The organism is Bacillus sp. CH140a_4T (assembly GCF_008923725.1).
Classification (GTDB): Bacteria; Bacillota; Bacilli; order Bacillales; family Bacillaceae_G; genus Bacillus_A.
The window spans coordinates 457,924-871,015 of record NZ_WBPF01000021.1; the positions used below are offsets into that span (position 1 = coordinate 457,924).

Annotated in this window: 408 protein-coding genes, 14 pseudogenes, 2 riboswitches and 5 other annotated features; of the genes and pseudogenes, 109 read left to right on the forward strand and 313 right to left on the reverse strand. The window is 34.4% G+C overall.

Annotated features, from left to right (window positions below; all coding sequences use genetic code 11):
- A partial coding sequence (locus F8162_RS24080; RefSeq protein WP_225990180.1) for an RNA-guided endonuclease TnpB family protein occupies positions 1-1,051 on the reverse strand: 1,051 nt, incomplete at its 3' end.
- A gap of 461 nt (positions 1,052-1,512) precedes the next feature.
- Here F8162_RS24080 and ric point away from each other — a divergent pair.
- The 6 genes from ric (at position 1,513) to F8162_RS24115 (ending at position 7,818) form a co-directional block, all read left to right on the forward strand.
- Positions 1,513-2,220 carry an iron-sulfur cluster repair di-iron protein gene (ric, locus tag F8162_RS24090; RefSeq protein WP_151630628.1) on the forward strand — a complete coding sequence of 236 codons (708 nt, stop codon included), beginning with the start codon at positions 1,513-1,515 and terminating at the stop codon, positions 2,218-2,220.
- A 206-nt stretch (positions 2,221-2,426) separates the two neighbouring features.
- A complete protein-coding gene (gene nirB / locus F8162_RS24095) occupies positions 2,427-4,832 on the forward strand; it encodes an NADPH-nitrite reductase large subunit (RefSeq protein WP_151630629.1) in 2,406 nt (801 codons plus the stop codon).
- Positions 4,833-4,847: 15 nt separating this feature from the next.
- Entirely contained in the window at positions 4,848-5,165 is a 318-nt protein-coding gene (gene nirD / locus F8162_RS24100; protein ID WP_151630630.1) for a nitrite reductase small subunit NirD, read from the forward strand.
- A gap of 58 nt (positions 5,166-5,223) precedes the next feature.
- Positions 5,224-6,648 (forward strand): uroporphyrin-III C-methyltransferase, encoded by a 1,425-nt coding sequence (locus F8162_RS24105; RefSeq protein WP_151630631.1) that lies wholly within the window; start codon positions 5,224-5,226, stop codon positions 6,646-6,648.
- Complete coding sequence (locus F8162_RS24110; protein ID WP_151630632.1) at positions 6,645-7,355, forward strand: sirohydrochlorin chelatase; 711 nt, start codon at positions 6,645-6,647, stop codon at positions 7,353-7,355. The genes F8162_RS24105 and F8162_RS24110 overlap by 4 nt, the downstream gene beginning before the upstream one ends.
- Complete coding sequence (locus F8162_RS24115) at positions 7,348-7,818, forward strand: precorrin-2 dehydrogenase (protein ID WP_151630633.1); 471 nt, start codon at positions 7,348-7,350, stop codon at positions 7,816-7,818. The genes F8162_RS24110 and F8162_RS24115 overlap by 8 nt, the downstream gene beginning before the upstream one ends.
- Positions 7,819-8,041: 223 nt before the next feature.
- Here F8162_RS24115 and F8162_RS24120 read toward each other — a convergent pair whose 3' ends face one another.
- From F8162_RS24120 to moaA, 8 genes and pseudogenes are all read right to left on the reverse strand, one after another.
- Positions 8,042-8,959: an AEC family transporter gene (locus F8162_RS24120; protein ID WP_151630634.1), complete on the reverse strand. Its 918-nt coding sequence runs from the start codon at positions 8,957-8,959 to the stop codon at positions 8,042-8,044.
- A 479-nt stretch (positions 8,960-9,438) separates the two neighbouring features.
- The gene (locus F8162_RS24125) at positions 9,439-9,636 is read right to left on the reverse strand and encodes a PspC domain-containing protein (protein ID WP_064473971.1); all 198 of its coding nucleotides are present in this window, start codon (positions 9,634-9,636) and stop codon (positions 9,439-9,441) included.
- A 271-nt stretch (positions 9,637-9,907) separates the two neighbouring features.
- Complete coding sequence (gene narK / locus F8162_RS24130; RefSeq protein ID WP_151630635.1) at positions 9,908-11,077, reverse strand: nitrate transporter NarK; 1,170 nt, start codon at positions 11,075-11,077, stop codon at positions 9,908-9,910.
- An 80-nt stretch (positions 11,078-11,157) separates the two neighbouring features.
- Positions 11,158-11,391 (reverse strand): molybdopterin converting factor subunit 1, encoded by a 234-nt coding sequence (gene moaD, locus F8162_RS24135; RefSeq protein WP_151630636.1) that lies wholly within the window; start codon positions 11,389-11,391, stop codon positions 11,158-11,160.
- Positions 11,388-11,858 carry a molybdenum cofactor biosynthesis protein MoaE gene (locus F8162_RS24140; RefSeq protein WP_151630637.1) on the reverse strand — a complete coding sequence of 157 codons (471 nt, stop codon included), beginning with the start codon at positions 11,856-11,858 and terminating at the stop codon, positions 11,388-11,390. Before F8162_RS24140 ends, moaD begins: the two co-directional genes overlap by 4 nt.
- A 44-nt stretch (positions 11,859-11,902) precedes the next feature.
- On the reverse strand, positions 11,903-13,192 hold the full coding sequence (gene glp, locus F8162_RS24145) for a gephyrin-like molybdotransferase Glp (RefSeq protein WP_151630638.1): 1,290 nt from the start codon (positions 13,190-13,192) through the stop codon (positions 11,903-11,905).
- A 44-nt stretch (positions 13,193-13,236) separates the two neighbouring features.
- Positions 13,237-14,250, reverse strand: a pseudogene (locus F8162_RS24150) (molybdopterin-synthase adenylyltransferase MoeB).
- Between the two features lie 17 nt (positions 14,251-14,267).
- Entirely contained in the window at positions 14,268-15,281 is a 1,014-nt protein-coding gene (moaA, locus tag F8162_RS24155; RefSeq protein WP_151630639.1) for a GTP 3',8-cyclase MoaA, read from the reverse strand.
- A 278-nt stretch (positions 15,282-15,559) separates the two neighbouring features.
- Between moaA and F8162_RS24160 the strand changes: the two genes are divergently transcribed.
- Complete coding sequence (locus F8162_RS24160; RefSeq protein ID WP_151630640.1) at positions 15,560-16,252, forward strand: Crp/Fnr family transcriptional regulator; 693 nt, start codon at positions 15,560-15,562, stop codon at positions 16,250-16,252.
- A gap of 93 nt (positions 16,253-16,345) precedes the next feature.
- Here the strand turns inward: F8162_RS24160 and narI are convergent, their stop codons facing one another.
- The 4 genes from narI to F8162_RS24180 are packed head-to-tail and all read right to left on the reverse strand — an operon-like array spanning position 16,346 to position 22,751.
- Entirely contained in the window at positions 16,346-17,035 is a 690-nt protein-coding gene (gene narI, locus F8162_RS24165; protein ID WP_151630641.1) for a respiratory nitrate reductase subunit gamma, read from the reverse strand.
- 17 nt (positions 17,036-17,052) lie between these two features.
- Positions 17,053-17,583 (reverse strand): nitrate reductase molybdenum cofactor assembly chaperone, encoded by a 531-nt coding sequence (narJ, locus tag F8162_RS24170; protein ID WP_151630642.1) that lies wholly within the window; start codon positions 17,581-17,583, stop codon positions 17,053-17,055.
- Between the two features lie 19 nt (positions 17,584-17,602).
- A complete protein-coding gene (gene narH / locus F8162_RS24175; protein WP_151630643.1) occupies positions 17,603-19,078 on the reverse strand; it encodes a nitrate reductase subunit beta in 1,476 nt (491 codons plus the stop codon).
- Entirely contained in the window at positions 19,068-22,751 is a 3,684-nt protein-coding gene (locus F8162_RS24180) for a nitrate reductase subunit alpha (protein WP_151630644.1), read from the reverse strand. The genes narH and F8162_RS24180 overlap by 11 nt, the downstream gene beginning before the upstream one ends.
- A gap of 555 nt (positions 22,752-23,306) precedes the next feature.
- Between F8162_RS24180 and F8162_RS24185 the strand changes: the two genes are divergently transcribed.
- From F8162_RS24185 to F8162_RS24195, 3 genes are read left to right on the forward strand one after another with little or no spacing between them, the layout of a single operon-like run.
- Positions 23,307-24,269 (forward strand): AAA family ATPase, encoded by a 963-nt coding sequence (locus F8162_RS24185; RefSeq protein ID WP_151630645.1) that lies wholly within the window; start codon positions 23,307-23,309, stop codon positions 24,267-24,269.
- Entirely contained in the window at positions 24,269-25,483 is a 1,215-nt protein-coding gene (locus F8162_RS24190) for a DUF58 domain-containing protein (RefSeq protein ID WP_151631739.1), read from the forward strand. The genes F8162_RS24185 and F8162_RS24190 overlap by 1 nt, the downstream gene beginning before the upstream one ends.
- A complete protein-coding gene (locus tag F8162_RS24195; RefSeq protein WP_151630646.1) occupies positions 25,480-27,708 on the forward strand; it encodes a DUF3488 and DUF4129 domain-containing transglutaminase family protein in 2,229 nt (742 codons plus the stop codon). The genes F8162_RS24190 and F8162_RS24195 overlap by 4 nt, the downstream gene beginning before the upstream one ends.
- 83 nt (positions 27,709-27,791) lie before the next feature.
- On the opposite strand, the gene bsaA is transcribed toward F8162_RS24195, so the two are convergent.
- Complete coding sequence (gene bsaA, locus F8162_RS24200; protein WP_151630647.1) at positions 27,792-28,274, reverse strand: glutathione peroxidase; 483 nt, start codon at positions 28,272-28,274, stop codon at positions 27,792-27,794.
- A 224-nt stretch (positions 28,275-28,498) separates the two neighbouring features.
- Between bsaA and F8162_RS24205 the strand changes: the two genes are divergently transcribed.
- The 3 genes from F8162_RS24205 (at position 28,499) to F8162_RS24215 (ending at position 30,295) form a co-directional block, all read left to right on the forward strand.
- Positions 28,499-28,708: a DUF3925 family protein gene (locus tag F8162_RS24205; RefSeq protein ID WP_000844974.1), complete on the forward strand. Its 210-nt coding sequence runs from the start codon at positions 28,499-28,501 to the stop codon at positions 28,706-28,708.
- A 95-nt stretch (positions 28,709-28,803) separates the two neighbouring features.
- Positions 28,804-29,775 (forward strand): MBL fold metallo-hydrolase, encoded by a 972-nt coding sequence (locus F8162_RS24210; RefSeq protein WP_151630648.1) that lies wholly within the window; start codon positions 28,804-28,806, stop codon positions 29,773-29,775.
- Positions 29,776-29,860: 85 nt separating this feature from the next.
- Complete coding sequence (locus tag F8162_RS24215; RefSeq protein ID WP_151630649.1) at positions 29,861-30,295, forward strand: hypothetical protein; 435 nt, start codon at positions 29,861-29,863, stop codon at positions 30,293-30,295.
- 57 nt (positions 30,296-30,352) lie between these two features.
- On the opposite strand, the gene F8162_RS24220 is transcribed toward F8162_RS24215, so the two are convergent.
- Positions 30,353-31,033, reverse strand: coding sequence for a DUF3600 domain-containing protein (locus F8162_RS24220; RefSeq protein WP_151630650.1), 681 nt, complete (start codon positions 31,031-31,033; stop codon positions 30,353-30,355).
- The gene (locus F8162_RS24225) at positions 31,030-31,608 is read right to left on the reverse strand and encodes a sigma-70 family RNA polymerase sigma factor (RefSeq protein ID WP_151630651.1); all 579 of its coding nucleotides are present in this window, start codon (positions 31,606-31,608) and stop codon (positions 31,030-31,032) included. Before F8162_RS24225 ends, F8162_RS24220 begins: the two co-directional genes overlap by 4 nt.
- A 206-nt stretch (positions 31,609-31,814) precedes the next feature.
- Between F8162_RS24225 and F8162_RS24230 the strand changes: the two genes are divergently transcribed.
- Together F8162_RS24230 and F8162_RS24235 are read left to right on the forward strand one after the other, a co-directional pair.
- On the forward strand, positions 31,815-32,801 hold the full coding sequence (locus tag F8162_RS24230) for a quinone oxidoreductase family protein (RefSeq protein ID WP_151630652.1): 987 nt from the start codon (positions 31,815-31,817) through the stop codon (positions 32,799-32,801).
- 29 nt (positions 32,802-32,830) lie between these two features.
- Positions 32,831-33,469, forward strand: a complete 639-nt coding sequence (locus tag F8162_RS24235; RefSeq protein WP_151630653.1) for a zinc dependent phospholipase C family protein — start codon at positions 32,831-32,833, stop codon at positions 33,467-33,469.
- Positions 33,470-33,510: 41 nt separating this feature from the next.
- On the opposite strand, the gene F8162_RS24240 is transcribed toward F8162_RS24235, so the two are convergent.
- From F8162_RS24240 to F8162_RS24265, 6 genes are all read right to left on the reverse strand, one after another.
- Positions 33,511-33,894 carry a VOC family protein gene (locus tag F8162_RS24240; RefSeq protein ID WP_151630654.1) on the reverse strand — a complete coding sequence of 128 codons (384 nt, stop codon included), beginning with the start codon at positions 33,892-33,894 and terminating at the stop codon, positions 33,511-33,513.
- 235 nt (positions 33,895-34,129) lie between these two features.
- On the reverse strand, positions 34,130-34,699 hold the full coding sequence (locus F8162_RS24245) for a hypothetical protein (protein WP_151630655.1): 570 nt from the start codon (positions 34,697-34,699) through the stop codon (positions 34,130-34,132).
- A gap of 436 nt (positions 34,700-35,135) precedes the next feature.
- Positions 35,136-36,305 (reverse strand): DEAD/DEAH box helicase, encoded by a 1,170-nt coding sequence (locus F8162_RS24250; RefSeq protein ID WP_000588609.1) that lies wholly within the window; start codon positions 36,303-36,305, stop codon positions 35,136-35,138.
- Between the two features lie 19 nt (positions 36,306-36,324).
- The gene (locus F8162_RS24255; protein WP_151630656.1) at positions 36,325-36,852 is read right to left on the reverse strand and encodes a hypothetical protein; all 528 of its coding nucleotides are present in this window, start codon (positions 36,850-36,852) and stop codon (positions 36,325-36,327) included.
- Between the two features lie 90 nt (positions 36,853-36,942).
- The gene (locus F8162_RS24260) at positions 36,943-38,631 is read right to left on the reverse strand and encodes a formate--tetrahydrofolate ligase (RefSeq protein ID WP_151631740.1); all 1,689 of its coding nucleotides are present in this window, start codon (positions 38,629-38,631) and stop codon (positions 36,943-36,945) included.
- A gap of 94 nt (positions 38,632-38,725) precedes the next feature.
- Positions 38,726-39,406, reverse strand: coding sequence for a class I SAM-dependent methyltransferase (locus F8162_RS24265; RefSeq protein ID WP_151630657.1), 681 nt, complete (start codon positions 39,404-39,406; stop codon positions 38,726-38,728).
- Between the two features lie 204 nt (positions 39,407-39,610).
- Between F8162_RS24265 and F8162_RS24270 the strand changes: the two genes are divergently transcribed.
- Positions 39,611-39,949 (forward strand): hypothetical protein, encoded by a 339-nt coding sequence (locus tag F8162_RS24270; protein ID WP_001253205.1) that lies wholly within the window; start codon positions 39,611-39,613, stop codon positions 39,947-39,949.
- Between the two features lie 30 nt (positions 39,950-39,979).
- Here F8162_RS24270 and F8162_RS24275 read toward each other — a convergent pair whose 3' ends face one another.
- From F8162_RS24275 to F8162_RS24315, 9 genes are all read right to left on the reverse strand, one after another.
- Complete coding sequence (locus F8162_RS24275; RefSeq protein ID WP_151630658.1) at positions 39,980-40,192, reverse strand: hypothetical protein; 213 nt, start codon at positions 40,190-40,192, stop codon at positions 39,980-39,982.
- Positions 40,193-40,261: 69 nt separating this feature from the next.
- Positions 40,262-40,582 carry a hypothetical protein gene (locus tag F8162_RS24280; protein WP_151630659.1) on the reverse strand — a complete coding sequence of 107 codons (321 nt, stop codon included), beginning with the start codon at positions 40,580-40,582 and terminating at the stop codon, positions 40,262-40,264.
- Positions 40,583-40,633: 51 nt separating this feature from the next.
- Entirely contained in the window at positions 40,634-41,410 is a 777-nt protein-coding gene (locus F8162_RS24285) for an oxalate:formate antiporter (protein WP_141438473.1), read from the reverse strand.
- A 160-nt stretch (positions 41,411-41,570) separates the two neighbouring features.
- On the reverse strand, positions 41,571-41,996 hold the full coding sequence (ytfJ, locus tag F8162_RS24290; RefSeq protein ID WP_000349987.1) for a GerW family sporulation protein: 426 nt from the start codon (positions 41,994-41,996) through the stop codon (positions 41,571-41,573).
- A 203-nt stretch (positions 41,997-42,199) separates the two neighbouring features.
- Positions 42,200-42,628 (reverse strand): GNAT family N-acetyltransferase, encoded by a 429-nt coding sequence (locus F8162_RS24295; protein ID WP_151630660.1) that lies wholly within the window; start codon positions 42,626-42,628, stop codon positions 42,200-42,202.
- Entirely contained in the window at positions 42,625-42,996 is a 372-nt protein-coding gene (locus F8162_RS24300; protein ID WP_151630661.1) for a cupin domain-containing protein, read from the reverse strand. Before F8162_RS24300 ends, F8162_RS24295 begins: the two co-directional genes overlap by 4 nt.
- A gap of 12 nt (positions 42,997-43,008) precedes the next feature.
- Positions 43,009-43,494, reverse strand: a complete 486-nt coding sequence (locus F8162_RS24305) for a GNAT family N-acetyltransferase (protein ID WP_151630662.1) — start codon at positions 43,492-43,494, stop codon at positions 43,009-43,011.
- On the reverse strand, positions 43,491-44,033 hold the full coding sequence (locus tag F8162_RS24310) for a 2'-5' RNA ligase family protein (protein WP_151630663.1): 543 nt from the start codon (positions 44,031-44,033) through the stop codon (positions 43,491-43,493). Before F8162_RS24310 ends, F8162_RS24305 begins: the two co-directional genes overlap by 4 nt.
- Before the next feature lie 6 nt (positions 44,034-44,039).
- A complete protein-coding gene (locus F8162_RS24315; RefSeq protein ID WP_151630664.1) occupies positions 44,040-44,606 on the reverse strand; it encodes a GNAT family N-acetyltransferase in 567 nt (188 codons plus the stop codon).
- 137 nt (positions 44,607-44,743) lie between these two features.
- Here F8162_RS24315 and F8162_RS24320 point away from each other — a divergent pair, with 137 nt between their 5' ends.
- Positions 44,744-45,370: a DUF1648 domain-containing protein gene (locus tag F8162_RS24320; protein WP_151630665.1), complete on the forward strand. Its 627-nt coding sequence runs from the start codon at positions 44,744-44,746 to the stop codon at positions 45,368-45,370.
- Between the two features lie 26 nt (positions 45,371-45,396).
- On the opposite strand, the gene F8162_RS24325 is transcribed toward F8162_RS24320, so the two are convergent.
- Both F8162_RS24325 and F8162_RS24330 read right to left on the reverse strand, forming a co-directional pair.
- Positions 45,397-46,509, reverse strand: coding sequence for a metallophosphoesterase (locus tag F8162_RS24325; RefSeq protein ID WP_151630666.1), 1,113 nt, complete (start codon positions 46,507-46,509; stop codon positions 45,397-45,399).
- A 120-nt stretch (positions 46,510-46,629) separates the two neighbouring features.
- A complete protein-coding gene (locus F8162_RS24330) occupies positions 46,630-47,052 on the reverse strand; it encodes a GNAT family N-acetyltransferase (RefSeq protein WP_151630667.1) in 423 nt (140 codons plus the stop codon).
- A 130-nt stretch (positions 47,053-47,182) separates the two neighbouring features.
- Here F8162_RS24330 and F8162_RS24335 point away from each other — a divergent pair, with 130 nt between their 5' ends.
- Positions 47,183-48,583 (forward strand): PLP-dependent aminotransferase family protein, encoded by a 1,401-nt coding sequence (locus F8162_RS24335; RefSeq protein WP_151630668.1) that lies wholly within the window; start codon positions 47,183-47,185, stop codon positions 48,581-48,583.
- Positions 48,584-48,629: 46 nt separating this feature from the next.
- Here F8162_RS24335 and F8162_RS24340 read toward each other — a convergent pair whose 3' ends face one another.
- Positions 48,630-49,475, reverse strand: a complete 846-nt coding sequence (locus F8162_RS24340; RefSeq protein WP_151630669.1) for a YitT family protein — start codon at positions 49,473-49,475, stop codon at positions 48,630-48,632.
- Between the two features lie 169 nt (positions 49,476-49,644).
- On the reverse strand, positions 49,645-50,853 hold the full coding sequence (locus F8162_RS24345) for a macrolide family glycosyltransferase (protein ID WP_151630670.1): 1,209 nt from the start codon (positions 50,851-50,853) through the stop codon (positions 49,645-49,647).
- Between the two features lie 387 nt (positions 50,854-51,240).
- On the opposite strand from F8162_RS24345, the gene F8162_RS24350 reads away from it, so the two are divergent.
- The 3 genes from F8162_RS24350 to F8162_RS24360 are packed head-to-tail and all read left to right on the forward strand — an operon-like array spanning position 51,241 to position 53,736.
- Positions 51,241-52,119, forward strand: a complete 879-nt coding sequence (locus F8162_RS24350) for a phosphotransferase (RefSeq protein WP_151630671.1) — start codon at positions 51,241-51,243, stop codon at positions 52,117-52,119.
- A 23-nt stretch (positions 52,120-52,142) separates the two neighbouring features.
- Positions 52,143-53,030 carry a GNAT family N-acetyltransferase gene (locus tag F8162_RS24355; protein ID WP_151630672.1) on the forward strand — a complete coding sequence of 296 codons (888 nt, stop codon included), beginning with the start codon at positions 52,143-52,145 and terminating at the stop codon, positions 53,028-53,030.
- The gene (locus F8162_RS24360) at positions 53,023-53,736 is read left to right on the forward strand and encodes a class I SAM-dependent methyltransferase (RefSeq protein ID WP_151630673.1); all 714 of its coding nucleotides are present in this window, start codon (positions 53,023-53,025) and stop codon (positions 53,734-53,736) included. Before F8162_RS24355 ends, F8162_RS24360 begins: the two co-directional genes overlap by 8 nt.
- 20 nt (positions 53,737-53,756) lie before the next feature.
- Here F8162_RS24360 and alr read toward each other — a convergent pair whose 3' ends face one another.
- Positions 53,757-54,932, reverse strand: coding sequence for an alanine racemase (gene alr, locus F8162_RS24365; RefSeq protein WP_151631741.1), 1,176 nt, complete (start codon positions 54,930-54,932; stop codon positions 53,757-53,759).
- Between the two features lie 171 nt (positions 54,933-55,103).
- Here alr and F8162_RS24370 point away from each other — a divergent pair, with 171 nt between their 5' ends.
- Positions 55,104-55,565 (forward strand): DinB family protein, encoded by a 462-nt coding sequence (locus tag F8162_RS24370; protein ID WP_151630674.1) that lies wholly within the window; start codon positions 55,104-55,106, stop codon positions 55,563-55,565.
- An 8-nt stretch (positions 55,566-55,573) separates the two neighbouring features.
- On the opposite strand, the gene F8162_RS24375 is transcribed toward F8162_RS24370, so the two are convergent.
- The 6 genes and pseudogenes from F8162_RS24375 to F8162_RS24400 form a co-directional block, all read right to left on the reverse strand.
- On the reverse strand, positions 55,574-56,773 hold the full coding sequence (locus tag F8162_RS24375) for an MFS transporter (protein ID WP_151631742.1): 1,200 nt from the start codon (positions 56,771-56,773) through the stop codon (positions 55,574-55,576).
- Between the two features lie 174 nt (positions 56,774-56,947).
- The gene (locus tag F8162_RS24380) at positions 56,948-57,493 is read right to left on the reverse strand and encodes a MarR family winged helix-turn-helix transcriptional regulator (protein ID WP_151630675.1); all 546 of its coding nucleotides are present in this window, start codon (positions 57,491-57,493) and stop codon (positions 56,948-56,950) included.
- A gap of 147 nt (positions 57,494-57,640) precedes the next feature.
- A pseudogene (locus F8162_RS24385) lies at positions 57,641-58,418 on the reverse strand (Cof-type HAD-IIB family hydrolase).
- Positions 58,419-58,424: 6 nt separating this feature from the next.
- Positions 58,425-59,015 carry a histidine phosphatase family protein gene (locus F8162_RS24390; protein ID WP_151630677.1) on the reverse strand — a complete coding sequence of 197 codons (591 nt, stop codon included), beginning with the start codon at positions 59,013-59,015 and terminating at the stop codon, positions 58,425-58,427.
- Positions 59,016-59,279: 264 nt separating this feature from the next.
- On the reverse strand, positions 59,280-60,251 hold the full coding sequence (locus F8162_RS24395) for an SPFH domain-containing protein (RefSeq protein WP_000257391.1): 972 nt from the start codon (positions 60,249-60,251) through the stop codon (positions 59,280-59,282).
- Positions 60,252-60,253: 2 nt separating this feature from the next.
- Positions 60,254-60,682 (reverse strand): NfeD family protein, encoded by a 429-nt coding sequence (locus tag F8162_RS24400; RefSeq protein ID WP_151630678.1) that lies wholly within the window; start codon positions 60,680-60,682, stop codon positions 60,254-60,256.
- 276 nt (positions 60,683-60,958) lie between these two features.
- Between F8162_RS24400 and F8162_RS24405 the strand changes: the two genes are divergently transcribed.
- Complete coding sequence (locus F8162_RS24405) at positions 60,959-62,176, forward strand: MFS transporter (RefSeq protein ID WP_151630679.1); 1,218 nt, start codon at positions 60,959-60,961, stop codon at positions 62,174-62,176.
- 49 nt (positions 62,177-62,225) lie between these two features.
- On the opposite strand, the gene F8162_RS24410 is transcribed toward F8162_RS24405, so the two are convergent.
- The 5 genes from F8162_RS24410 to spoIIP all read right to left on the reverse strand — a co-directional run bounded on the left by F8162_RS24410 (position 62,226) and on the right by spoIIP (position 66,988).
- Complete coding sequence (locus tag F8162_RS24410) at positions 62,226-63,701, reverse strand: amidase family protein (RefSeq protein WP_151630680.1); 1,476 nt, start codon at positions 63,699-63,701, stop codon at positions 62,226-62,228.
- 186 nt (positions 63,702-63,887) lie between these two features.
- Entirely contained in the window at positions 63,888-64,334 is a 447-nt protein-coding gene (locus tag F8162_RS24415) for an NUDIX hydrolase (protein WP_076537077.1), read from the reverse strand.
- Positions 64,335-64,357: 23 nt separating this feature from the next.
- Positions 64,358-65,098, reverse strand: coding sequence for a D-alanyl-D-alanine carboxypeptidase family protein (locus F8162_RS24420; RefSeq protein ID WP_098095457.1), 741 nt, complete (start codon positions 65,096-65,098; stop codon positions 64,358-64,360).
- 11 nt (positions 65,099-65,109) lie between these two features.
- Positions 65,110-65,607, reverse strand: a complete 498-nt coding sequence (locus F8162_RS24425; protein WP_151630681.1) for a GNAT family N-acetyltransferase — start codon at positions 65,605-65,607, stop codon at positions 65,110-65,112.
- A 226-nt stretch (positions 65,608-65,833) separates the two neighbouring features.
- Complete coding sequence (spoIIP, locus tag F8162_RS24430) at positions 65,834-66,988, reverse strand: stage II sporulation protein SpoIIP (protein WP_151630682.1); 1,155 nt, start codon at positions 66,986-66,988, stop codon at positions 65,834-65,836.
- Between the two features lie 89 nt (positions 66,989-67,077).
- Here spoIIP and F8162_RS24435 point away from each other — a divergent pair, with 89 nt between their 5' ends.
- Both F8162_RS24435 and F8162_RS24440 read left to right on the forward strand, forming a co-directional pair.
- Positions 67,078-67,374, forward strand: a complete 297-nt coding sequence (locus tag F8162_RS24435; protein ID WP_151630683.1) for a hypothetical protein — start codon at positions 67,078-67,080, stop codon at positions 67,372-67,374.
- 4 nt (positions 67,375-67,378) lie between these two features.
- The gene (locus tag F8162_RS24440; RefSeq protein ID WP_151630684.1) at positions 67,379-67,684 is read left to right on the forward strand and encodes a permease; all 306 of its coding nucleotides are present in this window, start codon (positions 67,379-67,381) and stop codon (positions 67,682-67,684) included.
- On the opposite strand, the gene F8162_RS24445 is transcribed toward F8162_RS24440, so the two are convergent.
- The 4 genes from F8162_RS24445 to cbpA all read right to left on the reverse strand — a co-directional run bounded on the left by F8162_RS24445 (position 67,657) and on the right by cbpA (position 70,982).
- Positions 67,657-68,184, reverse strand: a complete 528-nt coding sequence (locus F8162_RS24445; protein ID WP_151630685.1) for a DUF1572 domain-containing protein — start codon at positions 68,182-68,184, stop codon at positions 67,657-67,659. The genes F8162_RS24440 and F8162_RS24445 overlap by 28 nt on opposite strands.
- A 17-nt stretch (positions 68,185-68,201) precedes the next feature.
- On the reverse strand, positions 68,202-68,531 hold the full coding sequence (csaA, locus tag F8162_RS24450; RefSeq protein ID WP_151630686.1) for a chaperone CsaA: 330 nt from the start codon (positions 68,529-68,531) through the stop codon (positions 68,202-68,204).
- 66 nt (positions 68,532-68,597) lie between these two features.
- The gene (gene brnQ4, locus F8162_RS24455; protein WP_413226537.1) at positions 68,598-69,935 is read right to left on the reverse strand and encodes a branched-chain amino acid transport system II carrier protein BrnQ4; all 1,338 of its coding nucleotides are present in this window, start codon (positions 69,933-69,935) and stop codon (positions 68,598-68,600) included.
- A gap of 399 nt (positions 69,936-70,334) precedes the next feature.
- Positions 70,335-70,982, reverse strand: a complete 648-nt coding sequence (gene cbpA, locus F8162_RS24460; RefSeq protein ID WP_151630688.1) for a cyclic di-AMP binding protein CbpA — start codon at positions 70,980-70,982, stop codon at positions 70,335-70,337.
- Positions 70,983-71,226: 244 nt separating this feature from the next.
- Here cbpA and F8162_RS24465 point away from each other — a divergent pair, with 244 nt between their 5' ends.
- The 3 genes from F8162_RS24465 (at position 71,227) to F8162_RS24475 (ending at position 74,096) form a co-directional block, all read left to right on the forward strand.
- Positions 71,227-72,096: a hypothetical protein gene (locus F8162_RS24465; protein ID WP_151630689.1), complete on the forward strand. Its 870-nt coding sequence runs from the start codon at positions 71,227-71,229 to the stop codon at positions 72,094-72,096.
- A gap of 208 nt (positions 72,097-72,304) precedes the next feature.
- Entirely contained in the window at positions 72,305-73,612 is a 1,308-nt protein-coding gene (locus F8162_RS24470) for a hemolysin family protein (RefSeq protein WP_151630690.1), read from the forward strand.
- A gap of 1 nt (position 73,613) precedes the next feature.
- Positions 73,614-74,096 (forward strand): DUF456 domain-containing protein, encoded by a 483-nt coding sequence (locus F8162_RS24475; protein ID WP_151630691.1) that lies wholly within the window; start codon positions 73,614-73,616, stop codon positions 74,094-74,096.
- Between the two features lie 25 nt (positions 74,097-74,121).
- On the opposite strand, the gene F8162_RS24480 is transcribed toward F8162_RS24475, so the two are convergent.
- From F8162_RS24480 to cls (F8162_RS24495), 4 genes are all read right to left on the reverse strand, one after another.
- Positions 74,122-74,742, reverse strand: a complete 621-nt coding sequence (locus F8162_RS24480; RefSeq protein WP_151630692.1) for an NAD(P)-dependent oxidoreductase — start codon at positions 74,740-74,742, stop codon at positions 74,122-74,124.
- A 101-nt stretch (positions 74,743-74,843) separates the two neighbouring features.
- Positions 74,844-75,023, reverse strand: coding sequence for a hypothetical protein (locus tag F8162_RS24485; RefSeq protein ID WP_151630693.1), 180 nt, complete (start codon positions 75,021-75,023; stop codon positions 74,844-74,846).
- A gap of 185 nt (positions 75,024-75,208) precedes the next feature.
- Complete coding sequence (locus F8162_RS24490) at positions 75,209-75,667, reverse strand: spore coat protein (RefSeq protein ID WP_151630694.1); 459 nt, start codon at positions 75,665-75,667, stop codon at positions 75,209-75,211.
- A gap of 30 nt (positions 75,668-75,697) precedes the next feature.
- Positions 75,698-76,882 carry a cardiolipin synthase gene (gene cls, locus F8162_RS24495; protein ID WP_151630695.1) on the reverse strand — a complete coding sequence of 395 codons (1,185 nt, stop codon included), beginning with the start codon at positions 76,880-76,882 and terminating at the stop codon, positions 75,698-75,700.
- Between the two features lie 160 nt (positions 76,883-77,042).
- Here cls (F8162_RS24495) and F8162_RS24500 point away from each other — a divergent pair, with 160 nt between their 5' ends.
- Positions 77,043-77,129, forward strand: coding sequence for a YjcZ family sporulation protein (locus F8162_RS24500; RefSeq protein ID WP_071721689.1), 87 nt, complete (start codon positions 77,043-77,045; stop codon positions 77,127-77,129).
- 125 nt (positions 77,130-77,254) lie between these two features.
- On the opposite strand, the gene F8162_RS24505 is transcribed toward F8162_RS24500, so the two are convergent.
- From F8162_RS24505 to cotH, 8 genes are all read right to left on the reverse strand, one after another.
- Positions 77,255-77,761, reverse strand: coding sequence for an acyl-CoA thioesterase (locus F8162_RS24505; RefSeq protein ID WP_151630696.1), 507 nt, complete (start codon positions 77,759-77,761; stop codon positions 77,255-77,257).
- A 195-nt stretch (positions 77,762-77,956) separates the two neighbouring features.
- Positions 77,957-78,826: a TIGR03943 family putative permease subunit gene (locus F8162_RS24510; RefSeq protein ID WP_151630697.1), complete on the reverse strand. Its 870-nt coding sequence runs from the start codon at positions 78,824-78,826 to the stop codon at positions 77,957-77,959.
- A gap of 3 nt (positions 78,827-78,829) precedes the next feature.
- Positions 78,830-79,726 carry a permease gene (locus tag F8162_RS24515; protein ID WP_151630698.1) on the reverse strand — a complete coding sequence of 299 codons (897 nt, stop codon included), beginning with the start codon at positions 79,724-79,726 and terminating at the stop codon, positions 78,830-78,832.
- Positions 79,727-79,924: 198 nt separating this feature from the next.
- A complete protein-coding gene (locus F8162_RS24520; RefSeq protein WP_000932394.1) occupies positions 79,925-80,866 on the reverse strand; it encodes a magnesium transporter CorA family protein in 942 nt (313 codons plus the stop codon).
- Between the two features lie 184 nt (positions 80,867-81,050).
- Positions 81,051-82,430, reverse strand: coding sequence for a polysaccharide biosynthesis protein (locus F8162_RS24525; RefSeq protein WP_151630699.1), 1,380 nt, complete (start codon positions 82,428-82,430; stop codon positions 81,051-81,053).
- Positions 82,431-82,532: 102 nt separating this feature from the next.
- Positions 82,533-83,135, reverse strand: coding sequence for a DedA family protein (locus F8162_RS24530; RefSeq protein WP_098227872.1), 603 nt, complete (start codon positions 83,133-83,135; stop codon positions 82,533-82,535).
- Positions 83,136-83,238: 103 nt separating this feature from the next.
- Complete coding sequence (locus F8162_RS24535) at positions 83,239-83,856, reverse strand: NUDIX hydrolase N-terminal domain-containing protein (RefSeq protein ID WP_151630700.1); 618 nt, start codon at positions 83,854-83,856, stop codon at positions 83,239-83,241.
- A gap of 105 nt (positions 83,857-83,961) precedes the next feature.
- Complete coding sequence (gene cotH / locus F8162_RS24540) at positions 83,962-85,038, reverse strand: spore coat protein CotH (protein ID WP_151630701.1); 1,077 nt, start codon at positions 85,036-85,038, stop codon at positions 83,962-83,964.
- Positions 85,039-85,219: 181 nt separating this feature from the next.
- On the opposite strand from cotH, the gene exsB reads away from it, so the two are divergent.
- A complete protein-coding gene (gene exsB / locus F8162_RS24545; protein ID WP_151630702.1) occupies positions 85,220-85,780 on the forward strand; it encodes an exosporium protein ExsB in 561 nt (186 codons plus the stop codon).
- A gap of 43 nt (positions 85,781-85,823) precedes the next feature.
- Here the strand turns inward: exsB and F8162_RS24550 are convergent, their stop codons facing one another.
- The 6 genes from F8162_RS24550 to F8162_RS24575 all read right to left on the reverse strand — a co-directional run bounded on the left by F8162_RS24550 (position 85,824) and on the right by F8162_RS24575 (position 90,696).
- The gene (locus F8162_RS24550) at positions 85,824-86,435 is read right to left on the reverse strand and encodes a phosphoserine phosphatase 1 (RefSeq protein ID WP_151630703.1); all 612 of its coding nucleotides are present in this window, start codon (positions 86,433-86,435) and stop codon (positions 85,824-85,826) included.
- A gap of 13 nt (positions 86,436-86,448) precedes the next feature.
- Complete coding sequence (locus F8162_RS24555) at positions 86,449-86,994, reverse strand: short-chain dehydrogenase (protein ID WP_151630704.1); 546 nt, start codon at positions 86,992-86,994, stop codon at positions 86,449-86,451.
- 12 nt (positions 86,995-87,006) lie between these two features.
- Complete coding sequence (fosB, locus tag F8162_RS24560; protein WP_151630705.1) at positions 87,007-87,423, reverse strand: FosBx1 family fosfomycin resistance bacillithiol transferase; 417 nt, start codon at positions 87,421-87,423, stop codon at positions 87,007-87,009.
- A gap of 60 nt (positions 87,424-87,483) precedes the next feature.
- Positions 87,484-89,145 (reverse strand): peptide ABC transporter substrate-binding protein, encoded by a 1,662-nt coding sequence (locus F8162_RS24565; protein WP_071757932.1) that lies wholly within the window; start codon positions 89,143-89,145, stop codon positions 87,484-87,486.
- An 83-nt stretch (positions 89,146-89,228) separates the two neighbouring features.
- Positions 89,229-90,218, reverse strand: coding sequence for a DUF2628 domain-containing protein (locus tag F8162_RS24570; RefSeq protein WP_151630706.1), 990 nt, complete (start codon positions 90,216-90,218; stop codon positions 89,229-89,231).
- A gap of 25 nt (positions 90,219-90,243) precedes the next feature.
- Positions 90,244-90,696, reverse strand: coding sequence for a methylated-DNA--[protein]-cysteine S-methyltransferase (locus tag F8162_RS24575; protein ID WP_151630707.1), 453 nt, complete (start codon positions 90,694-90,696; stop codon positions 90,244-90,246).
- Between the two features lie 133 nt (positions 90,697-90,829).
- Here F8162_RS24575 and namA point away from each other — a divergent pair, with 133 nt between their 5' ends.
- Positions 90,830-91,867: an NADPH dehydrogenase NamA gene (gene namA, locus F8162_RS24580; protein WP_151630708.1), complete on the forward strand. Its 1,038-nt coding sequence runs from the start codon at positions 90,830-90,832 to the stop codon at positions 91,865-91,867.
- A gap of 383 nt (positions 91,868-92,250) precedes the next feature.
- On the opposite strand, the gene F8162_RS24585 is transcribed toward namA, so the two are convergent.
- The 3 genes from F8162_RS24585 to F8162_RS28920 all read right to left on the reverse strand — a co-directional run bounded on the left by F8162_RS24585 (position 92,251) and on the right by F8162_RS28920 (position 93,732).
- Positions 92,251-92,742, reverse strand: coding sequence for a DinB family protein (locus tag F8162_RS24585; RefSeq protein WP_151630709.1), 492 nt, complete (start codon positions 92,740-92,742; stop codon positions 92,251-92,253).
- A gap of 65 nt (positions 92,743-92,807) precedes the next feature.
- Positions 92,808-93,467: an oxidoreductase gene (locus F8162_RS24590; RefSeq protein ID WP_151630710.1), complete on the reverse strand. Its 660-nt coding sequence runs from the start codon at positions 93,465-93,467 to the stop codon at positions 92,808-92,810.
- Between the two features lie 115 nt (positions 93,468-93,582).
- Complete coding sequence (locus tag F8162_RS28920) at positions 93,583-93,732, reverse strand: hypothetical protein (RefSeq protein ID WP_192797664.1); 150 nt, start codon at positions 93,730-93,732, stop codon at positions 93,583-93,585.
- Positions 93,733-93,999: 267 nt separating this feature from the next.
- Here F8162_RS28920 and F8162_RS24595 point away from each other — a divergent pair, with 267 nt between their 5' ends.
- Positions 94,000-94,950 carry a metal ABC transporter substrate-binding protein gene (locus tag F8162_RS24595; protein ID WP_151630711.1) on the forward strand — a complete coding sequence of 317 codons (951 nt, stop codon included), beginning with the start codon at positions 94,000-94,002 and terminating at the stop codon, positions 94,948-94,950.
- Between the two features lie 135 nt (positions 94,951-95,085).
- Entirely contained in the window at positions 95,086-95,556 is a 471-nt protein-coding gene (locus F8162_RS24600; RefSeq protein ID WP_151630712.1) for a GNAT family N-acetyltransferase, read from the forward strand.
- A gap of 97 nt (positions 95,557-95,653) precedes the next feature.
- Here F8162_RS24600 and F8162_RS24605 read toward each other — a convergent pair whose 3' ends face one another.
- The gene (locus F8162_RS24605) at positions 95,654-96,604 is read right to left on the reverse strand and encodes a CobW family GTP-binding protein (RefSeq protein ID WP_151630713.1); all 951 of its coding nucleotides are present in this window, start codon (positions 96,602-96,604) and stop codon (positions 95,654-95,656) included.
- Positions 96,605-96,769: 165 nt separating this feature from the next.
- Between F8162_RS24605 and F8162_RS24610 the strand changes: the two genes are divergently transcribed.
- The gene (locus tag F8162_RS24610; protein WP_151630714.1) at positions 96,770-97,672 is read left to right on the forward strand and encodes an aldo/keto reductase; all 903 of its coding nucleotides are present in this window, start codon (positions 96,770-96,772) and stop codon (positions 97,670-97,672) included.
- A gap of 24 nt (positions 97,673-97,696) precedes the next feature.
- Here F8162_RS24610 and F8162_RS24615 read toward each other — a convergent pair whose 3' ends face one another.
- Both F8162_RS24615 and F8162_RS24620 read right to left on the reverse strand, forming a co-directional pair.
- Positions 97,697-98,281, reverse strand: coding sequence for a GNAT family N-acetyltransferase (locus tag F8162_RS24615; RefSeq protein WP_151630715.1), 585 nt, complete (start codon positions 98,279-98,281; stop codon positions 97,697-97,699).
- Between the two features lie 84 nt (positions 98,282-98,365).
- Positions 98,366-99,829 carry a flavin monoamine oxidase family protein gene (locus tag F8162_RS24620; protein ID WP_151630716.1) on the reverse strand — a complete coding sequence of 488 codons (1,464 nt, stop codon included), beginning with the start codon at positions 99,827-99,829 and terminating at the stop codon, positions 98,366-98,368.
- Between the two features lie 264 nt (positions 99,830-100,093).
- Here F8162_RS24620 and F8162_RS24625 point away from each other — a divergent pair, with 264 nt between their 5' ends.
- Complete coding sequence (locus tag F8162_RS24625) at positions 100,094-100,285, forward strand: DUF3896 family protein (RefSeq protein WP_151630717.1); 192 nt, start codon at positions 100,094-100,096, stop codon at positions 100,283-100,285.
- A 105-nt stretch (positions 100,286-100,390) separates the two neighbouring features.
- Positions 100,391-101,392: an LLM class flavin-dependent oxidoreductase gene (locus F8162_RS24630; RefSeq protein ID WP_151630718.1), complete on the forward strand. Its 1,002-nt coding sequence runs from the start codon at positions 100,391-100,393 to the stop codon at positions 101,390-101,392.
- A gap of 45 nt (positions 101,393-101,437) precedes the next feature.
- Here the strand turns inward: F8162_RS24630 and F8162_RS24635 are convergent, their stop codons facing one another.
- The 3 genes from F8162_RS24635 to F8162_RS24645 all read right to left on the reverse strand — a co-directional run bounded on the left by F8162_RS24635 (position 101,438) and on the right by F8162_RS24645 (position 103,595).
- The gene (locus F8162_RS24635) at positions 101,438-102,382 is read right to left on the reverse strand and encodes an alpha/beta hydrolase (protein ID WP_151630719.1); all 945 of its coding nucleotides are present in this window, start codon (positions 102,380-102,382) and stop codon (positions 101,438-101,440) included.
- Between the two features lie 206 nt (positions 102,383-102,588).
- A complete protein-coding gene (locus F8162_RS24640; RefSeq protein ID WP_151630720.1) occupies positions 102,589-103,044 on the reverse strand; it encodes a DUF3939 domain-containing protein in 456 nt (151 codons plus the stop codon).
- A gap of 107 nt (positions 103,045-103,151) precedes the next feature.
- Complete coding sequence (locus F8162_RS24645) at positions 103,152-103,595, reverse strand: Dps family protein (RefSeq protein WP_000105199.1); 444 nt, start codon at positions 103,593-103,595, stop codon at positions 103,152-103,154.
- A gap of 241 nt (positions 103,596-103,836) precedes the next feature.
- On the opposite strand from F8162_RS24645, the gene F8162_RS24650 reads away from it, so the two are divergent.
- Positions 103,837-104,877 (forward strand): GerAB/ArcD/ProY family transporter, encoded by a 1,041-nt coding sequence (locus tag F8162_RS24650; RefSeq protein WP_151630721.1) that lies wholly within the window; start codon positions 103,837-103,839, stop codon positions 104,875-104,877.
- Between the two features lie 37 nt (positions 104,878-104,914).
- Here F8162_RS24650 and F8162_RS24655 read toward each other — a convergent pair whose 3' ends face one another.
- The 6 genes and pseudogenes from F8162_RS24655 to F8162_RS24675 form a co-directional block, all read right to left on the reverse strand.
- Positions 104,915-105,283 carry a DUF3979 family protein gene (locus F8162_RS24655; RefSeq protein ID WP_151630722.1) on the reverse strand — a complete coding sequence of 123 codons (369 nt, stop codon included), beginning with the start codon at positions 105,281-105,283 and terminating at the stop codon, positions 104,915-104,917.
- A gap of 296 nt (positions 105,284-105,579) precedes the next feature.
- Positions 105,580-105,885 carry a hypothetical protein gene (locus F8162_RS24660; protein ID WP_151630723.1) on the reverse strand — a complete coding sequence of 102 codons (306 nt, stop codon included), beginning with the start codon at positions 105,883-105,885 and terminating at the stop codon, positions 105,580-105,582.
- A gap of 194 nt (positions 105,886-106,079) precedes the next feature.
- The gene (locus F8162_RS29510; RefSeq protein ID WP_413226582.1) at positions 106,080-107,027 is read right to left on the reverse strand and encodes a methyl-accepting chemotaxis protein; all 948 of its coding nucleotides are present in this window, start codon (positions 107,025-107,027) and stop codon (positions 106,080-106,082) included.
- A pseudogene (locus F8162_RS29515) lies at positions 107,022-108,062 on the reverse strand (cache domain-containing protein); the annotation flags it as partial. The pseudogene F8162_RS29515 and the gene F8162_RS29510, both read right to left, overlap by 6 nt.
- Positions 108,063-108,266: 204 nt before the next feature.
- A complete protein-coding gene (gene rsgA / locus F8162_RS24670) occupies positions 108,267-109,316 on the reverse strand; it encodes a ribosome small subunit-dependent GTPase A (protein ID WP_151630725.1) in 1,050 nt (349 codons plus the stop codon).
- Between the two features lie 182 nt (positions 109,317-109,498).
- On the reverse strand, positions 109,499-110,026 hold the full coding sequence (locus F8162_RS24675; RefSeq protein WP_151630726.1) for a DinB family protein: 528 nt from the start codon (positions 110,024-110,026) through the stop codon (positions 109,499-109,501).
- A gap of 196 nt (positions 110,027-110,222) precedes the next feature.
- Here F8162_RS24675 and F8162_RS24680 point away from each other — a divergent pair, with 196 nt between their 5' ends.
- Together F8162_RS24680 and F8162_RS24685 are read left to right on the forward strand one after the other, a co-directional pair.
- Positions 110,223-110,570 carry a DUF4257 domain-containing protein gene (locus F8162_RS24680; RefSeq protein WP_151630727.1) on the forward strand — a complete coding sequence of 116 codons (348 nt, stop codon included), beginning with the start codon at positions 110,223-110,225 and terminating at the stop codon, positions 110,568-110,570.
- Between the two features lie 85 nt (positions 110,571-110,655).
- Positions 110,656-110,880, forward strand: a complete 225-nt coding sequence (locus F8162_RS24685) for a hypothetical protein (protein WP_142286529.1) — start codon at positions 110,656-110,658, stop codon at positions 110,878-110,880.
- A gap of 387 nt (positions 110,881-111,267) precedes the next feature.
- Here the strand turns inward: F8162_RS24685 and F8162_RS24690 are convergent, their stop codons facing one another.
- The gene (locus F8162_RS24690) at positions 111,268-112,443 is read right to left on the reverse strand and encodes an MFS transporter (protein WP_151630728.1); all 1,176 of its coding nucleotides are present in this window, start codon (positions 112,441-112,443) and stop codon (positions 111,268-111,270) included.
- A 49-nt stretch (positions 112,444-112,492) separates the two neighbouring features.
- The gene (locus F8162_RS24695; protein WP_151630729.1) at positions 112,493-113,428 is read right to left on the reverse strand and encodes an aldo/keto reductase; all 936 of its coding nucleotides are present in this window, start codon (positions 113,426-113,428) and stop codon (positions 112,493-112,495) included.
- Between the two features lie 108 nt (positions 113,429-113,536).
- Between F8162_RS24695 and F8162_RS24700 the strand changes: the two genes are divergently transcribed.
- On the forward strand, positions 113,537-113,845 hold the full coding sequence (locus F8162_RS24700; protein ID WP_001259913.1) for an ArsR/SmtB family transcription factor: 309 nt from the start codon (positions 113,537-113,539) through the stop codon (positions 113,843-113,845).
- 311 nt (positions 113,846-114,156) lie between these two features.
- Here the strand turns inward: F8162_RS24700 and galT are convergent, their stop codons facing one another.
- From galT to F8162_RS24730, 6 genes are all read right to left on the reverse strand, one after another.
- On the reverse strand, positions 114,157-115,647 hold the full coding sequence (gene galT, locus F8162_RS24705) for a UDP-glucose--hexose-1-phosphate uridylyltransferase (protein ID WP_151630730.1): 1,491 nt from the start codon (positions 115,645-115,647) through the stop codon (positions 114,157-114,159).
- Between the two features lie 210 nt (positions 115,648-115,857).
- Positions 115,858-116,808 carry a serine protease gene (locus F8162_RS24710; protein WP_151630731.1) on the reverse strand — a complete coding sequence of 317 codons (951 nt, stop codon included), beginning with the start codon at positions 116,806-116,808 and terminating at the stop codon, positions 115,858-115,860.
- Between the two features lie 278 nt (positions 116,809-117,086).
- Positions 117,087-117,374, reverse strand: coding sequence for an AbrB/MazE/SpoVT family DNA-binding domain-containing protein (locus F8162_RS24715; protein WP_151630732.1), 288 nt, complete (start codon positions 117,372-117,374; stop codon positions 117,087-117,089).
- 115 nt (positions 117,375-117,489) lie between these two features.
- The gene (locus F8162_RS24720; RefSeq protein WP_151630733.1) at positions 117,490-119,370 is read right to left on the reverse strand and encodes an FtsX-like permease family protein; all 1,881 of its coding nucleotides are present in this window, start codon (positions 119,368-119,370) and stop codon (positions 117,490-117,492) included.
- Positions 119,371-119,528: 158 nt separating this feature from the next.
- Positions 119,529-121,034: a recombinase family protein gene (locus F8162_RS24725; RefSeq protein WP_151630734.1), complete on the reverse strand. Its 1,506-nt coding sequence runs from the start codon at positions 121,032-121,034 to the stop codon at positions 119,529-119,531.
- Positions 121,035-121,126: 92 nt separating this feature from the next.
- On the reverse strand, positions 121,127-121,348 hold the full coding sequence (locus F8162_RS24730; RefSeq protein ID WP_044783439.1) for a hypothetical protein: 222 nt from the start codon (positions 121,346-121,348) through the stop codon (positions 121,127-121,129).
- Between the two features lie 229 nt (positions 121,349-121,577).
- Here F8162_RS24730 and F8162_RS24735 point away from each other — a divergent pair, with 229 nt between their 5' ends.
- Both F8162_RS24735 and F8162_RS24740 read left to right on the forward strand, forming a co-directional pair.
- Positions 121,578-121,880, forward strand: coding sequence for a hypothetical protein (locus F8162_RS24735; RefSeq protein WP_044783440.1), 303 nt, complete (start codon positions 121,578-121,580; stop codon positions 121,878-121,880).
- A 60-nt stretch (positions 121,881-121,940) separates the two neighbouring features.
- On the forward strand, positions 121,941-122,570 hold the full coding sequence (locus F8162_RS24740; protein ID WP_151630735.1) for a hypothetical protein: 630 nt from the start codon (positions 121,941-121,943) through the stop codon (positions 122,568-122,570).
- 96 nt (positions 122,571-122,666) lie between these two features.
- Here the strand turns inward: F8162_RS24740 and F8162_RS24745 are convergent, their stop codons facing one another.
- The 10 genes from F8162_RS24745 to F8162_RS28925 all read right to left on the reverse strand — a co-directional run bounded on the left by F8162_RS24745 (position 122,667) and on the right by F8162_RS28925 (position 130,104).
- The gene (locus F8162_RS24745) at positions 122,667-124,352 is read right to left on the reverse strand and encodes a phage major capsid protein (protein WP_151630736.1); all 1,686 of its coding nucleotides are present in this window, start codon (positions 124,350-124,352) and stop codon (positions 122,667-122,669) included.
- Positions 124,330-125,631, reverse strand: a complete 1,302-nt coding sequence (locus F8162_RS24750) for a phage portal protein (protein WP_151630737.1) — start codon at positions 125,629-125,631, stop codon at positions 124,330-124,332. Before F8162_RS24750 ends, F8162_RS24745 begins: the two co-directional genes overlap by 23 nt.
- A 23-nt stretch (positions 125,632-125,654) precedes the next feature.
- Positions 125,655-125,912 carry a hypothetical protein gene (locus tag F8162_RS24755; RefSeq protein ID WP_063217750.1) on the reverse strand — a complete coding sequence of 86 codons (258 nt, stop codon included), beginning with the start codon at positions 125,910-125,912 and terminating at the stop codon, positions 125,655-125,657.
- Position 125,913: 1 nt separating this feature from the next.
- Positions 125,914-126,456, reverse strand: a complete 543-nt coding sequence (locus F8162_RS24760; RefSeq protein WP_151630738.1) for a P27 family phage terminase small subunit — start codon at positions 126,454-126,456, stop codon at positions 125,914-125,916.
- A gap of 130 nt (positions 126,457-126,586) precedes the next feature.
- Positions 126,587-126,877: a peptidase M23 gene (locus F8162_RS24765; RefSeq protein WP_151630739.1), complete on the reverse strand. Its 291-nt coding sequence runs from the start codon at positions 126,875-126,877 to the stop codon at positions 126,587-126,589.
- Between the two features lie 359 nt (positions 126,878-127,236).
- Complete coding sequence (locus tag F8162_RS24770) at positions 127,237-128,223, reverse strand: short-chain dehydrogenase (protein ID WP_151630740.1); 987 nt, start codon at positions 128,221-128,223, stop codon at positions 127,237-127,239.
- A 47-nt stretch (positions 128,224-128,270) separates the two neighbouring features.
- Positions 128,271-128,450: a hypothetical protein gene (locus F8162_RS24775; protein WP_044783446.1), complete on the reverse strand. Its 180-nt coding sequence runs from the start codon at positions 128,448-128,450 to the stop codon at positions 128,271-128,273.
- Between the two features lie 149 nt (positions 128,451-128,599).
- Entirely contained in the window at positions 128,600-128,803 is a 204-nt protein-coding gene (locus F8162_RS24780) for a hypothetical protein (protein ID WP_044783447.1), read from the reverse strand.
- A gap of 153 nt (positions 128,804-128,956) precedes the next feature.
- Positions 128,957-129,877: a helix-turn-helix domain-containing protein gene (locus F8162_RS24785; RefSeq protein WP_151630741.1), complete on the reverse strand. Its 921-nt coding sequence runs from the start codon at positions 129,875-129,877 to the stop codon at positions 128,957-128,959.
- 47 nt (positions 129,878-129,924) lie between these two features.
- Entirely contained in the window at positions 129,925-130,104 is a 180-nt protein-coding gene (locus F8162_RS28925; protein WP_044783449.1) for a hypothetical protein, read from the reverse strand.
- A gap of 415 nt (positions 130,105-130,519) precedes the next feature.
- Here F8162_RS28925 and F8162_RS24790 point away from each other — a divergent pair, with 415 nt between their 5' ends.
- Positions 130,520-130,909, forward strand: a complete 390-nt coding sequence (locus F8162_RS24790; RefSeq protein WP_151630742.1) for a PH domain-containing protein — start codon at positions 130,520-130,522, stop codon at positions 130,907-130,909.
- A 48-nt stretch (positions 130,910-130,957) separates the two neighbouring features.
- Here F8162_RS24790 and F8162_RS24795 read toward each other — a convergent pair whose 3' ends face one another.
- From F8162_RS24795 to F8162_RS24815, 5 genes are all read right to left on the reverse strand, one after another.
- On the reverse strand, positions 130,958-131,236 hold the full coding sequence (locus F8162_RS24795) for a hypothetical protein (RefSeq protein ID WP_044783451.1): 279 nt from the start codon (positions 131,234-131,236) through the stop codon (positions 130,958-130,960).
- A 78-nt stretch (positions 131,237-131,314) separates the two neighbouring features.
- Positions 131,315-131,671 carry a hypothetical protein gene (locus F8162_RS24800; protein WP_151630743.1) on the reverse strand — a complete coding sequence of 119 codons (357 nt, stop codon included), beginning with the start codon at positions 131,669-131,671 and terminating at the stop codon, positions 131,315-131,317.
- A gap of 154 nt (positions 131,672-131,825) precedes the next feature.
- Positions 131,826-133,718 (reverse strand): hypothetical protein, encoded by a 1,893-nt coding sequence (locus F8162_RS24805; RefSeq protein WP_044783453.1) that lies wholly within the window; start codon positions 133,716-133,718, stop codon positions 131,826-131,828.
- Positions 133,715-134,209, reverse strand: coding sequence for a hypothetical protein (locus tag F8162_RS24810; protein WP_044783454.1), 495 nt, complete (start codon positions 134,207-134,209; stop codon positions 133,715-133,717). The genes F8162_RS24805 and F8162_RS24810 overlap by 4 nt, the downstream gene beginning before the upstream one ends.
- Positions 134,202-135,509, reverse strand: a complete 1,308-nt coding sequence (locus tag F8162_RS24815; RefSeq protein WP_044783455.1) for an ABC-three component system protein — start codon at positions 135,507-135,509, stop codon at positions 134,202-134,204. Before F8162_RS24815 ends, F8162_RS24810 begins: the two co-directional genes overlap by 8 nt.
- 329 nt (positions 135,510-135,838) lie before the next feature.
- On the opposite strand from F8162_RS24815, the gene nadE reads away from it, so the two are divergent.
- Complete coding sequence (gene nadE / locus F8162_RS24820) at positions 135,839-136,657, forward strand: ammonia-dependent NAD(+) synthetase (protein WP_151630744.1); 819 nt, start codon at positions 135,839-135,841, stop codon at positions 136,655-136,657.
- A gap of 43 nt (positions 136,658-136,700) precedes the next feature.
- Here nadE and F8162_RS24825 read toward each other — a convergent pair whose 3' ends face one another.
- The 4 genes from F8162_RS24825 to F8162_RS24840 all read right to left on the reverse strand — a co-directional run bounded on the left by F8162_RS24825 (position 136,701) and on the right by F8162_RS24840 (position 139,553).
- On the reverse strand, positions 136,701-137,162 hold the full coding sequence (locus tag F8162_RS24825) for an NUDIX hydrolase (RefSeq protein ID WP_151630745.1): 462 nt from the start codon (positions 137,160-137,162) through the stop codon (positions 136,701-136,703).
- A 30-nt stretch (positions 137,163-137,192) separates the two neighbouring features.
- Positions 137,193-137,390: a DUF4083 domain-containing protein gene (locus F8162_RS24830; RefSeq protein WP_151630746.1), complete on the reverse strand. Its 198-nt coding sequence runs from the start codon at positions 137,388-137,390 to the stop codon at positions 137,193-137,195.
- A 103-nt stretch (positions 137,391-137,493) separates the two neighbouring features.
- The gene (locus tag F8162_RS24835) at positions 137,494-138,654 is read right to left on the reverse strand and encodes a transglutaminase domain-containing protein (RefSeq protein WP_151630747.1); all 1,161 of its coding nucleotides are present in this window, start codon (positions 138,652-138,654) and stop codon (positions 137,494-137,496) included.
- Positions 138,655-138,800: 146 nt separating this feature from the next.
- A complete protein-coding gene (locus F8162_RS24840; protein WP_151630748.1) occupies positions 138,801-139,553 on the reverse strand; it encodes a YwqG family protein in 753 nt (250 codons plus the stop codon).
- Between the two features lie 224 nt (positions 139,554-139,777).
- On the opposite strand from F8162_RS24840, the gene F8162_RS24845 reads away from it, so the two are divergent.
- Together F8162_RS24845 and F8162_RS24850 are read left to right on the forward strand one after the other, a co-directional pair.
- Positions 139,778-139,927, forward strand: a complete 150-nt coding sequence (locus F8162_RS24845; protein WP_133963893.1) for a YjcZ family sporulation protein — start codon at positions 139,778-139,780, stop codon at positions 139,925-139,927.
- Positions 139,928-140,014: 87 nt separating this feature from the next.
- The gene (locus F8162_RS24850) at positions 140,015-140,980 is read left to right on the forward strand and encodes a patatin-like phospholipase family protein (protein ID WP_151630749.1); all 966 of its coding nucleotides are present in this window, start codon (positions 140,015-140,017) and stop codon (positions 140,978-140,980) included.
- A 96-nt stretch (positions 140,981-141,076) separates the two neighbouring features.
- On the opposite strand, the gene F8162_RS24855 is transcribed toward F8162_RS24850, so the two are convergent.
- On the reverse strand, positions 141,077-141,244 hold the full coding sequence (locus F8162_RS24855) for a DUF3933 family protein (protein ID WP_151630750.1): 168 nt from the start codon (positions 141,242-141,244) through the stop codon (positions 141,077-141,079).
- Positions 141,245-141,256: 12 nt separating this feature from the next.
- Entirely contained in the window at positions 141,257-142,699 is a 1,443-nt protein-coding gene (locus tag F8162_RS24860) for a PLP-dependent aminotransferase family protein (protein WP_151630751.1), read from the reverse strand.
- A gap of 119 nt (positions 142,700-142,818) precedes the next feature.
- On the opposite strand from F8162_RS24860, the gene F8162_RS24865 reads away from it, so the two are divergent.
- Positions 142,819-143,433 (forward strand): LysE/ArgO family amino acid transporter, encoded by a 615-nt coding sequence (locus F8162_RS24865; protein WP_151630752.1) that lies wholly within the window; start codon positions 142,819-142,821, stop codon positions 143,431-143,433.
- A 53-nt stretch (positions 143,434-143,486) separates the two neighbouring features.
- Here F8162_RS24865 and F8162_RS24870 read toward each other — a convergent pair whose 3' ends face one another.
- The 20 genes and pseudogenes from F8162_RS24870 to F8162_RS24965 all read right to left on the reverse strand — a co-directional run bounded on the left by F8162_RS24870 (position 143,487) and on the right by F8162_RS24965 (position 164,860).
- Entirely contained in the window at positions 143,487-144,716 is a 1,230-nt protein-coding gene (locus tag F8162_RS24870) for an MFS transporter (RefSeq protein ID WP_151630753.1), read from the reverse strand.
- A 237-nt stretch (positions 144,717-144,953) separates the two neighbouring features.
- Positions 144,954-145,160 (reverse strand): alpha/beta-type small acid-soluble spore protein, encoded by a 207-nt coding sequence (locus F8162_RS24875; RefSeq protein WP_000113546.1) that lies wholly within the window; start codon positions 145,158-145,160, stop codon positions 144,954-144,956.
- A gap of 126 nt (positions 145,161-145,286) precedes the next feature.
- On the reverse strand, positions 145,287-146,129 hold the full coding sequence (locus F8162_RS24880; RefSeq protein WP_151630754.1) for a sugar phosphate isomerase/epimerase family protein: 843 nt from the start codon (positions 146,127-146,129) through the stop codon (positions 145,287-145,289).
- Positions 146,130-146,166: 37 nt separating this feature from the next.
- Positions 146,167-147,150 (reverse strand): petrobactin biosynthesis protein AsbE, encoded by a 984-nt coding sequence (asbE, locus tag F8162_RS24885; RefSeq protein ID WP_151630755.1) that lies wholly within the window; start codon positions 147,148-147,150, stop codon positions 146,167-146,169.
- Between the two features lie 23 nt (positions 147,151-147,173).
- Positions 147,174-147,449: a petrobactin biosynthesis protein AsbD gene (asbD, locus tag F8162_RS24890; RefSeq protein ID WP_151630756.1), complete on the reverse strand. Its 276-nt coding sequence runs from the start codon at positions 147,447-147,449 to the stop codon at positions 147,174-147,176.
- Positions 147,446-148,684 (reverse strand): 3,4-dihydroxybenzoic acid-AMP ligase AsbC, encoded by a 1,239-nt coding sequence (asbC, locus tag F8162_RS24895; protein ID WP_151630757.1) that lies wholly within the window; start codon positions 148,682-148,684, stop codon positions 147,446-147,448. The genes asbD and asbC overlap by 4 nt, the downstream gene beginning before the upstream one ends.
- The gene (locus F8162_RS24900; protein WP_151630758.1) at positions 148,671-150,509 is read right to left on the reverse strand and encodes an IucA/IucC family protein; all 1,839 of its coding nucleotides are present in this window, start codon (positions 150,507-150,509) and stop codon (positions 148,671-148,673) included. The genes asbC and F8162_RS24900 overlap by 14 nt, the downstream gene beginning before the upstream one ends.
- Before the next feature lie 58 nt (positions 150,510-150,567).
- On the reverse strand, positions 150,568-152,376 hold the full coding sequence (locus F8162_RS24905) for an IucA/IucC family protein (protein WP_151630759.1): 1,809 nt from the start codon (positions 152,374-152,376) through the stop codon (positions 150,568-150,570).
- A 297-nt stretch (positions 152,377-152,673) separates the two neighbouring features.
- Positions 152,674-153,195 carry a GNAT family N-acetyltransferase gene (locus F8162_RS24910; RefSeq protein ID WP_151631743.1) on the reverse strand — a complete coding sequence of 174 codons (522 nt, stop codon included), beginning with the start codon at positions 153,193-153,195 and terminating at the stop codon, positions 152,674-152,676.
- Between the two features lie 96 nt (positions 153,196-153,291).
- Positions 153,292-153,972 carry an MgtC/SapB family protein gene (locus tag F8162_RS24915; protein WP_000119503.1) on the reverse strand — a complete coding sequence of 227 codons (681 nt, stop codon included), beginning with the start codon at positions 153,970-153,972 and terminating at the stop codon, positions 153,292-153,294.
- A gap of 159 nt (positions 153,973-154,131) precedes the next feature.
- Entirely contained in the window at positions 154,132-154,788 is a 657-nt protein-coding gene (locus F8162_RS24920) for a YkyA family protein (protein ID WP_151630760.1), read from the reverse strand.
- A gap of 14 nt (positions 154,789-154,802) precedes the next feature.
- The gene (locus F8162_RS24925; RefSeq protein WP_151630761.1) at positions 154,803-155,621 is read right to left on the reverse strand and encodes a peptidoglycan-N-acetylglucosamine deacetylase; all 819 of its coding nucleotides are present in this window, start codon (positions 155,619-155,621) and stop codon (positions 154,803-154,805) included.
- A 71-nt stretch (positions 155,622-155,692) separates the two neighbouring features.
- Positions 155,693-156,138 (reverse strand): annotated as a pseudogene (locus F8162_RS24930) (ATP-binding protein); the annotation flags it as partial.
- A 78-nt stretch (positions 156,139-156,216) separates the two neighbouring features.
- A complete protein-coding gene (locus tag F8162_RS24935; protein WP_192797665.1) occupies positions 156,217-157,224 on the reverse strand; it encodes an LCP family protein in 1,008 nt (335 codons plus the stop codon).
- A 299-nt stretch (positions 157,225-157,523) separates the two neighbouring features.
- On the reverse strand, positions 157,524-159,827 hold the full coding sequence (locus tag F8162_RS24940) for a glycoside hydrolase (protein WP_225990182.1): 2,304 nt from the start codon (positions 159,825-159,827) through the stop codon (positions 157,524-157,526).
- 213 nt (positions 159,828-160,040) lie between these two features.
- On the reverse strand, positions 160,041-160,250 hold the full coding sequence (locus F8162_RS24945; protein WP_151630764.1) for a DUF6366 family protein: 210 nt from the start codon (positions 160,248-160,250) through the stop codon (positions 160,041-160,043).
- 112 nt (positions 160,251-160,362) lie between these two features.
- Positions 160,363-161,256 (reverse strand): homoserine kinase, encoded by an 894-nt coding sequence (thrB, locus tag F8162_RS24950; protein ID WP_151630765.1) that lies wholly within the window; start codon positions 161,254-161,256, stop codon positions 160,363-160,365.
- Positions 161,253-162,311, reverse strand: coding sequence for a threonine synthase (gene thrC, locus F8162_RS24955; RefSeq protein ID WP_151630766.1), 1,059 nt, complete (start codon positions 162,309-162,311; stop codon positions 161,253-161,255). The genes thrB and thrC overlap by 4 nt, the downstream gene beginning before the upstream one ends.
- Positions 162,304-163,599: a homoserine dehydrogenase gene (locus tag F8162_RS24960; protein WP_151630767.1), complete on the reverse strand. Its 1,296-nt coding sequence runs from the start codon at positions 163,597-163,599 to the stop codon at positions 162,304-162,306. The genes thrC and F8162_RS24960 overlap by 8 nt, the downstream gene beginning before the upstream one ends.
- 154 nt (positions 163,600-163,753) lie before the next feature.
- Positions 163,754-163,985, reverse strand: a binding site (T-box leader).
- 236 nt (positions 163,986-164,221) lie between these two features.
- Positions 164,222-164,860 carry a pyridoxamine 5'-phosphate oxidase family protein gene (locus F8162_RS24965; RefSeq protein ID WP_151630768.1) on the reverse strand — a complete coding sequence of 213 codons (639 nt, stop codon included), beginning with the start codon at positions 164,858-164,860 and terminating at the stop codon, positions 164,222-164,224.
- An 81-nt stretch (positions 164,861-164,941) separates the two neighbouring features.
- Between F8162_RS24965 and F8162_RS24970 the strand changes: the two genes are divergently transcribed.
- A complete protein-coding gene (locus F8162_RS24970) occupies positions 164,942-165,550 on the forward strand; it encodes an NUDIX hydrolase (RefSeq protein ID WP_151630769.1) in 609 nt (202 codons plus the stop codon).
- Between the two features lie 88 nt (positions 165,551-165,638).
- Here F8162_RS24970 and F8162_RS24975 read toward each other — a convergent pair whose 3' ends face one another.
- The 6 genes from F8162_RS24975 to F8162_RS25000 form a co-directional block, all read right to left on the reverse strand.
- Complete coding sequence (locus F8162_RS24975) at positions 165,639-166,466, reverse strand: peptidoglycan-N-acetylglucosamine deacetylase (RefSeq protein ID WP_151630770.1); 828 nt, start codon at positions 166,464-166,466, stop codon at positions 165,639-165,641.
- 117 nt (positions 166,467-166,583) lie between these two features.
- Positions 166,584-167,456, reverse strand: a complete 873-nt coding sequence (locus F8162_RS24980) for an aminoglycoside 6-adenylyltransferase (RefSeq protein ID WP_151630771.1) — start codon at positions 167,454-167,456, stop codon at positions 166,584-166,586.
- A 361-nt stretch (positions 167,457-167,817) separates the two neighbouring features.
- Positions 167,818-168,537: a 3-ketoacyl-ACP reductase gene (locus tag F8162_RS24985; protein WP_002012353.1), complete on the reverse strand. Its 720-nt coding sequence runs from the start codon at positions 168,535-168,537 to the stop codon at positions 167,818-167,820.
- A 179-nt stretch (positions 168,538-168,716) separates the two neighbouring features.
- Positions 168,717-169,778 carry an envelope stress sensor histidine kinase HitS gene (gene hitS / locus F8162_RS24990; RefSeq protein WP_151630772.1) on the reverse strand — a complete coding sequence of 354 codons (1,062 nt, stop codon included), beginning with the start codon at positions 169,776-169,778 and terminating at the stop codon, positions 168,717-168,719.
- The gene (gene hitR, locus F8162_RS24995; protein ID WP_225990183.1) at positions 169,775-170,452 is read right to left on the reverse strand and encodes an envelope stress response regulator transcription factor HitR; all 678 of its coding nucleotides are present in this window, start codon (positions 170,450-170,452) and stop codon (positions 169,775-169,777) included. The genes hitS and hitR overlap by 4 nt, the downstream gene beginning before the upstream one ends.
- A gap of 88 nt (positions 170,453-170,540) precedes the next feature.
- Positions 170,541-172,301: an ABC transporter ATP-binding protein gene (locus F8162_RS25000; protein ID WP_151630774.1), complete on the reverse strand. Its 1,761-nt coding sequence runs from the start codon at positions 172,299-172,301 to the stop codon at positions 170,541-170,543.
- A 240-nt stretch (positions 172,302-172,541) separates the two neighbouring features.
- Here F8162_RS25000 and F8162_RS25005 point away from each other — a divergent pair, with 240 nt between their 5' ends.
- Positions 172,542-173,306, forward strand: a complete 765-nt coding sequence (locus tag F8162_RS25005) for an alpha/beta fold hydrolase (RefSeq protein ID WP_087959529.1) — start codon at positions 172,542-172,544, stop codon at positions 173,304-173,306.
- Between the two features lie 98 nt (positions 173,307-173,404).
- Here F8162_RS25005 and entFM read toward each other — a convergent pair whose 3' ends face one another.
- Positions 173,405-174,682 carry an enterotoxin EntFM gene (gene entFM / locus F8162_RS25010; protein ID WP_151630775.1) on the reverse strand — a complete coding sequence of 426 codons (1,278 nt, stop codon included), beginning with the start codon at positions 174,680-174,682 and terminating at the stop codon, positions 173,405-173,407.
- 699 nt (positions 174,683-175,381) lie between these two features.
- Between entFM and F8162_RS25015 the strand changes: the two genes are divergently transcribed.
- Positions 175,382-175,552 (forward strand): hypothetical protein, encoded by a 171-nt coding sequence (locus F8162_RS25015; protein WP_011040231.1) that lies wholly within the window; start codon positions 175,382-175,384, stop codon positions 175,550-175,552.
- A gap of 45 nt (positions 175,553-175,597) precedes the next feature.
- Here F8162_RS25015 and F8162_RS25020 read toward each other — a convergent pair whose 3' ends face one another.
- Positions 175,598-176,200 (reverse strand): nitroreductase family protein, encoded by a 603-nt coding sequence (locus F8162_RS25020; protein WP_192797667.1) that lies wholly within the window; start codon positions 176,198-176,200, stop codon positions 175,598-175,600.
- 245 nt (positions 176,201-176,445) lie between these two features.
- Complete coding sequence (locus F8162_RS25025) at positions 176,446-177,399, reverse strand: D-alanyl-D-alanine carboxypeptidase family protein (protein ID WP_151630776.1); 954 nt, start codon at positions 177,397-177,399, stop codon at positions 176,446-176,448.
- Positions 177,400-177,586: 187 nt separating this feature from the next.
- Here F8162_RS25025 and F8162_RS25030 point away from each other — a divergent pair, with 187 nt between their 5' ends.
- Positions 177,587-178,588, forward strand: a complete 1,002-nt coding sequence (locus F8162_RS25030; protein WP_151630777.1) for a S66 peptidase family protein — start codon at positions 177,587-177,589, stop codon at positions 178,586-178,588.
- Positions 178,589-178,676: 88 nt separating this feature from the next.
- On the opposite strand, the gene F8162_RS25035 is transcribed toward F8162_RS25030, so the two are convergent.
- From F8162_RS25035 to F8162_RS25090, 12 genes are all read right to left on the reverse strand, one after another.
- Entirely contained in the window at positions 178,677-179,123 is a 447-nt protein-coding gene (locus F8162_RS25035) for a DUF6376 family protein (RefSeq protein ID WP_151630778.1), read from the reverse strand.
- An 88-nt stretch (positions 179,124-179,211) separates the two neighbouring features.
- Positions 179,212-179,433, reverse strand: coding sequence for a hypothetical protein (locus F8162_RS25040; RefSeq protein ID WP_151630779.1), 222 nt, complete (start codon positions 179,431-179,433; stop codon positions 179,212-179,214).
- 178 nt (positions 179,434-179,611) lie between these two features.
- On the reverse strand, positions 179,612-182,173 hold the full coding sequence (locus tag F8162_RS25045) for a glycosyltransferase (RefSeq protein ID WP_151630780.1): 2,562 nt from the start codon (positions 182,171-182,173) through the stop codon (positions 179,612-179,614).
- Positions 182,174-182,624: 451 nt separating this feature from the next.
- Positions 182,625-184,349 (reverse strand): thiol reductant ABC exporter subunit CydC, encoded by a 1,725-nt coding sequence (gene cydC / locus F8162_RS25050; RefSeq protein ID WP_151630781.1) that lies wholly within the window; start codon positions 184,347-184,349, stop codon positions 182,625-182,627.
- A gap of 2 nt (positions 184,350-184,351) precedes the next feature.
- Entirely contained in the window at positions 184,352-186,067 is a 1,716-nt protein-coding gene (gene cydD / locus F8162_RS25055) for a thiol reductant ABC exporter subunit CydD (protein WP_151630782.1), read from the reverse strand.
- Positions 186,067-187,083 carry a cytochrome d ubiquinol oxidase subunit II gene (cydB, locus tag F8162_RS25060; RefSeq protein WP_151630783.1) on the reverse strand — a complete coding sequence of 339 codons (1,017 nt, stop codon included), beginning with the start codon at positions 187,081-187,083 and terminating at the stop codon, positions 186,067-186,069. The genes cydD and cydB overlap by 1 nt, the downstream gene beginning before the upstream one ends.
- Positions 187,070-188,473, reverse strand: coding sequence for a cytochrome ubiquinol oxidase subunit I (gene cydA / locus F8162_RS25065; protein WP_151630784.1), 1,404 nt, complete (start codon positions 188,471-188,473; stop codon positions 187,070-187,072). The genes cydB and cydA overlap by 14 nt, the downstream gene beginning before the upstream one ends.
- A 616-nt stretch (positions 188,474-189,089) precedes the next feature.
- Positions 189,090-190,145 (reverse strand): LLM class flavin-dependent oxidoreductase, encoded by a 1,056-nt coding sequence (locus tag F8162_RS25070; RefSeq protein WP_151630785.1) that lies wholly within the window; start codon positions 190,143-190,145, stop codon positions 189,090-189,092.
- 119 nt (positions 190,146-190,264) lie between these two features.
- Positions 190,265-190,708, reverse strand: coding sequence for a MarR family winged helix-turn-helix transcriptional regulator (locus F8162_RS25075; RefSeq protein WP_151630786.1), 444 nt, complete (start codon positions 190,706-190,708; stop codon positions 190,265-190,267).
- Between the two features lie 153 nt (positions 190,709-190,861).
- Entirely contained in the window at positions 190,862-191,185 is a 324-nt protein-coding gene (locus F8162_RS25080) for a carboxymuconolactone decarboxylase family protein (RefSeq protein WP_151630787.1), read from the reverse strand.
- 1 nt (position 191,186) lies between these two features.
- Complete coding sequence (locus F8162_RS25085; protein WP_151630788.1) at positions 191,187-191,594, reverse strand: tautomerase family protein; 408 nt, start codon at positions 191,592-191,594, stop codon at positions 191,187-191,189.
- Positions 191,595-191,635: 41 nt separating this feature from the next.
- Entirely contained in the window at positions 191,636-192,184 is a 549-nt protein-coding gene (locus tag F8162_RS25090; protein WP_076536858.1) for a DUF4865 family protein, read from the reverse strand.
- 120 nt (positions 192,185-192,304) lie between these two features.
- On the opposite strand from F8162_RS25090, the gene F8162_RS25095 reads away from it, so the two are divergent.
- The gene (locus F8162_RS25095; RefSeq protein WP_151630789.1) at positions 192,305-193,093 is read left to right on the forward strand and encodes a LysR family transcriptional regulator; all 789 of its coding nucleotides are present in this window, start codon (positions 192,305-192,307) and stop codon (positions 193,091-193,093) included.
- A 92-nt stretch (positions 193,094-193,185) separates the two neighbouring features.
- Here the strand turns inward: F8162_RS25095 and F8162_RS25100 are convergent, their stop codons facing one another.
- From F8162_RS25100 to F8162_RS25130, 7 genes and pseudogenes are all read right to left on the reverse strand, one after another.
- Positions 193,186-194,139: a branched-chain amino acid ABC transporter permease gene (locus tag F8162_RS25100; protein ID WP_151631747.1), complete on the reverse strand. Its 954-nt coding sequence runs from the start codon at positions 194,137-194,139 to the stop codon at positions 193,186-193,188.
- A gap of 49 nt (positions 194,140-194,188) precedes the next feature.
- Positions 194,189-195,049: a branched-chain amino acid ABC transporter permease gene (locus tag F8162_RS25105; protein WP_151630790.1), complete on the reverse strand. Its 861-nt coding sequence runs from the start codon at positions 195,047-195,049 to the stop codon at positions 194,189-194,191.
- A 21-nt stretch (positions 195,050-195,070) separates the two neighbouring features.
- On the reverse strand, positions 195,071-195,772 hold the full coding sequence (locus F8162_RS25110; RefSeq protein WP_151630791.1) for an ABC transporter ATP-binding protein: 702 nt from the start codon (positions 195,770-195,772) through the stop codon (positions 195,071-195,073).
- Positions 195,750-196,523 (reverse strand): ABC transporter ATP-binding protein, encoded by a 774-nt coding sequence (locus F8162_RS25115; RefSeq protein ID WP_151630792.1) that lies wholly within the window; start codon positions 196,521-196,523, stop codon positions 195,750-195,752. Before F8162_RS25115 ends, F8162_RS25110 begins: the two co-directional genes overlap by 23 nt.
- A 92-nt stretch (positions 196,524-196,615) precedes the next feature.
- Positions 196,616-197,833 carry a substrate-binding domain-containing protein gene (locus tag F8162_RS25120; protein ID WP_151630793.1) on the reverse strand — a complete coding sequence of 406 codons (1,218 nt, stop codon included), beginning with the start codon at positions 197,831-197,833 and terminating at the stop codon, positions 196,616-196,618.
- Between the two features lie 211 nt (positions 197,834-198,044).
- A pseudogene (locus tag F8162_RS25125) lies at positions 198,045-198,353 on the reverse strand (3-oxoacyl-[acyl-carrier-protein] synthase III C-terminal domain-containing protein); the annotation flags it as partial.
- A gap of 122 nt (positions 198,354-198,475) precedes the next feature.
- Positions 198,476-198,931 (reverse strand): annotated as a pseudogene (locus F8162_RS25130) (exosporium protein D).
- Between the two features lie 351 nt (positions 198,932-199,282).
- Here F8162_RS25130 and F8162_RS25135 point away from each other — a divergent pair.
- Positions 199,283-199,954 carry a DUF6944 family repetitive protein gene (locus F8162_RS25135; protein WP_064449342.1) on the forward strand — a complete coding sequence of 224 codons (672 nt, stop codon included), beginning with the start codon at positions 199,283-199,285 and terminating at the stop codon, positions 199,952-199,954.
- A 461-nt stretch (positions 199,955-200,415) separates the two neighbouring features.
- On the opposite strand, the gene F8162_RS25140 is transcribed toward F8162_RS25135, so the two are convergent.
- Together F8162_RS25140 and F8162_RS25145 are read right to left on the reverse strand one after the other, a co-directional pair.
- A complete protein-coding gene (locus tag F8162_RS25140; RefSeq protein WP_192797668.1) occupies positions 200,416-201,339 on the reverse strand; it encodes a CobW family GTP-binding protein in 924 nt (307 codons plus the stop codon).
- Positions 201,340-201,442: 103 nt separating this feature from the next.
- Positions 201,443-202,879, reverse strand: a complete 1,437-nt coding sequence (locus F8162_RS25145; RefSeq protein ID WP_151630795.1) for a flavin monoamine oxidase family protein — start codon at positions 202,877-202,879, stop codon at positions 201,443-201,445.
- A 201-nt stretch (positions 202,880-203,080) separates the two neighbouring features.
- On the opposite strand from F8162_RS25145, the gene F8162_RS25150 reads away from it, so the two are divergent.
- Positions 203,081-204,025 carry an L-lactate dehydrogenase gene (locus tag F8162_RS25150; protein ID WP_016088332.1) on the forward strand — a complete coding sequence of 315 codons (945 nt, stop codon included), beginning with the start codon at positions 203,081-203,083 and terminating at the stop codon, positions 204,023-204,025.
- 109 nt (positions 204,026-204,134) lie between these two features.
- Positions 204,135-204,422, forward strand: coding sequence for a YesK family protein (locus tag F8162_RS25155; RefSeq protein WP_151630796.1), 288 nt, complete (start codon positions 204,135-204,137; stop codon positions 204,420-204,422).
- A 124-nt stretch (positions 204,423-204,546) separates the two neighbouring features.
- Here the strand turns inward: F8162_RS25155 and F8162_RS25160 are convergent, their stop codons facing one another.
- The 3 genes from F8162_RS25160 to F8162_RS29280 all read right to left on the reverse strand — a co-directional run bounded on the left by F8162_RS25160 (position 204,547) and on the right by F8162_RS29280 (position 207,588).
- Positions 204,547-205,560, reverse strand: coding sequence for an AI-2E family transporter (locus tag F8162_RS25160; protein WP_151630797.1), 1,014 nt, complete (start codon positions 205,558-205,560; stop codon positions 204,547-204,549).
- Positions 205,561-205,736: 176 nt separating this feature from the next.
- Positions 205,737-207,347, reverse strand: coding sequence for an amidase family protein (locus F8162_RS25165; RefSeq protein WP_151630798.1), 1,611 nt, complete (start codon positions 207,345-207,347; stop codon positions 205,737-205,739).
- A gap of 109 nt (positions 207,348-207,456) precedes the next feature.
- A complete protein-coding gene (locus tag F8162_RS29280; RefSeq protein ID WP_048527332.1) occupies positions 207,457-207,588 on the reverse strand; it encodes a hypothetical protein in 132 nt (43 codons plus the stop codon).
- A 178-nt stretch (positions 207,589-207,766) separates the two neighbouring features.
- Between F8162_RS29280 and F8162_RS25170 the strand changes: the two genes are divergently transcribed.
- Positions 207,767-208,183, forward strand: coding sequence for a GNAT family N-acetyltransferase (locus tag F8162_RS25170; RefSeq protein WP_151630799.1), 417 nt, complete (start codon positions 207,767-207,769; stop codon positions 208,181-208,183).
- A 156-nt stretch (positions 208,184-208,339) separates the two neighbouring features.
- Here the strand turns inward: F8162_RS25170 and F8162_RS25175 are convergent, their stop codons facing one another.
- The 4 genes from F8162_RS25175 to F8162_RS25190 all read right to left on the reverse strand — a co-directional run bounded on the left by F8162_RS25175 (position 208,340) and on the right by F8162_RS25190 (position 211,142).
- Positions 208,340-208,942 carry a nitroreductase family protein gene (locus F8162_RS25175; protein WP_076536822.1) on the reverse strand — a complete coding sequence of 201 codons (603 nt, stop codon included), beginning with the start codon at positions 208,940-208,942 and terminating at the stop codon, positions 208,340-208,342.
- Between the two features lie 57 nt (positions 208,943-208,999).
- Complete coding sequence (locus tag F8162_RS25180) at positions 209,000-209,650, reverse strand: DsbA family oxidoreductase (protein ID WP_000216675.1); 651 nt, start codon at positions 209,648-209,650, stop codon at positions 209,000-209,002.
- A gap of 70 nt (positions 209,651-209,720) precedes the next feature.
- Positions 209,721-210,152: an Rrf2 family transcriptional regulator gene (locus tag F8162_RS25185; protein WP_151630800.1), complete on the reverse strand. Its 432-nt coding sequence runs from the start codon at positions 210,150-210,152 to the stop codon at positions 209,721-209,723.
- 120 nt (positions 210,153-210,272) lie between these two features.
- A complete protein-coding gene (locus F8162_RS25190; RefSeq protein ID WP_151630801.1) occupies positions 210,273-211,142 on the reverse strand; it encodes a LysR family transcriptional regulator in 870 nt (289 codons plus the stop codon).
- Positions 211,143-211,239: 97 nt separating this feature from the next.
- On the opposite strand from F8162_RS25190, the gene F8162_RS25195 reads away from it, so the two are divergent.
- Positions 211,240-212,145, forward strand: a complete 906-nt coding sequence (locus F8162_RS25195) for a DMT family transporter (protein WP_000192802.1) — start codon at positions 211,240-211,242, stop codon at positions 212,143-212,145.
- Between the two features lie 122 nt (positions 212,146-212,267).
- Complete coding sequence (locus F8162_RS25200; protein WP_151630802.1) at positions 212,268-213,071, forward strand: alpha/beta fold hydrolase; 804 nt, start codon at positions 212,268-212,270, stop codon at positions 213,069-213,071.
- Between the two features lie 56 nt (positions 213,072-213,127).
- Here F8162_RS25200 and F8162_RS25205 read toward each other — a convergent pair whose 3' ends face one another.
- The 5 genes from F8162_RS25205 to F8162_RS25225 form a co-directional block, all read right to left on the reverse strand.
- A complete protein-coding gene (locus F8162_RS25205) occupies positions 213,128-213,748 on the reverse strand; it encodes a YcnI family protein (protein ID WP_151630803.1) in 621 nt (206 codons plus the stop codon).
- Between the two features lie 34 nt (positions 213,749-213,782).
- Entirely contained in the window at positions 213,783-215,432 is a 1,650-nt protein-coding gene (locus tag F8162_RS25210; RefSeq protein ID WP_151630804.1) for a copper resistance CopC/CopD family protein, read from the reverse strand.
- Between the two features lie 485 nt (positions 215,433-215,917).
- A complete protein-coding gene (locus F8162_RS25215; RefSeq protein WP_000750833.1) occupies positions 215,918-216,337 on the reverse strand; it encodes a VOC family protein in 420 nt (139 codons plus the stop codon).
- Positions 216,338-216,420: 83 nt separating this feature from the next.
- On the reverse strand, positions 216,421-217,779 hold the full coding sequence (gene brnQ / locus F8162_RS25220; protein WP_151630805.1) for a branched-chain amino acid transport system II carrier protein: 1,359 nt from the start codon (positions 217,777-217,779) through the stop codon (positions 216,421-216,423).
- A gap of 234 nt (positions 217,780-218,013) precedes the next feature.
- Positions 218,014-218,706: an FMN-dependent NADH-azoreductase gene (locus F8162_RS25225; protein ID WP_151630806.1), complete on the reverse strand. Its 693-nt coding sequence runs from the start codon at positions 218,704-218,706 to the stop codon at positions 218,014-218,016.
- Positions 218,707-219,001: 295 nt separating this feature from the next.
- Here F8162_RS25225 and F8162_RS25230 point away from each other — a divergent pair, with 295 nt between their 5' ends.
- Positions 219,002-219,967 carry an arsenic resistance protein gene (locus F8162_RS25230; RefSeq protein ID WP_151630807.1) on the forward strand — a complete coding sequence of 322 codons (966 nt, stop codon included), beginning with the start codon at positions 219,002-219,004 and terminating at the stop codon, positions 219,965-219,967.
- A 130-nt stretch (positions 219,968-220,097) separates the two neighbouring features.
- Here the strand turns inward: F8162_RS25230 and F8162_RS25235 are convergent, their stop codons facing one another.
- Complete coding sequence (locus F8162_RS25235) at positions 220,098-221,342, reverse strand: DUF4153 domain-containing protein (protein ID WP_151630808.1); 1,245 nt, start codon at positions 221,340-221,342, stop codon at positions 220,098-220,100.
- 269 nt (positions 221,343-221,611) lie between these two features.
- The gene (topB, locus tag F8162_RS25240; protein WP_151630809.1) at positions 221,612-223,756 is read right to left on the reverse strand and encodes a DNA topoisomerase III; all 2,145 of its coding nucleotides are present in this window, start codon (positions 223,754-223,756) and stop codon (positions 221,612-221,614) included.
- 332 nt (positions 223,757-224,088) lie between these two features.
- Between topB and F8162_RS25250 the strand changes: the two genes are divergently transcribed.
- Complete coding sequence (locus F8162_RS25250) at positions 224,089-224,631, forward strand: hypothetical protein (RefSeq protein WP_151630810.1); 543 nt, start codon at positions 224,089-224,091, stop codon at positions 224,629-224,631.
- Between the two features lie 175 nt (positions 224,632-224,806).
- Here F8162_RS25250 and F8162_RS25255 read toward each other — a convergent pair whose 3' ends face one another.
- The 6 genes and pseudogenes from F8162_RS25255 to F8162_RS25280 form a co-directional block, all read right to left on the reverse strand.
- A complete protein-coding gene (locus tag F8162_RS25255; RefSeq protein ID WP_151630811.1) occupies positions 224,807-226,516 on the reverse strand; it encodes an SH3 domain-containing protein in 1,710 nt (569 codons plus the stop codon).
- Between the two features lie 639 nt (positions 226,517-227,155).
- Positions 227,156-228,262, reverse strand: a pseudogene (locus tag F8162_RS25260) (multicopper oxidase family protein); the annotation flags it as partial.
- Positions 228,263-228,419: 157 nt separating this feature from the next.
- A complete protein-coding gene (locus tag F8162_RS25265; RefSeq protein ID WP_151630812.1) occupies positions 228,420-229,499 on the reverse strand; it encodes an RNA-guided endonuclease InsQ/TnpB family protein in 1,080 nt (359 codons plus the stop codon).
- A 23-nt stretch (positions 229,500-229,522) separates the two neighbouring features.
- A pseudogene (locus F8162_RS29520) lies at positions 229,523-229,603 on the reverse strand (transposase); the annotation flags it as partial.
- A gap of 243 nt (positions 229,604-229,846) precedes the next feature.
- Positions 229,847-230,383: pseudogene (locus F8162_RS25275) on the reverse strand (multicopper oxidase domain-containing protein); the annotation flags it as partial.
- Positions 230,384-230,501: 118 nt separating this feature from the next.
- A complete protein-coding gene (locus F8162_RS25280) occupies positions 230,502-231,785 on the reverse strand; it encodes an aminopeptidase P family protein (RefSeq protein WP_151630813.1) in 1,284 nt (427 codons plus the stop codon).
- A gap of 221 nt (positions 231,786-232,006) precedes the next feature.
- Here F8162_RS25280 and F8162_RS25285 point away from each other — a divergent pair.
- The 3 genes and pseudogenes from F8162_RS25285 to F8162_RS25295 all read left to right on the forward strand — a co-directional run bounded on the left by F8162_RS25285 (position 232,007) and on the right by F8162_RS25295 (position 234,134).
- Positions 232,007-232,990 (forward strand): annotated as a pseudogene (locus F8162_RS25285) (F510_1955 family glycosylhydrolase).
- 15 nt (positions 232,991-233,005) lie between these two features.
- Positions 233,006-233,725: a sulfite exporter TauE/SafE family protein gene (locus tag F8162_RS25290; RefSeq protein ID WP_225990184.1), complete on the forward strand. Its 720-nt coding sequence runs from the start codon at positions 233,006-233,008 to the stop codon at positions 233,723-233,725.
- A 178-nt stretch (positions 233,726-233,903) separates the two neighbouring features.
- On the forward strand, positions 233,904-234,134 hold the full coding sequence (locus tag F8162_RS25295) for a DUF896 domain-containing protein (protein ID WP_000789775.1): 231 nt from the start codon (positions 233,904-233,906) through the stop codon (positions 234,132-234,134).
- A gap of 237 nt (positions 234,135-234,371) precedes the next feature.
- On the opposite strand, the gene F8162_RS25300 is transcribed toward F8162_RS25295, so the two are convergent.
- The 10 genes from F8162_RS25300 to F8162_RS25345 form a co-directional block, all read right to left on the reverse strand.
- Entirely contained in the window at positions 234,372-234,767 is a 396-nt protein-coding gene (locus F8162_RS25300; RefSeq protein ID WP_000358539.1) for a cytidine deaminase, read from the reverse strand.
- A gap of 33 nt (positions 234,768-234,800) precedes the next feature.
- A complete protein-coding gene (locus tag F8162_RS25305) occupies positions 234,801-236,102 on the reverse strand; it encodes a pyrimidine-nucleoside phosphorylase (protein WP_001983022.1) in 1,302 nt (433 codons plus the stop codon).
- A gap of 36 nt (positions 236,103-236,138) precedes the next feature.
- A complete protein-coding gene (locus tag F8162_RS25310; protein ID WP_098221743.1) occupies positions 236,139-237,320 on the reverse strand; it encodes a NupC/NupG family nucleoside CNT transporter in 1,182 nt (393 codons plus the stop codon).
- Positions 237,321-237,422: 102 nt separating this feature from the next.
- Positions 237,423-238,094, reverse strand: a complete 672-nt coding sequence (gene deoC, locus F8162_RS25315; protein ID WP_098088518.1) for a deoxyribose-phosphate aldolase — start codon at positions 238,092-238,094, stop codon at positions 237,423-237,425.
- A gap of 306 nt (positions 238,095-238,400) precedes the next feature.
- On the reverse strand, positions 238,401-239,348 hold the full coding sequence (locus F8162_RS25320) for a sugar-binding transcriptional regulator (RefSeq protein ID WP_151630814.1): 948 nt from the start codon (positions 239,346-239,348) through the stop codon (positions 238,401-238,403).
- A 352-nt stretch (positions 239,349-239,700) separates the two neighbouring features.
- Positions 239,701-240,327, reverse strand: coding sequence for a LysE family translocator (locus F8162_RS25325; protein ID WP_151630815.1), 627 nt, complete (start codon positions 240,325-240,327; stop codon positions 239,701-239,703).
- Between the two features lie 232 nt (positions 240,328-240,559).
- Positions 240,560-241,639 carry a non-hemolytic enterotoxin NHE subunit C gene (nheC, locus tag F8162_RS25330; RefSeq protein ID WP_151630816.1) on the reverse strand — a complete coding sequence of 360 codons (1,080 nt, stop codon included), beginning with the start codon at positions 241,637-241,639 and terminating at the stop codon, positions 240,560-240,562.
- A gap of 107 nt (positions 241,640-241,746) precedes the next feature.
- Positions 241,747-242,955 (reverse strand): non-hemolytic enterotoxin NHE subunit B, encoded by a 1,209-nt coding sequence (nheB, locus tag F8162_RS25335; RefSeq protein ID WP_151630817.1) that lies wholly within the window; start codon positions 242,953-242,955, stop codon positions 241,747-241,749.
- 30 nt (positions 242,956-242,985) lie between these two features.
- Positions 242,986-244,146 (reverse strand): non-hemolytic enterotoxin NHE subunit A, encoded by a 1,161-nt coding sequence (gene nheA, locus F8162_RS25340; protein WP_151630818.1) that lies wholly within the window; start codon positions 244,144-244,146, stop codon positions 242,986-242,988.
- Positions 244,147-244,749: 603 nt separating this feature from the next.
- The gene (locus tag F8162_RS25345) at positions 244,750-246,576 is read right to left on the reverse strand and encodes an APC family permease (protein ID WP_151630819.1); all 1,827 of its coding nucleotides are present in this window, start codon (positions 246,574-246,576) and stop codon (positions 244,750-244,752) included.
- A gap of 144 nt (positions 246,577-246,720) precedes the next feature.
- Positions 246,721-246,867, reverse strand: a riboswitch (cyclic di-AMP (ydaO/yuaA leader).
- A gap of 140 nt (positions 246,868-247,007) precedes the next feature.
- Here F8162_RS25345 and F8162_RS29285 point away from each other — a divergent pair.
- Positions 247,008-247,136, forward strand: a complete 129-nt coding sequence (locus F8162_RS29285; protein WP_264158327.1) for a hypothetical protein — start codon at positions 247,008-247,010, stop codon at positions 247,134-247,136.
- Between the two features lie 56 nt (positions 247,137-247,192).
- On the opposite strand, the gene panE is transcribed toward F8162_RS29285, so the two are convergent.
- Complete coding sequence (gene panE / locus F8162_RS25350; RefSeq protein WP_151630820.1) at positions 247,193-248,125, reverse strand: 2-dehydropantoate 2-reductase; 933 nt, start codon at positions 248,123-248,125, stop codon at positions 247,193-247,195.
- A gap of 175 nt (positions 248,126-248,300) precedes the next feature.
- On the opposite strand from panE, the gene F8162_RS25355 reads away from it, so the two are divergent.
- The gene (locus F8162_RS25355) at positions 248,301-249,776 is read left to right on the forward strand and encodes a hypothetical protein (RefSeq protein ID WP_151630821.1); all 1,476 of its coding nucleotides are present in this window, start codon (positions 248,301-248,303) and stop codon (positions 249,774-249,776) included.
- Between the two features lie 225 nt (positions 249,777-250,001).
- Here F8162_RS25355 and F8162_RS25360 read toward each other — a convergent pair whose 3' ends face one another.
- Positions 250,002-250,961, reverse strand: a complete 960-nt coding sequence (locus tag F8162_RS25360) for a rhodanese-related sulfurtransferase (protein ID WP_151630822.1) — start codon at positions 250,959-250,961, stop codon at positions 250,002-250,004.
- Positions 250,962-251,436: 475 nt separating this feature from the next.
- Here F8162_RS25360 and F8162_RS25365 point away from each other — a divergent pair, with 475 nt between their 5' ends.
- Positions 251,437-252,732 (forward strand): Nramp family divalent metal transporter, encoded by a 1,296-nt coding sequence (locus F8162_RS25365; RefSeq protein ID WP_048527295.1) that lies wholly within the window; start codon positions 251,437-251,439, stop codon positions 252,730-252,732.
- 142 nt (positions 252,733-252,874) lie between these two features.
- Positions 252,875-253,399, forward strand: a complete 525-nt coding sequence (locus tag F8162_RS25370) for a GNAT family N-acetyltransferase (RefSeq protein ID WP_151630823.1) — start codon at positions 252,875-252,877, stop codon at positions 253,397-253,399.
- Between the two features lie 267 nt (positions 253,400-253,666).
- Here the strand turns inward: F8162_RS25370 and F8162_RS25375 are convergent, their stop codons facing one another.
- The 10 genes and pseudogenes from F8162_RS25375 to F8162_RS25420 form a co-directional block, all read right to left on the reverse strand.
- The gene (locus F8162_RS25375) at positions 253,667-255,697 is read right to left on the reverse strand and encodes a class I SAM-dependent methyltransferase (protein WP_151630824.1); all 2,031 of its coding nucleotides are present in this window, start codon (positions 255,695-255,697) and stop codon (positions 253,667-253,669) included.
- Between the two features lie 324 nt (positions 255,698-256,021).
- Positions 256,022-256,402, reverse strand: a complete 381-nt coding sequence (locus F8162_RS25380; protein ID WP_151630825.1) for a hypothetical protein — start codon at positions 256,400-256,402, stop codon at positions 256,022-256,024.
- Positions 256,403-256,480: 78 nt separating this feature from the next.
- Positions 256,481-256,734, reverse strand: a pseudogene (locus tag F8162_RS29170) (DUF4176 domain-containing protein).
- A gap of 34 nt (positions 256,735-256,768) precedes the next feature.
- The gene (locus F8162_RS25390; RefSeq protein WP_048561144.1) at positions 256,769-256,978 is read right to left on the reverse strand and encodes a hypothetical protein; all 210 of its coding nucleotides are present in this window, start codon (positions 256,976-256,978) and stop codon (positions 256,769-256,771) included.
- 440 nt (positions 256,979-257,418) lie between these two features.
- Complete coding sequence (locus tag F8162_RS25395; protein ID WP_151630827.1) at positions 257,419-259,047, reverse strand: peptide ABC transporter substrate-binding protein; 1,629 nt, start codon at positions 259,045-259,047, stop codon at positions 257,419-257,421.
- Between the two features lie 143 nt (positions 259,048-259,190).
- Entirely contained in the window at positions 259,191-260,516 is a 1,326-nt protein-coding gene (locus F8162_RS25400; RefSeq protein ID WP_151630828.1) for a bifunctional S-methyl-5'-thioadenosine deaminase/S-adenosylhomocysteine deaminase, read from the reverse strand.
- 53 nt (positions 260,517-260,569) lie between these two features.
- Positions 260,570-260,929 (reverse strand): hypothetical protein, encoded by a 360-nt coding sequence (locus tag F8162_RS25405; protein WP_151630829.1) that lies wholly within the window; start codon positions 260,927-260,929, stop codon positions 260,570-260,572.
- 27 nt (positions 260,930-260,956) lie between these two features.
- Entirely contained in the window at positions 260,957-261,400 is a 444-nt protein-coding gene (locus tag F8162_RS25410) for a GNAT family N-acetyltransferase (RefSeq protein ID WP_151630830.1), read from the reverse strand.
- Positions 261,401-261,613: 213 nt separating this feature from the next.
- Complete coding sequence (locus tag F8162_RS25415) at positions 261,614-263,128, reverse strand: acetyl-CoA hydrolase/transferase family protein (RefSeq protein ID WP_151630831.1); 1,515 nt, start codon at positions 263,126-263,128, stop codon at positions 261,614-261,616.
- Positions 263,129-263,255: 127 nt separating this feature from the next.
- Positions 263,256-263,900 (reverse strand): LytTR family DNA-binding domain-containing protein, encoded by a 645-nt coding sequence (locus F8162_RS25420; protein WP_151630832.1) that lies wholly within the window; start codon positions 263,898-263,900, stop codon positions 263,256-263,258.
- Positions 263,901-264,234: 334 nt separating this feature from the next.
- Here F8162_RS25420 and F8162_RS25425 point away from each other — a divergent pair, with 334 nt between their 5' ends.
- The gene (locus tag F8162_RS25425) at positions 264,235-265,215 is read left to right on the forward strand and encodes a serine hydrolase domain-containing protein (RefSeq protein WP_151630833.1); all 981 of its coding nucleotides are present in this window, start codon (positions 264,235-264,237) and stop codon (positions 265,213-265,215) included.
- Between the two features lie 53 nt (positions 265,216-265,268).
- On the opposite strand, the gene F8162_RS25430 is transcribed toward F8162_RS25425, so the two are convergent.
- Both F8162_RS25430 and F8162_RS25435 read right to left on the reverse strand, forming a co-directional pair.
- On the reverse strand, positions 265,269-265,874 hold the full coding sequence (locus tag F8162_RS25430; protein WP_151630834.1) for a pentapeptide repeat-containing protein: 606 nt from the start codon (positions 265,872-265,874) through the stop codon (positions 265,269-265,271).
- A gap of 55 nt (positions 265,875-265,929) precedes the next feature.
- Positions 265,930-266,853 carry an alpha/beta hydrolase gene (locus F8162_RS25435; protein ID WP_151630835.1) on the reverse strand — a complete coding sequence of 308 codons (924 nt, stop codon included), beginning with the start codon at positions 266,851-266,853 and terminating at the stop codon, positions 265,930-265,932.
- Positions 266,854-267,057: 204 nt separating this feature from the next.
- Here F8162_RS25435 and F8162_RS25440 point away from each other — a divergent pair, with 204 nt between their 5' ends.
- Positions 267,058-267,819, forward strand: coding sequence for a DODA-type extradiol aromatic ring-opening family dioxygenase (locus F8162_RS25440; RefSeq protein WP_151630836.1), 762 nt, complete (start codon positions 267,058-267,060; stop codon positions 267,817-267,819).
- Between the two features lie 52 nt (positions 267,820-267,871).
- Here F8162_RS25440 and F8162_RS25445 read toward each other — a convergent pair whose 3' ends face one another.
- The 3 genes from F8162_RS25445 to F8162_RS25455 all read right to left on the reverse strand — a co-directional run bounded on the left by F8162_RS25445 (position 267,872) and on the right by F8162_RS25455 (position 270,840).
- Positions 267,872-269,086, reverse strand: a complete 1,215-nt coding sequence (locus F8162_RS25445; protein ID WP_151630837.1) for a multidrug efflux MFS transporter — start codon at positions 269,084-269,086, stop codon at positions 267,872-267,874.
- A gap of 167 nt (positions 269,087-269,253) precedes the next feature.
- Positions 269,254-270,105 (reverse strand): GNAT family N-acetyltransferase, encoded by an 852-nt coding sequence (locus tag F8162_RS25450; protein ID WP_151630838.1) that lies wholly within the window; start codon positions 270,103-270,105, stop codon positions 269,254-269,256.
- Between the two features lie 18 nt (positions 270,106-270,123).
- Positions 270,124-270,840 carry a DUF554 domain-containing protein gene (locus F8162_RS25455; protein ID WP_151630839.1) on the reverse strand — a complete coding sequence of 239 codons (717 nt, stop codon included), beginning with the start codon at positions 270,838-270,840 and terminating at the stop codon, positions 270,124-270,126.
- Positions 270,841-271,055: 215 nt separating this feature from the next.
- On the opposite strand from F8162_RS25455, the gene F8162_RS25460 reads away from it, so the two are divergent.
- Positions 271,056-272,159, forward strand: coding sequence for a CapA family protein (locus F8162_RS25460; RefSeq protein ID WP_151630840.1), 1,104 nt, complete (start codon positions 271,056-271,058; stop codon positions 272,157-272,159).
- A gap of 52 nt (positions 272,160-272,211) precedes the next feature.
- Positions 272,212-272,439: a hypothetical protein gene (locus F8162_RS25465; protein ID WP_151630841.1), complete on the forward strand. Its 228-nt coding sequence runs from the start codon at positions 272,212-272,214 to the stop codon at positions 272,437-272,439.
- A 91-nt stretch (positions 272,440-272,530) separates the two neighbouring features.
- Here the strand turns inward: F8162_RS25465 and ilvA are convergent, their stop codons facing one another.
- The 6 genes from ilvA to ilvE form a co-directional block, all read right to left on the reverse strand.
- Positions 272,531-273,793 (reverse strand): threonine ammonia-lyase IlvA, encoded by a 1,263-nt coding sequence (ilvA, locus tag F8162_RS25470; protein ID WP_151630842.1) that lies wholly within the window; start codon positions 273,791-273,793, stop codon positions 272,531-272,533.
- A gap of 31 nt (positions 273,794-273,824) precedes the next feature.
- Complete coding sequence (gene ilvD, locus F8162_RS25475) at positions 273,825-275,498, reverse strand: dihydroxy-acid dehydratase (protein WP_151630843.1); 1,674 nt, start codon at positions 275,496-275,498, stop codon at positions 273,825-273,827.
- Between the two features lie 46 nt (positions 275,499-275,544).
- Positions 275,545-276,552, reverse strand: a complete 1,008-nt coding sequence (gene ilvC / locus F8162_RS25480) for a ketol-acid reductoisomerase (protein WP_151630844.1) — start codon at positions 276,550-276,552, stop codon at positions 275,545-275,547.
- A gap of 160 nt (positions 276,553-276,712) precedes the next feature.
- Positions 276,713-276,949 (reverse strand): ACT domain-containing protein, encoded by a 237-nt coding sequence (locus F8162_RS25485; protein ID WP_151630845.1) that lies wholly within the window; start codon positions 276,947-276,949, stop codon positions 276,713-276,715.
- A complete protein-coding gene (gene ilvB, locus F8162_RS25490; protein ID WP_151630846.1) occupies positions 276,946-278,661 on the reverse strand; it encodes an acetolactate synthase large subunit in 1,716 nt (571 codons plus the stop codon). Before ilvB ends, F8162_RS25485 begins: the two co-directional genes overlap by 4 nt.
- Positions 278,662-278,683: 22 nt before the next feature.
- The gene (gene ilvE, locus F8162_RS25495; protein ID WP_151630847.1) at positions 278,684-279,583 is read right to left on the reverse strand and encodes a branched-chain-amino-acid transaminase; all 900 of its coding nucleotides are present in this window, start codon (positions 279,581-279,583) and stop codon (positions 278,684-278,686) included.
- Between the two features lie 151 nt (positions 279,584-279,734).
- Positions 279,735-279,974 (reverse strand) — a binding site (T-box leader).
- Between the two features lie 67 nt (positions 279,975-280,041).
- Positions 280,042-280,287 (reverse strand) — a binding site (T-box leader).
- Positions 280,288-280,546: 259 nt separating this feature from the next.
- Here ilvE and F8162_RS25500 point away from each other — a divergent pair.
- Positions 280,547-281,305 carry an SDR family oxidoreductase gene (locus tag F8162_RS25500; protein ID WP_151630848.1) on the forward strand — a complete coding sequence of 253 codons (759 nt, stop codon included), beginning with the start codon at positions 280,547-280,549 and terminating at the stop codon, positions 281,303-281,305.
- A gap of 49 nt (positions 281,306-281,354) precedes the next feature.
- Here the strand turns inward: F8162_RS25500 and F8162_RS25505 are convergent, their stop codons facing one another.
- Genes F8162_RS25505 through F8162_RS25520 form a run of 4 tightly spaced genes read right to left on the reverse strand, consistent with a single transcriptional unit; the run spans position 281,355 to position 286,467 of the window.
- Positions 281,355-282,044 carry a response regulator transcription factor gene (locus F8162_RS25505; protein ID WP_151630849.1) on the reverse strand — a complete coding sequence of 230 codons (690 nt, stop codon included), beginning with the start codon at positions 282,042-282,044 and terminating at the stop codon, positions 281,355-281,357.
- Between the two features lie 15 nt (positions 282,045-282,059).
- Positions 282,060-283,550: a sensor histidine kinase gene (locus F8162_RS25510; RefSeq protein ID WP_151630850.1), complete on the reverse strand. Its 1,491-nt coding sequence runs from the start codon at positions 283,548-283,550 to the stop codon at positions 282,060-282,062.
- 27 nt (positions 283,551-283,577) lie between these two features.
- Positions 283,578-284,822, reverse strand: coding sequence for a copper resistance CopC/CopD family protein (locus F8162_RS25515; RefSeq protein WP_151630851.1), 1,245 nt, complete (start codon positions 284,820-284,822; stop codon positions 283,578-283,580).
- 16 nt (positions 284,823-284,838) lie between these two features.
- On the reverse strand, positions 284,839-286,467 hold the full coding sequence (locus F8162_RS25520; RefSeq protein WP_151630852.1) for a multicopper oxidase family protein: 1,629 nt from the start codon (positions 286,465-286,467) through the stop codon (positions 284,839-284,841).
- 247 nt (positions 286,468-286,714) lie between these two features.
- Between F8162_RS25520 and msrA the strand changes: the two genes are divergently transcribed.
- On the forward strand, positions 286,715-287,251 hold the full coding sequence (gene msrA, locus F8162_RS25525) for a peptide-methionine (S)-S-oxide reductase MsrA (protein WP_151630853.1): 537 nt from the start codon (positions 286,715-286,717) through the stop codon (positions 287,249-287,251).
- 219 nt (positions 287,252-287,470) lie between these two features.
- Here msrA and ahpC read toward each other — a convergent pair whose 3' ends face one another.
- The 5 genes from ahpC to F8162_RS25550 form a co-directional block, all read right to left on the reverse strand.
- A complete protein-coding gene (gene ahpC / locus F8162_RS25530) occupies positions 287,471-288,034 on the reverse strand; it encodes an alkyl hydroperoxide reductase subunit C (protein WP_151630854.1) in 564 nt (187 codons plus the stop codon).
- Positions 288,035-288,099: 65 nt separating this feature from the next.
- Positions 288,100-289,593, reverse strand: a complete 1,494-nt coding sequence (locus tag F8162_RS25535; protein WP_225990185.1) for an amino acid permease — start codon at positions 289,591-289,593, stop codon at positions 288,100-288,102.
- 138 nt (positions 289,594-289,731) lie between these two features.
- Complete coding sequence (locus F8162_RS25540) at positions 289,732-290,502, reverse strand: hypothetical protein (protein ID WP_151630856.1); 771 nt, start codon at positions 290,500-290,502, stop codon at positions 289,732-289,734.
- Positions 290,503-290,536: 34 nt separating this feature from the next.
- Positions 290,537-292,054 carry an aminotransferase class I/II-fold pyridoxal phosphate-dependent enzyme gene (locus tag F8162_RS25545; RefSeq protein WP_225990186.1) on the reverse strand — a complete coding sequence of 506 codons (1,518 nt, stop codon included), beginning with the start codon at positions 292,052-292,054 and terminating at the stop codon, positions 290,537-290,539.
- 390 nt (positions 292,055-292,444) lie between these two features.
- The gene (locus F8162_RS25550; RefSeq protein ID WP_151630857.1) at positions 292,445-292,996 is read right to left on the reverse strand and encodes an NAD(P)H-dependent oxidoreductase; all 552 of its coding nucleotides are present in this window, start codon (positions 292,994-292,996) and stop codon (positions 292,445-292,447) included.
- Between the two features lie 283 nt (positions 292,997-293,279).
- On the opposite strand from F8162_RS25550, the gene F8162_RS25555 reads away from it, so the two are divergent.
- On the forward strand, positions 293,280-293,618 hold the full coding sequence (locus tag F8162_RS25555; protein WP_078184304.1) for a winged helix-turn-helix transcriptional regulator: 339 nt from the start codon (positions 293,280-293,282) through the stop codon (positions 293,616-293,618).
- Positions 293,619-293,956: 338 nt separating this feature from the next.
- A complete protein-coding gene (locus F8162_RS25560) occupies positions 293,957-294,517 on the forward strand; it encodes a sugar O-acetyltransferase (RefSeq protein ID WP_078184303.1) in 561 nt (186 codons plus the stop codon).
- Positions 294,518-294,644: 127 nt separating this feature from the next.
- On the opposite strand, the gene F8162_RS25565 is transcribed toward F8162_RS25560, so the two are convergent.
- The 5 genes and pseudogenes from F8162_RS25565 to F8162_RS25585 form a co-directional block, all read right to left on the reverse strand.
- Positions 294,645-294,947, reverse strand: a complete 303-nt coding sequence (locus tag F8162_RS25565) for a winged helix-turn-helix transcriptional regulator (protein ID WP_078184321.1) — start codon at positions 294,945-294,947, stop codon at positions 294,645-294,647.
- A gap of 530 nt (positions 294,948-295,477) precedes the next feature.
- A pseudogene (locus F8162_RS29180) lies at positions 295,478-295,703 on the reverse strand (vancomycin resistance protein); the annotation flags it as partial.
- A gap of 251 nt (positions 295,704-295,954) precedes the next feature.
- Positions 295,955-296,596 (reverse strand): FusB/FusC family EF-G-binding protein, encoded by a 642-nt coding sequence (locus F8162_RS25575; protein ID WP_151630858.1) that lies wholly within the window; start codon positions 296,594-296,596, stop codon positions 295,955-295,957.
- A 110-nt stretch (positions 296,597-296,706) separates the two neighbouring features.
- Positions 296,707-297,393, reverse strand: coding sequence for a DUF421 domain-containing protein (locus tag F8162_RS25580; RefSeq protein WP_151630859.1), 687 nt, complete (start codon positions 297,391-297,393; stop codon positions 296,707-296,709).
- A gap of 177 nt (positions 297,394-297,570) precedes the next feature.
- Complete coding sequence (locus F8162_RS25585; protein WP_151630860.1) at positions 297,571-297,834, reverse strand: CD3324 family protein; 264 nt, start codon at positions 297,832-297,834, stop codon at positions 297,571-297,573.
- A gap of 326 nt (positions 297,835-298,160) precedes the next feature.
- Between F8162_RS25585 and F8162_RS25590 the strand changes: the two genes are divergently transcribed.
- On the forward strand, positions 298,161-298,865 hold the full coding sequence (locus tag F8162_RS25590; protein ID WP_151630861.1) for a polysaccharide deacetylase family protein: 705 nt from the start codon (positions 298,161-298,163) through the stop codon (positions 298,863-298,865).
- A 39-nt stretch (positions 298,866-298,904) separates the two neighbouring features.
- Here F8162_RS25590 and F8162_RS25595 read toward each other — a convergent pair whose 3' ends face one another.
- A complete protein-coding gene (locus tag F8162_RS25595; RefSeq protein ID WP_151630862.1) occupies positions 298,905-300,242 on the reverse strand; it encodes a sodium-dependent transporter in 1,338 nt (445 codons plus the stop codon).
- A gap of 302 nt (positions 300,243-300,544) precedes the next feature.
- Positions 300,545-300,767 (reverse strand) — a binding site (T-box leader).
- 220 nt (positions 300,768-300,987) lie between these two features.
- Here F8162_RS25595 and F8162_RS25600 point away from each other — a divergent pair.
- Positions 300,988-302,622: a polysaccharide biosynthesis protein gene (locus F8162_RS25600; protein ID WP_151630863.1), complete on the forward strand. Its 1,635-nt coding sequence runs from the start codon at positions 300,988-300,990 to the stop codon at positions 302,620-302,622.
- A gap of 193 nt (positions 302,623-302,815) precedes the next feature.
- On the opposite strand, the gene F8162_RS25610 is transcribed toward F8162_RS25600, so the two are convergent.
- The 4 genes from F8162_RS25610 to F8162_RS25625 all read right to left on the reverse strand — a co-directional run bounded on the left by F8162_RS25610 (position 302,816) and on the right by F8162_RS25625 (position 306,465).
- Positions 302,816-303,640 carry a DUF4037 domain-containing protein gene (locus F8162_RS25610; RefSeq protein WP_151630864.1) on the reverse strand — a complete coding sequence of 275 codons (825 nt, stop codon included), beginning with the start codon at positions 303,638-303,640 and terminating at the stop codon, positions 302,816-302,818.
- 93 nt (positions 303,641-303,733) lie between these two features.
- Positions 303,734-304,246 (reverse strand): GNAT family N-acetyltransferase, encoded by a 513-nt coding sequence (locus tag F8162_RS25615; protein WP_151630865.1) that lies wholly within the window; start codon positions 304,244-304,246, stop codon positions 303,734-303,736.
- A gap of 79 nt (positions 304,247-304,325) precedes the next feature.
- Entirely contained in the window at positions 304,326-305,243 is a 918-nt protein-coding gene (cysK, locus tag F8162_RS25620; RefSeq protein ID WP_151630866.1) for a cysteine synthase A, read from the reverse strand.
- Positions 305,244-305,253: 10 nt separating this feature from the next.
- Positions 305,254-306,465 carry an MFS transporter gene (locus tag F8162_RS25625; protein ID WP_151630867.1) on the reverse strand — a complete coding sequence of 404 codons (1,212 nt, stop codon included), beginning with the start codon at positions 306,463-306,465 and terminating at the stop codon, positions 305,254-305,256.
- Between the two features lie 222 nt (positions 306,466-306,687).
- Here F8162_RS25625 and F8162_RS25630 point away from each other — a divergent pair, with 222 nt between their 5' ends.
- Entirely contained in the window at positions 306,688-308,328 is a 1,641-nt protein-coding gene (locus tag F8162_RS25630) for a peptide ABC transporter substrate-binding protein (RefSeq protein WP_151630868.1), read from the forward strand.
- A 41-nt stretch (positions 308,329-308,369) separates the two neighbouring features.
- On the opposite strand, the gene hflX is transcribed toward F8162_RS25630, so the two are convergent.
- The 5 genes from hflX to F8162_RS25655 form a co-directional block, all read right to left on the reverse strand.
- On the reverse strand, positions 308,370-309,629 hold the full coding sequence (gene hflX / locus F8162_RS25635) for a GTPase HflX (RefSeq protein ID WP_061673188.1): 1,260 nt from the start codon (positions 309,627-309,629) through the stop codon (positions 308,370-308,372).
- Between the two features lie 483 nt (positions 309,630-310,112).
- Complete coding sequence (locus tag F8162_RS25640; protein ID WP_151630869.1) at positions 310,113-310,514, reverse strand: cobalamin biosynthesis protein CbiN; 402 nt, start codon at positions 310,512-310,514, stop codon at positions 310,113-310,115.
- Between the two features lie 17 nt (positions 310,515-310,531).
- Positions 310,532-311,800: an MFS transporter gene (locus tag F8162_RS25645; protein ID WP_151630870.1), complete on the reverse strand. Its 1,269-nt coding sequence runs from the start codon at positions 311,798-311,800 to the stop codon at positions 310,532-310,534.
- 188 nt (positions 311,801-311,988) lie between these two features.
- Positions 311,989-312,801 (reverse strand): polyphosphate kinase 2 family protein, encoded by an 813-nt coding sequence (locus F8162_RS25650; RefSeq protein WP_151630871.1) that lies wholly within the window; start codon positions 312,799-312,801, stop codon positions 311,989-311,991.
- An 89-nt stretch (positions 312,802-312,890) separates the two neighbouring features.
- The gene (locus F8162_RS25655) at positions 312,891-314,333 is read right to left on the reverse strand and encodes a carbon starvation protein A (protein ID WP_151630872.1); all 1,443 of its coding nucleotides are present in this window, start codon (positions 314,331-314,333) and stop codon (positions 312,891-312,893) included.
- A gap of 420 nt (positions 314,334-314,753) precedes the next feature.
- Between F8162_RS25655 and F8162_RS25660 the strand changes: the two genes are divergently transcribed.
- Positions 314,754-315,218, forward strand: coding sequence for a hypothetical protein (locus tag F8162_RS25660; RefSeq protein ID WP_151630873.1), 465 nt, complete (start codon positions 314,754-314,756; stop codon positions 315,216-315,218).
- Between the two features lie 19 nt (positions 315,219-315,237).
- On the opposite strand, the gene F8162_RS25665 is transcribed toward F8162_RS25660, so the two are convergent.
- Together F8162_RS25665 and F8162_RS29185 are read right to left on the reverse strand one after the other, a co-directional pair.
- A complete protein-coding gene (locus F8162_RS25665) occupies positions 315,238-315,516 on the reverse strand; it encodes a hypothetical protein (RefSeq protein WP_151630874.1) in 279 nt (92 codons plus the stop codon).
- A 28-nt stretch (positions 315,517-315,544) separates the two neighbouring features.
- Positions 315,545-315,682, reverse strand: a pseudogene (locus F8162_RS29185) (MFS transporter); the annotation flags it as partial.
- 160 nt (positions 315,683-315,842) lie between these two features.
- Between F8162_RS29185 and F8162_RS25675 the strand changes: the two are divergent.
- A complete protein-coding gene (locus F8162_RS25675) occupies positions 315,843-316,376 on the forward strand; it encodes a GNAT family N-acetyltransferase (protein WP_151630876.1) in 534 nt (177 codons plus the stop codon).
- A gap of 36 nt (positions 316,377-316,412) precedes the next feature.
- Here F8162_RS25675 and F8162_RS25680 read toward each other — a convergent pair whose 3' ends face one another.
- Together F8162_RS25680 and F8162_RS25685 are read right to left on the reverse strand one after the other, a co-directional pair.
- Positions 316,413-317,792 carry an S-layer homology domain-containing protein gene (locus F8162_RS25680; RefSeq protein ID WP_151630877.1) on the reverse strand — a complete coding sequence of 460 codons (1,380 nt, stop codon included), beginning with the start codon at positions 317,790-317,792 and terminating at the stop codon, positions 316,413-316,415.
- Positions 317,793-318,050: 258 nt separating this feature from the next.
- Entirely contained in the window at positions 318,051-319,295 is a 1,245-nt protein-coding gene (locus F8162_RS25685; protein WP_151630878.1) for an N-acetylmuramoyl-L-alanine amidase, read from the reverse strand.
- 168 nt (positions 319,296-319,463) lie between these two features.
- Between F8162_RS25685 and F8162_RS25690 the strand changes: the two genes are divergently transcribed.
- Positions 319,464-319,949 carry an 8-oxo-dGTP diphosphatase gene (locus F8162_RS25690; protein ID WP_151630879.1) on the forward strand — a complete coding sequence of 162 codons (486 nt, stop codon included), beginning with the start codon at positions 319,464-319,466 and terminating at the stop codon, positions 319,947-319,949.
- A 29-nt stretch (positions 319,950-319,978) separates the two neighbouring features.
- Here F8162_RS25690 and F8162_RS25695 read toward each other — a convergent pair whose 3' ends face one another.
- Genes F8162_RS25695 through F8162_RS25705 form a run of 3 tightly spaced genes read right to left on the reverse strand, consistent with a single transcriptional unit; the run spans position 319,979 to position 323,133 of the window.
- Positions 319,979-321,604: a YndJ family protein gene (locus F8162_RS25695; protein ID WP_151630880.1), complete on the reverse strand. Its 1,626-nt coding sequence runs from the start codon at positions 321,602-321,604 to the stop codon at positions 319,979-319,981.
- Between the two features lie 5 nt (positions 321,605-321,609).
- Positions 321,610-322,221, reverse strand: a complete 612-nt coding sequence (locus tag F8162_RS25700; protein WP_151630881.1) for a DUF4166 domain-containing protein — start codon at positions 322,219-322,221, stop codon at positions 321,610-321,612.
- Between the two features lie 3 nt (positions 322,222-322,224).
- Positions 322,225-323,133 carry a DoxX-like family protein gene (locus tag F8162_RS25705; protein ID WP_151630882.1) on the reverse strand — a complete coding sequence of 303 codons (909 nt, stop codon included), beginning with the start codon at positions 323,131-323,133 and terminating at the stop codon, positions 322,225-322,227.
- Between the two features lie 192 nt (positions 323,134-323,325).
- A riboswitch (Lysine riboswitch) is annotated at positions 323,326-323,512 on the forward strand.
- Positions 323,513-323,711: 199 nt separating this feature from the next.
- Between F8162_RS25705 and F8162_RS25715 the strand changes: the two genes are divergently transcribed.
- Positions 323,712-324,941, forward strand: a complete 1,230-nt coding sequence (locus F8162_RS25715; protein WP_151630883.1) for an aspartate kinase — start codon at positions 323,712-323,714, stop codon at positions 324,939-324,941.
- 346 nt (positions 324,942-325,287) lie between these two features.
- Complete coding sequence (locus F8162_RS25720) at positions 325,288-325,740, forward strand: VOC family protein (protein WP_151630884.1); 453 nt, start codon at positions 325,288-325,290, stop codon at positions 325,738-325,740.
- Between the two features lie 194 nt (positions 325,741-325,934).
- Here F8162_RS25720 and F8162_RS25725 read toward each other — a convergent pair whose 3' ends face one another.
- The gene (locus F8162_RS25725; protein ID WP_151630885.1) at positions 325,935-326,375 is read right to left on the reverse strand and encodes a helix-turn-helix domain-containing protein; all 441 of its coding nucleotides are present in this window, start codon (positions 326,373-326,375) and stop codon (positions 325,935-325,937) included.
- Between the two features lie 138 nt (positions 326,376-326,513).
- Positions 326,514-327,497: an aspartate--ammonia ligase gene (asnA, locus tag F8162_RS25730; RefSeq protein WP_000284900.1), complete on the reverse strand. Its 984-nt coding sequence runs from the start codon at positions 327,495-327,497 to the stop codon at positions 326,514-326,516.
- Positions 327,498-327,567: 70 nt separating this feature from the next.
- Positions 327,568-327,826, reverse strand: a binding site (T-box leader).
- Positions 327,827-328,231: 405 nt separating this feature from the next.
- On the opposite strand from asnA, the gene F8162_RS25735 reads away from it, so the two are divergent.
- A complete protein-coding gene (locus F8162_RS25735) occupies positions 328,232-328,366 on the forward strand; it encodes a DUF3934 domain-containing protein (protein ID WP_000047588.1) in 135 nt (44 codons plus the stop codon).
- A gap of 95 nt (positions 328,367-328,461) precedes the next feature.
- Here F8162_RS25735 and F8162_RS25740 read toward each other — a convergent pair whose 3' ends face one another.
- The 6 genes from F8162_RS25740 to F8162_RS25765 all read right to left on the reverse strand — a co-directional run bounded on the left by F8162_RS25740 (position 328,462) and on the right by F8162_RS25765 (position 338,605).
- Positions 328,462-331,668 carry a DEAD/DEAH box helicase gene (locus tag F8162_RS25740; RefSeq protein ID WP_151630886.1) on the reverse strand — a complete coding sequence of 1,069 codons (3,207 nt, stop codon included), beginning with the start codon at positions 331,666-331,668 and terminating at the stop codon, positions 328,462-328,464.
- Between the two features lie 117 nt (positions 331,669-331,785).
- Positions 331,786-332,718: a response regulator gene (locus F8162_RS25745; protein WP_151630887.1), complete on the reverse strand. Its 933-nt coding sequence runs from the start codon at positions 332,716-332,718 to the stop codon at positions 331,786-331,788.
- A 2-nt stretch (positions 332,719-332,720) separates the two neighbouring features.
- Entirely contained in the window at positions 332,721-334,019 is a 1,299-nt protein-coding gene (locus F8162_RS25750) for a sensor histidine kinase (protein WP_192797669.1), read from the reverse strand.
- Between the two features lie 63 nt (positions 334,020-334,082).
- On the reverse strand, positions 334,083-335,795 hold the full coding sequence (malS, locus tag F8162_RS25755; protein WP_151630889.1) for an oxaloacetate-decarboxylating malate dehydrogenase: 1,713 nt from the start codon (positions 335,793-335,795) through the stop codon (positions 334,083-334,085).
- Between the two features lie 74 nt (positions 335,796-335,869).
- Complete coding sequence (gene aspA / locus F8162_RS25760; RefSeq protein ID WP_151630890.1) at positions 335,870-337,309, reverse strand: aspartate ammonia-lyase; 1,440 nt, start codon at positions 337,307-337,309, stop codon at positions 335,870-335,872.
- Between the two features lie 24 nt (positions 337,310-337,333).
- The gene (locus F8162_RS25765; RefSeq protein WP_000713281.1) at positions 337,334-338,605 is read right to left on the reverse strand and encodes a cation:dicarboxylate symporter family transporter; all 1,272 of its coding nucleotides are present in this window, start codon (positions 338,603-338,605) and stop codon (positions 337,334-337,336) included.
- 380 nt (positions 338,606-338,985) lie between these two features.
- Here F8162_RS25765 and pyrH point away from each other — a divergent pair, with 380 nt between their 5' ends.
- Positions 338,986-339,729 carry a UMP kinase gene (pyrH, locus tag F8162_RS25770; RefSeq protein WP_151630891.1) on the forward strand — a complete coding sequence of 248 codons (744 nt, stop codon included), beginning with the start codon at positions 338,986-338,988 and terminating at the stop codon, positions 339,727-339,729.
- 52 nt (positions 339,730-339,781) lie between these two features.
- Here the strand turns inward: pyrH and cls (F8162_RS25775) are convergent, their stop codons facing one another.
- The 6 genes from cls (F8162_RS25775) to F8162_RS25800 form a co-directional block, all read right to left on the reverse strand.
- A complete protein-coding gene (gene cls / locus F8162_RS25775) occupies positions 339,782-340,993 on the reverse strand; it encodes a cardiolipin synthase (RefSeq protein ID WP_151630892.1) in 1,212 nt (403 codons plus the stop codon).
- Between the two features lie 110 nt (positions 340,994-341,103).
- Entirely contained in the window at positions 341,104-342,249 is a 1,146-nt protein-coding gene (locus F8162_RS25780) for an ABC transporter permease (protein ID WP_151630893.1), read from the reverse strand.
- Between the two features lies 1 nt (position 342,250).
- On the reverse strand, positions 342,251-343,360 hold the full coding sequence (locus F8162_RS25785; RefSeq protein WP_151630894.1) for an ABC transporter permease: 1,110 nt from the start codon (positions 343,358-343,360) through the stop codon (positions 342,251-342,253).
- Between the two features lie 37 nt (positions 343,361-343,397).
- Positions 343,398-344,336, reverse strand: a complete 939-nt coding sequence (locus tag F8162_RS25790; protein WP_144610894.1) for an ATP-binding cassette domain-containing protein — start codon at positions 344,334-344,336, stop codon at positions 343,398-343,400.
- Positions 344,337-344,472: 136 nt separating this feature from the next.
- A complete protein-coding gene (locus F8162_RS25795; RefSeq protein ID WP_151630895.1) occupies positions 344,473-345,573 on the reverse strand; it encodes a sensor histidine kinase in 1,101 nt (366 codons plus the stop codon).
- A gap of 4 nt (positions 345,574-345,577) precedes the next feature.
- The gene (locus tag F8162_RS25800) at positions 345,578-346,216 is read right to left on the reverse strand and encodes a response regulator transcription factor (protein ID WP_151630896.1); all 639 of its coding nucleotides are present in this window, start codon (positions 346,214-346,216) and stop codon (positions 345,578-345,580) included.
- Positions 346,217-346,499: 283 nt separating this feature from the next.
- Here F8162_RS25800 and F8162_RS25810 point away from each other — a divergent pair, with 283 nt between their 5' ends.
- The 4 genes from F8162_RS25810 to exsE are packed head-to-tail and all read left to right on the forward strand — an operon-like array spanning position 346,500 to position 349,438.
- Complete coding sequence (locus F8162_RS25810) at positions 346,500-346,982, forward strand: RNA polymerase sigma factor (protein WP_242673320.1); 483 nt, start codon at positions 346,500-346,502, stop codon at positions 346,980-346,982.
- Entirely contained in the window at positions 346,979-347,422 is a 444-nt protein-coding gene (locus F8162_RS25815) for a hypothetical protein (RefSeq protein ID WP_151630897.1), read from the forward strand. The genes F8162_RS25810 and F8162_RS25815 overlap by 4 nt, the downstream gene beginning before the upstream one ends.
- Positions 347,415-348,485 carry a hypothetical protein gene (locus F8162_RS25820; RefSeq protein ID WP_151630898.1) on the forward strand — a complete coding sequence of 357 codons (1,071 nt, stop codon included), beginning with the start codon at positions 347,415-347,417 and terminating at the stop codon, positions 348,483-348,485. The genes F8162_RS25815 and F8162_RS25820 overlap by 8 nt, the downstream gene beginning before the upstream one ends.
- Complete coding sequence (exsE, locus tag F8162_RS25825) at positions 348,482-349,438, forward strand: exosporium protein ExsE (protein ID WP_151630899.1); 957 nt, start codon at positions 348,482-348,484, stop codon at positions 349,436-349,438. The genes F8162_RS25820 and exsE overlap by 4 nt, the downstream gene beginning before the upstream one ends.
- Positions 349,439-349,468: 30 nt before the next feature.
- On the opposite strand, the gene F8162_RS25830 is transcribed toward exsE, so the two are convergent.
- Both F8162_RS25830 and dsdA read right to left on the reverse strand, forming a co-directional pair.
- Positions 349,469-350,716 (reverse strand): DUF445 domain-containing protein, encoded by a 1,248-nt coding sequence (locus F8162_RS25830; RefSeq protein ID WP_151630900.1) that lies wholly within the window; start codon positions 350,714-350,716, stop codon positions 349,469-349,471.
- 158 nt (positions 350,717-350,874) lie between these two features.
- Positions 350,875-352,215: a D-serine ammonia-lyase gene (dsdA, locus tag F8162_RS25835; RefSeq protein ID WP_151630901.1), complete on the reverse strand. Its 1,341-nt coding sequence runs from the start codon at positions 352,213-352,215 to the stop codon at positions 350,875-350,877.
- A 149-nt stretch (positions 352,216-352,364) separates the two neighbouring features.
- On the opposite strand from dsdA, the gene F8162_RS25840 reads away from it, so the two are divergent.
- Positions 352,365-352,910 (forward strand): helix-turn-helix domain-containing protein, encoded by a 546-nt coding sequence (locus F8162_RS25840; protein ID WP_151630902.1) that lies wholly within the window; start codon positions 352,365-352,367, stop codon positions 352,908-352,910.
- 53 nt (positions 352,911-352,963) lie between these two features.
- Here the strand turns inward: F8162_RS25840 and F8162_RS25845 are convergent, their stop codons facing one another.
- The 6 genes from F8162_RS25845 to F8162_RS25870 all read right to left on the reverse strand — a co-directional run bounded on the left by F8162_RS25845 (position 352,964) and on the right by F8162_RS25870 (position 356,739).
- On the reverse strand, positions 352,964-353,644 hold the full coding sequence (locus tag F8162_RS25845) for a prolipoprotein diacylglyceryl transferase family protein (RefSeq protein ID WP_151630903.1): 681 nt from the start codon (positions 353,642-353,644) through the stop codon (positions 352,964-352,966).
- 18 nt (positions 353,645-353,662) lie between these two features.
- Positions 353,663-354,217 (reverse strand): TlpA family protein disulfide reductase, encoded by a 555-nt coding sequence (locus F8162_RS25850; RefSeq protein WP_151630904.1) that lies wholly within the window; start codon positions 354,215-354,217, stop codon positions 353,663-353,665.
- Positions 354,218-354,235: 18 nt separating this feature from the next.
- Positions 354,236-354,949 (reverse strand): cytochrome c-type biogenesis protein CcdA, encoded by a 714-nt coding sequence (ccdA, locus tag F8162_RS25855; RefSeq protein ID WP_151630905.1) that lies wholly within the window; start codon positions 354,947-354,949, stop codon positions 354,236-354,238.
- Between the two features lie 53 nt (positions 354,950-355,002).
- Positions 355,003-355,815: a M56 family metallopeptidase gene (locus tag F8162_RS25860; protein ID WP_151630906.1), complete on the reverse strand. Its 813-nt coding sequence runs from the start codon at positions 355,813-355,815 to the stop codon at positions 355,003-355,005.
- Position 355,816: 1 nt separating this feature from the next.
- Entirely contained in the window at positions 355,817-356,233 is a 417-nt protein-coding gene (locus F8162_RS25865; RefSeq protein ID WP_151630907.1) for a BlaI/MecI/CopY family transcriptional regulator, read from the reverse strand.
- Between the two features lie 107 nt (positions 356,234-356,340).
- Entirely contained in the window at positions 356,341-356,739 is a 399-nt protein-coding gene (locus tag F8162_RS25870) for a DUF3942 family protein (RefSeq protein ID WP_151630908.1), read from the reverse strand.
- A gap of 376 nt (positions 356,740-357,115) precedes the next feature.
- Here F8162_RS25870 and F8162_RS25875 point away from each other — a divergent pair, with 376 nt between their 5' ends.
- Positions 357,116-357,814, forward strand: a complete 699-nt coding sequence (locus F8162_RS25875) for a peptidase E (protein ID WP_151630909.1) — start codon at positions 357,116-357,118, stop codon at positions 357,812-357,814.
- A 58-nt stretch (positions 357,815-357,872) separates the two neighbouring features.
- Here the strand turns inward: F8162_RS25875 and F8162_RS25880 are convergent, their stop codons facing one another.
- Both F8162_RS25880 and F8162_RS25885 read right to left on the reverse strand, forming a co-directional pair.
- Entirely contained in the window at positions 357,873-359,282 is a 1,410-nt protein-coding gene (locus tag F8162_RS25880; RefSeq protein WP_151630910.1) for an MATE family efflux transporter, read from the reverse strand.
- An 85-nt stretch (positions 359,283-359,367) separates the two neighbouring features.
- Entirely contained in the window at positions 359,368-360,132 is a 765-nt protein-coding gene (locus F8162_RS25885; protein WP_151630911.1) for a DUF2087 domain-containing protein, read from the reverse strand.
- Between the two features lie 499 nt (positions 360,133-360,631).
- On the opposite strand from F8162_RS25885, the gene F8162_RS25890 reads away from it, so the two are divergent.
- Together F8162_RS25890 and F8162_RS25895 are read left to right on the forward strand one after the other, a co-directional pair.
- Positions 360,632-361,066: a PH domain-containing protein gene (locus F8162_RS25890; RefSeq protein ID WP_151630912.1), complete on the forward strand. Its 435-nt coding sequence runs from the start codon at positions 360,632-360,634 to the stop codon at positions 361,064-361,066.
- A gap of 124 nt (positions 361,067-361,190) precedes the next feature.
- Positions 361,191-361,811 carry a hypothetical protein gene (locus F8162_RS25895; RefSeq protein WP_151630913.1) on the forward strand — a complete coding sequence of 207 codons (621 nt, stop codon included), beginning with the start codon at positions 361,191-361,193 and terminating at the stop codon, positions 361,809-361,811.
- Positions 361,812-361,989: 178 nt separating this feature from the next.
- Here the strand turns inward: F8162_RS25895 and fumC are convergent, their stop codons facing one another.
- The 5 genes from fumC to F8162_RS25920 form a co-directional block, all read right to left on the reverse strand.
- Positions 361,990-363,378, reverse strand: coding sequence for a class II fumarate hydratase (gene fumC / locus F8162_RS25900; protein WP_151630914.1), 1,389 nt, complete (start codon positions 363,376-363,378; stop codon positions 361,990-361,992).
- 123 nt (positions 363,379-363,501) lie between these two features.
- On the reverse strand, positions 363,502-364,905 hold the full coding sequence (nhaC, locus tag F8162_RS25905) for a Na+/H+ antiporter NhaC (RefSeq protein WP_000843982.1): 1,404 nt from the start codon (positions 364,903-364,905) through the stop codon (positions 363,502-363,504).
- A gap of 323 nt (positions 364,906-365,228) precedes the next feature.
- Positions 365,229-365,888 carry a class I SAM-dependent methyltransferase gene (locus F8162_RS25910; protein ID WP_073517896.1) on the reverse strand — a complete coding sequence of 220 codons (660 nt, stop codon included), beginning with the start codon at positions 365,886-365,888 and terminating at the stop codon, positions 365,229-365,231.
- 111 nt (positions 365,889-365,999) lie between these two features.
- Positions 366,000-366,872: a TIGR03943 family putative permease subunit gene (locus F8162_RS25915; RefSeq protein ID WP_151630915.1), complete on the reverse strand. Its 873-nt coding sequence runs from the start codon at positions 366,870-366,872 to the stop codon at positions 366,000-366,002.
- Between the two features lie 13 nt (positions 366,873-366,885).
- The gene (locus F8162_RS25920) at positions 366,886-367,863 is read right to left on the reverse strand and encodes a permease (RefSeq protein ID WP_151630916.1); all 978 of its coding nucleotides are present in this window, start codon (positions 367,861-367,863) and stop codon (positions 366,886-366,888) included.
- A gap of 185 nt (positions 367,864-368,048) precedes the next feature.
- Here F8162_RS25920 and F8162_RS25930 point away from each other — a divergent pair, with 185 nt between their 5' ends.
- The 3 genes from F8162_RS25930 (at position 368,049) to F8162_RS25940 (ending at position 371,076) form a co-directional block, all read left to right on the forward strand.
- Positions 368,049-369,236 (forward strand): GTP-binding protein, encoded by a 1,188-nt coding sequence (locus tag F8162_RS25930; RefSeq protein WP_151630917.1) that lies wholly within the window; start codon positions 368,049-368,051, stop codon positions 369,234-369,236.
- A gap of 186 nt (positions 369,237-369,422) precedes the next feature.
- Positions 369,423-370,388, forward strand: coding sequence for a DMT family transporter (locus F8162_RS25935; protein ID WP_151630918.1), 966 nt, complete (start codon positions 369,423-369,425; stop codon positions 370,386-370,388).
- Positions 370,389-370,404: 16 nt separating this feature from the next.
- A complete protein-coding gene (locus tag F8162_RS25940) occupies positions 370,405-371,076 on the forward strand; it encodes a GntR family transcriptional regulator (protein ID WP_151630919.1) in 672 nt (223 codons plus the stop codon).
- Between the two features lie 56 nt (positions 371,077-371,132).
- Here the strand turns inward: F8162_RS25940 and fbpA are convergent, their stop codons facing one another.
- Complete coding sequence (fbpA, locus tag F8162_RS25945; protein WP_151630920.1) at positions 371,133-371,303, reverse strand: Fur-regulated basic protein FbpA; 171 nt, start codon at positions 371,301-371,303, stop codon at positions 371,133-371,135.
- Between the two features lie 192 nt (positions 371,304-371,495).
- Positions 371,496-372,395 (reverse strand): cation diffusion facilitator family transporter, encoded by a 900-nt coding sequence (locus F8162_RS25950; protein ID WP_151630921.1) that lies wholly within the window; start codon positions 372,393-372,395, stop codon positions 371,496-371,498.
- Between the two features lie 266 nt (positions 372,396-372,661).
- On the opposite strand from F8162_RS25950, the gene F8162_RS25955 reads away from it, so the two are divergent.
- Entirely contained in the window at positions 372,662-373,735 is a 1,074-nt protein-coding gene (locus tag F8162_RS25955; protein ID WP_151630922.1) for a WD40/YVTN/BNR-like repeat-containing protein, read from the forward strand.
- Between the two features lie 39 nt (positions 373,736-373,774).
- On the opposite strand, the gene F8162_RS25960 is transcribed toward F8162_RS25955, so the two are convergent.
- Both F8162_RS25960 and F8162_RS25965 read right to left on the reverse strand, forming a co-directional pair.
- Entirely contained in the window at positions 373,775-374,920 is a 1,146-nt protein-coding gene (locus F8162_RS25960) for a DUF4179 domain-containing protein (RefSeq protein WP_151630923.1), read from the reverse strand.
- Positions 374,917-375,483, reverse strand: a complete 567-nt coding sequence (locus tag F8162_RS25965) for a sigma-70 family RNA polymerase sigma factor (protein WP_151630924.1) — start codon at positions 375,481-375,483, stop codon at positions 374,917-374,919. The genes F8162_RS25960 and F8162_RS25965 overlap by 4 nt, the downstream gene beginning before the upstream one ends.
- 262 nt (positions 375,484-375,745) lie before the next feature.
- Here F8162_RS25965 and asnB point away from each other — a divergent pair, with 262 nt between their 5' ends.
- Complete coding sequence (asnB, locus tag F8162_RS25970) at positions 375,746-377,569, forward strand: asparagine synthase (glutamine-hydrolyzing) (protein WP_151630925.1); 1,824 nt, start codon at positions 375,746-375,748, stop codon at positions 377,567-377,569.
- 42 nt (positions 377,570-377,611) lie between these two features.
- Here asnB and F8162_RS25975 read toward each other — a convergent pair whose 3' ends face one another.
- A complete protein-coding gene (locus F8162_RS25975; protein ID WP_151630926.1) occupies positions 377,612-378,439 on the reverse strand; it encodes a protein phosphatase 2C domain-containing protein in 828 nt (275 codons plus the stop codon).
- Between the two features lie 124 nt (positions 378,440-378,563).
- Here F8162_RS25975 and F8162_RS25980 point away from each other — a divergent pair, with 124 nt between their 5' ends.
- The 3 genes from F8162_RS25980 to F8162_RS25990 are packed head-to-tail and all read left to right on the forward strand — an operon-like array spanning position 378,564 to position 380,163.
- On the forward strand, positions 378,564-378,974 hold the full coding sequence (locus F8162_RS25980; RefSeq protein WP_098130822.1) for a MarR family winged helix-turn-helix transcriptional regulator: 411 nt from the start codon (positions 378,564-378,566) through the stop codon (positions 378,972-378,974).
- Positions 378,958-379,287 carry a DUF3147 family protein gene (locus tag F8162_RS25985; protein ID WP_151630927.1) on the forward strand — a complete coding sequence of 110 codons (330 nt, stop codon included), beginning with the start codon at positions 378,958-378,960 and terminating at the stop codon, positions 379,285-379,287. The genes F8162_RS25980 and F8162_RS25985 overlap by 17 nt, the downstream gene beginning before the upstream one ends.
- A 60-nt stretch (positions 379,288-379,347) precedes the next feature.
- The gene (locus F8162_RS25990; protein ID WP_264158330.1) at positions 379,348-380,163 is read left to right on the forward strand and encodes an alpha/beta fold hydrolase; all 816 of its coding nucleotides are present in this window, start codon (positions 379,348-379,350) and stop codon (positions 380,161-380,163) included.
- Positions 380,164-380,202: 39 nt separating this feature from the next.
- Here the strand turns inward: F8162_RS25990 and F8162_RS25995 are convergent, their stop codons facing one another.
- From F8162_RS25995 to F8162_RS26025, 7 genes are all read right to left on the reverse strand, one after another.
- On the reverse strand, positions 380,203-380,574 hold the full coding sequence (locus F8162_RS25995) for a hypothetical protein (protein WP_000461766.1): 372 nt from the start codon (positions 380,572-380,574) through the stop codon (positions 380,203-380,205).
- A gap of 89 nt (positions 380,575-380,663) precedes the next feature.
- Positions 380,664-381,239, reverse strand: a complete 576-nt coding sequence (locus F8162_RS26000; protein WP_151630928.1) for a histidine phosphatase family protein — start codon at positions 381,237-381,239, stop codon at positions 380,664-380,666.
- 160 nt (positions 381,240-381,399) lie between these two features.
- Positions 381,400-382,041 (reverse strand): DUF3885 domain-containing protein, encoded by a 642-nt coding sequence (locus tag F8162_RS26005; protein ID WP_151630929.1) that lies wholly within the window; start codon positions 382,039-382,041, stop codon positions 381,400-381,402.
- A 50-nt stretch (positions 382,042-382,091) separates the two neighbouring features.
- On the reverse strand, positions 382,092-383,183 hold the full coding sequence (locus F8162_RS26010) for a serine hydrolase (RefSeq protein ID WP_151630930.1): 1,092 nt from the start codon (positions 383,181-383,183) through the stop codon (positions 382,092-382,094).
- Between the two features lie 96 nt (positions 383,184-383,279).
- Positions 383,280-383,915, reverse strand: coding sequence for a cupin domain-containing protein (locus F8162_RS26015; RefSeq protein WP_151630931.1), 636 nt, complete (start codon positions 383,913-383,915; stop codon positions 383,280-383,282).
- Positions 383,916-384,077: 162 nt separating this feature from the next.
- Positions 384,078-384,239 (reverse strand): hypothetical protein, encoded by a 162-nt coding sequence (locus F8162_RS26020; protein WP_000109008.1) that lies wholly within the window; start codon positions 384,237-384,239, stop codon positions 384,078-384,080.
- Between the two features lie 65 nt (positions 384,240-384,304).
- Entirely contained in the window at positions 384,305-384,421 is a 117-nt protein-coding gene (locus F8162_RS26025; RefSeq protein WP_002075341.1) for a hypothetical protein, read from the reverse strand.
- 41 nt (positions 384,422-384,462) lie between these two features.
- Here F8162_RS26025 and F8162_RS26030 point away from each other — a divergent pair, with 41 nt between their 5' ends.
- Positions 384,463-384,885 carry a YfmQ family protein gene (locus tag F8162_RS26030; RefSeq protein ID WP_151630932.1) on the forward strand — a complete coding sequence of 141 codons (423 nt, stop codon included), beginning with the start codon at positions 384,463-384,465 and terminating at the stop codon, positions 384,883-384,885.
- 53 nt (positions 384,886-384,938) lie between these two features.
- On the opposite strand, the gene F8162_RS26035 is transcribed toward F8162_RS26030, so the two are convergent.
- The 5 genes from F8162_RS26035 to F8162_RS26055 are packed head-to-tail and all read right to left on the reverse strand — an operon-like array spanning position 384,939 to position 390,730.
- On the reverse strand, positions 384,939-385,772 hold the full coding sequence (locus tag F8162_RS26035; RefSeq protein WP_151630933.1) for a hypothetical protein: 834 nt from the start codon (positions 385,770-385,772) through the stop codon (positions 384,939-384,941).
- 20 nt (positions 385,773-385,792) lie between these two features.
- The gene (locus F8162_RS26040; RefSeq protein WP_151630934.1) at positions 385,793-387,055 is read right to left on the reverse strand and encodes an MBL fold metallo-hydrolase; all 1,263 of its coding nucleotides are present in this window, start codon (positions 387,053-387,055) and stop codon (positions 385,793-385,795) included.
- Positions 387,052-388,722, reverse strand: a complete 1,671-nt coding sequence (locus F8162_RS26045; protein WP_151630935.1) for an ABC transporter permease — start codon at positions 388,720-388,722, stop codon at positions 387,052-387,054. The genes F8162_RS26040 and F8162_RS26045 overlap by 4 nt, the downstream gene beginning before the upstream one ends.
- A gap of 12 nt (positions 388,723-388,734) precedes the next feature.
- Positions 388,735-389,760: an ABC transporter substrate-binding protein gene (locus tag F8162_RS26050; protein ID WP_151630936.1), complete on the reverse strand. Its 1,026-nt coding sequence runs from the start codon at positions 389,758-389,760 to the stop codon at positions 388,735-388,737.
- Complete coding sequence (locus F8162_RS26055) at positions 389,738-390,730, reverse strand: ABC transporter ATP-binding protein (protein ID WP_151630937.1); 993 nt, start codon at positions 390,728-390,730, stop codon at positions 389,738-389,740. The genes F8162_RS26050 and F8162_RS26055 overlap by 23 nt, the downstream gene beginning before the upstream one ends.
- Before the next feature lie 162 nt (positions 390,731-390,892).
- On the opposite strand from F8162_RS26055, the gene F8162_RS26060 reads away from it, so the two are divergent.
- Entirely contained in the window at positions 390,893-391,786 is an 894-nt protein-coding gene (locus tag F8162_RS26060; protein WP_151630938.1) for a LysR family transcriptional regulator, read from the forward strand.
- 40 nt (positions 391,787-391,826) lie between these two features.
- Here the strand turns inward: F8162_RS26060 and F8162_RS26065 are convergent, their stop codons facing one another.
- Together F8162_RS26065 and F8162_RS26070 are read right to left on the reverse strand one after the other, a co-directional pair.
- Positions 391,827-392,351 (reverse strand): DUF4398 domain-containing protein, encoded by a 525-nt coding sequence (locus F8162_RS26065; protein WP_151630939.1) that lies wholly within the window; start codon positions 392,349-392,351, stop codon positions 391,827-391,829.
- Positions 392,352-392,477: 126 nt separating this feature from the next.
- A complete protein-coding gene (locus F8162_RS26070; protein ID WP_151630940.1) occupies positions 392,478-393,746 on the reverse strand; it encodes an MFS transporter in 1,269 nt (422 codons plus the stop codon).
- Between the two features lie 118 nt (positions 393,747-393,864).
- Between F8162_RS26070 and F8162_RS26075 the strand changes: the two genes are divergently transcribed.
- From F8162_RS26075 to F8162_RS26095, 5 genes are all read left to right on the forward strand, one after another.
- On the forward strand, positions 393,865-395,079 hold the full coding sequence (locus F8162_RS26075) for a helix-turn-helix domain-containing protein (protein WP_151630941.1): 1,215 nt from the start codon (positions 393,865-393,867) through the stop codon (positions 395,077-395,079).
- Between the two features lie 66 nt (positions 395,080-395,145).
- Entirely contained in the window at positions 395,146-395,325 is a 180-nt protein-coding gene (locus tag F8162_RS26080; protein ID WP_016088502.1) for an H-type small acid-soluble spore protein, read from the forward strand.
- Positions 395,326-395,509: 184 nt separating this feature from the next.
- Positions 395,510-395,845 (forward strand): antibiotic biosynthesis monooxygenase family protein, encoded by a 336-nt coding sequence (locus F8162_RS26085; protein WP_151630942.1) that lies wholly within the window; start codon positions 395,510-395,512, stop codon positions 395,843-395,845.
- A 2-nt stretch (positions 395,846-395,847) separates the two neighbouring features.
- Entirely contained in the window at positions 395,848-396,441 is a 594-nt protein-coding gene (locus F8162_RS26090) for a dienelactone hydrolase family protein (protein WP_151630943.1), read from the forward strand.
- Between the two features lie 22 nt (positions 396,442-396,463).
- On the forward strand, positions 396,464-396,808 hold the full coding sequence (locus tag F8162_RS26095; RefSeq protein WP_151631753.1) for a hypothetical protein: 345 nt from the start codon (positions 396,464-396,466) through the stop codon (positions 396,806-396,808).
- A gap of 24 nt (positions 396,809-396,832) precedes the next feature.
- Here the strand turns inward: F8162_RS26095 and F8162_RS26100 are convergent, their stop codons facing one another.
- The 17 genes from F8162_RS26100 to F8162_RS26180 all read right to left on the reverse strand — a co-directional run bounded on the left by F8162_RS26100 (position 396,833) and on the right by F8162_RS26180 (position 410,474).
- Positions 396,833-397,003 (reverse strand): DUF3951 domain-containing protein, encoded by a 171-nt coding sequence (locus tag F8162_RS26100; RefSeq protein ID WP_000602236.1) that lies wholly within the window; start codon positions 397,001-397,003, stop codon positions 396,833-396,835.
- Positions 397,004-397,065: 62 nt separating this feature from the next.
- Positions 397,066-397,377: an AzlD domain-containing protein gene (locus F8162_RS26105; RefSeq protein WP_151630944.1), complete on the reverse strand. Its 312-nt coding sequence runs from the start codon at positions 397,375-397,377 to the stop codon at positions 397,066-397,068.
- Positions 397,368-398,093 (reverse strand): AzlC family ABC transporter permease, encoded by a 726-nt coding sequence (locus F8162_RS26110; RefSeq protein ID WP_151630945.1) that lies wholly within the window; start codon positions 398,091-398,093, stop codon positions 397,368-397,370. The genes F8162_RS26105 and F8162_RS26110 overlap by 10 nt, the downstream gene beginning before the upstream one ends.
- Entirely contained in the window at positions 398,086-398,922 is an 837-nt protein-coding gene (locus F8162_RS26115) for a TrmB family transcriptional regulator (protein ID WP_151630946.1), read from the reverse strand. The genes F8162_RS26110 and F8162_RS26115 overlap by 8 nt, the downstream gene beginning before the upstream one ends.
- Positions 398,923-399,099: 177 nt before the next feature.
- Complete coding sequence (locus F8162_RS26120; RefSeq protein ID WP_151630947.1) at positions 399,100-400,398, reverse strand: NtaA/DmoA family FMN-dependent monooxygenase; 1,299 nt, start codon at positions 400,396-400,398, stop codon at positions 399,100-399,102.
- A gap of 169 nt (positions 400,399-400,567) precedes the next feature.
- Positions 400,568-401,341 carry a flagellar basal-body rod protein FlgG gene (locus tag F8162_RS26125; RefSeq protein ID WP_151630948.1) on the reverse strand — a complete coding sequence of 258 codons (774 nt, stop codon included), beginning with the start codon at positions 401,339-401,341 and terminating at the stop codon, positions 400,568-400,570.
- Between the two features lie 42 nt (positions 401,342-401,383).
- A complete protein-coding gene (gene flhF / locus F8162_RS26130) occupies positions 401,384-402,694 on the reverse strand; it encodes a flagellar biosynthesis protein FlhF (RefSeq protein ID WP_151630949.1) in 1,311 nt (436 codons plus the stop codon).
- Positions 402,695-402,708: 14 nt separating this feature from the next.
- Complete coding sequence (gene flhA, locus F8162_RS26135) at positions 402,709-404,775, reverse strand: flagellar biosynthesis protein FlhA (RefSeq protein WP_151630950.1); 2,067 nt, start codon at positions 404,773-404,775, stop codon at positions 402,709-402,711.
- 24 nt (positions 404,776-404,799) lie between these two features.
- Positions 404,800-405,846 (reverse strand): flagellar type III secretion system protein FlhB, encoded by a 1,047-nt coding sequence (gene flhB, locus F8162_RS26140; protein ID WP_151630951.1) that lies wholly within the window; start codon positions 405,844-405,846, stop codon positions 404,800-404,802.
- A 10-nt stretch (positions 405,847-405,856) separates the two neighbouring features.
- Positions 405,857-406,618 carry a flagellar biosynthetic protein FliR gene (locus F8162_RS26145; RefSeq protein WP_001055715.1) on the reverse strand — a complete coding sequence of 254 codons (762 nt, stop codon included), beginning with the start codon at positions 406,616-406,618 and terminating at the stop codon, positions 405,857-405,859.
- Between the two features lie 15 nt (positions 406,619-406,633).
- Positions 406,634-406,909: a flagellar biosynthetic protein FliQ gene (locus F8162_RS26150; protein ID WP_001098085.1), complete on the reverse strand. Its 276-nt coding sequence runs from the start codon at positions 406,907-406,909 to the stop codon at positions 406,634-406,636.
- Between the two features lie 33 nt (positions 406,910-406,942).
- The gene (locus F8162_RS26155; protein ID WP_001220586.1) at positions 406,943-407,701 is read right to left on the reverse strand and encodes a flagellar type III secretion system pore protein FliP; all 759 of its coding nucleotides are present in this window, start codon (positions 407,699-407,701) and stop codon (positions 406,943-406,945) included.
- Positions 407,698-408,018, reverse strand: a complete 321-nt coding sequence (locus F8162_RS26160) for a hypothetical protein (protein WP_000121176.1) — start codon at positions 408,016-408,018, stop codon at positions 407,698-407,700. The genes F8162_RS26155 and F8162_RS26160 overlap by 4 nt, the downstream gene beginning before the upstream one ends.
- Positions 408,019-408,030: 12 nt before the next feature.
- Positions 408,031-408,390, reverse strand: coding sequence for a flagellar motor switch protein FliN (locus F8162_RS26165; protein ID WP_151630952.1), 360 nt, complete (start codon positions 408,388-408,390; stop codon positions 408,031-408,033).
- 10 nt (positions 408,391-408,400) lie between these two features.
- On the reverse strand, positions 408,401-409,387 hold the full coding sequence (fliM, locus tag F8162_RS26170) for a flagellar motor switch protein FliM (RefSeq protein WP_098273535.1): 987 nt from the start codon (positions 409,385-409,387) through the stop codon (positions 408,401-408,403).
- Between the two features lie 14 nt (positions 409,388-409,401).
- Positions 409,402-409,626, reverse strand: a complete 225-nt coding sequence (locus F8162_RS26175) for a flagellar motor switch protein FliN (protein WP_000775712.1) — start codon at positions 409,624-409,626, stop codon at positions 409,402-409,404.
- Positions 409,627-409,688: 62 nt separating this feature from the next.
- Positions 409,689-410,474: a lytic transglycosylase domain-containing protein gene (locus tag F8162_RS26180; protein WP_151630953.1), complete on the reverse strand. Its 786-nt coding sequence runs from the start codon at positions 410,472-410,474 to the stop codon at positions 409,689-409,691.
- Between the two features lie 256 nt (positions 410,475-410,730).
- On the opposite strand from F8162_RS26180, the gene F8162_RS26185 reads away from it, so the two are divergent.
- Positions 410,731-411,540 (forward strand): flagellin, encoded by an 810-nt coding sequence (locus F8162_RS26185; RefSeq protein ID WP_151630954.1) that lies wholly within the window; start codon positions 410,731-410,733, stop codon positions 411,538-411,540.
- Positions 411,541-412,684: 1,144 nt separating this feature from the next.
- On the opposite strand, the pseudogene F8162_RS26190 reads toward F8162_RS26185, so the two are convergent.
- Positions 412,685-413,092, reverse strand: a pseudogene (locus tag F8162_RS26190) (IMP dehydrogenase); the annotation flags it as partial.

Here is a 413,092-nt window from a genome sequence, read left to right on the forward strand (position 1 = left end):
CACATTTATTCTCAATCGCTGCAATCAGTTTATGAAATGGAATTTGAACAAACTTTTGATTATTCTTTTTTCCCATATCAGATTTTTGTTTCCAACCCGTGTTATACCCTACGACAATCGTATCTATATCGAATGCTTTCACTTTTTTGAACAACAAGCCTACAGTTTGTGAAATGTAACCACTTATTTGTCTTTCCCGTTTATGCCAAAGTGCAGCCATTTCATTCGTTACAACCCGTTTCGAAAGTCCATTTTCTATATTTTCCAGTTGCAGATTACGTATCATTTTGTTGAAGTACTGGTTAATAGATTTTAATTTTTTCCCATCAATTAAGAATGCATCGCCTGTATTTGTTACACAACTTAATAATCTATCGACACCTAAATCGCAACTCAAAGCGTTACTCGTCGTCGTGAATTGCTTCTTCATTTGAGAAACGTGCATCTCATATGTATAATGCACCTCAAAGAACCGACCTTTTTGCTTCGGTACAATCTCAATGTAGGAGATTTTTTTATTTCTTATGTTTCTAGGCATACGTATTTTAATGGAACCGTATTTTTTTCTGAATGCCACATTCATCGGAATCATCCAATACCCGTTATCATCTACTTTTGGAACTTGATAGATTTCAATAATTCGTTTGTCAGTTGAACGAGAATAATTCGGAAACCTAGGACGACCTGTGAATGCTTCAGGTTTTTTCTTCCACTGTTCTAACGCTTTAAAAAAGCTTTTTACTTCTGCATACAAGGCTCTACGGATTGCTTGAACAGAGTTTGATTGCATGCCCGAGTAATTCATATCGGCTTGCATGGCAGTATCGACTTCTTTTACAGTAGCCATTTTACTATGGTTCAAATAACTTTGTTTCATCGTGTACAATCCAACATTTCGCAACGCTTTTGAACTATGTGACATGCGCTGAAGTAAACGAAATTCTTTTGCAGTCAGGCAAGCTCGTCCGATATTTTGTTTCTGCGTGAATCGTTGTATATTTTCTCGTTTCTTTTGTTTACGTAATACCTTCACTGCTTTCTTTCTAGCCATTGTTTTCACCACCTTTCTTAGAGAGTTCATTAAAATTATTTCTTTTTGGGCAAGTAACCGCATGATGATTATTATTATCCAATTTCGTTATCTTAAGATATATTCCCTCCTTATCTAAGGGCAGATTGTATCGTAAGACAAAAAACAATAGAGTTCAGACTACCTTCTGACGGCAATTCATCTCCACCTGAATTGTTGGGTTTCACCCGCAACACAAATCAGATGGAGTCTTCTTGCTTAAAAGGATAAATTTGCAAATCATCTATATCATAATAATGCCCTTTGAATAATTTCCTAATTCAAAAATTCTTCGCTATCGGTTCTATAATGTCCTCTGTTAAATGTCACTCCTATTATTCTCAAAACTGACACATTATAAGTGATTTCAATCACCACATCGTTTTTCATTTATCGCTATTCTTAATTTAGATATTACATTTAAACTTTATGGAGGCATTCATATGAAACATACATTTACTGAAACTTCAATTGTTGGTGAGATTGTTACGCAATTTCCGAAAGCTAGTGATCTTTTTAAATCATATAGAATAGATTTTTGTTGTGGTGGTAATAAGCCACTTATTGATGCAATTCATGAAAGAAATTTGTCAGCTACTGAAGTAATTACAGAGTTAAATACGCTTTATCATAATACGAAACGATTAAATGAATCTGAAATTGATTGGAAAAATGCTTCTTATCTTGAATTGATTGATTATGTAATTAATAAGCATCATCGTTATTTAAATGAAGAGTTACCACAGCTAAGTCCGTATGTGACGAAAGTATTACGCGTTCATGGAGCAAATCAGCCTCATTTAGCTCAAATTCATAAGCTATTTCATGAACTTAAAATGGAGTTAGAACAGCATTTAATTAAAGAAGAAACGGAAGACTTCCCATTAATTTTAGAATTTGAACAAAATCCAACTGATGAAAACTATGCAAAGTTACGTAAAGTAGTAGATGAACTAGAAAATGAGCACAATCATGCTGGAAATATTATAAAAGAACTTCGTAAAGTGACAAATGACTTTACTCCTCCAGAAGGCGCTTGCGGTACTTATCGACTTGTCTACCAACGTCTTGAAGCTCTAGAGTCTGATTTATTTGAGCATATTCATTTAGAAAATAATATTTTATTTCCACGTGCCATTACAAAAGCATAAATCAATTGCAGGACATGAGTGTAAATACTTATGTCCTGCTTTTTCATTTTGTAAAATTATCCACATCCCCCTCACACAAACTCGAATTTTAACAATTTGTGAATCATTATAGAAATGTGATAAATATCACATCTCCCCCTTTTTTGATTTTCTATAATAGAAATATAATCCTTTGTTCAACATTTCACATAAAAGGGGAAATGAAAATGAAAAAACGTTTAGTTATGATCGGAAATGGTATGGCGGGCATACGTTGTATGGAAGAAATATTAAAACATAATAGTGGTTCATATGAGATTACTATTTTTGGAGATGAACCGCATCCAAACTACAACCGCATTATGCTCTCTCATGTTTTACAAGGCAAAACAAATATGCAAGATATCATTATGAACGAATACAGTTGGTATGAAGAAAACGAAATAACTTTGTATACAAATGAAAGAGTTCAAAGTATTAAACGAGAAGAAAAAATTATTATTACAGAAAAGAATCGTACTCTTACATATGACAAGCTCATTATAGCAACAGGTTCTAGTGCTTTTATTTTACCTGTTGAAGGTTCCACTCTTCCTGGTGTAACAGGATTTCGAACTATTGAAGATACACAATTTATGATTGATACCGCTAAAGAAAAGAAAAAGGCCGTTGTCATTGGTGGCGGGTTACTTGGTTTAGAGGCCGCAAGAGGTCTAATTGACTTAGGAATGGACGTACATGTTGTTCATTTAATGCCTAGCTTAATGGAGCAACAACTAGATACGAAAGCAGCTTCTCTTCTTCGTGAAGATTTAGAAGCGCAAGGCATGAAGTTTCTCATGGAAAAGAAAACGGTAAAAATTCTTGGTACAGACCATGTTGAGGGCATTCAATTTGAAGATGGTGAAGTTGTAGATTGTGATTTAATCGTCATGGCTGTCGGAATACGCCCAAATACGCAAATAGCAAAAGATGCTGGTTTACTTGTAAATCGAGGTATTGTAGTCAATGACTATATGCTAACAAATGATAAATCCATTTATGCAGTTGGCGAATGTGCGGAACATGATGGTATCGCATATGGACTTGTTGCTCCTCTTTATGAACAAGGTGCAATATTAGCGAAACATATAACAAATTTACAAACGAATGGATATACAGGCAGTATCGTTGGTACGCAATTAAAAGTTGCTGGTTGTAATTTATTCTCTGCTGGCCAAATTTATGAAGATGAACAGACGAAAGCAATATCAATCTTTGATGAATGTAAACGTTCCTATAAAAAAGTATTAATTCGCGACAATAAAGTCGTCGGTATCGTTTTATATGGTGACACAGCTGATGGTACACGCCTCTTTAGCATGTTAAAGAAAGAAGAAGATATAAAAGAATATACAGCCGCTTCCCTTCTTCACAAAGCTGGTGAAGAAAGTGAACTTGACGTTGCTACAATGAGTGCGGATGACACGATTTGTGGATGTAATGGTGTTACGAAAGGTACAATCGTTCATGCCATTTTAGAACAAGAATTAACTACTTTTGAAGAAGTAAAAGGCTGCACGAAAGCCGCAGGATCTTGTGGTAAATGTCGTCCGCTTGTGGAACAAGTTTTATCTCATACACTCGGAGATGCTTTTGATGCTTCTGCGCAGTCTGCTGGTATGTGTGGATGTACAACTTTATCACGTGATGAAGTCGTAGCTGCCATTCACGAGAAAGGTTTAAAATCTCCAAAAGAAGTACGAAATGTTCTTGGTTTTGTACATGAAGACGGCTGTTCAAAATGTCGTCCTGCTTTGAACTATTATTTACGAATGGCAATTCCAGAAGAATATGCAGACGATAAATCATCTCGTTTCGTTAATGAAAGGATGAACGGTAACATCCAGCACGATGGTACATTCTCTGTTATTCCACGTATGTACGGTGGTGTTACAACAGCAGATGATTTAATGAAAATCGCTGAAGTTGCGAAAAAGTACGAAGTACCTCTTGTAAAAATTACAGGTGCGAGCCGAATCGGCTTATATGGTGTTAAGAAACAAGATTTACCTAACGTATGGGCTGACTTAAACATGACTTCGGGATATGCGTATTCAAAATCGCTTCGTAATGTAAAATCATGTGTTGGTTCTCGCTTCTGCCGTTTCGGTACGAAAGATTCATTAGGACTTGGTATGTTACTTGAACAATCATTAGAAATGGTAGATACACCACATAAAATGAAGATGGGTGTAACAGGGTGTCCGCGTAACTGTGCGGAAGTATTAACGAAAGATTTTGGCGTTGTTTGTGTCGAAAATGGATACCAACTTTATATTGGCGGAAATGGTGGTACGGAAGTACGCGAAGCTGATTTTGTAATGATCGTCCCTACTGAAGATGATGTCCTTCGCATCGCTACAGCTTACATGCAATATTATCGTGAAACTGGTATTTACGGAGAGCGTACTGCCTACTGGACAGAACGTTTAGGCTTCGATCACATAAAAGAAATACTACAAGATGCAAGTATGGTTACTAAGCTAAATGAAAGTTTCCAAACAGCTCGTAGCACATATACGGAAGCTTGGGGACAAGCACTAGAAACGAAGTCATTAAAAGCGATGTATGAAGTAGAAACTGTGAACTAAGGAGCTGTGATCTATATGATACAAACGAAAGAAAAAATAAAAGTTATGTGTGCAGAAGACCTTCCTATTCAAATCGGTAAAGAGGTAAAAATGAAAGGTATGTCTATCGCCCTATTTCGCCTTTCAAATGGTGATATTCGAGCTGTAGAAAATCGTTGTCCTCATAAAAACGGACCATTAGCAGAAGGAATTGTATCTGGGGAATTCGTCTTTTGTCCACTGCATGATTGGAAAATCTCATTAATTACAGGTGAAGTTCAAAAACCTGATGACGGCTGTATCCAAACATACGAAGTAGAAGTTATTGATGGTGACATTTATTTATACATGTAATTTTCGAAAGGAAGCCTCCTCTGGCTTCCTTTTAAATAAAAATAGATGAGGTGCGATTATGAACGGATTTGTATATTTAGTTGGTGCAGGACCAGGTGATGAAGGGCTTATTACAAAGAAAGCGATAGATTGTTTAAAGCGTGCAAATATCGTTTTATATGACCGTTTATTAAACCCTTTCTTTCTTAGTTATACAAAAGAAACATGTGAACTTATTTATTGCGGAAAAATGCCAAAGAATCATATTATGCGACAAGAAATGATTCACGCCCACCTCGTTCAATTTGCGAAAGAAGGAAAAATCGTTGTCCGATTAAAAGGCGGAGATCCATCTATTTTTGGCCGTGTTGGTGAAGAAGCAGAAACTTTAGCAGCAGCGAACATTCCATATGAAATTGTACCAGGTATTACATCTAGCATCGCCGCTAGTAGTTATGCAGGTATCCCCCTCACCCACCGTAACTACAGTAATAGCGTCACTTTACTAACTGGGCATGCAAAAGGTCCTTTAACCGATCATGGAACATATAATGCATCCCACAATAGTGACACAATCGCCTACTACATGGGTATAAAAAACTTACCTACAATTTGTGAAAACTTACTACAAGCAGGAAAAAAAGACGATACGCCAGTAGCAATCATTGAATGGGGTACAACTGGAAAACAGCGCGTTGTCACAGGAACTCTTTCAACCATTGTTCCTATCGTCAAAAACGAGAATATTTCAAATCCATCTATGACAATTGTTGGTGATGTCGTTTCATTACGAGATCAAATAGCTTGGAAAGAGCGTAAACCATTACATGGTAAAAAAGTTTTATTTGCATCCGCAACGAATAAAACGAGTTTAATGAAGCAAAAGTTACAAGAAGCCGGTGCAGAAATATATCAAATTCCAACTTTCAAAAAGGTAGAATACACATTAACATTTGAACAAATCAATGAAATTTTTAATGTTGATCGCCTTGTTTTTTGTTCAGCTGAAAGTGTAGAAATATTGATGCGATCATGTAGTAAACACCAAAAAGATATTCGTTCTTTACAGGCGCAACTACAACATATGAACGTTGCTACTCAAGAAAAAATTATGCAATATGGGCTACTAAGTAAACAAGCAGAGTACTCTTCCGATACTACTGTTTATTTAGGAAGAAATATTAATCGAATTGCTTTTATACAAGAGAAAATTGGTGCCGGATCATACATGATGACTCATGCGTATACAATTGACCATCGTTTCGATGAAGTGCATTCTCGTATGCTTTCTGAATTCTCATGGGATAGTATTGTGTTTGAAGGGCGTGCCTCAATTGATACGTTTCTATCAGAAATAAAACGACTTGGCTTTAGTGATATTCTTACTCTTCCCTTCTCGTATACCGAGGCTGCAACTTTACACTATGCGAATAAAATCGGATTTCATCATGTAGATGAGCAATTACAGGACATAATTATGAAGAAAGATTTGGTGCTGCGATGAAAGCAATTGTATATGTTGGACACGGGAGTCGCCTGCAAGAAGGTAATGAACAATTCATTCACTTTATTCAATCTGTTATGAAAGAACGTAACGAAAGAATTCAAAAAATAGCTTTTCTAGAACTAACAACACCTACCATTTCAGATGCAGTTACAGAAACGATACTAGAGGGCGCAACTGAAATAATGATTGTACCTGTTTTATTATTTGCAGCAGCTCACTATAAACGTGATATTCCTTTTGAAATAGAGCAACTACAAAAGGAATATCCACAAATCACATTTGCAGTTGTACCACCCTTTAGTACACATCCACATATGGTGGAACTTGTAGTAAAAAGAATACGTGAAACGATGCCAATGCAAGGTAGTAGTATTTTACTCGTAGGACGAGGTAGCAGTGATCCACAGCCGGTACATGAGTTACAACAAATCGGAGCAGCTGTCGAACGAAAACTAGGTATGCCTGTATCGTGCTCCTTTTTAACGAAAGGAACGCCCTCTTTTACGGCTGAGCTCAAGAAGATAACATCGACTGCGTCCTATGTATACGTCATGCCGTATCTTCTCTTTACCGGATTGTTGCTTCAAAAAATTAAATTGCATACGAGAAAATATGATCACGTTACGACTTGTAACTGCCTTCAGTTTGATACATATATGAAGTTAACATTATTAGAACGAATGGAGGCATGTGTGTATGTATAACATGTACCCTCTTATGCTTAATTTAAATAAAAAAGTGGTCGTTATCATTGGTGGAGGTAAAATCGCATATCGAAAAGCGTCTGGATTAAAAGATACAGGCGCTTTCGTCACCATTATTAGCCCAGAAATTTGCGAGGAAATCAAGGAACTTCCTTTTATTACTTGGAAGCAAAAAACTTTTTCTAATGATGATATTAAAGATGCTCACCTTATTTATGCAGCTACTAATCAACATGCAATAAATATGATGATCAAACAAGCTGCCCATGATTTTCAATGGGTTAATGTTGTAAGTGATGGTACAAAATCATCGTTTCACACACCTGGTGTCATCCGACATGATGAATATGTTGTCACTATTTCAACCTCAGGTAAAGATCCATCGTTTACAAAGCGTTTGAAGCAGGAACTAATATCTATATTTCCTAAACTTATAAAAAAGCTTTCTCGTACTCACAAATAATAATCTATTTCTTAGCTAAAATAGTAATTACCTTTGGACAAACGTTTTTTAGAAGCGTTTGTTCTTTTTGTTTTGGTTCCTTTTTTGAATTAAGCCGCTTAATTATCAGGCATGGTACAATTGTAAACGACACCTAATATATCAAAGACTGTTTTCTTCTCATATCGATGAGATTTCTGTCCATCATTTATCGCCTCAAACCTATTCGTTTTTGCACGTATATTCAAAACAAAATATATGACAAATAAATAACGACAGTTACTGTAATAATGCTGAAAAGTGTTGAAAATAAAACGATTTGTGCATGTAATTCAGGCTCTATTTGATACTCCATAGCAATGGTTGATGTATTTCTTGAAGTAGGAAAAGAACTTGCAATAAATAATGATTGTGCAACAATACCATCAATGTTTAGTAGGTATATCATGGCAAGTGCTAACAATGGTCCCATCAATAATCTTCCAATTAAAGCCCATGTTATGACTCGATGGAAAAAATTAAGCTTAATGTTGGATAATTGCGCTCCTAGCAATATGAGTGCTATTGCAACAAAACTATTCGCAAGCTGATTAAGAGGTAGAAAGATAGAATTAGGTATTTGAATTGTAAACGATTGAAAGAGAATCCCTAGTACGAGCGCATGAAATACAGGCAGTCTTAGAAATGATTGAATAATACCTCCGATTGTTTTTGTTGCTGATAGTAAGTTATATATCCCATATGAATAAGTTAAAAGATTCTGGAAAATTACAATGAAAATCTGAATGGAAACCCCCACTGGATTGTGACTGAAAATCAATTGACTTACTGGTAATCCATAATTACCGGAATTCATTAACGAAATGCTATTTTTTAGAGCTGCACTTTCTCCTTTTTCTAACTTTAATGTTTTTGAAATGAAATGACTTACTAGCATTAGACTCAAACTATAAAGCATTAAATAGTACATGATCTGGAGCAACAAGCCTGTTTCTATACTAATATCATATATATTCACAAATACAGCCGCTGGCATCAAGCAATAATTAATAAGTGTAGATAGCTGCTTTAAGTTAAATTGGAACTTTCTTTGTAAGATTGCACCAATTAACATCAATATTAATATTGGTAATATTACGTCTAATATAATAAAAATAAACATTTAAAACCTCATTCTACATATATTTTAGTTGGATTAAACGCTCTCTTTTCTTTAACATATCAAATATGATTCACAAAGAAAATTATGGATTATTTATACAAATTCATAATTTTATCTTATCAACCTAAACTGTATTCTTTATTTTAAGTGTACTTTTTCACAATATCCATTAGCCTTACCCAAAAATCTGGGCCTAAAAAAATATGTAGTTTTTCTTGTTATAGATACCTCCATGCGCTATTTAATTTCAGAATCTTTGAATATATTAATATATAACTTTTAGAAAGGAGCGACTATTAATCGATTCATTAGCAATCAATAGTCATCGTTTAATTCAAAAGTTATTATTTTCATTCTCGATATATTCCGACAAAGGCAAAGTCCCTTTCTCTTACACTAGACGTGTAAGAGGCGAAGTACCTTTATCTACTCGTTCCTTTAAAGTTCCCCATTGTGGAATTCGATTTAATTTTATACATTTATCGCTTAATTTCTTTATCTGTAGGTAAAACAATTGCAGCAATTATATAAAGTAACACTGTAAATCCACTAGTAAAAAAAGCTGATAATGCAGTTACTATGCGAAGAATACTTACATCAATTCCATACTTGTCGCTTAAGCCACCTAACACACCTGAAACTTGTTTATCTTGAGTGGACTTATATAATTTTTTCATCTAAACACCCCGATCCAATTAAATATTTGTATGTTAAAAATTAGTTCGATCTTTGGAAGAAATTTAAACTTTCTTTAACTAACCTGCCCTTTAATTGAATAACATCTGATATTTATATTTTAACATAAAATTCCATTCTCCTTCTGTTTTTCATTTTAAAACCACATTATTTTAGAAAACAAACATTTGTTAAGATATCAATAAAAAACAAGTTGAAGCCTATTACTAAAAGAACCATCCCAAAATACTTCGGGACGGCTCTTTTTCTTTTTTAATGATTCTTTAACATCACTAACAGTTTTTCTTGACTATACATCCACACTGTAATGATTAAACAAGCAAGTGCGACTTCTGATAATGCCATAAATCCAATTGCATAATGACCTGTTAGTTGGAATAGTAAAGTTAAAATTAATGGCGGGAAGAACCCTCCTAGTCCGCCTAAAGCTGAAACGAGTCCATTTACAATACCAGCTTGTTCTGAGAAGTACATTGGAACGAGTTTGAAGATTGTACCATTACCAATACCTGCACAAAATGCGACTAGTAAGCAACCAAATGTATACACGTTCATACTAGGCATAAATGATAAAATAATACCAGAAAGTGTTAAACCGATAAATACGAAGATTAATATTTTAAATGGGTTAAATTTATCACCAAGCCAACCGCCAATCGGACGCATCATTGTTGCGAGTACAATGAATCCAGCAGTCCGCATACCTGCATCCACTTTCTCTAATCCGAAGTGAGATACTAAGAAGTTTGGTAAGTATACTGTAAATGCGACAAACGATCCGAATGTTAAAAAGTAAAAGATACATAGAAACCAAAGTTTTTCATTTTTATATACACCTTTTATTTGTTCCATTAATGGTGTATTCACCTTTTTCTCCTTACGATCGCCTAATAAAAAGTTCATAAGTGCAAACGCTGCAAGTAAAACTAAATAACACTGTACTGTCGTTCTCCAGCCAACTGAAGTTGCAATGACAGGTGCTAAAAACGAAGTAATTGCTGTTCCGGCGTTACCGACACCGTAAATACCATTTACAAAACCGTGACTCTCTTTAGGAAAATATTTCGGTAAAGAAGTTACGCCTACTGAGAATACGGCCCCACCGATTCCGACAAATAAACCACCAATAATTAAATCCGTCATTGAATTAGCAACACTTATATAAAAGACAGGAAATAATAATAGAATAAAACTAATAAAGAATAATTTTCTTGCTCCGAAACGATTTGTCCAATAACCAATCGGAATGCGAAGAACAGAACCTAAAATAACCGGTACTGCTGTTACCATTGAAATTTGTCCCGCAGTTAATGGAATATCCGCTTTAATATAAGGCATTAATGATGATAAAATGACCCATACCATAAAACCGATAACTAGATTAGAAGTTTGTAAACTTAATTGAAAATTTGAACTTTTCATTCTATTCCCTCCTATGTATGCATAGTTATATTCATTCCCTCCAGCCTAATCACGTCCTAACATGATTAGGCTGAAAAGAATCAACCACCACTTACTGGCGGAATCATTGCTACGACATCGCCAGTTTGAATGATGTCATCCTCATTTGCATACTCTTCATTTATAGCAACCATAATCTCACTTGAAATCGCTACGTTGTATTTCTTAATGAGTACTTCCTTTAGCTTCGCAACCGTAATATTTTCACAATCTATGTGTAATGCTGGCTTACTTACTTCTTCTTGTAAATGTGCGAATAATAGTACTTCAATCATATTCTCATCTCCTTTTCAGGCTCACCATTCTCATATGCTACATTCTCTAACTGATCACCAATCCATGATTCACCATCTTCCCAAAACTCTTTCTTCCAAATGGGAACAATTTGTTTTATACGCTCCATAATATATTCGTTCGCCTCATAGGCAGCTTTCCGGTGTGGTGTAGAAACAGCAACGACAACAGCAAGATCAGAAATCTGCAATATACCAATGCGATGTGTAATGGCGACATATGTCCTAGGCCACTTCTCTCCTACTTCGGTACCAATTTTCTCAAGCTGTTTTTCTGCCATTGTTTTATATGCTTCATACTCTAAATAAAGCGTACGACGTCCTTTCGTAAATTCTCTAACAGTACCAATGAAAGTAGTAACTGCGCCGCACTCACGACGAATTACTTTGTTTGTAACTTCCTCAATTGAAATAGGTGTATCAATCACTTCATAATACGTTTGTATCATCTTGCACCTCTTATCTTCATTTAAATTAGCAATCTATTTTTCTATTATTTGTACGATCGAAGCGCTTCTTCCCACGGCCACTCACTTCCAGCGTTTGATTCTAATAACAGTACCGAAACCGTTATTCCTGCTTCAAATCCCCTTGTTCCTCCCGGCAGAACAATAAATGCGTTCGCCTCTGCAAGTGAAGAAATTGCACTAGATTTATCTAAACCAACTGGTGTCGCTTGCAATTTTCCATCTACAATTTCCACTTTTCCTCTTACAAAACGAGTGAATGGGTTTGCTTTTGGAAAGTCTTTTTGTAAAATCGCCTCTGCACGAAATACGTGTGAATCTTTTCTATGCAAGTATGTTCGAATGACTGGCCGAACATATAATTCACAACCGATATAACAAGCAGAAGGATTACCAGATAAACCAAATAGTAGTTTTCCTTCTACCTCAGCTACAGTTGTCACACTTCCTGGTCGCATCGCTATTTTGTTAAAAAGTACATTAGCTTGCAACCTCTCATAAATGGAAGGTAAATAGTCATAGTCTCCTACCGAAACGCCACCAGTTGTAATTAAAATATCGACTTCTTTCATCGCTTTTTTTACAGTGTTATAACACGTATCTAAATCATCAGCGAATTGCCCATAATATTGCACAACTCCCCCCGCTCGTTTAATTTGAGCAGCAATCATATAGGAATTACTATTTCGAATCTTTCCTGGTTTTAATTGTTCATGTACTTCAAGCAGTTCACTCCCTGTCGTCACAATTCCAATAACCGGCTGTTTTACAACATGTACGGAACTATAACCAAACGTAGCAAGAAGCGCTGCTGCTCCAGGATTAATAACGGTCCCTTTTTTCACAAGAATGCTATTTTGTTTTACATCTTCTCCTTTAAAAGAAATGTTATCACCGGCGACGAAGGAGCGTTTTAATTTCATATAAGTCTTTTCGTTTTCTTCAAATCCTTCTGTTAGCTCTAACATAACAACTGCATCACACCCCGCTGGAATTGCCGCACCTGTCATAATACGGACAGCTTGAAATGGTTTCACTTCTTCTGCAAAAACAAAGCCTGCTCCGATTTCGCCAATCACTTCAAACCGAATTTGGTTACTGCTACTTGCTTCTTTTGTATCTTCTGCTCGAAGCGCAAATCCGTCGTACGGAGAGCGATCAAAATGCGGGACATCATGATCTGCAATAACATCTTCTCCAAGCGTTCTACCGTAGCTATCTAAAAGAGAAACCTTTTCTATTTCACCCTGGTAAGCATATTTCATTACACGCGCAACTGCTTCTGCCACTGGAATTGGTATACGTTTTTCTAACATTCTTTTTTCACCTCTTTTTAAGTAAGGAGAAACTCACTTTCTGTTCACCCTATATATTTTGCGTATAATCGTTTTGCTATTTTCACATCATTTGTCCCATGAATAAATGCCCTACCGTCTGTAAATAAAACGAAACGATATTCATCAATTAGAAATGATAGTAAGTACGGCGTTTTTTTGACATGTACGCTCTTTTGTAATCGTTTTTGAATTTCGTTTAGATTAAGAACTCTCTTTATTCCTGAACGGATTTAAACTGTATTTCGTCCGCATAACACTTCCGTTTTCATCTGCGCTTCAAATGTTAAACTTGGATACGTCCGTAAATTCCCGCAAGATGGACATGTACTTTTTTTCTGTCTATTTACTTTTAATGAGAGATATTGATTGTTCCAAATATCAAATGATAACATCGTCCCTCTTAACGACTCATAGTCATCCACCAATATTTTCATCGCATCTGTTACTTGGTGAACAACGACCATCTGTACAGCTGGCTGAATAATTCCGGCTGTATCGCATGTTGCACCGCCCATAGGATGATCCATCAGACAGCGAAAACATGGTGTTTTCCCAGGAAGAATTGTATACGTTACGCCGTAGCTTCCAATGCATCCACCGTATATCCAAGGTATATTTTCTTTTTGTGAAATGTCATTTATAAGTAGGCGCGTATCGAAATTGTCAGTCGCATCTAATATGAGACCCACATCTTTTGTTAACTCTTCTATTTCTTGTACTGTGACATCTGTTACAACTGGTACAATTTCCACTTCAGAATTAATCTTTCTTAAATGTTCTGCCGCTGCAATTGCTTTCGGTTTACACTGCTGTGCATCTTCTTCTGTATATAACTGTTGCCGCTGTAAATTACTCCATTCGACGTAGTCACGATCGGCAATTGTCAATTTCCCAATTCCCATCCTAACGAGCGCTTCCGCATTTGCAGCTCCTAGTGCACCCGCTCCGATCAGGAGCACATGCCTTTCTCTTATTTTTCTTTGTCCCATTTCACCAATTCCTGAAAACAATACTTGCCTTGCATATCGCTCTTGCATTGGGAATCCTCCTTTCGCTATCCGCCAATGTATGACATTTCAACTTTTGGACGTTTATTTGTACTTTCCGCCGTTCTTTCATCTGAATATCGATCTGTTCTAAATCTCCATGTATGTTGTAAAATTTTTAATAGTGATGCATCAGAAATATTTTCTCGAAGAAGCGTTCGCAAATCCGTTCCTTTCGTTCCAAATAGACACGTGAAAAACTTACCGTCTGCCGAAATACGCGCTCTCGTACAAGAAGAACAAAATGACTCAGATACTGAAGTAATAAACCCAACTTCTGCATCGCTCCCTACATAACGATACAATTTCGCAACTTCTCCAAAGTAACGAGGTGAAACAGGCTCAATCGGATACACGCGATTAATCTTCTCTATTAATTGTTCCTTCGTAATCACTTGTTCAAAATTCCATCCGTTTGTACTGCCTACATCCATAAATTCAATGAAACGGAGCTGAATTTCTTGTTCTTTAAAATAACGAGCCATATGAAGGATTTGACTATCATTCATTCCTTTTTTTACGACCATATTTATCTTTACTTCTAATCCAGCAGCCTTTGCTGCTTCAATTCCTTTCAGTACAGGTTTTGTATTTACATTTCTTCCGTTGATTTTTTGGAAGACGTGATCCTCTATCGCATCTAAACTAATATTTACACGCTTTAATCCTGCGTCTTTTAACGCCTTAGCTTGTTTTGCTAAATGAATTCCGTTTGTTGTGAGTCCAATATCTTTTAAGCCTTCTAGCTTTGTAAGTCTTGCGATTAATTGCGGTAAGTCTTTACGCAATAACGGTTCACCGCCAGTAAGCCTAATTTTATTGACTCCCATACTTATAAATAATCTTGCTAATCTTTCTATTTCATCGAACGTTAATAAAAACTCTTCTTGTAAAAAAGCGTAATCAGGTCCGAACACTTCAGCAGGCATACAGTACGTGCACCTGAAATTACAACGATCAATAACTGAAATACGTAAATCTTGAAGCGGTCGTTCTAATGAATCTCTCATTTTCTCGTGCATCTATATCCCTTCTTTTCTGCTGCAATCCTTAGTAAGCTTTCAATTTTTTATTTGCCTTTATTATAAAAAATAAGCTACAAATTCAATGTGACTTTTCTCACATCACTTTCCCCATTCAAAAATTCTTCACAAATCTGTTCGCATTTTGTTCACATCTTCATTCTCTCCTCCTTACGGTCATTGAAATTTCACTTTATTTTTAAAATAGCTCTTGCATTTCCAGCATATTTACACTCAAAATAGGAAATGTATTGCTTATAAGAAGAAAGGTGATTGCTGTGGCAAACAGTATGACATTATCTCAAGATTTAAAGGAATTACTTGCATCTGTTGAATATAAAATGCAGATTAAAAAGGGGAGTTTTATTTTTCAAGAAGGTATGGAAGCAACAGAACTCTATATCATCCACTCAGGAAAAGTACAAATTAGTAAACTAAGTGCTGACGGGCAAGAATTAACACTCCGTATTTGTTCGGCATACGACATTATTGGAGAATTAACATTATTCACGGACAATGCGAAGTATTTATTAAATTCAAAATGCCTTGAAGATGTTGAAGTAGGAGTAATAAAGCGTGAAACCTTAGAAAAAGCATTACTCCAAAAACCCGCACTTGTATTTGAATTTATGAAATGGATTAGTGAACATTTAAGAAGAATGCAAACGAAGTTCCGAGATTTAGTATTACACGGCAAAAAAGGTGCCCTGTATTCTACTCTCATTCGAATGACAAATAGTTATGGTGTGTTAAAAGAAAATGGGATTCTTATCGATTTACCTTTAACGAATCAAGAACTTGCTAATTTCTGTGCGACTTCACGTGAAAGCGTAAATCGAATGTTAAATGAATTAAAAAAGCAAGGTACACTTTCTATCCATAAAGGAAAGATTACAATCCACGATTTACAATTTTTAAAACGTGAAATTGCTTGTGAAGATTGCTCTGCTTCTGTTTGTAGCATTGATTAGCATCTTATTTAGGTACTTATACTTATAAAGAGAGCCGAGGTCTCCAATTAGATCTCAGCTTTCTTTATAAGTTACTAAACATATAAAACAAAATTATTTTTTCAATTCATTTGGAATACGTCTTCTGTAAATCACATAACTACGGCTTAAGTATTTAATTGGGGCACTAAAAACATGTACTAGTCTAGTAAATGGCCATACTGCGAATAGACCCATACCTGCAATTATATGAATTTTAAACCATACCGGTACTTCCGTCATATACTCAACTTTCGGTTGGAAAATAAAGAGACTTCGGAACCAAGGACCGATCGTTGTACGGTAATCAAACCCTTTTGAGTCGATGTTTAAAAATGTTGAAGAAAGTCCTGCCAGCATTACGATCAGTAATAAAATAAGCGCAATATAATCTCCCTTTGTACTCGTTGCAATGATACGTTTTACTGTTACGCGGCGGTACGTTAATATAATTAAACCGATGATAGAAGCAATACCTGCCGGAAGTCCGAAACTAATTGCCATTGTGTGATACATATGCTCAGAAATACCTATTGAACGATATACAGCTTCTGGAATTAAAACCCCCATAACATGACCGCCAATTACGAACATGATCCCAAAGTGGAATAATAGACTTCCGATCCGGAGCATTTTCTTTTCTAATAGTTCACTAGATTTTGATGTCCATCCAAATTGATCATAGTTGTATCTGAAAATATGTCCACCGATAAAGATTGCAAAAATGATATAGGGAAACAATACCCATAGAAATTGATCCATCATTTTGACAACTCTCCTTTCTAATTTGTCTGTACACCCCATGTATCGATAGCAAGTAGAACAGCCGCAAGAATTGGTTCATACATACTACCTGCTTCTTTTAACTGAACGTGTAATGCTTGTATGTTCTCCTTGTATTTACTCATAATTGCTTCACTGTCTTGTTGATTTGCATTTGCAAAAAACTCTAGTAAAAGTGGTAAATAATCAGGTAGTTCTTTATCTGTTACTTCAAAACCAGATTTTTTATAATGCTGCTTTAACTCTAGTAATTCAATACCTCTTTCTCTTTGTTCACCGGTGTTCATATACGTTAAATACATATTAGTCTTTTTACCAAAATCAAATGTATATACGTAACTATCAATGAGTTGATCGTTCGTTTTATTTAGTACTTGTTCTATAAATGTTGTAAGTGAAGCTTTAACTTCGTCCTGTTCAATCGCTTCAACCTCTTCTTGTAATTCAGTTAAAGCTTCTCTCCACCCGATTTCTGGGTAGGAGAGAAGGAATGAAGAACATGAAAAAGCAGTTTGTAAACTTTGTTTCATATTTTTCCGCCCCCATTATTTAAGAAATTGTCATACAAGAACCTGGGCCACCTGCGAAGGATAAACCACAGCTTCCTTGTTCGTTATATAAATCTGCAACTTGTTCGCGGTGAGACGTTGGGATTACGAAGCGATCTTTATATTTGGCAATCGCAAGAAGACGATACATATCTTCTACATCCTGTTTCGTTAAACCGAGTTCTTTTAATACAGCTTCATTTGGTTCTTTATTAATTTGAAGTGCTCTCATATGCGTTCGCATTACAGCCATTTTTTTCAATGTAAGACGAATATGTGACTCATCTCCTGCAGTAAGTAAATTCGCTAAATATTGAATTGGAATACGCATATTATCAATAGCAGGGAAAACCTCTTCTGCTTGCCAGTTACTACCTTTCCCCTCCACCATATTCATAATTGGGCTAAGCGGCGGGATATACCAAACCATTGGCATCGTGCGATACTCTGGATGAAGAGGTAGAGCGATTTTCCAATCGATAATCATTTTATAGATTGGTGACTGTTGTGCCGCTTTTATCCATTCTTCAGGAATCCCTTGTTTTTTCGCTTCAGCTGCTACTTCTGGATCATTTGGATTTAGGAAAACAGTAAGCTGAGATTCATATAAATCTTTTTCATCTTCAACAGACGCCGCTTCTTTTACTTTGTCAGCGTCATATAGCATTACCCCAATATATCGAATACGTCCTACACATGTTTCCGAACAAATTGTTGGCATCCCCGCTTCAATACGTGGGAAGCACATTGTGCATTTTTCAGCTTTATTTGTTTGCCAGTTAAAATACACTTTTTTATACGGACAAGAAGATACGCAAAATCTCCAAGCACGACATGCATTTTGATCCACAAGAACAATCCCGTCTTCTTCACGTTTATACATCGCACCAGATGGACAAGAAGATACGCAAGATGGATTCATACAATGTTCGCATATGCGTGGTAAATACATCATAAAGACATTTTCAAAATCCGTTTTAATTTCTTCTTCCATTTTCTTTACGTTCGGGTCTTGCAATCCTGTTATATGTCCGCCTGCTAAATCATCTTCCCAGTTTGGACCCCATTCAATTTTGTCGATAAATTCACCTGTAATTGCTGATTTCGGACGAGCAACTGGTTGATGCTTACGCTGCGGGCTATTTGTTAACGTTTCATAATCATAGTTCCAAGGTTCAAAGTAATCATCAATGGTTGGTTGATCTGGATTGTGGAAAATATTCATAAGGCGCTTCATTTTCGAACCGGATTTCAGCTGAATTTCACCATTTTTCAATTCCCAGCCGCCTTTATATTTCTCTTGATCTTCCCATTGCTTTGGATAACCAATTCCCGGTTTCGTTTCTACATTATTGAAATACATATATTCAGCACCTGGACGATTTGTCCAGGTGTTTTTGCACGTTACACTACAAGTATGGCAGCCGATGCATTTATCTAGGTTCATTACCATTCCGACTTGTGCTTTAATCTTCAAGCCAATCTACCTCCTTCAGTTTGCGAATTACAACGTTTAAGTCACGCTGGTTACCAGTCGGACCATAGTAGTTAAATCCATAGCTTAATTGGCCATATCCACCAATCATATGCGTTGGTTTCACATGAATACGGGTTGGACTATTATGCGTTCCTCCGCGGGTGCTTGTTAATTTCGTACCAGGCACGTTAATGTGACGATCTTGTGCATGGTGCATAAATGCCATCCCCCTCGGTATACGGTGCGTTACAACAGCACGCGCTACAACAACTCCGTTACGGTTAAAGCACTCGATCCAATCATTATCTGCAACACCAGCTTCTTCAGCGTCCTCTTTATTCATCCAAACAGTTGGACCACCTCTAAACAGCGTTAACATCGGTAATGAATCGAAATACATACTATGAATTGACCACTTATTATGCGGTGTTAAATAGTTTAATGTAATCTCTTTCCCTTCTACTTCCGGCCGTGATTTACGGAACGGTTTATGTTGCAGAATTGGCTTAAATGTTGCCATCGTTTCACCAAATTCTTTCATCATGTCATGATCTAAGTAGAACGATTGTCGACCGGTTATCGTTCTCCAAGGTATGAGACGTTCCACATTTGTTGTAAATGGCGAGTAACGGCGTCCACCTTTTTCTGAACCTGTAAAGGCTGGAGAAGTAATTACTGTTTTTGGCTGCGCTGTAATTTGTTCAAATGTGAAGCATTCTTCTTCACGTTCTTCTGCTAAATCACGTAGTTTTAAATCCGTTTGTTTTTCAAGTGCTTCCCATGCTTTTACAGCCATATGACCGTTTGTTGTAGAAGAAAGTGTTAATACCGCTTCAGCAGCATTGATTGCTTCTTTTATGTCTGGACAACCTTTCGCAATAGAATCCGTTCGAACGACTCCTAATCGGCTCTTTAATTGCTCATATTCTTTTTCTGCAGACCAAGAAATCCCTTTCGTACCAATCGGTTGTTTTCCGGTATTCGGTCCTAGCGCAGTCATTTTGTCATAAATCGTTTTATAATCCCTTTCGACAACATGAATTTGTGGCATCGTTTTACCTGGGATCGGTTCACACTCACCTTTGCTCCAATCTTTAATCTTGCCAAGTGGTTGCGCTAATTCTTGTGGTGTATCGTGAAGAAGTGGTGTTGCAACAACTTCTTTCATTGGTTCAAGATCGATTTTCTTCGCTAAATCAGACACAGCTTTAGAAAGAGAAGTGAAAATGTCCCAGTCAGAGCGTGCTTCCCACGGTGAACCGATTGCTGGATTAAATGGATGTACAAATGGATGCATATCTGTACTACTTAAATCATGCTTTTCATACCAAGTTGAAGCAGGTAAGACGATATCAGAATAAAGCGCTGTTCCAGCCATACGGAAATCTAAATTAATAAGTAAATCTAACTTCCCTTCTGGTGCTTCTTCATGCCACTTAATTTCTTCTGGTCGTAACGAATCACTATCGTCATTCATTAATCCGTTCGTTGTACCTAATAAATGTTTTAAGAAATATTCATGTCCTTTACCAGAACTTGAAATTAAGTTTGCACGCCATACGAATAAGTTGCGCGGGAAGTTATTTTTATTATCAGGATCTTCAATCGCAAATTTCAGTTCTTTATCTTTTAATTTTTGTGCAACGTATTTTCCGATTTCTTCTTGCGTTGTTGCACCAGAAGCAACAGCTTCTTTATATAATTCAACCCCATTTTTCTCGAATGTCGGATACGAAGGTAACCAGCCAAGTCGCGCTGCTAATACGTTGTAATCACCGTGATGTTGATAACGAGAGTTGCCTTCCACTGGTGATGCTAAATGTCCAACTGGTGTATCTTCATAGCGCCATTGATCTGTTACGAAATAGAAGAAAGATGTACCGTTTTGTAATTTTGGTGGCCCTTGCCAATCTTTTGCCATCGCGATTGTTTGCCATCCTTCTGCTGGTCGTAATTTTTCTTGACCAACATAATGCGCCCAACCACCGCCGTTTACACCTTGTGCCCCAACGAGAAGAACAAGATTTAAAACGGCGCGATAAATCGTATCAGAGTTAAACCAATGGTTAATACCCGCTCCGACAATAATCATTGAGCGACCATTCGTATCAACAGCATTTTGTGCGAACTCACGAGCGATTTGAATAATAAGCTCACGTTTTACTCCTGTCATTTTCTCTTGCCATGCAGGTGTAAACGGTACGTCATCATTGAAGTCTTTCGGCTCTTGCCCGCCAAGCCCTCGGTTCACGCCGTAATTTGCTAACGTTAAGTCATATACAGTCGTAACGAACACTTCGCCTTCTTCTGTCATAACTTTTTTCACTGGAATTGTACGTTCTAATATTGTATTTCCATCATCAGAGAAGTACGGAATTTGCACCGTTTCAACAGCATCTTCCATTCCAAGTAAAGAAAGACGTGGATCAATCTTTTCACCTGTTTCTTCATCTTCTAAACGTAAGTTCCATTTCTTTTCGTTATCCCAACGTAACCCCATTGTGCCGTGAGGTGTTGCAAAATCATTCGTATTCTCGTTCCAAAGTACAGGTTTCCATTCTCCTAACTTCGTTTCGCGTCCAATATCAGAAGCATTTAAGAAACGATCAGCAACGTATTGATCTCCTTTTTGTTTCAATGTGACAAAGAAAGGAAAATCAGTATATTGCTTCGCATACTTTGTGAAGTATTCCACTTGATTATCTACATAAAATTCTTGTAAGATTACGTGCCCCATTGCCATCGCAAGTGCACCATCTGTACCTTGTTTCACACTAATCCAATCATCCGCAAACTTTGTAGATTCAGCGAAGTCAGGACTGACAGAAACGACTTTCGTTCCTTTATATCGAACCTCTGCTAAAAAGTGTGCATCTGGTGTTCTCGTCATCGGTACATTTGAACCCCATGTCATAATGTAACCAGAGTTATACCAGTCACTACTTTCTGGTACATCTGTTTGATCGCCCCAAATTTGCGGAGAAGCTGGTGGTAAATCTGCATACCAATCATAGAAGCTAAGCATCGGTCCACCCATAAGTTGCATAAAGCGGCTACCAGCTGCATGACTTAACATCGACATTGCTGGAATTGGTGAGAAACCGACATTTCGGTCTGGACCGTATTTCATTACTGTGTATAGTAATGACGCTGAAACGAGTTGTAACACTTCATCCCAATTCGCACGAATGAATCCCCCTTTACCACGCGCCTGCTTATACGTACGTGCTTTTTCAGGGTTTTCCACAATGCTTTTCCAAGCATCTAATGGTGACTCGTTATTTTGTAACTCCTCTTGCCACATACTCCAAAGAACACCACGTACATACGGATATTTCACACGAAGTGGACTGTAAATATACCAAGAAAAACTTGCTCCACGTGGACATCCTCGCGGTTCAAAATCAGGCATATCAGGACCTGTAGTCGGATAATTAAGCTCTTGCCCTTCCCAAGTTACAATTCCATCTTTCACATATATATTCCAACTACATGAACCAGTACAGTTTACGCCGTGTGTAGAACGTATTACTTTATCATGCTGCCAACGCTTTCTGTACACATTCTCCCATTCGCGATCTTCATATGTTTCTTGTGTATAGTTATCGTTATAACGATCTATTGGTGAAAAATATTTTAAACGTCTCATTAGTGCTGAAGGTTTCTTCTTCATACTGTTCACTCCTTTAATACGTCTCTCTTACATACCCTTACTATAAAAGAGGTTGTAAAATACAGATGTGACATTTCGCACAGTTCAAGAGATTGTCAAAAATTCAGTAGAAAATAAGTTTGTGAGAAAATCTTTTATTCCCTTGTAAAAGTTTATGGTTTATCTAAATTATTAGGAGAATAGTATTTTGAGGTATCGACTATTTTGCAAAAGAAAAAACGCAGGAGAAATTCCTACGTTTTTCTTTATAAATATATGAAAAAGAGTTTTGATATTATTTCAAAACTGCCATAAGGGAAATATCCTAAATTGAATGCAAGGAATTTTTTCTTCACGATATTATTTTATATCAAGACATATTTCACATAAAACTAGAAATCATTATTTACCGTATTGCCCTTAGTTATGGAAACAATTATACTAGATATAATCAGAATAAATAATCTGAATATTCTCAGAATTTAAGATAGGAGTTTTACTACTCGCAAATAGAGAGATAAATTCTATTTTCCACTAAATAGATTAGAAAACGATAATAACATTAGGAGGATTACGATGCACCAGCTTGATTCATTACATCCCATTATAGAAAAAATAATTAACAATATTGAAAAGTTAATGGTCGGAAAGCGAAAAGAAACGATCTTAGCTTTGACAGCTCTCTTAGCTGATGGTCATGTACTATTAGAAGATGTTCCTGGCGTTGGGAAAACAATGGTAGTACGTGCACTTTCTAAATCAATTGATGCTGATTACAAGCGCATTCAATTTACACCTGATTTACTGCCGTCAGATGTAACAGGTGTTTCTATTTATAATCCGAAAGAGCTCCAATTTGAGTTCAAGCCTGGACCAATCATGGGGAATTTTATACTTGCTGATGAAATTAATCGTACATCTCCAAAAACACAGTCTGCCTTACTTGAAAGTATGGAAGAAGGCAATATTACAATAGATGGCATGACAAGACCGTTACCAAAACCGTTCTTTGTAATGGCTACACAAAATCCGGTCGAATATGAGGGAACATATCCTTTACCAGAAGCCCAGCTCGATCGTTTCTTGTTGAAACTAAAAATGGGATATCCAACACCAGAAGAAGAATTTGAAATTTTAAACCGGATGGAAAAAACGAATCCTCTCTCCCATTTACAAGCTATTACTACAATAGAAGAATTACTTTATTTACAACAAAGCGTACGGGAAGTAAGTATGGACAAAGCAATCAAGCATTACATTGTAAAGCTTGTTAGTCAGACGCGTTCTTATAGTTCTATACAACTAGGTGCAAGTCCACGTGGCTCGATCGCTTTAATGAAAGCTTCACAAGCTTATGCATTCATCCATGGCAGAAATTATGTTATTCCTGACGATGTTAAATTTTTAGCCCCCTACGTGTTAGCTCACAGACTCATTCTAAAAATGGAGGCAAAATTTGAAGGAATTACAGGAGAACAAGTTATCGCAAAAATAGTTGCGCGAACTACCGTACCTACTCAAAGGAAGATGAACCTTTGATGAAACGGATACTACGAGCACTCTATCATTTTACTAAGTTATCACTCATTCCGTTATGCCTAGTCTTAACATTTGTATACGCTATGCTTCAAGGAGGATTTGTAAGTTGGTTTTTGTTTTACAGTATGATTCCTATTGGCCTTTATTCACTACTGCTTCCCTTCTATGCTTTACGGAACGCCGAGGTAAAACGAACAACAAATCAAGACGAATATGTAGCAGGAGAACCCTTTTTAAGTACGATTACACTAAAAAGAAGTTTTCCTTTTCCCTTACTGTATTTAATTATAGAAGATGTGCTGCCATCACAATTTACAAATTGTAAACAAACGAAGATGAATAAAGTAATACTCTTTCCAGGATTGAAACGAAATATTTCGTTTCAATATGCAATTGACATAATACCTAGAGGTGAGCACTCTTTTTCAAGCGTACGTGTCAAAACTGGCGATTTATTCGGTATGATGGAGAAAGAAGTAACTTTTTCAGTTCCAGATACATTTTTAGTCTACCCTCAGTATGTAGATATAACATATCGACAAATGGAAAATCATTTCGAACAAGGAGCACTTTCAGCAAATATAAATTTAGTAAAAGACTCTACCATTTCTGTCGGTGTGAGAGACTATAAACCTGGTGACCGCTTTTCATGGATTGATTGGAAAGCAACTGCACGAACAAACAACATTATGACGAAAGAGTTTGAACAACAGCGCAGTCATAATATTATGATATTCATGGACAGAACCCCATCCCCTCTATTCGAATCAGTCGTCACATTTACTGCCTCTATTGTCAGGTCTGTCTTGAAGCAAAATTCACCGGCGTCATTCATATCTGTCGGAAAAGAACGAACTTTTTTCCCTTTAGACAATGGAGATAGTCAGTTACATCAAATCTTTTGTCATTTAGCGAAGGTACAAGCAGATAGTGTATTCCCACTCTCCCGGAGTGTAGAAATGGAATTAAGAAAAATTTATGAGCCCGTCACGATTATACTCGTGACAAGCGACCTTTCTCCCGATATTCAAAAGGCGGCTGACTTTGCTGCTATAAAAAATAGAAGATTAATGGTGTTTGTCGTAAAAGAAAAAGCAAATCAACTCTCACACCGAGAACTCAGTATTCTAGAAACTCTACAAAAACGAAAAATATTTGTAAATGTGGTTTATGGAAACCAGTATACAAACGTGGTTTTTGAGGTGAGCAAATGATAACATTACAGGCAAAAAAACAATTGGATATGACTAGATTTTTCATGCATGCATGCGCATTTCTACTTTTACTAGAATGGCTAAGGCCTCTTATAGGTATTACAAACGTAGGTAGATTAGATATTTTTGTAATATTTATAGGGATTTGTTTCACTCTCTCTTTTTTTCAAACAAAATGGCAGATTCCTATAAAGATTGTCACAATTTTATTCATCATTCATTTCCTTTATTATAAAAATGCTTTTATAAATCCATCTTGGTTAACGAAATTTTTTACTGATATTTCTCGTAATTCCTCCTTGTTATTCCAGGGGAATTTGCTGGATATCTCTCCAGTTTTTCCAACACTTTTATTTTTTTTATCATTTTGGTTTTTGAGTGCTTGCATCTCTTTTTGGATGATTCATAAAAAACGTGGGTTGTTATTTCTTATGTTGACTATTATTTATATCACTGTTTTTCATAACCTGCATTTATATAATGCTAACTACGCTATTATTCGTACTGTTGTTATCGGCTTTTTTATGCTTAGTCTTCTTCGCATAGAACGAATAAAAGAGTTGGAACACTTACAAAATTATGCTAGAGAAATCTCAAAATTGCTTAGACCTCTTACAGTATTTATTGTATTGTCAGCAACCATCGCATACTTTGCTCCAAAATTTGGCCCTCAATGGCCAAACCCAATGGATTTTTTAAAATTCAATACATCCGAAGCAAGTAAAAATCAAGAAGTTTCTAAAATTGGGTATGGTTTAGATGACTCAAGATTGGGTGGTCCTTTTAAGGCTGATCCTACAATTGTATTCACAGCACAAACACAAAACAAACAATATTGGAGAGTCGAAACGAAAGATTTTTATACAGGAAAAGGCTGGGAAGTTTCTGAAAATCAAAAAAAGGTTTCTTTTAAAAATAAAAATGACGTCGTGAGCTGGTACGAACAAAATACAAAAACAGAGGCAACTGAGGCGACAATTACCATGCAAAAAAGTTATCCACACCTTACCTATCCAGCAGGGTTAGTATCAGTTGAAGCTTCTTCTGATGTAGAATACAGTGTTGACCCATTTTCAGAAAAAATCTATACGATGGACGGAGATTATTCTACTACTTTACATTCATATAAAGTAACATATGAGGTCCCGGAGTTTTCCATAGAAAACTTAAAAGCTATAAAAATGAATGAAGGTCAAGAAACAAATCCTTATTTCATGACAAAGTACACGCAACTTCCCGAATCATTACCGCAGCGAGTAAGAGACTTAGCTGTTAATCTAACAAACGATAAAGACAACCGATACGATAAAGTATTAGCTATTGAAAATTACTTCACGGACCATTCTTTCGTATATGAAACAATGAATGTGTTGTTCCCTGCCAAAAACCAAGATTATGTTGATCAATTTCTTTTCGATACAAAAAGCGGCTACTGTAATAATTTCTCGACCTCTATGATCGTGTTACTTCGTTCCGCTGGGATTCCTGCTCGCTGGGTAAAAGGTTATACAGAAGGAACACTTGATAATACGCTTGTGGGTGCTGAAGGTGAGGATGTTTATAAAATCGTGAACGATAACGCACACTCTTGGGTCGAAGTATATTTCCCTGGATACGGATGGATTCCATTCGAACCAACAAAAGGATTTACGAATCCCTATACTTTTACAAATAATACGCCTGCTTCTACGATACAAAATAGCGAAGAAACTAATTCTCAAAATGCGCAAATGCACCAAAGAAACAATGAAGCAAAGCTTAAAAGTTTAATAGAAGATACAGAAGAAACTCCTACTAAAAAGATTACAAATGTTAAAAATAAATTTTCTTGGTGGTACGTGTTCCTTTCTACGATACCAATTAGTATCATCGGCTACACTCTCTTCGCTACTAGAATGAAATGGATTACATTTTTTATTATTCTTTTCTATAAATATCGAAAAGATGATGCTGTTTATAGTAAAGCTTACAGTGCACTTTTGAAACAATTTGCGAGAACTGGTATACCACGAGAGGAAAGTCAAACATTCCGAGAATATGCACTCCATATCGATACACTTTACAACTCGAATGATATGCAACAGCTTACTTTCAGTTATGAAAACGCTATGTATCAAAAGGGACAGACCGCAGCAGAATGGGAAAAATCCGTACACTTATGGGAAATCCTTATGAAAAAAGCAGCTTCTCCGCCTAAATCAAATGACTTCTATTCAGCGATTTAATCTTGCTAATGTGAGTTGAACGAAAACGCCTCAAAGAACTACATTGTTCTTTGAGGCGTTTTTTAATAATGTGAAACTCCTAGTTATTCCCCAAGTATCTTCTCAATCTCAACCTCTAAATCTACCGGCTTTGTCTGCGGCGCAAAACGTCCTACTACTTTCCCGTCTTTTCCGATTAGAAACTTAGTAAAGTTCCATTTCACTGCCTTCATACCGAGTAAACCTGGTGCTTGTTCTGTCATGTATGTATATAGAGGATGTGCCTTATCGCCTTTCACATCAATCTTTGCAAACATCGGGAAGTTTACACCGAAGTTTAATTCACAAAAACTAGTAATATCTGCTTCTGTACCTGGTTCTTGTCCGCCAAATTGGTTACAAGGGAAACCGAGTATTTCAAGTCCTTCGTCTTTATATTTATCATATACTTCTTGTAATCCTTTATATTGCGGTGTAAAACCACATTTGCTAGCTACATTTACAATAAGAAGTGCTTTTCCTTCGTAATCTTTTAATGATTTATCTTCTCCTGTTATCGTTTTAGCCGAAAAATCATAAACTGTCATTTTCCTTGCCCCTCTCTTCACTATCATTCTATGTTTATACTATACTACATTCGTGAATATACAGCTCTTATTACGTACTTATAAGATCAAATGATAGCGCTTTATTTTTGTTCGAAAATTCGACACAGACTACTAGACTTTTATGATGGAAAGTTTTACAATTGAATTGTGAACAAAATGTGACAGTTTATATTCCATTATTAAAGAAAAGGATGGTGTTCATTATGAAAACTGCACAACATGAAACGATTTCAAATCGCGAGTTTTATTTCGTACTATATATGATGTTATTGTATGTGATTGGCTGGGTAATCGATGTAAATGGTTTATTCTTAAGCTCCTACTTTAATTTAGCAGGAGAGATTATGCTTCCAATCGTTGGTGGCATAGTTGGATTGTTCGTTATGTCTATCAATAAAGAACAAACGCGATAAGAATAATACAAAAGGCAGAAGACGAGTTTTCGTTTTCTGCCTTTTTTCTATTTTAGCGTATAATAGAAACATACAGTAAATAAGGAGTGGTAAATATGAAAAAAGTAGAGCAATTATCTTCTCACCTATATCTTATTGATGATTTCGATTTACAGCATAATGAACGAACTGGTACGTATGTTTTATTAGGTGACGATATTACTTTAATTGAAACTTGTGCAGCCCCTTCTCTTCCCTATATTTTAGACGGCTTACAACAATTACATATTGATTTAAACGATGTTAAAAACATTATCGTTACACACGTTCATTTAGATCACGCCGGGGCTGCTGGTTTAATGATGGAAAAGTGCCCAAATGCTACTTTATATGTGCATTCTCGCGGTGCTCGTCATATGATTGATCCAACAAAGCTCATTTTAGGTGCAAAAGCTGTGTACAAAGAAGATTTCGATAAACTTTTTGATCCAATTCTTCCTATAGAAGAAAAGCGTGTTCATATTGTACAACATGGTGATACGTTACAAATTTCAGAAGACCGCATCCTTACATTTTATGATACACCGGGACATGCTAAGCACCATATTAGCATTCACGATTCATTAACAAATGGCATTTTTACTGGCGATACAATTGGCATTTATTATAGAGAACTCGCAGACCTTGGTGTAGAACTATATTTACCATCAACGTCCCCTTCCCAATTCCAACCAGATGCGATGATTGCTTCTAAAAATCACATTCAAAGTATGAATGTAGATAGTATTTATTTCGGCCATTACGGCGCATCATCCAATGTTACAGAAGTATATAACCAACTTGAACATTGGTTACCTATTTTCGTTCATACCGGTACAGAGGCCTTTGAACAGTATAATGATTTCGATGAAGCAACTAAAGCTTTACAAACTGTATTAATGGATAAGATTTCTTCTCACCTTACAAAGTTAAACGTTCCATCAGATCATTCCGTTTATAACATTTTACATTTAGATATAGAAATTAGTGCGATGGGCATTATAGATTATTTGACGCAGCAAGAAAAAGCAAACTCCACTATTAACTAACCGTAAAGGAAGAGATATACAACAGTAGTTATTGTATATCTCTTTTTTCTTTGAATATATTTTTAATAAAGGATGGTGGAATGCAATGCAAAAAGTGATGCTATACCTCTGCTTCACATTGTTTATCGTCTTATTATTATTTGTCGGAGTGAAAATTCAATTTTATTTAGATACAGATGCGCAGGTGAATTTTAACGTTTATCCAAGATTATTCTACTTTACACTCTTCCCTCTTATAGTTGGTATTTTATTACGATTCCTTCAATCCATTAATCGCGAAACAAGTAAACAAAACTGGCGCTTTCAACCGGATAAATTTATTGCTATTACTGTGCCTACGCTATTCATCTCCTTTTCTCCAGCTCTACTCTTTTCACCAGTTGGTGCATACCTACCTTATTTAGCTAATATTATTCTTATAAACACAACTTTTGTTACGATAATTAGTTTAATAGCTGGTTATTCACTTTTAGATTGTTTTATACAAAAAGATACTGTAAATATGAAAAAATATAATTGAATACTGTATTTTGTTTTAATAAAGAAAGCTCAAAGCTAAAGCTTTGAGCTTTTCTACTTATCTCACCTTTTCATCTACATACTCCATAAACTGCTCCGCTTTAATAAATCTTTCTTTGTACGCCTCAGGTATTTCTTCTACTTTCATTCCACCAGTTGATTTTGTCTTCACTCGTACTATTTCATGTGTCATTAATGCTTCCATATAACGATCAAATTCGTCTTGTGTTAATACTTCTTTACTAGATTTATGACCATTTAATTTATCAAAGTATGGTTGAAGGCCCATACTTACCTTTTTCATTTCCTCTCTTTTTTCTGGTGATAATTGATCATAATCAATATTACCGTTCGAATCTCCGTACGCAAGCTTTGCATTTGTTAATTTTTTTAGTTCTTTTGTAAACTCTTCATATTCCTTTGCACCCATTTCATCTTTCGCTTCTGATAATTTTGCATTAAAACGCATATATGCTTCTAATGTCATCGCTCCGGCATGTTTTTTTAAATTCTCAAAAGATCCGTATATACCATCTGCCATAATAGATTGATAAGCAAAACCGGTCGTAGGGATTAAAAATGCTGCTGCAAGCACTCCTGCGATAAGGCGTTTCTTCACCTTACTTCCCCCGCGCTTCATTTTTATTTGAACAATTACTTTTTCTTTTAACTCCGGCGGGGCTACAACCCCTTTCGCCTCTTCTTGTATAGATTCTCTAACTCTACAATCTAAACTCATTTTACATTCCCTACCTCTCCTAAAAAGATTTCTTCTACTTGCTCTTTTTGACGTAGTTTTTTTAATGCCGCGTGAATTCTAGATTTCACAGTACCAATTGGAATATGTAATATTTGTGCTACTTCTTCTTGTGAATAATCGTGTAAGTATCTTAAGATAATAACTTGTTTCAATTTATACGGTAATTTATGAATGAGTTCGATTAGTTTTTGATTTGATATTTTACTTACAACATCGTTAGAAAAATCAATTTGTACTGGTTTTCTTTGCTCTTCTGCTTTTTTTACAATTCGTAGTCGCATCCACCTCTTTCTTCTATAAGAGTGAATTTGTTTAATCGCAAGTCCAATTAGCCAAGGACGAAATGGCTTCTCGCTATCATACTTACGAAGCGATTCATATAGTTGTATGTAGATTTCTTGAACGACATCGTCTACATCTGTTTTATCATCGATTAAAAAATGCGCTGTTTTATATACTTCTTGAATCGTTTTATCATACAACTCACTATACGCCTCTTTTTTTCCAGATAAAGTTAATTGAATCAAATCTGTATACACTGTTTCATCCTTCATGTACCTTCCCTCCTTTGTCTTACACTATATATTGGCAAGTAATTGAGATTTCGTTCGATTTTCCCAAAAAGTTTTTATATAAATTAATATAATTATCGAATGAGTTCATAAGCTTCACTTATAAAGTCGTATAACTATTATATAATTTTCCAATTTTTAATGACGCTTTAAAATGATTTATATAGTCAAATTTAGGAGGACATATAATGAAAGCTATAGTTGTAACGTCGTTCGGTGGTCCTGAAGTGATGACATATAAAGATGTGAATATGCCGACGATTTCAGACAATCAGATTTTAATTCGCGTTGTTGCTACTAGTGTAAATTTCGCTGATATTAAATCGCGTTATGGCAAAAAAGAAAATAAAGCACTACCTTTTATACCAGGGTTAGATGCCGCGGGTATTGTAGAACGTGTCGGTTCTCAAGTTAAAAATATTCATCCTGGACAGCGAGTCATTGCTTTTCCTCAAAATGGATCTTACGCACAATACGTTGTTGCAAACGAAAGCCTTACTTTTGCTTTACCCCATGAAGTCGATTTTCAAACTGCAGGGGCATGCCCTATCGTATCTTTTACAAGTTATAATTTACTCGCAAATGTTGCAAGGCTTCAACAAGGTGAATCTATACTCATTCACGCAGCGGCTGGTGGAATTGGCACGACAGCAATTCAACTTGCAAAACTATTAGGGGCTAGAAAAGTAATCGGTACTGTCGGAAGTGAAGTAAAAAGAAAAGTCGCTTTAGATGCTGGAGCTGATTATGTTATTTGTCATCAAAATGAGGATTTTGTAGAGAAGGTCAATGAGCTGACAAACGGAGAAGGAGTTAATATAATTTTGGACTCTATTTCTGGAACTATTTCTGAAAGAAGTTTAAACTGTCTTGCTTATTACGGTCGTCTCGTTCATTTCGGTAATGCTAGCGGTGAAATTGGAAATTTCCAAACGAAAGATTTACATGCCAGTTGCCGCTCTATAGTCGGTTTTAGCTTTGGCACTACACGAAAAAAACGTCCTGAATTACTCCAAGAAACTGCCAATGAAGTTTTCCGTTATTTACGTAATGGCAGTCTGAAAATGAAAGCTGCGAAATCTTTTCCACTTCAAGATGCAGGGAAAGCACATGAATGGGTCGAAAGTAGAAAAAGTACAGGGAAAGCCATACTAACTGTTCAGTCCCCTTCCTGAAATGAATACTTGAAACCGAGGTGTCATTCATGGGATCACGAATTATGCATGCTATTATCGCCAACAAGATTGCCGAAAAATTATGTATTCAAGATAAAACTTCTTTCATACTTGGAGGAGTAGCCCCTGATGCGGTTCATTCAGCAGAAGAAAAAGGAGCTTCACACTTTTACGCTGGCACAACGAAAAACTATACGAGAAGGATAGATTTCAATTCTTTTTTTCAAAAATATAGAGCTCATATGGATTCCCCTTTTCTCTTAGGCTATTACACCCATCTCATTGCCGATGATAATTGGCTAAGCGGCTTTTTTCTACCGTGGCTAAAAAATAGAATAGAACATGACGAAACTATCGCACCTATGTACTATAACGATTTCAAATTGTTAAATGCAAAGTTGCTTCATCATTACGATAAAGAACAACAGCTCTCCTCTCTTCTCAATCAAGAGGCTCACATTGCGGATATTGAAGAGGTTTCTAAAGAAAACGTTTTAGAATTTCGAAAGTATCTTTTTGAAGATATGTTGTATCCCGAGCAACATTTGCATGAAGACTTACAGGTGTTTACGTTCAATCAAATTGTCGGTTACATTGAAACTGCTATTGAAAAAGGAGCATTTTTTATTAAACAACTCTCTAATGAAAAATTCATTTCAAAGATTTAATCCCCCTCAATATATATGAGGGGGATTTTCACATAGCAATATTATTGGTCCTTTTCCATAACCGCAAAATAATTCCCTTCGCTATCAGCAAAGTTAAACACTTTACCAGAAGGCATTGTTACCATTTCACCAACAGTAACATTTTTATTTTTTAAACCTATATAGAATTGATCAAGATTTTTTGAGAAGAACATTAAAGATGGTGTACCAAGATTTAATTCTGGGCTCATCTTAGAAATAACTTCTTTATTATGTAATATAATGCTCGTTTCTGCACCGCTAGTCGGAGCAATTTCAATCCATCTCATTCCTTGCTTATTATCTTCCTCTGCTACTACATGAAACCCTACCTTTTCTGTCCAAAAATTTACTGCCTCATCTTGATTATTTACATACAGCATAATTTGTCCAACTTTATGAATCATTTCATTTCCCCCTAATGTTTTTTATATTCTATGTAGGTTTCTACAGGTTCTTTTATGAACCCTTTTTCATTCAGTTGAATGTTTATAAATCGCTATTCATATAAAAGCTATAGGGAACTTAAGAACCTTTGCTTAGTAGCGATGTTGCTTATATCCCTTGCCAATCAAGCTAAGATTTTAAAGTACCCACTAAACGTTCAAAAAAAATCTGGACCTGAAGATCCAGATTTTTTCTTTAATCGCGTTTTTTACATTTTTTTCTGTGTTTTTTGCATTTTTGTAATTTTTCTATTTGGTCTCCTTCTTCACCTTCGTTTTTTGCTAAACTATCCGTTCCGCCTCCCACTGCATGTTGCTGTTTCGTATTAGAACTTTCGATGGCAGCGTTGGTTCCTGCTGCACTGTCATCTCCACCACCGCTTGCCACTTGAGTAGTACTAGCCTGTTCCTCACTAGTTTCATTAATTTGATTATTGATGATAAGAACAAATTCTACCTCTTCATTCGAAGTTTCTTTTTTCATTTCATGCGACTCAATCTGATCCCCACTAATCCCTTTATTTATCGCTTCGCCTCCAGCGCCCACCGCTTGTTGCTGTTCGGTATTCGATGAATCGAGTGCTGCATTATTTCCTGCTGCACTGTTTTTCCCGGCTCCACTGGCAATTTGTGTTGTATTCGGTGCAAATGTAATCTGATTATTAATGACAATGACAATTTTTCGTTTATCAGCAAGATTTCCCAAATTAATTTCTTCGCCATCATTTTTTACAAATCGAAACATGATGTTTTCCTTGTTTTTCATGTTCTCACCCCCTTTTAATATTAAATGGCTAGATAATAATAATGGATTGGACAAGAGTATTTTTTTTATAAATATGTGAAACCCTATCCTTGTCCTACCTTTATCCAAGCATCTTGAAATCCCGCATTAGTAAAATTCCCGTATGTTGGTGTGCCGGGTCCGTCAGCATTTGAAGTTAGATCCCTTAGAAGAATTAGTGGCAGCTTTGTATTAGCTGGACCTGCCACTAATTCGTTCCCTTCGGCGAATGGAATGCAAAATTAATTATCCCAATAAATCCCTGTATTTACTTAGAAAGAATTTAAATTAGTGAATAAGCTTTTTGGATATTTTTAAGAGTAAATATTTAGTTACCTGAAAAGAACACAAGAAATCATACAAATGATTTAACTCAAAAAAAAGACGTAACTACGCATAGTTACGTCTTTTCCTTCATTTATCTAGGCTTTTTCTTCCCAGTAAACGCCGGTTTCTTTTTCTTTGGTGCTTTCGGTTTCGTTTCTACAAATGATCCGTTGAACATTTCTTGCTTCGTAAATACGATGCCTAGTTTTTTTGCAAATTGAAGTAATTTACGCTCTTCTTGTTGTGTTACAAGAGAAACGACTGTTCCTTCTTTACCCATACGTCCTGTACGTCCTGAGCGGTGAATATATTGGTCTACTGTGTCTGGTAACTCTAAGTGAATTACATGTGTTAAATCATCGATATCTATTCCACGTGCTGCAATATCAGTAGCAAGTAGAATTTCTAATTTCCCGCTGCGGAAAGCACGCATCGTTGCTTCACGCTCTTGCTTACTTGCCTCTGAATGAAGAGCTGCTGCTTTCATTTTACGGAATTGCAATTTCTGAGTAATTTCATCTAAACGGAATGGGTCATTTAAGAAAGCAACTGCTTTTACATCGCCCATATGCATAATTCTTCTTACGTAATCATTTTTTTCGCGTCGCTCACAAATGATATACGTATGCTCAACTAAGCTTTTTGACTCTGCACGTGTTATACGTACTAATTGTGGTTCAACTGCTAAATCACGTGCAGCATCTTCTGCCGCTTTTGTAATTGTCGCCGAGAAGAATACTAATTGACGATCTCGCATTGTAGATTTAATTACATCTTGTACTGCGCCCATCATCTTTTGTTTTACAATTTGATCAAACTCATCAAATACAATCGTTTTTACTTCATGCATCTTTAGCTTTTTCATTCGAATTAATTCTAAAATACGTCCTGGTGAACCGACAATTACTCTCGGGTGTTTCTTTAATTTTTCAACTTGGCGCTTAATATCTGCACCACCAATTAAAGATGCCCCTGAAATTTCAGTCCCTGCTGTAAACTTTTGAACCTCTTCGTGAATTTGCATGACAAGCTCACGTGTTGGCGCTAAAACAACAACTTGTGGTTGTTTTACTTCAGGATTAATTTTATGTAAAAGGGGTAATAAGTACGCTAATGTTTTTCCTGTTCCAGTTGGAGATTCAGCTATAACGTCTTGTCCTTCTAAAATAGTTGGAATCGCTTGTTTTTGAATTTCAGTTAATTCTTTAAAACCAGCCTTCTCCCAAGCTTGTTGTAAAAATGGTTGCATATCTTTTATCATTTGTTTTTCTCCTTTATCTCTATTTTTGAAGAAAATGTTGTATTGTTCGCACCGTTTCTATCATGTGTGAAATAACAGCTATTAAATCATCAACATGGTCTTCTGTAATCGCTTTTTGAAATAGAACCTCTACCTTATTATGATATGAAATCGCTCGCTTATTATATTCGTATGAAATTTTCTGCGTAATCATTCTTTCTTTTCCCCATATAGAATGCATGAAAGTTTCAATTTCTTCACACACTACCTCTGGCTTTTCTATCGGGAATGAAAATGCTAACTTCATTTCACAACCTGGTGTAAATTGTGGTACTTCCAATATTTCACCAGACAAGTTCTTTGCATCTACAGATAGTGAAAATGTTGCTTTTACTACCGGTTCGAACGGTTCTGACAATTGAAATGAAATATGGTATATACGACTTAATGAGGCAAGGTCCATCATATCTTTTCGATCTGTTACAAGAATATCTCCATGTAAATCAAAATCATAAACAGCACCTTCTACGATTACTTTTAAATTATCAAAAGCAGTTGGATCAAACATAATTTCCTCCAAAAAACAGGCGCCTTTCGATGGAAAGGCGCCACTTGATGTATATATAGTTTACAGATAAACGAGATGAATTACAACCTTTTAGAATAAACCTACTGCTTTTCCATCTTCATTTACATCCATTTGTAGTGCTGCTGGCTGTTTTGGAAGGCCTGGCATTGTTAACATTGTTCCTGTTAACGCAACGATAAACCCTGCACCAATTGATGGTTTTAACTCACGAATTGTAACGATAAAGTCAGATGGACGACCTAATTTTGTTGCATCGTCAGAAAGAGAATACTGTGTTTTCGCCATACAAATTGGTAGGTTACTCCATCCTTCTCCTTCATATTGAGCTAATTGCTTACGTGCTTTCGGAGCAAATTCAATATCCTTTGCGCCGTACACTTTTTGAGCAATTGTACGAATTTTTTCTTCTAATGGTAATTCTAATTCATAAAGTGGTGCGTAGTTGTTTTCACCTTTTTCAATTTCTTTTAACACTTTCTCAGCAAGGTCAACTCCGCCTTGGCCACCTTTCTCCCAAACTTCAGTTAAGGATACTGCATAGCCACGCTCATTGCACCACTCTTGTAAGTAAGTAACTTCTGCATCTGTATCTGTAATGAATTTATTAATTGCAATTACGAAAGGCATACCGAAACTTTGAATTGTTTCAACATGCTTCTGTAAGTTTTCCATACCTTTTGCTAATGCGTCTACATTTTCTTCTTTTAATTGATCTTTTGCCACGCCGCCATGCATTTTAAGCGCACGAATAGTCGCAACAATAACAACTGCTTCTGGTTTAATTCCAGCTGCACGAGCTTTTATATCTAAAAACTTCTCTGCACCTAAATCAGCACCGAATCCAGCTTCTGTAATAACATAATCACCTAATTTTGCTGCCATTGTTGTAGCGATAACACTGTTACAACCGTGAGCGATATTCGCAAATGGTCCACCGTGAATGATAGCTGGTGTATTTTCTAACGTTTGTACTAAGTTTGGTTTTAATGCGTCTTTTAATAATAATGTTAACGCACCTTCTACACCTAAATCTTTAACCGTTACAGGTTGATTCGTAAAGTTATAAGCAACTACGATGCGAGAAAGACGCGCTTTTAAATCTTGAATATCCGTTGCAAGGCAGAATACGGCCATAATTTCAGATGCTACTGTAATATCGAAACCGTCTTCACGTGGTACACCTTGAACTGGTCCACCAAGACCAATTACTACGTTACGTAGGGCACGATCATTTAAGTCAATACAGCGTTTCCAAACGATTTTACGCGTATCAATTCCAAGTGTGTTTCCTTGTTGGATATGATTATCAATAAACGCAGCTAACGCGTTATTAGCAGTTGTGATCGCATGGATATCTCCAGTAAAGTGAAGGTTAATGTCTTCCATTGGTACAACCTGTGAAAAACCACCACCTGCTGCCCCGCCTTTTAGTCCCATCGTTGGTCCAAGAGATGGTTCGCGAAGTGCAATTACTGTTTTCCTACCAATTTTATTAAAAGCTTGACCTAAACCAACTGTTACTGTTGATTTACCTTCTCCAGCTGGAGTTGGGTTAATCGCTGTTACTAAAACAACTTTACCGTCTTCCTCGTTCTGTAAGCGCTTAAAAATATCAAGAGATAACTTACCTTTATAATGCCCGTATGGCTCTAATTCATCTTCTAAAATATTTAATTCAGCTGCAATTTCTTGAATCTTCTTCATACTCGCTTCTTGCGCGATTTCAATATCGGATTTAACTGTTGTAGTAGTTGTCATATACCCTAGTCCCCCTTTAATTGGTTCTGATGATATTGTATCAGTTTTTTGTATTTTCTGCACTTATTTACCTCCTAAAAATTCTTTCATTTCTTTATATGTTTTTTAACATAAATACCCATAAGAATGTTAACGATTGTTGTAACTCTGTAGGTAGTTGACCTAACATCTTCTCATTTACTCCGCGCTTATACACACCGATGCCATCTACAACTTCAAAACCTTGTTCTTTCGCTAACTGTTCAAACTCCCAAGGCATCATCGTATTACAAACAACGTCTTTGCCGTATAAACGAGGATAACTGTTCTCTCGAGGCTTTGCTGTCGGTCCTAAAATTGCAATACATGCATACCCATCTCTTTTTAAAACGCGCTTTATCTCATTTAATGCTCGTAATGGCTCCTCGGTCCATTCTAAAGAATTAATTGCCATAATTGATTCAAATTGCTCATTTTCAAATGGTAAAGAAGAAAGATCCCCTTTTATAAAAGATAAATTCGGTTCTTCTCCGCGCTCCTTCCCTTTTTGAATCATCACTTCTGATAAATCTACTCCAACTGCTTTATAGCCCGCGTGACTTAATTTATATGTACCGTATCCATCTCCACAACCAACATCGAGCACTTGAGCTTCTTTCTTCACGTATTGTTCAAAAAATGGAATAATTGTACTCCTACTCCCGCTGTCCCACATCTCTTGACTATTTTGAGTCCAAAATTCTGCACTACTATCCCATTTTTTCTCTGCTGATTCATGCCAATTAAATTTCGTCATACATTCCCCTGCCTTCACGTTTTATCACTCATTTCATTCTACATCATTTTCCAAAATTCCTGTTTATCTTCATTAGGAGATGTACTAGCTAATAACAGAATCTTTATTCTCCAATTTTTGCTTTACTTGGGTTTAACTCATACTCATGTTCTTCTCTTTATGTAAGATACTATAGGTACACCCAATTGGAAGAGAGGGATGTACATGCGAAGAAAGAGAAATCATCATTTTAAAAGTGGTGAAAAAAACGAAGAGTATGCAGCTGAAATATCACCAGCTGGCATTCCAATTAGACATAACCGTAAAGAAATTGCAAATGAAATAGAAGGTACAAATACCGGTGCAATGGTAGGCTATGTCGCTTTATTTCTTTCGCTTTTCTCAATTGCATTTTATCCGGTTACACTCGGCTCTCTTGCGATTTTAGTCGGCTTATTAGCTGTCAATTTCGGAGCACGAACACTTGGATATACTGCAATTGGTTTTGGTAGTTTTTCTGTTTTATTTACTTTACTCTATCCGCTTGCTTTGTCAGCGTTTTAAAAAAAACACACCAAGTTATACTTGGTGTGTTCATTCGTGATACAACATAATATGACCGCATCCACAGCAATGTTTCGCTGTAATTTCTTGAAACACTGGATAATTCTCTTCATCTCGATGCTCAATAAACACCTTTTCAAATCGATACATATTTTGTGCATATGCCCAATCTTGTTTCGTACGTGCATACAAAGTTGAGGAAAAAAACTCCTCACCACCGCAAACGATACATGTCTTCTTCATCACTACCCCTCCTATGCTTGTCTTACTTCATCTATATGAACATAAGCATAAGAAAAAGACCTTCTATTACTAGAAAGTCTTCTCTGAAACAAAAAGAAATGTACCAAACATTCCTACTCCGCTATATTCTTTCGTAACACCAGCTTCTGTTTTAAATGTTTGCTTTACAGTCATAAAGAATACACTATTTCGTGCATCTGTACTTTCAAATTGTAGCTTTTCTTTTTTACCATCTACATTTTGTGTGCATTCAAAACTACTCTCATCACATTTTAATGCATACTTGTCCTCTACATACACTTTAAAATCTGATTCTTTCGGACAAGTAATAAGTAAAATCGCCACGAGAATAATACTTATCATACCCACAATTGTATAATATTTCTTCATTTGTACTCCTTTCAAATGACAAGAAAACTTGACTTCATGCGCCAAGTTTTCTTAGTCCACAACCCATTGCCATTCTTGTTCTTTCTTATCAAAAATGAGCCAACCTGTCTCTGTTGCTTCTTCTTTCAATTCATCGATATTATCTAGTACCTCATCCGTACTTTCATACGAACCAACTACATATACCGGAATTTCTAGACCCCTTCTTGACTCAATTTTTCCTGATAGATCAATATAAAGACCATCTTCCATTAATGGAATAAGCCCCATGATCACTTCTTTCGAAATTGCTGGGAAAATTTTTGATTTTTGGAACAAAGAAAAACGTTTCTTACCGAAAGCACCGAGTTTATAAGGAATGACTTTACTTAACATGCCTACAAAGTCAGCAATTCTACGATAATACACTTTGTTGTACCATCCATCATCATGTGAAAAATAAACAAATCTATTTTTCAGTAGCGGAAAGAATGTTCTTGCAAGTGGTTCTTTTTTGTGAGCCAAATATAAAAGCTCTGCAATTTCTTTTGGCTCTAATTCATCTAAATCGCTTGCATCATCAAAATCTACCCAACAAAATTCATCAAATTCATCAATCTCTGCTTGAATTAGCTTATGTATATTTTCTTCCTCAACATATTCAAATAAAGTATGATAATGAAAATCTGTCCATTCAAAGTTATGCTTCAAAAGCAACACTTGATGAAGCGGTGAAGGGATGTTACTTGCAAACTCTTTAAACGTAATTCCTGATGTAATAAAACAATGACCCCGACGATTACCATTAATATATATCATATTCTTTACTTGGTCAGATCCTCCAGACAAAGCACCTAGCCACCTTCGTTTTATATGTTTCAATTCTATAGCATATTTTAACATGAAAAATTTTAGAAACATAGAAAAAAATTCAAAAACTATTTACAATTTCATGTGTTTTATTACATACTGATTACAAGAAAAAACACCTGCTCATGAGCAGGCGTTTTTAAAGGATTTCATCTGGGTTTTGAGGATGATGATTTCCCTCTTTCTTTTCATCTTTTTGGAACATCGATTGAATTTTATCAATTGTTTGTGGAGCTAATTCAATCATTTTTTCTGCTAAATGTGTCGCATTTTGTAGATGCAGAATATTTACTCCATCCTTATTCACTACAAGAAATGCTACTGGTGTAATAGAAACACCACCCGCGCTACCGCCACCAAATGCAGGGTTACCGTTCGCTCTTTGTCCATCATTCGTTTGGAAATCAGAACCTCCTGCTCCAAACCCGAACGCTACTTTAGAAACCGTTAACACCACACCACCGTCAGCCGTTTGAACAGGCTCTCCAACAATCGTATTTACATCGACCATTTCTTTTAAATTTTCCATTGCCGCTTTCATTAACCCTTGAATTGGATGATCCACCGTTCATAACCTCCTTTGTCATATCTTTCCTAGTTTTTCCGAAAGTTGGTGAACTAAACATAAAATTTTATATTGATTTCAAAAATATTTTTATAATCTCCGCAGAAACAAAAAAATGCCGTTGAATTGTATGGATGTCTCTAACAATTCAACGGCACTTCACATTAAATGACCTTTTTTATTTTTTCTCCTACTTAATGTTCTCACTTTAAAGTCATAATTACCTGTCTTTCAACAAAACCAAACTCTTCATACATCTCTTTCGCAAAATTTCCAGCAAATACATTCAAACGAATTTCTGAATAATGCTTTTGTAATTCCTTAATACCAGCCCCCATTAACTTTCTTGACAACCCTTTCCCGCGGTACTCTGGAAAAACATATAATTCGTATATAAACCCTAGTTTTTTATGAGAAAAATAGTCCGTATTTTCCCCGATTAATATCCATCCCATTACATTGTTTTCTTCTTTAAAGACTAAATAATATGCTCCCTTTTCTACAATCGGCCTGGTAATTTCAATTGCTTTCTCTGTACTTAACTGACAATTTCCCTTCGTGCCTTCAAAAAGCGATTGAGCTGCATATTGTATTATTTCGTCCGTTTCTTCCCGATTTGCCTTTTCTATCATTTTTCACAACTCTCCTCTTTAATAGGCATTAATATTGCTCGTTCAAGTTCCTCCGATTCAATTACAATTGCCATCAATCCCTTTTCCGTACTCGTCTCATGAAATTCGCCCTTCTCCCAAAACACAGCTTGTCCCGCTTCCACCTTCACTTTTTCTTTATCTGCTCCACATACATATCCTTCTCCGTCCACAATAAGAAGCAGTTGCGATACAACTGCTTCATGATATCCAATTATTCCATTCTCTTGTAAATGCATAGCACCGATATGTACATTTCCTCTATAATTTAATATTTTCGACATTATGAAATTAGATTGAAATGCTGATATGTGTTTTCCTACTTTTTCACTAAAATCAAATATCTTCATTCCTAGTCCTCCTTATACGTATAAAACCATTCTTACTGTCTGCATCATATGTCCTTCAAAATCTTCTTCAAATTCCTCTAATTGTGCAAAACCTTTCGCTTCATAAAAATGTTTTCCTTTTTCATTCGCTGCTTCTACATGAATGTATAATTTCCGAATTCCTTTTAATGCAGTTAACCCTTTTTGTAATAAAGCACTTCCTATCCCTTTCCCTTGCTGATCTGGTAACAAATAAATCGCACCTAATTCTGCTTCATTTTGCAGTCTAACAGGTGAAAAATTCGCAAAGCCAATTACTTCTCTCTCTTCTTCCGCAACGAATAAATGTGTATTTTCGAGACGATATTTCATTTTTTCATCAGAATAAGCCTCGTCTAAAAAACTGTCTTGAATCTCTCTCGGAATAATACCTTCGTACGTATCATGCCAAGCTATTTTCGCTACTGATTGTACAGCGTGAATATCTTCTTGCTTCATTTCTCTAATTACATATGTCATCTCGATGTCTCCATTCTCTTAAAATTATATTCTGCTAATATACTAGAAGAAATGGCAGAACCATTTTCATAATTCACCTTAATTAATTTTAATTTTTCAATTGAAGCTATTGCGTAATCAAATTTTTCATATATATATTCCATTACACTTAAAAACTGATTTGCATGTAACTTAATTGCAATTGTACAATGCGGAACCCATTTTCCAGGCACATAATATGAATTTAAATTATCATGAAAAGTTTTAAAATAATCATGGTAAGAATGATGAAGTCTTAACAATTCATCTGTAATGGCCGGTGCTAAAAAGATCGTTCCGTTAGTAGGAAAAGTTACCTCAGCCATATTCTCTTGAACTGCTACAAACTCCTCTAATTTCTCCTTATATAAATGAACGTCCAACTCATGGTAATCAGCTAATGTAATATGAGGTTCTACTCCTACTAATTGATTTGTGCCAATGATATTTGTTATTTCATTTTGCAATTCTATAATTTTATTAGTAAACACACGATCAAATGTCGCAATAATAGCGTACATACTTCCTCACCCCTCCGTTACATATAGCGCTTCCCATTCTTCACGAATCATACCCATTCGAATAGAATCATAGTATGTTCCGTTATAATAACGGCATTTGCGCATTCTACCTTCTAAAGTCATTCCTATTTTCTCCGCTACTTTCATCATTCGTTCATTACCAGACCAAGTCGTGATTCCTACCCTACCAATTTCCATCTTTTCAAATAGTAAATCTCGATATAACGTTAACGCTTCTGTACCGTAGCCACCATTCCAGTAATTTGGATTATAAATAACAAGCCCCATCTCCAACCAACGCGTCGGTTTATGCTCCCAATAAAACCCGATTGTTCCTATAATTTGGCCGTTATGTTCTATAATTAATTTAGATAGAGGTTCTTCTTTTAAACGTGTTTGCATCCCCTCTTTATAAGATGGGTATTCTTGCATTGAAAACGGAAAATACGGTGCATCCCATTTTTTCCATTCTGGATTTTTTTCTTTAAATACGAGATTCCATAATGGGTTTATATCTGATTCTTCAATTGTACGAATTGTAACTTTATCCCCTTTTACTATTACGTTTTGCATAATTTTCCTCCTACAACTCTCTTTATTTCATATATAATTATAATATTTTTTCAGAAAAATCAAAACAAATATCATTTATTATATTGTATAATTTTGTTATAAGATACCAATTATTCATGTAGAAAGCTGGTGATTCAATGAATAATCGATTTAGTATTGCTTTACTTCTCACTATTATTACGACAAATAGTATTCTCTATTTTTTCTTACCTTCAAGTATTGTTACGAAATGGGACTTCAATGGAACGCCTACATCAACAATGGATAAAAGCACTTTTGTTATCGTAAATATAATTATATGTTCCTTCTTATTCTTTTTATTTTTAGCTTTATCTAAAGCAGCCAGTAACCAGAAATCTCACCTTTGGATCGGCAACACAATTTTACTTTTTTTATTTTTTGTCGATATTGTCATCGCCCTCATCGCTCTTGGCTATGCACTCCCTCTTGATCATTTCATATTTATAGCATTAGGGATTTTATTTATATTGATAGGCTATTTCAGTTCCAAAATTGATACGACTAAATCAACAGTTTCATTGGAATGGAATGATAAGCACCTTGAAAAAAGAGCTTCAAATATTTGTAGTATTTCAATGATAATAGCAGGTATTTTCCTAGCTGGACTTCCATTTATCGTTTCTACTCCCTATAGAGGTTATGCTATACTCACAATTATTTTAGGGATGACGATTGTCATTTTACCGAGTACGATTTATTTACTTATGAAAGACAGCAAGCAATCTACTCATATAAAAAGATAATAAAAAAATAGGAGGCTCCATACCTCCTATTTCATCTTTTCTATCTCAACTAAAATACCTTTCTCTATCCAGCCTTCTATTCCATCTCTTTTAACTAAATCATATCCTGAACAACTGCCATCAATGAGAGAAACAATGTCCCCTTTTCTTACGCTTATTTGTGCACAAGAAATATCGGTTTTCACTGTGTATTCACCTGAATCAAGTTGCCTAATATATTCATTTTTCACAGAAAGTAATTTATTCATTTCTCTTTGCTTACATACCGTATAATCTTGCATCTTCTCCATCGGCTCTATGCAATAATACGGATATGTTACCCCGCCCTGCATTTCTGAATTCGCATTAAAATCTGCTATTACTTCATAATTTGGAAAATAGTCTACATATGTACAAGAAAACGTATCCCCTGTTGGTTTCCTCTGAATGATAAATGCGTTTAATTGCCCTGCCTCTTTAATCGCATTTCCCCCGTCAATTGCAATAATCTTTTTCTCCTTATCAATAACAGGATTATTAGACGATGCTTCATCAGAATAGTTCACAACAGGCCAATGTCCTACAACTACATACTTATTTGCTCTATGTGATTTATTATAAAACTCCGGCATTGCTATCGCATTTTTTCGTTCCGTCTCTTTCCAATCTTCTCTATCTTCAAGACCCGCATGTACAAAGATATAATCCTCAGTTTCAATCGCTGTTGGCAATTCTGTTAGCCACTTTATTTCTTTTGAAAAATGGCTCATTAATACTTCCCTTACTTTTTGAATAGACATATCTTCATGAATAGAGAAATGCACACATTCTAACCATTCATTAAAAATCGAATGCTTTCTCGTACATAAATAATTGATAAGACCAGGATTTTCATTTAAAAGCGCATCAACTAAAACTTCACAATTCCCTTCAACAACGTGAACATTTGAATTATTCTTTACAAGATTCATTACGTAGTTTACTACACCGATGCTATCTTTTCCTTTCTCACAAAGATCACCATTAATAATTAAATAATCTTCATCTTTAAAATTAACTTTATGTAGTAATTCTTTTAAAAGTGGTAATTCTCCATGAATATCAGATATTACGATTACTCTAACATCATTAGGGATTGATAGTTTCTTTATTTTTTCCAAGTATAAGCGCTCCAATCATTCTCTGTATTATTTATAAAAAAATAATTCAACAACATAAATTATAAACCTTTCTAAAAGAAATAGGTTCTATATATTATGTCATATAGAACCTACCCTTCTTTATAATTCTTTATGAAAAGAATAGCTTACCTTATCATAGCCTTCTCTTTCATAAAAGCGGTGAGCGTCTAATCTAGGAAACGCTGATGTAAGAGCGATGGACTCACATTCATTTTCTTTTCCCCAGTTCTCTATATACGAGAGTAATACTTTCCCATACCCTTTTGAACGATGTGCTTCCGCAGTTACAAGGTCATACACGAAAAGATGTTTCTCATTATAAAAGTTCGTACAAATCGCTACACCAGCTAGACTCACAACTTCTCCCTCTTCATTAAGTAGCGCAAATAATTTATAGTTTTCTTCTTTCATTTTTTGAAATAAAGAACTTGCTTCTTCTCTTGAAAGTTTAGTTCGCAATTGCTGTAATACGGGAAATACATCATGTAAATCCGCTTCTGTTACTACTTCTCTAATATTCATTATGATTCTCCCCTTACTATTTATAAAATTTTCTAAATGTTATATCATCATTATAGAAAGCCACTGCCCTTAGCTTAAGTGACAGTTTTATTCTTTTTTATAAGGCCAGTATGAAAAGGAGCGTCTACGAATGGATCTGACTATCCCATTAGTATTACAAAGTAAAACACCCCTTTACTTACAAATTTATAAATATATGAAACGAGAAATCTCTCATGGATCACTACGTGCCGGTACACGCCTTCCTTCTCACAGAAATTTAGCTATGCAACTTAATGTGAGCCGTATTACAGTTGAATCCGCTTATCAACAATTACTAGCTGAAGGGTATGTAGAAAGCAAACCGAAACGTGGGATTTTTGTTGCAGAAGTTGATATTGATGTCATTCAAAAGAAACAGCAAATTGCGTCAAACAGTGCAAATAATAAAGAAAACGAACAATATGATTATGATTGTAGTCAAGGGCTTATTGATCAAAAAGCTTTTCCTATAACAAACTGGAAAAGAGCATTACACGAAACTTTATTTCAGTATGAAAATGAATTATTTGCTAAAGAGGATCCACAAGGTGAGCTCGTTCTACGAGAACATATTTCAAAGTATTTATATCATGCTCGCGGGGTACATTCTTCACCTGATCAAATTATTATTGGAGCAGGTACGCAGCCTCTTCTTTGGCTACTACTTCAACTGCTTGGTTCAAAAAAAGAATACGGAATCGAAAATCCTGGATTTCACCGTATACCTGCTATGATTCAAAGTTCTGGCCTTCCCGTCCACCCTATCCCTTTAGATGATAAAGGGATTCATATTTCCGCTTTACGTGAATCGGGTTCTAATGTAGCGTATGTGACTCCCTCTCACCAATTTCCACTTGGAATCATTATGCCGTTATCTAGAAGACTCGAGTTATTAAAATGGGCGAATGATTGTAAGGGATATATTATTGAAGATGATTACGATGGGGAATTTCGTTATATAGGAAAACCCATTCCTTCTTTACAAGGACTAGATTCAAATGAACGTGTTATTTATATGGGAACTTTCTCGAAATCTTTTTTACCTTCTTTACGAATGGGATATATCGTTTTACCACCTCATCTTTTTAGAGCCTATCAAGGACTGGGTGGTATGTTTAAACAAACAGTTTCTACGTTGCAACAACTTACCTTTGCCACCTTTATACAAAATGGTGATTGGGAACGTCATATTAACCGAAGTCGTACGTTATATAAAAGAAAACATATTTCTTTAATTAAATCTATTACAAACGAAATGGGAAATAACGTTCATATACTCGGTGAACAATCAGGACTTCATATCGTACTTCACGTTCATAACGGGATGAATGAACAAGAACTTATTCATGCAGCTGCAAAAGAACGTATTAAATTATATCCTATCTCCACATACGATTCTGTTCATAATGTAAGGGAGAAGTCGTATGTATTGCTCGGTTTTGGCAGTATTCCAGAGAATTGTATCGAAACTGTTGTCAAATTACTAAAAAAAGCCTGGTTCCCTAAATAAGAATAGCTCCACGTAAGTTATACTTACGTGGAGCTATTTTCATTCACTATTTTTGTGATCTCATTGCCCTTCCCGGACGTTTGACACCAGTTGTTTCTGTTGAATAAGACGCTTCAATTATAGCGGTTGGATCTACAGAGAGAACGAGATCTTTCATTTTCGGATAAATGAAACGGTTTGTAATACAATAAATGATTCTCTTATGTTCCCCTAAAAAACCACCTTCTCCATGTAGATACGTAACAGATAATTGTAATTCTTTCATGAGTAGATCGCCTATTTCCTTATTTTTGCCAGAAATAATCATAACGCTCTTTCCTTGATTAATACCATCTAATATGAAATCAATCATCTTCGTAACAATATAGAAAATTGCTAATGAGAACATCGCCTGTTCGATTGAAAATAAAATTGCTACAAATGTGAAAATAACTGCATTTACAGCAAGTAAAAATGTACTAATCGGTACTTTAAAATGTTTGTTCATCCAAACTGCTAACATTTCTGATCCATCTATTGCTCCGCCCATTTTCACTACAATCCCCACACCAACACCAAATAGGACTCCTCCATAAAGAACAATTAACAATTCAGAAGTTGTAATTGCTGGAAATGGTTTTAAATAGATTAATCCGAGTGTTGTAACAACGTTTGCATAGGATGTACGGATAAAGAACTTCTTTCCCATTACTTTTGCAGTAAATAATAAAATCGGGATATTAATTCCTAAGAACACCCCGTAAAGCGGCAATCCAGCAACTTTATTCGCCATAATAGCAATGGCCGTTACCCCGCCATCTACTAATCCATTAGGAGCTAAAATAAGCTCTAATGAACCCGCTACAATAATCGATCCAATTGTTAATAATATGTATTCAAATACTCTTTTCATTCATTACCCCCAAAACTTATATATTTTCTTAGTATTATTTTAACGTAATTTTACTACTAATTCAAAGATATGAGTTTATATACACAAAAGTTTCACCTTTACAGTGATTTTTTATGTAATTTATTTATGGAAACACACTTACATATTTCAGTAAGTGTGCTCCAAACATTTATTTAAGTTTTGAGTATGAATTCATTTTCATTTTCAATATTTCATCAACTGCCCTATTATACCCACCAGCATTTCGAAGTGACTCTCCAACTTTACGACTATTTTCCTTAAACGTTACATCATACATCACTTTCTCTACAGCTCCACGTAACAATTCAGAAGTTAACTCTTTACGATTAAGCCTTATTCCAGCCCCTACTTCATTCACTCGTTTCGCAACTAAAGGCTGATCACCTGTTACCGGAATTACAACTAACGGGACACCGTAATATAGCGCTTCACTTGAACTATTCATACCACCGTGTGTCACGAATACATTAGCATACTGTAATACCTCTAATTGCGGCACATAGTTAAACAACTTAAAGTTATTCGGAATGTTTTTAAATTGACTTATATTTATCTTCTTACCAACAACTAATATGACTGTCGCTTCTACATCTTTAAACGCTTCAAAGCATTTTTCATATAGCTCAGGTTGTTCATTAAAAACTGTTCCCATAGAAATGAAAATCAATTTTTTATCTTTTAAATCTTCCATAGGAAAGCTTCCTACTTCTTTACGCGTAGCAATGGATGGGCCAACAAACTTATACGATTCATCGAATACATCTGAACGCGGTTGATATTCCTTTGAAGTATATACAATCGTAATATCACCAGGATGATTCATAATATCATACATACTATTACATTTCATTCCATACTGTCTGTTCCATTTTTCCATTTCCGCTAAACAAGATTGATACAATGGATTCGTTTCATCTGCTTTTCTTGATTCATGTTCATCGTTAAAAGTAATGTACTGATTAAAAGCAAACGTTGTACAAGAAGAAACGCTAGGTAATTTTAAAACATTGGCTATAATACGTCCTACTGGAAAATGATTATCGTATATTAAGTAATCATACTTTTCCCCTTTTGTTTCTTCTACAATTTGAGTAACAATACGCTCTGATGCTTCCATCATATGAGACAGCATCGTCAAAGGACTCCCACCTTCATTTACTCGTTCCATAATATTAATTTGAGAGAGAAAATTCTCAAACACTCGGAATTCTGCACCTGTTGCTTCAATCTTCTTTCTATAATCTTCAATACAATACGAAACAACTGTCTCCCCTCGCCGAATTAACTCATTTACAATAGCTAAAGTCGGATTTATATGACCTTCTCCAGGGAAATTTATTACGAGTACGTTTGCCATCATATTCTCTCCTATCTAATATTATTAATAATTAATTATATTAATTAATTTAAAACTATTATAAAGGAATCTATTCTATTTCTTCACATTTTTCTCTTCATTTTATTATTGAGAAATATTTTTCATAACCTACATTATAACTCTCATAAAAGAACACTTAACTGTTCATTTACTGAAAAATAAGAGATTTAAATTTGGTATTTTTACAGATTTATCATCAGAAACATTATTTTGATAATTCATACAAAACTAGAAAAATATAATTTTCACACTGATTTCTCACCATGAATGTATTTAAGTTCTATGTTGTTCCTATCATTATCCACTTGGTACATATTCTGTTATATAATGAATTTATAGAATTTACAGAAAAAAAGGAGTGTCTTTATGCTACAACAATTATTCACTTCACCTATTTTATCTGTTCAAACTTTACACCCAGGTTATGAAGACCATGCAAGCAATGTGTTTCTCGTCCGAACTGAAGATGCAGAAGTCATCGTTCGTTCTTCTAAAATGATTGAAGAACCAAATAATGATTTTTGGTGGGGATGTAAAAACCTATTTGGAATCGATCCGAGGAACGTACATCCTTTAGAAGCTGTACATGCATTGCTGCAAGAACATACTAATCTTCCTATCCCAGCAATATTAGAAAAACATATTTTAAATGGTCGTGAATTCGTTATAGCTGAAAAGTTAGTAGGCAACACAGTTCATTCTTTTATCGGGCAACCAGATTCTATTTTATTCAGTCTAGGAAAAGGGCTTGCAGAAATACATAAATTTAAAGCCGATTACATAGGAAATGTGTCAGGTTCCTTCCAAACTACACTAGATGAATTCCAATCACACATTTTAAATGTGAGTAAAGAGCTTGTGAATATGTTTTATTCCGATAATGAAAGTATACAAAATGCATTTCCGACTTTTGAATCACAGCTTTCTTCCTTACCAGCACCAAAGGAATCCACACTCGTTTTAATTGATATGGATCCTACTCAGTTTTTATCAGATGGTACAACTATTACGGGCTTAGTAGATACAGAAGCCTACGCAATTGCTCCTCGGGAGTTTGATTTTATCGGCTTAGAATATATATTTACAGAAAAAGAGGCTCATGCTTTTAAACAAGGTTACGAAACCATTATGCCCATTCCCCGTCTTGAAGAATGTAGACATCCCTATCGATATTTGTACCGGTTATTGTCTGTTCAGGGCAGTGTAGAGTTAAAAAAGTGGCTAAGTCATCCATCCTATTTTTAAATATGAATGCGAGGGATTGTGAAATGAATATTGAACAAAAGAAATCTTTAACAGCGAACGAAATTCAGCAAATGAAAGATTTAGCTCATATTTGCGGACAACAAGATGAAATTGATTACTCGTCAAATTTACATGTAAACTTTTTAACTGCTCGAAATAATGAAGAGATATATGATTTTCTATTTTATGACGATATTCAATTAATTGGTGCATTAAGTATGTATGACTTTGAAAGGCCGACAAAACTGGAGTTAATAGGATTTGTTCATCCGAACTATAGGAAACAACATATAGGCACTACTCTTTTACAAACCGCAATGAAAGAAGTACGAAGAAGAGAGGCAGATGAAGCACTTCTTATTATGAATGGGGATTCTGCTTCTGGGAAAGAATTTGCAAAGCATTTGAAGTTACCTTATTTATATAGTGAATATAGTATGGAATTCAGAGCAAGCGAAGTGCCAAAAACAACAAAAAATACGATACAGCTTACTCTTGCATCTTCAGAATCACTTCTTGACCTCATTGAAATTTCCAGTAAAGCCTTTGGAGATTCAGCAGAAAATACCGCTACATGGTTACAAAAAATGATGTATTCACCTTCCCATCAAGTTTACAGTGCTCTTATCGATGAAAAAGTGATAGGAACGATTACAGTTTCTGAGCAAGAGCAATCTACTACACTATCAGGATTCTCGGTTCATCCTTCATATCAACGTAAAGGATACGGAAAAGATATCCTTAGTTATATGGTACATATCCTTATTGCAGAAGGAGTTTCAACAATTGAATTAGACGTCGAAACGAAAAATAACAATGCTTTAAAACTATATACACAATGTGGTTTTGAAATAAAAACGAAGCATGACTATTATAATGTAATGAATCTTGAGGTGAATACATATGTGTAAAAAACTAATTTATTCTGATTATGATATTTTCGCATCCATTTATAATAAACATTGGGGGCATTATGCTGAACACTCCTATCTACTTTTGGAAAAACTCGTTTTACAATATGCACCACCACATTCTCATATTTTAGATCTTTGCTGCGGGACTGGTCACCTTACTAAGAAATTAATTGATAATACTTTTGTAGTAACTGGTATAGATGGTTCTGCTCAAATGATTGAATACGCACGTCAAAACGCGCCAGACGCAACCTTTATCGTCGATGATGCTCGTTATTTCAATGTAAATGAGCAATTTCACTATGTTATCTCTACTGGCGATAGCTTAAACCATATTTTAAAATTAGATGAATTAATAAATGTTTTTCGTAATGTTTACTCCGTATTACATAGCGAAGGTACATTTGTATTTGATATGAATATGGAGAAAGGTTTTCTTGAAAATTGGATTGCTTCATTTCATATTTCAGCGGAAGAATATGTATGTACGATTGATTCTACCTATGATAACGAAAATAAAAAAGCAGAAATGAACTTTATACTATTTCAACATGACATAGATAATACTTGGACAAGAAGTGACTTTTCTTTTGAGGAAGCTTGTTATTCCGATGAAGAAATAATTTCTTCGTTGGAATCTGTAGGTTTTAAGAACATTCAATTACATGGTACAAATAGAGCATTTTTCATTTGTCAAAAATAAAAAAACTGAATCATAACGATTCAGTTTTTTCTTAGTATATTTACGACAGCAGCCGTTTCATTATTTTCTTTATAAACACGCGGGATTCTTCTGTCTAACATACATGTAACTTCATAGTTAATTGTACCTAACATATCCGCTACTTCTTCTACCGCAATTTCTTCTTCGCCTTGTTTACCGTAGAATACTACTTCGTCCCCAACTTGTACTGGCATTGCTTTTGAAACGTCTAACATGAGCTGGTCCATACAAACACGACCAATAACAGGTACTCGAACTCCATTTATTAATGCATGCCCTTTATTAGATAACTGACGATTATAACCATCAGCATAACCAATCGGTACAGTTGCAATCCATTCCTCACCAGTCGTTACATACGTATTCCCATAACTTACACCGCGATTCTTCTTCGCATGTTTAATATGAGCAACTTTTGATTTTAACGACAACGCAGGCTGTAAAGAAACGACTGCATGATCTACCTCTTTTGAAGGATACATTCCATATATTCCAATACCTACACGGACCATATTTTGAAATGTATTGCTAAGTTCCATTGAACCTGCACTATTTGAACTATGAATATATGGAATATGAATTCCTAATTCTTTTGCTGCATTGACAGCTTTCTCAAATAAACTTGTTTGCATATTCGTATATGATTTATCAATTTCATCTGCCGTAGAGTAATGTGTAAACATTCCTACTAACTCTACATACTCCATACGGTTTAATTCTTCTAAAAATGGTTTAACCTCTTCTTCTTGTAAACCGATACGACTCATTCCAGTATCAATTTTCACCTGAATTTGCGCTTTCTTTTGAAGACGGTTTGCGATTTCATTTATACCTTGTAAGTCTTCACTTCTATAAACAGTCATCATAACGTCATATTGAATTGCCTCTTCCGCAGCTGCTACTGATGTATAGCCTAAAATTAAAATTGGCACGTTAATTCCAGCTTCTCTTAACTCTATCGCTTCATCTACAAATGCAACTGCAAGCTGATTTATTCCTGCTTCAATAGCAGCTTTCGCAACTTCAACTGCCCCGTGGCCATACCCATTTGCTTTTACAGCAGCCATCATTGCAATATTTTCATCATTCACTCGTTTTTTAAATTCTTTTACATTATGTTTTACTGCATTTAAGTCAACTTCAACAATTGTATCTCTTCCATATTTCAAACTCATTGGTCTAACTCCTAACTCAATAATTGCATTCCATTCTATTTCACGTTTCATATGACCTTTTACAATATAATACTTTTCGATATGCTAGTCAAACTACTAGAATTTTCAGAATTTTGAGTATGATATAATACCCTTAAGAAACTATTATATACGGAGAAGAGGAGAATTACAATGTTTGTTCAATCTGCATTGCATCAACTACAAGTTGCTGTTGATACTTCTATTCAAATGCTTAACCAATATAAAGAAGAAGAATTAAAAATGCAACCAATTCACTCGAAGCGGTCATTATTTGAAATGTGTACACATCTTTCTCTAATTTGCCATGCAGATCTACTCATTTTAAATGGTATTACGGAAAAACAACTATATACTTTCTATAAAGAACGAAGACCCGAAACAATTACGCAAATGCAACTAACGATGATACAGGGCTACGATTTACTTTCTAAAACTTTTTTATCCTATTCCAATGAACAATTAGCGGAAATCAAGACTGCTTATTGGGTTATTTCTTATTCACGTTTTGAATGGTTGCTTGAAATTGTTGCACACTTTTATCATCATCGTGGGCAAATTCATATTATATTATGTGAGCATACGAAAGATCCTCACATTCCTTTATTTGAGTGATTTTTCACTCATTCATTATCCAATACACGTTCATCATTTATAAATAGAGAAGCAATAAATCCAATAAAAAGTAACATTCCTAATAAAATAAACGTTAGAGCATAACTTCCTATATTCATAAGATAAATAGAAATGAGTGGTCCTATACTAGTACCTAAAAATAAAATAAAAGTATAAATAGAAACTGCTATTCCCCTCGCTTTCCCTCCCAATTGGCCGACAAGAGCAACTAAAGACGGAACGGATATAGCAATACCAATTACAAAACAGACACTCATTATGACAAGAAGAGGCAGATACGACACATAGCCCATTGCACTTAGACTAAAAATAGCAACCAGCAATCCACCTTGAAGAACTTTCCTTACTTCAAACCTTTTTGTTAAACGACCCGCAATTGGTGACAGCATCATACCAAATATCCCCGCTAAGCGAAAATAAAGGACTTGTTCTGCAGTTAAATTATAAGTAGGAGAGCTCAAATAATTTCCTAAAACAGTATACATATTAACAAAAGCCATTAATAAAACAAACGCAATCATATAGCTCAAAACTAAACTTTTATGTGTAAAGACTTTACCCATCTGTTTAATCGGTCCCAAAATATCAGTATAAGATTGAGATATCTCCCCTTTCGGAAGAGAATACTGAATCCATACAGCAGTAATCATATAGACAACGCTAAGAAGAAAGAACACCATATGCCATCCAAAATGTTGACTAACAACCGTACTTATTACCTGACCTACAATTCCAGCTACTAAAAAACCGGTACTAACAAATCCTATTGTTGTAACCTTTTTTTCTACTGGAAATATTTCTACAACGTAAGCTAACGCTACCGGAGAAAATGTAGCTGCTGCTATCCCCTGTAATCCTCTAAAAATAACAAGCCACAATATACTATCTACAAACCCTAAGGAAAACGAAATAATCGACAGAGCAAGTAATCCAATGAAAATCACTTTTTTTCGCCCATATTTATCAGAGATTGCCCCAAATAACAAGCAACCTATAGCAAATCCAACAGAAAATATACTGCCTGTAGCTGCAGATTGTGCTAGTGAAACATTAAAAAGATCTGAAAATAGTGCAATTAAAGGGATTGTTACATATAAGCTAGACATAACGACCATACCCGACCAACATAATACAACGGTCATTATTGTGTAATTCTTTTCACGATTTATTTCCTTTCCTATTTCCATCATAATATCTCTCCCTTATTACATTTTTTTATCAATTTAAAACCTTTAAAGTACGCTTACTTATTTTAATTACATCGTAAAAAGTATGACTGATCACTAAAGTTAGACAAACTTATAATAAGGTAACCTAATTATATTCCCAAATAAATAAGTTGACCCTCATAATCAACTTATTTACCTACCTTCTCCTAATTTCACCTGCATATTTACTTGCATTTTATTTAATAGCTTCTCTAAAACTTGACGCTCTTCTTGATTAAAGTCATCAACTAACGAAGCGCAAGATAACCAAAAGGTTGGTAAAGAGTGCGTAACTAGCTCTTTTCCTTTCGGAGTAATTTTCACTTTTAGTCTTCTTCGATCTTCAGAATGATGGAATCTTACGATTAACTCTCGTTTCTCCATCCAATCTAATAAGCCAGTGACAGAAGCACGTGTTATCCCTAATCGACTCGCAATATCCGAAGGACTCATGTTCACTTCTTCCCCATTTGATTCCATTTCACGCAAAATAAACAACAGTAAAAAATCTAATTTACTTTCCGATATACCAAGCGGAGCTAAATCTACATCAACAGCATCAAGAACATTATCAGACGTCCATAACATTAACAAACCAAGTTTTGCTGCGATTGGATCCGTATCTGCTGATGCTGTCTTTTTTATTAACTCTGCATACGGCCCAATCCCTAAAGGAAGAGAATCTTTTCTTGAATTCATCCGTCTTCAGTCTCCTTTCTTTCCAACTAATTAGCTTACCTAATTACTTTTCATTATACTCATATTTTTCCTTTTATTGCAAGAATATTGTTAAACAAAAAATCCTGTCATTAGAACAGGATTTTTTACACTGCCTAGCTATTATTCTTAAATAATACGAAACTTCTTTAAGGGAAAAGAAATACCACCTTCACTTGATTTCATTGTAACGAAATCAGCTCTTGCTTTTAACTCTTCTCCGCCATTCCCCATCGCAATTCCTAATCCTACATACTGCAACATCTCAATATCATTTCCACCATCGCCAAAAGCTATCGCTTCGGATTTACAAATGTTTAAATGCTCCAATACTTTTTGAATTACAGTTAGCTTCGATACTTTATTATCTTCCAATACATTTATGACATAACCATGAAAACGGTCAAATGTAAGCATTGGGTATTTTTCAATAAATTTTTGAGATTCTATTTCATCCGCATACAGACATAAACAATAGATCTCTTCAGACAAATCCTTGCTTTTTTCAGGGTACTCCCCTAAATTTAACGTCTCGCTAAGTGCTTGCATTACACGCTCATTATCTGAGGCTATTCCGTTCATTGTAAAACCCTCAGTAAAATAAGAAACGCCGTGACCATGTAATTCTGCAAACTCTGAGATATCATGAACGATTTCACTGGAAAGTACTGATTTATGTATAACTGATTCCTCACACTTAATATGTGCACCATTTGCAGAAATAAACGTATTTATGCCTAGTTTCTTAAATTGCGAACATAAGCTATATGGTCTCCCTGTTGTAACAACTACGTGAATTCCTTTATCTATTAACCTTTGTATCGCTTCTTTTGTACTTTCGTGCATACTTCTATCAATCTCACTTAAAAGCGTACCGTCAACATCAAAAAAACACTACTTTGTACATAGGTCTTTATATCCCGTCCAAATGATTCGTATCATTAATGAAATGCACCGTTTTTTGTTCGCCATCAATTTCAATTAAGCTTATTCCCGTATCTCCCATTTTAAAATAATAATCCATTGAAATGGGCATTTTGAAAAACGCACGTAATAGACTATTGATTACACCACCGTGTGCAACGATTGCTATCCGGTCATATGTATTTTCTGTTACAATTTTAGAAAAAACCCCCTCTATTCTCATTCTAAATTCAATAAATGATTCCCCGTTTTCAAAACGATCATGAAGAAACTTTGGCTCTGGATATTTCTTTGCTTCTTCAAAAGATAAGCCTGCTTGCACTCCATTATTGAACTCCATTAATTCCTCTTCTAATTGAATTGGGCATCCAATTCCTTCAGCTAACGTTTCACCAGTTTCACGAGCACGTTTTAATGTACTTGCCCAAATGAAATCTGGCGGAAAATCTGCTTTCAATTTCTGTACAAGCCTTTGCACTTGCTGCCTTCCTTTTTCTGTTAATTCAAAGTCAGCTCGTCCTTCATGTACCTGTAAAATGTCCGCTTCGGATTCACCGTGACGTATTAATAATATTTGCACTTGTTTCCCACTCCCTCGTTTAATATCCACAAAATTCCATTATATCATATTTTAAATTTTCTTTAACAAAAATATATTACTTTGACAGTTTTTTAACGCATCTAGTAAACGTGTTACTCCACTTAACAATTCCAAACACTCTAAACTTATTATTCTTTCAAAAGTGACAAACAAAAAGCCCTATCCCTAATGGCAAAGGACTAATATTTTTTATCCTACTCAAAAATAAAAAGAGAAATGGCATCCCATTTCTCTTTTTCACTCTTATTGTTCTTTTGGTGTATCTGAAGAAGGCAATTTCTTCGCTTGTTTTTCTTTAAAGATTTCTCCAATTGCCCCGAGAGTACCAAGTGTTTCAATTGCATTAGACGGAATAAAGACTTTATTTGCTGGTCCTTTCGCAACCTCAATCAATGATTCAAATGATTTATAAGCAAGTACGCGTTCATCTAAATCTGCTGCACGAAGTAATTCAATTCGATTTTGTTCTGCTTTTGCAATTTCCTCAATCGCTCTTGCTTCCCCTTGCGCTTCTAGTTCCTTTGCTTCTTTTATACCTTCAGCTTCTCGAATACGTGCTTCTTTATCCCCTTCAGCCATTAATATTTTACTTTGCTTTTCTCCTTCAGCACGAAGGACTTTATCTTGTTTTGCAGCCTCAGCTTCTAAAATGATCGCACGTTTATTACGTTCTGCTTTCATTTGCTTTTCCATTGATGCTTGCACATCTTTCGGCGGATTAATATCGACAACTTCTACACGCTCAATACGAACGCCCCATTTTTCTGTTGCTTCATCAAGTGCTAAGCGAATTTCTGTTGAAATTTTTTCACGACCTGATAACGTTTCATCCAGTTCCATTTTACCAATGATTTGACGCATCGTTGCAGAAGTAATGTTACGAACACCATATTCATAGTTCGAAATACCATATGTCGCAAGTTCTGGTTCCACAATTTGATAGAAAATGATTGTATCAATTTCTACTTGTACATTATCTTTCGTAATTACCTTCTGTGGTGGTACATTCGTTTGTTGAATACGTAAGTCATGATATACACGAACACGGTCTACAATTGGTATTAATAAATTTAATCCCGGCTCCATAATACGCTGAAACTTACCAAATCTTTCAACGACTCCAACTTTTTGCTGTGGAATAATTTTAATTGTTAATGCGATAAATGTAACAACAATTAGTGCGAAAATAATCGTTAATGTTAATGCTACTGCCATATTTATTCACTCTCCTTCTTTACTTGTAATATAGTACTATGCCTCTTTATAACAATAACTTTTTCTCCAGCATCAATTGGATCATCTGCAATAGCTGTCCAAATATCTCCATCCACCTTCACAATACCATTCGCTCCTTTTGTAATCGCTTGCATAACAATACCTTTTTTACCGACAAGCATATCTACTGTATCAGTAAAACCTTTTGCTTCTCGAAAGTTTTTTGAAATTCTTTTCGTAAAGAAAGTCAATGTTAAACTTACAATCGCACCAGCAACAACTTGTAACAGTAGTGCTTCAGGAGCAAACAAAGCAATTAGACCTCCGACAACAGCTCCAATTCCAAGCCAAAGCATGTAAAACGTAATCGACAACATTTCCGCAATAAATAAAATACCAGCTATTATAAACCAAATTACCCAAGCAGCCATATGCACCCCTCACTTTCTTTCTCATTTTCTATATGTATATGAAGAAAAGAATGGTTTATCCGCCCTTTCTTATACCGGGGCATTTACTACAAGCTATTGTACATATTCACTGTTATAAAAAGTATTAATAAAATACTATATTAATATATTCTTCATTATACATGAAAATCCCTTTCAAAAAGCGACAAAAAAATGAAATTCTTTCGAAAATTTAATTTTCAATTTATAATTATTTTAACTACTAAAATATTATTTTTTAGGAAGGTGGTGTGCTTGTTGCAAAATCGTTCACTAATTTACTATTTAGGCTCTAAAATATGCATTACTCTCGCTGACATCGTATACATCATGATTATTACAATTCATATGTATATCACAACGAAATCAGCTACATTAACCGCTCTTTTTCCATTAGTACAAGTGATAACTAATCTTATAGCAAATACATCTGCACCACTTATAATGAATCGTTTTTCATCTTATTCATTACTTTTCACACTACAATGGACAAAAACTGTTCTATTATTTTTATTAATGATATTATTCCCGGCCCTTTCCTCAAACGTTGTAACACTATTCATTTTCATTTTTTTCATTTCTTTATGTAGCGGCTGGAGCGCACCGTTATTATACGGTATCCTTCCTCGCCTTACACGAAAAGAACAATTAGTAAAAGTAAATAGTATTTTTTCCTTTTCCACACAAATTGCGCAAGCCGCTGCTTATTCATTTACAAGTGTTATAGTTCTTCTTATCGGTGCTACTTCTACACTCATGATGAATAACATTTTGATGATTTTTGGATGTATTGCACTACACCTTTCATTACGTTCCATACATAATGAACGAGTAATAGAGCCTTCTTCTTCAAAAGGCGCTGCTTTATTGGAAGGTTGGAGACTCTTATTTCAAAACCCTTCTCTTCGTATCGTTACATGTATGGACTTAATTGAAACTTTCGCAGGGACAATATGGATCGGTGCTATTACAATGGCTTATGTAACGACTGTTCTTCATAAAGGAGAAGAATGGTGGGGATATATTAATACAAGTTATTATGTAGGGACGTTAATTGGCGGGATATTAGCATGGAAAATGAGTACATACATTCAAAACAATTTAATACGCTCCATGGCGATAGGCTCTCTTATGTTTAGTATTCTTACATTTTTATATGGTATGACAAGTAGCGGGTTTATTGCGCTTTTTCTATGCGTTCTAATGGGGCCATGTTATCAAATTAGAGATATTTCTCAAACGACAGTACTACAATCTAGTGTAGCCCCTACTTTATTATCAAAAATGTATACAGCTCATGGCGCACTCCTCTCGACAGCTTCTGGTCTTTCTATGCTTAGTATTGGAATTATTACCGATTTGTTCGGTGTTCGTACGATTTATATCATCGCTGCTTTTCTTATTTTATGTTCTGCTTGTTTATCTTTTAGCCTATTAAAATATCATAAGACAGATCAGAAAGATATTTCAATGTAATCAATAAATTAAAAAGGACAGGAACTCCTGTCCTTTTTGTATATTCTATTTATGACAAACCCGGAATTTTTCTATGTTCTGTCGCTTGTTCAAAAGCGTATGCTAGTTTAATCAAGGTCCCCTCAGAAAAAGCAGTGCTTGCCAGAGTAATTCCAAACGGTCTCCCGTTATCCATATATCCCGCAGGTATTGCTATAGACGGATAACCTGCTTTCGCACATATAGTAGAACCTATATAAGAAGGAAACAGAATCGCATCAAGATTATATTTTTCCAGTGCAAAATCAATACCTTGTTCTTGCGAAAAATATATATCTTCTAATCTTGCATTTAAATATTCTGGATTTCTTAACGGATTAGGAAAATCTTTTTTTCTTTCTAACTTTGTTTGTCCATATTTCAAAGCTCTTTCGGCTATATTTTCGTTAAACTCCATTAACTCTGAAATAGAATGTACTGGAATAGTAGAAGGTAATTTTGAAAGATAGTTATCTAAGCTATGCTTCAATTCATAAAGCGGAACTCCCCAGCTCCATTCTCTATGAAAAGAAGAAATATCAATATTTTCTACTACTGTTGCTCCCTCACTACGCAATACTTCAATCGTCTCCTTAAACAAATTTTCATAATACTCACCAGTTTCATAATAATCTTTTGGTGCATTGCTAAATACACCAATCTTCGCTCCATGTAAGCCATTAACATCAAGATATTTTGTATAATCATGTTCTGCTATACCTTCACTTTTATGAGTAGCTGCATCCTTCTCGTCTACCCCAGTTAAACTCCCTAGCAAAATAGTAGCGTCTGTAACCGTTCTAGCAAATGGACCAGCTGTATCTTGCGAATACGTGAACGGAATAATGCCTCTACGACTAATTAGACCAACAGTCGGTTTAATACCGACTACAGAATTTTGAACAGCCGGGCTTAAAATAGAAGCATCCGTTTCCGTTCCAACAGATACTACTGTAAAGTTAGCAGCAACTGCAATCGCAGAACCCGTACTAGAGCCACCAACAAACATATCATCCTCGCCCGTCCCATATGGATTGATTGTTTGTCCACCTCTTGCACTATATCCAGCCCACATGTCAAAAGACATTGCATTTGCTAATTCTGTCATATTTGTTTTTCCTATTATTACTGCTCCTGCTTCTCGAAGTTTCGTAACGAGAAATGCATCTTCACTACTTATATTTTGTTCCAGGGCAATCGTACCTGCACTGGTATGCATAGAGTCATTCGTTTCAATATTGTCCTTAAGTAAAACAGGTATACCATGTAATGGTCCCCGTCCACCTTTTGTCTTTCTTTCATAATCTAACGCTTCTGCAATAAAGATAGCGTCTGGATTGATTTCTAAAATAGAATTGATTTTTGGTCCTTCTTGATCATATTTCGCGATTCTATGAAGATAATACATAACTAATTCTTTTGAAGTTAATTGCCCAGCTTCCATCGCTACTTGTATATCATGAATTGTTAATTCTTTTTGTAATCGTGCATTGAACTGAATCTCCATCTTCATTCTCCTTCTTTAAAAGCTTTTATTGATAACGTGTATCTATTACTTTTTCATTTTCTCCGCCCCTCGCATATACAACTACAATCCCTTTCAAAGAATTCAACTTACCAATGTAAAAACCTTTTATTTCCTGAAAAATAAAAAAAGTCTGAAACGAATGAATTTCCGCTTCAGACTCTTTTATTACTTTACATATACCTCATCTAACAAATGTAAAAACTCACCTTGTTTCCCGGCTAATGCAGGGCATTTTGCAATATCAATCCATTCGTAGCAAAATACTAATCCTTGATCTTCCTCACCGGCACTTACAATATGTTCCCAATCATCTTTTACATCTGTTAGTAACGTTACGTGGAAAAAATGCCGCTTTTGATATTCCTTTTTCTCTTTCACAAGTATGATGTAATCGGCTAGGAATCTTTCTATGCATAAATGACGTAATCCAGACTCTTCTTGTACTTCACGTAAAATTGCTGCTTCTAACGTTTCCCCTTCGTCAACTGTTCCCCCTGGTACTTGTATACCAGCTTCAGGTATATCACGATGTTTAAAAACAAGCAGTTGCATAACTCCTTCTTTTTCTCTTGTCACATATGCGTGTACTTTTTTCTTATATAACACCGTCATAATCCTTCTCTCCCCTCAATTGCTCACTGCGTTACTTCTTCAAGCGTCAGTTGATTTTCATATAAATATGTAGCTTGTGGGTTACCCACATACCTTACGTGCCATGGTTCATATCGATAGCCCGTAAGCGATTCTTTCTCTTTTGAATATCGAATTACAAAGCCAAATTTATGGGCATTTTCAGACAGCCACTGCCCTTCTTTCGTTTCACCAAAAATTGTCTCTAACTGAAACTTAGCAGCTTGAGATGTAATATCCATAGCAAGCCCTGTTTGATGTTCACTCGTACCAGGAACCGCGCTAGACATCGCTGTTTTTGCTTCCCCGTCTTGCTTTTTATACATCGTATTTAATGCTTTTTGTCGATCAAAAGATCTAAATCCAGAGACTGCAAACAAGAAAATACGCTCCTGATCAGCTTGCTGAAACATTTCCTCTAGCGCCCCTGCTGCTTCTTTCCTCATTTTTTTCTTTTCTTGATCACCTTCACTTGAGTAGCGCACTTTCGGAATAACTAAATCTGGCGGTCTGTACCCATCTGGTAAACGTCTACTTTTATTCACAAGCACAAGCATCGAATTCGGATTACTAATTACCGCAATATCACCATCCATATTGGCAATCGTTTCTTTCGCTTTCGGAAATATGTTATTCACATTTACCTCGCGCGCCTGCTTATCCTTATACATTTTATAATTGATTCCTGCTACTCCAACAATGAGTATCATCGCTACGATACCAAGTAGTGTCCATCTTTTTTTCATATAACGACCTCTTATTTTAATAATTTGGCCATTTCATACTCATCGATGTTCTCTCCATCGATAATAAGAGCAGCTCTTTTGACACCTTCTTTCTCAAATCCAGCTTTTTTATATAGTGCCTGAGCTCTTGTATTGTGGGCCATTACCGTTAATTCTAAACGCCATACATCATGTAATTTTGCCCACTTCTCAACCTCTTTAAACAATCTGGTCCCAATACCTCGCCCGCTATACTCTTGCAAAATACCAATTACAATGCCTGCTACATGTCTCTTTCTTTGAATATGATTTCCATTCACTAAAATAAACCCTACTATACTTCCTTTTTCAACTGCTACGAATATTGTTGTATATTCATTTTCTATAAAGCGATGAATCATTTGTTCTTGTTGCTCGGCTGTAAATTTTCTTTCTCCTGGTTCATATAGCATAAATTTCGTTTCTTCATCTAGTTGCTTACTTAATTGCAAAAATGGTGCTGCATCTTCTATTTTGATCTCCCTAATCACTTCTATCACCCAATCAGTTTCATAATAAAAAGTTTTCCTTGTAAAAAGATTTTCTCTACTTTCCCGAAAATCCCTTTGTAAATCTCCCAGTATAATTTGACAAATTTCGATATTACTATAACATCGACAAATTATGTCTATTCTGTGACGCCTCTTCTTTACACAAAAAAAGCGCAAGCTTAACACTCACGTTTTTTCAGACTCTCCCACTCATTTATGTTTCACTTTATCCATTCACCTTTTCCGCCTGCCAGAAATATTCACCAAACGCTTTAGCAAGTACATCAATCGATCGATTTAATTCTTCCTCTGTATTATCTACGCCACCAACTTCTATTAATATCGCTTGTCCTGATAAGTCTTGATTGTAGACACCATTTCCTGTTTGGAATCCTTTTTGAATGACACCACGACTCACTCCTGGATATTTCTTATTAATTTCTTCATGAAGAGCTGTTGCTAATTGTAAGTTCTTTTCATAATTTTTATTGCCTTTCCCTATTACGAAAGCAAGCTTCGCATATGATTTATCTCCAATTGCTTTTGTCGTGACATTTTTCCGAGCACTATCACGATGTAAGTCAAAGAAGTATTGCAGCTCTTTATTACCAGTCATTACTTCTTGTACAATTTCCCGTGACACTTTGTAAGAACTATTACTATTTAACCCTTTACTAATCAACTTTTGACCGACATCAGTCTTGTCGTTAGTAGCTCCAATCCCTTCACTTGCTAATTGTTCACGAAATCGGTCGCCGACTATTGAAATATTCGTGACGGAGCTTGTCGCTTTATTCGGATTTGGATCATTTGCTAAATTCAGTAACGGCAAATAAGATTCCCAGCTATGCGAATGATAAATAAACGCAACTTGTCGTTTCCCTGTCGTTTGAGCCGGTTTCTTTTTCTCTTTGTTCGTATCCGGCTTTGGAGCCTGTCCACCTTCACCAGTCCGTTCTTTTACTACTTCTTCAAGTGGCACGCTCGATTCTATCGGTAAGTTAGAATAATTTGTCCCTTCACCCGCAATAACAATTTCTGTATCGTACTTTCCAAAACCAGGTAGCTCTTTACCGACAAAACTGCGTACATCGTTAAAACGAATATTCGTAGCCATAGAAAAGAGAAACGAGGAAATTGAAAAGTTTTGATTTAAATTTCGATACTCCTGTGTAAAATAATGATTCTCTTTCCCAAGAACGTACATGTAACCATTCATCGATAGCTCATTTAACCAATTATATAAATACGTTGACTTTGTCTCTTTCATAGAGGTTACCATCATACTAATAAGAAAAAAAGTCGCTAGTACTGTAGCAATAATAAATAAAACTAACTTACGTACACTTGTGAACTTCAAATAAAAAAAGCCTCGATTCATACTATCACCCTCTCTATTTCAAGTTATGTACAAGCTCTAGAGAATAGACCGTCTAAATTCCGGCTATATTGTTAATGAGGTGAAATGAATTGAAGCTACTAATAGGAACATTACCCATTGTACTATCATTTATTTTTTATTGGCTTGCTAAGCATCCTACAATCCGTGTTGCGTTACATATTTCAGCATACTTAGCACTTTATGTACTCGGTACAATTATTTCTATTAATATATATGATGTTTTAATGCAAGATTTAGTTTTCATGACAAGCATTCATGGAATTTTACTAAATCCGTTTTTTCTTATATCAGGAGCGTATATAGGGATATACACTTTATACCTACTATTGTCTTACATTATTACAAATATAAAAAATGGAGCGTAATGAAATGCGACCACCGTTCATCTGTCATACATGCAAAAAAAGAATTGTGCGAAAGAAAGATCTCATTACTGCCACATCGTACTTCCGCTTTTATTTATTTCACAGTGATTGCTTTAAACGACAGCAAGTGTTCATCTCACGATTTATCCCTGTGAATACACTATTTCATTTCTTTCTTATTATATATGGACTTATTTTTGGCAGCATTCTTATGATTACAGAACCATCTGTCATTTGGCTAATTTTCTTATTTCCCATTTTATATCGATTTCTTTCCTATTATTATGTTGAGCGTTTTTTCTCTACGTAACGTGCAGACTGTCCTTTAGGAATGCTTAAACATTCCCACTCATTTTCTTTTAACATTTTACCGATGAAAATAATTTGTCCAATATGCAAAGCATAATGAGAAATTTGTCTTTCAATTGCTTGCATGACAGTATGTGCTTCACCGCGAATATATACCGTCTGTAATAAATGCTCCGGCGTTAACATATACATCATTTTAAAAAGATATTCCCATCCTTTATTCCATGATGCGATAACCTCTTCCTTAGAAGAATAACCACCTTCAAATTCAGCATCTCGGTTACGATCTATTTTTTCACCATCAGCTGTTAAAAAATCCGTCCATCTAGAACGCATATTGCCGTGCAGATGCTTAATTATGATTGCTATGCTATTTGTTTCTTCATGAGAAGACCATTCAATCTGTTCATATGATAATTGAGAAAGTACCCTTTCTCCTTGCTTCTTTGTTGCTTTAAAATTCGAAATGGCACATTGTAAATATTCTCGTCCAATATCCATGTTCCTCCGCCTTTACACTAACTAATTTTTGTTCCATTTGGTAATTCCATATTAGGCTGAAGTAATACAACATCACCCGCTTCAGGTACTCCTCCTAAAACAAGCACTTCTGATTTATATCCAGCTACACGTTTTGACGGAAAATTTACAACAGCAACGATTTGCTGACCGACTAAATCTTCCGGATTGTATCTTTTCGTAATTTGAGCACTTGACTGCTTTATTCCAAGCTCTCCAAAATCAATTTCTAGTTTAATCGCTGGAACTCTCGCTTCCTTGAATTCCTCTGCATGTGTTACAGTTCCAATTCTTACATCCAAAGTTAAAAAATCTTCAAAATTAGCCATTTTATCATTCCTCCCAATTATTACTTAGACAAAATACAAAAATCCCCTTTAAAAAAAGAAAGGCGCCTAAGCACCTTTCTTTTGTAGTTCACTTGATTCATTTGATTTATAGAAGAAGGAACCCAGAATCCCGCCAATACATGATGGGATTAACCACCCTATTCCTTCATTATATAATGGTAACATTTGTAACACGTTAGAAACCGCATCAACTTTAATGTTTGCACTTTCTAAACCGTTAAAGAAACTAATTAACAATGCGCCTAAAATAGCTCCAATATAAATGGTATTACGCTTCCCTATCCATTTATGGAAGTAAGAAAGTACGATTAATACGATTGCAACTGGATATATGATCATTAACACTGGTAAAGTGACTGCGATTAATTGTGTTAAACCTAGGTTAGATACAATTAAACTAAACACACATACCATTGTTACAATCGCTTTATGCGAAAGTTTAGGGAATAAGTTTGTAAAGAAGCCAGCACAAGCTGATGTTAATCCAACAGAAGTTGTTAAACAAGCTAGTATAATAACAAGTCCTAATAAAATTTTACCACTTGTTCCATATAACTCATTTACAACATTCGTTAAAATAAGTCCACCATTCTCTGATACACCAAGTGATGTACTTGTTGAACCAAGATAAGCAAGTGATAAATAGATTAACGTTAAACCAAGTACGGCAATAATACCTGATACTACTGTTATTTTTGCAACTTGACTACTCTCTTTTATCCCTTTAGAACGGATAACTTGTACAACGACAATTCCAAATACAAGCGCACTAATTGCATCCATCGTTAAATATCCTTGTATAAATCCACCAAAGAAAGCATTTTCTTGATATGCAGCTAGCGGCGCAGCTGGTTCTCCAATTGGATCAATAATTGCCTTTCCGACAATTACAGCAACAATTAATACTAACAATGGTGTAAGAAATTTCCCGAACCAATCCACTAATTTAGATGGATTTAATGATAAATACCAAGTTATTCCGAAGAAAATTATAGTGAAAAGAAATAGCGTGTACCATTCAGAAACCATTGCCTCTGATAAAAATGGCTTCACACCCATTTCAAATGAAACGGCTCCCGTACGCGGAATCGCGAAAAATGGTCCAATTGCTAAATAACTAATCAATGGGAAAATAAACGCAAATATAGGGTGAACTCTAGAAGATAGCGCTTTCAAGTCCCCCTCTACAAACGCAACAGCTGTTACAGCTAATAGGGGTAATCCGACTCCCGTTACTAGGAATCCAATTGTAGCAATCCAAACATTCTCTCCAGCTTGTTGCCCTAAAACTGGTGGAAAAATTAAATTTCCTGCTCCTAAAAATAGTGCAAATAACATTAAACCAATTGCTATCGTATCACCTGGCCTTAAACGTCCCTTCATACTTTTCATTTGCATAGCACTTTTTCATTGTTTATCTCTATTTTCACAATATGCTATGCATCCTCCTCTCTGCTCAAGATGATAAAATATGCCCTTACAAAGCAGTGTCTTTCTCCATAATTTCTCCATTCCCCTTATTCTTACTCTAACTATTAATTTTTGATTTTTTTGAATTTTTAACTCATTAGAGTGGTATTGCGTGGAGTATAGTTGTCAGACCTCTTTGTTTTTATCACACATATAGTAACATATTTAGTTGAAAAATAAAAACATATTTTCAAATTGATTTTTTTGAAAATCAAAATTATCTACATTTTTTCACCTTAACATTATTTCCAAATAACTTTATACACGTGACATAACTAAAGCCATCCAACATAATTAGATGGCTTTTGCATGTTACTCTATCGTTTCAACTTTACGTGGATTTTTCATCTCTTCCACATACACAACTCTAAATCCGTGATCTTCTAAATCCTTCAATAACGTCTCTAATTCACCGTCGTTAAACTCTTCTCCTAATGTAAACATAATTCTACGAACTAATAAGGCATCATTATCAAAAGTCATTAAACTTTGAATACCTGTATATTTTTTTAATACTGTCGATAATTTTTGAATGGCCCCATTATAATCTTGCGTCCCAATCATGACAGAATATTTACTAGAATGAACGCCCCAAGCATCTTCTAATAACTCAAAAACTTTTTTATGCGTTAAAATTCCAAGAAAGACTCCTTTTTCATCAACTACTGATAAATAAGGTAATTTTTTTATTGTAAAAAATACTTTAAAGAACGAAGAATCTTCTCTGACATATCCTTCTTTATCGTTTAATAATTGTACTACACTCTCTTCCAGTGAACCTTTATATTCTAATATATCTACTTTGTATACATTCCCTAAATATTTCTCTTTTTTTTCATCTAAAACTGGTACACAACGATAGCCAGTATTATTTAAATGCTCCAGTGCTTCCCCTATTGTAATTGAACATGAGCAAAATAAAACTTCCCTTTTCGGCACATAATTCCCTTTAATCCTCATAAACAGCCTCCTTATGTTAAAATACTTTCTGTGCCATAACTATATTATATTTTCAGAAAAAAATAAATAATTTATTTCATTTTTCTGAAAATTATTCATTTTCTTGTCATAATTTATTCACGTTTCATTCACTTATATCCCGTACAATACTAAACTTCTTTAAGAAAAATATATTGTAACTTACGCCGAAAGAAGCTAAAATAAGAATAAGAATTTTCTGAATATTCTAAGAGTAGGTGATTACATGTCTTTATTTCGCTCACATATATATAAATTTATCGTTGGTGTTCTCATTATATTTATCATTAGTCCTATTCCCGCATTATTCATTACACATAAATACTCTTACATAACTGGCTTTATAAGCATTTTTCATAACTTCGCACAACTTTCTTCTATGACAGTTCCAAAGATTGATTGGATGCATGAATCTATCTTTTTCTCAGCAAATCAAATGGTACATACTTCGAATCATTCAACACCGTTATTCCCTTACATATGGGAAATATATTTTTTATCGATTGTTCGTTTTACCTTTACTCTTACGATCGGATTCTTCATCAGTTTAGGGATCGGCCATTTATTTTTTAAAGCACCTCATTCGGTTAAAAAGCTCACTTTCTTATTAAGATGGATACCTTACTCTTTTTGTACTGTATTATTGCAATGCTCAGTCTTATTACTACTCCTATACATCGCAAAATTTATAAAACTTCCTTACTACTCATCTTTTATCATCGTTTGTAGTACTTCCATGATTATCGTTATGCAAGCAATAAAAAAATGGATTCCGTTCTTAAGTAACACAAATGAATATGAAATAAAACAATCTTCTTTCCTTATGGATACATTGTTTTGGGCACTTACTTCGAATCATAAATCCATTTTAGGTTCCATTATTCTTTCATTCGTTTTTATGGAATGCGTTTTTCATGCAAGCGGACTATTGCAATTTATCATTCAATTCGGCGGAAATGCACCTATCATTGTTACAATTAGCTTATTACTTTTGTATATCCCGTATTGCATACTCTCGTTCCTTCAAACACTATGGACGACAAACCACGTTAAACAACAATCATACGCTTTAACTAGAAGTATCCCAAAACCTTAATTTAAAATAACCCTCTATAATCTGAAAGTAGGGGGTTATTCCTTTTGTATCGCGGACAAAATAACAGCACATTCAAAAACTATTGCAGAAACATACCAATATTTACCCTTTTTCTTTGACTATTCTTTTCGTTTGGATTTATTATAAAAGTATAACATAATCGCAGGAGGTGACATCTTTATTCCAAACTACGGAATAGAGAACACACTTGGACATATTAAATATTTTTCTCATCTTTGTACTCATCCTTATTTCCGGCTTTTTCGTTGCATCAGAATTCGCTGTTGTAAAAGTACGAAAAAGTCGAATTGACCAACTTGCAAATGAAGGCAATAAACAAGCTTTAGCTGCAAGAAGTGTCCTATCTAATTTAGATGTTTATTTATCAGCTTGTCAGCTCGGGATCACGATTACTTCTTTAGGGCTTGGTTGGCTTGGTGAACCGACTGTGGAACATTTACTACGACCGCTCTTTGAAAAGATTAATATTACTGGAACAATGGCGAATACTTTGTCCTTTATTATTGCTTTTAGTTTTATTACATTTTTCCATGTTGTATTAGGTGAATTAGTTCCAAAATCTTTCGCCATTCAAAAAGCAGAAGCAATCACACTTAAGTTTGCACGACCACTTATTTTATTTGATAAAATTATGTATCCATTCATTTGGTTACTTAATAGTACGGCAATCTTTTTCACAAAACTACTCGGTTTAGAGCCTGCAAAAGAAAATGAACTTGCCCATTCTGAAGAGGAATTACGACTCATTTTAGGTGAAAGTTTCAAAAGTGGAGAAATAAATCAAACCGAATATAAATATGTAAATAATATTTTTGAATTTGACGACCGAGTTGCAAAAGAAATTATGGTCCCTCGTACAGAAATGATTTGCTTATCTACTGAAAATACGTTAGAAGAGAATATGGATATCGTCGCAACTGAAAAGTTTACACGCTATCCTATCATCGAAAAAGATAAAGATGATATTATCGGTATGATCAATACGAAAGAAGTTTTTCATGATCAAACGAAAGGCATTCATAAGCCACTTGAATCTTACATACATCCAGTACTAACTGTATTTGAAACTGTTCCAATTCGCAAAACATTAGTACATCTACAAAAAAATCGTGTTCAGATGGCAATCGTTATGGATGAATATGGTGGTACTGCTGGACTTTTAACAATGGAAGATATTCTTGAAGAAATCATTGGAGAAATTCAAGATGAGTTTGATGCGGATGAATCACCTATGATTGAAAAACGTACGCCGAAGCTTACTGTTTTAGATGGGAAAGTACTCATTTCTGAGGTGAATGATATATTCGGCCTACATATTGATGATAGTGATTTAGATACAATTGGAGGCTGGCTCCTCTCCCAAGCAGTAGACTTAAATATTGAGGCTGGTTATTCCATCGAATTTGCCGGTTTTCAATTTAAAGCACTAGAACTTGATGGACATCAAGTGAAAAAAATTGCAGTACATAAATTAGACACGAAAAAGGAGTTATAAAGTGACAGTATTATTAACAATCTGTATCATTGCCTGTTTCATTGTTTCATTTCTCGCCTTTATTTATCCTATCATTCCAGGCATCCTTGCTGTATGGGCTGGATATTTCATTTACCATTTTGGTATAAATGGCGGAGAACTAACAACTTCCTTTTGGATTATTCAATTCATTTTCACACTATTTATTTTCGTTGCTGATTTTATTGCAAATGGATATTTCTTAAAGAAATATGGGAGTTCTAAATGGGGAGAGCGTGTCGGTATGATTTCTATCATTGTCGGATCTTTCTTCTTCCCACCATTCGGTTTAATTATCATACCGTTCTTATCGGTATTTATTACAGAACTCATGCATAAAAAAGCGCCAAAAGACGCCTTTCTAGTAGGAGTTGCTACTGTAGTTGGTTTTTTAAGCAGTACAGTAGCGAAAGCTATTCTCCAAATCATTATGATTCTCATATTTGTATGTTATATCATCTTTTAACCATCCCAATTTCGGGATGGTTTTTTTAATATGAAATACCTACTCGACTATTCTCATATTTGTTTTCACTACACAGATTCCACGTAAATTGCGCTGTATCACCAACTGTTATTTTCGCTCCCCCTTCTGGTAATACATCTTTTTCAGTTCGATACACTCCTGTCACATCACCGTCTATTAAATGCGTCGGACAAACGACCGTCCAACATACATTACTACTACTAAGTATCTTATATGCAGCTAAATGATCTTCTGCTGCTGTTGTCGTTTTCCTTTTTGATTCAGTTGATTGAAAACGATATAAATTTAGATTTGTTCTTGCTTGTAAAATACCAGCTGTTCCTATTGTAATGATCTTATGAACCCCTACTTCTTCCATTTGCTTTATAATTCGTGGCATACTCTTCGCTAATGTCCCATTTTGATCCGTTCCAAGTGCACTAATTACTATATCGCTTCCTTCTATCGCTTTCTTTATATCATTTTCATTTAGTACATTACCTTCTATAACTCGTAACCTTTCATGGTGTATTTCTATTCTATTTACATCACGTGCTAACGCAGTCACTTCAGCTGAATCCTTTAATGCTAATTTTATTATACTTGAACCTACTCGACCTGTTGCTCCTAATATACATACTTTCATTTGTTTTCCCCCTCTTTCATTCTTTCTCTATTTTTCAATAATCTCAATTAATTTACAACAAAAAAGCTTCCTCATATGTAAGAGGAAGCTCTATTATTATTTTATTTCTTTTCTTTAGAATCCGTAGACGTCTCAGTTCCACTTGTTTCTTTATCCTTTTTGTCCTCTTGTTGTGTTGTTGTATCGTCTTCTTTCTTCTCATCCTCACCTTTACTACAACCTACCATTAATAAAGAACTTGCAAGTGCCATAGCAGTTAATGATTTAACCCATTTGTTCATTTGCGTTTCCTCCTTTTGATAGAATATGTACAATCCCATATTACTCTCTATTTTTAAAGGAAAGATTGAAAAATAGTAAATAAACGGTAAATATTTGTAAATTTTCTGATAATATATGTAGATTTAGTCATTTCTTCTCCATGAAAAATAAAAAACTAAGGCGCCTGTCTTTCCGCCTTAGTTTCTTATGCAAACTTCTCATTTTCATATACATGTTGAATCTTATACTCTTTCTTCACAACATATTGCCATACACTATAGGCATAACGGTTCATTTTCAGGAAGCAATTTTCTAAAAACGAGCGGAATTCTGGATTTGCAACTTCAACTGCCACTTGAGCAAAATTTAGTGCTAATTGTTTTAAATACGCAATATAAGAAGTTGCAATATAAATATCCCCTGTATATTTACTATCAGTTTCCTTTTCCATTTCCTGAAAATGAAATGAAATTGGTTCACAAGTTATATGCTGTACATTCTCTCCTTCTTGAAAATTCACTTGTTCATTATATGCTTGCAACATATATGGTAAATGATGCTGTAATAGCTCCTTTAATTCTTCGTCTCTTACCTTTCCTGTATACTCCCCAACCTTATATATAAGCATATAACTATACCTCATTAATTCTTTCATACAATCCATGAAAGTGCCTCCCTTCCTTTTGTCTATATGCTATAAATATGATGCTATTACATTTGCTATTCTTGCTAAAAACCAATCCCATTTACTAATTTTCTCAAAATCTTCTTCCGAAAATTTTTTTGATTTATGAAAGTCTTCTTTTAATCGGTTCCATACATCCGCTGTTACTCCCTTATCATAGATAATACAATTTGACTCCGTATTTAAATAAAAACTTCTATTATCAAAGTTTGCGGTACCAATATCAACAATTTCCCCATCAATGATTGTTACTTTCCCATGAAAAAAACCATTCTGATATTGATAAATCTCCGCTCCAGCATGTAACATGTCTTTCAAATACGGATAGGCAGCTTGTTTTAACAATACTGCATCACTTTTAAATGGTACGAGAATTTTCACATTGACACCGCGGTTTAATGCATCTTTTAACTCTTTCATCATTTCTTTACTTGGTACAAAATATGGCGTAGCAATAACTAAAGACTTTTTAGCCTGTTTTAAAAGCGCTCCATATTTTTTCCATAAACCTTTTCCATCTGAAAATAAATATTGATATTTTACATTCCCTATCGCAGGTGAACTTTCATGTACAGGCATTTTTTCTCCCGTATCTTCTTTCCAGTCAGTAGCAAATTTTCTTTCCATATCCGTGGCACCATTCCCCTTAACTCGTACATGATAATCACGCCACGGGCCAAATTTTGGATCTTGTCCAAGGTACTCCTTCCCAATATTAAAGCCGCCGATATATGATACTTTTCCGTCAATCGTAACAATGCGTCTATGGTTTCGTTGGTGCAACGAATAGAATACATGTTTCAATTTAAGTTTTTTACTAAACGTAAACTGGACACCATTGCTTTTTAATTGACGAATTATCTTTTTCTTCAGCTTATATCCACCTATTCGATCAACGGACAATTTTACTTCTACTCCACTCGATGCCTTTTTCTCGAGCAACTGCAAAAACTCTTTACTTATTTCATCTTTACCTACAATATAAAAATGGATATATACGTACTTTTCTGCATTACGTATATCCTCAAATAATTTCTTATATAACTTTTCACCGTTCGTATATAGTTGAAATTCACCTAATCGAACTTGTCCTAATTCAGATTCACTAGCCATTTTCTTCCCCATTTCCACATCGATGTTCATCCAAATGAATACACCTATTAAACAAAGGATTACAACGAAAAAGTGTTTCATGGATATTTTCCTTTCTCCACTTACTGTTATTTCTATATCTTCCCTTTTTTAATACAATATCATTCAAGAAAATATGTCATTACATGATATATGTCCATATCAAACGATGGCTCATTTGCATATTGTATGTTGTATCTTAAAATAAAAGGAGGAAATAACAATGGGCTTCGCACAAGGTAATGGATTCGCGCTATTAGTCGTATTATTTATCCTCTTAATCATCGTCGGTGCTGCTTGCTTCTGCTAAGTAGTTATCGTCATATGATATGTGGATGAAAAAACTATAAAAGCGGACACCTAGTTTTAGGTGTCCGCTTTTCATATGAAAAACATTTCGATTTGTTAAGATATCTTAACGACTAAATATTCAACTTAAAAAGTTAGTAATGTAGCTACTTTCTTACTCTCTGCTTTGCGTATATGACGTTGTTCTGCACGTAATACTGCAATGCGGTATAATTCTTTCTCTTCTTCTGTTTCAGGGATTACTCGCGGCACTGGAACTGGATTATTCTCCTTACTAAGCGCAACAAAAGTAACAAATGATGTTGCTGCTATACGCTTCTCACCTGAAATTAAATCTTCTGCTACTACCTTCACAAATACTTCCATCGATGTTCTACCCGTCCAAATTACAAAGGATTCATAACTAACACAATCTGAAGAGCGAACAGGATGTAAGAAATCTACCCAATCCATAGATGCTGTGACACATTCTTTCCTTGCATGCCTCGTTGCTGAAATAGAAGCAACCATATCCATCTCCGCTAATATCTTTCCACCAAATAGCGTATTGTGATCATTTAAATCTGTTGGAAATACTCGGCTCGTTTTAAACACTCTAGACTCATTAGCTGTTTTACCCTTTACTTCAGTCATTGTTATCACCTCTTTGATTATTTAACCCGCTATTTGCAGACAGTAAGACTCCCACCATAAAATTCGGCTGGAGCAAAGAAGTTCGGTAAGAGTTCCATTTCCCATTAACACTAGAACGGTATGAGCTTAGTATCACTTCAAGCTTAATATTAACAACATTCAGAACTCTTAGTCCACAAAAAAGAACCGATGTTATCAATCGGCTCCTCTAAATACATATTGTTCTTTTGGCGGTTCAACTTTATTCCATTTTGTTACTTCTAATACAGGGATATTCGCATGGAACGGTTGATAAAATTCAGTAGAAATTTCTCCCTCTATTTGAATCCAATCATCGTTTTTCCATTCTACACCTTCTGGCTTTTTCACTAACATACCATATACACCAGAATCCGCTACACAATGTATAATACCGAAACGGAATAAGAAATATTGTTCTTTTTTAGAAGAATCATCTTTGAAAACAAACCCTTTATAAGATAATTTTTTTCCAGTAAACTCGCCAGGGTAATTATAAATTGTTTCCATACCCTTTAAGAAATTTTCATCGTTTAAAGTTACACTATCTTTCGTTACAAACTCTTTCTTCCCTTTTTCCATTACCCCACGGTATCCTTCTTTTCCGTAATAAATACTCGTATCCGGTCTTAAAAATTGCCTTCTCATAAATGGATCTGTACTTTCTGCTTGTGCAACAGGGAAGTGAAATCCTTTCGCCTTAACGATATCTGAATCTAATGTTGCAATCGGGAAAAACAACCCTGATACAATGGGAAAACAGAACAATGAGTACGAAAATACTTTTTTCCACCATGTATTCTCATCTTTTGAATGATCATGCCCGCAATGGCTATGATCACAGCTACAATCTTGTTTTCCTAGTTCTTTCTCATGTTCTTTTTGGAAAACGATAATAATTTGAACGACCGTTAAAAAACCTAAAATAATAGCTGCTGTAGTTGATAAATAGGCATACTTCATATTGATATACTTCGTAATATTACCAGAAATATGAAGCTGCGCGATTAAGATTGTAAAACCTAATAATATATATGCTCGAAACATAACCTACCACCCCATCGCATAAATGAGTAGTGAGCTTGCATAAACAACAAGTGTAACTGTAACTGTAACGACAATTACAAATTTCGTTTTAAATGTCGCAAGCATCATAAACATGTTTTTAATATCCACCATCGGTCCATATACGAGGAACGCGACAAGTGATGCTGTTGAAAATGTACTTTGGAATGAAGAAGCAATAAACGCATCTGCTTCCGAACAAAGTGATAAAATATATGCAAGTCCCATCATAACAGCTGGTGAAGAAAATGGACCTTGTCCAATAGCAAGAAGTGTAGAAGTTTGTACGAACGTTTGAACTGCAGCTGCAATTAACGCACCTAATACTAAATATTTTCCCATCGAGAAAAATTCCTCAACAGCATGCGTACATACATCCCACATTTTTTTACGTAATGGACGCTTATGATTCACTTCTGGGAAATGATCATCTCTTAATTGATGTTCTTTAAACATAAATGATAATATAATTCCGACGATAATTGCTACGACAATCGCTACAATAGAACGATACCATACCATGTGCATACTACTCCCAAAGGCAACGTATGTTGCAAATAATACGACTGGATTAATAATTGGCCCAGTTAGCATAAATGCAATCCCTGCATATGGCGGAACTCCTTTTCCGATTAATCGCCTAACAATCGGAACGATTCCACATTCACAACCTGGAAACATCATCCCTAAAAAAGTAGCCATTAAAACAGACAGAAATCGGTTTTTCGGCATCCATTTTGCTACCATATCTTCTGTCACAAACATTTGAATGAATCCTGAAATAAATACACCAATGAGCACAAAAGGAAGTGCTTCGATCAATATAGAGATAAAGATTGTATTCATTTGCAGGAATGCTTTCGGTAATTGAAACAATTCCATGATGTATTTCCTCCAACTTTTCATTAACAATATGTAATTTTAACCCCATTTTATGAATTGGACAAGACTTATACGGAATTCACCTCTTTCATATACATTACATTTTATAAGTTATATTCTATTCAAAATTTGGGATTTCATAGCAAAAAAGCTGCTCTAGCGCAGTTACACAACTATGCTAGAGCAGCTTTTTTATCGTTAAAAGTAACGTTTCTTCCAAAATACAAATGCTAAAGCGCAAGATAATGTTGCACATATTATGAGTACAATTACAAAACCTTGAGCCTCACCTTCAAACGGAACCTTTACGTTCATTCCAAAGAAACTAGAGACCATTGTTGGTAATGATAAAATGATTGTAATAGACGTTAACAGTTTCATAACACTGTTTAAATTATTCGATATAACAGAGCTAAAAGTATTCATCATTCCACTTAGAATATGACTATATATTTCCGCCATTTCAATAGCCTGTTTATTTTCAATTAATACATCTTCTAATAAATCTTGATCGTCTTCATACATTTTTAAAAATGTACTGTTACGCATTAATTTTTGAATTACAATTTTATTCGCCTTTAATGATGTTGTAAAGTAAACTAAACTTTTTTCAAGGCCTAGCAATGTGAAAATCTCTTTATTTTTCATCGACTTATTTAATTGATGCTCTAAATCGATTGTTTTTCTGTTAATTTGCTTTAAGTATCTTAAATAATAAGTAGAAATCGTATATAAGAGCTGAAGTGCAAAGCGTGTCTTTTTAAACGTATAAAATTCTTTAATACGTTGATTAATAAAACGTTCAAAAATTGGGTTTTCTTCTAAACAAATTGTCACAAAGCAATCTGGCATTACAATCATACCTATTGGAATCGTGTCATAAATCGAATTTCCTTCTTCATCATGTCTAACTGTTGGAATATCCACGATTATTAAAGTATTATTGTCTTCCTTTTCAATACGAGAGCGTTCTTCATCATCTAAAGGGTCTTTAATGAAATCTAAGTCTACATTTAAAGTTTGTACTAGATATTGAATTTCTTCTTCTGTTGGATGAAGTACATTAATCCAGCACCCCTTCTGCATTTCCTCAACCTCTTGTAGTTTTCCGTTTCGGTCTGTTAAATAAATATTTAACATACTATCACCCCGATTCTTTTTACATGTAGGAATCTACCTCTCTTAAACAACAGTTTTTGAACCGCCATTCTCAGCATATGAAACATACGTTTAAATTTCAATAGAAAAATTATTTTGAAAACGTTTTTATAAGAAAAATATTCTAAACAAAGAAAAAGGCAGAGTGCTCTCTGCCTTAAAAAGCTTATGTTGCCTTTATAACATATTTAGAAAGCATCCACAAGTTAAAGCCAACTGAAATCGTATAACCAGCGTATGTTGAAATAATAAAACTTACATAATCGAAATACGGAAGCAATACAATATTTAAAACTATCTTCACAATAATGCCAATTATTAATCCTAGCACTGTCTTCTGTTGTTGATTAATTCCCTGTAACATCGCAGCTGTTACTGTAAAAAGTGAAAATAGTATACAAGCAGGAGCATAATACTGTAAAATAACGCTCCCCATCTCCGGATCATTTCCAGCGCCAAATAAAAGAGTATATACTGGTTTTGCTAACACCATCATTCCAATTGCCGCGGGTACCGTAATACCTACTACTAATACATTCGTCCTCGTAAAATGTTTGTACAGTAACTTCACATTTCCTGCTGTATAAGCTTTTGTCATCTCAGGTACGAGAGACATACTAAAAGCAGTCGCAACAGAAACAGGAATAAGAACAACCATCTGAACAAGGCCAATTATCGCATTAATCTTCTCCGCTTCCCCTTGCATATATCCTATTTGTATAAGTAGTTTATTTATTGTAAATGTATCAATCGTCTGATACAACGGAATTGCTAAACCTACCACAACAAACGGTATTGAGTATGTAAAGAGCTCCTTATACAGCGAGAAAAAAGATTTCGTTGTTTGCGGTATACTTACCATTTCTTTTTTCTTTAAGTGCTTTCTCCTTCTTACGTAATACGCACTTAAAACTGTTAATCCGCCTATCGCTCCCATAAAGGCACCAAACGTTGAAATACCAACAGCCAGCGAGACTGAAGCTTTTAAAACATATAAAACGACAAAGCTTCCTATCAAAATGGTTAAGACCCGAAAAAATTGTTCTACAACCACACTTAATGCAGAAGGTCCCATCGACTGAAACCCTTGAAAAAAACCTCTTAATAAGCTCATTACCGGCACAAGTATTAATGCACAACTTACAATTCGAATATTATTTGTGACCGCTGTTACACTATTCCCTGTTTGATCATTCCCATCAATCACTAGTTCAGCTAAATGCGGTGCTAACAAATATAATATAAAACATGAGATTATTCCCATTAAAAGCATAAAAACGATACCACTCTTAAGCACTCTTTTAACCGTATGATAGTCATTCAGTTGATCATATTTTGATACCATTTTTGAAACGGCGAGTGGTAGTCCCATTGTTGCAATACTAAGCATAATCGTATATGGACGATATGCATACGTATATAAAACGTACCCACTCGTACCGACCATTGCTGTAAATGGTATAACATATATAAACCCTAACATTTTAGATATCATCGTTGCCATCGTTAAAAATATCGTTCCACGTATAAACGGTGACCCTTTCATCACATTCCTCCGCTACGCTTTATTATTATACATTATGGACAACTCCTTTTTTTTAGAACCGAACCGAAACAAATAAAAAAAGCCAATGAAAAATCATTGACTTTAACGCGTTGCTTTTTTCTTTTTGAAATACTTTAATCCGAAGTATAAAGCAACAAAGAGAACAGCTCCTATAATTATGTAATGTGTGTAATCAGATGCATACTCTTTAATGTGTCGCCAATTCCCGCCAAGCTTTTCACCTAAGTATATAAACAGTATTGACCATGGAATAATCGCAACTACTGTATACAGTGTAAATAGCTTTAATGGCATTTTAGCTAATCCTGCTGGAATAGAGATTGCATGACGTACGACTGGAATAAAGCGTGCAGAAAAGATTACTCCTGCTCCGTAACGCTTAAACCAATTTTCCGCTATGTCTAAATGGTGTTTATTAATAAGTAGATATTTCCCATATTTCTCTACAACTGGACGTCCTCCATAATATCCAAGCCAATATAAAAAGATTTGAGCTAAAGTACCACCGATTGTTCCAGCAATAACTGCACCGACAAAGCTAATTTTTCCATCTGCAACTAAAAATCCCGCATACGAAAGTACAATTTCACTCGGAATAATTTCAATCATTAAAGCTAGCGCTACTCCAAAGTAACCTAAGCTTGCAAAAAATTGCAATAACTGATCTATTATGCTTGCTAACATTTTATTTTCTATCTCCTTTTTCTTCACATACCATCCCATTATTACATAAAGGTTTCAATCTGCCAATATCTTCATTTCAACAATATGATTGGCATAAGCATGATTAATCTATTAATATTTCTTTCTGAGGTTCTTTCATAAAGGCAAACATTTCTTTAATTTGTTCTTCGGTATTTCTAGCAATCGATAAATTAGGCAATTCATTTTCACCAAAGAACTCCACATCTTCTGTTTCAATACTCGTTTTCTTTTCGCCACCAATAATCTTACAGCCAATAAAAATTTTATATACGTGTGTTGCTGAAGGCGATGGTTGATGTTTTTCTTTATCAAATATAGCGAATAGTTTAAAATCATCCACTTCATAACCCGTCTCCTCTATAACTTCTTTTGCTGCTACTTCTGTTGGCGTATAGCCGATATCAGCCCACCCACCTGGCAATGCCCATTTCCCATCACTTTTTTCTTTCACAAATAATAACTTTTCATTTTGAAAAACGACTGCTCTAATATCAACTTTTGGTGTTTGATAGCCTGTCTCATTTGCAAATAACTTCTCTACAACTTCCCAATCTGTCTTCGTGTAATGTGACATCATCGAAATGGAAATATCCCGTAATTGTTGGAAACGTTCTATATCATACACATCCTTAGAATACATTAAACCCGCTTGAGCTATAGATTGTATTTGTTTTGCCCAACCAATCCATTTTATCGTCATGTTTCCACATCCCTATTTTTTATTGAATGAATATTACATCAATTCTATTTATACATCTTTATTATACAAAAAAAGAGATTGATAATGTTCCAATCTCTTTCAAAATTAATCCAATTCACGTAAATGATCTTGTATATATTTTTTTCTTTTATTTATATATTCCTCAATCATATCAGCTTCTTGATCAAATATTTCTAATTTTTCTTTCATATATGGATCTTGTAGTAAATATGGACGAATCGATTCACACAAACCTTCTACTTTCGGCATCATAAACGAAACGGTAAATTGTTCTTCTAATATTTCTTCCAAAATACTTCGATATTGTTTTCTAAATACAGGTATATCTAACAACCTTGCACTTAATGTGTTATAACCTTGAATACGAATGTATTCATGATCAAGTGGTCTCCCTTGTACATCTCGCCCCCAAGTCGCATCATAATCCCACGGTATCACTTCAAATAAATTCGTTGCATCGTTATGATATAGTGCATAGTTATGAACAAAACCATCAAAGTTTTGAGTAAAAATGACGCCAGCTAACCACCTTAAATATTTGTCTACATGCAAAAACTTTCCAATTCCTTTTTCATAAGCTTCCCTTGACAAAGTATTTGCTTGAAATACAAATTCACTCAGTTGTTCTTCACTATTTTCATTCGAATATTTAAATTCATAACCCGCAAAAAGCTCGGTCTTAACATCTTTATCTCTCTCACTCATTAAAGAGAAATTTGCATCATCATCTATCGCATAATAAATAGACCCACTCGGTAATCCTCTATTTTTCAAAAAGTTTTCATCTACTGATTCTAACTGTAAATATACGCCTTGAATTTGACCGTTAATTTTTATAAATACATGTTGTGATTTAGGTGAAAGTACACCAATATCGTGAAAAAAGTCTAAAGATAATTTATTTCGTATGAGAGACGGATCCATAAACTCAGAGTTTAGATGAAACTCTTTCGCACCTTGAAATTTTTTCGGTTTATAGAACATAACATGATAAGATTTTTTCTCAAATTCACGAATATGAGCACCCCGATATACGATATCAATGTCATACTTCTTTTTTTCATAAGTTAATTTTGCTGGCACTGGACTGTCTGACCAAATTTCTCTTTTCAATTCCACTAGGTTCATTGGATGAATAAAAAAATCATATGAAGGTAGCATATTTCCCCATCCCTTCTCAGTTCTCTTCATTCAATGTATGCACTTTGCCTTGTCCATACATCCGCTATCAACCATTTATATAAAATTACACTCTTGTCCTGTTCAGAAAGATGCCTATATACATATCCTGTTAATGAAAAAGAATACCTTTTGACTTTAATACACGATAAGGAGGATTTCTATGAAACGTGATATTAGAAAAGCTGTTGAGGAAATCAAAAGTGCGGGGATGGAAGATTTCTTACATCAAGATCCAAGTACATTTGATTGCGATGATGATTGTACTACAAAAATAGAATGTAGCGACGATTGTAACTGCCCAAGAACAAGATGTACTCACGTGAAACATTGTACGTTCGTTACAAAATGTACTCATGTAAAAAAATGGACATTTGTTACAAAATGTACTCGTGTTCGCGTTCAAAAATGGACATTCGTTACGAAAGTAACACGTAGAAAAGAATGCGTTTTAGTTACAAGACGCACTCGTAGAAAACATTGTACGTTCGTTACAAAATGTGTACGCTTTGAAAAGAAATTTTACTGGACAAAACGATGTTACTGTAAAAAATGCGAGTTCTTCCCGAATGGACACGGTGGCTCTTGTGATGATTCATGGGATCATGGTAAAGACTGTCACGATTATGGACACAAATGGAATGATTGCAAAGGCGGAACTAAATTCCCATCTTGCAACAACAAGAAATTCGATCACTTCTGGTATAAAAAACGTAATCGCTAGTTTTTATGCCTATAAAAAAGGCCGTTTTGCGGCCTTTTTTCGTTTATTGAAAATGACTTATATCTGCAAATTGCTTCACTTCACATTTTCCTTCTTCAAATTCTATTATACTTAGACTAGCACTATGCATAAATGGATCATCCCATACATTTTCTATTTCAACACCTGCAAAATGTCCTACAAGTAATTTGGCCGCTGCCGCATGGGAAACAATTAATATACTTTCTCCTTTATGCTTCTCTAAAAGATGATGTATTCCATCAATTACCCTGTTATGAACAGTCTCAAAATTTTCTCCTGATGTTGACTGAAAAAGATGTGGCTCATACCAAAACAATTCTATATCGTCTGGGTATTGCCTTTCTATATCATCGATTGTTTGTCCTTCCCATATGCCCATGTTAATTTCATAGAAATGCTCGTCCGCGATTATCGGTATATCACGTTCGCCCTTTATTAACTCTGCAGTATGAAGTGTCCTTTCACTCGGACTACTATAAATCGCATGGATAGATAAATCTTTCATTCGATCTCCTAATTTCTTAGCTTGTAGCATCCCATTTTCAGTTAAAGCAGAATTTTTCCGACCTTGCATTCGTTTCGCTACATTCCATTCTGTTTCACCGTGCCTTGTTACGTATACAGTTGTTTTCATTTTGCATTCCCCCTTACCATGTTGGCCTCAATTCCCACGGCTCTACCCGTCCTACAATCCATTCACCACATTTACTCTCAATTCCTTTTATTACACCATCCGATATTTCTTCATGAGTAAGCCATCTGCCGTATGTACCGTCTAATATAAAACCTAATATTATTCTATGATAGCTACATCGCGTACCTCCTATTTTTTGTGCGGTCATGCGCGATGCTTTACTACCTAAAATATGAAAAGTGCTGTATGTTTCAGACGACAAGTCTAATTCTCTACAAATGAGCGATAACGTATCCTTCGCACTGGAATGTATCCATGCGACAACTAATGTTATTGGGCCATTCCGCTCAATTGTGCTCTTAATTGCTAACTTTACATCGTCTTCATTATGATAATCTAACGATAGACATGAGATACTTTCTGGTATAGCACTCTCTCGCTTAACATTTTCTAATTTCACTTCATCTCTACCAATAATAGAAACATGAAACTCTTGCTCACAAAGCCACATACACACCCTCTTTAGCATTCCTGTTCCACCAATTACTAGCGCATGCAACTTCTTCCCCCCTTAGTAAAATGTCATATGAGGTTTATCTTCCCTATAATAATTAAGTCGGTCTTGCAATGTCCCTGAATGAAACTCAAATTTGTGGCCATCAGGATCAACAAAATAGATAGACTCACAATCCCTTACATCTCGTTCTCTTCCTTGTAAAATATGAACATCGTTTTCTTCTAATCGCTGCAATAGACGTTCAAAGTCTTTCTGTTCAACTGAAAACGCAATATGCGTATAAGATTGATGAATCTCATTTCTCGGAATATGTGCTTCTTCATTAAGTGCTATCCATACCCCGCATACATAAAAATATGCAAGTTTTCTCCCTTTAACTAATAATTCTCCTTCTAACACTTTTTCGTAAAATGTAATAGAGTTTTCTAAATTAGACACTGAAAAACAAAGATGATTAATTCCTTTTAACAAAATTAGCTCCTCCTTAAACAAACGAAAAGATGAGCGAAAATTCACTCATCTTTTATTATACTATTTCTTTGTAATATATGCCCATTTATAGCTGAAGTCCCCACCAAACGTATGATTTGCAATACCTTTTACATACGGTTTCTCTAAATATGCCGTACTTTGTTGGTACGCAGGAGAAATGGCAGCATCTTCACCAATTAAGATTTTTTCAGCTTCTGCAAGTGCATTCCAACGTGCTTTATCATCTTTTAATAGCTCTCCTTTTGATTTCGCTACTAAATCATCATACTTCGGATTAGAATAATCCATTTCATTAAATGAACTTCCCGTAACGAACATATCAATATAAGTCATTGGATCTGGATAATCCGGACTCCATGCAGATAATGAGAATTCATATTCAAATTTCTTTTCTAACTCTAGCTTCTGCTTATATGGTTGTTGTTTCAAATTCACTTTAATACCAGGTAAGTTTTTCTCTAACTCCTCTTTAATAAAGTCGCCCACTTTTTTACGGCTACCATTATCATCATTTAAAAATTCTACTGTAATTGTATCTTGGCCAAGTTCTTTCTTTGCTTCTTCCCATAATTTTTTTGCTTTTGCTGCATTGTCTTTACTGTCACGGAAATTTTTATTTACAGAACGGAAATCTTTCCCATCTGGTCCTGTTGTAAATTTTTCAGGTACTAAGAAATATGCTGGTAATGATCCGTCATTTAAAATAACATTTGCAATTCCTTTTTTATCATATGCTAGATCAATCGCTTCACGAACTTTTTGGTTTTTAAACGTTGCATTTTTCTGGTTAAAACGCAAGAAATACATACGTGGATCTAACTTCGTTTTAAATTCATCTGGCTTATTCTTTTTATATTTATCAACAAATTCAGAACTTAAAATAACACGGTCTGCTTGATCACTATCATATAAATTTACTCCCGTGCTAGTTTCCTTCACTATATTTACATTAATTTCTTCTAATTTTACTGTATCTTTATCCCAATAATTAGGATTTTTCTTCAATTGATAACTTCGTTCATGTTTCCATTCACTCATCGTAAATGGCCCATTGTATAATAGTTTATCTGCTTCTAATGCATATTTATCCCCTTGTTCTTTCACATATTTTTCATTTAATGGGAAAAATGTCGGGAACGAAGTAAGCTCAAGGAAATATGGTGCTGGTTGTTCTAATTCTACTACTAACGTTTTATCATCCTTTGCTTTTACTCCTAATTGATCTAACGGTAATTCTCCCTTATTTACTTTCTGTGCATTTTTCACATCAAATAAAATAAATGCATACTCAGCTGCTGTTGCTTTATCTAATGCACGTTGCCATGCAAATACAAAATCTTGCGCTCGAACCGGATCGCCATTAGACCACTTTGCGTCTCGTAATTCAAATGTATATGTCGTTTTATCTTCACTAATCTTCACATCTTTTGCCATACCTGGAGTTGGTTTATTATCCTTATCTAAACGATATAACCCTTCCATTGCATTGACAAAGGCACGGAATGATACAGAGTCTGTCGATTTTGATGTATCCATTGAAGGAATTTCTGCTGCTTCTAGTAAGTTTAATACTTGCTTATCTGCTGCCCCCTTACTTGCCTCTTTCTTCGTTGTAGATGCCTTCTCCCCATTTCCGCAACCTGCAACTAATACACTAGTTGATAATGCTACTGCAGCAATCGTTGTTACCTTTCTCTTCATTCTTCCTTCCCCCAATCTATATGTATAAATGAAATCCAGTATAATACATATTATTATACAAAAGATTCAGATTATTTCAAATATTATTTTCGTACATTAAAAAAAAGAAGCGGATAGAGAGTCTTTCCATCCGCTTCTTTTTCTATTTCTTTTACTTGTAATCCATCGTCTATATCAAATGGATTTTGAACTTTAAATATTTCGTCCATTATTTTCAAAAACTCTTCCTCATTTTTAGATTCTCCATTAATCGTCAATGAGTACGGCTCAATCTCGCCCAATTTATAATCAACAACAAATTGGATCTTCACCTTTTTCCTTGGCATATCAGGACTTTCTCCTTGAAACTCTACCAATTCTAATCCTTCGGTGCCACGATAATATACCCAACCTGGATTTCTAAAATAATTTTCAAAAGATTCACCAATTGAAAAGAACGGATATTCATATAGTGAGCCTGCACGAACTTTTTGAATAATATCTCGATCAGTTGGGAAAAAGAAATGGCTGAAAAAAATACTAGCAACTGCTAAAATCGTAACAATTATTGCTCCCATTTTACTGGTTCCACCACTATCACGAATGAGATACTTCTCAACCGATTCATCTTGAATTTCTCGTGCTTTTATTCGATATATACGCCTTTCTGCAAATTGATAATATAATCCATTCGCAAAAATCGCCATTCCAAATAAAATAAAAACGAGTAATAGAAACGTCAGAGGCACCATATTAATGATTGGTAATGCTACGTTGAAACCCATATAATAAGAAAATGCATCACACGCTACTAATAACAATACAAATAATGCTGCTGGTAAATAGTACTTACGATACCCAAGCCAGCCTACATTGAAAATGGCTGCCCAACCATTCCAGCTCCACCTAGCAATCCGCTTTTCCTCAAGCTCCCATTTCCTTTTGTAATACGAAAATTGTCTCCCTACATACACTTCTAATTCCTTGTCTATTAGTGCGCTTCCTTCACCTTGTTCAGTATGCAAAGTCCGCTGGCAACTTTCACAATTCAACTGATTTCCCTCGCAAAGTTGCCCACAATTTATACATCTCAAAACAATCCCTCTTCCCGTCCATACGTTATTTCAATATACCTTCGTGTTTTAATAACCACTCTTTCCTCCATAAACCACCTGCATATCCAACAAGCTTCCCGCTCTTTCCTATTACACGATGACACGGAACGATAATTGAAATCGGATTACGACTATTCGCTCCTCCTATCGCTCGTACAGCTTTCGTATTTCCAACTTTCTCTGCAATATCTAAATATGAAGCACTTACGCCATACGGAATAGTATAAAGCGCATCCCATACATTTTTTTGAAATACTGTTCCCGCAGCAGCCAACGGGACTGTGAACTCTTTTCTTTTCCCCTTAAAATATTCATCTAGCTCATTTATACATTGATCTATCATTTCATTTGTAATTTCTTCTTGTCTCTCATCAACAAATATAACAGACGTAATTCCTTTATCGTTCGCTGTAATTTCTAGCAAACCTAATTCACTTTCATAATAAGCCTGGTACATATGTCAGCCTCCAATTCAATTCATATTAATTATTGTAACACGAATAGACAAAATTTTTCGTATAAGCGTTTTATTAGAGAAACAAAAACGAGAATGATACAATGTAAGAAAATTCAATCTAGGAGGCTATTGGATGCATTCCGAACTTTTTTCACCTTATACAATTAAGGACGTTACATTAAAAAACCGTATCGTTATGTCACCTATGTGCATGTATTCATCAGAAAAAGAGGATGGCCAAGTAACAAATTTTCATCTCGTTCATTACGGAACAAGAGCTGCCGGTCAAGTTGGTTTAGTTATGATTGAAGCAACGGCCGTGTTACCTGAAGGAAGAATTTCTAACAAAGACTTAGGTATATGGGATGATAGCCTAATTGAAGGCTTACATAAAACGACAACTTTTATACATGATAACGGTGCAAAAGCTGCCATTCAACTCGCTCACGCCGGAAGAAAAGCAGAATTAGAAACGGATGCTCTCGCTCCATCCGCAATTCCATTTAATGAAACAATGAAAATACCAGTAGAAATGAGTATACAGCAAATAAAAAATACTATATTAGCTTTTCAAGAGGCTGCCATACGTTCAAAACAAGCTGGATTTGACGTTATTGAAATACACGGTGCTCACGGTTATCTTATTAATGAATTTCTTTCTCCACTTTCTAATAAACGGACTGATGAATATGGCGGTTCACCTGAAAATCGCTATCGTTTCTTACGTGAAATTATTGACTCAATAAATGAAGTTTGGAACGGACCGTTATTCGTTCGTATTTCAGCAAATGACTATCATCCTGATGGATTAACGGTTCAAGATTACGTTCAGTATACAAAATGGATGAAAGAACAAGGGGTAGATGTAATCGATTGTAGTTCTGGGGCTGTTGTACCGGCACACATCGATGTATATCCCGGGTATCAAGTACAATACGCTAAACATATTAAAGAGCATGCTAACATTGCAACTGGTGCTGTTGGATTAATTACGACCGGGGCACAGGCAGAGCAAATTTTAAATAATAACGAAGCAGATTTAATTTTTATCGGACGTGAGTTACTTCGCAATCCTTACTTCCCAAGAATAGCCGCCAATGAACTTGGCTTTGAGTTAGAAGAACCGTATCAATACAAGCGAGCACCAGGGAAAATCCATACGAATAAATAAAACCGAGAATATTATGTACGACTAAATATAGAGAAATTAAAAGTATACTACAAGACAACGTATATTATTTCATAATATCGTTTTAAGGTGTATCAACATTTTGCTTGATACGCCTATTTTTTGTTTTTCACCTCCCTCTTGTTACTATATTTAGCATTACATTGAAATAAAGTTATATAAAAAATTAATTTTAATGAACAAAACAACCATAATCACACTCTAAATATGCGACAAGGTTATAATCCAAATCCCATAATATGGATCACAACTGAAGTAACAAAAAACAATTTCTCAAATTAAGTAGGAAATTGTTTTTTATTATAATAGTATACTGTTTTTAATTCGTTTGTTTCGTTTATAACTCCAACAAATTTAAGTATCCTTTATAAATAGGAACGATGGGCTGGCCATGAACCTTGGAGCTTACGAATTTGTACAATTTGTCCTGTATGATAAGCATCGTGCAAAAGAATGTTCTGATATTGTTGCCAAATTGGAAGAGAAGGGGTAAGTCGCTCTAGTTCTGCTTCTTGAAGGGATATTAATACAGATTGTAAAGCATCATGCACTTGAATTGTTCGTAACACTGTTTGTTGCCACGCATCCTCATCATTACATCCACCTTGGACAAACGTTTCATCATTATTTTGTGGTGCAACAAATGTTTCATCTTCGTGTAAGCGGGCAAGTAGGCGTTCTTTAAAAGTAAGTAAATGGTTTACATTTTCCCAAATTGTATTACTAGCCCTTCCTTCTGGTTGCCAACATGCTTGTGCAGCGGTAAGATCCTTTAACGCGTCTGATATAGGTGGATACCATGCTTCTTCGTAAAAAACTTGCTTAATTCCATTTTGCAACATTTCTTTTTTACTCATTCGTATATCCTCCTTTTGCAAACCCTCAAAAAGTATGGACTAGTACATATCATTCTTCTCGTTTGTTATTCTATCGTTGTAATTTCATTTGAGTTATAAAAATAGATACCCGTTTCTTCTCGCAATGCAGTGATATACATCCCTTTCGCCACATCTTTCGCTGAAATTGGTTTATACTTTTTGAAAGCCCCTTTAAATATAAAAGGAATGATACGAGATAACTTTTCAGCCATTCGTTCACCGAAACGAAATTCTTGTCGATTTCCTACTAATAAAGATGGCCTAAAAATGTGAATGCCACCTATGACTAACTTTTGTAATTCCTCTTCCATTCTCCCTTTAACTTGCGAATAAAAGAAAAACGATTTAGGATTTGCTCCCATCGAAGACACAACAAGGAAATTTTGCACACCTTGTTTCTCCGCTAGACACGCAGCTCGTAACGTATATTCATAATCTACCTTTTTGAAATTTGCTTTTGTTTTTGCTTTTTTTATTGTTGTTCCTAGACAACTAAATACGTCATCTACAGCAAAAAACTCTTTATATTCCTCTAATACCGAATAATCTACTTGCTTTTGCTGTAACTTCTCATGTTGCCATTGCATTGGTTCTCTTACAAAAATAGTAACCGAATCGTAGTAATCTGATTCAAGTAATAGACGCGTTATCTCTTGTCCAACTAAACCACTTGCACCAAGTACTAACGCTGTTCGCTTATTCATATATGCATATACCTCTTATTTTACTTTTCTCTCCTTCAGTAAAATACAACTTTTAGGAGTTTCCTTTTCTCATTTTACCACAAGTAAAGCACTATGCGTACGCATAGTGCTTTACTCACTCTTTTTTCTCATCTTTCTCTCGTAATTTTGTAACTGTTGATGCATCTCCTAAATTACTTAATAACCTTCTTAAAAAAATTAAGACTAAAGCTAATGGTAATACTACCGCTAATATCAATAAAATAGCTTCCATTAAGTAACCCAAACACTCATCCCCCTCTACACCCTCCTTTCATATATATGAACACAGCGTTGTCACATATGCATGTATTCGCAAAAATAACACATCTATATTTGACAACTTTATAACAAAATCAAATCGGAATGATTATTATTTATTGCAACTTTATAAAAGATGTATTATACTAAGTTCGCAAACTAAAACGTAATTATTCCGTTTTGTATTAAAATGATATTTTTCTTCTAAAATTGGGGAAAATATATTCGTAAAAAAAGAAAAGAGGAGAACTTCATGCCTAAAAGATTGACTATATTTTCATTCTTACTTATTTTCACTTTAATTTTTACTGGCTGCTCAAATACAAAAAAAGGTAATGCCAAGAAAGACGGAAAGCTAACTGTTTATACAACTATTTTTCCTCTTGCTGATTTCGCAAAAAAAATTGGTGGCGACTATGTAACGGTTGAAGCAATTTATCCACCTGGTGCAGATTCTCATACATTTGAACCAAGTCAAAAACAAACAGTAAAAGTTGCAAAAGCCGATTTATTCGTTTATAACGGCGCTGAATTAGAGCCATTTGCTGAAAAAATGGAAAAAGCATTACAAAAAGAAAATGTTAAAATTGTAAATGCATCAAAAGGTATTGAACTGCGTACTTCTACTGAAGAAGAGCATCATGATCACGGAGACGGCCATAAAGAAGATGAACATCATCACGATAAAGACCCACACATTTGGTTAGACCCTACTCTAGCAATGAAACAGGCAGAAAAAATTAAAAATGCACTTGTAGAATTACAACCTGACCATAAACAAGAGTTTGAAAAAAACTTCGCAGCACTTCAAACGAAATTTACTGATTTAGATGATCAATTTAAAGCAGCTGTTGCGAATGCAAAAACGAAAGATATTTTAGTTTCTCATGCGGCTTATGGATACTGGGAACAACGCTATGGCCTAAAACAAATTGCTATCGCGGGTATTTCAGCTTCTGATGAACCATCTCAAAAACAGCTTGCTGACATTACAAAAACAGTAAAAGAACATAATCTACAATATATTTTATTTGAAACTTTCTCTACTCCAAAAGTAGCATCTGTCATTCAAAAAGAAACGGGTACAAAGGTTTTACGCTTAAATCATCTTGCTACTATTTCTGAAGATGATGCGAAGAGCAATAAAGATTACTTCACTTTAATGGAAGAAAACGTAAACACATTGAAAGAAGCTACTAACTAATCAATTTTTGAAAGAAGCTGAACGATTCATTCAGCTTCTTTTTTTATTTTTTCTTACTTGACTTGACCAAAATAACAAGTAAAATTATCCATATTAGCTTTTAAGCTATATTAATTTAGAAGGTGAGTTGGAATTATGACTCTTCACATTTGTGAAGTAACAGAAAAAAATTGGCGTTCGGTAGCTGCTTTAAACGTCGCAAAAGACCAGCAGCAATTTATTGAAAGCAATGCGTTTTCTCTAGCAGAATCATTATATGAGGGAAACGGAACGTCAGTAGGTTTATATGATGGAGAAACACTTGTAGGATATGCAATGTACGGATGGTATTGGGAAAAACGTAAAAGCGTATGGTTAGATCGCTTTATGATTGACCAACAATATCAAGGAAAAGGATACGCAAAACGTTTCCTTCGTATACTCATTCAATTCTTACAAGATAAATTTGAATGTAAAATAATTTATTTAAGTTTACATCCAGACAACAAACTCGCAATGGGATTATACAAGTCATTTGGCTTCCGCTTAAATGGCGATATTGATGACGAAGGTCCAGTTGTAGGTGTTGTAATGGAGTTACTATTAGATGAACATACAAGCCTGTGAAAACAGGCTTTTTATTATCCTTCGTTTTTTGCAATCTATCATTTTTCCATAAAGTACTTAATTAATTCCAAAAAATAAGCCTGCAATATATGCAGACTTATTTCACACACTCCTCAAAATGTTCTTGGAACCATTCTTTATTAATATCTTTTCCGATAAACACGACTTCACTTACTCGTTCTTCGCCCTCTTGCCACTCTCTATCGTATGATGCAGCAAACAGTGTATGTACACCCTGGAAAACAATACGTTTATCTACTCCATCAATCGATAAAATTCCTTTGTAGCGATATAAATATTCACCTAGTTCTTGAACGACAGCTGACATCCATTCATTTAGTTTTTGTAAATCTAACGGACGTTCTTCACGTAGTACAAACGATTTTACACCTTCTAGATGATTATGCTCTGTATGAGGATAAATTTGTAACGTATCTTTCGTTTTAAACGTTTGAATTTGTAGTAACGATGGAATATCCACATCACAGTTAGTAGCCTCGATTAACTTTGCAGTCGGATTAATTCCTTGCAGTTCATGTAAGAGATTTTCTTTCTCACTTTCTTCAATTAAATCTAGTTTATTTACTAAAACAACATCAGCAAACGCAATTTGCTCTTTTGCTTCTAGTCCTTTTTCAAAATGTTTATGTATATGATAACTATCTACTACTGTTACAACACCGTTAATTTGGTATGCGGATTGAATAACAGGATCTAAAAAGAATGTTTGAATAATTGGACCTGGATTTGCAAGACCCGTCGTTTCAATTACTAATCCATCAAAGTCCATTTTCCCTTCTGCTTTTACGTCCAGTAATTGTTTTAAAGCGACGAGTAAATCTTCACGTACAGTACAACATAAACATCCATTCGTCATCTCCATAATCTCTTCTTCGACATTCATAATCAGTTGATTATCAATACCAATTTTCCCTATTTCATTTACAATCACTGCTAATTTCTGACCGTGATTCTCTGATAAAATACGATTTAATAATGTCGTTTTCCCTGATCCAAGAAAACCAGTTAATATTGTTACTGGAATCATTCCCTACATCTCCTTATAGCTATATGTTTTTACATTATAGCATATAGAGAAAATCGTTTTTGTAGCAAAACATATTTATTGTATGTCTGAACCTGTAACTATATAATAATATGTAGTAAGAAAGCCTTTTCAAAATATTATTCATTCATCAAGGGGGTACATATAATGGAACGAGTTCAAATGACCGAAACACTAGAATTTTCTCGTATTATTCAAGGTTTTTGGCGTTTAGCAGAATGGAATATGACAAAGCAAGAGTTACTTTCTTTTATGGAAGCTTGTATGGATATGGGGATTACTACTTTCGATCACGCTGATATTTATGGCGGTTATACGTGTGAAGGGCTGTTCGGAGAAGCATTACAACTCAAGCCTTCCTTACGCGAAAACATGCAAATTGTCACAAAATGTGGAATCGCTCCCCCATCAGCTAAATTTCCAGAGCGATATGTTGCGCACTACAATACGAGTGCTGAACATATTATTAAAAGCGCGGAGAAATCATTACAAAACTTACATACAGATTATATTGATGTATTGCTCATTCATCGCCCTGATCCATATATGGATCCAAATGAAGTAGCAGAAGCGTTCTCACGCTTAAAGCAAGAAGGAAAAGTCCGTCACTTCGGTGTATCTAACTTTTTACCTTCACAGTTTAATATGTTAAGTTCCTATTTAGATTTCCCGCTCATTACAAATCAAATTGAAGTATCGGCGATGCAGCTTGAGCATTTCGAAAAAGGGACAATTGATTTATGCCAAGAAAAACGAATCAATCCTATGATTTGGTCACCTCTTGCTGGCGGAGAAATCTTTACTGGTCAATCAGAACGTGCCGTAAGTGTACGTGAAACGTTACAAAAGGTTGCTACAGATCTAGATATTACTAGCATAGATACGGTTATGTATGCATGGTTGCTTACTCATCCAGCTAACATGATGCCAATCGTTGGCTCTGGTAAATTAGATCGTGTTAAAACGGCGGCTCTTGCTACAAAAGTTAACTTAGACCGTCAACAATGGTTTACAATTTTCGAAAGCTCTAATGGACACCCTGTACCATAATGTACAAAAAGAAGAGCCGTTCCTTTACAGCTCTTCTTTTTCATATGTATTTCTAGTCATGGCAAATACACACATATCCCTTAATCCATTTCCATCTACTGCAACACTTGCACTTTCTAACGTACCTTCTAACTTAAAGCCTAATTTCTCAGGTATCGCTCTACTCTTCTTATTTAAAGAATCACAACGAATTTCTACGCGATTTGCTTTCAGTTCAGTGAAAGCGAACTCCGTTATACCTTTCGCAGCCTCTACCATATAACCCTTTCCACTAAATCTCGAATCAATCCAATACCCAATTTCAAATTGAGGTATATCCCAATTAATACGATGTAATCCAGCTGATGCAATAAATTCACCTGTTTCTTTCGAAAAAACTAGTAATCTTAAATCCTCACGCTGCAAAAATTGAATATGCGATTTTCTAATGCTCACTTCTACTTCTTCCTCTGTTTGCTCTTTTTGTGCAAAAGCCATCCATGGTTTTAATTCTTTCATAGAAGCTTGAATTGCATCATATACAAATTTACCGTCACCTGGTTTCGGCATTCGAATAAATAGCCTTTCAGTATAAAATTCAGAAGGAAAATCGAATAATAACGGATTCACTCTCACCACTCCCTATATTTCTTTTATATATAATAATATCCATCTCAAGTTATACAGTAAAGAAATTTCTGAATTTTACACATTTTAATCATTTACCTCTACAGCAACACGAACTCCAGATTCAATTGCTCCTTGTATCCATCCGTGATATAACGTTGTATGATCTCCAGCAAAGTATAGTCTCCCCTCTGGTTTTATAATGGCTGGTTGTAGTTCAGATTCTTGTCCTGCCTGAAATAGCGCAAAACCTCCAAGTGCATATGGATCCAATGTCCAACTTTTTGATATGCCAGACAAGAACTCATCATATACTTGGCCACCTAATATTGTCGCTAAGTTCTGTAGTGTGTAATAGATACGATCACCTTTTGATAAGCCATCCCATAACAACGCATCATAAGACCATGTATAACTTCCTAACATCATAGCAGGTCCTTTCTCTCCAATTCCATGACTTGGATAATAAGCGTAACGAATTGGCAAATCTGTTATAATCCTGCCACCTAATTGCCCTTGTTCTTCCCAAAATCGGCTTTTAAATTGAATTCCTATTTTCGTCGCTGGCATATAATGCAATTCACGAATTGCTTTCCATTTTTCATGAGATATCGAATCAAATGGATCTACTTCCACAAAGCGCATTGTCGAAAATGGAATTGTAATAATAACTACATCCCCTGTAATACTACTATACTCAAAAGTTTCCTCGTCTCGATAGAAAGCTGTCACACCGTTATCGTGTTGATGTAGCTTCATTAATTTTTGATTATATATAATATTTTCTTCTAATTGTGGTAAGAAAGACTTTGGTAATCTATCATTTCCGCCTACTATTTCACAAAATCCACTCTCCTCCTGCATAATGTATAAAAAGCGTAACGTCTCAACAAATGACCTTTCCAAAAAACCTTCTAAATCTAATAGAACACCGATCATCTCTATTGTTACCGGCGAGAAATACGTATGATATTGATAAGGATGATACTTTAAAAATTGTCCTGTAGAGTATCTCCCAAAATCCTTTACTACAATATCCCAATTTTTCTCTGGATTCTTTTTTATAAAATTTATAATTGGCTGTACCGCTAACAATAATAGCTCCTCAGACGTCTTCCCGACTTCATTCATTTCCACAGGATACTTTAATATACTTGGGTCTTTTTCATATTGTTTTAATGTCGTTTTCCGGCCATTTACGTAAATAATATCCGTCTCATTCCTATTAATAAAAGGGCTTACCTGTAGCCCAAATTTTCTTATATATGCCATCGTTAATGTGTGCGAATACGGAATTCTCATTGCCCCAACATCTAAGTACAACCCGGTATCTTCCATTCTAACCGTCTCTATGCGGCCACCTACCCGGTTATTTGCTTCAAAAATCTTCACATCATGTCCTGCAGCCTTTAATAAAGATGCCGAAACTAATCCAGCCATACCGGCTCCTACTACAATAATTTGCTTCGAACGAGTCGTCTTCTTTAACCCTTTATTTATAACTTTTAACGTTTCGTCCATCTCAGTGTTATACATTATATCTTTCTGCACAATTCCACCCCTTACTTCATAAAGTGAAACTATAATCAGTGAGGGGCTCTTCCCCCACTGATTATTAGTTGAACCAATCGGGCTTTTATGGACAGTTAATGCGGGATAAAATGGGCATTAGTGGTTTAGTGCATTTTATTCATAAATTCCCATAAACATAACAACATAACGAGCGGAATATTCACTAAAAGTACATAAGAGTTAGCTTTCACAACTCTTCACACTTCGTATAATATAGCAACAGCAAAGAAGGAGTGGTTGAAAATGAAACAAATTTACGACTACCACGCTACAAAGAAGTATTTAGAAGAAAAGAAACAACAACTATGCAATAAACTTAGTAGTATGCACCTTTCTAAAAAAGAGCTTGAACAACTAAAACTTGAAATTGATAACTACGATTATATTTTAAATTTAGTGGAAATGAATCATTATGAACGAGGCTTTTCTCGTTAAATATAGATAGGTGGTTTATCCGTTTTTAATTTTGAGCATTTTATTACGCATTTTTCGTAAGTAAATATATAATAGGATGTACATTAAGATTGAGAGGTATATTCTATGATCAAATTAAGTGTGTTAGACCAATCCCCTATTTCAGATGGTAGTACAGCAGCACAAGCTTTTGCACATACAGTTACACTTGCACAAGAGGTTGAAAAACTCGGATATACACGCTTTTGGGTATCAGAGCATCACAATTCTGTCAGCCTTGCTGGTTCAAGTCCAGAAATACTTATTTCTCATATTGCAGCAAAAACGGAGCGTATGAGAGTTGGTTCGGGTGGTGTAATGTTACCTCACTATAGCCCATATAAAGTTGCTGAGAATTTCCGCGTTTTAGAAGCGCTTTATCCAAATCGTATTGACCTCGGTGTCGGAAGAGCACCTGGTGGTATGCCAATTGCAACTCGCGCACTACAAGAAGGAAAAATGGTCTCACTTGATCAATACCCAGAGCAAATTGCAGATGTTGCAATGTACTTACATGATCAAGTACCAGAAAACCATCATTACGCAAATTTAAAGGCTACCCCTGTCATTCCAACATCTCCTGAGATGTGGATGCTCGGTTCTAGCGGAGAGAGTGCGATGATTGCCGCAAAACAAGGTGCTTCTTTTGCATTCGCACAGTTCATTAACGGATACGGTGGCCCTGAAGTAATGAAGGCTTATCAGGAACAATTCCAACCTTCCTATTTAGGAGATAAACCAAAATCAATCGTCTCTATTTTTGTTATTTGCGGAGAAACAAATGAAGAGGCGGAAAAAATTGCTTCTAGTTTAGATTTATCAATTTTATTACTAGAACAAGGAAAGCGTACAACTGGTACTCCTTCTATCGAAACTGCACAAAATTATTCATACAGCGCTTATGATTTATTCCGTATAAAAGAAAATCGTCAACGTATGATCGTCGGTGATCCATCTTCTGTGAAAGAACAAATCGTAAACTTAAGCAAAGCGTATAATACTGATGAATTTATGATTGTCACAATTACTCATCGATTTGAAGATAAATTAAAGTCTTATCGCTTACTAGCAAATGCTTTTCACTTATAATGATAAAAGGGAGATACATCCATTACGATGCATCTCCCTTTCTTACTACTTATTACTTTTGGCTTCTATATAATTAATAGCTTCTTTTAATAGCTCTTCAAATCCCTCAGGATAATCATGATTTAAATTAGGCACAACTTTATACTCATGTTCTATATTTTTATCTCTCAATAATTGTACAAATTGCTGCGTACATTCAAAACAATCTTCATCTTGATCCCCGCACACTATATATCCCTTTATATGTTTATCTTGTAGCACTTCCAATAACTCATTCCATTCTTCAATCTCTGGAAGCCACGGCGCGATAAAAATAAAACCATCTACATCTATATCTTTTTGTAAAATCGTATACAAAGCTACTCTTGCACCAGCAGAAAAACCACCAACTATTACACTTTCTACTGTATGATTTTCTTTAAAATTAACGTAATGCTCTTTTAATTCTTCTTTCCCTCTATGTATATCATCCCAAACAAACCCACCTGAAAACTGAACTTGCGAAGACTGTGGTATAGCTAACGTATAATCTTGATCCAACACAGATTTCCAATATGGTTCTACTATTCCTATATTTTCTTGATCTCCGTGCATTGCAATCAATAGTTTTTCTTTTTTCTTACCTTCTATATATTTCACGTCTGCTCGTTCTGTTTTCTTTGCTAATTCTTCCCTCTCTTTACATAATTGAACCATTTTATGAAACTCTTCAAATTTATGTAGTGGTTTTAAATCGTCGTCGGAAATCAAATACTCATTTCCATACCAAAAACCCTTTTCTATAATGGCTTCCTTCATTAATTGCAACGCTTCTTCTTCAAGTCCTGCTGCACCCGCTAGTGCATATTTGAAATTATATATTTGCGCCTCATTTCCCACTATGCTTTTCGCATGTTCCATTATATAGGTGTACGCTTCCAAACTTCCTTCATTTGCGTAACAATGTAATGTTTCATTTAATAATTGAATGTAAGTCATACTATTTTTCATACACCCATTCCCCCGTAATCTTTTATAATATTTATTTCTCAATCCTTTATGCCATTCTGTAATCACTGTATATAACTTACGCTAACAATACTTAATCATTACTCCTCTTCTTCCAATAAGTTTAGTATAAAGTTTAATAGACTGAAAAATCATTTTTTTACAAACAAAAAAAGACAACAATATATTTATTGTTGTTTTCCATACATCTATCCACTCTTTTGTTTTTTTCTGTCTGGTTTACTTGAAACTAAATAATGTTTTTCTGAAATATATAAGTTTCTTTTTAATATACGATTTAAATACGGCCCTAATTTCATCCCGCATATAAGACGCTCTTCACTACCTTCAACAATTGGAAACATTTCTTTTTCTGTTACGTACTGATCTACTGCTTTTTGTACGATATCAATTTCTTTAACTAGGTTTAGATTTTCTTCTGTATGTTCAAATACCTCAAGCGTTTCCTTCGTAATAAGGAAACTATTTGTTGGAAATACAGATAAATACGGCTTTAACAAATCATAATTTACTGTATAATCATCATTTACTAATACTGTATAAACGATATTAGCATTCGTTTCTAGAAACTTAGCCATCGCTTGTTCTAATTCATCTTTCGTAATTTCACGCTCTTCTTTTCCGGTTCTGAAAAAGCGAAACATCGCATCGCCTCCTTTTTACTATATTATAGCATAAAAGAAAACTGAAAAATTACAAAAAAAGCCATTGAAAGAATTTTTCAATGACTTTTTTCTTTATATACTTATATTTATTTTAAGAAAGCACTTAGCATCCATACATGTTGTTCTAATGTTGTATGAATCGCTAATAACATGTCCGCTGATGTTTCATCGCCAGCTTCACCAGCAACTTCCATGCCTTCTTTTAATTCTTGAATAAGCGCAGAGTAATCATTCACTAATGTTTGTACCATTTCTTCTGCTGATTCCTTGCTTGTCCCTTCACTCACACTAGATGTTGCAAGATATTCTTTCATTGTCGCTAATGGCTTACCTTCCAACGCTAAAATACGTTCTGCTAATTCATCGATATACGTTCCAGCTTCATTGTAAAACTCTTCAAATTTCTCATGTAATGTAAAGAAGTGTGGTCCTGTCACATACCAATGATAATTATGTAGTTTCACATATAACACATTCCAGTTTGCTACCTGCTTGTTTAATACTTCAACAACATTTGTTTTCGTACTCATACAATCCACTCCTCTTATCATTTCATAATGTTTATCTTTTAATAACCTAGTTACATGTTACCATACATTTCCTATCCTTTGGAACGATCGGCTCATATGTAACAAAGTTTTAACACCTTTAATACTTCCCTAATATCTTTTCATTCATGTATGTTTTCAAACACTTCATACGTCTAATTGTCCAAGCTCATACATATGCATAATAGTAAATCAAGCTCATCGTAGTAGAAAGAGGGATAACATGGACAATCAACAATGGCAAGTAGCAAAGAAAGTCGCTGCTACTTATATTGGAACAGTTGTTGGAGCTGGATTTGCTACTGGACGAGAAATTGTTGAATTTTTTACAGTGAACGGAATATATGGAACGATTGGCATATGTGTAAGCGGATTTTTTTTTATTTGGCTTGGCACAAAGATGATGTTACTTTCATCACAAATCGGTGCATTTTCAGCACAAGAATTTAACAAATATTTATTTGGGGATGTATTTGGAAATGTTGTAAATACACTATTATTACTCGTATTATTTGGTGTAACGAGCGTTATGTTATCAGGAGCTGGGGCGGTATTCGAAGAGCAACTTCGTTTACCAAGACAACTTGGTATTTTCATTACAGTGATCGCCTGTCTCATTATAGGTAGTCGCGGATTACAAGGTGTTTTTGAAGTAAATACACTTGTCGTACCTATTATGATGATTTTTATTATCGGACTTGCTATTACAACTTTTTTTCACGGTACAACTCCTATTAGTAACACTATTCCTGCAGAAAGATGGAATATGAAGTGGATTACTAGTCCCATTACATATGTCGCCTTAAATCTTTCTCTCGCCCAAAGCGTTCTCGTTCCGTTAGCCAGTGAAGTAAAAGATCGAAAGGCCATTTTATGGGGCGGTATTTTAGGTGGTGCAGGACTTTCTTTAATTTTATTGTGTAGCCATTTAGCTATCTTATCAGTCGATCAATTTTATCAATATAATATCCCAATGGCTGAAGTCATAAGAAAATTCAATGCAACTTTTCACTTTTTCTTCGTTCTTATCATTTTCGGTGAAGTGTTCACAACTTTAGTTGGCAATGTGTTCGGAATGACGAAACAAATGCAATCCATCACCGGATGGAAAAATAACAATATTATTTTCTTTATTTTACTAATAAGTTATTGCTTTAGTTACGTTGGCTACAGTGAATTACTCCACATTCTATATCCTATAATCGGGTGGGTCAGCATCATTTTACTTCCGATTATTGCTTTTAAACGACTTCAAAAAACATAAAAGAAGCATCCATGTTTATTGGATGCTTCTTTTATGTTTATTCACAATCATTACATACTTCCCAGTACGGCCCCATTTCGAGTGCTAAATATGGCTTTAGTTGTAAGCGAATCATCCGACTAGGCATACGTTCTAAAACGAATTGAATTCCTTCTTCCTCTTCATCTAATTCAACCTTTGAAATCGTAATTCTTTGCATAGTAGAAATAGGCATTCCATCTTTATATAAAGTGATTTTCACCTCATCATATTCATTAAAATACAATTCAACACTCATTTGATTTTTTAACAGTTCATCAACAATTTCATATTTATCATTTCGTTTCTGGATTATATATTTCCAGCCACCTCTATCTTCTTCTTTCGGAGCTGTTTGAAATATTGTCATCAAATCCTCGTATAGCATAAGATAACCCCTCTCTTACTAAAAAACGATGGGTATTTTATATACCCTTTATCTCTATCACTATCCATATGTATTGTACCATATATCACCGTTTTTACCGTATTCATTTGCTTCATAACTGCATATATAACACCTGATTCTCTTCATTACTATATGAATTTTCTCTTATTTCATTTTTTAATATTCTTCTAAAGTTTTGAAATCATATCTAACTTAATGAAATGCACTCTTTGTCCATCTTTCACTTAGTATTTCCTTACAACAACAAAAAAGAAGAGTGACTTATATCACTCTCCTTAAAAGAATTTCCCAGTAGCTGCTAACGCTAATACTAGTATTAAAATTGTAAATAATAATGATACAATGAAACTAAAAATAGGTAATGCTTTCTTTTCATCTTTCTTAAAAAGTAACTTTAAACTAAGAAAGATGTTTACTGGTACAAGTATAAAATAAAAATATTTAACAATTTGCACCGAACTATTCGAAAGTGTTTTTAAAATAAACACTTCAATTAGAAAAACAATAAAAAATGAAATACTTAACCAAAATGAGACATAACTAAGCCAAGAATGTCTTTTGGTCCCCCAATAAACTCCCATAGTAATCTCCTTTATTTGTGTTCTATATGATTCTAATTATACACAAAGTTAACAAATACCTCTATTTTTCGACAAATATTATACAAAATATACCTTTAATATCATAAAAATACTCTCTATCCCATTTAATTTTACATAATAAAAACAGACTACTCCAATAGCTTACTGCTGTTTTAGAGATAGTCTGTCCTATGTTAAACTTTAAATCTTTCAATTAACCCTTGTAACTCTTCAGCCATTTGAGATAATGTACCAGCCGCAGAACTAATCTCCTCAATGGACGCTAGTTGTTCTTCTGCTGATGCTGCAACGTTTTGAGTACTCGTCGCATTATTCTGTGCTGTCATTGCAATTTGTCCTACTGAAATAGATACTTCATTTGCACCTTTTGACATCCCATTAGCCGTTTCAACCATCGTTTTAATTTGATCGGCAATTTCATTTGTAGATTGTAAAATCTCAGTGAAGTTTTGCTTCGTTTCATTCGCAATCACAAGTCCAGATTGAACTTCTTCATTTACATGCCCCATAGATTTTACCGTCTTACTCATGTCATCTTGTATTTCACATATTAACTTACTAATTTCATTAGAAGATATGCTAGACTTCTCTGCCAATTTACGTACTTCATCTGCAACAATTGCAAACCCTCTTCCGTGCTCTCCCGCTCTTGCAGCTTCAATTGCGGCATTCAAAGCTAGAAGGTTTGTTTGATCTGCAATATTTTGAATTACTTCTAGTATGTCACCAATTTGTTTTGATTTATTATTTAGTAACTGTATAACTTCATCTGATTGTGAAACAGATTCTGCAATAGATTGCATTTGATTTACAGTTTTTCCGACTAGTTTTCCGCCATTTTCTGCTTTTTCACGCGTATGAGCAGAAGCGGTACTAATTGATGATGAACTATTTGCTACATGCTGAATTCCTTCTGTTACATCAAATAGTAACATTGCACCATTTTCTACACTTGTCGTTTGTGTTGTTGCCCCGCTCGATATTTCATCCATTGCCATTGTAATTTGCTCAGTCGCTTCACTCGCTTGTCTTACACTTGCCGTTAGCTCTTCTGATGCTGCTGCAACATGTCCAGCCGAAGTATTAATTCTTCCTATTAACGTTCGCAATGCATCTGTCATCTCATTAAACCCTTTTGCAAGTTGACCAATTTCATCATTAGAATGAATCTCGATTGTTTGCGTTAAATCTCCCTCACTTATTTCTTTGGAAGTGGTAACTAATCTCTTTAATGGCTTCGTTATAGAAAGTGTCACAAAATAAATAAGCGCCCCACCTATAACTAATGAAATAAACATAACAATTAACATATTATAAAATACAGGCTGCGCAGCTTCAATTATTTCATTTGAGTACATCGTTCCACCAATTTTCCAACCTGTTTTTACATTTGTAGCAAATACCATTTGTTTTTCGCTGCCATCATACATATATGAAAAAGCACCGTGATTATCTTCATAAATTTTCTTCGCCCAAGAATCAGCTGCTTTTTCCCCTGATTTTTCTTGAGGATGTGCAATTATTTTTTGTTTCCCATCTAAAATGAAAGCATATCCTTTTTTACCGATATTGATTAACTTTGTTGTTTTTAATAAATTATCTAAACTTAAATCTATTGCTACAACACCGTTTTTATCTTCTGCTTGTTTTGCAATTGTTACGACAATATGTCCATTTCCCTTCGCCTTATACGGCTCAGTAATGACAATACCACCTTGTTTTGCCACTGCATCTTTATACCAAGAACGTTCTGTTGGATCATAGTCTGCTGCCATTTGTATATTTGGTTCTTGCACAAATTTCTTATCATTCCCAGCAACATAGACTTGTTCAACATCTTTATTCAAATTGATATATTGAGATAACATTTTTCTTAATTCATCTTGATTATCCCCTTGATACATATTACCTTGAATCACACGTGCAAAATTATTTACATCATTAAATTTCGCCTCAATCATTTGATTAATTAAATTATCTAATATTTTTATATTGTCGTGAGCACTACTCGTAATTTGTGATTCAAAATTCTTTTTAGCTGTTTGATAAGACATGCCTCCGATAATAGAGACAGCCGCAATTAAAATGACAAAAAATGAAATTAGTAGTTTTTTCGCTACTTTCATATCACGAAACCAATTTAATAGTCTACCCATTACAAACCTCCTGCTTTTCAATTTCAAAAATTAAATCTTGTGAATTATAAATATTTCCCATTCCCTAATTATTATTTTCATAACCTATTATGATGAATACTTTGTAAAGTTTAAACAATTAAATTCTCTTTGTCCATATATATGAATAATATTATTATAAAATTTACAAATGCAAAAAACCAAAGGGAACCACCCTTTGGTTTTTCACATTTTTTTATGCTGTTTAGAAATCTTTTTCCACTTATCACGCTCTGCCCTTGCAAGAATAGCATCTTGTTTTCTCATAAAATATGCCAGTTCTCTTTGTAATTTTTTATAGCTTTGCAAACGATTTATCGTAATAAGTCCGTTATCAATTGCATGATGCACTGCGCACCCTGGCTCATTTTCATGCTTACAGTCCCTAAAACGGCACGTTTTTGCTAATTCTTCAATATCAGAAAATGTTGTTTGAATTGCATCGATTCCTTCCCAAAGCTGCAGTTCCCTCATACCCGGAGTATCAATAACTAAACTACCATTCGGTAATCGGAACAATTCACGATGAGTTGTCGTATGCCTTCCTTTACTATCTTCCTCACGAATATCTCCCGTTTTTGCTACTTCAATTCCTATAAGTGCATTTAGCAAAGTCGATTTTCCAACCCCGGATGATCCGACTAGAGCAATTGTTTTTCCTGAAGAAACAAATTGCTGCAACGATTCAATACCAGTATGTTCTAAACTATCAACGACGAAGATCGGAACACCAATTGCCACAGCTTCCGTTTCAACAATTTTCTGTTCCACGTCTTCACATAAGCTACTCTTTGTTAAAACAATAACAGGCATTGCACCGCTTTCATACGCTAATAGTAAATAACGTTCCATTCTTCTTACGTTAAAATCATGGTTAAGTGCATTCACTAAAAATAGATAATCTACATTTGCTGCTATTACTTGTTCTTCCGTTCGAGTACCAGCCTCTTGTCTAGAAAAAGAGCTTCTTCTCGGAAAAATACGATGAATGATAGCTTTCTTTTCATTCTCTATTTTCTTTATATGCACCCAATCACCAACAGCTGGATAATCTCCCTTCGTTACTGCTTCATGCCGAAACTTTCCAGACAGCTCTGCCATATATTCACCATCATTACAAACAATCCGATATATATGCTTATGCTCAAGTAAAATACGTCCTACTTCAAAGTTCTCTACAGCTTGTTCTTCAAAAAAAGAATCCCAGCCGAATGATTTTAAAATATTTTGATTCAAATTAATATCCTCCCTAGTTTGAGCTAAGCGGAAGGATCGTGCGCTCACTTATACAGTCTCGCCCTTTCCATCCACCTTTGTATTTGGTTTATTATTCATATACGTTATCTTCGCCATAATACATCACTCCGTTCTCATTTTAATTACTCTCATTATATGGAATATTTATTTAAAAAGCTACCTTATTTAACGCAATTTTCAAATATTTTATTTTTCATCATTCTAATTTGTCCACGGTGACTAACCTCATCTTCTAGCACATGAAACCACAGATAATGCTGGTTATACGCTACACCGTTAGGCCACTTTCTTTCTGACATAAGCCATTTATCATCTTGTTCATTCAAATACTTCAGAGATTCTTCTCGAACACTTTGTAGAAGTTGTACATAATACTGTATTTCATGACCACGGATTGTTCTCCCCGCTTCCCCTAAATACAGTGCGTCTTCCCATATTTCTAATTCTTCTTTTGTAAAGTCGCGCTCTTGAAATGAAATAAGTTGATGGGCTTTTTCTATAGCTGCTATATGCTTTAGTAACACTCCGATGGAATTCCCTCCACTCGGCATAATTAAATCTAATTGCTCAACTGATAAATCTTTTATTTCCTGTAATGTTACAGCCCTCGTACGCTCTAGCATGCTTACTAATTCCCCTATATTTTTTGTATAACCATCTACACTTCTTATTCGATAATCTATATTCATATCACGCACCCCTTTCTACATTCATATTAAGGAATAACCGCTTCATATAATAGACTCATATATATCAGATTTTTCTGTTATAATTAAATTGAATACGTAATAAACCCAAACAAACTTTCTCAATATGCTTCTATGAAATATTAAAAGGAATCAATATAAAATAATCGAATCTTATTCACTAAAAGGAGTGGATTCGATGGAAATGTATCAATGGCTAACTGCTGTTCTCGTTGGTGGCATTACTGGTTTCGTTTCCCATCTAATCAATAACCAAGGCAAGTTATTGCTTCCACGCCGTTTGAAAACTTTTTTTCACTTGGGGTTTTTGACTGATATTTTTACTGGTAGTCTAGCTGCACTTCTTGGACTCGTTTTATTCGATGTCACCTTAATAAAAGAAATTATTAAAGTATCCATTGTGACTGCTATTTCCGGTCAGACTTTCTTACTGCACCAAGCGCTTGGTGGTGAGCAGGCTAAAAATACACAAATTGGGAAAGCTGATGAGAAGATTCAAGAAATTGACAAATTATTACGACGTTAGTCTATACTTTTCTTTAAAAATTATTGCTATAATAAACAATAAATATTTTCTATTGCGTCGTTTGTCAGAAGAAAGGGTGTTTCGTATGACAAAAAAGAAAATAGAAGATTTCTTAACAAACACTGAAAAAGAGGAACTGCTAGAAAACTATAAATGTTTACGAGAAGCCCGCACAAAAAGCGAAGCTAACTATTTTGGTGAAGCAGTAAACCATCTATTAAATAAAGCAAAACAACGAATTATTAAAGATGCAGGCATACATGATGAAAATGCAGCAACTGTTCAATCAAAGAAAAAAGCACTGTTTTAGTTCAATTAGCTAAAACAGTGCTTTTTATTACGGTATTTTTTCACATCTATTTCACATCTATTTCACAAATATAAGTACTCCAATATGTTAAACTAAGTATATCCTTTTCCAAGGAACTATATGCCGATATATAAATCCCTATCTATGTAGGGATTTTTTATTTTTGGATTCCATATAACTTTGTTACATTACCTTTATATTACTTATCTACTTTCTTTACTCTCTGCACTCAAAGATCCCTTCATGTATTATTACTCTACTAATATTGATTTCATATGTGGTTTCTAAGTGCTATTTTCATTGATAGACTAACCGCACTTCTTGCACTCGTTTTATTCGATGTCACCTCAAATAATAGATAAATCCCTTTTTTTATTAATATAAGCTTCATGATGCAATTCCTGTCTCATGATCTTCATTAAGCTTTTCACTTCTTCTAAACAGAAATAAAGCCACTACATATAGTAACGCAGTAAAACTACCTATAAGTATAAAATTGTGAGATGCTACAAATAACAGTCCTGCTGTTGCCGCTCCAATCATTTGACCAATATACATAGAAGCATTTGCAAGTGCGGCTCCTGTCCCTCTTGCTACACTAGACATATTTTGTAAGTTCCTCATCATTAATACAAACAAAATTCCTGTCACAAAAAACAAAACAAAGAACAATAACTCCACCAATATAATGTTCTTTACATGAGGAAGTAATACATATAACACTGCTGTAAATACAATTCCACCATAAAAAGAAAGGTTATAGCCAATTTTATTTACGATTCTAGGGCCAAAAATATTCCCTGTTAAATTTCCTAATCCTAATACGAGCATAGCTGTTCCTATTTCATGAACTTGTAAGCCAAATTGAATGGAAAGCCATACGCCAAAGAATGAAAATGCTGCAAAATTACCCGTTTGAAAAACAAAATATGCAACATAAGAAAGTGAAACCTTTGAATCAGTAAGTAATTGTTTATAACGCTTTAAGATGTTTGTTTTACTTCCACCTATATGAACCGGTTGTATTTCTGGTAATACTACATAGATAAGAATGACAAGTAGTACTGATAATAGACCAATAATGAAGAATGGTGTTGTATAGTGTATCATTGCCAAATACGCCCCAACTGGCAGTCCTAAAATTTGAGAGATTGATAGCCCTGCTGTTGCAATCCCAATTGCCTTCACAATTTGCTCTTTCTCTATAAGAAGCGGAATAGATGCCCATACTTGTGGAGATACAAAGGCTGCACTGACCCCTGCTAAAAACCTAAACATTAGCATCCATAGAAAACTCGGTGCAATTCCACATAAAAACGTACTTAAAGCAAAAAAACTCATTCCTATTACCATCACTTTTTTTCTGTTTAAGCCATCTGATATAGGACCAGCGATAAGCGCAAATCCAGCATATCCTAAAGCATATGAACTCACCATCCATCCTGATAGCTCTGTTGAAACATGATACACCTGTTGTAATGTCGGTAAAAGTGGTGAAATTAAGAAAGTATCTGTACCTATCATAAACATGATCGAAAAGAATACAGCTAGTATTCTTTTCATTTAAATCTTCTCCTTTTATAGAAAAAGAGGGAATTACCCCTCTTCTTAACTAATCTTCTAAAATAGATTCAATCTCTTTCATAATCTTCTCATTCAATGAAACTTCCACCGCTCTTACACTTTCTCTTATTTGCTCCGCTCGTTTCCCACCAGGAATAACAGTATCAATTCCTTTTTTGTTTAATAGCCACGCTAAAGCTAAATGCGATACTTCGATATTTTTTTCTTTAGCTAAGCCTTTTAACTTTTCAACTTTTTTAAAGCTACTCTTATATGTATTTTCTTCAAATAGATTTACACTTTGACGCCAATCCCCTTCGCTTAATTTAAAATCTTCTGTATATTTCCCTCCTAGTATCCCAAAGGCAAGAGGTCCGTATGGAATAAATGAAATACCTGATTCTATACAATATGGCAAAAGTTCTTCCCCAGCAGTACGATCCAACATATTATACGGTGATTGTACAACATCTATCTGTCCGTGCTGATTCGCTTCTTTTAATTGCTCTACGTTTACGTTAGATATTCCAATTGAACGAATTTTCCCTTCTTCTTTTAGACGAGTAAGCTCCCCAATTGAATCTATGTAACTTGTTTCTGGATTTGTAAAATGTAAATAATATAAATCAATATAATCAGTTTGTAATCTTCTTAAGCTATTTTCCACAGCATTTCTTAAATAGCTTCGTTCATTATTAATATAAACCTCTCCATTTAATAACGGCTGTATTCCACCTTTTGTAGCAAGTACAAATTCTTGGCGTCTTCCTTTCAATACTTCTCCTACCAATTCCTCTGATCTACCGAAACCGTATGAATCTGCTGTATCAAAAAATGTAATCCCTTGCTGGATAGCTTCTTTTATTAATCGTTTTCCTTCTTCCTCATTCACATTAGCATATAAATTATGCCCCCCTACAGCGTTTGTTCCTAACCCCAACTTTGAAATATGTAGTCCTGCCTTTTGTAATTTTGTATACTTCATTTTTTCTCCCCCTATATTTCTATTGTTCGAATATATTCAAACAATAGAAATATACCACTTTATATGTTATAGTGCAAACTATATTAACTTATGCAAGCAGGTGAAAAAATGCGTACTCTCTATCATCCAAATCGAGAAGAAATCCAATTCTCTTCTGTTTTATATGCACTTAGCGATCAAATTCGTTTACAAATTGTAACGATGCTACTAGAGAAACATGAACAATCTTGTGGTGCGTTAAACATTCCCATTGCGAAATCAACTTTATCTCACCATTTCAAGGTTTTACGTGAATCCGGTGTTATGTATACACGCCTTGAAGGAACACAACGTTTCATTTCAATTCGTGAAGATGACTTACATGCTAGATTCCCCGGTTTATTAGACGTCGTATTACATGCAACAGAACCATACTAAAAAACATCCCATATTCATATGAGATGTTTTTTAGTTTTTGCTATTCTTTTAATAAAATGCAACTTTAATCAGTGGGAAATTTGTTCATCACACACTAGGAATATATATTTTTCATTCTTTCTTACTTTATTTTTGTCCTGTATCCTTTGGACACTTTAATTATTTGATTACATTTTATACACATCATTAATATAAGGCCGCCTATCTGTTTCAATTCCTGTAGTTGCTTATGCTCACACTTCCCCATCTTATTACCCCCCTTATCAAATAATCAGGTCATTTTGTAATCATTAAAACTACTAAATCCATGCCTAATGTAAGGTCTGAATAAAACGTTTAAACGCCGATATCCCTTCGTCATCTCGCTTAAAAACACCAGCATCTTCAAGCGCCTGTATAAATTTCTGTCCTAATTCTGCTTTTACTATCTCCTGTACATTTTGTTCATGTATCCGATTGTCATATTTGATTTTTAATTGTTCTGCCCATCGTATATGAAGCGTTGGAATATCACTTGGAATGTTAAGTAAGAATTTTTCCACTTCCTGAAGTTCTGTTTTTAAACGCGCAGGAAGTACTGCTAACCCCATTACTTCAATTAGACCGATATTTTCTTTTTTAATATGCTGTATTTCCGCATGAGGGTGGAAAATACCTAGCGAATGTTCATCACTTGTACGATTGTTCCGCAAAACAAGATCCAATTCGTACATACTATTCCGGTAGCGAGCAATCGGAGTTATCGTATTATGCGGAACATCATTCGTAAATGCAAATATATTAACAGATGGATCACTATATCCCTTCCACCTCTCTAATATGTACTCCCCTGCATTTACTATTTGTTCTATGTCTTTACTTCTTAAGCGAATAACTGACATAGGCCATTTAATAATAGAACATTGCATTTCTGGAAAATTAGTTAGTTCAAAAATTAGGTCGTTTGATGCATTTGCCATAGCAAATTCATAGTTTCCACCTTGATAGTGGTCATGTGTTAGAATAGACCCTCCTACAATTGGCAAATCTGCATTGGACCCAAGGAAATAATGCGGGAATTTTTCTACAAATTTTAACAAACGTAAAAATGTTTGACGGTCAATTTTCATATCTCGATGTTCTGAGGACAATACAATACAGTGTTCTTTGAAGTATATATACGGAGAATATTGTAGAAACCAGCTTTCATCTGTAAGATTCATCCGGATCATACGATGATTCGAGCGTGCTGGATGTCCAGTTCTGCCTCTATATCCTTCATTCTCAATACAGAGTAAACATTTTGGATAATTTGTACTTTCCAATACTCTCTCTCTAGCAATTTGTTTCGGTTCTTTTTCCGGTTTTGATAAATTAATTGTAATATCAATGGGTCCATATTCCGTATTTACTTTATAATTTATATTTTTGGCAATTTGCTTCATCTGGATATAGTTGCTGTTTTTACTTAATTCATAGAAGTAATTTGTCGCAGCCTTCGGATTTTGTTCGTATTTTTCATGAAATAGAGAATTGATAACGGACGGTTTTGAAATAAAAACATCCATAATTGCACTTGCTAAAATCTCCTTCTCGTACATTACTTCTTCAATGACTTTATGCGTACAAGCAAATTCAATTAACTCCTCCAATAACTCCGCAATTGCTTTCTTTGCGGGCGCGGGCGCTGACGCTTCCACTACAAAGTCATCTAAACCAACTAAGGAAAGGATTTGATTCCTTGTATATATTTCATCTTCTTGTTCAATTAATTGAACTTCAATAGCCCAATCAATTAACTGCTGGATAGCTTGATATATCATCAGTATATACCTCCTATAACCTTATAGCGGTTTGTGTTGTTACGATGCCAGTTCTATGTACCTTTTATAATTTTATGAACAGACGTATAGGATAACCACCATACTAATATACGTTGCATGAAAAAGAATTAAATACTAAATTCCATGGTATATGCGACAGAACCATACTAAAAAACATCTCATAAAAATATGAGATGTTTTTAGTATTTTCTATTCTTTTAATAAATCTAGTAATCCATTCCCTTCAGATGTACGTTCATATCCTAAAGGTACAGTTCTTTTAATAAGTTGTGCATATATTTCTGGCTCTGATAATTTTCTACCATATTCTCTCTCACACTGCTTAATAAGCAATGCGAGTGCTCCAGCGATATGCGGTGTCGCCATAGAAGTTCCACTTAATACTGCATATTTTCCCTCGGGATACGTAGATAGTATTTCATCACCTGGCGCCACTAAATCAATTTCTTGATTTGAATTACTAAAACATGCGATTTTCCGTTCTAAATTGACAGCGCCGACTTCAATTACTTCGGAGTAAGCACCTGGGAAATCTAGTTCCTCCGTGTTATCATCACAATCTCCATTATTCCCAGCAGCACATACGACGAGAACATCTTGCTTTACCGCATTTTGAATCGCTTCATGTAATTCTGGAACGTCCTGTGGGCCACCAAGTGACATTGATATAACTCTAACTCTTTCTTTATTAGGCCCTCTCCAATTTACAGCATAATGAATCGCCTCAATAATTTGCTCATAACTTCCAGAACCATCTCCCGCTAAAACCTTTAATACTAACATTTTAGCAAGTGGTGCGACTCCTAAAACACCGACACCATTTTCAGTCGCTGCAATTGTCCCGGCTACATGAGTACCGTGTCCGTTATTATCAAAATAATTATTTGGATCCCCTTCGTAATCTTTCGTGAAATTTTTCCCACCGATAATACGATCCTTTAAATCTATATGATTCACATCACACCCTGTATCTAATATGGCAACGACAATATCTTTTCCTTTTGCACTCTTCTCCCATACTTGCGGAGCATGAATGAGTTGTACACCTGGTGGAATTTCATTTACTTGTTCAACCACCTTATCTACTGTAAAAGGAATCAATTGTATACCTTTTTGTTTATTCGCTGTACTACTATTCATCGTAATCCCTCCTGAAAATATATTATTTTCATTTCAGACCACTTTTAAAAACGTTTAAATGTAACATTCGTTTTATTCGTTTCGTATTCCTTCCTTAAAAATATTTCTCAATATAGATTACTAATTTTATACTACTCTTTTATTTATCTCGTAATTTTTATACACCAAAAATCCGATTGGTATAACCAATAACCAAAATAAAAGGACCAATTTAATGGTCCTTTTATAGTTTTTATAGAATGATATGAAATTTTAAAATAAAATAAATTAAATTAAGACTAAGCCTCACTCTTATTTAAAAACTTCTCTATTTCTTTTATTAAATGTTTCGCTCCATCTATACTAACAGTAATGTTTCCATTTGCTAATGATATGTTTTGATTTGAAACATCGCCTGTTATTTGACAAGCATTGTAAGGTTGATATTTTTGTAAAATGACTTTTTCTTCTTCTACGAAAATTTCAAGTGGTGATTTGATTTGTATTCCCAATACATCACGTAATTCTTTAGGAATAACAATTCGTCCTAATTCGTCTACTTTTCGAATAACTCCTGTTGCTTTCATATTACTCCCCCCTTACTTTCTATTATTTTTTCCACCTCGCTCTTTCCATTTTATCACTTTTTGGTAATACTTGTCTCTTTTTAGAAAATTTTGTACTCAAGTTAAAAAAACACATTTAACGAATGCGCAATCTCTCTTTCAATTGTTTTAAATAACGAGACCGTATCAGTAAAAAGTAACCAACTTGAATTCCTACGAAAATACTTAATACAATCGCATTTTCTTTAAATAGTGAGTACTCAAACATCTGTCCCAGTGCAGTTAACGCTACCGCTCCATGTAATGTTGCAACACCTATTGGAACGAAGAATAAAAGTGCCAACCTGATTGTAACTATTTTCGATAATTCCCCGCTCGTTAAACCTACTTTTCGAATCATTTCAAACAAACGAGTATCATCCTCCAAATCAGAAAACAAACGGAAGTAAAGGAAGCTTCCTGCACAAACGAAAAATACTATACCAATAAAGAAACCTACAAATAAAATTGGTCCTGCCATTTGTAAACTTTGATTTTGTTCATACTCTTCCGCACTAAATATTGAATATTCTTGATAAAACTTTATCTGATGCGTAAGTTCTTTACCAACCTCAATTTCATCTTTCGTTCCTTCTGTTTTGTACACATAATCTTTTTCTTCTTTAAATCCACCTTGTAATGCATCATATTGATCTTTAGAAATTACATAGACGTTACCTCTTAATATTTTACTTAATGAGGAAGTATTAACTTTTTTCACTTTTAAAGATTCATTCAAATGTGGTAAAGTAATTTCTTTTCTTTCTTTCATCCGTGGTCCTGGTATATCTACTGATAAAAATAAAGCTTCTTTAATTGCTACAGTTTGAAATGGTTCTCCTGTTAACTTCGCATATTTCTTATAGTCTGATTCTTTTATAAAAACGGCATTTCTTAACGACTGCTCCTCCGCCTTTTTCGTTGAAATATTCGTTTTAGAAGCTACTATACTATGTTTCTTTAACCCTTCATCAATCATCTTCAAATGCTGTGATTCATTACTATTCCCTTGCTTAGAATGATACTGAAATGCAATTGGTCTCTCCATAATCCCTTTCGTCATTGACGTGAAACCAACTAGTGTACCTATTGCTGAAAATGCAACAGTTGAAATAATGGTTACAATAAAGAACATTCTTGCGTTATCTCTCATACGGTAAGCTAAATCTGACAGCGTAATAATATTTGTCTGTGTCCAATAGAAACGTTTACTTTTTTTACATAGTCTAATAATAAAGACACTTAACTGCTTGTACAGCAAATACGTACCAATAATGACTACCGTTGTAACAGGAATCATCATGACAAATACCATTGCGCCATGTGACAGAAGCGCTCCTGCATATCCTGCACTAAGTAATATGACTGCTAATATAGAAGAAATAATAGATGCTTTCGGTTCTGGCTTCGCTTCTGCTGATCCTCTAAACAATTTCATAATTTTATTTTTACGAACCATTCCTGCACTAAATAATGAAATAATCATAAATAATATGAAAAACATAATACTCGTTACAACAATAGCTTTCATTGGTATGTAATAAGCTAAAGTAATATCTAATTTTAATATCATCGGAGCTACAAATAGTAATATTCCGGAAAACAGCATTCCAGCAAGTATTCCAAAAATAATTGCCCCTATCCCAATCATAATATTTTCAAAGAAGATAAGACGCTTTAATTGATATTTCGTCATACCTAACATCATTAAAATTCCTAATTCACGCTTTCTCGTTTTTAAAAACATTCCCATCGAATATAAAATAAAGAAAAACGTAAATAAGTAAATAATGGACTGTGCAAAAGACATACTTACGAATACATACTGTCCCAATTCTCCAGCGCTTAATGCCGGATGAAACGCAAAAAATGAGTACACAAAAAAGGCCATAATTGCAAATGCACTACTTAAAAAATATGCTGAGTATGTTCGTCTATTTCGCGTTACATTCCGGTATGCGAGTTCTCTAATGTTCATATTACTTCTCCGCCCTTCTGCTAACTATGTTCTTATATTAGTAAAATGCGGAAATAGCTTCCATCGATTCAAATGACAAAAACCTTACATTAGTGTAAGGTAATCTGGTGAAATCTTTATTTAAAAAAATAAAAAACCTATGTAAAAGTTTACATAGGTTATAAAAACTTTATATTAATTTTTACATTATTACCTTCACGAACATATTCAATCCTATCAATCAATTGTTTAGCAAGAGTATTCAGTTCTCTTTTACTAATACCTTCCGTATTCCATGCTTTCTTAAACTCCTTAATTGCATGTAGCCGGTCATCGTCTGTTATTACATTCTCTATAACTGCAAGTGATTGTTCAATAGACCGAATTTCTTCTTTCTTCGTTTGCATTGATTGTTTTTGTTTTTCAATTCGCATCTGCATCTCCGACTTATCAATCATTTCATCAATAAACAAATCTTTGATACGTTCAATCCCTTTCTCCAACCGCTCTAACTCTACCAGTTTATTATGTAGTGCTAATTGCAGTGTCGAACTATCCCCCTGCTTTTCTTTTGGTTCATGATTAAGTAATTGTTGTTCATAGTCCTCTAAATCCAAAAATAATTGAGCATAAATAACTTCAACATTAAGACACCTATTATGACAGCGGTTTCCAAAATGATCTGTTGTCAAACAAGTTTTTACATATTTCTTACCACTAGCCTTTCCAGTAAAAGACATTACCCTATTACATTTACCACAGTATATCAACTTTGAAAGTACTTGGACATTTGTTCTTGTTCCCTTTGGTGTATACCTTCTTGATTCAAGTATTGCTAATATACGTTGGTGCTCTTCCTCAGTTTTTAATGGTTGATGTGAACCCTCAGCAATAATCCATTCAGACCTATCTTTTATTTGAACACCATTAGCATTCAACTTTTTCTTTGAACCACTTCCGGAAGTCTTTCCATATACAACTTTTCCTAAATGCACTTCATTTTTTAATATCCTGCGAACCGTATTTTCATACCAATAACTGTTCCTGTTAGTCTTAAATCCTAATTCATTCAACTTCCAAGCAATTTCATATGTTGCTTTCATGTCTTCCAAAAACATCTTTTTCATAAGTTCGTAAACTTTCACTTTATCTGGATCAACATCAAGTTCCTTCGTTAAGCGATTATAAACATATGGAAATGGCGGTCTTCCATTTGTCCATTTCCCTGCTTTCGTACCTTGTTGTTTACCACGAATCATTCTCTTTCTTATCATACGAAACTCATGGTTGGCAAATACCATTTCAAAGTTATTAATAAGTGCTTGGTCTTCATTATTAAAATCATATGTTTTAGTTGGTGTTATTACTATTGTTTTAGAATCACTAAAAACTCTACTAATACGCCCCATCTCTTCGAGGTCACCACGTGATAAACGGTCTAAATCAACAACCAAAACTGCATCATATAGTTTTTGGCTAACATCACTTAACAAACGAACCATCTTCGGTCTTGAATCGATATATTCAGAACTGCCAATTTCTTTATAAATCTCATATTTAAGATTGTGATTTTTTGCATACTCTAAAAGTAAACTTTCATGTTTTGCTAGAACATCTTCTTTTCCATCAGACTCATCTCTTGATTTCCTTAAATAAATAGCCACTTCTTTAATATTTGGTTTCACGTTATGACACCTCATTTTGTCATGTAATATATAAATAATTTTAACAAATGCTGGTAATTTTTAAATAATTTAGAAGAGAATAATTATATTAATCAAGCAATATTTTGTTCTAATTCTTCATTTACATATTTTTCAGCAATACTACTTATATTTTCAGCCATTCGTTTAATAGCTTCTGTTGATGGTTCATTACTTACTCCGACAACAGTAAATTTTCCATACTTAAAAGTTGTTCTAATTAATCCACCTTCCAAATGTTCCCGATTCATTACTTTAATTTGTTCGTTTACAGTGCCGAAAATTGTATTCTTCACATTACATCAACCCGCCCTCTCGATAATTTCCTAACTATATAAATGCTCTATTTGAAGAGCTCACAAATACTTTGTTTTGCATTTCGAAGTTATTATATATAGTTCATTTAAATGTGGAAACCAAATCGAAAAATTATTTTTAACTTTTTTTAATACATCTTTACGCAGAAAAATAACTAGATTAATATAACATTAATGGTAAATAATACAATTAAGAGGTGGTATAACTGTGGAGAGTTTTAAATCAAAAGAAACAAGTGAAAATGTTGAGGACGTAAAAATAAAAAACAAACGTGCTGTAGGTATTCGTATTAAATGGTATGAAAATGGCGAATATAAACAAACTTTCCCTTCTATCCAAGCCACCGCTCGATTTATGAAGGAATATGTTCATCGGTCAACGTTGCCATTCGCTCCGATTCATAAAAGTATACGGGAAGGTATTGATTGGAGAGTTAGAGGGTCTGTTCATTCATTCAGATATGAAGATAAATTTGCTAAAAAAATTCAATACAAAAAGCATATCAAATGATATGCTTTTATTATTGAATTATAAAATTGTTATTTTATATAAAAAGGAGGTTTCTTTAATATGCAAACGTTATTGATCGAGTCGCTTTTTGATGATATATATATGCAAATTAAAAATAATATCCTAACTATTACATGTAATGACTTATACATCATTAAAGAACGTTTTTATACAAAATGTAATGAATACAAAGGCAACACTGATAATCTAACAGGTTTAACTGAGTTATTAGTGGCTATGTTCTTAAAAGCTTTTAAAGATGAATTAAATTTACCATATAATATTGAAAGTGATGTCCCAAAAATCGGATATAATCATAGAGAAAATAAAGTTGATTATGCCTTTTTATCATCGGATAATAAAATCAAGTATGGGGTATCGGTTAAAAGAGGAAACGATTCAATTACTTTAAAGGATCATGAAAAAAATACGGGAATTATAAATAAATTTAAATATAAAATTACTGTTGTTCAAGACCTATTTAGACTCGATAATATAAAAAAAGGTGCTCATGGACCCTTTAAATCTGTAACAATAATTTTTAAAGCTATTGAAAATTCAAATCATCTAAAAATTATAAACGATATTGTTTCAAACCATGATGAATATGAGCATAACTATATAGTTTTAGAAGATAATAATAAAATTTTGTTCCACGAATTAAAAGAAAAACTAGGAATTAATTATTAATATGTATTACCCGATGAATAATAATCTTCATCGGGTATATAAAGGAGTGTTGGGAACTTACCGCATTATTTATTATCCACAATACGGTAAGTGAAATTATTTAATAGACAATAAACGAATTGCTTGGTCATTAATGATTTTTCCATCCAGATAGATAGAAGCAACAATTAATTGAGAACCACGAAGTGCTTGTGTACTATCAGCGTAAACATGTTGTACTTCAATTCCCTTTTTAATCAAAGTTCCATATGCTTCACCCATATTAATTAAACCAATTGCTTTGTTTCCTGCTGCAACATCTGGCATAGCATCTGTAATCATTACTGGTAATCCAAGCATAGTGTAATATTTAGAACCACTACCATTTTTGAAATCCACAAGGTAGTATCGGTTTTCAGCATCTTTCAACTTTGAAACCTTATTCCAAGTATTACGATTCATAACAAACACTGCACCTTCGACTAGTTCTGGATTCATAGAGTTGAATAATCCTAAAATATCATCAGTAGTAATTGTACCTGCAACGGTTTCAATCACTGATTCTGGAGCCAATGTTGCAGTTAAGAAACCTTCCATTTGTCCAACACCATTTCCATTAACAATTGCTCGGTTAACTGAATAAGCAATACGACTTGATAGAACATTGATTGCATAACTCACAATATCAAAGCCAGCATCATTGATTAGGTGTTGAGATAATTCAATAGCTGATGTTAAACGCTTTTGTTCCAATTTTACTTTTGACATTGTGAAATCTGCTGGAGTTGCATTTTCCATTTCACCTAGCCATTGAGCTCCGCCAATACTTGTTTCTTTTAACACTTCAAGATGACCACTTTCACTTGGAAACTGTTTAGATAGTGCAAATAATGGAGCAACTTCTTCTAATTTCTTAATAATTTGATCGGAAATTGAAGTTGGAACTGTTAGTTGTCCTGGTGCCGTACTTGTTGTAATTGCACGAACTTCTTCAGAATATAAGTTACCTTTTAAAAATTCTTCAAAACCACGTTGTTCTATATTTGTATCGTTTGGACTTAATAATTCAACCATATTTCTAACCTCTTTCTTATCTATTTTTTTAAGTTGTATTTCAATATCTCGAATTTGATATTTTAATTGTTCATATTCGTGTTCTTCCGTAAGACCACGAGTTTCATAACTTTGTGATTGTTCGAGCAAGTCATTTCGCAATTCAATAAGAGCCTTGCGACTCATTTCATAAATATTTCTTACTATTTTCCTCTTAACCTCAGCAGGTACTTCAACCTCTTCAACAACATCAATTCCACGAGCAGAAATTGAAGATTGAGAATATGCGGGGTCTTTTACAACTGAAACTTCAAATAATTCAAGTTCATGGATTGTCCGTTCAAAATAACCTTGAGTAGTCTTTTTCCATGAATCTTTAATTGAGCGGAATCCAAATGACATGTTCTTTAAAATTCCTGACTTAATTAATTCATAATAATCTTTGCCCCAAGATGTAGGAGCAACCGTTGCAGACATATAGAGTCCATTTGCATCTTCTGACAATTGAAGTGAATTGTTGCGAGTTGAAGCCAAGATTTTGCTATTGTCGTGTTCAGCAAGAAAATGAATTTCTTTTGCTTTCTCAATTGCACGTTTAAAAGCACCGCATGAAACCTTTTCTTTAAACTGTTCGTTGCGTCCCAACATTTCACTAAATTGTTCAGTCATATTTACATAGCCATTAACGGTCATTGAGCCATCTTCATTTGCTTCAATGTTGGTCTGATTAACTCGTAGTTCCATTTTCATTTTTCGTATCACCTGCCATTTTATCTGATTTTTCAGTTTTATTTTCAGATAAATTTTCATCACCTATAACCGTACTTGTATTCGGTACGGTAAACTCATCTTTTTCAGCATCATACAATATATCACCTAATGACCACATAAAGTAATCTTTCTGAATTGGATTCTTATCTAACATCGCCCGAGCTTCATTAATACTTAATATTCCTTTTTCAAGAGCTTGTCCAATGGCTTCAGTTTGTTCTTTTGGCGTTCCTCGAAGAATCTCTGTAACATCAAAACGAAAATAGTAACCATCTTCTTTTTCACTTTCCAATAACAATGACTTATCCAATGCACTTTCAATTGCTGAAATGATCGGTGACAAAGTATATTGTAAGAAGTGTAGATTCTCAGCCGCGTTACTATTATACTTATTTAAATTTGAGTTAATCATAGATTCTGGAACACTGAACAATCTTGCAATTTCGCTTGTGGTCACTTTCTTTGAATCTGTTAATTGAAGTTCGTCTGGTTTTAATGAAATTGGTTTATAAGTTAAACCTTCTTCAAGAATAACTGTTCTACCAGCATTTCTTGCGCCTCCATATAATGACTCCCAACCTTTTCGCAGTCGTTTTACAGTAGTCTCAGACATTTTACTAGCAGTTTCAATAACACCTGTTGGAAGTGCAAAGTTTTCTAATAGACTTTTAGAGAATTCGACCTCATTCAACGCTAATTGTAATGTTCTTTCACCACTCTTTAGAACACCATTAGAGCCACTGTCAATTAACAGTAGATTTTCATATGGTAAAATCTTTACTCCACCAGCACCCATATATTGAACTTCAATTTTACTCCAAGTAACACCATCTGTTGTTAAATACTTAAACTGTACTTTATCAGCATCTAATCCATGTAAATGGAGCACTTTATTTCCTGCTCTTTCTACATAAGATAACGTCTTTCCATAAAGAATATAATCTTCAACCAATTTACGTTTAAATTGAACCGAATCTGCAAATTCGTTTGGTTCATTATTAAGTAACATTACACGCTTGTCATTTGGTACTTTTACTGTTTCACCATTTTGCTCTTTATACAAATAAATTGGTAATTGAGCAATAGAATTACATATTAATTCAAGCGATGTTTTAGCAGTTGGAATTGATTTTAATTGATCGGCATTAACAATTCCTCCACCCAATAACATTGTTAATGCTAACGCAGAACCATCCGCACTATATAAAGAACGTTCTTCCGTATCATTTTTCTTATAAAAATAATCAAGTAGTCCCATATTATTTCGAAGTTCACCACCCATTAAGAAATTTTTGATAGAATTGCTAAATATCTTTTAGCATCATGTTTAGTCCACTTATTTTGAAATAAAGCATTCTTTCCATAAGTGTTAAGATAATCACGAATATATTTTACATTGTTTTCTAATTCTTCTTTATCATTAAAGAAACGTTTGTCGCCTTGGATTAAAAAATTAATGCCCTCAAGTACTAACCATATTTGCATATTATCTATTCCTATTTCAGTGCCACTTTTACTAAAATCAAGCAAGACTTTCATATTAGTGCCTCTCCTTGCTTATTGATTCCCATAAATTATTGACACCGTTTTCTATACCATCTAAATTAATAGATTCAATAAACATGGTTTCATTAGCATTTTGAGCCAATGTAGCACGACTACTTGGAGTTAGTCCAAATTCACTTGCAATTGAGTAAAATGTTCTAAGTGATTGTCGACGCTCATTTAATGCAGGATTTGGCTTCTTTGTTGAACCTACTACAGTGTTAATAAACATACCAAGTTGCTTAATTTCTTTATCACATTCATCAACCATAGCTAATGCTTTAGCCATTTGATGTAAAGAGATAACATCTATACTTGATAATATTGAGTACATACCTGCATCTTTTAACCATTGTAAAATGAAGAAATAATATTTCCTTGTAATATTGTCCATTTCATATAATACAGATGGATTTTCAAGAGCTTCTTTACACCTTGACATAGCAAGTTCTTGTTCTTGTACCTGTTGCTTTTTTTCTTGCGTTAAACCTGATTTATTCCCTTGTCGGAGATGGATTGGAATATGTTTTCTTGGCATTTTGAACCTCCTTCTTAAGAATTTTTCTCTAAACTACTAGCCCAAAAGATAAGCTCTCTGAACGTTTGTGTGGACAAGTTATTCTAAGGACTACTCCCATTTTTTCTGGACTAATACGGGCGTATAGTTCTTAATCTCTCTTTAAAATATTTGTTATCACACGTTTTTCTTGAATATTTAATTCATTCTTCACGATATACTTAGTGACCAATACCAACAACACTCTATTATTCTTTAACTGGTCTATTTGTTTGTTTATTTGTTCAAGGAATTGTTTATCCTCTGTCTGTTCCTCAACATCATTGAGCAATTGTATCTGCATATCAATTAACTTTAATGTACTATTAGTATTCGTTAATAATATTTCATCTATTTGAGCCAATCGTTTATTTGTTGTATTGAGTAATTCATCAATAATCAATAACGTTACACCACCAATCTATTTGTTATGATTCACTATGTATTAGTAATAAAAAGATTGCCCCACTAACACAAATGTTTAATGGAGCTGTAAGAAGTACGTGACAGTAATTCAAGTAGCACTTGACCAGAGTGCTACTAAATTCATCCGAGAGTATGAAAATGAATTATGTATTGCTACTTATCAATGAAGTAGATAAGTAGCATTCGTGAATTTGCAAAACTATACCGATAATAATTGAAAATGTAATGGTCTTTTAGATGAATTAGACACTATGGCTTCAACATTAGAGTCCTGAGAAAGTTCGTATTTACCATTACATAATATATTGGAGAAATCTCTCCCTTCTGGTCAAAAAATCAGCAAATTTTTTCTAATTTATTTATCAAACGTTCAAGACGATAACGGTATGTTGTACGTCTTCCACTTACCTTTAAACATTCCACTAAATCACCTTTGTAATGTTCCTTTAACAAATCAATCATTTCAGTATCTTTTTCATCTAAGAAACCACTTTCAATATTCTTTTCAATAGCTTGTTCTAAATCTATGATTGGAATAGTTTCATTTGGATTTGTAATAGCACTTTTATCAGCTACGAGCCATTTAAAAATTTGTTGATGTCTATTTGTTGTAATATCTTCATTAGATTCAGTAGCATATTTTTTACTTGCTCTTTCACCAGTTCTTTTTTGTACTGTTTCAAATTTAGTATAAGAACGAACAATGCTTCCAATGTCTCCATACAATAATTCCTTAATTCTTCTATTAATCATTATTTGTTTCTTAGAACGTGTTGTATGCATTTCCGATAAATAATATTGTATTGTATTATAAATTCCTTCTACGAGTCCTCTAGTATCTTCATTTGGTAGTGTTTGATAACACCATAAATCCTCAAACGCCGCACCATCATTAATTAATTCATAATCACCTTTTAACAACTGATATACAGTATCTTCATATTTTAATAGTCGCTCCTTATTAATCAGAGCACTTGTCAATTCAAATTCAGCAGTAGTTTCTTCATCATCGCTTGAATATGATGGAAGACCTTGCTCATTCATTTCAACATCTTTCATTCTCTTTTCATCCAAGATGTTATATTCATTTTTCTTTGTTGTAAGATTTTCACTTTCAAGAATGTATCCCGCAAGAAAATCTAATATTTCATTAATTGTAGTTGTTGTTTTACTATCACTTGTTACCTTCTTTGCATTGAATGTATGAAAATGGTCATTAAGATTATATTTCTTTGTAATTCTTGATACTTCATCCATTCTTTTTTCAGTATTTCTTTCATAACTCAATTCCTTTTTAATATCTCTCATCACGTTTTTTAGCATTTTATTGGTCTCCTTTTATCTCTCTTTGTACAAAATAAAAGAGCCCGTTAATCTAACGAGCCCTTCATCATTTCTTCTAATAATTTAATTGTCGCTTTGCTATATTCATAAACATATATTGTTTCTCTTGGATACTCAAAACTTATAATCGGTTCAATACCAAACGAACCTAAATTCAAATAATACCTTGAATCATATAAATAAATTCTTCCATTTTTAATTTCCATACACCCATCCCTCTTTAAACAAATAACCACAACCATAAACACATAATCATAACCACATTTCTAGCATTTTCTATAACCCCATCACTTTTCATTTCCCAACACTCCTCATTAAATTAAATAGGTGCCATCATTTTTATGATCGCACCTATTTAACTAATTCCATATTCTCTTTTCATTTCATTCCAATATTTATAAATATAACTAATTGAAACAGCTTTAATATTAAGCTCTTTTAATTCCTCATTTAATTTGAACCAAACTTGTTGATGAGTATAACCTGAATTTTTTAACTCAAAAATGCGCTGTTTTTTGAATAATACCTCTTTTTGTTTTACAGTCATATATTTTTCCATAATTATCGCTCCTAATATTTGTATTTCACCATTTAGTAATACCCTACATTATATATGTCCACAAATAAGCAATTTGTAAACCATAATACTAATAGTTTTATTGATTTTAAACAAAATAAAAACTATCATCTTTTAATAGTCTTGACTTACAACCTATGCGGTTTGATTACATAGAATATATTTAATGATTGCCCCATGGTGTGTCTGAATTGATTTTAAGTATTCTTGCATATCCATATTGGAGCGTTTAGCATATGCAAACATATCTTCTTTAACATTATTATTATACCTATATGCAATAATTGGAACTCCTTTTTCATCTCTTTGAACATACACGATTTGCTTATCTAATAACTGTTCCTGTTTGTTTTCACCTTTAATTAATTTCATTTTGCGAGCATCTTTATTTTTGTCTTTTTTATGAAGAACTTGCCCGCCCTTATCAACGATACTTTTTTTATATTTTTCAGATTCTTCCTTACATAAATCAGCGTGTTCTTTACGAGAATAAGTATTTCTTAAACTTTGTACACCACTTTCCGTTTTAATGAGCCCATTATTTTCAATATGAATTATATTTAACTCTTTTAATTTATTGTTATAATTAATTATTGTTTTATTTGTCAGCCCTGTAACCGTTTCAAGTTGTTCAATTGATGGATAAGCAACTTTCTTCTTATTGTTATAAAATGAAGCTAAATCCGTATAATAAGCAAATAATTCTCGGTTCACTGCTCCTTTATAATTTCCGCTCATAATTGTTTGAATTTCTTTATAATACACTATTGTGAACGTTTCCTCTTTAACAGTAATAATAACCTTAAAAAGATCATTCACTTTACCCGGCATATTCTCAATATTAACCATGCCTTTTGCATTTAAAGCTTTTAAACCTTCAAACAAATCATCTTGTGTTTTTCTATTCGATTTCGTCAGTCCTGTTAAATTCGCTTCTAACACTGCAACTGATGTAATTATTTCATCATCATTTTTCGCACACATTAACAGAGCTGACATCGCTAATTTTTCTTTTGTTGATACAATTGAGCTTGGTAGTCTTATAAACTTCCCCATCTTTAATGTTCTCCTTTGATTTTAAATTTGATTGGATTTAATAATGTTTAAGCTTTTTGATTTTTGTATTGATTCACTACATATTTAATATGACCATCTTTGTCGTTAAAGAAAAATACAAATTTCCCCTCACAATGTTTATTTGGAGAAATTCCAATAAGTCCATAACCTTTTCTAATAAGATGTTCCATGAGATTTAAATTATAAACTATATAAGTATTTTTCAATTCCATAACCCCCATATATTTTTACTATTTAGTAATACCCTACATAATATATGTGTACTAGAAGCAGATTTGTAAACCAAAAAAATTAATATTTTTCATTTAAATTTATAATTTTTATCGTCCACTCCAATTACAATATGTTAAAAGACACTAGCACGAAAACTGACAAGTTTTCTGTGCTAAATATCGTATATATAGTTATTATTAGTATATATAGTTATCAGTGTAAAAATGGACAGTTTTCTGCACATTTTTTCCAAACATCTAGAATAAATGAACAGATTTTTGCTCAATTTTACACCATGATAATTTTTGAATACAAATGCCTCTACATTTAAAAATTCATGAAATATATTACAATTCATCAATATCTTTCATATAATTATTATGAGTCTAGACAAAAGGAGTGTTCCAAATGATAAATACTATTGAAGAAACTATTAAATTAGCTGGTTGGGGAAGACGTAAAGCAATGCGAAAACAAATCGAATTATTCGAAAAAGATTTGTTAGACGATGAAAAATTGCTTGGCGTTGCTACTTCAAAACCCAATCCAATTGAACAATTATACATAACCAATAAAAGAATAATCGCTCATAAAATCGAAGGAGTGTTTCAAAACAATAAAGTAGAAATCCCCTTACCTTCCATTAGTTCAGTGAATACCAATGTTAAAGGATTAAGTGTCGAAATTGTTATTGTGACATCAAACAATACAGCATCTGTTGAAAAAATACCTTTACATGTGGCACAAGAAATCAAAAAGTTACTTGATTCGTTGATATTGAAAAACCAAGCGAACTAACCCGCTTGGTTTTTCAATATTCCGATTATTATTAATTTAACTTCCGCATCATCGTCTTAACACAACATGACCACTATTCCAATCAAATTTTATTTTTTGCTTGTCTGATTGCAGAGTTTCCCACCCTCTATAAAATTTATCTATGTCTATTGAACCACGTGTTTTGTGTTCTGGTTTGCTAATTACATCCATTATATTTAATAACCACTGCTCAAATGGGACTCTTGGTCTAAGCTGCTGATAGTTACTCGCATACGAAAGAGTTATTGCCAATGTATGCTCTTCATCTTCTGTTAGTTTTCTGTCTAATAAAATATTTTCAATCATTTCAAAAACCTCCGTTTTTTATAAAATCTATATATATATAATTAATTAAATTAAAATTAATAATTAGAATATGTCTCTTCATTTAGTCATCAATTTATTTCTTTGTTTCATCTCTTTTTCCTGTTTACGCCGATCAAGATACTCACCCAACAAAATATTTGCGAATTCATCTAATTTATCATATTGCATATTTAATTCTTCTTTATATTGAAGAAGCGTTTTTGTATCACCATCTTGATAGTCCAAATATGTTATTACTGAATCTACCGCGGAGATTAGCAAGTGCATTGCCTGAAGTTCACCCCACTTTTTTCCGGCTCCCCCCATTTTCCCAAAATAAGGTTGTCCAGACATACCATCGAAGGTCTCTATTGTTTTCTTAAACTGTTCTTGCATTATCTTTCTGTGCTTTCTAACCATGTACTGTGTTTTCATCTCAATCACACTCCAAATTGTAAAATTTTGTATTTACCCTTCTTACAAAAGTTATTATATATAGAACATTTCAAAACGGAAACCAAATTCGAAAAAAACTTTTAAAAAATAAAAACTCGCTAGTTTTAGCGAGTTTTTGGTACATTATAAAAATTTATTTCTCATTTAACCTAGGATTAATAAGCCCACGCATTTCTGTTCTATAGAATTTATACTTATTGTATTTTTGTACAAATGGAGGTGGGGTATTTTCCACTACAATTATTTGTATATGTTCTGATAACTCAATTAAGAATTCATAAATTGCTTTATAACTTTCTGGATCTAGTGTATCTGCATTTTCACCTTCACTATTAGTCCCCATATATTTACTTAATGAATCTAATAGCAGAAATCCAGGGTGATTTTGTCTCTCTGGAAATTTACTTTTCCAGAGTAAGATTGCTCCTAAATAGGATAATTGTATACTCATCAACAGACCGCCACTATCATGTGAAAAAACACTTGCATTATTATACCATGGCATATACGATTGTTCATCAATATATGCTTTTTCTGCTGTCGCAGGATATTTAAATTTCTGTAATAATTCAATATATTTCTTATTCAAAAATTCTAATATTACTTCCTCATCTTCCACTTCATTCAGTAAGCTCTGCAAAGAGGCCTCTAGTACTCCAAGCTTCTTTTTATATTCCTCTTCCTCTATCTCAAGTTGTCTTATTTTCTTATGTACCCCTACTAACTCTTTATATGAATTTAATTTACTATCTAAATCGATTATAATTCGATTAATCACTTCAATTTCAGAAAAGTTTGGTATAGATATTTTTTGAGTATACTCTTCTAATGCAATAGATAGAACCTTTTCTCGGTCTTCAAAATTTGCATATTCCTTCTCTAAATCATTTATTTTTTCATTTACTAGGGCAATTGTATTATCTAAGATTTTTATTTTTCCCTCTAATTGTTTTCTCAATTGATCAGTAAGGTTATAATCGAATATATCTTCATCTTTATGTATAAGTTCAGAGTTACATAACGGACAATTTTTTATATGATTTTCAATCTTTACTAAATGCATAACTTCCACAGTAGCACTTAGTTGTTTTAATTCTTCCCGATAATGAGTCATTAACTCTTGCTTACTTGTTAAAGAAATGTTTAAATCTCTTTTCTGCCTAAGAATCTCTTTCTTTTTGTTAACCACTTCTAATGTTTCCTGTTTTAACTTTTCATACATTGATGACTGCTTTTTGTTAGCTTCTTTATATGCAGATACATATCCTTGTTTTTCGGATTTCTTATCTTCAATTTTAGAATTCAACTCATCTATATCTTCTTGTAGTTGGATAATATCTTCAGCATCCCTTACATCTAAATACTGTTGAAATGTATTAATATCTTTCTTACATTTTTCAATTAAATTTGTAGTATTAGCTATTTCCTCATTTATACTATTTGCATCTGGGTTTAACAAGTTATGTATTAATTCGAACGTCGGGGTATTCTTATAAGAAGTAAATTTATCATTATTCTTTAAAAAAACATTAGTTCCTATTTCTTGTTGTGGAATAAAAGCAAACCTCATAATGTCTCTAAAAGATAGGCGCTCAGTTGTTTTCTCATTTGACTTCGCCTTACTCTTAATCCTATTTATAATTGGAATATCTAATAATCCAAACAAAATATCCCCTAATTCGCCATAATCTATAACCTTTGGTAAATAAGATTTTCTTTCATCATAAGTAGAATAATACAAGTAAATTTTTGTATGATTTTTCTTTAGTGGTCTTAATATTGTAATTTGTTGGTTCGGCAATTCAATTTCTAAATAAACCTCATTGCAATATAAACCTAATTCTTCTTGTACATTAAAATTAAATTTGTCCCTCTTCCCTAAACAGTAATCTATTAACTTAAGAACTAAAGATTTCCCCGACCAACCATCTCCAGAAATAATCGTTAAAGATTCATCGAATGATATGGTTCTTTTATATTCATCTCCTTCAATAATTAATTTATTTATTTTTATTTTCTTGTTCATAAGATACCACCTTGCAATATAGATAAATTGGATTTATTATATTTCACTTGTAATTTTATTTTTTCCATCCTCGAAATTAAATGTTTGAAAAATACATTTTCCAAATTTTCTATTTTTTCAATACCAATTAAAGAAATTTTCACTTTAAAATTGTAATCAATCTTCTTTTTAGTTGGTATAAAAGATATTAATTCTAAGTTACTTGCTTTTAATATCAATAATCTAATTTTAGGTTCGTAATAATAATAATTATTTTCAACACTTGAATAGATATCCTTATTTTCTTGTTCAAAAACCTTTAAAATATGTTTGAAATTATCTGAAGTAGCAATACTTAAATAAAATGTCAATTCGTCTACAGATACACCGTTTCTCTTTTCACGGAATTCATACAATACACACAGCATATTGAACATATCTAATAGATTATTATTGTATAGAAAATCGATTGATAATGGTAATTTCCTTTCATTTCCTGTAAGTTCAGACATCCAATTCCCTCTTCTCTCCCCACCAAACATCTTCTTTTATATCATCAGCAAGTATATGCACAAATCCCTTATTTTCTGACTCTAGAGGTTTAATCTTATGCATTTGTTCTTCGTATCGTCCATAATTTACTGAATTCAATGCTGAATGTACTGAATCTATTAATATCTGACTCTCACCTTTTGGTAAGTATTCAGCTTTATATAGCTCTTTATACTTTATATCTACTATTCTTAAAAGAGATCTAATAAACCCTTCCTCATAATTATTTCTTCTCAAATACCTAAGATAAGATTCTGCCTGAAAGAAATAATCCTTACTTAACTCCAAAGTAAACTTATCAATTTCTTCAAGTTTTATCTTTTTACAAAATAAACTCCTATCTAATTCTTCTTTATCTTCCAATTCTAACTTCTCTAAAAAATGGCTATCCCCAGAGGAAGATGAATTATCTATTTCACCACTATCTTTTTTTTTACTTATTTCTTCCAACAGTTTACGAATTTCTATCACATGCTCTTCATCGGTTGTAGCCTCGTAACTTAACACCTCAACTCGATACCTACTATTTAAATCCTGTATAAGAGATTGTGATGGCTTATTTAAAATAAGATAATGTTTTGAATGATAATCCGTAACATAAGATTCAAAGAAATTTTTAATATATTCATCATCAAATGAAAAACCAATCATTAAAAAATGATAATTTGCATATAGCAAAGAGAAAAATCTTTCAAATTTATTATTTGAATATAAATCTTGGTATTTCTGATTGGTCATAACAATTGTTCCAGTATCATGGATGTCTCCATGTAAATGCCAAATTCTCTTTGTAAAACTCTGATCATTCAATTCTTCGGCACTAATAGTAGTAGAACATAAATTTTGAGCTATAAATCCTTTTTGGCCTAAGTAGGTTCGTAAAAGATCATCATAATTAGTAGTAACTACAGTGTTAAAATCTAGATTTGCTAAATCCACATAGTTATGAGATCGAGGAGCATCAAGTTGTATTCGCTTCTCTCTTATTATATTTTTAATTTCTTCTTGAATGTCCCTTTCTGTTAAAGAGTAGATATTCATTAAATATTGAAGGGCAAAATCATAATCACCTTTTTCAATTAATGCTACAACTGGCTTGTGAAAGCTTTCATCATCCTTAAATCGATTAGAAATCTCTTTAATCATTTGTCCCCATGTAGGAATTTTAAAAGGATATGATAAACCTGCACCAACAAATGGTATTAATTTTTTATCAGCATAAAGCCCTTGAAGGTCTTGTATTAATCTTTTTTGCTTCAACCCTTATTCTCCTCACAAATTCTTTTTTATGAATATTTTACCATGAAAAATGAGTTTATGAGGAGAATATTATCAAATGATGGAGGTTGAAAATATTTTTAATAATAATACAATTACAAAAATAAAAGTTTCACCAGATTACATGACATTTTTGAAAGGTTTCAAAAAAATTGCTTAAACGAAGCAGTTTCATTATAATGACTACATTCATATTCATACACGCATCCTATTGTATATTCGTTAGTTTTGCGAAATAATAAAGGATAGAAGTATGTACCAATATACATATAAACTTAATTACCGCTTTAATATGAATAGGAGGAAACATAATGACATTACAAGAACAGATTATGAAAGCATTACATGTTCAGCCTGTAATTGATCCGAAAGCAGAAATCCGTAAACGTGTAGATTTCTTAAAAGATTATGTAAAAAAAACAGGTGCAAAAGGATTTGTACTTGGCATTAGTGGCGGACAAGACTCTACATTAGCTGGACGTTTAGCTCAGCTTGCAGTGGAGGAAATTCGTAATGAAGGTGGTAACGCAACGTTTATCGCCGTGCGCCTTCCTTATAAAGTGCAAAAGGACGAAGATGATGCACAATTAGCATTACAATTTATTCAATCTGACCAATCTGTTGCATTTGATATAGCGTCAACAGTTGATACTTTCTCAAATCAATACGAAAACGTATTAGGTGAATCATTAACAGATTTCAATAAAGGTAACGTGAAAGCACGTATCCGTATGGTTACGCAGTACGCAATCGGTGGTCAACAAGGGCTACTTGTGATTGGAACTGATCACGCTGCAGAAGCTGTTACAGGATTCTTTACAAAATTCGGAGATGGTGGTGCAGACCTATTACCATTAACAGGATTAACGAAACGCCAAGGACGCGCTCTATTACAAGAATTAGGTGCAGACGAGCGACTATACTTAAAAATGCCAACAGCTGATTTATTAGATGAAAAACCAGGTCAAGCTGATGAAACAGAGTTAGGTATTACGTATGATCAACTTGATGACTATTTAGAAGGTAAGGCTGTTCCAGCTGACGTAGCAGAAAAAATTGAAAAACGTTACACAGTAAGTGAACATAAAAGACAAGTTCCAGCATCAATGTTTGATGATTGGTGGAAATAAAACATAAAAAAGAAGCTAATCTCATTAGCTTCTTTTTTATGTTTTAACGATACATCCCTACTCTTTTCTCTAGTAAATCCTGCAAACAATCTTCATGTTGTTGATTAAACAATGGTGGCATTTTATTTAGCGGGAAAAACTTCAAATCTAACGTTTCATCACCGTCTATTTTCTTCTCTCCCCCGGTAATTGAAAATGAAAAGAATATTAAAATTGACTGGGCTCTGTCTCCATTTGGGTAGGCTTGAAAATATTTTGTATACACCCCGATAAGCTCATTTATTTCTACATCATAACCTGTTTCTTCTTTTATTTCTCGAATCGCGGTTTCAGCGGCAGATTCTCCAATTTCCATTGCACCACCAGGAAATCCCCAAGCGTTAAAATCACCTCTTTTTTGCAGCAATACTTCTCCATGTTCATTCAACACACAACCACCCGCAAAGTTTATAAGAACACAGTCGTGCCCTATTTTTTCACGTAATTCTTTTATATAATTGGCCATCCTCTTCCCCTTTTCATACGTCTTCTATCATTATTTCTTATCTTTTTCAAGCAATTCAATAATTCGATCTAACTTCTTATTCATATTAATTTCATGTTGTTTTTTTGCAGTGCTATTTTGCAATAATCTTCTAAGGAACAAAGTAAATGATAGGAAAAACAAAACGATAAGTCCGATTACTAAACAAGTATATATCAATGTAAAAATATTACTTTCGAACAAATTCAATCAGATTCCACATCCTTCCTTTTTACATTTTATCACACAATTCTGTTTTTTAAAGTGATACATAATAAAAAGAGCACCTTTTACAGATGCTCTTTTTCATTGATTAATAGGTAAATGTAATTGTCGTTAATGAATAATCTGCCATCGCACTATAAGGTGCTACTTGATAAGATACACGCTTTGCACCTTTTGGCCAATTTATTTCATTTAACACTTTCTTTATATCTTGCATTGTTCCATCCATGGATTGCTTATATCGTACTTCTACCTTCTCTGGCTTAGAAGCGAATTGTTGCTGTAATTTTTTCTTAAATTCACTGTAATTCTCTGCCCCGTATTGTGCAGACAAATATTTTAAATTTGTTTCTTTTAACATTTGTTCATACGCAGCAGTCTTTGAACTACCCGCTTTTATTTTGTGTGTTAATTCATTAAAGTAACTTGTAGTTGCCGCTGGATATTTACTGCGATCCCAGTCGTGATCTTTACTTAATTGCTCATCAGACATATTAAAATATGAATATGTTACGCGCCCAGCTTTATCGGGTACTGGATCATCGAATGTCGTATCAATATGATACCATTTGTTTTCAATGTTCACTAAATTCCATGCGTGAGCTTGTCCATTTCCTGTACCTGTTACAATATGGTTTTGGATACCCGCTTCTTTTAGCAATTCATATGTTAATAACGTATATCCTTGGCAAACGGCAGAACGATTTGCTAATGCTTCATATGCTGTATACGCTTTATAAGACGTATCATACGATACATGTTTTACAACGTAATCATGAATAGCTTTTACTTTCTCATGCTCATCCATCCCAGGTTTTACAATTGAACCGATAATTGCTTTTGCCTGCGATTTTACATATTGTGTTTGCTCTTTTGATTCACGGTATTTCACTTGCAGTGTAAACGTATAGTTTCCTGGTAGCCCTTTAATAGAATATTTAGTAGAGGCTACATTATATTTTACATACTCATCTGCATCTACAATTTTATTAAACTCGCCATACAATTGATCCATAACATTTCTAGCATTTCTATCTTTCGTTTTATATGTAATTGTAATATTTTCTTCTCGATTATCAACCTGTTTTTTTAATTCTTTTCTGAAATCATTTAAAAGCTTTGTATCTGATTGTATTGTCGCTACAGTCGGATTCGTAGCTGCATAAGATACTGATGACACGTGTAAGCCTCCCATTACTATAGTTGAACAAAGCAGGGTAGCTGTCACATACTTACTTGTCTTTCCCATCTCGTCACTCCTTACATTCTATAACTATACGAAAAAAGTATCGTATAGTTTCAGAGTATACAATACTTTTTCGTATAGGTCATATGAGATTATGCATATTTAACATTGTAAAAAGGTTGCTCTTTTTACAAGAACAACCTTTTTCATTAACATGTTTGTAATACACAACATGCATTTTCAAAGCGTCGATTTTTCAAGTCTTCATTTCCAATGCAGAAATAAAGCATCCCTAAATCTCCCCACATCATATTACAATTTTTAGTATCTGAATCAATTTGGAATAAAAGCGTCATTTGCTGCGGGTCTATTTCCATATATTGTCCAGTTTCGTACAATACCTCATCTTGTACAGAGAATGGCTCACCAAACATTTGATGGTTATCGTAGTTGTCTGGAATTAACTCTTCAAGCAATTGTAAGAATCGATCTGAATCCGCCTCATCTTCAATGAAAAGCTCTGGCAATTTATATGTCAGTTCAAAAGTAGTGGCACACTGGTTATAATTCGCTTGCAATTCATCTGCTCTTCGTAATTGCTCTACAGGAACATCATAATAAAGTACACGTCCCGCTTCAGTTGGGTTCATATCTTCTTCAAAGTAATTTTCAATGCTGAAAAAATATAACATTCCTGTCTTAGGTAGATTGTGATCCATACCAACATTTTGTAAATCATTTAAATTAAATTGAGCGATAAATTGTAACGGATTTCCTTTGTTCGTTGGGTATTCAAATGCAGCTGGTAAATCAGGAACTCCTCCCATTTTCGAACTACCTATCGCAACTGCTTCCTCCTGCTTTGGCACAACTTTTACACAAGGAAATACTGTATGAATAAGTTCCTCTTTTAAATGTGTCAGCCCATATTTATCAATTAATACTTCAATTTGTTTATTCATAATTTCTCCTTACATTTACATACTTATTTATATCATCGCACAAAAATTATACTCCATTCTTTATAAAAACAACAAGCCTTCAAAAAAACGGGCTCTTCCTCCATACGCGAACAAGTTTAAAAAAGCATAGTATACATTGTTCCTACAAACACGATAGTTCATTATTTCTTCCAGTACATTTTCCCCTCGTTCATTTTTATTTTTAATTTAAGGAGGAATTCCACATGGGTTACGGATATAGTTGCTGTGGTTACGGATACGGTGGCGGTGGTGGCGGCGGTTGTGGTTATGGAGGTTTCGCTTTATTAATCGTTTTATTTATCCTTCTAATCATCATCGGAGCTAGCTGTTGGGGCGGCTTTGTAGGCTGCTAGTAAATTTAAAAACTATTGTAAAAAAGCACGTACAATACGTGCTTTTTTGCCATTTTCAAATCTTTTATGCGAAAGGAAGTATGATTGATGAAGATTGATGGTGTTTTTGAAGGGGGCGGTGTACGCGGAATTGCGCATGTAGGGGCAATTTGTGCGTTAGCTGAAAAAGGCTATGAATGGGAGCGTGTAGCTGGAACATCAGCTGGTTCCATTATCGCTGCGCTCCTAGCAGCAGGATATTCTTGCTCCGAGTTAAAAACGATTATAAATGATATTGATTATAATAAATTTATGAAGAAAACCTTTATTGACAGAATTCCATTTATCGGAAAAGGATTAAGCGCATGGACTACTCTTGGTATTTACTCTAATATTTTTATAGAAGAATGGATTGAAGAATTACTTCGAAAAAAAGGAGTTCACTTATTTACAGATTTACCTGATTTAAATAAGCTTAAAATTATCGCTTCTGATATAAGTAATGGTAAAATGGTTATCTTTCCTGATGACTTACCGAACTACGGATTTTTAAATTATCGTTTCTCTATTGCTAAAGCTGTAAGAATGAGTAGTACAATCCCCTTCTTCTTTGAACCGGTAAAATGGAGAACCCCTAAATGGAAGCAACCTTGTTATATGGTTGATGGAGGGATTTTAAGCAATTATCCAATTTGGATTTTCGACTCATCTACCTCTCCTCGCTGGCCAACTTTTGGATTTCATTTCGTAAAAGATGAGATTCAAGCTGACCCAGCCCACTATAACGAGCCTATCTCCATGTTCAAAGGACTTTTTAAAACAATGATGCAAGCCCATGATTTACGTCATTTAGATAAGGAATCAAAAGCAAGAACAATTACAATTCCAACAGGAGCCATTACTAGTACAAACTTCGACTTAACAAAGGAAGAAAAAGAGTGGCTATACAATTCTGGTTATAATGCCGCAAATAAGTTTTTACAATCGTGGAACTTTAGACAATATATTGATGACTATAGAAACGGACATCAGGACCGAAGAACAAATCGGTATTTCCGTCAACTTGACTCATAATACTATTACTTGACACTTTAAAAATAAATAAGCCTAATAACCTTATATGTTACTAGGCTTATTTAACTCCTATGTAGTCTCAATCTGACACGTTGCTTAAGGATACGTTAAACCTTCCGCTTCCTCTGCAGTAATAACTGTGTATCGAATTCCTGTTCGCAATCCCAAGAGTTCTGCTTTTTCAATTGCTTCCTGCTTCGTTTCCGCATAAGCAGCTAAATATTTTTCTCCATCGATAATTTGACAAATCACATATTGTTTCATTACTTTCTCCTCTTACTTTTTCATTAGTTGCGCAAGTTTTTTTATACCTATTTCAATTTCTTCTAATGTAGCGTATGAATATGATAGTCGCAAAAATTGCTTTGCACTTCTATCATATAAAGTACCTGAATTTAATAAAATCTTTTCTTTTAAGGCTTTGTCAAATAAGCTACGGTTTGAAACGGGTACATGCATATGTAACCAAATATAAAAACCACCTGCCGGTTTGTACCAAGTTGCTATATCACGACAATATTCCTCTAACATTTGCAACATAAAATCTCTACGTTTTTTCAACTTAGTTCTTACAAACTGTAAATGCTCATCATACAACCCATCTGCAAACCATTCCGCTGCAATTTGCTGGGATATAGAACTTGAACCATAATCTGTTTGCATTTTTATGTCTGCCAATCTTTGAATGACTGGCTCAGATCCAACAATCCATCCAATTCTTAATCCTGGACTAATGACTTTAGACATACTTCCAATATGTAGTACAATTCCATTTTTATCATATGCTTTTAAAGGCTTTGAAACAGGCTCATCAAACCATAAGTCTTGGTACACCGCGTCCTCTATAATCGGCAAACCAATTCCGTTACATATTTCCATCACTTCTATTCGTTTCTTCGCATTCATACTAAAGTTCGTCGGATTATGAAAAGACGGGATTGTATATAAAATAGATGTATTAAATTGCTTCTTATATTTCGGAATATATGATGCATGTATACCATTCTCATCCATTGGTATTCCAATTAAACGCATTCCTGCAGATTGAAAAACATTAAGCGAATATAAATAAGATGGTTTTTCTAATAAGATGGATGCCCCTTTTGGAAGAAGTCCCATAGAAATAAGTTGCAACGCTTGAATTGCTCCTGAAACAATTAATATAGCATCAGGAGTTACATATACACCATGTCCTTTTAAATAGTCCGCAATTTTCTTCCTTAAATAGAAACTTCCTTTCGGTTCTTCATAGCCAAGTGTCACCTTTGACGCTAAAAGCTTATTCATAATATCTTTCATCTTTTTTTCAGGTAAAAGACTTGGCGCAAGCTCACCTGTTCCTAAACGAATTACATGCGGATAAAATTCAGCTTGATTAATCTCTTGAATAGCAGGCAGATTCGGATAATGAAGTCCTGTTTCTACATAAGACTGCCAATTAGGCGGGGGTGCGTACGTTGAAGCATTCTCATTATTATTTACAACAATTGTTCCTTTCCTGCCGTTCCCTTCAATGTATCCCTTTGCCACTAGCTCATCGAAAGCCATTACAATTGTACTCCGGTTCACACCAAATGTGTGTGCCAAATCTCTTTGTGAAGGTAATTTCGTTCCAACAGTCCATTCTCCATTCACAATTCTTTCTTTTATATACGTTTCTATTTGTTTATACAGAGGAGTCTCTAGAGACATATTCGGTTTCCAAACGAACCTTTCCATCATATCACCTTATATTCTTTTTGGTTGGTAACCTCCCCCAACCATATGGATGGATACAAACTTTCATTTCTTCTATACAATATACACTATCATAATGAATTTAAATAGGAGGTAATATGATGAGTGAAGCAATTATTCATGGTATCATTCTTGCATTTGGTCTTATCATTCCACTCGGTGTCCAAAATGTTTTCGTCTTTAACCAAGGTGCGAGCCAACCAAACATTTGGAGGGCAGCGCCTGTCGTATTAACTGCTTCTCTATGTGACACGTTACTTATATTAATTGCGGTGCAAGGTGTCTCCCTTGTACTCCTTACTTTTTCTTGGCTAACTAACACGTTATATATAATTGGATTTTTCTTTCTCCTATATATGGGCTTTGTTATTTGGAGAAGTACCCCTTCCAATGATATAAAACAAGAAAACAGCATGCCATTAAAAAAGCAAATCCTTTTCGCTGCATCGGTTTCTTTATTAAATCCACATGCAATTTTAGATACAATTGGTGTAATCGGAACAAATTCTATTCAATACATAGGAAGTGAAAAATGGGCTTTCACACTTACAACTATTATCGTTTCTTGGATTTGGTTTATAAGCTTAGCTTTAGCGGGGAAATTTCTAAAAAGAATAGACTCAACTGGAAAGACAATCGTATTATTAAATAAATTTTCGGGTCTCATCATTTGGGGTGTCGCACTTTATATGTTAAAACAAGTTATTTATTCTTAATGAACGAAAGAGAATTGCATGTTACTGAAAACATCATGCAATTCTCTTACAAATTATGAAGTAGGTTCCGGTTTCTGTTTTACCGTCTTTGCATCTTTTGCTGGTTTAATCCAAATCATTGCTATAACAGCACCAATACCAGCGAAAATACTTGTTACATAAAACACTTCATGGTCAGCACCTTTCATGAAAAAAGAATATAGAGGTGGTCCAGCTGCTACACCGATAAACCGCATTGAACTATAAAATGACGTAACTGTCCCCCTTTGCTCCTTTTCAATTCCTTGTGTAATTAGGGCATCTAAACATGGGAGTGCCATACCAATTCCGATTCCCATAATAACGAGACAAAGAAGCAGTAAATAGATTCCTTTTATAAATAAAGGAATGATAACTGATGCAGCGGCCATTAAAAAACCAATATAAATACACTTCTTCATCATATTTTGATTATCTCCAATTTTTTTACCGGCCATATATGAACTAAGTGATAGTACAAGTAACGGGATAGCAAGTACACACCCTTTCCAAATACCATGAATGTCATACTTTGATTCCAGTTTAGTCGACAAATAAAAGAGAATTCCGAATAAAATAAGCATAATAATTGCACCTAATACAAAAATGGCAATCAACCATCTTCCCTTTTCTCGAAACGTAGAGAGAATAGATTTTATAAACTCTTTAAGTGGTGGTACTTCTCCTTCTTGTTTCTTTGCCTTTACTAGAACAAGTAATAAAACAATTGATACTACACATAAAACTGGAATCGCCCAAAATGGTAAGAACCATACAATGGCAGCAAGAGCAGATCCTAAAATAGGGCTCAGCACTTTTCCAAATGTATTGGATGTTTCAATGATTCCTAAACCTGTACTAACTTGTTTTTCATCTTTGTATAAATCACCAACACACGGTATAACAACTGGCATTGCACCAGCAGCACCAATACCTTGAATCGCTCTACCGATTAATATCCAAGTGTAGGGATTATCAACTTTCCAAGACACCCAACCAGTTATAGCTCCTCCTATAGCCGCAATCAGCAAACTCGGAACCATTACCATCTTTCGTCCCCACCTATCTGATAAATAACCAGCAATTGGTATAAGTAAAATGGCTACAATGGAATAGATTGTAATAATCATGGATACTTGAAACGATGAAATATGTAATTTCTTTTCGATAGTCGGTAGGATTGGAATGAGCATTGAATTCCCTAATGTCATAACAAGTGGAACTGATGCAAGCGCAATTAAACAACAGTTTTCTTTTTTTAACATGTTGGCTTCGGAACCCTTTCATCGTATATTTCTGACCATATAATAGCCCTGCTGGAACATAATTTTTCATTCCACCAGGGCTATTACATCTTTACTACTTCCCATTTGCAACAAAAGAAATTGGGGAAAATATAGTATTATTCCTATTCTTTGAATCCAGTTCGCAATATATCCATACCAATTAATTGAAAAAAAAAGAAAGGAAGAATCCTTCCTTTCTCCTATAACCTTCTACAATTAGCGAGTATATCCGCCACCAAGTTGTTGTTCTGCCATCGCTACTAGACGTTTTGTAATTTCACCGCCTACAGAACCGTTTGCACGTGAAGAAGTTTCAGCCCCAAGTTGTACACCAAACTCTTGTGCAATTTCATATTTCATTTGATCTAAAGCTGCTTGTGCTCCATGTGATGCTAATTGATTAGAATTACGATTTCTAGCCATTACCAATCACCTCCTTATTTATATATAAATTGTGTTAAATTTCAATTTAAATACATGGTAATTTTTGGTTATTTTTACTTTTTAAAAAAGAGTCTCTACAAGGAGAGACTCTTACATCTTTTTATATTAAGAAATTACTACTTCTAAATTTCTATTTGTTAATACTTTCATTTCTTCTTTTAATATATCTTTCGCATTATGTCCAAACCATTCAAGTGAAGCAAAATGGTCAGTTTCTCTCACTTCCTGAATAATCTCATCATAATTTACGATACCTTCAAATAATGGAACCATACCAATTCGACTTCCCGCTGCTGCATATACATTATTCGGTTCAAACACATGTAAATAATCTGCTGACGATATATTCTTAAAATGGTAATGTTGTATCCACGGTTTTAGTTGATGGAAACTGTCTATTGGATTTGCTCCCGACTCCCATATATGAAGAAAATCAAGGTTTATTTTCAAATTCGGATGATCTACTTCTCCTAATAATTCCAACGTAGAAGGCAATGTATCCGTTAACGTATTTGGATGTGTTTCTAAAAGTACATACATATTATGCTGAGCAAATACTTCACAAATGATGCGAATACGCTTCACATACTCTTTTCTCTCCTGTTCCGAGAAATCTTCGCTACCTTTTTGTCCAGCAAACGTACGAATTTTGTTCGTTTTAAACCAATTAGCTAGTATTACAAGTTGTTCACATTTCTCTATCGTTTTTTCAAAATCTACCGATAATGATATATCTAAGTAATCACTTATCATCGTGATTTCTAAGTTTTTATCCTTTAAACAATTCAATTCTCGTTCTGTCGTTTCATACTCTTGCATATACAAATTTTGTGCATGAGTCCCCCACAATTCAATTCCTTCAAAACCGTTTTCATATGCAAATTGAACAATATCAGTAAATGAAATTAATTGATGACGAAAGGAAATAGTACATAATGAATATTTCATAGGTTTGAACTCCCTTATCTTAAATTCAGTTAAGTTTTTAAAATGCTAAGACAGACTCGTTTGTTTTCATTTCTTTCCATGATAAAAACTGTCTCTCTAATTCAGCCTTTATTTGCAGTTCAATTGCATTCATTTCATCCAGCTTTTCAACAATTGATAATAACATATCTTTATTATTCGTCATCCCCATTTTAATGGCACGATACTGTACATTTGTAAATCCTTGTACAATATCCTCTACCCGATCACACCAATAATCAAACTCTTGCTCCGAATATTGCAACGTTTCACGGAAGTATGCAAAGGCATGTTCATAACTATATTTACGAATTGCAAGTACGGGTATTTGTTTCACTGCCGCTACAAGACCAGAAAGCGAATACCCTTCTTCTTCATTTGCCATTTTTATAATTAAATTTTTCAGCTCCATCGTCAGTTCATTGTCAGTTCTTTTGAAAGTTTCTATGAAATAACTCGCTACCATTTCTTTTGTTGGCTCCTGAATTCCTTCTACATCAATGAAATACCCTCCACCAAATGGGTTATCTTGAACAGAGTGAAGCACTTTTTCTCTTTCCATATTCCCTTCCCAGCGAAAATCAGGATCTAGCATGAACCATTCTTCTTCTTTCTCTGTCTTTGATATCATTAAATAATGCGGAAACGGTTTTTGATGAAATTTATTTTCCCTCTCTGGTAATAGAGACATATCCACCATTACAATGACATATCGATTTTCTGGCTTGTTTTCTACTAATTGTAAAAACGTTTCTACATTGCTATCTTTATCTTTTGCATGATCGTACCACTCGTTCACTTTCGTACCATACAACTTTTCATACCATAGTAAGTAATTATCATGGTTAATGTTTTCGGAGTGATACGAAATAATGCCACCTTCTGTTATATCGAAATCTCCATCCCATAATCCAAAATAAAAGGGACGAAAATCTATATCGCTACGCCTTTTTATAATTTCGCAAAAACAACTCACTAAACAGTGAACTTTAATTGAAGTCATACTCTCATCTACTTTCCTAAAGGTTAGTTATTCACATTCACTTCCTGTAACGGCTGTAATCCCTCCATAAAATCAAGTAAAGATCCTACAGTAAGAAATGCTTTTGGGTCTACCTCATCCTCTGGAACGCATAGCTTTACATCCATTTCTATGTAGACTATGAGTTGTAACATCATTACCGAATCTATATATAAATCTTGGTTTAAACGCATCTTTTCTTCTAAATGCGTTACATTTTTTAGCTCCATTTTTTCTGTCATAATTTTCAACACTTCATTTTTTAATATTTCACGTCTCATGTTGTAACCTCTCCCATCTCTAATAATTTTCTACTTACTTTTCCAGTTTTATTTTTCGGAATTTCAGTTACACTTTCAATCTCATGCGGAACTTTATAAGGTGGTAAATGCTGCATACACCATTCTCTTATTCGCACTGGATCAATATGAGAGATTACTTTCGCTTTAACAATTTCGCCCATCACAGGATGTTTCCCCCGGTATACAATTGCCTCTTGAACACCTTCTAGTCGAAGCATCGTTTCTTCTACCTCTATAGGAAACACTTTTAATCCTGAAACGTTAATCACATCATCCATGCGCCCGACAAAATGAAGGCCACGCTCAGATTTATACCCCAAATCTTTCGTGAAAATTTCTTTATCGTTCATTTTCACTACGATTTCTTCAGGCATATTTTCATCTGAACCTATGCTTATACCCGCATGAGGTAGTGGATTTCCTAAATCTAAATGGCTTTTCATATCATGACATATACTAATACACCCTGCTTCAGAACAACCGTATTGCTGCATCATATATGTTGTCGTTTCTTTTAGTTTATAAAATAATGCTTCTGGCAAAGGCGCTCCAGATGTCATAATTTTATGAAACTGAAACGTTCCTTGCGGGAAACTCCCCATAATATGTAACATAAGTGGTACTGCATATATGATATGTTTTTCTGTATTGCGAACTATATTTAATGCAAATTTAGGGTTTTTATTCGTAATGATGATAGGTTTACTTCCCCTTGTAATTGCAGATAACGTACCACATATGAGTCCGTATGAATGTGAAACAGGAGCCATAACAATCGGCACTTCATCCTCTTCACAGTTTAAAGCTTCATTATAAGCAGTAATCTCTGTATCAACTTCCGTCCATGCTCTACGAATCAGTTTCGGTTCTCCCGTAGTTCCAGAACTATATTGCAATAAAGATGGCTCTTCTAGTAAAGAGTTCACTACTTCTAATTTCGTAAAATCATTATATTCTCTACATAAAATTCCGATACAATTTGCACGCTTTGCCATTTCAATAGCCGTTTCTTTTGGGGTATCTTCATGTATTAGCAATACTGATGCTTTCTTTTCTTTTAAGAAAAACACAAGCGTAATAATATCGAATGGATCTTTCAAACAAAGCGCAAATCTATTTCCTGCTACTTCTTGAAATTGTTCCATCTCCTTATAAACTTGTAATCTCAAATCAAAATCACTTTTACTATACTCTTCTTTATTAACGATTAGCATAATTTCCCCCTGCAGTAACTGATTTTTGTTTCATAAGTTTTCTTGCTTTATACAATGGATTTGGAACTTCATGAACAAGTGATTCCACATCTAAATATAAACGACGCTTCGTCAATTGCTCGGCATAAAAAGTAGGTGTATATAATTGAATCCTTTCAAATCTCTCTTTTAAATGTGGATATTTTCTAAAATGATTTTCAATTTCTTCCACAACCATCATCCAAAAACTTTCTTCTTTCCAATCATATTCATCCGCAAGTACGAAAGCTAATTCTCCTACATTAAATAAGAACAGTGCATCTAATACCATCTCTTGTAAACATTCAATACGGTCCATTTCAAAGAAATCATTCATTTTTCCATTCGCATACGTTTTATGCATTTTAGTAAAGTCCGGACATTTATTTGTTTCTTTTAAGAATGGACGATAAAACTCAAGTCCTTCATGGAAATCCTTTAATGCAATACGGATAGGTAGCCCTTCTTTATGAACTAAAATCATATTTTGTCCATGTGATTCTAATGCGATCCCATGCTCTACAACAAGATGTATAACTGGAATAATTGCTTTTTGAATAAGTAATCGCAACCAATTTTCTATCCCATATTTGTTTAACCATATATCAATAACTGGTGTCCGGTTCTTCTCTTTTGCATATAAACCGTTAAAGGGAACTGCATCTTCTTGCTCATCTAAATAATTATGAACACTTTCACGCCAAATGCACCCTAATGAACCATATGTGGCTTTCTTATTCGTATCATACGTTACACTCGAAAATTCCTTTAACAAAATGATGCGCGATTCATCACTTAAATAAGAATCCTGACTTACGATATCACTTAGCCAATTCGATATAGCTGGTGCACTCGCAACTGAATATGGTTTCAGCGTACGGAGTGTTGAAGTATTAAGCATGTTCAGTGATAACTTTACATATGGTCTCTTTGGATTCGTAATATTTCTTAACGTCCTCATAGATTGTTGCGCACAATAATCGTCCGCTGATCTTCCTAAATACATAATATTTTTATTTTGTATATGATCGGCGTAATTGGGAATGATAAAATTTTCCCACTGCCAAGGATGAACAGGTATAAACACGTACTGCTTTGGATCACATCCCGAACTGTGAATTCGTTCCATATACACTTCTAATGTAGGCTCATCTACCTCACCTTTTAAAATATTGTCATAAATCACTTCATTTTCATAACCTACAGTCGCATATTTCTTATGGGCTGCAATCCATATAAGTTTTATTGGCCTCATAAATTCATATCCATATTGAAAATTGTCACGATATTGAAAACCAATGCGTGCTTTATAGCTAGGATGATATGGATGACCGTCTATTAAATGGCTTTCAAAGTCATCGTATGATTTTTGAGTATATTTCAACTCATTACAGCTCTCGTATTGCGCAATCGTGTCTTTAAATATCGTTTGTTCTAATTCATGAATAAAAGAATGTAATTTCGTTTGTTCTACGTTAACAACTCGAAAAACTTCTTCCAAAAATTGCGAAACTGATTGTATTTCTTGTTTTCCCTCTTGCACTCTTACTATTAATGAATCTATAGAGATACGTCCAAATGTCATTCGCTCTCTTCCGTAACATTCGTACGTAACACTTTTGTTGTCTTCATCGAGTCCTTGTATAAGAAAAAGAATTTGTTCTTCGCTTTCTATACGAACTGGCGTAATGATCCCCTCATAAATTAACGACTCTACTAATTGACGTAACACTCTTCTTCTTACTGAAATGTAATCTTTTGATTCAAGCGCTTTCAATATTTTTGTATGATACATGTCCATTCTCATAACCCCTCCACCTTATGAAAAATACCATTATTTGTATTACGTGAAATTTTAACGTTATTTATGAACGGACAGCCACTTCTCTAACGAGCGGATTCTGTACCTGTACGTAAATCGCTTGTTCTAAAGGGTTACTTAACTCATCAACATCGAAAAATCTCGTTAATAAATTTGCTTTACATGCCAATTTATCCTCTTCTAACAATTCTCTTAAAAAGGTCGAAGGTTCACGGTTATAAGGAAGGAAGGATTCAAGTACAGATCTTAATTCCGAGAGAAGAATTTCCTCCTTAATTAATCCCGCTGTACCAAATCCGTTAATGAGTCCAAACATATGATTGAAAATTAAGTAGTAACGAAATCTTTCATCTACAATATAATCGTCATATAAATTTCCAGTACGTTCTCCAATACCAGCTAACTCATTATTAAGCATCTCTTTCATTGAATTACAGAAATAAAACCCTTGATTATCACGGAAATAATATTTTACTGGGTAACCGTCCTTTAGTTGAACAACACTATTTTGCTGATGAGCTTCTAACGCAACACCATAACGTAAGTACATCCATACCATCGGCTTTAAAGAAATATTCATATATCGTCTAAACCAATCTAAACTTACTTCTTCGCAGGTTCTACTTTCCAAATTTGCTAGTCGATGAATAATATTCGATAAACGAGTACGTTCCCCAGGTATAGCATCTTGAACTAATCCAGCAATTAAAGTAGCGTCATTTGCATGTTCACCATAAAAAGGATTCTCTCGTATAATTACTTCAAATCCAGATTCTTTTGCCCCGTAATTTAATGTAATAAATGCTGGATCACAAATAAAATCAAAGCCCGGGAACTTCTCTAACACTTCACCAATTGCTGTATTTAGCATTTCCTTTCCTTCAAGACCACTCTCTAGTTCCTTCAATTTATTAATACGCATTGAATTTGTTACTTTTACTGGAAATGAAAACTTAAGCATATATTTTGATTTGGGGTGATATAACGTCCTAAGTGATGATGTTGCCATATAATACTTACCGACAGGACCGATATATTCAAGTACGCCTTCATCTATCCAATCCTGTACGTAAGATTGGTGTAATAGCCATTCTGCCTGAAGCGGATGAATTGGAAGTAATGAATATTCATCTTCATTACAATACTTCGATATAAATTCTTTACAAACCATCTCATCATTACATAACTCTTCTTTTAGAATTACTGTTGTAGAATCTAGCAATAATGATTTTTCATTTACTATACTTTTATGTGCCCTAAAATAATGAAGCTGACATTCTCCTTTTAATTCTGGAGAATACATTGCGCTTTTCCATTCCAGAATACCTTGTCTACTCTTTGGAGTTGGATGAGTTAAATGTCCAAATAATAAAGATTGCTCCGCCTCTATAAAGGATGTATGAAAACCGTATAATGCAGATGTATCTTCTTTTCTCTCTTTTGTAAATCCCTCAATATTTTGACAACTACGAATAACTCGAAGCATAAGTTCAGCAGGATTTGTCCCTTCTCCGTAGTTGATAGACATCTCTTTTATTAAGAAGGTAATAACTGTAACGTAATCAGCTTTAATAACAGAATTACTTTCTCCAATTTGATAATAAAACTGTTCTCCAAACAAATGGCGATCTGTTGCTGATTTATATATAACTTCTCCATACAAAGTAACGTTCTGTGCTGATAGCCGACAATATAAATATGTGGGGACTATATCTCTATTCAACGTATTACTGAAGATACTTTTCATTCTTTCATCCTCTGTAATCCATTCTCCACTCCCTGTTTCCCTTAAATAACAGTTTAAAAAACTTTGTAATGTTGCATGTTCTGCGATTTGTTTCGCATGCTGCATGTTGGTCCTCCTCTTTATATTAAAGCTATCGAAATTTTATATAATAAACAACTATTGAATATCGTTATCAATTATGATTCTAATTGATAATGATATTCAATTCAATAGTATATTTCAGAATTTTTTTATCTAATTTAATTTTTCTTGTTTTCTCTCTTTTCTTTAATCTAGTTAAAAACTCACGAAAAAAATACTCAATTTCAAACTACATACTTACTATTTTCATTAGTAATCCATCCAAAATAGTTAAATAAAAGAGGTATACCTTAATTGGTATACCTCTTTTAAACATAAAGTTTACATAATAATATTATTTAAATCTCTCCAACAATATGCTGTCTCTTCTACCTGTACTCGCTCTAAAAATTTTGTATCAATTTTTTCTGGATTAAATTTTTCATAAAACTTTTTAGAAGGGTTATTCGTAACTACCCAAACTAAAAGTGATTGCATATCATTGTTTATACATTCCGATAATAAAGCTTGAAATAACTGTTTTCCTATTTTCATTCCTTGATACGACTGTAAAAGGTAGATCGCATATAATTCCCCATCACAATTATACGCACCACTTCTTTCAACTCCCCCATCAATGAATCCGATTATAGTTCCATCTAACGTCTCTGCTACAAATCTATATTGGTATTTATCTTCTTGTTGAAAAATGTTTTCCCATTGTTTTTCTCGTTGCTCATATGTTATATTTTCTAAAAATTCGTCAGCAAATATCCCTTTATACGTTGTCCTCCAGCTATCAACATGCACCTTTGCTATACCTCGTATATCATCTTTTATCGCTCTTCTAATATGTATTTCCATCATTTCTCCCCCTTTTTATTCATCATTATATCAATTTCTTTCCTTAAAAATCCAAATGAAAAAAGAGTGAATGCACTTCACTCTTTTTTATCACAATTATCTACTTTCCACTTCAACTGAAACAACACGATCAATCTCTTTCAGAGAACTATACAACTCTGTTGTATATAAATCTTCTGGAGCTAAAATAACCATTTCCAGTTGTTGAAATGCTCCACTATCTATATCTTTAATTTTTACGCGTTTCACATGCATACCTAAATTTTTAATTTGCTTAAATATACCATCTAACTCATGATGCTCTTTTACAGTAATTTTTATAGATAAATCCTTTTGTCTTAATGAATACGGACCTGCAATTTTCACGAGTTGTGGAAGTACGTTAATTGCTAAAATAATTAAAATCATAGCAACCGTCGCTTGTAAATAAAATCCTGCCCCAATTGCTATACCTAAAGCTGAGGCAGCCCATACCATAGAAGCTGTCGTTAATCCAGAAATGACATCATTACTTCTTCGTAAAATAACACCTGCCCCAAGAAAACCAATCCCACTCACAATTTGAGCAGCTAGACGCATTGGATCCATATTTGTATGCCCTGGAACAGAATATACATGTACAGCTTCAATTGAAACCATCGTAATTAAACAACTTGCTACAGAAATAACCATACTTGTTTTCACACCAAGCGGTTTATTCTTTAGCTGCCTATCTATCCCGATGAATAATCCTAAAAAGAGTGCTAAACCTAATTTGAGTAAAAATTCATATGACATATTTCCAGTCTCCTTACTTTACAATGTTTCCCTTGGAATAATTCACTATAACTCTTTTATGATATCAATTCCAGTCTTTTCTATTCATTCAACGTAAAAAACCGAAAAAACATTTGTAACGATGTTTCTCCGGCTTTTTATTACGCTTAAGATTCTTCTTTATTTCTGATCTTTAATCTTAATCTCTGCATCTTTGTAGAATGCTAATTTACTGTCATTATACTCTTTTGTAAAATTGTTAAATTGCTCTTTTGATTTTTGTGCTTCCACAGTTAATTCATTAACAGCCTTAACTTTTTCACCAATCTCTTTTAATTTCGTTTCTTTTACTTTTAATTTTTCATACAGTTCTTTTTCAGTCGCTAACGCCTTCGTATAATTTTCATTCATCTTTTGGAATGCATCATAACGGTTTTTATACGACTCTTCTACTACTTTCGCTTGTTTTTGTAACTTCTTATCTTCAAGCTTCTCTATATTTCCTTGAACAGATTTTGTTTCTTTCTGAGCTTTTTCTAGCATTTCTTTCTCATTTTTCAATACTTTTTCACGGTCATCTATATTTGCAGTAGCTTGCTCTATTTTCTTCATAACAGCGTCATTATGATCTTTACCTTCTTGTAAAATTTGAGAATATAGTTCTTGACCTTCATTCTCTAATTTCTCTAACTTTTTCGCTTCATCAACTAAAGATTTTTCTTGTGTTGCTGCTGTTTCAAAAGCCGTATATAGATTTTCTTCAGGTTTTTCACCGAAACAACCTGATAATAACCCTACTGATAACGCTCCAACCACTGCTACTTTTCCATACTTCAACGTTCATTCCTCCATTACATACGGTTATCATGCCAGAAGTTCACTGGGAAGTGACTCTCTTCATGATAAGCTTCAAACTCATAACCCTTTTCTTTTAAGCCCTTTAAAATTGCTGGTACTGCAGCTACTGATTGCGGGTGAATGTCATGCATTAAAATAACTTCCTGTGGTTTTGTTGCATTTGTTAATACATTTTGAGCAATTTGTGCTGCTGCTGCATCAACTGGTACTTTACTGTATCTCCAGTCTTCAGTATCAATTGTCCAGTCCCATACTTTCAAACCGGCGTCTACCACTTTATCTCGAAGCCCCTCATTTAAACCGCTCGAACCGTAAGGTGGACGTGTTAACTTAGGGGATTTACCAATAATATTTGCAATCAAACTTTGGTCTTCTTTCATTTCATTTACATACTCGCCATTTTTATATAGCTTTGCATAATTATGTGTCATACTATGCATACCTACATAATGACCTTCTGCGTTTTCACGTTTTACTAAATCAGGAAACTGTTTCACATTCGCACCAATTAAAAAGAACGTCGCCTTCGCATCATGCTGTTTTAACATATTTAACAATTCAGCCGTATATTTCCCAGGGCCATCATCAAATGTAAGATAAGCAACTTTTCTTTCTTTTCCATTAAAACGACTTGGTGCCGTTTTATTCATTTCTACTTTCGGTTGTTCACTTGCAAGCTGTACTACGTTTTCTTGTTTTGCAACAGCCTTTGCTGGTGAAGTAATGGATTGAAACATGAAATACCCAATAGCTACTGCTGCAATCGCTATTAAAACGACTACTACTCGTTTAATTTTTAAAGCTTTTTCCATTCTATCGAATTCCTCTCCCTATTAATCTTATATATAAATCACCCAATATAATTACACATCTATTTATTTTATTACACTATATAAACAGACTTTATATGTATTATAATGGGATTTATATTGAAATGGTTGTTCCTATTTTTGACGATAGCTAAATCAAGACCAGCATCTGTAGTACGGTTATGAATCTGGTAAAATGACTGTTCTATATATGGTATATACTCTGCAGTAATTCCAATCTCTTCGTCTTTCACCTTTATTACTGATTGTCCTACATTTGTAGTCGCTTTAATGTGAATTGTACCTTTTCATGTGAATATTTAATAGCCTTATGAACAATATTCAAGAAAATATGCTTTAGCCTATTTCAATCTCCCATCAACTCAATTCTTTCTATCGTATGAATAAATTGAATTTGTTTCTCTTCAGCATTAGGAGTTAATTGCCAAATCATCTCCTCTAGTATATCGTATATTTACCCCTTTTGTTTATATAAATTAAAAAGATTTAAGTATAATTTTTCTAAAATATAAAATCGTTACAGAAAAGTTACAAATCCATTCGATAAAAAAAGATTGGCAAAGGCCAATCTTTTTTATTATTCGTTTCGAACTGGTTTTGGTGTTACACCTAAATGCTGATTCAATTTATTTGAAATGTCTTTCACATTTTTTTCATTTGGAATGTAATAATAAATACCACCGATACGTTTATCCGTACCTTCAATTTGCATTTTTTCCATTTCCAAGTTAGATCCTGCCATATTTTTTGTAATTGCAAGCATATCATCGAAAGTTAAGTTCGTTTTCATATTGTTATCAACCGCATCAAGTAAAGAGCCCATTTTGCTAATTGATTGGACAGACATCGCTTTCTTAGCAATTGCTTCTATTACAAGTTGTTGTCTTTGTCCACGCATTGCATCACTATCAATTTTACGCGTTCTTGCAAGTGCAAGTGCTTGTTCTCCATTTAAATGTTGGAAGCCTTTTTCTAAATGAATCATACCTGCTTGGTCTTTACTATCTTGCTCTGTGAAAGTAACTGGTACATCAATATCAATACCACCAAGTGAATCGACAATTTGTACGAATGATTCGAAGTTAAACTTCACATAATAATCAACAGGAACATTTAAAAATCTTTCCACAGTATCTCGTGTACTTTCAACACCACCAAATACGTGTGCGTGGGTAATTTTATCTAATTTTTTTCTAGATGGAATATAAACACGTGAATCACGCGGAATACTTACTAATTTAACTGACTTATCATCTTTATTAATTGTCGCTAATAAAAGTGCATCTGTTCGAACTGCCTCACCGTATTGACTTTTTCGCATTTCACTACCATCTACACCCATAATTAAAATGGAGATGTTATCCTTTAAAGGCTCAACTTCTTTATCACGTTTTGATGATTTATCAATTTTTGCATACGCATCACTTACAACTGCTTTTGCTTTATTATATATTAACGATCCATACCCTACTCCTCCAAAAATAAGTAAGAACAATGGAATTATAATGAACCATTTTATCGACTTTCTTTTAGAACGTTTTTTTCTGCTTCTCGTATTTTGTTCTAATTCAGAGCTCATATCCATTCGCCTCTCTTTCTCTTTCCCTAGTATAATGTATGTCTAGTATTCTTCATATTGAATTTCCTTTCAATTACCTTACAATTTTGTAAGGTTACTGCATGAATCCAATATGTACTCCATTTCACATTATACTCTCGTACTTATTTTTAGCAAGTCACTATTTTCCAACTTCAAATATTTAGCACTTCAAAACATCCTAAATTACAGATTTATAAATGTATTTATTTCGAATCGCTCGATTTCCACCTAAAAAGTCCGCAAGATTAAAGAACAAAATTAGTAATGCAACAATACATTTCATACTATTTCTCAAGTGGTGTATACATTGTTTTCTTCCCATAATTATTAATGATAGCGGATTTTGCTTTTAGTTTCGTCTTGTCTATTTCTATTTCTTCATTCGAGAAATTCACAATAATTTTAATATCTTTTCCATAAGAAGCAGATTGAACTAATTTATCTTCTGACAAATATGCAAAGTTCGTCATTTCTTCTTTTACTGCCTTTTCATGAACTTCATTCCAAACTTTCAGATGGTGCGTAATTTCTTGCTTATGCTTTTTCCACTCTACTTCATCTAAATGGTACAACGGCGGAACGTTATACAATAATTCGTATAGCATACGGTTTCCTACTTCATCTTTTACTTTCAAACTTCCCCATTCCCAGTGGTGTGTTGTAATAACTGAATCATTGTATACTAATTTATATAAAGGTACCGAATATACTGGATTTAAATATACTTGTTTATATTCTTCTTTTAACGGTACTTGTTTTGCATATTTTTCTGGAACATTTTGATTCGGTGACCAATACCCACCCACATAATACGGACTTGTTTTGTTTTTCCTCATATCTTCATCGTCCCATTTAATAACAGGTGTTTCAATGCCGTGAGCAAATGCAATCGTGCTACTTGCAAAATCATTTCCACCCTCAGATCCAACTACCATACCTTTTTCTTGCGCAATATAATCCATACGTTGCAACCTTGCTTTTAAATCTTGTTCTTGTGTCGTTATATGTTTAGCCGAATAGTCATCGTAAATTTCCCCTGTTGCATCACAATCAATAAACCATGAATTGTATTTAGGCCCATTTTGTAATATATCGTTCATTCGCTCTTTTACACTAGGAAGAGATAAAGTTGGATTTAATTTTCGCCCTCTTCCTAAAAACCCTTGCACCTTTTCACCATTTTTCTTCGTCACAGTTGCCTCTTCATATAACGATGGATCATGAAAAGAAGCTGTATTCCAATTTTTATCAGCTTTTTCGTGAATAGAATGGTAAGAATCATACGGACCAACTAAATATCCCATTTTCTTAGCTTCTGTCACGAAATTAGGCTGCATATAGCCTTGTTCCCAGTTTGGTAAACCAATCCACGCATTGTCTATTCCTGCCGCTTTCATTTCCTTTATAATATCTGTTCCATCTGCCTTACCCCATTTACTTACGTCTTCAATCGCATCACCGAGCGCTGATTTTAATACATGCTTATTTAAGTTATATAACTCCATGTTCGATAAATGATCTACACCTTTGTTTAATAACTCACTAGCGTTCTGATCAACTTTTTGGAAAATATCCTCCTTATACAATTCCTTCATTGATAATACTTCATTTATATAACGCAAAATCACATTTTTTTGGTACTTATCAATGAAATCTTGTTTACTTACTTGCTCAAATACATTCAGCTCCCCAGGCTCTGAACTATTCTTTTGAATAAGCTCTTTTATATGACTGAACACAGGACTATTTATTTGCTCTCTTATCTTCGGCCAATTTACGTTACTGTCAGACAAACCATTTTGATTCCAAAAATAAAAATGAGCCGCACCATAAAGTTTTTCAATCTCTTTATTTTTTCTAGCTTTTTCTTGTAATGTTTTAAATTCACCTTTTCCAGCAATATTATCCTTATACAGTTTAGCAATACTGACTGCATCATTATTTGTCACATATAATTGAAATCCATATGTTTTATTTTTATTTATACTCGGGAATTCATGTATAAAATCAAATCCTATTTTCGGATCCGCATGAAATTTCAATTCATTATTAAACATATTGTTCACAATATATACAATGGAATATTTCGAACCATTTAACGCAAAAAACTTCATAGAAAATGATTCAGCAAATGAATATGCATCATCCTTTAAAAACTTCTTCCAATTTTCATCATTACTCGGAATTCGCTTTCCTTCCCATAACGGAAGTGTATAATTTTCAGCTTGTACTTTCGGCCATGTGAAGCTTTCTGCACCAATTGATTCCACTTCAATATTTAAATGATCTTTTTTCTTTTCTACATTCACTTTTACTTGTTGATCTGGATATTCCCAAGATGTACGCCCCTCGTCTTTTTTTACATTCGACACCTTCATTTTCGGTAACGGCTGTGACGCCTGTTCCTTTACACCATCATGTTCTACCGTTAACGTGAAAGTCTCTGGATTTACATCGTAAGTAAATTCTTTATACGTCGCTTTCTTTATTTTAGACTCTTGTACAGCATTATTACCTTTTACATCACACCCGACTAAAGTCGAAAATGACATAGTTGTAAGAAGACATATCGCTATCATTTTTTTCATCTTCTGCACCTCCACCACTGAATATACAGGGGATTTGTTACAGGAATGTGGCAAAAAAATAGAACCAGCATAACGCTAGCTCTATTTTCCGTATTAAGAATAAATTTATATGGACAACTTTAACCTGCTTAAAATATATGTAATACAATAACCGTGTTTTTTCATCCTCACTACTTATAAAAGCAAATAATACTAAGCTTTAGCATGCATTTCTTAACTAAAAAAATAAGTGTATATAATATAACCTAACACTAGCACTACAATTACTAGCGCTGTACCTTTCCAATTCATACCACCCGCCATATCAACTGGACTACCTGTTTCAGCTCTGTTGAGTCCATCATGTAAAGAACCGGTAGGATTATTTTTCAATTCACTTTGCCTTATACGTTCTCTATTCTCTTCTGGTGACTCTTTCTTCATACGATCACCTCCAATTGAATACACCCTTTACTAAATTATACATTATTACTTTTCTTTTATATGCCAACTGAAAAGATATTTACAACAAAAAAAGCTAGCAATGCTAGCTTTTTTATAGCCCTATATGTTCTTCTTTATTTACAGTAATTCCTCTATGATCGATTTCTAGCTCACACACTTTCATTGACGTAAATACTCTCGCTAATTGCTCAGCAATTTCTTGACGTTTATCATATGGCGTTAATATAAAAATAGATGGGCCTGCACCACTAAGCGCTGTGCCGTATGCTCCAAATTCTTTTGCACATTTACGAATAGATGGTAATAACGGGACCAGTTCTAAACGAAATGGCTCGTGAAAATGATCTCTTTCCATCATTTCACCTACAACTTCCCACTTCTTTTGACAAAACGCGGCTACTAATACATTGCTTATTGCACTAGCCTTAACAGCTTCATGAAACGGAAACACATCTGGTAATACAGATCGGCTTTCCTCTGTATTTAACTCTTCATTCGGAATAAGAGAAATTACGCCTAATTCCTTACTTTCGATTCTTACAACCGAAACATTCTTTCCATCAAGTGCTCCGATTACAGTTCCTCCTAATATAGAAGCAGCAACATTATCTGGATGTCCTTCAAAATTTGTAGCAATTTGAACTTTTCGATCAGTTGTTAAGTTCAAATTGCCAAGTTGATTCGCAAGCTCTATCCCAGCTACAATTGCTGATGCACTACTTCCTAGGCCTCTTGTTAGCGGGATATTACTAGTAACTTCTATTATATGGGGTGATAAAGAAGGACATACTTTACATGCCGTGCTAACGATTAAATTTTTATCGTCTGCCGGAATTGACTCTTCAAAGGAGTGGATCACTTGCCATTTATCAGCCTTCTCTTTTACTACTACATTTAAATACAATGACAAAGCTATTCCCACTGAATCAAATCCAGGCCCAACATTCGCTGTACTAGCAGGAACACGAATACTTAATGGTATCACGACATAATCACCCCTTTAATATGCTCTTTAATTTGTTCTATATTATTTGAAACAGTTGCAATGTCTAATGTATTAGAAGAAATTGCGATATCAGGATCTTTCAACCCGTTTCCAGTTAATACTGCAACAACTGTTTCTCCTTTTTTGATTTTTCCAGATTGAACATGTTTAATTACGCCGGCTAATGAAGCATTTGATCCTGGCTCAGCGAAAACCCCTTCCGATTTTGCTAATAATCTATACGCATGTAAAATTTCTTCATCTGATACCATATCTATTTCACCATGAGACTGTTCGGCGGCCTCTACGGCATATGACCAACTTGCTGGGTTACCGATGCGAATTGCTGTTGCAATTGTTTCAGGTTCTTCAATGACATGTCCTTTTACAATTGCTGCTGCTCCTTCCGCTTCAAACCCGTGAATTCTTGGCTTCTTATAGCCTTTTTCTTTCTCATATTCACAGAAACCTTTCCAGTACGCTGTAATATTTCCAGCATTCCCAACAGGAATCGCTAAAACATCTGGTGCACTTTGCAACTGATCACAAATTTCAAATGCTGCTGTTTTTTGCCCTTCAATTCGATAAGGATTCACTGAGTTTACTAATGTAATCGGCTCTTCCGCAGCGATATTTCTTACAGCCTTAAGTGCATCATCAAAATTTCCTTCTATTGAAATGATTTCAGCTCCGTAAGCAACTGCTTGCGCTAATTTTCCGTGAGCAATCTTTCCTTCTGGGATTACGATAATACATTTCATTCCAAGGCGTGCCGCGTATGCTGCGGCCGATGCTGATGTATTACCTGTTGACGCACAAATGATTGCCTCTGAACCTTCTTCTTTCGCCTTCGCAACAGCCATTACCATACCACGATCTTTAAAAGAACCTGTCGGATTCGCTCCTTCATACTTACCGTATAACTGAATTCCTAATTTTTTTGATATATTTAATAACGGAATAAGCGGTGTATTCCCTTCCATTAAGCTAATATCGGGTGTATTTTCATTCACCGGTAAATAAGAATTATACTGTTTTAATAATCCTTTATACATATTGTTTTTCCTCCTCAATAATGTAGTAGCTATTTATTTCACTTGCGACATCTTCTATCGCTCCTAAAACTCGTTCAAATTGATACTTTGAAGTCTGATGTGTCACAACAACAACTTCTGCAAGTTCACGATTTAAAGGTAATTGAATAACTTCTTTTAAACTTACAGAATAATTAACGAAACATTCCGTTATTTTTTGTAACATCCCAGGTTCATCTCGTAATGAAATACGTAAGAAATATTTCGAAACGACTTCTTCATCCCCTTGTAACTCATATGGCTCTGGTTCTTTTAACACACTTTTATTTTTCGGAACTTGATTCATATTTTTAACGATTGAAATAATATCACTTACTACAGCAGAACCAGTCGGCAATTTTCCAGCTCCAGGTCCGTAAAACATTACTTCTCCTACTGCTTGACCGTGAACATATACTGCATTAAATTCATTATTTACATTCGATAATGGATGATGACTTGGTAAAAGAGTCGGTTCTACACTTAAATGAATGGCTGATCCTTGTTTCTCTGCCTTACCAATTAATTTCATAGTAAATCCTAACTTTTCAGCCATTTGTAAATCTTCTTTTTCGACCTTTCGAATCCCTCTTACTTGCACATCATCTAAAGAAACATTCATCGAAAAACCTAAGTTTGCAAGAATGGCTACCTTTCTTGCCGCATCTAACCCATCTACATCCGCTGTTGGATCCGATTCTGCGAAACCTAATTTTTGCGCTTCTTGTAAAGCCTCTTCATACGACCATCCATTTTGACTCATCTTTGTTAACATGTAATTTGTTGTTCCATTTACAATTCCCATTATTTTTTCAATGTGATCTGAAGCTAATCCGTCTGTTAACCCTCTTAACACTGGAATACCGCCCGCTACACTTGCTTCATAACATAAATCACAATCATTATCGTTTGCCAGTTGGAGAAGTTCTGCACCGTATACAGCCATTAAATCCTTATTTGCTGTTACGACATGTTTCTCATTTCGTAAAGCCTTAACAATATGCTGCTTTGCTTCTTCAATTCCGCCCATTACCTCTACTACAATATCAATATTTGGATCATTTAGAACTTCATCGACATGACTTGTTACTACGATCCCATCAATGCAAACATCACGTTCTTTTTCTAAGTCACGTACAACGACTGTCTTTACCTTCACTTCATACCCTGTATCAAGTGCAATTTTTTTATAATGTTCTTTCAAAATATGGACAACACCACTTCCGACCGTACCTAAGCCTAACACCCCAACATTAATAACGTTATTCATCTTCTAATCTCCTCCTACAACCTTATTTTTTATCTCGATCAATCACCTTGCTCTGCTTTTTAATCATGCAGGTGGTGGTTATTTCCGTACTTACAAATCGTTTCATGTTACAGCACCTCCTTTCAAAGTAATAAAAAAACACACTCATCCCTAGGAAAGGGACGAATGTGTTTTCGTGGTTCCACCCTTGTTCCAACCCAGACTTATTTCCTTCTAGATTGCTCAAGTTCAGATAACGGCTGATTCCGTCAATAATTACTAGATTACTCGTTCACTATTGAAGTTCAAAGGTGGTAAAATCATTTCTCGTGTTAGGAAGCTCACACCCTTGACTTCCCTCTCTGTAAACCGTAAAAATGATTTCATGTCCTTATCGATACTTTTTCGTTCATGTCTATTTGTTAACTTATTATAGTTATCAATTTTTTAAAAAGCAAGCCTATTTTTACTAACTATTTTCAAAATCATTTTTCATTATATTTCACAATAACATTTTACAACTGTCGCTCGATTTACCTATTTTGCAATTCACCCCAGCTTTTAAATCAACAGTTCATATATAAATATCCCATTTTAAAACGCGTACATATCCACCTTACAAAACTATATTAATAAAGTTTTTTCAATACAATCTTTTCGTATAACTTTCTTCTAAAGAACGGGCAACATCTTCTTCTGAAGCATTCACTTTCGCATGCTCCAACAACATTTTTGCTGCTGAAGGTAACTCTTTTTTATTTAACCAAGATTCTGGATTCCACATATTAGAACGAATAAAAGCTTTTGCACAATGAATATAGCATTCCTCTACTTCCACAACAATTCCAAGTGACGGATTGCGTCTATTCGCCTGCATTTCTTGCAAAATTTCTTCATCGTTTGTAATATATGCTCGGCCATTTATTCGGAGCGTCTCCCCAAGACCAGGGATCAAAAAGAGTAACCCTACGTGTGGATTTGAAATAATATTCAAAATGGAGTCTATACGACGATTGCCTGGTCTTTCTGGAATGATAATTTTATTATTATTTAATACGTATACAAATCCAGGTGCGTCTCCTCTCGGCGAAGCATCACACTTTCCTAATTTATTTGCAGTAGATAATACTAGAAAAGGAGATTTGGCCAGAAAATCTATACAATGGTGGTCTAAGGATGAAATAACTTTTTTCAAAGCTCGCTCACTTGGTTGCCCTAATATTTCCCGTAATTCTTCCTCTGCTGAAATAATCGATTTTATTTCCTTACTTTCTATTCCCACGTATACGCACCCCTTTTTCTTTATTTTCCCAAAATTCAATACTAATATTGTATAATAAAATTTGCAGAAAGGGGAATTTAAATGACAGAGTGGTTAACAATATTTGACACTAAAAGAAATATACTCGGGAAGAAATTACGTGATGAAGTGCATCGTGACGGTGATTGGCACGAAACATTTCATTGTTGGTTTGTAGAAAAAGATACTGAAGATATGTTTTTATATTTCCAATTACGCTCTAAAAATAAAAAAGAAGCTCCGAACATTTGGGACATTACTTCAGCTGGACATATTATGCATGATGAAGAAGTAGAAAGTGGCGGTCTTCGTGAAATTGAAGAAGAATTAGGGCTTTCCTTTCAAACTACTGATTTAGCATACAAAGGAATCTTTAAAATAGATTATGAAATTTCAAACCTTACGGATCGCGAGTTTTGTCATATGTATTTTCACAATGTCATCAATCGACTTCCATTCGCACCAGGTGAAGAAGTAGACGATGTGATGAAAATACATGCAACCTCTTTTCTACAACTATTAAAAAGAGAGATTCCATCTTTTACGGCTATTTCTGTTTTAAACAATAAACCGATAACTATAACATTTGAAGATATTTATCCATATGATCTTGCATACTATGAATTTGTTATAAAGCAAGGAAAAGACTTACTAGAAAATAATAGTTTATAAATAAAATAGGACTCCCATTTTAAAGTACTTGGGAGTCCTATTCTTAATAGTGGCTGATTGACAATACCCGACTGATTTAAACTCCAATTTATTTTCTCTCTTTCGATGTTTGGAACATACTTGGCAGCGTTACAAAGCGTGCCCCTTTCGTTTTTAACTGTGGAACCATTTCGTCTAGCGCATCTACAGATCCTTGCAAATGCCCACCTGGTGTTGAATGCTGAAGTATGACACTACCAGGAAATGAATTCCCTAACACATTATTTGTGATCGTGTCAGCACTTACACCTTTCCAATCAACTGTATCAACACTCCACTGTACAATCATAAAATTTTGCTCTGTTGCCCACTTCAATTGATTTTCAAGTATTTCACCGTATGGTGGACGAATAAACTTCGGTGCATAGCCAGCTAAACGATTTAATATTTCTTCTGTTTTTATAATTTGATTACGGTACTCCGCCTCATTTACTTTCGCTAAGTTCGGATGGCTATACGTATGATTACCAATTACATGCCCTTCATTCGCAATACGCTTTACTACATTCGGAAACTTTTCTGCATTTTCACCAAGTAAGAAAAAAGTAGCTTTTACATTATGTTGTTTTAACTTATCTAAAATTTTCGGCGTAAATTCTAAATCTGGTCCATCATCAAATGTAAGAGCGACTTCCGCCTTATTGTATGGTCCTGAAAATGCATACGCATATTTTTCGACCCACGAAAATGGTGTCCACGATCCACGCTCATCTGCTCGCAGTTTTACTTCATAGTTTTGCGGGATATATGCGTTTGGCAATGAACTTATATAGTCTCCATAATAAAATGAGTTATATGGCATATATCCATACGAAACATCTCGTTCTAGTCCCCATTGATATGGAGCAAATATTTCTGGCGAATAAAAATAATACATGATAAAAACCTCCCTAAAGTTTCATATGTGATTCACCTGCACTTTGTTAGAGAAATTCCTATTCATGAACAAAAATAAGACTGTCCCTAATTAGGACAGTCTTACTGCTTTATATTATTAATAAATCGATGCACTATCTTTCGGCAAAGCTTTCACATGTTTTAAATAGCTTGTCACTCTGTCCTCATCACCTTGCGGGTACTGATATCCATATGTGTTAGCAATTTCGTTCGCTACTTCCCTAAATAAATTACCCATGACAAAGAATGACTCCCATATGTTTTCATATTCTGCATTAGAAAAAGTCCTTTTAAATTGCTCCCACATATCTTTTTCCATATGTTGCTCGAAATGCTTCCCAAACTTTCCTGCATTAACTGTAAAGTCTGTTTTCATACCAATATGCCATTCTAGCATTACAATTAACATATCTCGTACTGGGCCATCAAGCATCCCTTTCACATAAGAAAGTTCCTCTCTCCATAACCCTTTTGCCACATTCGTACTACACCACCCAAATTCATTACAGCAATCTAAAAAATCTTTTTCTGTAGGCTTTTTTATTAAGTAATCCCTATCGCTTGCTGGTAGAAATTCATTCATACCATCATCTTTATCAAGAAGCAGTTTACTTAAACTATCTTGCCCAACGAACTTATTTATCAAATCAAATGGAACTAGCGTTAAATCAATTCGATTTCCATCCATGAACTGCATTAAATACGGAAATTTCCCGTCTTCATCTGCTGGAAGTAACGACATTTCTTCTGGCATTTGCACAATCATAATTTCTCCAAATCTATGAATCCAATTATGATTTGACGTAAAAGATTGTATATCATTTACAACATACATAATGTCATAGTCTTGAAAACAATCTTTTTTCACATTTGGATTTACACGTGATCCATTCATGATGACAGCTCGAACTCTTCCATCCTCTTTCGCTGTATCCATAATTAAGTCTAACATTTCTTTTTCAGTTCTCATCTATTCCTAACCTCCAATTTTTATATTAACTTATATTTTTATGCGTGTTGGAGGTCCACGAGCTAGCTGCGTTGCACACGATACATGTTATAATTTTTGAAATTTCTTTTTCATCTTTTTATCTCCTTTCGTTATTCTTTTACGACTGCCATATCCATCAATCGTATCCCTTTACTTCCACGTTGTAGCACTTACACACGACTTATCCGCTATTAATTCTTAGAAACGAAATATTTCTTTTTAAAGTTATTTATCATTTACATTAGATTATACAGAGCATTCCGTGTCATGTAAAAATAAAGAAGGGACACCTACTCCATTACAGAATAGATATCCCTTCTTTTGTTTATAAATTTATCCCTTACGGATTAGTAGACCAAAGTCCTGCTGATTTAATAAATGTACGTTTATTTAATTTCAGCTGCGCTACGATAAACTCTGCAATATCTTCTGCTTGCATTACTTTATCTGGGTTTCCATCAGTTAATCCTAAATCTACAGCCATATCCGTTGCTACTGTACTTGGAGTTAAAGCTGTTACACGAATGTTATGTTTGCGAACTTCCATCGCTAACGATTCTGTTAAGCCAAGAACACCAAATTTAGAAGCACTATATGCACTTGTTACAGGTGCACCTTTTTGTCCTGCTGTAGATGAAATATTAATAATATCACCAGATTGTTGTTCAATCATGCTTGGTAAAGCTGCACGAGTTGCATAGTATACACCCATTAAGTTTACTTGAATGATTTTTTCCCAATCAGCAACTTCTAATTCTAAAAACTTACCGAACTTAGAAATACCAGCGTTATTAATTAAAATATCGATAGATCCTAAACCATTTTTTAACGTCTCAATCGCAGTAGTCACTTCTTCGTATGAAGAAACATCAGCAGTCGCAATAACAGCTTTTACGCCTTCCGCTTCTACTTCTTTCGCTACAGCTTTTAAGTTTTCTTCTGAGCGAGCTAATAGACCTACATTTACGCCTTCTTTCGCTAATGCGATTGCTACAGCACGACCAATCCCTCTACCTGCTCCTGTAATTAAAGCATTTTTGCCTTGTAATAATTCTGCCAAGTATAACACTCCTTAATCATCTCAGTTATGTATTATATTAAAATTGTATCTATGTTTATGTAAAAAGGCAATGATGCACTTTCATGTGCGTAGGTTACTTGTAGGTAACTACAATAAGAATACAAGTACCTTTAAAGAAAAAACAGCGCTAGAAGACCCCCCTAACACTACTTTTCTTTCTAATTCGGAATACGTACACTAAATTCCGCACCATGTCCTTCTATACTTTCAACTTTTATTTCTCCTTGATGTAGATCGACTACTTTTTTTACTATCGCTAATCCTAAACCACTTCCCCCATAAGCACGATTCCGTGAAGAATCAGCTTTAAAAAACCGTTCAAAAATATGTTGTTTCTGTTCTTCTGATATACCAATTCCCGAATCGCGAATACGCACTTCCACTACTTTCTCATGTTCTTGCAACTGTATTGTAATTGTACCGCTACTTGGCGTAAATTTAATACTATTATGAATTAAATTAATCCACACTTGACTCATACTTTCTTGATCGGCAGTTATATGCACTTTTTCTAAATCAAGGTCTAATTCAATTTCTTTTTCAGCCCAGAGCGGTTCACTATTTAACACAATTTGCTTTAACTGTTGATCTAATCGATAAGTCACTCTTTCTGGTGTATACTCTTCCGATTCTAAAAGAGTTAGTCTCAGTAAATTTTGACTTAACTTAGATAATCTCGTCGTTTCTGTTTCAATAATGGTAAGATAATGCTTTCTTTTTTCCTCGGAAAGATCATCATCTTGTAATGCTCTAGCAAACCCTTTTATAGAAGTTAGTGGTGACTGTATTTCATGAGAAACATTGGATACAAATTCCTGGCGCATTTTCTCCATCGCATTCAGTTCATCTGTCATATCATTTATACTTTTTACGAGTACACCAATTTCTCCATCATACTTTTCTTCATTTCGTATTTTTACGGAGAAGTCTCCTTTTGCAATTTTTTGTATCGGTTCAATAATAGTCCAAATCATTGCCTCTCGTTTTGGTCTCATTAATATCCCAATCAATGTCCAGATAAGAACAATAAATATAAAACCGACCATATCACTAATTAGAAAGGCAACAAACGACGATACGTTTACTTCAAAAGCATTCAATATACTAGTTGCTACATAAAATGCGATAGACCAAATTATAGTGAGAAAAGAAAAAAGCGCTAATACCGCTCCCGTTACTTTCAACATCTTCAACTTACTCATTCGTTTTCTTTTCCTCATTTACTTACCTCTAAGCGATACCCTAATCCTCTTATCGTTTTAATACTAAACTTCGACTTCTCTTCTTGAAACTTCTCACGTAGCCGATTAATATGAACGTCTAGTGTACGTTCATTCCCTTCAAAATCATATCCCCATACATCTTCAATTAACTGCTCTCTCGAACATGTTCTTCCTGCTTTAGAACCTAAAGTAAAGAGCAATTCGAATTCTTTTAGCGGTAATGTAGCCGTTTGTTCTCCGGCTGTAACTTCAAATGTTTTACGATTTAACAGTACATTTCCAACTTGGATCGATTGCGATACTGTAATTTGGTAACGTTTCAGTAGTGCCTTTACTCTCACTACTAGTTCTATAGGATCAAATGGTTTTACAAGGTAATCATCTGTGCCAAGGTGAAACCCTTTTACTTTTTGAGACGTTTCTCCTTTGGCAGTTAGCATTAAAATCGGGATATCATAGTATTTTCTTAATTCAAAACATACATCAAATCCATCCATATTCGGCATCATGATATCAAGAATAACCATATCAACTTTTACTTCATCTATCTTCTGCAATGCATCTAGACCATCAATTGCCTCATATGTCTGAAAGCCTTCCCGCTCTAAAAAAACAGAAACAAGTTCTCTAATATGCGGATCATCGTCCACAATTAATATTTTAGGTATCAAAAGAACCATTTCCTTTCTACTCAGCATCTATTTTATTAATGTTAAAAACAAATAATCAGTGAAGCAAATTCCCCACTGATTATTCATTTTATAATGCCGCCTCTTTAATTTTCAATTGTTGCGTTGCAAATTCACGATACATGTCATGTGTCTGTAATAATTCATCATGTGTACCGCTTCCTGTAAGATTCCCTTTTTCTATAAAGATAATTTTATCTGCATCTACAACAGTAGAAAGTCTATGTGCAATAACTAACGTTGTTCTGCCTTTCATTAAGTTATTTAAAGCCTTTTGAACGACAGACTCTGATTTACTATCTAAACTAGAAGTTGCTTCATCTAACATAAGAATTTGTGGATTTCGAAGTAACGCTCGAGCAATCGCAATTCGTTGTCTTTGCCCTCCTGAAAGCTTCACACCACGTTCTCCAACTTCTGTTGCGTATCCGTTTGGCAAATCATGAATAAATGCATCAACATATGCCATCGCTGCTACTTTTTCAATTTCTTCATCTGTCACTTCACCCTCAACACCGTAGCAAATATTATCACGAATGGTCCCATCGATTAACGGACTATCTTGTGAAACGTAACCAATTTGACGTCGCCATGATTGCAATGAATAACTCGTAATTGAGTCTTTTCCTAATTTAATGGCACCGCTAGTTGGCTCGTAAAAACGTTCTAATAGTGAGAATAACGTCGTTTTCCCGCTACCACTTGGTCCTACAATCGCTGTTACTTTTCCTGATTCAATTGTGAAATCAATATCCTTTAAAACTTGCTCTTCTTCGTTATACTCGAAATGTACATTTTCAAGAACAATTGGCTGCTTAGCATTTGTGACTTTCACACCAGTTTCATGATCTTCTACTTCATATTCTAAAATTGTATTAATTCTTTCCGTTGCACCAATTGCCTTTTGGAATTGTGTAAAGAACATAGATAATTGACTCATCGGCATTATAATTTGAACTAAATATAAAATAAACGCTACTAGTTCTCCTGTTGTTAATGCACCGATAGAAACTCGCATTCCACCATATCCTACGATAATAACAAGCAATGCCATTAAAACAAACGACATAACTGGTGAAATTAACGCTTGCACTTTTCCCTCTTTCAAACCAAATTGTAATAGCTTTTCAATACCTTTATTTCCAGTTTCATATTCCTTTTTTTCTGTGTTCGAAGATTTCACTAAACGAATTTCTGATAACACTTGTGTTAATACACTAGTAAAAGAAGCCGTTTCATCTTGAAGTGCTTTTGAAATCTTATACATTTTTCGTCCAAGTGGAACTAAGATGAGTACTGATAACGGAATAACCGTTAAAAGTAAAAGTGTCATTTTCCAATCTAAAACAAATAATACAATTAATGATCCAACAATTGAAATACCGCCTGTTAATAAATTTGACAAATGCTCAGAAATTAATGTTTTCACAACTCCTGTATCATTTGTCATACGGCTAATTGTATCGCCTGTTCTATTTTGATCATAATAAGTTACCGGTAAAATAAGCACCTTTTTCCACAAACGTTCTCTCAGTCCAGCTACAATCTTCTGTCCTATATAATTTAGTAAATATATAGACAATCCCGCGGCTATAGTTTGCATAATAAAGAATGCAATTAGCCCAACAATTTGTCCTGTACTAATTGACGAAAGTGAAAAATTATCTACTAAGCCCTTCGTTAACATCGGTATAAATAAACTTGCTCCAGTAGAAAGCAAACTCATTAATAACGCAAAAGCAAGAATCCCCTTCGGAGAATTTGTATCTTGAATAAGGCGTAAAAACTGCCTCCAGCTCCCTTTTTTCTCCATCTCATTTCTAACTTCCATTTTTGTTCATCTCCTCGTGTTCAACCAAACTGTTCTTTCTAAAAACAGAATACAATACAAATGTAAACTGAATGTAAACACACTTTTTCTATTTTTACAAAATATACATAAAAACGCATCTTTACAACAGATATAAACATCTGATATTATTACCTAGTGCTAAATATTATTCTATGTGAATTATAAATAACCAATTTACGATACTATATAAATCTCCCGTTATTGAAAGGAGTATCCTTTTTGCAAACAAATATACATTCCGAAAAGGAAACAATCATTTTTATTCATGGATTAGTTGGCAATCGTCGTGCCTTCAAAAAAGAGCATAAACGATTTTCCGCCTCTTACAACATTATTACTTATGACTTATTAGGTCACGGCGACGATAAAGGAGAAGCTATCGAATTTTCATTACAGCGCCTCGTAGATCAACTATTGAAATTATATGAAAAAGAAGGTATTCAAAAAGCACATATTTGCGCTTTAAGCTACGGCTGTTATATCTCTACAATTTTTGCACAAATGCACCCAGAAAAAGTATTAAGCATTTGTCATATTGGTGGACATTATAATAACCCATCCCTTTTATATAACGTATTTCAAAAGTTTTGGGAGAAGCGAGGAGATGATTACTCTAAATGGCTCTCTCAATACGCGAATACCATTTTTCCAAGTGGCATACTAAAGGCAAATCCGTTCGCGGTCATTTCAAGAAATATTTATTACCGTTTCGGATTACAATTACATTCATCCATTATTGCCCAATCATTACGACATCGGTTAGAATTCGATTTAAAATCTAAATTAAAATCACTTCCCCACCCTATTCTATGGGTAATGGGTGAACATGATCATCTCTATAAATCTTGTCTTTTTGATTTAAAGTCCATTCTTCCAAACGTTTTATATAAAGAAATACCGCTTGCAGGACACGCAGCAAACTTATTTCGTCCGAACTACTTCCACGACCTATACGCTCGATTTTTAAATGGGAAATTACAGTAAAAACTACTACATTCCCAATTTATTCAACTATAAAAAGGCTTCCCAAGTTTCCCTGGAAAGCCTTTTCTCTATACGAAAAGTATATAAACTACTTTTTCTTAGTATGCTTTTGTGTAACCTAAAATGTGCTTGCTCCAGTAAGAGTTGCTTACAGAACTAATACGTACACCAGTTGCATCAGTTTCTGCACTAATGAACTGACCGTTTCCTAAGTAAACACCCATGTGAGAAGGACCTGATTTATAAGTATTTTGGAAGTATACTAAATCACCTGGTTGTGGATTGCTAGTTTTTGTTTTAGAGCTCCAGTATCCAGCAACTGTTTGACGAGCGCCTTTATGACCAGTTTGATTTAATACATAGTGAATGAATCCACTGCAGTCAAAACCAGCAGGTGTTGTACCAGCAGTTCTGTATGGTGAACCATTTAAAGATCTAGCGAATCCAGCGATTGAAGATGTATTTCCACCTGTTGTTGGTTGTTGTACGTCTTTACCTGGTTGTTGAACGTTATTTGTAACGTTATTGTTATTCGTAACGTTGTTTACTCCGCCTTTTACAAACTTAACGAAGTCTGCACTTACGTAACCTGTGCGGCCGTTATGGTTAATTTTGTACCAACCATTTTCAGCGCCAGTAACGTTTAATACTTTACCGTTTGTTACGCCACCGATTACAGCGTTGTATGTAGCTGGGCCTGTACGTACTTTTAAAGCGCCAGTGTTAACAACATAAGAACCACCAGTTTGAACTGTAGTAGTATTATTGTTATTTGTAGTTGGTTGTTGTGTTTGGTTAGATACAGCAGAACCACCTTTTGTTACGAAGTCTTTGCTTACGTATCCAGTTCCACCATTGAAGTTGATTTTAAACCAATCTTGTACTTCACCTACAACTTGTACTGTTTTACCTTTATTTACAGAGCCTAATACTGTATGAGATGTACTTGGGCCTGTACGTACGTTAAGTGAAGAAACGTTTACTGTGTAAGTACCAGTTCCTTGTTGAACAGTAGTTCCTGTTTTACCACCAGTCGTTACGAAGTCACCACTTACATAACCAGTTTGACCATTTACAGTTACTTTGAACCAACCGTTTTCTTGTCCAATTACTTGTAGTACTTGACCTGATTTCACTTTAGAAATAACGTTATGTCCTGTACCAGCACCTGAACGTACATTTAATACATCAGCTGTTACCGTGTATTTTAATTCAGAAGTTGTTTCTACCTTTTTTGTTTCAGTTACAGTCGTTTGAGTTTGTCCATTAATTTCTTTTAGCGCCTCATTTGAAACTTGTGCCTGAGCAGAATCCATACCTGGAACTGCAACACCCACTACAGAAGCTGCTGCTAAACCTGCAATTACTTTTTTCATAAGTTGTCTTTACTTCCTTTCCCTACTATCCTCTTAAAAAAACTTATAAACTTAATACATTACAATATTATCAAAGTAAAATATTCATTAAGTTCCATTTTTTAACAAGAGATTTATTTTTCACACAGAGTTCATTTTAAACGAATGAAGTGAATTCTGTGTGAACTCCATGTGAACTTTACCATTAAACTTATTGTTTTTGCAATGCTTTTTTCAATTCTCTTATGTATTTTATTGAAAATTCGACATTTCATTCATTATCTTAATATACATTTTCTATCCAATTTGAAAAACTCTATTCATCTAATCCAATGCAAAGAATGTATTTCCTAGTAAAGTTCCTTCCATGAAGCATACTCTTATCATGACAAAAAATACTTTTTTTATCAATAGTATAATATTTTTAGAAAACTATTTTTGATACTATCTATTGCTTTTAAAGGATTTGACGATTTGTAAGATTTAACTCTAAAAATTCTGTTCTAATTTGACGAAAATACACATTCCACTACCTATTTTTCACTATCTATGGAATTTCCAGGATATTTATATTATCATATATACAGTGGTATGTTAACCAATACAAATTTTATTTACCCTACACTGAAACCTATCGAACTTTTACAGGTCGGTACATTGAATTTTAAGATGGAAGTCTTATTGCCCGCAAATATTGGGATTAAAACAGGAGGTATATTTATGAAAAACATAATAGATGATCCTATAAATAAAAATATAGAATTGTACTATGCTTTTTTTCAATTCGTTTCAATTATTACCTTACAAAAAATATCAACTATTGAAACACGTAAAAACGAATTAAAAAATCAGATGAAAAATTCCTATCAAAAAAATCCTTATTACCTATAAAAGGTGAACAGGTTGTATCCCTGTTCACCTTTTATAGTTCCTACATTATTTATAAATTTTCACACGGTTTTCTAAAGGTTGGTATTCTTTTTCACCTGCAGTTACCACCGGTTTACCAAACGGCATTTGCGCAGTAAGTTTCCAACTTCCTGGAACTTTCCATTCTTTTCTCACTTCTTCATCAATTAATGGATTGTAATGCTGCAATGTAGCACCAAATCCTTCAATTTCTAAAGCTGTCCAAATTGCAAATTGTAGCATTCCTGAGGATTGCTGTGACCACGTTGGGAAATTCTCTTTGTATAATGCAAAGTTTTCTTGTAGTTTTTCCACTACTTGACTGTCTTCAAAGTATAAAACCGTTCCATAACCACTTTTAAATGCATTCATTTTTTCTTCGGTAGATGCAAAGTTATTTTCAGGTACAATTTTCCGTAACGTTTCTTTCGTAATATCCCATAACTTATCATGTTGTTCTCCAAGCAAGACGACAACGCGAGCGCTCTGAGAGTTAAAAGCTGAAGGTGTATGTTTTACAGCATGATAAATCACTTCTTGAATTTTTTCATCAGAAACTACTTGCTCTTTACTAATCGCGTAAATAGATCTTCTGTCTTCAATTGCTGAGTAAAAATCTTTTGCCATCATAATTCCCTCCAATTTTCATTTGAGGCTTTTTCATATGTATACATCATATTCTGCCTCTCAAAACTTATCATTAATAAGTTTCTAACTTTATACTATCAACAAACAATAATAAACTCAAATAATAACACTCCCATTTTTCACCTTTTTACTTCCTAATATTAAAAATAAAAAGGCAATTTATTTTTACCTATAATAAGTAACAACAAATTGCCTTTCTTATATGATGATTCAACTCAATATTTCACTTAATTAACTAAGCCAAATGCATAAGACATTAGCTTATTCGTCTCTGTAAAACGCTTCGTTTTACCTTTCGTTCCCATAACAACTGTAATAATACGAGTATCACCTTGTTTTGCTGTACCCGTAAAACAATACCCTGCGCTATCTGTAAATCCTGTTTTTAATCCGTCCATTCCTTCTATATATAAAGCTTTATTATTTTTATTTAACATATCATTTGTACTTATAACATTAATATGATTAAATGCTAACTGACTTTGACGTAAGTGAGTCACTTCTAATATTTCTGGATAATCTTTTATAAGATGATACGCCAAGTTTGCTACATCAGCAGCTGTCATCTTCGTCTCACTTCCATCAGGTTCTTGTAGTCCTGATGCATTTGCGAATTTCGCATACTCCGACATTTTTAACTGTTTTGCTTTTTCATTCATAAGCTGAACGAAATCTTTCTCTGTTTTTGCCATATGTTCTGCTAAAGCCACAGCCGAATTATTTGCCGACTCAATCATTAATGCATGGTACAAGTCTTTCACAGTTAACGTGTCATTAACTTGGACTGGGATTCTCGCACCCTCTGTTTGTGCCGCTTTCGCACTCATTTTCACCGGATCTTCCCAGCGAACTTTCCCATTATGTACATTCTCTAATAGAAGATACGCTGTCATCATCTTAGACATACTTGCTGGCGCAAAAGCTTCATTTTCATTATGTTGATAAATAACATCTCCATTACTCGCATCGATAATCATAGCTGCTTTTGCATCAACTTCCGGTGGTATGTACTTTGGTGGGACTACTTTTTCAGCTAATCCTGTTTTAGGTAGTTCTGCCACCTGCAAAGTTTGTCCCTCTAAATTTGTTGTACTCTTTTGAGTTCCTTGGAATAAGAACCAACATATCCCTAAAATAATGATTACTAGGATTGTCAGCCTTCCCCATTTTAACCGCTTCATTTCAAAACTCCTTTAGCAAACCTTTTATACACTCACGTTTAACCATAACAATAATTACTTTATATCGTCAAGGCAAAAAAGCATATTTATTCATCTAATACGTTTATGTTACAATAATACCGAAATATAAGAATATTCAATGATAAGTTATTAGAAATTCATAATTTATATAGAAAGGATTCTTACAATGCTACTTCCAAAACCCTTAAAATACGGAGACACAATCGGCATTTATTCGCCCTCTTCACCAGCAACCTATACTTCTCCAAAAAGATTTGAACGAGCGAAATCTTACTTACAACAGAAAGGATTTCACATATTAGAAGGTTCACTAACAGGTCGATATGATTATTATCGCTCTGGCAGTATACAAGAGCGTGCTGAGGAACTGAATGCTTTAATAAGAAATCCTAATATAGCTTGTATTATGTCAACAATTGGCGGTATGAATTCTAATTCATTATTACCTTATATTGATTACGACGCTTTTCAAAATAACCCTAAAATAATGATTGGTTATTCAGATGCAACAGCTTTATTATTAGGGATTTATGCAAAAACAGGAATCCCTACATTTTACGGTCCCGCACTCATTCCCTCCTTTGGAGAATTTGAGCCTTTTGTAGATTATACATACAACTATTTTGCAGAAGCATTACTACATAATCAAGCACTTCCTTACAACATAAAACAACCTTTATTTTGGTCAGATGAATTTATTAATTGGGAAGAAAAGACGAAAGAAAAAGAACGTAGACCAAATAATTGGATTTCCGTAACAAATGGACAAGCTACCGGGCGGATTATTGGTGGAAACTTAAATACAATAGAAGGAATTTGGGGTAGTCCTTATATGCCATGTATTCAAGATGGTGATATTTTATTTATTGAGGATAGTTCAAAAGATGCAGCTACTATTGAAAGAAGCTTTTCATTCCTTAAGGTTAACGGCGTATTTGATAAAGTTTCAGGTATACTTCTTGGAAAACATGAACAATTTGATGATTGTGGTACAAGTCGTAAACCTTACGAAATATTATTAGAAGTACTGCAAAATCAAAGAATCCCTTTACTTGCTGACTTTGATTGTTGTCATACCCATCCGATGATCACTATGCCTATAGGTGTTCAAGTGAACATGGATGCAACTAATAAAACAGTACATATTTTGGAAAAATGGAAGATATAAAAAATGCCTATATTATAGGAAGAAAGTATTATAAATTGTTTCATTAGAAAACATAAAAAAGCTCCGTTATCACAACCGGAGCTTTTTATTATTGCCCTAAATTTTGAACCTTGTCTTTCAAATCACGAACTTGATCTATCGTCTGCATAAGTTCAGAGTTTTTAAACTCCTCTACATTCACTTTCCCTTCTTCTATCTTTGTCATCGCCGTATCAATTAATGTATTTAGCTTTTCATTATATCCAACGATTTGCTGATGAAGATCCTTTGCTACATCAGGTGGCGTTAATTCATTGAATGCGGGTATATCTTGTTTAATTTCACTAAGCTTCGTTTCTAATTCTTTTCGAGCTTCGCTATCATTAACGGCTTTTTCAGCTAATGCTGGTGCATCATTTGCAAATGCACTTATTTCATTCACATAGTCTGTCGCTTTTTGAGCATAATCTATAGAGTTCTTCCCTTCCTCTACTACTGAGCATCCCATTAAAGCAATTGAAACTATAAATACTAATAAAATTGATTTGATTTTCATTTTAGACTCCCTTCTTCTTTATACAAATTAGTAAGCTCCACTTCATAAATTCTCGCTAAATTACCTATAACCCTTTTCTAATTACTATTTATCCTCTTACATGCCCTATTATCGTTACAACATCTATTTCTATATGTACGCTAATAATATCTTCAATTATATCGATATACCCTTGTCCTATAGCTGCTCCATAGTGTAATGTAAGCCCCTTCTTTTCATACACTGACTTTGGCACTGAAAAAATAAATCTCCTCAAGTTTCTTTCATCAGCAGGCTCCATAATTAAAACAATTCCATCCTCATCAAACATATACGCTCGCCCTCCAACTTTACATTCACTATGGCTCAGTATTGCCTTGGTCAGCAAAATTTAAAACCTAAAAATAAGATGCATTAATTCTTTTTTTTAAGGTTAATGCTTCTTCAAAACTTCGATTTAACTGTCCATAATCCGTATTATGCGAATTATTTCAATTCCCCTCAATTCTTCATTTCCGGACAATATAGAGTACATCAGTTTCAGATAAACCAAATTTCCTAGCACTTCTCATTCCTTGTTTTTCAGCTATGTTATACAATTCCACCTTAAATCCTACATTCATTAATCGTTGTATAAATCCTGATCGATTATAAATCCTTACATGTTCTTCATGACCAAAAGCTAATTTCCTCAATTTTGGCGTTAAAATTAATTCATTCTCTATAATACTATCTACATTCATTACGATTGGAGCTTGAATAATTCCCCATCCATTTGTCTTTAATACTCTATATAACTCTCTCATCGCTTTTTCATCATCTTGAACTTGCTGTAATACATGACCACATAAAATCACATCAAATGTATCATTTTCATATGGAATTCTAGTAACATCAATTTCCTGCATTAATGGATCCTTTGGTTCAATATCTCCACATACATATGTAATATTTTTATACTGGGCAAACCAACTTCTTAACTTTGCTTTTGGTGCAATATGAAGCATAGTATCATTTCCACTTAATAAATCCGTTTCCATTTCAATGTATACACGATATAACCTTTCACGATCCATCGAATCACATATCGGACAAATCCCCGTATCTTTATTCCACATCTCGAATTTATATTTTGGAAAATCGTAATGTTCTGGCCAAGGAGAAAATTTTTCAAATTGTTGATTGCAAAATTGACAATAGCATACTTCTTTCTCAAATATACGATTAACTAACTTATTTAATTTCCTCTCCATCTTCTCATTATCAATTTGATTTAATTGGCCATTTTTTACCGCATCCTTAATTATTAACAACACATTTTCCAAACAATGAGTTAAACACGTTTTATAATCTTGCTCACGATTTAAAAACCCACTATTATATGCATCTATTATTAATTCAGTCCATTCTTCAATTGCCCTTAATGTAAATTGCATTTGTTTTTGATTTTTCCCACCATGTTGTCTAAAATAACTAAGAGGTTCCTCTATATAAACTACATTTCCTTTCTTCATCATATCTAGCCATGTTGCAATGTCATTAATAGCTGAATAACCCTTTCCCTTAAAACACCCAAAAGCCCCTTCAAAAAATTTCCGATTAAACAGAACTGTTGTAGGCTCACCAACTACATTTTTTAAGTTTTTTAACATATAATCACCTAATTCTTTCCCTTTAAAAAGTGTAGTTTCTTTTGCAATTTTCATATTCAATGTTGATGGTGGTAATACTTTTCCATTCTCATCAATTAATTCCCGATATGACGTCACAAATGAAATGTTTTCTAGTCTAAAAAAACAGTTCATCATTCTTTTAATCTTTTCAGGATGAAATAAGTCATCATCTAATAAAAAGTTTATATAATCTCCATTTGCAAGTTCTATACATTTATTAAAGTTCTCAGCTTCTAATCGAGGTTTATTTTTAACATATGCAATACATTCATATTCACTTAAATATGGTTGGATCATCGCTTGAACTTCACCGTTTGTACTATCGTCAGAAATTATTATTTCAATATTTTCATATGTTTGATTCAAAGCACTTTTGAGAGCTAATTCCAAGTAATGAGGTTTATTATAGGCAGGAATAAGTATACTGACTTTCGGTAAATGAGAGTTGTTATTCCGATACTGTTTTTTCTTTTCTATATTTATTTCCTTTCGTTTAATTTTTCGGTAATAGTCTAATGTATATAATATTGATGATGGAACTAATTTTTTTGCATAGTCTAGGAAGTTAGTTATCGCTTTATATAACTCTTTTTCAGTAGATAAAAAACCATACTTTTCTCCAACTATAATACTATGTGAAAAATCCTCTACTCCATCCATCAGTTTATTAGATTCATTCAACTGTTGACCTGGATGTAATCGGAAGTAACTAAGTGTCTCTGCTATATATACTGCTTTTCCTTTACTTAATAAAGATAACCATGAGGCTATATCTACATTACAAAGATACCTTCTCTTATCAAAAATCCCATACGGTTCTTGTAAATCATTTTTACGAAATAACACTGTTGTCGGTTCTCCAATATAATTTTTTTGATCCACAATTACCCTATTTCCTAATTCTGTTCCCTCTATAATCGTATCCTCTTCAAATAAACGGACAGTCGAATAAATATGTCGTAGTTCTTTCCCTTTATCATCAATTACTTGACGATGAGATGTTACAAGCTTGATTTCATTATCTAAATCATTGAAAAAATACTTCATCATTCTTTCAATTTTATTCGTATGAAATATATCATCATCCATTAAAAAATTTATATACTCACCGTTCGCTTCCTTAAATAACATTAGCGCATTTTCAAATTGTCCGAGAGTTGACCTGTTTTTTATATAAATAATATTTGAATGATCACATAAGTATTTTTGTAACACATTTTCCGTTTCGTCATTCGTGCTATCATCTCCAACGATAATTTCTATATTAGAATATGTTTGTTGTAATACACTACACAATGCTTTTTCAAAGTAGCCAGGACGATTATAAGTAGGAATTAATACACTTACCAATGGAATTCGCTCTATCGCCTCTTCACTTTTTTCAAAACGATTCCCCATCTTTTCCCTCCATCTTTTCGCATATTATTTATATACGCGACATAATATCACATTACTTAAACCGTATGAAACCTTTATACTTTTATGCAAGCCCATAACAAAATATCCTACTTTTCACTCCTAAATATACATATTCAATAATATAAGCATTTGATTAGCTGCTTTTTATTCATTTGATTTCTATCGTAAAATAATGTAAGGCAAATAAAACGAAACTTTAATTAGAGGGGGCTTCTCCATCCTTTCTAATTATCCCCCCTCACCAATCGGATTTTTACGTACAGTTAATCTCCCACCCAACTTCCTCACATCAGCCAGATCTTAAGATAGGAGTGTCTTACTCCCTGCAAATAGCGGGATAAATCTACACCTTAAAAAGAATATATATTTCTTAACAAAAAATAGCTGCACCATTTGGCGTAGCTATTTTTACAATTATGACTTATTCAAACTATATTCCTTTATCTAACTCATAAAGCTTTCGATACTTCTCGTTTTCTTTCAAAAGTTGTTCGTGACTACCTTGCATCACAATTTGACCACGATCAAGGAATATCACTTCATCAACATGCTCTATTCCTACAAGATGGTGCGTAATCCAAATAACTGTCTTTTCTTCCGTTGCAGAAAACATTGTTTCTATTAAAGATAATTCCGTCTTTGGATCTAATCCGATCGTAGGCTCATCAAGTACAATAATTGGGGCTTCTTGCATGAGCGTTCTAGCAAAAGCAACTCTTTGTCTTTCCCCACCAGAAAACCTTTTTCCCATTTCATGCATTTTTGTTTGTAACCCATCCGGAAGAGTAGCAATATGCGAAGCTAATTGCGCTTTCTCTAAAGCTTTCCATATCTCTTCATCCGTAGCCTCTGGTTTGCCAATTCGTACATTATTTCCAATTGTCGTATCGAATAAATGCGGCTTTTGATTCAATACAGAAATATATTTTGATAAAAGATTCGTATGAGCATGTTCACTATTCAATAAAACTTCACCATGTAACGGACTTAGCGCACCTGTTAACAATTTTAACAAAGTAGATTTTCCTGTTCCGCTTCTTCCTAAAATGGCAATTTTCTTCCCTGCTTTTATTGGTAGTGTTACTTCTTTCAATACGAATTCATTACTATCTGGGTAACTATACGATACATTATTTAATTCAATGTCTACATGTTTTGATGCAGCATAATCTTTATCTCCATGTAATTCCTTTTCATCGTGTAAAACATCATTACCTTCTATTTGATTTAGACGATGAGCAGATTCTACATATGATGGAATTCGATCGATAGCATCTGAAAGAGGAATAAGCGCGTTTGTGACTGATAATGTCATTAAGACGAAAGCCGCAATAACGGTAGGTGCAATCTGTTCACTTGCCGCCTCATTTCCAGTCCATATGATCATTGAAATAACTACAATCCCCACTACTAATTGAATGATACTGTCCCGAATATGATTCCAGCGTTTCATTCTTTTTTCCGTTTTTAACAACTGATTATTTTGCTCTACATACTTATCAATGAATTCATCTTTTCTACCACTTGCTTGCCAATCAGATAATCCAAAAACAGCGTCTGTTAGTTGTTGATACAAACGGTTTCTTCCTTGTTTTAAAGTAACATGATGTCGCTTCATTAAAAGTAATGATACAAATGGAAGAAGAAATACAATAATCGCTAACATACACCCTGCAATAAGTACAAACACTACGTCAAATGCACCGATAACAAGTACGAATATGCTATAGACAACTAATGCTAATATGCTAGGAAATATTGTACGTAAATATAGGTTTTGCAAATGCTCTATATCTTCGGAGAGCACCCCTAACATATCGCCCGTTTGAAATCGCGAACGGAAAAATAACGCCTGTGGTTCTACTATTCTATATAGTTTCGTTCTCATTTTTTCTAATATGCGTAGTACGACATCGTGTCCAACTAAACGCTCTAAATAATGAAATACCGCTTGTCCTATACTAAACGCACGTGTAGCAACGATAGGAACATATACAGCCATTACATTTTCTGGTCTAAGAGCAGATTTAGAGATTAAATAACCTGAAATGAAAAGTAACATCGCACCTGAACTAACTCCAAGAAGACCAAGGAAAATAGTTACAGTCATTCTACCTTTATTTTGCTGTATATAAGGTTTAATCCAGTTACTCATCTCTATCCCCTCTCTTTCCTATGAAAATGTAATGCCTCATTCTTTAAAAGCTCTTCATACGTTCCACTTTCTATCATTTTCCCTTTATTTAAAATAAGAATATGATCCATCTGTTTCATCCAGTGAAGACGATGCGTTGCAAGAAATACTAACTTACCTTCAAACAGACGTAACATCGCTTGTTTTATTTCAAATTCAGTTTCAATATCAAGATGTGCTGTAGGCTCGTCTAATAAAATAATTGGCTTTTTGCTTAAAAGCGCACGCGCCATAGCGACACGTTGTTCTTGTCCGCCACTAAGCATACGTCCACCTTCTCCAATTCTTTCGTACATCCCGTTCGGAAGTGATGTTACGAGTGAACGAAGACCAACTTCATCAATAACTCTTTCCACTTCTTCATCAGTTGTATTTGTTTCATAAAAACAAATGTTATCTTTTAATGAAAGCGGGAAAATATAAGGTTGCTGCGGAATATAAGCAATATTCTTTTGCCACTCTTCACGAGTAGCCCCGTCAATTTCCACACCATTTACAATCATCTTTCCACCTGAAGGAGTTAAAAATCCTGCTAATACGTCAATTAACGTCGATTTCCCTGCCCCACTTTCACCAATTACACCTATAGCTCCGGTGCCTTTCCAAGTAAAATCAATTCCCTCTAATATAGCTTTTTCAGATTCATTACTCTTTACTTTTACATCTTGTAATTTCAAGTTACTAGAGGAATTCCATATTAAATCTACATTAGGTTCTTTCTTTCCTATTTCTTTTTGTTGCTGTAAAATCTCTTCTATTTGCTCCATTGCAAGTTGTCCATCTAACGTAGCATGATAATTTGCTCCAACTTGTTTAATCGGCAGAAAATATTCCGGAGCTAAAATTAAAATCGTAAGGGCTGGCAATAGTACAATTGTTCCGTCTATTAAACGTATCCCTAATCCGACCGCCACAAATGCAATTGATAAACTCGTAAAGAAATCTAATGCAAAAGAAGAAAGAAAAGCAACTCGCAAAGTACGCATCGTTGCTTTTCTATATCTTTTACTTACTTTTTCAATCTTTCCTTCGTGCTGTTTACTTTTACCTAAATACTTTAATGTTTCTAATCCTTTTAACGTATCTACAAAATGATTAGAAAGTACACGATACGACTCATACTGACTGTCCGCCATTTTCTGCGCTGCTAATCCTAGTAGAATCATAAATATAATCACGATAGGAATCGTTACAACTAAAATGATTCCAGACTCAATATCTAGCGTAAAAACATATAGTACAATTAGTCCCGGTACGATACTACTTCTAATCATTTTAGGAATTGTTAATTCAATATATGTTTTAAATTTCTCAATACCTTCTATCGATAAGGTAACCAGATGACCTGTTCCAGCAGTTTGAACATACCGTGGACCTAATGTGAAATACGCCTCTATTAATTGTTTTCGCAGTAGCGATCCTGTTTTTTCAGCGAAACGTTCCACTAATATTTGCGATACTCGAACAAGCATGTGACGTACTGCAAACGCGATCCCAAAATAAACCGTTTCATTTAACACAGATTGCACTGTTTCTCCTTGAAATAAAAACGTAATAGCCCGCGCTAAAAACACTGTTTGCGCAATAATACTAAAAGCTTCTAAAATGCTAATGATTGTTAACACCACATATAAAACTCGGCTACCAGGATACGACGGAAGTCCTCTTTTTCTTTTCATTAGTACTCCAAATCTTTATCTGACTTAACAGGTTGTCTAAACACATAGAAACTCCATATTTGACTTCCCAAAACAAATGGCAATATAGCAATTGAAAAATACGTCATCAGTTTTAGTGCATAATCTCCTGATGCTGCATTATAAATTGTCAAATCGTATATTGACCCTAATGAGCTAATTAAGACACGTGGGAACATGCCGATAAACACACTCGCACTTAGTAAAATGATTGTTAAACTCGTCATAACGAAAGCCCAACCATCTCTTCTTCTTTTATTTAATAATGTTGACGTACATAATGCTACAAAAGCTCCAATCGGAACCATAATCCACTCTGTACCATGGGCAGTGAAAATATCTGTTTTCCATAATCCTAATCCGGCAAAAATAAGGAGTGCTATAATTGCAAGCGGTGCAATCTTCAACGCAGCAATACGTGCACGTTCTCTTAACTTACCAGTTGTACGTATAGTAAGGAATTGCAATCCGTGAACAATACATAACAGAAGGAACATAACTCCTCCAAGTAATGCAAATGGATGAAGTAATGGTAAGAATCCACCTACAGCATTTTTCGTCTCATCAATTGGAATACCTACCATAAAGTTAGCAATCGCAACTCCCCAAAGGATAGGCGGTAGTAAACTTCCTAAAAACATACCCCAATCCCAAAAACCTTTCCATTTATGATTATCTATTTTCGCACGGAATTTAAAGGAAACACCTCTAATAATTAAAGCGAGAAGCATAAATACAAACGGAATGTAAAACCCGCTAAATAAAGTTGCATACCAGTGCGGGAATGCTGCGAACATAGCTCCACCTGCACAAACAAGCCATACCTCATTCGCGTGCCAAAATGGACCAATTGTATTTAAGTAAATTCTTTTCTCTAAATCGTTTTCCCCTAAAAATCTTGAAACTATACCTACACCAAAATCGAAACCTTCAAGTACAAAGAAGCCTACGAATAAAACTGCAATAATGATAAACCACAACTCATTAAGAGATAACATACTCATCCTCCTTATCAAATGGATCATGGCTTTGAGAATCCTGTTTCGCTTTCTTATTCTCATGTCCTTTAATAGTACGAACGAATAAGTAAATAGTAATTCCACCTATAATTAAATATAGTGATGTGAATGAAACTAAAGAGAATAATACTTCTCCGAACGTAACATTTGGAGATACAGCATCTTCCGTTTTCATAACACCGAAAACTACCCAAGGCTGACGTCCCATTTCAGTCATAATCCATCCTACTGTATTACCGATAAACGGTAGTGCAATTGCATACACCATTAATTTTAAATACCAATTTTTTTCAACTAAACGATCTTTTCTTGATAAGAACCATCCGTATGCTCCTAGAAGAAGCATAAATGTTCCACTCATTACCATCGCTCTAAAACTCCAGAACATAGTGTGTACTGGTGGAATATAATCTCCAGGTCCATATTTTTCTTCATATTGCTTTTGAATTTGATTCATTCCTTCTACTTGACCGCTAAATTTATCAAATGATAATAGACTTAGCATATAAGGAATTTGAATTTCAAACGAATTTTCTTGCTTTTCTGCATCAATTTTCGCAAATACTGTAAATGGCGCTGGATCTTCACTCGTATTCCATAACGCTTCAGCTGCGGCCATTTTCATTGGGTGTGTCTTAATCAATTGTTGCGCTTGCGCATGACCGAAGAATAATACTAGCGCAGTTGTAAGTGTTCCAACAATGATAGAAATGCGGAACGATTTTTTAAACACTTCAGTTTCTTGAGCTTTCGTTATTTTCCATGCACTCACACCTGCAATAAAGAATGCACCAGTTGCAATCGCTGCTGTAATTGTATGCGGGAATTGTACCCATAATTGTGGGTTTTGAATGATTGCTAAGAAATCATTCATTTGTGCACGTCCATCTGCTGCCATTTCATATCCTACTGGCGATTGCATAAATGCACTTGCAGTTAAAATCCAAAATGCTGATAACATTGTTCCAATTGAAAGGAGCCAAATACATAAAAGGTGAATGCGCTTCGGTAATTTGTCCTCACCGAATACCCATAAACCTAAGAATGTGGACTCAATGAAAAATGCTAATAAACCTTCAATCGCAAGTGATGGACCAAACACATCACCTACAAAACGTGAATATGTTGACCAGTTCATACCAAACTGGAATTCTTGTAAAATACCAGTTACTACACCTACCGCAAAGTTTACAAGGAATATTTGTGTCCAAAACTTCGTCATCTTCTTATAAATTTCTTGTCCCTTTACCACATATAACGTTTGCATTAATGCAATGATAAAAGCTAAACCAATAGACAGCGGAACAAAAAAGTAATGGAAAATCGTTGTTGATGCGAATTGTATTCGTGCCAATTCGAGCGTTTCCATACTACAATCACTTCCTTCATAATTTTTTATATCGAAATTTCAATTGAGTTGTTTGAATAAAACAACTCAAATCTTAGAAATATAGAAAGATAAATGTGTTTATGTACTTTTAGAAAATATAAATTTTCAGTTTTTGAGATAATTACAAAAGAACTTTCTCATAAAATTTACCTTTTCACTATTTCAGTAGTGTTTTATCCGTTAATCGAATTGTATAATATACCTGCATAGTAAATTCAGCTGATTTTTGACGTATTATTGACATCATTTTGTCTGAAATATGTCTTTTGTCATTTTTTTGAATTAAATTTTTCTCATTACTAAAATGTATTTTTTTAATATAAGACTTACTTTCGTATCAATAAAATAATCGTTTTCCTCTTCATACACTTGACTTTTCCAAGAAAAAATGTCCTCTAAAGTAATGGGGAAATCAGTGAGTTTTTTGTCAAGAGAAAAATGTATTTTAAAAATTTAAACACAATATAATGTTATTCAAAAATAGAAAATATCCACCCTTTTTCTAAACTGAAAATTCATTTTTTTGTCATTTTTTCAAACTAAATTCATACATAAAAAATACCGAGAATCGATTAGACTCTCAGTATTTTTTAAATTATTTTGCTGTATATTTTCTAACAACCGGTAAAATTTCAGTAGCAATTAATTCGATGTTTTGCTCAATTTTATTAAGTGGTACACCACCAAAATCAATTTGTGCCATAAAACGTTGTTGTCCAAACAATTCATATTGGTAAAGCATTTTTTCAATAATTTGTTGCGGGCTACCAACCATTAATGCGTCACGGTAATCTACTGCATTTGTAAATTGGTGCTTCGGATACCCACCACCGCGCAGTGTAAGCATACCAGCATTAATATGAGGATAGTATTCATTAAATGCATCTTGTGAATTTTTTGCTGTATAAAATAAACTCGTCGTTGCAACTGGTAAACTTGCTGGATTAAAACCACTTTGCTCAGCAGCCTCACGGTAAGCATCTACTGATCCTTTAAAGTTAATAGCTGGACCACCTAGTGTCGTTATCATCATTGGCACACCCGCACGTCCTGCTTTAATCGCACTAGCTGGTGGACCACCAACTGCACGCCAAATTGGTAAGTTATTATTTTTAGCTCTTGGAATAACCGATGCATGTGCAAGCGGCGCTCTGAACTGTCCGTTCCATGTTACATGTTCCTCTTTATTAATTTTTAATAAAAGATCCATTTTCTCTTCAAATAACTCTTCATAATTATTCACATCATAACCAAGTAAACTATATCCCCCAATACGAGATCCACGACCAGCTACGATTTCTGCACGTCCATTAGAAATTAAGTCAATTGTAGCAAAATCCTCATATACTCGTACCGGATCAGATGTACTTACGATCGTTGCTGAGCTTGCAATTTTTATATTTTTCGTAGCTTGTGCAATAGCTCCTAAAATAACTGTATGAGCTTGTGTTGTAAAATGTGTTTGATGACTTTCACCGACAGCAAATACATCAAGTCCAGCTGCATCCGCTAACTTAGCTGTTTCAATTAATTCATGAATTCTTTTTTCTGCACTAATTTTCTCTCCGTTATGTGGATTTAAAACATGATCCCCAATTGAATATAATCCAAACTCTATTCCTTTACTTGTATCCATACGATATTTTTCCATAGTTGCTCTCTCCTTTAATGAAGTGTTATTAGTTTCTCTTTTTAAAACGTTGGTAAGTCATGTGTATATCCCTATTACCTACACTATCACTTGATTAGTCAATTGATAGTGTAAAAAAATTACTCATGTGGTAATTCTTTTTTCTCACTATGCTTATGAACTTTCGTCATTAGTTCGTATAATATTTTCTGCTCTTCTTCATTTAATACATCATCAAAAAACGATGATTGAAATGCAAGTTGCTCTGGCAATGCTCTCTCTAAAGCTACTTCCCCTTGCTCTGTAAGACTAATTGTTTTCGTTTTCCAATCTTGTTTTCGTACTATATATCCTTCTTTTTCAAGACGAGTTAACATTCGAGAAATACCGCCTTGTGTAACAGTTACCTTTTCAGCTAACTCCATTTGTGTGAGTGGTTGATACGTACGTATTTGCAAAAGCACATCAAATTGAGCTGTCGTTAAATCAAAACGTTTTAAAAACTCATTTGACATCTGATTACTTTGATTCGTAAATCGTATTAAACGTAACCATATTAATGACCCTATCGTATTATCACGCATGTTTGATCACTTCCTATCGTGAATCTTACTATCACTTTACTACGCAAGTGATGAAAAAGCAAGAGAAAAAGTGAAAAATATCTCATTAGAGTATTGCATAAATAACGATAAGAAAGAATTCATATTTAAATGAATTCTTTCTTATCGTTATTCTTAACTTTCCATTTCATTCATTGCTATATTTAAAGCTGCTACCGCTTTGGGCCAGCCAACATAAAAAGCCATATGTGTTATTAATGCAATCATTTCATTTTCCATAATTCCATTTTGCTTTGCCAGCCGCAAATGAAATGGTAATTGTTCTGTCAGATTAAGACTAATTAGTGCCGCCACTGTACATAAACTTCTTTCTCTTAATGTTAAAGTGGCATCCCGCCACACTTCCTCGAACAATATCTCTTCACTATAATGAGCAAATACAGGTGCCATTTCTCTCATTTTCTCTTGAATACAATATTCAATGGATTCATTCATCATTTCACTCACCCTTCACTTTTACCAATTGTGCCAATCCTTGGCCAAATGACCAATTTTCAGCAGATGTCTCATTTAGTGTAATAAAAATGTCTGCACTTTTCATACTAGAGCATTCAGAAATCTTCAAGGATATCGACTGATACAGGTCCCTTTTCTGTTTTTTTGTTCTTCCCGGTCCACATGTAATAGAAACATAAATCATATTCTCTGTTCTCTTTTCTCCTCCTTCCAACAAATAATATGGATTATATAAAAAGTGATTTTGTTGATAAGGTAAGAACAATTGAAAATAATCATTTTCAGGGATGTTAAAATGTGAAATTAATGAAATATGAATACATTCACCTATCTTTTTCAATTCTTCTTTATTTAATTTATTTTCATGATAATAAACGTTCACAAAAGGCATACATTTTCATTCCTTTTTCTTAATTTAACTTCAACATTTTTTCATCGTGAAATGTGCAAAATCTCATATACTGTAACATCTTTATTCGTTACCATATCAGGCTTTTCATTATAAAAACTGAATTGACTATATCCCCATTTATCTGGATTATAAATGATTACATTTCCTAAACACTTTTCTATGTTTTGTACATTCTCATTCATAGTGTTTAATTGAGTCCCTCTCAGTGAATTACTTTGAGAAATTCGCCCTGTATACTCAACAGCATATCTACTTTTTTTAAAATCATTACTTAGATTAACAACTAAAGGAACACCTATATTTATTTGTTGCCACCCAAAAGATTGTAAAATATTATCGTAATACCCTTCAAAGATAAATTTGTTCATTCCTTCATGACCATTCCAAACATATAAAGGTGCATAACAGTTATAGAGATTCCCGTCCTTACTTGCCTCATTAATTAAATATGCTTTGAAATTCAATTCTTGAAAATCATCAGTTTTATGCCCATTATCCTTTACCCTTTTTTTAATGATTTCCATATCATAATCCTTTGGCAAAATGACCTTATATTGCATTCCAATCATGTTTATCACTCACTTTCTATCTTATATACACAATGATAAACCGATGAGTGACTAGCGTAAAATAGGTATAAATTATGTTTGATATCATTTATAATGATACCGTATAAGGAGCTGTGATACATGGAAATAAATGATCTTATTATATTCAAAACTGTAGCTAGTGAAGGTTCTATTAGTAAAGCTGCTAAAGAGTTAGGATATGTTCAGCCAAATGTAACTGAGCGAATAAAAAAATTAGAACAAGAATTAGAAACTCCTTTACTACATAGAGATAACAAAGGCGTTTCCTTATTACCTTCTGGTGACATTTTATTAGACTACACGAATCAAATATTAACTTTAGTAGAAGAAGCGAAAGATAAAATTAAAACGAGTGGTTCTTCTTATATAATCGCGACGTCACAATCTATTTTGACTAATTATGTAAGTAAGCGTATTAAAGAAAATTTCAGGAATTATCAAATATATGTAGAGAATAGTAGTCATTTGCATAAATTATTGCAACAACAAAAAGTTGATATGATCATTACTTATGAGGATGATCCCGACGCAGCTTTTAAAAAAGTATTTACTACTTCCATTTCTGTAGGCTTATTAAAAGCGAAAGAAACACGAACCATTGACTATTCGCAGGAACTCTTCTTCGTTAGTAATGACAAAAAATGTCCCTTTAGAAATAAGACGATACAATTTCTAAAAGAAAATAATTTATCTCAGCGTCAATTTCAACAATTAGATTCTTATTCGCTTATGGAAGAGTTTATTCAGGACGGTAAAGGTATAGCCTTTTTACCTATTAAAAATGATAAATTAGTACCAATTGAAGATATTCCAATTGAGAAATTAGCTGTTCATTTTTTTACGCATCAAAACTCTTTAAAACAAATCCCTGATGAACTATTTGATTAATAGAATAGCTATAAACTAATTACATACACCAATAAAAATCCCTCCTTTACGAATCTAAACGAGGGATTTTCATATTCTATACAATTGATTTTTCAAACATTTTGCTCCACTTTTGCACTTTTCTCCTTCTTACTCTGTTTCATATTCTTCAGCCGCTTAATCGTCCCAACTAATCCTTTCGGAAAAACTAGCAATACGATAATGTACAATAAACCAAGAATAATCGTCCATCTTTCAAAAATCGGATATTCTGTAGCTAGTTCTGATAAATAATATTTTAGTGATTCAATAATACCTGCTCCCGCGATTGCTCCAATTAACGTTCCAACGCCACCAATCATTGTCATCAATAATGCATTTAGTGTCATTTCAATTGAAAATACAGTCGTATTAACAAAGCGTAGTGTGATAACAAATAAACCACCGCTAATCGTAGCAACTACTCCTGCCACAATACTAGCAATAATTTTATAATGAAGAACTTTATATCCTAGTGCTTCAACACGTTGCTCATTTTGTGAAATTGCCTTTAATACTTTTCCAATAGAAGATTTTGTGAAAAGACGTAACAGAATAAAAATGACAATTAAACATATAAGTGTTACATAATAAAACGTAAAACGATCACGGAATATATCTGGTACACCAAATGTAAAACCGTCCCCTCCGTGAGTAAGTCCACGCCATTTTTCAGCAAGTACGAAAAACAACTGTGAAATAGCAAGTGTTAACATTGCATAAAAATGACTTTTCAGCCGTAAAGAAAGCAAACCGATTATATAACTAACAATGGCTGAAATGATAATTGCAGCTACTATCCCTATAAAAAAATTCGGTATGGATACTCCTTGCCGATCAAATAAAAGCGCTACGCCATATGCCCCTATTCCAAAGAACATACAATGGCCGAATGATACAATTCCTGTATATCCAAGTAATACATCAAAACTCATTGCAAAAATAGCAAAGATGAAGATTTGAGTGAACAAAATTAACAAGCTCCGTGAATCATTTACGAATGGAAATACACTTAAACAAATGAGCATAAATACTCCGAAGTATACTTTAATTCGATTTGATGTGCTGTTCACCATTTCACCCCTTTTCACCAACAAGTCCCGTTGGCTTCACGATTAAGAAAAATAGTAACATTAACATATTGATTGCAAGTGATAAATCCGGTATAAAATATGCTGTAAAAGCACCAGCTAATCCGACAATTAAAGAAGCGATTGCTGAACCTTGTACGCTTCCTAATCCTCCAATGATTACTACTATGAAAGCTAAAATCGCATACTGCATACCCATCTCGGCAAAAATAACGCCTGAATACGGTGCTAATAAAAATCCTCCCAACGCTGCCATTCCTGCTCCTAATAAAAAGACGAAAGAAAATATAGCTTTTACGTTAATACCGAGTGCTTGAACCATCTCTTTATCCATTACACCTGCACGTATCATAAGACCTATCTTTGTTTTTTTGAGCAATAATAGTAAGGCAATGTAAATGATGATCCCAATTAAAATAACGAATAGACGATATTTAATTAATATTACACCTTCAAATGTATAACTACCTTGTAACCATAACGGTAATTTAGCACTGATTGGATTGGGTCCCCAAAATACTTTAATACATTCACTAAGTACAAGCATTCCTCCAAGCGTCACAAGAAGCTGGCGAACATGATTTCCATATACTGGCCTAATAAGGAATCTTTCTAAAATGAACCCAAGGAACATCCCCATAGCTATTGCTCCAATTAACGCTAATACATAACTATCTGTCATATTAAATAGCCAAACACCTGTAAACGCTCCCCACGCAAATAAACCACCATGTGCGAAGTTTAGAACACTCATTAAACCGAAAATAAGTGAAAGACCTGATGCTAATAAAAAAATGAGCATCCCTGTTGAAATCCCATTTACAAATAAATTGATTAACACATCCATCCTTCTCACCCCGGATTCATGTTAAGAGATTCCTAAATATTTGTGACACATTTCCTTATCCTCTTTTAATTCATGCATAAAACCGTTATGAACAATTTTTCCGTTATCCATAATATAAAAGTAATCACCAATTTGACTAGCCATCATAAAGTTCTGTTCGACGAGTAAAACTGTTGTTTTCTCCTTCATTTTCAAAATGGCTATCATTAATTTTTCTATCATAATAGGGGACAAACCTTTACTCGGCTCATCAATAAGTAATAAACCATTACTATTAATAAATGCTCTTGAAATTGCTAGCATTTGCTTTTGTCCTCCGCTTAAGAGTCCACTTTTTTTGTGCCAAAATTGCTTTAAATCTGGAAATAATTCTAGCATCCAATCTATTTTCTCTTCGGCCTCTTCTCCCTTTCCCCTAGCAAGAGCGAATGTTTCTTCTACTGTTAGATCGTGAAAAATACCTTGATTTTCTGGTACATACCCTATTCCTTTCCTTGAAATTAAATGTGTAGATAGTCCATTTACTTGTGTACTATCATAATAAATTTCACCATTTGCGATATGGTGAAAACCCATAACCGAACGTAGTGTCGTAGTCTTTCCTGCACCATTTCTTCCAAACAGTACAGTAATCGTTCCTTTCTCAACAGCAAGAGAAACCCCTTGTAAAATATGAAACTGATCTAAATACGTCTCTATATTATTCACTTGTAATAGTGCCACTATATAATCCCCCTAAATAAGCACTTTGTACACGCTCATCTTTCATAATTTCTTCGGGCAAACCTTCAGCTAATAACTCTCCATGAAATAAAACGATAAGATGGTCTGACAAACCTAGTACCATATCCATTTTGTGTTCAATAAGTACAATTGTACTCTCTGGATGTTTCTTAATATTTTCAATCACTTGCAAAATAGCCGGTACCTCCTCAACTGATATACCTGCCGTCGGCTCATCAAGTAGTAACACATCCGTTTTTAAAGCTAATAACATCGCAAGCTCTAACTTTCGTTTTTCCCCATGCGCTAAATCTTTTGCTAATACATGTTCTTTCTCTTGAAGTAATACTGTTTTTAAGAAACGTCTCGCCTCTCCAACTTGTTGCTTAAGTTTTGCTGAACTCGGAAAAAAACTATAGTAATCTTGCACGAATGATTGAACACTTAAACGAACATTTTCAAGTACCGTTAACTCTGGGAATATATTTGTAAGTTGAAAAGAACGACCAATTCCTAATCGAGTTCGATCTGAAATTGATAACTTTGTAATCTCTTGTCCTTTAAAATATACTTCACCCTTTGTTGGAGAAATTTGCCCACTAAGTAAATTAAATAGCGTTGTCTTTCCTGCACCATTTGGTCCAATAATGGAAATGAGCTTTCCTTTTTGTACTGTTACATTCACACCCTTAATAACATGATGCTCGCCAAAAGATACGCAAAGATTTTTCGTTTCTAGCAAATGTGTCACGAAACCCCTCCTTTTAAAGCTTTAAGTATGAAAGAAATACGTATAAAGAGGGTGTGCCCCTCTTTATACGTAAAAACAACAGAAAATTCAGTCTATTTATTTTGAACTGGTGGTTCTGTCTCTTTCATCGTTAATTCTCGCTCTAACACTGGCACCGGATAATCAACACCATCTTGCTTTTTCAACGTGATAGAATAAAGGGTCTGCAACGCTTGGTGATCCTTTTCTCTAAACTTCATCTTTCCTTTCGGTGTCTCAAATTCCATTCCTTCCATTTTCTTAATCAATGTATCTACATCTGTATCACCTTTTGTTTTCTTTAATGCTTCTACAATAGAAATAGCCGCTGACATTCCTCCCGCTGTAAATAAATCTGGCACCGCACCATTAAATCGTTTTTTATGTTCTTCCACTAACCAGTCATTCACCTTATTTTTCGGGAGTGTATGATAATAAACAGAAAAACCTTGCATGCCTACTAACGCATCCATCGTTTTTAATGCCGGTATATCTGGTGCACCTGTAGAAATTTTAATCCCTTGCGCTTCCACATTCATATCCTTCAACTGCTTCCAAGGTGAATTTGCCCCAGCCCAAACGATAAATAAATAATCCGGTTTTGAGCTAATGATATTTTGAATATTTGCAGTGAAGTCAGTCGAATTTGTATCAGCATATTGCTCGTTTACAATATTCGCACCTAATTTCTTCGCTCCAGCTTTAAATGCCGCAACCCCTTCACGACCAAATGCATTATCCGGAGCAAACGTCGCAATCTTTACATCTTTTTTTGCAATTGCCGCTGCTCCTGCAATCGCATCTTGCGAAGAACTTCTTCCTGTTCTAAAAATATATTTATTCCAGTTCTTTCCGGTAATACTATCAGCAACTGCCGGTTCAACAACCATAATTTTTTCATATTCTTCAGCTAGTGGTAAAACCGCTAATGTATCACTTGAACTAGACGATCCAACTAAAAAATCAACTTTCTCTTCTTCTAATAACTTCGTAGCTTTCTTCACTGCTACATCTGCTTTCGTTTCCGTATCTTCGACAACAAACTTAATCTTCTTCCCTTCCACTTTCCCAGTTCCACCAGTTGCATAGTCTAACCCTAATTCAAATCCGTTCACTGTTTGTTTTCCATATGATTCTAATGGACCTGTTAATGAAGCAAGAACCCCTACCTTAATCGTCTTTTCATCCTCTGTACTTGTTTTCTTTCCAGAACAAGCTGCCGTTATTAATAACGAGCCTAAAACACAACCGGTAAACATCGTCTTTAGCCACTTACGTTTTTTCATCGACATTGTGATCCTCCCCATACTTTACTTTCTGATAGAATCAAATACGCCAAAGTAACCCAACCGTAATTATGACTTTTCTCTTTTAATACTACACACTACTTGAATTGAAAAATTCTCGAAGTACTCTTACATTCGTGAACAAATTACAAATCCCTCCAATTTCCCATTCATATTCTTACAAGTATTTAAAGTATAACTCCATTCCCTTCTATTACTACCTTATTACAGTAGCTGCCCAAGTACCCCCAATCCCTGTACTAACAGCTACTGCAACATCTCTATACTTTAAACCTTGTTCATTTGAAAAGTGAAGACCTATACACATGTTAAAGGCTACCATATACCCATAAAGATCTAAATATATATGATCCTTTTACTAATCCTAATCCTTGTAACAATTCTATTAACAGAGATTGTTTTGTATGCAATGATAATACTACTCTAATATCTTTTGGAGTTAGTCCACTCTACTTAACACATCCCGCAAAACCTTTTCAAAATTAGGAATTGAAATCTTAGCTAAAATTTATTTGGGCTTCTAAAATAAATAAATTCTTTTTTATGTAAAAAAGAGGCTGCCAAAAGTAGCTATTCAGCTACTTTTCGGACAACCTCTTTTGATGATTTCATCTATTAATCACACTCTTAGTAATATTCATCGCATGAATTATTATTTTCGTTACAGCAGATACAAAATGTTTTTTGAACAAATAAACTAACTAGACTAGTGGGACCTTCCTGTCTTGTAAGAGTAAGACTTTGAAAATCTTCAACTTGAAATATTTTTGTTTAAGCGGGTTGTAATGTAGTAGTAATTGGTCTGCTAGATTTTCTTGTTAAAATAGTTACTTGAACGGGTGCACTCATACCGACAACGAATAACTGAATTAATGTTTTATTGTGATTGTTTGTGAAATCCTCGAATACAGTTTGTGGAGTGGTAGTTTCAAGGAAAACAGATACAGGTATATTTCCATTTACATTTTCTTCAGAACCAGCAATTGTATGAGTCTCAATAAAACAATTGCTTTTTTGATTGCTCGAATAAGATTGCTTTTTATAATACTTTTTACCATCTTTATAAAAATAATCAGCCCTAATTTATGTTACTCTCCTTTCTTTGAGAAATCTATATATTTTATTAATCAAAAGGAGAGTGTGCTTGTACAAAATAATAAAATCCGCCCTTTTAAATAATTAAAACGCTATTTAATCAATAAGTTTGGGTATTTTAATAAATCAAAAGGGATATGTGTTTTAAAAGCTGGGTCATTAATGTTTATCAGAACAATTCTGAGTTACACTCACATATGAACTTAATTTCAAAGGAAAATTACTTTTATAAGACACTATTATAAAAAGAGAATGCTAAGAAACAGTGTAATTTATTAACAGGGATATGTATGATTGAATAGGATTAAAGTAATTACTTAATGTTGGGATAGGTTATAAATGGAGAACCAACTAAAAGAAATATTTGGTGCCTTGCTAGCAGCTATAGGCACAATCACTTCCGCTATTGGAAGCACGCCATTCTATTTTATAAGCAGTAATGTAAGGAAAGATTTGAATATATACGGAAACGTATTACAAGCAGTCGGAAATGCTTTAGAGGCTGATGGTCAAGGAGAAATATCTCTCGAAAAAATTGGGAATGAGATCCAATCCATTGGTAATGTAACCGTAATATCTGGATTAGTTATTGATTTTAAAGAAGAAACACAAATTAAATTAGTGATTGCTGGAAATTGGACACAGGCTTTAGGAGGACTTACAGCATTAGCAGATGAATTTGAAGATACTTCAGATAAAGATGAACATTTAAATATTATAGGAAACTTATTGCAATCTATAGGAAATTCATTGCAGGCAATTGGAGGTATTTATGAATTAAAAAGCAATAGAGAAGAGCAGCAGTATAGCCAAGAGAACCAAGTAAATGATACGGAGAAAAATACAGACACCAAAGAAGACGGTAAAGCAGATGAAAACAAAGAAGGTCAGTTAATAGATATTGTAGGAAGCTGGGTCCAAGCTGTAGGTTCTGTAGTTTCATTAATTGGACAAATACGTGAAGAAAGTGAGGAGCTGGAGGAAAGCGAGGGGTTGGATGGGAGCGATTAATTGACTAGTTTAGTAGCGTTTTCAATAAAATTCCCTTTTCCTAAAATGACAATGAGTAACTTCCACCTTACTTTTTGATTATTTACTAAATGATTGTTAATACAAATACCAAAGCTCTTTATATTGAGAGGTAAAGAAGACTTTCTTAATAAGGTGAAGGCTAATAATCAATAGGGGGCTTCATCCCCCACTGATTATTAGCCTTCACCAATTGGACTTTTACGAGCAGCCCCATCCCCAACTAACTTTTTTGCTTTCGTTTAAATTTGAGGTAAGGGTATTACTGCCTGTTAATGCGGGATAAAAGTTTATTTTGTAACAAATATGAAGGATTACTTGCAATATATCAAAAATTACAGCAATTGATTTATGTAAATCCTTCACTTTCCTGCTATACTTTGATTTATATTCTTCTACTTTTCTTTTTGAAAATTCTTCCTTTTCATTAACTTGTTTTAACCTTAATTAGAGTAAAGTTCCACCTTCTCTAACCCTTCAATCAATAATTTTTTGTTTAATCCTTCCCCTATTATCACCAAGTTCGTTGGAAAACCGAAGTCTTGCTCTAATAAAGTCGGTACTCCAAATGAATACTGTAACAGGTGAGGATATTTATCTTCACGGAACTTCACAAAACCTTTCACACGATAAATACTATCTGGTAAATTCGAAAGCCATTCGTATAATTTATCTTGATCAATCGATTTCGTAAATTGATACGTCATCGTTTGTATATGTAAATGCTGTTTAACATGTAGTGTCTCATGTTCCCCATCATTCGTAAATTCAGCTTCTTCTATGTCCTCTAAAGATATATTACAATATTTTGTTTCAAACAATTTCGCATGATTATTTATTGCTTTCACTTCTTCAATTACTTTGTTCTTATCCGCAAATATTAGTAAATCTAATTTATTAATTAAAATGTGGCTACCAAACTTCAGTTGCTCATGCAATAATTGCTGAACGTTTGCACTTAATACACTTCGATTTAACCACCTTACTGCATCTAAAACGACGACAATTGATTTCACTTCTAGGAAAGGTGCTAAAATTGGTGATACACACGCATCTAATACTTCAATTGGATGTGCAACACCTGTCGTTTCTATATAAATGACATCTGGTCTTTCTTGCTGATATAACGAGTGTAATTGTATTTCAAGCTCTTCTTTTAGCGTACAACAAATACATCCTTTCAGAAGCTCTCTTAAAACATTCTCTTTTCCAATAATATCTGTATCTACCGAGTATTCACCAATTTCATTCATTAATACTGCAACTTTTCTATTCTTCTTTTTCTCCGCTAACAATAAATTTTGTAATAATGTTGATTTTCCACTTCCTAAAAAGCCACCTAGTATATGAATTTCTACTTTATTCATGTGATCGACCATCCATTTCTTTATTTTAAACGTATTCAAAGCGTAATAATTACGATTTATATTCATTATTTTATTAAAAGAATAGTCATTTGTAAATATATCTTCACTGTTCGTTTACTTCATAAGCAACTCTAATTCCAGACTCTATTGCTCCTTGCATCCATCCATGTGTTAATGTCGTATGCTCTCCTGCAAAGTGTACTTTGCCAGCTGGCGGCGTAATATACGGAAATAACTCTAACTCTTGACCTGGTTCGAAAGCCGTAAATGCGCCGCAAGAATATGGATTTTGACTCCAGCTAAAAGATGTTCCAGTAACAAATTCACTATAGACGATGTCACCGTATATTTCCGCTAAATTTTTTAATGCGTAACGAATGCGATCTCTTTGCGGGAGACTATCCCACATTAACGCCTCATCTGCCCACGTATAACTCGCTAAAACGATAGCCGCCCCTGGTGTATGAATGCCATAACTCGGATAATAGGTAAATCGTATAGGTAAATCCGTAATAGATTTACCGCCACACTGTCCTGCTCTCTCCCAAAATCTACTTTTAAACTCTATCGCAATTTTAGTCGCAGCAATATAATTTAACTCACGAATTGCTCGTCTTTTAAAATAAGAGAATAAATGATATGGCTGAACTTCTACAAATCGTAACGCTGAAAATGGAATTGTGACAATAGCCATGTCGCCTGTTACCATACATGAATGTAACGTTTGTTCATGTATTACTTGCATCATTACTTTATTATCTTCCTGTATAATTTTTTCTACTTTATACGACATAAAAATATTATCTTTTAACTCCGGTAAAAATGCATTGGGTAATGCATCCATCCCGCCCGTTATCTCGTAATATTTTGTCGTTGAAGTAAAAAAGATCATTTCACGTAATACTTCAATTAAAGACATTCCCATGTACGCTTCCATATCTAAAAGTACCCCAATCATATCGATTGCTCCATCTGAATAATACTCACTTAAAAATGATCCGAGTGAATACGTTTTATACTTTTTTTCAACGATAATCCAATTTTTATTAGGATCTTTTTTTATAAAGTTTAGTATTGGTTCTAATACTACTAACATTAACTCTTCTGCCGTTTTTCCTTTTTCGTTCTCTAAAATGGGATACCCAAGTATACTTGGATTTTTTTCAAACACGCTCAATCTCGTTTTAATATTATTCGTATATATAATATCTGAAGCGGTTTTATTTATAAACAGATTTAACGGTAATTTAAATTTACGAATGTAAGCTAAAGTTAACTCGTGTGTTTCAGGAATTCTCATTGGCCCTGCATTAAAATATAAACCAGAGCTAAATGGTTCACGAATCGTATATATCCTTCCGCCTATTCGGTTATTCGCTTCTAAAATTGTTATGTTATGCCCTGCTTCTTTCAATAACGATGCTGCAACTAATCCTGAAATTCCTGCACCAGCAATAATAATCTGCTTTGGATTCTTTGTTTTTACGAGCCCCACATTAATAATACGAAGCATTCTTTCCATCGTTAATGGCTGCATCATGCCCTTTTCTCCTTCAATAAAGGATTTTATTGCATTATATTCGGTTCACTTACTTCCTATGTTTCATGCAAGAAATTGCACGGATACATTTTCAATTACTTGAATATCTTTTATAAAATGTAATAAACTAGATATGAATCTATAGAAGTAAGACGTATTATCTTACATAATAAAATCAATGAAATTGCGAGGAATTTTGAAATGAAAAAAGGTATTAACCGTGTTGTATTAGTAGGAACAGGAGCAGTTGGATGTAGTTATGCTTACTGCATGATTAACCAAGCTGTAGCTGAAGAATTTGTTTTAGTTGATGTAAATGAGGCAAAAGCTGAAGGAGAAGCAATGGATTTAAGTCATGCTGTTCCTTTTGCACCAGCTCCAACTAGAGTATGGAAAGGCAGCTATGAAGATTGTAAAGATGCGGATCTTGTTGTCATTACGGCTGGATTACCACAAAAACCAGGCGAAACACGTTTAGATTTAGTTGAGAAAAACGCGAAAATCTTTAAACAAATCGTTCGCAGTATTATGGATAGCGGATTTGATGGTATCTTCTTAATCGCAACTAACCCTGTCGATATTTTAACTTACGTAACTTGGAAAGAATCTGGTTTACCAAAAGAACGCGTAATTGGTTCTGGTACAACACTTGACTCTGCTCGTTTCCGCTATATGTTAGGTGAGTACTTCAATATTGGTCCACACAACATTCATGCTTACATTATCGGCGAACATGGGGATACAGAACTTCCTGTTTGGAGTCACGTATCAGTTGGTATTCAAAAACTACAAACGCTTCTTGATAAAGACAATACATACACGCAAGAAGATTTAGACAAAATCTTCATAAATGTTCGTGATGCAGCTTACCATATTATTGAGCGAAAAGGTGCAACATACTATGGTATCGGTATGTCACTTCTACGTGTTACGAAGGCAATTTTAAATGACGAAAATAGTGTATTAACTGTTTCGGCATATTTAGAAGGTCAATACGGTCAAAAAGATGTTTATATCGGTGTACCTGCTGTATTAAATCGCGGCGGTGTTCGTGAAATTTTAGAAGTGGAATTAAGCGAAGAAGAAGAATTAAAATTCGATCACTCTGTTCAAGTGTTGAAAGAAACAATGGCTCCTGTTCTTTAATCGTGTATTCAAAAAAGCAATCCAATTTACTTTGGATTGCTTTTTTATTTTGACTATCCCTCCCCTATGATAAATGTTACTATTATCCACAATAGAAAGGAGTGATTTCATGAATGACTCTTGGACAATTGTAATCCTCTTGTTGGCTATTTCATCCTTAATACTTTTCCTCTTCTTAATCATCAGGGCTCTATTTCCAACCCAAAAATATGACAAAAACCTCGGATTCATTCTACTTATTATATGCTTATTAACAATACCGATAAGTATCTTCCTTATCGGAGGATGGGCAGGTATGGGAATTGGCATAATCGCATTATTTCTTTTTACTGCTGTTATTATAGCTTTAATTGCAAATAAATTTATTAAACTTCCACCTGCTAAAAAAAATAAGTGAACCTTTAATTGGTAGCCTTTCATCCCTCCCTACTTTTTATTAGCCTCTACCTTTTAGGATTTTTCAGAATACAAATAACCGATGTTTTCATCCTTTGAAAACATCGGTTATTTTCTATTATTTCCTATTTTTTAATCGATTCCTCATTATTTACATCAAGTACATCTAATAAGAAGATGAAGATTGGTATACCAATAATAAGCCCCCATATTCCAAGGAAATGCTCTGAAAAGATGAGAATCATAAATGTATAAAAGATTGGTAAATTCGTTTTCGCAGACATGAACTTCGGGTTTAAAAAATAACTTTCAAGAGCATGGATTATTGTAATGAACACAAGTATGTATACAACGTACATAACTCCGCCTACGTTATAAGCAATAATACATAGCGGGAACAAGGAAATGATGACACCGGCAACAGGAATTAATCCCAGTAAGAAAATCATGACAGCTAATACGAGAAGCTGCGGAAATCCTAAAACGATTAATGCAATGACAGTTAGAATACAATTTACAACTGCAATTAAAAACTGAGCTTCAATTACTTTACCGAATGATCTTGCAAACCTTTCACCAAAATATGCAATCTCCTCATAAAAAACCTTCAGACTACTATCTTTAAATTTCGAAGTAAATGATATTATGCGTTCTTTTTCTAACAAGAAAAATAAACTTAAAATAAGGGAGAGTAGTATTTGCAAACTGACTTTTCCTATATTTGCAATCGATTGATAGATGACATCTACACCTTGTTCTATATATTTTGATACTTCCATCCCATTAATTGTTGAAAGTGCATATTTAATGATCTCATTATCAGGTGGATTTTGAAAAAACAACCTAAACTGATAAATCAATTGGGAAATTTGTATCGTTAGTACAGGTAAATATTTATATAATGTTGTGCCGATAAAAGTAACTAATATTATATACAAACATGCAATAACAATTTTCCGATTCACTTTCAATTTCTTTGAAATAAAACGTTGAAACCGATCCATTAAAAATGTCAGTATGAATGTAATTAATATTAAATTGATCATACTTTTTAATCCATATAATACAAGCGCTACTATTATTAAAACGAGAAACCGTTGGAACCCTCTACTTCGAAAGAAATTTTTCACTTCATTCATTAAGTTTTAACCTCCCCCTTCAATGGATGGAAATTGAATATATTACATTTTATGAACTTCTATAGACAATCTTTCTTACTAATTGAGAAGAATCCCTTTTTTCTTTTTATATTGTTAGATTCTTTTTGTATTAGCCCACTAACATATTTTAGTGGAACTCTTTTTTCGTTTATCCTTTACAGTTTTGGTGATTTTCTATTTTTAGACTGCTGCTCATACGCATACCCCATATTGAACAGTTCTTTCTCACCGAATTGCTTCCCGACAAACACTGCACCTACTGGCTCTCCATTGTTATCATATCCTGCTGGCACCGCTAATTCCGGATAGCCAGCTACAGCTGATAGAAGAACTTCTTCGTTGTTAATCATAACTAAAGCATCCAAACCCTTTTCTACTAAATATCTATCCAGCTCTTTTCTTGCATTATCTTGGCTCGTTTGCACTACTTTTTGAAACTCACCTTTCGTTATAGCAGATTTTTCAGATCCCTCAATTAATGTTTGTCCGTATTTTATTCGTCTATTACTATCCTTTTTATTAAACGCTATAATCTCTTCTAACGATTTTACCGGCACATCTTTTTGCTTTGAAAGAAAATCGTTAACATTATGTTTGAATTCATATTCTAATGTTTGTAGATTATCTACACCCTCAGCGTTTAACTGAATATCATCAGTCAAAATCGCACCTGCATCTTGAAGGTCTTTTCTTATCTTTTCTGCTACTTCCTTTCTATTCTCATCTTGTTGATCTATTGAAAAAAGAACCCCTATTTTTTTCCCTTTTAATCCGTCTATTGATAAATCCTTCGCATAATCCATTCTTTCTTGATCTTTCATTTTTTCTGTCATAGCATCTTTTTCATCATAACTTACCATTACGTTAAATAACGTTGCCGCATCCTTCACCGATTTTGCCATCGGTCCTGCTGTATCAAGTGTTTCAGCTAACGGAATAATACCTGATCTACTCACCATACCTAGCGATGGGCGTAATCCAACTACTGATTGCCGCGCTGCGGGTGCTACAATTGACCCAGTCGTTTCCGTCCCAATTGAAAGTGATGAAAAATCTGCCGTAACTACTGTAGCAGATCCAGAACTTGATCCCGATGTATCAAACGTAATCGGACCGTATGGATTCAAATTTTGTCCTTTTTTCCCACTATATCCGCTAGGCATTGTAAAGGATAAATAATTTGCCCACTCAGACATATTCGCTTTTCCTAAAACAAAAGCACCTTCTTCTTTCAACTTCTTCACGACCGTCGCATCTTCATCTGCAATCCAATCTTTTAACACATAAGTTCCCGCGCTTGTAGGCATCACCTTTTCCGTTTGTACATTATCTTTTACGATAACTGGCATGCCGTATAAGTTCGATTTCTTATTGAAAGACCTCTCTGTATCTAACTTTCGCGCTTCCTCCATTGCATTTGGATTAATCTCTGTAACAGCATTTAATGATATTCCATTTTGGTCATATTCTTGTATTCTAAAAAGATATATACTCGTTAATTCTTCATATGATAATTTCCCATCATCAATCATTTTTTGAAGCTCATCTACAGTCGCATTTACGACTTCTTTTTCTTTTATCTTTACGCTTTCTATGTTAATTCCTTTTAACTGGTTATGTATCGGTTTTAACACTCTATCTTTATCATATACGATACGCTCAGGTTCCTTTGGAAAATAATTTTTATACAAGTAATATCCTCCGGCACATGCCAACAGGACAATACCTCCAGCGATCGATAACGTTATCTTTACCCACTTCTTCATGTTGTTTCCTCCACTCTAAAAGTTGCTCAATTGTATGGAAAAAGAGAGTTATCCTTATAACTCTCTTTAATTAAAATGCTAAATGAAACAATGAAGAATTTCAATTTCATTACTTCTTTTTTTGCATTTGTTTCACTAATAATTCCTTCACTTGATTATACGTTAATCCTGAATCTTTATTTAAACGTTTTACTTCCTCAACATCGGTACCTACTACTGTATATTTTTTCTCATCATTCATTTTCCCACTTCCCTTTCTATTGCATTATTTCTAATATTTTTCCCCTAAACCTTTAGAAATTAATACAAATAAGGAAACTGTCCGAAATTCAACACCTAAGGGCAATTACGTAAGAGGAAACGATAAAAAAATGTCGAATGTATATACTTGTTGAATTTAAGGACTTGGAGGATACATTTTGAAAACATATGAGTTTAAACATAACATTCCAACATTAGAAGAGTACAAATATTTGTGTGATTCTGTTGGATGGACTGATTATATGAATTTTGATGTAGCGGATACTTCACTGAAGCATTCTATTCACTGCATCACAGTGAAAGATGATGAACAAATGATCGGCATGGGGAGAATTGTTGGCGATGGATCTATCTATTTTTATATTCAAGATATAGTAGTTCATCCGGATTATCAGAAACATGGTATCGGGAAAGAAATCATGCATCGTTTAGTTACATACTTACATGAAAACGCCCCTGATAAGGCGTTTGTCGGTTTGTTTGCATCAGAAGGTAAAGAATCGTTCTATGAAAAATTTGATTTTAAAGATTACTCACCAAACATGACGGGGATGTTTACTGTCATTTCAAAATAATAAACATAATAGATTTTTAATTGTAAGGAAAGACTTCGGTTCATATGAAGAAATTTTTGTTCTTGCAGTAAGAGTTTAACATTGCATACGAAAGGAGAGCACATATATGGATAATATGTACTCTCCTTTTATTTCACTCTTTATATATTAAATTTCTTAATAAAATTTCACTACATCTTCAGTAGGTAAGAATGTTCTTTCTCCTGGTTGTTCATTTGGCTCACCAAATGGCATTTGTCCTACTAAGCTCCACTCTGCTGGAATGTTCCAAGTTTCTTTCACTTCAGCATCTACGATTGGATTGTAGTGTTGTAATGATGCGCCAATTCCTTCAGCTGATAATAACATCCATACTGTATGTTGTAACATTGCATTTCCTTGATGAGACCAGAATGGGAACTGATCTTTATATAATGGTGCATTTTCTTGCATTTTTTCTACTGTCGCTTGATCTTCAAAGAATAACACAGTCCCAACACCTGTATGGAAACCTTTTAATCTTTCTACAGTCGCTTCAAAGTTTTCTGCTGGTACGCGGGCTCTTAGTGTTTCTTTAACAATATCCCAAAACTTTTCATGCTCTCCATCCATTAATACAACCATACGACCACTTTGCATATTGAAAGATGTTGGTGCGTGTAAAGCTGTTTGTAAAACTTCTTCAATTCTTTCTTTCGTAATTGCATCATTTTTTGTTACTTTACGAATAGAACGACGGTTCACGATTGCTTCTTTTAAGTTTGTTGTAGTTGCTGACATTTTAATTCCTCCAAATATTTGTTTTATAATTTATTTTGTTATTTCATAACAAGCGAATTAGCAATATCCATCTGTATTACATTGCATACCTTCAAATGAATTTGTTTTATCCTTTTCAATTTCTTTATCAATGACTCTTTGTAGCGTTTCTTTACTAGCAAGTCCTTGAATGACTTCATCTCCAATCATGACAGTTGGAACAGCCATAATATTCGCTTCATCATATGCGTGCTGAATTGCTTCTTGATGCTTTTCTTTATATTTACGAGTTACTAAAGCATCTTTAAATTCGGCTTCAGGAAGACCTACTTCTACCGCTAATTTTGTTAACACATCAATATCTTCAATGTTTTGTTCTTCTTGGAAAAAGGCCGTAAATACGCGGTGATGATATTCATTTCCAAGTCCACGCTCTTTCGCAAATTGACATCCTTCGAAAGCTAAATGTGTATATGGATGCGGTGAAACACGCGGCAAGCGCATATCGATTCCTAATTTCTTTGCTGTCGGAAGAATAAAAGCATCCCATGAACCTAATTTTTCTGGTTCATTCCATGGATCTATTTTTGAATATGGACTTGGACGTAATTCAAATGGCATCCATTCAATTTCCACATCTTTTTCTTTCGCTACTTCATCTAACGGACCTTTTGCTAAAAAACAAAATGGACATATAAAATCTGAGTATACTTTCATTTTTACAGTCATACTTTTACACCTTACCTTTATAGTTGTAATCAATTCAGTTACATTAATAGTAAAAAAATATAAATATGATTTAAGCATTCATTTTTTCTTGCAAAGTTTCAAACAAATGCCCCATCGTAATATTTCTCAAAACTTCTTCCATCGCGGATTGCGCTTGTATTAATATAACTTCTAACACCACTTGAATATTCGCTCCAATTGGACAATCTGGATTTGGTCGCTCGTGAATATGAAATAATTTATCCTCTTCCACTACATTCACTGCATGATATACATCCAACAATGTGATTTCATGTAAATCCTTTAATAATCCCGCACCACCTGGACCGCGATTTACATATACAAAACCCGCTTGTTTCAAATACGACATGATTTTGCGAATAACTACTGGATTCGTATTTACACTTTCAGCCATATAGTCTGAAGTACAAAGTGAAGATGGATTGTTTTTCAAAATAGATAAAATATGAACAGCTATAGAAAAGCGGCTACTAATTTTCATCTTGATCACCACCTCGATGTAATCATTATAGTTACAACTAAAAGATAAGTCAATCCTTTTCATAGATTTTTTATAAGTAAATTAAAAAGTGTCCCATTAATATATATGAGACACCTCTTTTTATTCTGCAAATAGCGCTTGAAATTCTTCAATAAATAGCTGCACAGCAATTGAAGAATCCTTTAATGAAGGAACAGCTAAAGCAATTTCTCTCCATACTTGTGGTTCCAGTTCTCTCGTTTGCACATTCTGTGGTAAATTCGTTAAAGATAATTGGGCTAATATTGCAATACCTAGCCCTTCTTGAATCATATTTAAAGCTGTAGTAACGGTCGATATTACATACTCAGCCCGAAGTGGTACGTTGGCTTGTTTAAACATATCAATAATGGGTGGTTCGTATCCTCCCTTACATAATATGATCGGTTCATTCTCTAAATCACTAATTGTAATAGAGTCCTTCTTACAAAGAGGATGATCATCTCTTAAGATAGCAACCATCTTTCCCTTCATTAATGGGACAATCTCCATATCTTTATTAGGCAAAATAACAATTCCTATATCAACAATCCTCGATACTAACCAATCTTCAACTTCTTTAATCGTCCCTTCACAAAGAACAACTTCTAAGTTCGGATACTTCTCCTTAAAATGATTTATCATTTTCGGTAAGAAATGTGCAGAAGCACTCGGAAAACTCCCAATTCGAATCGTCCCAACTTCGTGTCCTTTCTCCATCGCAACTTCTTGTTCAATCTTCTCTACACCGTTCAAAATCTCTCTAATATGTACAAGAATTCTGTTTCCTACATCCGTAACGATTAATCCTTTTCGTTTATCACGTATAAGAATCGTAACTCCTAACTCTGACTCAATACTTGAAATCGCATGACTTACAGCTGGCTGCGTCATATTTAACACCCGAGCTGCCTTCGTAAAACTACCTAGCTCAACAGTTTTTATTAATACTTGCAGTTGTGTAATGGTCATAACTAATCACTTATACTCCTTATAAAAAAGATTCATTTTATTTATTACAGTCGATATCATATCATAGTGAAATGAATAACAACAAGGAGGTCTTACCGTGACACAGCTTTCTCGAACTAAGACGGCCATCATCCTTACCTTTCTCGTTTTCATGTGGGGAATCAATTGGCCTTTATCTAAGTTTGCCCTGCATTATACACCACCCGTTTTATTTGCAGGCGTTCGAACTTTAATTGGAGGGTTCATTTTACTCCTGTTCGCACTACCGAAATATAAAGAGTTACACTTAAAAGAAACTTGGCATTTATACGTTATTTCTTCTTTACTTAACATCATTATATTTTACGGATTACAAACTGTAGGCCTTCAATATATGCCTGCTGGGCTATTTTCCGCCATCGTATTTCTACAACCAGTTTTACTCGGCATTTTCTCATGGATTTGGCTTGAAGAATCTATGTACGGCTTAAAAATTTTCGGGCTTGTTCTTGGATTTATTGGCGTAGGTGTTATTAGCTCTAGTAGTTTAACTGGACATATTTCTATTATCGGAATCCTTCTCGCGATAGGATGCGCTATTGGCTGGGCACTTGGAACAGTATTTATTAAGAAGACTGGGCACCGCGTTAATTCCATTTGGATGGTAACACTTCAGCTCATTATTGGTGGACTTTGCTTAATTGGATTTGGTTCAGAGTTTGAAAGCTGGTCTAGTATCGCTTGGAGTATACCGTTTGTTAGTGTACTACTCTTTATTTCATTCTTTGTTATTGCAATGGGGTGGCTTGCTTACTTCACACTCGTTGGAGCTGGTGAAGCAAGTAAAGTTGGGGCTTATACATTCCTCATTCCACTAATCGCTATTATTGTAAGTTCAATTTTCTTACATGAGGCCATTACCATTAGCTTATTCATCGGACTATTATTTATTGTGGTGAGTATTTGTTTCGTAAATATAAAGCCGAAAACACTTGCTGTAAGACAGCAGGTTGAAGTGAAATAAATATGAGAAAGAGCCTACTGTTTGTAGGCTCTTTCTTATTGTATGATGATACTTAAGTAATAAAAATATTACTTCTACTATACATGGATGAACTAACAATTCTAATCATAAGGGGGAATTATATGGTTTTACAGTATAAAGAATTTGGAGATTCAAGCTCTCCACTTATGGTTTTTATTCATGGGGGCGGAGTCAGTGGATGGATGTGGGACAAGCAAATTAAACATTTTACTAACTTTCACTGCCTTGTTCCTGATTTACCTGAGCAAGGAAAAAGCAGAAGTAAAGATCATTTCTCAATAAACTTTAGTGCTGAAAAAATCATAGAACTAATTGAAGAAAAAGGACAAGGGAAAACTGTTATAGTAATTGGGTTTTCATTAGGCGCTCAAGTATTAATTGCTATGCTAAGCATGAAACCAAACTTAATTCAATATGCTATGGTCAATAGCGCATTAGTTAAACCAATTCCTTTCGCTAAAACATTAATAAGCTCTCTTAGCTTAACCTACTTCTTAATAAAGAGTAAGAGATTTTCCAAAATACAAGCAAAATCAATGTACATAGATGAAACACAGTTTGATGACTATTATCATGACAGTTGCCAAATAAATAAAAATACGTTTGTAAGGATATTAGAAGAAAATATGTCGTTTACAATACCAAAAAGTTTCAAAGATGCTAATAGTAATATATTAGTAACTGTTGGAGACAAAGAAAAAAGAATTATGAAAGACTCAATGACTAAAATCCTTGAAAATAATACGAATTGCACAGGTATTATCATTCCTGATATTGGTCATGGAATCTCTTTAGCAAATCCCATTCTATTTAATACTATAATTGAAAACTGGCTCGAACATGATATCCTGCCGGAAGACTTAATACTTAATAATCGTCAATTAAATTCTATATATTATTACTAATCCATAGACGTAATAAAAAAGGTCTCATTATTTACGATGAGACCTTTCGATCTTACTTATTTTTTACGACGTACTACAAAAACACACGCACCTACCGACGATACAATCGCCAAAATAGATAAGACAATCGCTATCACTTGCATATTACTAGCACTTTCATTCTTTTCTACATTAAACACTTCACCATGTTCTCCTGTTAATGACGTAGCTTTTGCAATTGTAGTAAGTGAATGTGGTTTTTCGGCTTTTTCATCGCCTGTCCATTCAACAATTTCTCCATCTTTATATTGTTGATATGCATCCCAAGCTATTTTTTGTTCTTTATCAGGGTTTTTAGCGACGAAAGTAAATCGCTGAAACTGACCGGGTAAAATCCCTTCTCCTGTTGCTTCCCATACTACAGTTTTCACTTTTCCATCATTATCTTTTTGCTCTTCCACTTTCCATCCTGGCACTGGTTCATACTGTTGAAACTCTACTCCAGACGGAATTTTCAATGTAACTTTTGTCGTTGCTATATTCTTTTCAACTGGTACTTTTATCGTGTAAGTCTCCCAAGAGTTAACGTCCGAAGTTGCTGGTTTCACAGTAACGTGCGCACTAACAGGTAACGAAAAAATCCCCATTGCAATTATTGTTGCGATCATTGTTGTACCCAATTTTTTTATACGTTGCATTTTCTATTAGCTCCTCTTTATTTATATCTTCTCTTTATCTGCCGCCTACAATAAATTTATAATCCGTATCAAAGCTATCAAGAGATTTTGTTAATCCATGCACTTGTATATTCCAGTTTCCTGTCATGTTAATATACATACCTTCCGCTTCATATTCTCCTGGTGACACGGCTGAAACTTTAAATGAACCTTTTCCCATATTCATATCCAATGATTGCGTAGTTAAAATAATTTGCTCCATATCAGTAACAGGTTGGCCTTTCTCATCCTTTAAAGTGATATGGAATGTATTTTGTCCTACTTTATTAGGACTTACATGTAAAGTAAGTTCATATCCATTATCTAATTGCTTACTCTCTGTAAAAGGTCCAGTAGGAGGCATCGGCGGTGTTTGCACGTTTGTCATAAAAGCTACGATTACGAAAATGATTATTCCAATGATAAACTCTACTTTCACCGTAGCGCCTAATCCTTGCTGCGCTCTCATTTTCCCTTTCACATAATGAACAATTCCCAATATCCCCATGAAAATGAATAAAAGTATCTTCACTAATAAAGCTAATCCATACTTCGTATCAAATAACGAATGGATTGTTGGAATAAAGAATGTACTGTTAAAAAGACCTGTTATTAAAATCACGATGACTGCACCTGTTGCCCACGGTGAAAAACGCTTAATCATATCCCAATACATACTCCACTTGTCATCCTCTTTACGTAAAAGAAGAATAATGGATGATAGACCACCAATCCATAACGAAGCTGCGAATAAATGTAGAAAGTCCATAACGACCGCAATCTCTTTAAACTTTAAACCAAATGCATGACTATTAAAGGCTTTCATAACAAGTATCCCAATAAACAATACTATCGGAATGCTCCAAACTTTAAACGACGATAGCTTCTCGCACTTCATCGCAAAATACGTAACGATTATAAGTAAACTAATAAGAGTCATTTGAGTGAGCCATACGTAACTAAAAACAGAGAGATGTAATGTTTCTTTTAATAGTAAAGGATCGAATGCTTCGAGCCATGAAACATCAGCATTTATTTTCGCTTGCAGTGGTAGATTGAATAGTAAACTAATGAATATCCCAATTAATGAGATCCATATTATTTTTTTGCTTCTTGATCGAACCGAGATTGCATTCCCTTTGTACATAATAAGATTAAAAAATAGCACTCCTATAAACATGGAGAAACTTGTATATAAAATTCCACGTTCCATAATCATATCTATTTGCGGGACATACCCCATCTCTTCTACTTGTACATCGTCCGCTCCCACTTCTGCTGATCCAATTCGGAACGGAATCACTCCTTGAATGGGATGCCCGTCAGCTGAAATCACTTTCCACTGAATAGAGTAGAGTCCGTTTTTCAAGTTTTCTTTTAACCCTACTTCTAATAACTTTTTATTTTCTTTATCAATATGAGCATTTTTCAAATCCACTCTTGTACCTGATGTATCTCTTACAAACAATGTATTAAAATGCGAAACTTGTATATCCTCATCGAATTCAATTTTCACAACAGCTGGTGCTTTCTTCAGTGTTTCATTTTCAGCAGGGTTTGATTTCACAATGTACGCATGAGCAGATGCACTTTTCGGCATCGATATGATAAGCACACATGCAATTAATAACCACGCCCCTAACCTTCTCATTACATTCACGCTCATTTCACTTCTTTCTTCCACATCACTATATTTTCATTTCTTTAACTTCCCAAGTTTAATTCTCCGACGAAATATTAACCTGATTAAATATAAAGTGAAACTTTAATCAGTGGGGGTTTTCTTCATCCCCCACTGATTATTAGTTGAACCAATCGGACTTTAATGGGCAGTTGATCCCCCACCTAACTTCTTTGCTTTCGCTGAATTTTGGGGTGGGGGTCTTACTGCCCATTAAAGCGGGATAAATTTCTATACAATATAACTCTTTAATTCTCTCTCACCTCTTAACTTCCAATACAATAGTAACTACCTTCATAGATACAACTTACATTTTTAAAGCCGATTGTTATTATATCATAAAATATATTTATGTAAGTTGCTGAAGAAGAAAAGTTATCGTGAATCATTTGTGAAGAAACTGTGAAATACATACATAAAAAAAGGCATTACGTTATTACGTAATACCCTTCTTCCATCATAAAATTTCTTTACTTCTCTTCTGGATAATCACAATACTCAATGATTGTTCCCTCTGTATCCGCTGGGTTAAGATATATTAATCTTCTACCGTGCTTATTAATTCGAAGTGTATGCTCTAACGTTCGAATACCTTGTTCTTTTAACTCTTCTAAAGCTACATCTAAATCATCAACACGATACGCAACGTGATGAACACCTTTACCTTTTTGTTTAATAAAGCGCGCTATTGGAGATGTCGTATTATTCGTCGGTGCAAGTAATTCAATTCTATCTCCATCCACTTCAAGAATGGCTACTTCGCTTTCAACCCCAGGAGCTTCACTTACATAACGGTCTATTAAAGTTCCTAACAACACCTTTTCATAAAAACGTATCGTACTATCTATATCTCGAACTGCGATGCCGATATGATCAATTGTTTTTTTCATTTTATTTCCCCTACTACTTTATTTTTTCTCATTATTAATAGTAACAAAAAAAGTTATAGAAACAAATCTATAACTTTTTTCATTTAACCTATTTTCTTATTCGTACTTGCTGCTGGTTGAACTTGATTTTTTGCTTTCATAACGCTAATGCCGAACCCGATCAATCCGCCAATTACTGCTGGTAAAATCCAACCTAATCCAACTGCATGCATTGGAAGTAGTTTAGTAAGAAGGTTATTCACTACTTCTAACTTCAGACCAGCTGCATTCAATCCATCAAACATACTTACAATAAATGTTATGAACAAGCTACCTTGATACACTTCTGCTCGTCCTTTAAACAACGGGTGAAGAAGTGTTAGGAAAATTAATACAATTGCTAATGGATAGATTGCGATTAATACTGGAACAGAAATTGCGATTAACTGTGTTAAGCCTACATTTGCTACAACTGCACTGAACACTGATAATACAATTGCAATCTTTTTATACGAAACATTCGGGAATAACTTATGGAAATATGATGAACAAGCTGAGATAAGTCCTACGCTAGTTGTTAAACAAGCTGCTATAACCATTACCCCTAACATGACTCCACCATATGACCCGAAATAATAATTTGAAACTTTCGCTAATACTGCACCACCATTATCTAAATGTCCAAGTTTCTCAACACTTGAAGCGCCCATAAAGGATAGAGATGTATAAATTACTGCTAATATAGCAGCTGCAATAAACGTTGATTTTGTACAAACAATCATAATATCTTTTTTCGTTTTTGCACCTTTTTCTTTAATCGCATTGATAATAATGATACCAAATACGAATGATGCTAACGTATCCATTGTTAAATATCCTTCTTGGAATCCTTTAAAGAACGCATGTGATGTATATGCCTCTGCAGGTGCTTGCATTTCTCCCATTGGGTTCATAAAAGCAAATACTACTAACGCTCCGATAAACGTTAACATAATTGGAGTCAAGATTTTTCCTACAATATCGACAATTTTCGCAGGATTTAGCGAAAAAAAACAAGTAATGCTAAAGAATATAATTGTAAAAAGAATTAATGCTGAAGAACCCATAGCTTCTGGCACAAAAGGTTTAATTCCAATTTCAAAAGAAACACTACCTGTTCTTGGAATAGCGAATAACGGACCAATTGCTAAATATAAAACTGTCGTAAATACAATTCCGAATACTGGATGCACGCGGCTTGCTAACGATTGTAAATCCTCTTTACCTGAAATACCAAATGCTAATACTCCTAGTAACGGTAAACCAACACCTGTTACTAAAAATCCAGCGTTAGCAATCCATACATTCTCTCCTGCCGATTGACCAAGCATTGCCGGGAATATTAAATTTCCTGCTCCAAAAAATAGTGCGAATAACATCAATCCAATAACTACTATGAACGAAAATGGTACTTTGTTCGTCATAATATAACCTCCATTCCAATCCTTTTATCTCATTTCCATTTTTAACTAATTGAATTTTCTGAATATTTAACTTAAGTATCAACTATTCTTGACCTCATTATAGTTTGAAATATAATATTTTGCAATACTATTTTCAAACTTTTCTTTTATTTTATAAATATACATTTTTTAACATAGAAATAGACTAAAAAACCAACATGGTCATCCATGTTGGTTTTTTACATTTACTATCAATTAAAATTTTGCCGCTACTTTTTTAACGTTCTCTAAACCTTCTTCAACAATTTGTTGTGAACGATCTGGATATTGATTGTGCCCTTCAATTACAACAGTCTCTGGATTTGTAATTCCCCAGAACCCAAGCACATTCGTTACATAATTAACGGCCATTTCCATAGGAGCCATTTGTTCTGAAGAGTAATCTGAACCACGTGCACCTAATACAACGACTTTCTTATCACCAGCTAAACCTACTGGGCCATTTGCTGTATATTTAAATGTTTTTCCAGCTTGAGATAAGTATGAAATATATGTGATTAATGGCGCTGGTACTGTGAAGTTCCATAGTGGAAAGGCAAATACAACTTTATCAGCTTCTAAAAACTGATTTAAATATTGATCTACCGTAGCTACAGCCTTCTCTTCTTCTGCTGTTAACTCCATTCCTTGACTACGTTTGTATCCACCTGAAATAGCGATATTTCCGTAATACGGAAGATCTAATGCGAATAAATCTAACTCCGTAATTTCTGTATTTGGGTTCGCTTCTCTATAAGCACTTACAAATGTTTCATACATTCTTGAACTAACTGCTTGCTCCGCTGGACGATCGTTCGCTTTTACAAATAATACTTTTGACATTGTTTTATTCTCCTCTACTTTTGTATTTTCTTCCTTTTTACCAAATAACGAGCTAAATAACCCCATTTTCTTCACCTAAGCTTTCTTGTCATATTCATTATTCATCATCATAAAAATTCTTATTCTAATAATAAGTTCCAATAGATACCTTAAGTATAAAAACAAAAAACTTTTTGTTATTTAATTACCTTATGTAAGTGATTGTAATACAGTTACTTACTTTAGTCAAGTAACTTTAAACAAAAAAATAATATCTCGAATTAAAAATAATGACCACAATTCAATTCATACACCCATTGTAACTTTATTGTTTGTATAATGGATGTAGAGAGGGCAATTCATATTTAGAAAGGATTTACTCATGAGCACTATAGAAAAGATTCAAACTTTTATTATTCTTTTTGCTGTTACATGCGGCATCGTACTCGGACAATTTAATTTGATACATATGTATGCAGAGCAATTTATTGTCCCCTTCTTATTTTTCATGCTGTATGGATTATTCCTCAGCATTCCATTGAAAGAAATAAAAAATGGATTCCGTAATTTAAAATTCGCTGGAACGAGCCTTACTATTAATTTTGTATGGACACCTTTACTCGCTTGGGGGTTAGGAGCACTATTTCTTTCAGATCACCCAGCACTTTGGGTTGGATTTATTATGTTAATGGTTACTCCATGTACAGATTGGTACTTAATCTTTACTGAAATAGCGAAAGGAAATGTAGCACTTTCTACTGCTATTTTGCCTGTAAATTTAATATTGCAAGTACTACTCCTTCCCATTTATTTATTTTTATTTGCTGGTGTCATGAAGACTGTAGCGGTTTCTGTTTTAGTAAAAAGTATTGTTATCGTAATTGTCTTACCATTTGTACTTGCACACGCTACAAAGTTCATTATGAATAAACTGAAAAAAGCTGAAACACTCGAGAATACACTCATTCCGTTTTTCAGCTCTGCGCAAATTGTATTTTTAAGCTTAGCAATCGTAGCGATGTTTGCATCACAAGGTAAATATTTACTACAGAATATGAATGTCGTTTTCCTATTACTCATTCCTGTTCTATTGTTCTTCCTCATTAACTTTGTACTCGGTCAATTTATCGGACGCATGATGCGTTTATCCTATAAAGATACAGTTAGTCTAAGCTTAACAACATTAGCAAGAAACTCGCCTGTTGCACTCGCTATTGCTGTAACAGCTTTTCCAGACGAACCTCTTATTGCACTTGCACTCGTTATTGGACCGTTAATTGAACTACCAGTACTTGCTTGCGTTTCACAAGTGTTGTTACTTATTAAGAAAACAAAGCAATATACATAATAAAAAAACGTCCCAAAGTAGGACGTTTTTTATTTTCGAGAACTTATAGAAGTAACGATAATTATCGGCTCTAAGGATTTTATACGTGATAGAAAATTAGCTTGTCGTTACATTTACAATGTCTTTCTAATTAAAAAATTATAGGAAAAGTAAATATTACGAAAGCTGCCCAAATTCCGTAGATTGGCAAATACTTCGTAACGGCATCTTGGATAGCTGTCGGTCCTGATTTGTTTTGTAGAAAACGCATATAGGAGAACATAATCCAAATGAGATTTGCCCAAATCAGTATGTTTACGCCTAAAACAGCAAGTCTATTAGGTGTAATCCCGTAAGAAGAAAGTCTAAATACGATAGCTGACAAAGCTACAGTATCAATAATAAGTGCCAAAACAATTAAGGCAAAGTTTATATAATCTGAAATGCTCTTTTTCTCGTCTGACTCACTCTCAACGATAGAAAATATAGTAACAGCCAATACACCAAGGAGTATTACGTTGAAGGCCATAAGGAAATTACGATCCAAGAATGGATTTTTCGCGACCCAAATTACCGTTATAAGATAAATAAACAATGTGATCAGAACGAGAGGACTAAAAATTTTAGCTATATATGGTGTAATATTTTTAGCAAGTTTAAGATTCAATGATACTAAGTATGCAGCCACTACAGCGAGAGCGGCAGCTCCAAATAATACAACATTACTAAAATAGAATTCTCCTATATCCAAGTCAACAAAGCTAAATAACTTCATCGTGAATACTGCTAGTATCATTCCGCTCACTGCCATGCTCGCGTAGAGAAGACAATATTCTAAATTAAATTTTATATAAGCTAATCTTGTACTGCCTTTTGAATATTCATTTCCCGTAAACGCAAGTCCCAATAAGACCCATAACAATATAGGAAGATGTAAATACGCAAGGATACTGCTGTCTTTATAATTTAATGGCAACATATTAAGATACAACCCGGCAATTAGGAACAACGCTGCAAGGAAATAAATAATACTTTTTTTCGGAGTATTATTGTAAATAAAATAAGCAGCAATAAAGGGAATTACACCAAAAGCCAAGTTAATTGGAGCAATTGCTTCCTGCTCGACAAAGTGGAAAATGATTCTAGTGCTTAGGCCAGCTAGAATTGCTAACATGCCCATGAATAAGAAACCTTTTTGAAACAACGATTTTTTTTCGTTATTTGCCGTCTCCTTGAAATGCAACCTTTCATACCAAGCAGCTAGAACCTCCGAATCAGGGTTTTCATCCCATGCTTGTGAGAATGACTTTTTAAAAGCTTTTGGGTCTTTTCTATACATTCTCTCCAACTCATGAGGATTATCCATATTTTCAATAATCAAATTGTGATTGTTCATAGTTTTACCTCCTCTAATAAAAAACAGCGTTGTTACCTTTCTATAAAAAGCACCTCACTGATTTATCATGATATTGATTTTAATACAAAATTTATTGTTTTACAATAAATAATTATCAATTATAAAGATTTTTTTATTGTATATTTTATTTCAAATAAAAATAAATAGTACTACTTATTCAAAAAAATATCCTATAGAATAGACTTTTTCAAGTGTCTATTCTATAGGATACAGTTTAATTATCATATTTTTTTATTTGTTGAAACTACTTAATTCTCAAACACAAAATTCATCTTATTATCTTTCCACTCTAACATCGCATCAAACGTTTTCTCGCCTTTTTTAAAGCCTTTAATTAAATCGGTCTTTTCACCTTTTAAGAGCTTTGTCATATTCTTTTGCGAAATTGTTTTACTTAATATCTTCTTTGAGATGGTAAAATCACATTGCGTTGTATTGTAGTTTGAACAACCGTAAAACGTTGACTTATCAATCACATCGCCATCACATTTTTTACAGCTACCAACCTTTTTACCTGTTGTAAATTTCGATCCTTTTCGCTCAATCGATTCAACATGTAATCCAGTGAAATCCCATTTCTCCGACATTTCCACTGCATCTTCAATAATTTTAGCTGATAGCTTTTTCGTTTGTTCCATAAATGTAGCTGGTGAAGCTGTGCCTTCACCAATTTCCGCAAGGCGTTGCTCCCATTTCGCTGTCATTTCTGGTGAAGCTAGTATTTTATCACCGATTGCGGTAATTAATACTTTCCCTTTATCGGTTGCATACACTTGGTTTTTCTGCACATCTATATATTTACGGTCTTTCAGCATCGTAATAATACCTGCACGCGTTGCCTCTGTGCCTAAACCTTCTGTTTTCTTTAATACTTTCTCCAGCTCTTCATTCTCTAAATACTTACCGGCTGTTTTCATTAACGTAATAAGTTGTCCTTCTGTATAGCGCTTCGGTGGCTGTGTTTTTCCTTCTTTCACTTTCACCTTTACAACTTTTCCTTGTTCACCTTCAGCTACAATTGGGAGAATTGTTTCATCATCTTTATCATCTTGGAAAATTACTTTACGCCATCCTTCTTGAATCTGCTGTTTTCCTTTTGAAATGAATTCAGCACGTTCATCTACAAGAGTTGTAATCGTTGTGTAGTCAAAGATTGCTACTTCATAATGCGCCGCAATCAATCTTCTTACGATCATATCGTAAATTTTCTTTTCATCACCTGATAGTTTGCTTGGATTTGTAACTTGCTCTGTCGGAATAATAGCGTAGTGATCTGTAACTTTTTTTTCATTCACATAACGCTTATTATTCATAATCGATTCAACTGGAGCTGGTAATAACCCTTTATATTCATCAAACTGACTTAATTTCTGTAAAATATCAGGGAACGTCGCTGCTTCTCCTTGTGTAACATAGTTAGAATCCGAACGCGGATAAGAAACTATCCCTTTTTGATATAGTGCTTGTGTTATATCAAGCGTCTTTTTCGGTGAAAATTTAAAAGCTTTATTAGCTGTCGCTTGCAGTGCTGATAAATTAAATAAAAACGGCGGCTGAAACTCTTTACGCTCCGTTTTCATTTCCTTCACTACTGCCGGTTTCCCTTGGCAAAATGCCGCAATTTTATTTGCCATATCAGGGTCTTTTAAGCGGGATTCACTATCCTTCTCCCATTTCCCCTCATACTTCTTTCCTTCTATATTAAAGGTTGCGAACACTTCCCAAAACGGCTCAGACTTAAAGTTTTCTATTTCTTTTTCACGCTTTACGATTAATGCAAGTGTCGGTGTTTGTACACGACCAGCTGAAAATACATCATTCATTCCTTTTTTCTTTAGCAAAATACTAAAGACACGCGATGCATTCATACCAACGACCCAATCCGCACATGACCTTGTATACGCCTCATAGTACGTATTGATTGTATCTGATTCATCAAGCAAGTTTTTAAACCCTTGATAAATAGCTTGTTTCGTTAAAGATGAAATCCAAAGACGCTTCATCGGCTTTTGCACGTTACAAAGATTAATAATGTTTCGTACGATTAATTCCCCTTCACGCCCAGCATCGCCCGCGTGAATAATCTCTGTTACCTGAGGATTATGTAACAGCTGTTTCACAACATTAAATTGCTTATACTTTGACTTTGTTACTTCAAATTGAAAACGCTCTGGAATCATCGGTAACGTATTAAGTGACCATTTTTTCCACTCCGCGTGATAATGCTCTGGATTACATAACTGCGTCAAATGACCAATTGCCCATGTACAGTACGCTCCATTTGGAAATAACTCATTCGCTTCTACTTCTAAATATCCATCTTTCCGTCGATATTTAAACTGTGAAACAAGAGCCAAACCTTGATCTGGTTTCTCGGCAATAATTAATTTCATTTTATAACTCCCTATCTGTATTCCAGTGTTACTTTCATTGTATATCTGTTTAGAGGCGATGATAAAACAACAATCTTATTTATCATTCGCGGTTTGTCTCGCAAATGGGAGACCTATAATATTATACGCTTATTCTTTATGGCTTCACAATAGAAACTCATTATAAAACAATTTCTTTCACATGCTTACAAATAAAAAAGACGCTCAAAAAATCTAGCGCCTACTTGTTTACATTTATTAAATTGTGCAGATAATTTGCAGATATAAATAAGCATAAGTTCTCTCCATTTGAACATATGATGAAATGAACGATAGGACAGGGAGGTATCATAATGTTTGCTTACACATTAACCACCTTAACACTTTGTTGTATCTCGATTCTTATCACATCATATATTTCCAAACGTAACGGTACCCTAATGGAGTATATGGTATTTATTATGTCTTTTAGTATGAGTCTTGGTTTAAGTATAGGTTTTTATTTAGGTATTCTTTTTAAAGGAGAATTACTATATTCTACGTTGCTCGCCATTTTGATTAGTGGTTGCATCGGTTTTCTAATCGGTCTACGGTTTCACCTATTTACTGCTTTAGAAGGAATGTTCTCTGGATTAATGGCGAGTATGATGGGAGCAATGATTACAGAAATGTTAAACACTCAACAAGCCCATAGTATACTATTGATTAGCCTTTTACTTACTATAACGATAACTATGTCATGTATGATCCAGCTTTTATCAGACACATTTACTACTTATACCCGTCGTTGTTTTCTATTATTACTCTCAATTGGCGCTGTAATTATCCTGACTGTATTCGTAACGTTCCCAGAGCATACGCCAATCTCTTCCACAGAAGAACAACATAAACATTAGCATCTATAATCGATTTCATTAATTTTATTTCTGAACTGATGAAGATAAAAAACACTTTGAATCGTTAGTCCAAAACTTCTAAATCTATATACTTAATAACATATTAATTTCATAGATATTCAATTCCTTTGCTTGAGAAGCTATACAATGCCATGTTGAAATATTGAATGTCCACTTAACCAATATATATTTTTGGATCCATAGCATTGCTCTTTTGTGCATTCCATTCACCTTTATGGATTTCAAAATGTAAGTGTTGTCCTTCAGATTGTCCTGTATTCCCCATTATGCCAAGTTGTTGTCCTTGCTTCACTTTTTGACCCGCAGAAACAAAACGACTCTTTAAATGAGCATATACAGTCGTATATGTTTGTCCGTTAATATTGTGAGAAATAAAAACAACATTACCATAGCTTGTAGAATAATAAGAGCGAGTGACTACACCTTCTGCGGCGGCAACAACCGGCACTGTTCCCGAAGAAGCAATATCTAATCCGTGATGCATTCGCCCACCACGTTTCTCAAATCTAGAAGTGTATCTTCCTACAGCTGGTTGAATAAAATCATTTGTTTTAATTTCATTTATTGTATTTCCCTCTTTGGATTGTCGCTGCTCCTCTTCACTAGTCACACTTGTTTTTAATAGAAATTTACTTGATACATAACCGTTTTTACCGTTGTAATTAATTTTCAACCAGCCATTTTTTTCAAATAGGACTTGTACTTTTATCCCTTTTGATAAAGCACCAATTATACCGTGATTTATACCAGCACCGCTCCTCACATTTAACACGCTTACGTTAACATAGTAGTCACCAACTATTGCTCCAGTATATGGATTACTGGTTTCAGGTATTGATGGTGTACCTCCTTTAACGAAATTTACATATTCACTACTTACATAACCTGTTCTTCCATTATGCTTAATTTTCAACCAGCCATTTTCAACGCCAGTTACTTGCAATGCTTGTCCGTTTAATACACCACCAATTACACTATGGTAAATAGCAGGACCTGTACGAACACGTAAAGAAGTTGCATCTACAATGTATGTACCGTCAGCTTGAACCGTAACATTATTTTGTTGTTCATTTGTTTGGTCTGCATTTGCATTTGAGCCACTTTTTGAAATGTAATCTTTACTAACATAAGCGTCTTGTCCTTTATAATTAATTTTGAACCAATCTTGTACTTCACCAGTCACTGGAACAACTTGTCCTTTATACATAGAGCCTAAAATCGTATGGGAAGTACTTGGACCTGTACGAACACGGAGAGAGGATACGTTAACTTTGTAATCCCCACTCGCAACTTGAAATTTCCCATTGTTATTGCCGCTTCTATTTGAGCCAATGTCTATTACAAATTGACTGCTTACATAACCTACTTTTCCACTATGGTTAATTTTCAACCAGCCGTTTTCTTCTCCAATAACTTGTAAAACTTTCCCTTCATACACGCGCCCCATTATTGCACTAGATGTATTCGGCTGTGTGCGAACACGTAATACATTAGCAGTTACAGTTTTACTACGACTCATGCTTACATTCGTCTTCGCTGATACAACATTTTCCGAAACAAATTCACCACTTACGTAGGCAATTTTTCCTTTATGATTAACTTTCAACCAACTGTTTTCTTCTCCAATAACTTGTAAAACTTCTCCTTCATAGACGCGTCCCATTATTGCACTAGACGTATTCGGCTGTGCGCGGACACGTAGAGCATCCGTATTTACTGTTACTTGATTTCCATATTTCACTAAATTAGTAGGTTGCTCATGCTTCGTGTCTTTTTGTATTTTAGTATTTTTCGCTTGGGCAGTACTAACAAATATACTTCCTGTAACAGAGGCTACCGCTACACTAGCTAAAATCTTTTTCATATGTACAAAACACCTTCCTAATAAACACATTCAATTATCATCATGTCTTTATATTAATTTCTATTTATTTCCATTCTAACTATTCAGTAAAATTATCCTTTTATTATCCATATTGAATTTTTATTTATTTTCTGCCATCTATATCTAGTAATAATAGAAGCTTAAATCCTTAACACTCTGAAAATCCTCTCATTCTCTCAACTTAACACTACACAACGTAGTTTAAATTTCTAAAAAAAATAGCTACAAATAATCACCCGTAATTAATACTACAAAATACAAAATCATAATTTGAGTCTTCTTCATTTAACTTATACTTTTGCTTAAAAATACCCGTTCTCCTTTCGCACTACAAATTGTAGTACAAAATAAAAGAAAGGTCAAATATAAGTATTTAGCCTTTTGGAACTACAATACATTACATTTATACACTTCTATCCTAATCGAAAACGATTATGTTTTTTAATCTATAAATAACAAAAAAACATTTTTATCTTGTAAGCTTTTTCTATAGGGTAGCTCCCTCTTATTGTCTAAACTTTTATAAAAATAATATTCACAATTCACAACATTACATATAAAAGCAGTCATCTATAAAGATAACTGCTTTACATCATTATAAACTACATGAATTTCACCTTATTCCGGCTTATTAGGAATGTTTGGATTCGGAACATAGTCAGATTTATAATCTGTATATTTCACTTCTGTTACCATCCCCGCGGAAGCATGGTGTAAATCATGACAGTGGAACATCCAATCACCCGGATTGTCTGCTACAAAGGCTACTTCATATTCTTCACCTGGTTTTAGGTTCAAAGTATCTTTCACAATTGGAGAACCTTCTATCGGTTTTCCATCTTTACTCAACACTTGGAAGAAGTGACCATGTAAATGCATTGGATGATCGTCCATTTTAGAACGATTTACCAATTTTACTTTTACTAAATCACCCCTTTTTACTGGAATTGGGTCAATATCCGGAAATATCTTTCCGTTAATTGTATATACCATTTCATTTCCATTCATTTGCGTATTTAAGTCCATATTATATGCGGCAGTATACTGTTGATTTAACGTGAAACTACCTAATTTCTTACCACCATATTTCGTCATATCTAATTTCGGTAAGTTTTCTTTTTCATCTGCCTTATCTTCCATCTCTTTGCTGCCATCATATTCAATAACAGCTTTCATGCCTTTTGCACCTTTATTTTCTGAATGGTCTTCAACATACCATTTCCCAAGATTATTAGCAGTAAATTCAATATCATAACGTTCACCCGGTGCGATTGAAATGACTTGATCCTTTATAAATTTTGGATCGTTTATTGGTTGACCATCTGTCGTAATTACTTTTATATCATGACCGTGAACGTGTATATCATGTGATAGATAACCAGCATTAACGAGCCGAAGACGAACTTTATCTCCCTTATTCACTTTTAATGGTTCTACTAAATCCCCGCTTTTACCATTGATTGTGAATACATCATACATACTCATATCATGACCTTCCATCTTCATATTTCCATGGTCCATTCCTGTCATATTGCCAGAGTCTTTTTTATCACTGCCCATGTCCATACTAGAATGATCCATGCCGTTCTTATCATCATTCTTTTTCGTATTTTCATTATCCTTAGATTTATTACCATCTACTTTTTCTATTTGCCCTTTTGTCATTTCTTTTAACTGCTTATTAATTTCTTCTTTATCTGTTACCCATTCATCTAACATTAATGTTTGAGACTCCCACGACTAAAGTCGCAAGCCCCAATCCTTACGTAATTACGGGGGGGGGATTCTTGAATGACTAAGCGTTCGCAGTCCATTTCTGTTTTGAACAGCCTTCAAGATGAGGGCATCTCATTGCCCCTCCTAAACCAGACCATATAGGTGCTTAGGCTGATTGACTGTTACCATCAATCACAGTTGCGTAGCGAATATTCATCGCCCCAACGATATCACGGTGTGTCTCAAACCCACATTGACACTTGTACTTTCTGTCTTGTGCCCTGTTCTTTTTAGCACATTTCGGACAGCTTTGACTTGTATACGCTGGATTCACATATTCAACCTGAATATCAGCTAATATCGCTTTATATTCAATAAATTTTGACAAACGATAGAATGACCAAGTGTGTAGGTTTTTTTCGTTTTTACGGCTTGTTCTTGCCGTCTGTCTTATATTCGTTAGTTGTTCTAATCGAATGACAGAAATATGATTAGCAATCGCAAAATCAATGATTTCACGACTTATTTTGTGGTCTTTATCTTGCATCCATCTTTGTTCTTTATCATCAAATCGCCGAATGGCAGTCACTTTTTTATCTTTTCCTAACTTCTTACGAACACTACGAAACTTACGCTTCTTATATTTGTTTTGCCTACCATTCCCAAAGAAACGAACCTTGTCATCGTCTGCGATCGCTACCGCAGGGACTTTAAGACCTAAGTCTACTCCTAAAATTTTCGTCCCTGCTTTTTCACTTATAGGGAGCGTGACCGATATTTGGGCCATCCACTTATTCGATTTCTTTGTGATGCGAAGTGTACCTAACTTATGTTTTAGCAAATCCAAATTACGATTGTTTTTATCGATTAATAAAGCGCGGACCTTTAAACGAGTTGACTTTCCATTTACCTTAAACGGGATTGAAATATGGGTGGAGTCAAATGAATAATTTTGATTGTTCCATACACAAACAGGTCTCTTTAAAATCGGAATGATTTTATACTTGCTTTTCTTTACTTTTGTAGCAAATAAGCTTTTCGCATCTTTGATTGCCTGATTCTTCAATGCACTTGGTATATTCGCTTCAATATCTTTCGTACTTTTTTTCGTGCTTTCCTTTGCTTCAACCATTTCAGATACAAGCATATTCATGACTTTGATATATTCACGACTACTTTGTTCCAATAAACGGATTTGTTCTTTTGTTGGAATCAATTTCACTTTCACTGTTAGGGTCTGTGACATACGTTTCATCCCCTCGTTTTTTAATTTTCAACATACTGTTTTATTGTCTCACTTGACACATTTCCAGCAATAGAAACAAAATGGGACTGCGTCCATAAACTTTGCAACTCTATGCGACGAGGAGATTTTTCTCTCAAACACTTTGAAACGTTCTTCTATAATCATTTATTCTCGTTATAATATATCATTTATTTTCGGAAAATTACAACAAAAAAGACCCAGAGAAACGACCTATACTTTGGATACTTAAAGTACCACGAACCTTGCGATTTTTATTGGTACTCCGTATCCAATCCCACTTTCATCCCATGCCTAAAGGCGATGGACTTTCTCGTTCGAGAAGGGCCGTCGTCCTTTTCATTTGTATCCTCTACAATAAGAGCACCATACAAACCTCTATCTAATTGATTGACAGAATCTTGATGTGAATGATACCAATACGTTCCTGGGACGTTCGCTTCAAACTCATAGGTGAAACTTTTTCCAGATTCAACTGCATCTTGCGTAACACCTGGAATTCCATCCATATTATTCGGGACAGGGTACCCATGCCAATGAATAGATACTGGTGCAGATAATTCATTTCTCAAAGTTACTTTCACCTTTTCACCTTTTTTCACCCGAATTTCCGGACCAGGAGATGAACCATTAAATGTCCAGACCGGAACAATAACACCATTACTTAACTTTTGTTTTTCTTCTTTTGCTATTAAAGTCACTTCTGGCCCTTTTTCAACTTTCAATGGTTTTGTAGCCGTTTCAGTCTGTGGTGTTTTTTTATCATTCATATTTTTATAATCGTTTGTTGTATTTGTGGTCGCGGAACATGCAGCAATTAAAGATATGACAGAGACCGTAACTGCTGTTAATACAAAACGCTTCATGGAAAACCCCTCCTTTTTCTTTTTCAAAATCATTATAAAAAATGATTTTCAAGAAAATATGGAGATGTGCAATGGATCAAATAAAAAGACGCCCAAAATTGAGCGCCTCTACTAATGATTATTTTGTAACAACTTCATCTTCTTTTACATTCACATTATTCTCTCTCATAAACGCTTCAATCTCTTCAACTTCTCTAATGATATCTTTTGACAAGTTTTCATGTCCGTCTTTCGTTACAAGAATGTCATCTTCAATACGAATTCCAATTGATTCTTCTTCAATATAAAGACCAGGTTCAATTGTTATAACCATACCTTCTTCTAACACTCTCTCTTTATATATTCCTACATCATGCGTATCTAAACCAAGGAAATGGCTGACACCGTGATAATAGTATTTCGATAACTCTTCGTCTTCTTGAATTAAACCAATTGCTTTACACTCTTCTGCCAGTACCTTTTTTGTATGCTCATTTAATGCAGCAAACTTTACTCCTGGCTTAATGAGTTTCGTTGTTTCTTTCAATGCTTTTAATACAATATTATACATTTGTTTTTGGCGACTAGAGAATGTTCCATTTATCGGGAATGTATAACTAATATCAGCATTATAGTAGTCTTTTTGAGCGCCTAAATCTAGCAGTACTAAATCACCATTTTGAATTTGTGCATCATTATCTTCATAATGAAGAACTGTAGCATTTTTTCCACTTGCCAAAATTGTATTGAATGCATGATGCTTAATGCCAGATGACTTCAGTGTGAAATCAAACTGAGCTTCTAATTCATACTCCATCATGTCAGCTTTTGCATGCTTAAGTACGTTGTAAATACCCTCTTTTGTTACCCCAATTGCTTCTTTAATAATTTCAATTTCTTCTTCTGTTTTAAACACTCGTAATTCACAAATATGCGGATATACATTACCAATTAAAACGTGTGGATACTGTTCTCTTACATGTTTAGCAAACGTAAGCGTTTTTGTCTCCGCTCCATTCCACTCACGACGCTCTAAATCTAAATATAGATGCTTCACATTTTCTGTAAAAAATATATTTGACATTGTCTTTTCAAAGCTATCTAAATATACAACTTTCTTTATACCTGAAATTTTCTCTGCTTCCTCGTTAGAAACAGTTTTACCGACCCATTTTTCCATTACTGGATCTGACTTTTCAATGAAAAGTGTTTCTTCCACACTATTTCCAAACTTCTTCAACATGAAAATAACATTTGGTTCATCGATTCCTGTTACATAGTAAAAATTTCGATTCGGCACAAATTTATAATGTGCATCCGCTGACATATGAGGTGCTTGTCCAGCAAATAAAATAGTAATAGATTCATCTGGTAATGTGTTTACTAATCGTTCTCTATTTTGAGCAAAAAATGTTGATTTCATAATAATCCCCCTAGCGTTCTATGTATGATTAAAAAACTAATTATCTAACACCATTCATTTTATTATTGTTATAATTTTTCGTCAATTAATAGTACTCATAGAGAAAGGGAAATTTTCATTACTAAGGCCCCTTCCAATCAAAATTACGCATACTACTCCACAATTTCTTGACATTTATTATATATACTTAAAATCTCATATACAGGAAAGGAGCTACAACTTTGAAACATTATGTAGCAACAGGTTTAGCAATTACTTCTTTATTATTCATTTCAGGATGTTCTAGCAACGTCGAAACAGCAACGTCGAAGAAAGACACGGTGCAATCTCAGCCAAAACATACAGAAACAGTAACTACGAGCCCCCAAAACTTCTATAAAGAAACTACATCTGGAAAAATCGAGCACATTCACGGAATTGGCTATGCAGGAAATATGCCTGGGGTTTCTATCGCCACTCATAGCGGGATAAACGTTTACCAAAATGGAAAATGGTTTGAAACTAAGACTGAGCTACATGATTATATGGGATTTCAGGCAACGAAGAACGGATTCTTTGCTAGCGGTCATCCTGAACGAGGCGCAAATTAAAAAAACCCTTTAGGGTTAATGAAAAGTTCTGATGGCGGTAATACCCTTGAAAAGTTAGCATTTTATGGAGAATCTGATTTTCATAACCTTGCTGTCGGATATAATACAGAAGCAATTTATTTATACAATGAGCGTCCTAATTCTAAATTGCAACAAGGTTTTTATTTCAGTACGAACAACGGACAAGATTGGAAAAATAGTCAGTTAAAAGGTCTTTCAAGTACGATTCATGCCTTTTCCGTACATCCAGATCAAGCTAGTGTAATCGCGTTAAGTACTAAAGACGGTGTTTACTTATCTACAGATTACGGAAATACATTTGAACTATTCTCTACATCACTTGAATCGACTGCAGTTACATTAAGTAATGAAGAGGTTATTTACGCCCCTATCAATAAACAAATCGTAACGAAGAAATCAATTGCTACAAATGAAGAGACAAACATACAAACTCCATCTTTAGATGCTAAAGATGCAATTATGTACATATCACAAAACCCTCAAAATTCAGCTGAAATAGCATTTGCTACAATGAAAGCAAATGTGTTCCTTTCTACAGATGAGGGTAAAACGTGGAAGCAGATTACGAAAGAGGGAACATTCCAATTTAATTAGAAGGGTGAATATAACTTGTTTTCAACAATTAGTGAATGGAGCTATCAACTCATGTCTCCTTTAATGAATGTCGCGAATGCTACGAAATCAGTACCTCTTTTATTTGCGTTTTTATTAGGCGTAGTAGGTACCCTCGCTCCTTGCCAATTAACAGGAAACATTAGTGCTATTACACTTTATGGCAATCAATCTTTACAAAAAGGACATGCATGGAAACATATATTGTTATTCATTTTAGGAAAAATAATAGCTTTTACAACTCTAGGACTATTCGTGTGGTTTTTAGGAAAAGAGATTCAACAAATATTAACTTTGTACTTCCCTTGGTTACGAAAAATAATTGGGCCTTTATTAATTTTAATGGGGCTAATGTTGGCAGGTATTATTAAAGGAAGAAGTTTTTTCTCAATCAAATTTATACGAAAACAAAATGAAGTTGGATCATTTTTACTTGGATTCTTCTTTTCCTTAGCTTTCTGTCCGACTATGTTCGTTCTATTTTTCGGAACGCTAATCCCTTTATCTTTCTCATATAATTATGGCTACTTGTTTCCGACATTCTTTTCGATAGGAACTGCTCTTCCTATCGTTATATTAATGTCCATCATCTCCTACCTTGGATTAAATGGGGCACTACTTAAAAAGAGCAGAAAAATAGGAAAAACCATTCAGCTTATAGCTGGGATACTACTCATTTTAGTTGGATTTTATGATATATCTTTATATTGGATATAAATAAAAAAGGTAAGTTCAAGTGACTTGAACTTACCTTTTTTGCTCATTACTCTCATAATGGAAAACAACAATACCTTTTATACCTTACTAAGGCATTGACACTAATTAAAAGATACGTTACAATAACTATACATTAGTAAGTTACTAATGTAACGAAATCTAACTAGAGGTGAATCCAATGAAAAACATTTTATTCCGTATTAACGAATTATCAAAAAAAGAAAAAGCATCTGGATTAACAGTTGATGAAAAACAAGAACAACAAATGTTGCGTCAAAACTATACAAAAACATTTCGTGGAAGCTTAGATTCCATTTTATTAAACACAAAAATTGTTGATCAACATGGTCTTAACGTTACACCAGCCGCATTACAAGATGCTCAAATACGTTTAAAATTAAGCAAATGAAATCAATGCTAAACAAACAATCGTATAAAACATAAAAAGAGCCGGAATTCCTATTTAGAAATTCCAGCTCTTTTTATTGTATTTTCTAATTTAACATATGAACGATACATCGCAATTCTCCACGATACAATCATTTTACGCAAAGTTTATGAACGGAATATGAACAAAATATTACATTCAACATTTAAATATAAAAAAGTCATTCCACAATTCATAATTGCGGAATGGCTTTTCAATTTATTTTAAATCTTCTATTGAGAAAGCACCTGGAAGTAATTGCTCAACAGTTACTTCTTTTTCATCGCCTTTTACATTTGTTAGTAAAACAGGCATTTTCGGTTCACAGAATTCAGCAATTACTTGTCTACAAGCACCACATGGTGAAATCGGTCCGTCCGTTTCTCCTGTAATGACTAAGTAACTAAAGTCGCGCTCACCTTCTGATACTGCTTTAAAGATTGCCGTTCTTTCTGCACAGTTACATAAACCGTAAGACGCATTTTCTATATTACAACCAGTATAGATTTTACCTTCTTTCGTAACTAATGCTGCACCAACAGGAAATTTCGAATACGGAATATATGCTTTCGATAACATCTTATTTGCTTCTTCAATATATTTTTTCTTATCCATATTATTTCCTCCTCAAAGTAAGTGTAATTATCATTAGTCAGTAATAACTGTATGAACTAATTTAGGAGCCACTGCTGTTTCAGCGATAGAAATGTTCTCATAGATTTTTGCTTTTACATCTTCTACATTTTCACGATTTGCATAGATTGTTACGAATGGCTCGCCTTCTTTTACTGCATCGCCAACTTTTTTACGTAACATTAATCCTACTGCTAAATCGATTTCATCTTCTTTTGTCGCGCGGCCAGCACCTAATAACATAGCTGCGATACCAATCTCATCTGCAACAATGTTAGAAATAACACCTGAAGTTTTAGCAGGTACATCAATTACATACTTCGCCTGTGGCATTTTTTCTGGATTGTCTACGATTGAGCTATCTCCGCCTTGATTGCTTAAGAACTCTTTAAACTTCTCAGTTGCTTTTCCGTTTTTCATAACTTCAATTAGCATTTCACGAGCTTCTTCTAATGTATTTGCTTTTTTCGCAAGTACGACCATTTGACTTCCTAATACAAGTACTAATTCTGTTAAATCTTCTGGACCTTCACCTTTTAACGTATCAATCGCTTCTTTCACTTCTAGAGCATTACCAATCGCGAATCCAAGAGGTTGTGACATATCTGAAATAACAGCCATAGTTTGACGTCCTACATTATTTCCAATACGTACCATTGCATGTGCTAATTCTTTTGCATCTTCTTCTGTTTTCATAAATGCGCCAGCACCTGTTTTTACATCAAGTACAATTGCGTCAGCACCAGCTGCAATTTTTTTACTCATAATTGAACTTGCGATTAAAGGAATTGAGTTTACTGTTCCTGTTACATCGCGTAATGCATAAATCTTTTTATCAGCAGGTGTTAAGTTTCCTGTTTGTCCAATAACAGCTACTTTGTCACGGTTTACAATATCAATGAACTGCTCTTTCGTAATTTCAACGTGGAATCCTTCTACCGCTTCTAATTTATCAATTGTTCCGCCTGTATGTCCTAAACCACGACCAGACATTTTTGCTACTGGTACATCTAAAGCAGCTACTAATGGCCCTAATACTAATGTTGTTGTATCACCAACACCGCCAGTTGAATGCTTGTCTACTTTAATTCCTTCAATTGCTGATAAGTCGATTGTTTCTCCAGACTCCACCATTGCCATCGTTAAATCTGCACGTTCACGATCTGTCATATCTTTAAAGAAGATTGCCATTGCAAGTGCACTTACTTGATAATCAGGAATACTTCCGTCTGTATATCCATTAATAAAGAATTTGATTTCTTCAGTCGTTAATTCTTTGCCATCACGTTTTTTTGCAATAATATCTACCATTCTCATTACAATCACCATTCCTTTTTATATGATATGAATCTGTTAAAATAATAAGCCAACGATTGTTGCTGATAAGAAACTTACTAATGTTGCACCGAAAAGTAATTTCAAACCGAATCTTGCGACTACATTCCCTTGCTTTTCATTTAAGCTCTTAACTGCCCCTGCAATAATTCCAATTGAAGAGAAGTTTGCAAATGAAACTAAGAATACAGATATAATCGCTGTCGTTCTATCTGAGAAATTAAAGTTTCCTTGTGCTAAATCTGTCATAGCGACAAATTCATTTGATACTAATTTTGTTGCCATAATATTTCCGGCATTAACTGCTTCATGCCAAGGTACACCCATAATAAATGCAAATGGTGCAAATACATAACCAAGAATTTCTTGGAATGAAATACCGATTACACCTTTAAATACTGCATTAATGAATGCGATAAGAGCAACGAAACCAACTAACATAGCTGCCACTGTAATCGCAACTTTAAATCCATCTATAATGTATTCTCCTAATACTTCAAAGAAAGTCTTTTTCTCTTCCTCTTGTACTTCTAACATATCTTCTTCTTCAGTAACTTCATAAGGGTTAATGATAGAAGCGATAATAAAACCACCGAATAAGTTAAGCACTAAAGCGGTTACAACATATTGTGGTTTTAATAACACCATATACGATCCAACGATAGACATTGAAACGGTAGACATTGCAGATGCACATAATGTATACATTCTTTTCTCTGGCAATAATCCTAGTTGTTTCTTAACTGAAATAAACACTTCAGATTGTCCTAAAATCGCAGAAGCAACAGCGTTATATGATTCTAGTTTCCCCATTCCGTTTACTTTACTTAATGCTAGACCGATAGATTTCACAATAATAGGTAATACTTTAATGTGTTGCAAAATACCTATTAAAGCTGAGATAAATACGATTGGCATTAATACACTTAAAAAGAACGAAAACTCTTTTTGATTTACTAATCCACCAAATACGAAATTCACACCGTCAGCGGCATATTTTAATAGCTCTCCAAAACCATCTGCTATTCCGCTAATTAATACATTCCCTACACTTGTATTTAATAATAAAAATCCCAAAATGAATTGTAATATAACCATCGTTATGATTGGGCGATATTTGACTTTTTTTCGATCATTACTAGCAAGCCAAGCGATACCTAAAATCAATACGAGGCCAAAAATACCGATTAAGTATTTCATAAGCCGTTTCCTCCCATTCGTATCCGCTTACATTTTTTTCAATTGTTAAAGCAATAGATGCACTTTACTTTGTGTATCTATTGCTTTTGACTTCATTAATGATTAGTAGTTATCCGTAGCACCTTTTGCATCATTTAATACGATTGCAACACTAGCACTTGCTCCAACGCGAGAAGCTCCAGCAGCTACCATTTTGTCTGCATCTTCACGTGTACGAACGCCACCAGATGCTTTTACACCAACGTTTGGTCCAACTGTTTTGCGCATTAATGCGATGTCTTCAGCAGTTGCTCCGCCAGTTGAGAATCCAGTTGAAGTTTTTACAAAATCAGCACCGGCTTTTACTGATAATTCACAAGCGCGTACTTTCTCTTCATCTGTTAATAGGCAAGTTTCAATGATTACTTTTACAAGAGCTTTTCCTTTTGCTGCTTGTACTACTTCATAAATGTCTTTTTCAACGAACTCGTTGTCACCGTCTTTTAAAGCACCTACGTTGATTACCATATCAACTTCAGTTGCACCTTTTGCGATAGCATCTTTTGTTTCAAATGCTTTTGTTTCAGTAGTGCTTGCTCCTAATGGGAAACCGATTACAGTACAAACATCTACATCATGTCCAGCTAGTTCATCAGCAGCTAGCTTTACCCATGTAGGATTAATACAAACTGAAGCGAATTTATATTCCTTTGCTTCTTCGATTACTTTCATCACATCTTCTTTTGTAGAATTAGCTTTTAAAATTGTATGGTCAATTAACTTTGCAATGTTCATTATCTTCACTCCTCATATCTTTTAACAACTTCATTCTAACTCTAAGTTGAACAAATGTAAATACACTTTTGAAATTTTGTTCATCCTTTTTAAAAAGGAATTTTCTTGTAGTAAATAAAGCGCATTCTAACTAAGAAACACTTTATATTTAAAATCAAAACTTTTATATTAACAATGGTAGTATGTATCTCAATATCCATAATTATTTTTAAAAAGGTAATTTGTATTCAAAAAAACTCCCATAATTCATACACAACAAAATAAAAGGCTTTCTCAAAATTAACATCTTGAGAAAGCCTTTTATTTCTAATCTTTTTCATAATGTAACAATTCCTTCGCCGTATGCTGATCAATAATTAATACATTTGCATACCCGCCACGTAACGCACCATCAATTGATTTTATTTTTCTATTACCACCGGCAACTAAAATAGAGCGTTTCTTTAATTTCAGTTCTTCTAACTCAATTCCAATAGTCCGCTTATTAATTTCTTCACTACTAATATTTCCGTCCCCATCAAAGAATCGTGAACAAATGTCACCGACCGATTGTTTTTTGAGTAAACTCGTTTCATCCTTATCGAAATAACCTAATCGGAATAATAGCGCTTCGTCTCGCACTGTTCCTACAGTGAAAATTGCAATATTCGCTTGTTTTCCCATTTCGATAATGTGATGAATATGTCGATCCTGCTCTACTAATTCTTTTGTCACTGCATTATCAAATATAACTGGAAGGGGTAGATTTCTCGGCGTCGTTTGAAAAGCATCTGCAAATAAAGCGATGGTCTCATTCGCATATGTATTTACACTCGAATGACTAATTCCACCTTTTAACTGAACAACTTCTACACCTTTTACATGTTGTGGTACGATTTTTCTAGCGATTTCATACATCGTCATGCCCCAGCTTACCCCAACGATATCACCAGTTTTAACCGTCTTTTCCATATACTCAGCTGCATATTTACTAATATACTCTGTAATCGTTGCATACTCTGGTACTGGAGAAAATACGACATGTGCCTCTAACAAGTTGTATTTTTCTTTTAGTAAATTTCCAACGTTATCTAAATCAGCAAATGGATCAGCTATACTAATTTGAACAAACCCTTTTTCCTTCGCGTACTTTAATAGTCTAGAGATAGTCGGTCTTGAAATATTTAATTTATTAGCAATTTCTTGCTGACTATAATCTGATTGATAATATAATCTTGCAACTTCAACGCTTAATTGTTGTTTATCTTTATCCATAGTAACTCATTACATATCCTTTCCTGTATTTCCTTTTCGTTACAAGCATTATACAGCTTTATGCAAGAAATTTCGACTACCGAATTTTATCACCCCATACTTCTACTCCCCTAAGGGTATACAATGAAACTTTAATCAATGGTTTTTTGTCCATCCCCTACTTATTATCAGCCCGCCTCCCATAATTCTTATAAAACAAACCGGTCAGGTTATTGAGGAACTCATTTTGAAAATTCAAATTAGATATATGTATAAAATTAGTATAGAGGTGTGAAATCAATTGTAAAATAGTAGTTTTAGAATAAATAAGAGAAATAACCACTATTGATTATTTCTCTTTTCATATACATATTTATTTTTGGAAAAACAACCTCACTCCAAATACTAATAATACTGCGCCCGTAATACCCTCTATTGTACGGTTCACTCTTTCTTTTCTTAAAAAAGTTCTTAATTGGCGTATGAGTGAAATATAAAGCAAATACCATATTGCTGTCAAAGTCGTAAATGTGACTCCTAATAAAAGAAATTGGAGGAAATGATTTTGATTACTCACAATAAATTGGGGTAAAAAACTAAGGAAAAACACAGCAGTTTTTGGGTTTAAGATTGCCGTAGTAAATCCTTGTCTAAAGCTTTTAATTGCTCCAATATCCTTAGAGTCCATTTCTACTGAACCTGGCATAGCTTCTTTTTTATATAAGGCACTTTTAATTGACTTTACAGCTAAGTAAATTAAATAAAAAGCCCCAGCATATTTTATAAATGTAAATAACATAGCAAATTTCATTAGGATGGCAGAGAGTCCTAGCGTGGCCATTATTGTATGAATCATCATTCCAGATATCGTTCCTAAAACAGTCTTTATCCCACCATTTTTACCATGAGAGATAGTGTTTTTTGTGACTAGTGCAAAACCAGGACCAGGCATTATTATGATTAACAGTGCTGTAAGGATAAATAACAAATAATTTTCCATGTTCTAGTATTTCCCTTCCAATTTTTAGTTTTGCTTACAGTATAGCTTTTTTCATTAAAACATTAAATATAAAAAGCTTGATCAGAAGTTTATCTATGTTATTAGTATCAACTTAACTAAATATTACCCAAAGCTATATTAATAAAAAACATGGCAAATTCATATATCAAATTACAAATCCAACTCTCACAAAAATAGGATAAAAAAATAAACAGTGGAACTAGTCCACTGTTTACTTCGCCACGCCTTCATGTAATTTTTCTGTATAATCTTTTACATCTTTCCAGCTATCTTTCGCTGTATGTAAGTCTTCTTTTATAAACGTAAATTCTTCAGGGCTGATTCCCTTTACGTTTTGTAATAAGTTATTATATTTTGCCCCTACTGTATACCATTGATTTGATATATTTTGCAGTGCTGTAATTGCTGCATCAATTGTTTCTGTCATATTTGTTGTTTTATTTTTAACATCTGTCAATATCGCGACTTCTGCTTGTGCGCCAGAAATTCTATCCTTTAAATTAGCGATTTCTCTTTCTGCATTTGCGATATCTTTTTTCGCAACGGCAATCATCGGTCCGCCAGCAAGGCATGTTATTAACGCTACGCAAAGTACACCACCAGCAATGACCATATCATTACTCTTTTTGATTGAATCGTTATATGTATTGATTTGTTGCTCTAGAGCTGGAATACCAGCATTCGTACTTGCTAAAATTGCTGTTAATTGATTTGTATCCTCTTTAAAACTATTTGTGTCTTTCGCCATTCTATCGCGAAAAGCTTTCAAATCCCCTAGTAATACATCTACCTCATTTTGATTCTTTACAATATCCGCATACAATTTTTCTATATCCGCTTTTAACTTTACGCTATCTTTTTGATCAATCGCTATTAGCATGCTATTATAATACGCTTGAAAAGTATTATTGTAATTAATAATATTTTGATCTGTTTTCATAATTTGAGGCTTCATATAATTTAACCAATACGCCGCGTTAATTTTTGCATCTCTTTGATGCTGAATCATATTTCCTTTAAACTCACTATTAATCGAACTTATTTTACTCAAATCAGTCTCTTGCTGATTTTGAATTAATTTTGCATATGAGTCCATTGCGAATATGCTTGATGTCGTTTGCGCCATTACATCTTGGAATCCAGCTGGCCCTAACGAATAATTTTTCGCACTTTCTTGCAATGTTTTTACGTTTTGTTCTTCTGCAAAAGGATGTAAAGGAAATGTGTTACTCGTTGCCACCCCAGCAATCATTAACGTTAAAAGACATTTTTTATAAAATCTTTTCTGCATTCTTTTCACCTATTTTCTTTATAAGGGTATAAAAAGCTCCTGCTCACAACTGAACAGGAGCTTCAAATCTTTCATCAATACGTAACGCTCTAACGATTCATATTTGATTAAGCTTTTTTCGTATCTACTACTTTAATATCTTCAGCATAAATCTTTTCTGCATAGTCTTTAATGTTTTTCCAGCTATCTTTCGCAATGTTTAAATCTTCTTTAATGAAAACAAGGTCATTCGGACTAATTGAATCTACATTTTGAAGTAAAGAATTGTATTTTGATCCCATTGTGTACCATTGGTTTGAAATGTTTTGCAACGCTGTAATTGCAGTATCAATTGTATTTGTTAAATACTCCGTTTGTGTTTTAATGTTCGTTAACCCAGCTACTTCTAATTGAGCAGTTGTAACTTGTCCTGTTATTTTTTGAATTTCAGCTTGTGCATTATCAAGTTCTCTCTTCGCTAATACGATTCCAGCTGTACCACCGCCTACAGCTGCTGCACCACCTGCAATTAACGCGACTCCTAGCGGCGTTCCTGCACCTGTAGCAATAACTACTGCACCACCAATAATTGCAATTGGTCCTAGAGCTGTCGCAACTGATGAACCGATAATAATTGCATTATATTTACTAATTGCTTCATTGTACGTTGTAATTTGATTTTGTAGAAGCGGGATTCCTGCATCTTGACTAGCTAATATAGATGTAATTTGATTTGCATCACCCTTGAAGTTTTGCGTATCGGACGTCATTTTGTTTCGGAATTTCTTCAAGTCTTCTACTAACTGATCTACTTGCGCTTTATTTTCATTAATACTACTTGATAATCTAGTTAAACCTTTCGTAAGAGTCGCTTTATCTTTTGCATCTACCGCATCAACTAAAGTATCATAATAGTTTTGGAATTTCGTATTATAATTAATAATATTTTGATTCGTTGAAATAAGCTGTGGTTTTAATACATCTAACCATTGCTTCGCGTTTCCTCTAGCTGTATCCTGGTGCTGAATCACTTTCCCTTTTAAAGCCGCATCAACAGACGACACATTGCCAAAGTTAACATTACCTTGTTTAATAATTGTTAAAGCGTACAGATCCATTACTAAAGCGTTTGAACCTGTTCTTTCCATTGCATCTTTTAGGCCTTCTGGTCCTAATGAATATTCCTCATAGTCATTATAAGCTTTTGCTACCGCATGGACTGGGGCTTGTTTCACTGTGCTTTCAGCTGCATACGTATGGGCTGGCATGATGTTTCCTGCTGCAAATACTGCCATAAGTGCTGATAGAGCCATTACTTTATAAGGTTTTTTTGTCATTTTTCTTCTCTCCCTTATCGTTACTTATTTTTAATGTACTTCAACGTTTGTAACGTAATCTTCAAATTGATTTGTTTGCTTATTCATTTCATCACTTACTTTTTTAATTTGATTGAAATGTTTTTGAAGTAAACTACTATCTGTATATGTGCCTTCTTCAACATTCTTTTGAATTTGGATCATATTATTATTTAAAACTTTCCAATCTGTTAATAACGTTTCTAAAGTTGTAATTTGACGATCGATTAGTTCTGTAAAGCTACTTACTTGATCTTCAACGAATGTAATTTGTGTCGCCTCTGCTTCAGTTTGTGATAACTTTTGAATAAGTGGTAGTAGCTCTTTTTGTTTTTGCTGAATACGAAGAGCTGCTTCTCTCGTTTGACTATCGGCAGCATTTACAATTTCATTACTTAAAGTACCGATAGAAACGAAATCAATTGTCTTCGTTTGTGCAGTTTGATTTGTAATTGTAAATACTTGTTTACCTATATTAATAGAACCTTTAATAATTTCTTGAGGTCTATTTAAAATAGTCGTTAACTCTGCTTGAATTTCCCCTTGAATTCTTTTTATATCTTCTCTTAATTTCACAATATCTCCACTTGATCCTTGCAGTGTTTTTATTGCTTCATCAGCTTTACTTGATAAGTTGCTACTATCTTTATCTAATACCGTTTTAAATCGATTTAACTCTAATAAATCTTGCTCCATACTCTCTTGGATGCTTTGTACTTGCAGTTGTAATTTTCCATATGCGCCTGTAAAATCTGCTTTTGCCTGTTCATCTTCATTTACGTTTCCTGTTAGTTCATAGAGCTTACTATAATAACTATTAAATCTAGTACTATATCTCATCATCTCTTGATTTAAATCGATTAGCTTCGGATTATATTCATCGATCCACTCTCTTACATTTGCCTTTGCAAACTTTTGATGATTCGTCAAACTACTCATCGCATTCACCTTAATGTCTGGCTGTTGTAAAATAACTAATCCGTATGCTTGTATAAGCGGTGACTGTGATCCTAACATTCTAATTGAATTGGATAATGTATTTGGAGCAATTACATTTTGTGCATATACTGCTTTCACTTCTGTTTGCCCCTCCTTAGCGTAAGCGCTTACAGGAATAAAACAACTCGTAGATACTGCTGTAACCAATAACCCTGTAATTAAAGTCTTTTTCACTTTAACTCCTCCTATGTATTAGCAACTATTACTATCGCATTTTATTATTCTATTTTCTTGCATATAGTTTGAGATGGTTAAAATAGAGAACGTTCTCAACGTGATTCCTGTACGAACCATCTCTCCCAACTGTTATTGCTACAGTACTTACTTATTGCGATAAAACATTTCATAACTTTTCATATGTGGTTAGTATGAATAAGATTGTATAAAATTTCTCTTTCACCACAATTCCCACATTCGTACAGTGAATATATTACACAAAAATATTATTCATTTTAAAATATTTTTCGTACAGAAGTATGAAATTTCGTTTTGTTTTCATGTAAGTTTTGTACTGTAAGATCATTTAAACACAGCTATTTATATAACGTAAAGAAGTATTTTCATTCCCTTTATTTTCAAGCTTCTCTGTCCTTATTCCAAAATATGATCCGCTTCAATTCTCCAATTGAAATATCCATATATCACAACAAAAACCTCTACTCACTTATAGATATGAAAATTATATTAATATATCTTTTGGGTTCGTATGCAATTATGCATAGTGCATACACAAAAAGGATAGCTCCATTTTCATGAAGCTATCCTTAAAAAACCTTCTTACTTTTTCAAATGATATGGAACTGTCGTAATAACAACATTTCTTTTATAAAGTAAATACGCACGAATGAGTAAACTAGACTGATTATGAAGAATGTTATGCCAACCTTTTTTCGGAATGAACTGTGGTATAACTACAGTAACTCGGTAATTTGATTCACTCGCTTTATATTGCACTGTATCAATAAACTTTGTTAGCGGTTGAATAATACTTCTATAATGAGAATGTAAGGTAACAAGTCTTACTTCAGGTTGCCACTTCTTCCATTTCTCTTCAAATTTCTTTTCCTCTTCTCTGTCAAAAGCAACATATACAGCGATAACTTGATCTGCAGAAAGAGACTTCGCATAATTCAATGAATTTTCTACCACATGTGTCATACCAGCCACAGGAACGACAATTACATTTCCTTCAATCGGAACAATTCTCTCACAAGTTTTTAAACTTAATTGATCGCCTACTGCATCATAATGCTTCTTAATTCGGTGGAACAAGAAGATAATGACAGGTAAGAAAATAAGGATTGACCAAACTTGTGCGAATTTAGTTAAAAAGAACATACTCATTACTATAAAACTAATGACTGCTCCTATTAAATTGACCGTTAATCTCAAAGCCCATCCTTCAGGTTTCTCACGAAGCCATTTTAATACCATACCCGTTTGAGAAAGGGTAAACGGAATAAATACACCTACCGCGTATAACGGAATTAAATGTTCCGTTTGTCCTTGGAAAGCTACAATTAAAATAATCGAAGCGATTCCAAGTATAATAATACCGTTTGAGTAACCTAGGCGGTCTCCTCTTATCGTAAACATTCTCGGTATAAACTTGTCTTTTGCAAGGTTAACTGCTAATAGTGGAAATGCAGAATAACCTGTATTAGCAGCAAGAATTAATATTAAAGCAGTTGTACCTTGTATGAAATAGTACATGAAATTACGTCCAAATGTTTGTTCAGCAATTTGTGAAACAACTGTTACTTCCTTACTTGGATTCACTCCGTAATAATAAGCCAAAAAGACAATTCCTGAAAATAATACTGCAAGTAATGCCCCCATTGCGAGCAATGTTTTCGCTGCATTATTAGGTGCAGGATCTTTAAAGTTTGGAATTGCGTTAGAGATCGCCTCAACCCCTGTTAAAGCAGAACTTCCTGAAGCAAATGCTCGTAGCAGTAAAAACAAACTAATTCCTGCAACCGGCGTTCCAATCGGCGTGTGCAAAGTCGGTGAAACGTGACCAGTTATAATATTATAAATACCTACACCAATTAATATAAATAGTGCTAGAACAAATAAATAAACAGGATATGCTAAAACGGAAGCTGATTCCGTTACCCCTCTTAAATTTAATATCGTAATAAATATAACAAATATAATCGCAATGATTACATTATGTGCATGTAAAGTAGGAAAAGCTGATGTAAGCGCATCTGTACCTGCAGACACACTTACCGCAACAGTTAAAATATAATCGACTAATAAAGATCCTCCAGCTATTAACCCTGGATTCATCCCTAAGTTTTCTTTTGATACAACATACGCTCCTCCGCCATGCGGATAAGCAAAAATAATTTGTCGATAAGATAAAATAAGAGCTGTCAATAATACTAATACCCCAACAGCGATTGGAATGGAATACCAATAAGCTATTGCTCCTAGACCTGCTAGTGCGATTAATATTTGCTCTGGTCCGTATGCAACTGATGATAATGCGTCAGAAGATAAAATGGCTAACGCCTTCGTTTTATTAAGCTTTTGCTCTCCTAACTCAGTTGATTTTAACGGTCTTCCAATTAAAAACCTTTTGATAGATGAAACCACTGCTGTCCACTCTCCAATAATTTTGTACGAACTTTTCTGCTAGTTACAGCGGATAAACTATTTCTTCAGAACACAAAAAATGCCTACAAGCCATAACGAAATAGACTTGTAGACATTAAATTTTTTGTCGCACAAGCTCCACCTTCCTTCTCAATATAACGCTTACGAGGTTAGCTGTCGGATTCGGGCCTATGAGTAGCCCTACCTTTTTCAAGGATTCACCCCATCGGATTAAGTACTAATCCATAAGAACGGGTCCCCCGCACCATGCGGTTTCAGCGATTTAGAAAATTGAAACTGTGGATTATAATACTCCTTTATTTTCAAAATGTAAACAAAAATTTTGAAAAAGTAAAAACTTAAGACGATTGCGCATAATCCGCCGGTAAATATACATAATGAATACTAAAAAACCGATAAAGGAGATCCACATGTCTAAAGAAAAGAAGCCTATTTTTTCCGATTCCTATTTAGATGCATTAGCAAATGAAATTAATCAGTTATATGGTAACCGTGATAACGAAAGAAATACGACAGAAAATACAAAAAGAAACGAATAAGTTGTCAAAAATAAAAAAGATAGCAACATTTATATGTTGCTATCCTTTACTCTTTTTCATACCCTTTCTTTAGTTAAAATCATTTTTTCATACACTTTCAAATTTTGATATACCGCACCCAATAATGGTGCTTCTACAGAAAATTGTTCTGCTAAATCTAGTAAGTATCCTTGCAAGTGCGTCCCTTCAACGGACGAACCTTTTTCCATATCACGCTGCATCGATGACTTCATATTATACGAAATTTTATCAATTGTTTTCATATGTTCCTGGGCAATATCTTCCTTAATTGGTGCTCCTATAAATCTCATGATTTGCACACATTCTTCAAATAAGTTTTGGATAAAATCACGTCCACCTTCGCTTTCACGAATCGGTCCTATCGGTGCACGCATTAATGTCGTCACACCCGACATTACAGTAATGAATAAATATTTATGCCACATATCTTGCGTAATATTTTCACTTAATACAAAACTAGATTTCGTACCTGCAAATGCTTTAGAAATATGCTGTATTCTCTCTGAATCATGAGACTTAATTTCTCCAAATACAAGCCTGTTGGCAGCACTCGTTTGTACAATTTCCCCTTGATCGTTTAACGTCGTCTCGATAAAGCATAAACCGCCAATTACTTTTTCTTCGCCAAACTCCTTTTGTAATAGTGATACATGAGCAATACCATTTAACAATGGAATGATGACCGTATTTTCACCAACAAACGGCTTTACATCTTGAATTGCCTCGTTTAAGTGATACGCTTTTGTTGAAAATAAAATGACATCAAATGGAGCAGTTCGATTTTCCTTCGTTATTAATTTCGGTTGGAAGGAAAAATCTCCGTTAATGCTTCGGATTACAAGTCCTCTTTCCTCCAATTGTTTTTTCCGTTTACTACGAACAAGAAACGTAACATCTTCCCCTTTTTCTACTAATCGACCTCCAAAAAAGCCTCCGACGCCACCAGCTCCTAATACTAAAATCCGCATACAACATCCCCCTTTTCAAAATACAAATTTATAACTTTTAGTATACATAACATTATACATGTCCCCTACTAAATAAGCTGAATTTTCATTCTTAACCTAGTATAAAACAGTGGTTATTTTCGAATGAATTTGGGCATGTTGTTTTTATAGCATATATGGAAAGGAAACAATGTAAATGGAGGCAATACAAACAATCGAGGAAAAAGATGTAACAACAGCCATATTTCAATTTATATTCCCGTTTTCTTTTAAAACTGGATATGAACAAAATATGTTCCCTTTCTTACAGAAAAATGATTTTCACCCTTTTCGACTCGATCATCTTGAAAATGAAAATACATACTACGGAAAGTTTCAAGTTTCACATCAAAATATGGAAGCATACTATCTTTCATTTACAAATAAAATTCTATTTCCTCACTCAGAGCATCAAAAAGGGTTACAGCGCTATTCTAAAGACCTTAACTTAACTGGACATTTAACAACAAATCTTATTTCCGTTCCATTCAAGATTCATTCCATCGACGTAACACTTTGTCCTTATGAGCTTGGATTCTTAACAATTCGAACAGAAGTAGAAACCACTCCAAATATGACATTGTCAGAAACAATTGAATTTGCTGCACGCTTCCGTGTACTTGAAACTAAAAATGATACGAATGAAACGATTTGTATTGAATGTAACGGAAAAAAGTATTCCCAAGTGGAAAGATTCATTTTTAGTTATTTATTTCATGGTGTAACCGATTTCTTTGAGAAGAAGAGATTACGTAGTTCTTACTTTCAAACCTTTCCTTTCTTTGAAGACCAAAGAATGTACGTTCAAACTTTATTATCTATAAAAGAAGATATGGAACTGAATGAAGTCGATGTTTATCGTACTTCCAGTCTTTCCGGGTTAACAAGTGATGGCAAAGCATATGTGAGTGCAAATAATCTTCCTTATATTCATGACTATTTAAAACAACATGCTTATCAAAGATGGGCTCCGAATCGCTATTTCATAATGGGAGAACATATATTCACATGTGTAACAAATGAAGGCGCACGCGAATTTACTAAACTTGCGAGTCAAATGTATGGGGAGTTTTATTACGCTTTATTATTAAATCTATTTCATAAAATTGTTTTATTAAAAATGGCAAACGCTTATGCTGAACTAAACATTGAACAAGATACAAATGAAATAGAAAAATTAATTTACTCAATCAATTCGTTTACGGCGAATTACTTTTCTTTAGAGCTAGTATCCCAATCACAGAGTGAAGACATTTTCTTTCGCTTAAGAAAGCTTTTTAACATCGAGGTTTTATACTCGAATGCAAAACAAAATCTTGATAGTTTATTTAAATATCAAGAAAATGTCGCTTCCAAAAAAGATAGCCTTTTACTATTAATTTTAACGCTCTACTCTGTAGTAGGCCAAATGTTAGGGTTTACTATGATTGATTTGTTAAGAAACACAGATTCAAACAAAATATCATCACCACTTGAATTTTTCGCACTTTTAATAGCAATTAGCGGCATCGTCATTTCACTTATTTTAGGTGCGCAAAGTTTATACCAATGGAGTATACAACATAAACGAAGAAAAGCATGGGTAAAACAAACTGTACTTTCTGCTGTGAAAGAGAAAGATGATAAAAATTAAAAATGCGTGACGCATTTCAGTGAGTGAAATTTATATCGGCGATTTTCCGATTATATCAGCGCAACTCAAAATATATCAGCGATTTTTCAAATATATCGGCGCAACTCAAAATATATCAGCGATTTTTAAGATATATCGACTTACCGACAAAAACTGACAAAAAAAACACATCATAAAAAAGTACTCCAAACTAAAATTCGGAGTACTTTTTTACACTAATTTAGCTTACTTCCCTGCTTCGATTTTTTCTAATGCAGCAGCTACTTGCTCTTCAGTTAATTCGTGTTGCACAATATAACGATTACGTGGGTGTACACGACATTCATGAGAACATGCACGTAAATGTTTCGCTTCGTTTTCTTCAGAACATAAAATTTTCTTATTACATTCTGGATTTGCACAGTTTACATAGCGCTCACAAGGTTCACCTGTAAAGTGGTCTTTACCAACGATAACATGCTCTTTTTGGTTTACTGGTACAGAGATACGCTCATCGAATACGTAACATTGTCCGTCCCAAAGCTCACCTTGTACTTCTGGGTCTTTTCCGTACGTTACAATACCGCCATGAAGCTGTCCTACATCTTCGTAACCTTCACGAACTAACCAACCAGAGAACTTCTCACAACGAATTCCACCTGTACAGTACGTTAAAATCTTTTTACCTTCAAGTGTTTCTTTGTTTTCTCGAATCCAATCTGGCAACTCACGGAATGATTCAATATCCGGTTTAATCGCACCTTTAAAGTGACCTAGATCAAATTCATAATCATTTCGTGCATCAATGATAACTGTATTTTCTTGTTTCATTGCTTCATAAAAATCTTTTGGTTCCAAATAATTCCCCGTAATTTCTTTTGGATTAATGTCGTCTTCTAGACGAAGTGTCACTAACTCTGGACGAGGACGTACGTGCATTTTCTTGAATGCATGCCCTTCTTCTTCATCTATTTTAAATACGATACCGTCAAAACGCGGATCATTGTTCATTGCTTCCATGTATTTCTCAGTTTGCTCTACAGTACCAGAACAAGTTCCGTTAATTCCTTCTGTTGCTACAAGAATTCTACCTTTTAACTCAAGTGAATTACAAAATGCTAAATGCTCTGCAGCGAATTCTTCAGGGTTTTCAATTGTTGTGTACATGTAATATAGTAATACTCTGTATGGTTTTGTAGTTGCCAATGTATTTCTACCACCTATCTAATTTTTAAAATCATGTATAAGTTAACGTTCATATCAAAACATATATAATAAGAAAATGAATTCACATTTTCTTCTCTTTATACTATTTTCTATCAGTTAACAAAAATAAAAAACAAGATTACACATCAAAACACTATGGTTAAGTTGTAATCCCAATATATTATATATCATACAAATGCAATTCCATCAATTAATATACTGTATTATAGTCTTTATGTTCACATAAATTTCAAAAATAGCCCTTTAATTTATTATGTTTCCCCACGTCAGCACACCATAAACTCCCAATTTTTATAACACGACACCATCTATTGCATCAAGGCATATAATTTGCACTAAGGAAACATTTATGTTCAAATAAAAATATCACCAATACATTTAAATGTATTGAAATAAATAATAAGAATCCTTACAATAATTTCATCATGTTAACATTTCAAAGGGGAAAACGACTATGAATAAAGATATATCAAAAGATGAACAAGTCCCTTCTCAAAGTACAACTGTTCAATCAGCGCATTTAGCATTAAGCGGACAAACGAAAGGTTTAAAAAGACTATTACCCTTTTTAGGCCCTGCTTTCATCGCTTCAGTCGCTTATATTGATCCTGGCAATTTCGCGACAAATATTGCCGCTGGATCACAATATGGATATTTATTACTCTGGGTAATTCTCGCTTCTAATTTAATGGCTGTATTAATCCAAACTTTATCAGCTAAATTAGGAATCGCGACAGGCAGAAACCTTCCTGAAATAGCCCGAGAGAACTTTCCAAAACCTGTTTCCATCGGCTTATGGATACAAGGTGAACTCGTTATTATGGCTACTGATTTAGCTGAATTTATCGGGGCAGCACTTGGATTGTATTTATTATTTGGAATTCCGATGCTACCTGCCGCTTTAATTACAGCAGTCGGATCATTTATTATTCTTGAGTTTCAACGCAGAGGATTTCGTCCATTAGAAGCTATCATAACAGGAATGATTTTCATCGTTGTTATCGCTTTTGGTGTACAAGTCTTTTATGCAAAACCGGAATTAAGTCCTCTACTTTCAGGGCTCTTCATTCCAAAATTCCAAGGTGTAGACAGTATATTACTTGCAGCAGGAATTTTAGGTGCGACAGTTATGCCACACGCAATCTATTTACATTCTGCCTTAACGCAGCGCCGCGTAGTCGGAACAAATGATGAACAAAAGAAAAAGATTTTCCGCTTCGAGTTTATTGATATTATTATTGCAATGGTTATCGCTGGAGCAATCAACGCAAGTATGTTAATAGTAGCAGCTGCACTATTCTTTAAAAATGGCTTGCATGTCGAAGATCTTGATGTTGCTTTTAACCAGTTCAGTACTTTAGTCGGTCCAGTATCAGCTGCTTTATTTGGAATTGGGCTCTTATCAGCAGGACTATCTAGCTCTTCTGTCGGTACAATGTCAGGTGATATTATTATGCAAGGTTTCATTCGAATGCATATTCCGTTATACTTACGCCGCTTTATTACAATGATTCCACCATTAGTTATTATCGCTTTAGGTGTAAATCCAACTTACGCTCTAGTCATGAGCCAAGTCGTCTTATCATTCGGTATTGCCTTTGCATTAGTACCTCTTATTATGTTTACAAGTAGTAAAAAAATTATGGGTGCACTCGTTAACCACCGCATAACAACCTTTATCGCTTGGATCATTGCTGCACTTGTTATCATTTTAAATATTTTCTTACTGTATCAAACTTTTGTAGGGTAATAAGAAAAGGTATTCCAATAAAACTGGAATACCTTTTTTCAACATGAATAAAAATCCTCATTACGTCTTGAATAATCTTTATTTTCAGACTAGATTATATAATAACAACACATTCTAGTTTCAGAAGAAATGGAGTGAAAGCATGTTTCCTATATTGAAAACCGACCGACTCATTTTACGAGAACTTACCGAAGAAGATGCACCGAGTATACTACAATGCTTTTCTAATACTGACGTACTGCGTTATTATGGCCAAAAACCATTACAGGATATTGATCAAGTAAGACAAATAATTCATAACTTTAAGTTGAGTTACAATGCAAGAAGCGGTATAAAGTGGGGAATTGAATTAAAAGGCAAGAAAGAACTCATTGGAACAATCGGATTTCATGATTGGTCTTCTGAGCATAAACGAGCCAATTTAAGTTATGCCTTTTTCCCTGAACACTGGGGAAAAGGATATGCGACTGAAGCGGTTTCTGAAGTTATATCATACGGTTTCCACACACTTCATTTAAAACGGATCGGAGCAATTGTCTTTCTTGAGAACGAAGTTTCAAATAAAGTGCTATTAAAATTAGGGTTTGAAAAAGAAGGAGTTCTTAAAAATTATATGTATCAAGATGATATCCCCTATGACACGAACTATTATTCTTTATTAAAATGAGTTTAATAGAAATTATGCATAAAAACTCGTTTCAGCATAATAATGCTCTTATACTGCTGGTGATCGAATGTTTTTACCTTCCTCTTCAACAATCACAGAATCTCTTTTTTTTAGTTATTAAGACTTAAATAGTAAACAGTCATAAAAAATAAAGAGCGATACATCTTATGCATGCATAAGATGTATCGCTCTTTTAATTGTTGTTCAACAATCGCGCCCGTTTACTGAAGATTATTTAATTAAACTTTTTAAAAGTTTTCAATATCATTACCTCTTTTCTAAAACCATAAAGAACGTACTATCCGGTAGCGCAACAGCATTCCCAGACTCATCTTTAAACTCGATTTTCTCGCTAAGATGTTGTGTATATCCATCCTGTAAATAGTTCATAGCTTGAACGATGTTTACTTTATCTCCAAAGATACTCTTTATAAAATCCTTATAGTCGTTTGGCGTAAAGATTCCAAACTGCTCTTGCACCTCGTGAACGAAGGAATCCTCGCCCCATGTATACGTATATAAAAACTCCATTGCATCGTTAACAGACATTTTGACTGTATTATCTGCAAGTACCTCATACTGGATTATGCGCCCCTTAAATTCACGGACATACTGCTCTAAGAACTTCATTCCACCTGCATCTTTAAAATGAATCACACGCATTAACGTTTTATCTTCGGTCATGATGCCATCACGAATGATAATACGACCTCCTGGCTTTAACACCTCATAGGCACTCTGCAGCCCCTTTTTAATTACTTCATGATTAAATTTCTTACCTTCATACTCGATATAAGAGAACAGCTCATGAAAGATAGAAGAATATACAATCGTATCAACCGATTCTTTTTCGAACGAGCTGCTTAAGTTGATTGCATCCCCTTTAATGACGTCCCAAGAACGTCCCTCGTTCTGCTTCTTCTTTTTCAGCGTATCAATTACGTTTTCAGAAATATCGATACCGTAGATTCGTTTGTCCTCGGTCTCTTCTTCGATCATGTCTAACATGACACCGCCACCGGATCCGACATCTACAATCGTATCTCCCTTTATATAATCAAGAATAATTCGTTTATCATCAGCTGAGCTATTCATATGCTCTAGATACACTTCTTCGTTATGGAATCTATCATATGCATCCTTACGTAACCCGAAGAAATCAAAGAGCAATACATTTGCCTGAGCATGCATCATATCTATCTTTTCTGCCTCTACACAGAAGGTAATTAACGCCTCACCTACAGCAGAAAACTGAAACGACACATACGCAGTCTTCATATCTTCATCGACTTTAACCTTAAAAGAAACATGCGTTGTATTCGGCTTCTCGTTCTCACGATACTCCCGTAGATACTTCTCAATAACCCGCTTACGATACACGTTGTCCTTCTTCTCGCCTTTGAAATCATAGTGCAACTGTTGCATCAATTTCTCGAAATGTATATGCTGAACCTTTCTATTGCCTATCTCGTTCTTTAACATAACAAAAACTGTCCAAATATCCTCGAAGCTAAGGGCATGCATAGACGGTTCTACATACCACAAATCCTTATCAGATAAAAATGTTTGAACGTCTCTCTTCTCGCTTCCCATAATTATATCTTTTTCAAATACTGACTCCTTATGTTTTGGCGTGAGTCTATGTATACGAGAAGTAAATGGCTCCACATAACCATCAAATAGCCCATCAATTGTAATTTTCACATCGTTCTTTACTTCGCTCCACAAAGATTTTGATACACCCTCAATAATACACTGGTTAAGATAGTATAGAATCTCCTTTAACCTAACGTCTCCGTATTCTTCTTTATATGTGTCAATTAAATCAATATGAGAGTCCAAACGAGCCTCTCCGCGGATATACTGCCCGATTAATCCATGTGTTCTAATTAAATCTCGAACAAACAAATACTCAGTAGAGTTTAAGTTTGTCTCGATACGTTCAATAAACTGAATATTACTAAAGATATCAGCAGAACCCTCGTTATGTACCAATAGATTAATCCCGTTCTTCTTCCATTTCTCTCGCTGTTTTAAAGAGCCTACCTTTGCAAGCTCACTATACGTTAGTACTTTTTCAATAATGCGATACGCTTCTTCATCTAAAGACAATCCATCTAACACTTGCAGTGTACGGTGTACATAGTACAACACCGCATCTGTTTTTAATGCACCAAGTACTTGTACATTCTCATAGTTTTGATGTATCTCCTCTGCCTCGATTAAATACTTTAACCACGTAGGGAGAGTATCAGAAACCCCTTCAATGTATGTATTTAGAACCTCAATGTTTTTCAACCTATTTACCCCCCATATATAATCGATATCAGTAGTATGGTCTGGGACACCTTCTCTAAAAAGATCCTCACCTTATGTCCCCTTTTACCATCTAAATCTCTTTTAAATACAAATGCATCAAACCCAATCTTTTTATCTTGTAAAAGAGAGTTATCAAGTTTTTAACAAATTCTTTTGTTCATCTCTTATTTTAACTTCATCAGAAATTTCAGCGGAATAAACTGTAGGACTCAGCGGATCACTTCTTACATTGATAAACATATGTTGTGATAGAATCAACCGAAAATGGAAACGGCAAGCGGGTGCAATCCACTTGCCGTTTTTTCATAGCTTAGTATGTATTTGAATTTCTTTTGCTTTCTCTTTTTCACCCTTCACGCGTACAATTAAATCATATGATCCGGATTTTGGAGCTTCAAAAGAAAGAAAACCTTCTTTTTGAGAAGTGATTTCTTCTTCATAAATAACCTTATCATCTTTTGTAACTTGCAATAAAATCGTACCTTCCTCAACGGCTGCTTCATAAGGAATTTCCACACTTCCTTTTTCAGCTTTAAGCGTTTGCACATCGTAATACCCTTGCAACGAACCAATTTTCAAAGTCGTTTCCCCATTTTTTTGAACCTTTGTGACTTGTGTTGCTGTATTGCATGCGCTTAACAATACAACAAGAGTAAGAATCATAAATAAACGTAGTAATTTCATAAAAATCCCCCTTTTTTTATGTATATGAATTAAGATTCATTCTTTAACTATTTCAAAAACAACAATAGCTTAAAAGAATCACCGCTTTTCTTCAATTTCTTTTTTAAATAATTTTTGAAACTCTAATTCTGTTTCATTAATAAAACCAAGATGTAACACACTAGAGATATCTTCATGATTCAAAAAGAAATTGTACTCTGAAGAAATATTACCATGAGGGGAAAACAACGTACATAATCCCATGTTTTTTTGTTTCAGAATCCATCTACCTTCTTCCATAAACCATTAGTGGATGTTCCTTCCCAATCTTTAAACTTTACAACAGAACCTATTGGAAGTAATTCTAACTCTAAATTTTATCCCATCTTATTTCTCACCTATTAAAATAGCTTTTTTTACAATAAAATACATAATAGAGAATAATAAAAAAACCCCAATTGTACCGAAAGTTGCAATTGAAATTTTCCCTGCTAATGATTCATTTGGATCTAATGCATTAGGTAGCACTGTCCCAAAAATTGCAATGCAAGCTAATATAACCATAAAATATTTTAAAATTTTCACTTTCTTATTCATACTAATTTCCCCTTTTTTATAAAACTCAAATAATTCTACACAAACACCTCTATTAATTAATCTGAATGCTCTCAATTACCTTTCAATTATACCAACGACAAAATATATAATCTAATATTTTTTTTATATAATTATAAACAAACATAGTTACAGCAAGAGAATGCTTGTATGCTGATTTGTACTGCATTCCCTTATTCCATGTATGCTATATTTCTATTCTTCTTTTTCCAATATTACATCCCTACAAAGAATAGAAATTACATTCAATTTTTAAACAAACCGAAAAAACTTTCCGTTTTTGTTTCTGATTTTTTGCAACTTCTTATAAATGCGTAACTACCATTTTGCATTTATCTTCTTTATATGCTGGGAACATCACCAATGGATGTCCCTGCCCTCTGTAAAAAAACCTTACTTTTAAAAAGTAAGGTTTTTTGTATTTATTCATTAGCGATATAAGCATTCTTATAAGTATAAACGCCACCAAATTGATGCTTCTCAATTCCTTTTACATAATCCTTTTGTACGTATGCTGAACCCATTTGATAAAGCGGTGCGACTGCAGCATCCTCTAACAGAATACGTTCGGCCTCTTGTAATGCTTCCCATCTTTTCTTTTGATCTAGTACAAAATCGCTTTTCGCTTTCTTTATTAATTCATCGTAGTGAAGGTTAGAATAATTCATTTTGTTATTTGGATTACTCGTCGTAAATAGCTCTAAATAACTAATTGGGTCTTTATAGTCAGGTCCCCAATTTGCCATAGATATATCATATTCTCCTGTTTGTTCTAACTGTAATTTTTGCTTAAATGGCTGTTGTTTAATTTGTATCGTTAATCCTTGCAAATTCTTTTCTAAGTCGCCTTTTATATATTCTGCCATACGTTTTGCATTATCTTGTTCAAACGTTAAAAACTCGAGGTTTACTTGTTCTACTCCCAGTTCTTTTTTCGCTTCTTCCCAAATCTTTTTCGCATTTTGCAAATCATATGAAGAAAGATCTCCGTTTTCTTTTCTAAAATCTTGGCCAGTCTCTTCATTTATATGACCAGCTGGTACAAGTCCGCTTGCAGGTTTTGCCCCGTTATTAATAAAGTGAGCAACGAAATCTTCTTTATTTAACGCGAATGAAATAGCCTGACGCACTTTCTTATTTGCTAACGCATTATTTTTTTCATTAAAACGTAGCATAGCAATTCCAGAATCGCTCGACATATGTAATTCCTTATTCCCTTTATACTTGTCTACAAATTGAGAATTAATAGGCACTCGATCCAAATCACCAGCTTCGTATAAATTAACAACCGTCATTATATCCTTTACAATTTGAAAGTTTATTTCGTCTAATTTCACTTTCTTTTCATCCCAATATGTAGCATTCTTCTTTAATTGAAACTCTTGTTCATGCTTCCATTTCTCTAATACAAATGGCCCGTTATATATGAGATTACTAGGTTCCAATGCATAATTCTTTCCTTGTTCTTTCAAAAATGATTCATGCTGCGGCAAGTAAATCGGCAGTGCTAACAGCTGTAAAAAATACGGGATTGACTGTTCGAGTTCCACTTCTAACTTATAATCATTTATAACTTTAACCCCAAGTTCATCAAGAGGCATTGTTCCCTTATTTATCTCTTTCGCATTTTTCACGTAAAAGAGCATGTACGCATATTGAGACGCTGTTTCACGGTTAATTGCACGTTTCCATGCAAACATAAAATCATTTGCTGTCACACTGTCTCCATTTGACCATTTTGCATCTTTACGCAAATCAAATGTATATTTTTTACCATCTTCACTTCTTTTAACCGATTTTGCTACTGCTGGAATAGGCTGATCTTGATCATCTAATACATACAACCCTTCAAATATGTTTTGCATAACGTGTGCTGATGTACCATCCATCGTTTTCGCAGTATCAAGAGAAGGAATTTCTTCTGATACAGTTACATTTAATACTTGTTTTTTTGCCTCTGTTTCACTTTTATTCGCTTTATTATTACAAGCTGTTAATAATAAAGATGTAACAAGTGCCATTACCATTAAATGGCTCTTTTTTCGCTTCATGAGTTGTTCTCCTTAAGTATAAAATATTATAAAGCGTTATATATTATAGCAGAAATATGAACAGAAAGATGCGACATTCTTTTGAATATTTATTCGTTCAAGAAAAAAGCGATCCTTTTAAAAAGGATCGCTTTTTCAAATACCTATCTTTGTAAACCTCGTTTATAACGCCTTGCTTCAAATATAATACGCTCTTCATCTAACGTTTTACATTCGCCATTCCAAACGACACGTTTTCCGTTAATAATTACATCGCTTATGTCTTTCCCACTAGCAGCATACACAAGGTGTGATAACACTTCATCTGCTGGTTGTAAATGCGGCTTATTAGATGGGTCAATCGTAATAAAATCGGCACACTTTCCAACTTCAAGTGATCCTGTTTGTTTCATACCAATTACTTCAGCAGCTCCTTTAGTCGCAAGTGTAAGAGCAGTTTCAACTGGTAATGCTGTTGCATCTTGATGAATACCTTTTTGTAATAATGTTGCGATGCGCATTTCTTCAAACATGTCTAAATTATTGTTAGATGCCACACTATCTGTTGCAATTCCTACTTTCATTCCTGCTTCTAGCATCGCTTTTACGTTCGCTATACCAGAACCTAGTTTTAAATTACTATTCGGGTTATGAGCTACTCGAACATCATGTTCTGCTAAAAATGCACGCTCATTTTCATTTAATACTACACCGTGTGCAATAACTGTTGGACGTTTAAACAACCCGCAACTTGCTGCATATTCTACTGGACGTTTTCCGTACTGTGCCTCAATATCACGTACTTCACGCTCTGTTTCCGAAAGATGAATATGAACCATCGTTTGATTTTCTACTGCAATTCGTGCGCATTCTTCTAACAGTTCTGTGGAACATGTATATGGACTATGCGGTGCAACCATCGTAGTTAACATGCCACTTTCGTTATAGTAACGCTTTACATATTTCTCAGCTTCTTCAATTGCTTTCTTTTCATCGTCTTTCGTTCCGAAGCTAAATAAAGTTCTTGAAACAGCAGCTCGCATCCCACTTTTTGATACCGTTTCCATAATTGCATCTTGATCTACTCCAATTGGATTAAACATATCAGAGAATGATGTTGTACCACTTTTCACCATTTCAAGTAACCCTAATTCCGTACTAGCGGCCGCAAGCTCTGGAGTAAACTGACTTTCAAGTGGCCAAATTCTCGTCTCCAGCCATGGTTGTAATAACATATCATCGCCAATACCTCTTAAGAGACTCATTACAACGTGTGTATGTGTATTTACCAGCCCTGGTAAAATCCACTTTCCTTTCATGTCAATTACTTCATTTACTTCAAAATCATTAGCGAATTCTCCGCTCTTTACATCTATAATTTGATCATTTTCTACAATGATATATCCATTTTCTATCACTTCATTTTGTTCATTCATCGTTACGATTGTAGCGTTTACATAAGTTGTTTTCAAAAGTATTTCCCCTTTCAACTCTATGAAGTTCCCTTTAATAAGTTACCACCATTATAGTAACTTTTTAAAGATTAAGAGTCAAAAGATAATTTCAATTCTTTCATTATCTTTTCCTTCAAAATGCTATATTGTTTTTCATTTGTATCTGCAAATGCTTCTTCTCGATTTGATTCCACATCCAAATAGTTCAGGTTTTCATTGAATTGAGTCTCTGTAAAATCAAACCTATGTCCATCTATACAGTTATAAAAGTGCCACTCCTCTCCTATTTTTGTCTTCTTAATTTTCCCTCCGTATATATCTTGAACTACTAGAGCCGTTACACCACACTGTCCCTTTGCTGGATTTTCAATAGTCCACTTTGAACTCGTTTCAATCGACCACGATTTCATTAGTGCTTCATATATTCTTTTTCCCTTTATATGAGCCATTCTAAGCTTCTCCTACTATTAATAGTTTTACACATCATATTTCAAAAGAGGCAATAAACGATTCTTAAAAACCGTTGATGGTGTTTCCCCGATTAACTTCGCCCCCATCTTCAAGTAAAACCCTTTTGCATTCGGATCACTATTAATCGTAAAACTTTTTATTCCTAGTTCCTTTGCTTGCTCTATTACAAACTTCCACATTACTTTCCCATACCCAGTTCCCTTGTAACGAGGATGAATGTATAAGAAATCTAGAGATTTATCATTACGTAAAAATGAAAAAAATCCAATCATCTTATTATCGTTTTCTAAAACATATACAAAATTATTTTTTATGTACTCATCGGTAATTGTTAAATCTTCCTTACAAGCCAGTAGGAATTCTTCGCTATAGTTCCATGTTGCTTTTGAATGTAGTGCGAGTTCACTTAATTCATTTCCTTCACTTAATAACGCTTCTCTTATCTTCATGACTCTTTCTCCTCACCTTTAATATATAAACTCTTAAAATGATTCGAAAAGTAATTTAAAAAACCTCTTATTTCCGTATATAAGAGATTACTTTTATAAATTTTCATTATAGGTAACAATTTTTCAAAAGAAAAAAAACGCCATTCCTGAAATTTGGCGTTCTTTTTCTTTCAATCTTTATAGCATATTATGTTAAGAATTATTCTTATATTTCTATACAGTTTCTACTACCGCTTCAAGCATTGTTCCATTTTTAGCATAATTCGTATGCCAAGAAAAAGCTTTTTCTAAAACATGAGGGGTTTGTCCACCTCTTGTTTGTGCTTCTTCGAAATAAGCTCTTAGCTGGTCACGATACATTGGATGTACGCAATTCTCAATAAGTAGTTCCATTCTTTCTCTTGGCGCTAGTCCTCTTAAGTCCGCATACCCTTGTTCAGTGACGATAACATCTACATCGTGTTCCGTATGGTCTACATGCGAAACGAAAGGAACGATACTTGAAATGTTGCCGCCTTTTGCAATCGATTTAGTAACAAAGATAGCTAAACGCGCATTTCTCGCAAAATCACCAGAACCACCAATACCGTTCATCATTTTTGTACCTAAAACGTGAGTAGAGTTAACATTTCCGTATATATCTAATTCTAAAGCAGTATTAATCGAGATCAATCCAAGGCGGCGAATGATTTCAGGGTGATTAGAAATCTCTTGCGGGCGCATCATTAATTTGTCACGATATTTTTCAAAGTTGGAAAATACTCGCTGCATTTTCTCTTCAGAAAGCGTGATGGAGCAGCAGGAAGCAAAATTGACTTTCCCAGCATCCATTAGATCAAAGACCGCATCCTGTAAAACTTCAGAATACACTTCTAAACCTTCAAACTCCGAATCTAGCATGCCGTGCAATACTGCATTAGCAACTGAACCAATTCCCGATTGTAACGGTGCTAAACGATTTGTTAATCGGCCTACTTTAACTTCTTCTTGAAGGAACTCTATTAAATGTTGTGCCATAATAACAGTTTCTTCATCTGGAGGAACAATTGTCGATGGTGAATCCAGTTGATTCGTAAACACAATCCCCTTCACTTTTTCAGCATCAATTGGGATACCGATCGTTCCAATTCGATCATCCGTTTTTACGAGCGGAATTGGAAGTCTTTCCCCTTGTTTACCTGGTTCATATAAATCATGTAGCCCCTCTAGTTGCGTAGATTGAGCCATATTCATTTCAATAATAATGGACTTAGCATTTAAGGAGAATGCTAAGGAATTTCCAATTGAAGTCGTTGGAATAATCATTCCATCTTCAGTAATCGCAACCGCTTCCAAAATAGCGACATCTATATCCATAACGTCAGCACGAAGTAACTCTGCTGTATGAGATAAGTGCTGATCTACAAATAAAAAGTCTCCGTTATTAATTCCTTTTCGCATAGTCGCATCGGCTTGGAAAGGCAATCTTTTCCCTAAAATTCCTGCCTCAGCAAATAATTTATCTACATCCGAACCTAAGGAAGCCCCTGTATAAACATTTACTTTAAAAGATTTATCATTTTTAACTCGGTTTACAAGTGCAAATGGAACTGCTTTTACATCCCCAGCACGTGTAAATCCACTTAAACCTAAAGTCATCCCACTTTCAATCCATGAAGCTGCTTCTTCAGGTGTAACTACTCGATCCTTTAATCGTTGATCCCTAATTCTATCCAAATTATTCTCCATATGTAATCCCTCTCTTAATGAATATTCATAATTATTTTACACATTAACAGTATCAAAATAGGGATTTCCTTACACAATGCCGAAAATTCAGATAAAACAGCGAATCTAGGTTCTAAAGCAGAAACATTTAGAATCCTAGAAGCTTACGAAAATAGCTAGCATATGATTGACTCACTGGTACCCTCTCTCCGTTATCCATAGAAAGTAAAAAAGTAGAATGCGTATCAGGGTAAATCGCTTTAATATGATTAACATTTACAATAAAAGAACGGTGACATCTAATAAACGAATCTTTCGGAAGCAAGTATTCAAATTCTTGTAGCGAGTACTTATGTGTTCCAGTTAACTCTTCTGAATTCACATATGTCTTTTTATCTTTAGCTTCTAAATACATAACCTTTGAGAAAGGAACCGGAACCCATCCGTCTGTTGTTTTTAAAGTAACGACCGACTTACCATCCGTTAAAGCGGGATAAATTGCCGTCACGCAACCTTCAATCTTGTCATTATTTGAAAATGGTACGGCCATTCCATGATAAGGAATACCGAAAACATCCCGGTTAATAAACTCAGAGGCTTTTTGCTTCGTTATCATTGCTTTATGGGCAATCGTTCCTTCCTTAATAGTATCCCCGGCGTTAATCTTTAAATCAATTCGTTTACTTGGCCGATAGTAAATATATTCTTTTGTATTTGAAACTGCGATTGAAATTTCATCTGAAAATAGTTCCCCAACAACATCCAATAGTATACCTAACGTTTTATCTTCCATAGTATGAACACCTCATTCACTATTATACTACTATTATGAACGGGCAGCTGTTGCTTTTAAATGTAACGCAAGTTCACTAGCTTCAATTACTATCAATTTTATTACTTGCATAATTGTTTCTCTGCACCATCAAAATATGAACTACTAAAGCATTGCCACAAGCATTAAAAAAATCTTTATTTTTATAAACTTTAAATCAACTTGCTTCTTACATTACTTGCATTATAAAATAAAAAAGTATTCTAAAAAACAATTCATCTAGGGGGAATTGCCTATGCCGTTGGATTCCATTTCAGGTAACGAATATTCCAACATTTAAAGGAGTGCCTGAAATTTGTTAAACTCATATATCAATTCATTTTTATATAAAAATACAGAAAAATTTAATGGGACAATTTTAATAGCTCATAAAGAAGGGATTCTTTATAAACATTCATTTGGAAAAGCTAATTATAATTGGGACGTACCTAATACATCTACAACGAAGTTTCGTATTGGATCAATAACTAAAATCTTCACAGCAGTTTCAACTTTAATGCTTGTGGAAGAGAAAAAATTACAACTACATGATACTTTAGATCAATTTATTCCCAATTTCCCAAAAGGAAATCAAATTATGATCAAGCATTTACTAAATCATACTGCTGGAGTTGGTAATATTACTGCTCAACATGATTTTTTATCGCAAGCTTGTCAACCTCGAACACCAGATGAACTAATACAATGGGTTATTGCATGTCCCTTTGAATCTAGACCTGGTGAAAAATTCAATTATTCGAATTCAGGTTATATTATATTAGGAAAAATTATTGAAATTATAAGTGGAATTTCTTATGAGGAATTTCTTAAAAAGAAAATTTTCTATCCAATCTCCATAATGAACACAAGTATTGATTTGAATCACACTATTCAAAAGCATAAAGCAACTGGGTATGAGTTACATCCAAACCATGGCCTACAGAACGCATCATTTATTCATATGTCTAATTCATATTCAGCTGGTGGATTAGTTTCTACAGCCGAAGATTTATATAGATTTGATAAGGCGCTAAAAGAAAATCGCTTATTATCAAGTAGGTTGACGTCTCGTATGCTTACTGCAGAATCTTACGGATATGGTTACGGTTGGAATATTGCTATGACTGAGAAAAATAATAAACTTATATTTCATCACGGAGGAATTAACGGCTTTACGTCCTCCTATTTACGATTAATTGACAAAGAGGCTACAATCATCATTTTAAGCAATGTATCTACACTATTAACATCGACTCTTGCTAATGAAATCGCTTCTTATATAGAAAATAATTTTTAAATCTATTATGATTTGAAAAACCGTTCATCATTTTGAACGGTTTTTCAAACAATTTAGTTCACCTTAGCCCCATAACATCTAGCTACCGCAACTGCCTGTGCTATATCTAATTTTACATTTTTTAAATTAAAGCTTGTAAAGTCAATTCTATCAACTATCGCTCCCTTTAAATTTGCACCGCTAAGTTTCACCTTACCTAATTGTGCACCGGTTAAATCCGCTTCACGTAAATCTGCTTTTTCTAAATTACATTCATATAGGTCAGCTTCAATGAAACGTATACCCTTTAACATTTGTTTACTTAAGTTCGCAAACCTTAAATTCGTATATGACCAATCGCCCGATATGATAGTTATTCCGTCTAAATTCGCTTCTTCAAAATCGGAACCAGTCATTTTACATTCTTCAAACTTCGCTACAAATAAATTCGCACCAACAAACTTACAATTTGCAAATGTAGTTCTTTGATGGATAGAAGCATTAAAAAGAGCACCGGTAAAATCACATTCTATGAAATTACAATTTTCAGTAGAAACTTCCGATGCATCTATCCCTCTAAAACGGCATTTTATGAAAGTACAATTCTTCAATTCCTCTTCTTTAATCAAAACATCTTGAAAATCTATTTCTACATATTCTTTATTAACAAATTCACTCATAACTATTCCTCCATCTCCTTAAAGAAACCTCACTTCAAAAAAGTGAGGTTTCTTCTCATACAATATGCTTATCTAACCATAAAATCAAATCTTGAAATACTTCATCTCGATTTACTTCATGGAACATTTCATGTCTTCCATTTTCATATAAACGCAGTGTTACATCTTTCACGCCACATTTTTTATAGTTTTCATATACTTCTTTTACACCTTTCCCCATATCCCCAACAGGATCACGATCTCCTGAAAAAATATGTATTGGAAGGTTTTTCGGTGTTTTCTTGAACTCTTCTAGTTTATTTACTTCTAATACACCAGAAAATAATTCTCGATAAAAACTCGTCGTACAAATGAATCCACATAACGGATCTTGAATATACTTATCAACTTGATTATTATCTGAAGATAACCAATCAAATTTTGTACGATTTGGTTTAAAGTGTGAATTGAAGTTTCCGAAAGATAAAAAGTTTAGCATCGGACTTTTCGTTTTTGTCCCGCGTAATTTCATCTCAATTGTCGCTACTTTATGACCGATACTTCCTAAAAGACCTGGATTTCCACCAGTTCCTGAAATAAGGAATCCATCATATAATTCACCTTTCAGTTGTACAGCACGTCTTGATAAAAAAGAACCCATACTATGTCCAAGTAAAAATAACGGGCATGTCTGCTCTTTTCTTATCGTTTCTGATACAAAAATAACATCAGATACAGCCTCATTCCAACCTACATTTGGTTCAAAATGACCATAATCTTCTTCTCTTTTCACTGTTTTCCCATGACCTTTATGATCATGCGCATAAACACCATAGCCTGCTTCTAATAACGCAGCAATAAAGTCTGTATAAACACCTGCATGTTCTGTCATACCATGTGCAATTTGAATAATCCCTCGCGGATCTCTTTCTGGTAGCCACTTACGTAAATAAATTTCCGATCCATCCAATGCCGTAACGAAACTTTCCTGTACGTTCATTTCGTCAGCCCCCAACTCTATTATGTATATCAAAAAATGAATATCCATTCATTATTCTTATTATGTATTATATGCAATTGCCTTCATTATGACAAATGACTCACTTTTCCAACTAGCTCTTAAACTAATATATTGACGAATAGAAAATAAAATTATATAGTTACTTACATAAAGTAATCATCATATTTTTGGGAGGTTTCTATTATGATGCCATCATTATTTTTAGCACACGGATCACCGATGCTTGCTATTCAAGATACAGACTATACAAGGTTTTTAAAAACACTTGGAGAAACATATAAACCGAAAGCGATTGTTATTTTCACCGCTCACTGGGAAAGTGAAACATTAACGATTTCTTCATCAGATAACGAATATGAAACAATTTATGATTTTGGAGGTTTTCCTCCTGAGTTATACGAAATCAAATATCGTGCAAAAGGCTCTTCTAACATCGCATCTATGTTAGAAACAAAATTTAAAAACAAAGGTATTTTAGTCCATCATAATATGACGAGAGGTTTAGATCATGGCTCATGGACACTATTGCACCGTATGTATCCAGAAGCAAACATTCCTGTCGTCCAAATATCAGTCAATCCATTCCTTCCTGCAAAAGAGCAATTTAAGATTGGAGAAGCACTTAAAGGACTTGGACAAGAAGATATTTTAATAATCGGTAGCGGTGTTACTGTTCATAACTTACGAGCTTTGAAATGGAATCAAACGACACCCGAACAATGGGCAATTGAATTTGATGATTGGATTATTAAACATATGCAGATTACTGATAAAGATGCATTATTTAATTGGGAGAACAATGCCCCTCATGCACAATTAGCAGTACCAAGAGCAGAGCATTTTGTTCCTTTATTTATCGCTATGGGAAGTGGTGAAAATAACGGTGAAGTCATTCACCGCAGTTATGAGCTTGGTACATTAAGTTATCTTTGTCTCCAATTTTAAAGAAAAGGATGAAGCAATAATTGCTTCATCCTTTTCTTTTTTATTCACTTAGTTAACTAACTTCCAAATGTCGTTTCTCTGATACCTCTTCGTTCTTATTATGAAAATAAACCCAAATGCACGCAATAAATAATAATGATGAAGTAGAGAAGAAAACATATTGGAATCCTGCTTGTGCTGCAATTTGTCCACCAAGTACTGGTCCAATCATATTTCCTAAAAACTGAAACGATTGATTATATCCAAATATTCGTCCCGTTACATGAGTTGGTGTATGTTGTTTTAGTAGAGTTTGTACAGAAGGTAATAGTCCTGCTTGTGCGATACCTAATAAAAATCGAAGAATTAATAGTTGCCAAGCTGAGGTTACAAATGCTTGCGGAATAAAAATAATTCCAGCAGCAAACAACGCTACAACTAACGTTTTTTGAGGACCAATTTGATCTGATAGTCGTCCGAGTCTTGGTGCTGCGAAAATAACTGCTAACCCTGTCGCTGACATAACTGCACCCGCAATCATTTCAATATGAGCTGTTCCTGGGCCTTCTAAATTCTTTACATACAATGTAATAATAGGTTGAATTGACATGTTCGCAAGTTGAATAATAAATGTTGTTACAAACAAACTAATAATTAAATGCTTCGCTGGAACCATCGTCCATACTTTTTTCGTTTGTACTTTTTTTGCTTGAGCGGAGTGATTCTCTTCATGTAGGAAGAAAAAAACGATGAGAAAAGAAAGGAATAAAAAAGCTCCTGTAACAAGAAAAACATGGCGCATTCCAATTAACTCTGACAGATAACCACCAAGTAATGGGCCAAGTAAAGAACCGCTCACTCCACCTGTTGAAATTGTGGAGATTGCCCAACCTGAATGTTCTTTCGGAGTTTCTGCCGCAATAAATGTCATCGCCGTTGAAAGGAAACCAGATACTGCTCCCATTAAAAATCTTAGTGCAACTAGTTGATACACATCCGTTACAAATCCCATAAGCGTCATAATAATCGCCATACCTAGGCTCGCACGAATAAGCATCAATTTCCGTCCATGTATATCACCAAGTTTTCCCCATATTGGTGATACGATCGCACCCATTAAAAATGTAATACCAAATGCAAGTCCCGACCACTGTGCAATACTAGAAGTGCCAGTCACTCCTAACTCCTCAATATAAAAAGATAAAAAAGGAATTACTAAACTCATACCGGCTGCAGTGGTAAAACAACCTAGCCAACAAATCATCAAATTTCGTTTCCAGCTGGCCATTTTCACACCTTCTTTCTTTAGATACCCATTCTACACCCTTTATTGTAAAAAGTTTAGTAATTTGCTTTATATGTAAGATTTATTACAAAACCCGCTATTTTCTAGTGAAAATTACTACATCTCTACATCTTTTTCATAAAAAAACCAACTCCCCTATATGGAGTTGGTTACTTATTCTCTATCGGTATTAAACGAGCATTACAATTTCTTTCATAAAACTCAATCGGACCTGCTTGTCCAATAATTGCGTATCCATATCCATCTTGCTTCATACTCTGTAAACAACGATGTAACAATTGCTTCCCTACACCTTTCACACGATTTTGTTTCGCTGTGCCCATTGGACCAAACAATCCTTTCTTCCCTCTCACTACATCATAGCAAGCGAAACCTACTATCACTTCTTCTTGTTCTGCTATATAAATAGGTAAGTTTTCTTTATATGTACGAAATCCATATTCTATTGAACGTAACCAACGTTCATCAAATTGCTCATTTACAAAACTTGCTAATTTTTTAAAATCAGAAAGGTTAGCCATTCTAACAGTACAAGTTAAATCATTATGCGTAGGAACAAAACATTTTAAATCGACCGCTAAATCTCTTGGCTCAGCTATAATATGTAATATATCTTTTTGTATTTGTGCACTTTCACTAAACGTATCCACGCGAAATAGTGCATACATAACATGTCCTTCATTCATCATTACTTGCTGAAAACGTTCCATACGTTTCTTCGCTATTTGTAAAATTTCTAACACCTTATTAGATACCTTGTATTGGCCTATTTTTTTATACTCTTGATCCGTTAAATCGTCTTGTTTTCGTAATGAAAGTTTTTCTAAAAAATTTGTACCCACGTTACGAAACAAATACATATACAACTCGCTGCAAACTCCAGTACCTTCTTTACACATTCCAATAAACAGATGAGTTGGGTGAATAATATTATTTTCCGCCTCTTCTGCTGCAATCTTCAATATGTTATAAACACGTTTTGTAAATTGAAATTCCTCCATATGTATCTCCACCCCCTACTACTTTACTAGTAAACCGTAACCATAAATAAGTGAAACGATTATTCCGACTACCAATATACCTGGCAGTAAATTTGCCACCTTAATTTTAATAATACCAAGTAAGTTCAATCCAATAGCAGCTATCATAATACCACCTGTAGCTGTCATTTCCACTATAAATTGATTCATTAATTCTTTCGGGACCAAACTATTAATTTGTGTTGCAAAAACCGCAATACCTCCTTCGTATAAAATAACTGGAATTGCCGAAAATACTACGCCGATTCCTAACGTCGTCGTTAATATAATAGAAATAAATCCATCGATAATTGCCTTTGTAAATAAAATATCATGATTGCCGCGAATCCCGCTGTCGAGTGCACCAAGTATGCCCATCGCACCAATTGCAAAAATAAGCGTAGCTGTTACAAAACCTTCCGATATGCTCCCTTTCCCTTTCGATCCAACTTTATTTTCTAGCCAATCTCCTAACTGTTTTAGCTTTCCCTCTAATTGTAGCCATTCCCCGATGACGGTACCAATTACTAAACTTAGTATGACAACAAGAAAATTTTCACTTTTCAACGCCATTTGAAGTCCAAGCACAGTAACCGCTAAACCGATTGCATGCATAATTGTTCCCTTCATACTTTCTGGAATTCTACTAAATAATTTACCTAGTAAAGTACCAAATATAATACAAATCCCATTTACAACTGCTCCTAATATGACCATTTCTCATTCTTCACCCTTCGGATTCTTTATTTCTATATTTTGGTTTATTCATTGATTTACAGGTTATCTATATGTTAACTTAATATTGAGAATATTAACAAATGTTTTTCACAACATAAACCGCAATTTTTTGTAGCTATACATAAAATGAAACATTAATTAAGGCGAGTTTCACTACCCACAAATTACGGTATAAACTCAAAAGGAAGGTATTTATGAAAACTTTACTAAAACGATTTCTGTTAATAGCCTTTTGCATTACACCAATTGTTTTATTAATTAACTACTCTTTTACTTCAAAAGCGAAAGACAAACCCGATTTGCAAAACAAATCTAGTAAAACCGCTTCAACAAATGAAAAGAAAATAGAAAATCCGGAAATTACACTCACCTTCTCTGGTGATACAATGTTCGATTGGCAATTACGTCCTGTAATCGAAAAAAACGGGGCTGATTATCCATTCCAGCATGTAAAAGAAGAAATAACAAAAGCTGATATTTCTTTCGTTAATTTAGAGTCAGCATTTACAACGAGAGAAAAGAAAGCTCCTGGACAACTGTTTTGGATTAAAAGCGATCCATCCACGCTTCAAGCGATAAAAAACAATGGATATGACATCGTAAATATTGGGAATAACCATACACTTGATTATGGGCAAGATGGATTATTAGACACGATTTCTCACGTAGAAAAATTAAAGTTCCCTTACATTGGAGCCGGGAAAAATGCAAAAGATGCATATACAGCAAGAGAAATGACCGTAAAAGGGAAAAAGTTCAAATTTCTTTCCTTCGTTCGATTTATGCCTGATACGAATTGGGTAGCTGGTGACAATAAACCTGGTGTTGCGAACGGATATGATTTAAATCTCGTAACAAAAACAATTAAAGAGCAAAAGAAAGATGCAGACTATTTAATTGTCTATATGCATTGGGGCGTTGAAAAATCAAATCGTCCGGTAGAATACCAAAAACAATATGTACCTAAAATGGTTGAAGCAGGAGCTGACGCGATTGTCGGAAGTCACCCACATTGGCTTCAAGGATTTGAGTATTATAATAAAGTTCCTATCGCTTACTCATTAGGAAACTTTTTATTCCCAAGTTATGTGAGCGGGAAAAGCGCCGAAACTGGCGTATTAACTTTAACTTTTAAAGGAAAGGATGTCCAAATGTCATTCAATCCTTACATCATTCGTAACAACCAAATCTCCCCTGTAAATGAGGATGAAAAGAAAAAAGCTCTACAATATTTACAAACAATTTCAACTGATGTAGAAATTGATAATACAGGGAACATAAAAAACAAACGAAACTAGACAACGCAAGATCTATTTCTCTGTAACATACTTTACAGAATAGGTGATGATCATGCTGAAAGACTTATTAGAAAATATAAGTTTGTTAGAGAACATTTATAAAATATCTATAGCCGTTCTACTTTTATGTTCATTTTTTTCTGTTAGACTCCTAAAAAAAATAAAACGTGAACGAAAGCTTACTACCTTTGAATTTACTATGTATGTAATCATTCGTATTGCGATATTCTTTTGGTTAACTAGCTTTGTCCTTCTTGAATATGGAAAATATATTGTTTAATTATAAAAAGATAGATACAAGCAGCATTTCCGCTGTTTGTATCTATCTTTTTTATTTCAGGTACAACTGTATGTTTCCCCCTTTCCTTCTATTAAATAAGCAAATCAAACAAAACAGGATTTTTATTAAGCTCCATAAATTGAATATTATTTTCTTTAAAACGAGTAATTAATTGCTCATAATCTTCTTTATGTTTCAACTCTACTCCGACTAGTGCTGGACCATTTTCTTTATTATGTTTCTTAATGTATTCAAAGCGAGTAATATCATCTTCTGGCCCTAATCCTTTATCAAGAAATTCTCTTAGCGCACCTGAACGCTGCGGGAATTCAATGATGAAGTAATGTTTTAATCCTTCATAAATGAGCGAACGTTCTTTCATTTCTTGCATTCTATCAATATCATTATTTCCACCACTTAGCGTGCATACAACTGTTTTACCTTTTATTTCATCTCTATATAAATCAAGCGCTGCAATAGATAGTGCACCAGCTGGTTCAGCTACAATTGCATTTTTCTTATACAGTTCTAAAATCGTCGTACAAACCTTTCCCTCTGGTACTAAAACAATGTCATCAATTACATCTTTACAAGTTTCAAATGTTAACTTTCCTACCTTTTTAACAGCTGCCCCATCAACAAAACTATCTATTTTCTCTAATGCGACATTTTCATTTTGAAGAAAGGCCTCTTTCATAGATGCAGCTCCCATCGGCTCTACACCAATGATCTTTGTAGCAGGACTAACACCTTTCACATATGTACCAACACCTGATGCTAACCCACCACCGCCGATTGCTGTAAAAATAAAGTCAACCGATTTCTCCATATCATGCATAATTTCAACTGCAACTGTCCCTTGACCAGCAATAACATACGGATCATCGAACGGATGAACGAAAGTCATTCTATTTTCCTCGCAATAGCGCTGTGCTTCTTGAAACGAGCTATCAAATGTATCACCAACTAATACAATTTCCGCAAAATCACCACCGAAAAATTGTACTTGCGATACTTTTTGTTTAGGTGTCGTTGTTGGCATGAAAATCTTTGACGGAATCTTCAATAAATTACACGTATAAGCGACTCCTTGCGCATGATTACCAGCGCTCGCGCATACAACACCGTTTTGTAATTGTTCTTCCGATAAACTTTGAATTAAATTGTACGCACCACGAATTTTGAAAGAGCGAATTAATTGTAAGTCTTCTCTTTTTACATAAACGTCACAATCATATTTCTCAGATAAAACTGTATCTCGTTGTAACGGTGTTTTAATAACGATATCTTTCATGCAATTATGAGCCATTAAGATATCTTCAATTTTCACTCTCTCCTTTACCTTCTGCACCATTTCATATCATCCTTATCTCTTTTAAATTGGCTCAATCAAAATTCGGGATTTTTAGGACTGCACCTGTATTCGCCGATGTTACCATCTGTGCATAACGTCCAAGCCAGCCTGTTTTCACTTTCGGTTCAGGTCGTTTCCATTCTTTTTTACGCTTATTTAATTCTTCGTCACTCACTCTTACTTCTAACAATCTTTCCTCAACATCGATACAAACGATATCTCCTTGTTTTAGAAGTGCAATCGTTCCGCCCGCAGCTGCTTCTGGCGAAATATGCCCTACTGAAATACCACGTGAAGCACCAGAAAAACGACCATCTGTTAATAGTGCAACATCTGCACCTAATCCCATACCAGCAATCGCTGATGTTGGTGCTAACATTTCCGGCATACCAGGGCCGCCTCTTGGTCCTTCATAGCGAATAACAACTACATCCCCTTTTTTAACCTTCCCAAGCATAATGCCCGCAAGCGCCTCATCTTGTGAATTAAAAATAACGCAAGGTCCTTCAAATCGTTTTACTTCAGTTGCTCCGCTTTTAATAACTGCCCCATCTTTCGCAAGGTTTCCTTTTAATATACGTAATCCCCCTTCTTCACTATGAGGGTTTTCGAGAGAATGAATAACTTCCTTATCTTTAATCTCTGCATGAGCAATGTTTTCTCTTAACGTCTGTCCAGTAGCAGTAATACGATCTAAATGAAGTACCCCTTCTTTTCGGCTCATTTCTTTCAAAATTGCACTAATCCCGCCTGCTCGATCAATATCTTCCATATGCCAATTGGAAGCAGGGCTTACTTTACATAAATGTGGTACACGTCTTGAAACTGCATCAATGCGGTTCATATCGTAATCTAAGCCCGCTTCTTGTGCGAGAGCTAACGTGTGCAATACTGTATTCGTTGATCCACCCATTGCCATATCAAGTGCAAACGCATCATCAATTGCTTCTTCCGTTACAATGTCTCGCGGTTTAATATCTCTTTCAATTAAAATTTTTAATTTCTCTGCTGCTTGTTTAATTAATTCTTCGCGTCTTGGATCGATGGCTAAAATACTTCCGTTACCCGGAAGAGCTAAACCTAACACTTCACATAAACAGTTCATAGAGTTCGCTGTAAACATACCAGAACAAGAACCACAAGATGGACAGCCATGATCTTCAATATCCTTTAATTCTTCCTCTGAAATTTTACCAGATTGATAAGCTCCTACTCCTTCAAAAACAGAACTTAAATCAACAACTTCTCCTTTAGATGTTTTTCCAGCCGCCATCGGACCACCTGAAACAAAAACAGTTGGAATGTTAATACGAAGTGCAGCCATCATCATACCAGGTGTGATTTTGTCACAGTTCGGAATACAAATCATGCCATCAAACCAATGTGCATTTACAACCGTTTCTACTGAATCTGCAATGATTTCACGACTCGGAAGCGAATAACGCATACCGATATGCCCCATCGCAATACCGTCATCTACTCCAATTGTATTAAATTCAAATGGAACCATACCCGCTGCACGCACAGCTTCTTTAACAAGTTTTCCAAACTCATTTAAGTGCTTATGACCTGGAATAATTTCAATAAAAGAATTACAGATCGCTATAAACGGTTTATCAAAATCTTCATCTTTCAAACCAGTTGCTTTTAATAAACTACGATGCGGTGCTTTATCAAACCCTTTTTTAATCATGTCACTTCTCATCTTGTCAAATCCCCTCTTACGTATTTTTCACTTATAATCTCTTACTCTATTTCTTTACTAATTCTTTCGGTGCATGAATCCAGCTCATCATTTCACGAAGCTCTGCTCCTACTTTTTCTAACTGATGATTTTGCTCTGCTTTTTTCATCGCATTATATGTTGGACGCCCAGCTTGATTTTCTAAAATCCACTTCTTCGCGAATTCACCTTGCTGAATTTCTGTAAGTACTCGTTTCATTTCTTTCTTCGTTTCATCTGTAACAATTCTCGATCCTGTTACATAATCTCCGAACTCTGCCGTATCGGAAATAGAATGGCGCATGTTCGTTAAACCACCTTCGTACATTAAATCAACAATTAACTTTAATTCATGTAAACATTCAAAGTATGCAATTTCAGGACGATATCCGCCTTCTGTTAATGTTTCAAAACCAGCTTTCACAAGTGCCGTTACCCCGCCGCAAAGTACAGCTTGCTCTCCGAATAAATCCGTCTCTGTTTCTTCTTGGAATGTTGTTTCAATTATGCCTGCACGTGTACAGCCTACACCTTTTGCATACGCAAGCGCTACATGTAATGCCGTGCCTGTTGCATCTTGATGTACTGCGACTAATGCCGGAACACCATTTCCTTCTTGGAATACACGACGAACGAGATGCCCTGGACTTTTTGGCGCGACCATCGCTACATCTACGTAACTTGGCGGATTAATTTGTCCGAAGTGAATATTAAATCCATGTGAGAAAAGTAACATTTGTCCTTCACGAAGATTCTCTTCTACTTCTGTTTTATACACATGTGCTTGCTGTTCATCTGGCAATAACATTTGTACAACTTGCGCGGTTCGAACCGCTTCTGAAACAGACATTACTTCAAATCCATCTGCTTTTGCTACTTCATACGATTTACCAGGTCTAACACCAACTACAACTTCTACACCGGAATCACGTAAATTTTGCGCCTGTGCATGACCTTGAGATCCATAACCAATTACCGCAACTGTTTTCCCTTGTAATAGCTTTAAATTTGCATCTTTCTCATAATACGTTTTCATATTCCATACACTCCTTATAATTTATCCCGCTTTAATGTGCAGTAAGACCCCCACCTCAAAATTCAGCGAAAGCAAAGAAGTTAGGTGGAGGATCAACTGCCCATAAAAGTCCGATTGGTTCAACTAATAATCAGTGGGGGATGAAGAAAACCCCCACTGATTAAAGTTTCACTTTATTTACTTGCAGTACATCAATTAATTTTTTCAACTGACCAACAAGTAATGTCGCTTCATTTTCAGTACAAACTGCTGTGAGTTTCATTTCAGAAACGCCACAAGTGTCTCTTTCGTTTAAATGTAAAGAAGAAATATAATAACCACGCCGAGCAAAAATCCCACTTATACGTAATAAGACGCTTGGCTCGTTATGAATAACGAGTGAAAAAGTATGACTCATTCTTCCCACCTCTTCATAATCATTTCGTTATTCCCTTTGTTTGGCGGAACCATTGGAAATACGTTTTCACCTTCTTCTACACAAAAATCAACTACGACAGGGCCTTCATGAGCAAATGCTTCTAACATCACTTGTTTCGCCTCTGTTGAATTTGTCGCCCTTAATCCCTTCACTCCATAAGCTTCTGCCACTTTCACAAAATCTGGAGATTCGATTTTGGACTCTGATAAACGATTTTCATAAAACATTTCTTGCCATTGCCTTACCATCCCTAGAAACTTGTTATTTATGATAAATACTTTTACAGGGATTTTATTTTCGGCAATTGTTTGCAGTTCTTGAATGTTCATTTGAAAAGAAGCATCACCTGCAATACAAATGACGAGTTCTTCTACTTTTGCAAGCTGAGCACCAATTGCCGCTGGAAAACCAAACCCCATCGTTCCTAATCCACCAGATGTTAGAAAAGTCCTTGGGTTTTTCGCTTTATAAAAATGTGCAGCCCACATTTGATGCTGTCCTACTTCTGTCGTTACAATCGCTTCACCATTCGTTAATTCACTTACTAGACTAATAACATGCTGTGGTTTTAACTCCCTTTCTTTTTGATTGTAGGAAAGAGGGTATTCCTCTTTCCACTTCTCAATTTTCGTAAGCCATTCATCTGTCTGTGTACAAATCGGCATATGTAACAACATATGTAACGCATTTTTTACATCACCAACAACTGGATATTCCACAGTTACATTTTTATGAAACTCCGAAGGATCTATATCAATATGTACCTTTTTTGAATGCGGAGAAAAGAGTTCTAATTTTCCTGTTACACGATCATCAAAGCGAACACCTAAAGCAAGTAGTAAATCACATTCTGTTACTGCCATATTTGCAGCATACGTTCCATGCATACCAAGCATTCCTAAAAATAATGAATCTCCCGGCGGATATGCACCAAGTCCCATTAAAGTGGAAACGACAGGAATACGATTCTCCCTCGCAAACTGAATAAGTTCTTCAGATCCGTCTGCATGAATGACCCCTCCTCCAATATAAAGAAGTGGGCGTTTTGCTTCTGAAACTGCTTTAGCTACCTCTTTCAGCTTCATATTGTCTGGCATAGGCTCTAATTTATATCCTGGAATCTCAATTACTTCATTATAAAAACTTGTTACCTTTTCATTTTGAACATCTTTTGGAATATCAATTAATACTGGTCCCGGCCGCCCGCTTTCGGCGATGTAAAAAGCTTCTTGTACAATGCGTGATAAATGATTCACATCACGAACTTGGTAATTATGCTTCGTAACAGGTACTGTAATCCCGACAACATCTGCTTCTTGAAATCCATCTTTCCCAATTAAGGGCTTTGCAACTTGCCCTGTAATGACAACTAAAGGAATCGAATCCATATAAGCATCTGCTAAACCCGTAACTAAATTTGTCGCCCCTGGGCCAGAGGTAGCAAAGACTACCCCAACCTTTCCAGAAGCTCTCGCATATCCTTCTGCCGCATGAATGGCAGCTTGTTCATGACGAGTTAAAACGTGCTTCAAACCACTTCCGTATAACGCATCGTATACTGGCAAAATCGCTCCACCCGGATAACCAAAAACAGTCGTTACACCTAAATTCTTCAAGCATTGAATAACGTGTCCGGCACCCGTCACTTCTTCACACTGTAATTTCTCACGTGTTGTATACTGCTGCTCCATTTTAATTAACTCCTCTCCCTACCTACAGTAAGCTTTCCGCCAGTCCTGGAACACGTACTCCTCTTTCTCTCGTTAACTTTTTAAATTCCTCTGTTAATTGTTTCGTTACACTTCCTGGTTTTCCATCTCCAATTTCTCTTGAATCAACTTTTACAACTGGAATTAATTCTGCTGCCGTTCCTGTTAAAAACACTTCATCTGCTACATATACGTCATGGCGAGTAAAGGGCCTTTCCTCACACGGAATATGAAGTCGCTCACATAGCTCAATAACACTATTTCTCGTAATACCTTCTAATGCTCCTAAATAAGAAGGAGGTGTTAACACCTTTCCATCTTTCACAACGAAAACATTATCTCCAGATCCTTCACAAACATATCCTTGTTGATTTAACATAAGGGCCTCTAGCACTCCTGCTTGCGCCGCTTCAATTTTTACAAGTACGTTATTTAAGTAGTTCATTGACTTAATGCGTGGGTCCAATGCATCTGGCGTGTTGCGTCTTGATGCAACAGATACAACACTTAATCCATTATCGTAAAATTCCTGCGGGAATAACTTTAATTGTTCTGCAATGATAATAACGCTCGGTTTCACACAACTTCTAGGATCGAGCCCTAAATCACCTTTTCCTCGTGAAACAATTAACCGAATGTAGGCATCCGCATACTCATTTTTTTGCAACGTTTGTAAAACTGCTTCTTCCATTTCTTCAACCGCCAGCGGGATTGTAAGTAAAATAGATTTTGCTGATTCATATAATCGTTTTACATGTTCTTTTAAACAAAATACATTTCCACCGTAACTACGAATACCTTCAAATACACCGTCTCCGTATAAAAAACCGTGATCATATACTGAAACAACTGCCTTTTCTTTTTCTACAAATTCCCCATTCATATAAATGTACTGGTTTCCCATCTCACATCGCTCCTCTTTTTTCTCTCTATTTTTGCAATCTATTTCTATATCGATTGCTGAGATGAGTATTTTTAACAGAATATTCAGTATATAGATATTAAAAATATACTCGTCTCAACAATCGATTACTTACATACTTGTAGCAACCCATTGCTGAGACGAGGGAATCGCGGTACCACTCAGCTTCCTTACACTTCTCACGAAATATAAGCTCTGCAAGTCCAATTAGACTTTTGTTTTTTCTATCGGAAACAACTCCGCTACTTTTTACTAGTTTCAAAAGTAGTGCTCCAAGGTGATCTTCAATGATTAAATTGTTACCACCCTCACAGCTTCTAGGCGGCTCTCTGAAACAATTTTTATCATTTACTCTCCTCTTCTACGCATTCCCTTATTCTATTTTTTAAAATAAAAACTCTCGCCTCAGCAATCAACTACTACAATTTAGTAGCTTTGATTGCTGAGGCGAGAGTTTCGCGGTACCACTCAGCTTCCTTATACTTCTCGCGAAATATAAGCTTTGTAGGTCCAATTAGACCCCCATCCTTTTACCGGAGACGATGCCGTCGCCCTCTACTCAGTTTCCCTTTCGCAAGCGATGCTCCGAGGTGATCTTCAATGATTCGATTGTTACTACTCTCACAGCCTAGGAGTAGCTCTCTGAAACGATCATAACCATCTACTTTCCTCTTCTTTGCATATGTAATATATGAAGTTAGAAAATTCTTAATTCACTTTTATTTGTTAAACGTATTATAGGACGTTGTTCTTTTCATTGTCAACATGTTTTTCTAAAAAAAATAAAATTCAATCAATTTAAGAGAAGTCTATTTATTTTTTCTCAATACAAAATCGGAATGAACTTCTTACACATACTCATATATTACTTAAGTATGTTCGCATTACTACATAAAGAAAAACAACTTAATAACATATAAAATTTTATGAGGAGATGAGAAAACTATGTTAAAAGGAAAAGTGGCATTAGTTACAGGAGCAAGCCGAGGAATTGGACGTGCTATTGCAAAACGTTTAGCAAACGACGGTGCATTAGTTGCTATCCATTATGGAAATCGAAAAGAAGATGCTGAAGAAACGGTGTATGAAATTCAATCAAATGGCGGATCTGCTTTTTCTATCTGTGCAAATCTTGAATCTTTACATGGTGTAGAAACCCTTTATAGTTCTTTAGATAGCGAATTACAAAAAAGAACTGGTAGTACTAAATTTGATATTTTAATAAACAACGCTGGAATTGGTCCTGGTGCTTTTATTGAAGAAACGACTGAACAATTTTTTGATAGAATGGTTTCAGTTAATGCAAAAGCACCATTCTTTATCACCCAACAAGCTATATCTCGTTTACGTGACAATAGCCGAATTATTAATATTTCATCCGCTGCCACTCGCATTTCCTTACCTGATTTCGTTGCCTATAGTATGACGAAAGGTGCTATTAATACAATGACTTTCACGCTAGCAAAACAGCTCGGAGCACGGGGAATAACAGTTAATGCAATACTTCCTGGATTTATTAAAACAGATATGAATGCAGAACTCTTGAGCGACCCAATGATGAAACAGTACGCTACTACCATCTCCGCTTTTAATCGCTTAGGTGAAGTAGAAGATATTGCCGATACCGCAGCATTTCTCGCTTCTCCAGACAGCCGCTGGGTTACTGGACAATTAATTGATGTGAGCGGGGGATCTTGTTTGTAATTTCTTAATCTACTTACAAAAAAAAAGCCAGCATTTTTGCTGGCCTTTTTCACTGTGTAAAACGATATCCTACTCCCCAAATTGTTTCAATATATGATTTATCGAATGGATCGAGTTCAATTTTTTGACGAATATTTTTCACATGTACAGCAACCGTTGCTGCATCACCAATTACATCCATCCCCCATACAGTTTCAAAGAGACGATCTTTACTAAATACTTGATTTGGATGTTCTGCCATACAAGTTAATAAATCAAATTCTTTTCCTGTTAGCATGACCTCAGTTCCATTTACAAATACACGTCGAGCCGATTTATCAATAAACAATCCTCGAATACGGATTTCATCCTTTATTTGTTCTCGTTTTCCTGTTAAACGATCATATCGAGCTAAATGAGCATTTACACGTGCCACCATTTCACTCGGGCTAAACGGTTTTATAATATAATCATCTGCTCCAAAACCTAACCCTTTAATTTTATCGATTTCCTCTTGTTTTGCGGACACCATAAGTATTGGTATGTCCTTTTTCAATCGAACTTGTTTACAAATTTCATATCCATCTATTCCCGGTAACATTATGTCTAAAATTAACAAATCATAATCCTCTATAAGAATTCTTTGTAAACCTTTTTCGCCAGAGTAATCAATATCTACTGTATACCCAGCAACCTCTAAATAATCCTTTTCTAACTCTGCTATAATAACTTCATCTTCAATAATTAAAATTCTTTTCAAGATGCTCTCCTTTTTCTAATTGATTTTTTGTAATGTAAATGAAAGCGTCGTTCCTTTACCTTTTTTGCTTTCTACCCAAATATCACCACCATGTTGTGTGATAATCTGATGTGCAATTGACAAACCAAGTCCGCTTCCACCCGTTTTAGAATTTCTAGAATGATCTGCACGATAAAACCTTTCAAATATATGAGGTAACGCCTTCTCTTCTATTCCTATCCCATTATCTTTTATGTAAATCGTTACATAATCAATAGATTCAGTCATACGAATTCCGATATATCCTTCTTCTTTATCCATATACTTCACACTATTCCAAATGATATTTGTAATAACACGACGTAATTTTTCACGATCACCTTTTACCAAAATAGAAGTATCCTTTTGAGCATCCCATCTCACTGCAATTCCCTTATCTTGTAATTCAAGCTGTAGTTCTTCTATACAATCAGATAAGTATTGATTAATTTCAACCTCTTCAAATTGAAACGGTTCCTCTTTTAAATCAAGTTTTGAAAAGAGAAAAAGCTCGTCAATTAATTGATCCATATCAAACACTTTATGATAAATAATCGTTAAATATTTATCTAATTGTTCGGGAGTTCGAGCGATACCCTCTTTAATTCCTTGTACATAACCTTTAATAGCCGTAATTGGCGTCCGTAAATCATGAGAAATATTTGAAAGCAACTCTTTACGATTTTTTTCATATTGCATTTGCAACTCGACCGATTCCTTCAACCTGCCACGCATCTCTTCAAACGATAAACTTAATTCACCTATTTCATCTTTCGCAAGTGGCTTTACTTGAAATTCTAAATCACCCTTTTGAATTCTTTCCGTTGCCTGCTTTAATGAATGCAATGGTTTAATAATACTCCGTGATATAAAATATGTTAATATTCCATTCGTAATAATTAACCCCAGTATTAAAGAGAATACGAAATAAGGGAAAAATTCTCTAATCAATTCTTCTAAAGGGTTTACATACTCAAATACAAAAATACTAACCTTCTCTCTCTCTGCATCGTAGTAATCAAACTGCTTATAGTAAAAAGAATTACCCTCTATTTTCACAGCCATTCCTTTTCTTTGTCCTTCAGTTTCAAATGCGGGTAGATATTTATCAAACGAAGAAATATTAAAATATGGAGATGCATATGTAAGCTCATCATTTTTTCGAATTAGTAATCCTGCTTGATTATCGTTTAATTCTTTATCAGTTTCCTTTAAAAAATTTATATCCTCCAATTTATCTGGAGCATACGATGAAAGAATTTTCAACCTACTAAAAATATCATCTTCATCTTCTTTTGTACGAATAGCCCCCTCCTGCTCTTTATCAATGAGAGAATGACTATTTTGATTAAGACCAATGATTGCTTTTGCAATACGAATATCACCAAATAAAGTAACACTAATTAACATAACTGCTATACCGCAAAAAACGATTGGAATAATTACCATCGCAATATACGACAACAGCAATCTAATACGGATTGACATTACAGAACTCCTATGAACATTATAATTTTAGCTTGTTACAGAATTCACCGGAAACGAAACTTGACTCATCCAAATACCAGCTAATAATACGAGTATAGCTAGAACAATTTCTAAGAGCAATAAACGGCGATTAACTGTTCCGATATCGTTACCCCATATTTTCGTTTGTCTCCATGCTACAATTGTAATTATACATACAGTAAAAATCTTTAGATTTAAAAGGTTCGTCCATATTGAATTGAAATTAAAAAACACCCAATTCCTCGTCTGTAAAAACACAATTAATTCCCCAGAAAGAAATGCTAGAATAAATGATGTACCAGCAATAATACTAAAATGTTTACGGAAACGCTTTTGATCAAATGTAATTTTGTATAATGTTGTCCACGCTATAACAAGAGCTAAATAAATAAGTGCTCCTAGCCACACCGCAATACTCATAACGTGGATCATTCTAATTATAACTGCTGCCCAATTTGGATTAGTAATCCATACATGACCTGTGAAAGAAAAACTCGCAACAAAAAATCCCCAAATTAGCGCATACCATTCGTTCTCCATATGCTGTAAAGACATAAGAACTAATAATAGCAGTTGAATCATAATAATAACTGAAAATGGCGAATGAATAAGTAAACTTCCTTTCGGAATAATTGACTTATATACTATTAATTCGGCTATTAATCCTACTACAAGTATAGAGAAGAAAATCTTTTTCATATTCTTCATTCTTTGCAATATGGAAGGTAATCTATAACGTTTTACAAACATATCGAGCCATTTTACCCCAGCTCCAATTAAAATCAATCCTTCTACAATATAGCGGAGGGTTACTATCATAACTTCTGAAAATACTGAGCTTCTCGCACTCGCATTCCCCTCTACCACAGTATTTGTTTGTACTTCTTCTCCAATTGAAAAGGTATAGCCTCCTTCACTCGGATGTCCGTCTGCAGATATCATAGACCACCTTACTGTGTATGTACCATTGTTTAATTTTGGTATTTCCACTTTTATTTTTGTTGGTTCATCTAATATGCCAACCTTTGATACTTGTACTCTCGTTGCACTTTGATCTAGCAGTTCAATATTGACTACATTTCCTGTAACTGGTTCACTAAATTCAAGAATAATCTGTTCCGGTTGTACTGTAAGAACCTCCCCCTCTTTAGGGGTGGTTCCTACAACACTTGTATGAGCAAATACACTACTATGAGAAAATAAAAATATACTTACACTTGTTAAAATAAATACTATCATTCTATAAAGCATGAAAACCTCCGTATTATTATTCTGGATGATTACCAGAGTGATCTCCGGTAGAAAATGGAGTAGTTACCCCCTCATAATTCATCATCGTATGCATTCCTTTTTCCGCATGAACGAGATGATGACAATGAACCATCCATAGTCCACTATTATTTGCCTCTAAAGCAATTTCATATTCTTCTCCTGGAAAAACATTAACTGTATCTAAATAAATCGGACTTCCCTCCATTGGTTTACCATTTTTAGAAATAACTTGGAATGTATGTCCATGCAAATGCATTGGATGAATTTCTTCTCCCTTATTTTTAAAGCGAATCTTAACTTTATCCCCTTTCTCTACTTTAATGGGTGGAATATCAGGTGATGTCTTTCCATTAATCGTATACACCCATTTTTCTTGTCCATTTACATCTTTCACACCTTCTGCCAAATCCATATCATAGACCTTTGTAAACTTTGAATCTATCGTAAACTTGCCAACTTCTTTTTCTCCATATTTCGTAAAATCAAACCATGGATAACTCTTTATATCAATAGGTTTTTTCGGCAAAGAACCGTTTCCAATAGTCGCCGTTAACATTCGATTCATTTTCTTAGATGGATCCACATTAATAAGTTTTACACTCGTTGTTTCTGGCATTTTAAAAACAAGGTCATAACGTTGTGCAGCTCCCATCGGAAGAATTGCTTTATCTAGCTCGTCCCCACCTTTTATATCACGACCATCTAATGCGATAATTTGAAATGGCGCCCCAACTAACGTCATTAAATGCGTATTATTCCCAGCATTAATTAAGCGAAGGCGTACTGTTTCACCTGGTTTTGCATCCAATCGTAGTCCCTCACTTGTATCATTTAATGTAAATACATCATAATCATCTCCATCAGATAAATCTTTGAGTTGATCATTACTTGGCATCATTAACGGGCCTTCTAAAGTTTGCGCCTTTTCATTTCGAATATGATTGCTAGGGTAGCTATCCCAATCTTTATCTTGTTCGCCATTATGCTTACGGGTTTTTATGGCTCCTGTTTTCCATTCATGGATCGCCACTGTATAATCCTTTTTATATTTTACAGCTGGTTTATTCGGTTCAATAACAATGGTTCCAAATAGTCCCCGCTCCGTTTGTATTGCACTTTTTTGATGTGAATGATACCAATATGTCCCCACCTGATCAGCATTAAATGCGTATGTATATGTTTCACCTGGTTTTATAGCATTTTGCGTAACACCTGGAACACCGTCTACCGCCGCAGGAACATCTAATCCGTGCCAATGGATTGTAACTGGTTCTGGCAATTCATTTTTCAAATTTACAACAATACGTTCACCTTGTTTAACTCGAATTTGAGTACCCGGTGATGTTCCATCAAAGGTCCATGCATCTACCTTTTTCCCATCTCCCAAATCTAAACTTGCTACTTTCGCCGTAATATTAAAAGTTTTTGTAACCCTTTTTTTGGCATCTGAATTAGCAATAGATGTAATTGATTCTGAAGTAGATGTTGCATCTGTTAACTTCTTTTTTTCATTTGTACCTGGGTAATTATTTATTAAAAAATATCCAAAGATAACCAAACCTAATAATAAGCATGCCGCAATCAATATATTTCTTAAATCGCTTTGTATAAATTCCTTTTTCATATTAGTCTCTCTTTCATTTTTTGTTGTAAACTATTAATTTTCATACGTGGATTCATTGCCTATCACTTCACATATTCACTTCGATTTACATCATAACACTCAGAAAAAAAGAAACTTTGAAGGAATTTTAAAGACTTTATAAAGAAATATATTTCAATTTTTCTTTACTTCTAAATCTTTTTTATTGCGTAATAAAAAAGATTGTATAATACTATAGAAAACATATATATTTAGGAGGATTACAACAATGTCCGAAAAAACATACGAACTCGCAACCTTCGCAGGCGGTTGCTTTTGGTGCATGGTAAAGCCATTTGATGAACTTCCTGGTATTCATAAAGTACTTTCTGGCTATACAGGTGGTCATGTAGAAAACCCAACATATGAACAAGTAAAAGCTGGTACATCTGGTCATTTAGAAGTTGTACAAATTACATTCGATCCTTCTATTTTTCCATATGAAAAATTACTAGATTTATATTGGCCACAAATCGATCCAACTGATGATGGCGGACAATTCTTTGACCGCGGTCCATCTTATCGCACTGCTATTTTTTATCATAATGAAACGCAAAAAGAGCTTGCTGAAAAATCAAAACAAGCTCTTGCAGAAAGCGGTGTGTTTAAAGAGCCAATCGTAACTGAAATTCGCCTGGCTGCACCTTTTTATGAGGCTGAAGAATACCATCAACATTTCTATAAAAAGAACCCAGAAAAATATGCTACTGAGCAAAAAGAATCTGGCCGTGAAGACTTTATAAAAGAAAATTGGCAAAAAAAATAATAAAAATGCATCGTACCTTTTAAGTACGATGCATTTTTATCTTTGAAAAAAGTACGATTGCTGTTGAGACGTTCTTTAAATACAGCTACAGCTTTTAATCTTTAGAAACGTTATCTTCTCCTTCGCTAACTTTAAGGGAAATATCGTTATCCATTAATTGTATGTATTGGGATATTTGTGTTTTTATATCTGCATCTAATATTATTTTGATTGTACTTCTTATATTTTTCCTACAAGGTCAAGGCTTGGTTTAAGTGTTGCAGAACCCTCTTTCCATTTAGCTGGGCAAACTTCACCTGGGTTGTTATGTACGTATTGAGCTGCTTTAATTTTGTTAACAAGGACGCTTGCATCACGACCAATACCGTCTGCATTGATCTCCATAGATTGGATAACACCATCTGGATCGATGATAAATGTACCCCGAGCAGCAAGACCTTCTTCTTCAATTAAAACGTTGAAGTTACTAGTGATTGTACGAGTTGGATCACCAATCATAATGTATTCAATTTTTCCAATAGTTTCTGAGTTATCGTGCCATGCTTTATGTGTAAAGTGGGTATCTGTAGATACAGAGTATACTTCAACGCCTAATTCTTTTAGAGTTGCGTATTGGTTTTGTAAATCTTCGAGTTCAGTGGGGCAAACGAATGTGAAGTCTGCTGGGTAGAAACAAACTACACTCCACTTACCTTTTAAGTTTTCCTCAGTAACCTCTATAAATTGACTATTATAGTACGCCTCTGCTTTAAACGGTTTTACTTCTGTTCCAATTAATAACATAATAAAATTCCTCCTAATTGTATTTTTTGCTACACCTAAATAAATTTGCTTATAAGAAATTAAACCTATTTTAATTCACAATTCTTAAGATCAATCAATTTAGTTTTATATTTTAGCTTGTAACCAAACCAAATAATAAAAAATATAACCACACTACTATACGTCATACAAAGATTAATCCATGAAATCTCCATTTTGAGAATAGCATTATACTCTTGACCTACTATAATAATCATACATAATATAATTGAAATAATAGGGGAAAATGGAAACCACTTAGCTTTATAAGGAAGATTGCTAATATCTTTCCCTTGTGCCATATATGCTTTTCGGAATCTATAATGACATAACGCAATGCCGATCCATGATAAAAAACCTGATAACCCTGAGGAATTTAGCAACCACATAAATACCACTCCTTCGCCCAAAAATGAAGATAGAAAAGCGAGCATACCCACTAGAGAAGTTATAATTAACGCATTTACTGGTATACCATTTTTATTTAACTTCAAAAGTGATTTTGGTGCTTTTCCCTCTTTAGCTAAGGACCAAAGCATACGAGTAGACGCATACATTCCCGAATTTGCAGCTGATAAAATAGATGTTAATATTACAGCGTTCATCACCGATGCTGCAAATGCAAGACCAGCCTTTTCAAAGACTATTGTGAAAGGACTCATTGAGATATTCTCAATATTATTATTCATCAAATAAGGGTTTGTATATGGAATAAGCAATCCAATAATTAATATAGAACAAATATAAAAAAGTAGAATTCTCCAAAACACCTGTTTTATAGCCTTGGGTACATTCTTTTTAGGATTCTTGCTTTCTCCAGCTGCAACTCCAATTAATTCTGTTCCTTGAAAAGAAAATCCTGCAATCATAAAAACGGAGAGGATACTGAGACTGTTAGATGGAAAAGATGCTTCCTCTATAGTGAAATTTTTATAACCTACAAATTCTCCACCTAAGATCCCAAAAATAGTAAATAATCCCACTAACAAAAAAATTATAATTGTAATTACTTTAACTAAAGAAAACCAGAACTCAACTTCTCCAAATGACTTTGTAGAAAAGTAATTAAGTAATACAATTACGGTTAAGAAAATAGCACTCCATATAATTCCTGGAACAGATGGGAACCAAAATTTCATTATGATAGCAGCGGCAGACAGTTCAACTGCTATTGTAATAGCCCATGTATACCAATAATTCCATCCAAGAGCAAAACCAAGTGCGGGATCTACAAATTTAGTAGCATATGTACTAAATGAACCTGAATCAGGTAAGAATGTAGCTAATTCACCCAAACTCATCATAATTAAATACACCATTATCCCTATTAATATATAGGCTATTAAAGCTCCACCTGGTCCAGCCGTTTGAATAGATGTACCACTAGAAACGAATAATCCTGTTCCAATTGATCCGCCTATAGCAATCATAGTCAGGTGTCTTGTTTCTAATGTTCTCTTTAATGTGCCTGTAGGATTTTCATTGGGTTTATGAATTTTATTGTCTATACTCGAAGTTACAGTTGCTCTTTCCGAACTCATGATTTCCCCCATATATAGCGTGTTTAGAGATTAATTAAACTTATCAGAAACCTGATAAGTTTAATTAAAACAATATAAAATCAATCAATCTATTTTCCTACGTACATCAGTATGTTTTAATTCTTTAAAATCCAAAACTTAAACCTCAACTAACTCCTTATTATCTTCATAGATCGCTCCCATAGTCTCATGAGAAATATTTTTAGTTAAATCTTCTTCAGATGCATAACTAAAGACCACAACAGTACGACGAGAATCATTTTCTAAAGGTGTTACCCTATGCAATGTAGTACCAGCTTTCATAAAGTAACAATGGTCTTGAGGAACATATATATTTTGAATTTCACGATTTTCAAGTACGACTTTTAATCCTGTTTCAGGATTTTCTTTATCCCATACGGTATTAGGAATATATTCAACAATAGCACCTTCCCCTTCTTTAGGTGCTTCAATTACCCAAATTAAAGCAAAAGTGTAGTCATCCCAATGCCAACCATGAGTATCACCTGTTTTTTGCTGATTATTAATAATAAATTCTTCTGGCGTATATGGAATACGATGTACTGGTTCATTATTATTTAAAAATGTTAAAAAGTTTATAATCACTTCAGACCTAAAAAATGCTGGAATTATCTTTCCTTTTTCAGAAATACTGTCACGATTTACTACATTAAAATTACGAGGTGTATTTCCTGTAGCTTCAATAGTAATATCACGACGTTTTGCATTTTCTGAAAGAAGATATTTCGCTTCAGCAGACATAGCTGCAATTAAAGGTTTAGGTAGCATGTCATTCATCATTGCTAATCCTTCACTTTTAAATCTCTCCTGAAGTACCAGTAAATAATCTTTTTGAAGCGAGTTGATATGATTTTCTATAATTGTGTCAAATTGTTTTTGAAATTCCATAGTAAATTCCTCCTAATTTTCAAATAAGTATAGTTTATTTATCATCAATTACTTTAATGGCATGTAAGCCATTACTACTTTGTACAGAGAGTCCTAATTCGAGACAATAATTAAGGTAGTCTGTAATATCTTTTGTAATTATCTCTCCTGGTAAAAGAACAGGTATACCCGGAGGTGTAACAAGGACTGACTCAGCAGCCACTCGCCCAATCGATTGATCTAACTCCACATATTTTACCTTTGAAAAATATGCTTCTCTTGGTGTAACAGCTAATTGAGGGGGTGTTAGTACGTTCATAGACCACTGACTTCTTGCAAATTGTTTTGTATCTGATTGTATTTCTCCATTGTTGAATCTCCTAGACAACGAACCTAACGCTTGTACTAGTTTATCAATATCCGATTCATCATGCCCAATTGTAATAATAAATAGGATATTATTCACATCGGAAAGCTCAACTTCTATGCGGTATTCATCTCGCAAAATATTTTCTACTTCTCTTCCTGTTACACCCCAATTCGTAACGTTTATACAAAGCTTTGTCTCATCTAAAGCAAAACTAGAGCTCGAATGATTCAAATCTTCTGGTTTTAAACAAGAAAGGCCATACATTTGATCAATTTCATTTCTAGCTTTACGAGATAATGCTATTGCACGCCCTAATAATTTCTCTCCATTTACGGCCAATTGTTTGCGAGCAGCATCTAAGGAAGCCATTAATATATAATTTGCACTAGTAGTAGTAATTAGAGAGAAATTCTCTTTAACTCTGTCTAAACTTACTAGCCCCTCTCGAACATTAATCACACTTGTTTGAGTAAATGAACCACCCATTTTATGCATACTAGACGAGGCAATATCCGCACCAGCTTGCATTGCAGACATTGGTAAATCAGAATGAAAATGAACATGTGACCCCTGAGCCTCGTCAACTATTACAGGGATTCCTTTCGAATGAACATAATCTATTATTTGTTTCAAGTCTGTTACAACACCATAATAAGTAGGATTTATTATACATACACCCTTTACGTCCGGGTGCTCATCTAAAGTTTTTTGAATGTTTTCTCGACTAATCCCATGACAAACTCCATATACAGGATCAATTTCAGGAGATATAAAGATTGGTACTGCACCGGATAGTATAAGTCCACTAACGATAGAAGCATGAACATTTCTAGGTACAATAATCTTATCTCCAGGATTACAAATGCTCATAATCATAACTACATTAGCACTACTAGTACCTTGAACACTAAAAATCGTATAGTCAGCCCCAAAGGCTTTTGCAGCTAGCTTCTGCGCCTCATGAATAATTCCAGTCGGATGGCGCAAATAATCTAATGGTGGTATTCCTACTAAATCAAAATCTAAAGTGTTCTTCCCAAAATATGTTGTAAATTCCTCATCCAAGCCCCTGCCCTTTATATGGCCAGGAGTATGCATTTGTAGAAAATTATCCTCTATGTAATTCTTTACACCAGTAATTAATGGTGTCTCATATTGCTCATCTTTACATTTATTTTCTACGGTATTTAGTTGAATCTGCAAAGAATCACCTCTCTTAATTAAGTACTTTCATATTCAATAAAACGAAAATTCCCATTTAATCTCCATTACATACTCATTCACTAATACCATCAATAATATCGGTTTCTATAATTCTCTTTCCTTATCCCTCCTATTTATCTAAGCTGCCTAAATCTAAAACGAAATTTCTTAAAATTAAAATTTCTTAAGATTCAATTTTTATTATATATTTACTGAAAATATTGTGAAGTAGGCACTTTTTTGTATCAGAGTACCCCATTGTATACAAAGTTACTATTAATAAGCATTGCACTATAAGTAATTAACTGATGACATATATAATACAAAAAAGAGCCCCATTCTATAGGGCTCTAAAATATTCTATGATTTCCAACAGAAGAATAAATCCAATTAAATATCCATCGCTTTAACCTTGCTAAGTTTTTCAATATGCTTTATATAATTGGCTGCACTTTCCTCTAATTTCTCATCAGATAAATTATAATCTACACCATAAAGGGCAAATGTAGGAAGAAATTTCATACCAGTATACAGACAAGACGCTTGATATGGTCTTAACAATTCACTTAATGTGTACTCATTTGCCTCACCAGCTCGATATTCTTGTTCTATCACACCAGCTGAAATGGCTAATCCAAATTCTTTGCCAAGAAGCTTATCTCCTGTTGACCCATATGCAAATCCATATGTCAAAATATCATCAAACCATTTCTTTAATAATGGCGGCGAACTATACCAGTAGAATGGGAATTGAAAAATATAACGGTCATGCTCTACTAACAATTTTTGCTCACGCTCAATGTCAAAGTTCCAATCTGGGTACTCTTTATATAGTTCATGTATTGTAAAATCTTCCGGGTATTTTTTTAATTCTTCTAACCAACGTTTATTAATACGAGATTTCTCAATATTTGGATGTGCAATGACTACAAGTGTTTTCATAAATATACTCCCCCTCAAAAGATTAACTTCACATTCGTAAAATAATCCTTTTATATTTTGGTAACATTGACATTATCTACTACATATAGCAATATTTAAAGTACGCACTTTTAAGTTCCATAGGCACTTTTAAGTTTCATAGGTACTTTGAAGTTCCCACATAAGAGAAAGGAGCTAAAACTAGATTTCAGTACTAAACAGCTTGAAATAATCTAAATTTTTTAAAATTAATGAAACCGCATTCTTTTTGTGTTTAGCCTTATCCTTGAAAGGAGAATATGCAATGAAAACATATAACTTCCCTATCGAAGTAACTCTTGACGTTGTAGGTGGTAAATGGAAAGTAGTAATATTATGTATTTTGCTTGATGGAAAAAAAAGAACTAGTGAGATTAAGCGAGCTATGCCTAGTATTACTCAAAAAATGCTTACACAGCAATTAAGAGAATTAGAAGCTGATGGAATTATCGATCGAACTGTTTATACTCAGATTCCGCCAAAAGTAGAGTACTCTTTGAGTGAGTATGGAACGTCTTTAACTAAAGTACTAGATAATATGTGTGAATGGGGTAAAAATCACATTGAAAAAAAACTAGAAGATGATCTTCTTTCTGTTAACTAAACAGCTATATAACTGCCTCTAAAATAGCCTAATTCAAAAACTTATACGAGCTTTTTCATCATCTTATATTCGTATTGGTTTTCGCATTCATCTTAAAATAAGTACTATTTGCGCATACCTTAAAAACATTTGACTTTTCTGAATCTTTAAATATAATTAATTTGTCATATGTTGCTCATAAATTTAAACTCTGTTGTCAATGTAAATAACAATAAAGTTTAATTTAGCACGTATGAGTATAAGCTTCTACTCAAGATTAGGTAGGAGATGAATAGAAAAAACTATTCGAACATAATTATCAACAAAAAATTTATGGAGACAGAAAAGGAGATTATTTAATGAACGTAAAAGAAAAGATGCAACTTGGAGAAATTTATTGTGGATTTGACAATGAGTTAGTAACAGCAAGAGAACACGCTAAAAAACTTGCACGATTATATAATGTAACTACGGATACTGACCGTGATTATCGTGATATGTTACTTACAAAACTATTCAGAAAGCGCGGTTCAAATACATTCGTAGAGCCCAACTTCCGTTGCGAATTTGGATATAACATCGAGGTAGGTAATAATTTCTTTGCAAACTTTGATTGTATTATTTTAGATTGTGGTAAAGTGACCATTGGAAATAATGTGTGGCTAGGACCAAGGGTACAAATTTATGCTGTAAATCATGTAAAAGAACCCCAAGCTAGACTAGAAGGTTATGAAATAGCTGCACCTGTAAATATCGCTGATAATGTTTGGGTAGGAGGAAATACAGTAATAAATATGGGCGTTTCTATCGGTGAAAACAGTATTATTGGCTCTGGAAGTGTAGTAACGAAGGATATTCCAGCTAATGTTGTAGCAGTAGGAAATCCTTGCAGGGTGATTAAGACAATAGATGAACTTTAAGTATAAGCGGTACCCTTACATATACCGCTTAATTTTTATATTAGAGTGAAATGTTAATTTTAAGTAAAATTAAACCCTATAAAGTAGATACTGTAAAAATCTACTTTATAGGGTTTAACTCTAATTATCAAACTAACTGCACAGCCTTTTGACAACTGTCTTCATGATCAAGATATCTTGTTCCAACTTCACACATTTGGAGTAAAATCTCTTCTAGTTCCATTCCTTTAGCAGTAAGGGAATATTCCACTTTTAGTGGTACTTGATGATATATCTCTCTTTTAATCAATCCATCTCTTTCTAATTCTCTTAATTGCTTGGTTAACATTTTCGAGGTAATTCCAGGAAGTAAACTTTTCAATTCACTAAAACGTTTTCTTTTGTTAATTAAGTAATACATAATTAATGTTTTCCATTTTCCTCCTATCATGTTTAATAATAATTCTATTCCACAATTATAAGTAGCGATTTTCAAAATATTCCCCCTATTTATATACGATAAGTCGGATTAAATCGACTATATATCTAATAATACCTATTCTTCATTATCTTTCCCATGAATTTTACATATAATTAAGACAAACCCATACAAATAAATCAAAATTTTTAATTTATTATTATTTTAGAAAATCACTTTTGTACAATTTTTTCATTTTAAAATAGGTTCTTTTCTTTCAGCATGACTTTGAAAAACTTTCAAATTTAAATACCCCAAACGATTCCCTATATATAAATAATACACTCTTAATAAAAGAAATCGCAAGCAAAAAACTATTTTCATATGTTGAGAAAAAAATTCCTATATCCCTCTCTATACGATCTTAAAATATTTTTCTTATACCAAAATCAAGTAAAGTTGGGATATATACTCCTTTCGATAAAATAAGTATGGAATACTATGTAATCTATGATTTAACCATATTACTCGCTGTACTCATTATGACAAGTTAATAGTAGTTCTCACATCATTATAACGCGATTCTCCATTACATATTCGCTGTCTATAAACTGTTTTTGTTAATTATATACTCTAACGTTGAATCATATTATTTCGTATATAACCACTCCAATATACAGATTGAATTGAATGTTCTTTTTCATAAACTTCATATTGATAAAGTTGTACATAGGCTGTTCTCCAATCACTAACTAAATATCTATCTGTGATATAAAGGTGAAGTTTAAAAATCAAGAATATTTATGAAATGGCAGTGTGAAAATGCATTTTCTTCAACTTATTTATATTTTTGTAAATTATCTTCTAAAAAGTAAAACCTCCAGTTTAAGTACTAGAGGTTTTCTATTGATCTCGCTATTTGCGGACAGTAGGACTCCCACCTCAAAATTCGGCTGAAATGAAGAATTTAGGCGGGAGTCATTCGTGTGGGCTAATAATCAGTGTGGGATGAACAACCCGCCACTGATTAAAGTTTCACTTTATTTCTTCAAGCGTTCAATAAAATCGTTCAATTTATCAAGAGATTTCATATTCTGATTACAAGCTACACCATCTTTACAAATATAGTTTCCCTTTTTAACGAAAGTTCCTTGTACATCACCTTTAATTTCAACTAAAAACATCCCTACTTCTTCATGTCCATGACATAATGAACAAATGCTCTTTTTATTTAAACTTTGGAACGTTCCTTGCAGACCAACAAACTTATTTTTATCATTTTTCGCTATAATAAATTTCCTGCTTGACCCTTTATCAATCCAGCTTAAATAAGATAATTCTTTCATGTCCAGTTCTTCCATATCAGGAAGTTTTAATTTTTTCGCTTTAGGAAATAATTTTTTTAATGTTTGCGCTGTAACTTCCTGAAATGGAATTACATACGGATTTATTTTCGTTAAAAACGATTCTGCATCTTCTCTATTTTGAACTGTTAATACCGTATCAATTAACTCTTTCTGTTCATCCGTTAAATTCTCAAATACATGTATTATCTTTTCAATCGCTAGTGATTTTAACGCTTGAATGACACCTCTATCATTTGCCGTTGCGTGCCCATTTGCTAAAATATAAGCTTGTGATTTTATAAAATTGTATTGATCACTTCTAATAAAAGCTTCCATCTTTATCACTCCATACAAATTGTTGATCTAGTCTTATTGTATACAATGATTCAGCTTTTTGATATGTAAAAGATAACTTAGAAACGAATATTACATACATCGATTATATTCTACTGCTTCATTTCCTGACAAAAGAAACCATCATCTGTTTTCCATTCTGCATATAATACGTCTTCAAATTTAGTAATTCCTTTTTTCTTTATTTGTTTATAAAGCCATCCTTCATCAAAACCTGCTTCCCTCAAATTATCCTTAACTACTTTCCCATCGCTAATTAATGAAATAGGTAAGTAAACAGGCTTATGTTTTAAATTCAAGTCATTTATAGTGGGAAATTCATATTTACTTTTTTTCAATACGCTTATGTTTCCGTTAGGTTCCAATATCATATACTCAACTTCTCGGATTGAAAATATATCTTTTTGTTGCCTCAGCATTTGTTGTAATTGGTTAATATCCAAATGATTCGATTTTAATTGCTCTCTGTCAATATGCCCATTACGAATGATAATAGAAGGGGATCCTTCAAAAAACTTTCTTGTCCTTCTAAATTTTTGTGTTATTGCTTCTATTGTATAAATTAATATTACCCATACAAAAACAGCATATAAAATAGACCATACTCTCACCTCAGGATCATATACAGTGTTTCCAACTAGTTCTCCGATTACAATGGCGGAAATAAAGTCAAAAGGTGTTAGCTGCGATATTTGTGTTTTCCCTAATATTTTAGTAGCAATTAATAAAACAAAAAAGCCAACAAAAAGTTCTATCGTTATTTGCCCTAGATGATTCATAATCGTTCACCTTTCTGTAATATGTAATATAACGTTTTTATTTCTATTCACATTTCTATACGATACAATTGTGATCATTTTTTCTATTATCATGCCCATTCACATCCTATATATCCAATACCGGCAAAGTAAAAAGAGTCTAGTTCAAAATAATATTTGAACTAGACTCTTTTATTTTCATTTAGAATACACAATCTTTTTAATCGTTTCTCCGGAAAGAAAATACTCTTCTGCAAGTTGATGAATGGAAATCCCGCTTTTAAACGATTCTTTAATCGCTTTGTTTCTTTCATCTAATTGTTTTCTTCCTCCAGATCGTGTACCCCATTTATAATGTTCCGTTTCTTGTTTTGGAATGTAAATTGTTTCACCTTGTATATACTTTTGAATTTCAGTAATTAAACTTTCTGGTAAAACGGTTTTAGCTTTTACGTATTTCATTTCTGCTCGCCCCTTATTTTTTATGGTTCATTTCAATAAGGTGCAAAGCCAAATATAAAAAATGATACGAGTTCATTTAGGCGATTGTATATTACTTGTCTACCTCACGCAAAGTATCGCCATTTCCATACTTGGCTTTGCATGAGACGCTGCAGTGTCCGGCAATTGAATTATAATCGCCATATAAACACCTCCTAATATACCTTTTGCATTTTATTATATGATAAATTCCTCCCCCTTGCATCCACATCCTTTTTAAAGCATGAAATTACTTAGTTTGATATAATACTTTTTAGTCCAATCCAAAAGTATAGTGAGGTTGCTTTATGAAGAAGAAAATAATCATTACAATCGTTACATTATTTATTATTACTGTAGCATTATTTGGAACATACAAATTGATGAACGCAAGAAGTTTTCAATTGTTTGGAGATTTAACAAACCGAGTAGAAACAAATGAAAAAGTGATTGCTTTAACTTTTGATGATGGCCCTACGAACAATGTAAAACAAATATTACCGCTACTAGATACATACAATGCAAAAGCTACATTCTTTTTAATCGGAAATGAATTAGAGAAAAACCTATCGTTAGGAGAAGATATCGTACAATCTGGACACCAAGTTGGAAACCATACATATTCTCATAACAGAATGGTTTTTAAAACACCTTCTTTTATTAAAGAAGAAATAATAAAAACGAATGCATTAATCCGCCAAACAGGATTTACAGGTACAATTGATTTCAGACCACCTAACGGAAAAAAGCTAATTGGTCTGCCCTATTATTTAAATAAAAACAATATCGAAACAATCACATGGGACCTTGAACCTGATACCTTTTATAAGTCTGCTGCTGATAAAATTGAGTATGTTAATAAAAATGTAAAACCAGGTTCTATCATTTTACTGCACTCTATGTATGATGAGTCTAATGAAAATTTACAGACCATCGAAGGTATTTTAGATTCTTTATCTAAAAAGGGCTATCAGTTTGTAACAGTAAACGAACTGCAAAAAAGAGCAAAATAAAAAGGTAGCGTATCATACAATGATGCGCTACCTTTCTTTTTAAATAATGCCAAGTACATTTAAGAATACGATAATAATCGCAATTGGTGCGATAAAGCGAAGTAAGAATAGCCATAATACGAATAATTTATAGCCTTTATTTTTACTTACCCCAAGCTCTTTCATTAATACATCTTTCTTCATTTTTAAAGGAACGAAGATAGAAACTAATAAAACACCAAGTGGCATTAGTACGTTACTAACTGCATAATCCGCTAAATCAAAGACTGTCTTTCCAAAAATCTTCAGATCACTTAATATACCGAATGATAACGCTGACGGTACGCCAACAACGAAGATTAATAACCCTACGATTAAAGCCATTTTTTCACGTTTCCCTTTACCTTTTGCAGTTAAAGATGCAACGCTAATTTCTAACATCGAAATTGCTGATGTAATAGTAGCAAAGAAGAATAGTAATAAGAAAACGATGAAGAATAATTTTCCGAATGCCATTTTACTGAAAATAGCTGGTAGTACGATAAATAATAGTCCAGGTCCTTGAGATGGTTCCATTCCAAATGCGAACACTACTGGGAAAATTGCAAGCCCTGCAAGTAATGTAATCACAAGCGTTAAAGCTACGATAGAAAATGCTGAACGCGGTAAACTTTCCTCTTTCGGTAAGTATGAGCTATACGTTACCATTACGGCTACACCGACAGATAATGAGAAGAACGATTGTCCCATTGCATATAAAATGATTTCTGATGTTACGTTTGAGAAATCAGGTTGTAAGAAGAAACGAACGCCTTCTCCAGCACCATCTAACGTAAGTGCACGAACGATTAAAACAAAGAATAGAACGAATAATGCTGGCATGAAATATTTATTTACTTTTTCAACACCATTTTGTACACCTTTACTTACGATGAAAATAGTAATAAGGATGAATAATAGCTGTGATCCAACTGCTAAATACGGATTGGAAATGATTTCACCAAACGTAGCTTCGTATGCTCCATTTCCTTCCCATAATCTACCTGTAATTGCATTCCATAAGTATAATAAAATCCAGCCTCCTACAACACTGTAGAAAGAAAGTAGTATGAAACAAGTTACAATCCCTAATTTCCCTAACCATGGCCATAATGTTTTTGGTGCGATTTCTCTATACGCATCAACGGCCTCTTTTTGTGTACTTCTTCCGATAACGAATTCAGCTAATAATAGCGGTAAACCAATTAATAATGTGAAACCGATGAAAATAAGGAAGAACGCGCCGCCCCCTCCAATTCCGGCCATATACGGGAACTTCCAAATCGCCCCTAGACCAATTGCTGAACCTGCTGCAGCTAATACGAAACCTAATTTTGATGTCCATTGCTGTGAATTCATCTGTTAATCTCCTCTCTTTATCTTTTTCTGTTTTACAATTCAGTATTTATATTGTTCTATCCACACTCTTTTCTAATACGTTCACTTCCTTCCTACTAATAAAAAAACGCCCCTACGTAAATACGTAGGGACGACAAAAATATCGCGGTACCACCCTAGTTATGAAGATACAACAAAGTTAGGACCTAAATAAAAAACGTCCCTACGCAAATACGTAGGGACGATAAAATATCGCGGTACCACCCTAGTTATGAAGCCACAACAAAGTTAGGACCTAAATAAAAAACGTCCCTACGTAAATACGTAGGGACGATAAATATCGCGGTACCACCCTAGTTGTGAAACAATCTTCACCACTTTATTTGATAACGGTATAAGCTACCGTCTTTCATTTCCTCAAAATATGAGATTTATGAAAGATGCTCCAGGACGAACTTCATGAATAATCTATATACTGATTCACACCAACCATCAGCTCTCTGAAATAGGGAGATATTCACTACTATACCCTTTCATTGCCCAAATATTATTTTCCGAATTGATTACTATCATTTTTATCACACATTAAAAATAGTGTCAACTTATATTTTGAATTTTTATGTATTACATTCTATTTAAAAATGTAAAATATGACTTTTAAATGAATAATATTAGAATATTTATGTTCCATACTATATTAACTACTCTAACAGGTTTATAGTAGTATACGATGAATGCAAGACAGCACGAGTAGGAGGAACGAATTTTGTCTACTTCAAAAGTTTTAAAAGGAACTGCTTTATTAAGCGGTGCAACAATGATTTCACGTATATTAGGTTTTATATACTTCTTCCCCTTTCAACTATTAGTCGGAACACAAGGGGTCGCTTTATATGGATATGCATACTCTTGGTACGGTATTTTATTAAGCTTTTCAACCGCCGGCATTCCGATTGCTGTTTCCAAATTTGTTGCAAAACATAATGCACTTGGTGATTATAGTACAAGCAAAAAATTATACAACTCAAGCGTAAAATTAATGCTCTTTATGGGCTTTTTAGGATTTTTAATTTTATTTATTGGAGCACCGTACATATCACAATTTATTATTCGCTCGAAAACGCCAGATCCACAATTTATCGCTGACGTAACACTTACGATGCGAGCATTAAGTTTCGCACTTATTATCGTACCAGCTATGAGTGTTACACGCGGTTATTTCCAAGGTTTTCAACATATGAAACCAAGTGCTGTTTCTCAAGTCGTAGAACAAATTGCACGCGTTGTTTTCATTTTAGTTGGTAGCTTTATCGTCTCAAAACTATTAGGAGGTTCCGTAGCCTCTTCTGTTGCAGTTGCCACGTTTGGCGCTGTTATCGGAGCGCTTGCCAGCGTTTCGATTTTAATGCTGTACTGGAAAAAATATAATAGATTAAAGCCTCCCGAAGGAGAATTAAAATCAAGAGCATCGAATATCCCATTAAAAAATATTTATATGGAATTACTTCGATATGCTATCCCAATTATATTTGTCGGTATCGCCATTCCACTCTACACGTTAGTAGATCAATATACTGTAGCTGATGTCCTTAGAGCGATGGGAGAGCCTTTAGAAACAGCGAATGCAGTGTTCGCTTATATAACGAACTATGCCCAAAAGTTAATTATGATTCCAGCTTCACTTGCTACTGGATTTTCATTAACGATCATTCCGGCTATAACGAAATCTTATACAAGCGGGAAAATAGAAGAATTACAAGAACAAATTGCAAAGATATTTCAAGTCTTATTATTCTTCACTATCCCAGCTGCATTCGGTCTTGCTAGCATCGCTTACGATGCATTCCGTATGGTTTATGTAAATCCTGAAATTGCACTTGGTGGATCACAATATTTAATTTCATTTGCACCTTCTGCTATATTAAGTGCGATTTTCACAGTTTCAGCAGCTATTTTACAAGGAATCGATTATCAAAGAAAAACGATGATTGCTTTCTCAGTCGGTATTCTCGTTAAAGTTTTAGTAAATACACCGCTCTTACATTTATTTGGCGGACACGGTGCTGTACTCGGAACAATTCTTGGATACCTCGTTTCCAATGTTATTATGTTGTACTGCATCGTTAAGTTTGCGAAATTTAAAATTGGTGAAACAGCAAGAACAGTACTTCTTATTACAATTTACTCCGCAGCAATGTCTGCTGTTGTAATTGCTTTAAAAGCTATTTTAAAATGGTTAATTCCTGGACAATCTTATATAGAATCACTTCTCATTGTTGTTATATGTGGCACTGTAGGAGGGATTGTTTACCTTTTATTCGTCCTAACGAGCGGACTTGCTTCACATATTCTCGGTGATAAGATTCAACGATTACCCGTACTAGGTAAATTAATTAAATAAAGTGAAACTTTAATCAGTGGGGTTTTGTCCATCCCCCACTGATTATTAGTTGAACCAATCGGGCTTTTACGGGCAGTTGATCTCCCACCTAACTCCTCCGCATTAGTCGAATTTTGAGGTGGGAGTCTTACTGCCCGTTAATGCGGGATAAAAAGAAAGAAGGGATGTAACGCATTGTTACATCCCTTCTTTTTTACTTCGCATATTGAATATGTTTTTGTTGTTCAGCAATATGTAATTCTGGCGCATGTTGTTCTACTAAATGTAATAGTTCTTCGATTAACACTTCTAACTCCTGTACACTATACTCCGGTTTCCCTATTAACGTATTCGCCATACGCTCATATAAGTTGTCAGGCTTAATACTCATTCGTTCCACATTATTCGGCATCCATTTAAATGCCGGGTGATGCACATACATTCGGTTTAAACCAAATAAGACCCCAAATATATTTCTTTGAACTTCACAAATAACATCATATAACATAAGCCAGTCTTTTCGTTTTAAAAGTGCCTCTCGATTATGCCAGCGATTGCTTAACCAAAGATTTTCTGAAATCATCTGTTCCGCAAGTTCTTCTGGATATGCTACCACTCTATCCTTTAATTCATGTACTTTCTCTTCTCCATACAAACTAACACCGTCATCAACGGATGATACGATACATTGTTTTTCATAACTTATATCATGTTGATCCACCACATCTAAAATCACTTTCTCTACTGTTTCAGTTAAAAAGTTACTAATCTCTAATTTAATGTCCTCTTTTGTCAAATATGTTTCCGACCATTCTTCTTCCTCGTAAGGATGATATGACAAAATTGTTCCACCAATATGATTAATAGGCCCTTTACGATCCTCATCCTCTGGTGGTGCTGACCATAAAATATGTAATTCTATATCTGAATGTTCATCTTCTAACTTTCTAGCTACTGAACCTGCTAAAATAATAGATTCGACCTTTGGATTTCTCCTATAAATCTTCGACATTTCTATTGCTTTCTCTTTTAACCCCACTTCATTTCCCCCTATAATTGCAGTACACCCTTAATTTTTCATTTATCTATTTCGATATTGCGCATTACATTCCCTTTTCAACGTTCCACTAAATCATATTTCTACCCAATAACGTTGTACAATTTCCCCCGTATGAGAAGAAACCACTTCATTTTCTAACACACCACCAACCTTTTGAATCGTTTTAGCCGAAGCAATATTAACTTTATCGCAAGTTATTAACACTTTCTGCAATCCTAATTTTTGTGCTTCATATAATGCGAGTTTCAATTTTTTTGTCGCGTAACCTTGGCGACGTTTATTCGGATGGACACTATATCCAATATGACCACTTTCCCGCAATAATTCTTCGTTTAATCGATGTCTAATATTCACAAAACCTATAAGTTCTCCGTTTTCAAAACTTAAAAATTGACTAGAAGGTACTCGATTACCTTGTAAGTTTTCCCCCAGTTCCTGGTTACTCACTTTTTCAAGCCATTCATCGAGAGAATCGAAATTTTGTAAAGAACTACTACCGTGTGGTTGTTCTCCTGATTGTAAAAACGCATGTCTATATTCTATAATTTTCCCACTATATTCATGTATTGGTTTTAATAGTTTCATTGTCATTCTCCCCCTCTTTACAACCTAAAACAAACACCTTACTCGTAACAATTTCACGAGTAAGGTGTTTTTATCATTTTCATTCAAATAATCCCATACTCAAATACCGCTCACCTGTATCAGGTGCAATACATAAAACTTTTTTACCCGCGCCTAATCGTTTCGCAATCATAATCGCTGCGTAAACAGAAGCTCCTGAAGATGGCCCAACTAACAATCCCTCTTGTCTAGCTAAGTTTCTCATTGTCGTTAAAGCCTCTTCGTCTGCAATTTGAATAATTTCGTTATACACTTCCGTATTTAAGTTTTTCGGGATAAACCCTGGACTTGTTCCTACTAATTTATGAGGACCTGGAACTCCGCCTGATAAAACGGGAGATCCTTTCGGTTCTACTACTGCAATATATAAGTTTGGTAGTTTCTCTTTTAACGTTTCCCCAGTCCCTGTAATAGTCCCGCCAGTTCCAGCCGTTGCTACGAATGCATCAAGCTCGCCATCCATTTGTTCATAAATTTCAAGGGCCGTCGTATAACGATGAATATTCGGGTTTGCTGGATTTTCAAATTGTTGCGGAATAAAACTATTTGGAATTTGCTTTTGCAGTTCTAACGCCTTCGCAATTGCTCCTGGCATTCTTTTTTCTGCCGGTGTTAAAACTACTTCTGCTCCGTATGCTTTCAATAAATTTATACGCTCTTTTGACATATTATCTGGCATAATTAAAATCGCTTTATACCCTTTCGCAGCTGCATTCATCGCTAAGCCTATTCCTGTATTACCACTTGTTGGCTCAATAATTGTATCTCCTGGTTTGATCAGACCATTCTCTTCTGCAACGTGAAGTAAATTATAGGCAGCACGGTCTTTCACACTGCGTGAAGGATTAAACATTTCTAGTTTTACATACACATCCGCTGCGTCTTCTGGAATAAATTTAGATAATCGGACGACAGGTGTATCTCCTATTAATTCTGTAACATTTTCACATAATTTCATAGTGCATCCCCTATTCTATCGTTTTCTTATCACCTGGTAATAACCAAGAGGTAAGTCCAATTAATGGTAGACAACTACATAGTAACATAATGAACTGTAGACTATATATGTCAGCTAATTTCCCAAGGACTACAGAACCTAAAGCGCCGAGTCCAAAGGCAAGCCCTACAATTAATCCAGATACCATCCCTACTTTTCCAGGAACAAGCTCTTGCGCATAAACAACAATTACACTAAAACTACTTGAACTAATAAAACCGATACATAAAAATAGCGGTACGACCCACACGAGCGAAACGTGAGGTAATAAAAGTGCAAGTGGCGCCGAACCTAGCATTGAAAATACAATAATTGTTTTCTTTCCAAATCGATCTGCTAACGGTCCACCAAAGAAAGTTCCTAATACACCGGCAATCATAAATGCGAATATGAAATACTGTGCATTTTTTATAGATAAACCGTAATGCTCGATTAAGTAAAATTGATAAAAATTCCCGATACCAGCACCGTACCAAGAACGTACAAAAGTAAGAAAAACAAGAAGTATAATAACAAATTTAATATGTGTACTTACAATCGCATTTTCCGCCTCAAGCGCAGCCCTCTTTTTTCTTCTTACAGCACCAGTAGCTAATTCATTCTTATACCAATTTGATACGAAAATTAATAATACAATTCCTACCGCTGCAAATGCGGTAAAACCTAAAGAGCCAATTTGGCCGAGCGGAACGAAAATTAAAGCTGTAAAAATAGGTGCTAGGGAATTCCCTGTATTTCCTCCTACTTGATAAATCGCTTGCGCTAAACCTCGTTTTGCACCGGCTGCCATATAAGCAACTCGGGCACCTTCTGGATGAAAGACTGCGGAACCTAATCCGATAAATAAAACAGAAATAATAACAATAATAAAGTTCGGTGCAAAAGCAAGTCCAATCATCCCAAGCATACTCGAAAACATACCGAGCGGTAATAAAAATGGTGACGGCTTCTTATCCGAATACATACCAAAAACCGGCTGCATAATCGATGACGTCATATTTAATGCAAACGCAATCCACCCTACTTGCATATAGGATAAATTCATCGTTTTTTCCAAAATAGGAAACAATGCCGGCACAACTGCTTGCATCGAGTCATTTAAAAAATGACCGAAACTAATCGCAAATAATATTCGGTATATCGTCGGTGTTTCCATTGTATTTTTTTTCGAAACTGCCTGCATATGTGTATTTCTCCTTCCTGTACAAAATATATATTTATTACAGTAGGTGTAATAAATTCTGACTTTTGAAACATTTCTATTCTATACTGGTTTCATTTCTTTTTCCAGAAATATCACTTCTCAAATAATATATTTTTTCTATAAGTTTTATCGGATTTATTTATAGAAATTTTCTATATTTTCTTTTATACTAAGGCAGAGATGAAGGAAAGGATGACAACTATGAAGAAAAAAACTAAAGGAATCGTTGCACTCTCAATCACATTATCTATGTTTTTAACAGCATGTGGTCAAAAACAAGAGGCAACAACGACCGGAGAAAAGAAAAAAGAATCTTCAAAACAAGTATTAAACATTGTAGAAGCTGGGGAAATTTCTACACTTGATTCATCTATTGCAACCGATGGTTTTTCTTACGCTGCATTAAACAACGTAATGGAAGGATTATATATGCCTGGTCCTGACAATAAAGCTGTTCCTGCAGCTGCTGAATCATACAAACTAAGCGAAGATGGAAAAACATATACGTTTACATTACACGACTCAAAATGGTCAAACGGTGATCCAGTGACTGCTCATGATTTTGAATATGCATGGAAACGTGCCATAAATCCAGAAACTGCTTCTGAATACGCACATATTATGTTCGATATTAAAAATGCAGAAAAAATAAATAAAAAAGAATTACCAATTGATTCATTTGGTGTAAAAGCGCTTGATAATAAAACACTTGAAGTACAGTTAGAACACCCTGTTCCATACTTTTTAGGGTTAATGGGATTTGCAACATTTTATCCTCAAAACAAAAAGGTTGTAGAAGCGCAAGGGAAAAATTACGGACTTGAAGCTGCAAATGTAGTTTATAACGGGCCGTTTCAATTAAGTGAATGGAAACATGATACAAGTTATAAAATGACAAAAAACCTGAACTACTGGGATAATAAAAATGTGAAATTAAATGAAATTAATGTAAATATCGTAAAAGATACTTCAACAGCCGTTAATTTATTTGAAGGCAAACAAGTAGACCGAATTACGATTAATTCGGAGTTTGTTGATAAATATCAAAAAGATCCGAGCTTAAAGAAAATGGAACGTCCTTCTATGACATTTTTCCGATTTAGCCAAAAGAATCCTTTATTAGCAAACAAAAACGCTCGAAAAGCTATTTCGCTTGCTTTTGATAAACAAGGAATCGCTACAACGATTTTAAATAATGGTTCTATACCTGCGAATGCATTCGTTCCGAAAGGATTCGTAAAAGGACCTGATAATAAAGATTTTCGCAGTACAAGTAATGTAAAAGTAGAAACGAATGTGAAAGAAGCTAAAACACTATGGGAAACTGCGAAAAAAGAAACAAATTTACAAAATGCTTCTCTTTCAATCATAACAACTGATGAGTCTAACGATAAAAAAATTAGCGAGTTTTTAAAAGGTGAATTGGAGAAAAACTTACCTGGATTAAAAATCACATTACAACCACTTCCAGTAAAAGCATTTTTAGATCGTGAAGGAAATGGTGACTATGAAATTTCACTTTCTACATGGGGACCAGATTATCCTGATCCTACAACATTCTTAAATATGTTTGTCACTGACGGACCGTTTAATAAGATGAGCTATTCAAACAAACAATACGACGAATTAATTGAGAAAACGAGTTCTACTTTAGCAACTGATTTACCAGCACGTTGGAAAGCGTTCCAAGATGCAGAGAAAATTCTACTGGAAGATGATGCAGCTATCGCTCCAATCTTCCAATCAGGACTTGTATATTTAGAACGTCCAACAGTAAAAGATGTTGTTATTCGTCCATTTGCAGGAATTTATTCTTATAAGTGGGCTTCTATTACAGAATAAGAAAAAGGCGATCCTAACATATATTAGGATCGCCTTTTTTATTAAATCGCAAAACGCTTATACTTTTCATAATCACTCGTCTTACATTCTACTTCTAGTTTCGTACCTTCGTTTTCATAACTCGTAGATAAAACGTGCGCATGATTATTGAAATAAGAAACTACCTGTCCTTGATCATACGGAATTAACATTTCACACTTCGTATACTCTTTATAAATGTGTGAGCGAATCATTTCGACAAGCTCTTCTATTCCAACATGCTTCTTCGCCGATAAATAAACGCGATCTTCTTGTACTTTCGGAATTTCAACATCTACCATATCTGATTTGTTATAAGCATAAATGGTTGGAATATTTTCTACTCCAATTTTCTTTAACGTTTCATTTGTAATATCAATTAACTGTTCATAATTTGGATTCGCGTAATCTACAACGTGAATAAGTAGGTCCGCTTCCGCTACTTCTTCTAACGTTGAACGGAACGCTTTCACAAGGTGATGCGGTAATTTACTTACAAATCCAACTGTATCTGTTAATAAGAATGATTTGTTATCTGGCAAATCAATATTTCGTACAGATGTTTCTAACGTCGCGAATAACATATCTTTTTCGAATACTTGTTTTTCTTCAGTACCATTATAAATTTCAAGCATTGCATTCATCGTCGTTGATTTTCCTGCGTTCGTATAACCTACTAAAGCTACAACAGGAACTTCATTTTTCTTACGCTGTTTTCGCTGCGTTTGACGCTGGGCAACAAGTGCTTCTAGATCTTTATTTAAAACTGAAATCTGCTCTTCAATTTTACGACGATCTAACTCTAATTTCTTCTCACCGACACCTTTATTTTTCGTACCAACTCCGCCGCTCTGTCTTCCTAATGATTCACGAAGCCCGATTAAACGAGGCATCATATACTGAAGATGCGCTACCTCAACTTGCAGCTGCGCTTCTTTCGTTTTCGCACGTTGCGCAAAAATATCTAAAATTAATATGGTACGGTCAATTACTTTACAATCTAAATCCGCTTCTAAATTTCGAATTTGTGAAGGCGATAATTCGTCATTAAAGATTACCATATTCGCATCTACTTCATTTACATAAGCTGCTACTTCTTCAATCTTTCCTTTTCCAATATAATGTGACGGATTTACTCGTTGTAAATTTTGCGTCACTTGCCCAATTACCTCTACATCACAAGCTTCTGCAAGATTCGTTAACTCTTCCATCGAATACGCAAAATCATCTTCATTACCTAAATTTACTCCAACTAAAACTGCTCTTTGTAATAATTCTTCCATATATTTATTCCTCCATTTCGATTACGTAAAATAAAAAACACAGGTTACTGCCTGTGTTTTCGTAAACGGATAAGGGTTCACCAAAGAAATAGAAGAAAGTTATACTTTCATACTATCTCATAGTCAAAAAGTCCCAAGATCATATACGCATCCACAATAAGTGTTCACCTATACGATCCCATTCTATTTATAAAGGCAAAACAAAAAGAGGGCGTATTCGTCCCTCCCTCTTTTTCACATATAAGCTTAATAAAGGGTTCCTTTAAAATAGGCAGACCAATCCCGTTCACTCTGCACACAGACAGAGCCTTTGAGCGCTATTCAATTATTGGCACAAAGTATTGAGACGTAATCTGATTAAGATCAAAGGAAGCCCCTCCGTTCATTTTAAGTTACATAAAGTGTAGCATAAGTAATTCGCTTTCACAAGATTAAACCACCTATAGAAACAGAAAGAAAATCTTTATATATTTACTTTAATCGTCATTTTTTGCGCGTTCTTCTTACAATAAAAATCACAAGAGCTACTATCAGTAACAGGCCTATAGAAAGGGTGACAACTTGCCACCAACTGAAACCGTTCACCATGTCACCTTTTAAATCGACTTTCTTCGTCGGAACAGATTCTTTTGCAATTTGACTTAAAGCCACTTTGTCCATCTCTGCCTCATCTAATCTCTTCGTTCCACTGCACATAGAGGTCTCTAATCTTTCCTCTCCTCTATAAGAAGAAAAAACTAGATACTCTCCTCCCTCCGCAAAACAAAATGTACAACTACTAAAACTTGTATATACAATAACTTGTGAAGAGCTTGTCCCTTTCCAAATTCTCTTCACTTCAAAAAAAGCTGCATTCAAAGATTGGTTACCTCCCTTTGAACACAGCTTCTTTTATCTTAACTTTATTTACCTGTCCGAGACCATATCACAACAGGAATAAGCATGAAAGCTAAAACTCCTCCAGCTAATGACAATGCCGCATAACTTGAATTTGCCACTACCATACCTGACATCGCTCCGCCTGAAGCTCCAGCTAATGCAATAAACACATCTATTTCCCCTTGTGTTTTTGCACGTGTGGAAGGTATAGTTGCATCAACAATTTGAGCCGTACCACTTATTAAACCGAGGTTCCACCCTAATCCAAGTAAAGATAAAGCAACAATTAATAGTATTAAAGAATCACTCGGCGCGATTGCAGCTATGACACCTGCAGCTAGTAAAATTACTCCGCCAGCTATACTCATCGTAGTTCTTCCAATTTTATTAATTAGCATTCCCGTAACGAGAGATGGAAGGTACATTGCACCTACATGAAAACCAATCACAAGTCCTACTGCACTTAATCCATGACCGTGATGCCCCATATGAACTGGAGTCATCGTCATAATCGCAACCATCACAACTTGAGTAAGTATCATTACGATTGCCCCAACTGTAATACCTCGTTTATTTTCTGTCGCTTCTTCTATTACTGGTTGCCCTTTATATGTATGCTCTTGTTTATACGTTTCTATCATATTAGCAATAAGTAACGGATCTGGACGAAGCATAACAAAAAGGACAAGACCAGCTAGTATAAATGCTGCTGCCGATAATATAAACGGACCAGCAAGTTCAGGAATTCCAATTGAATGAGCAAATCTTCCCATTACACCCACTAAATTTGGACCTGCGACTGCACCAAAAGTCGTCATTACCATCGTAATACTAATAGCAGTTGCTCTTTGCTTCTTATTCGCTAAATCCGTTCCAGCATAACGCGCTTGTAAATTCGTAGCTGTGCCCGCGCCATATATAAGTAAAGAAACTAGTAAAAGAATAATACTATTTGTTAAAGCTGCCATCACAACTCCAATAGCCCCTAACCCGCCTACTATAAAACCTCCTGCAAGCCCTATGCGGCGACCATACTTTTGCGATAACTTCCCAACAAAGAAAGCTGCTACCGCAGATCCCATTGTAAACATAGCTGCCGGTAATCCTGCATATGCATCTGTCCCAAGCATTTGCTGCGCAAGAAGTGCACCTACTGTAATCCCAGCAGCTAACCCTGCTCCGCCAAACATTTGTGAAATACTTACGATTATTAATGTTCTTTTGTATAATTTTTGTTGCTCTTCTTCTGTATATATACGATTACTTATTGAAGCATCTGCTGTATCTATCATTTTCTCACCCTTTCTATAAAACTAATACCTCTTGTTAATGTACTATAGAACAACAAAATCCCCAAATTTAAAATGCAAAAATTTATTTATACATGTAAAGAACCCCACGGTTTATATTTTTCCCAGTACCGAGGGGTTCCCAAACTTACAGGGTAACTCTACTTTATATTTCATATACAAACTTTGTACTATTTTACAACTTTATCTTGATTCATTTCAAAGCCTTCTGTCTTTCCCTCTTTTATTTCATAATAATAAGAAGTTAATTCTATATTATGTTCTAAAAGGTAATCCTCAATTAATGAAATAATCACTTTCAACGTTTTCAATCGAGCGTATAATTTATCGTTACTCGCGATAATTTTCCATTTTGCATTTGGCTTATTTGTTTTTTCAAACATGTCTTCCATTGCTTCAACATACTCGTCCCATTTTTCACGGTTACGCCAATCTTCGTCTGTAATTTTCCATCTTTTCAAAGGATTGTTCTCTCTATCTTTAAACCTCTTTAATTGTTCATCTTTACTAATATGATAGAAAAACTTCCCGATTATATAATGATCATCTGTTAATAGTTTTTCAAAGTCATTAATCTCATTATACGCTCTCGTCCACTCTTCCTTTGTAGCAAAACCTTCAACACGCTCAACTAACACACGGCCGTACCATGAGCGATCAAAAATAGTAATTTGCCCGTACTGAGGAAGTTTTCGCCAGAAACGTTGCAAGTAATGGTACCGTTTTTCATGAGGTGCTGGTGCTCCGATTGGATTTACTTGAAACCCGCGCGGATCAAGGTGTTCTGTCACTCGTTTAATCGCTCCTCCTTTTCCAGCAGCATCCCAGCCTTCCATAACGAGCATCACTGCAATTTTTTCTTCTTTTACAATTTGCTGCAATGCTAATAAGCGCCTTTGATATTTTTCTAATTTCTTATTGTACTTAGATTTCGATTCAATTTTTTTCGTTACATCTACTTTAGCAAGATATCCGTTTTCCATGAAACAAATCCCCCTTGTTGTATGACAATGTTATTTTAACATATTTTTGGAAATCATTTCATGTTAGAAAAAGCTGTGTAGAAAAATCTCTACACAGCTTCCTTCTCTAATTGCACATCTACTTCAATATTCTCATTTTTATTTTTCACAGCCTTCATAAAGAATACAGCCGTTAATATAACGGTAATAATTGTACCTACAATATAAGATGTATTTAACGGAATATTAAAACCTATTTTTGCATTTAAAATGTAAATTACAGTCATGAGTGGCATAAATATCGCCGGAATTAAGGAAACAACATACGGTTTTCCTTTGATGAATAAATACATCGTTCCAATCCATAACGCAATTGCTGCAGTCGATTGGTTAGCCCAAGAGAAATATCTCCATAACAGTGTGAAATCAATTTTCGTTAAACCGTATGCAATAACAAACAATGGAATTGCAATAATTAAGCGATTTTTCAATTTCGTTTGCTTAAAATTGAAATAGTCTGCAATGATCGAACGTGCCGCACGAAAAGCAGTATCACCAGATGTAATTGGCAATACAATTACTCCGATAACAGCGATTGTTCCGCCTACAGCACCTAACATGGTCTTCGAGATTTCACTTACAACCGCAGCTGGTGTACCTGATTTAATTAACTCATTTAATTCACCGTATGAGAAAATACTCATCGCAGCTGCTGCCCAGATCATTGCAATAATCGCTTCCGCAATCATCATGCCGAAAAATACATATCTGCCATGTTTTTCAGTTTGAAGTGTTCTTGAAATAATTGGTGATTGTGTTGCGTGAAATCCTGATAAAGCACCACATGTAATTGTCAGCATTAATAGTGGAAAAATAGGTGCATGATCTGGATGCATATTTTCAAACGTTAATTCTGGAATAGGAGAACCTTTTATTATCATCATTCCCCCTATGCCAATAGCACTTATTAGCAACAATGCACCTAATACCGGATAAATTTTCCCTATAATTTTATCAATCGGCAAGATTGTAGATAAAATGTAATATACGAAAATTACAGATAAGATAATAGTTATTGGCACTTTTCCTTGCAATACGATATCAAGTAACGATGCTGGTGTTGTAATAAACACCGTTCCTACTAATACTAAAAGCAGTAGTGAAAAAACATTTACAATATGTCTCATTGCATTTCCTAAAAACTTCCCTGCTAATTCAGGAATATGCGCCCCTTTATTTCGAATAGAAATCATACCTGTAAGATAATCATGAACAGCCCCTGCAAAAATAGCCCCTATTACGATCCAAACAAATGCAACCGGGCCATATAAAGCACCTAATATTGGTCCAAATATAGGTCCAGTACCTGCAATATTTAATAATTGAATCATAGAATTCTTTCGCCTATCCATAGGTACATAGTCTATCCCATCTTGATTCACATAAGCTGGTGTCTTTCTTGAATAATTCACTCCAAATATCTTTTCAATTAACTTTCCGTATGTAAAATAACCGATTATCAATACGACAATTGATACTAAAAATGTAACCATTACTATCCCCTCCCCCTTATAGAAAGCGCTTTCTTATTTCCATATAAGGAAACGTTTTCAATTTATTCTAGCATATTTAATCATATTAAATAAACAGTTTATAAAGAATTTTTAGTATATTCTTTTTATAACTTAGAAATTACCGCCTTATAACAGTAAGAATGACTTGATTATTCGTAACTAAATCTATTCCAACGATAAGGCTTAATACAGCAATACTTATATACTCAATTACTGTATACCATGGATTCAATTCTAATAACATTCCAGAAATAAATATATACAAAAATAACAGTTGCGAAAAAAACTGATTCCTAGCCCGATTTTCATCACAACGCTAACTCACATTATAGGGTATACCCTCTCACAAAAAGAAGATAATAATATATAAATTCATTAAAGAATGGGAGCTCTCTAAAGATGAAGCGAAAAATATTTTCTCTCTTTGCACTAATCTGTTTAGCACTACCAATACAAGCTAATGCGTACACATTTCAATCACTACCAATTGCTTCAAGTTCTAAACAGTGGCATATCGAAATTGACAAATCTCATAACGCAAACAAGCAAGCAGTGCAGTCAAAACAAGGTGTGTATGATACATATCGTTTACTCGTAAAAAACATCGGTAATGATGTATCAAATGTAGCTGTAGAAATCGTTGATAACACTCCTGCCTCTAAAACTACTTTTAATCCTACTACATTACATAACAACGTTTCAAAAAGTCAGACAAGCTTTGACTACATCGTATTCCTTTTAAACTTTAACAGCCATAATTTTAAAGTCGTCATTACTTGGGAAGAAAACAATTTCTCTTACAACGGTCATCCAGTAAATGAAGGGAAACAAATGAAACAAACATTTGTATTTAATGAAGAATAGGCCCTAATTTGATTAGGGCCTATTCTTCATTTATAAAACCAGATTGAATTGCTTCTGTCACTTCTTTTGTGATGTCCATTGTTGTTGCATCGGTGCTAATTTTCTTATGCCAAATATGCACGGAAGGCTTTTCGTTACAAAAATGCTTTATTAATACTAGTTGGTTATATGCTAGCTTATTTTCTCTATGGGTAGCAATATAGACTGTGAAATTTTTTGCTTCAAAAATCTTTTCCTGCAAATTGTATTGGCTGTCCAATTCCTTTGCTACTATATCGTTCAAGTTTTCAATAATCATATAAGTTATTCTCCTTTCCCTTATATCATCAATCAAATCGTCGAATACTTGGTACACATAATGCTACTCCAAGTGTTACAAGTACTAATATAGCTAATGTTATAATCGTTATCTCACCACCTATGATAGTAGCTAACCAGCCTACAACTACATAACCTAACTTTTTCTCAGCTTGTATTTCGCCTTGCATGTCTCTCACCTCTTTTCGAATGACTAAATCCTCCCGGTAAATATCTTAATTTTAATAATTTTAAATTTTCAATTTAATTATATATGAAATTGTTAAATTTATGGTAATATTATCAAAAACATGAAGGAGACAATATATGAAAACAATTGAGACAGAAAGACTCATACTACGCTCATTACAGTTGGACGACGCTCCAGTAATCGAAAAATTAGCTGGCGATTATGATGTTGCTAAAACAACCCTATCTATTCCACACCCATACCCAAAAGGCTCTGCCAAAGATTTTATTACACATATGCTACAAGCAGCAACGAATAAAAAAGTTGTGATTTTTTCTATCTTAGGTAAGAATAATAAAGAATTATTAGGTGTAATTAATTTAAATTCAGATCATATCCATAACCGTGGAGAACTGGCCTATTGGATTGGAAGACCTTATTGGGGAAATGGATTTGGTACCGAAGCAGCGAAAGCACTGCTGCATTATGGATTCAACGAGCTACATTTAAACAAAATATTCGCAGCAGCTTTTACAAATAATCCTGGTTCCTGGCGAATTATGGAGAAAATCGGAATGAAACATGAAGGGACGTTTAAACAACATGTTGTAAAATCTGGTGAATCTATGGATCTTACATACTATGGAATATTACTTGATGAATATAAATAAAAAAGGTGTTTTCATAAATGAAAACACCTTTTTTATTTATAATTTTAAGTTCTTCTTCAATGTCCAATACTTTTCTTGAGCATTTTCAAATGAAAATTCTACCCAACCGTTTGGATCTTCACGATATACATTTACTTTCTTACCACTTTCTAATTTTCCAACTTCATTTTGTTTAACATTTGGTACACTCTTAATTGGGTTGTTAAACGGGAATGGAACTTGGTAGTAAGACCCTAACAATTGAACTGTAGCTGTTGCATCTTTTGCATAATCTTTATATGGAATCGCTTCGCCTAGTGCATTTACATTTAATGTATTAGGATTTTTCGCTAATCGTTTTACATTTTGATAATCTTTGTTATTGAAAGGCTTAATACGTTCCATAATATTAGCTATTTTTCCAGCCCATGCTTTATCTGTTGCATACTTAACATTCATATCAGGTAATGTGTAACCATTGAAATGAGGAGCGCCTTCTTCTAAGTAGTTTTTTCTTACATAATCAGCATTGTATGAAATACTTAATGCATAAGACGGTAAATATTTTGCATGTGCAAATGGATCCCAATCATACGCTCTTAAGCCAAATAAATTATGTTTACGATATGCAATTTCTGATTTACCATAACCAGATTCTAAGATTGCATGTGCAGCTAAGTATAATGCGTTCACACCATACTCATTTTGTGCTTGAATAAAATCTTTACCATTTCCAACAAGTGGACTGTCTGAATGATACTTTCCAATGAAATTATCAATCTCTTGTGCTGTTATATTAGATGGTAACGTTACATCTAGATTGATATACGATGCCATAGCGTTATATAAAAATTGTGCATATTCCTCACGCGTTAAAACACTATTTGGATTAAATGCACCTGCTCCATTACCTGCAGTCACGCCGTTAGACTCTAATGCACTAATCGCTTCACTTGCCCAATGATCTTTCGGAACATCATTAAATGTATGATCGGCTTTTACTTTTAGTTTAAAAGCTTTCTGTAAAATTACCGCCATTTCAGCACGAGTTAAAGATTCTTTCGGTCTAAATGTTCCTTTACCATCACCTACGAAAATCCCCATATCTGTTAAAGTTAAAATTTCTTTTTGGAACATTGTTATTCCTTCGCTAATATCAGAGTATGGATTTTTATATTCGCTTTTCGCGTCTGGTTTTAATGCACGATATATTAATGCGGCTACTTGCTCACGATTTACAACATCCCCAAAGCCAAACTTACCATTATCATATCCTGCAATAATTTCTTTTGACGTTAAATTAGTAATTGCTTTATATGACCAATGATTTTTCGGTACGTCTGGAAATTCTTTTTCAGCTGCAAACGAAGTTGCCGGAGCCATCACTACTTGAAGTGCGACTGTCACTGCTAACACATTAGAAATAACTTTTTTCATAAATTGTTTAACACGTTTTCTATATGCTTGTCCCGTGTTAACTTGCCTCCCTTTATCGTATAATTTTCCCTATTAAACTAACAAACTCTTAATTAGTCAACAGTAAAAGTATACGTGATAAAAATAAACTAATCTACCATTATTTTATTTATAATCAGCATAATACGATATATCTTTTTATTCCGATATAAAATCACAATTTTTTACATAATTAGCCCATCACCTCTATATAGATGATGGGCTTAGCAATCAACATTGTTATTTAGCTAAACGATATTTGGAAACATCGAAACCTTTCCATTCATAATAATCTAAAATACCAGCATAAACTGCCTCAGCAGCAATTTGTCTTCCTGATTCAGTAGCTAATTTACCATTATCTATATCATTATCAATAAAGGCAAGCTCTGTTAAAACTGCTGGTACTGTATTATTATTTACTACATAAAGTGAGTGATCGTCTTTTATCTTTCTATCTCTTGTATGTAGTGCTTCTACTACTCTACTTTGAATTTTCTTTGCTAATACTTCGCTATCCTTTTCAATCTGTGTCTCTTCTCCATGCTTGGATTTTTTATAATAATATGTTTCCGTTCCATGACCATCATGATTTTTAGAAGAATTTGCATGAATGCTTACAAATATATCTGCATTGTTCTCTTGACCAAATTTCACTCGATTCGCAAGAGATTCATTTTTGTTACTTCCTGGATTTCCGTTCTCTTCACGTGTTAACAAAGCTTTTAAAGGTGTATTTTTTTCTAACAACTTCTGTAATCTTAAAGATGTATCAAATACAATTTTACTTTCCTCTACACCTTGTCCTGGATTCCCTGGATCAAATCCTCCATGACCAGGATCAATAATAACTACCTTTTCTACTAAAGGATTACCTACTTTAAGTGAGTCAGTCTTTGTAATAAATTGAGCTGCTTCTGCTTTAGTTAGAATTTTTTTCGGCTCCCATCTGTCACCAGTCCCTACAGAAATCCCTAATGCAACTAGAATGTTAGCTTTTTCTTTACCCCAGTTTAATGTTTCTAAATCTTTGAATTTAGTTGCTGGAGTACCGTTCACTTTAGACTCTAATTTGTAAGCTTCTACAAGAAGAGATGCCATTGAAACGCGGTCGATTTTTCCATCTGGCTCAAATCCATTGCCTGTACCTTTAACCACACCAGCTTTTTCTACAGCTGCGATGACTGGAGTAGCCCAATGTTTTTGAGAATCAGCGTAAGATGGTTTAGCATTTTTATCGATTGGTAATTTTAAAATTTTAGCCATCATTGTAGCTGCTTCTGCACGAGTAATCTCTTTTCTAGGCTCGAACATTCCTTTCTCGTTACCTGTAACTGCGCCTTTTTCTGCTAAGTAGTTAATAGAAGCTTCTGACCAATCCCCTGCTGGGACATCTGGAAACGTTTTTGTTTGTGCGAAACTACTAGATGAATAAGATAATATACTAGCTGCGATTACTCCTGCTGCAATTATTCTATTTTTCATAGAATATATTCCCCTCTCAAGTACAATGTATTTATGTAACAGACTAATTATAGTTCTGAAAATTGGTACTGGTCAATTGAAATTTGTATATTTTTGTATTATTATTGTATTTTTTGTCATATATAACTATAGTTAAAAACTATAAGGTTTTATAAGGGAGAGATTCATATGAGCAACAATTGGAAAGATATAGAACACCGTATTTACACGATGTGTATGATTCAGCGGAATAACGAAGTATTGTTAATACAGCGCCCCGATCATCTAGGCTTCCCTGGCTACATCGCTCCTGGCGGAAAAGTAGATTTCCCAGAAAGTATCGTTCACGCTGCTAAACGAGAAGTAAAAGAAGAAACTGGATTACTTGTTTCAAATTTAACTTTTAAGGGATTAGATGAATACGTAAATCCGAAAGAAAATGTTCGATATATGGTATTTAATTATTGGGCAGACTCATTTGAAGGCGAACTTCTTATGAATCCTCCTGAGGGCGAATTATTATGGGTGACAATTGATACAGCATTAAATCTTCCTATGCAAAATTGGTTTAAAGAGAGATTCCCATTATTTTTTGAAAAAGGTACCTTTGAAATTCAACGTATTTGGGACCGAGACTTAGATAAACAAGTTGCTATGACAATTACGCATACGTAAAAAAAGCTTGGAATCTCTCCAAGCTTTTCTTATTTCTCCTCTATTTTCGTAATCTCATAATCAATTTCTAAAAACTTAATCCCAAATATCCACATTCTATGATTAGCTTCTAATATGTGATCCGTGTTCTCTTTAATAATAAAAGTCTCTGCTAACGGTAAACGTATTGTAAAGAAACGAGTATGTAAATAAATCCCCTCATCCCCCTTACCATTTTTTCTCAACTTACTAGTAATGATTAAATCATTACTCTTATTATATACTTTCAAAACTCCCGTCATATTCGAATATGGCAAAGGTAATGCAATATTCATATACGTCTCGTTCTCATATGTATGCTTTGAGTAAAGAGCTACAAATATAGATTCTCCTGCTTCATTTTTTCTTAACCAAGCCCTTACATTCTCTCTTCCATCCTTCTCATCTATTATCCCGACGATAGAGCCGTGCATCGTTTCCGACTTGCCGCCCATTCCTAAATGTATTTGTCCTACACGTTTACTCATTTTCTCATAGCAAAATGCTACCGGGCGGAACCAGCGAGCCCATTTAATATGTGATTGTAACTCATACTCTTTTGTATCCTCATAAAAGCGAATAATACTTAAAGGAATCTTCGTCACGTCAAATGCCTCACTATGAAAATCATTCATATTATCAACTAAACCTTTGTATTCTTTGCTATCTATTAAATTTCTGTTATGTAAAAATGCTTCACCAACTGTCACATTTCCTCTTAACCTGCTCATTGGTTTCCCGTAATATTTATAATTTGGAGCACTCTTTTCAATCAACCAGCCGACAAATGCTGGTAACGCTACTCCAATTCCATTGACAACACCGTGAATCCAAACCATTTGAGCGATTGTAATCGTCATTACATGTTTCAAATTCCCATACGAATATATAAGTGAAAACATAATTGTTACCATGAGTGTGCTAGACGATATGATCAGGAGAATTTTTGCACTGATAGCATTAAATTTCGTGCGCCAAACATAAATACCATAACTATAAATCGCACATAAATATAGAAAAACTGCAAAAAATTCAAATACTCTGGAGTACGTAATTCCTATTGCAACTGTCATAGGTGAAATGACGATGATAAACATAATAGCATCATACACTTTACTTCTCTTTTCTCTTTTTCTCCCAATTAAACCAGCTGATAACGGCAGTAGAAATGCCGAATAATGAAAGTGTGCAGCTGTGAGTAAAACAATGTCAGAACTAAAGTGTATAATGGAGAGTTTTGCTACAGAAGCAAAAAACCAAAAACCACCTAAAAACAAATATATAAACGCACTATCGATAGCTGTCTCTTCTAGCGGTTTCCATCCTCTTTCTAGTAATCTACTCACACCAAATAATGCAACAATTCCTGTATATACAAACCAAAGTAACGCAAAAAAATAGTGGTTCGTTACGAAAGCTAACATTGCACTAATTGCTGCGATTGGATATAACAACGATATAAATTTATAAAAAAACACATATGATCCATTTCTTGTTTTCTTATCAATGATGCAAAATGACATCGGTATAAATAACAAAATAGATAATAAAATAATTGCTTCAACTGGGTTTACATTTGACCACTCACATATTAGAAAAATAATATAACAAGCAAGTCCAACTATTATATTTTTCATATCATTTATTTCCTTTCCACAAATGTCCCCTTATATGAAAATAATGAACCAATTAACGGATTTCGTACTTGTACATGAATTCGAAAGCATTGTTGTGTTTCATCATAACTTTCTACAATGTTGGCCTCCCCGTATAAAAATCTAGGTAACGGGACTTTCCTTCCAAACATGTAAAACCATTGTTTCTTCGAAGAAATATACATTGCCCCCACCTCATCAATATGAAAATTCAATGTAGAAACAAGTATGTGCGGTTCACCAAAATAATCTACAATTTCATTATTCTCTTCATCCAACTGCATAACAGCGTTAAAATATCTTTTTTTATTATGAAAATAAAAAGTACGATTCCATCGCACAAACTCATGTCCATGTTCATCTCGCTCAGCAGTATTATGTATTGTAAATGGCACTTCCTTCCCCCGCTCAGAGAAAAACATACGGAACTTCGATGCAATTTTTAATATTAATTTTACGAAAAAAGAGCCTCCATAAATCTCATCCATCTTTCCTTCTCCAGTAAAACTATTTTCTTCTGTAATTTCATAGCGCCTCTGTAATTTTGGATGAAGCTTTTTATAAGAATCTCCTAATAGTCTTTCATACATATTAGCCATACATTATCCCTTTCTTTTCCTCTTGCAATTTTTTGAGCTTGGTAAATTCGTGCTATTTATATAACCGACAATTGATAATCCCATTAGTAGAACGTTTAATGTAATTGGATTAAACGGCTCTGTAAAGCTTGCGATATTCGTAAATCCTGCCGCTATTGTCAAGGCTATTAATATAAAAATATGTACGATGAATACTTTTCGTTTTGAAAATGGCAACAGCCATATGACGCCAAAAATAATTTCTAACAATCCAATTATTTTAACTAGAAAAATACTATGCGCAGTTGAACCAATTATCACAGACAACATTTTTACTTCTTCTAAATGAGTAAACACTAGTTTCGGCACTATCCCTTGATACATCCATACAAAGGCAAATAAAAAACATACGAGCCAATATGTCATTGTTCTTCTAATTAGTAATCTAGGATGAAGTCCCTTTTCTAACCATAACTTTAAAGCATCAAAACTCCAAGCAGTCGCCCAGCCTAATAACGGCCGAAACATATAGAAATCTATTACATCCCCTATACGACCAAACCTCGTATCATAATCATATTGCGTCTCAAAATGAATATGTTCTTTATGCGGTGTATACTTCCAATAACCACGCCCTATTTGAATAAGAGATAATCTATTATCCGTCCAAAATTTCAAAGACGAAATTCTTTCACCCGTTTCTTTTCTTATTTCACCTATCGATTCCCCTTCCCCAGCTATTTCAAATCCAAATCCGATCTTTGTTTTATATAAAAACTTCTGCGGTTCTCCTTCTTTTTTCTCTAAATACGAAATTTCAGTAAAACGAGCATCCCATTCTGTATGTATATCTGGTTCCTGCGTATATTCCCATAATTTTTCCATTGTGGTTTTCATTTTTGCCGAAACATAAATAGGCTTTTTCCCCTTCATTCTTCCACCTCCTATGCACTATAAGTTTAATGTACATGCAATGAATTTATTTTGCTACATTTTTAAAATTCTTCCTTTTAGAAAAGAAAGAATTTTAAAAATTTATACAAAACACTTGATTCCCCGAAAAATTTAAATTATTATAAAACAAATGTTACCAACAACTTCATAAATCAAACACTCTCGCCTAAAACGTGAGATAGAGGTTGCGATACTTATGATTATTCTAATGGAGACACAGAGATGTCTATGAAATTAGATGAAAGGAAGTATTGCCGAAATCGATAATTTTCTCTGCATTTATCGATTGGGGCTGTTTTCGAATAGAAACAGAACTGTCATATGTACAGAAGTGTATGTATGAAGAGCTATCTACAAAAAAGAGATATCATTTTTATGGTATTCCTTTTTTGGCGGTTTTTTTATTAGCTCCGTTTTCTGTTTCCCTTTTCCTGTAACAGCACCATCCTCACTTATTTGAGATGGTGTTTTTTGTTTTTCTCTGGTAACTACAGGAATATTGGGATTTATATATGTCCTAATCTATTCTTAAAAATGGATGAAAGAAGGAATTCGTAATGGAAACGATTGTACAAAAATTTGGTGGCACTTCTGTCGGAAGTGTTGAGCGCATTCAACATGTAGCAAATTTAATTATTGAAGAATATGAACGAGGGCATAGTATCGTCTCTGTCGTTTCAGCAATGGGAAAAAGCACAGATGAACTTGTAGCACTCGCTAACGCTATTACAGAAAATCCAAGTAAACGTGAAATGGATATGCTTCTATCAACAGGTGAGCAAGTGACTATTTCATTATTAACGATAGCACTCCAATCAAAAGGTTATAACGCGATTTCATTAACAGGATGGCAAGCTGGTATTACGACAGAATCTGTACATAGTAGTGCACGGATTACTGACATTCATACAGATCGAATTCAATCTTATCTTACTGAAGGTACGATTGTTATCGTAGCTGGCTTCCAAGGAGTTAGTGAAAACCATGAAATTACAACGCTTGGACGCGGTGGTTCTGATACAACTGCTGTTGCATTAGCTGCTGCACTGAAAGCAAAAAAATGCGATATTTACACGGATGTGACCGGCGTATATACGACGGACCCACGAGTTGTAAAAAATGCTTATAAATTAGATGAAATTTCTTATGACGAAATGCTAGAACTAGCAAATCTCGGTGCTGGCGTATTACACCCGCGTGCGGTTGAGTTTGCTAAAAATCATAATGTCATTTTAGAAGTTCGCTCAAGTATGGAACAAGAAAATGGAACAATTGTAAAAGGAGAATGTAACATGGAACAACAATCAATCGTTAAAGGTATTGCATTTGAAGATAATATTACACGCGTCACAATGAAAGGATTAGAACAAGGTGCACTTTCAACGATTTTCTCTACATTAGCAGCGGCACATATTAATGTAGATATCATCATCCAAAGTATTACAAATGAAGGAACTGTTCACCTCTCCTTCTCAATCCATTCTAATGATTTAAAAGAAACATTAGAGGTATTAAAACAAAATCAAGAAACACTTCACTATGAATCTGTAGAATATGAAAATCATTTAGCAAAAGTATCAATTGTAGGATCTGGTATGGTCTCTAATCCAGGTGTTGCTGCGAATATGTTCACTACTTTAAAAGAAGAAGATATTCATATTAAAATGGTAAGTACATCAGAAATTAAAGTGTCTGTCGTTATTGACCGCCTTCATTTAGTAACAGGTGTCGAGGCGCTGCATCAATCATTTATGGCGAAAATTGAGCCTTTAGTGCAGATGAGTTAATTTCCACTAGTAAAACTTAAAACTAATTATATGAATCTATTTCCTTCCTATATAAATAGAAACAGGATAAGAAGATTTTGCGGAAAAGTCGAAGTTCTTTTATCGAATAGCAACTACATTGTCAAATTCTTAAAATGATAGCATTCACAAAATAAAATTCACGCGTATTTCAATAGTAGAAGGTTTACGAAGTGTTGTTCGTTAACAAAATGTTTATTCTATACCCGAAAACACCTTGTCACACTTTCCTACACTGTGACAAGGTGTTTTTTGTTTAGAAGAAATTTTAGTATAATTATGAGGATAGTTAGATAATAAATTTATACATATAAAGGAGATAGAGACTATGGCAAGCAACAGATTACTAAGAATGGACAATGTCAGCATTGTTGTAGAATCCCTTGATAACGCAATCTCTTTCTTCGAGGAGATTGGATTAAAACTCGAAGGACGAGCTACTGTCGAAGGTGAATGGGCTGGTCGTGTAACCGGACTCGGTTCTCAGTCCGTGGAGATTGCTATGATGGTGACCCCAGATGGCCATAGCCGAATTGAACTTTCTCGATTTCTCACACCACCTACTATTGCAGATCACCGAACAGCTCCTGTAAATGCCCTCGGTTATTTACGCGTCATGTTCACCGTTGAGGACATTGACGAAATGGTATCCAGACTGACTAAGCATGGTGCTCAGCTCGTTGGCGAAATAGTTCAGTACGAGGACTCGTATCGACTCTGCTACATTCGTGGAACCGAAGGGATTTTAATCGGTTTGGCGGAAGAACTCGGTAATAAATAAGTAATGTTTTACTGAAGTAAAAATATTTGAAAGAACTTTACGCTTAATAAATCTTAGATTTTGAACCCCGTCCTAGCTTTAGAACGGGGTTATGCTTGTTTGGACTTTTTAACATACTATCAATATCCCGAAATCATTATAAAACAATTCAATTACTTGTTATACTCTTTCCTAGGAAATATAACTGACTCTTCTCACTTCTTATCATATATATCTTTTCTTTTAAAAAACGATCTGAACTCATTCAAAATCACTTTCTTTACGTCAGAGTAAAAAACCATCATGAATAGTGCTATTCCTAATAATATCTCTTGCATTCCTTCATAATCAACGAAAGCACTCACAATTAGCAAACCAAATCCAATGTAGAAACCAAATTCATTCTCTTTCTCAAAATCTTCATCTTCTTCATCAATATGTATTTTCTCTTTAAAGCTTTGGTTTCCTTTTATTAATTCATCTAGCGTGACATTATACATTTCGCTAAGCAAAATTAAATTATCAATATCCGGACAGCTTTTATCATGTTCCCACTTATACACAGCTTGCCTTGTCACACCAATTTTTTTAGCAACATCTTCCTGTGAAAACCCTTTTGACTCTCGCAATCTTTTAAGTTGTTGTCCTAAACTCATAACGTCCCCTCCTTTAACAAATTATGACATAATAGGAGATGAAAAAGAAAGAAACTATTGGTAAAATTCAGTGTAAACCATTCGTTTACACAATAAAAAAGAGAGAATAACTCTTTGAGTTACCCTCTCTTCCTTCTATTAAAACAGATGAATGTTTTCTTTCTTACAAGCTTCACGTAAATCGTCAGGCCATACAGAAGATTGAACTTCACCGATATGTGCTTTTCTTAAGAAGTACATGCACATTCTTGATTGTCCAATACCACCGCCAATTGTTAATGGTAGTACGTCTTCTAAAATACCTTTATGGAAATCATACTCACGTTTGAAGTCTTCACCAGTTTTCGTTAACTGCTCATCAAGTGATTTACTATCAACTCGAATTCCCATTGATGATAATTCAAATGAAGATTGTAGTACTGGGTGCCAAAATAAAATGTCACCGTTTAATTTCCAATCATCATAATCAGCTGCGCGTCCATCATGCTTTTCACCTGAACGAAGTGCATCACCAATTCCGATAATGAAGACTGCACCGTGTTCTTTCGCAATTGCATGTTCACGATCTTTCGGTGTTAATTCTGGATATTTATCTTCTAGTTCTTGGGAAGTAATGAAAACTACTTCTTCTGGTAAATACTTTCCAAGGAACGGATATTTTTCAAATAAGTGATCTTCTAAATCTTTGAATATTCCATAAATTGTTTGTACTGTTTCTTGCAAGTAATCTACAGTACGCCATTCTTTTTGAACAATTTTTTCCCAATCCCATTGGTCAACGTAAATGGAATGTGTTGCATCAAGTTCCTCATCACGACGAATCGCGTTCATGTTTGTATATAAGCCTTCACCAGCTTCATATCCGTATTCATGTAATGCGAATCTTTTCCACTTCGCTAGTGAGTGAACAATTTCTAATTCTTCTCCTGAATGTAACATATCAAATTCAATTGGACGTTCTACACCGTTTAAATGATCGTTTAATCCTGATTTTTTCGTTACGAATAATGGTGCAGATACGCGGAATAGTTCAAGGCGTTTTGCTAATTGATCCTCGAAAAATGTTTTAACTTCCTTAATTGCGATTTGAGTCTCTCTTACTGTCATTAATGATTGATACATGGTGGTTTCCTCCTAAAATGTTTGGATGTTGTGAAAAGAAGCCAACAAAAAAAGCCCTTCTTTCCCAAAAAACTGGGACGAAAGACTTTGGTTCCGCGGTACCACCCAAATTAGCAACAGAGGTTGCTCACTTATACAATACGGAGATGAAATATCTCGATACTGTTCTTCTTGTAACGGCGAAGTTCCCGGCTAAGTCTACTTTCCTGTAAAGGATTTCGGTTAGCAACTCCAGGAGGTTCTTCATAATAGGCTTCGTATCAGGCTCACACCACCCCTGACTCGCTTAGACTACATCCTACTACTACTCGTCCTTTCATAGTCGTTTTGTTGTCACATCTCTGAAACATTTTATTAATGATTATTCTATACAAAAAATAAAGAAAGTCAACAAAAATTTAAAAATATTTTTTAATTCTTTATTTTACGGCTTTATTGATTGTTTTCAATATAACGTCTTCACTTCTTTTGCCTTGTCAATCCAAAAAATGTTTCACTAACCGAGACTAACATATACACAACAAGTAATGTAATCGTTCGAAATATAGAATCCGCAGTATTCCGTATTATTTTCATTTTCTTTGTAATTCCTTTCAGTTTACTTGCAAATTCGTGTTATACTATAGCATTCAAGCACTTTATTTTTACTTAAAGCAATCATAGTCATTTATAAAGAGTATGTTCTAAATCATTGACTATTATCAAATAAGATTTTTATATAACGGAGTGATCATATGAGCAAAACGAAAGCAAAACCGAAAAAAGGTGTAGGACAAGGTACAGGAAGTAAAGGATGGAACCGTTGGCAATCAAGTGCAAAGAAAAAGGCAGCTGCCAAGCCATATAAAAGTAAAGGGACTAAAAAGTAAATTCTGTATTATCTCTTTACTTTGTTCAAAACAAATTATAATTATTACACTAAAAAAGCTATGCTCTCATACATGTGAAAGCATAGCTTTTTATATTAAATCATTAAAATATCTCGTATTTCTTCCTCTGTGATTGATGATAATTTCTCTTCTCCTGGCTCAATCACTTCAGCGATTAAATTTTTCTTACTCTCTTGCAATTCATGCATCTTTTCTTCAATTGTTCCGTGAGCCACTAACTTAATCACTTGCACTGTATTTTTTTGTCCCATTCGATATGCTCTATCTGCTGCTTGTTGTTCAACAGCTGGATTCCACCATAAATCGTACAATATAACCGTATCGGCACCCGTTAAGTTAAGACCTGTACCACCAGCTTTTAAAGAAATAAGAAACAGGTCCCCTTCTCCTTCGTTAAACCGGTCACATAGCTCTACACGTTCCTGCGAAGGTGTATTTCCGTCTAAATAAAAGTATGGAATCGCTTGACGATTTAACTCACGACCAATAATGGACAGCATCTTCGTAAATTGAGAAAAAATTAAAATTCTCTTACCAGTACTCCTGCATTCCTCTAGTATCTCTAGCAGTTGTTCAAATTTAGCGGAACTGCCCTTGTAATCATCCACGAATAAAGCGGGATGATTACAAATTTGTCGTAATCTCGTTAAGCCAGCTAAAATTCTAATTTTATTTTTACGTAACGTATCTTTATCTAAATGTTTTAACGTTTCTTCCCTTAATTTCGCTAAATAAGCAGCATATAGTCTCTTTTGATCTGGTAATAACTCCGACGACTGTAAGTGCTCTATTTTATCTGGAAGCTCCTGTAATACGTCTTTTTTTAATCGTCTTAATACGAAAGGTTTTACACGCTTCGCTATATCTTCGCGCCTTAAATCACCGAATTCTTTTCTTCCTGGTAATAATTCCGGAAATACAACGTGGAAAATAGACCATAGCTCTTCTAATGAATTTTCTACAGGCGTTCCCGTTAGTCCGAAACGATACTCAGCTTGGATTGTTTTCACCGCTCTTGCAGTTTGCGTTGTAGGATTTTTAAACGCCTGTGCTTCATCAAGAAATAGTGTATGAAATGGCCTCGCATACGATCTTATATCTCTTCTCAGTAGTGGATATGACGTAATTACGACATCAAATTCCGCTATGTCTTTTAAGATTTTTCGCCGCTCTGCTTGATTTCCATCTGCAATAACTGCTCTAATATGCGGGGCGAATTTTTTCAATTCACTAAACCAATTGTAGACGAGAGAGGACGGTGAAACGACTAATATAGGCAGCTTTTTCTCCCGAATTTCAGGCAAAACAGAATCTATAAAGGCAATACTTTGCAGCGTTTTTCCAAGTCCCATATCATCTGCTAAAATGCCGCCGAAACGGTAATGGGCGAGTGTTTTCATCCACTCGAATCCGTATACTTGATACTCTCTCATTACAGCATGTAAAGTTTGCGGTACTGTAAACTTTAATTTTTTCGGATTTTGAATACTTTCAACTAAATCTTGAACAGATTCATCTAAACTTAAAACATTACCTTCGTGAAGTCCGTTCATCCATTTCACACTCCGAATAAGCGGAACATTCACTTCTTCCCCGTGTAAAAACTCTTTCCGAATACCTGATTCTTTTACAAACTGATTAATTTCATTAAACTCTTTGCTCTCTAGTGATAATAAAGAACCATTCGCTAATCGGTAATATTTACGTTTCTCTTCAAGAGCCAATAATACACCTTTAATTTCCGCTTCTGGTATTCCTTTTATATCAAATCGAAATGACAACCAATCAATTCTTTCTTTTCTTCTCACCCTAATAAGAGGTGCTGTATCCCCTTTATGAATGCGTAATTTGATTGCTGTTGTCGCGTAAATATCAACTAAGCCTTTTAACGTTGGAACGACATGATATAAAAAGTTATACTCAGCATCTTCATTATGCATAAAGTAACCACCTTCTGTTTTCGCGAAGGCACTTTCACTCATAATGTCTAAAATCTCTTTTTCCTTTTTCTCATCACGATTAAAAACAGACGGCTGTCCATCTTCTTCTAGCGGATTGATCATGACGTTTCCATAATGAAATTCCAGGCCTGCTAACAAACGATTTTTCACACGATCTAAATACAGTTTTGCTTTTAGCGACGGCGTTTCAACACGATCCGATATTACTTCATCAATTCGTACCGTTCCAAGTTTCATTAATCCTGGCACAACTTTCGCTACGAAATGTTCCATCTTGCTTTCAGGAATATAAAACTGATTACTATTTGAGCGACTCATCATCTTTTGCAATTCAATAAGGCGCATACAATCTTCCATAGGTAAATGATATAATTTCCCATCGTAAAGAGCGTTATTATACATTTCCATAACTTGAACACGATTTAAGCCATCTATATGAATTGTAAACCCACCATTATTTCCTTTCGTAAACTCAAAATGTAATGGCAATAAACCGTTTGACATTTGTAAGCCATGAAACAGTTGCTCATTTTGTTTCAGCTGTACATACTCAACTTTAGAAAGTGAAGAGAGCATATTTTTCCACGAAGCCGGCGGTATGAATATCATACTTTCATCTTGTTTCGCATGTACTTCTAACGCATCTTCATACATTTTTTCATTATGATACATTTTAATCAGCTGCTGAATAACCGCGTCCGTTTCTTGCCTGAAGCTATGTACATCTGGTGTGTATGTAAATTCATTAGAGCAATGAAAAGCCTCTCTTTTCTCCACGTTAGAAAGAAATTCTCTAATATGCTTTATAAAATATGTTTTCGCAAGTTTTAACTGAATTCCAAGAAGGGCCCCACCACTTTTCGTCGCTACTGGTAAACATATAAACGCAACATCTAATATTTCACGTGTATCAAAACGGTGTTGTTTACTTTTTGGCCGCAGTGGTTTGTTTGCAAACAACTGAAACATCCCATTCGTTAATACATCATTTCCGCTCATATTTTCACTACTAGCAGAGGCCATGCCGCCCGTTTGCTGGTTATAATTTATTTGTATTAGTACGGCTGCAACATGTTGACAGTACGTTTGAAAAGACACTAACGAAGGACAACTACAGCTCGCAACTACATCCCCTTTTTTAGCTTTTTCTACTGTAACATGAAAATCTTCATTCCCTTTTACCGTCGCCTCACAAATTTCTTTCGTTTCATCATAATGATTCACGATTACTTTATTTGCTTTATAATAAGCTTCGCCTCTTTTATAAGAGGTCTCTCCGCATACTTCTTTTATAATCGATTTATTTAATGTAAAACCCATTGTTTTGACACTTCCTTAATGTGAAACCATTTTCTCTTACTTAACATTTTACATGCTCAACGAGAAAATATAAAATGTTGATTCAACAAAAAAGATGCTTATTTATAAGCATCTTCTTCACTCTATCTCCATCAACCGTTTCGCCTCAAAATACAACACTTGAATAAATTTCTTCGTATTAATTCGTATATGGCCAGAAGTTGCTATTTCATCCTTTGTCATTTCTGTCATCCGTTTTCTCACTACAGTGAAATCAAAAAATTTCGGAGCATAGCTTTCAAATTTCGGATTTGAAAAGTCTGTTAGTCCGAGGGAAGCTAAATGATTCAATGATTGATAAATCGCTCTTCTTACACGTTGTTCAGATGCTTTTCTCTCCTTATCTATATCTGTATCCGAAGCTATATGATCTAATTTTTTTAATGTTATTTGGTGAAAAATATCTTTTAATGCCGGAAATCCAAATTCAAATGTTTGCGCCTTTTCTTGTCCGTATAAATATTCCAGCATATTAAGTAAATCTTTACTTCCGTTCTCTCCCGCAATACCGAGTTCTGCTAGTAAGAAGCGTCCTAAATCTGATATCTTTTTTCCTTCTTGCACTGTTTCACTACGCATTTGCGGCTTTTCCCACTGAAATACATTATTTAATGATTTTTGAATGTCATATATAGAACGTTCCAAACGAATACGCTCTATCACTTTTCGTACAACCGATACTACTTCTATTTTGTTTAGTGGTTTTGTAATATAATATTCCACACCAAGTGTATACGCCTCACCAATGAGCTGTTTCGATTCAACTTGAGAAATCATAATAATTTTCCCAGTAAATGAAGACGCTATATGACGAACTGTTTCGATGCCATCTCTCATCGGCATTAGTAAATCAATAAATAAAATATCTACTTTTTTATAATTTAGCTGTTCTGCCTCAATAAACGCTCCATCTTCGGATTCTCCAATTACTTCCCCAAGATCGCCATCCTCAATAATTTGCGAAAGCATCGAACGGAACACTTCATCATCATCTACGATATAATAAAACAAACCTATTCCCCTTCCCGCTTTAAACTGCACTCCGGTAAACAAACGATAAACTTACACCCTTTTTCAGTTTCATTGTCTTCTAACCTTACTTCTCCGCCAAGCTCTGTTACCATTTCGTGTATGTAAGAAAGTCCAATACCTGTTGACGGTGTTCCTGTTTGATCATACTTGGAGGTAAACCCGGGCTTAAATACTAATTTCTTATACTTTTGTGCAATACCAGGGCCATCGTCAATTACTTCAAAGATTACATGTTGATCTCGTTTATATAACTTAATACGAATGAGACCCCTATCTTCAATTGCTTCCACTGCATTTGCAACTAAGTTATTAAAGATTGATAGCACTGTATACACGTGATATGCAGCGTGTTCACCTTCTATATGTTTAGAAAAACGTATATCTTTCCTTAGCATTTCAGCATATTTCTCATTTATTCTTACGATCATTTCTGTAAGCTCATGTCCTTCTACATACTCGGCCACATTTTTATCTAATAACAGTTTAGATAATCCTGCAAAAATTCTTTGATTATCCTTTTTTATTTCGTGCACTTCTCCCGCTATTTTCAAGGCTGTTTTACTGCTAGAATCATTTTTCGCCTGTAAATTTCGATATAGTTGATATGCTTCTTGTGTAATCAATTCTGCATTTTGTAACGTTTTTTTCAAATGAACAGATTCTACATATAAGTTCGAAAGGTGCATAAACATTTTTTCATTTTCTTTTCGAACTTGTGATTCTTTTAATTTCGTTTCATATAAAATCATCATATTTAAAAAGCCTAGTGCAAAGAAACTACGGAAAACAGCAATAATGATAAGTTTATTTACTTCAGAAACTGTTATTGTTGTACCGAGTACTACCATATGATAAATTGCTAGTTCTGACATACTTGCGATAATTTCAATTGTAATTCCAAGGCATCCAATAACGATTGGTTTCTGATGAAACTTATTTACCCTACAAAGTGAAAAAAGACTTCCATAAATAAAATAATAAAAGAACACAGGATAGCGCAAATAAAATGATTCCGTCATATGAAATGAACCTTGCATGACCCAGTCAAGACATACACGGAATAATACTACACATATACCGACAAGAATACCTGCAGCCGCTGCTGGTATTCTTCTTAAAAATAGTAATAAAAAGAAGAAAAGCGGCGTCCCAAAGCTAACGCGAAACGTATCGTTAAAAGGGTGAAAATTAAGTTCTCCAGCAATCGGAACAACAACCATTAATATAGTTAAAAGGGATATATCTTTCTTCCATAACTGATTCCAATTCAAAGGTGCCACTTCCTATACTTTTTGTCAGTAGTAAAAGTGAAAGCCCGCTTATTATATAAACGGGCTTTATTTCTATATTCTAACCTTTTCTACCGCTTTTATTTGGCGATACTCTGGCTCCCAGATTGCTTCTTTCACTGCAATCTTGATATCGTTATCACTTAAGTTCTCTCTAGCTACACCTTCTGCAACGGCAACTTTCGCTACTTCAATTGCAACCATTTCCGAGATATTACGTAACTCTTCAACTTCTGGCAAAATAGGTGCTCCTGGCTGACTTGTATCTACCATGCTTGCAACTGCTTCAGCTGCTGCTGCGAACATTCCATCTGTCATGACGCTTGCACGTACGACAATTGTTCCAAGACCAAGTCCTGGGAAAATAAGTGCATTATTTGATTGTCCAATCACATACGTTACACCGTTGTATGTAACTGGTTCAAATGGACTTCCTGTTGCAACTAACGCTCTTCCTTCTGTCCACTCAATTAAATCAGCTGGTTTTGCTTCAGCAAGTGGCGTCGGATTCGACATTGGTAAAATAATTGGTCTTTCTACGTGAGAAGCCATTTCTTTAATAATCTCTTCTTTGAATGCTCCTGCAACAGTTGATGTACCGATTAAAATTGTCGGTTTTACATGCTTCACAACTTCAGCAAGTCCGATCGCATCATTTTGTTTCCACTCACTTACTTCCGATTCTTTTCTTGCATATGGCATTTGGAAATCAAGAAGATCTTCCATATCATCTGTCATTAACCCGTTACGATCAATACACCAGAAACGCTTATATGATTCTTCTTCTGATACGCCAACGCGGACCATTGCATCTCTAACTTGATCTGCGATACCGATTCCAGCCGTACCAGCACCAAACACAACAATGCGGTGTTCACTTAACGGTACACCCGAAACTTTCACTGCCGATAACACAGCAGCAAGTGAAACTGCACCTGTACCTTGAATATCATCATTAAATGTACAAATATCATGACGATATTTATCTAAAATTTTTCGTGCATTTCGAGAGCTAAAGTCTTCCCAATGTAAAAGTGCTTTCGGGAATTGTTTATTCACTGCTTGTACAAATGTATCAATAAATTCATCGTAAGCTTCACCAGTTATACGAGGGTGACGATTTCCAATATAAAATGGATTGTTTAATAGTTCCTCACGATTTGTACCTACATCTAAAATGACCGGTAATACACGGCTAGGATCGATTCCAACTGCGGCCGTATAAACAGCTAATTTCCCAATTGCGATGTTTATACCACCAACACCCCAGTCACCAATTCCTAATATACCTTCTCCATCTGTTACAACGACTAAATCAATGTTTTCTGCTGTTGCACCGATATTGGCAAATGCGTCTTCAATACCTGATGGATCGTTAATTGATAAATACACACCACGTGGTTTACGGTATTCATGACTATACCTTTGAATTGCTACACCGACTGTTGGTGTATATACAATTGGTAACATTTCACGTAAGTGATTTGTTAGTATACGATAAAATAATACTTCATTTCGATCATGTAACGCTGTTAAGTATACATTCTTTAATAAATCATCCGGCTGAGAACAAAATTGTTCATATGCTCGGCGTGCTTGTTCTTCTAATGTTAAAACTGCTGGCGGTAATAACCCTTTTAAACCTAATTCTTCTCTCTCATCTTGCGTGAAAGCGACCCCTTTATTTAAAAGTGGTGTTGATAATACTTCTACTCCTCTTAATGTTGTTTCTAATGAACCATTAGAACCTACTGTAAACTTACTCATAACATCCCTACCTCTATTCATATATAGCATTTCTATATTGTAAACAAAAAAGAGGGGCTTGTCCCCCTCTTCTTTTAATTTTTCTTTAAAAGAGTCGCTCCTGCAATCCCTGGGTGTGTCATTTCAAATGGATCTAGAATTAACTCTAAGTCTTCTTGTGACAATACACCATTTTTCACACAAAGTTCTCGAACGGATTGCCCTGTCGCAATTGCTTCTTTCGCAACGCGAGCTGCTGCTTCATAACCGATATGAGGGTTCACGGCTGTAATAATTCCTACACTCTTCTCAACATACTCTTTTAAGCGATCTTCATTCGCTTCAATTCCTTTTAAGCAATTATCTGTAAAGGCACGGAAACCGTTATTCATAATGCTAATAGATTGAAGTAAGTTGAAAACAAGTACTGGCTCCATAACGTTTAGTTCTAATTGTCCTGCTTCTGAAGCAAGGCAAATTGTATGGTCGTTACCAATTACTTGGAACGCAATTTGATTAATTACTTCTGGCATAACAGGATTTACTTTCCCTGGCATAATAGATGAACCTGGTTGACGAGCAGGTAGCATAATTTCCGCTAAGCCAACGCGTGGACCTGATGCCATTAGACGAAGGTCGTTCGCAATTTTAGACATGTTCATCATACATACTTTAAGTGCTGCAGATACTTCAGTATACGCATCCGTATTTTGCGTTGCATCTACTAAATCTTCTGCACCAACAAGTGGTAGTTCACTAATTGTAGCTAAATGTTTTACAACTGCTTCAATATATTCTGGAGCTGCATTTAAGCCTGTACCAACTGCAGTTGCCCCCATGTTCACTTCATATAAGTGTTGACGTGATTGCTGAATTCGTTTCATATCACGTTCAAGTACGCGAGAGTACGCTTTAAATTCTTGTCCAAGACGAATTGGCACAGCGTCTTGTAAATGTGTACGACCCATTTTAATAACATGGTCAAACTGCTCTGCTTTTAATTCAAATACATCATGCATATAACCCATCGTTTGTAATAAACCTTCTAATGCGTTTAATGTCGCGATATGAATCGCCGTTGGGAATGCATCGTTTGTGGATTGCGCCATGTTTACATGACTATTTGGACTAATATAATGATAGTCTCCCTTTTCCATTCCTAATAATTCAAGAGCACGGTTGGCAATGACTTCATTTGCATTCATGTTCATTGAAGTACCTGCTCCGCCTTGGATTGGATCTACGATGAAATGATCATGCCATTTTCCATCAAGAATTTCTTGAGCAGCTTCTGCGATCGCGCCGCCCTTGTTCAATTCCAATCTTCCTACATCTGCATTAGCAAGCGCTGCAGCTTTCTTTACAATTGCGAACGCTTTAATTAAGCCTTCATGGATTTTATATCCTGTAATTGGGAAGTTTTCAACTGCACGCATTGTTTGTACGCCGTAGTATGCATAGTTTGGTACTTCTTTTTCACCTAAAAAATCTTTTTCAATTCGAACACCATTTTTAACTTCAGTTAATGTTGCCATGATTATTCACTCCTTAACGATTTCTTATGCTGCTTTTGTTTCTTTGACTGTTTCTACATATTGTTTTGCTTTCTCATTATCGAATTCGCCTTCCCACTTCGACATAACAATGGCCGCTAATGCATTTCCTAATACATTGACAGATGAGCGAATCATATCTAAAATGCGGTCAATTCCCGCAATTAATGCGATACCTTCTAGTGGTAACCCCATTGAACCTAACGTTGCTAATACAACAACGAACGATGCACCTGGAACTCCCGCCATACCCTTGGATGTTAACATGAGAACGAATAATAACGTTATTTGCTCTGTCAGTGACATGTGCACACCGTACATTTGTGCAACAAATAATGCCGCTAACGCTTGATAAATAGCCGATCCAGTCAAGTTAAATGTATAACCTGTCGGAATAACGAAAGAGGCAACTGCCTTTGGACAACCGAACTCTTCCATTTTTCTCATTATATTAGGTAAAACAGCTTCTGAACTTGCTGTCGTAAATGAAAGAATAAGTTCTTCTTTTAAAATTTTCATTAATGTAAAAATGTTTACGCCAACCATTCGTGCATTAATACCTAATACAATCACAACGAATAGTATAACAGTTACGTATACAGCTAGCACTAGTTTTCCTAAAGGAAGTAGTGTTGCTACACCAAATTTTGCAACCGTAACCGCAATTAATGCGAATACACCAAATGGCGCAAATTTCATAACTTGATTTGTAACCCAAAACATCGCTTCGAGTACACCTTCAAAGAAGTGGAAAACTGGTTTCCCTTTTTCTCCAATTGCTGCAACTCCTAAACCGAATAATACTGAGAAGAAAATAATCGGTAATAAGTCACCTTGTGCAATTGATTCAAATACGTTTTTCGGTACGATATGAACAATCGTCTCAGCGAATCCTTGCTTCTCTGTAGCATCTGCTGTTTGTTTATAAGAAGAAATATCACTTTGCTGTAAGTTGTTCATATCAACGCCAGTACCTGGCTGGAATATATTAGCCGCAAGTAATCCCATTAAAATAGCGATTGTCGTAATGATTTCGAAATAAAGAATTGTCTTACCGCCCAGTTTTCCAAGCTTCTTCATATCTCCTACACCAGCTACCGCAACAATTAATGCTGAAATAACAATCGGTACTACAATCATTTTAATTAAGTGAATAAATATATCCCCAACTGGTGTGATATAAGAAATAGCCGTTTTATTACCATAGAAGATTGCCCCTACTACAATCCCTAAAACAAGTGCAACAAAAATTTGTGTTGCCAATCCGAATTTTTTCATTTATGTTCATCCCCTTTATGCGAACGCTTTCATTTCGTATTTATAAAAGCTTACTCACACATCATATAGGTGAACCTACAAAATCATACAAAAACCTACAAGTTCGTCACAAAAAATTCGAAAATTTTTCTTTCCTTTTTCATTGACACCTTTTCGTTAAAAAGAAATAAAATATACTTGATAAGTAATCAGATTGTTTCGTATAATCAAAAAGATATATACTTACAACAAATTGAAATGAAAAGGAGTGGGTGTTATGAAAAATCACACAAAGAAGTTCATCATATCTATTTCTTTTCTTTTTCATTTTCTTAAAAAGGAACAAAGGCATTTGCCTTTGTTCCTTTTTTATTGCGATCTATTATATAGGGGGAATTGTTATGAGGCCATATAAACGTGTCTTAATTAAATTAAGCGGCGGTGCACTTGCCGATCAAACAGGAAATAGCTTTAACTCCAAACGATTAGAACATATCGCAAATGAGATTTTATCCATCGTTGATTTAGGTATTGAAGTATCTATCGTCATCGGAGGTGGGAACATTTTCAGAGGTCATTTAGCTGAAGAATGGGGCATTGATCGTGTAGAAGCTGATAATATCGGGACACTAGGTACAATTATTAATAGCTTAATGCTACGCGGTGTTTTAACGAGTAAAACAAATAAAGAAGTGCGCGTTATGACTTCCATCCCGTTTAATGCTGTAGCTGAACCGTACATTCGCCTACGTGCAGTACACCATTTAGATAGCGGTTATATCGTTATTTTTGGAGGCGGAAACGGGCAACCGTTCGTTACGACAGATTATCCAAGTGTTCAAAGAGCCATTGAAATGAATAGTGACGCAATATTAGTCGCAAAACAAGGAGTAGATGGCGTCTTTACTAGCGATCCAAAGTATAATAAAGCAGCAAAAATGTACAAAAAACTAAACTATAACGATATTGTTAGGCAAAACATACAAGTAATGGATCAAGCCGCTTTACTACTTGCCCGTGATTATAATTTGCCAGCACACGTCTTTAACTTCGATGAGCCGGGGGTTATGAAAAGAATTTGTTTAGGTGAGCATGTGGGGACTTTGATTAATGATGATGCTTCATTGCTTGTGCATGAGAAATAATTATTTCTCATAAAAAAGGGGTGTCTATAAAAGACTCCCTTTTCTTTAAACTTTATAAATAAAAATCAACCAATCCCGCTAACTTTTCCTTACAACGCTCCCAAAACGATAACTTTTCAAAAAACTCTTTCGTCATTTCCTTTGAATCACGAAAATCTTTTGTTAATGCCTCATTCACGTCTGATACGATAGTTCCACCATGAATATACAAATTCATCTCATCATTAATATAAAAACTACGTGCTGTTATGTTCGTTGTACCGATAACAGTTAGTTCATTATCAATCAGCATTAACTTCCCATGAAACATTCCTTTTTTATAACCATATACTTTAATTCCGTTATTAACAGCTTGACGAATATACGGGTACGCCGCCTCTTTAATAAGAGGAATATCTGGTTTATATGACCAAAGTATTTTCACTGTAACACCACGTTTTTGCGCTTCCATTAATGCATTCATAAATTCTTTATTTTTCGCTATAAAATAAGGTGTTGTAATTACGATTGAATGCTTCGCTTGTTTTATTAATTCGATATATGTTTCAGCAACGTGATGTCCATTGTAGCTAGCCATCGTATGTAACGTATTCCCTTTACTCGCTTTATTCGTACTTCTTTTTATATGTTCTTTCGTATCTCGTTTCCAATCTAAAACGAATTGTTCTTCTAAATCTTTCGCTCCTTCTCCTCTAAGCCGCACATGATAGTCACGCCAATATCCAAATCGCTTATCTTTCCCTAAATACTCATCTCCTATATTAAAACCACCTGTATAGCCAATCTCCCCATCAATCGTCGTAATTCGGCGATGATTACGATGGTGAAGTGAATAAAATCCGAATGGCAATTCAGGTTTTCTACTATATGTAAAATGCACACCACTTTCCCGCAATTCATTTATCATCTTTCTTTCAAATGATAAATCATTAATGCGATCAACGGATAAATAGACGTTTACTCCTTCTTTTGCCTTCTCTTTTAATAAGTTTAAAAAAGTATGGCTACTTTTATCATCCGACAAAATAAAAAAATACGTATAAATAGATTGCTTCGCTTCTCTTATATCAGTAAATAACTGTTTATAAAATGACTTCCCTTCAACATATAATTGAAAATCGCTATAATGAGGTGCATACTCTGTCGGCATGTTTTTCCCGGCTTCCATTTTCCTACCTAAAGTAACATCGATATGCATCCAAATTACAATAAAAACAACAATGGCAATAATAATAGAAGTAACTCGCAATATTTTTTTAATCATTTTGATTTCCTTCCGCTCCTTTTCTTTCCACCTTTCTATTTTGTCATTCATATTTAGATTTCATGCTTCATACAAAAAAGGATGCGACTTTACGTCACACCCTTTTCATATTAAACAAAGTTCCTCGCATCATTATTTCTTCCAAACTTATAAATAGCAATTAAGAAGAATGCTACCGCAAAGGCAATTAAGATTAAAATATTTAAATACAAATCTGAAATTGGAATTCCTTGTTGTAGTTTTGATACTGTGTCTAATAGCCATCTCTGCGGAAGAAAATCAGCTACTTTTTGCACTGCTTTTGGCATAATGTCATACGGAAAATAACATCCAGCAAGTAAACATGTCGGTACAATAACCATATTTTGCATTGCATTTGCTGATGCTGAGTTTTTCGAAAAAGCAACAAGAACTAACGATATTCCAATCGCTATTAAAGCAAATAGCATGAGTACACCAATCATCACTATGAAAGGCATATTGATATTTATATGAAAAACATTCGTTAGGAATAGGGTTGTAATCAGAATTTGTACTGTTAATATCATCAAATTTACCCCGACATTAGATAATATGAACTTCTTCCCATCTATCGGCGTTGATAAGAGTCTGAAATACGTTCTATTTTCTTTTTCTTTTAAAATATAACCTGATAAGTTCGCTGCTGAAAATAGCATAAACATAATAAGGTAACCCATCGTTTGGTTTGTCATATCTTTATTTTTCGAAGTATCTTCTAACGTCTCAGTTTTCATTTTAAATGAACCTTTTTGATATCCTGCGTACATACTATCAAATGCACTTTGGTCTGTCCCTGCTACTTTACTAATAGCTGCTACATTATCAATATAGTTATATAAATATGATTTTATAAATGCTGTTACTTGATCACCTTTAATCGATGCAACTTCTATATGATCTGGCTTCCCTTCTCGAACACTTTTTGAAAAACCAGAAGCTAATGTAATAACTCCATCAAGTTTTTTGGAAGTGAGTTTATCTTCTACTTCCGACTCCTTAACCTTACTCACTTTCACGTGATTTAATCCTTCTAAAAACTTTATCGTATCATTTGCTATCGGCTCATTTTCTTTATTTACAATCCCGATATTTAACGTTCCTTGCCCCGCATTTCCGTATATCGAAAAAGAGATGAGCGTTCCTATTATCGGCAAACTAATAATAATGAATAACCCTTTTTTATTTTTCAAAAGTACAGATAGCGTTTTTTGTATGAGCCATAAAATATCTTTCATACTATAGCCCCTCCCGTCTACGTAATGCAATAATTGCAATTAATAAAAAGAGTGTTGAAATCCCGAGATTTAAACATATTACCGGCAGTGCCGCTCCTACATCGTTTGCATAAATAATTTTCATGACAGCCGTGTTTGCCCACATTAATGGTGATAAGTTCGTAATGAAATTTTCTTCTACTACGACATATGCCCCACCAAAAATAGAAGCTAACTGTATAACTACAAGAATAATCGCTCTCGATGATTCAGCTGTTTTCGTAATGTATCCAATCCCTAAACCGAAGCTAATCGCTAGAAAGACTTGTGTTAACAAAATAATAAATATGATTCCAAGATGGTCGCCCCAATTCGCTTGAAAAACAAATTTACTAAATAACATGACGAGTAATACGCAAAGGGCATTTGCTACTAAGCTACCAAGTACTTTTCCAATGAATATTTCCGCCTTACTTATAGGCGCAGCAATGAGACGATCTCCTGTTTTACGTATTCGTTCTCCTCGAATTAAAGAACTCGCTCCCATCCCAGCATATAGTGCAATCATCGTTGTCATTACAACCGCATAGTAATCCATAGAACCTGGTTTTTTCGCAGCTTGTAAAGATGTTTCTTTTATATAATCATTATGATTTCCGTTTGAAATAACTGCGCTCACCTTACTAGGATCTACTTTTGCAACCTCGGTCGCTACATTGTACTTATCAACAAATGTTGTAAGCATACCTTCCACAATACTTCCCTCAATACTACTTTTGTCACTTCCGTATAATTTTGCACCATCTTTATTTAACTCTACATAAGCAGCATATTTATTTTGCTTCACTTCTTCTTTCCCATCTGTACTATCGGAAGCTTTTTTAAAATGAATACCCGATTTATCGACTTCTTTCGTAAATGCTTCAAACGATTGAGAAAATATGCTACTCGCTTCATCTTTATACAGCACTTGTATATCCTTAATCGATTGACTATCACTATTAAATGCATTCGTTAACGCCGTTCCTAACACAAGCATAAGTACGACCGGAAATGCTAACATAAAAACTAAAGTTCTTACGTCCCTGAAATCTCTTTTAATATGCATAACTGCAATATTGAAGATGTTCAATTGATGAACCTCCCTTTACCTTTTCTTCATTTACCTTTTATTTATCTCGTAAGTTTCTTCCAGTCAACGTAAGGAATACTGTTTCTAAGTTTGGTGCCTGCTCCTCTAACGAGCGGATTTCAATGTCATGATTAATGAAGTGCTGAATAATTTTATTTAAATTGTTTACTCCTGCATCCGAGTTTACTTTAATTACGTTCTCTTCAATTTGAACAGCTTTCACACCGTTTATCTCTTTTAACTGTTCTACATCTAAATTTTCTACTGACTTCACTTCAACCCAAACGTCTTTCGTATCAGTAATAATCGCTTTCAACTGCTCTTTCGTACCTTCTGCAATTACTTTACCGTGATCTACAATTGCTATTTTCGTACAAATCTCTTCTACTTCTTCCATGTAGTGGCTCGTGTAAATAATGGTACTTCCCATTTCATTTAATTTTCGAACAGATTGGAGAATATAGTTTCTTGACTGCGGATCAATTCCAACTGTCGGCTCATCCATAATAATTAACTTCGGTCTATGAGCGATTGCACAAGCGATATTCAGTCTTCGTTTCATCCCGCCTGAAAAGTTTTTCGGGTAACTTTTATGTTTATCGCTAAGCCCTACAAACTGAAGTGCTTCCTCTACTCTCGCTTTTAGCTCAGCTCCTCTTAACCCGTACAATCCAGCAAAGAATTTCACATTTTCATAGGCCGTTAACTCTTCATAAATCGCAATATCTTGAGGAACAATACCGATATTCATCTTCGCAAATCGATTATGTTTCTTTATATTTTTTCCTAATATGCTAATTTCACCTTCATTACTTCTTAACAACCCAGCGATCATATTTATCGTTGTACTCTTACCAGCACCATTTGATCCTAAAAAGCCAAATATTTCTCCTTCTTTAATAGATAACGACATATTATCTACCGCGATGAAATCACCAAATTTTTTCGTTAAATTTTTGATTTCTAATGTATTCATCATTTCACCCCTATTTCAATTTCTCTGCTTTTAGTATAAACAAAAAGAATGAACCTGCTCAGTGCAGAAGTTCATTCTTTTCACATGAGATTATTCACTTTTTTCATATGAGATGATTCATCTTCGTCCGATTCTCTTATATCGGCAACAACATTGTTACTGAAAAACCACTTGTTCCGTCTACAATAATTTTCCCGTTTACTGACGCTGTTCTCTCCTCCATCCCCATAATCCCGAGACCTTTCTTAACGAGAGCTGCACCTTTTCCGTTATCCTTCACTTGCACTTTCACCATCTTGTTAAGTACATGAATATCGATCGAAATGACTGTCACATCAGCATATTTCATCGCATTAGTTAATGCCTCCGTAACATTTTCACCAATAATCTTCCACTGAATCGGCGAAATCATATCTAAATTCCCTTTATATACGAAAGGAATATTTACATCATGCTTACCGGCAAATTCCTCTATGAATAATTTCATACGATGAATGCCAATTTGCTCAGTTGGTGGCTTCATATTTTTTAATGTAACCCGAATACTTTCAATCCCATCTTTCGAAATATGAATTGCATTTTGTAATAACTCGGCAGACTTTTCTTTATCTATCCCCATTAATCTCTTTGCTGCCTCCATTTGAATTAGCGCTCCTGTCATCGAGTGGCCAATTTTATCATGAATTTCTTGAGAGAGCCGGTTTCTTTCTTCTAACTTAAATGTGTACTCTGATTGCTTTATGTACTCTTTATTTTCATGTAAGCTTTTCGTCAGCCGCTGCATATCTTTTCGCATCTTATCATTTTGTGATTCAAGCTTTAATACACGCGATATATACCGCTCTGCCATAGTTAATACAATGTAAGAAAATGCAACAATTAATCCATATGTCATTCGAATACTTTCATCTGTAAAAATAATAGGGATCATCATCATAATAAAGAGCTGCCATTTCTTCTTTATATATTGAAATATAAGTTCAAATAAATTCAATGGTAAAAACAAAATAAAAAGCGGATGAATCTTCCATGTAAATAACATAACTATTCCAATTGACAGAGAAGTTAATATGTTTTTGTGCGTACCTTTTTTAAATATAGAGATTAGCACGTTTACAGAAAGATATAAAAGCAAAGCAAGTATAATCCATGGTAAGTTCGCGACATTTAAATAAATGTAACTAAACACAATATATGTAAATACAATTAATTTACTTACAATTAACCAAAATTCCATATCTTTAATCTACTTTCCCTGTTAAATAATAAATCGCAATTTGTGTGCGATGTTCCAGTCCAGTTTTCCCTAAAACTGATGTAATATAATTAGCAATCGTTCCTTCTGATATGAAAAGTTGCTTTGAAATTTCTTTATTCGAGAAACCTTTCGCAATTAATGCGATAATGCTAAGTTCTCTTTCTGTAAAAAGATTCTTATCTATTTTACATTCGTCCTCTTTGCTCTCCATTAAATTGCTCTTAATTTTATCAAGCACTACATCTTGCATAACAGTTTGACCGTTATATACTCCTTTTATTGCATCACGAATACGCTCTGGATCATTATTTTTTAATAAATAACCTTTCGCCCCGTTCTTCACTGCGTCCAAAATATATTCATCATCATCGAACGTCGTTAAAATTAGTGGTTTCGTTTCCGTTTCTTCACAAATAAATTTCGTTGCCTCTACCCCGTTCATATTTGGCATACGGACATCTAAAAGAGCGATATCAACGTCGTTCTTTTTGCAATATTCCACCGCTTCCTTCCCATCATTCACAGTATCTACTACTTCGAACTCTTCATATGTATTTAAAATAATTTTCATGCCTTCTCTAATAAAAGAATTATCATCCGCTATTAATATTTTAATTTTCATGTTTGTTAGTATGGACCTTCCCCTACTAACATTCACATCCTTTCTTCACGTAACATTTCCCACTTGCTCATTATATACTTCTTTTTACCATTTTTTCACACCTTTTTTCATATAGCTTCCTTCCTAAAAATATATTATTCTTTTTTTACAACATGTGTAGGGTGACCAGCCGTTTCTTACGTCTATATAATAGAATGCGTCAAAAAGGAGGGAGAGACCCATTGAGGAAAAACAATTAATTGAAAAAGCACAGCAAGGAAGCGAACATGCTTTTCGTATCCTTGTGCAAACATATCGTCATTATATTTTTCAAGTTATCTTTTCTATTTTAAGACATGAAGAAGATGCGAAAGATGTTACACAAGAAGTATTCTTAAAAATTCACGCCGCTCTCCCAAATTATCAATTTCGCGGATTAAAAACGTGGATGGCACGTATTGCCACCAATCACGCTATTGATTATAAAAGGAAGAAAGCTAGAGAAAACGAAGAACTCTCCTTATGTAAAGAAACTGAGGAAAATATAAAATCCTCTCATAATATTGAGGCTTTATTATTGACGAAAGAGCAAAAATTACTCATTGCTCAAAAACTGAGAGAACTTCCCGAAAATTACCGTGACGTCGTTCTCGCACATTACTTAGAAGAAAAAAGTTATCAAGAAATTTCTTTACAGGAAAACATCGAAGTGAAAACAGTCGAAATGAAACTGTACCGGGCAAGAAAATGGATTAAAAAACATTGGAAGGAGGAAGAGTTTCTATGACGCATTATTCAAAAGAGGATTGGCGCAATTATACTTTAGATTTTATAGAAAGCAATGGACGTGAATCTATGGAAGAACACCTTTATGAATGTGATCATTGTTTAGCACTTTATATGGAAAGTATCGATGAACAACATGAAAACCTTCCAATGATAAATGATGATTCATTTACGAACGAAGTTATGATGCAAATTAATTTTGAAACGCTACAACCTAATGAAAATATAAAAACAAACTCACTAAAGCGCACCATTATTCACTACATAATTGCGACTGCGGCTACAATTATTTTTATGGTAAGTGGTTTATTCCAATATATTTTCACAGCGACATCAAATTTCGAGAAATCTTCAAAACATAACGAGTCTTCTATCTCACAACAAATTGTAAACAAATCGGTAGACACATCAAAAAAGGACGGAGGTTCAAAGCATGAATAAAAATCCCTTTTTAGCACTTGTATTAGGGCTAATTCCTGGGCTTGGACATTTATATTTAAAAAAGATAGGACGGTTTATTTTATATAGCGGAGGGGCTGTATTTCTATTTATCTTTGCAGCATTTTGTACAATAGCATTAGGAGCGCGTGATATTGCTTTTCTTTCTCTATTTTTACTAGTCGTGGTATGGGCGATCAATTTATTAGATTTAGTTATCACTATTATTAATCAATCGAAAAAACAAGCAGCCGGTGAATTTACAGAGTCCTCTAAAGAGAGCGAACGATTTTATATCATTCTCCTATCCATCATCCCTGGACTTGGTCATTTTCAATTAGGACTTATGCAACGTGGACTTACATTTTTAGTAGCTTGCACAGGAATCGGAAGTATGATTATTTTCGTTGCACTTTTAACATCGCAAGAAAGTTTCCTTATCTTCCTTATTACATTACCTGTTTTATGGATTTACAATTTCTTCGATGTTGTTCAGCAACTCCAGAAAAAAGAACGTGGCGAGCAACTAGATGATCGTACTATTTTCGAAGAGTTTGAAGAGCACCGTGAACAAGGAAAGAAAAATAAAACATTCGCTTCTATTTTAGCGATGTTCCCCGGAGCAGGACATATGTATTTAGGCTTACAACGCCGTGGCCTTCAGCTTATGGCAGCCTTTTTACTTTCAATATATTTACTCGACTTATTAAGACTTTCGGCGTTTTTATTTTTAGTACCAATCATTTGGTTCTATAGCTTCTTTGACGCTTTACAGCAAACTGCAAAGTATGGAAAAGAACGTGTAAATGACGAACCTATCATTGATTATTTTATCAATCATCAAAGATGGATCGGTATTGGGTTAATTACACTTGGTGGTTATTATTTATTAGATCAAACAGTTCTTCCTATTTTGAATGATTACTTTGCAACTATATTTAACATTCATCTTAGCGAGCTCTATTATCGCTATTTCCAAACATCTATCGTTGCACTCCTCTTAATTGGTGGCGGCTTTAAATTATTAGTTGGAAATAAAGAAAACAAAGGTGGTACAAAAGAATGAGAACATGGCGCGTTGGAACATTTTCAATGGGGCTTTCTATTATTTCATTAGGTTGCTTCTTACTATTTTCAGTTATAAAAGGTACGCAAGTATTAGATTCCTTAACAGCATGGTGGCCTGTTTTACTTATTATACTTGGCATGGAAATTTTACTATACCTTCTATTTTCTAAGAAGGAACAATCCTTTATTAAATATGATATTTTTAGTATTTTCTTTATCGGCGTTTTAGGAAGCGTCGGAATTGCTTTTTACTGTTTATTATCAACTGGATTACTAGATGAAGTTCGTCATTCTATTCATACCACTCGCCAAACGAGTAATATTCCAAGTGAACAACTTGATATACCTGAGTCTATCAAAAAAATTGTAGTGGATGCAGGGCAGCACCCTCTAACAATAGAGGGAAATCATACAAATCAAATTCACCTTCTTGGAACATATGAAATAACGACGAAAGCTAATGAAAAACTCAATTTAAAACAAGAAGATTTCCTTTCCGTTCAAACAGCTGGGGAAACGATGTATATCACTTTAAAATCATTACCAGTTCAACATACGTTATGGAATTCAGCACCACAGGTCAAACCGACACTCGTTCTTCCGCAAAATAAAAATGTAGAAGTTCGTGCTTCAAATAACGACCTATCCCTTTATCCAGGTCAATTACAAAATAATTGGTTTGTACAAGAAAGTTCAAATGTATCTGTCCATTTAACGAAAGAAAGCGATATATCTTTAATCGCCGTAACAAACAAAAAAGAAGCACACGGAAACACACCTTGGGAACTAGTTGAAGATTTAACGAAAAAAGAAGAAAATACTTCAGAAGAAAATAAAGAATTCAACGACCAAGAACATTGGTATAAAAATTCGATTAAAACTGGAAATGGGACGTACAAGTTAAATATTGAAAAAGCTTATAATATAAATATGAGTATTATTGAAAAATAAAAAACCTTCCACAATTGTGGAAGGTTTTTCTCATATAATTGCTTTAATTCCTTCTAGCACTAATCCAATCATAAATCCGCAAACAGCCCCGTTTACTCGGATCCATTGTAAATCTTTACCGACGTTATTTTCAATCATTTCAATTAATGTTTTATCATCTAACTTATCAAGGTTTTCTTGTACAAGCTTTCCGATTTTTGAATGATTCTTTTCCACAAGTGTGACAACTTGTTTTTGTAACCACTCTTCTATTTTTTGAACAGTTTGTTCATCTTCTTTTATTTTATTCATTTGTGTTTGTAAAAATGGAATAACATATTTATCCGTAAATTCTTCATTTTTCACAAAAGTAATTGCCCTTTGTTGTACTTGTTCCAGCATATCTTTAATTTTGTCAGTAGCATTCCAATTTACAATCCATTTTTCTTTCCAATTTTCTAATTCTTGTAGTAACGCTTCATTCTCTTTTACATTTATAATTTCTTGACGAATTTTCGCTAATATAAGTTGTCTTGTGCTATTATCTGCATCTTGTAAGCTGTTAATATTGCTAATAATAAACTTCTGCAAAATGCCGCCAATTTTATCTTCATCTACAATATTCATAAACGATTTCAAAGTAAACTGTAAAAATCCATCTACTTTTATGTTTTCCATCGCCTTCATACCTAAGCTTCCAAGCTGGTATCTCGCTTCATCTTGCGCTGTCCAATCTTTCACTTTTACTAATATGTAATCAAGTGTCTTTTCATCATATTCTTGCACAACTAATTGATCAACAAGCACTTGTAGTATGTTACTTGTATTAATTGTATGCAAATACGTTTTTATTTCTTTTTCAATAATAACCGCTAATTTTTCCGTATCTATTGTAACAATCGCCTTCTCAGCAATTGTTACGATTCCTTTTTTTACAGCGTCAGACTGCATTTCTCTCTCAGCAATTTGCAGTACCATTTGCGCTAGCTGCATTTCTTTTACTTTATTCGTAATACTTTCTTTCGTCAGCCACTCATTTTCTAACGTGTTAATGAGCCCTTTCGTTACTCGTTTACGATTTTTAGGTAATAACGCTGTATGTGGAATTGGAATTCCCATCGGATGACGGAATAATGCTGTAACTGCGAACCAATCCGCAAGTCCGCCAACTAACCCAGCTTCAAATCCCCCTTGTATAATCTCACCTGCTACCGTTCCTTGAAAAGGGATAGAAGCCGCAAAACCTACTCCCATAACCCCAAGCGAAATACCCGCTATATATTTAGTCTGTAATGACATCGTATACACATCCTCTTATTATGTAAAATAAAGCTTTTTGTTATGTTTATTTGATATTCGTTCTTTATATCTATACTATAATGAACTAATGCGAAAATAACAAAGAATTTATAATAATACATATGTCATATAAATAAAAAATGAGGCCACAATTAGCCTCATTTTTCTAATATTGTTAATGACTCACCTGTTTTATAATACCCATTCATCACATCTTCCGGAACCATACTACCGCCAGTTCCCCACACAATATGAGTACCTTTCTTCATCTTCTCCATTAATTGTTTCTTTTGTAAATATTCATCTTCTTTACATACTTTCACTGGCCCTATCATGCCTGCTAACGCAGAAGGTTCTAAATAAATATTTTCTGTATCTGCTAGTTCTTTTAATAATCTATATAACTCTTCATCACTTACTGTGTAATTTCCACTCAAAAATGGTTCCATCGTTTTACCGACGAATCCAGACGGTCTTCCTACCGCTAATCCGTCCGCGTCTGTCACATTATCAATCCCGATATCTTGAACTGCAATTTTATCATGAAGCCCTGTCATTAAACCGAGTAACATACACGGAGAGTGCGTAGGTTCCGCAAAGAAACAGTGAACGTTGTTTTTATACAGCAACTTTAAACCAAATGCGACGCCGCCAGGTCCGCCTCCTACTCCGCACGGAAGATAAACGAATAAAGGATGCTCTTCATCTACTACAATCTCTAACTCTTCTAATTGCTTTTGTAAACGCGATGCTGCTACTGCGTATCCTAAAAATAAATCATGAGAGTTTTCGTCATCTACAAAATAACAGCTAGGATCTGCATCAGCTTGCTGACGCCCCTCTTCTACTGCTTTACTATAATCCGCTTCATATTCAATAACGTTTACACCTTTACCTCTTAATAAATCTTTTTTCCATTCTTTTGCGTCTGCTGACATATGAACAGTTACATTAAAACCTAGTTTCGCACTCATAATCCCAATGCTTAGCCCTAAGTTTCCTGTAGAACCTACCGCAATTGAGTATTTCGCAAAAAACTCTCTACATGTATCACTATCTAAAATGGAATAATCATCTTCTTCTGTTAACATTCCATGCTGCAAAGCTAATTGTTCAGCATATTTCAGCACTTCATAAATGCCGCCTCTAGCTTTAATTGATCCTGATATTGGAAGATGACTATCACATTTTAATAGTAATTCTCCTAATATAGGTTGCCCGTAATTTTTCTCTAGAGACTGTTTCATAGTACATATCTTTACTAAGGGAGATTCAATAATACCGCCTGTTTCTTTCGTTTCAGGAAAAACTTTCACAATGTAAGGTGCAAAACGTTTTAATCTTTCTTCCGCATCTTTTACATTCTCTTCATTAAGTGGCGAATCTTTTATTGCCGTTTTATACTTTTCCATGTTCGGATTCACCCAAAATACTTCTTCTGTTGCGATTAATTTATTTATTAGTGGATATTCCTCTTTTAAATTCTCTATTCCCTTCATTTCTCTTCCTCCTCATAACCTTGTAGCTTACGATTCAATAAATTATAATTAAATTAATTTTAATATAGTTTAACATAAATCATTTACTTTAGTTAACTTTAATTTAATTTATTTAAATATAATTTAATAATCATTAAGGAGCTTTCATTATGGAAAATATAGATATCGGTAAAAAGATTGAAAAACAAAGAAAAGAAAAAGGGCTAACGAGTAAAGACTTAGCAAAGATGGCCGAGATTACACCATCTATGTTAAGTCAAATTGAGCGCGGGTCTGCTAACCCTTCTATACAAACATTAAAAGTACTCGCTAAAGCGTTAGAAGTTCCAACATTTAGCTTTTTACTTGAAGATACAAATACAGACGATTTAATTGTACGTTCTCATAAACGAAAAAAAATGATTATCGATAATTTATCATATGAATTGTTATCACCTGATTTCACAGGAAATTTAGCAACAGCAATTATGACTGTTCCGCCGAATACAGCTTCATCAGAAAATGTATTAGAACATAAAGGTGAAGAATTGGCATTTGTGTTAGACGGAACAATTACATTGTATTTAAACGAAGAAGAGTACACTTTAGAAACAGGTGATAGCGTAAAAATACCCGCTTATTTAAAACATAAATGGGTAAATCAATTCGAGAAAAATGCGATTGTTTTATTTTCTGTTACTCCGCCGATTTTTTAATACACATTAAAAAGATAGCCACGTACGGACACACTCCATACGTGGCTATCTTTTTATTTTTTCGGCATCAACAAAATCCCTAAACTAATAACAAAGAAGCTCATCATTTGCTGTATTGATAAACCAAATAGAACCGAGTGTTGTTCGCTAATAAGCGAAATAATAATATGAGCAACACCCTCAACTATTAGAAAAACACTTATGTTCTTTCCATTTCCGAGTCTTTCATTTTTCATCCATAACAAGCCTATTATGCAAAGGGCAAGGATGATCTCGTATACAAAAATGGGGTGATATAAAAATTTAGATTCGTATATTTTCACACCCCAAGGCAATGTCGTTTGTACACCTACTTTTTGGTGGAATAGAAAATAAAAAACAATACTCATACATAATCCAATAGGCAATGTATCAAGTAAAATACGAATTGAAAATGGCTCCTTTTTACTTTTCCAAACAATGTATACACTCGCAATTATGCATCCTGCTATAATATGCTTCATACTTCCTATAGCTAATAATGCTTGCACTGGCGACTTAAAAGCCCATACTGGATTTAAAAATGCCGGTGCAAATTTCCACACAAATACGATGATTAGAAAAGCATTCGTTACTGCATCCATCATTTTTTCATATGGTACGCTTTGGCTCTTCATCTTTCGTTTCATCAACATAAATCCAAATAGACTTCCAATAATAAGAGATACGGGTTGTAACCTCACGATCCACTCCATTAATATAAAATCCCCTCTTTAACCCTCAATTAATTTCTTAAATTTCTCTTCTAATTGATCTGGAGGTAATACGCCTCGTACTTGCTCTACAATCATTCCATCTTTATTAACAAAAAATGTCGTCGGTAACGAGAATACTTTATAATCTAACCCAGCTACTCCATCCATATCTAGTAGAACCGGAAACTCAAATCCATAGCGATCCGCAAATGCACTTGCTTCTTGCACTGGGTCACTTACAGTTGCATTCACTGCAAAAATTTCAACTTCCTTTTTATATTTATCATACATACGAACTAAGTCAGGTGCCTCCATTTCACATGGACCACACCATGATGCCCAAAAATTAATCAGATATGGTTTTCCTTTTGCATCATTTAACGAATATAGCTTACCGTCTAATCCTTTTAACGTTATGTTTGGCGCTTTAAATCCTACTTGTGGTAATACTTCTTTTTCTTGTAACTCCGCTTGTTTTGCTTTTCTTTCTTTTTCTTCTTTTTTTGTATTATAAAAGTTAACTCCGGCCCAAATTAGTGCCCCGGCCAATATAATCGCAATTAGTTTCTTCACTTTTCTTCCTCCCCATTATTAAAAACCTGTAAATCCACCGAATAGACGAATAAAAAATGCCGTAATTTTCGTCATTTGATTTGTGTACAATAAAACACCTGTTATAATCATCATTCCGCCGCCAATTTTCATCATGACATTGGCATATGTAACGATCCATTTTACCTTCCCAATAAAGAATGCCATTACGAAAAACGGAACCGCAAACCCAAGAGTATATGCGGTAATATAAAGAAGTGCTCCTTCAGGATTCGTCGCACCAAGCATGAGTACAGCTGAAAATATCGGCCCCACACATGGCGTCCAACCCGCTGCATATGTCATACCGACTAAAATCGAACGAATATATCCAGTCGATTTACTTCTATACTGCACTTTTTTCTCTGCCATAAGCCACTTAGGTTGAAACAAGCCTGTCATAAACAGTCCCATCAAAACAATAAAAATCCCACCAATTTGTTGAATCAATTTTTGGTTAGATGAAAATGTTATTCCAATCCAGCTTACCGATAAACCTAACGCGTAAAAAATAACCGAAAATCCGATCATAAAAAATACAGTATGCATAATCGCTGATTTTTGCATCATTCCACGATTATCTTTTAAATCTTGAATAGATACACCTGTAATATATGATAAATAAGATGGATATAACGGTAAAGAACATGGTGATATAAATGACAATACCCCTGCTCCAGCTACAAGCCAAATTGTTAAATCTGCCGCATTCATTTAACTCCCCCTAACACACTACAATTAGTAGTGTTAATTCTTAAAAAAAGAGGCTATATGCACTCTCCGACAATAAGTACAACCGACATACAGAATAGGCCTAATGTTATATATACCGAATTTGTATGTAACGGAATAGTAAGCTTAACAACTTTTTCATTTAACACTTGCTCGATTCGTAAATTTATTGCTGTTTTTGCAAATGAAGCTGTCACACATCGATTTTCCATCGTCTTTATTTTAATTAATTTTAATAATGCACTGCCTAATTCGAATTTAGATTTCATTTTTCGCATTGCATACTTATCTGCAGCTAACTCCTGATACACATGATAACGCTGCAATAACCCTTTTAATATCGGGATGTACACCATTCCTTCTGCTAATAACGTAAAACAAAATAATTTTAATGGATCTCGATTCGTTTGATGATATTCTTCATGGAAAATAATCGCATCCATTTCTTCATCTGAAAATGTTTGAAGCATCCCTTCTGACATGACGACTTTCGGACGAAATAATCCAATTGTAAATGCCGCAACTTCCTCGGTCGGCAATATATATATTTGTTTTCCTTTTCGAATGAAAGGAATAAGTACTTTTTGTAACTTTTTACTATAGAAAAATTGTCGCCAAATTCTTTTGCACACGATGAACACAGTAAGTAGTAGTAATCCAGTAATTATAATACGAATGAGTGATAATTCCTTCATATGTTGTTCTAATTGGAACAAGCAAAAATTCGAAAGAAAGAACGCCTTATTTTGAAACAGAAATGGATATGTAACGTAATACACTGACATACTAAAAAAGAGGATACTAACAATCACTGCTAACAATACGATTTTACGCATTTGCCACTTCATTTTATTGATCCTCTTTTTTTAACTGACTCAATTTGTCTTCTAATTTTTTTATTAAAGTCGAATCAGCCTGCTCTAACTCATCTAGCATATGATTTACAACTAAATCTCCAAACTCCCCCATCAATTCCTGTGTCATTTTCTTCGTTTGATTGGATAAGAATTCTTCTTTTGTTTGTATAGTACGATATATGCCACTTCTTTTCACAGTCTGTTTTTCTAAGTGCAATTTCTCTACTAACCTGTTCATAACTGTCATTACAGTATTAAAATTCACAGGTGATTCTTCACTTAATTTCTGCTGCACTTCTTTAATCGTAATACCATCGGTGGACCAAACAATCTCCATAATTTTCGCTTCAAGTGGCCCAAAGAAATGATTTAACCCTTGCTCATTTAACTTATAGTTTTGAGTAAACATAGTATGGCTCCTTTCACACTACGAATTGTAGTATAAATTAAATGAAAGGTCAAACGCGAATGATATACACTAAAATTCAATACTTATAAATCAATAGGTCATTCCATTCATTGTAAACCTAACTTCTCTCCAAATGTCTCAAAGAGATACTGCTCTAATATTTGTACACTAAACGTTTCATTACGCCCAAGTGCAAATAATTCCCGATCTTTCGCTACGATAGTATCTAACGGAATAATGACATTATCCACTATTTTTGTAATTTCAATGATGTTACTTTTGACATTTACCTCTGTTTTAAATTCAATATTTTCTAATACGATATGTGAACGTCTTCCTGATGTGAAAAAAGTAAAGTTAGGATTTTTAACAACGCCAATTTCAGCCTCTAACGCATATAAATAGTGAAAAATTATATCTCTATGTCCATCTTTTATTATTTTTTCATCCTTCTCATCATCTAAGTATTCTTTCACTTTCGCTGCAAACTCAAATCGAAAATCCACTCTTTCACGCTCCCTCTATTCATTCTATACGAAATAAATATATTGAAATAATTTTACCATATTGCGATACAAGTTCCTATTAAAAGTAAAAAGTACTTTTCAAATCACTCTTCTTTCTAATTCTTTTTTAACTCAATATTAATTACTGCGTCGTTATATTAATTTAAACATATTTTTCCCATATTTTGAAACAATAGTATGAAATATTATATATCAATAAGCTGTTTCTAATTCTTTTTTCTATTTAGCTATCATCACCTTTACTATTCCGATATATTGAAACTACATTTTCTACTTATTCATTACATGCGAGAAGGAATGTAACTCTCTTCTATCGAATTTTTATATAACGAAAATGATTAGGTGGTGCTTTACTATGAAATTAGCTGTCATTGGTGGCGGTGATTTACAAGATTCAAATCACTCGCCTATTAATGAGCGACTTATAGAATTAACAAATAAACTATATCCAAAAGTATTATTCATTCCTACAGCTAGTCATGATGATGAAAGCTATATAAAATTATTTTTAGACACGTTCGAAAAACAATTACACTGTGAAGTACAAATTTTACGTACTATAGCCGATACACCTTCTAAATATGAAATAGACGAAGTGATTCAATCAGCTGATTTGATTTACCTCGGTGGCGGGAACTATATTCATATGCTTACACAATGGAAAGAACATAAACTAGATGAAAAATTATTATTTGCTTTGCAACAAGGAACGCTCATTGCAGGCTATAGCGCTGGTGCTATGTGCTGGTTCACATCTAGTATCCGATCAGATTATGAAGGCTCTGATTATATAGAGAGCAACGGATGGGGGATTGTGAACAAAAGATTTTGTCCACATTATAATCAATTAAATAGAATGAACGCCTTCCATTCCTTTTTACAAAACCATCAAGGTAATATAGAAGGAATTGCACTAGAGGATAATTGCGCTCTATATATTACAGAAGAATCTTTTGAAATTATCGGTGAACCTGAAAAAGCGTGGGAGTTTTATATGAGTGATAATAAACTCATTAGACAACATTTTGATATTACTTTAAAAAGCTATTTATAAACATCCACTTACAAAAAAATGTCCCTAAGTATAACAAACTTAGGGACATTTACACGATTTAGCTCACTAATCGTGTAATTCGTTTCTTCTGCCATGAAAGCTTATAATATGCATACTGTAAGATTAAGCTGACAATAAATGCTGCTGGGTATCCAATCCATATCCCTTCTATGCCAAGACTTGTATGGTAAGAAAGGTAATACGCTACAGGTACTTCAACTAGCCAAATTGATACGACGCCAATAACAGTTGGCCATAATACTGTACCGCTTGCTCGCATTGTCGCACTAATAATTTGTGCATGACCGAAAATTAAATAACTCCATAACGTAATCATAACGAGGCTATGAGCAATTTCAATTGTTGTTTGACTCGTTAAAAATAGTGATAGAATGTCTCTTGAGAACAAGTAAATAAGAGATATTAGCACACCACCGATGACATAGTTCATTATAATTCCGGCCTTCACAACTTTCTGCAGTCGATCGAATTGATTTGCACCAATTGATTGTGCTGCAAAAATAGAAACTGTAATACCAAGGCTAACGGCTGGCATTTGTACATAACTTGCAACTTGGTTCACAACGCCATATGCCGCTGTTGCATCCGAACCGTAACGATTTACAAACGCGATTACCGCAATTTCAGATAATGAAACTAATATCATATTAATACTCGCTGGAATTCCGAGTCGTAGCAATAGCTTTAATAACTCCCCATCCATGCGAAGATATTTCCTTACCGTACTATCTAATTGTAGCGGGTGATTTTTCTTCTTTAAATACACTAACATAACAATAAACGTAATAACTGTAGATATAACAGAAGCATAGGCTGCTCCATATACATTTAATTTCGGAGCTCCTAACCAGCCAAAAATAAGAATCGGTAATAAGATCATATTTAGCGTTGTACTTACAATTAAAAAGTAAAATGGCGTTTTAGAATCTCCTGTACCTCTCATAAACGTTGTGTATGCAAAATATAAAAATAAGACTGGCATTGATATAAATAAAATACGTGCATAATGTACACTTATTTCAATAATATTTTCTGGCGTTCCCATAAGGCGCATAATATCCATCGCAAAAATACTACCTACTATAGCTAACACCACTCCAATAATAAAAGTAAATGTCAGCGTCGTACCAACGATAGCTTTTAACCGATCTTCGTTTTTAGCACCAAACGCCTGACCAATTAAAATCGAACTACCTGAACCAATACCAATTACAAATGAAACGAGTAAGAAAAATAGCGGGAAGAATGCTGATATAGCCGCTAAATCATTCACTCCAAGCCATCTTCCTACTACTACCATACCGAATAATTGTCCAATTGATTGTAAGACATTACTTAATAGTAACGGTATTAAAAACATGGACATCGATTTCCAAATTGGTTTACTCTCATTCTCTAGCTTATGTGACTCCGCACCTTCTTTATTGTTATCTGTAGGTGGTTTCAAATTTCATTTCTCCTTTTATTAAACTTCTATCTCTTTGTATAGTTGTTATAATGATGTGCTTCTATTCATTTTCTTTTCCGTATTATTATAACTTCACCCAATATTGGCTTCCATCAGCTGTTCTATCTAAAAAACCATATTCAATTAAATATCTTCTTAAAGTTACAAAATCCGGGTATACGCTTCCTATGACAGTATTTACTTCTTTTTCAGTGTACTTTTTATTACTATCAAACTTCGTCACTAAATGGCGTAATATAATTAATTTACGCTTTTGTTTTTTCGGAAATTTAGAAAGCGGTCCATCTAATCCTTCTGTAAAATGTGTTTTTAATACTTCCTCATTTTCTTCTTCCGTAATATTGTAGCGATCATCTACCATCGTTGCGGTTCTATGAATGGGTACAAATTTCGTTTGTATTTTTGATTTTTCTTCTGACAGTTCCATTAATGCTAAAAACACTTTCGCTTGTTTCATTTTCTCTCGAAGTGTAAATCGATGATTACGGATGGTTGAAGTACTTCCGCCATCCAACTCTTTTACAATTTCTTTATCATTCAGCCCCATATGGAAAAACTGCACCATTTTTTTTTGCAAATCCGTTAAACCAGTGTACTTTTTATCAAGATTTAATAAATAATCAAACATAGACATATGTTCATTTTGCACATGCAATTGTACAAACTTCTCTGCTTCATATAAAACTTGATTATCTTGATAAATAACACCCTTAATAAACGCTTCTCCACAAGCTAAACAAATATATTCCTCTGTTTCCGCTTCAAATACATACCCCTTCTTCAATTCCTCAACCGAAGCATCCCAAAACTTCTCTGAAATATCATTCATACCAAACACTCCTTCAAAATGTTTACTTAAAAATAGACAAATTACAATAACGTTTGCTATCACTCCATCATCTTAACACAACACAAATAAACATTTCAACGTTTCGTTTACCCATTTTACAAACTTTTATAAAAACGTCTATTAAAAAATCTTATAAAAGGATTTAAGGCAAAGAAAAACGAATGTATTTAATACATGAATGAAGATAGGATGTGAAACAAAACATGATGATTCTGCAAGATTCTTATTCAATTTTAACTACAAAAAGGTATTTCCGTATATGGAAACACCTTTTACCCATTATATATTCTATTTATAAACTCGACTAAAGCCTTACTTACCTGTACGAATATATGCTTTCGGTTTCCACCCTCAACAAATTTACTAGTACAACTACCCATAATCATCATACAACTAATTATGACTAGCGCTAACTTTCTATTCTTGTAAGTCACTTCTTACCTCTCCACTATTACAAAATTCCATTTAAATTTATCCCATCAAGAAATTTTACAGGAATAATAAACCGAAAAAGAATCCATTTCACGTCATTTTTATTACATTATTTATCATTATTTTTTTCGTTTCGCTATTCTCCCAAAATGAAAATTCTATTTTTTTCACTCTCATGATGCTGTTAAATATCGTGAACCTTTCTTCATTCTATTTTTCTCACTACTACGTAAGGGAATCCTCTCTTGTTGTAAAACATGGTTTTGTATTTCATACTGAAATTCCATTTGAAGATATTCGTCACGTTAAATACTCTGGTAAAACACTTCGCTCTGAAAAGTGGACTAGACAGCAATTAGAAATCCATTACAATTTATTTGATTCTATGACAACTTTCGTACCTCAAGAAGAAGAAAAGTTCATTTCACTCTTAAAAGAAAACTGTCCACATATGAAAGTAATGAATCGAACACCCCACTAATATTCATAGCCGGGTAACGTTATAATTAAGGCTCGTCAATACATTTACTAATTTTTATCATAATGTCCATACCCCTACCTTTCTATCACATACATTGTTAATAATAATGAAAGGAGGAACCGCAATGGAAAATACAAATAGCAAACCGTTTGTAAACATTGAGGAAGGCGTATTTACCTCTCAAAAACTTCAAGTGGCTATGGACCAAGCTTTTCGAGTTCCTATATTTTTAAGCACTGTAAATACACTGAATCAACTACAACAGCAATTTTTAGACAGACTCATTTTCGAACTTGAGCAAGCTCTTCTTTTTCCTCGTACAATTCCACGAAGCGATCAATATCCTGAATCACCTTTAACAAGCATTAGAAGAATGATTTTATCTAGTTATGGACTCGTAGCTATAAATTTCCAGCGTTTTTTCGTACAAGGCATGAAAACAAATGTAGGTCCATTTTCACCGGACACACCATTTTGGGAAGGAACTCCTTTTTCTCAAATCGAACCAGCTATGGGGTATCAATATGGACTTCCCCTCTTACTAATTCGTGAAACGGGAACAGATATAAATAGAGGGATTTGGCAAATAGGAAATGCACCATTCTTAATTTTAGACTGGAATTCCGACACACAATCTATCGATTCATTTTTTAGTAGTGTTTCTTGGAGACAATTTTTTGCGAATTGGACTGCTCATGTGAGAAATGGATACTATCTACAAACAGAACCCGCGTTTAAATATTAATCGCTTACTTTAGCTAACTTATTTCTAATTTAGGCTATTTTTATTCAAACGATACGAACATACACTATTTCTAAAAAGTGGATTGCTATCCTTTAAATGCAGTTAATTTCTCACAAAGAATTAAACATGAATATCAAAAAAGCCAAGATTCTAAAACAAAGAACCTTGGCTTTTTCTATTACTCTTTCGGAGCAATCATTTTTTTCGGATCTACAATTTCATCAAATTGCTCTTCTGTTAGTAGTCCAGATTGCAGTGCTGCTTCTTTTAGCGTTAATCCATCTTTATGAGCATGCTTCGCAATTTTCGCTGCATTTTCATATCCGATATGCGGGTTTAATGCTGTAACAAGCATTAATGAACGATTCACATTCTCTTTAATTACTTCTTCATCTGCTTCAATACCAATTGCACAATTATCATTAAATGAAACAATTGCATCTGCTAATAAGTGAGCAGATTGTAAGAAGTTATATGCAATAACAGGTTTAAATACGTTTAACTCAAAATTACCTTGGCTCGCAGCAAATCCGATTGTTGCGTCATTTCCCATCACTTGCGCAACAACCATCGTTAACGCTTCACTTTGCGTTGGATTTACTTTACCTGGCATAATAGAGCTTCCTGGCTCATTTGCTGGAATAATAATTTCTCCTAGACCACTACGCGGACCGCTGGCTAGCCAGCGCACATCGTTAGCGATTTTCATTAAATCCGCTGCTAATGCTTTTAATGCACCATGCGTATATACAACTTCATCATGGCTCGTTAATGCGTGGAATTTATTTGGTGCAGAAATAAATTGCTTACATGTAAATTGGCTAATTTCCTCTGACACCATCTCACCAAATTTAGGATGAGCATTAATACCTGTTCCAACTGCAGTACCACCAATTGCTAACTCTTTCATATATGTATTGCTCTCTGCAACCATACGCTCTGTTTTTTCAAGCATACGGTGCCACCCGCTAATTTCTTGTCCTAATGTTAACGGTGTTGCATCTTGTAAGTGTGTACGACCAATTTTTATAATATGTTCAAATGCAGTTACTTTTTCTGCTAATGTTTCTTTTAATTTCGTAATTGCTGGTAATACGTGATTTTCTACTGCAATTACACATGCTACATGAAGCGCCGTTGGAAATGTATCATTTGAACTTTGAGACATGTTTACATCATCGTTCGGATGAATATGTACGTCAGATCCCTTCTCTTTCAAAATTTGATTCCCTCGATTTGCAATTACTTCATTCACATTCATGTTTGACTGTGTACCGCTACCCGTTTGCCATACGACAAGTGGAAAATGTTCATTCCATTTGCCTGCAATCACTTCGTCAGCTGCTGCCACAATTGCTTCTGCTTTTTCTTCCGATAGCTTTCCTAATTTTTGATTGCTAAGTGCTGCACTCTTCTTTAAAATTGCAAACGCTTTTACAATTTCAAGCGGCATTTGCTCTGTTCCAATCGGGAAGTTTTCTTTACTACGTTGCGTTTGTGCTGCCCATAATTTATCAGCTGGAACTTTTATTTCTCCTATTGTATCTCTTTCAATTCTGTACTCCATTTTTTCATCCCCTTGAAAATAAAATACCTACATTTCTTATATTAACAGACTTTTACCCAGATGATAAGAATTCTCACTCGTATATATAAAAAAAATACCTCCTGCCATCGCAGAAGGTATTTTTTATGATGCTTGCTTTCCTTTTTCAACGTCATCTACATACCAGATGAATTTGCCTGTATATCCGTAAATAACCGCCAAAATTAATGAAACAAAGCTTAACCACATAAACGGAACGTATGAGAACGTTGCTACACCTAAAATACCAGCCATAAAAATACCATTATCAGACCACGGAACCATACCAGAAGTTAACGTTCCACCTACTTCTGAGTTACGTGCTAATACACGGCGGTCTATTTTTAATTTATCATAGCTATCTTCCATAATTTTCGGTGTTAAAATTAGTGATACGTACATCGCACAACCAAATATATTCGCTAAGAATGCAACGATTAATGTAGACAATGTTACATTACCTGCAGAATTTAATTTCTTCTCAAATTTTGATACGATTACTTTTAAAACACCCAGTTTTTCAAGTAATCCACCAAATCCTAAACCGAAAATAATAACGGCTACAGATCCAAGCATACCGTTAATTCCACCACGGTTTAATAACTTGTCAACAAATTCAACACCAGATTGAATTGAGAATCCGTTATACGCTGTTCCAATCGCCTCTCCAAAGTTCATTCCTTGGAAAAGAGTTGCCCAAATTGCACCAATTAAAGCTCCCATTGCAATTGTTGGCATAGATGGTTTCTTCATCGCTAATAGTGCGATAACAATGACCGCCGGAACAAGCATCCATATTTTAATATCAAATTCCTTTAATAAAGCTTCTTTTAAAAACTCTACTCGGTTCAAATCTACATTATCGCCGCCATACATCCAACCAGCCACAGTAAACATAATGCTAGTAATAATATAAGCCGGAACATCTAATACGAGCATAGCTCGAACGTGAGCAATAACATCTACTTTCGCCATAGAAGCTGCAAGAACTGTACTATCAGAAAGTGGTGATAATTTGTCGCCGAAATAAGCTCCTGAAAGAACTGCACCAGCAACAAGCGGAAGTGGTAATCCAAGTCCCTCACCAATTGCCATCATAGCAATACCTGCTGTTCCTACTGTTCCCCATGATGTTCCTGTTGCGATAGAAGTTATCGAACAAATAATTAATGTTGCTAATAGGAAGATGCTAGGGTGAATAAACTCTAATCCATAATAGATTAATGTTGGTACTACGCCACCAGCAATCCATGTTCCAATTAAAGCACCTACTGCAACTAAAATCAGTATTGCTTCTAATCCGTTAGAAATCCCTTTCGTAATTGCATCTTGCAATTCTTGATAACGAAATCCTAATCTTAATCCAAGCGCAATTACTAAAAACCATGAAATAAATAGCGCTAATTGAATTGGGAGATCAAAAATCGTTTGGAAGGAAAAGACAACAGCAAGAAATAGTAATAAAAGAACTATGATTTCTAGCATCGATGGTAATCTTACACTTTTCATTTTTTCTCTCCTTACAAGTCGATAACATGACGTATGTCGTCTTACATGTATGTAATATACAATTAGCGAAGACAAAACAAAATTTTCATATTATTTCGATTTATTTTTCCAGTATAATATAACACCTTTTCTATTGTAAAAGTAGATGTTACTTTTCGCAATGGAAAATATAAAAAATGTTACATTTTTATATAAAACAATCCAAGAATAACTTTTTTAATATTTGCCACTACAAAACTTTTTACTATTATCCTCACCTTTTAAAGAGTACCATTTTTCTCCACAAAAAAGCACACATCATTAAAATGATGCATGCTCCACTTTTATTTATACATATTTTGTATTTCCTCTTTATTTTTAAGGATCTCCACAAACTTATCGCTACAACCTTTCGGAAACAATACTCCGAGTCCATATGAATGTTCAAACTGAAAATGAGGGTACTTCGCTTTGACCTCATCCCAAAATTTATACACGCCGAAGTTTCGATCTTTCACCTCAATATCATGAAATAAAACAATACCGTTATTCGCAAGTTTCGGTAACCATGTTTTATAATCATGAGAAACTGCTTCATACGTATGATAACCATCAATATGCAACAAATTTATCGTTCCATCTTGAAACTGATCCACAGCCTCGTCAAAAGTAGACCGAATTAAATTACCTATATGAGGGTAACTCATGTCCGTGTATTTACTCACTATTTGAAAAACACCTTCTCCATATGGACCTGTATGCTCATCCCCTGCCCAAGTATCTACAGCAAAGCATTTTGTAGATAATCCTCCATCTTTTACCCCTTGGCAAAAACTGAAAAAAGAAGCTCCTAAATGTGTACCTAACTCAACTAATATTTCTGGCTTTTCAAATCGTACTAAATCATAAGCAAAGTTTAAATGTCCCACCCACGCAGAATTCATTCGAATATATGGACTATATTGATCAAATTCAAATGTTGGTTTATGAGTAACCCAGCTCATCACATTTCTCCTTCTACACATATTTTTAACAAACCAAATTACTCTTATCTTTATTTTTTTATCATTGTAATTATGATTTTATTTCACAAAAAAATGAAGAATTAACTTTTCTCATTGAGGTAAAGCATCGTATACATATGGGTCTGTAGGCTTATTGATTTTCTCTACTTTGCTTACTTTTACAAGTGGAAATAGTGTTCCTTTATATGTCGTTTCGTCCAACAAACCTGTTATTTTCACCCATGTTTCCGGTGGGAGCTTTTTTACGTTTTCCCCTGCAACAATCATCCCCCAGACTGATGCATCCGCAATACAACAAGTTATGCCGTATCGCGCCACTACCACTTTATCCCCCGTCACATCCTTATCATTATATATGAACCCTGAGAATGTAATTTCTTTCCCTTTAAACCCTTTTACATCTTGGCCAATTATACTCATTGTTTGAACATAATCCTTATCCTCTACTTGTATTTTTCGTTGTCCTAACATACTTTTTTCTAATTGCTCTTCCACTTGATCTGTCACTTTTAAATTCGAGGTTTTATCTTGTTCTTGCCAATCAGGATTTACCTGTATTCCCTCTTTTTCGTTCTTTTCTATACTTCTCGCCTGTACACTTTGATTCATCCCCCTTTTTCCGGCTAAACTTCCGTCAATTGTTACACCTCCAAATAGAAAAGCACTAATAATTGGAACAACAAATAAAACATATACAAAGAAACTTTTCATCCCTGATTTTAATGCTGTATGATGCTTACAACAATTACAATCATCCTGTTTTTCTCTCCCATCTCCCCAAACTTGTAACGAACCAAGAAGTAAAATTACTACAAAAGCGATATACGTAAATTTAATCATTTTTGGAGCGATAAAATTATAAATATTCCCTGTTACAAGTAGTTTAAATAAAAGCATTGCTAAACCAATTAAAATAATGCCACGAATATAGCGATGATAGGCCTTCTGTTCCTTTTTCCCCACTGTTTCTCACCTCCTATAACGTTGTAATTTGCACGATTGTGTACACTGATAAAATAATAATTCCAATGAAAAAGAATACAAATTTCTTTTGAAAATACGCAAATAGCATTAACGTATTTTTCATATCAAGCATAGGTCCAAATACAAGAAATGCGAGAAGTGCTTTTACAGAGAAAACATGTCCAAAAGATGCCGCTATAAATGCATCGGCTGCTGAACAAATTGATAAAACATAACCCAATCCCATCATAATAATTGGGGAAATCACTTCATTATGCGCCACTGTATCAAGTACATTTCGATCAAAAAATGTTTGAAATACACTCGCAAAAAAAGCACCAATCAACAAATATTTACCCGTATCAAAAAACTCATCTACAGTGTGATTCACAACATTCCCCCAGCCCTTTTTTTCTTTTTTCTGAGCCGGATCCTCTATATCTTTTAAAATATTTTTCCCGCGATAGAAATAATACACAATTAGCCCTACTAATAGCGCCGCACAAATTGTTATCCCAAAGCGTGCATATACAACTACATCATTTTTTTGAAATGCATATACGGTAGATAAAAAAACAATCGGATTCATAATAGGTGCACTCAATAAAATTACAATTCCTACATGAAGAGGGAGTCCTTTTTGAATAAGTCTTCTTACGATTGGTATAATGACACATTCACACATCGGAAAAATGATTCCGACAAATACCGCTGGAATCATTGCAACAATCTGTGATTTCGGCATTACTTTATGAATCATATCTTCCGTTACAAACACTTGAATGAGAGAAGAAACAATTACCCCTAATAAAATAAAAGGTATTGCTTCGAATATAATACTTAAAAACACGGTATTCACATTCAACCATTCTTTTGGCATACTTTTGTGCAAATTTGTTAGACTTGTAAAGTCTACAAAAAATAATAAAAAAACAAAAATAGCAATAAGGGCTATTCCTATTAATTCTTTTGAAACTCTATTAAAGACCAACATGATCCCCCCACTTTATTCATATTAAATCGTATACTTGTCCAAATGCCCTACACTACTACACCACAAATTTTATAGTTTATTCCTATTCTTAAATCGTAATCATTATGATTTATTATTGATTTTTTCTTTTTTATCATTTAATATAAAACGTAATCATTACGATTTAAAGGAGAGATCATTTTATGAAAAAAGTACCTATCACTGTATTAAGTGGTTTTCTAGGAGCTGGAAAAACCACTCTACTACATCATATTTTGGCTAATAAGAGCAACTTAAAAGTGGCTCTTATCGTTAATGATATGAGTGAAATAAACATTGATGCGTCACTTATAAAAAAAGGTGGGTTTTCACGTACGGAAGAGAAATTAGTAGAAATTCAAAATGGTTGTATCTGCTGTACACTACGAGAAGATTTAATGATAGAAGTGAGTCGGCTTGTTGAAAACGATGATATTGACTATATAGTTATTGAATCTTCAGGTATAAGTGAGCCGATTCCAGTTGCCCAAACATTTACTTATACTGACGAAGTACTTCATATCGATTTAACGAAAAATTGTCGCCTCGATACGATGGTTACAGTTGTAGATGCAAATAAATTTTGGGATGATTTTGCAGATGGTGAAAGTTTATTAGACCGTAAACAGGCTATCGATGAAAATGATACTCGAGAAGTTATTGACTTACTAATAGACCAAATTGAATTTGCGAATGTCATTATTCTTAATAAAATTGATTTAATAGAAAAAGAAGATAGGATAGAACTTCATCATTTATTACAAAAATTAAATCCCGGTGCAAAAATTATTGAAGCTTCATTTAGCAACGTACCATTACAAGAAATTTTAAATACAAATTTATTCAATTATGAGGAAGCGAGTCAATCGGCGGGCTGGATGCAAGAACTAAATAGTGAACATCATACACCCGAAACTGAAGAATATAGTATCAATTCCTTTGTGTACCGTCGTAAATCCCCTTTCCATCCTGAACGCCTTATGAATTGGTTAAAAAAATGGCCTGTAGATGTTGTAAGATCGAAAGGCTTTTTCTGGCTCGCATCTCGTAATAATATGATAGGGCTTCTATCTCAAGCAGGTTCCTCTATTACAATTCAAGGAGCCGGTGAATGGATAGTGGCATTACCTGAAACTGAAAGAAATCAAATTATTACAGAAGAACCCGAAGTATTGAAAAACTGGGACGAGCGATATGGAGATCGAATAACTGAGCTCGTATTTATCGGTATTGATATGAATCGTTCTGTGATTGAACAATCATTAGATGATTGTCTATTAACAGAAAAGGAAATGGAACAAAACTGGAATACATTTGTTGACCCTATTCCGTCTTTTACTTATACTTCATAATCTAAAATAAAAAGGCTTCCGTCAACAGAAGCCTTTTTTATTTTATCGTTCTCTTAATTAACAAACTTTCTTTCATTTAAATAACAACTTTACATTAAGAAAGAAATTTCAGTTTATTTTTTATACACTCCGTGATATATTGCATATTGTATCCAATATATTTTTTGAAAGGAGACTATATACATTATGGGTCCAAATCGTTTAAAAGGAATCATTATGGTTGTAATTGGTGCTTGTTTATGGGGTTTGTCCGGAACAGCTGCACAACAACTTTTCCAATATGAACACGTTTCTACTGAATGGTTAGTTACAATTCGATTACTTATATCTGGTGTTATCTTACTTATTATTTCATCATTCGGAACGAGAAAAAAAGAAATATTCGGCATATGGAAACAAAAATCTGATGCTATTAAAATAATTTTGTTTGGCCTATTCGGTATGCTTGCTGTACAGTACACATACTTCGCTTCTATTAAAGAAGGGAACGCTGCGGTCGCAACATTATTGCAATATTTAGCACCTATATTTATTACTGTATATTTACTTTTCAAGTGGAACGTTCGTCCATCAAAAATTGATTTCATTTCAATTGCCCTTTCATTAGTAGGCACTTTTCTCTTACTAACAAACGGGTCGGTTCATAACTTAGCTGTTTCTACACCAGCTATTATTTGGGGTATTTTATCTGGATTATCTCTTGCTTTTTATAGTTTATATTCAAAGGGATTACTAGCAAGATGGTCTTCCTCTGTTATCGTTGGATGGGGCATGATTATTGGGGGGATTGGTGTAACGATTGTACACTTTATTTCTACGAAAGAATTCATTTTATTGTCAACTATGAAATATGTAAAACTAAGTACCTTACCGCTTATCACATTTGTCGTCATTTTCGGTACACTTATTGCATTTTATTTATACTTAGACAGCATACGATACTTGACTCCGAAAGAAACGACATTATTCGGATGTACTGAACCACTCGCAGCTATTATTTCTTCTGTACTTATATTACATGTACCGTTTCAATCTTTTCAGTTATTAGGGGCTTTTTGTGTCATTGTAATGGTGCTCATCTTAAGCCAAAAACCGGATGAAGGGAAACCAAAATTAAAGCTTGTTCATAAGAAAAAGGAAAATATACAATGAAAGGATTGAATTCACTATGCCTATCCCTCAAAATTATAAAAAACAAGGAAGAGTTTCGGCAAAATCACTCGTTTTAAATCAACTACAAGATTGGATTATTGAAGGTGTACTAAAGCCTAATGAAAAAGTTAATGATGGGGAATTGGCTGAAGCACTAGGCGTAAGCAGAACACCTGTAAGAGAAGCACTTCAAATATTAGAGCTTTCTGGATTAGTGGAAATGGTACCTGGGCAAAAAACAAAAATTGCTCCTATTAAGTTAGATGACATCCCTATCATTTATGAAACGATGGCTGGTCTTCACTCTATTATAGGAAAGCAAGCACTTCAAAACATTACAGCCGCTGATCTGAAACTACTTTCTGAAATAAATGATGATTTTCAGCGCTCTATAGAGAAGAAAAACGCAAAACAAGCTTTACAACTAGATATACAATTTCACAATACAATTTCTTCTATTGCTAAAAACCAATATATTGAACCCTTTCTAGACAATATGCAACTTCACGTTTTACGCCTTGAATATTTGTTTTTCCAAAACTTTGTTCCAGCAAGACAATCTATTGAAGAACATAACACTATCATTCAAGCACTTCATAAGCAGGACGAACAACAAATGGAACAAATGATGTCTCAAAACTGGCTCCGTCCAATGAAAGAAATATCAAAAATAATTTCTATGAAATAAGAATAGAGCTGGTTACACAAAATCGTAACCAGCTCACCTTTTACTAATCTATATAGCTATGCCTGAATATCTGCATAATCTTCCATATCTTCGTACTCTTTTTCCAATTCCTCTAAAGACAGCTCGTATAATTGTCGTTCACGAATCTTAAACACACCTGCTCCAATTAACTCATCGATTAAATGCCTCTTACGATTTTCAACAGCAAAACGGAGTTGACTACTCATCTTTTAAAAAACTCCTTTCTACGATCATTGAAAATGATAATCTTTATCAATTACCACTTTGATTATAAAAGATGACTCTTTATAAGTAAAGTAATTTCATGAAATATTTACCTTACAAAGTATTTGTGGCCACATTATATATATGTATGCCTTGCGAAAAATGTTATGACACATTTTCTTATCCTTTTTCTTTCATACTTTGCAAGTTGTCTCACCATGATTAAATTCACCATCTATCTCTACTTGAATGGTGACATGTTCTACATGAAACTTCTCTTTTAATACGTCCGTAGCCTCTTTTAGTACACTTTGCGTTCCATTTCCTTTAATAATCAAATGGCAAGTTAATACTTGAAAATCAGATGTGACAGACCATATATGCAAATCATGAACTTCTTTTACAACCGTAATATTTAATAATGTACTTTTTACCTCTTCAACATTTATGTGCTGCGGTGCACCTTCCATTAATATATGGACCGTATCACGTGTTACACGCCATCCACTAATAATGACTAAAATAGACACAAGAATACTAGCAATCGCATCTGCAGCAGTCCATCCGAAAAATTTAATACATAGCGCTGCAATAATTGCTCCGACTGATCCTAATAGATCACCTAACACGTGTAAAAAAGCACTTCTTAAATTCAAATTACCTTTCACATCTCCGCCTCTCATTAATATCCAAGCTGATAAAATATTAATAAGCAGACCAAGTACAGCAATAATGAGCATCCCATTACTAGCAATCTCAACTGGTTCTGTAAACCGGCGAATTGCTTCAATAAAAATGTATACTGAAATGACAATAAGAACGACACCGTTACATAATGCCGCTAACATTTCGACTCGCTTATACCCGTATGTTTTCGCAGCTGTTGCTGTTTTTTCTCCAAGCTTAAACGCAAGTAAACTTAACGCTAACGATACCGCATCACTTAACATATGCCCCGCATCAGATAGTAGTGCTAAACTATTTGTTACAAATCCCCCAATTACTTCAGCAATCATAAAACTTGTTGTTAGTACGAAAGCAATTAGTAACGCCTTTTTATTGTTAGAATGACCGTGATCATGTGAATGTCCCATACAAATGCTCCTTTAAGTGCAATATCTGTATGTTAGTATGAAACAAATTCCCCATCTTTATCCCGAATTAACGCCCGATTAGTGAAGGCTCATAATCAGTGAGAATGCCCCCACACACTGATTAAAGTCTCACTTTATCCCACTTCCTCTGTATACACATTTCGCTATATTTCAAACAAGTCCTTTTTCTCAACAAAAAATAAGACTACTTCTTTTTCAGCTTCATATTGTTTACTAATGAAAGAAATTTGAAGGAGGTTACTTATATGAAACGTTTATTTCTCTGTATGGAACGTGAACTTGTTGTAGTGAAAGAACAATATGGTCACTTTGAAACAACTTATCACTTACAAAATATGCAACCTACCTGTATCGCTGTTGATCCATTCCAACAAAACCGTGTATATTGCGGAACATTTGGACGAGGTTTATGGTTAAGCGACGATGGCGGAGATTCGTGGAAACCAATTGGTGATTCCTATCGTTACTTTGATTTCCCTAAAGAAGATGGTATTTTACACTCTTCGATTACTTCTATAACGATAAGCTCAAATGAACAAGTTAACGGCTACGGCGTCGTTTATGTCGGCACAGAACCGAGCGCTTTATTCCGTTCGGAAAATGGCGGGGAAACGTGGACGGAACTTAAAAATATGAAATCATTATTATCTTCTTATACGTGGGCTTTCCCGCCTAGACCTTTTACCCATCACGTTCGCTGGATTACAGTTGATCCAAACAATCCTAATACAATCCACGTTTCAATTGAAGCTGGTGCTGTTATTCAAAGTAATGATAGAGGGCATACATGGATTGATAAAAAATTTGGTGCCCCTATCGATGCTCATCAATTGCTTATGCACCCTGAAGCACCAAATCGCCTTTATGCATCATGTGGTGACGGATTTATGGGCGGACCTGATCGTGCATACCTTGAAAGTTATAACAGTGGAAACAGCTGGATATCATGCAGTGAAGGACTAGAACATCATTATTTATACAGCATGGCTATCGATCCGGCTGGTTGCGATACAATTCTCGTTTCTGCCGCACCAAGTGCCGATCTCGCTCATCACCGTATTCCTTATGAATCTTATATTTATCGTAAAACGAAAGATACACCTTTCGAGCAAGTACAGCAAGGTCTACCATCAGCAATCGGTACAGTCATTTCGATGTTTGCTACAAACCAAGCAGAACCACATACATTTTATACTTTAAATAACAACGGAGTCTTTCAATCCAATGATAGCGGCGAATCGTGGGAACAACTAAACATTCCTTGGAAAGATGAGTATAAAACGCAGCATCCGCATGCGTTACTTGTAGCTAGTTCTTAACGAAAAAAGACTGCCTAACGGTTTTAGGCAGTGTCTCTTTTATTTCTTTAAATCAATGACAATATCATCTAACACAATACCCTTATTGCCTCCCCGTTTTCGAGACACGAAACTCTCCTTTACTTGTCCTCCAACTATTGTTACCGAACCATAATTTTCAGGAGTGTGAATTCTTAAATTAACGTGAGGCGTTATAATTAGCTTGGTTGCGTTCTCATTGAGTTGTTGGAATGTTTTACTCCAATTAAAATTATAAGAATCCTCACCTGAGCCTCCATTTCCTTCCCCAGAATACTGATTACCTAAATCATCCCTCACTTCTAAATCGATATCCACTCCATCCCATACACCCCTTATTTCTTGAGATACTTCTTGGTTGTAGTATAAAATAAACGACATTGGTGTTATTTCCATTCTCTCCATATTTACTTTTACACCATCTTTTTCTGTACTACCTCTAATCAATTGCTCTTTATTTTCTATTCCTCTTAGATTAATATTAAAATTCCAATCCCCCTTTATCGTTTCTTCTGTTTCTAAAATGTCTATACTTTTTATACTCCATTCAATGTTCACTGTAGTTTCTTTACTACTAACTAGATCGCTGCTTGTTTTTATCGAACCTGTATATTTTCTATCAGCGACTTTAGTAATTTTATTGCTTCCTGATTGGGCACCTGCTCCTTTAATAGTTAAAAAATCCAATGTACTTGGATTTTTGCCTAAATCTCTGTTACTTTCTATAGAATAGTTTATTGATACTGTCTTCCCATCGAAAATCGCATCATTTACCGTTATCTTAATTCCATTGCTTTCTTTTATCATATTTAGTACTATAGCGTATTGTTTATAATTATTATGAAGCTCCGCCGTCTTCTCTACGTCAGCTTTATAATTTTCATACACCCCTGTTCTACCATTATCTAAAAATCGAAATATATCACCTACAATTGGTAATCCCCCGGCATATGTAGGAAACCCGATACCGAGCGTTGCAACTGATAACCCTACTAAAATGGATGCAGCTGCAACACCCTTCTTCCAACTTTTCATCTTTTTCTTCGTACGTATCGATTGTTTTACATTACGTTTCACTTTTTCTTTTTCAATTTCAGAAGCCTCAATTTCCTCAAGTTCTTTTTGATCTATATCAATGTCATTTAATAGTTCATAAATGTCTTTCATATTGCACTACCTCCAAAACTAATATTCGTAGCATTTTGTTGTAGTTTCTTTTTTCCACGGTACACACGATTATCGATCGCTGCCCGAGTTAACCCTAACTTATCTCCTATTTCTTCTGTCTTCATACCGAGAAGATATTTCATAATGAACACCTTTTGATCTAACGGTTCTAATTGATTAATAAGCTTCAATAACTCTTCCCTATCTTCCATAACGATTAATTCATCTTCTGCTGATTTTTCCGTACTAATAGGAAACTCATCTGAAATAATTTCTACTTTTCTAGTTGCTTTTCGGTAATAATCAATCGCCTTAAATTTCGCAATCGCCGCAATCCATTTTTTAAAATCACTCGGCTCTCCATGAAATTTATTTGCGTTATTCCAAATGGAAAGAAATATATCGTTTACGCATTCCTCTATGAGTCCATCATTTTGAACTGGAAGAAGAACTTTGTGCGTTATTCCTTTTATGAGTGGTAAGTATGTATCGACAACGAATTCTAGCGCATCTTCTTTTTGCCGTTGTAATCTTTTTATAAAATTTTTCTCATTTGATTTCATGTAGCGATTCCCCTTATTTTTTTGTAAAAACTTTTACACCCTATATAACGTCTTACAAAATATTTTCTCTCATCTTTTTTATTTTTTGTATGTTATGGAATACTTTCCCTAAGCCATTGTCTCACATAACTATGTATTACAAGAAAATTTTCTCAAGTCTGCCCTTTAATTCATGTAGTACACTATTTATGTAGTGACTTTTTAACTTGATGTACATTTTATTTCATTAATCTACTATTTTAAATTAGGAGATGAGATGTGTATGTGTGGAATTACAGGTTGGGTCGATTGGAAGGAAGATCTTTCAAATCAACATGTTATTTTAGAAGAGATGGCAAATAGTATTCAGCATCGTGGTCCTGATGCTGAAGGATTTTGGTTTTCACCACGTGCTGCCTTTGCACACCGGCGTTTAATTGTAATTGATCCAGAAGGCGGAACACAGCCGAAGACATTTCGTTCTGGTGATTATACGTATGCTCTTACTTATAATGGAGAAATTTATAATTTCCGTGAACTGAGAGAGCAACTTCGAAAATGTGGTCATGCATTTGAAACGCACTCAGATACAGAAGTGTTACTACATGCTTATTTAGAATGGAAAGAAGATTGCGTACAACATTTAAACGGAATTTTCGCTTTCGCTTTATGGGATGATCAGAAGCAACAACTGTTTTTAGCACGTGATCATTTAGGTGTAAAGCCACTCTTTTATACAGAAAGAAATGACAGCATTATTTTCGGATCTGAAATTAAAGCATTATTGGCGCATCCATCTGTCCCCGCTGAAATTGATTCGGATGGCATAAATGAAATATTTGGATTAGGCTTATTTCGAACTCCAGGATGTGGCGTCTTTAAACATATTCAAGAAGTACGTGCCGGACATTCTATAACATTTACACGTGATAAAAAAGTAGTTACGAAGTATTGGAATTTAGAAAGTAAGGTCCATACAGATTCTATAGAAGATACATCATCACATATTTTATCTATTTTACAAGATACAGTAAAAAGACAATTAATTGCCGATGTTCCTCTCGTCTGTATGTTATCTGGGGGGTTAGATTCTAGCGGCATTACTGCACTAGCCGGGAAAGAATTTGCTGCTGAAAATAAAACACTTCATACGTATTCCGTTGACTTTGTAAATAGCGCAAAAGATTTCGAGCTGACATTTGCTCGCACTGGTTTAGACGCTCCTTGGGTAAAACGCGTTTCCGAACATGTAGGGACATCTCATCATGACATTATTGTGAATGCTGAAGAATTAGCAAATCACTTATTCGTTCCCCTCCGTGCAAAAGATTTGCCAAGTGCTGGTGAAATGGAAACTTCACTATATTTACTATTTTGCGAAATGAAAAAAGATGCAACTGTAGCTTTATCTGGAGAATCAGCTGATGAAGTATTCGGTGGGTATCCTTGGTTTCATCAGGAGGAATTACTATATGTAGATAAGTTTCCGTGGCTATCTAATTGGAAAAATACATCTCCTCTTCTACTAAATGAAGTAAATAACCAATGCAACTTAGAAAACTATATTGATACACGATTCCAAGAAGCGATACTTGAAGTACCTACTCTTGAAGGTGAAAGTAAAAAATCCGCGAAGCAGCGTCAAATGTTTTATTTATTTTTAACGAGATTTCTCCCGTTCTTACTTGACCGGAAAGACCGTATGAGTATGGCTGTAGGATTTGAAGTTCGCGTACCGTTTTGCGATTATCGATTAGTTGAATATTTATGGAACGTTCCTTTCAACATAAAAAGCATTGATAATATTGAAAAAGGCATTTTACGTAGAGCACTACAACCTGCTTTACCTGACGATGTACGCAATAGAAGAAAAAGTGCTTATCCAACTTCACAAGACCCACATTATTTACAAACAATCCGTCATTTATCACTCGACATGTGCAGCAATAAAAACAATCCTATTTTCTCACTTATTAACCATTCCACATTACTTTCGATTGCCGATGAAAGCAATAAGGAAATTAATAATTTTGAAGCAAGAAGTGCTATGGAATACATGCTTCAAGTAAATGAATGGTTGAAAACATATCACATCCATATCGCTTAACAAAAAGGAGTTCAAGGGTAAAACCCTTGAACTCCTTTTATATTAATTAGCGCATCTTTTATTTTCAGTATCAATGGACCATCCAATAATAGTGGCACAATCTCTACCTTTCCACTGCAGTACATTTGTTAATACTGGTTCAATCTGTAAACTATTTCCGTCGTGCAATATTTCTACTAAAGATTGATCATCATCAAACCTTCGTTTATCACACTCTAAAATACCGTCCGTTGCCATTACGATGTGATTCATTCCTTTTTCTAATCCTCTTACACCTGACGTAAAGCAAGGTGTATTTGCTGCGAAAATATTTTTCCTACCAATATATTCGTAATTTTTCCGTTTATTTAATCGCCCTTTACCATTCTTCGTTTTCTCAGAATGGAATAAATATGCGAAGCAATCACCAACTGATAGCCAATATAAAAATTCGCCTTTTCGCAAACAAATTAAGCATGCAAGTTCCTCACCATCTTGATCACATTTTTCAATAAACAATTCATCTGTAAATAACGCTAATAAGTACATATGTGTATGATGAAAAGCTAAATGTATCGGGTAGGAAAATAACTCTTTTAGTTTCTCTTTTCTTTCTGAAATGGCTTCTATTATATAATCAATATTTTTTGTTTTGTGGTGTGTATCAAAAATCATAACAAATTCAAATTGTAACTCAGGATCCCACCAAGCAAGCACCGCATCTCCTCGTTCATATGCATCACTTTCTTGATTTCCCCCATATACGCCGACTGAAAGAGGACCACATTTTTCAACATGTATTTCATCTACATACATCTGTTCATGACTCATCCATTTGAATGTATTCACAGCTATCATCCTCTCTCTTGCTAAATGTATACCTTTACACATAGATTACCTTATATTTCAATAAAAATAAACTTTTTCAACATTTTTTATCCAAATAAAAGGATTTTATTTCTATCCTCACGAATATATCTTAATGTACGATATAAAAACAGGGGGATTTATCATTATGAAAGACATCAATCAACATTGGGAGAGCATTTATTATCACTTACGATATGAGTATGAAGACAACCTTTCTCACCAAGCCATTCGTATTTTACAACTCATTTCCCGCGAGAAAGATATAACAATTGGAAGAGTGGCTACTGAGCTTAGTCTCTCTCATAACACAGCGTCTGAACACGTAAAGCGCCTTATTCAAAAAGGATTTATCATGAAAGAAAGAAACAAACAAGATGAAAGAGTTGTGAACCTTACTTTAACGAAAGAAGGCATTGAAGTATTAGAAAAGCATACTTTACTAGATAAAGAAAAGATAAAAATATTAGAATCACAGTTATCAAAAGAAGAACAACAATTAATCGAAAAAGCTTTTTCGTTATTAGCGAAGGAGGCAAAGTATGCATTTCCTCGTTAAAGTAATCGTTTCAGCACTTATTATCGGCGTTATTACTGAAGTCGCTAAACATTATAGTACGATAGGCGGGTTTATTGCTGCCCTTCCTCTCGTAAGTTTACTAAGCTTATTTTGGATTTCTTTCGAAGGCGGGAACAAACAAGAATTAAGTCAATTTGCTATAGGCGTATTATATGGATTTCCTGCATCCGCACTACTATTATTTATCGTCTATATTGGTCTAAAAAATTCGTTTTCACTTAGTACATCTGTCCTGTTCGGTATAGGGGGTTGGTGCATTGTTTTTGCTTGTCAAAAATTATTTCAAGCTTAGTTAGGAGGGTTTACTATTTATAAATTGGTAGAGGTACTGGGGCAAACTATAGAAGTATATATAAAAGGAAGTAGTAAACAAACGGTAGTTATTCAGACCGGAATGGGTTGCTCATTTTATGATTGGCTCCCTATTATAGAAAAACTTTCACAACATTTTACAGTCGTTTCCTACCATCGCCCAGGTTACGGAAAAAGCGAACTAGGAAATCATTCACGTACTACAAGACAAGCAACAAAAGAACTTCATATGTTACTACAAAAACTGGATATTCACGAACCAATCATTCTAATCGGCCATTCCTACGGAGGCTTATGCGCACAACATTTTGCGATGTTACATGAAGATAAACTGCAAGCACTTATTTTAGTTGATTCTACTTCCATGAACTTACACCGACTAGATGAACTTTATTTACCAATTTCTGATCAAACAGATTCGGACGATATGTGGCTTCAAAAATATAATACATACTCCAAAATGGATGTAGACATGCTTTCTAATGAACTAAAACCTATAATCGCTAACCAATCAAGACAGTACATTGAATTTTCTACCTCTCCTCTATTGTATAAAGCGACAGCTTCTGAACTATATGAATGGAAAAATTGTGCTCGCTCAATAAAAAAGCTATATATAACATTAAAAGTACCATTAATCGTTATAGGTAGAGATCCTCATTATTCTATTACTCAGTTGACTGAGGGCGGCATGCCAAAAGAGGAAGCAACACAACTTGAATCAATGTGGCAAGAACTAATTCATGAACAATTACAACTCTCAATACATAGCCAATATATACTTGCCGAACATGCTGGTCACGGAATCGAAATTGATCGACCAGATATTATTATTGAAGCAATTCAATCTCTATAAATAAAAAAAGGAAGCAACTAAAGCTGCTTCCTTACTTATCTATTCATAATCTTCTTCATCATCGATTTCTTCGTAATACGCATTCCCATTACTTACATAAATAGGACCGTTCGCAACGTCAATACGTAATACCCATGCCCACGGCACAGCTAAACGCTTATGTATTGCTCGCCAAAAGCTCATTGATTTTCTTTCGTACTCCTGGAACTCCTGAAGTAACTCTTTATAGGAGGAACCGTCTAACTGAATATTTGCTTCTAGCAAACGAGAATGGGCATAGTACTGCAGCTCTAGTTCAGCAGCAATTTCCATTTCTTCTTCCGTTGCCATACCAATAATTGTTCCATCTGCTGGTGCAATTTCATATACGTTGTGAACTTCAATAAGCCCTTCTTTCTCTTTCTCAAACATGTAAACAGCCTCCTTTAACATATATTTTTTATGTTACAAAGTCATACTTCTACAATAACTTCTCTCTTCCCTCTTTTTTTGATAAACTTTTACAAATTATTTATCTGATAATCTGTAGACTGTATTCTTTCAGCAGAACTGAAACAATTATTATCAAAAGTTAATTTATACACGTCAGGCATATAAAGGGTTTTCCAAAACTGAAAATCATATTTCGAGTCAAAATAATTCATTAGTAATACCATAATATTTCCATGAGTACCTATTACAATATTCTTACCTTTATATTTTTTTAATATACTTTGCATACAAATTACAGCACGTCTTTGTGCTACATCATTTGATTCTCCGCCTTCGTATGCATAATTCCAATCTTTCCACACTTTCTCCATAGCACCATTAAAATCCTGTACTGGCTCTGTACTTAATAATCTTTCCCGTAAATCTTCTTCTATTTGTATCGATATATTATATGTATTCGCAATTCCTTGTACAGTTTGAATTGCTCTTTTATACGGGCTAGAAATCACAACATCAATATGTTTATCTTTTAATAAGCGCGTTACATTCTCTGCATCACAATGCCCTTTTTCAGATAAAGGCCGTTCCCGCTCTCCTTTTGTATATGTAGAGTGGGCATGACGGACGAAATATATTGTGCTCATTTATTCATCTCCCTTTTCTTTTTCTAATTCTAATTCAATACATTACCATTACATCCATTTACTTTTATAATAGGTGCTGTCAATGTTACATGTTGATTTTCATATTTATGAAAGGGAAACACCTTAATACGGTGTTTCCCTCATTTAAAATAGACTACATTCAATTAAATACTTTATCAATTTTATTCCTATCGTAATCTAATATCCAATCATTATATGTATGATAGATATCCCTAATTGTATTAGGAGAAGTAGCTAATACATCACAACCCCTATCATCATAAACGTGAAATATAGTATTCTTGTTAATATTTATAAAATACACCCTATGAAAAATACTCGGTTTTATTCCCATATCTTGATTACAAATTGCTTTTAGCATAGGAATGTATTTCAATTCAGAAACCTTACATTTCAAAGTATATCTATGAGTTTTATATACCCCGTCTTCATCGTCTTCTGGAAAAATATAAGGGATTGTATTTTTCTGTAACTTAAACAAATCGGACTTCTCTTTTACATACTTAGAAAAGATATTCAATTTGTGTTTGAAAATTTCACCGTCTGCATAGTCATTTACATCCACTACGATATAAATATCATCTTCTGTTGCATGTAAAGACTGAAATAAAGTAATCGCTCTATTATAAACGCCTTCTAAATATGTGCAGTTTTCATAAATGTTATTGCAATCATAGTTCACACCTAATCTAAAGCGAATACCAATATCCCCATTATAAAATAGAGGTGGTCTAAGTTCTAAATTTGGAAACGTTTCAAGCATATACTCATTCAACCTCATCTCAACACCTACCTTTAACAACTTCTTGTTTACACAATAAAATTATTCTATTATAATTTTTTTCTAAATTCCTCACTTGTTATAATGTCTCGAATAAAATAATCTATATTATTTCTCAGCTTTTGGTATGCAACTTGATCTTCTATATCGTTAAACATAATGACAACTTCTACTTTAGTCCCTTTCTTATCTGTAGTATACAAGCTTTTTGTCAATACGAATGCAGTAGAACCACCTTTTTGACCAGCATATTCAAACTTACTATTTTTAACTGTTCCTTTGAAAATATTCTCGATTTCTTCTTGCATTGGTTTTGGAAAATACTTTCTACTATTTATCTTTTCCATTATACTCATATAATCTTTAGTGTTTGCACCCACTAATCGATCTGACCAAATTCGCTGAAATTCCATATCTACTTTTAATGGGATATCCCGTTTTTTCCATTCTTCTTCATCTTTCATCCATTCATGTATTTGTAACACATGTTTATTATATTCATCTTTTGACATGTTACGTAACGTTTTTAATGACTGATTTTCTGGCACATGAAGTTCTTTTTCTAAGTATCCTCTCATATATAGTGAAGCAGTATATGAAGTGAACTTGTCATGACTAGTAAGCTCTAATTCTTTTAAACTATCATTTACTCTTTCTATTCCAAGCTTATCTAGCAAATATGTTGTATTTGCATTAGAACTATAATGAATCATTCCTTTAGCAACTTCTTCTAAAGCGATTTGTCCATTTTTCACTAATTCTCTCGTTTTTGCATCTTCTAACCAGTCAGGGTGTGCTCCACCATCAGTGTTTTTAACGTAATATTTTTCTAGCTCCTGCAATGAAATTTGTTCATCACGACTTATTTTTCCTTCTGACACTTGCTTAGCAAATTCAACTGCTATTACAATTTTGGCCATACTCGCTAATGGCAATTTTACATCTTCATTTATAGATGTTATTACGTCCCCATTTTTTCTAATTAGTAATGAACATGTTTTATCACCTTTATGTTCTTTTATGTACTGTAGTACGTAATTAGGATCTTCTTTTGACAAGTAGTACTTCATAATAAAAAAGAAAGCTATAACGGCTACTATAATAACTCCTGCAACAATTCCTATAATCTTTAATATGTTCACAATGTGCCCCCTTTACTAAATTCCCTCCTATATGATTATAACGAATATAATTACAAAATTATACAAAACAGAGTAACTCTTCCTAAAAAGAAAGGGTTACTCTATTTCACATGATGTTATTTGTCCATTTAACGTAACAATTATATTTGAGTCGTCACTTTCTTTAAAACCTTTTAATCGTTTGGAGTTAGGAGGACCAATTACAACTGACTCCTTAATTGGCGAAAGATCCTTTCCTAACTTTTCCGCACTTACACCGTATGCGGCTTGAAATACTTCTGGCGGTGTTAATCTAAGTATGTCTGACCCCTCCGCTGTTTCAAACTGATCGTTATTGAAGAACAAATGTAATTGTACTTCTTCTGTTACCGCTGTGATCCAATGCCACCATCCCATTGGAATAAAGACAGTTTGCCCCGCCTTTACATGATAATTTTGCAATTGATTCGTTTCGGGATTTAAAATGGATGTAACTGCTTCTCCTGATACTACAACATCTAACTCCCACGCATTCGGATGCCAATGTGGTTCCCGCATATGCCCTTTTGTCATAAATAAATCAACAAATGCTCCTCCTATCATCGCTGGTAACTGTGTTGACGTAACTTCATATGCAACGTTTTTCTCATCCCTTTTGAAAAAGACATTTTTTCTCGAATCAAAGAAAAGGTTTGGGGTTCCTGAGCTTTTCTTTAAATTTTTATTATCTGGAACATAACCTGAACTACTCATTTTATCCCTCTTTTCCACTCCGAACATTTCTATCTTCACACTGTATCGTATGGAAAAAACGTATGAATGTGCCTAATCATTCACATAACAAAAAAACATGCCTTCATAATGAGCGCATGTTTTGTGATATTCTTCACATTGTTTAGTTAAAAAATAAACTTTTTACTTACCATGATGTAACATTAAATCACTAAGTTCTTCTTCGATGTGATTTAATTTCGCAACGCCTTCTTTCCACTTATGAATATAACGTGAAACCCCGACAATAAATAAAACAATAATTGTAGAAAGAATAATACCATATACGATTGTTACAGTACTCATAGTTACACTTCCTTATAATTAGTAATGTTGTTATTAGTTATATTTTTATTATAAACCTTTTTCTTTTAAAATACTTCGATTTCAACTTTTTGTAACAAAATTGATTTTTCTAACATTTCGTTCATAAAAATGGCATATTTTTCACAAATTATACAAAACTTCACCATATGTACTATTACCATATGAGTTATATTATTTAATAGGAAAAAGGGGATGATATACTATGACGACTTGGTTTATTGTTATGTTAGTTGTATTTGGGGCATTTAAAATTATCGTTTCTAGCCTTCCCAACTCTGTTATTGAATCCATTATTAGCAAGTACGAAACACATCCACAACTTGACGAAGAGAATTCGACTGTTACAATCAATGGAAATAACTTAGAAGGCGAACAAAAATCCAAAATTATTCATGATTTTAACGAAGGTTTATTTTTAGATCGCTATTATGCACCACCTCACAATGAGGGCACGCCTTTAATTATCAATGCAAAACGTGGCAAAAAAGATTTTACATTTTATATTTATAGTCATGAAGAGCATGTTGATGTTGTAAAGCAACATAAAAAGAAGGTAGTTGCTTATAGTTTACGCTCTAAAAACCTTCAAAATAATGATATGTTCGTGTCAGCTGATTTAGCTTAATACTCATTTATTAGAAAAAGGAATCCATATGTTTACGGATTCCTTTTTACTATTCACTGAAAAATAAGCTCTGTCTTCAAACTATCTTTCGGTAACAGCCATCCTTTTTGATCTAAACTCTGCATTAATAATTCTCTTTGTTCTTTTGCAATACTTTCCTCTTTTGTTTTAAACGATACTTCTATTACGAAATCATCTTCTATTTTCCCTGTATTACTTAGTGGCCAAACTTCAATATTCGTTTTAATATTTTCAAATTCAGCTGTATACCTTTTCATTAATACAGGGCCATAAATACGAGAATTTTTGAGCATTTCTTCTCCCCAATTCGTATACAACCATTTGTTCATTTTCCCTGGCAACTTTTCTATTAACATGTTTTGAGCAGCTCGTTCGTTTGGTAAATCAAGTACTCCATATCCTTTAGCACTATAGCTTTTCTTATTTGAAATACTTAACGTTTTCTTCTCAAATCCCCAATCTATTTCCGCCTCATAGTTATCGGTTTTGCTATCAAATCCATCCTTTTTAGCCACTTCTAGTGCATCTTGAATTACACCATTTTGAATAGGATATCTTTTTTTATATGTTAGCTCAAAATCTTTACTAAATTCTTTCTTTCGAATTCTCGCAAACCAACCTTCATTACTTAAATTTTTATTTGCCGTATCTAAAAATTGCACTTGTATTCTTTCATAATTTGTACCAGCCTGGAAATATTCTAGTACCTCTTGATTTATCTCTTTGTTATAGTCTAATACTTGTTCTGGTTTTAATAATAACTTCACTTCAAAACTAGGTGTCATTGGACTGGCAGCAAACCCTTCCTTAACGTTATACAGGAAACAACAAAAGAAAATGCTTACGAATACAAATACTTTTTTCATATACCGATCCCCTTTATATTTTAAATGACTTCTATACGTTCCATAGTAAGTGAATATACATTCTCATACCCTGCTGTGCTAAGCTTTTTCTGTAATCGATCCGTATCCTCTTTCAAAGCGTGTACTAACACCGTATGTTCTGGTAATAATGTATTTAACATCTCTTTCACATCTCTTATACTTTGGTGAACTTTATACGGCACTCGCTTCACCCTACATTCTTTATCTACACGTTCTTTCAAAACTTTTTCTGCAAAACTCCCTTTCGCAATATGTCCAGTAAATATAATGGAATTTCGTTCTTCATGCCGGAGTTGTTCATAATATAACTGCACTCGCTTCGTTTGCATATTCGCATCACTCATTACAACTATTCCATAACTATTTTGCGTACGGCTGTCATGATCCATAACGATTATGTTTCTTTTTAAACTCTCCAGGATCCCTTCAAGTTCTTCATTATTTTTGATCCAATCTTTATATACAAACATCTCTTGGAATCCATCCAAAATTTCTTGATCTACTATAATGGGAAGTTCTTTATATTTTTCATATAAATACAATACGATATCTTGCGCCCTACCAAGCGGTGGCAATGGCAATAATGCTATTCCTTTCTTTTGCGCAACCCTTTCAATTTCTGTACACAGTTCATTTACTCGTTCATGTTGCGAAACATCATCCGTATGATAAGCTGCATCTACAATTGCGACTTTTATATCGCCACGCAATTTCTCAGGTAAATTAGCTCGTAGTATGTTAGACTCTGCTGAATAATCGCCAGAATAAAATACATATGTATGACTCAAATCCACTAAAAACCAAACAGCCCCTAATACATGCCCACTATACCCCCATTGAAACCGTAATGTAGGAGTAATCTGTATCCATTCATTCGGATTACTAATCTCATCAATACATACATAATTTAAATCTTTAACATTTTGGTCGTTATAAGGTACATTCCACCCTTTCGTCAAATTGTAGTTTCTCCATTTTTCATAATAAGCGGGAAGTTGCTCCTTCGTATAACGAGTCGTCCAAATTTTTTTCTTATATCCGTACTTCACTAATAAAGGTAAACCCATCGTATGATCTTCATGAATATGCGATAAAAATACCGCATCTAAAAACGGTACAACTCCCCTATCTATTTTTGGGTAACTATCCTCATATGATCGATTAATACCACAATCAAATACTATTTTCGTCTCTTTATTTTTTAGGAAGTAGCAAGAACGACCGTATTCTCCCGCTCCACCCCATACTTCCATCCTCATCATGCTACCCCTTTTCTTTTTTGCTCCATATGTTGTAGAAGTAATAAACATAGTGTTGTAAGTCCAACAGAAACGATAGCCATCGCCATTCCAATAGATACTTCTCCTTGTTCAAATTGAGCAAAAATAAATGTTGCAGACGTCTCTACTGATGGAGGTAGTACGAGAAGCGATGCTACTAACTCTCTTATCGAGATTGTAAATGTCATCGCCCATCCAGCAAGAATGCCCGGGATAATAAGAGGTAATATTATTTTTCTAAAAATATAAATATAATTTCCAGAAAAAATACTTCCTGCCTGTACAAGAGAATCATCAATTTGTCCGAATGACGCTTTTACATACTGCACCGTATAAGGTAAAAAAAGAACGACGTACGTTACGATAACCATGACTGGTGTATTGTAAATTGACAGAGGCATATAAGGTGAATTCCAAAATACAATAAGCCCTACAACCATCACGATTCCTGGTACCATATTCGGTAACATACCGCACATATCAAGCCATTTTTCAGAGGACTTTTTCCCCTTTCGGATCATAAGCGCCAAAAACACTCCAATGATTACCGCAATAATCGCTGTTATAAGCGAAAAAAGAAAACTGTTCCATAAAGCTTCTAATCCTGGAGATCCAATTGTAAATAATGCTTCATAATGGCTCGTTGTAAAGTTGTTTAACTGTAAGCCGCCGCCTCTTAATTTCGATAATGAAGCAATCAGTATAGAAAAATACGGGATTCCAATTGATACGATTAATAAACCAATTACATAAGCCCATGCTACGACCCGTGTAAATATAGACAATGTATACCTTTTAGATTTCACACCTTTCCCACTAACCATTGCATATGAGTACTTTCGATTCAATACATTTTGCATATACCAAATGAGCATACATGCACTAAGCAATAAAGAAGATAATGCTGTTGCACTACTAAAATCAATCGGCCAACTCGAAATAAATTTATGAATCTCTGATGTTAATACATGAAATCCTATTCTACGTCCGAATGTAGCCGGTGTTCCAAATTCAGCAATCGTCTTTACGAAAATAAGTAAAGCACCCATTACATAACTTGAAACTAATAATGGCAATATTATTTTTCTTAAACGGTAGAAAAAGCCTCCACCATGAACTGCTGCAGCTTCTTCTTTACTACTCCCAATTTGAAGTAAAGTGTTTTTCAACATGAAGTATAAGAATGGGAATAAATGCAGACTCATTATTAAAACCATACCTCCTAAACTAAAAAACGAAGATGAAATCGTCTTTAGCATCGGGAAAAACTGCTCGAAATAGCCGTTTGGTTGCATGAACAAAATCCAGCCCATCGATCCAATATACGGCGGAGTCATAAATGGAATCATAAAAACAATATCCAACTTACTATACTTTCCAACATCTGTTTTACTCATAATGAATGCTAATGGAAATGCAAATATGGTTGCTCCTATTACTACAAGTACACCTAAAAGCATCGAGTTTAGAAAAATCCCAGCTAACCCACCATTCTGCATCACTTCAAAAGGCTTTAAAAAATTCCAACTACTATTTTCATATACACTAGAAAATAAAATGAGAAAAAGCGGAATGACGATTAACATCGCCACAAGTAACAGCGCTACCGTCATTCCAATTTGCCGTACTGATACGAATCGATTTACCATGTAATCACCATCTTATTGAAATACTTTCTTAAATTGTTTTCCTATTTCATCTTGTTCTTTCTCAACTGTTTTCCAATCAATATTTAATACTGGAATATCTTCTACATTCGGTCTATTTTCAGCTTTTATATCTGTTCTGCCCGGTAATAAATACGCTTTAGAAACTTGTTTTTGCACATCCTCTGATAATAAATAATCAATAAACTCTTTTGCACCTTCTACATTTTTACTATCCTTCATAATCCCTGCTGCACGCGGGCTAATAACTGTTCCGCTTTTTGGATAAACAATATCAACCGGTTCACCCTTTGCTTTTGCACTGTACGTCATATAATCAACGCCCGCAATGACCATATCTTTTGCACCTGTTACTACTGGATCTAACGCTTCTTGATTTGCCCCCGCTACTGTAACTTCATTTTTCTTAAGCTGTTCAAATAAATTCCATCCATCTTTTCCATTCTTTTTCACATATCCTGTTACAAAGTCTAAAGCTGAACCTGAAAGTGCTGGATCTGGAAGATTCACTTTTCCTTTCCATTCCGCTTTCGTTATATCACTCCAATCTTCAGGCGCTGTCTTCACATTTTTTGTGTTATACACAATTCCTAACGCTGAAGCACTATATCCGAAATAATGTCCTTTATCGTCCGACCATTCAGAACGAAGCTTATCAGCTTGTTTCGCTTCTTTATAAGCTAACGTTTGCCCATCCTTTTTTAATCCTTCCATCGCTGGTAATGAGGCAAGTACGACTACGTCAACGACTGGATTTTTCTTTTCAGCTCCCATTCTCGCTAAAATCTTCCCTGTTGTTCCTTGAAACATTTCTACTTTTATACCTGTTTTCTTTTCAAAGTCCTTTTGAATCTTTTCTGCTAATCCTTTTGGTCCTGCACTATATACAACAATTTTCTTTTCAGTCGTAGTTTTACTTTTTGCATCTGCACTACCTGTCTTTGAACTACACCCTGTTACTACAGCCGAAAATAATAAAGTACATACAAATAAAGACTTAAGCGAACTGAATTTCTTCATACGATTCTCCCCCTATATGATGAATACATTTTTTTGGCACATATAACGATACTGGTTTACCGATGCTTAATTTACTATTGTGATAAGCTGTCCATACTCCAAGTGCACCCATGTTTACTTTCATTTCATACCGTTCTCCTACATATGTAACGTGCTGAATTTCACCTGTATACATTTCGCACATTTCATTTTTTGTCAAGCTTACATGTTCTGGACGAACCATTTGTTTCCCCTCTACAAGCCAATTTGCTTTACCAACAAATTTTGCAACAAATTCATGGGATGGCTTCACATAAATGTCTTCCGGTGTTCCTTTTTGTAATACTTCTCCTTGTTTCATGACAATAATTTGGTCTGACATTGACATAGCTTCTATTTGATCGTGCGTGACATACAATGCCGTTAAACCGATTGAATGAACGATATCCATAAGCTCTAATCGCATTTCTTCTCGCAAAATTGCATCGAGTGCACTAAGCGGTTCATCAAACAAAATAAAATGCGGTTTTGTTACAATCGCTCTTGCAAATGCGACACGTTGCTGCTGTCCACCAGAGAGTTCATGCGGATACCTTTTCTCCATCCCTTTCAGGCGAACTCGCTTTATTGCATCTTCTACTTTTTCCCGTAATTGATTCGTTTGCTTTGTAGCTCTTAAACCAAATGCAACATTTTCAAATACAGTCATATGCGGCCATAAAGCAAAATCTTGAAATACCATGCCGATATTACGTTCATGAGGAGATGTTTTAATTTTTTTAGTAGAAGAATACATGCACTTATCCCCAAAATATATTTCACCTTTATCTGGCTCTTCAAGTCCTGCAATCATTCTAAGTAAAGTCGTTTTCCCGCATCCCGAAGGTCCTAAAAGTGTGGTAAATTCACCTTGTTTCATAACAATTTGTAACGGTTTTAACGCCTGCGTTTTTCCAAAGTTCTTTTCTAATCCATGAATTTTAATATCCACCGTATCACCTCTCTCCCCTCACTCTTAACCTGCTTTCATTCTATCTGGAAGACTTATACTGAATGTTAATGTACTGTAAAGATTAAATTAAAAAACTTCTAATAAACTATTTATTTCTATAGATTTTTTCTATAGTTAAAATAAAAAAGGCGGCAACTCATAATGAATCTCTTAAAATTAGAAATTGTAGTGCTTATTAAGAAATACAAAAAACTTACAATTGTTGCAGAAAAACTTGGAGTGAAACAACCTACTATTACATTCCATATAAAAAGCTTAGAAGAGGAACTCGGTGTGCCTTTATTTGAATTACGTTCTGGAAGATATTTCTTAACAGAGGCTGGTGAGGCATTGCATCATTATGCTTGTAAAATAGATGCACTTATGAAAGAAGCTAAGCGGGTCACGCAAGAGTTTAAAGATTTTCATAAAGGTGCTATAACAATTGGCGCTAGTTATGTACCAGCGACTTATCTTTTACCAGAAATTATTCACCAATTTCAATGCGAATTTCCGAATATAAAAATAACCCTCATGGTAAAAACAGCCCCTGAAATTCGAACGATGCTACAAAATCATGAAATTGATCTCGGTGTAATTTCCGCAGCACCGTTTGATGAATCACTTTTAAAAGAAACAAAAATATTACCTGATACACTTGTTCTTGCTTTCTCCAAAGAACATAATTTTTCAAAAAAAGAAACTGTATCATTACAAGATATCGAAAAGGAACGTATACTATTGCATCGTAATCCATCTACAACGAGAGATTTACTTACACAATGGACGTTAGCACATAACATTACGTTCCAATCTGAAATTGAATTAGATTCATTAGAAACGATGAAACAAATTTTAAAATATGGTAATGGAGTTGCCTTTATTTCTAAACTCGCTATCGAACAAGAAGTACACCGAGATGAACTATGCTACATACCCATCCCTGGATTTGAATTTCAACGTAACATTTACACAATTCATCATGAAGACAGATGGAATTCTAAAATTATTTCTTTTTTACTACATAGCATCACTTCTTATGCAACAAAAAATTAAAAGGCTGTCGTTCTATACGACAGCCTTTTAAACTATAACTCTATTTATTTTTCTTCGCTTCAATTTTTGCTTGCGCCTCTTCAGCCTTATCTAATGCTTCTGAAATTTTTTTCTCTTTTTCTTTCACATCATCTATACTATCGACAGCTTTAATGAGTTTATCGATTCCTTCTTCCTCTACTTTTCTCCGCTTTGCTACTCTTTCATTCACTTTCTCTTCTACATCTTTTGCTTTTTGAAGCATATTCTCTGCATTTGATGTTACAGCTGTTTCAAGTGCATCGTCTTTTTTCATTTGCAACACTTCATTTGCAATGTCTTTCGTTTCTAAATACTTACCATCTTTTAATGATGTAGCCCCGTGATCCATTTTCTCGGCCATTTCTTTATATGATTTCGCTTTATTTCCTGACTTTTCTTTTTCCGCTTTTTCAAACCACATCGTTGCATCACTATATTTTTCATCTTTCAATGATTGCATACCTGTTTCAATATACGTGTCATAATTACTGCATCCAGCCATTACGACTAATAGAAAAAGCATAACAAAACTTAATTTTTTCATGATGTTTTCTCCTTTTCTTTGCCTGCTCACCTTACTGTAACACACATGAAAAAGAGTTTCAAAAACTAAAATACTAATTCGGTCATTTTTATAATGATAAGTTAAATTTTTATTATTTTCTTATTTTCAAGCCGACACATCCACTTGTTTTTTCGCCACATGTTGTTTTACTCCAACTACTACAACTAACAATAAACCTCCGCCTAATGTCATCATAACAATGCTAGTTGGCAACATATCTAATAATAATCCATATACAATCATACCGAGTGGTGCGATTGCAGTAGCAATTGTTTCAAGTAAACCGAATACACGTCCTAAATAGTTTGGATCTGTCGACTTTTGAATATGTACTTGCATCGGTATATTTACGATCATCATTGATATACCCGTTAACATCATAAAAGCGATATAGTAAATAAAACTTAATACTTTCGGAATGGTAACTAACAATGGAAAGACTGTACATAAACTCAAGCCCGCAAATAAAAACAGCCCAATATAAACAGAGCGAAACGGATTATTCACTTCTTTACGTACTGATAACACAATCGCACCCATTAACATCCCCACTGCTAACATTCCCTCTACAACACCGAGTTGCTTCGAGGATAAATGCAAATTTTGAACAATAATATACGGAAGTGAAACGAACAGTGCACTCGCAAAAAAGTTCACCCATAGTGCAATTTTCATTAGCCCATATATTTCATCCTCGCGCTTCACATATGAAAAACCTTCTTTTATACTCGTCAAAAAATGATCTTTACTCTCAGCCACTTCTTTTTTGTATAAATCAAATACGATAAATAATTGCACAATAACCGCTAAAAAGAATGTAATGCTATTTAGCAGGAAAAACGATTTAATCGAAAAGAAACCAAATACAACTCCACCGATAATCGGCCCTAATATATTTGATAAAGAAGCTGCCGTTTGATTTAAAGCACTCGCTTTTTGAATACGTTCCTCATTTACTAAACTCGGAATAGACGAAGTTAATGCAACAGAATAAAAACTTGCACAAATTGATAATAATGCTGCTGAAACATAAATAAAAAGAAGTGATGGTCCAAATATAGTAGCAAGAATAAACATAATGAGCATCGTTAAGCTACTTAATAAATCAGTGCCAATGACAAGCCACTTTCGATTCACACGGTCAGCTACAGCACCCGCAATCGGACCACAAATCATCCTTGGAAGTGATCCGCAAACGAGCGTAGTTGCAAAACCCATTCCTGAACCAGTTGTCTTTAAAACGTATAACCCCATGGCAAATGTATAAATTCCTGCCCCTAATAAAGAAGTCATCTTTCCAATCATCATTAAAATAATATTTCTCGTTGCAATCTTCATGCTTGTATCATGTTGTCCTATACTTACATCTCCCATAATGACTCTCTCCCCTTAAAAGTTAAATTGTGTTAAACTTATTATATAATTGACTTTCCAATTTTCACAACAAAAAGTTAAATACAATTTAACTTTTCAATTATAAAGGAGCAATAATATGGCAACTCTCGGTGAAAAAATTAAAGTGTTACGTAAAGAAAAAAAACTTACACAAACAGAGCTGGCAGGTTCGAAACTTACAAAAAGTATGCTTAGTCAAATTGAAAATGGAAAAGCTACACCTTCCATGAAAACATTACAATATATCGCTGAAAAACTTGAATGTGAAGCGAGTTTTTTATTAGAAGATGATACTGGAGAAATTGTAGAACTCATTACAAAAATGGAGCAACTCATAAAGGAAAACAAATGTGATGAAGTGTATGAGACTTTACTACCTATCGTTCAAAAAGAGCTCCCTTCTACTTTAAATACGGCTCATATATACAAACAATTCGTAACTGCCGCGGTGATTATAAAAGATTACAACATTGAATCTTACGTAGAAAAAGCTGTTTCTATTTTTGAAAAATATAAGTTATACCGCGACAGTACGGAAACAAAATTAAAATTATCTTTTGCAATATTCACACGTAAAAAGTATGCAGAATGTTTACAACTTATATCTAATATTAGAAATGATTATGAAGAGAAACATTTAGAAATGGATCTTATTATACATATTGATTTATGTTTATATGAAGCCATCATATTACTAGCATGTGGCGATTATGAAAAATGTGAAGAAACGATATTAGAGACACTCGCATTTTCAAAAAAACATCAAGTGTATTATAAAACAGATGTATTTTACCGAATTTTATCTTACCAAAAAGTCATTACAGTTGATAAAGAGCGTTATTTATATTACATAAAAAAATCTGAGCAATTTGCCATTTTTACAGAAGACACTTTATCCGCTGCAAATATACATATATTAAAAGCTTATTACTACAATACCGTTACGAATGAATATACAATTGCATTAGAACATTTAGAACAATTCCGAGAAAAACTAAAAGATGTACCAATTTTTCAAGAAGATGGACTTTATTATCTTGAAAAAGGAAAATCTTTGTATGGCTTAAAACGTTATAAGGACGCTTTGGAAACATTAAAACATGCTACCATACCAGATTATATGAGTCATCCACTTGATCAATCGTGGTTATTAACAGCTGGATCTTATCGTGCTCTTTGCTATATAGAACTTCAAGATAAAAAATCTGCCTTGAAAGAAGCAAAAGAAGCAGTTCAAGCGATAGATGGCTATCCTGATTCCATCTTCTCTTCATTTATTAAAGAAATATTACAAATAATACAAAAACTTTAAGAATGTCTCTAAATGGTATATTATTCCTCTTTTTTAGCAAAGATAATAATGATGGGAGGAATATAAATGAATATTCAACGTGCAAAAGAGCTTTCTGTGTCATCAGAACAAGCAAATGTCAGTTTTCAAGGCATGCCTGTTACAATTCAACACGTCGATGAAAACAACGAAACCGCCCGCATATATGAAGTAAAAAATCCAGGACGCGAATTAACTGTTCCAGTTAATAGCTTAGAGGAAATATAAAAAATGCCACTTCGATTTTGAAGTGGCATTTTTCTTCCTTTAGATTACTTATTGTAAATTTCTTCTATCTTCTATTTTACAGGAGCTGAAAAAATAAGAATTTTCTACTTCTTTTCTTTTTGTGACCTGCTAAAATACAAACTATGGATTAATTATTCACACTATACATTAAGGTGGAAACATAATGGCATCTAATTTAGAAAAAAACAAGTCTTATTATGCAGTTATATTCACTTCTCATTTATTAAATGATACGACAGATTATAGTAGCGTTGCCGAAAAAATGGAGGAACTTGCAAAGCAGCAACCTGGATTTTTAGGTGTAGAAAGTGCACGAGATCATTCCGGACTCGGAATCACAATTTCTTATTGGGAATCACTTGCGGCAATTGACAATTGGAAACAGAACGCCTTACATAAAGAAGCGAAAAAAAGAGGGCGTGAGCAATGGTATGAAAACTTCCACCTACGTATCTGCCTTGTTGAGAAAGAATTTAAGTTTCATAGAGGTACATTGTAACGATGAAGAAAAAATTAGCTCTCGTTGTTGTTCATGAAATATATGGTGTAAACGACCATATGCATCAAGTTAACCAACACTTTACTTCATCTCATATAGATGTATTCTGTCCTAATCTTCTACAATCGCAACATGCATTTCATTATAGTGATGAAGAAAAAGCATATCATTTTTTTATGAATCATATTGGATTTGATGATGGAAAAGAGCAAATTGAAGAATTTATTAATTGCCTTTCTAGTAGTTACACACATATTGGACTTATTGGCTTTAGTATTGGTGCTACCATCTCATGGCTATGTAGTAGCAATCCGAAAATAGATTTTATTATCGGATGTTACGGTTCCTGCATACGTGACTATATTCATATGAAACCAACATGTGCTACCTTACTTATTTTCCCTGAAAAAGAAGCTAGTTTTTCAGTACCCTCTTTCATTCAATCGTTGCAGCAACAAAAAAATCCTTTATTAGAAATAAAACAGCTACACGGTGAACATGGATTTCTAAATCCGTACACTGAAAAATATAACGAGCAATCTACAAAGCAAGCATACAATGCAATAGATTCATTTCTTGCAAGAACAATCTTATAAAGGAGAGTCAAATGACGCTTACATTATACTTAGTTTCATATTCATCGCCTTTATATTTGCGCTAACTAGCATTTTTATAACCGTAAAAAAAGGGGAGTTTTTCAAACGTCCCTACTTACAGTCTATTATCGTTTGCATTTTATTTTTTACCAATTGGATCTTATATTTAACATCTTTTTATTCGTTACTCCCTGAGAAAGTTAGCGAGTTCATATTCCTTCCCATTTGGTTTTTCCTTTGTATTTTGGGATGTATCGTTTTCTGGCGCGAATGGAGAAACAATCGTGTGTTCTCAATATGTGTTGGCTTCCTTTCCTTTATTAGTTTTCTATTTGGGTTATTGTTGTTAGTTCTTTCGGGGATGTAAAACAAAAGGAAGAAAAGCCAACATTCAACTTTTCTTCCTTCTATGTTTACCTTTAGTCTTCACTGTCACTGATTCACAAGGTGTATAATATATTTGAGGTGTCGCCTTATCAACAAACATCATAAACGTAATGAAGCCGATAATAAAGAAAATAAACAACGTTAACAAAATTGCTCCTATCGTTAAAAGTATCATAACACCACCCCTATACCTTTCATGTTATTACACTTTTCGCTATTAAATGAGCGTAATCCTTTTTAGAAAAAGAAACGTAACAAAATAATCACAATCACTCCCGTTAACACTGTACCTAATAAACTACGAGTATATATTGCAACAAAAAATGTTGGAATTGCTGCGATAAGGTAATCCCACTGCATCGTCTCATGCATAAATAGTACTTGTGCTAAAAGTGCTGCTAATATCGCAATTGGTATGTAATTTAACCATTTTAAACCCCAGTCTGGAATTTGTAGTTTACTAAATACGAGTAGAGGTAAAATACGTGGCACGAGTGTGACAGCTCCTGCTGCTAGTAAAAGTAGTATTACGTCTAATCTCATTTCCATTTTTCAATCACAACTCCAATCGTCGCAGCTAGTAATGTTGCGATAATAACCGCTATACTATCTGGCATAAATAAGTGTGAAACGTATGCAATCAAAATCGCTACAATTGCAACAGTAAGATGAATTGCTAGTTTCGGTTTACTACTTATGAGCTGAAGGACAAATAACCCGATAAACATTGCTGGTAATGCATAATCCATGCCGTACATATGTGGATCTGGTATCCACTCACCAAACAACCCGCCAATAATAGTAGCAAGAATCCAATTTAAATATGCTGTAACATTTAAGCCCATCATCCATCTGTCGCCTACATATCCTTTTTGCGCTGCGTGCTGCACTGCAACGCCGAACGTTTCATCTGTAATTTGAGAACCGATCATTACGTTTTTTACTAGGGGAAGTTTCGTAAAGTACGGCGCGAGCGCAGCACTCATTAAAAGGTGGCGTAAATTAACAAAAAAGACGGTGAAAATAATTGCTGAAGCAGGAGCACCAGCTGCATACATACCAGCTAATATAAATTGGGCAGAACCTGCATAAATTAAAGTGGACATAAACGCAATTTCAATGATGGAGAAACCTGCTGTTTTTGCAATTACACCAGCTGCTATACCGATGCTCAAATAACCAAATACAGTTGGTAAACAATCTTTTACTCCTTGCTGAAATGTATCATCACTCTGCAAAGCTACATGGGCCTGAGCTTTACTCATCCGTATCATCCTCCATTCCTTCTAAAGTTCGTTTTCCTGTTACGACATGAACTAAATCTATATTTTCACGCCATAACGTATCTAACTTATCAGCCCCAAATTCCTTCGTGATTTCTTCAACCATAATATCGTGCCGCACATACTCTGTAGCAACGAGAACTAAAGCTGGATCATACGTTGTAACAGCCCATGAAGTACTATCATTTGAGAAATTCGCAATTAATACTTCCTCTCCATCACGAGCAATAACAGTTAAATGACCACCCATTCTCTTTTCAACAACGTGGGGCGTCATATAATTATGGTGAAACGTCGTGCCTATTTTTTTATTGGGAGCGCCAAATAAGATTGAAAATATATGTACACCTTCCTCTTCCTTTTGACGAATATATGGCTCAATTTCATGCACTTGATCTTCCCAAACAGAAATCCATAGCTCTTCCTTCGCCCTATTAATTATATTGCATATTTCTTTTACAACACGATCATTTGAGCGAATATGCGAAATTACATCTATTTGTCGCTCTTGTTCTAAACAATTTAATTTCCGGTCTAAAAATTCAAAGGACTTTTCAAAATCTTTTCGCATTCGATCCATTAGCTCCGTAGCTGGTACTGGTACATATTTCACTGGTTCAGTAGGAACGATATGCACTGCTCCTTTATCCATCAATTTACCGAGCACTTCATAAATCATCGAACGAGGTACTCCTGTTTGCTTACTCACTTCATACCCGGTTACTGGGGAATGTTTTAATAGTCCAATATACGCTTTACATTCATATTGGGAAAAACCTAACTTTTGTAATTCCTTTATAATTTCATCCATCAGCAATCCCTCACATTCTATATAACTCTCATCTCAAAACGATGCATGTATATTAGTAGTTATTACTATACCTACTAATATAAAAAAACAGACCCGTAAAGTCAATTGATAATTCTGAAATTTAAACCTAAAATAAAAAGCCTTCTTATGAAAGGCTTTTCTCACGTAACACTCCTGTTATTTTAACTGCAATGATTTTGATGTATTTTCCTCCAAATGCTCCCGTAAAGTAGAGCCTGTATACTCTTCCCTAAATACACCGGCCTTCACAAATAAAGGAATAACTTCACTAAAGAATAGATCTAGTGACTTTGGATGTCCTCCTGGAATAGCAATAAATCCATCTAACGCTCCGGCCTCAAACCTATCCATAATTTGTTTCGCAACGTCTTGCGCTGTACCAACCGCAACCCAATGAGCCGAGCCAACAACTTCTGGTCGTTCTAGTATTTGTTCAACAGTTGGTTCATTTTTAATAATGTAGTTGCGTAATAATTCAGCGTGTGTTTTACTGCGAACAGTTTGATCACGGCTTGGCAACATCTCTTCCGTAATCTTACTTTCTAGCGGAATCCCTCTCGCATTTAGTCCGAGAACCATTTCGAGTAACGAGTATCTCTTCTCTTTTGTGAGGTGTTGATGAGCTTGCCTATGCATTTCTAACGCTTCTTCATATGTATCACCTATAAAGAAATATAACCCAGGCAATACACGTATATCATCTTGCTTTCGGCCATGCTGTTCTGCTCTTCTTCTTAAATCTTGACGCAATTCCATTCCTGACTCTAAATCCGGCGTTGCAGCAAAAATTGCATTCGCAACAGAAGCAGCGAAATTCCGGCCTGACTCTGAAGCACCAGCTTGGAATAATGGCATTTCCCCTGAAATGTGCTGCGGAATATTAAGTGGACCTTTCACCTTAAAGTATTCGCCATTATGCTCAATAGGCTTTACCATCTCTCTAATCACATCAGGATTATCTACTTTCAAAACTTCATTAGGATGACTTCCCCAAAGTTTTCTTACTAACGCTGTACATTCTGCCGCTTTCGCGTATCGTTCCTCTGATGATGGCATCCCTTCCTCACCAAAGTTTTCAGCGCCGTCAATGGATGTAACAATATTCCAACCAACTCGGCCGTTACTAATCCAGTGTAAAGATTGTAATTGCCTCGCTAATATATATGGTGGATAAAACGACGTTGAAGCAGTCGTAACGACTCCAATTTTTTCTGTTGCATAAGCAATAGCAGTAAACAATAACGTCGGATCTAAAATGACATTTCCCTTATTACGAGCAATTAAATCTGGGTGCGCCACTAAATAATCTGCTTTAAAAACAAAATCTAACTTCGATTTTTCTGCTCGTTTCGCTAACTCTACTTGTTCATCAATTCCCGAATCAAATATACACTCTTCCTCTTTCTTTCTCGAAATTAAACATAATCCAATGCAAAGTTGTTTTTTTGTAGACATATACACACCATCCCCTTGTTTTAATTCACTTAGTTAAACAAATGTTGCTGTCATTATGAAATTCCATTCTGATGAAAATATATAAAATGATATTGATAATCATTATCATTTTATGATGTAACAGTAATAAAAGCAATAGATAAAAAAGACTCCCACTAATGGAAGTCTCTTATCTCAATATTTCATTCGCTTCTTTTTCATAAATTTTATCAAATGAAGTCATAACGCGTTGTGACGCTGAAATCATTTTTTGATCTGTCATAAGATCAGCCATCTCTTTCGTCAAATCTACATTTGAATTTTCTAGCATATGGTTTTTTACTATCCCTGTTCCGTTCGGTAAATCAGCAATGTTTCCTTCTGCTAGTGTAAAGCTTTTGTTCTCTCTTTGCATGAGACGAGCATTCGCTTCTGCATCTACTGTTTTTGTTTGCAGGCGAGCAATATTATTTTGTGTTACTTCATCATATAATGTACCATCTGCTTGTACAGCAACCTTTGCTCCTTCAGGAATACGAATACGTTCATTATTCTCTCCCATAACAAAAGCACCAGATGATGTTTGCAGATAACGATCACTATTTATTGTAAAACTACCATCTCTCGTTAAAAACGTTTCATCGTTTTTAGATGTAACGAAAAATGATGATGCGCCGGCCGTACCGTCATCTAAAAAGAAATCTGTAGCACTATTTGTCATTTGTATATTTCCTTGTACTAAGTTCACATGCGTTGCGGCTGGTACTACAGCGTAATCAGTCGAACCGATATTTGTCACAGCTCCATCTCCGCGGCGATATGTGTCTTGTACATCAAATACTTTAGAAGTCATATTTTCTGCTTTAAATCCTGTCGTTTGAGCATTTGCAACATTATTCGAATGAACATTAATACGCTGCATGTAATTCATCATACCCATAGAACCTATATAAAGACCGTTCATACTCGTTTGAATAAGGCGGTTGCCTTATCCTTCACCTCTTTTCTATGATGTTTGCAACATTTGTTTCGCTAAATGTTCAGCTGTAGCGATATGTATATGTTGCTTCACGTCTTGTCCGTCTGTCATTAATACAATTGGAGCCGATGATACTGCTGGAATTTTCAACAATTCACCACTACTTGCTGTTTCATCAAATTTCGTAAATACGATACCATCAATATGAATATCTTTGAAATTCGTAATGATTTCAATCATATCTTTACTTTTCATCGACGCTGATAATGTTAAACAAATATAATCTGGCTCTACTTGCCCCATCGTTTCAATCATTTCTTCCACTGTTTCTGACGCACGATAATTTTTTCCGGCGGTATCAATTAAAATATAATCGACGCGCGCTTCTTCTTTAAAATACGTAAGCGCTCTTGTCATTGCATATTCATCACGTACAGCGATTACTTCAAAACCGATTGTCTTTACGTAATCTTGTAGCTGCTGTACTGTTCCAATGCGCGAATGATCTGTCGTAATAAAACCGACTGTTTTTTTCTTACCGTGAAACTGCCATGCCATTTTCGCCAGTGTCGTCGTTTTTCCAACTCCAGTTGGACCGATTAATGCAATTGTTTGCACTTCTTTTTCAAAAACGTTTTCCGTGTTGAAATGGGATCTCATATCTTCCAATATATATCCGATCACTTCTTCTTCTGTAATCATCGTCGCATTCTCAAACTTCACTTTTAACTTTTCAGCATATGCATGAATGAAGTATTGTTCTACATCGTTTTGTTCTAGCATGCGAATTACTTTTTGAATAATAAACGGGACAGATTCTTGCTTTTCGTTCTTTACAACCACTCCTTCTTTCTTGACAGGAACGACTTTTTTCACAGTTTTTTGCTTTTTCGTCTCTTTCGTTTCTTCCGTCTGTTTCACAACGACGATACCTTTTTCAAACAACTTTAATAGTTTCTCTTTCTTTCTTGTCCATTCTTCACTATTTCCTGTTTGCATCGCCGCGTATGACATAGAAGTCGTCACGTTTTCTAAATTGTGCAGTACCGATTGAATTCCGTTCGCCTTCACAATTTGTTCTGAAGGATCATTCACAACTTCCATTAATTGTTCATGAAATTGAGCTGTGTCTTCGTTCACTTCTTCCTGTTTATCCTCTGGAAAAGCAACTAACATTTCATAATTCTTTTTCCAAAAAAACGGGATATTTCGTTTTACACTTTCATCGACAACGTAATAATAATCTGTACCATATTGGTCAAATAACTTTCGATACAATTCATTTTTCGAAGCTGCTTTTATTCGCATTAACGCTTCTTTCTTTTCTGTATTTTCCATTACTTCACCCCCTACTATTCAATGTAAGCAATTTGATCTACAACAATTTCTGGAGCTAATTCGCTAATACAAAGTACTTGCGCTTCTACTTGATAACGCTCAAGAAGTCTTACAATCGCAAATCTGAAATCTTTTCTACGCGTTAATAATACTGGTTCTCTTCCCATTAAGCGGGCTTGTTTAAATACGCGTTGTACTTGCTCAACGACTCGTGATTCTAAATCTAAATCCCAGTTTAATAAATAACCTTGATAAGAATTGTTTACAACGTCCGCATCTAACTCGATTGAATCTGAGAAGAGCGCCGCATAAATTTTACCGTCAGGATTTTTCGCATTTTCACAAATCACTTTTGAAATACATTCACGGACGAATGACGTTACACCGTCAACGTGGTTTTGATAAATTTCTTTTCCGTCAATAATACCTTCAATAATAGTTGGTAAATCACGAATAGAAATACCTTCTTTTAGAAGTTGTTTAATAACATTTTGAACGAGTGATAAGTCGATTTCTTTCTTCTTAATCTCTTCTAATAAAACGCCGTTATCATTTTCAAGCGAGTTAATTAAGTCTTTTACATGTTGACGCTGAATTAACTCATGAAGATTACGTCTAACGATAACATCTAAATGCGTAATTAATATGCTAAGTGGCTCTAATACTTGATAGCCTTTCATTTGTGCATCTTGTACCATATGCTCTAAAATCCAATATCCATCTTCACCGAAAATCGGATCTTTCGCTGGTTCTGCATCTAAATCGGCCATTACATTCGGTGTTTTCAGTGCCAATAAGTAACCTGATTTTAAAACACCTTCAGCTGCCTTCGCCCCTTTAATACGAATAATGTAACGTCCGCGTGGTCTAAAACTCGTATTATCTTTAAAGTTAATGCCAGGAACGTTAATACCAAGGTCGGTAATAATCGACTTCCTCATTAAAACAACTTTATCACGAGCTGTTTCCCCGTTAATTTTCTGCTTTACAAGTGCTGCTAAATCTAAACCGAGTTCTACAATAATTGGATATTTATCTGTAAATACTCCGAATGAATCTTCCACTTGTTGCAGTTGCTCATCTTCGCCTTGAATCATTTCTAATTCTTTTTGAAGCTCGTCTTCTTTTTCTTTCTTTATTCGGTTTTTATTACGAATTCCTAAGAAAATAATTGTTCCACCAACGAGTGCAAATGGTAGAAATGGTAGCGGAGTAAAAATACCCATCGCTATAAATAAACCACCAAGCGCATATACAACGACTTCATGCGCTAATAACTCTTTAAAGATTCCTTCAGTTACTGTATCAGATGAACCGTCAAATACACGCGTTACGATAATACCTGTTGAAATCGCTAGCATTAACGAACCAATTTGGTTTACAATTCCGTCACCAACAGTTAACTGTGTATAGTGAATAGCTGCTTCAGCAAAGCTCATTCCTTGCTGCATCATGCCGACAATTAAACCGAAAATAATGTTTACGAATAAAATGACGATCCCGAAAATAACGTCCCCTTTAATGAACTTCCCGGCACCATCCATCGCCCCGTAAAACTCTGTTTCCATATTTAACTTTTTTCGTTTTGCCTGTGCATCTTTTTCAGTAATAATACGCTGGTTTAAATCCGCATCGATTGACATTTGTTTCCCGGGTAAAGAATCAAGTGTAAAACGAGCCGCAACTTCAGCTGTACGAGACGCACCGTTTGCAACGATAAACTGGAATATGATTAATACTATGAAAATAACGATACCAATTAATAAGTTCCCGCCAATTACGAACTGACCGAACTCTTCAATAACATGCCCCGCATTTCCGTCTGTCAAAATCGCTCGCGTCGTCGATACGTTAATCGATACGCGGAAAATCCCGATTAATAACAACATCGTTGGAAATGACTTTAATTCATCCCACTCGTTAATACTTGTTGCTCGCATATAAATAAGCACTGACATACTTAGTAAAAAAACGATAACGATATCAAGTATAAATGGTGGAAGTGGAATTAAGAGCGCCACTACGAATGACGCTGCTAAAAAGATAGAAAAATAGGTTCTTGCAGAATCTATCTTAAACACAAGAGATCTCCTCCAACCGCGCTATTATACTTCAAGTTCATTCGTTTGAATTAAATAGCGCATAACTTCAATTACAGCTACGTATAAATCTTCTGGAATCGTCTCATCTTCCTCGACTTGATAATATAAAGAACGAGCAAGTGGACGGTTTTCCACCATTGGTATTTCTTGTTCGCGGGCAAGCGTTCGTATATATAATGCGAGCTCATCTTCCCCTTTTGCAACGACAATTGGCGCCGCATCAACCTGTTTATTGTACCGAAGTACGACTGAAATATGAGTCGGGTTGTTTACAATAAACGTTGCGCCATCCATTTTCTTCGCAATTGTCCCTTGCAAGATAGCATGCATAAAGTTTTTTCGTTTTCCCTTTACTTGCGGGTCCCCTTCATTATCTTTATGCTCTCTTTTTACTTCTTCTTTTTTCATCTTAATATCTTGTTCGTACTCCCATTTTTGATAAATAAAGTCAATAATAGAAAGAACGATTAAAATAATTAAAATAGCTAAAAAGATAAATTTAATTTGCCTAATAATTTCAGTAAGTGATGCGATCCAGTTAAATCCAATCATACTAACAATTTTCTCTAAATTCTTTTTAAAGAGAACGTAAGCGACGTAACCGATTAGTCCCATATAAAATAGTGATTTCAAAATATCTACTAAACTTTTACGACTAAACAATCTCGTAAAATAATTTTTTGGATTAATACGTGAAGGTTTCGGCTTAATGACTTTAGAAGAAAATAAGAAACCGACTTGAATCATATAATTAAATAAATGAAAAGCGTATACGAGTATTAATATCGGCACTGATACTTTTAGTAATAAAATACCCATTAAATAAAAATACTCAGTTGAATCTGTATTTTTTCCAATTTGATCAAACAGCACCGCGACAGAATTTGCAATCTCATACCCGAGCCAATCCCCAAAAAAGTAAACGACAACTGCTAATACGAGAATGGAAAATAAATTATTTAAATCTTTACTCCGGGCAATATTCCCTTCTTCACGCGATTTCTTACGCTTCTGCGGGGTGGCCTTTTCTGTTTTATTATCCTTTGCCATGCGCGTCCCCCTACTTCGTTAAGAAAAAGTTAAATAGTTTCGTATATTCTTCAAGCAATACATCCGTCATATTTTTAAACACATAACCGAGCATCGGTACACTCATCGCAATAAACAAAATACCACACGTAATTTTAATGACGAATGCATTCATAAAAATATTTAATTGTGGTGCATTTTTTGCGATTAAAATCAAAACAAAGTTAATGATGAACAAACTCCCCATTAGCGGAAGAGCAATTTCAACCGCTGATGTAATCGCAAATAATAACGTTGCGAGTAGACTATCTAAAAAACTAGTCGTCAGCAATTTTGAAATCGCCTCTGTATATTGAAACGACTTTAAAATCGTGGCAACGAAATAATTAATGCCGCCAAGTGAAATAAAAATAATGAGGAAAAATATATCAAAAATAGTTGATAGTAAAGTAGACTGTGATCCTGCATTTACATCAAACAAACTTGCCTGTGATAAACCGATATCAAAGTCTAAAATATGCCCGGCCATTTTCGGAATATTCCACAGCATTTCTACAATTTTTGAAAGTGATAATCCGATTACAATTTGCGTTCCTGCATAAGCTGCAACGTCCCAAGTTGTCTTTATGTGAGAGACATCAACTTGATCGGCCACTGTAATTGAAAGAGCGAGTCCAACTGTAACCTTCGCCATTGCTGGAATGGATCGACCTGAGAAAAACGGTAAAAAATATAAAAATGAAGTAATGCGGCAAAACGCAAAAAACGTCGCCGCCCATAATTCCATATTCATTTCATTCCACCTATCTTAGTACGAACGCAATAGCGATGGGATTTTATCAAATAAATCTAAAATAAGCGTCGTTAATTCTTGAAACATCCACGGACCTAAAATGATAATAACGAGTACAATACTCGCCATTTTCGGTAAAAACGTCAGCGTTTGTTCTTGAATTTGCATCATCGCCATAATGACAGCGATAATAATAACGACAATCATACTAACACCGGCAACCGGCATTAAAATCATAACCCCTTTATAAAAAAAGGTTTGAAAAATATCTATAATTGGTGACGTATTCATTTATATGACTCCTATCACATAGCATCAAACGCTTCAGGCGACCGTTTTAAACATAATGTCGACGATTTTTGTATATCCACCTAAATATACGAAAACGAGTATTTTAAATGGTAAACTTAAAATCATCGGCGGTACCATCATCATCCCGAGGTACATTAAAAGTGTACTAATAATCAAATCTATAAATACAAACGCTAAATAAATGAACATCCCCGTTAACAACCCTTTTTGGATTTGCGTTAACGTAAAGGATGGTACGAGCGTAAATAAGGAAAGATCTTTCAAATCTTTCGGCAACTCTTCTCCGCGCACTTTCAGCATCATTTTTAAATCATGCTTATACGTATGCTTTGACATATACTCTTTCATAATCGGAGCTGTCGTCTCCGCAGCTTGACTTACTGTTATTTTCTCTTTCGTCATCGGATCCCAAACATCGCTCTTTAGCTGCCCAAGTACAGGCTGCATCGTGAAGAGGGATAAAAATAGTGCAAGTCCTACAAGCACTTGGTTCGGTGGTAAGTTCATTACCCCAAGTCCTTGACGTGTAATCCCAAGAACGATCATAAAATAAGTAAAATGTGTAAATAATAGAACGATAGAAGAAGATAATGACAAAAGGGTAACGAGTGCAAATAACTGTACACTTGAATTACTCGTAAACTCTTTTCCATTTTCGAAATTAATAAAACCGTTTTGGGCTGCATACGCTGGATTTACAAAAATAATTGAAAAAACGATAGAAAATACGAAAATAACGGCTAATAATGATAACTGTTTCTTTATTCTCATGATGGATCCTCTACTTTTTTCGTTTCACTCTTCACCGCGTCTTCTAGCGCTTGTTGAAACTGATTTCCTGTTCCTGTTAATTGCACAGATTGTACACCGTTATTACTAATAACAGTGAACACTTGCTTGCCGTCCACTTCAAATAAAAAGGCGCTCGTTTGATGGTTTAAATACACACCGTCTTTCACTTGAATATGGCCATTTTCACCTTGTTTAAAAAACTGCTGCTTGCGCGTCTTTTTCGTCATATAATATGCACCGTAGCCGAGCGCACCAAACAGTAAAACGACTTGAAATAAGGTCGTCATATACGACATATGACTCCTCCTCTACTCTTTATCTTGCATTTGACTTTGCGCTTTCATAAGCGCAGCTTGCTTCTTGTCAGCTTCAATTTCAGAAATGATAATACCGAACTTCTCGTCCATTACAATCGCTTCACCGATGCCGACTTTCATATTACTTAAATATACATCTACTTTATGTCCTAAGTTTTTCTCTACTTCAAGAACATCGCCCACTTTTAACTCTTTCACATCACCGAGCTTAATAGATGACTTCCCAAGCTTTACACCAAGTTCAATCGAAATATCTGAAACAGTATCAATATGTGCTTTACCTGCTTCATTTCGCTTCCCTGCAAAATCTTCTAATCCCATTAATGACACAGGAGATACTTCATGCTTCATATGGATCCTCCTACTCTACAAAACTTTTAAATAAGAGCGCCTTACGCGTTCCATCTTTTCCAATAAAACAATTAAATTTATGCTTTCCATCTACATAACCAAGTAATTCATCCGAAACTTTCGTATGAAGCGGAATAATATCACCTTCTTCAATTTGTTCAATGTCACCCATCGTCATCTTCTGTTCACCAATTGCAACGTGAACAGGTTTATACACTTGATTCACTTTCACTTCCACTTCAGACGTATACTTTTTACGTTTATCTGAAGAATGTTCAACAATATTTTCAGATGTTAACTTATCCATAATTTCTTCAACAGATAAGAATGGAATTCCGATGCGCACCGTCGTATCCCAAAACTCTGTTTTCATATTTACATTCAATAATGAAATAATATCGCTCGCTGTCGTAATCTTTAATGCATTCGGGTCTGTCTCCGTCGTTACAAATTTCGGTTCAATCGCCACAACACTTTCAAATGATTGCTCTAAATTTTTGCAAAGGAGCATAAAAATATTATCCAGTGTTAAAAACTCAAATGCGGTAAGTGGTCTGCGCATTGTAAAGTTACGCTTACTATCTCCGCCAAGCCAACATTCATGAATGTAAATAACAAATGCTAAATCAATTTCAATGACAATTTCTCCAAGCTCTGGGAGACCAAGATCAATAACGCAATATAAATAATAATCTTTCGGCATTTTCTCTACATACTCACTCGTAAATGGAACTTGCTCAACCGTTGAAGGCTCTAACTCAATCGGAATACGCATACGCGCTGCCAACGTCTGTGACGTCTGTTTACCAAATGTAGAAGCAATTGCTTGCAAGCTACGTAAATGCTCAACACCAAACTTCTCCGGTCTATTAAAATCATACTCTTGAAATTTCTCTTGCTTTCCTGCTTCTTGTGCGAAAGCTGGCATTTCCTCGCCTTCATTTACCGCCTTCAGCAGGGCATCAATTTGCTCTTGGCTTAATTTTTCGCCACTCATGACAATCCCCTTCCCTACCTTTTCAATTCAACGATTTCAACGTACATCTTCCCGTTTTTCGTCAAAATCTTTCCGGTTCCAATCTCTTCATTCTCAAGCATAAGACGTACCGTATTTTTCGTTGAATTTTCAAGACGATACAATGTACCTTTCGTAATATGAAGCAAATCTTCAATTTTCTTTTTCGTATTTCCGATTTCAAAATAAATTGTTAACGGAATATCATCTTGTAATTTCAAATCTAGCCAACTCCCATATCATGTTCACGAAAATTTCATGTTCTCTCTATATATGAAATTTCTTATTTTGAAACGTCGATATTTAATATTTTTTTAATATATCCTTGCGTTTCTTTAAATGGCGGTACGCCTCCGTACTTTCTCACATTACCAGGGCCAGCATTATAAGAAGCAAGTGCCAATACTAAGTCCCCGTTATTTTTCTTTAAATAACCGCTTAACTCTTTCACACCGCCCTCAATACTTTCAGCTGGTGAAAATGGATTTTTTATACCCATCTCTTTCACATTCGCTGGCATAAGCTGCATAAGACCCATCGCACCTGCATTTGACACCGTTTTCGGATTAAAATTAGACTCTACTTCAATCATTTTTTGAATTAACGTTTTCGGAATTCCGTATGTACGGCTAGCGCGATCAATAATCTCCTCATACTTCCCCTCATTGGAAGAACGTATTTTTTGAATATTATACTTCTTCGTTAATCCCCACGTATCAGCAGCCTCATTTTTCGTTTCTGGGAAACGTCGTTCGAACTCTTTTTGTGCCACTTGCACTTCATCTACGTTCTTCGTTTCAGCCTTTTCTTCAGGCTTACTCGCTTCCTCTACTTTATGAATAGATTGTTCTGGTTTATGTACGACTTTTTCTATTTTTGTAGATTGTACCGGCTGACTCATATCCTCTACACTTGCCGGCTGCGTAGTACCCTTCGTCTCCTTCGCAGGTTCACTCTGCAACTTCTCTTGAAAACGACTACTAACGAATGCTTGTGGACTACTTAACTTTTGCTGAATTTGTCCTTTCTTATATGCAAGCACTTCTTTTACTATATTTCCAACTATCATAATATCACCTTTTCGGTAAACAAAGATAATCTAATATTAGAGTTTTTTTTTAAAGTTTGCAATAATCCTTTTAATAATATTGTAATAAAAAAATGAATATATTGTTAAACTGTTATTTTTTTATATTTATTAATTCAAATTTTTAGTTGACACCCACTATGACAGGGATTACAATAAATCTCGAAATTGATTTTTTCGCATATTACCGTTTTTCAATTTGCAGAAAAGTCAATATAAAAAAATGGGGGTTCTTAACATGAGAATTAACACAAACATTAACAGCATGCGTACGCAAGAGTACATGCGCCAAAACCAAGACAAAATGAATACTGCAATGAATCGTTTATCTAGCGGTAAATCAATTAACAGTGCTTCTGATGATGCGGCTGGTTTAGCTATCGCTACTCGTATGCGTGCAAAAGAAGGCGGCTTAAACGTTGGAGCGCGTAACACACAAGACGCTATGTCTGCACTACGTACTGGCGATGCTGCATTAGGCTCAATTTCTAACATCTTACTTCGTATGCGTGACCTTGCTACGCAAGCTGCTAACGGTACAAATAACACTGATGATACCGCTTCTTTAAACAAAGAGTATGAAGCATTAAAAGAGGAAATTGATCATATTGCTGAAAAAACTAATTTTAACGGCAATGCTTTCTTAGATACAACTGGTACTGAAATTAAAGTTCAGCTTTCTGATACTTCTGGTGATACAATGTCAATCGCTGCTATTGATACAAAAGGATTAACAACAGGCACACTGAGCACTTTAGCTGATAGAGACACTGCTGAAAGTGAAATCACAGCTCTTGACACTGCTATCCAAAAAGTTGCTGACGAAAGAGCGACTTTCGGTTCTCAATTAAACCGTTTAGACCACAACTTAAACAATGTAACGAGCCAAGCTACTAATATGGCGTCAGCTGCTTCTCAAATCGAAGACGCTGACATGGCGAAAGAAATGTCTGAAATGACTAAGTTCAAAATCTTGAGCGAAGCTGGCATCAGCATGCTTTCTCAAGCAAACCAAACTCCACAAATGGTAAGTAAATTATTACAATAATCCATTTGATGCTTTACTAAAAAACATCTCTCCTTATGGAGAGATGTTTTTTTACAATAACTAAGAATGCATCCCTATTCTCTATGGTATACATTCAAATAACACGAAAGCCTTTTCATCATATACAAATAAAATTCCAATATACTCAGCAATCAATTACATTGAACAAACTCCTAAACTCGCAGGTAGTTCTTCTACAAAACTTGGTAAAAAACTTTAAAAGAGAAAGCATACGTTACGATCTACTAGTCATTCTAATATAAAAGAGTGTTTCAAATTAAAGAACTTAACATCTTCATTATAAATTCTCACGAACATGCTAACAAGAATGCATGATCTTACTATGAATTTTCTTAATAGAATAAATTTTAATCGAACCTTTATAAATATAGAATCCAAAAAATTATCAGAACTACTTACTCCTGCCAATAATACTACAGATGTAAATACACTTAATTCTACAACAAGTCTATAATTCTCCTCATTAAATAAAAAGGTAGCCTCTTTGATGAAAGCTACTCTTAAAGTTTCAACAAAGACTATAGCTAATAAGGCAATTATAAAAATAAATATTGCATTCCAAGAAGTACAATATCACCATATCGAAATTAATGTAATGACACAACATTTTCAATTACATATTGGACACTCAAATAGCCCAAATACATCCCTGTATTCTATTTTATCTATAGGTATGATTTATACAGCGCAAATGCCCAGTGAATTTGTGAAACATAAATTATTATCAGAAACAACAATATGTAAAATTCCCAAAGCAATTTTTGCCCGTCTAACAGTTATAACAATGACAAAAATAAAAAATCATCTAACAATCAAAATGCGTATGGGTTTTCATATAACAAACCATACGCATTTTTTAACCAAATTCCCCCTTACTTTTCTTTTCACTTACCTATTCATTTTAACTATCTCATTAATGTTTATCCGATTAACATGTTCCTATATCCCTTTTCTTTACGGCTCTCTGATGCCAATTTTAGCTTTTAACATACCTTATTTTTATTATATTTTTATCCTCTTCTGTCTAAAATCTCTCCAAAGAAATTCAAAAAGCATCAGGTATTTTCTTTTCAGAAATGTCCTGATGCTTTTTTATAAATAATTATAAAAATTATTTATTCATTTACTCCGCAATATAATCTTTTGCTGTGCGTGCACTTTCTAGCTTATTATTCTTTGTGACAGTAACATAAATTTTTCCTGCCTGTTCCCCTAGTTGTTTGATTTTTACATTTACTGCTGTCTTTTTATCTCCTACAGTTCCTGCGCCTAGTTTTTCCCCTTCTGTTAATGCGTCATAAACATTTACAACATCACCTGTAGCTAACCCTGTTACCCTCACAATATCATCTTCACCATCATTGTTTAGCACAACAATATTGTTTGCTTTTAGAGCTTCTGATACTTCTGTTGTGTATTTTACTGCCGTTCTACTACTTTCATCTTTGTTTGGTTTTGTTACAGTTACATACACTGTTCCACCTGTTGACTCTAATAAGTCTTTCACTTTAATGGTTGCTTCTTTTCCACC

Excerpts from the sequence above, each read along its gene's own strand:
- F8162_RS25520 (WP_151630852.1), bottom strand. The coding sequence starts at position 286,467 with ATGAAAAAGGAATTTATACAAAGCGATTTAAGAAATATATTGATTGCG.
- F8162_RS25450 (WP_151630838.1), bottom strand. The coding sequence starts at position 270,105 with ATGGAGGAATTTCAATTTACAAAACGTGTTTATAACATATTGAAGATT.
- F8162_RS24690 (WP_151630728.1), bottom strand. The coding sequence starts at position 112,443 with ATGAAAAGAATACTAGCTGTATTCTTTTCGATCATGTTTATGATAGGT.
- exsB (WP_151630702.1), top strand. The coding sequence starts at position 85,220 with ATGAAACGTGATATTAGAAAAGCTGTTGAGGAAATCAAAAGTGCGGGG.
- thrC (WP_151630766.1), bottom strand. The coding sequence starts at position 162,311 with ATGTATAAAGGATTATTAAAACAGTATAATTCTTATTTACCGGTGAAT.
- F8162_RS26005 (WP_151630929.1), bottom strand. The coding sequence starts at position 382,041 with ATGAGGTTGAATGAGTATATGCTTGAAACGTTTCCAAATTTAGAACTT.
- F8162_RS25910 (WP_073517896.1), bottom strand. The coding sequence starts at position 365,888 with ATGAGCTGGGTTACTCATAAACCAACATTTGAATTTGATCAATATAGT.
- F8162_RS25695 (WP_151630880.1), bottom strand. The coding sequence starts at position 321,604 with ATGAAAAATATAATAGTTGGACTTGCTTGTTATATTATTTTTCTAATA.
- msrA (WP_151630853.1), top strand. The coding sequence starts at position 286,715 with ATGTCCGAAAAAACATACGAACTCGCAACCTTCGCAGGCGGTTGCTTT.
- F8162_RS26185 (WP_151630954.1), top strand. The coding sequence starts at position 410,731 with ATGAGAATTAACACAAACATTAACAGCATGCGTACGCAAGAGTACATG.
- F8162_RS24185 (WP_151630645.1), top strand. The coding sequence starts at position 23,307 with ATGCACCAGCTTGATTCATTACATCCCATTATAGAAAAAATAATTAAC.
- F8162_RS24870 (WP_151630753.1), bottom strand. The coding sequence starts at position 144,716 with ATGTTAAAAAAAGAAAACTGTTGTTTAATTGCGCTTGCATCAGTTCCA.
- F8162_RS29285 (WP_264158327.1), top strand. The coding sequence starts at position 247,008 with ATGTCTAAAGAAAAGAAGCCTATTTTTTCCGATTCCTATTTAGATGCA.
- F8162_RS24305 (WP_151630662.1), bottom strand. The coding sequence starts at position 43,494 with ATGACATATGTAATTAGAGAAATGAAGCAAGAAGATATTCACGCTGTA.
- F8162_RS24245 (WP_151630655.1), bottom strand. The coding sequence starts at position 34,699 with ATGAAAAACAAGGAAAACATCATGTTTCGATTTGTAAAAAATGATGGC.
- F8162_RS25940 (WP_151630919.1), top strand. The coding sequence starts at position 370,405 with ATGCCTATCCCTCAAAATTATAAAAAACAAGGAAGAGTTTCGGCAAAA.
- F8162_RS24750 (WP_151630737.1), bottom strand. The coding sequence starts at position 125,631 with ATGGGACTACTTGATTATTTTTATAAGAAAAATGATACGGAAGAACGT.
- F8162_RS24280 (WP_151630659.1), bottom strand. The coding sequence starts at position 40,582 with ATGAAGAAATATTATACAATTGTGGGTATGATAAGTATTATTCTCGTG.
- fbpA (WP_151630920.1), bottom strand. The coding sequence starts at position 371,303 with ATGAGTAGTCAACTCCGTTTTGCTGTTGAAAATCGTAAGAGGCATTTA.
- moaA (WP_151630639.1), bottom strand. The coding sequence starts at position 15,281 with ATGCACGAGAAAATGAGAGATTCATTAGAACGACCGCTTCAAGATTTA.
- F8162_RS24380 (WP_151630675.1), bottom strand. The coding sequence starts at position 57,493 with ATGAATTCAAGAAAAGATTCTCTTCCTTTAGGGATTGGGCCGTATGCA.
- F8162_RS24270 (WP_001253205.1), top strand. The coding sequence starts at position 39,611 with ATGCGAAGAAAGAGAAATCATCATTTTAAAAGTGGTGAAAAAAACGAA.
- F8162_RS24825 (WP_151630745.1), bottom strand. The coding sequence starts at position 137,162 with ATGGCCAATTATATAAAAGAATTACGTGAAAAAATAGGGCACGACTGT.
- F8162_RS24505 (WP_151630696.1), bottom strand. The coding sequence starts at position 77,761 with ATGACTGAAGTAAAGGGTAAAACAGCTAATGAGTCTAGAGTGTTTAAA.
- ilvE (WP_151630847.1), bottom strand. The coding sequence starts at position 279,583 with ATGGGAAACCAGTACATTTATATGAATGGGGAATTTGTAGAAAAAGAA.
- F8162_RS24235 (WP_151630653.1), top strand. The coding sequence starts at position 32,831 with ATGGGATCACGAATTATGCATGCTATTATCGCCAACAAGATTGCCGAA.
- F8162_RS25540 (WP_151630856.1), bottom strand. The coding sequence starts at position 290,502 with ATGGAATTTCAAAAACAATTTGACACAATTATAGAAAATCATATCAAC.
- cysK (WP_151630866.1), bottom strand. The coding sequence starts at position 305,243 with ATGAAATTATGTGAAAATGTTACAGAATTAATAGGAGATACACCTGTC.
- F8162_RS25500 (WP_151630848.1), top strand. The coding sequence starts at position 280,547 with ATGTTAAAAGGAAAAGTGGCATTAGTTACAGGAGCAAGCCGAGGAATT.
- F8162_RS25675 (WP_151630876.1), top strand. The coding sequence starts at position 315,843 with ATGAAAACAATTGAGACAGAAAGACTCATACTACGCTCATTACAGTTG.
- F8162_RS26110 (WP_151630945.1), bottom strand. The coding sequence starts at position 398,093 with ATGAGTAAAGCTCAGGCCCATGTAGCTTTGCAGAGTGATGATACATTT.
- F8162_RS24755 (WP_063217750.1), bottom strand. The coding sequence starts at position 125,912 with ATGAAAGTCTTGCTTGATTTTAGTAAAAGTGGCACTGAAATAGGAATA.
- F8162_RS24535 (WP_151630700.1), bottom strand. The coding sequence starts at position 83,856 with ATGACGATAAAATGGATTGGTTGGGCAAAACAAATACAATCTATAGCT.
- F8162_RS25935 (WP_151630918.1), top strand. The coding sequence starts at position 369,423 with ATGGGTCCAAATCGTTTAAAAGGAATCATTATGGTTGTAATTGGTGCT.
- F8162_RS24905 (WP_151630759.1), bottom strand. The coding sequence starts at position 152,376 with ATGCAGCATGCGAAACAAATCGCAGAACATGCAACATTACAAAGTTTT.
- F8162_RS24600 (WP_151630712.1), top strand. The coding sequence starts at position 95,086 with ATGACTCTTCACATTTGTGAAGTAACAGAAAAAAATTGGCGTTCGGTA.
- flhB (WP_151630951.1), bottom strand. The coding sequence starts at position 405,846 with ATGGCAAAGGATAATAAAACAGAAAAGGCCACCCCGCAGAAGCGTAAG.
- F8162_RS25030 (WP_151630777.1), top strand. The coding sequence starts at position 177,587 with ATGCTACTTCCAAAACCCTTAAAATACGGAGACACAATCGGCATTTAT.
- F8162_RS25510 (WP_151630850.1), bottom strand. The coding sequence starts at position 283,550 with ATGTCAATCCGTATTAGATTGCTGTTGTCGTATATTGCGATGGTAATT.
- F8162_RS25165 (WP_151630798.1), bottom strand. The coding sequence starts at position 207,347 with ATGAAGAAGTGGGTAAAGATAACGTTATCGATCGCTGGAGGTATTGTC.
- F8162_RS24210 (WP_151630648.1), top strand. The coding sequence starts at position 28,804 with ATGAAAAAAGTAGAGCAATTATCTTCTCACCTATATCTTATTGATGAT.
- F8162_RS24575 (WP_151630707.1), bottom strand. The coding sequence starts at position 90,696 with ATGTACCAGGCTTATTATGAAAGTGAATTAGGTTTGCTAGAAATTACA.
- F8162_RS26100 (WP_000602236.1), bottom strand. The coding sequence starts at position 397,003 with ATGATACTTTTAACGATAGGAGCAATTTTGTTAACGTTGTTTATTTTC.
- F8162_RS24775 (WP_044783446.1), bottom strand. The coding sequence starts at position 128,450 with ATGGAAATTAAAAATGGAAGAATTTATTTATATGATTCAAGGTATTAT.
- F8162_RS24120 (WP_151630634.1), bottom strand. The coding sequence starts at position 8,959 with ATGTTTATTTTTATTATATTAGACGTAATATTACCAATATTAATATTG.
- F8162_RS24780 (WP_044783447.1), bottom strand. The coding sequence starts at position 128,803 with ATGGAAAAATATATGACTGTAAAACAAAAAGAGGTATTATTCAAAAAA.
- F8162_RS25445 (WP_151630837.1), bottom strand. The coding sequence starts at position 269,086 with ATGGCCAGCTGGAAACGAAATTTGATGATTTGTTGGCTAGGTTGTTTT.
- cydB (WP_151630783.1), bottom strand. The coding sequence starts at position 187,083 with ATGTTATCTCTTAATGAGTTGTGGTTTATCATTATTGCAGTTTTATTC.
- dsdA (WP_151630901.1), bottom strand. The coding sequence starts at position 352,215 with ATGAAGGGAATAGAGAATTTAAAAGAGGAATATCCACTAATAAATAAA.
- F8162_RS25975 (WP_151630926.1), bottom strand. The coding sequence starts at position 378,439 with ATGTGTAAAGGTATACATTTAGCAAGAGAGAGGATGATAGCTGTGAAT.
- F8162_RS26015 (WP_151630931.1), bottom strand. The coding sequence starts at position 383,915 with ATGAGTAGTTCAGGTTATGTTCCAGATAATAAAAATTTAAAGAAAAGC.
- F8162_RS24340 (WP_151630669.1), bottom strand. The coding sequence starts at position 49,475 with ATGAAAAGAGTATTTGAATACATATTATTAACAATTGGATCGATTATT.
- hflX (WP_061673188.1), bottom strand. The coding sequence starts at position 309,629 with ATGGAAGAATTATTACAAAGAGCAGTTTTAGTTGGAGTAAATTTAGGT.
- F8162_RS26075 (WP_151630941.1), top strand. The coding sequence starts at position 393,865 with ATGGCAACTCTCGGTGAAAAAATTAAAGTGTTACGTAAAGAAAAAAAA.
- F8162_RS24445 (WP_151630685.1), bottom strand. The coding sequence starts at position 68,184 with ATGGATATTGGACGAGAATATTTACAATGTGCCATTTCGAATTTTAAA.
- F8162_RS25960 (WP_151630923.1), bottom strand. The coding sequence starts at position 374,920 with ATGAAAGACATTTATGAACTATTAAATGACATTGATATAGATCAAAAA.
- F8162_RS24360 (WP_151630673.1), top strand. The coding sequence starts at position 53,023 with ATGTGTAAAAAACTAATTTATTCTGATTATGATATTTTCGCATCCATT.
- F8162_RS25585 (WP_151630860.1), bottom strand. The coding sequence starts at position 297,834 with ATGAAATACGTAAAAGCTAAAACCGTTTTACCAGAAAGTTTAATTACT.
- cbpA (WP_151630688.1), bottom strand. The coding sequence starts at position 70,982 with ATGAGGATTAAAGGGAATTATGTGCCGAAAAGGGAAGTTTTATTTTGC.
- F8162_RS25740 (WP_151630886.1), bottom strand. The coding sequence starts at position 331,668 with ATGGGTTTTACATTAAATAAATCGATTATAAAAGAAGTATGCGGAGAG.
- narI (WP_151630641.1), bottom strand. The coding sequence starts at position 17,035 with ATGATGGATCAATTTCTATGGGTATTGTTTCCCTATATCATTTTTGCA.
- F8162_RS24680 (WP_151630727.1), top strand. The coding sequence starts at position 110,223 with ATGGAAATGTATCAATGGCTAACTGCTGTTCTCGTTGGTGGCATTACT.
- F8162_RS26160 (WP_000121176.1), bottom strand. The coding sequence starts at position 408,018 with ATGTCGTATATGACGACCTTATTTCAAGTCGTTTTACTGTTTGGTGCG.
- F8162_RS24410 (WP_151630680.1), bottom strand. The coding sequence starts at position 63,701 with ATGGAGATTCAGTTCAATGCACGATTACAAAAAGAATTAACAATTCAT.
- csaA (WP_151630686.1), bottom strand. The coding sequence starts at position 68,531 with ATGGCTAATTTTGAAGATTTTTTAACTTTGGATGTAAGAATTGGAACT.
- F8162_RS24105 (WP_151630631.1), top strand. The coding sequence starts at position 5,224 with ATGAACGGATTTGTATATTTAGTTGGTGCAGGACCAGGTGATGAAGGG.
- F8162_RS25790 (WP_144610894.1), bottom strand. The coding sequence starts at position 344,336 with ATGAATACATTAGAAATCAAAAATTTAACGAAAAAATTTGGTGATTTC.
- F8162_RS25580 (WP_151630859.1), bottom strand. The coding sequence starts at position 297,393 with ATGAATCATCTAGGGCAAATAACGATAGAACTTTTTGTTGGCTTTTTT.
- F8162_RS24910 (WP_151631743.1), bottom strand. The coding sequence starts at position 153,195 with ATGGAAATACATATTAGAAGAGCGATAAAAGATGATATACGAGGTATA.
- F8162_RS24225 (WP_151630651.1), bottom strand. The coding sequence starts at position 31,608 with ATGAAGGATGAAACAGTGTATACAGATTTGATTCAATTAACTTTATCT.
- F8162_RS25230 (WP_151630807.1), top strand. The coding sequence starts at position 219,002 with ATGAGCACTATAGAAAAGATTCAAACTTTTATTATTCTTTTTGCTGTT.
- F8162_RS25160 (WP_151630797.1), bottom strand. The coding sequence starts at position 205,560 with ATGAATGAAGTGAAAAATTTCTTTCGAAGTAGAGGGTTCCAACGGTTT.
- F8162_RS24640 (WP_151630720.1), bottom strand. The coding sequence starts at position 103,044 with ATGTTTCGCTTTTTCAGAACCGGAAAAGAAGAGCGTGAAATTACGAAA.
- F8162_RS24835 (WP_151630747.1), bottom strand. The coding sequence starts at position 138,654 with ATGGGAAAGACAAGTAAGTATGTGACAGCTACCCTGCTTTGTTCAACT.
- F8162_RS24140 (WP_151630637.1), bottom strand. The coding sequence starts at position 11,858 with ATGATACAAACGTATTATGAAGTGATTGATACACCTATTTCAATTGAG.
- F8162_RS25735 (WP_000047588.1), top strand. The coding sequence starts at position 328,232 with ATGAGCAAAACGAAAGCAAAACCGAAAAAAGGTGTAGGACAAGGTACA.
- F8162_RS26085 (WP_151630942.1), top strand. The coding sequence starts at position 395,510 with ATGGCATCTAATTTAGAAAAAAACAAGTCTTATTATGCAGTTATATTC.
- F8162_RS25685 (WP_151630878.1), bottom strand. The coding sequence starts at position 319,295 with ATGAAAAATAGAATAATTGCAGCAGGAGTAATCGCAGCTAGTATATTA.
- pyrH (WP_151630891.1), top strand. The coding sequence starts at position 338,986 with ATGAGGCCATATAAACGTGTCTTAATTAAATTAAGCGGCGGTGCACTT.
- F8162_RS24565 (WP_071757932.1), bottom strand. The coding sequence starts at position 89,145 with ATGAAGAGAAAGGTAACAACGATTGCTGCAGTAGCATTATCAACTAGT.
- F8162_RS24375 (WP_151631742.1), bottom strand. The coding sequence starts at position 56,773 with ATGGAAATAGGAAAGGAAATAAATCGTGAAAAGAATTACACAATAATG.
- F8162_RS24510 (WP_151630697.1), bottom strand. The coding sequence starts at position 78,826 with ATGTTTCGAGCATATATATTATTAGGTTTTACAATCTTAATCGCGCAG.
- F8162_RS25930 (WP_151630917.1), top strand. The coding sequence starts at position 368,049 with ATGAAAAAAGTACCTATCACTGTATTAAGTGGTTTTCTAGGAGCTGGA.
- F8162_RS25325 (WP_151630815.1), bottom strand. The coding sequence starts at position 240,327 with ATGGAAAATTATTTGTTATTTATCCTTACAGCACTGTTAATCATAATA.
- moaD (WP_151630636.1), bottom strand. The coding sequence starts at position 11,391 with ATGATTGAAGTACTATTATTCGCACATTTACAAGAAGAAGTAAGTAAG.
- F8162_RS24215 (WP_151630649.1), top strand. The coding sequence starts at position 29,861 with ATGCAAAAAGTGATGCTATACCTCTGCTTCACATTGTTTATCGTCTTA.
- F8162_RS26040 (WP_151630934.1), bottom strand. The coding sequence starts at position 387,055 with ATGATGAGGATGGAAGTATGGGGTGGAGCGGGAGAATACGGTCGTTCT.
- F8162_RS24925 (WP_151630761.1), bottom strand. The coding sequence starts at position 155,621 with ATGGAAAAAGCTTTAAAAATTAAACGAGTAGTAGTCGTTTTAATAGCG.
- galT (WP_151630730.1), bottom strand. The coding sequence starts at position 115,647 with ATGATATATCAAGCTATCCAGCAGTTAATTGATTGGGCTATTGAAGTT.
- F8162_RS25845 (WP_151630903.1), bottom strand. The coding sequence starts at position 353,644 with ATGGAGTGGATCGTGAGGTTACAACCCGTATCTCTTATTATTGGAAGT.
- cydC (WP_151630781.1), bottom strand. The coding sequence starts at position 184,349 with ATGAGTAACTGGATTAAACCTTATATACAGCAAAATAAAGGTAGAATG.
- F8162_RS24110 (WP_151630632.1), top strand. The coding sequence starts at position 6,645 with ATGAAAGCAATTGTATATGTTGGACACGGGAGTCGCCTGCAAGAAGGT.
- F8162_RS26045 (WP_151630935.1), bottom strand. The coding sequence starts at position 388,722 with ATGGTAAATCGATTCGTATCAGTACGGCAAATTGGAATGACGGTAGCG.
- F8162_RS25650 (WP_151630871.1), bottom strand. The coding sequence starts at position 312,801 with ATGGAAAACGGATATCTTGCTAAAGTAGATGTAACGAAAAAAATTGAA.
- F8162_RS25715 (WP_151630883.1), top strand. The coding sequence starts at position 323,712 with ATGGAAACGATTGTACAAAAATTTGGTGGCACTTCTGTCGGAAGTGTT.
- F8162_RS25885 (WP_151630911.1), bottom strand. The coding sequence starts at position 360,132 with ATGAATGATATTTCAGAGAAGTTTTGGGATGCTTCGGTTGAGGAATTG.
- F8162_RS25015 (WP_011040231.1), top strand. The coding sequence starts at position 175,382 with ATGAAAAACATAATAGATGATCCTATAAATAAAAATATAGAATTGTAC.
- F8162_RS24320 (WP_151630665.1), top strand. The coding sequence starts at position 44,744 with ATGAATAATCGATTTAGTATTGCTTTACTTCTCACTATTATTACGACA.
- F8162_RS24945 (WP_151630764.1), bottom strand. The coding sequence starts at position 160,250 with ATGAAGAAAGAGTCACCAGAAGAGAATAGAGAACGTATAAGGCAAAGT.
- F8162_RS25310 (WP_098221743.1), bottom strand. The coding sequence starts at position 237,320 with ATGAAATACTTAATCGGTATTTTTGGCCTCGTATTGATTTTAGGTATC.
- fliM (WP_098273535.1), bottom strand. The coding sequence starts at position 409,387 with ATGAGTGGCGAAAAATTAAGCCAAGAGCAAATTGATGCCCTGCTGAAG.
- F8162_RS24840 (WP_151630748.1), bottom strand. The coding sequence starts at position 139,553 with ATGAATAAACAAATTGAAGTATTAATTGATAAATATGGGCTGACACAT.
- F8162_RS26125 (WP_151630948.1), bottom strand. The coding sequence starts at position 401,341 with ATGAACGGTCTTTATATAGGTTCTATGGGTATGATGAATTACATGCAG.
- F8162_RS24480 (WP_151630692.1), bottom strand. The coding sequence starts at position 74,742 with ATGAAAGTATGTATATTAGGAGCAACAGGTCGAGTAGGTTCAAGTATA.
- F8162_RS25765 (WP_000713281.1), bottom strand. The coding sequence starts at position 338,605 with ATGAAAAAATTCGGATTGGCAACACAAATTTTTGTTGCACTTGTTTTA.
- F8162_RS24355 (WP_151630672.1), top strand. The coding sequence starts at position 52,143 with ATGAATATTGAACAAAAGAAATCTTTAACAGCGAACGAAATTCAGCAA.
- F8162_RS24695 (WP_151630729.1), bottom strand. The coding sequence starts at position 113,428 with ATGAAGTATACAAAATTACAAAAGGCAGGACTACATATTTCAAAGTTG.
- F8162_RS25185 (WP_151630800.1), bottom strand. The coding sequence starts at position 210,152 with ATGAAAATTAGTAGCCGCTTTTCTATAGCTGTTCATATTTTATCTATT.
- F8162_RS26030 (WP_151630932.1), top strand. The coding sequence starts at position 384,463 with ATGACGACTTGGTTTATTGTTATGTTAGTTGTATTTGGGGCATTTAAA.
- F8162_RS25815 (WP_151630897.1), top strand. The coding sequence starts at position 346,979 with ATGACGCATTATTCAAAAGAGGATTGGCGCAATTATACTTTAGATTTT.
- F8162_RS25655 (WP_151630872.1), bottom strand. The coding sequence starts at position 314,333 with ATGGTTACATTTTTAGTATCAATTGTCGTATTGATAATCGGTTATTTT.
- F8162_RS25415 (WP_151630831.1), bottom strand. The coding sequence starts at position 263,128 with ATGGAGAATAATTTGGATAGAATTAGGGATCAACGATTAAAGGATCGA.
- F8162_RS24205 (WP_000844974.1), top strand. The coding sequence starts at position 28,499 with ATGAAAACTGCACAACATGAAACGATTTCAAATCGCGAGTTTTATTTC.
- F8162_RS24300 (WP_151630661.1), bottom strand. The coding sequence starts at position 42,996 with ATGAAGATATTTGATTTTAGTGAAAAAGTAGGAAAACACATATCAGCA.
- F8162_RS24785 (WP_151630741.1), bottom strand. The coding sequence starts at position 129,877 with ATGGGGAAGTTTATAAGACTACCAAGCTCAATTGTATCAACAAAAGAA.
- F8162_RS24940 (WP_225990182.1), bottom strand. The coding sequence starts at position 159,827 with ATGAAAAAAATGATAGCGATATGTCTTCTTACAACTATGTCATTTTCG.
- cydD (WP_151630782.1), bottom strand. The coding sequence starts at position 186,067 with ATGAAAAGAAAAAGAGGACTTCCGTCGTATCCTGGTAGCCGAGTTTTA.
- F8162_RS25045 (WP_151630780.1), bottom strand. The coding sequence starts at position 182,173 with ATGGGGAATCGTTTTGAAAAAAGTGAAGAGGCGATAGAGCGAATTCCA.
- asbD (WP_151630756.1), bottom strand. The coding sequence starts at position 147,449 with ATGAGACGTGAAATATTAAAAAATGAAGTGTTGAAAATTATGACAGAA.
- F8162_RS24980 (WP_151630771.1), bottom strand. The coding sequence starts at position 167,456 with ATGAGAACTGAAAAAGAAATGTTAGACTTAATTATGGATACAGCGAAA.
- F8162_RS25075 (WP_151630786.1), bottom strand. The coding sequence starts at position 190,708 with ATGCGTGATAATACGATAGGGTCATTAATATGGTTACGTTTAATACGA.
- F8162_RS24190 (WP_151631739.1), top strand. The coding sequence starts at position 24,269 with ATGAAACGGATACTACGAGCACTCTATCATTTTACTAAGTTATCACTC.
- F8162_RS24790 (WP_151630742.1), top strand. The coding sequence starts at position 130,520 with ATGATAAATACTATTGAAGAAACTATTAAATTAGCTGGTTGGGGAAGA.
- F8162_RS24800 (WP_151630743.1), bottom strand. The coding sequence starts at position 131,671 with ATGAAAACACAGTACATGGTTAGAAAGCACAGAAAGATAATGCAAGAA.
- F8162_RS24710 (WP_151630731.1), bottom strand. The coding sequence starts at position 116,808 with ATGAATAGTAGTACAGCGAATAAACAAAAAGGTATACAATTGATTCCT.
- F8162_RS25100 (WP_151631747.1), bottom strand. The coding sequence starts at position 194,139 with ATGCTCATTTGTTTAAGTGTATTTCCATTCGTAAATGATTCACGGAGC.
- F8162_RS25155 (WP_151630796.1), top strand. The coding sequence starts at position 204,135 with ATGAATGACTCTTGGACAATTGTAATCCTCTTGTTGGCTATTTCATCC.
- F8162_RS25420 (WP_151630832.1), bottom strand. The coding sequence starts at position 263,900 with ATGGAAGATAAAACGTTAGGTATACTATTGGATGTTGTTGGGGAACTA.
- F8162_RS24630 (WP_151630718.1), top strand. The coding sequence starts at position 100,391 with ATGATCAAATTAAGTGTGTTAGACCAATCCCCTATTTCAGATGGTAGT.
- F8162_RS25865 (WP_151630907.1), bottom strand. The coding sequence starts at position 356,233 with ATGTTTACTCAAAACTATAAGTTAAATGAGCAAGGGTTAAATCATTTC.
- F8162_RS24700 (WP_001259913.1), top strand. The coding sequence starts at position 113,537 with ATGCGTACTCTCTATCATCCAAATCGAGAAGAAATCCAATTCTCTTCT.
- F8162_RS24520 (WP_000932394.1), bottom strand. The coding sequence starts at position 80,866 with ATGTTAAATATTTATTTAACAGACCGAAACGGAAAACTACAAGAGGTT.
- F8162_RS26150 (WP_001098085.1), bottom strand. The coding sequence starts at position 406,909 with ATGAATACGTCACCAATTATAGATATTTTTCAAACCTTTTTTTATAAA.
- cls (WP_151630695.1), bottom strand. The coding sequence starts at position 76,882 with ATGAAACACTTTTTCGTTGTAATCCTTTGTTTAATAGGTGTATTCATT.
- F8162_RS29280 (WP_048527332.1), bottom strand. The coding sequence starts at position 207,588 with ATGAATGATGAGAAAAAATATACAGTAGTAGGTACCGATGTTGAGGAA.
- F8162_RS25720 (WP_151630884.1), top strand. The coding sequence starts at position 325,288 with ATGGCAAGCAACAGATTACTAAGAATGGACAATGTCAGCATTGTTGTA.
- F8162_RS24855 (WP_151630750.1), bottom strand. The coding sequence starts at position 141,244 with ATGAAACAATATGTGATTTGTCAAATTATCGATGGAGAAAAATATTTA.
- F8162_RS24740 (WP_151630735.1), top strand. The coding sequence starts at position 121,941 with ATGCAAACGTTATTGATCGAGTCGCTTTTTGATGATATATATATGCAA.
- narK (WP_151630635.1), bottom strand. The coding sequence starts at position 11,077 with ATGAAAAGTTCAAATTTTCAATTAAGTTTACAAACTTCTAATCTAGTT.
- F8162_RS24645 (WP_000105199.1), bottom strand. The coding sequence starts at position 103,595 with ATGAGTACGAAAACAAATGTTGTTGAAGTATTAAACAAGCAGGTAGCA.
- F8162_RS24880 (WP_151630754.1), bottom strand. The coding sequence starts at position 146,129 with ATGAAATATTCATTATGTACTATTTCCTTTCGTCATCAATTAATTTCA.
- F8162_RS25980 (WP_098130822.1), top strand. The coding sequence starts at position 378,564 with ATGAAAGACATCAATCAACATTGGGAGAGCATTTATTATCACTTACGA.
- F8162_RS25860 (WP_151630906.1), bottom strand. The coding sequence starts at position 355,815 with ATGAAGTGGCAAATGCGTAAAATCGTATTGTTAGCAGTGATTGTTAGT.
- F8162_RS25955 (WP_151630922.1), top strand. The coding sequence starts at position 372,662 with ATGAAACGTTTATTTCTCTGTATGGAACGTGAACTTGTTGTAGTGAAA.
- F8162_RS25665 (WP_151630874.1), bottom strand. The coding sequence starts at position 315,516 with ATGATTATTGAAAACTTGAACGATATAGTAGCAAAGGAATTGGACAGC.
- F8162_RS25995 (WP_000461766.1), bottom strand. The coding sequence starts at position 380,574 with ATGTTTGAGAAAGAGAAAGAAGGGCTTATTGAAGTTCACAACGTATAT.
- F8162_RS24900 (WP_151630758.1), bottom strand. The coding sequence starts at position 150,509 with ATGAGAATGGACATGTATCATACAAAAATATTGAAAGCGCTTGAATCA.
- F8162_RS25305 (WP_001983022.1), bottom strand. The coding sequence starts at position 236,102 with ATGAGAATGGTAGATATTATTGCAAAAAAACGTGATGGCAAAGAATTA.
- asbE (WP_151630755.1), bottom strand. The coding sequence starts at position 147,150 with ATGACTTCAATTAAAGTTCACTGTTTAGTGAGTTGTTTTTGCGAAATT.
- F8162_RS25455 (WP_151630839.1), bottom strand. The coding sequence starts at position 270,840 with ATGGTCATATTAGGAGCAGTTGTAAATGGGATTTGTATTATATTTGGT.
- F8162_RS25090 (WP_076536858.1), bottom strand. The coding sequence starts at position 192,184 with ATGATTGGAATGCAATATAAGGTCATTTTGCCAAAGGATTATGATATG.
- F8162_RS25410 (WP_151630830.1), bottom strand. The coding sequence starts at position 261,400 with ATGAAGATAAGAGAAGCGTTATTAAGTGAAGGAAATGAATTAAGTGAA.
- F8162_RS25485 (WP_151630845.1), bottom strand. The coding sequence starts at position 276,949 with ATGAGTCATACTTTTTCACTCGTTATTCATAACGAGCCAAGCGTCTTA.
- F8162_RS24260 (WP_151631740.1), bottom strand. The coding sequence starts at position 38,631 with ATGACAACTACTACAACAGTTAAATCCGATATTGAAATCGCGCAAGAA.
- F8162_RS25140 (WP_192797668.1), bottom strand. The coding sequence starts at position 201,339 with ATGAATAAAGTAGAAATTCATATACTAGGTGGCTTTTTAGGAAGTGGA.
- F8162_RS25235 (WP_151630808.1), bottom strand. The coding sequence starts at position 221,342 with ATGAACAATCACAATTTGATTATTGAAAATATGGATAATCCTCATGAG.
- ilvB (WP_151630846.1), bottom strand. The coding sequence starts at position 278,661 with ATGGAGCAGCAGTATACAACACGTGAGAAATTACAGTGTGAAGAAGTG.
- F8162_RS24115 (WP_151630633.1), top strand. The coding sequence starts at position 7,348 with ATGTATAACATGTACCCTCTTATGCTTAATTTAAATAAAAAAGTGGTC.
- F8162_RS25135 (WP_064449342.1), top strand. The coding sequence starts at position 199,283 with ATGGAGAACCAACTAAAAGAAATATTTGGTGCCTTGCTAGCAGCTATA.
- F8162_RS25820 (WP_151630898.1), top strand. The coding sequence starts at position 347,415 with ATGAATAAAAATCCCTTTTTAGCACTTGTATTAGGGCTAATTCCTGGG.
- F8162_RS24610 (WP_151630714.1), top strand. The coding sequence starts at position 96,770 with ATGGAACGAGTTCAAATGACCGAAACACTAGAATTTTCTCGTATTATT.
- F8162_RS26155 (WP_001220586.1), bottom strand. The coding sequence starts at position 407,701 with ATGAGAATAAAGAAACAGTTATCATTATTAGCCGTTATTTTCGTATTT.
- F8162_RS24935 (WP_192797665.1), bottom strand. The coding sequence starts at position 157,224 with ATGGATATGAGCTCTGAATTAGAACAAAATACGAGAAGCAGAAAAAAA.
- F8162_RS25180 (WP_000216675.1), bottom strand. The coding sequence starts at position 209,650 with ATGACTGTAAAAATGAAAGTATACTCAGATTTTATATGTCCATTTTGT.
- F8162_RS25515 (WP_151630851.1), bottom strand. The coding sequence starts at position 284,822 with ATGCTTTATAGAATGATAGTATTTATTTTAACAAGTGTAAGTATATTT.
- F8162_RS24770 (WP_151630740.1), bottom strand. The coding sequence starts at position 128,223 with ATGCTAAAAAACGTGATGAGAGATATTAAAAAGGAATTGAGTTATGAA.
- F8162_RS25430 (WP_151630834.1), bottom strand. The coding sequence starts at position 265,874 with ATGAGTGAATTTGTTAATAAAGAATATGTAGAAATAGATTTTCAAGAT.
- F8162_RS24395 (WP_000257391.1), bottom strand. The coding sequence starts at position 60,251 with ATGGCAGTAGCATTAACATTAACGATTATTTTCGCACTAATTGTTGTT.
- topB (WP_151630809.1), bottom strand. The coding sequence starts at position 223,756 with ATGAAATTAATTATTGCCGAGAAACCAGATCAAGGTTTGGCTCTTGTT.
- F8162_RS25800 (WP_151630896.1), bottom strand. The coding sequence starts at position 346,216 with ATGAAAATTAAAATATTAATAGCGGATGATAATTCTTTTATTAGAGAA.
- deoC (WP_098088518.1), bottom strand. The coding sequence starts at position 238,094 with ATGAACATTGCAAAGTTAATTGACCATACAATTTTAAAAGCTAATTCT.
- fumC (WP_151630914.1), bottom strand. The coding sequence starts at position 363,378 with ATGGAGTACAGAATTGAAAGAGATACAATAGGAGAAATAAAAGTTCCA.
- F8162_RS25830 (WP_151630900.1), bottom strand. The coding sequence starts at position 350,716 with ATGTCATTACAGACTAAATATATAGCGGGTATTTCGCTTGGGGTTATG.
- F8162_RS25965 (WP_151630924.1), bottom strand. The coding sequence starts at position 375,483 with ATGAAATCAAATGAGAAAAATTTTATAAAAAGATTACAACGGCAAAAA.
- F8162_RS24415 (WP_076537077.1), bottom strand. The coding sequence starts at position 64,334 with ATGACGGTGTTATATAAGAAAAAAGTACACGCATATGTGACAAGAGAA.
- nadE (WP_151630744.1), top strand. The coding sequence starts at position 135,839 with ATGACATTACAAGAACAGATTATGAAAGCATTACATGTTCAGCCTGTA.
- F8162_RS25590 (WP_151630861.1), top strand. The coding sequence starts at position 298,161 with ATGAAGAAGAAAATAATCATTACAATCGTTACATTATTTATTATTACT.
- F8162_RS25355 (WP_151630821.1), top strand. The coding sequence starts at position 248,301 with ATGGAGGCAATACAAACAATCGAGGAAAAAGATGTAACAACAGCCATA.
- cls (WP_151630892.1), bottom strand. The coding sequence starts at position 340,993 with ATGATTAAAAAAATATTGCGAGTTACTTCTATTATTATTGCCATTGTT.
- F8162_RS25300 (WP_000358539.1), bottom strand. The coding sequence starts at position 234,767 with ATGGATAAGAAAAAATATATTGAAGAAGCAAATAAGATGTTATCGAAA.
- F8162_RS25395 (WP_151630827.1), bottom strand. The coding sequence starts at position 259,047 with ATGAAGCGAAAAAAGAGCCATTTAATGGTAATGGCACTTGTTACATCT.
- F8162_RS24715 (WP_151630732.1), bottom strand. The coding sequence starts at position 117,374 with ATGAAAGCAACAGGAGTTATTCGAAAAGTAGACGAATTAGGACGAATT.
- F8162_RS25550 (WP_151630857.1), bottom strand. The coding sequence starts at position 292,996 with ATGAAAACACTTGTAGTCATTGCACATCCAAATATTGAGAAATCTCGT.
- F8162_RS26060 (WP_151630938.1), top strand. The coding sequence starts at position 390,893 with ATGAATCTCTTAAAATTAGAAATTGTAGTGCTTATTAAGAAATACAAA.
- F8162_RS25405 (WP_151630829.1), bottom strand. The coding sequence starts at position 260,929 with ATGGCTCATATAAAGGGAAAAAGAATATATGAAGCACTAATGAAATCG.
- F8162_RS25780 (WP_151630893.1), bottom strand. The coding sequence starts at position 342,249 with ATGAAAGATATTTTATGGCTCATACAAAAAACGCTATCTGTACTTTTG.
- F8162_RS25565 (WP_078184321.1), bottom strand. The coding sequence starts at position 294,947 with ATGATAGGAGGAAAATGGAAAACATTAATTATGTATTACTTAATTAAC.
- F8162_RS25095 (WP_151630789.1), top strand. The coding sequence starts at position 192,305 with ATGGAAATAAATGATCTTATTATATTCAAAACTGTAGCTAGTGAAGGT.
- F8162_RS24720 (WP_151630733.1), bottom strand. The coding sequence starts at position 119,370 with ATGAACATTAGAGAACTCGCATACCGGAATGTAACGCGAAATAGACGA.
- F8162_RS24420 (WP_098095457.1), bottom strand. The coding sequence starts at position 65,098 with ATGAAAAAAAGATGGACACTACTTGGTATCGTAGCGATGATACTCATT.
- F8162_RS25255 (WP_151630811.1), bottom strand. The coding sequence starts at position 226,516 with ATGAAAAAGATTTTAGCTAGTGTAGCGGTAGCCTCTGTTACAGGAAGT.
- F8162_RS24595 (WP_151630711.1), top strand. The coding sequence starts at position 94,000 with ATGCCTAAAAGATTGACTATATTTTCATTCTTACTTATTTTCACTTTA.
- F8162_RS25680 (WP_151630877.1), bottom strand. The coding sequence starts at position 317,792 with ATGAAAAAAGTTATTTCTAATGTGTTAGCAGTGACAGTCGCACTTCAA.
- brnQ (WP_151630805.1), bottom strand. The coding sequence starts at position 217,779 with ATGACGAACAAAGTACCATTTTCGTTCATAGTAGTTATTGGATTGATG.
- F8162_RS25645 (WP_151630870.1), bottom strand. The coding sequence starts at position 311,800 with ATGATAGATACAGCAGATGCTTCAATAAGTAATCGTATATATACAGAA.
- F8162_RS24635 (WP_151630719.1), bottom strand. The coding sequence starts at position 102,382 with ATGAAAAATAGTATGACTTACATTCAATTATTAAATGAAACATTACAT.
- F8162_RS24465 (WP_151630689.1), top strand. The coding sequence starts at position 71,227 with ATGTCTTTATTTCGCTCACATATATATAAATTTATCGTTGGTGTTCTC.
- F8162_RS25895 (WP_151630913.1), top strand. The coding sequence starts at position 361,191 with ATGGAAAATACAAATAGCAAACCGTTTGTAAACATTGAGGAAGGCGTA.
- F8162_RS24195 (WP_151630646.1), top strand. The coding sequence starts at position 25,480 with ATGATAACATTACAGGCAAAAAAACAATTGGATATGACTAGATTTTTC.
- F8162_RS26090 (WP_151630943.1), top strand. The coding sequence starts at position 395,848 with ATGAAGAAAAAATTAGCTCTCGTTGTTGTTCATGAAATATATGGTGTA.
- F8162_RS24760 (WP_151630738.1), bottom strand. The coding sequence starts at position 126,456 with ATGCCAAGAAAACATATTCCAATCCATCTCCGACAAGGGAATAAATCA.
- F8162_RS24265 (WP_151630657.1), bottom strand. The coding sequence starts at position 39,406 with ATGACGAAATTTAATTGGCATGAATCAGCAGAGAAAAAATGGGATAGT.
- F8162_RS24220 (WP_151630650.1), bottom strand. The coding sequence starts at position 31,033 with ATGAGTTTAGATTGTAGAGTTAGAGAATCTATACAAGAAGAGGCGAAA.
- F8162_RS24675 (WP_151630726.1), bottom strand. The coding sequence starts at position 110,026 with ATGAATATAGATTATCGAATAAGAAGTGTAGATGGTTATACAAAAAAT.
- F8162_RS24650 (WP_151630721.1), top strand. The coding sequence starts at position 103,837 with ATGGACAATCAACAATGGCAAGTAGCAAAGAAAGTCGCTGCTACTTAT.
- cotH (WP_151630701.1), bottom strand. The coding sequence starts at position 85,038 with ATGCTACCTTCATATGATTTTTTTATTCATCCAATGAACCTAGTGGAA.
- F8162_RS24915 (WP_000119503.1), bottom strand. The coding sequence starts at position 153,972 with ATGTCATATGAATTTTTACTCAAATTAGGTTTAGCACTCTTTTTAGGA.
- F8162_RS25555 (WP_078184304.1), top strand. The coding sequence starts at position 293,280 with ATGAAAACATATAACTTCCCTATCGAAGTAACTCTTGACGTTGTAGGT.
- F8162_RS24585 (WP_151630709.1), bottom strand. The coding sequence starts at position 92,742 with ATGAGTAAAAAAGAAATGTTGCAAAATGGAATTAAGCAAGTTTTTTAC.
- nirD (WP_151630630.1), top strand. The coding sequence starts at position 4,848 with ATGATACAAACGAAAGAAAAAATAAAAGTTATGTGTGCAGAAGACCTT.
- F8162_RS24515 (WP_151630698.1), bottom strand. The coding sequence starts at position 79,726 with ATGGAATTGTTTCAATTACCGAAAGCATTCCTGCAAATGAATACAATC.
- ilvA (WP_151630842.1), bottom strand. The coding sequence starts at position 273,793 with ATGGTGCAGAAGGTAAAGGAGAGAGTGAAAATTGAAGATATCTTAATG.
- F8162_RS26145 (WP_001055715.1), bottom strand. The coding sequence starts at position 406,618 with ATGAATATGGAATTATGGGCGGCGACGTTTTTTGCGTTTTGCCGCATT.
- F8162_RS24335 (WP_151630668.1), top strand. The coding sequence starts at position 47,183 with ATGGATCTGACTATCCCATTAGTATTACAAAGTAAAACACCCCTTTAC.
- F8162_RS24745 (WP_151630736.1), bottom strand. The coding sequence starts at position 124,352 with ATGAAAATGGAACTACGAGTTAATCAGACCAACATTGAAGCAAATGAA.
- F8162_RS25440 (WP_151630836.1), top strand. The coding sequence starts at position 267,058 with ATGATGCCATCATTATTTTTAGCACACGGATCACCGATGCTTGCTATT.
- F8162_RS24275 (WP_151630658.1), bottom strand. The coding sequence starts at position 40,192 with ATGAAGAAGACATGTATCGTTTGCGGTGGTGAGGAGTTTTTTTCCTCA.
- F8162_RS25080 (WP_151630787.1), bottom strand. The coding sequence starts at position 191,185 with ATGATGAATGAATCCATTGAATATTGTATTCAAGAGAAAATGAGAGAA.
- ilvC (WP_151630844.1), bottom strand. The coding sequence starts at position 276,552 with ATGAAAACGTATTATGAGAAAGATGCAAATTTAAAGCTATTACAAGGG.
- aspA (WP_151630890.1), bottom strand. The coding sequence starts at position 337,309 with ATGGCAACATTAACTGAAGTTAAAAATGGTGTTCGAATTGAAAAAGAT.
- F8162_RS25035 (WP_151630778.1), bottom strand. The coding sequence starts at position 179,123 with ATGAAAATCAAATCAATTTTATTAGTATTTATAGTTTCAATTGCTTTA.
- F8162_RS24660 (WP_151630723.1), bottom strand. The coding sequence starts at position 105,885 with ATGGGAGTTTATTGGGGGACCAAAAGACATTCTTGGCTTAGTTATGTC.
- flhF (WP_151630949.1), bottom strand. The coding sequence starts at position 402,694 with ATGGAAAATACAGAAAAGAAAGAAGCGTTAATGCGAATAAAAGCAGCT.
- F8162_RS25250 (WP_151630810.1), top strand. The coding sequence starts at position 224,089 with ATGTTTGCTTACACATTAACCACCTTAACACTTTGTTGTATCTCGATT.
- F8162_RS24400 (WP_151630678.1), bottom strand. The coding sequence starts at position 60,682 with ATGGCTGCTTGGGTAATTTGGTTTATAATAGCTGGTATTTTATTTATT.
- F8162_RS24655 (WP_151630722.1), bottom strand. The coding sequence starts at position 105,283 with ATGCTATACGAGGATTTGATGACAATATTTCAAACAGCTCCGAAAGAA.
- nheB (WP_151630817.1), bottom strand. The coding sequence starts at position 242,955 with ATGACAAAAAAACCTTATAAAGTAATGGCTCTATCAGCACTTATGGCA.
- cydA (WP_151630784.1), bottom strand. The coding sequence starts at position 188,473 with ATGGAAACGCTCGAATTGGCACGAATACAATTCGCATCAACAACGATT.
- nhaC (WP_000843982.1), bottom strand. The coding sequence starts at position 364,905 with ATGAAAAGTGTAAGATTACCATCGATGCTAGAAATCATAGTTCTTTTA.
- F8162_RS25595 (WP_151630862.1), bottom strand. The coding sequence starts at position 300,242 with ATGAATTCACAGCAATGGACATCAAAATTAGGTTTCGTATTAGCTGCA.
- ccdA (WP_151630905.1), bottom strand. The coding sequence starts at position 354,949 with ATGAATGCGGCAGATTTAACAATTTGGCTTGTAGCTGGAGCAGGGGTA.
- F8162_RS24810 (WP_044783454.1), bottom strand. The coding sequence starts at position 134,209 with ATGTCTGAACTTACAGGAAATGAAAGGAAATTACCATTATCAATCGAT.
- F8162_RS26020 (WP_000109008.1), bottom strand. The coding sequence starts at position 384,239 with ATGAGTACTGTAACAATCGTATATGGTATTATTCTTTCTACAATTATT.
- F8162_RS26180 (WP_151630953.1), bottom strand. The coding sequence starts at position 410,474 with ATGATAGTTGGAAATATAGTAAAAGAAGTGCTTGCATATAAGAAAGGA.
- F8162_RS24230 (WP_151630652.1), top strand. The coding sequence starts at position 31,815 with ATGAAAGCTATAGTTGTAACGTCGTTCGGTGGTCCTGAAGTGATGACA.
- asnB (WP_151630925.1), top strand. The coding sequence starts at position 375,746 with ATGTGTGGAATTACAGGTTGGGTCGATTGGAAGGAAGATCTTTCAAAT.
- malS (WP_151630889.1), bottom strand. The coding sequence starts at position 335,795 with ATGAGTAAGTTTACAGTAGGTTCTAATGGTTCATTAGAAACAACATTA.
- F8162_RS25690 (WP_151630879.1), top strand. The coding sequence starts at position 319,464 with ATGAGCAACAATTGGAAAGATATAGAACACCGTATTTACACGATGTGT.
- alr (WP_151631741.1), bottom strand. The coding sequence starts at position 54,932 with ATGAGTTTGAAATATGGAAGAGATACAATTGTTGAAGTTGACTTAAAT.
- F8162_RS24685 (WP_142286529.1), top strand. The coding sequence starts at position 110,656 with ATGACAAAAAAGAAAATAGAAGATTTCTTAACAAACACTGAAAAAGAG.
- F8162_RS24860 (WP_151630751.1), bottom strand. The coding sequence starts at position 142,699 with ATGGAAAGGTTCGTTTGGAAACCGAATATGTCTCTAGAGACTCCTCTG.
- F8162_RS25295 (WP_000789775.1), top strand. The coding sequence starts at position 233,904 with ATGAAAAACATTTTATTCCGTATTAACGAATTATCAAAAAAAGAAAAA.
- F8162_RS24845 (WP_133963893.1), top strand. The coding sequence starts at position 139,778 with ATGGGTTACGGATATAGTTGCTGTGGTTACGGATACGGTGGCGGTGGT.
- F8162_RS26080 (WP_016088502.1), top strand. The coding sequence starts at position 395,146 with ATGAATATTCAACGTGCAAAAGAGCTTTCTGTGTCATCAGAACAAGCA.
- F8162_RS25615 (WP_151630865.1), bottom strand. The coding sequence starts at position 304,246 with ATGAAACTATTAAAACCAATACATGAATATAGTGGGAAAATTATAGAA.
- F8162_RS25120 (WP_151630793.1), bottom strand. The coding sequence starts at position 197,833 with ATGTCGATGAAAAAACGTAAGTGGCTAAAGACGATGTTTACCGGTTGT.
- F8162_RS25840 (WP_151630902.1), top strand. The coding sequence starts at position 352,365 with ATGGAAAATATAGATATCGGTAAAAAGATTGAAAAACAAAGAAAAGAA.
- namA (WP_151630708.1), top strand. The coding sequence starts at position 90,830 with ATGCATTCCGAACTTTTTTCACCTTATACAATTAAGGACGTTACATTA.
- F8162_RS24605 (WP_151630713.1), bottom strand. The coding sequence starts at position 96,604 with ATGATTCCAGTAACAATATTAACTGGTTTTCTTGGATCAGGGAAAACG.
- F8162_RS25265 (WP_151630812.1), bottom strand. The coding sequence starts at position 229,499 with ATGTCACAGACCCTAACAGTGAAAGTGAAATTGATTCCAACAAAAGAA.
- F8162_RS24255 (WP_151630656.1), bottom strand. The coding sequence starts at position 36,852 with ATGTTTGATCCAACTGCTTTTGATAATTTAAAAGTAATCGTAGAAGGT.
- F8162_RS24960 (WP_151630767.1), bottom strand. The coding sequence starts at position 163,599 with ATGAATAACGTTATTAATGTTGGGGTGTTAGGCTTAGGTACGGTCGGA.
- F8162_RS25200 (WP_151630802.1), top strand. The coding sequence starts at position 212,268 with ATGGTTTTACAGTATAAAGAATTTGGAGATTCAAGCTCTCCACTTATG.
- F8162_RS26025 (WP_002075341.1), bottom strand. The coding sequence starts at position 384,421 with ATGGTAATAGTACATATGGTGAAGTTTTGTATAATTTGTGAAAAATAT.
- F8162_RS25105 (WP_151630790.1), bottom strand. The coding sequence starts at position 195,049 with ATGGATGTGTTAATCAATTTATTTGTAAATGGGATTTCAACAGGGATG.
- F8162_RS25460 (WP_151630840.1), top strand. The coding sequence starts at position 271,056 with ATGAAAACTTTACTAAAACGATTTCTGTTAATAGCCTTTTGCATTACA.
- F8162_RS25210 (WP_151630804.1), bottom strand. The coding sequence starts at position 215,432 with ATGAGCGTGAATGTAATGAGAAGGTTAGGGGCGTGGTTATTAATTGCA.
- F8162_RS24500 (WP_071721689.1), top strand. The coding sequence starts at position 77,043 with ATGGGCTTCGCACAAGGTAATGGATTCGCGCTATTAGTCGTATTATTT.
- F8162_RS24250 (WP_000588609.1), bottom strand. The coding sequence starts at position 36,305 with ATGATAAAAGATATGCAACCATTTTTACAACAAGCTTGGGAGAAGGCT.
- nirB (WP_151630629.1), top strand. The coding sequence starts at position 2,427 with ATGAAAAAACGTTTAGTTATGATCGGAAATGGTATGGCGGGCATACGT.
- F8162_RS26105 (WP_151630944.1), bottom strand. The coding sequence starts at position 397,377 with ATGGAAATGAGATTAGACGTAATACTACTTTTACTAGCAGCAGGAGCT.
- entFM (WP_151630775.1), bottom strand. The coding sequence starts at position 174,682 with ATGAAAAAAGTAATTGCAGGTTTAGCAGCAGCTTCTGTAGTGGGTGTT.
- ahpC (WP_151630854.1), bottom strand. The coding sequence starts at position 288,034 with ATGTTATTAATTGGAACAGAAGTAAAACCGTTTAAAGCAGAGGCGTAC.
- ric (WP_151630628.1), top strand. The coding sequence starts at position 1,513 with ATGAAACATACATTTACTGAAACTTCAATTGTTGGTGAGATTGTTACG.
- F8162_RS24125 (WP_064473971.1), bottom strand. The coding sequence starts at position 9,636 with ATGAAAAAATTATATAAGTCCACTCAAGATAAACAAGTTTCAGGTGTG.
- F8162_RS26165 (WP_151630952.1), bottom strand. The coding sequence starts at position 408,390 with ATGAAGCATGAAGTATCTCCTGTGTCATTAATGGGATTAGAAGATTTT.
- F8162_RS24590 (WP_151630710.1), bottom strand. The coding sequence starts at position 93,467 with ATGAATAAGCGAACAGCGTTAGTACTTGGTGCAAGTGGTTTAGTTGGA.
- F8162_RS24525 (WP_151630699.1), bottom strand. The coding sequence starts at position 82,430 with ATGAAAGGGTCACCGTTTATACGTGGAACGATATTTTTAACGATGGCA.
- F8162_RS25575 (WP_151630858.1), bottom strand. The coding sequence starts at position 296,596 with ATGGAAGCTTTTATTAGAAGTGATCAATACAATTTTATAAAATCACAA.
- F8162_RS24295 (WP_151630660.1), bottom strand. The coding sequence starts at position 42,628 with ATGATAGAAAAGGCAAATCGGGAAGAAACGGACGAAATAATACAATAT.
- F8162_RS25225 (WP_151630806.1), bottom strand. The coding sequence starts at position 218,706 with ATGGGGTTATTTAGCTCGTTATTTGGTAAAAAGGAAGAAAATACAAAA.
- F8162_RS24440 (WP_151630684.1), top strand. The coding sequence starts at position 67,379 with ATGCGACCACCGTTCATCTGTCATACATGCAAAAAAAGAATTGTGCGA.
- F8162_RS25145 (WP_151630795.1), bottom strand. The coding sequence starts at position 202,879 with ATGATGCAGCCATTAACGATGGAAAGAATGCTTCGTATTATTAATGTG.
- F8162_RS25040 (WP_151630779.1), bottom strand. The coding sequence starts at position 179,433 with ATGTTTGATGAGGATGGAATTGTTTTAATTATGGAGCCTGCTGATGAA.
- F8162_RS26035 (WP_151630933.1), bottom strand. The coding sequence starts at position 385,772 with ATGAAAAAAGTATTTGTATTCGTAAGCATTTTCTTTTGTTGTTTCCTG.
- F8162_RS25025 (WP_151630776.1), bottom strand. The coding sequence starts at position 177,399 with ATGAAGCGGTTAAAATGGGGAAGGCTGACAATCCTAGTAATCATTATT.
- F8162_RS24350 (WP_151630671.1), top strand. The coding sequence starts at position 51,241 with ATGCTACAACAATTATTCACTTCACCTATTTTATCTGTTCAAACTTTA.
- asnA (WP_000284900.1), bottom strand. The coding sequence starts at position 327,497 with ATGTATCAATCATTAATGACAGTAAGAGAGACTCAAATCGCAATTAAG.
- F8162_RS24310 (WP_151630663.1), bottom strand. The coding sequence starts at position 44,033 with ATGTACGCTATTATTGCGACATTTGATCGTGTGTTTACTAATAAAATT.
- F8162_RS24850 (WP_151630749.1), top strand. The coding sequence starts at position 140,015 with ATGAAGATTGATGGTGTTTTTGAAGGGGGCGGTGTACGCGGAATTGCG.
- F8162_RS25875 (WP_151630909.1), top strand. The coding sequence starts at position 357,116 with ATGAAATTAGCTGTCATTGGTGGCGGTGATTTACAAGATTCAAATCAC.
- F8162_RS25985 (WP_151630927.1), top strand. The coding sequence starts at position 378,958 with ATGCATTTCCTCGTTAAAGTAATCGTTTCAGCACTTATTATCGGCGTT.
- F8162_RS26000 (WP_151630928.1), bottom strand. The coding sequence starts at position 381,239 with ATGAGCACAATATATTTCGTCCGTCATGCCCACTCTACATATACAAAA.
- F8162_RS25070 (WP_151630785.1), bottom strand. The coding sequence starts at position 190,145 with ATGGAAAAATATCGTATGGATACAAGTAAAGGAATAGAGTTTGGATTA.
- F8162_RS26065 (WP_151630939.1), bottom strand. The coding sequence starts at position 392,351 with ATGAAAAAATTAAGTTTTGTTATGCTTTTTCTATTAGTCGTAATGGCT.
- F8162_RS24485 (WP_151630693.1), bottom strand. The coding sequence starts at position 75,023 with ATGAACAAATGGGTTAAATCATTAACTGCTATGGCACTTGCAAGTTCT.
- F8162_RS25190 (WP_151630801.1), bottom strand. The coding sequence starts at position 211,142 with ATGACCATTACACAACTGCAAGTATTAATAAAAACTGTTGAGCTAGGT.
- exsE (WP_151630899.1), top strand. The coding sequence starts at position 348,482 with ATGAGAACATGGCGCGTTGGAACATTTTCAATGGGGCTTTCTATTATT.
- F8162_RS25435 (WP_151630835.1), bottom strand. The coding sequence starts at position 266,853 with ATGAACGTACAGGAAAGTTTCGTTACGGCATTGGATGGATCGGAAATT.
- F8162_RS25280 (WP_151630813.1), bottom strand. The coding sequence starts at position 231,785 with ATGAAATCAACATTTTTTGCTCAAAATAGAGAACGATTAGTAAACACA.
- F8162_RS25215 (WP_000750833.1), bottom strand. The coding sequence starts at position 216,337 with ATGAAAAAAACAATTGATCATATCGGCATCGCAGTTCGAGATATAGAT.
- F8162_RS26120 (WP_151630947.1), bottom strand. The coding sequence starts at position 400,398 with ATGTCTACAAAAAAACAACTTTGCATTGGATTATGTTTAATTTCGAGA.
- F8162_RS24970 (WP_151630769.1), top strand. The coding sequence starts at position 164,942 with ATGACAGAGTGGTTAACAATATTTGACACTAAAAGAAATATACTCGGG.
- F8162_RS25700 (WP_151630881.1), bottom strand. The coding sequence starts at position 322,221 with ATGGCTAATATGTATGAAAGACTATTAGGAGATTCTTATAAAAAGCTT.
- F8162_RS25560 (WP_078184303.1), top strand. The coding sequence starts at position 293,957 with ATGAACGTAAAAGAAAAGATGCAACTTGGAGAAATTTATTGTGGATTT.
- F8162_RS24805 (WP_044783453.1), bottom strand. The coding sequence starts at position 133,718 with ATGAACAAGAAAATAAAAATAAATAAATTAATTATTGAAGGAGATGAA.
- F8162_RS25795 (WP_151630895.1), bottom strand. The coding sequence starts at position 345,573 with ATGGAATTTTGGTTAATTGTAAGTAAATTAATTGTATTTACATATATT.
- F8162_RS24865 (WP_151630752.1), top strand. The coding sequence starts at position 142,819 with ATGAGTGAAGCAATTATTCATGGTATCATTCTTGCATTTGGTCTTATC.
- F8162_RS25000 (WP_151630774.1), bottom strand. The coding sequence starts at position 172,301 with ATGGAAGTTAGAAATGAGATGGAGAAAAAAGGGAGCTGGAGGCAGTTT.
- F8162_RS24795 (WP_044783451.1), bottom strand. The coding sequence starts at position 131,236 with ATGATTGAAAATATTTTATTAGACAGAAAACTAACAGAAGATGAAGAG.
- F8162_RS26115 (WP_151630946.1), bottom strand. The coding sequence starts at position 398,922 with ATGGATGAAATTATAAAGGAATTACAAAAGTTAGGTTTTTCCCAATAT.
- F8162_RS25725 (WP_151630885.1), bottom strand. The coding sequence starts at position 326,375 with ATGAGTTTAGGACAACAACTTAAAAGATTGCGAGAGTCAAAAGGGTTT.
- F8162_RS24975 (WP_151630770.1), bottom strand. The coding sequence starts at position 166,466 with ATGTATTATTTTTATTCGCCAGAAATATTTGCTCCATATCAATGGGGA.
- F8162_RS25150 (WP_016088332.1), top strand. The coding sequence starts at position 203,081 with ATGAAAAAAGGTATTAACCGTGTTGTATTAGTAGGAACAGGAGCAGTT.
- F8162_RS25175 (WP_076536822.1), bottom strand. The coding sequence starts at position 208,942 with ATGTCAGCAACTACAACAAACTTAAAAGAAGCAATCGTGAACCGTCGT.
- F8162_RS26070 (WP_151630940.1), bottom strand. The coding sequence starts at position 393,746 with ATGGGAGATGTAAGTATAGGACAACATGATACAAGCATGAAGATTGCA.
- F8162_RS25320 (WP_151630814.1), bottom strand. The coding sequence starts at position 239,348 with ATGGATAAAGATAAACAACAATTAAGCGTTGAAGTTGCAAGATTATAT.
- F8162_RS24550 (WP_151630703.1), bottom strand. The coding sequence starts at position 86,435 with ATGAAAACAACTGTATACGTAACAAGGCACGGTGAAACAGAATGGAAT.
- F8162_RS25380 (WP_151630825.1), bottom strand. The coding sequence starts at position 256,402 with ATGAAATTACTACGTTTATTTATGATTCTTACTCTTGTTGTATTGTTA.
- F8162_RS25660 (WP_151630873.1), top strand. The coding sequence starts at position 314,754 with ATGAAGCGAAAAATATTTTCTCTCTTTGCACTAATCTGTTTAGCACTA.
- F8162_RS24625 (WP_151630717.1), top strand. The coding sequence starts at position 100,094 with ATGAAACAAATTTACGACTACCACGCTACAAAGAAGTATTTAGAAGAA.
- F8162_RS25205 (WP_151630803.1), bottom strand. The coding sequence starts at position 213,748 with ATGCAACGTATAAAAAAATTGGGTACAACAATGATCGCAACAATAATT.
- narJ (WP_151630642.1), bottom strand. The coding sequence starts at position 17,583 with ATGAAACAAAGTTTACAAACTGCTTTTTCATGTTCTTCATTCCTTCTC.
- F8162_RS25465 (WP_151630841.1), top strand. The coding sequence starts at position 272,212 with ATGCTGAAAGACTTATTAGAAAATATAAGTTTGTTAGAGAACATTTAT.
- F8162_RS26050 (WP_151630936.1), bottom strand. The coding sequence starts at position 389,760 with ATGAAGAAATTCAGTTCGCTTAAGTCTTTATTTGTATGTACTTTATTA.
- F8162_RS24330 (WP_151630667.1), bottom strand. The coding sequence starts at position 47,052 with ATGAATATTAGAGAAGTAGTAACAGAAGCGGATTTACATGATGTATTT.
- F8162_RS24345 (WP_151630670.1), bottom strand. The coding sequence starts at position 50,853 with ATGGCAAACGTACTCGTAATAAATTTCCCTGGAGAAGGTCATATAAAT.
- F8162_RS25085 (WP_151630788.1), bottom strand. The coding sequence starts at position 191,594 with ATGCCTTTTGTGAACGTTTATTATCATGAAAATAAATTAAATAAAGAA.
- F8162_RS25020 (WP_192797667.1), bottom strand. The coding sequence starts at position 176,200 with ATGATGGCAAAAGATTTTTACTCAGCAATTGAAGACAGAAGATCTATT.
- F8162_RS24875 (WP_000113546.1), bottom strand. The coding sequence starts at position 145,160 with ATGGCTAGAAATCGTAATTCTAATCAATTAGCATCACATGGAGCACAA.
- F8162_RS24180 (WP_151630644.1), bottom strand. The coding sequence starts at position 22,751 with ATGAAGAAGAAACCTTCAGCACTAATGAGACGTTTAAAATATTTTTCA.
- spoIIP (WP_151630682.1), bottom strand. The coding sequence starts at position 66,988 with ATGAATCGAGGCTTTTTTTATTTGAAGTTCACAAGTGTACGTAAGTTA.
- F8162_RS25705 (WP_151630882.1), bottom strand. The coding sequence starts at position 323,133 with ATGAAGGGGAAAAAGCCTATTTATGTTTCGGCAAAAATGAAAACCACA.
- ilvD (WP_151630843.1), bottom strand. The coding sequence starts at position 275,498 with ATGAGAAGTGACATGATTAAAAAAGGGTTTGATAAAGCACCGCATCGT.
- asbC (WP_151630757.1), bottom strand. The coding sequence starts at position 148,684 with ATGCTAATCGTTAATAAAGAAGAGTATAGTAAAAGTGATTTTGATTTG.
- F8162_RS24370 (WP_151630674.1), top strand. The coding sequence starts at position 55,104 with ATGTTTGTTCAATCTGCATTGCATCAACTACAAGTTGCTGTTGATACT.
- F8162_RS25630 (WP_151630868.1), top strand. The coding sequence starts at position 306,688 with ATGAAGAAAAAAACTAAAGGAATCGTTGCACTCTCAATCACATTATCT.
- bsaA (WP_151630647.1), bottom strand. The coding sequence starts at position 28,274 with ATGACAGTTTATGATTTTTCGGCTAAAACGATAACAGGAGAAGATAAA.
- F8162_RS24490 (WP_151630694.1), bottom strand. The coding sequence starts at position 75,667 with ATGGATTGTATGAAAGAATTAATGAGGTATAGTTATATGCTTATATAT.
- F8162_RS24315 (WP_151630664.1), bottom strand. The coding sequence starts at position 44,606 with ATGCAAAACGTAATAGTAAAAGGGGATAAAGTTACAATTCGTACAATT.
- brnQ4 (WP_413226537.1), bottom strand. The coding sequence starts at position 69,935 with ATGAAGGGACGTTTAAGGCCAGGTGATACGATAGCAATTGGTTTAATG.
- panE (WP_151630820.1), bottom strand. The coding sequence starts at position 248,125 with ATGCGGATTTTAGTATTAGGAGCTGGTGGCGTCGGAGGCTTTTTTGGA.
- F8162_RS25535 (WP_225990185.1), bottom strand. The coding sequence starts at position 289,593 with ATGAGTTCGGAAAGAGCAACTGTAACTTCGAGTATAGACAATAAAATT.
- F8162_RS25625 (WP_151630867.1), bottom strand. The coding sequence starts at position 306,465 with ATGCAGGCAGTTTCGAAAAAAAATACAATGGAAACACCGACGATATAC.
- F8162_RS29510 (WP_413226582.1), bottom strand. The coding sequence starts at position 107,027 with ATGACAGATGCATTGCGAACGTTAATAGGAAGAATTAATACTTCGGCT.
- nheC (WP_151630816.1), bottom strand. The coding sequence starts at position 241,639 with ATGCAGAAAAGATTTTATAAAAAATGTCTTTTAACGTTAATGATTGCT.
- F8162_RS25950 (WP_151630921.1), bottom strand. The coding sequence starts at position 372,395 with ATGGGACATTCACATGATCACGGTCATTCTAACAATAAAAAGGCGTTA.
- F8162_RS24240 (WP_151630654.1), bottom strand. The coding sequence starts at position 33,894 with ATGATTCATAAAGTTGGACAAATTATGCTGTATGTAAATAATCAAGAT.
- F8162_RS25370 (WP_151630823.1), top strand. The coding sequence starts at position 252,875 with ATGTTTCCTATATTGAAAACCGACCGACTCATTTTACGAGAACTTACC.
- F8162_RS25365 (WP_048527295.1), top strand. The coding sequence starts at position 251,437 with ATGAATAAAGATATATCAAAAGATGAACAAGTCCCTTCTCAAAGTACA.
- glp (WP_151630638.1), bottom strand. The coding sequence starts at position 13,192 with ATGTTAGAAAAACGTATACCAATTCCAGTGGCAGAAGCAGTTGCGCGT.
- hitS (WP_151630772.1), bottom strand. The coding sequence starts at position 169,778 with ATGAGGAAAAGAAAACGAATGAGTAAGTTGAAGATGTTGAAAGTAACG.
- F8162_RS25390 (WP_048561144.1), bottom strand. The coding sequence starts at position 256,978 with ATGAATAAGAAAGTGAAAATTTTAAAATATTTTATGGTTATATTAGCT.
- F8162_RS24530 (WP_098227872.1), bottom strand. The coding sequence starts at position 83,135 with ATGTTAGCAAGCATAATAGATCAGTTATTGCAATTTTTTGCAAGCTTA.